Origin of the sequence: Photobacterium ganghwense, assembly GCF_017329545.1 — a bacterium.
Classification (GTDB): Bacteria; Pseudomonadota; Gammaproteobacteria; order Enterobacterales; family Vibrionaceae; genus Photobacterium; species Photobacterium ganghwense.
Map to the genome: position 1 here is coordinate 3,052,259 of NZ_CP071325.1, position 461,373 is coordinate 3,513,631.

At 53.6% G+C, this 461,373-nt stretch carries 353 protein-coding genes, 54 tRNA genes, 36 rRNA genes, 2 pseudogenes and 2 riboswitches (2 of these 447 only partly in view); of the genes and pseudogenes, 161 read left to right on the forward strand and 284 right to left on the reverse strand.

Annotated features, from left to right (window positions below; translation table 11 throughout):
- From rpsU to FH974_RS13790, 8 genes are all read left to right on the forward strand, one after another.
- Nucleotides 1-173, forward strand: the 3' portion of a protein-coding gene (rpsU, locus tag FH974_RS13755) for a 30S ribosomal protein S21 (protein ID WP_005301411.1). Its footprint begins 43 nt before the window's first position; the window shows 173 of its 216 coding nt (coding positions 44-216); its start codon lies off the left edge, out of view; its stop codon occupies nt 171-173.
- A 28-nt stretch (nt 174-201) separates the two neighbouring features.
- Nucleotides 202-645 carry a GatB/YqeY domain-containing protein gene (locus FH974_RS13760; protein WP_047883712.1) on the forward strand — a complete coding sequence of 148 codons (444 nt, stop codon included), beginning with the start codon at nt 202-204 and terminating at the stop codon, nt 643-645.
- Between the two features lie 182 nt (nt 646-827).
- Nucleotides 828-2,588 carry a DNA primase gene (dnaG, locus tag FH974_RS13765; RefSeq protein WP_047883711.1) on the forward strand — a complete coding sequence of 587 codons (1,761 nt, stop codon included), beginning with the start codon at nt 828-830 and terminating at the stop codon, nt 2,586-2,588.
- Nucleotides 2,589-2,680: 92 nt separating this feature from the next.
- On the forward strand, nt 2,681-4,531 hold the full coding sequence (gene rpoD / locus FH974_RS13770; RefSeq protein WP_047883710.1) for an RNA polymerase sigma factor RpoD: 1,851 nt from the start codon (nt 2,681-2,683) through the stop codon (nt 4,529-4,531).
- Nucleotides 4,532-4,737: 206 nt separating this feature from the next.
- A tRNA-Ile gene (locus FH974_RS13775) sits at nt 4,738-4,813 on the forward strand.
- A 221-nt stretch (nt 4,814-5,034) separates the two neighbouring features.
- On the forward strand, nt 5,035-5,340 hold the full coding sequence (locus FH974_RS13780) for a hypothetical protein (RefSeq protein ID WP_207103348.1): 306 nt from the start codon (nt 5,035-5,037) through the stop codon (nt 5,338-5,340).
- Nucleotides 5,333-6,577, forward strand: a complete 1,245-nt coding sequence (locus FH974_RS13785) for a PfkB family carbohydrate kinase (protein ID WP_207103349.1) — start codon at nt 5,333-5,335, stop codon at nt 6,575-6,577. Before FH974_RS13780 ends, FH974_RS13785 begins: the two co-directional genes overlap by 8 nt.
- The gene (locus FH974_RS13790) at nt 6,570-7,163 is read left to right on the forward strand and encodes a 7-cyano-7-deazaguanine synthase (RefSeq protein ID WP_207103350.1); all 594 of its coding nucleotides are present in this window, start codon (nt 6,570-6,572) and stop codon (nt 7,161-7,163) included. The genes FH974_RS13785 and FH974_RS13790 overlap by 8 nt, the downstream gene beginning before the upstream one ends.
- Nucleotides 7,164-7,195: 32 nt before the next feature.
- On the opposite strand, the gene FH974_RS13795 is transcribed toward FH974_RS13790, so the two are convergent.
- The 8 genes from FH974_RS13795 to FH974_RS26215 form a co-directional block, all read right to left on the reverse strand.
- Nucleotides 7,196-7,966 carry an 8-oxoguanine DNA glycosylase gene (locus FH974_RS13795; protein WP_207103351.1) on the reverse strand — a complete coding sequence of 257 codons (771 nt, stop codon included), beginning with the start codon at nt 7,964-7,966 and terminating at the stop codon, nt 7,196-7,198.
- A gap of 133 nt (nt 7,967-8,099) precedes the next feature.
- Nucleotides 8,100-9,656 carry a replication endonuclease gene (locus tag FH974_RS13800; RefSeq protein WP_207103352.1) on the reverse strand — a complete coding sequence of 519 codons (1,557 nt, stop codon included), beginning with the start codon at nt 9,654-9,656 and terminating at the stop codon, nt 8,100-8,102.
- Between the two features lie 240 nt (nt 9,657-9,896).
- Nucleotides 9,897-10,139: a helix-turn-helix transcriptional regulator gene (locus FH974_RS13805; protein ID WP_207103353.1), complete on the reverse strand. Its 243-nt coding sequence runs from the start codon at nt 10,137-10,139 to the stop codon at nt 9,897-9,899.
- An 83-nt stretch (nt 10,140-10,222) separates the two neighbouring features.
- Entirely contained in the window at nt 10,223-11,194 is a 972-nt protein-coding gene (locus FH974_RS13810; RefSeq protein WP_207103354.1) for a hypothetical protein, read from the reverse strand.
- A gap of 364 nt (nt 11,195-11,558) precedes the next feature.
- Nucleotides 11,559-12,551, reverse strand: a complete 993-nt coding sequence (locus FH974_RS13815) for a hypothetical protein (RefSeq protein ID WP_207103355.1) — start codon at nt 12,549-12,551, stop codon at nt 11,559-11,561.
- Nucleotides 12,548-14,605, reverse strand: coding sequence for an AAA family ATPase (locus tag FH974_RS13820; RefSeq protein WP_207103356.1), 2,058 nt, complete (start codon nt 14,603-14,605; stop codon nt 12,548-12,550). Before FH974_RS13820 ends, FH974_RS13815 begins: the two co-directional genes overlap by 4 nt.
- 526 nt (nt 14,606-15,131) lie before the next feature.
- Nucleotides 15,132-16,367 carry a site-specific integrase gene (locus FH974_RS13825; RefSeq protein WP_207103357.1) on the reverse strand — a complete coding sequence of 412 codons (1,236 nt, stop codon included), beginning with the start codon at nt 16,365-16,367 and terminating at the stop codon, nt 15,132-15,134.
- Nucleotides 16,368-17,108: 741 nt separating this feature from the next.
- Nucleotides 17,109-17,252 carry a hypothetical protein gene (locus FH974_RS26215; RefSeq protein WP_242551835.1) on the reverse strand — a complete coding sequence of 48 codons (144 nt, stop codon included), beginning with the start codon at nt 17,250-17,252 and terminating at the stop codon, nt 17,109-17,111.
- On the opposite strand from FH974_RS26215, the gene FH974_RS13830 reads away from it, so the two are divergent.
- Nucleotides 17,244-18,098 carry an alpha/beta hydrolase family protein gene (locus tag FH974_RS13830; protein WP_242551836.1) on the forward strand — a complete coding sequence of 285 codons (855 nt, stop codon included), beginning with the start codon at nt 17,244-17,246 and terminating at the stop codon, nt 18,096-18,098. The two genes, FH974_RS26215 and FH974_RS13830, sit on opposite strands and share 9 nt — an antisense overlap.
- Nucleotides 18,099-18,103: 5 nt before the next feature.
- Here FH974_RS13830 and FH974_RS13835 read toward each other — a convergent pair whose 3' ends face one another.
- The gene (locus FH974_RS13835) at nt 18,104-19,246 is read right to left on the reverse strand and encodes a helix-turn-helix domain-containing protein (protein ID WP_047883709.1); all 1,143 of its coding nucleotides are present in this window, start codon (nt 19,244-19,246) and stop codon (nt 18,104-18,106) included.
- Between the two features lie 665 nt (nt 19,247-19,911).
- Between FH974_RS13835 and pykF the strand changes: the two genes are divergently transcribed.
- Both pykF and FH974_RS13845 read left to right on the forward strand, forming a co-directional pair.
- Nucleotides 19,912-21,324 (forward strand): pyruvate kinase PykF, encoded by a 1,413-nt coding sequence (pykF, locus tag FH974_RS13840; protein WP_047883708.1) that lies wholly within the window; start codon nt 19,912-19,914, stop codon nt 21,322-21,324.
- A 356-nt stretch (nt 21,325-21,680) separates the two neighbouring features.
- Nucleotides 21,681-22,304 carry a GntR family transcriptional regulator gene (locus tag FH974_RS13845; protein ID WP_047883707.1) on the forward strand — a complete coding sequence of 208 codons (624 nt, stop codon included), beginning with the start codon at nt 21,681-21,683 and terminating at the stop codon, nt 22,302-22,304.
- Nucleotides 22,305-22,312: 8 nt separating this feature from the next.
- On the opposite strand, the gene FH974_RS26340 is transcribed toward FH974_RS13845, so the two are convergent.
- The 8 genes from FH974_RS26340 to FH974_RS13880 all read right to left on the reverse strand — a co-directional run bounded on the left by FH974_RS26340 (nt 22,313) and on the right by FH974_RS13880 (nt 30,521).
- Nucleotides 22,313-22,441 carry a hypothetical protein gene (locus FH974_RS26340; RefSeq protein ID WP_047883706.1) on the reverse strand — a complete coding sequence of 43 codons (129 nt, stop codon included), beginning with the start codon at nt 22,439-22,441 and terminating at the stop codon, nt 22,313-22,315.
- Between the two features lie 177 nt (nt 22,442-22,618).
- The gene (gene ilvN, locus FH974_RS13850; protein ID WP_047883705.1) at nt 22,619-23,116 is read right to left on the reverse strand and encodes an acetolactate synthase small subunit; all 498 of its coding nucleotides are present in this window, start codon (nt 23,114-23,116) and stop codon (nt 22,619-22,621) included.
- Nucleotides 23,116-24,834 (reverse strand): acetolactate synthase 3 large subunit, encoded by a 1,719-nt coding sequence (locus FH974_RS13855; protein ID WP_047883704.1) that lies wholly within the window; start codon nt 24,832-24,834, stop codon nt 23,116-23,118. The genes ilvN and FH974_RS13855 overlap by 1 nt, the downstream gene beginning before the upstream one ends.
- 552 nt (nt 24,835-25,386) lie before the next feature.
- Nucleotides 25,387-27,225, reverse strand: a complete 1,839-nt coding sequence (locus FH974_RS13860) for an AMP-dependent synthetase/ligase (protein WP_047883703.1) — start codon at nt 27,223-27,225, stop codon at nt 25,387-25,389.
- Between the two features lie 261 nt (nt 27,226-27,486).
- On the reverse strand, nt 27,487-28,443 hold the full coding sequence (gene leuO / locus FH974_RS13865) for a transcriptional regulator LeuO (protein WP_047883702.1): 957 nt from the start codon (nt 28,441-28,443) through the stop codon (nt 27,487-27,489).
- Nucleotides 28,444-28,451: 8 nt separating this feature from the next.
- Complete coding sequence (locus FH974_RS13870; protein ID WP_207103358.1) at nt 28,452-28,688, reverse strand: hypothetical protein; 237 nt, start codon at nt 28,686-28,688, stop codon at nt 28,452-28,454.
- 209 nt (nt 28,689-28,897) lie between these two features.
- On the reverse strand, nt 28,898-30,007 hold the full coding sequence (locus FH974_RS13875) for an MJ1255/VC2487 family glycosyltransferase (protein WP_047883700.1): 1,110 nt from the start codon (nt 30,005-30,007) through the stop codon (nt 28,898-28,900).
- A gap of 10 nt (nt 30,008-30,017) precedes the next feature.
- Complete coding sequence (locus FH974_RS13880) at nt 30,018-30,521, reverse strand: phosphatase PAP2 family protein (protein WP_047883699.1); 504 nt, start codon at nt 30,519-30,521, stop codon at nt 30,018-30,020.
- Between the two features lie 518 nt (nt 30,522-31,039).
- On the opposite strand from FH974_RS13880, the gene leuA reads away from it, so the two are divergent.
- From leuA to thiQ, 8 genes are all read left to right on the forward strand, one after another.
- Nucleotides 31,040-32,590, forward strand: coding sequence for a 2-isopropylmalate synthase (gene leuA / locus FH974_RS13885; RefSeq protein ID WP_047883698.1), 1,551 nt, complete (start codon nt 31,040-31,042; stop codon nt 32,588-32,590).
- A 2-nt stretch (nt 32,591-32,592) separates the two neighbouring features.
- Nucleotides 32,593-33,681, forward strand: a complete 1,089-nt coding sequence (gene leuB, locus FH974_RS13890; RefSeq protein WP_047883697.1) for a 3-isopropylmalate dehydrogenase — start codon at nt 32,593-32,595, stop codon at nt 33,679-33,681.
- Between the two features lie 37 nt (nt 33,682-33,718).
- Nucleotides 33,719-35,167, forward strand: a complete 1,449-nt coding sequence (gene leuC, locus FH974_RS13895) for a 3-isopropylmalate dehydratase large subunit (RefSeq protein WP_047883696.1) — start codon at nt 33,719-33,721, stop codon at nt 35,165-35,167.
- 18 nt (nt 35,168-35,185) lie between these two features.
- Nucleotides 35,186-35,788 (forward strand): 3-isopropylmalate dehydratase small subunit, encoded by a 603-nt coding sequence (leuD, locus tag FH974_RS13900; protein ID WP_047883695.1) that lies wholly within the window; start codon nt 35,186-35,188, stop codon nt 35,786-35,788.
- Between the two features lie 277 nt (nt 35,789-36,065).
- Nucleotides 36,066-36,845, forward strand: a complete 780-nt coding sequence (locus FH974_RS13905; RefSeq protein WP_047883694.1) for a DUF547 domain-containing protein — start codon at nt 36,066-36,068, stop codon at nt 36,843-36,845.
- A gap of 98 nt (nt 36,846-36,943) precedes the next feature.
- A riboswitch (TPP riboswitch) is annotated at nt 36,944-37,052 on the forward strand.
- Between the two features lie 68 nt (nt 37,053-37,120).
- Nucleotides 37,121-38,131, forward strand: coding sequence for a thiamine ABC transporter substrate binding subunit (thiB, locus tag FH974_RS13910; protein WP_047883693.1), 1,011 nt, complete (start codon nt 37,121-37,123; stop codon nt 38,129-38,131).
- Nucleotides 38,132-38,166: 35 nt separating this feature from the next.
- On the forward strand, nt 38,167-39,738 hold the full coding sequence (gene thiP, locus FH974_RS13915) for a thiamine/thiamine pyrophosphate ABC transporter permease ThiP (RefSeq protein WP_207103721.1): 1,572 nt from the start codon (nt 38,167-38,169) through the stop codon (nt 39,736-39,738).
- Nucleotides 39,732-40,451, forward strand: a complete 720-nt coding sequence (gene thiQ / locus FH974_RS13920; RefSeq protein ID WP_084712447.1) for a thiamine ABC transporter ATP-binding protein — start codon at nt 39,732-39,734, stop codon at nt 40,449-40,451. The genes thiP and thiQ overlap by 7 nt, the downstream gene beginning before the upstream one ends.
- Nucleotides 40,452-40,574: 123 nt before the next feature.
- On the opposite strand, the gene FH974_RS13925 is transcribed toward thiQ, so the two are convergent.
- Entirely contained in the window at nt 40,575-41,951 is a 1,377-nt protein-coding gene (locus FH974_RS13925; RefSeq protein WP_047883691.1) for a PhoH family protein, read from the reverse strand.
- A 344-nt stretch (nt 41,952-42,295) separates the two neighbouring features.
- Between FH974_RS13925 and rapA the strand changes: the two genes are divergently transcribed.
- Entirely contained in the window at nt 42,296-45,214 is a 2,919-nt protein-coding gene (gene rapA, locus FH974_RS13930; protein ID WP_207103359.1) for an RNA polymerase-associated protein RapA, read from the forward strand.
- Here rapA and FH974_RS13935 read toward each other — a convergent pair.
- Nucleotides 45,201-45,344 carry a hypothetical protein gene (locus FH974_RS13935; RefSeq protein WP_157038301.1) on the reverse strand — a complete coding sequence of 48 codons (144 nt, stop codon included), beginning with the start codon at nt 45,342-45,344 and terminating at the stop codon, nt 45,201-45,203. The two genes, rapA and FH974_RS13935, sit on opposite strands and share 14 nt — an antisense overlap.
- A gap of 10 nt (nt 45,345-45,354) precedes the next feature.
- Here FH974_RS13935 and rluA point away from each other — a divergent pair, with 10 nt between their 5' ends.
- Both rluA and FH974_RS13945 read left to right on the forward strand, forming a co-directional pair.
- Complete coding sequence (rluA, locus tag FH974_RS13940; protein WP_047883689.1) at nt 45,355-46,068, forward strand: bifunctional tRNA pseudouridine(32) synthase/23S rRNA pseudouridine(746) synthase RluA; 714 nt, start codon at nt 45,355-45,357, stop codon at nt 46,066-46,068.
- A 138-nt stretch (nt 46,069-46,206) separates the two neighbouring features.
- Complete coding sequence (locus tag FH974_RS13945; RefSeq protein WP_207103360.1) at nt 46,207-47,160, forward strand: D-2-hydroxyacid dehydrogenase; 954 nt, start codon at nt 46,207-46,209, stop codon at nt 47,158-47,160.
- Nucleotides 47,161-47,430: 270 nt separating this feature from the next.
- Here the strand turns inward: FH974_RS13945 and djlA are convergent, their stop codons facing one another.
- Nucleotides 47,431-48,273 (reverse strand): co-chaperone DjlA, encoded by an 843-nt coding sequence (gene djlA / locus FH974_RS13950; RefSeq protein WP_047883687.1) that lies wholly within the window; start codon nt 48,271-48,273, stop codon nt 47,431-47,433.
- Between the two features lie 179 nt (nt 48,274-48,452).
- Here djlA and lptD point away from each other — a divergent pair, with 179 nt between their 5' ends.
- The 6 genes from lptD to apaH all read left to right on the forward strand — a co-directional run bounded on the left by lptD (nt 48,453) and on the right by apaH (nt 55,268).
- Nucleotides 48,453-50,816, forward strand: coding sequence for an LPS assembly protein LptD (lptD, locus tag FH974_RS13955; protein ID WP_047883686.1), 2,364 nt, complete (start codon nt 48,453-48,455; stop codon nt 50,814-50,816).
- Nucleotides 50,817-50,885: 69 nt separating this feature from the next.
- Nucleotides 50,886-52,190 carry a peptidylprolyl isomerase SurA gene (gene surA / locus FH974_RS13960; RefSeq protein ID WP_047883685.1) on the forward strand — a complete coding sequence of 435 codons (1,305 nt, stop codon included), beginning with the start codon at nt 50,886-50,888 and terminating at the stop codon, nt 52,188-52,190.
- Nucleotides 52,177-53,181, forward strand: a complete 1,005-nt coding sequence (gene pdxA, locus FH974_RS13965) for a 4-hydroxythreonine-4-phosphate dehydrogenase PdxA (RefSeq protein ID WP_047883684.1) — start codon at nt 52,177-52,179, stop codon at nt 53,179-53,181. The genes surA and pdxA overlap by 14 nt, the downstream gene beginning before the upstream one ends.
- Entirely contained in the window at nt 53,168-53,983 is an 816-nt protein-coding gene (gene rsmA, locus FH974_RS13970; protein WP_047883683.1) for a 16S rRNA (adenine(1518)-N(6)/adenine(1519)-N(6))-dimethyltransferase RsmA, read from the forward strand. The genes pdxA and rsmA overlap by 14 nt, the downstream gene beginning before the upstream one ends.
- A 78-nt stretch (nt 53,984-54,061) precedes the next feature.
- On the forward strand, nt 54,062-54,445 hold the full coding sequence (gene apaG, locus FH974_RS13975) for a Co2+/Mg2+ efflux protein ApaG (protein ID WP_047883682.1): 384 nt from the start codon (nt 54,062-54,064) through the stop codon (nt 54,443-54,445).
- A gap of 7 nt (nt 54,446-54,452) precedes the next feature.
- On the forward strand, nt 54,453-55,268 hold the full coding sequence (gene apaH, locus FH974_RS13980; RefSeq protein WP_047883681.1) for a bis(5'-nucleosyl)-tetraphosphatase (symmetrical) ApaH: 816 nt from the start codon (nt 54,453-54,455) through the stop codon (nt 55,266-55,268).
- 110 nt (nt 55,269-55,378) lie between these two features.
- On the opposite strand, the gene folA is transcribed toward apaH, so the two are convergent.
- The 7 genes from folA to rplU form a co-directional block, all read right to left on the reverse strand.
- Nucleotides 55,379-55,858 (reverse strand): type 3 dihydrofolate reductase, encoded by a 480-nt coding sequence (gene folA / locus FH974_RS13985; protein ID WP_047883680.1) that lies wholly within the window; start codon nt 55,856-55,858, stop codon nt 55,379-55,381.
- 33 nt (nt 55,859-55,891) lie between these two features.
- Nucleotides 55,892-56,365 (reverse strand): threonine/serine exporter family protein, encoded by a 474-nt coding sequence (locus tag FH974_RS13990; protein ID WP_047883762.1) that lies wholly within the window; start codon nt 56,363-56,365, stop codon nt 55,892-55,894.
- Complete coding sequence (locus FH974_RS13995; RefSeq protein WP_047883679.1) at nt 56,365-57,153, reverse strand: threonine/serine exporter family protein; 789 nt, start codon at nt 57,151-57,153, stop codon at nt 56,365-56,367. Before FH974_RS13995 ends, FH974_RS13990 begins: the two co-directional genes overlap by 1 nt.
- 152 nt (nt 57,154-57,305) lie before the next feature.
- Nucleotides 57,306-58,484, reverse strand: a complete 1,179-nt coding sequence (gene cgtA / locus FH974_RS14000; protein ID WP_047883678.1) for an Obg family GTPase CgtA — start codon at nt 58,482-58,484, stop codon at nt 57,306-57,308.
- Between the two features lie 120 nt (nt 58,485-58,604).
- Nucleotides 58,605-59,528: a DMT family transporter gene (locus FH974_RS14005; protein ID WP_047883677.1), complete on the reverse strand. Its 924-nt coding sequence runs from the start codon at nt 59,526-59,528 to the stop codon at nt 58,605-58,607.
- Between the two features lie 65 nt (nt 59,529-59,593).
- On the reverse strand, nt 59,594-59,851 hold the full coding sequence (gene rpmA, locus FH974_RS14010) for a 50S ribosomal protein L27 (RefSeq protein WP_036750185.1): 258 nt from the start codon (nt 59,849-59,851) through the stop codon (nt 59,594-59,596).
- Between the two features lie 18 nt (nt 59,852-59,869).
- The gene (gene rplU, locus FH974_RS14015) at nt 59,870-60,181 is read right to left on the reverse strand and encodes a 50S ribosomal protein L21 (RefSeq protein WP_047880949.1); all 312 of its coding nucleotides are present in this window, start codon (nt 60,179-60,181) and stop codon (nt 59,870-59,872) included.
- A gap of 417 nt (nt 60,182-60,598) precedes the next feature.
- Here rplU and ispB point away from each other — a divergent pair, with 417 nt between their 5' ends.
- Entirely contained in the window at nt 60,599-61,570 is a 972-nt protein-coding gene (ispB, locus tag FH974_RS14020) for an octaprenyl diphosphate synthase (protein ID WP_047883676.1), read from the forward strand.
- 394 nt (nt 61,571-61,964) lie between these two features.
- Complete coding sequence (locus FH974_RS14025; RefSeq protein ID WP_047883675.1) at nt 61,965-62,156, forward strand: hypothetical protein; 192 nt, start codon at nt 61,965-61,967, stop codon at nt 62,154-62,156.
- Between the two features lie 326 nt (nt 62,157-62,482).
- On the opposite strand, the gene mdh is transcribed toward FH974_RS14025, so the two are convergent.
- Entirely contained in the window at nt 62,483-63,421 is a 939-nt protein-coding gene (mdh, locus tag FH974_RS14030; protein WP_047883674.1) for a malate dehydrogenase, read from the reverse strand.
- A 372-nt stretch (nt 63,422-63,793) separates the two neighbouring features.
- On the opposite strand from mdh, the gene argR reads away from it, so the two are divergent.
- The 4 genes from argR (at nt 63,794) to FH974_RS14050 (ending at nt 68,974) form a co-directional block, all read left to right on the forward strand.
- Nucleotides 63,794-64,264, forward strand: coding sequence for a transcriptional regulator ArgR (argR, locus tag FH974_RS14035; RefSeq protein ID WP_047883673.1), 471 nt, complete (start codon nt 63,794-63,796; stop codon nt 64,262-64,264).
- 481 nt (nt 64,265-64,745) lie between these two features.
- The gene (locus FH974_RS14040) at nt 64,746-65,714 is read left to right on the forward strand and encodes a TAXI family TRAP transporter solute-binding subunit (RefSeq protein WP_047883672.1); all 969 of its coding nucleotides are present in this window, start codon (nt 64,746-64,748) and stop codon (nt 65,712-65,714) included.
- 125 nt (nt 65,715-65,839) lie between these two features.
- Complete coding sequence (locus FH974_RS14045) at nt 65,840-68,416, forward strand: TRAP transporter permease (RefSeq protein WP_047883671.1); 2,577 nt, start codon at nt 65,840-65,842, stop codon at nt 68,414-68,416.
- A 93-nt stretch (nt 68,417-68,509) separates the two neighbouring features.
- Nucleotides 68,510-68,974 carry a universal stress protein gene (locus FH974_RS14050; protein ID WP_047883670.1) on the forward strand — a complete coding sequence of 155 codons (465 nt, stop codon included), beginning with the start codon at nt 68,510-68,512 and terminating at the stop codon, nt 68,972-68,974.
- A gap of 173 nt (nt 68,975-69,147) precedes the next feature.
- On the opposite strand, the gene FH974_RS14055 is transcribed toward FH974_RS14050, so the two are convergent.
- Nucleotides 69,148-69,771 (reverse strand): flavin prenyltransferase UbiX, encoded by a 624-nt coding sequence (locus FH974_RS14055; protein WP_047883669.1) that lies wholly within the window; start codon nt 69,769-69,771, stop codon nt 69,148-69,150.
- A gap of 10 nt (nt 69,772-69,781) precedes the next feature.
- The gene (gene mpl / locus FH974_RS14060) at nt 69,782-71,188 is read right to left on the reverse strand and encodes a UDP-N-acetylmuramate:L-alanyl-gamma-D-glutamyl-meso-diaminopimelate ligase (RefSeq protein WP_047883668.1); all 1,407 of its coding nucleotides are present in this window, start codon (nt 71,186-71,188) and stop codon (nt 69,782-69,784) included.
- A gap of 206 nt (nt 71,189-71,394) precedes the next feature.
- On the opposite strand from mpl, the gene fbp reads away from it, so the two are divergent.
- From fbp to FH974_RS14075, 3 genes are all read left to right on the forward strand, one after another.
- On the forward strand, nt 71,395-72,411 hold the full coding sequence (fbp, locus tag FH974_RS14065) for a class 1 fructose-bisphosphatase (RefSeq protein ID WP_047883667.1): 1,017 nt from the start codon (nt 71,395-71,397) through the stop codon (nt 72,409-72,411).
- A 173-nt stretch (nt 72,412-72,584) separates the two neighbouring features.
- The gene (gene ppa / locus FH974_RS14070) at nt 72,585-73,115 is read left to right on the forward strand and encodes an inorganic diphosphatase (RefSeq protein WP_047883666.1); all 531 of its coding nucleotides are present in this window, start codon (nt 72,585-72,587) and stop codon (nt 73,113-73,115) included.
- 115 nt (nt 73,116-73,230) lie between these two features.
- Nucleotides 73,231-73,611: a rhodanese-like domain-containing protein gene (locus FH974_RS14075; protein WP_047883665.1), complete on the forward strand. Its 381-nt coding sequence runs from the start codon at nt 73,231-73,233 to the stop codon at nt 73,609-73,611.
- 85 nt (nt 73,612-73,696) lie between these two features.
- Here FH974_RS14075 and FH974_RS14080 read toward each other — a convergent pair whose 3' ends face one another.
- The 3 genes from FH974_RS14080 to tamA are packed head-to-tail and all read right to left on the reverse strand — an operon-like array spanning nt 73,697 to nt 79,518.
- Nucleotides 73,697-74,059 (reverse strand): gamma-glutamylcyclotransferase family protein, encoded by a 363-nt coding sequence (locus tag FH974_RS14080; RefSeq protein WP_047883664.1) that lies wholly within the window; start codon nt 74,057-74,059, stop codon nt 73,697-73,699.
- Nucleotides 74,060-74,074: 15 nt separating this feature from the next.
- Nucleotides 74,075-77,815: an autotransporter assembly complex protein TamB gene (gene tamB, locus FH974_RS14085; RefSeq protein ID WP_047883663.1), complete on the reverse strand. Its 3,741-nt coding sequence runs from the start codon at nt 77,813-77,815 to the stop codon at nt 74,075-74,077.
- Complete coding sequence (gene tamA / locus FH974_RS14090) at nt 77,812-79,518, reverse strand: autotransporter assembly complex protein TamA (RefSeq protein ID WP_242551837.1); 1,707 nt, start codon at nt 79,516-79,518, stop codon at nt 77,812-77,814. Before tamA ends, tamB begins: the two co-directional genes overlap by 4 nt.
- A 189-nt stretch (nt 79,519-79,707) precedes the next feature.
- On the opposite strand from tamA, the gene msrA reads away from it, so the two are divergent.
- Nucleotides 79,708-80,337, forward strand: coding sequence for a peptide-methionine (S)-S-oxide reductase MsrA (gene msrA, locus FH974_RS14095; protein WP_047883661.1), 630 nt, complete (start codon nt 79,708-79,710; stop codon nt 80,335-80,337).
- A 3-nt stretch (nt 80,338-80,340) separates the two neighbouring features.
- Here msrA and FH974_RS14100 read toward each other — a convergent pair whose 3' ends face one another.
- Nucleotides 80,341-80,550 (reverse strand): DUF1107 domain-containing protein, encoded by a 210-nt coding sequence (locus tag FH974_RS14100; protein WP_047883660.1) that lies wholly within the window; start codon nt 80,548-80,550, stop codon nt 80,341-80,343.
- Between the two features lie 296 nt (nt 80,551-80,846).
- Here FH974_RS14100 and FH974_RS14105 point away from each other — a divergent pair, with 296 nt between their 5' ends.
- The 7 genes from FH974_RS14105 to FH974_RS14135 all read left to right on the forward strand — a co-directional run bounded on the left by FH974_RS14105 (nt 80,847) and on the right by FH974_RS14135 (nt 85,928).
- On the forward strand, nt 80,847-81,398 hold the full coding sequence (locus FH974_RS14105; protein ID WP_047883659.1) for a YtfJ family protein: 552 nt from the start codon (nt 80,847-80,849) through the stop codon (nt 81,396-81,398).
- Nucleotides 81,399-81,555: 157 nt separating this feature from the next.
- The gene (locus tag FH974_RS14110) at nt 81,556-81,837 is read left to right on the forward strand and encodes a hypothetical protein (protein WP_047883658.1); all 282 of its coding nucleotides are present in this window, start codon (nt 81,556-81,558) and stop codon (nt 81,835-81,837) included.
- Between the two features lie 40 nt (nt 81,838-81,877).
- Entirely contained in the window at nt 81,878-82,429 is a 552-nt protein-coding gene (gene zrgA, locus FH974_RS14115) for a zinc uptake protein ZrgA (RefSeq protein ID WP_207103361.1), read from the forward strand.
- A gap of 52 nt (nt 82,430-82,481) precedes the next feature.
- Nucleotides 82,482-83,171 carry an ABC transporter ATP-binding protein gene (locus FH974_RS14120; protein ID WP_047883656.1) on the forward strand — a complete coding sequence of 230 codons (690 nt, stop codon included), beginning with the start codon at nt 82,482-82,484 and terminating at the stop codon, nt 83,169-83,171.
- Entirely contained in the window at nt 83,168-84,427 is a 1,260-nt protein-coding gene (locus FH974_RS14125; RefSeq protein ID WP_047883655.1) for an ABC transporter permease, read from the forward strand. Before FH974_RS14120 ends, FH974_RS14125 begins: the two co-directional genes overlap by 4 nt.
- Nucleotides 84,428-84,431: 4 nt before the next feature.
- Nucleotides 84,432-84,914, forward strand: a complete 483-nt coding sequence (locus FH974_RS14130; RefSeq protein WP_047883654.1) for a DUF3299 domain-containing protein — start codon at nt 84,432-84,434, stop codon at nt 84,912-84,914.
- 156 nt (nt 84,915-85,070) lie between these two features.
- Nucleotides 85,071-85,928, forward strand: coding sequence for a TIGR03899 family protein (locus FH974_RS14135; RefSeq protein ID WP_047883761.1), 858 nt, complete (start codon nt 85,071-85,073; stop codon nt 85,926-85,928).
- 693 nt (nt 85,929-86,621) lie between these two features.
- On the opposite strand, the gene rrf (FH974_RS14140) is transcribed toward FH974_RS14135, so the two are convergent.
- The 34 genes from rrf (FH974_RS14140) to cysG form a co-directional block, all read right to left on the reverse strand.
- Nucleotides 86,622-86,737: ribosomal RNA gene (rrf, locus tag FH974_RS14140) — 5S ribosomal RNA — on the reverse strand.
- 116 nt (nt 86,738-86,853) lie between these two features.
- Nucleotides 86,854-89,745, reverse strand: a 23S ribosomal RNA gene (locus tag FH974_RS14145).
- 315 nt (nt 89,746-90,060) lie between these two features.
- A tRNA-Val gene (locus FH974_RS14150) sits at nt 90,061-90,136 on the reverse strand.
- 30 nt (nt 90,137-90,166) lie between these two features.
- Nucleotides 90,167-90,242, reverse strand: a tRNA-Lys gene (locus FH974_RS14155).
- 1 nt (nt 90,243) lies between these two features.
- Nucleotides 90,244-90,319, reverse strand: a tRNA-Glu gene (locus FH974_RS14160).
- Nucleotides 90,320-90,410: 91 nt separating this feature from the next.
- Nucleotides 90,411-91,962, reverse strand: a 16S ribosomal RNA gene (locus FH974_RS14165).
- A 344-nt stretch (nt 91,963-92,306) separates the two neighbouring features.
- A 5S ribosomal RNA gene (gene rrf / locus FH974_RS14170) occupies nt 92,307-92,422 on the reverse strand.
- Between the two features lie 116 nt (nt 92,423-92,538).
- Nucleotides 92,539-95,431, reverse strand: a 23S ribosomal RNA gene (locus FH974_RS14175).
- A gap of 310 nt (nt 95,432-95,741) precedes the next feature.
- A tRNA-Val gene (locus FH974_RS14180) sits at nt 95,742-95,817 on the reverse strand.
- Between the two features lie 30 nt (nt 95,818-95,847).
- Nucleotides 95,848-95,923: transfer RNA gene (locus FH974_RS14185), tRNA-Lys, on the reverse strand.
- 1 nt (nt 95,924) lies between these two features.
- Nucleotides 95,925-96,000: transfer RNA gene (locus tag FH974_RS14190), tRNA-Glu, on the reverse strand.
- 89 nt (nt 96,001-96,089) lie between these two features.
- Nucleotides 96,090-97,641: ribosomal RNA gene (locus FH974_RS14195) — 16S ribosomal RNA — on the reverse strand.
- Between the two features lie 344 nt (nt 97,642-97,985).
- A 5S ribosomal RNA gene (gene rrf / locus FH974_RS14200) occupies nt 97,986-98,101 on the reverse strand.
- A 116-nt stretch (nt 98,102-98,217) separates the two neighbouring features.
- Nucleotides 98,218-101,109 (reverse strand): 23S ribosomal RNA (locus FH974_RS14205).
- Nucleotides 101,110-101,376: 267 nt separating this feature from the next.
- Nucleotides 101,377-101,452 (reverse strand) — tRNA-Ala (locus tag FH974_RS14210).
- 40 nt (nt 101,453-101,492) lie between these two features.
- Nucleotides 101,493-101,569, reverse strand: a tRNA-Ile gene (locus tag FH974_RS14215).
- Between the two features lie 71 nt (nt 101,570-101,640).
- Nucleotides 101,641-103,192: ribosomal RNA gene (locus FH974_RS14220) — 16S ribosomal RNA — on the reverse strand.
- Between the two features lie 344 nt (nt 103,193-103,536).
- Nucleotides 103,537-103,652 (reverse strand): 5S ribosomal RNA (gene rrf, locus FH974_RS14225).
- A gap of 116 nt (nt 103,653-103,768) precedes the next feature.
- Nucleotides 103,769-106,660, reverse strand: a 23S ribosomal RNA gene (locus tag FH974_RS14230).
- A gap of 267 nt (nt 106,661-106,927) precedes the next feature.
- Nucleotides 106,928-107,003 (reverse strand) — tRNA-Ala (locus tag FH974_RS14235).
- A gap of 40 nt (nt 107,004-107,043) precedes the next feature.
- Nucleotides 107,044-107,120: transfer RNA gene (locus FH974_RS14240), tRNA-Ile, on the reverse strand.
- Between the two features lie 70 nt (nt 107,121-107,190).
- Nucleotides 107,191-108,742 (reverse strand): 16S ribosomal RNA (locus FH974_RS14245).
- Nucleotides 108,743-109,086: 344 nt separating this feature from the next.
- A 5S ribosomal RNA gene (gene rrf / locus FH974_RS14250) occupies nt 109,087-109,202 on the reverse strand.
- 116 nt (nt 109,203-109,318) lie between these two features.
- Nucleotides 109,319-112,210, reverse strand: a 23S ribosomal RNA gene (locus tag FH974_RS14255).
- Between the two features lie 321 nt (nt 112,211-112,531).
- Nucleotides 112,532-114,083 (reverse strand): 16S ribosomal RNA (locus FH974_RS14260).
- 344 nt (nt 114,084-114,427) lie between these two features.
- A 5S ribosomal RNA gene (gene rrf, locus FH974_RS14265) occupies nt 114,428-114,543 on the reverse strand.
- Between the two features lie 116 nt (nt 114,544-114,659).
- Nucleotides 114,660-117,552 (reverse strand): 23S ribosomal RNA (locus tag FH974_RS14270).
- Between the two features lie 320 nt (nt 117,553-117,872).
- Nucleotides 117,873-119,424: ribosomal RNA gene (locus FH974_RS14275) — 16S ribosomal RNA — on the reverse strand.
- Together the 16S, 23S and 5S rRNA genes with 10 tRNA genes alongside form the textbook arrangement of a ribosomal RNA operon.
- Nucleotides 119,425-120,097: 673 nt before the next feature.
- Nucleotides 120,098-120,844: a 3'(2'),5'-bisphosphate nucleotidase CysQ gene (cysQ, locus tag FH974_RS14280; protein ID WP_107193937.1), complete on the reverse strand. Its 747-nt coding sequence runs from the start codon at nt 120,842-120,844 to the stop codon at nt 120,098-120,100.
- A 13-nt stretch (nt 120,845-120,857) separates the two neighbouring features.
- Nucleotides 120,858-121,478 (reverse strand): adenylyl-sulfate kinase, encoded by a 621-nt coding sequence (gene cysC, locus FH974_RS14285; RefSeq protein WP_047887631.1) that lies wholly within the window; start codon nt 121,476-121,478, stop codon nt 120,858-120,860.
- Nucleotides 121,479-121,503: 25 nt separating this feature from the next.
- Nucleotides 121,504-123,231: an SLC13 family permease gene (locus FH974_RS14290; protein ID WP_047887630.1), complete on the reverse strand. Its 1,728-nt coding sequence runs from the start codon at nt 123,229-123,231 to the stop codon at nt 121,504-121,506.
- 5 nt (nt 123,232-123,236) lie between these two features.
- Nucleotides 123,237-124,667: a sulfate adenylyltransferase subunit CysN gene (gene cysN, locus FH974_RS14295; RefSeq protein ID WP_047887629.1), complete on the reverse strand. Its 1,431-nt coding sequence runs from the start codon at nt 124,665-124,667 to the stop codon at nt 123,237-123,239.
- Between the two features lie 10 nt (nt 124,668-124,677).
- Nucleotides 124,678-125,586, reverse strand: a complete 909-nt coding sequence (cysD, locus tag FH974_RS14300) for a sulfate adenylyltransferase subunit CysD (protein ID WP_047887628.1) — start codon at nt 125,584-125,586, stop codon at nt 124,678-124,680.
- Between the two features lie 13 nt (nt 125,587-125,599).
- A complete protein-coding gene (gene cysG / locus FH974_RS14305) occupies nt 125,600-127,024 on the reverse strand; it encodes a siroheme synthase CysG (RefSeq protein ID WP_047887627.1) in 1,425 nt (474 codons plus the stop codon).
- Nucleotides 127,025-127,419: 395 nt separating this feature from the next.
- Here cysG and FH974_RS14310 point away from each other — a divergent pair, with 395 nt between their 5' ends.
- From FH974_RS14310 to FH974_RS14320, 3 genes are all read left to right on the forward strand, one after another.
- The gene (locus FH974_RS14310) at nt 127,420-129,381 is read left to right on the forward strand and encodes a bifunctional 2',3'-cyclic-nucleotide 2'-phosphodiesterase/3'-nucleotidase (protein WP_047887626.1); all 1,962 of its coding nucleotides are present in this window, start codon (nt 127,420-127,422) and stop codon (nt 129,379-129,381) included.
- 99 nt (nt 129,382-129,480) lie between these two features.
- Nucleotides 129,481-130,053 carry a Crp/Fnr family transcriptional regulator gene (locus tag FH974_RS14315; protein WP_047887625.1) on the forward strand — a complete coding sequence of 191 codons (573 nt, stop codon included), beginning with the start codon at nt 129,481-129,483 and terminating at the stop codon, nt 130,051-130,053.
- Nucleotides 130,054-130,146: 93 nt separating this feature from the next.
- Nucleotides 130,147-130,617, forward strand: coding sequence for a GNAT family N-acetyltransferase (locus FH974_RS14320; RefSeq protein ID WP_047887624.1), 471 nt, complete (start codon nt 130,147-130,149; stop codon nt 130,615-130,617).
- 103 nt (nt 130,618-130,720) lie between these two features.
- Here the strand turns inward: FH974_RS14320 and FH974_RS14325 are convergent, their stop codons facing one another.
- Nucleotides 130,721-131,449 carry a LysM-like peptidoglycan-binding domain-containing protein gene (locus tag FH974_RS14325; protein ID WP_047887623.1) on the reverse strand — a complete coding sequence of 243 codons (729 nt, stop codon included), beginning with the start codon at nt 131,447-131,449 and terminating at the stop codon, nt 130,721-130,723.
- 123 nt (nt 131,450-131,572) lie between these two features.
- Here FH974_RS14325 and bamJ point away from each other — a divergent pair, with 123 nt between their 5' ends.
- Together bamJ and FH974_RS14335 are read left to right on the forward strand one after the other, a co-directional pair.
- Entirely contained in the window at nt 131,573-132,193 is a 621-nt protein-coding gene (gene bamJ / locus FH974_RS14330; RefSeq protein ID WP_047887622.1) for a BamJ family beta-barrel-assembly machinery protein, read from the forward strand.
- 181 nt (nt 132,194-132,374) lie between these two features.
- Nucleotides 132,375-132,857, forward strand: coding sequence for a DUF2780 domain-containing protein (locus FH974_RS14335; RefSeq protein WP_047887621.1), 483 nt, complete (start codon nt 132,375-132,377; stop codon nt 132,855-132,857).
- A 284-nt stretch (nt 132,858-133,141) separates the two neighbouring features.
- Here FH974_RS14335 and FH974_RS14340 read toward each other — a convergent pair whose 3' ends face one another.
- The 6 genes from FH974_RS14340 to pspG form a co-directional block, all read right to left on the reverse strand.
- On the reverse strand, nt 133,142-133,903 hold the full coding sequence (locus FH974_RS14340; RefSeq protein ID WP_047887620.1) for a phosphoadenylyl-sulfate reductase: 762 nt from the start codon (nt 133,901-133,903) through the stop codon (nt 133,142-133,144).
- The gene (gene cysI, locus FH974_RS14345) at nt 133,896-135,587 is read right to left on the reverse strand and encodes an assimilatory sulfite reductase (NADPH) hemoprotein subunit (RefSeq protein ID WP_047887619.1); all 1,692 of its coding nucleotides are present in this window, start codon (nt 135,585-135,587) and stop codon (nt 133,896-133,898) included. Before cysI ends, FH974_RS14340 begins: the two co-directional genes overlap by 8 nt.
- Nucleotides 135,587-137,404, reverse strand: coding sequence for an assimilatory sulfite reductase (NADPH) flavoprotein subunit (locus FH974_RS14350; RefSeq protein ID WP_047887618.1), 1,818 nt, complete (start codon nt 137,402-137,404; stop codon nt 135,587-135,589). Before FH974_RS14350 ends, cysI begins: the two co-directional genes overlap by 1 nt.
- Nucleotides 137,405-137,551: 147 nt before the next feature.
- A complete protein-coding gene (locus tag FH974_RS14355; protein WP_047887617.1) occupies nt 137,552-137,785 on the reverse strand; it encodes a hypothetical protein in 234 nt (77 codons plus the stop codon).
- Nucleotides 137,786-137,901: 116 nt separating this feature from the next.
- A complete protein-coding gene (locus FH974_RS14360; protein ID WP_047887616.1) occupies nt 137,902-138,537 on the reverse strand; it encodes a TIGR04219 family outer membrane beta-barrel protein in 636 nt (211 codons plus the stop codon).
- 120 nt (nt 138,538-138,657) lie between these two features.
- Entirely contained in the window at nt 138,658-138,966 is a 309-nt protein-coding gene (gene pspG, locus FH974_RS14365; RefSeq protein ID WP_047887615.1) for an envelope stress response protein PspG, read from the reverse strand.
- A 484-nt stretch (nt 138,967-139,450) separates the two neighbouring features.
- Here pspG and ypfJ point away from each other — a divergent pair, with 484 nt between their 5' ends.
- Nucleotides 139,451-140,338 carry a KPN_02809 family neutral zinc metallopeptidase gene (gene ypfJ, locus FH974_RS14370; protein ID WP_047887614.1) on the forward strand — a complete coding sequence of 296 codons (888 nt, stop codon included), beginning with the start codon at nt 139,451-139,453 and terminating at the stop codon, nt 140,336-140,338.
- A 143-nt stretch (nt 140,339-140,481) separates the two neighbouring features.
- Here ypfJ and dusA read toward each other — a convergent pair whose 3' ends face one another.
- The gene (gene dusA, locus FH974_RS14375) at nt 140,482-141,522 is read right to left on the reverse strand and encodes a tRNA dihydrouridine(20/20a) synthase DusA (protein ID WP_207103362.1); all 1,041 of its coding nucleotides are present in this window, start codon (nt 141,520-141,522) and stop codon (nt 140,482-140,484) included.
- 838 nt (nt 141,523-142,360) lie between these two features.
- Between dusA and zur the strand changes: the two genes are divergently transcribed.
- From zur to FH974_RS14390, 3 genes are all read left to right on the forward strand, one after another.
- Nucleotides 142,361-142,804, forward strand: a complete 444-nt coding sequence (gene zur, locus FH974_RS14380; protein ID WP_047887612.1) for a zinc uptake transcriptional repressor Zur — start codon at nt 142,361-142,363, stop codon at nt 142,802-142,804.
- A gap of 34 nt (nt 142,805-142,838) precedes the next feature.
- Entirely contained in the window at nt 142,839-143,300 is a 462-nt protein-coding gene (locus tag FH974_RS14385) for a chemotaxis protein CheX (protein ID WP_047887611.1), read from the forward strand.
- Nucleotides 143,301-143,707: 407 nt separating this feature from the next.
- The gene (locus FH974_RS14390; protein WP_047887609.1) at nt 143,708-143,920 is read left to right on the forward strand and encodes a cold-shock protein; all 213 of its coding nucleotides are present in this window, start codon (nt 143,708-143,710) and stop codon (nt 143,918-143,920) included.
- A gap of 82 nt (nt 143,921-144,002) precedes the next feature.
- Here the strand turns inward: FH974_RS14390 and pgi are convergent, their stop codons facing one another.
- Nucleotides 144,003-145,655: a glucose-6-phosphate isomerase gene (gene pgi / locus FH974_RS14395; protein ID WP_047887608.1), complete on the reverse strand. Its 1,653-nt coding sequence runs from the start codon at nt 145,653-145,655 to the stop codon at nt 144,003-144,005.
- 289 nt (nt 145,656-145,944) lie between these two features.
- Between pgi and FH974_RS14400 the strand changes: the two genes are divergently transcribed.
- Nucleotides 145,945-146,364, forward strand: coding sequence for a secondary thiamine-phosphate synthase enzyme YjbQ (locus FH974_RS14400; RefSeq protein ID WP_047887607.1), 420 nt, complete (start codon nt 145,945-145,947; stop codon nt 146,362-146,364).
- On the opposite strand, the gene FH974_RS14405 is transcribed toward FH974_RS14400, so the two are convergent.
- A complete protein-coding gene (locus tag FH974_RS14405) occupies nt 146,345-147,457 on the reverse strand; it encodes a GNAT family N-acetyltransferase/peptidase C39 family protein (RefSeq protein WP_047887606.1) in 1,113 nt (370 codons plus the stop codon). The genes FH974_RS14400 and FH974_RS14405 overlap by 20 nt on opposite strands.
- Before the next feature lie 75 nt (nt 147,458-147,532).
- On the opposite strand from FH974_RS14405, the gene FH974_RS14410 reads away from it, so the two are divergent.
- Nucleotides 147,533-148,999, forward strand: a complete 1,467-nt coding sequence (locus tag FH974_RS14410) for a RimK family protein (RefSeq protein ID WP_047887605.1) — start codon at nt 147,533-147,535, stop codon at nt 148,997-148,999.
- Between the two features lie 212 nt (nt 149,000-149,211).
- Here the strand turns inward: FH974_RS14410 and FH974_RS14415 are convergent, their stop codons facing one another.
- The 3 genes from FH974_RS14415 to FH974_RS14425 all read right to left on the reverse strand — a co-directional run bounded on the left by FH974_RS14415 (nt 149,212) and on the right by FH974_RS14425 (nt 153,086).
- Complete coding sequence (locus FH974_RS14415) at nt 149,212-150,543, reverse strand: BamA/TamA family outer membrane protein (protein ID WP_242551838.1); 1,332 nt, start codon at nt 150,541-150,543, stop codon at nt 149,212-149,214.
- Nucleotides 150,543-151,622 (reverse strand): alanine racemase, encoded by a 1,080-nt coding sequence (gene alr, locus FH974_RS14420; protein WP_047887604.1) that lies wholly within the window; start codon nt 151,620-151,622, stop codon nt 150,543-150,545. The genes FH974_RS14415 and alr (FH974_RS14420) overlap by 1 nt, the downstream gene beginning before the upstream one ends.
- A 66-nt stretch (nt 151,623-151,688) precedes the next feature.
- Nucleotides 151,689-153,086, reverse strand: a complete 1,398-nt coding sequence (locus FH974_RS14425) for a replicative DNA helicase (protein WP_047887603.1) — start codon at nt 153,084-153,086, stop codon at nt 151,689-151,691.
- A gap of 219 nt (nt 153,087-153,305) precedes the next feature.
- On the opposite strand from FH974_RS14425, the gene FH974_RS14430 reads away from it, so the two are divergent.
- A complete protein-coding gene (locus FH974_RS14430; protein ID WP_047887602.1) occupies nt 153,306-154,061 on the forward strand; it encodes a DUF481 domain-containing protein in 756 nt (251 codons plus the stop codon).
- Nucleotides 154,062-154,157: 96 nt separating this feature from the next.
- Here the strand turns inward: FH974_RS14430 and rplI are convergent, their stop codons facing one another.
- From rplI to nsrR, 7 genes are all read right to left on the reverse strand, one after another.
- Complete coding sequence (rplI, locus tag FH974_RS14435) at nt 154,158-154,610, reverse strand: 50S ribosomal protein L9 (RefSeq protein ID WP_047887601.1); 453 nt, start codon at nt 154,608-154,610, stop codon at nt 154,158-154,160.
- A gap of 31 nt (nt 154,611-154,641) precedes the next feature.
- Complete coding sequence (gene rpsR, locus FH974_RS14440) at nt 154,642-154,869, reverse strand: 30S ribosomal protein S18 (protein ID WP_002539422.1); 228 nt, start codon at nt 154,867-154,869, stop codon at nt 154,642-154,644.
- A gap of 16 nt (nt 154,870-154,885) precedes the next feature.
- Nucleotides 154,886-155,188, reverse strand: coding sequence for a primosomal replication protein N (gene priB / locus FH974_RS14445; RefSeq protein ID WP_047887600.1), 303 nt, complete (start codon nt 155,186-155,188; stop codon nt 154,886-154,888).
- Nucleotides 155,189-155,194: 6 nt separating this feature from the next.
- Nucleotides 155,195-155,581, reverse strand: a complete 387-nt coding sequence (gene rpsF / locus FH974_RS14450; RefSeq protein WP_047887599.1) for a 30S ribosomal protein S6 — start codon at nt 155,579-155,581, stop codon at nt 155,195-155,197.
- Nucleotides 155,582-155,882: 301 nt separating this feature from the next.
- Entirely contained in the window at nt 155,883-156,617 is a 735-nt protein-coding gene (gene rlmB / locus FH974_RS14455; RefSeq protein ID WP_047887598.1) for a 23S rRNA (guanosine(2251)-2'-O)-methyltransferase RlmB, read from the reverse strand.
- A gap of 3 nt (nt 156,618-156,620) precedes the next feature.
- The gene (gene rnr, locus FH974_RS14460; RefSeq protein WP_047887597.1) at nt 156,621-159,173 is read right to left on the reverse strand and encodes a ribonuclease R; all 2,553 of its coding nucleotides are present in this window, start codon (nt 159,171-159,173) and stop codon (nt 156,621-156,623) included.
- 117 nt (nt 159,174-159,290) lie between these two features.
- Complete coding sequence (gene nsrR / locus FH974_RS14465) at nt 159,291-159,722, reverse strand: nitric oxide-sensing transcriptional repressor NsrR (RefSeq protein ID WP_047887632.1); 432 nt, start codon at nt 159,720-159,722, stop codon at nt 159,291-159,293.
- Nucleotides 159,723-159,827: 105 nt separating this feature from the next.
- Between nsrR and hmpA the strand changes: the two genes are divergently transcribed.
- Nucleotides 159,828-161,012, forward strand: coding sequence for an NO-inducible flavohemoprotein (hmpA, locus tag FH974_RS14470; RefSeq protein WP_047887596.1), 1,185 nt, complete (start codon nt 159,828-159,830; stop codon nt 161,010-161,012).
- A gap of 141 nt (nt 161,013-161,153) precedes the next feature.
- Here hmpA and motX read toward each other — a convergent pair whose 3' ends face one another.
- The 12 genes from motX to FH974_RS14530 form a co-directional block, all read right to left on the reverse strand.
- On the reverse strand, nt 161,154-161,780 hold the full coding sequence (motX, locus tag FH974_RS14475; protein WP_047887595.1) for a flagellar protein MotX: 627 nt from the start codon (nt 161,778-161,780) through the stop codon (nt 161,154-161,156).
- 166 nt (nt 161,781-161,946) lie between these two features.
- Nucleotides 161,947-163,245, reverse strand: a complete 1,299-nt coding sequence (locus tag FH974_RS14480; protein ID WP_047887594.1) for an adenylosuccinate synthase — start codon at nt 163,243-163,245, stop codon at nt 161,947-161,949.
- A gap of 117 nt (nt 163,246-163,362) precedes the next feature.
- On the reverse strand, nt 163,363-163,557 hold the full coding sequence (locus FH974_RS14485) for a DUF2065 domain-containing protein (protein ID WP_047887593.1): 195 nt from the start codon (nt 163,555-163,557) through the stop codon (nt 163,363-163,365).
- 97 nt (nt 163,558-163,654) lie between these two features.
- Nucleotides 163,655-164,650, reverse strand: a complete 996-nt coding sequence (hflC, locus tag FH974_RS14490; protein WP_207103363.1) for a protease modulator HflC — start codon at nt 164,648-164,650, stop codon at nt 163,655-163,657.
- A 2-nt stretch (nt 164,651-164,652) separates the two neighbouring features.
- On the reverse strand, nt 164,653-165,810 hold the full coding sequence (gene hflK, locus FH974_RS14495) for an FtsH protease activity modulator HflK (RefSeq protein ID WP_047887591.1): 1,158 nt from the start codon (nt 165,808-165,810) through the stop codon (nt 164,653-164,655).
- Between the two features lie 57 nt (nt 165,811-165,867).
- Nucleotides 165,868-167,157 (reverse strand): ribosome rescue GTPase HflX, encoded by a 1,290-nt coding sequence (gene hflX, locus FH974_RS14500; protein WP_047887590.1) that lies wholly within the window; start codon nt 167,155-167,157, stop codon nt 165,868-165,870.
- Nucleotides 167,158-167,183: 26 nt separating this feature from the next.
- Nucleotides 167,184-167,450, reverse strand: a complete 267-nt coding sequence (gene hfq, locus FH974_RS14505) for an RNA chaperone Hfq (RefSeq protein ID WP_047887589.1) — start codon at nt 167,448-167,450, stop codon at nt 167,184-167,186.
- Nucleotides 167,451-167,536: 86 nt separating this feature from the next.
- Entirely contained in the window at nt 167,537-168,472 is a 936-nt protein-coding gene (gene miaA, locus FH974_RS14510; RefSeq protein ID WP_047887588.1) for a tRNA (adenosine(37)-N6)-dimethylallyltransferase MiaA, read from the reverse strand.
- Entirely contained in the window at nt 168,465-170,669 is a 2,205-nt protein-coding gene (gene mutL / locus FH974_RS14515; RefSeq protein WP_047887587.1) for a DNA mismatch repair endonuclease MutL, read from the reverse strand. The genes miaA and mutL overlap by 8 nt, the downstream gene beginning before the upstream one ends.
- A gap of 2 nt (nt 170,670-170,671) precedes the next feature.
- The gene (locus FH974_RS14520; RefSeq protein WP_047887586.1) at nt 170,672-172,390 is read right to left on the reverse strand and encodes an N-acetylmuramoyl-L-alanine amidase; all 1,719 of its coding nucleotides are present in this window, start codon (nt 172,388-172,390) and stop codon (nt 170,672-170,674) included.
- Between the two features lie 4 nt (nt 172,391-172,394).
- A complete protein-coding gene (gene tsaE, locus FH974_RS14525; RefSeq protein WP_047887585.1) occupies nt 172,395-172,859 on the reverse strand; it encodes a tRNA (adenosine(37)-N6)-threonylcarbamoyltransferase complex ATPase subunit type 1 TsaE in 465 nt (154 codons plus the stop codon).
- Between the two features lie 8 nt (nt 172,860-172,867).
- A complete protein-coding gene (locus FH974_RS14530; RefSeq protein WP_047887584.1) occupies nt 172,868-174,355 on the reverse strand; it encodes a bifunctional ADP-dependent NAD(P)H-hydrate dehydratase/NAD(P)H-hydrate epimerase in 1,488 nt (495 codons plus the stop codon).
- 167 nt (nt 174,356-174,522) lie between these two features.
- Between FH974_RS14530 and queG the strand changes: the two genes are divergently transcribed.
- A complete protein-coding gene (queG, locus tag FH974_RS14535) occupies nt 174,523-175,683 on the forward strand; it encodes a tRNA epoxyqueuosine(34) reductase QueG (RefSeq protein ID WP_047887583.1) in 1,161 nt (386 codons plus the stop codon).
- A gap of 817 nt (nt 175,684-176,500) precedes the next feature.
- Here queG and FH974_RS14540 read toward each other — a convergent pair.
- The 22 genes from FH974_RS14540 to orn all read right to left on the reverse strand — a co-directional run bounded on the left by FH974_RS14540 (nt 176,501) and on the right by orn (nt 179,334).
- Nucleotides 176,501-176,577: transfer RNA gene (locus tag FH974_RS14540), tRNA-Met, on the reverse strand.
- Nucleotides 176,578-176,618: 41 nt separating this feature from the next.
- Nucleotides 176,619-176,709: transfer RNA gene (locus tag FH974_RS14545), tRNA-Gly, on the reverse strand.
- Nucleotides 176,710-176,744: 35 nt separating this feature from the next.
- Nucleotides 176,745-176,835 (reverse strand) — tRNA-Gly (locus FH974_RS14550).
- 34 nt (nt 176,836-176,869) lie between these two features.
- A tRNA-Gly gene (locus tag FH974_RS14555) sits at nt 176,870-176,945 on the reverse strand.
- A 35-nt stretch (nt 176,946-176,980) separates the two neighbouring features.
- Nucleotides 176,981-177,056 (reverse strand) — tRNA-Gly (locus tag FH974_RS14560).
- A 34-nt stretch (nt 177,057-177,090) separates the two neighbouring features.
- Nucleotides 177,091-177,166, reverse strand: a tRNA-Gly gene (locus tag FH974_RS14565).
- Nucleotides 177,167-177,200: 34 nt separating this feature from the next.
- A tRNA-Gly gene (locus FH974_RS14570) sits at nt 177,201-177,276 on the reverse strand.
- A gap of 34 nt (nt 177,277-177,310) precedes the next feature.
- A tRNA-Gly gene (locus FH974_RS14575) sits at nt 177,311-177,386 on the reverse strand.
- A gap of 33 nt (nt 177,387-177,419) precedes the next feature.
- Nucleotides 177,420-177,495, reverse strand: a tRNA-Gly gene (locus tag FH974_RS14580).
- A gap of 33 nt (nt 177,496-177,528) precedes the next feature.
- Nucleotides 177,529-177,604 (reverse strand) — tRNA-Gly (locus FH974_RS14585).
- A 2-nt stretch (nt 177,605-177,606) separates the two neighbouring features.
- Nucleotides 177,607-177,683: transfer RNA gene (locus tag FH974_RS14590), tRNA-Met, on the reverse strand.
- Between the two features lie 39 nt (nt 177,684-177,722).
- Nucleotides 177,723-177,798: transfer RNA gene (locus FH974_RS14595), tRNA-Gly, on the reverse strand.
- Between the two features lie 3 nt (nt 177,799-177,801).
- Nucleotides 177,802-177,878, reverse strand: a tRNA-Met gene (locus FH974_RS14600).
- A 39-nt stretch (nt 177,879-177,917) separates the two neighbouring features.
- Nucleotides 177,918-177,993: transfer RNA gene (locus FH974_RS14605), tRNA-Gly, on the reverse strand.
- Nucleotides 177,994-177,996: 3 nt separating this feature from the next.
- A tRNA-Met gene (locus tag FH974_RS14610) sits at nt 177,997-178,073 on the reverse strand.
- Between the two features lie 39 nt (nt 178,074-178,112).
- Nucleotides 178,113-178,188: transfer RNA gene (locus FH974_RS14615), tRNA-Gly, on the reverse strand.
- Nucleotides 178,189-178,191: 3 nt separating this feature from the next.
- Nucleotides 178,192-178,268, reverse strand: a tRNA-Met gene (locus FH974_RS14620).
- Nucleotides 178,269-178,307: 39 nt separating this feature from the next.
- A tRNA-Gly gene (locus FH974_RS14625) sits at nt 178,308-178,383 on the reverse strand.
- Nucleotides 178,384-178,386: 3 nt separating this feature from the next.
- Nucleotides 178,387-178,463 (reverse strand) — tRNA-Met (locus FH974_RS14630).
- A 39-nt stretch (nt 178,464-178,502) separates the two neighbouring features.
- Nucleotides 178,503-178,578: transfer RNA gene (locus tag FH974_RS14635), tRNA-Gly, on the reverse strand.
- Between the two features lie 3 nt (nt 178,579-178,581).
- A tRNA-Met gene (locus FH974_RS14640) sits at nt 178,582-178,658 on the reverse strand.
- 130 nt (nt 178,659-178,788) lie between these two features.
- Nucleotides 178,789-179,334, reverse strand: coding sequence for an oligoribonuclease (orn, locus tag FH974_RS14645; RefSeq protein ID WP_207103364.1), 546 nt, complete (start codon nt 179,332-179,334; stop codon nt 178,789-178,791).
- 133 nt (nt 179,335-179,467) lie between these two features.
- Here orn and rsgA point away from each other — a divergent pair, with 133 nt between their 5' ends.
- The 6 genes from rsgA to FH974_RS14675 all read left to right on the forward strand — a co-directional run bounded on the left by rsgA (nt 179,468) and on the right by FH974_RS14675 (nt 187,516).
- Entirely contained in the window at nt 179,468-180,520 is a 1,053-nt protein-coding gene (gene rsgA, locus FH974_RS14650) for a small ribosomal subunit biogenesis GTPase RsgA (protein WP_207103365.1), read from the forward strand.
- Between the two features lie 142 nt (nt 180,521-180,662).
- Complete coding sequence (asd, locus tag FH974_RS14655) at nt 180,663-181,559, forward strand: archaetidylserine decarboxylase (RefSeq protein ID WP_047885235.1); 897 nt, start codon at nt 180,663-180,665, stop codon at nt 181,557-181,559.
- A 132-nt stretch (nt 181,560-181,691) separates the two neighbouring features.
- Complete coding sequence (locus tag FH974_RS14660; RefSeq protein WP_207103366.1) at nt 181,692-183,107, forward strand: SLC13 family permease; 1,416 nt, start codon at nt 181,692-181,694, stop codon at nt 183,105-183,107.
- Between the two features lie 296 nt (nt 183,108-183,403).
- Nucleotides 183,404-185,287 carry a methyl-accepting chemotaxis protein gene (locus FH974_RS14665; protein ID WP_047885236.1) on the forward strand — a complete coding sequence of 628 codons (1,884 nt, stop codon included), beginning with the start codon at nt 183,404-183,406 and terminating at the stop codon, nt 185,285-185,287.
- Nucleotides 185,288-185,673: 386 nt separating this feature from the next.
- Nucleotides 185,674-186,387, forward strand: a complete 714-nt coding sequence (locus tag FH974_RS14670; protein ID WP_047885237.1) for a carbonic anhydrase — start codon at nt 185,674-185,676, stop codon at nt 186,385-186,387.
- A gap of 229 nt (nt 186,388-186,616) precedes the next feature.
- On the forward strand, nt 186,617-187,516 hold the full coding sequence (locus FH974_RS14675; protein ID WP_207103367.1) for a DMT family transporter: 900 nt from the start codon (nt 186,617-186,619) through the stop codon (nt 187,514-187,516).
- Between the two features lie 391 nt (nt 187,517-187,907).
- Here the strand turns inward: FH974_RS14675 and epmA are convergent, their stop codons facing one another.
- Entirely contained in the window at nt 187,908-188,879 is a 972-nt protein-coding gene (gene epmA, locus FH974_RS14680) for an elongation factor P--(R)-beta-lysine ligase (protein WP_207103368.1), read from the reverse strand.
- A gap of 518 nt (nt 188,880-189,397) precedes the next feature.
- Here epmA and frdA point away from each other — a divergent pair.
- From frdA to frdD, 4 genes are read left to right on the forward strand one after another with little or no spacing between them, the layout of a single operon-like run.
- Nucleotides 189,398-191,191, forward strand: coding sequence for a fumarate reductase (quinol) flavoprotein subunit (gene frdA / locus FH974_RS14685; protein ID WP_047885240.1), 1,794 nt, complete (start codon nt 189,398-189,400; stop codon nt 191,189-191,191).
- A 12-nt stretch (nt 191,192-191,203) separates the two neighbouring features.
- A complete protein-coding gene (locus tag FH974_RS14690; RefSeq protein ID WP_047885241.1) occupies nt 191,204-191,944 on the forward strand; it encodes a succinate dehydrogenase/fumarate reductase iron-sulfur subunit in 741 nt (246 codons plus the stop codon).
- Between the two features lie 2 nt (nt 191,945-191,946).
- Nucleotides 191,947-192,330, forward strand: a complete 384-nt coding sequence (gene frdC / locus FH974_RS14695; RefSeq protein ID WP_047885242.1) for a fumarate reductase subunit FrdC — start codon at nt 191,947-191,949, stop codon at nt 192,328-192,330.
- A 10-nt stretch (nt 192,331-192,340) separates the two neighbouring features.
- Nucleotides 192,341-192,703 (forward strand): fumarate reductase subunit FrdD, encoded by a 363-nt coding sequence (gene frdD, locus FH974_RS14700; RefSeq protein WP_047885243.1) that lies wholly within the window; start codon nt 192,341-192,343, stop codon nt 192,701-192,703.
- A 73-nt stretch (nt 192,704-192,776) separates the two neighbouring features.
- Here the strand turns inward: frdD and FH974_RS14705 are convergent, their stop codons facing one another.
- Together FH974_RS14705 and efp are read right to left on the reverse strand one after the other, a co-directional pair.
- Nucleotides 192,777-194,120, reverse strand: a complete 1,344-nt coding sequence (locus FH974_RS14705; RefSeq protein WP_084712556.1) for an SPFH domain-containing protein — start codon at nt 194,118-194,120, stop codon at nt 192,777-192,779.
- A gap of 217 nt (nt 194,121-194,337) precedes the next feature.
- Entirely contained in the window at nt 194,338-194,904 is a 567-nt protein-coding gene (gene efp / locus FH974_RS14710) for an elongation factor P (RefSeq protein ID WP_047885245.1), read from the reverse strand.
- A 33-nt stretch (nt 194,905-194,937) separates the two neighbouring features.
- Between efp and epmB the strand changes: the two genes are divergently transcribed.
- The 5 genes from epmB to FH974_RS14735 all read left to right on the forward strand — a co-directional run bounded on the left by epmB (nt 194,938) and on the right by FH974_RS14735 (nt 201,305).
- Nucleotides 194,938-195,960 carry an EF-P beta-lysylation protein EpmB gene (gene epmB / locus FH974_RS14715; protein ID WP_207103369.1) on the forward strand — a complete coding sequence of 341 codons (1,023 nt, stop codon included), beginning with the start codon at nt 194,938-194,940 and terminating at the stop codon, nt 195,958-195,960.
- A 200-nt stretch (nt 195,961-196,160) separates the two neighbouring features.
- Complete coding sequence (locus tag FH974_RS14720; protein ID WP_207103370.1) at nt 196,161-197,780, forward strand: methyl-accepting chemotaxis protein; 1,620 nt, start codon at nt 196,161-196,163, stop codon at nt 197,778-197,780.
- 35 nt (nt 197,781-197,815) lie between these two features.
- Nucleotides 197,816-199,033 carry an alanine racemase gene (alr, locus tag FH974_RS14725; protein ID WP_047885248.1) on the forward strand — a complete coding sequence of 406 codons (1,218 nt, stop codon included), beginning with the start codon at nt 197,816-197,818 and terminating at the stop codon, nt 199,031-199,033.
- A 725-nt stretch (nt 199,034-199,758) separates the two neighbouring features.
- Entirely contained in the window at nt 199,759-200,661 is a 903-nt protein-coding gene (gene rimK, locus FH974_RS14730; protein WP_047885249.1) for a 30S ribosomal protein S6--L-glutamate ligase, read from the forward strand.
- 137 nt (nt 200,662-200,798) lie between these two features.
- Nucleotides 200,799-201,305, forward strand: coding sequence for an MgtC/SapB family protein (locus FH974_RS14735; protein WP_047885250.1), 507 nt, complete (start codon nt 200,799-200,801; stop codon nt 201,303-201,305).
- A 1,035-nt stretch (nt 201,306-202,340) separates the two neighbouring features.
- On the opposite strand, the gene groL is transcribed toward FH974_RS14735, so the two are convergent.
- Nucleotides 202,341-203,984, reverse strand: coding sequence for a chaperonin GroEL (gene groL / locus FH974_RS14740; protein ID WP_047885253.1), 1,644 nt, complete (start codon nt 203,982-203,984; stop codon nt 202,341-202,343).
- A gap of 41 nt (nt 203,985-204,025) precedes the next feature.
- A complete protein-coding gene (locus tag FH974_RS14745; RefSeq protein ID WP_047885254.1) occupies nt 204,026-204,316 on the reverse strand; it encodes a co-chaperone GroES in 291 nt (96 codons plus the stop codon).
- Between the two features lie 208 nt (nt 204,317-204,524).
- On the opposite strand from FH974_RS14745, the gene FH974_RS14750 reads away from it, so the two are divergent.
- Nucleotides 204,525-205,886: an MATE family efflux transporter gene (locus FH974_RS14750; RefSeq protein ID WP_207103371.1), complete on the forward strand. Its 1,362-nt coding sequence runs from the start codon at nt 204,525-204,527 to the stop codon at nt 205,884-205,886.
- A gap of 168 nt (nt 205,887-206,054) precedes the next feature.
- Here the strand turns inward: FH974_RS14750 and FH974_RS14755 are convergent, their stop codons facing one another.
- Nucleotides 206,055-206,606 carry an FxsA family protein gene (locus FH974_RS14755; protein WP_047885256.1) on the reverse strand — a complete coding sequence of 184 codons (552 nt, stop codon included), beginning with the start codon at nt 206,604-206,606 and terminating at the stop codon, nt 206,055-206,057.
- A 459-nt stretch (nt 206,607-207,065) separates the two neighbouring features.
- Here FH974_RS14755 and aspA point away from each other — a divergent pair, with 459 nt between their 5' ends.
- Nucleotides 207,066-208,529, forward strand: a complete 1,464-nt coding sequence (aspA, locus tag FH974_RS14760; protein WP_047885257.1) for an aspartate ammonia-lyase — start codon at nt 207,066-207,068, stop codon at nt 208,527-208,529.
- Between the two features lie 118 nt (nt 208,530-208,647).
- Nucleotides 208,648-209,955, forward strand: a complete 1,308-nt coding sequence (locus tag FH974_RS14765; protein WP_047885258.1) for an anaerobic C4-dicarboxylate transporter — start codon at nt 208,648-208,650, stop codon at nt 209,953-209,955.
- A gap of 446 nt (nt 209,956-210,401) precedes the next feature.
- On the opposite strand, the gene FH974_RS14770 is transcribed toward FH974_RS14765, so the two are convergent.
- Nucleotides 210,402-210,548: a hypothetical protein gene (locus tag FH974_RS14770; RefSeq protein ID WP_157038320.1), complete on the reverse strand. Its 147-nt coding sequence runs from the start codon at nt 210,546-210,548 to the stop codon at nt 210,402-210,404.
- A 150-nt stretch (nt 210,549-210,698) separates the two neighbouring features.
- On the opposite strand from FH974_RS14770, the gene FH974_RS14775 reads away from it, so the two are divergent.
- The 7 genes from FH974_RS14775 (at nt 210,699) to FH974_RS14805 (ending at nt 218,616) form a co-directional block, all read left to right on the forward strand.
- On the forward strand, nt 210,699-211,631 hold the full coding sequence (locus FH974_RS14775) for a LysR family transcriptional regulator (protein WP_047885300.1): 933 nt from the start codon (nt 210,699-210,701) through the stop codon (nt 211,629-211,631).
- Between the two features lie 117 nt (nt 211,632-211,748).
- A complete protein-coding gene (locus FH974_RS14780; RefSeq protein WP_207103372.1) occupies nt 211,749-213,602 on the forward strand; it encodes a protein-disulfide reductase DsbD in 1,854 nt (617 codons plus the stop codon).
- 205 nt (nt 213,603-213,807) lie between these two features.
- Complete coding sequence (locus FH974_RS14785) at nt 213,808-214,443, forward strand: response regulator transcription factor (protein ID WP_047885259.1); 636 nt, start codon at nt 213,808-213,810, stop codon at nt 214,441-214,443.
- A 219-nt stretch (nt 214,444-214,662) separates the two neighbouring features.
- Nucleotides 214,663-214,929 carry a DUF4212 domain-containing protein gene (locus FH974_RS14790; RefSeq protein WP_047885260.1) on the forward strand — a complete coding sequence of 89 codons (267 nt, stop codon included), beginning with the start codon at nt 214,663-214,665 and terminating at the stop codon, nt 214,927-214,929.
- A 10-nt stretch (nt 214,930-214,939) separates the two neighbouring features.
- On the forward strand, nt 214,940-216,643 hold the full coding sequence (locus FH974_RS14795) for a sodium:solute symporter family protein (RefSeq protein ID WP_047885261.1): 1,704 nt from the start codon (nt 214,940-214,942) through the stop codon (nt 216,641-216,643).
- 191 nt (nt 216,644-216,834) lie between these two features.
- A complete protein-coding gene (locus FH974_RS14800; RefSeq protein ID WP_207103373.1) occupies nt 216,835-217,215 on the forward strand; it encodes a hypothetical protein in 381 nt (126 codons plus the stop codon).
- A gap of 15 nt (nt 217,216-217,230) precedes the next feature.
- Complete coding sequence (locus FH974_RS14805; protein WP_207103374.1) at nt 217,231-218,616, forward strand: class II fumarate hydratase; 1,386 nt, start codon at nt 217,231-217,233, stop codon at nt 218,614-218,616.
- A 137-nt stretch (nt 218,617-218,753) separates the two neighbouring features.
- On the opposite strand, the gene FH974_RS14810 is transcribed toward FH974_RS14805, so the two are convergent.
- Both FH974_RS14810 and FH974_RS14815 read right to left on the reverse strand, forming a co-directional pair.
- Entirely contained in the window at nt 218,754-222,212 is a 3,459-nt protein-coding gene (locus FH974_RS14810; RefSeq protein WP_207103375.1) for a PAS domain-containing hybrid sensor histidine kinase/response regulator, read from the reverse strand.
- Nucleotides 222,213-222,338: 126 nt separating this feature from the next.
- Nucleotides 222,339-223,505 carry a 3-phenylpropionate MFS transporter gene (locus tag FH974_RS14815; protein ID WP_047885264.1) on the reverse strand — a complete coding sequence of 389 codons (1,167 nt, stop codon included), beginning with the start codon at nt 223,503-223,505 and terminating at the stop codon, nt 222,339-222,341.
- 245 nt (nt 223,506-223,750) lie between these two features.
- On the opposite strand from FH974_RS14815, the gene FH974_RS14820 reads away from it, so the two are divergent.
- The 11 genes from FH974_RS14820 (at nt 223,751) to fis (ending at nt 235,526) form a co-directional block, all read left to right on the forward strand.
- Nucleotides 223,751-225,553, forward strand: coding sequence for a DUF294 nucleotidyltransferase-like domain-containing protein (locus FH974_RS14820; protein WP_207103376.1), 1,803 nt, complete (start codon nt 223,751-223,753; stop codon nt 225,551-225,553).
- Nucleotides 225,554-225,571: 18 nt separating this feature from the next.
- Nucleotides 225,572-226,210, forward strand: coding sequence for a 3'-5' exonuclease (locus tag FH974_RS14825; RefSeq protein ID WP_047885266.1), 639 nt, complete (start codon nt 225,572-225,574; stop codon nt 226,208-226,210).
- Nucleotides 226,211-226,431: 221 nt separating this feature from the next.
- Nucleotides 226,432-228,381, forward strand: a complete 1,950-nt coding sequence (gene acs, locus FH974_RS14830; RefSeq protein ID WP_207103377.1) for an acetate--CoA ligase — start codon at nt 226,432-226,434, stop codon at nt 228,379-228,381.
- A 354-nt stretch (nt 228,382-228,735) separates the two neighbouring features.
- A complete protein-coding gene (gene aroQ, locus FH974_RS14835; protein WP_047885268.1) occupies nt 228,736-229,188 on the forward strand; it encodes a type II 3-dehydroquinate dehydratase in 453 nt (150 codons plus the stop codon).
- A gap of 75 nt (nt 229,189-229,263) precedes the next feature.
- Nucleotides 229,264-229,737 carry an acetyl-CoA carboxylase biotin carboxyl carrier protein gene (accB, locus tag FH974_RS14840; protein ID WP_047885269.1) on the forward strand — a complete coding sequence of 158 codons (474 nt, stop codon included), beginning with the start codon at nt 229,264-229,266 and terminating at the stop codon, nt 229,735-229,737.
- 12 nt (nt 229,738-229,749) lie between these two features.
- On the forward strand, nt 229,750-231,093 hold the full coding sequence (gene accC / locus FH974_RS14845) for an acetyl-CoA carboxylase biotin carboxylase subunit (protein ID WP_047885270.1): 1,344 nt from the start codon (nt 229,750-229,752) through the stop codon (nt 231,091-231,093).
- A gap of 216 nt (nt 231,094-231,309) precedes the next feature.
- Complete coding sequence (locus tag FH974_RS14850) at nt 231,310-231,591, forward strand: YhdT family protein (RefSeq protein ID WP_207103378.1); 282 nt, start codon at nt 231,310-231,312, stop codon at nt 231,589-231,591.
- The gene (gene panF, locus FH974_RS14855; protein WP_047885272.1) at nt 231,584-233,041 is read left to right on the forward strand and encodes a sodium/pantothenate symporter; all 1,458 of its coding nucleotides are present in this window, start codon (nt 231,584-231,586) and stop codon (nt 233,039-233,041) included. The genes FH974_RS14850 and panF overlap by 8 nt, the downstream gene beginning before the upstream one ends.
- A gap of 159 nt (nt 233,042-233,200) precedes the next feature.
- Entirely contained in the window at nt 233,201-234,085 is an 885-nt protein-coding gene (gene prmA, locus FH974_RS14860) for a 50S ribosomal protein L11 methyltransferase (RefSeq protein ID WP_047885303.1), read from the forward strand.
- 156 nt (nt 234,086-234,241) lie between these two features.
- Nucleotides 234,242-235,207: a tRNA dihydrouridine synthase DusB gene (gene dusB, locus FH974_RS14865; RefSeq protein ID WP_047885304.1), complete on the forward strand. Its 966-nt coding sequence runs from the start codon at nt 234,242-234,244 to the stop codon at nt 235,205-235,207.
- A gap of 22 nt (nt 235,208-235,229) precedes the next feature.
- On the forward strand, nt 235,230-235,526 hold the full coding sequence (gene fis, locus FH974_RS14870) for a DNA-binding transcriptional regulator Fis (protein ID WP_005372656.1): 297 nt from the start codon (nt 235,230-235,232) through the stop codon (nt 235,524-235,526).
- Nucleotides 235,527-235,604: 78 nt separating this feature from the next.
- On the opposite strand, the gene ppnP is transcribed toward fis, so the two are convergent.
- Together ppnP and zntR are read right to left on the reverse strand one after the other, a co-directional pair.
- Entirely contained in the window at nt 235,605-235,886 is a 282-nt protein-coding gene (gene ppnP, locus FH974_RS14875) for a pyrimidine/purine nucleoside phosphorylase (RefSeq protein ID WP_047885278.1), read from the reverse strand.
- A gap of 142 nt (nt 235,887-236,028) precedes the next feature.
- Nucleotides 236,029-236,448, reverse strand: a complete 420-nt coding sequence (gene zntR / locus FH974_RS14880; RefSeq protein WP_207103379.1) for a Zn(2+)-responsive transcriptional regulator — start codon at nt 236,446-236,448, stop codon at nt 236,029-236,031.
- 216 nt (nt 236,449-236,664) lie between these two features.
- Between zntR and purH the strand changes: the two genes are divergently transcribed.
- Together purH and purD are read left to right on the forward strand one after the other, a co-directional pair.
- A complete protein-coding gene (gene purH / locus FH974_RS14885) occupies nt 236,665-238,266 on the forward strand; it encodes a bifunctional phosphoribosylaminoimidazolecarboxamide formyltransferase/IMP cyclohydrolase (RefSeq protein WP_207103380.1) in 1,602 nt (533 codons plus the stop codon).
- Nucleotides 238,267-238,494: 228 nt separating this feature from the next.
- Nucleotides 238,495-239,784 carry a phosphoribosylamine--glycine ligase gene (gene purD / locus FH974_RS14890; protein WP_207103381.1) on the forward strand — a complete coding sequence of 430 codons (1,290 nt, stop codon included), beginning with the start codon at nt 238,495-238,497 and terminating at the stop codon, nt 239,782-239,784.
- A 128-nt stretch (nt 239,785-239,912) separates the two neighbouring features.
- On the opposite strand, the gene FH974_RS14895 is transcribed toward purD, so the two are convergent.
- Nucleotides 239,913-240,614, reverse strand: coding sequence for a DUF1481 domain-containing protein (locus FH974_RS14895; RefSeq protein ID WP_207103382.1), 702 nt, complete (start codon nt 240,612-240,614; stop codon nt 239,913-239,915).
- A 40-nt stretch (nt 240,615-240,654) separates the two neighbouring features.
- Nucleotides 240,655-240,927: a nucleoid-associated protein HU-alpha gene (gene hupA, locus FH974_RS14900; protein WP_047885283.1), complete on the reverse strand. Its 273-nt coding sequence runs from the start codon at nt 240,925-240,927 to the stop codon at nt 240,655-240,657.
- A 227-nt stretch (nt 240,928-241,154) separates the two neighbouring features.
- Here hupA and FH974_RS14905 point away from each other — a divergent pair, with 227 nt between their 5' ends.
- Nucleotides 241,155-242,210, forward strand: a complete 1,056-nt coding sequence (locus FH974_RS14905) for a CNNM domain-containing protein (RefSeq protein ID WP_047885284.1) — start codon at nt 241,155-241,157, stop codon at nt 242,208-242,210.
- 114 nt (nt 242,211-242,324) lie between these two features.
- Here FH974_RS14905 and brnQ read toward each other — a convergent pair whose 3' ends face one another.
- Both brnQ and FH974_RS14915 read right to left on the reverse strand, forming a co-directional pair.
- Nucleotides 242,325-243,635 (reverse strand): branched-chain amino acid transport system II carrier protein, encoded by a 1,311-nt coding sequence (brnQ, locus tag FH974_RS14910; protein ID WP_207103383.1) that lies wholly within the window; start codon nt 243,633-243,635, stop codon nt 242,325-242,327.
- Nucleotides 243,636-244,143: 508 nt separating this feature from the next.
- Nucleotides 244,144-244,731: a YjaG family protein gene (locus tag FH974_RS14915; RefSeq protein WP_047885286.1), complete on the reverse strand. Its 588-nt coding sequence runs from the start codon at nt 244,729-244,731 to the stop codon at nt 244,144-244,146.
- Between the two features lie 98 nt (nt 244,732-244,829).
- Between FH974_RS14915 and FH974_RS14920 the strand changes: the two genes are divergently transcribed.
- Nucleotides 244,830-245,750, forward strand: coding sequence for a D-2-hydroxyacid dehydrogenase (locus tag FH974_RS14920; RefSeq protein ID WP_207103384.1), 921 nt, complete (start codon nt 244,830-244,832; stop codon nt 245,748-245,750).
- Nucleotides 245,751-245,812: 62 nt separating this feature from the next.
- On the forward strand, nt 245,813-246,424 hold the full coding sequence (locus tag FH974_RS14925) for a uracil-DNA glycosylase family protein (RefSeq protein WP_207103385.1): 612 nt from the start codon (nt 245,813-245,815) through the stop codon (nt 246,422-246,424).
- Nucleotides 246,425-246,567: 143 nt separating this feature from the next.
- On the opposite strand, the gene hemE is transcribed toward FH974_RS14925, so the two are convergent.
- Nucleotides 246,568-247,635, reverse strand: coding sequence for a uroporphyrinogen decarboxylase (gene hemE / locus FH974_RS14930; protein ID WP_047885289.1), 1,068 nt, complete (start codon nt 247,633-247,635; stop codon nt 246,568-246,570).
- Nucleotides 247,636-248,111: 476 nt separating this feature from the next.
- Between hemE and FH974_RS14935 the strand changes: the two genes are divergently transcribed.
- Nucleotides 248,112-248,297, forward strand: coding sequence for a hypothetical protein (locus tag FH974_RS14935; RefSeq protein WP_309225231.1), 186 nt, complete (start codon nt 248,112-248,114; stop codon nt 248,295-248,297).
- A 57-nt stretch (nt 248,298-248,354) separates the two neighbouring features.
- Here the strand turns inward: FH974_RS14935 and nudC are convergent, their stop codons facing one another.
- Nucleotides 248,355-249,125 carry an NAD(+) diphosphatase gene (gene nudC / locus FH974_RS14940; protein WP_047885290.1) on the reverse strand — a complete coding sequence of 257 codons (771 nt, stop codon included), beginning with the start codon at nt 249,123-249,125 and terminating at the stop codon, nt 248,355-248,357.
- Nucleotides 249,126-249,281: 156 nt separating this feature from the next.
- Here nudC and FH974_RS14945 point away from each other — a divergent pair, with 156 nt between their 5' ends.
- A complete protein-coding gene (locus FH974_RS14945) occupies nt 249,282-249,764 on the forward strand; it encodes an Rsd/AlgQ family anti-sigma factor (protein WP_047885306.1) in 483 nt (160 codons plus the stop codon).
- A 350-nt stretch (nt 249,765-250,114) separates the two neighbouring features.
- Here the strand turns inward: FH974_RS14945 and rpoC are convergent, their stop codons facing one another.
- The 16 genes from rpoC to murB form a co-directional block, all read right to left on the reverse strand.
- Nucleotides 250,115-254,332, reverse strand: coding sequence for a DNA-directed RNA polymerase subunit beta' (gene rpoC / locus FH974_RS14950; RefSeq protein WP_047885307.1), 4,218 nt, complete (start codon nt 254,330-254,332; stop codon nt 250,115-250,117).
- A 99-nt stretch (nt 254,333-254,431) separates the two neighbouring features.
- The gene (gene rpoB / locus FH974_RS14955; protein ID WP_047885291.1) at nt 254,432-258,457 is read right to left on the reverse strand and encodes a DNA-directed RNA polymerase subunit beta; all 4,026 of its coding nucleotides are present in this window, start codon (nt 258,455-258,457) and stop codon (nt 254,432-254,434) included.
- 223 nt (nt 258,458-258,680) lie between these two features.
- On the reverse strand, nt 258,681-259,046 hold the full coding sequence (gene rplL, locus FH974_RS14960) for a 50S ribosomal protein L7/L12 (protein ID WP_047885292.1): 366 nt from the start codon (nt 259,044-259,046) through the stop codon (nt 258,681-258,683).
- 61 nt (nt 259,047-259,107) lie between these two features.
- The gene (gene rplJ / locus FH974_RS14965) at nt 259,108-259,602 is read right to left on the reverse strand and encodes a 50S ribosomal protein L10 (protein ID WP_047885293.1); all 495 of its coding nucleotides are present in this window, start codon (nt 259,600-259,602) and stop codon (nt 259,108-259,110) included.
- Between the two features lie 262 nt (nt 259,603-259,864).
- A complete protein-coding gene (gene rplA / locus FH974_RS14970) occupies nt 259,865-260,566 on the reverse strand; it encodes a 50S ribosomal protein L1 (protein ID WP_047885294.1) in 702 nt (233 codons plus the stop codon).
- A gap of 4 nt (nt 260,567-260,570) precedes the next feature.
- Nucleotides 260,571-260,999, reverse strand: a complete 429-nt coding sequence (gene rplK / locus FH974_RS14975; protein WP_047885295.1) for a 50S ribosomal protein L11 — start codon at nt 260,997-260,999, stop codon at nt 260,571-260,573.
- A gap of 121 nt (nt 261,000-261,120) precedes the next feature.
- Entirely contained in the window at nt 261,121-261,666 is a 546-nt protein-coding gene (nusG, locus tag FH974_RS14980; protein ID WP_047885296.1) for a transcription termination/antitermination protein NusG, read from the reverse strand.
- Between the two features lie 11 nt (nt 261,667-261,677).
- Nucleotides 261,678-262,055, reverse strand: coding sequence for a preprotein translocase subunit SecE (secE, locus tag FH974_RS14985; RefSeq protein ID WP_047885297.1), 378 nt, complete (start codon nt 262,053-262,055; stop codon nt 261,678-261,680).
- Between the two features lie 216 nt (nt 262,056-262,271).
- Nucleotides 262,272-263,456 (reverse strand): elongation factor Tu, encoded by a 1,185-nt coding sequence (gene tuf / locus FH974_RS14990; protein ID WP_107193928.1) that lies wholly within the window; start codon nt 263,454-263,456, stop codon nt 262,272-262,274.
- Between the two features lie 105 nt (nt 263,457-263,561).
- A tRNA-Thr gene (locus tag FH974_RS14995) sits at nt 263,562-263,637 on the reverse strand.
- 13 nt (nt 263,638-263,650) lie between these two features.
- A tRNA-Gly gene (locus FH974_RS15000) sits at nt 263,651-263,725 on the reverse strand.
- A 39-nt stretch (nt 263,726-263,764) separates the two neighbouring features.
- Nucleotides 263,765-263,849: transfer RNA gene (locus FH974_RS15005), tRNA-Tyr, on the reverse strand.
- 37 nt (nt 263,850-263,886) lie between these two features.
- Nucleotides 263,887-263,962: transfer RNA gene (locus FH974_RS15010), tRNA-Thr, on the reverse strand.
- Between the two features lie 96 nt (nt 263,963-264,058).
- A complete protein-coding gene (locus FH974_RS15015; protein WP_047887534.1) occupies nt 264,059-264,790 on the reverse strand; it encodes a type III pantothenate kinase in 732 nt (243 codons plus the stop codon).
- On the reverse strand, nt 264,790-265,752 hold the full coding sequence (gene birA / locus FH974_RS15020) for a bifunctional biotin--[acetyl-CoA-carboxylase] ligase/biotin operon repressor BirA (protein ID WP_207103386.1): 963 nt from the start codon (nt 265,750-265,752) through the stop codon (nt 264,790-264,792). Before birA ends, FH974_RS15015 begins: the two co-directional genes overlap by 1 nt.
- Nucleotides 265,749-266,789: a UDP-N-acetylmuramate dehydrogenase gene (gene murB / locus FH974_RS15025; RefSeq protein ID WP_207103387.1), complete on the reverse strand. Its 1,041-nt coding sequence runs from the start codon at nt 266,787-266,789 to the stop codon at nt 265,749-265,751. The genes birA and murB overlap by 4 nt, the downstream gene beginning before the upstream one ends.
- 76 nt (nt 266,790-266,865) lie before the next feature.
- On the opposite strand from murB, the gene FH974_RS15030 reads away from it, so the two are divergent.
- The 3 genes from FH974_RS15030 (at nt 266,866) to FH974_RS15040 (ending at nt 269,409) form a co-directional block, all read left to right on the forward strand.
- On the forward strand, nt 266,866-267,303 hold the full coding sequence (locus tag FH974_RS15030; protein ID WP_047887540.1) for a GNAT family N-acetyltransferase: 438 nt from the start codon (nt 266,866-266,868) through the stop codon (nt 267,301-267,303).
- 117 nt (nt 267,304-267,420) lie between these two features.
- Nucleotides 267,421-268,770 (forward strand): CDP-diacylglycerol--serine O-phosphatidyltransferase, encoded by a 1,350-nt coding sequence (pssA, locus tag FH974_RS15035; protein WP_047887537.1) that lies wholly within the window; start codon nt 267,421-267,423, stop codon nt 268,768-268,770.
- Nucleotides 268,771-268,779: 9 nt separating this feature from the next.
- Nucleotides 268,780-269,409, forward strand: a complete 630-nt coding sequence (locus FH974_RS15040; protein WP_047887538.1) for a nicotinamidase — start codon at nt 268,780-268,782, stop codon at nt 269,407-269,409.
- A gap of 171 nt (nt 269,410-269,580) precedes the next feature.
- On the opposite strand, the pseudogene FH974_RS15045 reads toward FH974_RS15040, so the two are convergent.
- From FH974_RS15045 to FH974_RS15155, 23 genes and pseudogenes are all read right to left on the reverse strand, one after another.
- Nucleotides 269,581-270,711 (reverse strand): annotated as a pseudogene (locus FH974_RS15045) (IS3 family transposase).
- 676 nt (nt 270,712-271,387) lie between these two features.
- A tRNA-Asp gene (locus tag FH974_RS15050) sits at nt 271,388-271,464 on the reverse strand.
- A 43-nt stretch (nt 271,465-271,507) separates the two neighbouring features.
- Nucleotides 271,508-271,623, reverse strand: a 5S ribosomal RNA gene (gene rrf, locus FH974_RS15055).
- Between the two features lie 117 nt (nt 271,624-271,740).
- Nucleotides 271,741-274,632, reverse strand: a 23S ribosomal RNA gene (locus FH974_RS15060).
- Between the two features lie 259 nt (nt 274,633-274,891).
- Nucleotides 274,892-274,967, reverse strand: a tRNA-Glu gene (locus tag FH974_RS15065).
- A gap of 91 nt (nt 274,968-275,058) precedes the next feature.
- Nucleotides 275,059-276,610, reverse strand: a 16S ribosomal RNA gene (locus FH974_RS15070).
- A gap of 344 nt (nt 276,611-276,954) precedes the next feature.
- Nucleotides 276,955-277,070 (reverse strand): 5S ribosomal RNA (gene rrf, locus FH974_RS15075).
- 116 nt (nt 277,071-277,186) lie between these two features.
- A 23S ribosomal RNA gene (locus FH974_RS15080) occupies nt 277,187-280,078 on the reverse strand.
- Nucleotides 280,079-280,393: 315 nt separating this feature from the next.
- Nucleotides 280,394-280,469, reverse strand: a tRNA-Val gene (locus tag FH974_RS15085).
- A 30-nt stretch (nt 280,470-280,499) separates the two neighbouring features.
- A tRNA-Lys gene (locus FH974_RS15090) sits at nt 280,500-280,575 on the reverse strand.
- 1 nt (nt 280,576) lies between these two features.
- Nucleotides 280,577-280,652: transfer RNA gene (locus FH974_RS15095), tRNA-Glu, on the reverse strand.
- 91 nt (nt 280,653-280,743) lie between these two features.
- Nucleotides 280,744-282,295, reverse strand: a 16S ribosomal RNA gene (locus FH974_RS15100).
- A 344-nt stretch (nt 282,296-282,639) separates the two neighbouring features.
- Nucleotides 282,640-282,755, reverse strand: a 5S ribosomal RNA gene (gene rrf / locus FH974_RS15105).
- Between the two features lie 116 nt (nt 282,756-282,871).
- Nucleotides 282,872-285,763, reverse strand: a 23S ribosomal RNA gene (locus tag FH974_RS15110).
- 263 nt (nt 285,764-286,026) lie between these two features.
- A tRNA-Ala gene (locus tag FH974_RS15115) sits at nt 286,027-286,102 on the reverse strand.
- Nucleotides 286,103-286,142: 40 nt separating this feature from the next.
- A tRNA-Ile gene (locus FH974_RS15120) sits at nt 286,143-286,219 on the reverse strand.
- 70 nt (nt 286,220-286,289) lie between these two features.
- A 16S ribosomal RNA gene (locus FH974_RS15125) occupies nt 286,290-287,841 on the reverse strand.
- A gap of 346 nt (nt 287,842-288,187) precedes the next feature.
- Nucleotides 288,188-288,303, reverse strand: a 5S ribosomal RNA gene (gene rrf, locus FH974_RS15130).
- Nucleotides 288,304-288,419: 116 nt separating this feature from the next.
- Nucleotides 288,420-291,311 (reverse strand): 23S ribosomal RNA (locus FH974_RS15135).
- Between the two features lie 315 nt (nt 291,312-291,626).
- Nucleotides 291,627-291,702 (reverse strand) — tRNA-Val (locus FH974_RS15140).
- 30 nt (nt 291,703-291,732) lie between these two features.
- A tRNA-Lys gene (locus FH974_RS15145) sits at nt 291,733-291,808 on the reverse strand.
- A gap of 1 nt (nt 291,809) precedes the next feature.
- Nucleotides 291,810-291,885: transfer RNA gene (locus FH974_RS15150), tRNA-Glu, on the reverse strand.
- Nucleotides 291,886-291,976: 91 nt separating this feature from the next.
- Nucleotides 291,977-293,528, reverse strand: a 16S ribosomal RNA gene (locus tag FH974_RS15155).
- A 426-nt stretch (nt 293,529-293,954) separates the two neighbouring features.
- Between FH974_RS15155 and FH974_RS15160 the strand changes: the two genes are divergently transcribed.
- Complete coding sequence (locus FH974_RS15160) at nt 293,955-294,401, forward strand: RNA recognition motif domain-containing protein (protein WP_047887114.1); 447 nt, start codon at nt 293,955-293,957, stop codon at nt 294,399-294,401.
- On the opposite strand, the gene murI is transcribed toward FH974_RS15160, so the two are convergent.
- The 3 genes from murI to FH974_RS15175 all read right to left on the reverse strand — a co-directional run bounded on the left by murI (nt 294,373) and on the right by FH974_RS15175 (nt 297,784).
- Entirely contained in the window at nt 294,373-295,158 is a 786-nt protein-coding gene (gene murI, locus FH974_RS15165; RefSeq protein WP_047887113.1) for a glutamate racemase, read from the reverse strand. The two genes, FH974_RS15160 and murI, sit on opposite strands and share 29 nt — an antisense overlap.
- 84 nt (nt 295,159-295,242) lie before the next feature.
- Complete coding sequence (locus tag FH974_RS15170) at nt 295,243-295,908, reverse strand: Dph6-related ATP pyrophosphatase (RefSeq protein ID WP_047887122.1); 666 nt, start codon at nt 295,906-295,908, stop codon at nt 295,243-295,245.
- 37 nt (nt 295,909-295,945) lie between these two features.
- Nucleotides 295,946-297,784 carry a TonB-dependent receptor domain-containing protein gene (locus tag FH974_RS15175; protein WP_047887112.1) on the reverse strand — a complete coding sequence of 613 codons (1,839 nt, stop codon included), beginning with the start codon at nt 297,782-297,784 and terminating at the stop codon, nt 295,946-295,948.
- Between the two features lie 39 nt (nt 297,785-297,823).
- A riboswitch (cobalamin riboswitch) is annotated at nt 297,824-298,048 on the reverse strand.
- A gap of 149 nt (nt 298,049-298,197) precedes the next feature.
- Between FH974_RS15175 and trmA the strand changes: the two genes are divergently transcribed.
- Nucleotides 298,198-299,304 (forward strand): tRNA (uridine(54)-C5)-methyltransferase TrmA, encoded by a 1,107-nt coding sequence (trmA, locus tag FH974_RS15180; protein ID WP_047887111.1) that lies wholly within the window; start codon nt 298,198-298,200, stop codon nt 299,302-299,304.
- 106 nt (nt 299,305-299,410) lie between these two features.
- Here the strand turns inward: trmA and FH974_RS15185 are convergent, their stop codons facing one another.
- On the reverse strand, nt 299,411-299,794 hold the full coding sequence (locus tag FH974_RS15185) for a YijD family membrane protein (protein WP_047887110.1): 384 nt from the start codon (nt 299,792-299,794) through the stop codon (nt 299,411-299,413).
- Between the two features lie 23 nt (nt 299,795-299,817).
- On the reverse strand, nt 299,818-300,450 hold the full coding sequence (gene fabR, locus FH974_RS15190) for an HTH-type transcriptional repressor FabR (RefSeq protein WP_047887109.1): 633 nt from the start codon (nt 300,448-300,450) through the stop codon (nt 299,818-299,820).
- A gap of 318 nt (nt 300,451-300,768) precedes the next feature.
- On the opposite strand from fabR, the gene sthA reads away from it, so the two are divergent.
- Entirely contained in the window at nt 300,769-302,184 is a 1,416-nt protein-coding gene (gene sthA, locus FH974_RS15195) for a Si-specific NAD(P)(+) transhydrogenase (RefSeq protein ID WP_207103388.1), read from the forward strand.
- A 153-nt stretch (nt 302,185-302,337) separates the two neighbouring features.
- Here sthA and cysQ (FH974_RS15200) read toward each other — a convergent pair whose 3' ends face one another.
- From cysQ (FH974_RS15200) to gspC, 14 genes and pseudogenes are all read right to left on the reverse strand, one after another.
- Nucleotides 302,338-303,171, reverse strand: a complete 834-nt coding sequence (gene cysQ / locus FH974_RS15200) for a 3'(2'),5'-bisphosphate nucleotidase CysQ (protein ID WP_047887107.1) — start codon at nt 303,169-303,171, stop codon at nt 302,338-302,340.
- 8 nt (nt 303,172-303,179) lie between these two features.
- Nucleotides 303,180-303,731: an ADP compounds hydrolase NudE gene (gene nudE / locus FH974_RS15205; RefSeq protein ID WP_047887106.1), complete on the reverse strand. Its 552-nt coding sequence runs from the start codon at nt 303,729-303,731 to the stop codon at nt 303,180-303,182.
- 136 nt (nt 303,732-303,867) lie between these two features.
- Complete coding sequence (locus FH974_RS15210) at nt 303,868-304,626, reverse strand: type II secretion system protein N (RefSeq protein WP_047887105.1); 759 nt, start codon at nt 304,624-304,626, stop codon at nt 303,868-303,870.
- 2 nt (nt 304,627-304,628) lie between these two features.
- The gene (locus FH974_RS15215) at nt 304,629-305,105 is read right to left on the reverse strand and encodes a type II secretion system protein M (protein ID WP_207103389.1); all 477 of its coding nucleotides are present in this window, start codon (nt 305,103-305,105) and stop codon (nt 304,629-304,631) included.
- Nucleotides 305,102-306,406, reverse strand: coding sequence for a type II secretion system protein GspL (gene gspL / locus FH974_RS15220; protein ID WP_242551839.1), 1,305 nt, complete (start codon nt 306,404-306,406; stop codon nt 305,102-305,104). Before gspL ends, FH974_RS15215 begins: the two co-directional genes overlap by 4 nt.
- Nucleotides 306,375-307,382 (reverse strand): type II secretion system minor pseudopilin GspK, encoded by a 1,008-nt coding sequence (gene gspK / locus FH974_RS15225; RefSeq protein ID WP_207103391.1) that lies wholly within the window; start codon nt 307,380-307,382, stop codon nt 306,375-306,377. Before gspK ends, gspL begins: the two co-directional genes overlap by 32 nt.
- Nucleotides 307,383-307,391: 9 nt before the next feature.
- Nucleotides 307,392-308,045 (reverse strand): type II secretion system minor pseudopilin GspJ, encoded by a 654-nt coding sequence (gspJ, locus tag FH974_RS15230; protein WP_207103392.1) that lies wholly within the window; start codon nt 308,043-308,045, stop codon nt 307,392-307,394.
- A complete protein-coding gene (gene gspI / locus FH974_RS15235) occupies nt 308,032-308,406 on the reverse strand; it encodes a type II secretion system minor pseudopilin GspI (protein WP_207103393.1) in 375 nt (124 codons plus the stop codon). The genes gspJ and gspI overlap by 14 nt, the downstream gene beginning before the upstream one ends.
- Nucleotides 308,403-308,996 (reverse strand): type II secretion system minor pseudopilin GspH, encoded by a 594-nt coding sequence (gene gspH / locus FH974_RS15240; RefSeq protein ID WP_207103394.1) that lies wholly within the window; start codon nt 308,994-308,996, stop codon nt 308,403-308,405. Before gspH ends, gspI begins: the two co-directional genes overlap by 4 nt.
- A 5-nt stretch (nt 308,997-309,001) precedes the next feature.
- A pseudogene (gspG, locus tag FH974_RS15245) lies at nt 309,002-309,435 on the reverse strand (type II secretion system major pseudopilin GspG).
- 18 nt (nt 309,436-309,453) lie between these two features.
- Nucleotides 309,454-310,674 (reverse strand): type II secretion system inner membrane protein GspF, encoded by a 1,221-nt coding sequence (gene gspF / locus FH974_RS15250; protein ID WP_207103395.1) that lies wholly within the window; start codon nt 310,672-310,674, stop codon nt 309,454-309,456.
- Nucleotides 310,675-310,677: 3 nt separating this feature from the next.
- Nucleotides 310,678-312,180 (reverse strand): type II secretion system ATPase GspE, encoded by a 1,503-nt coding sequence (gspE, locus tag FH974_RS15255; protein WP_047887096.1) that lies wholly within the window; start codon nt 312,178-312,180, stop codon nt 310,678-310,680.
- Nucleotides 312,180-314,195 carry a type II secretion system secretin GspD gene (gspD, locus tag FH974_RS15260; RefSeq protein ID WP_207103396.1) on the reverse strand — a complete coding sequence of 672 codons (2,016 nt, stop codon included), beginning with the start codon at nt 314,193-314,195 and terminating at the stop codon, nt 312,180-312,182. The genes gspE and gspD overlap by 1 nt, the downstream gene beginning before the upstream one ends.
- A gap of 38 nt (nt 314,196-314,233) precedes the next feature.
- Nucleotides 314,234-315,163 (reverse strand): type II secretion system protein GspC, encoded by a 930-nt coding sequence (gene gspC, locus FH974_RS15265; RefSeq protein ID WP_207103397.1) that lies wholly within the window; start codon nt 315,161-315,163, stop codon nt 314,234-314,236.
- Between the two features lie 295 nt (nt 315,164-315,458).
- Between gspC and hslR the strand changes: the two genes are divergently transcribed.
- The 4 genes from hslR to FH974_RS15285 all read left to right on the forward strand — a co-directional run bounded on the left by hslR (nt 315,459) and on the right by FH974_RS15285 (nt 321,082).
- Nucleotides 315,459-315,869, forward strand: a complete 411-nt coding sequence (gene hslR / locus FH974_RS15270; protein WP_047887093.1) for a ribosome-associated heat shock protein Hsp15 — start codon at nt 315,459-315,461, stop codon at nt 315,867-315,869.
- Nucleotides 315,870-315,964: 95 nt separating this feature from the next.
- Nucleotides 315,965-316,843: an Hsp33 family molecular chaperone HslO gene (gene hslO / locus FH974_RS15275; RefSeq protein WP_047887092.1), complete on the forward strand. Its 879-nt coding sequence runs from the start codon at nt 315,965-315,967 to the stop codon at nt 316,841-316,843.
- A 319-nt stretch (nt 316,844-317,162) separates the two neighbouring features.
- Complete coding sequence (pckA, locus tag FH974_RS15280) at nt 317,163-318,794, forward strand: phosphoenolpyruvate carboxykinase (ATP) (RefSeq protein WP_207103398.1); 1,632 nt, start codon at nt 317,163-317,165, stop codon at nt 318,792-318,794.
- A gap of 149 nt (nt 318,795-318,943) precedes the next feature.
- Nucleotides 318,944-321,082, forward strand: a complete 2,139-nt coding sequence (locus FH974_RS15285) for an AsmA family protein (protein WP_207103399.1) — start codon at nt 318,944-318,946, stop codon at nt 321,080-321,082.
- Here FH974_RS15285 and FH974_RS15290 read toward each other — a convergent pair.
- Genes FH974_RS15290 through FH974_RS15300 form a run of 3 tightly spaced genes read right to left on the reverse strand, consistent with a single transcriptional unit; the run spans nt 321,037 to nt 323,403 of the window.
- Nucleotides 321,037-321,957 (reverse strand): bifunctional GNAT family N-acetyltransferase/hotdog fold thioesterase, encoded by a 921-nt coding sequence (locus FH974_RS15290; RefSeq protein ID WP_047887089.1) that lies wholly within the window; start codon nt 321,955-321,957, stop codon nt 321,037-321,039. The genes FH974_RS15285 and FH974_RS15290 overlap by 46 nt on opposite strands.
- A 46-nt stretch (nt 321,958-322,003) precedes the next feature.
- A complete protein-coding gene (dtd, locus tag FH974_RS15295; RefSeq protein WP_047887088.1) occupies nt 322,004-322,441 on the reverse strand; it encodes a D-aminoacyl-tRNA deacylase in 438 nt (145 codons plus the stop codon).
- Nucleotides 322,441-323,403 (reverse strand): virulence factor BrkB family protein, encoded by a 963-nt coding sequence (locus FH974_RS15300; RefSeq protein WP_047887121.1) that lies wholly within the window; start codon nt 323,401-323,403, stop codon nt 322,441-322,443. Before FH974_RS15300 ends, dtd begins: the two co-directional genes overlap by 1 nt.
- A 77-nt stretch (nt 323,404-323,480) precedes the next feature.
- Between FH974_RS15300 and FH974_RS15305 the strand changes: the two genes are divergently transcribed.
- Nucleotides 323,481-324,122: a DUF2959 domain-containing protein gene (locus tag FH974_RS15305; RefSeq protein WP_207103400.1), complete on the forward strand. Its 642-nt coding sequence runs from the start codon at nt 323,481-323,483 to the stop codon at nt 324,120-324,122.
- Nucleotides 324,123-324,126: 4 nt separating this feature from the next.
- On the opposite strand, the gene FH974_RS15310 is transcribed toward FH974_RS15305, so the two are convergent.
- Nucleotides 324,127-324,669 carry an AAA family ATPase gene (locus FH974_RS15310; RefSeq protein ID WP_207103401.1) on the reverse strand — a complete coding sequence of 181 codons (543 nt, stop codon included), beginning with the start codon at nt 324,667-324,669 and terminating at the stop codon, nt 324,127-324,129.
- Between the two features lie 88 nt (nt 324,670-324,757).
- Nucleotides 324,758-326,587 carry a translational GTPase TypA gene (gene typA / locus FH974_RS15315; RefSeq protein ID WP_047887085.1) on the reverse strand — a complete coding sequence of 610 codons (1,830 nt, stop codon included), beginning with the start codon at nt 326,585-326,587 and terminating at the stop codon, nt 324,758-324,760.
- A 534-nt stretch (nt 326,588-327,121) separates the two neighbouring features.
- Here typA and glnA point away from each other — a divergent pair.
- The 6 genes from glnA to FH974_RS26345 all read left to right on the forward strand — a co-directional run bounded on the left by glnA (nt 327,122) and on the right by FH974_RS26345 (nt 333,538).
- Nucleotides 327,122-328,531: a glutamate--ammonia ligase gene (gene glnA, locus FH974_RS15320; protein WP_047887083.1), complete on the forward strand. Its 1,410-nt coding sequence runs from the start codon at nt 327,122-327,124 to the stop codon at nt 328,529-328,531.
- Between the two features lie 98 nt (nt 328,532-328,629).
- Nucleotides 328,630-329,259: a DUF4124 domain-containing protein gene (locus FH974_RS15325; RefSeq protein WP_207103402.1), complete on the forward strand. Its 630-nt coding sequence runs from the start codon at nt 328,630-328,632 to the stop codon at nt 329,257-329,259.
- Between the two features lie 119 nt (nt 329,260-329,378).
- Complete coding sequence (gene glnL, locus FH974_RS15330) at nt 329,379-330,431, forward strand: nitrogen regulation protein NR(II) (protein WP_047887119.1); 1,053 nt, start codon at nt 329,379-329,381, stop codon at nt 330,429-330,431.
- Between the two features lie 39 nt (nt 330,432-330,470).
- Nucleotides 330,471-331,886 carry a nitrogen regulation protein NR(I) gene (gene glnG / locus FH974_RS15335; RefSeq protein ID WP_207103403.1) on the forward strand — a complete coding sequence of 472 codons (1,416 nt, stop codon included), beginning with the start codon at nt 330,471-330,473 and terminating at the stop codon, nt 331,884-331,886.
- Nucleotides 331,887-332,142: 256 nt separating this feature from the next.
- Nucleotides 332,143-333,144 (forward strand): adenosine deaminase, encoded by a 1,002-nt coding sequence (gene add, locus FH974_RS15340; RefSeq protein WP_207103404.1) that lies wholly within the window; start codon nt 332,143-332,145, stop codon nt 333,142-333,144.
- Between the two features lie 265 nt (nt 333,145-333,409).
- A complete protein-coding gene (locus FH974_RS26345; RefSeq protein ID WP_273858125.1) occupies nt 333,410-333,538 on the forward strand; it encodes a hypothetical protein in 129 nt (42 codons plus the stop codon).
- Nucleotides 333,539-333,604: 66 nt separating this feature from the next.
- Here FH974_RS26345 and hemN read toward each other — a convergent pair whose 3' ends face one another.
- The 4 genes from hemN to FH974_RS15360 all read right to left on the reverse strand — a co-directional run bounded on the left by hemN (nt 333,605) and on the right by FH974_RS15360 (nt 336,791).
- Nucleotides 333,605-334,978 carry an oxygen-independent coproporphyrinogen III oxidase gene (hemN, locus tag FH974_RS15345; protein ID WP_207103405.1) on the reverse strand — a complete coding sequence of 458 codons (1,374 nt, stop codon included), beginning with the start codon at nt 334,976-334,978 and terminating at the stop codon, nt 333,605-333,607.
- Between the two features lie 146 nt (nt 334,979-335,124).
- On the reverse strand, nt 335,125-335,601 hold the full coding sequence (locus tag FH974_RS15350) for a DUF2489 domain-containing protein (protein ID WP_207103723.1): 477 nt from the start codon (nt 335,599-335,601) through the stop codon (nt 335,125-335,127).
- 12 nt (nt 335,602-335,613) lie between these two features.
- On the reverse strand, nt 335,614-336,150 hold the full coding sequence (gene yihI / locus FH974_RS15355) for a Der GTPase-activating protein YihI (protein ID WP_207103406.1): 537 nt from the start codon (nt 336,148-336,150) through the stop codon (nt 335,614-335,616).
- Nucleotides 336,150-336,791: a class I SAM-dependent methyltransferase gene (locus FH974_RS15360; RefSeq protein WP_207103407.1), complete on the reverse strand. Its 642-nt coding sequence runs from the start codon at nt 336,789-336,791 to the stop codon at nt 336,150-336,152. Before FH974_RS15360 ends, yihI begins: the two co-directional genes overlap by 1 nt.
- A gap of 159 nt (nt 336,792-336,950) precedes the next feature.
- Here FH974_RS15360 and FH974_RS15365 point away from each other — a divergent pair, with 159 nt between their 5' ends.
- Nucleotides 336,951-337,274 (forward strand): hypothetical protein, encoded by a 324-nt coding sequence (locus FH974_RS15365; RefSeq protein ID WP_047887077.1) that lies wholly within the window; start codon nt 336,951-336,953, stop codon nt 337,272-337,274.
- Between the two features lie 300 nt (nt 337,275-337,574).
- Here FH974_RS15365 and FH974_RS15370 read toward each other — a convergent pair whose 3' ends face one another.
- Nucleotides 337,575-338,192, reverse strand: a complete 618-nt coding sequence (locus FH974_RS15370; protein WP_207103408.1) for a c-type cytochrome — start codon at nt 338,190-338,192, stop codon at nt 337,575-337,577.
- Nucleotides 338,193-338,350: 158 nt separating this feature from the next.
- Here FH974_RS15370 and yihA point away from each other — a divergent pair, with 158 nt between their 5' ends.
- Nucleotides 338,351-339,010, forward strand: a complete 660-nt coding sequence (gene yihA / locus FH974_RS15375; protein WP_047887075.1) for a ribosome biogenesis GTP-binding protein YihA/YsxC — start codon at nt 338,351-338,353, stop codon at nt 339,008-339,010.
- A gap of 792 nt (nt 339,011-339,802) precedes the next feature.
- Here the strand turns inward: yihA and spfP are convergent.
- Both spfP and polA read right to left on the reverse strand, forming a co-directional pair.
- Entirely contained in the window at nt 339,803-339,850 is a 48-nt protein-coding gene (gene spfP, locus FH974_RS26530) for a small protein SpfP (protein WP_438616993.1), read from the reverse strand.
- Nucleotides 339,851-340,042: 192 nt separating this feature from the next.
- Nucleotides 340,043-342,814 carry a DNA polymerase I gene (gene polA, locus FH974_RS15380; RefSeq protein WP_207103409.1) on the reverse strand — a complete coding sequence of 924 codons (2,772 nt, stop codon included), beginning with the start codon at nt 342,812-342,814 and terminating at the stop codon, nt 340,043-340,045.
- A gap of 407 nt (nt 342,815-343,221) precedes the next feature.
- Here polA and elbB point away from each other — a divergent pair, with 407 nt between their 5' ends.
- Nucleotides 343,222-343,872, forward strand: a complete 651-nt coding sequence (gene elbB, locus FH974_RS15385; RefSeq protein WP_047887072.1) for an isoprenoid biosynthesis glyoxalase ElbB — start codon at nt 343,222-343,224, stop codon at nt 343,870-343,872.
- A 246-nt stretch (nt 343,873-344,118) separates the two neighbouring features.
- Here the strand turns inward: elbB and FH974_RS15390 are convergent, their stop codons facing one another.
- The 4 genes from FH974_RS15390 to recQ all read right to left on the reverse strand — a co-directional run bounded on the left by FH974_RS15390 (nt 344,119) and on the right by recQ (nt 348,111).
- On the reverse strand, nt 344,119-344,571 hold the full coding sequence (locus tag FH974_RS15390; protein WP_047887071.1) for a GNAT family N-acetyltransferase: 453 nt from the start codon (nt 344,569-344,571) through the stop codon (nt 344,119-344,121).
- Nucleotides 344,572-344,698: 127 nt separating this feature from the next.
- Nucleotides 344,699-345,379 (reverse strand): 7-cyano-7-deazaguanine/7-aminomethyl-7-deazaguanine transporter, encoded by a 681-nt coding sequence (locus FH974_RS15395; RefSeq protein WP_047887070.1) that lies wholly within the window; start codon nt 345,377-345,379, stop codon nt 344,699-344,701.
- Nucleotides 345,380-345,562: 183 nt separating this feature from the next.
- A complete protein-coding gene (locus tag FH974_RS15400; protein WP_053061927.1) occupies nt 345,563-345,865 on the reverse strand; it encodes a DUF3630 family protein in 303 nt (100 codons plus the stop codon).
- Nucleotides 345,866-346,254: 389 nt separating this feature from the next.
- A complete protein-coding gene (gene recQ, locus FH974_RS15405) occupies nt 346,255-348,111 on the reverse strand; it encodes an ATP-dependent DNA helicase RecQ (RefSeq protein WP_047887069.1) in 1,857 nt (618 codons plus the stop codon).
- 264 nt (nt 348,112-348,375) lie between these two features.
- Here recQ and rarD point away from each other — a divergent pair, with 264 nt between their 5' ends.
- The 4 genes from rarD to ggt all read left to right on the forward strand — a co-directional run bounded on the left by rarD (nt 348,376) and on the right by ggt (nt 352,890).
- Nucleotides 348,376-349,317 (forward strand): EamA family transporter RarD, encoded by a 942-nt coding sequence (rarD, locus tag FH974_RS15410; RefSeq protein ID WP_047887068.1) that lies wholly within the window; start codon nt 348,376-348,378, stop codon nt 349,315-349,317.
- A 150-nt stretch (nt 349,318-349,467) separates the two neighbouring features.
- The gene (locus FH974_RS15415; protein ID WP_047887067.1) at nt 349,468-350,262 is read left to right on the forward strand and encodes an AraC family transcriptional regulator; all 795 of its coding nucleotides are present in this window, start codon (nt 349,468-349,470) and stop codon (nt 350,260-350,262) included.
- Nucleotides 350,263-350,370: 108 nt separating this feature from the next.
- Complete coding sequence (locus FH974_RS15420; protein WP_047887066.1) at nt 350,371-351,030, forward strand: LysE family translocator; 660 nt, start codon at nt 350,371-350,373, stop codon at nt 351,028-351,030.
- 90 nt (nt 351,031-351,120) lie between these two features.
- Complete coding sequence (gene ggt, locus FH974_RS15425) at nt 351,121-352,890, forward strand: gamma-glutamyltransferase (protein WP_047887065.1); 1,770 nt, start codon at nt 351,121-351,123, stop codon at nt 352,888-352,890.
- An 85-nt stretch (nt 352,891-352,975) separates the two neighbouring features.
- Here ggt and uvrD read toward each other — a convergent pair whose 3' ends face one another.
- A complete protein-coding gene (gene uvrD, locus FH974_RS15430; protein WP_047887064.1) occupies nt 352,976-355,147 on the reverse strand; it encodes a DNA helicase II in 2,172 nt (723 codons plus the stop codon).
- 334 nt (nt 355,148-355,481) lie between these two features.
- Here uvrD and FH974_RS15435 point away from each other — a divergent pair, with 334 nt between their 5' ends.
- Genes FH974_RS15435 through FH974_RS15450 form a run of 4 tightly spaced genes read left to right on the forward strand, consistent with a single transcriptional unit; the run spans nt 355,482 to nt 357,821 of the window.
- Nucleotides 355,482-355,745 (forward strand): BufA1 family periplasmic bufferin-type metallophore, encoded by a 264-nt coding sequence (locus FH974_RS15435; RefSeq protein ID WP_047887116.1) that lies wholly within the window; start codon nt 355,482-355,484, stop codon nt 355,743-355,745.
- Complete coding sequence (bufB, locus tag FH974_RS15440) at nt 355,746-356,618, forward strand: MNIO family bufferin maturase (RefSeq protein ID WP_047887063.1); 873 nt, start codon at nt 355,746-355,748, stop codon at nt 356,616-356,618.
- On the forward strand, nt 356,599-357,372 hold the full coding sequence (locus FH974_RS15445; RefSeq protein ID WP_047887062.1) for an HvfC/BufC N-terminal domain-containing protein: 774 nt from the start codon (nt 356,599-356,601) through the stop codon (nt 357,370-357,372). The genes bufB and FH974_RS15445 overlap by 20 nt, the downstream gene beginning before the upstream one ends.
- On the forward strand, nt 357,366-357,821 hold the full coding sequence (locus tag FH974_RS15450) for a DoxX family protein (RefSeq protein ID WP_047887061.1): 456 nt from the start codon (nt 357,366-357,368) through the stop codon (nt 357,819-357,821). The genes FH974_RS15445 and FH974_RS15450 overlap by 7 nt, the downstream gene beginning before the upstream one ends.
- 122 nt (nt 357,822-357,943) lie before the next feature.
- On the opposite strand, the gene yigB is transcribed toward FH974_RS15450, so the two are convergent.
- Genes yigB through lptM form a run of 6 tightly spaced genes read right to left on the reverse strand, consistent with a single transcriptional unit; the run spans nt 357,944 to nt 362,559 of the window.
- Entirely contained in the window at nt 357,944-358,690 is a 747-nt protein-coding gene (gene yigB, locus FH974_RS15455) for a 5-amino-6-(5-phospho-D-ribitylamino)uracil phosphatase YigB (protein ID WP_047887060.1), read from the reverse strand.
- 15 nt (nt 358,691-358,705) lie between these two features.
- Nucleotides 358,706-359,617, reverse strand: coding sequence for a tyrosine recombinase XerC (xerC, locus tag FH974_RS15460; RefSeq protein WP_047887059.1), 912 nt, complete (start codon nt 359,615-359,617; stop codon nt 358,706-358,708).
- The gene (locus tag FH974_RS15465) at nt 359,614-360,315 is read right to left on the reverse strand and encodes a DUF484 family protein (protein WP_047887058.1); all 702 of its coding nucleotides are present in this window, start codon (nt 360,313-360,315) and stop codon (nt 359,614-359,616) included. The genes xerC and FH974_RS15465 overlap by 4 nt, the downstream gene beginning before the upstream one ends.
- Nucleotides 360,312-361,142, reverse strand: a complete 831-nt coding sequence (dapF, locus tag FH974_RS15470; RefSeq protein ID WP_047887057.1) for a diaminopimelate epimerase — start codon at nt 361,140-361,142, stop codon at nt 360,312-360,314. The genes FH974_RS15465 and dapF overlap by 4 nt, the downstream gene beginning before the upstream one ends.
- 15 nt (nt 361,143-361,157) lie before the next feature.
- Nucleotides 361,158-362,411, reverse strand: coding sequence for a diaminopimelate decarboxylase (lysA, locus tag FH974_RS15475; protein WP_047887056.1), 1,254 nt, complete (start codon nt 362,409-362,411; stop codon nt 361,158-361,160).
- A 25-nt stretch (nt 362,412-362,436) separates the two neighbouring features.
- Entirely contained in the window at nt 362,437-362,559 is a 123-nt protein-coding gene (lptM, locus tag FH974_RS15480) for an LPS translocon maturation chaperone LptM (RefSeq protein ID WP_084712676.1), read from the reverse strand.
- Nucleotides 362,560-362,637: 78 nt separating this feature from the next.
- Between lptM and cyaY the strand changes: the two genes are divergently transcribed.
- The gene (gene cyaY / locus FH974_RS15485) at nt 362,638-362,949 is read left to right on the forward strand and encodes an iron donor protein CyaY (protein ID WP_047887055.1); all 312 of its coding nucleotides are present in this window, start codon (nt 362,638-362,640) and stop codon (nt 362,947-362,949) included.
- A gap of 88 nt (nt 362,950-363,037) precedes the next feature.
- Here the strand turns inward: cyaY and FH974_RS15490 are convergent, their stop codons facing one another.
- The gene (locus FH974_RS15490; protein ID WP_047887054.1) at nt 363,038-365,605 is read right to left on the reverse strand and encodes a class I adenylate cyclase; all 2,568 of its coding nucleotides are present in this window, start codon (nt 365,603-365,605) and stop codon (nt 363,038-363,040) included.
- Nucleotides 365,606-366,014: 409 nt separating this feature from the next.
- Here FH974_RS15490 and hemC point away from each other — a divergent pair, with 409 nt between their 5' ends.
- Genes hemC through FH974_RS15510 form a run of 4 tightly spaced genes read left to right on the forward strand, consistent with a single transcriptional unit; the run spans nt 366,015 to nt 370,087 of the window.
- The gene (hemC, locus tag FH974_RS15495; RefSeq protein WP_047887053.1) at nt 366,015-366,947 is read left to right on the forward strand and encodes a hydroxymethylbilane synthase; all 933 of its coding nucleotides are present in this window, start codon (nt 366,015-366,017) and stop codon (nt 366,945-366,947) included.
- Nucleotides 366,947-367,714 carry a uroporphyrinogen-III synthase gene (locus FH974_RS15500; RefSeq protein WP_047887052.1) on the forward strand — a complete coding sequence of 256 codons (768 nt, stop codon included), beginning with the start codon at nt 366,947-366,949 and terminating at the stop codon, nt 367,712-367,714. The genes hemC and FH974_RS15500 overlap by 1 nt, the downstream gene beginning before the upstream one ends.
- On the forward strand, nt 367,707-368,903 hold the full coding sequence (gene hemX / locus FH974_RS15505) for a uroporphyrinogen-III C-methyltransferase (RefSeq protein WP_047887051.1): 1,197 nt from the start codon (nt 367,707-367,709) through the stop codon (nt 368,901-368,903). Before FH974_RS15500 ends, hemX begins: the two co-directional genes overlap by 8 nt.
- Nucleotides 368,900-370,087, forward strand: a complete 1,188-nt coding sequence (locus FH974_RS15510) for a heme biosynthesis protein HemY (protein WP_047887050.1) — start codon at nt 368,900-368,902, stop codon at nt 370,085-370,087. The genes hemX and FH974_RS15510 overlap by 4 nt, the downstream gene beginning before the upstream one ends.
- A gap of 348 nt (nt 370,088-370,435) precedes the next feature.
- On the opposite strand, the gene FH974_RS15515 is transcribed toward FH974_RS15510, so the two are convergent.
- The 3 genes from FH974_RS15515 to FH974_RS15525 form a co-directional block, all read right to left on the reverse strand.
- A complete protein-coding gene (locus FH974_RS15515) occupies nt 370,436-370,903 on the reverse strand; it encodes a hypothetical protein (RefSeq protein WP_047887049.1) in 468 nt (155 codons plus the stop codon).
- 102 nt (nt 370,904-371,005) lie between these two features.
- Nucleotides 371,006-371,776, reverse strand: a complete 771-nt coding sequence (locus FH974_RS15520; protein WP_047887048.1) for a class I SAM-dependent methyltransferase — start codon at nt 371,774-371,776, stop codon at nt 371,006-371,008.
- 98 nt (nt 371,777-371,874) lie between these two features.
- Entirely contained in the window at nt 371,875-375,018 is a 3,144-nt protein-coding gene (locus tag FH974_RS15525) for an EAL domain-containing protein (RefSeq protein WP_207103410.1), read from the reverse strand.
- A gap of 183 nt (nt 375,019-375,201) precedes the next feature.
- Here FH974_RS15525 and asnC point away from each other — a divergent pair, with 183 nt between their 5' ends.
- Entirely contained in the window at nt 375,202-375,663 is a 462-nt protein-coding gene (asnC, locus tag FH974_RS15530; RefSeq protein WP_047887046.1) for a transcriptional regulator AsnC, read from the forward strand.
- Nucleotides 375,664-375,844: 181 nt separating this feature from the next.
- Here asnC and hemB read toward each other — a convergent pair whose 3' ends face one another.
- From hemB to FH974_RS15585, 11 genes are all read right to left on the reverse strand, one after another.
- Nucleotides 375,845-376,894, reverse strand: a complete 1,050-nt coding sequence (gene hemB, locus FH974_RS15535) for a porphobilinogen synthase (protein WP_047887045.1) — start codon at nt 376,892-376,894, stop codon at nt 375,845-375,847.
- Nucleotides 376,895-377,055: 161 nt separating this feature from the next.
- Nucleotides 377,056-377,859, reverse strand: coding sequence for a 3'-5' ssDNA/RNA exonuclease TatD (gene tatD / locus FH974_RS15540; protein ID WP_047887044.1), 804 nt, complete (start codon nt 377,857-377,859; stop codon nt 377,056-377,058).
- 80 nt (nt 377,860-377,939) lie between these two features.
- On the reverse strand, nt 377,940-378,881 hold the full coding sequence (locus FH974_RS15545) for an ABC transporter permease (RefSeq protein ID WP_047887043.1): 942 nt from the start codon (nt 378,879-378,881) through the stop codon (nt 377,940-377,942).
- A gap of 2 nt (nt 378,882-378,883) precedes the next feature.
- Nucleotides 378,884-379,861 carry an ABC transporter permease gene (locus tag FH974_RS15550; protein ID WP_047887042.1) on the reverse strand — a complete coding sequence of 326 codons (978 nt, stop codon included), beginning with the start codon at nt 379,859-379,861 and terminating at the stop codon, nt 378,884-378,886.
- Between the two features lie 70 nt (nt 379,862-379,931).
- Complete coding sequence (locus FH974_RS15555; protein WP_047887041.1) at nt 379,932-381,485, reverse strand: ABC transporter substrate-binding protein; 1,554 nt, start codon at nt 381,483-381,485, stop codon at nt 379,932-379,934.
- A 117-nt stretch (nt 381,486-381,602) separates the two neighbouring features.
- Nucleotides 381,603-383,321, reverse strand: a complete 1,719-nt coding sequence (locus FH974_RS15560; RefSeq protein WP_047887040.1) for an ABC transporter ATP-binding protein — start codon at nt 383,319-383,321, stop codon at nt 381,603-381,605.
- A 564-nt stretch (nt 383,322-383,885) separates the two neighbouring features.
- A tRNA-Pro gene (locus FH974_RS15565) sits at nt 383,886-383,962 on the reverse strand.
- A 34-nt stretch (nt 383,963-383,996) separates the two neighbouring features.
- A tRNA-His gene (locus tag FH974_RS15570) sits at nt 383,997-384,072 on the reverse strand.
- A gap of 9 nt (nt 384,073-384,081) precedes the next feature.
- Nucleotides 384,082-384,158, reverse strand: a tRNA-Pro gene (locus FH974_RS15575).
- A 62-nt stretch (nt 384,159-384,220) separates the two neighbouring features.
- A tRNA-His gene (locus tag FH974_RS15580) sits at nt 384,221-384,296 on the reverse strand.
- 31 nt (nt 384,297-384,327) lie between these two features.
- Nucleotides 384,328-384,404 (reverse strand) — tRNA-Arg (locus FH974_RS15585).
- Nucleotides 384,405-384,695: 291 nt separating this feature from the next.
- On the opposite strand from FH974_RS15585, the gene FH974_RS15590 reads away from it, so the two are divergent.
- Complete coding sequence (locus FH974_RS15590; RefSeq protein ID WP_047887039.1) at nt 384,696-385,103, forward strand: c-type cytochrome; 408 nt, start codon at nt 384,696-384,698, stop codon at nt 385,101-385,103.
- A 142-nt stretch (nt 385,104-385,245) separates the two neighbouring features.
- Here FH974_RS15590 and rep read toward each other — a convergent pair whose 3' ends face one another.
- Nucleotides 385,246-387,261, reverse strand: coding sequence for a DNA helicase Rep (gene rep, locus FH974_RS15595; protein WP_047887038.1), 2,016 nt, complete (start codon nt 387,259-387,261; stop codon nt 385,246-385,248).
- 182 nt (nt 387,262-387,443) lie between these two features.
- Here rep and FH974_RS15600 point away from each other — a divergent pair, with 182 nt between their 5' ends.
- The 4 genes from FH974_RS15600 (at nt 387,444) to ubiK (ending at nt 392,669) form a co-directional block, all read left to right on the forward strand.
- Nucleotides 387,444-388,010 carry a TetR/AcrR family transcriptional regulator gene (locus FH974_RS15600; RefSeq protein ID WP_084712678.1) on the forward strand — a complete coding sequence of 189 codons (567 nt, stop codon included), beginning with the start codon at nt 387,444-387,446 and terminating at the stop codon, nt 388,008-388,010.
- Nucleotides 388,011-388,038: 28 nt separating this feature from the next.
- Complete coding sequence (locus FH974_RS15605) at nt 388,039-389,145, forward strand: efflux RND transporter periplasmic adaptor subunit (protein ID WP_047887115.1); 1,107 nt, start codon at nt 388,039-388,041, stop codon at nt 389,143-389,145.
- Between the two features lie 12 nt (nt 389,146-389,157).
- Nucleotides 389,158-392,277, forward strand: a complete 3,120-nt coding sequence (locus tag FH974_RS15610; protein ID WP_047887036.1) for a multidrug efflux RND transporter permease subunit — start codon at nt 389,158-389,160, stop codon at nt 392,275-392,277.
- 122 nt (nt 392,278-392,399) lie between these two features.
- Nucleotides 392,400-392,669, forward strand: coding sequence for a ubiquinone biosynthesis accessory factor UbiK (gene ubiK / locus FH974_RS15615; protein ID WP_047887035.1), 270 nt, complete (start codon nt 392,400-392,402; stop codon nt 392,667-392,669).
- A 101-nt stretch (nt 392,670-392,770) separates the two neighbouring features.
- Here ubiK and ilvC read toward each other — a convergent pair whose 3' ends face one another.
- On the reverse strand, nt 392,771-394,255 hold the full coding sequence (gene ilvC / locus FH974_RS15620; protein ID WP_207103411.1) for a ketol-acid reductoisomerase: 1,485 nt from the start codon (nt 394,253-394,255) through the stop codon (nt 392,771-392,773).
- A 128-nt stretch (nt 394,256-394,383) separates the two neighbouring features.
- Here ilvC and ilvY point away from each other — a divergent pair, with 128 nt between their 5' ends.
- The gene (gene ilvY / locus FH974_RS15625; protein WP_047887033.1) at nt 394,384-395,265 is read left to right on the forward strand and encodes an HTH-type transcriptional activator IlvY; all 882 of its coding nucleotides are present in this window, start codon (nt 394,384-394,386) and stop codon (nt 395,263-395,265) included.
- 21 nt (nt 395,266-395,286) lie between these two features.
- Nucleotides 395,287-396,492 carry an NAD(P)-binding domain-containing protein gene (locus FH974_RS15630; RefSeq protein WP_047887032.1) on the forward strand — a complete coding sequence of 402 codons (1,206 nt, stop codon included), beginning with the start codon at nt 395,287-395,289 and terminating at the stop codon, nt 396,490-396,492.
- 617 nt (nt 396,493-397,109) lie between these two features.
- Here FH974_RS15630 and FH974_RS15635 read toward each other — a convergent pair.
- The 9 genes from FH974_RS15635 to FH974_RS15675 all read right to left on the reverse strand — a co-directional run bounded on the left by FH974_RS15635 (nt 397,110) and on the right by FH974_RS15675 (nt 407,773).
- Nucleotides 397,110-397,186 (reverse strand) — tRNA-Asp (locus FH974_RS15635).
- Nucleotides 397,187-397,229: 43 nt separating this feature from the next.
- Nucleotides 397,230-397,345: ribosomal RNA gene (rrf, locus tag FH974_RS15640) — 5S ribosomal RNA — on the reverse strand.
- A gap of 116 nt (nt 397,346-397,461) precedes the next feature.
- Nucleotides 397,462-400,353: ribosomal RNA gene (locus FH974_RS15645) — 23S ribosomal RNA — on the reverse strand.
- 267 nt (nt 400,354-400,620) lie between these two features.
- Nucleotides 400,621-400,696: transfer RNA gene (locus tag FH974_RS15650), tRNA-Ala, on the reverse strand.
- A 40-nt stretch (nt 400,697-400,736) separates the two neighbouring features.
- Nucleotides 400,737-400,813 (reverse strand) — tRNA-Ile (locus FH974_RS15655).
- A 70-nt stretch (nt 400,814-400,883) separates the two neighbouring features.
- Nucleotides 400,884-402,435: ribosomal RNA gene (locus FH974_RS15660) — 16S ribosomal RNA — on the reverse strand.
- Nucleotides 402,436-402,779: 344 nt separating this feature from the next.
- Nucleotides 402,780-402,895 (reverse strand): 5S ribosomal RNA (gene rrf / locus FH974_RS15665).
- A 116-nt stretch (nt 402,896-403,011) separates the two neighbouring features.
- Nucleotides 403,012-405,903 (reverse strand): 23S ribosomal RNA (locus FH974_RS15670).
- Nucleotides 405,904-406,221: 318 nt separating this feature from the next.
- Nucleotides 406,222-407,773 (reverse strand): 16S ribosomal RNA (locus FH974_RS15675).
- A 365-nt stretch (nt 407,774-408,138) separates the two neighbouring features.
- On the opposite strand from FH974_RS15675, the gene FH974_RS15680 reads away from it, so the two are divergent.
- On the forward strand, nt 408,139-408,696 hold the full coding sequence (locus FH974_RS15680; protein ID WP_047887458.1) for a gamma carbonic anhydrase family protein: 558 nt from the start codon (nt 408,139-408,141) through the stop codon (nt 408,694-408,696).
- Here FH974_RS15680 and FH974_RS15685 read toward each other — a convergent pair.
- The 4 genes from FH974_RS15685 to tsaC all read right to left on the reverse strand — a co-directional run bounded on the left by FH974_RS15685 (nt 408,693) and on the right by tsaC (nt 411,371).
- Nucleotides 408,693-408,956: a DUF1488 family protein gene (locus FH974_RS15685; protein ID WP_207103412.1), complete on the reverse strand. Its 264-nt coding sequence runs from the start codon at nt 408,954-408,956 to the stop codon at nt 408,693-408,695. The two genes, FH974_RS15680 and FH974_RS15685, sit on opposite strands and share 4 nt — an antisense overlap.
- A 29-nt stretch (nt 408,957-408,985) precedes the next feature.
- Complete coding sequence (aroE, locus tag FH974_RS15690; protein WP_047887460.1) at nt 408,986-409,807, reverse strand: shikimate dehydrogenase; 822 nt, start codon at nt 409,805-409,807, stop codon at nt 408,986-408,988.
- 94 nt (nt 409,808-409,901) lie between these two features.
- Nucleotides 409,902-410,807 carry an oxygen-dependent coproporphyrinogen oxidase gene (gene hemF / locus FH974_RS15695; protein ID WP_047887461.1) on the reverse strand — a complete coding sequence of 302 codons (906 nt, stop codon included), beginning with the start codon at nt 410,805-410,807 and terminating at the stop codon, nt 409,902-409,904.
- 6 nt (nt 410,808-410,813) lie between these two features.
- The gene (tsaC, locus tag FH974_RS15700) at nt 410,814-411,371 is read right to left on the reverse strand and encodes an L-threonylcarbamoyladenylate synthase type 1 TsaC (RefSeq protein ID WP_207103413.1); all 558 of its coding nucleotides are present in this window, start codon (nt 411,369-411,371) and stop codon (nt 410,814-410,816) included.
- 202 nt (nt 411,372-411,573) lie between these two features.
- On the opposite strand from tsaC, the gene purE reads away from it, so the two are divergent.
- Nucleotides 411,574-412,065 carry a 5-(carboxyamino)imidazole ribonucleotide mutase gene (gene purE, locus FH974_RS15705; protein ID WP_047887463.1) on the forward strand — a complete coding sequence of 164 codons (492 nt, stop codon included), beginning with the start codon at nt 411,574-411,576 and terminating at the stop codon, nt 412,063-412,065.
- Entirely contained in the window at nt 412,062-413,177 is a 1,116-nt protein-coding gene (locus FH974_RS15710) for a 5-(carboxyamino)imidazole ribonucleotide synthase (protein ID WP_047887464.1), read from the forward strand. Before purE ends, FH974_RS15710 begins: the two co-directional genes overlap by 4 nt.
- Before the next feature lie 121 nt (nt 413,178-413,298).
- Here FH974_RS15710 and FH974_RS15715 read toward each other — a convergent pair whose 3' ends face one another.
- The 4 genes from FH974_RS15715 to FH974_RS15730 are packed head-to-tail and all read right to left on the reverse strand — an operon-like array spanning nt 413,299 to nt 416,589.
- Nucleotides 413,299-413,907: a DNA topoisomerase family protein gene (locus FH974_RS15715; protein ID WP_047887465.1), complete on the reverse strand. Its 609-nt coding sequence runs from the start codon at nt 413,905-413,907 to the stop codon at nt 413,299-413,301.
- A gap of 34 nt (nt 413,908-413,941) precedes the next feature.
- Nucleotides 413,942-414,415, reverse strand: coding sequence for a DUF494 family protein (locus FH974_RS15720; RefSeq protein WP_047887466.1), 474 nt, complete (start codon nt 414,413-414,415; stop codon nt 413,942-413,944).
- A 2-nt stretch (nt 414,416-414,417) separates the two neighbouring features.
- Nucleotides 414,418-415,512 carry a DNA-processing protein DprA gene (gene dprA, locus FH974_RS15725; RefSeq protein WP_047887467.1) on the reverse strand — a complete coding sequence of 365 codons (1,095 nt, stop codon included), beginning with the start codon at nt 415,510-415,512 and terminating at the stop codon, nt 414,418-414,420.
- Between the two features lie 18 nt (nt 415,513-415,530).
- Nucleotides 415,531-416,589 (reverse strand): LysM peptidoglycan-binding domain-containing protein, encoded by a 1,059-nt coding sequence (locus tag FH974_RS15730; protein ID WP_047887468.1) that lies wholly within the window; start codon nt 416,587-416,589, stop codon nt 415,531-415,533.
- A 287-nt stretch (nt 416,590-416,876) separates the two neighbouring features.
- Here FH974_RS15730 and def point away from each other — a divergent pair, with 287 nt between their 5' ends.
- The 5 genes from def to FH974_RS15755 all read left to right on the forward strand — a co-directional run bounded on the left by def (nt 416,877) and on the right by FH974_RS15755 (nt 422,791).
- A complete protein-coding gene (def, locus tag FH974_RS15735) occupies nt 416,877-417,395 on the forward strand; it encodes a peptide deformylase (protein WP_047887469.1) in 519 nt (172 codons plus the stop codon).
- A 28-nt stretch (nt 417,396-417,423) separates the two neighbouring features.
- Nucleotides 417,424-418,374 (forward strand): methionyl-tRNA formyltransferase, encoded by a 951-nt coding sequence (fmt, locus tag FH974_RS15740; RefSeq protein ID WP_047887470.1) that lies wholly within the window; start codon nt 417,424-417,426, stop codon nt 418,372-418,374.
- 133 nt (nt 418,375-418,507) lie between these two features.
- On the forward strand, nt 418,508-419,791 hold the full coding sequence (gene rsmB / locus FH974_RS15745; protein ID WP_207103414.1) for a 16S rRNA (cytosine(967)-C(5))-methyltransferase RsmB: 1,284 nt from the start codon (nt 418,508-418,510) through the stop codon (nt 419,789-419,791).
- Between the two features lie 173 nt (nt 419,792-419,964).
- A complete protein-coding gene (gene trkA, locus FH974_RS15750) occupies nt 419,965-421,341 on the forward strand; it encodes a Trk system potassium transporter TrkA (RefSeq protein WP_047887472.1) in 1,377 nt (458 codons plus the stop codon).
- 4 nt (nt 421,342-421,345) lie between these two features.
- Nucleotides 421,346-422,791: a TrkH family potassium uptake protein gene (locus FH974_RS15755; protein ID WP_047887473.1), complete on the forward strand. Its 1,446-nt coding sequence runs from the start codon at nt 421,346-421,348 to the stop codon at nt 422,789-422,791.
- An 82-nt stretch (nt 422,792-422,873) separates the two neighbouring features.
- Here the strand turns inward: FH974_RS15755 and trhA are convergent, their stop codons facing one another.
- From trhA to FH974_RS15770, 3 genes are all read right to left on the reverse strand, one after another.
- Nucleotides 422,874-423,533, reverse strand: a complete 660-nt coding sequence (gene trhA / locus FH974_RS15760; RefSeq protein WP_047887474.1) for a PAQR family membrane homeostasis protein TrhA — start codon at nt 423,531-423,533, stop codon at nt 422,874-422,876.
- Between the two features lie 150 nt (nt 423,534-423,683).
- Complete coding sequence (locus FH974_RS15765) at nt 423,684-424,472, reverse strand: sporulation protein (protein ID WP_047887475.1); 789 nt, start codon at nt 424,470-424,472, stop codon at nt 423,684-423,686.
- A gap of 156 nt (nt 424,473-424,628) precedes the next feature.
- Nucleotides 424,629-425,306, reverse strand: a complete 678-nt coding sequence (locus FH974_RS15770; protein WP_047887476.1) for a FadR/GntR family transcriptional regulator — start codon at nt 425,304-425,306, stop codon at nt 424,629-424,631.
- A gap of 345 nt (nt 425,307-425,651) precedes the next feature.
- Between FH974_RS15770 and FH974_RS15775 the strand changes: the two genes are divergently transcribed.
- The 5 genes from FH974_RS15775 (at nt 425,652) to FH974_RS15795 (ending at nt 429,697) form a co-directional block, all read left to right on the forward strand.
- The gene (locus FH974_RS15775) at nt 425,652-425,825 is read left to right on the forward strand and encodes a hypothetical protein (RefSeq protein ID WP_157038331.1); all 174 of its coding nucleotides are present in this window, start codon (nt 425,652-425,654) and stop codon (nt 425,823-425,825) included.
- 133 nt (nt 425,826-425,958) lie between these two features.
- The gene (locus tag FH974_RS15780) at nt 425,959-426,225 is read left to right on the forward strand and encodes a YihD family protein (RefSeq protein ID WP_047887477.1); all 267 of its coding nucleotides are present in this window, start codon (nt 425,959-425,961) and stop codon (nt 426,223-426,225) included.
- 277 nt (nt 426,226-426,502) lie between these two features.
- Entirely contained in the window at nt 426,503-427,924 is a 1,422-nt protein-coding gene (gene ccoG / locus FH974_RS15785; RefSeq protein ID WP_047887478.1) for a cytochrome c oxidase accessory protein CcoG, read from the forward strand.
- A 109-nt stretch (nt 427,925-428,033) separates the two neighbouring features.
- On the forward strand, nt 428,034-429,023 hold the full coding sequence (locus FH974_RS15790; protein WP_047887479.1) for a serine/threonine protein kinase: 990 nt from the start codon (nt 428,034-428,036) through the stop codon (nt 429,021-429,023).
- Nucleotides 429,024-429,094: 71 nt separating this feature from the next.
- Nucleotides 429,095-429,697, forward strand: a complete 603-nt coding sequence (locus FH974_RS15795; RefSeq protein WP_047887480.1) for a thiol:disulfide interchange protein DsbA/DsbL — start codon at nt 429,095-429,097, stop codon at nt 429,695-429,697.
- Between the two features lie 81 nt (nt 429,698-429,778).
- Here the strand turns inward: FH974_RS15795 and FH974_RS15800 are convergent, their stop codons facing one another.
- A complete protein-coding gene (locus tag FH974_RS15800; protein ID WP_047887481.1) occupies nt 429,779-431,308 on the reverse strand; it encodes a YifB family Mg chelatase-like AAA ATPase in 1,530 nt (509 codons plus the stop codon).
- Nucleotides 431,309-431,714: 406 nt separating this feature from the next.
- On the opposite strand from FH974_RS15800, the gene ilvG reads away from it, so the two are divergent.
- The 5 genes from ilvG (at nt 431,715) to ilvA (ending at nt 438,035) form a co-directional block, all read left to right on the forward strand.
- The gene (gene ilvG, locus FH974_RS15805; protein ID WP_047887482.1) at nt 431,715-433,361 is read left to right on the forward strand and encodes an acetolactate synthase 2 catalytic subunit; all 1,647 of its coding nucleotides are present in this window, start codon (nt 431,715-431,717) and stop codon (nt 433,359-433,361) included.
- The gene (ilvM, locus tag FH974_RS15810; RefSeq protein WP_047887483.1) at nt 433,361-433,609 is read left to right on the forward strand and encodes an acetolactate synthase 2 small subunit; all 249 of its coding nucleotides are present in this window, start codon (nt 433,361-433,363) and stop codon (nt 433,607-433,609) included. Before ilvG ends, ilvM begins: the two co-directional genes overlap by 1 nt.
- Before the next feature lie 20 nt (nt 433,610-433,629).
- The gene (gene ilvE, locus FH974_RS15815) at nt 433,630-434,565 is read left to right on the forward strand and encodes a branched-chain-amino-acid transaminase (protein ID WP_047887484.1); all 936 of its coding nucleotides are present in this window, start codon (nt 433,630-433,632) and stop codon (nt 434,563-434,565) included.
- 68 nt (nt 434,566-434,633) lie between these two features.
- Nucleotides 434,634-436,475, forward strand: a complete 1,842-nt coding sequence (gene ilvD, locus FH974_RS15820; RefSeq protein WP_047887485.1) for a dihydroxy-acid dehydratase — start codon at nt 434,634-434,636, stop codon at nt 436,473-436,475.
- Nucleotides 436,476-436,481: 6 nt separating this feature from the next.
- Entirely contained in the window at nt 436,482-438,035 is a 1,554-nt protein-coding gene (gene ilvA / locus FH974_RS15825; RefSeq protein WP_047887530.1) for a threonine ammonia-lyase, biosynthetic, read from the forward strand.
- Nucleotides 438,036-438,117: 82 nt separating this feature from the next.
- Here the strand turns inward: ilvA and FH974_RS15830 are convergent, their stop codons facing one another.
- From FH974_RS15830 to FH974_RS15955, 26 genes are all read right to left on the reverse strand, one after another.
- Entirely contained in the window at nt 438,118-438,498 is a 381-nt protein-coding gene (locus FH974_RS15830) for a helix-turn-helix domain-containing protein (RefSeq protein ID WP_047887486.1), read from the reverse strand.
- A 237-nt stretch (nt 438,499-438,735) separates the two neighbouring features.
- Nucleotides 438,736-439,113: a helix-turn-helix transcriptional regulator gene (locus tag FH974_RS15835; protein WP_047887487.1), complete on the reverse strand. Its 378-nt coding sequence runs from the start codon at nt 439,111-439,113 to the stop codon at nt 438,736-438,738.
- Between the two features lie 296 nt (nt 439,114-439,409).
- Nucleotides 439,410-441,245, reverse strand: a complete 1,836-nt coding sequence (glmS, locus tag FH974_RS15840; protein WP_047887488.1) for a glutamine--fructose-6-phosphate transaminase (isomerizing) — start codon at nt 441,243-441,245, stop codon at nt 439,410-439,412.
- Between the two features lie 18 nt (nt 441,246-441,263).
- Nucleotides 441,264-442,034, reverse strand: coding sequence for a DeoR/GlpR family DNA-binding transcription regulator (locus tag FH974_RS15845; protein ID WP_047887489.1), 771 nt, complete (start codon nt 442,032-442,034; stop codon nt 441,264-441,266).
- A gap of 241 nt (nt 442,035-442,275) precedes the next feature.
- Nucleotides 442,276-443,637, reverse strand: coding sequence for a bifunctional UDP-N-acetylglucosamine diphosphorylase/glucosamine-1-phosphate N-acetyltransferase GlmU (glmU, locus tag FH974_RS15850; RefSeq protein ID WP_047887490.1), 1,362 nt, complete (start codon nt 443,635-443,637; stop codon nt 442,276-442,278).
- 178 nt (nt 443,638-443,815) lie between these two features.
- On the reverse strand, nt 443,816-444,238 hold the full coding sequence (locus tag FH974_RS15855) for a F0F1 ATP synthase subunit epsilon (RefSeq protein ID WP_047887491.1): 423 nt from the start codon (nt 444,236-444,238) through the stop codon (nt 443,816-443,818).
- A 17-nt stretch (nt 444,239-444,255) separates the two neighbouring features.
- On the reverse strand, nt 444,256-445,662 hold the full coding sequence (atpD, locus tag FH974_RS15860) for a F0F1 ATP synthase subunit beta (RefSeq protein WP_047887492.1): 1,407 nt from the start codon (nt 445,660-445,662) through the stop codon (nt 444,256-444,258).
- 32 nt (nt 445,663-445,694) lie between these two features.
- Nucleotides 445,695-446,561 (reverse strand): F0F1 ATP synthase subunit gamma, encoded by an 867-nt coding sequence (gene atpG / locus FH974_RS15865; protein ID WP_047887493.1) that lies wholly within the window; start codon nt 446,559-446,561, stop codon nt 445,695-445,697.
- A 44-nt stretch (nt 446,562-446,605) separates the two neighbouring features.
- A complete protein-coding gene (gene atpA / locus FH974_RS15870) occupies nt 446,606-448,147 on the reverse strand; it encodes a F0F1 ATP synthase subunit alpha (protein ID WP_047887494.1) in 1,542 nt (513 codons plus the stop codon).
- 16 nt (nt 448,148-448,163) lie between these two features.
- Nucleotides 448,164-448,697 carry a F0F1 ATP synthase subunit delta gene (gene atpH, locus FH974_RS15875; RefSeq protein WP_047887495.1) on the reverse strand — a complete coding sequence of 178 codons (534 nt, stop codon included), beginning with the start codon at nt 448,695-448,697 and terminating at the stop codon, nt 448,164-448,166.
- Between the two features lie 16 nt (nt 448,698-448,713).
- Nucleotides 448,714-449,184, reverse strand: a complete 471-nt coding sequence (gene atpF, locus FH974_RS15880; RefSeq protein ID WP_047887496.1) for a F0F1 ATP synthase subunit B — start codon at nt 449,182-449,184, stop codon at nt 448,714-448,716.
- A gap of 50 nt (nt 449,185-449,234) precedes the next feature.
- On the reverse strand, nt 449,235-449,492 hold the full coding sequence (gene atpE / locus FH974_RS15885) for a F0F1 ATP synthase subunit C (RefSeq protein ID WP_005302247.1): 258 nt from the start codon (nt 449,490-449,492) through the stop codon (nt 449,235-449,237).
- Nucleotides 449,493-449,559: 67 nt separating this feature from the next.
- Nucleotides 449,560-450,345 (reverse strand): F0F1 ATP synthase subunit A, encoded by a 786-nt coding sequence (gene atpB / locus FH974_RS15890; protein WP_047887497.1) that lies wholly within the window; start codon nt 450,343-450,345, stop codon nt 449,560-449,562.
- Between the two features lie 8 nt (nt 450,346-450,353).
- Nucleotides 450,354-450,743 carry a F0F1 ATP synthase subunit I gene (locus FH974_RS15895; RefSeq protein ID WP_047887498.1) on the reverse strand — a complete coding sequence of 130 codons (390 nt, stop codon included), beginning with the start codon at nt 450,741-450,743 and terminating at the stop codon, nt 450,354-450,356.
- Between the two features lie 178 nt (nt 450,744-450,921).
- On the reverse strand, nt 450,922-451,809 hold the full coding sequence (locus FH974_RS15900) for a ParB/RepB/Spo0J family partition protein (protein ID WP_047887531.1): 888 nt from the start codon (nt 451,807-451,809) through the stop codon (nt 450,922-450,924).
- Between the two features lie 15 nt (nt 451,810-451,824).
- Nucleotides 451,825-452,619: a ParA family protein gene (locus FH974_RS15905; RefSeq protein ID WP_047887499.1), complete on the reverse strand. Its 795-nt coding sequence runs from the start codon at nt 452,617-452,619 to the stop codon at nt 451,825-451,827.
- 16 nt (nt 452,620-452,635) lie between these two features.
- The gene (gene rsmG / locus FH974_RS15910) at nt 452,636-453,256 is read right to left on the reverse strand and encodes a 16S rRNA (guanine(527)-N(7))-methyltransferase RsmG (RefSeq protein WP_047887500.1); all 621 of its coding nucleotides are present in this window, start codon (nt 453,254-453,256) and stop codon (nt 452,636-452,638) included.
- A 10-nt stretch (nt 453,257-453,266) separates the two neighbouring features.
- Nucleotides 453,267-455,156, reverse strand: coding sequence for a tRNA uridine-5-carboxymethylaminomethyl(34) synthesis enzyme MnmG (gene mnmG, locus FH974_RS15915; protein ID WP_047887501.1), 1,890 nt, complete (start codon nt 455,154-455,156; stop codon nt 453,267-453,269).
- A 430-nt stretch (nt 455,157-455,586) separates the two neighbouring features.
- Nucleotides 455,587-456,033, reverse strand: a complete 447-nt coding sequence (gene mioC / locus FH974_RS15920; RefSeq protein WP_047887502.1) for an FMN-binding protein MioC — start codon at nt 456,031-456,033, stop codon at nt 455,587-455,589.
- A 491-nt stretch (nt 456,034-456,524) separates the two neighbouring features.
- Nucleotides 456,525-457,892, reverse strand: a complete 1,368-nt coding sequence (mnmE, locus tag FH974_RS15925) for a tRNA uridine-5-carboxymethylaminomethyl(34) synthesis GTPase MnmE (RefSeq protein WP_047887503.1) — start codon at nt 457,890-457,892, stop codon at nt 456,525-456,527.
- A gap of 134 nt (nt 457,893-458,026) precedes the next feature.
- On the reverse strand, nt 458,027-459,643 hold the full coding sequence (yidC, locus tag FH974_RS15930; RefSeq protein ID WP_047887504.1) for a membrane protein insertase YidC: 1,617 nt from the start codon (nt 459,641-459,643) through the stop codon (nt 458,027-458,029).
- Between the two features lie 2 nt (nt 459,644-459,645).
- Nucleotides 459,646-459,903 (reverse strand): membrane protein insertion efficiency factor YidD, encoded by a 258-nt coding sequence (gene yidD / locus FH974_RS15935; protein ID WP_084712690.1) that lies wholly within the window; start codon nt 459,901-459,903, stop codon nt 459,646-459,648.
- Nucleotides 459,870-460,226 (reverse strand): ribonuclease P protein component, encoded by a 357-nt coding sequence (gene rnpA, locus FH974_RS15940; RefSeq protein ID WP_047887505.1) that lies wholly within the window; start codon nt 460,224-460,226, stop codon nt 459,870-459,872. Before rnpA ends, yidD begins: the two co-directional genes overlap by 34 nt.
- Before the next feature lie 14 nt (nt 460,227-460,240).
- Nucleotides 460,241-460,375, reverse strand: coding sequence for a 50S ribosomal protein L34 (rpmH, locus tag FH974_RS15945; protein ID WP_082210903.1), 135 nt, complete (start codon nt 460,373-460,375; stop codon nt 460,241-460,243).
- Between the two features lie 150 nt (nt 460,376-460,525).
- Nucleotides 460,526-461,296: an amino acid ABC transporter ATP-binding protein gene (locus tag FH974_RS15950; RefSeq protein ID WP_047887506.1), complete on the reverse strand. Its 771-nt coding sequence runs from the start codon at nt 461,294-461,296 to the stop codon at nt 460,526-460,528.
- Nucleotides 461,293-461,373 carry the end of an amino acid ABC transporter permease gene (locus FH974_RS15955; protein WP_047887507.1) on the reverse strand. It continues 591 nt past the right edge of the window, so the window shows 81 of its 672 coding nt (coding positions 592-672); its start codon lies beyond the right edge, outside the window; the stop codon is at nt 461,293-461,295. Before FH974_RS15955 ends, FH974_RS15950 begins: the two co-directional genes overlap by 4 nt.

Below are 461,373 nucleotides of genomic sequence, written 5' to 3' on the forward strand. Positions count from 1 at the left end.
CACTACGTCGTTTCAAGCGCTCTTGCGAAAAAGCAGGTATCCTTTCTGAAGTTCGTCGTCGTGAGCACTTCGAAAAGCCTACTACAGTACGTAAGCGCGCTAAAGCAGCGGCTGTTAAGCGTCACCTGAAGAAATTGGCTCGCGAAAACGCGCGTCGCGTTCGTCTGTACTAATCTCTGAGATTAACAGAAGGAACGTGTTATGACCCTGATTGAGCGTCTTAAAGACGAACAAAAGGCGGCAATGAAGGCGAAAGACAAACCTCGCCTTGGTGCCATCCGTCTTGCTATGGCTGCCATTAAGCAGCGTGAAGTTGACGAGAAGATCACTCTTTCCGATGACGACGTGCTGGCAGTGCTGACTAAGATGGTCAAGCAACGCCGTGACTCTGCAGCTCAATACGAAGCTGCCGAGCGCCAAGATCTTGCTGATGCCGAGCTTGCTGAAATTAAAGTACTGGAAGAATTCATGCCTCAACCACTGAGCGAAGACGAAGTCGTTGCTCTGTTGGATGCGGCAATTGCTGAAACCGGTGCTGCCAGCATGCAGGACATGGGCAAACTGATGGCTGTGCTGAAGCCTCAGATTCAGGGTCGTGCCGATATGGGTAAAGTTAGCCAACTGGTGAAAGCCAAGCTCGGTTAATCCCTCTACCCAGTTTCTGCAGCAAGCCGTGCTATCCGGTTTTTCGGAATGCGCGGCTTGTTTGTATATTTCAGTCAGGCTTTTCCCTGACATCAATTCAAAGCGCTGTTGCCCCCTCTCCACGCTGGTGCGAACGTTTTGACTTGATTCTGTTCCATTGAATCTCAGGTAACACGCACTCTATGGCAGGAAAAATCCCACGTACATTTATCGATGATCTCATCGCCAGACATGACATCGTAGATATTGTGGATGCCAGGGTGAAGCTGAAGAAACAAGGCAAAAACTTCGGTGCCTGTTGCCCTTTCCACAACGAGAAAACCCCTTCATTTTCAGTCAGCCAGGAAAAGCAGTTTTATCACTGTTTCGGCTGTGGCGCGCACGGTAATGTCCTTGATTTCGTTATGGCGTTTGACCGCCTGGAGTTTGTCGAGGCCATTGAAGAACTCGCGTCCCAGGTCGGGCTAGAAGTACCTCGCGAACAGGGCAGCGGCGGTGGCCGTCCCGGTGCACGCAGCCAAGAAAAGCTCAGCCTGTACGAGATGATGGGGCAAATCAGCCAGTTTTATCAAACCCAACTGCGCGGCAGCGAAGGCAAAGTTGCCATCGACTACCTGAAAAACCGCGGGCTGTCCGGCGATATCGTGCAGAAGTACGGGATTGGTTTTGTACCGGATCAGTGGGACCAGGTTCGTAACCGTTTTGGCCGTGACATGGAAAGCCAGCAGGCGCTGGTCACAGCCGGAATGCTCATTGAGAACGACAACGGACGCCGCTACGACCGCTTCCGCGGCCGGGTTATGTTCCCAATCCGCGACCGCCGTGGCCGGGTGATCGGCTTTGGTGGTCGGGTACTGGGTGATGGCACCCCGAAATACCTGAACTCACCGGAAACCCCGATTTTCCATAAAGGGCGCGAGCTGTACGGCCTTTACGAAGTGCTTCAAGCACATCGCGAGCCGGAAAAACTGCTGGTCGTAGAAGGTTATATGGATGTGGTGGCGCTGGCACAGTTCGGCGTCGACTACGCTGTGGCTTCACTGGGTACTTCTACCACGGGTGACCATATCCAGACCCTGTTCCGCCAGACCGGCACCGTGGTGTGCTGTTATGACGGTGACCGGGCCGGCCGCGAGGCCGCTTGGCGGGCAATGGAGCAGGCGCTGCCGTACCTCAACGATGGCCGTCAGCTGAAATTTATGTTCCTGCCGGATGGCGAGGACCCAGATACCTATATCCGCCAGTACGGCAAAGACGGGTTTGAGCAGCAGATTCAGCAAGCCATGACCCTGTCCGAGTTCATGTTCAGTACCCTACTGCTGCAAGTTGATACCAGCAGCCGGGAAGGACAGGCTAAACTCAGTACGTTGGCCGTGCCGCTGATCGACAAAGTGCCGGGCGGTACCCTGCGGCTGTACCTGCGTGAAGTCCTGGGACAGAAGCTGGGTCTGCCGGATGAGGCGCAGCTGCAACAGCTCATCTCCCGTCAGGGAAATGAGTCTCAGAAGAAGCTCGGCCAGCCGGAGATTAAGCGAACCCCGATGCGGGAAGTGATCGCCCTGCTGATCCAGAATCCAAACTTTGTGGACAGCCTGGAATTTGATGCTGCTGCATTTGAAGGGATTGACATCCCTGGGCTAAATTTATTATTGGCCATAGTTGAAAAATGTCGAACTAATCCCAATATCAGAACAGGCCAGCTCCTCGAAAGCTGGCGTGGAAGCAAGAGCGAAGCCATGCTGGCCCGTCTGGCCGCCTGGGAGCTTCCCCTCACTCCAGATGAGGACAACACCCTGGACGTATTTCTCGACGCAATGGACAAAGTGATTGACCAGTGCGTCAAACAACAAATCGAAAAGTTGCAGGCTAAGTCAAGAAGCGTCGGCTTATCAGTCGAAGAGAAGCGGGATTTGCAGTTGTTGTTGCTCAACCGTCCCGGCTAATAAGTAGTCATCAATTAAGAAATTTGTTATAATCGCTGGTTTGCATCTCTGCATACTATATTCTCAATCAGACCCTAAGTTGGATATCGTCTATGGAGCAAAATCCGCAGTCACAGCTGAAGTTACTTGTTGCTAAGGGCAAGGAACAAGGCTATCTGACCTACGCCGAAGTAAATGACCACCTTCCGGAAGACATTGTCGATTCTGATCAGGTGGAAGACATCATTCAGATGATTAATGACATGGGTATTAAGGTAGTTGAAACTGCCCCTGATGCCGATGATCTGATGATGACAGAAGACAATGCGGACGAAGATGCGATTGAAGCCGCGGCTCAGGCCCTTTCCAGCGTGGAAAGCGAAATTGGCCGTACAACCGACCCTGTGCGTATGTACATGCGCGAAATGGGTACTGTTGAGCTGCTGACGCGCGAAGGCGAAATCGACATCGCAAAACGTATTGAAGAGGGTATCAACCAGGTACAGTGCTCCGTAGCCGAATACCCGACCGCAATTGCTCACCTGCTTGAGCAGTTTGATAAAGTCGAAGCCGACGAACTACGCCTGACTGATATTATCTCAGGCTTCGTTGATCCTAACGAAGAAGAAACAACCGCTCCAACAGCAACGCACATCGGTTCTGAACTGAGTGAAGCAGATCTTGAAGACGAAGACAAAGATCTTGAAGACGATGACGACGACGATGACAGCTCTGATACTGAGGAAGACTCAGGTATCGACCCTGAAGTAGCGCGTGAGAAGTTTAATGAGCTGCGTCTTGCTTATGAAAAAATGGCCGTTGCCATTGATTCTAAAGGCCGTAACGACGCGGAAACTATTCAGGCTATCGATGAACTGTCTGAAATCTTCAAGCAGTTCCGTCTGATCCCGAAACAGTTCGACAAGCTGGTCAGCTCGCTGCGTGATGCCATGGATCGAGTGCGCACTAACGAGCGCCTGATCATGCGTATGTGTGTCGACAACAGTAAAATGCCGAAGAAAACTTTCGTAAACCTGTTTGCCGGCAACGAAGCATCAACCGCGTGGATCGATGAAGCGCTGAATTCAGGCAAGCCTTACGCTGAGCGTCTGAAGAACTACGAAGAAGAACTGCGTCGTTGTGCGACCAAACTGCGCATGCTGGAAGAAGAAACCGGCCTGAGCGTTGAGCGTATCAAAGACATCAGCCGTCGTATGTCCATCGGTGAAGCGAAAGCGCGCCGTGCGAAGAAAGAAATGGTTGAAGCCAACCTGCGTCTGGTTATCTCGATCGCGAAAAAGTACACCAACCGTGGTCTGCAATTCCTGGATCTGATTCAGGAAGGTAACATCGGTCTGATGAAAGCGGTTGATAAGTTCGAATACCGTCGTGGTTACAAGTTCTCGACTTACGCAACATGGTGGATCCGTCAGGCAATCACCCGCTCTATCGCCGACCAGGCACGTACGATCCGTATTCCGGTTCACATGATTGAAACCATCAACAAACTGAACCGTATCTCACGTCAGATGCTTCAGGAGATGGGTCGTGAGCCACTGCCGGAAGAGCTGGCAGAGCGCATGCAGATGCCGGAAGACAAGATCCGTAAAGTGCTGAAGATCGCGAAAGAGCCGATCTCGATGGAAACCCCAATCGGTGATGATGAAGATTCACATCTGGGTGATTTCATTGAAGATACCACGCTGCAGCTACCAATGGATGCAGCAACCGCGACCAACCTGCGCGCTGCAACTAACGAAGTGCTGGCTGGTCTGACGCCGCGTGAAGCGAAAGTGCTGCGTATGCGTTTTGGTATCGACATGAACACCGATCACACCCTGGAAGAGGTCGGTAAGCAGTTTGACGTTACCCGTGAGCGTATCCGTCAGATTGAAGCCAAAGCTCTGCGTAAGCTGCGCCACCCAAGCCGTTCAGACGTGCTGCGCAGCTTCCTGGACGAGTAATCGTCAGGTACAGATGTGATATATGAAAACGGGCCTATGGCCCGTTTTTTATTCACTTTTTTCTGCTACACCCTACCAGCCTTTCAACCAATTGCGTATTTTGCAACGCCAGCCAAAAACCCGCCTTAACTGTCTAAAAAGCAAACAAAACCACCACTTTAATCGCTAGACAAGATCCCCCCCTTCCCATATAATTTCCCGCACTTGGCCCCTTAGCTCAGTGGTTAGAGCAGGCGACTCATAATCGCTTGGTCGACAGTTCAAGTCTGTCAGGGGCCACCAAATACAGAAAGGCCTGAGCGGTTAGTAACCACTCAGGCCTTTTGCATATCTGAACGCTGTGTAGCATATATGTAGCAAATTTTTCATTCCTCCTTAGCTGCCCTCCCTCTAAATCTAAATATCATCGTTGTTCGATAACTATTTGATTTTGAGAATCATAGCAAACAAAGCTAATAGCAACATGTGTAATATTAACTTCTGACTTAAATTAGGAGTTCTTTATGGGTGGTTCAGGCGGAGGTTACACTCCTTCAGGCACTGATAACAAATGCCGCAACATTAACTTTCAAGCAACGCTCAATTCACCTCAAGCTGTTGTATCCTCTCTACAAGTAGGAGAGATTCTTGATGTCGTTCTCTTACATGGAACGGTTACGGCTTTATATAATGGCCAACCAGTTGGCTCTCTAACGGGACCTCAAATTCAACGAATTATTAACTGCATCAACAACGGGTATAAGTACATCGCCGAAGTAATTTATGTTGCTGGAGGCAAGTGCACTGTAAAGGTGTCTTGCGATGACTAACAAAATAACTATTATTGGCGGCACCTACTTTGAGGATTGTTCCTATCCTCGAAAGAGGCTTCATAGAGGTAGTGGTGGCAGAGCTGCATGCCTATTAAGTAACTGGAATCTTGACGTTGAATTACATACAGCCAATGGACCGGAACTAGCTTCAAGCTTTGATGATCTAGCGTTGCACTTTAGGTTTAAACTTTGTGCCGTGCGAAAAACATCTGACATTAGCTTCAGATATAGACACCCGCTGAGCTCCCCACAGATATATGGTGACTTAAGTAACAAGGTAAAGTATCCCTCCGCAATAACTACCAACAAAGCACTTATCTTTGGAATGCTTGAAGAACGGCCACTTGTAAACGCCCAAAAAGCGGTTTATGACCCACAAGACGGATGCAATGCAGAGCGTTTTTCTTCTAATGGGTCTAGAGCTGATGAACTGGCAATAGTTGTCTCTCACTCTGAGGGGAAAAAGCTGACAGGTCACGATACCCCTGAAGTGATTGCCGAATATCTACTAAAAGAAGATAACGCTAAGGTAGCGATCATCAAATGTGGACCAATAGGCGCTTTAGTTGCCACGTCAGAGAAAAAAGAATGGGTAAGAGCATTTCCAACCGATTCTGTCTTTAAAATTGGCTCTGGTGATGTATTTTCAAGTGCGTTTTCCTTTGAGTGGCTTATCAACGATCGAGATCCATTCACAGCTGCATGGTTTGCATCTCGAGTAACGGCTGAGTATGTTGATAATGCATCAGACCGTATAGATATTTCTACTATCGATAAACTACGAGAAGAAGCGGCTTCAGCTCATAAACAACATAGCGACTCACCGAAAAGAGCTATTCCTGAATCACAAATCTATCTAGCAGGCCCATTTTTTAATACTGCAGAACAGTGGCGTATTGATGAAGCCCGCGAAGCACTTCTCGATATGGGTTTCAATGTTTTTTCACCAATTCACGATGTAGGTGAAGGTGATATCAACTATGTTGCAACGTCTGATTTAGTCGCTTTAGACAACTCAGATATTGTTCTAGCTATGTTAGATGGACTCGATTGTGGAACAATATTTGAAGTTGGTTATGCAAGAGCTCAACAAAAACCTGTTATCGTTGTTGCTGAGTCTATTGATAATAAAGACTTAACCATGATTATTGGCTCTGGTTGCATCCTGACTAGGGATTTTTCAGCGGGAATATACAAAACATGTTGGATGCTAATGGGAGATATAAGTGAGTAGCTTACTACTTCTTTCTGGCGGTATAGATTCAGTTGCTCTCGCTGCATGGTTAAAACCATCTATAGGGCTAACAATTAATTATGGTCAACGTTGCGCTGAAGCTGAAATTCACTCCGCAACTCAAGTAGCTAAAGCTCTTAGCATTAAACACATAGTTATGGATATTAATATTGGTTCGCTAGGATCCGGTGATTTAGCTAAAACGAATGCGGTGTCACATTCAGCTAACTCAGAGTTTTGGCCCTATCGTAATCAATTTTTAATTACTATTGGTGCAATGATCGCAATTAATAATAATTGTAAAAACATCCTCATTGGTTCTGTCTCGAGTGACTGTAGGCATAGGGATGGCTCAACTGAGTTCGTTGACACCATAGACTCTTTGGTTGCCTTACAAGAAGGAGGCATAAGAATCCAAGCGCCAGCCATAGAGCTAACAACAAACCAGTTAATTGAAAAGTCTAAAATCAGCGAGGATATATTGCATTGGGCGCATTCATGCCATAGAGGCAACCTTGCTTGTGGAAGGTGCCCAGGCTGTATAAAGCATTCAGAGGTAATGTCCCAAATGGGGGTAGTCCGTTGAAGCTCTTATGCTAGTTGCGCTTCACTCAATGCTCAACTAGCACTTATTTCTTTATAAGTATCTAATGCTACTTTTCCGAATAGCCTCATTTGGTCCCATAAAAAGCAATCAAAACTGGCTGGACTGACTCCCAATTTTTGGCAGAACTCAATGAATGAGCTTTCCATTTCAAAGTAATCTTTTTCTACTTTTTGAGAATCGTTGAAAAGTCCACAAATGACTCCAGCACGAAGAATATGAATATCTAGGATTGCTACTTCATCAGTGTCCGTATGATTTCGAGCAATCCAACCAGCAGTTTTTGCACCGATGCCCTTAATGTTTAGTAATTTATCTCTAAGCTGTCGGCCTGAAGCATTACTAAGGTCATTACTTCGAATATATGACATTGCATTAGCTAAATATCGTGCTTTTTGAACTGGATACCTATATCTTTGCTGACGCTTGTTGACCATTAATGGCTCAGACAAAACCCTTAACCAAGTCTCTTCATCTGTTTCAAGCATCTCAATCAACCCTGAACTTTTGCACGCATTAAATGCTGATGTAGCTAGTTCGACTGTAACCCCAAACCCACCAAGCATACAGAACACAATTTCTTCATTCAGGTTCCCCTTCGAAGAGTATGGTTTTGTATTTTCCTCAAAATGACTATTCATAATGAATTGAGAGAACCAAAAAGCTGGAGTAAACAACTTACAGTGATCTCCCCAATGGACTCCCTTAACCACTTCTTTTGAGGCATTAGGAATCTCAACTGAAAACTCTTGGTCATCGACCCAATAGGTTAGAATCTGGTTCATAGGCAGCTAAAAGCTTAAGTAATAATCGGCTGTAGATTCTAATTCATATTAGTACGTTCAAAAAAGTAGCTATATCAAATTTGAGAGCCAATCATAAATTTGTGATTCATACACTTATTCACAGAACTCCAAGTTAAGGCGCGCATGGCACCTGAAACGCTATGCGCCACTCATGCAGGCGGGTAATGATAGCCCTGCCTGCTATTGCTACGCCTTTAAGCGCCCTGACAAGCTCGCTCTCACAATACTGGCTGGTTTTCACCACGCCAGTATCAGTATCAAATGACAGCTCATAGTGGGGCTGGAATGCCTGTTCCTTGCGCTTGCAGAATACTCCGCCCATCAACTGGGTAAATGTCTTCCAATCACTGTTATCGGCTGCATTGGTGATCTTCTCAGCCAACTCACCCTCACCGAGCAGTGACTTCAAGCGCCGCAATTCACGCCATACCGTGACCGAACAACCGCCGAGTTGCTGGAACTGACGGATACCCCAGCACGCGGCCCACGCATCAACACGGGCTACGGCACTTTTAGGGTCTTCTCCATAAACGCCGGATTCCAAATCCTCACCGTCGATATTCTTGGCTATGTACTTGGCGATATAACCTGTGGCTGAACCTTTGCTCTCATCAATCTTCACTTCGGTAAAGCGGTGCTGCTCGGCCCCCTTCTCCTGGCTATCTTCCCGCATGGCGTAATTACGCATCACCTCTATCATACGCGGGTAATGCTCTGGCTCGACGAAAAACAACATGTGCCAGTGAGGTGTTCCGTCATGCTGAGGCTCTGCCACCCGGAAACCATAAAAACGCACACCTTCGCGATGCAGCTTGGAACGTATCAAGGTCCACAATTGCGTCAGGTACTGTTGCCCATCCCACGGGGTGTAACCTTCCCAGTTCGGGTTTTCCATACCAGATTTTGAATAACTGCGATGATACTTGGACGGGCAAGTAATGGTGATAAAGGTTGCTTCATGGCCTAGCTCTTTCGCCATTTCCTCAAAGCCCCGCGCCCTTACCATCAGCTCCGCCTTGCGGATTTTAGGATCAGCCACGCCTTTCTGGGACAACTCCAACAAGGAAAAACTCTCCCCGGCTTGATTGGTCGCAATGGTGTTCGCCAAATACTCTTGCTGGAAATGCTTCTGATTAAGCCTGGCCTTTAAAGTGGGATTCGAGCAGTAAATTCCCTTGATTCGGTTTACCTGATTGAGATGGTGGTAAACCACCTCAACATTTCGGATGTGCGCCTTACGAAGCTTACGTAACCACCATTTATCGTCACAAAGGCGGCCTGTTATCCCCACTACAGAATAACTCTCCCGGCTTGGTGGTTTTACTCCCTGCAAGGTAGTGAACTGCTCAAGCTGGGTTAGTGTCTCATCCAGCGAGTGAAGAAGATGAAAGCGACGTAGCGCCAAGCAGGCTTTTGCATTGCGCTTGGCATCGGCGCGCAACCCATCCTCAGACACATTCAGATTAAGCTTATGAAGGGGAATCGAGATCTTTTCGGCCAATGCGTCTGTTGTTTCGCGGAGAAAGGTATTGCGTTCACGCTTAGAGGCAATCGACAAATAACGATTAAACAGCTGGCGCTGCACCTGATCAGGAAAAGGCCGCAAGCGGCCCTTCACAAATATTTTGTCATCCCAATCTACCAAGGATAGATCTAACGCTTTGAGCATATCGCTTCCCTCCCCTTCAACGTAAGGCTGAATCGATCCCAGCGGATACCATAGCGTTGCACGGCTTGATACTTAATCAGCCCCTCGCGACACAACTTATAGACGGTACGATTGATAATCTTTGGGGCTATCGGGCATGTCGGGATGATCTTGCCCTGGTCCGGGCAATACTCGGAACAAACATCAAAGGTATTGCCCTCTTTCAGCCACAGCAGAACGTTCACCTGCTCTTGGGTAAGGTTATACAAGCGCACCTCCTTCATGAGGTAGCTGATGCATTTTCCGGTGGCTATCCAGCCATTGGTCGAGATCTTCTTTGAGGTAGCGAACCGCGCGGCCAATTTTGATGAAAGGCGGCGCTTGGGTCCGGTTCTTCCGTAAGCCTTCCATACGGGACTGGCGCAGAAAAGAACGGCTCATGCCAATGTAGTGTGAGGTTTCTTGCTCGGTGAATACGCGTTTATCTTGTGTTGCTGACTGCATGTTTGTGTCTCCCATTGTGTACTGAGAGACACCGTAGCGTTCCTTAACTTCCCGGGAAGCTAACAAGGAAGCTAGCCGGGAAGTTAAGTTATTAACCGCTGTTTGCGTACTGCTGAGAGTTGATTTTGGAAAGTCTTGTAAGCCATGACAAATTCGGCATCTCTACCACGACCAAACCAAATGATTTGGTCTTGGCTCATCTCATCAATAACCTGCTCGGTATCATAGCGCCGCGCTGTTTGTTTAACGTCTTGGCGCAGTACATTCCAAAGCTTATCTGATCGGGCTATGGGGTAATCATCAAGGAGAGCCCCGATAATCACCTTAATGGGATTAGTCTCTACATTCGGTTCAATTGGGTTAGAGGTTTGGTTTACTGAGCGGTTAAAAGGCAAAGGCTCCGGGCTAACGATTTGGTTTGGATAACCAAATCTTTCGGGTTGCTTTAGGCATTCATAGCCAAAGTGTTCGGCTAGTTTACGGATATCAAACCGTAACTGCTCTGGTTTGATTTCTATAGGCTGAATACCAAGCTGTTTGACTGGCGCATCAACAAAGAGCAACATCAAGTCATCAAAAAGGGGAATCTTCTCACCGCTGGCAAGCGCTTGCTCTTGCTTTTGTTTAATTAGCTTTGCAGAAGCAAGCTGATCAGCAACCGCACCAACAGATCCACAGGCCACAAACGGCTTAGAGGGCACTGCACTTTGGTATAACAGTTTAGAGAATGTAGAATTAGGTAAACCTGCGAACTGCTCACGGCAATCAATGATTACCTTGATTCGCTCAGGTTCTTGGATAAGAAAGCGAGATAATGCGATGTTTTTGCCTTGGCATAATAACGATTTGGTTTGCTCTTCAGTTAAGCTAACCGTACCTTGATAATCAAACAGACCGAGTAATGCGTTAGTTTTGCTGATGAAGCCAAAGTTTTTGTCTTCAATCCACGCACATAAAGCGAACTCTTGACGTTCAATAGCATTGAGTAAGTCACCTTCTGACAAATAACACACAGTCTGTAATTCCACTATTCGGTAGTAGTTTCGAATGAGCATAAGCAATCAGGACCAACTAAAGTGCATATACCATATCGAACCGGTAGAATAACTCAAAATGCTAGGCAGAAAGTCGTTAAGTGACTCGAATTTTTCAAATTAAACATTATGTATCAGAAGATTACTGAATAACGCCCGCGAAGTAATGTGCATGTGTGGAAACAACTATTCTATCAGAAACATAACTAAAGGTTTCAAGTTACTATTCGCAAAAAGCTAACTTATAGCGATTTAGGATAGAAAAGCATTAATACCAACCTCCTAAATCGTAGTTTTTAAATTAAAAAATATATAAAACAATCCCATACTCAAATACAGTATAATTTAAATATCATATAAACAAATTATAAATCATATCTCAGACTTATCCTTCATTTAGATTTAACAAATCAACTTTTAATTTAGCCAAAGGCAATAAATCCAGCTCCTCTTCATTTTTATCAACATCAAATATATACTTCTGTATATTTTCCAAGCTTTCTCCAGTAGTACTTGAAATATACTCCAAGTATTTACCATTGAATATCCTCGACTTTTCAATAATTTCCATCACCTCTTGATTATGAAGTTGATATATCTCATTAATGTAGAAATCTCTAATATACCCCCGGCATTTTAAATCACTACTTTCAAGTTTTATTGAATTTTGATTGACAAAAGTAAACTTAGACTTTTCATGAAAATCGTATGAGTCGCTATATGGATTCATATATTGTTCAATATTATCACGACTACCTTTAATTCTAGAATTACAAACATCACATGATGGAATTAAATTATATAGTGATAGTGCCAATAAAGGAAAGTCCCCTTTTTGATGAAAATGGTCAAGAGACATTGTCGTTCTTGTTATACTATCCATGTTTTTAAATTTACCAATATAATTTCGATTGCAATAAAAACACGTTCTAAAATTCAGATTTATAAACAAGGGTATAATATGCCCATCCCTCTTATCATCGTAAGCAAAAACTTTTTTAATTGTTTTAATCTCTTCTACAGACAAGTTAGCTCTAATAAGAGAAGCCTTCTCGAGCTTTTCTGGAGATAACAACACTATATATTTAAGCAATTGTTCCCAATTATCTATTATGTCGTTGTTAGGAACTTTATTAGGTAAAACCCTCTCAATATAGTTTCGAATATTTATGTTTGTACAAATTAACCTAAGAGCCTCTGAAATAGTAATTGAATATGTATCAATTCTAAAATCATTCCATTCATACACCCTGTCCCCGCCTTCAACTTTCTTTCCATTGAACTTTATCGACTTGATGGAGTTCCAAAAGTTTTCTTGGAAGTCTTCTAGATTAATTTTTGTTCTCTGTAGTTTACTTTCAATATTAATTTTGATCACTTTAATATACCTCTAAGCTCAGGGTATTTCCTGAAAATACTTTCCATGTCATCCTCATTAATTTCAACAGTTCTTTTCTTACGTGCTCTAGAGTCTAGGTTTTTCAAAAACTCTATATTACTTTTCAAAGAATTAGAGATAAACTTTTCGCCACAAAGGTCAGCTACCCTTTCATAATAATCAATTTTATCGAGCATTTTTTTAACAGTTTTCTTCCAAACTTCAGGCGAACTTAAATCGTATTCTTTCTTTAGATTTTTAAAATCATCAAAGCAATCATTTATAACTCTTGAAGAAAACTCTCCTGTAAATATGTTCTTGTGAAGAAAAAATGAATCTGATAGCAGGGAGTGAATATTGTTTCCAAATGTCTTCCTACCACTTGATAAATGAGATTCACCCCCACTATCTAATAACAGTGACCTATCAGCATCAATATCAGAAAGAATAAATGGAGAGTGTGACGAAATGATCACCTGAAAGTTAAGCTCCTTGTTAACATTAAGAAAATCAACCAATTTATATATAAACTCACGTTGATATTCAGGGTGCAACCCCAAATCAACCTCATCAAGCAATAGAATAACATTCTTATATCTGAAATTTAGATTTTCAAAATGAAATGACAACGTCAAAAATATATTTAATATATGCTTTTGACCAGAGCTCAACCCTTCATACTCTTTATTAGATTCACTAAACAATCTAATTTTCAACCATGGTGTTATCTCAAATTTTAAATCATCTAGAGCTATGCGTTTATCTAACAATTTCTGTACGTTTCGATGATCAACCTTTTTAAACCTTAAGCAGCTAGTAACCTTTTCTAATGATGACTTTGGAACAATGTCTAAATATTTATTTTCATTATGAGAAAACTTTTCACCCGAAATAATATCAATAATCAATTGCTCTCTTTTAGCTCGAGGATCAATTTGATGTACTGTATCTTTCCTTCTGGGCGTCCTAGGAATTATAGATATATTCTTTCTCTTTTCAGTATTATGAAAAGTAACTTTAGATGGGTAGTCGGATTGTATTTCTACAGACTTATTAAAAAACCCATAGTTTTTTCTTTTTTTTACATTATCATTTGACGATAACACTTTTCCATCTGGAAAAGTATACTTGTGATTTTCATGTCTTGTTGATGATTTATCTATAAAACTCGATAATTCCCTTTTTATTATCTTATCTAATTGATTCGCCTTTTTATATTTCTTATTGGCTATTTTAGTTGCTTTATAGCGCAAATACAGTTCATTAATTTCATTCAAGCCTAATGATTCAATCCTTGATTTTATTTTTTTATTAAAATAACCTCCTACATCATCTATGTTTGCAGACTTCATGCTAACTTGAATGAAATTTTTTAGTCTAGTTAAATTTTCATTTTTGTCGACATAATCTGATAAAGTTTCACTAGTAATTACACCAGCTATTTTATCATAATCCAAACTCACAGAAATAGAATCCGGTTCAAATATATTTTTTAAGAAATCGTACTTGTCCTTATACTTCAAAAACCTAAGTCTATTTAGATTAGTTATTGATTTAACACTTAACTCACCATTTTTCTTATTAGGTTCTAAAATGATAGAAGTCTTATAGTTATCATTGCGATGATATAGCCTTTCACTCCATTTCTCATTTAAAACATCAATAAAATAATTCATGTATATTGTGTATGAACTACTAAGCAATTCTATTCTATTGATATCTTTAACTGATTCTGGAAAAATGAAATCAGTGTTATGCCTAACGAATATTTCATTTTCAATTTCAAATAAGATGAAAAAGTTGTAATCTATATCTACATCTGAATAAATTGACTCAATAATCAATTTAAATAAGTTGGTTTTTCCACTTCCATTGGAACCTACAATAGATGAAATTTCAATACTATTTTCTTTACTGTATAAGCTTTCAAAATAACCTGGGTTCTTCAATATCTCGACATGCTTATGATTTAAATTAACATTATACTTTCTTGTTAGATGATAACCATTATTAAGTTGCTTATACTGATTAACCCAAACATAAAGAACTTTCATTTACATCTACTTCCTTGAAAATCAAATGACAACTTGGAAATCATATCACACTTTATAATAACACCAACTTTTATCAGCCAAACTTGATAACAAACCAATACTGAAAAGCATATACAATTAACCACTATAAAATTATTCATATGTTTTTTAATACTATCATTCATATTATTCCATTCTGTTATGACATGAAAAATTGATTGATATTTATGATGTGTTAATTTACCAAACCTGAATTTTAATAGATTAAATCTATTCCATACCTCTCTTTTTCGCTTCAACTTTTTATATAACACTATAGTAACATAACCCACAGTCATTTTATCAGCACACAATAATTAGCGATCACAATAAAAATAACAATTATAAAATTAAAAATGAGACATATGAAAATATCAATTATCTTGATAAGAGTGGACAGCAACTCTATCTCACTTTAGATCAATAATTAATCCGTACTGTTTTTCATTGTTAAATGATTATGCGCCCATTATGAGGTCATTTTATACATATCAAAGAAACTAGAGACTCACCCAATCAACCCCACCGCAGCCGCCTTGTGCTCTGGTGCCAAGTGCGCATAGCGCAAAGTCATGTTCAAATCGGCATGCCCAAGCAACTCGCGCACCGTGTTGAGATCGACACCAGCCATCACCAGCTTGCTGGCGAAGTGGTGGCGCAAGTCATGAAACTTGAAGTCACTGATAAAGGCGTCATCTAGCACTAAGGCCCATGGCTTTTTCACATCTGTCAGCGGCTGTCCCGATTTTCCCTCATATATATAGAGGGAATCGGGATTTTGCTGCCGCCAGCTCGACAGGGCGGAAAACGCCTCTTTATTAAGGGGCACTGTTCGCCCTTCTTTCGATTTGGCATTGCTGGCGCGAACCGTCAGATATTTGCCTGTCAGAGAAATATCAGCCCAAGCCAAGTTCAGAAGCTCCCCTCGACGCAATCCGGTATTCATCGCAACCAACACCAAGGGCTCAAGATAATCGACAAACGCGACCTCATCCAAACTGGGGTATAGCTCTTGGTTCCGCTTTAGGCGATGCTCGTTAGCCGACTGACGAGCGAGACGGATTTTACGATCCCGCTCTTTAAGTGCATGGCGCAGTCTTTTCTCTTCCATCTCAGTCAGGTATCGCACCCGGGTATTGTCACTTTTGATGGCCTTTACCTTGGTCAAATCATGCCGCTCAATCAGCCCCCACTCGACAGCCCGGGACAATGCTCCTTTTAAGGTGTTAACGGTGTAGTTAATCGTCGCAGGGGCTTTCCCGAGTTTGCGCTGCTCGCTGCGCCACTTCTCGATTTCCCATGCGGTGATTTGGTCCAGATCTTTGTCGAGCAGGAAATCAAACCGGGAGCGGAGATGGTTAACGGTACGGCTGGCGGTTTTCGGGTTGCGGGTATTCAGGAAAGGCAGGTAACGCTCTTCAAGGAAGATAGACAGTTTGAGGTGTTTGCGTCGCAGGGTCTCTTCCCGCGTTTGCTTCTTTACTGCATGAACATCATTACCCTTGGCAACCTCACCCATTTTCTCCCGGGCCAAATCGCGGGCCTGCGCCGGGGTCAGATCACTGGCCGGGCCAAGCTTCAAATTGACCTGCTTGCCATCCAAGCGGTAATAGAGGTAATAAACGATCCGGCCCGAGCTGGAAATACGGGCATGGAAGCCGGGGATTTCTGTATCGTTAAGCCGCTTCTCTTCGATAGTCAGTTGCTTGATGGTTGACGCTGAAATCTTCTTCTTGATGGCCATAGTCGAGCGTATCTCTCCGCAGGGCCACGCTGTATATGTAGCATATATGTAGCAAATGGCCGATATTCCCATGTATTACAGTAAACACCAAAAAACAAACAACCCCAAATAAGCCATTGAATTAATTTGGGATTACTTCACACCCTTGTTCATCAGCGTTCACTGAAATACACAAAAAATACGACTCATAATCGCTTGGTCGACAGTTCAAGTCTGTCAGGGGCCACCAACATTCCAGAAGGCTTGTGGAGAAATCCACCAGCCTTTTTTCGTTTTAGCCGGTTGGGATACCAGTGCAAAACGCTATCTCTCAGTTTATTGCGCGGCAATGCGCAACAAAGTACTGAACGTATCAGTGCGCAAAATGAAAGAGTTCTCCTCCACCGCTCATCACAACCTCAGCCGGTATCACTCACCTCGCCACAGACGTTTTAGCCATCGGGACGTTCCGTGGAATTTGATACCGGTGGAATGACAACCCCCTCCTTTCTTTGCACAGCCGGAGTAAAGTATCGTCCGACGCCTGTGACAACCCACCGTCCAAGATCCCAATTCAGGACGTCCTGAATCGTGTTTCAGGTCGTTCAAAGCCCATTAATTCGGATAATGACCTCACATTCATCAACTCAGAGGTCACCCATGCAACAACTCCGGTTCACCCTGATCGCTCTCCTGCTGATCAGCGGTTCTGCTGCGGCGTCAAATGAAGCGCGCGTAGCAAATCACGTCCAAACATCCGAGCTACACGCAGCCCCAGAAAACGACATCGGCTTCCAGCAAATCCGCCTGCACGATGACCAGCGGCCACTGACCGTCAGCCTCTGGTACCCGGCCCAGCGCCATTCCGGCACGCCCACCCGGCTGGGTGACAATCCGGTGTTCCACGGTGTTCCGGTTCTGAAGGAAGCCCGGCTCTCAGCCTCCAAACCGCTGCCGCTGATCGTGATGTCGCACGGTTACCGGGGTAACTGGCGTAACCTAAACTGGCTGGCGGCCACCATTGCCCGACAAGGCTATTTGGTTGCAGCCCCCGATCACCCAGGCACCACAACGTTCGACACTGACCCGGAGCAAGCCGCCCAGTGGTGGCAACGCCCGAGGGATCTCTCGCGCACCCTTGACTGGCTGCTCGCTAGCCCGGCATACGGCAGCCATATAGATCCCCGCCGCATCGGTGCCATTGGCCACTCTCAGGGCGGCTGGACGGTGGTCAGTCTCGCCGGTGGTCAAGTCAGCAGTTCCCATCTGGCCCACCAGTGCCGGGAGCCTAGACTGAGTAATGGTTGCGGCTTAATCACGGAATTGGGGCTGTCGCAGGATAGCGACTTACAAGGGCGAAGCCGGAATCTCGGGCTGCACGACCCGCGGGTCACCGCCATCATCAGTTTAGATTTGGGCCTTGCCAACAGCTTCACGCCGCAGAGCCTGGCAGCCATCACGGTGCCGACCCTGCTCCTGGCCGCCGGAGTCAATAACCACAACCTGCCGCAGGCGCTAGAGTCCGGCTATCTGGCCAGGCATTTAGATCCGCGCCTCACCGATTACCAGGTGCTGGCCAACGCGACCCACTCAACTTTTATGGGCCGCTGCAAGCCCGGCGGCAAAGCCATTGTCGAGGAAGAAGCGCCTGGTGAGGGCAAAGTGTGTGATTCCGTACCGGGTACCACCCGCGCACGTGAACATCAGGCCATTGCACGGCATGTGACGGATTTTCTCGCCCGACACCTGTAAGGCTCTCAATCTGTCGAGCGGCGATAGGCGCTCGGCGTCATCGTCGTGATACGGGAAAATTCACGGTTAAAGTTAGATTTGGTGTTGAACCCGGCCATACCGTAAATCTCGGTAATGCTGAAATCCGTCTCTTTCAGCAATTGCCGGGCTTTTTCAATGCGGTACTGATTAATCAGCTGCGAGACATTGAGCCCGGTTTGTCGGTTCACTGCGGCAGACAACTGCCGGTTCGGGACCCCGGTTTTTCGGGCCAGCACAGCCAGCGTCAGATTCGGGTCCAGATAGAGAGCCTGCTCCTGTAGCAATGTCGTCAGAGCCTGCATAACCCGGGCGTCTTGCGCCTCAGCTTGCACCTCTACTTGAGCCTCCAAATGGCGAGCAGCATCATCTGGCGAGTCTTCAACGCCTTCATCAGGCGCAGAAACAGACGCAGCCGCGTGCACCTTCGGGACTAAGATTGGATTAGAAAATGGAAGTGTCCCTATCGTCGAGTCCTGTGTCTGCGTCACGGGCAGCTCAGCCCCGCCGCTGATCCGGCTGACAACTACCACAGCATAACTCAGCCCGGTGACAACCAGGCATTGCGATATCGTCAGGATCCAGATGAGCGACTGACCCTGTCCCAGCCAAGCATCCAGAGCGATCGCAAGATCGGTCAGCACCGAAAACAACAAAAACAGCCCGGCCCCGAGACACAACCGCGGCACAGTATGGGACTGGCTGAACGTCACCTGAGAATACTCATCGCTCGAGCGGTGGGAAAGCCGGAACAGCAGTGCGGCATGACCGAGATAGCTGAGGCTAATCAACACATCCAGTCCCAGTCGCCAATCGACCGGCCCAAGCAACAGCACCGGCACCAGCCCCACCGGCAGCCAGCTGAGCAGCCGCCAAGGTGCCGCATAGCCAAGGGTTCGGGTAAAACAGAGCCACAGCAGCGAGGGCAGCGTCACGGCCAACATGGGTTGAATCATCGCCATCGCGGACCACTGATAATGCCAGCGCAGCCCGACGCAGGAGACCACTAAGGCACAGAAACTCAAAAAGACGACGGCTAGCTTAGCCGACTTTCCCCGCTCACGGGGTAACTGCGCGGCCAGGAGGATTAGGAGCAGCGCTATCACAAAAGGCAGCGGGATCGCAGGCATCACGTTCTCATCATTCCCTTGATATCAATCAGGTTGCAATCATAAGCAATCGGCTCGCGACCGCCAAGGTGATTGCGCTACCGCAGTACCGTCGAGTGAGATGAAAAACGGGCACCAAAGTACGGACCGGATCCAAAATTGCGCCACCTGGTGTAAACACTGAATTTACAGGAAGAAACAAAGAGCTAACCTTTCTTTGTTTTCCGGCCAGAAATAAACCAACTATTGATACACAACAAGAAAAATCTGTGAAAGATGTAGATAATTTCAACCTCTGGCTTATTAGCAGAGGAAAAAGTTGCTCGTTATCACAAGGTGATTAAAGAGTTGGACTATGCTAGTATACAGCGCTTGTATGTCAGGGTGATTTATGCCTAGTCACCATGAAAACGTCATGCAACTGCCTTACACTTCGTAATACCTGAAACGGTACTGAAACCGCATAAGCAAGGTGTTGCCTTACAAAAGCAAGCAGATGCTTTTGTAAGGCAAAATTTTTGACATTTATTTGTATTACCACCGTAACCTGTGGGATGAAAGTTACAAATGTTTGACCAAGGCCTCATTTTGCAGGCTTTTTTCAACATTATTGGAGCATCATTTTCGGGTATAACACTGTGATTAAAATTTCCCTTGGGTAAAAGTTCGTCCGGAGACCATCCTCAATGAAAAAGACCAAGATCGTATGTACGATTGGACCGAAAACTGAATCAAAAGAAATGCTGACCAAACTGGCTAACGCTGGTATGAACGTGATGCGTCTGAACTTCTCGCACGGTGACTTCGCTGAGCACGGCCAGCGTATCCAGAACCTGCGTGACGTGATGGCAGAAACAGGTAAGCAACTGGCGATTCTGCTGGACACCAAAGGTCCTGAAATTCGTACAACCAAACTGGAAAACGGTCAAGACGTGTCTCTGGTCGCTGGCCAGGAGTTCACATTCACGACTGATACGTCAGTTGTAGGTAACCACGAGCGTGTTGCCGTGACTTACCCTGGTTTCGCGAAAGACCTGAACAAAGGCAATACCGTTCTGGTTGACGACGGCCTGATCGAAATGGAAGTGTTGGAAACCACAGACACTGAAGTGAAGTGTAAAGTCCTGAACAATGGTGACCTGGGTGAAAACAAAGGTGTTAACCTGCCAGGCGTTTCTGTAAAACTGCCAGCACTGGCTGAAAAAGACAAAGCTGACCTGAAATTCGGTTGTGAGCAAGGCGTAGACTTCGTTGCGGCTTCTTTCATCCGTAAAGCAGAAGATGTAAAAGAAATCCGTGAGCTGCTGAATGCAAACGGCGGCGAGAAAATCCAGATCATCTCGAAAATCGAGAACCAGGAAGGCGTAGACAACTTCGACGCTATTCTGGAAGCTTCTGACGGTATCATGGTTGCTCGTGGTGACCTGGGTGTAGAAATCCCGGTTGAAGAAGTTATCTTCGCGCAGAAGATGATGATTGAGAAATGTAACCGTGCCCGTAAAGTCGTTATTACTGCGACTCAGATGCTGGATTCTATGATCAAGAACCCTCGTCCGACACGTGCGGAAGCGGGTGACGTGGCTAACGCCATCATGGACGGTACTGACGCTGTTATGCTGTCTGGTGAGTCAGCAAAAGGTAAATACCCTATCGAAGCTGTGACTATCATGGCGCAAATCTGTGAGCGTACCGATGGTGCCCTGAAGGCCGAGCTGGGTTCTCGTCTGGACAGCTCACGTCTGCGTATCACCGAAGCGGTATGTAAAGGTGCAGTAGACACGTCTGAGAAACTGGGTGCACCACTGATCGTTGTTGCCACTGAAGCTGGTAAATCTGCCCGTTCAGTTCGCAAATACTTCCCAACAGCTAACATTCTGGCTGTGACCACCAATCCAAAGACAGCGGCTCAGCTGACTCTGACGAAAGGTGTTACGCCGGTTATCATTGATGAAATCGAAAGCACTGACGCTTTCTACGCACGCGGTAAAGAGCTGGCGCTGGAAACGGGTCTGGGCGCGAAAGGCGATATCGTAGTGATGGTATCTGGTGCACTGGTTCCATCGGGTACCACTAACACCGCATCAGTACACGTACTGTAATCTGCGATTACCACATATCGTTTCAAACGGGAGCCTCTGGGTTCCCGTTTTTTTATCCGTTAATTATCGCTCCTGTGACTTGGGCTTGTCCCGTCATACGCGGTTGGTCAGGGAGCACTCTTCCCGCCACCCTTTTCCCCAGCCAAGCCAATACCTACTCAAAAAGGCAAGGGATTCATCTCTCTAGCCACAGAGAAAGCGTGGTAATGACTCACACTTCTGACATCGAACAATCGCGGTAAACTTTCACTCTCAGTATACTCAACGCGCAATTCATCCCCTTTAAGAATATTAAAAGACACTGCCGTAACTGAGTGAGGAGTACCGTGCCCAGCCCAACCCTTTCCGATAAAGTCATGACGCTTATCCGTCAGGATATTTTGACCGGCGATCTGCCTCCCGGCCATAAGCTGGTTGTGGCTGACCTGAAAGCCCGTTATAACGTTGGCGCCTCTCCGATTCGTGAAGCCCTGGTGCAGTTGTCCTGGCATAAATACGTGCATTTCGCGCCGCAGAAAGGTTGCTGGGTGGCACCGGTCTCAGCCAGTGAACTGGAGGATCTGTTTGATACCAGTCTGGAGCTGTCCAGAATTTTGCTTCAGCGAGCCATCAAATATGGTGATGAGGCTTGGGAGTTGAACGTACTGACTAGCTACCACAAACTCAAACGCCTCAATCCGGCGGATCCGAAATCCGACTTTACCGAATGGGAACAGCGTCACGGCGAATTTCATCAGGCATTGCTGGCTGGCAGCCGCTCACCCAGTTTGCTGGCGCTTCACCGTCAGGTGTATGAGCAGGTGGAACGCTATCGCCACATCTGGGTCAACCGCCACCGTCAATACGAAGAGCGCTACCATGAAAATGGGGAACATGAGGCCATCATGAATGCCGTGCTGGGACGTAACAGCCAGCAGGCCCTGAGCTTGCTAAATACCCATTCTCAACGGGCGATCGACATGATTAAGCGCTACCTGTAGCCGACTGGCTACCAGAATATTTCTTTGTGGTGGGTATTGAGCAACAGGACTGCCAGCAGAAAATAAATGGCATTGATATTAAAGCCGAGCAATAGCAGGCTCAGCACGGTTAACCGTGGCAGAAACTTTGCGTTCATTGTCTGTCCCCCACATCTTTCCTACGGGCGAGTTCGACCATCTATTAGACTTTAGTCTAATACCGGAAAAATGCCGTTCGGCAGCAAGACAAAAACGGGACAAAAAAACCGGCGCATGAAGCGCCGGTTGATGTTCTGAACTGTATTTTAAAACTGCATTAGTGCATTAGAATGACTTCAGGCTTTCAGGGCTCTTTCACCACGAGCCATGCCGACTACCCCGCTACGTGCCACTTCGACAATGTCCGTCGCCTCGCCTACTGCAGCAATAAAGGCGTCCAGCTTCTCACTGGTACCGGCCAGCTGAATGGTATAAATCTGGCTGGTAACATCGACGATCTGACCGCGGAAAATATCTGCCGTGCGCTTAACTTCCGCGCGGGCAAAGCCGGAGGCTTTCACCTTCACTAACATCAGTTCACGTTCAACATGATCACTTTCAGTCACATTGCTGACCTTAAGGATATCAATCAGCTTGTGCAGTTGCTTTTCAATCTGCTCGAGCGCCGCTTCATCCTCAACATTGGTGGTGATATTGAGGCGAGACAGGGTCGCATCATCGGTCGGTGCCACGGTCAGTGACTCAATGTTGTAACCACGCTGAGAAAACAGGCCAACTACCCGGGATAATGCGCCTGGTTCATTTTCTAGAAGTACTGATACAATCCTGCGCATTAGGTTCTCTCCGTTTTGCTTAGCCACATTTCACTCATTGAGCCACCCCGGATCAGCATCGGGTACACGTGCTCAGTTTCATCCACACTGATATCAATAAACACCAGACGATCTTTCATCGCCAGCGCACGCTCCAGTTCACTGTCCAGCTTCGCCGGATCCGAAATTCGGATCCCGACGTGGCCATACGCTTCCGCAATGGCAGCAAAGTCCGGTACCGAATCCATGTAGGAGTGGGAGTGGCGCCCCTGGTAAATCATGTCCTGCCACTGCTTCACCATCCCCAGGAAACGGTTGTTGAGGTTGATAATCTTAACCGGGATGTCATATTGCAGCGCGGTGGACAGCTCTTGGATATTCATCTGGATACTGCCGTCACCAGTCACACATACCACTTCGGCATCCGGCAGGGCAAACTTGACGCCCATCGCGGCTGGCAGGCCAAAGCCCATGGTGCCCAGGCCTCCGGAGTTAATCCAGCGACGCGGCTTGTTGAACGGGTAATACAATGCTGCAAACATTTGGTGCTGGCCGACATCAGAGGCAACATACGCGTCGCCATCGGTCAGGCGGTACAGCGACTCAATTACCTGCTGTGGCTTGATGCGCTCGTTATCCGAGGCATAGCTCAGGCATTTGCGGGCACGCCAGGATTCAATTTCACTCCACCAGCTGTCCAGCGCATCGGCATCATTGTGGCCGTCCTGATCATCCAGCATTTTCAGCATAGTATTCAGTACCGTTTCAGCCGAGCCAACAATCGGGATGTCCGCGGCTATTGTCTTGGAGATTGAAGACGGATCGATATCGATATGCAGTACCGTCGCATCCGGGCAGTACTTGGCTACGTTGTTGGTGGTGCGATCATCAAACCGGACACCGACCGCAAAGATCAGATCCGAGTTATGCATGGTCATGTTGGCTTCATAGGTGCCGTGCATGCCCAGCATCCCCAGACTGTGGTGGTGATCGCCCGGGAAAGCGCCCAGCCCCATCAGGGTGCTGACGACCGGCAGCTTCAGCCGCTCCGCCAGGTTCAGCAACTGCTCGTGGCAGGCAGACATAATAGCGCCGCCCCCCACATACAACACCGGCTTTTTCGCCGTCAGCAGCGCTTTCAGGCCACGCTTGATCTGCCCTTTATGACCATTGGTTGTCGGGTTATACGAACGCATAGCGATCGCTTCCGGATACTGGTAGGCGTACTTTTCAGCCGGGTTCAGCATGTCTTTCGGAATGTCGATCACCACCGGCCCGGGACGACCACTGGATGCGATGTAAAAGGCTTTTTTGATGATTTCAGGGATCTGCTCCGGCTTGGTCACCAGAAAACTGTGTTTAACCACCGGGCGGGAGATACCGACCATGTCGCATTCCTGGAATGCATCATTGCCAATCAGGTTACTCATAACCTGGCCAGAGAGGATGACGAGCGGAATGGAGTCCATGTAAGCGGTCGCTATGCCGGTAATCGCATTGGTTGCTCCCGGACCCGAGGTCACCAGGACAACACCTACATCACCGGTGGCACGGGCATAACCATCTGCCATGTGCACAGCTGCTTGTTCGTGACGGACGAGGACGTGTTCGATATCGCTTTTCTCATGCAGCGCATCGTAAATATCCAGTACCGAACCGCCAGGGTATCCGAAGATATGTTTTACGCCTTGATCGATCATCGAGCGGACGATCATCTCAGCGCCGGACAACATTTCCATATTTCTGCCTCCAGGTCTTGTATACCATCCCGTATAGCTAATTCAACGTAACTGCGGTGACTGTGGCCTGAGGTATTGCCAATCTGACTGGAGGGCAGACGGGCAACACACGCAGCATGGGTAGTACAGTCACTGAGCCAAGTAGACGGCAGACCTTATTACAGGCTTCTGCCTCAATTAGCTATACAGGCTGATATCACATAGTTAGGGCTTATTTTTAGCCTAAGAATGAATCCAATCATGTGTGTTCACGCTATGTTGCCTGTAGCGGGTCATAACCCGTTACAGTAAGCGTTAATCAATGTAACGTTTTTTTATCAATCAAGTCTATCGCCCGGCGGCAGTTAACAAGATTCCTCTAAAATGGATAAAAAACCACCACAATCATGATTTCATCCCCTCCGCGTATAACATCTTCCACCATGAAGATTCCAATTTGCAGAGCATCTCACTTTACCTTTGCAACAGTGTGCGTGACTTACATAGCAAAAAGGGAAGCTTGCGCTTCCCTTTTGTTTTCCGTTTTCAGGCTGTCTCACCGCCCTGCCCGAATCACTTGCGGGAGCGGGCGGCCTTATGGCTTTCTTCATACATGCGCTCAATTTCCTCATGGTAACGGTCGAGGATAACCTTGCGACGCAGTTTCTGAGTCGGGGTCAGCTCACCGTGATCCATCGAGAACGCACGCGGCAGCAGGGTGAACTTCTTCACCTGCTCGAAACGCGCCAGATCCTTTTGCAGTTCGCCCAGGCGCTTCTCAATCAGTTCCACGATCTGGGTGTGCTTGATCAGCTCAAGACGGTCTTTGTACTTGATGTTCAGCTCGCGCGCATGTTCTTCCAGGGTTTCAAAACACGGGACGATCAGCGCGGAGACAAACTTGCGGGTATCGGCAATCACCGCAATCTGCTCAATAAAATGATCTTTGCCGATGGCACCTTCAATCACCTGCGGCGCGATGTATTTCCCGCCGGAGGTTTTCATTAACTCTTTGATGCGATCGGTAATAAACAGGTTGCCATCTTGATCAATATGGCCGGCATCCCCGGTTTTCAGGAACCCATCATTGGTGAAGTTGGCTGCCGTTTCTTCTGGCATGTTGTAGTAGCCCCGCATGACCATCGGCCCGCGTACCAGAATCTCGTTATTGGCACCGATTTTTACTTCCGCGCCCGGCATCGGCATCCCGATGGAGTCAGGATTGAAGCACTTATCATCCCAGCAGGAAACGGTCGCGGTTGTTTCCGTCATGCCATAGCCCAGCTTGACGTTGATCCCGATAGCGTGGAAAAACCGGCCGATACTTTCATCCAGTTTGGCTCCACCGCACGGCATGAACTTGATGTTACCGCCTAACAAGGCACGCAGCTTGGACAACACCAGCTTGTCGGCCAGCGCATGACTGCGCTTGAGCAGCCAGGACGGCTCACGACACTCCTGTCGCGCCAGTGCCATGCGGGCACCCATGTTCACCGCCCAGGTAAACATCACTTTGCGGTGCACAGGCGCACGCGCCACCTTGTCGTGCACCCCGGAATAAATTTTTTCGTACACCCGCGGCACCGCTGACATCACATTCGGCTTCACTTCCGCCAGCGCGTCTTTCAGCAGATTGGTATCCGACAAGTAGCAGTTCACACCGCCACGGTGCAGGACATAGAAAGTCCATGCCCGCTCGAACACGTGGGAAAGCGGCAGGAAACACAGGGATACATCGCCTTCAGCCAGCGCCAGCTTCTGATCGTGCCCTTCGATCTGTGAGGCAATGTTGGCATAATCCAGCATTACCCCTTTGGGCGTTCCTGTGGTCCCAGAGGTGTAAATCAGGGTCAGCAGGTCATCCATGGTGGTTTCATCCAGACGACGGGCCAGTTCGGCCTTCGCATCCCCTTCGGACTCTGTACTGACCCCGCTCAACGCGACAAACGCGTCATAGCTGATCACTTTCGGGTGATCCGGCAAAGTTGCCGCTGGTGACATCACGATGATGTGTTCCAGCCCCGGGCATTCTTCCGCCAGCTCCAGGGCTGCGTCCAGCTGCGCCTGCTCGCCGACAAACAACATCCGGATACCGGCATCATTGACGATATAGGCAGCCTGCTGCGGGGTATTGGTCGGGTAGATAGGCACGGTCACAGCGCGGTTGTACAAGGTGGCAAAGTCCGCCACGCTCCAGCGAGGCATGTTATTGGAGAAGATGCCGACTTTATCCTGCACGTTCAGACCGCGCGTCAGCATCGCCAACGCTAACTGATGAATTTGCTCACCGAACTCCGTCCAGCTGACAGACAGCCACTGGCCATCGACCCGGTGGCGCAATGCCGTCCGCTCCCCCAGACGGGAGATCTGGGAACGAATGCGGTTGACGATGTGATACTCTCGTTTTGCCATAACTACTCTACCGTTAAGCTTACACCTGTAAGCTATCGTGCAAGGGAGTCTACCTGCGACACTGAAAAAGGCAACTCTGCGAAATCACAAAACCATCATTATTCTGGTATGACCAGAATAACTTTGCTCACATCATGTACGGATTATTCAGGATATCACAGGGTTGCGTCAGCAATGTGGCAGACCGCCACGGGCGGCAACAGACGTAAAAAAGCCAGCACAAAAGCTGGCTTAACCTTGAATCACAGAGTGCGCGCCGGCTCAGTACTCACCGGAACCACAGATTGCCAGCAGCTGATCCCGCATCCAGAGATGGCCTTTGTCTTTTTGCGAAGATTCGTGCCAGCTCAGGTAACCGCTGACCGCGCCGGATTCAAACGGCAGCGGCAGGATTTTCAGGGATTGCTGCTGGGCCGCAGCCGTTGCCAGCCAGCGAGGTACCACGGCAATCAGCTCAGACTGACTGGTCACATACAGCACGTTGCTCAGACTGGTTCCCTGATAGGCAGGCGCGTAGTGACTTTTCTCGTGATAAACCGTTTCGGCAAAAGGTTTCACGCCCGGTACGGTCTTCAGCACTGCATGTTTTTCCGCTTCAAATTCTGCAGTGGAAAGGGTATCCCCCAGACGCGGATGATTACCGGCGGCGACAACCACCAGCTCATCATGAAACAGTGCCGTGCTGCACATACCCGGTTCATCGAAGCGCGCATAATCAATCACAAAATCGATATTCTGGTACTGCATCTTCTCTGCCATCGCCGCATCAGATTCGGTTTCTATCTGTACCCGGACATTTGGAGCCTGCTCAGCCAAGGTGCGCAAAATCGCCGGAACAAAGCGAATATCCGACGGGCTGCTGATCGCCAGCTTAAAAGTGCGGTTGGAGGTTTGCGGACAGAACACGGAAGCAGGCAACTCATTTTTCACCAGCTGCAGTGCCTGGCGCAGCGGGCCGAACAGCTGCTTGGCACGCTGAGTGGGCTGGATCCCGCGACCATGACGGATAAACAGCTCATCATTGAACATGACTTTCAGGCGCGCCACGGCATTACTGACCGCGGGTTGAGACATCCCCAGGTTGTGTGCCGCCCGGGTGATGTTCTGCTCTTGCATCACAGCGTCGAACACTGTCAGCAGATTCAGATCAACACTGCGTAAGTTGGTCTCCATAGTGTAACCATCAACAGAGTGAATTGTTGCGCTCTTGCGTGCCATTTTTGCCTCTAGTGAATACCTGTTCCGGGAGCTAACAGGCGCGCTGACAGCACGATACTTGTTGTATCACGCCAGAACCCCGCCTGCTGTACGGCAAGTATCATGCAAATGAATATATGAAATAAATAGAGGATGCCGTGCAAATCGGTCAGCACATCCAAACCGCCGCCAAAAATCACAACAAATTCATATATATCATAAAGATACAAGAACCTAAAACATTCTAAAAAGATTGTAAATAACATAAAGCCACAATGGGTTGATACCATTGTGGCTTAACAGGCAGGGAGGTTGGGTCAGCATGAGGTCAGGAAAAGCCATGACTTAACGCCATGACCTAAAGCAATGACTTAACAACCGTGACTCACAAACGTCTTTGTACGAGGACTTTCACACATCACGCTCGAGCCATCACGGCCAAGACGTACTCCGGGCAACCATCACCCGGAAACAACTAGCAGGTTGGGCTGATTGACAGCTTACGCCGGCTCGGCACCTTTGGGGAATAGAGTTCCACCAGCGCTTCCTCAACCACCTCGGGAAACTCAACTTGCTCCCACAGCCGGTGCCAGAGTGCTTCGCCTTTGTGCCAATCCCCTTCCGCTATCCAGCCGGCAATCAGCATGGCCACGTCCGGCAGGTGCACCCGACCGGCACCCTCGCTATCAAGCCAGCCGCGCAAGGCAGACGGGTCCAGATAACTCATCGACTGCGCCAGCCCCATGATCTCTAAAGTCATCACATTGCTCTGCTGCTCATACTGGCCATGCAGCGGCTTAAGCAGCAGCTTTTTGCCAAGGCTGATCGCTTCAGACGGCAGCTCAAACCCGCCATTGGCAATCACACCGTGACAGCAATGCATCTGATGATGAAAAGTCGCGCGGTTGAGTTTTCGGAGACTGACGTTTTCGTATTCGTGGTCCTGTTCGACCTCGGGATGAAAACAGAAAAAATGTACCTGAGTAAAACGGGTCAACAGATCAAGCACCGCGCTGAGGTTCTCAAACGGCAAGTAGACCAACACGGAGCCATCGTTGGTGATCGGCTGGATCGAGGGCGGCACGATCGGCGGCAGAATAAACTGGTTAAAGTGGTACCAGTGCAGACCCACTTGCTGCGCCGTCGGGGCAAAAAACCGAGTGATCAGCTTATCCAGACTACTTTGCCCCTGTTTGGGAATATCCTGCAGGAACGCGTTCTGGTGACTCAGGCCAATGCTGTGGACGTTTTGCCGGCGCGCGGCCCAGGCCGAGACCGGCTCAAAGTCATTGAGCACCAGGTCATAGCGGGTTAAATCCAGCGCGTTCACATCGCGCAGGAAAGTACGCGGCTGATTATGGGTCAGGGTTTTCCACTGATTCAGCTGACCGTTTTCCGTCACAAACGTCAGCCCGGCCCGGGTCTGGTAATCACCGAACTCAGCCATGTCGAAATACTGCGTCTGCTCGCGGCCGGTAAACAGGTAGTCCACCTCAACCTCCAGCAGAGAAAATGCCCGAGCCATCTCTCTGGCGCGGGAAATGTGCCCGTTTCCGGTCCCCTGTACTCCATAAAGGATCTTCATTCACAGCCCTCTACATATTCACCAGCTGGAAGCACAGGAGACCCAGCGCCGCACCAGCTGCAATATCAGTAATATAGTGTACGCCCAGCAATACCCTCGACAGCCCGATCGCCATCGCCCAGGGCCAGATAAACCAAGCGGTATCCGGGTAATACGTGGTGATCAGCGAAGCCATCACAAACGCGGCCGCAGTATGGCCGGACGGCAGACTGTATTTGTCTGACGGCTTGATAAAACTTGGCAGGGAAACTGGGCGTGCCCGTTTGAAACTGTTTTTCAGAAGAAGGTAAACGGGCAACTCCAACGCAAAAGCCTGCAAGCCGATCAGCACCACTTCCGTGCCTTTGACAGTGTCCAGCAGCCAGACCAGCAAGGCAAACAGAAGGTATAAGTGGCCATCCCCGGTGTGTGATACCGCCCGGCTGACCTGTGCGACCTGAACATTAAAGCGGTGGCACAGGCAACGTGATGAAACGGCATAATCGAGGCGCTGTAAGGGTGTCAGTATGGTCATCCTCGCATCCTTATCTGATTAAATCGCCACCAGAGTAAGAAAGGGATATGACAGCGCAGTGACGCTTTGACGGAAGCTCAATGACAATCTTCACGCCCGCGTTGCCCGTTGTTTTCACTTGGCACCCGGAGATGGGTTTATGCTGGTTTGACCGGATCCGCGTCGGCAAAAACCAGTGAACTCCACTGGTTTTTGCAAACCAAACAGAACTATTCACTGAATCGAACTGAACATAAAATAAACATGAAATTAGTAGTTGACGCTCAGCCTGTCTGTTTGGTATTCATTTGTTAACCAATTACTCGGATAATATTGCAAACATGAAAATGCGTTTCTCATCAATTCTCCTAAGCCTCCTCCTTATCGTGACCAGTTCGCGCGGGTAGCTTATGGGTGAGAAACAACACCACTAAGAATTCACAAAACCCGCGCAATATGCGCGGGTTTTTCGTATATGAGGCCGGCGCAAGCGGATGCAGACCAAGCCATTACAGGCAGGCCAATAAAAGGAAGCAGCTATGAACAATCAGGTCATCATTTTCGATACCACTTTGCGTGACGGCGAACAGGCGTTGTCCGCCAGTCTGACGGTCAGGGAAAAACTGCAAATCGCTTACGCACTGGAGCGCTTGGGGGTCGATGTTATTGAGGCCGGGTTCCCCGTTTCCTCGCCGGGTGATTTTGAATCGGTGCAGACCATTGCCAAGCACATCAAAAACAGCCGGGTCTGCGCCTTGTCCCGCGCCGTCGCCAACGACATTGATGTGGCCGCCGAATCCCTGAAAGTGGCCGAAGCCTTCCGAATTCATACCTTTATTTCTACGTCAACCATCCACGTACAAGACAAACTGCGCCGCAGCTACGATGACGTCATCGAGATGGGCGTCGCAGCAGTGAAGCGTGCCCGCAAGTACACTGATGATGTCGAGTTTTCCTGTGAAGATGCTGGCCGTACACCTATCGATAACCTGTGCCGGATGGTGGAAGCAGCCATCAATGCCGGGGCCACGACAGTGAACATCCCGGACACCGTCGGCTATACCCTGCCTAACGAATTTGGCGGCATCATCACTCAGCTATTCAACCGCGTGCCGAATATCGATAAAGCCGTGATTTCTGTGCACTGTCACGACGATCTGGGCATGTCAGTAGCCAACTCCATGGCTGCGGTGCAGGCAGGTGCCCGCCAGGTTGAAGGGACCATTAACGGTATTGGTGAACGGGCCGGTAACTGTGCGCTGGAAGAGATTGCGATGATCATCAAGACCCGCGCCGAGTTTCTGGGGGTCGATACCGGTATCAAACATGACGAGATCTCACGGACCAGCAAGCTGGTCAGCCAGCTGTGCAACATGCCGATTCAGGCCAACAAAGCGATTGTCGGTGCCAATGCCTTCAGCCACTCGTCCGGTATCCATCAGGACGGCATGCTGAAGAACAAGAACACTTACGAAATCATGACGCCGGAATCCATCGGCCTGAAAAACCAGGCGCTGAACCTGACATCCCGCTCCGGCCGTGCCGCCGTGAAAAGCCACATGGACACCATGGGCTACAACGAGAACGAATACGATCTGGATACCCTGTACGCCGACTTCCTGAAACTGGCAGACCGCAAGGGTCAGGTGTTCGACTACGATCTGGAAGCGTTGATGTATTTTGCCAACCTGCGTGAAGAAGACGATTTCTACAAGCTGAACTACCTGAGCGTTCAGTCCGGCAGCGTGATGGCGACCACCAGTATCAAACTGCAGTGCGGGGATGAAGAAAAATGTGAGGCCGCGGTCGGTAACGGCCCGGTCGACGCCCTGTACCAATGTATTTACCGCCTGACCGGCTACGAGATCGTGCTGGATAAATTCGACCTGACCGCCAAAGGTGAAGGGGAAGATGGCCTGGGCCAGGCCGATATTATTGCCAACTACAAAGGCCGTAAGTACCACGGTACCGGCCTGGCTACCGACATTGTCGAGGCCTCAGGTCAGGCATTGCTGCATGTGATCAACAGCATCCACCGCGCAGAGCAAATCGAACAAATCAAACAAAAATCCCATATGGAGACAGTATAACCATGGCAGGTACTTACAATATCGCCGTTTTACCGGGTGACGGCATTGGCCCGGAAGTCATGCAGCAAGCCCACAAAGTGTTGGATGCCGCGCAGGAAAAATTCGGCTTTACCCTGAATTGCAAAGAATACGATGTCGGTGGCATTGCCATCGACAACCACGGCTGTCCGTTACCAGAAGCGACCCTGAAAGGCTGTGAAGCGGCAGACGCGATCTTGTTTGGCTCAGTCGGCGGCCCGAAATGGGAACACCTGCCACCCAATGATCAGCCGGAGCGCGGCGCGTTGCTGCCACTGCGCAAGCATTTCCAGCTGTTTTGCAACCTGCGTCCGGCGCAAATTCATGCGGGTCTGGAGCGTTTTTCCCCGCTGCGAGCTGACATTTCCGAGCGTGGTTTTGACATCGTGGTGGTGCGCGAGCTGACCGGCGGCATTTACTTTGGCCAGCCAAAAGGGCGCGAAGGGTCAGGGCCGGAAGAAAAAGCCTTTGATACTGAGATCTACCACCGCTACGAGATTGAGCGCATTGCCCGGATCGCGTTTGAATCAGCCAAGCTGCGCGGCAAAAAAGTGTGCTCGATTGATAAAGCGAACGTGCTGCAAAGCTCAATTCTGTGGCGTGAAGTGGTGGAAGAGATTGCCAAAGACTACCCGGACGTGAGCCTGAGCCACATGTACATCGACAACGCGACCATGCAGCTGATCAAAGACCCGGCGCAATTTGACGTCATGCTGTGCTCCAACATTTTCGGTGACATCATTTCCGATGAATGCGCCATGATCACCGGCTCAATGGGGATGCTGCCTTCTGCCAGCCTGAACCAGGACAAGTTCGGCATGTACGAGCCAGCAGGCGGCTCAGCACCGGATATTGCCGGTAAAAACATCGCCAACCCGGTAGCACAAATTCTGTCGGCAGCACTGATGCTGCGTTACAGCCTGGGCGAAGAGCAGGCAGCTCGCGCGATTGAACAGGCCGTTTCACAGGCGCTGGAAGCCGGCGAGCTGACCGCCGATCTGGCCGGTAACAGCCCGGCGCTGAGCACCAGCGAAATGGGTGACCGCATCGCCCACTATATTCGCCAGGCCTGAATCGCCCGGACATTATAAAAACAGGGAGCAAACCACAATGTCGACAACTAACGCGCCAGAGACACAAGCGCCAAGGACGCTTTACCAGAAAGTTTACGATGCCCATGTCGCCGTCGCGGCCGAAGGCGAAACCCCGATCCTGTATATCGACCGTCACCTGGTGCATGAAGTCACCTCACCGCAGGCCTTTGACGGCCTGCGCGAAAAAGGCCGTCCGGTACGCCAGGTCGGCAAAACCTTTGCCACCATGGATCATAACGTCTCAACCCAGACCAAAGACATCAAAGCCTCCGGCGAGATGGCCCGGATCCAGATGGAAACGCTGGCCAAGAACTGTGAAGAGTTCGGGGTCACTCTGTACGACCTCAACCACAAATATCAGGGTATCGTGCACGTGATGGGGCCGGAGCTGGGGATTACCCTGCCGGGGATGACCATCGTGTGTGGCGATTCCCACACCGCCACTCACGGCGCCTTCGGCTCGCTGGCTTTCGGCATCGGCACCTCCGAAGTTGAGCACGTTTTGGCGACTCAGACCCTCAAGCAGGCTCGCGCCAAGACCATGAAAATCGAGGTCAAAGGCAAAGTGGCACCGGGTATCACCGCGAAAGATATCGTGCTGGCGATCATCGGCAAAACCACCGCCGCGGGCGGAACCGGTTATGTGGTCGAATTCTGTGGCGAGGCGATCACCGACCTGTCGATGGAAGGGCGGATGACAGTATGTAACATGGCGATTGAGCTGGGTGCCAAAGCCGGCCTGATCGCGCCAGACCAGACCACGTTCGACTACGTCAAGGGCCGACACTTTGCCCCGACCGGCGCTGACTGGGATGCTGCAATCACCTACTGGCAGACCCTGAAAACCGATGCCGAAGCCACATACGACGCCGTGGTCACTCTGAATGCCAAAGACATCAAACCGCAGATCACCTGGGGAACCAACCCGGGCCAGGTAATTGCCGTGGACGAGCCAATTCCGTCTCCGGCTGACTTCAGCGACCCGGTTGAAAAAGCCTCCGCGGAAAAAGCACTGGCCTACATGGGGCTGGAAGCCGGCAAAAAGCTGTCTGATTTTTCAATCGACAAAGTCTTTATCGGTTCATGCACCAACTCACGCATTGAAGACATGCGCGCTGCCGCGGCCATTGCTAAAGGCCGTAAAGTCGCCCCGAACGTTCAGGCCCTGGTGGTACCGGGTTCAGAGCAGGTGAAAGCGCAGGCCGAGCAAGAAGGGCTGGATAAGATCTTTATTGAAGCCGGTTTTGAATGGCGTCTGCCGGGCTGCTCGATGTGTCTGGCGATGAACAACGACCGCCTGGGCCCGGGAGAGCGCTGCGCATCCACCAGCAACCGTAACTTCGAAGGCCGTCAGGGCCGTGATGGCCGCACGCACCTGGTCAGCCCGGCCATGGCTGCCGCCGCGGCGTGTGCCGGCCACTTTGTCGATATCCGCGAACTGGAACCAGAAGCTGCGACAGTATAATCAGAAGGAACGAAAGTAATGACAGGATTTAAACAACATACCGGCCTGGTAGTTCCTCTGGATGCTGCCAACGTGGATACCGATGCCATTATCCCGAAGCAGTTTTTGCAGAAAGTCACCCGTACCGGTTTCGGCAAGCACCTGTTTCATGACTGGCGTTTTCTGGATGATGCCGGTGAACAGCCGAACCCGGGCTTTGTCATGAACGCGCCGCGCTATCAGGGTGCCAGCATTCTGCTGGCGCGGGAAAACTTCGGGTGCGGTTCATCCCGTGAGCACGCCCCGTGGGCGCTGGCCGATTACGGCATCAAAGTGATGATTGCACCGAGCTTTGCTGACATTTTCTACGGTAACTCGATCAACAACCAGATGGTACCGGTTCGCCTGAGCGAAGCAGAAGTCGACGAACTGTTCCAGTTTGTGGCTGCGACCGAAGGGGCAGAAATCACAGTGGATCTGGAAACCATGACCGTCAGCGCGAACGGCAAACAATATCACTTTGAGATTGACGAGTTCCGCCGTCACTGCCTGCTGAACGGCCTGGATAATATCGGCCTGACGCTGCAGCACGAAGACAAGATCGCCGAGTATGAAAGCCGAATTCCGGCCTTCCTGGCGTAACCTTCAGGAACATCACACACCGCCTCATCAGCCCCGAGCTTGCTCGGGGCTGTTTCGTTCCGGCCCCTGTTCGCGGTGTCAGCCGGTATCACCAGGGAGCGGGCATGCCACAACGTTCGAGCCCTGAACAGCCATACGCAAACAGAGCGTACAAACAGACAACACAAACAAGAACAAGAACAGGAACAGTGGAAAAACGTCGGGAACGTGGAAAGATATCAGCGATTCGCCGGTCATCTACACTTGATCACGTCACATCTGTATACAAGGACATCCCATGCGTTTGCTCATTGCCTTAGCCCTGCTCCTGCTGTCGAACGGCAGTATGGCCGCCCCCAAAGCCGACCTCTGGCCGTACTGGCAGGCCAGCCAACCCACCAGCAGCACCGCCATCGACCACAGCCGCTGGCAGCAACTGTTGGATAAGTATCTGGTGGTTTCCCCCCAACAAACCCTGTTCCGCTACCGTCAGGTCAACGATACCGATCGCTATGAACTGGGCCACTACCTGCGTGATTTGGCAGGGCAGGATCCCCGTCGGCTGAACCGGAATGAGCAGTTCGCCTACTGGGTCAATCTCTATAACGCCATGACCGTGAAGCTGATTCTGGATAACTACCCGGTCTCTTCCATCACCAAGCTGGGCGGCTTGTTCAGCTTCGGACCGTGGGACGAGACGCTGATTACCATTGCCGGTCAAAAGCTGACCCTCAATGACATTGAGCACCGGATCCTGCGCCCTATCTGGCGCGATCCACGCATTCATTACGTGGTCAACTGCGCCAGTCTGGGCTGCCCGGATCTCCAGCCGCAAGCCTTCACCGCCGCCAACCATGACGCGCTGCTGGAACAATCCGCCAAGCGTTTTATCAACAGTCGCAAGGGCGTGGCAGTTGAACAGGATAAGGTGCGCCTGTCCTCAATTTATGACTGGTACGCCAGCGATTTCGGCAATCTGAGCCAGCTGCAGGCACACCTCAATCAATACCGCCAACAACCGGTGCAACTCAATCACGTTCGCTATGACTACAACTGGGCGCTGAACGAAGCCCGCTGAGGCCCTCTTATGCCCCTCGCGGCAACCGCGGCGAGTGAGCGGAGGCTCCCAGCAGTATCAGGGGTAGCAACCGGGCGCAGCGCAGATTACAATAGCGCCTTGTTCTCATGGGGTGTCTGGCACCGTTCCGGACTGAGATTGCGGCAGCAAAACCCACAGAACCTGATCCAGTTAGCACTGGCGTAGGAATTGAGACCCCGATAGTTTGCCTTATCACGGCAGCATGAGGCTGCCAGCTCTCAACCCTGTGCCCCTAATTTCCCCTCTCTTGCCGGATGCAAGCGTATCAGGAGCGTACAGTGAATAAGCTACTACCTATTTTGACCCTTTCTCTCGCCGCGGGCACCGCCTGGGCCGATGACAACACCCTGACGGTATACACCTACAGCTCCTTTGCTTCGGAGTGGGGACCGGGACCGGCTGTGGAAAAAGCCTTTGAAGCCGAATGCGGCTGTAACCTGGAATTCGTGGCCCTGGATGACGGAGTATCAATCCTGAACCGGGTGCGTCTGGAAGGAAAAAACACCAAGGCCGATATTCTGCTGGGTCTGGATAACAACCTGATCAGCGAAGCCAAAAAAACCGGCCTGCTAGCCGAGCATCACCTGACCATGCCGGCACTGGCGCTGCCAACTGGCTGGCAAGACAGCACATTCGTGCCTTTTGATTATGGGTATTTTGCCTTTATCTACGACAGCAGCAAGCTGAAGAATCCGCCGAAAAGCCTTGATGAACTGGTTAAGCGTGACGATCTGAAGATCATCTATCAAGATCCACGCACCTCCACGCCGGGCCAGGGTCTGATGCTGTGGGTGAAATCAGTCTACGGTGACAAAGCCGGTGAAGCCTGGCAGCAGCTTGCCAAGAAAACCGTCACAGTCACCAAAGGCTGGTCAGAAGCCTACAGCATGTTCCTGAAAGGGGAATCTGATATGGTGCTGTCCTACACCACCTCGCCGGCTTATCACCTGATCGCGGAAAACGACGCCAAATACAAGGCCGCGGATTTCAGCGAAGGCCATTACATGCAAGTTGAAGTTGCCGCCAAGCTGAAGGGTAGCGATAACCAGAAGCTGGCCGATCAGTTCCTGGCCTTCATGCTGAGCGACACCTTCCAGCAGGTGATCCCAACCGGTAACTGGATGTACCCGGTCACCCAGCAAGCCCTGCCAGCAGGTTTTGAGCAGCTGACGCTGCCCGCTAAAGCGCTGGAATTCACGGCCGATGAGATCGCGACCCAGCGCCGCAGCTGGATCCGTGAATGGCAACACGCTCTGACTCAGTAAACAGGCACGTAATCTTGACACATCGCACCACCCCAATGCCCGGCCTGATCACGGCCGGGTTGATCAGCCTGTTAGTACTGGGCGCGCTGGGCGCCCTGATCAGCCAGGCCAGCGACCTGCAATTCACCAGCCTGTGGCAGGATCCGTATCTGCGCCATGTCACCCGCTTCTCCTTTTGGCAGGCGTTCCTGTCGACCCTGTTCAGCGTGCTGCCGGCCATTCCGGTCGCCTACGCCCTGTCCCGTCGCCGTTTTCCCGGCAAGGCTATGCTGCTCAGGCTATTTGCCATGACGCTGGTGTTGCCGGTATTGGTGGCGGTCTTTGGCCTGCTGGCGATTTACGGCAACAACGGCCTGCTCACCCAGTGGCTGGTGTCGCTGACCGGTGACAAGCCGTTCTCCATTTATGGTTTGCAGGGCATCCTGCTGGCCCACGTCTTCCTCAACCTACCGCTGGCCACCCGCCTGCTGCACCAGTGTCTGGAAGGCATTCCCTATGAACAGCATCAGCTGGCCAGCCACCTTGGCCTGTCGAGCTGGCAGAGTTTCCGTTTCGTTGCCTGGCCGCGTTTGCGCCAGCAGCTCCCCCATGCTGCCGGGCTGGTCTTTATGCTGTGCTTTACCAGTTTTGCGGTCATCATGGCACTGGGTGGCGGCCCCAAGGCCACAACCATTGAGCTGGCGATCTATCAGGCGCTGCGTTATGACTTCGATCTGGCTGGCGGAGCCCTGCTGGCACTGTGGCAAATGCTGCTGTGCTGCAGCCTGGTGCTGCTAACCCAGCGTCTGGCCAAGCCGCTGGCGACCTCCAGCCAGTCCACCGGAAAACCGCGTCCAGATGAGTTCGACAGCCTGGCCAGCAAGGTCTGGGACTGGTTCTGGCTCAGCCTGGTGTTGCTGCTGGTACTGCCACCGCTGCTGGCGGTGATCAGTGCCGGGCTGAACCCGCAAACCCTGACGTTGCTCCAGGATCCCTCACTGTGGCAGGCGATCAGCCACTCGCTGCAAATCGCCCTTGGCTCTTGCCTGCTGGCCCTGCTTGGCGGGATCGCCATTCTGCTGACCAGCCGCCAATGGCGATTGCATCGCGCCCGATGGCGGGCGGATGGCCTAGAGCTGATCGGCACCGTGATCTTGGTTACCCCGGGGCTGGTGATCAGCACCGGCCTGTTCCTGCTGCTGCGCCAGTTTACCGATGCCTTCGGGGCGGCATTCTGGGTGGTGGTTGCGGTCAACGCCCTGATGGCGCTACCGTATGTGCTGAAAACCCTGAGCCAGCCGATGCTTCATGTCGCCCAGCAGTATGATCCGCTGTGCCACAGCCTAGGCATGCACGGCCTGCGCCGTCTGCAGTTGGTCGAATGGCGCGCGCTGAAAAAACCGTTGTCGCAGGCAATGGCAATCGGCTTTGTCCTGTCGCTCGGTGATCTGAGCGCCATCGCCCTGTTCGGCAGTCAGGATTTCCAGACCCTGCCTCTCTATTTGCTGCACCTGCTGGGCAGCTACCAGATGGATGCTGCTGCGGTAGCAGCCCTGATCCTGTTACTCCTGAGCCTCGGGCTCTTTACGCTGGTTGAAAAACTGCTGATTCGGACACCTTCATGCTGACCCTGACCCAACTGAGCCACGCTTACACTGACCCGATGCACCGCGATCGCACGACCCAACTGTGCTTTGACTTGCAGGCTGACAAGGGAGATATCGTCGCCCTGCTCGGTCCGAGCGGGGCTGGCAAAAGTACCCTGCTGGCGATGGTTGCCGGTTTTCTTGAACCGGACAGCGGCAGCCTGACCATCGACGGCCAACCGGTTATCGGCGTCCCTCCAGCCCGGCGTCCGTTGTCGATCCTGTTTCAGGAGCACAACCTGTTCCCGCATCTGACGGTCTTTGAAAATATCGGTCTTGGCCTGCATCCCGGCCTTCAGCTCAGCCGAGAGGAAAAAGAGCAGGTCGTGATCGCGGCGGCCCGGGTCGGGTTACAGAGCTATCTCGATCGCCTGCCGGAACAGCTGTCCGGTGGCCAGCGCCAGCGGGTTGCGCTGGCACGCTGCCTGATCCGCCAACGGCCGCTGCTGCTGTTGGATGAGCCTTTCTCCGCCCTCGACCCGGCACTGCGCAACGACATGCTCCAGCTGGTCCAGAAACTGGCACGCGAGCAGCTCACCACCGTACTGATGGTCACGCACAGTCCGGAGGACGCACTGAAAATCGCGGATAAATGTGCCTTTATCGAACAGGGGGAAGTGCGGGTGTTTGGGCCTGCCCAACAAGTGCTGGGCAGGCCGGAAGATAAAAAACTGAAGCAGTATCTGGGCGTTTAGCCCATGCTGTGATGCTGGTTGCGGCCAGTAAGATCCGGCTGACAGGAGAACCGGTTTTCTCTGTGATATTCGCTCATAACCGGTTCATCCTTCGCTGTCAGGCAGCCAGCCCCTGCCACCGGCTCAGAGGTTTTCCTCAGCAAATTCAGCCAGGCGGCTACGGACAACGCCATTCAGATAAATGTTGGCACTGCCCTCAAAATTCTTGAATCGTTCAACGATATACGTCAGCCCTGAGGTCACGGGCGACAGGTAACTGGAGTCAATCTGTGCCAGGTTGCCCGAGCACACCAACTTGGTTCCTTCCCCACAACGGGTAATGATGGTCTTGATTTGTGAGGCGGAAAGGTTCTGGCACTCATCCAGCAGCACAAATGCATTCTGGATAGAGCGTCCCCGCATGAAGTTAATCGATTTAAACTGGATGTTGGCTTTGTCGTAGATGTATTTCATCGACCCATCGGTACAGACGTCGTTTTTATGCAACGCTTCCATGGTATCGGTGACCGCCGCCAGCCAAGGCAGCATTTTTTCTTCTTCGGTACCCGGCAGATAACCTATCGATTCGGCGATCTCCGGCGTGTTGCGGGTGACGATGATTTTGTCGTACATCCCTTTTTCAATGACCTGCTCCAGCGCAGAAGCTAGCGCCAGAATGGTTTTCCCGCAGCCCGCCGGGCCAGTCAGGATCACCAGATCAATACTCGGATCCATCAGTGCATCGAGCGCCATGCCCTGGTAGATGTTTTTCGGATGGATCCCCCACGCCTGACGGTGCATCAAGCGCTCACGGCCAATGTCTTTGAGGGTCACGCTGCCGTCTTCAATTTCCTGTACCCGTCCCGCAAAGTCGCTGTCCTTGTCCAGCAGATACTGATTGATAAATGGCGCTTCAAACAACTCGGCAGGTAAGGTATGCAGCGTCGAGCGGCCGCTTTTTTCCGAGTAGCACTCGCCCACTCGCTCCCAGAAGCTGCCGGGGAACTCATAGAACCCTTTGGTCAGCATCCGCACATCATCAATCAGTTGGTCTGAGCGGTAGTCGTCGACGAAATAAACCCCGGCACCTTTGGCCCGCAGCCGCATGTTGATGTCTTTGGTGATCAGTACCACTTCCCGTGGCGCGTAGTGGGATTGCAGGAACAGCACCCCGTTGAGAATCCGGTTGTCACCGGCCTTGTCGGCAAAGGCATGCACCGTTTCCGTGACTTCATAGTCGGCGAAGATAGCGATTTTGCCCAACGACTCGCCATGGCGGCTGATCGGGATCCCCTCGGCGATTTGTTCGGGGGTGGCATCGTGGAAAATGTCTTCCAGCGCCCGGATGGCGACTCGGGCGTCACGGGACACATCACGTTTGGTATCTTTGATCCGATCCAGTTCTTCCAGCACTGTCATCGGAATGACGACATCGTGTTCTTTGAATGAATAGATGGCGAGGGGTTCATGAAGCAGAATATTGGTATCAAGTACAAAGACTTTCCTTTCAACTTCATCCATAAGTACCTCCTTGGTAACAAATCGGCGGCAGTGATGCCGCATTGCGTCAGTCTCAGCCAAACAGCCTCTGACACTATTAAAGACCGGAGATAATGAAATAAATGTGACAGCCTCCTTATCCTCTTTTCTTCGAACTTTGACCGTGACCTTGCTCACGGCTTGCAGTAACATTACTCGCCTTTTTTACCGGTGCAGATTCTGGCTACACTTATATACCGATTGGCCGCGTTCGACAGCCGGCGTGTCACTTCATGGTTATTATATCTTTGAGTGTAGTCTATAAATGCTGAGGCATCGGCTTCGCATTCTCCTTAATTTCAAATAATTAGAAGGTTTTAACCACTATGCCATTTGCTTTGGGTCAACGTTGGATCAGTGATACTGAAAGTGATTTGGGTTTGGGAACCGTTGTTGCCCTGGATGCAAGAACGGTCACCCTGATGTTCTCGGCCAGCGAAGAGAACCGCCTCTACGCCCGCAGTGACGCCCCAGTGACCCGCGTAATGTTCAATGTCGGTGATGTGGTAGAAAGCCATGAGGGCTGGTCCCTTAATGTAACGCAGGTAGAGGAAGACCAGGGAGTCTTCACCTACGTGGGTACGCGCACCGATACCGGCGAAGAAAACGTCCAGCTGCGTGAGCTCCTCCTCAGCCACCAGATCCGTTTTAACAAACCGCAGGATAAACTGTTTGCCGGTCAGATTGACCGTATGGACCGTTTTGCCCTGCGTTACCGCGCCCTGAAAAACCAGTACGAACAGCACAAGAGCCCTTTGCGTGGCCTGTGCGGCATGCGTGCCGGTCTGATCCCGCATCAGCTGTACATTGCCCATGAAGTCGGCCGCCGTTACGCGCCGCGTGTCTTGCTGGCCGATGAAGTAGGTCTGGGTAAAACCATTGAAGCCGGGATGATCATCCACCAGCAAGTGCTGTCTGGCCGTGCCGAGCGTGTCCTGATTCTGGTACCGGAAACCCTGCAGCACCAGTGGCTGGTCGAGATGATGCGCCGGTTCAACCTGCATTTTTCCATTTTTGACGAAGAGCGCTGTGTCGAAGCCTTTGCCGATTCGGCTAACCCTTTTGATACGGCACAGCTGGTTCTTTGTTCTCTGGATTTTCTGCGCAAAAGCCGTCGCCGTTTCGAGCAGGCGCTGGACGCCGGCTGGGATCTGATGGTAGTCGATGAAGCGCACCACCTGGAGTGGAGCGAAGACAAGCCAAGCCGCCAGTACCAAGTGGTTGAAGCGCTGGCCGACAATACCCCTGGGGTACTGCTGCTGACCGCGACCCCGGAGCAACTGGGTCACGAAAGCCACTTTGCCCGTCTGCGCCTGCTGGATCCGGATCGCTTCTACGATTATGAATCTTTCGTGGAAGAAGAGCGCCAGTACGCCCCGGTGGCGGACGCAGTCTCGCGCCTGCTGTCGGGTGAGAAACTGGACAATGACGCCAAAAATGCCTTGGTCGAGCTGCTGCCGGAACAGGATATCGAGCCGATGCTGCGCATTCTGGAAGCCGGTGATATTGATGCCGAGCAACAGAACGTGGCCCGCCGCGAGCTGATCGACAACCTGATGGACCGTCACGGCACCGGCCGGGTTCTGTTCCGTAACACCCGTGCCGCCATCAAAGGCTTCCCGCAGCGTCACCTGAACATGTACCCGCTTGCGCTGCCGACCCAGTACCAGACGGCAATGCGCGTAGCCAGCATGATGGGCGGTGCCATGACCGACGAGCAGAAGGTCGCCAAGCTGCTGTACCCGGAAGATATCTATCAGGAGTTCGAAGGCGATTCGGCGACCTGGTGGCAGTTTGACCCACGGGTGAATTGGCTGCTGGACATGCTTAAAGCGAACCGTCAGGAGAAAGTCCTGGTGATCTGCTCCCGCGCCCAGACGGCACTGACACTGGAGCAGGCGCTGCGTGAGCGGGAAGGCATCCGTGCCACCGTGTTCCACGAAGGCATGTCGATCATTGAGCGTGACAAAGCCGCCGCCTACTTTGCTCAGGAAGAAGACGGGGCTCAGGTTCTGCTGTGTTCAGAAATCGGCTCGGAAGGCCGTAACTTCCAGTTTGCCAACCAACTGGTGATGTTCGACCTTCCGGGCAACCCGGATCTGCTGGAGCAGCGTATCGGTCGTCTTGACCGTATCGGGCAAAAACGCGATATCGAGATTCATATCCCGCACCTGCAGGGCACCTCGCAGGCACTGCTGGCACGCTGGTACAACGAAGGCCTGAATGCCTTTGAAGAAACCTGTCCGACCGGCCGGGCGATCTACGATGCCTTCAGCAACGATCTGATCACCCTGCTGGCCAGCGACAAGCCGGATGGCGAAGCCCTGGAAGCGCTGATTGAAAAGAGCGCCACCATGCACCAGACCCTGAAAGCCAAGCTGGAGCAAGGCCGCGACCGCCTGCTGGAAATCCACTCGAACGGCGGCGACAAAGCCCATGCGCTGGTTGACGAAATTGCTGCCAAAGACGGCGACACCAATCTGGTGACTTTCGCGCTTGGCCTGTTCGACACCATCGGCCTGAATCAGGAAGACAAGGGCGAAAATGCCATCGTGGTCACCCCATCAGAACACATGATGGTGGCGAGCTACCCGGGCCTGCCGTACGACGGTTGCACCATCACGTTTGACCGTGACACGGCTCTGGCACGTGAAGACATGCACTTCATCAGCTGGGAGCACCCGATGATTCAGGGCGGTATCGACCTGCTGCTGTCTGAAGGTGTCGGCACCACCGCCGTCTCGCTGCTGAAGAACAAAGCCCTGCCGGCCGGTACCCTGCTGCTGGAACTGGTCTACGTGGTGGATGCACAGGCACCGAAACAGTCCGGTATCGGCCGCTTCCTGCCACAAACTCCGATCCGTATCCTGCTGGATGCCAAGGGCAACAACCTGGCCGCCAACGTGGCGTTTGAAGGCTTTAACCGTCAGCTGAGCCCGGTCAACCGTCATTTGGGCAGCAAGCTGGTGAATTCAGTGCAAAAAGAGATCCACACCCTGATCGAATTTGCAGAGAAAGCCGTGGTGCAGGAGCTGGAAACCATCCGCCGTGATGCCCAGACCGACATGGAAACCCGTCTGCGCAGCGAACTGGATCGTCTGCAGGCCCTGAAAGCTGTCAACCCGAACATCCGTGACGACGAGCTGGACCAGATTGACAGCCAGATCAACGATCTGACCGGCTACATTGCCAAGGCTCAGGTACAGCTGGACTCGCTGCGCCTGATCGTGGTCAGCCACGGCTAATCTCAGCCGATTTCGTTCCCAGGCCGCCGGTGACCCCGGCGGCTTTTTTGTCTCCGCTCGACAACCATTGGGCGCACTCATCAAGTGTGCTATCATCGCCGCCCTTCTCCATCCCGATTGACCATAACACCAGGTTTCCGATGAGCAAACTGCCAGAGCTTGATTACAATCCGCCTAAAGATCCGTGGCTGGATATTCTCTACCTCGATGACGACATTATTGCGGTCAACAAGCCGTCTGGCCTGCTGTCCAATCCGGGACGAGATCCGGCCTTTCACGACAGCATTTATGCCCGGGTGCTGGCGGATTATCCGGACTCGCATATTATTCACCGGCTCGACATGGCCACCTCCGGCCTGATTGTACTGGCACTGAACAAGCACAGCGAACGTCAGCTCAAAGCCCAGTTCCGCGAGCGTCAGACCGAGAAGGTCTACTACGCCCGTACCTGGGGAGAAATTGCCCAGGACGAAGGCACCATTGATCTGCCGCTGATTTGTGACTGGCCAAACCGCCCGAAGCAGAAGGTCTGTTTTGAGGACGGCAAGCCGTCAGTCACCCATTATCAGGTGCTCCAGCGCAGCAATAACAGTTCACTGGTACGCCTGCGTCCGATAACCGGTCGCTCACACCAGCTGCGGGTTCACCTGCTGGCTATCGGCCACCCGATACTGGGCGACCGTTTTTATGCCGAGGAAGAAGCCCAGGCCATGGCCAACCGCCTGCAGCTCCACGCAGCCGAGCTGAACTTTTTCCATCCGCGCAGCGGCGAGCCGATGCACCTGTTCGCGCCATGTGATTTCTACCCGGACGCACCGCAGCGCACCCTTGCGCCGCTATCGTTTGATATCTGACGTTTGATATCTGACGTCTGATATCTGGCGTCGGGTATCTAACCGTCTGAGATCTGATTTCGGCACACAGGACTTGAGCCTGACGGGGAGGTTAGTGTTAACTAGCAGACACTAACCTCATTGGAAAAAGCCGAACGTATGGAAACCATAGTCTTTCTCGACAGGGATACGATTCCTGCCCACATTCATTTGCCACAACCCGTTTTTACCCATCTGTGGCAGGCTTTTCCAGCCACAGCCCCCGAGCAGGTGGTGCACCGGCTGCAAGACGCCACCATCGCCATCACCAACAAAGTCGTCCTCAGTGCCGATATCCTGCGCCAGCTGCCGCAACTGAAAATGATTGCAATCGCAGCGACCGGAACCAACAACGTCGATCTCGACTACTGCCGCGAGCATGGCATCGTAGTCAGCAATATCCGCGACTATGCCACCGATTCCGTCCCTGAACATGTTATTGCCCTGATGTTTGCCCTACGCCGAAACCTGCTGGGCTACCACCGTGATGTCCAGAACGGCGTCTGGCAGGAAAAGGGACAATTCTGCTTTTTTACCCATCCCATCGGCGATATCCGGGGTGCCACGCTGGGCGTGATTGGTGCCGGCAGCCTGGGTAAAACGGTGGCCGGGCTGGTGAAAAGTCTGGGCATGAAAGTGCTGTTTGCCGAGCACAAAGGTGCCGCGCAGTGCCGTCCCGGCTACACCCCTTTTCACGACGTACTGGCACAAGCCGATGTCATTACCCTGCACTGCCCGCTGAGCGATCACACCCGCAACCTGATCGGCCAGCCGGAACTGACACAGATGAAGCCCAGTGCCCTGCTGATCAATACCGGACGAGGTGGACTGGTTGACGAGCAGGCGCTGGTTGAGGCGCTGCAGGACGGGAAACTGGCCGGTGCCGGTATCGATGTCTTCACACAGGAACCAGCTCCGGCTGATAACCCACTAGTAGTAAGCAGCCACTTACCAAATCTGATTCTGACCCCGCATGTTGCCTGGGGATCCGACAGTGCGATTCAGACGCTGGCGAACCAGCTGATCGACAACATCACGGCCTTTGTTGAAGGTCGGCCACAGAATCAGGTGTAATTCAGGCGCCCACATGATCAAGAGGCCTATCGCGTCAGAAGCATTTCGCCTCGGGAGTGTCGGGCACCTTAATCAGCGGCACCAAACGTAAAGGACATCCAGCGCAACGGCCAGAACGGACAAGTAATCACAGCGGGAAACGAATCAGAATAAAGGAAAGGAAATCAGGCCGAACAACGGCGAAACGCACACGCAGCACTGCAGGAACAGCAGGGAAAGGTGAGCAGGTACTTACCATTGCAGTAAGTCCTGCTCAGACAGAGATGGCGACTATTTAAAGCCTTTGACCTTGCGGATCAAATCGTATGCCGCCTGCAGTTCCTGCGTCTTTTGCTTGGCCAGTTCCATCATCTCAGGCGGCAGCCCCTTGGCAGCCAGCTTATCCGGGTGATGTTCATTCATCAGTTTACGGTAAGCGCGTTTAAGCTCCTGCGATGTGGCCGTGTCTTTGACACCGAGCAGCTCGTAAGCATCTGCCAGCTGATCGCGGCTGGGTGCCTGCCGGAAACCGCCCTGCTGATACTGATGCTGGTATTGCCCCTGCTGAAAGCGGAACGCCGCTTCTTGCATGTGCAGACGTTGTTCCAACTGCTGCGGCGAGAACCCCAGCAGACGGGCGATAGTATGCAGCAACTGACGCTCGCTCGGATGCAGGTTACCGTCCGCAAACGCGGCCTGAATTTGTAACTCCAGGAAAAACTGCAGCAGATCAGCGCGGCCACCACTGCCCTGGCGTACCCGCATCAGGATGTCTTCCAGCGGGAAGTCTTCGGATTTCCCTTCGCGGAAGGCATCCTGAGCCTGACGGCGGGACTCGCCATGCAGTCCCATGCGGTCCATCAGCAGGCTGGCTACCCGGATTTCATCTTCTGTGACCCGGCCTTTGGCTTTGGCCACATGGCCCATAACCGCAAACGCGGCATGGAAGAACGCGGCCTGACGTTGGGTATTGCTGCCCTGACCGGCACCGAAACCACCAAAACCGCTGCCGTAATAAACATTTGCGCGAGCTTTATCGAACTTATGGCCTAAAAAAAGACCTAACAACAGACCAAACGGCCCACCAAGGAGGAAACCAAAAAATGCCCCTAAGATTTTGCCCCAAACCTGCATTCGCTACTCTCTGGTAATTTGCTAAATTTTTTATACTTGACCCGATACAATAACGCCAAAAGATGCTGTCGGGTAGAATTTGCATTATCATAGCTGGCATTTACCGGGAATGCTTGCCCAAACCCGGCCAGTAATCATCAATGCGCTAAAAACTTTTAATTACAGGAACGTTTAGTTAGATGTCATCCAACTCCCGCAGCTTATTGGCGACTCTGATCAGCCTGGCACTCTTCGGCCCGTCGATGACGTATGCCGACCCAGCGACTCATTCCGACACCAACGACAAATCTGCGGTCAGTGATGAAAACGATGAGCTGGCGATGGTACGTGGCGTTTGTCTGGACCCGAGCCAACGACCGGCAGACCCGAATAACGAACCGATCCGCGTCACGGCCGATCGGGCCGAGGCGGTCAACGAAGCCAGTGTCACCTACTCCGGTGATGTGGTCGTGCGCCAGGGCAACCGAACCGTCGCCGCCGACGTCGCGACGCTGCACCAGCCTGAAAACAAAGTCATCGCCGAGGGTAACGTCTACTTCCACGACGGTGCCATCGAAGTATATTCCGATCGGATCGAGAGCAACCTTGATACCGAAGACTCCCAGATGGACAACGCGGTCTACAACATGACCTGCGAAGCCGGTCGCGGTGAGGCCGAGCGTGTCACCAAAAACGGCATTTCCTACTACCGTCTTAAAAACGGCACTTACACCACCTGTCCGCCGGGCGACAAAAGTTGGCAGTTCTCCGCGACCAGTATCGAGCACGAAAATGACTCGCCGTTTGCCGATTTGTACAACGCCCGTTTTGAAGTCGCCGAAATTCCGGTGTTCTACCTGCCGTACCTACGTGTGCCTGTCGGCAAAGAGCGTCTGACCGGTTTCCTTTATCCGTCGGTCAGCTACGGCTCACGGGACGGTTTCGAGGTTGAGACGCCGTTCTACTGGAACATCGCGCCCAACTACGACATGACGATCACGCCGAAGTACATGATGAACCGTGGCCTGCAGCTCAATTCCAAGTTCCGTTACCTGACAGAACTGGGCTCCGGCAGCCTGAGCGGGGAATACCTTGGCGACGATAAAGACGCTCAGGATAACGATCACCGCTGGGCCTTTAACTGGTCGCATACCGGCATGTACAACGCCCACTGGCTGTTTAAGGTGGACTACAGCAAGGTCAGCGACCCGACTTATTTCTCGGATATCGATTCCAGTATCGGTAAACGTGAAGACAACAACCTGCTGCAGACGGGTGAAGTGTCGTACCGCGACTACAACTGGGATTCCACCCTGCGGGTGCGTAACTTCCAGCCGTTGACGCTTGGCGTGTCATCGAACTACAAGCTGATGCCACAACTGGAAGCTAACTACTACCAGACAGATATGCCATACGGTCTGGACTTCCACCTCAACGGCCATATCAGCCGCTTCGACAACGATGACCCGGATAAGCCAACGGCAGATCGGGTTCACCTCGAACCGACGCTGACCCTGCCGTACGCCACGCCGTGGTGGTCGGTGACCTCAGAAGCCAAACTGATGTACACCTATTACAATCAGGAATTCGACCCGAGCAGCCAGGAACTGATTGATAAAGGGCTGGAGCTGGAAGAAAGTGTGTCCCGCACCATCCCGAGTATCCGTCTGCACTCCGGCTTGTATCTGGAGCGCGATACCAGCTTCTGGGGCGATGGCTACACCCAGAGCCTGGAGCCGCAGGTACAGTACCTGTATGTGAAGGACGTGGATCAGTCCGGCATCTACGATGCGTATGACACCACCCTGATGCAGACCGACTTCTACGGCCTGTTCCGTGACAAGCGCTACTCGAGCGTGGACCGTATTGCTGCCGCGAACCAGTTCACGGTGGGGGCGAGTTCCCGCTTCTTTGACAGCGACTACGTCGAGCGCTTCAACATTTCCGTCGGCCAGATCTTCTACCTCAACAATGCCGGCCGGAACCTGCAGAGCAGCAATGAGTCATCACCGAACTACTCCGCCACCGCGTTGGAGTCCGATTTCAACTATGACGACTGGCTGTTCTTCCACGGTGGCCTGCAATACGATGCCAGCAAGAAAGATCTTCAGTTTGCCAACGGGGCAATCGAATACCGTGAAGGCGCGGTCTTCAGCCAGCTGAACTACCGCTTCATCTCGAAAGAGTACCTGCTGGATAACATCCTGGATGAAGATCAGCTGAACCGCTACACCAAAGACGGTATCTCCCAGCTGGGCTTCTCCACCGGGTTCCCGATTTATGATGGCGTGACGCTGCGCGGTGACTACTACCACGACCTGAACGAAAACCAGATGCTGGAAGGCCAGATCAGCCTGAACTTCCGCACCGCCTGCTGGATGATCAGCCTGGGTTACAACGAGTACCTGAAAACCCGTGCTGACGTGACCCGCGATGCCGCGGAATACGAGCAGAACTTCAGTATTTCGTTCAGCCTGATCGGCTTGGCCGGTGCGCCGGCGCTGGGCTCTGTTGGTAACAGCAACGCCATCAGCTATGGCCGCCCTTTCTATCTGAATAATTAAGAGACCAGCACCGGAAAGCCCGCTTTCCGGTGCCCAGACAACGCGCCCCGGCGCAACATGGATAAGATTATGAAAAATTGGAAGTCTAGCCTGCTAGGAATGGCGCTATTGGGCCTTTCGGCAGGCAGTTTTGCTGCCCCTCAGGAGCTTGACCGGGTAGTGACCATCGTCAACAACAACGTGATCCTGCAGAGCGATGTCAACAGCATGCTCAAAACCGTGCGCATGAATGCCGCCGGCCAGAATCAGCCGCTGCCGTCAGACACGGTTCTGAAAGATCAGATCATGGAAAAACTGATCATCGAAACCCTGCAGCTGCAACAGGCCGATCAGTTCGGGATCCGTATCGACGATACCCGCCTGGATCAGGCGATTGCCCAGCTGGCAGCCGAGCGTCAGATGAGCATTCCGCAACTACAACAGGAACTGGCCAGCTTCGGGATCAGCTACCCGGAATTTCGCGAGCAGATGCGCCGCGACCTGACAGCCAGCGAGGCTCGCACCATTCAGGTACGCCGCCGCATCAATATCCTGCCGCAGGAAGTCGATACCCTGGCAGAGCAGTTGAGCCAGCATGAACAACAGGGTACCCGCTATAATATCAGTCATATCCAGCTGCGCCTTGAAGAAGGGGCCAGTGCGGCCGAGCGCGACCAAGTCGCCAAAGCGGCTCAGGATCTGGTCAACCAACTCAAGAGCGGAGCCGACTTTGCCAACCTCGCTTACAGCTACTCCAAAGGGCCAAAAGCCCTGCAGGGCGGTGCCTGGGGCTGGATGCGCAAAGAAGAGATGCCGACGATCTTTGCCGATCAGATCGACTCTCAGGGCAACGGAGCCATTATCGGTCCGTTCCGCAGCGGAGTGGGCTACCACATCCTGAAAGTGAATCAGGTTGAAGGGCTGGAGACAGTGTCCGTCACCGAAGTGAATGCCCGCCATATTCTGGTCAAAACGTCAGTGATCCTGAGTGACGATGCCGCGAAGAAACAGCTGATGGAAGCCCGTCGTGCCATCATGGCCGGCGAGCGCAACTTTGCTGATGTGGCACAGTCAATGAGTGCTGACCCGGGCTCAGCGGTGAACGGCGGCGATCTGGGCTGGCAAACGCCGGATGTCTATGTCCCTGAGTTTAAAGACAAGGTTGAGAACCTGCCAAAAGGCAACATCAGTGAGCCGTTCAAAACCGTCCATGGCTGGCACATTGTCGAGGTACTGGATCGCCGTAATGTCGACCGTACTGACGCTGCGGTGAAGAACCGTGCATACCGCATCCTGTTCAGCCGCAAGTTTAATGAAGAAGCTCAGGCCTGGCTGCAGGAACTGCGTGCCGGTGCCTTTATCGAAAAACCGGAATACGCTAATGACCAAGGTTAAACGCATTGCCATCACGCCCGGCGAACCCGCTGGGATTGGCCCGGATCTGGTACTGGCGCTGGTTCAGCAGAACTGGCCCCACCAGCTTGTCATTTGTGCTAACGCCCAGCTTATGGTAGAACGTGCAGCCCAGCTTGGCCTGCCGGTGTCCGTGATTGATTATGATCCGGCACAGACGCCAGTGCCGCATCAGGCGGGTACCATCGTGGTGGCTAACCACGACCTGGCCGCGCCGGTCGTGGCTGGGCAACTGGACGAGCGCAATGGTCACTATGTCCTGAATACCCTGACCCAGGCCGCCGAAGGCTGCCTGAGCGGTGAGTTTGCCGCGGTCGTCACCGGCCCGGTGCACAAGGGGGTGATTAACCGTGCAGGAGTCTCCTTCAGCGGTCACACCGAGTTTTTTGCGCAGCAGGCTGACACCGCACAGGTTGTCATGATGCTGGCAACAGAAGGACTGCGAGTTGCTCTGGTGACGACGCATATACCTCTGTCCTGCGTGTCGAAAGCCATCACCGCAGAGCGCCTGCAGCAGGTCATCCGGATTCTGCATGCCGATCTGGTCAGCAAATTCGGTATCGACCAGCCGAAAATTTACGTATGCGGCCTGAACCCGCATGCCGGTGAAGACGGCTGTCTGGGCACCGAGGAGATCGATGTGATCAACCCGGCGCTGGAGCAACTTCGCCAACATGAAGGCATGGATCTGATCGGCCCGTTACCGGCTGACACCATCTTTCAGGAAAAATATCTGGCCGATGCCGACACGGTGCTGGCCATGTATCACGATCAAGGGCTGCCAGTGCTGAAATACAAAGGCTTTGGTAAATCTGTCAACATTACGTTAGGCCTGCCCTTCATCAGAACTTCAGTAGATCATGGTACCGCACTGGAACTTGCCGGTACCGGACAGGCGGACACCGGTAGCCTTTGGACAGCGCTATCGCACGCCCTTGAATTGGTAGAAAAGAACAAACATGAGCAGCGATAATGTTCACCTAGGCCACCGCGCCCGAAAACGCTTTGGTCAGAACTTCCTGAACGACCCTTACATCATTGACGGCATTGTGTCGGCCATTAACCCACTTCCGGGGCAGAACCTGGTTGAGATCGGCCCGGGTCTGGGCGCCCTGACAGAGCCAGTTGGCAAGCAGGTGGACAAGTTCACTGTCATTGAGCTTGACCGCGACTTGGCGGAGCGTCTGCGCCACCATCCGGATCTGGCCGCTAAGCTGACCATCCATGAAGGCGATGCCATGCGCTTCGACTTCACTCAGCTGATCAAAGAAAACAACAAGCTGCGTATTTTCGGTAACCTGCCGTACAACATCTCCACGCCGCTGATGTTCCACCTGTTCACTTTCCACCAGCATGTGCAGGATATGCACTTCATGCTGCAGAAAGAAGTAGTCAACCGTCTGGCTGCCGGACCGGGCAGCAAAGCTTATGGCCGCCTGACCGTCATGGCGCAGTACTACTGTAGAGTGATGCCGGTACTGGAAGTACCACCGTCAGCCTTTAAACCGGCCCCGAAAGTGGATTCTGCTGTTGTCCGCCTGACACCGTACGAAACACTGCCACATCCGTGTACTAACCTTAAATGGCTGGACCGTGTCTGCCGTGAAGGGTTCAACCAGCGACGTAAGACCGTGCGTAACTGTTACAAAGCACTGCTGACAGAAGAGCAACTGGTCGAGCTGGGTGTCAATCCGGGCACACGCCCTGAAAACCTGACTCTGGAACAATTTGTTGCCATGGCCAACTGGCTGGATGCCAATCACAAGGCCAGTTAAGCCACTGCCTACCACATGTTGATCGCTCGGGGAAGCAGGCGCTGCGTCTGCTCCCCCGCCAAGAAAGGATGCATTACCATGACAACGAATGTGACCCCAACCATAAAATGCCGGGTAGTGACGCACTACATCGAAGATCAGTCAGAGCCGGACAATCAGCGCTACGTTTTCTCCTACACCATCACCATTGCCAACCTTGGCCAGAGCGAAGCCCAACTGCTCAGCCGCCGCTGGCTGATCACCGATGCCAACGGCAAAAAGCTGGTGATCGAGGGGGAAGGAGTGGTCGGTGAACAGCCGGTTATCGCCGCTCACGATGAATACACCTACACCAGCGGGACCATCATCGAAACCCCACTGGGTGTCATGCAGGGCCACTACGTGATGGCTGATGAAAACGGGGATGAATTCCTGGCAGAAATCGCGCCGTTCCGTCTCTCTGTGCCCAATATTCTCCACTGAGGAAACTATGTCGACATATCTGGTCGGAGACATCCAGGGCTGCTTTGATGACCTGACGCAGCTGCTGGATCAGGCCGGTTTCAATCCTGCCCGCGACGAACTCTGGCTGACCGGTGATCTGGTCGCCCGCGGGCCACAGTCGCTCGAAACCCTGCGGTTTGTGAAATCGTTAGGCGATCGCGCCACCACGGTGCTGGGCAACCATGATCTGCACCTGCTGGCGGTCGCTGAGGGCATTGCCAAAAACAAGCCCAAAGACAAGCTACAGCCACTGCTGGACGCGCCGGATCGCGATGAGCTGCTGCACTGGCTGCGCCACCAGCCGTTGCTGGCTGAGCACCCGCACCACGATTTTGTGATGAGCCATGCCGGAATCCCACCGCAGTGGGATCTGAGCCAGTCCCGTGATGCCGCTCGCGAAGTGGAGCAATGCCTGCAGAGCGACCGCTATTTATGGTTGCTAGAAAACATGTACGGCAACGGCCCGGACACCTGGCAGCCGACGCTGCACGGTATCGAGCGTTACCGCTACATCATCAACGCTTTTACCCGCATGCGGTTCTGCTACCCGGACGGGCGGCTTGACATGGCATGCAAGCTAGCACCAGTGCAGATCGATCATCATGAGCTCCTGCCCTGGTTCAGCCTGCCACGTCAGGCCATCGGCAAAACCATGATCTTTGGTCACTGGGCGGCACTGATGGGTCACCAGGACGAGCAAGTGATCGGACTGGACACCGGCTGCGTCTGGGGCAACAGCCTGACTCTGTTGCGCTGGGACGACGGTGCACAATTTTCCCATGCCTGCCCGGTTCACGCGTAAGCAACACACCTTGAACGCGGTATGAAAGTGGCAGGCACAAAAGTAAAAAGGCTGGTGCGCTAAGCGACCAGCCTTTTCTTTATGGGTATGATTGAGTGACGTTTTATCTGTTAACGTTCCAGAATAACAAAACGCATGGCGTGGGCATTCTTCTCGTCAGCCGCGTAGGACTCGCTGTGCACTTCCTGCCAGGTGTCATCCCAGGCCGGGAAGCAGGTGTCCCCTGCAACCGTCAGGTCAATAAACGTCAGGTACAGTCGGTCGGCCAACGGCAGGCACGCTTCATAAATACTGCCGCCCCCGATGATCATCAGCTCTTCCACATCACCGGCCGCAGACTGGGCAGCCGCGATATCCGATACTACCGTGACACCTTCCGCCGTAAAATCCGGATTGCGGCTGATCACGATGTTCTGACGTCCCGGCAACGGACGACCAATCGACTCAAAGGTTTTCCGCCCCATCACAATTGGCTTACCCATGGTGACTTTTTTGAACCAGGCGAAATCGGCTGGCAAATGCCAGGGCATTGCATTATCTTTGCCAATTACCCGATCCTTGGCCATTGCGGCTATCATGCTGATCTTCATCTTTGCTCCTTGGAATTCAGTTACCGTGCCGAGTTATACCACAGGTCGGCGACGGTAAAACAGTAATCCCGGCATTGCCAGGCCAATCGCCAGTGACGCAACGATAAATGTCGCCTTGAGCAGGTTCTCGATCAGCATGCCCCACAACTCCGGCGAAAATCCCCGGTGGTTAAGCTCCACCAGCGCAATCATCGCCTTAAAGGCAAACACGCCCGGCACCATCGGAATCATCGCCGCGACCGTAAACACCTTCGGGTGAGCCAGAAAACGGTGTGACCAGTGAACGCCAATCATCCCGACCAAAGTGGCCGCACACAGGGTGGCCCACTCAATCGAGAGCCCCCAGTGCATCAACACAAACCGGCAACCATGGCCCAGCGCGCCACCAATGGCGCAGTACTTCAGGGCGCGGGGCGGGACGTTAAATACCAGTGCAAACCCGACCGCCGGGATCAGGGCAAAAAACATGTCGTTGAGCAAGGCCAACAGAAATTCCAGAACCGTCATTACAACCACCCCCATACACCCAGAACATTCATCGCCGCCACAATGCCCATACTGGTGGCCAGCGTCAGCAGGCTGGCAAGGGTCCAACGGGCGATCCCCATGTTGGCAAAGCCTTTCACCATATCCGACACCGCATTGATCAACGGGAACCCCGGCACCAGCATCAGCACCGAGGAAGCCATGGCAATAAACGGGGTTTCCCCGATCTGATAAACCTGGCCGAACCCGGAAATCAGGGTGGTGACAAAGGCGGTAATACCGAAGTTCAGCAGCGGATTAAAATGGCAGTGGGCAATTTCCTGACGCACAAACATGCCGACAGAAGAAGCGATGAAGGTCAGTAAAAACACCGGCCAGTCGCCCCCGGCAAGACGGCTGAACGACGCGCAGGACAGGCCGATCATCACGATCACCAGAAATCGGTTGTAGCGCAGCGGCTTGATGCGATCCAGCCGTTGCTGGACACCGTGTACATCGAGCATCCCCCGCTCGGCCATGATGCAGACCCGCTGGATCTCTGTGACCACCTGCATGTTGATCCCGCGATCCTGACAACGCCGGGTAGTGGTGATGCATCTCCCCTGATGCAAGGTCGTCAAAACCATGGAGCTGGCTGACAGCGAGACTTCTACACTTTCGACCCCTAACGCCAGCCCCAGACGGCGGGTCACATCCATCACCAGCATGCTCTCTGCACCGTGCTGCAACAAACGCTGCCCGGCCAAGACCGCCAGCCGGGAAATGTCCCGCTGTATCGGTTCTGTTAATGGTCTTTTCTCTCCCTGCATTGCGACTCCTTTACCCCAAACGGTGAATTTACGCCAAACTGTGAAGTTGATGCTGAATTATTATCCATAATGCGAGCCTCAGGGTTGATTCGGCACAAAAAAAGCCGCTCAGTTGAGCGGCTTTTTTTCATCAGGGCATTAAATCAAGGCAATTACGGCTTGTAGATGATCTCTACATCGTAGTCGTCTTCATTCCAGTCATCCCAGTCATCGTCGTCGTCATCAACGTTAGCTTTCTTAACTTGCTGCTCGTGATAATCGTCCCACTTGAACTCGACTTTCTTCTCGTCGCCTTCTTCCTCTTCTTCTTCGAAGACAGGGGCAGGCATCGACTCGATCTGCTTCATCAGATCGTAAGTCAGCTCTTTGGTTCCCATACGATTCAGGGCTGAAATGCAGTAGTAGTCACCTTCCCAGGCCAGTGCATCCAGAACTTCATCAATCTTTTCCTGAGCCTCATCTTCCGGCATCAGATCAACCTTGTTGAAGACCAACCAGCGTGGCTTATGAGCCAGCTTGTCGCTGTATTTTTCCAGCTCGTTCAGGATGATGAACGCATTTTCCACCGGATCAGAACCATCAGCAGGCAGCAGATCAATCATATGCAGCAGCACACGACAACGCTCAAGGTGCTTCAGGAAGCGGATACCCAGACCGGCACCGTCCGACGCCCCTTCGATCAGCCCTGGAATATCAGCGACAACAAAGCTACGGTCGCTGTCGACACGTACGACACCCAGACTTGGTACCAGAGTCGTAAACGGGTAGTCAGCCACTTTCGGCTTCGCAGCAGATACCGAACGGATGAACGTCGACTTACCGGCATTCGGCAGACCCAGCATACCCACATCCGCCAGCAGCAGCAGCTCCAGGCGCAGGTGACGAATCTCACCTTTGGTACCCATGGTCTTCTGGCGAGGAGCACGGTTAACCGATGATTTAAAGCGGGTGTTACCCAAGCCGTGGAAGCCCCCTTTGGCAACCATGATCTTCATGCCATGCTTGGTCAGATCCGCAATCACTTCGCCGGTTTCTTCATCAATCGCACGGGTACCAACCGGTACACTCAGGACACAGTCTTCACCGCGCTTACCGGTACAGTTACCGCCGCGGCCATTTTCGCCACGCTGTGCAGCATGGAAACGTTCAAAGCGGTAATCGATTAGCGTATTAAGGTTCTCATCAGCCAGCAGGTAAACGTCACCGCCGTCACCGCCATCACCCCCGTCCGGGCCACCTTTCGGCACATACTTTTCACGACGGAAGCTTACTGTTCCGTTGCCGCCATCACCGGCGTCAACACGAATTACCGCTTCATCTACAAACTTCATCTCTTACTCCGCACTGTGGCGTTAAACTCTGTCATCCCGACGTCGCGGGATACTATTAACCTATTGTACTACCAAACACCGCGCTATTCCGGCTTTTCCCAAAGCGGGTTGTCATCCGTTTTAACGGCGACCGAGCAAACGGTGTCCAATCGCACTGAACATCGCACCACTCACAACCACGAACGCTCCGATATAACCCAGCGTATTCAACGCGGCTGGCGCAACATGATCCGGCCAGATCAAACTGGCAAGATCCACAAATATGATCGTAAACAACGGCGTCAGCGTGATCACGGCACTGACTTTAGATGCCTGCCAGCGGGCCATTGCCTCGGCAAAAGCGCCATAGCCAACCAGCGTATTCAGGCAGCAGAAAACCAGCATACCGAGCTGCCGGTTGTCCATCAGCTGGAGCTGGGCCGGGCTGGCTAACGGGGTCAGCATCAGAGCGCAGATCAAATAGATCATCAGCAGGATCTGCGGTGAGGTATAGTACTTCAGCATGCTCTTTTGTGCCAAGGCATATACCACCCAGATCAGGGCTGCGGCTACAGCCAACAAGACCCCGGTCGTGTAACTGCTCAGGCTGGTAAACAGCTCTGCCAGCCGTTCGTTGAAAAACAGCAGCAGGCCAGCTAACAAGCCAATGACACCGATGATCTGGTGCCGACCGAGCGCTTCTTTAAAGATCCAGGCGCTGCTGAGCAGCAGCAGTACCGGAGCCAGCTGAATAATGACCTGTACAACAGGCGGACTCAAATACTCCAACGCACTGTTGAACAACACAAAATTACCAGCCAGGCCTATGCTGGCCAACACCAGCAATCCCCCGACCGAAGCGCCGACACGGGAAACCGCAGGCAGCTGACGCCGAAATCCAAGCCACAACCCCAAGCCCAGCGACGCTGCCATAAAGCGATACCAGACGATGGTAAAGGGGTCCATGACCTCCACCGCCTGCTTCATAGCGATGGGCAACGCCCCCCAGAACACGGCGGTCACTAACGCCAGTGATATCCCTACCATAGGGCTTTGCTGCGGCATAGCGCCTCCCATAACAAAAAGCCCCGCCTAATCGGCAGGGCTTTATCATTCGTTACGAGACTGAATTATTCAGCTTCGATAGAAACGAATTTACGGTTCTTAGGACCTTTAACTTCGAATTTCACTTTGCCGTCAGACAGAGCGAAAAGAGTGTGGTCTTTACCGCAACCTACGTTGTTACCAGCGTGGAATTTAGTACCACGTTGACGAACGATGATGTTACCTGCTAGTACAGATTCGCCACCGAAACGCTTAACACCTAGGCGTTTGCTTTCTGAATCACGGCCGTTACGAGTAGAACCGCCAGCTTTTTTGTGTGCCATCTTTAAATTCTCCTGTTATTAAGCGCTGATGCCAGTAATTTTGACTTCAGTGAACCACTGACGGTGGCCCATTTGCTTACGAGAGTGCTTACGACGACGGAACTTAACGATTTTAACTTTATCGCCACGACCGTGAGTAACTACTTCTGCAGTTACTTTACCGCCAGCTACGAAAGGTGCGCCTACAGTTACTTCTTCGCCGTTAGCTACAAGAAGAACTGAATCAAATTCAACGCTTGCGCCAGTTTCAGCGTCTAGTTTTTCTAAGCGAATTGTTTGGCCTTCGCTTACACGGTGTTGTTTACCACCACTTTGGAAAACAGCGTACATGTCTTACTCCGCTAGTCCGCATAGGCCATCTGCCGGGATAAAAATCGGGCAATGGGTATGCGCTTAATCTTGTCATCAATAGGGCGCGAATGTTACGCGAAAACGGGGCTACTGGCAAGCGCTTGTGCAAAGAAAATTGGCGAAAAGCTGCACAAAGATAAAACTCACTGATTTAAACACAATCGAGGTTATGAAGATCGGCGCCATTTGGTGTAGTATTCGAAAAACAATTTTCGCTGCTGATGATTCATGCCTGACTATGCAACTTATTGTGTTGCAGGTATTTATGGCCGCGCTGGCCATAGCTAAATCGCGATTACCGGGCGCTCCGACCCAATGTTGTCGGTATGTCTGAAAAATCAGCTGGCAGGCTTAACAATCCGCGCTTAAGCGGCACTCATTTTTGCTGGATGTACAATGGATTTTAAAGCTATCCAAGCGCTCACTGCCACCGACATGGCAGAGGTCGACGCGAAGATACTGGCGCAACTGAACTCAGAAGTCGCCCTCATCAATCAACTTGGTTTTTACATTGTCAGTGGCGGCGGTAAACGCCTGCGTCCGATGCTGGCAGTGCTGGCGGCCCGTGCGCTGGGTTACGAGGGTGAAAAACACACCACCGCCGCGGCATTCATTGAATTTACCCATACCGCGACCCTGCTGCATGACGACGTGGTTGATGAATCCGACATGCGCCGTGGTAAAGCGACCGCCAATGCCACCTTCGGTAACGCCGCCAGCGTACTGGTAGGTGACTACATCTACACCCGCTCATTTCAGATGATGACCAGCCTGCGATCGCTGCGGATCCTCGACATCATGAGTGAGGCCGTGAATGTGATCGCGGAAGGTGAAGTGCAGCAGCTAATGAACTGCAACGATCCTGATACCACCGAAGACAACTACATGCAGGTGATCTACTCCAAGACTGCCCGCCTGTTTGAAGCCGCTACCCAGATCGCCGCGATCCTGGTTGATGCGCCGGCAGAGATCGAAACCGCGTTGCAGGATTACGGCCGCTACCTGGGTACCGCATTCCAGCTGGTTGACGATGTGATGGATTACACCGCCGACGGTGAGGAAATGGGCAAGAATGTCGGTGACGACCTGGCGGAAGGCAAACCTACCCTGCCGCTGCTGCACGCGATGCGCCACGGTGATCCTGAACAAACGGCGATGATCCGTGAAGCGATTGAACAAGGAAACGGCCTGGATAAACTGGAGCCGATTCTGGCGTGCATGAAAGAGCACGGCTCGCTGGCATACACCCAGCAACGCGCTGAAGAAGAGGCTGAGAAAGCGATTGCCAGCCTGACGGTGATCCCAGACAGTGAATACAAAGCCGCTCTGATTGCACTGGCGCACCTGGCTGTGCACCGCAGCAAGTAATTCGCCTGTTCGGCGAACAGCATTCAAAGCCTGCCTGCGGCAGGCTTTTTTGTTACTTGCCACATGGCGATGCTAAAACGCCAGATCAATCCCAGCCGGTTAGTGTTGCATCCAATCCTCACCCCTAAACCACAACTCTTGATGCGCCTCTAAGGCCGTGTAAGCGCTTTTGTGGCCATTCCCGTAACTTGTCCCCCACCTTCACATCACCGCCTCATGCGGACCTCTACAGCGGTTTTATCACCCTTCCCCTTATGCGTTAGCGCTATAGACGTCAGCTCCGTAGACGTTAGAGTCATAGATATCAGCCTGTAGCCGTTAAGGCCGTATGCGTGAGGCCCATACGCTATAGTTAGTGAGACAAGGATCATTAGGATCCTTGCGGGAGGACACTATGCAAGCCAAAGATCTCAAACCGGGAATGTGGGTCGAATACCAGCAAGGGGTGGCCGAAGTGGTCGATGTGGATCTGGAGCACAACACCGCGATCATTGAAAATATGAGCGATCATCGCCGGATCAATATTAACTGCGGCGATCTGGCTGAACAGCCTCAGCTTCACACCGGTTGCGACAGCTATTATTAAGAGGCTGATAAGACTAAATCAGCGTTCAGAACAAGCGTGTATAGCCCGATAGACAAACGGCCTAAAACCTAAGCCAATGTAGCTTAAACCTTTGTATCGTAAACCTTTGTCGCGAAAACCAAGCGATTTACCGCGTCGCTTCGCCCGGTTCTTTACCTGATTGGATGTCTTGTCATTCTGACAGGTTCCAGCATCTCGCTACGGCCTCTGTGGCGGACTCTCCCACAATAATGTCACAACCGGCTTTGCTCCTGACGACCATTCCTTTTTCCAATAAAAAAGCGGCCATGATGGCCGCTTTCGCGTGTTTTATTATAAGACGGGGATTATTTCGCTGCGAACTCTTCACCAATCTTGATATCGCCTTCCAGCGTCGCCAGCATACCTTCCAGCGCTTCTTGCTCGAATGTGCTCAACGTGCCGTAATCCATCACTTCTTCTACGCCGTTTTTGCCCAGCAGAACGGGTTGTGCGAAGAAGCGAGCGTGTTTACCGTCGCCTTCAACGTATGCACATTCAACAACACCTTGTTCGCCTTGCAGTGCGCGTACCAGAGACAGACCAAAGCGGCATGCAGCCTGGCCCATAGACAGTGTCGCAGAACCGCCGCCCGCTTTCGCTTCAACCACTTCAGTACCAGCGTTCTGGATGCGAGGAGTCAGGGCTTTGATTTCTTCTTCGCTGAACTCTACACCTTCAACCTGAGACAGCAGAGGAAGAATGGTTACGCCAGAGTGACCGCCGATAACAGGCACTTTCACTTGTGTTGGATCCAGGTTCTTCAGCTCAGCCACAAACGTTTCAGAGCGGATCACGTCCAGTGTTGTGATACCGAACAGTTTATTCTTGTCGTATACGCCCGCTTTTTTCAGAACGTCAGCAGCGATAGCAACTGTAGTATTCACAGGGTTAGTGATGATACCCACACACGCGTTCGGACAAACCACGGCAATTTTCTCAGCCAGTGACTTCACGATACCCGCGTTCACGTTGAACAGGTCAGCACGGTCCATACCAGGCTTACGCGCCACACCCGCAGAGATCAGTACTACATCGGCACCTTCCAGTGCTGGAGACGGATCTTCACCGCTATAACCTTTGATCGAAACCGGCGTCGGGATATGGCTAAGATCAACGGCTACACCAGGGGTAACAGGTGCAATGTCGTACAGAGCCAGATCTGAGCCCGCTGGCAGGTGGTTTTTCAGCAATAGCGCCAGAGCCTGACCGATACCACCGGCCGCACCAATTACAGCAACTTTCATGTTCGTTCTCCTTTACGATAGAAGTGTATGATCTTCAGACCTAATCATATGAAATCACACTCGAAAGCCGAGTGTGATTTCATATCAAAGGTTATGCAGAAGTTATAGCAAGCTACACCTAAATACAATCAGATGCCACTCGCTTTGCGATATTGCGCAAGCGGAAGAACAAAATGTGCTACATCTGTATAACATTTATTAATTGATGATTGACGAGACGGGTGATAAAAAAGCCGGATACCAGTCAATAATTATGCATATATTTGGCTTATAATGGTGATACATGCACCAATTTGCCTGAACACTGTTTGCTTGCAGCTCAATGGTTGTGCCAAAATACAGCACCCTCGTCCCTGTACATGAACTTTACTTATGCGAAATTCAGATAAACAAGAACGTTTAGTGAAGGCGTTCAAATCGATTCTTAAAGAAGAAAAATTCAGCTCGCAAGGCGAAATTGTTGACGCGCTGAAAGCTCAGGGGTTCGATAACATCAACCAGTCGAAAGTTTCGCGTATGCTGACCAAGTTCGGCGCGGTACGTACCCGCAACGCGAAAATGGAAATGGTCTACTGTCTGCCTGTCGAGCTGGGCGTACCAACCACCAGCAGCCCACTGAAAGAGCTGGTAATGGAAATTGGCTATAACAGCGCGCTGGTCGTTATCCACACCGGCCCGGGTGCTGCGCAAGTTATTGCCCGTCTGCTGGACTCTCTGGGCAAAGCAGAAGGTATTCTGGGTGTGGTTGCCGGTGACGATACCATCTTCATCACACCGACCAATGCCATTTCAACCGAAGAGCTGTATGATTCCGTCTGTCAGCTGTTTGACTACAGCAAATAACCACCCGGATTTCGTATAACTGATACCAGGCAGCCAACCTTTCCCTTCCTTTTCTGCCTGGTATTCATGAGATCCAGCTCACATTCAGACAAACTGTGACCAATTTCAGGCATTTCCCTCAAGATATTGATTAGAATATATAATTATTCTTTGCACTCTGTGTGTCATCAACATTTTCCAGCTCGTCAAATCACAAAAGCAATTAACATAATTTTAAATTTACTGTCTGATTTTGCTATCATTTGGCTGATTTGGATGTGTAATACCTTAGGCGCTACAGACCTTTCGTGCTGAGTTTTACAGCCGATTGTGGTTTTTTTACACCAGGTCGCTCGGTGTGATGGAGGAACACGTCATCACTTAAGCGCATACCCGGCAGAAAGAAACCATGACAGGTTAACTGGCCCCTAGATATTTATGCCGTTTCCAGCGATGGAAATGACTTCCCTCTGGGAATAACAACAATTAGGAAGGGACAAACATGGCATTTAAGCAACTCGTCAAAGTCAGTGCTCTGGCAGCCGCAGTCATGACTGCCGGTATGGCTAACGCACAAAGCTTCATCACTATCGGTACCGGTTCTGTGACCGGGGTTTACTACCCGACCGGTGGTGCTATCTGTAAGCTGGTTAACGCCGAGCGTAAAGTTCACAACGTACGCTGCTCGGTCGAATCAACCGGCGGCTCGATCTACAACGTCAACACGATGCGTGCCGGTGAGCTGGATTTCGGCGTGGTTCAGTCTGACTGGCAATACCACGGTTACAACGGCACCAGCCAGTTCGCCGAGCAAGGCCCGTACAAGAAAATGCGTGCAGTCTTCTCTCTGCATACTGAACCTTTCAACATCATTGCCCGTACCGATGCCGGTATCAACAGTGTCGAAGATCTGAAAGGTAAACGCGTTAACATCGGTAACCCGGGTTCCGGTGACCGTGCCACTATGGGCGTGGTCATGGATGCCATGGGCTGGACCAATGCTGATTTTAAACTGGTTTCCGAGCTGAAAGGCTCAGAGCGCTCACAAGCCCTGTGTGACAACAAGATTGACGCCTTTGTTTACGTGGTGGGTCACCCGAACGGTTCCATCAAGGAAGCGACAACCTCTTGTGACGCTAAACTGGTGTCTGCAACCGGCCCGGCCATCGACAAGATTGTGGCTGACAACCCTTACTACGCCAAAAGTACCGTACCAGGTGGCATGTACAAAGGTACCGATCAGGATGTACACAGCTTCGGTGTAGCCGCAACTCTGGTTTCATCGACAGACGTGCCGGATGAAGTGGTTTACGCCGTCGTCAAATCGGTGTTTGAGAATTTCGATACTTTCAAACGCCTGCACCCGGCATTTGCTAACCTGAAACCGGAAAACATGGTCAAAGACGGCCTGTCGATTCCGCTGCACCCAGGCGCAGAGAAGTACTACAAAGAAGCGGGTTACATCAAGTAACTCTTTGAGAAAACAACGCTTCTTTATCCAGCATGCGCCGCTTCCTGCGGCGCATGCTGTTTTTCCCTCATGATTCACAATTCACAACATTTTTAATTCCTTAGCCCATCAAAGAAGGATGATGCATGACGAAGACAACGCAAACGTCGACAGATGTGCAAGATATGGTGGCTCAGGCTGATACTGGGGCAAGAAGCCCGACGGGACTGGCTGGACGTATCTTGTGGCTGGTACCACTGTGTTGGTCGCTGTTCCAACTGTGGTATGCCTCACCGTTACCGTTTATTTTCAATTTTGGTGTATTAAACGATACCGAAGCCCGCTCTATTCACCTTGCATTTGCAATTTTCCTGGCCTTTACCGCCTACCCGGCTTTGGCCCGCTCCCCCCGCGACCGTATTCCGTTACTGGACTGGGTCTTTGCCCTGGCCGGCAGTTTCTCGGCCGCTTACCTGTTTCTGTTTTACACCGAGCTAGCAGGCCGTTCCGGCGCCCCGACCCAAATGGATATTGTGGTCGCCGTTACCGGGATGATCCTGCTGCTGGAAGCTACCCGCCGTGCTTTGGGGCCACCACTGATGGTGGTCGCCGGGATGTTCCTGCTCTACACCTTCGGTGGCCCGTATATGCCGGAGGTCATTGCCCATAAAGGGGCGAGCCTGAACAAGGCCATGTCGCACCTGTGGCTGACCACCGAAGGGGTGTTTGGTATCGCTGTCGGGGTATCGACCTCGTTCGTGTTCCTGTTTGTCCTGTTTGGCGCCATGCTGGAGCGTGCCGGAGCCGGGGCTTACTTCATTAAAGTGGCATTCTCCCTGCTGGGTCATATGCGGGGCGGCCCAGCCAAAGCGGCGGTAGTAGCGTCCGGTTTGTCAGGACTGGTCTCGGGCTCATCGATCGCCAATGTCGTAACGACCGGCACCTTTACCATCCCACTGATGAAAAAAGTCGGCTTTCCCGGTACCAAGGCCGGGGCCGTGGAAGTGGCCGCCTCAACAAATGGCCAGCTGACTCCGCCTATCATGGGAGCAGCAGCATTCCTGATGGTCGAGTATGTCGGAATTTCGTATGTCGAGGTGATCAGGGCTGCACTATTGCCCGCACTGATTTCCTATATCGCCCTGATTTATATCGTCCACCTCGAAGCGTGTAAGGCCGGAATGTCCGGGCTGCCGCGTCGCTACAAGCCAACGCTGGCGCAGAGCCTGCTGTCGTTTACCGGCACCATCCTCGGGCTGATCGTGATCAGCGCCGCCGTTTACTATGGCGTGGGCTGGACGAAAACCGTCTTTGGTGCTACCGCAACGCCGCTGATCGGGGCAATCGTACTGATTGCTTACGTGGCATTGGTCAGGATATCAGCCCGTTACCAGGATCATACACTGGAAGACCCGAATGCCGAGCTGACGGAAGTGCCAGATCCGGGACCGACGCTTAAGTCCGGCCTCTACTTTCTGTTACCCATTGTGGTGCTGGTATGGTGTCTGACGGTTGAGCGTTTTTCACCGGGTCTGTCCGCATTCTGGGCCACCGTCTTTATGATCTTTATTCTGCTGACCCAGCGCCCGCTGCTGGCCTTCTTCAATCAGGAAAGTTCGCTGGCTGATGCCGCAAAAGTCGGTGTCATCGACCTGCTGGAAAGCCTGGTCAGCGGTGCGCGAAATATGATTGGAATCGGGGTGGCCACCGCCGCCGCCGGTATTGTGGTTGGGGTGGTCACCCTGACCGGTATTGGCCTGGTGATGACGGAGTTTGTCGAATTCATCTCCGGGGGCAGCATTATTCTGATGTTGGTGTTTACTGCGGTGATCAGCCTGATCCTGGGGATGGGCCTGCCGACAACCGCCAACTACATCGTGGTCTCGACCCTGATGGCCCCGGTCATCGTCACACTGGGCGCTCAGCACGGCCTGATCATTCCGCTAATTGCCGTTCACCTGTTCGTGTTCTACTTCGGAATTCTGGCCGATGATACACCACCGGTGGGGCTGGCCGCCTTTGCCGCGGCCGCGATTGCCAAAAGCGATCCGATCCGAACCGGTTTACAAGGTTTTGCCTATGACATCCGGACCGCCATCCTGCCGTTCATGTTTATCTTCAACACCCAGCTGTTGTTGATGGACATCGACTCCTGGTGGCATCTCGGCCTCACTGTCGGGTCAGCTATTCTGGCCATGCTCACGTTCTCTGCCGCCACCCAGGGATGGTGGTTTACCCGCACCAAGTGGTGGGAAGTGGCGGCACTGCTGCTGATCACCTTCTCGCTGTTCCGTCCGGGGTTCTGGTGGGACATGGTCTACCCGCCCAAACATGAAATGCCGGGCGTGCTGATTGCCGATGCCGCCGATAAGCTGGCAATCGGCGAGACTCTGGAGCTGCAGGTCAGTGGCGAAACTCTGGATGGCAAGCAATTTTCCAAGCATGTCATGCTGCCGTTTGCAGAAGGCGCGATCACGCCGGAAGACCGTATCGCCTCAACCGGCCTGATGCTGCGTCAGGACGGTGACAAAATGCTGGTTGATATGGTGGAGTTCGGCAGTCCGGCTGAACAGGCCGGGATTGATTTTGACTGGGAGATCACTGCCGTCAGCCTGCCTGCCGTACGACCGATGAAAGAGTGGGTGTTCATTCCAACTCTGGCGCTGCTGGCCTTACTTGGCTGGAATCAGCGTCGCCGGGCGAAAAAACTCGGCCATCTCTGATGATCAGGGCCGTTCGCTGCATCACAAAAGCAGCGGCCCAGCTTGGTATACACTTTAGGAAATATCCCCTTCCTGTTGGTGCAAGAGGACACTATGTATAAGCACATTCTGGTTCCCGTTGATCTGAACGATCAGGGGTTTGCCGACAAAGCGGTAGAAACCGCCGTGTGGCATGCCCGACAAAGCAATGCCACGCTGCACCTGATTAATGTCCTGCCGGGCATTCATATGGCCATGGTATCCAGCTATTTTCCCAAAGATGCCGCGCGGAAAATGCTGCAAGATACCCAGCAACAACTCAAAGTGTTTGCCGGTAACTGTATCCCGCCGGATATTGTGCACCATCAGCATGTCACCGAGGGTAAAACCTGGACCACCATTCTCGATTACGCCGAGCGGGTGGGCGCTGATCTGATCATCATGCCCAGCCACAAACGATCCAGAGTCGACAAAGTCATGCTGGGATCCGTGGCGGCCAAAGTCGTAGAGAACTCACCGATTCCGGTTTTGGTACTCAAACCGCAAGGCCATCTGGAAGAGAGCGAATCCGACGCTTGATGGTGCCCTGTCCGTCGACCGTCCCGGCGGTGTGTTGAGCCCCCCCTGATATATAAACTCAGCTCAACGCGCTCAACGCCTCCTACAATCAAAAAGCCCGCAACGATGCGGGCTTTTGCTCAACAGACAGAACCATTAACCATGGCGGTGTGGCAGCGTTGCCGCTTTATCCACTACGGCTGACGATGATCATAGCCCCAGCGGGGCACCAGACCTTGCTCAACCCCAAGATGGTCCAGAATACGCGCGACCATGAAATCCACCAGATCCTCAATGCTCTGCGGCTGATGGTAGAAGCCCGGTGCCGCTGGCATGATAGTGGCCCCCATCTGAGACAGCTTGAGCATGTTTTCCAGGTGCAGGGTCGAAAACGGGGTTTCCCGTACCACCAGCAGCAACTGCCCGCGCTCTTTGAGCACCACATCCGCTGCCCGCTCCAGCAGGTTATCCGACAAGCCGTGAGCCACGGATGCCAGCGTTCCGGCCGAGCACGGACAGACCACCATCTGTTTCGGAGCCGCAGAGCCAGAAGCCACCGGCGAAAACCAGTCTTCTTTACCGCAGACCGTCAGCTTGTCACCGTGACAGCCCAGATGGTTAACCAGCACCTGTTTGGCCGCGTCCGGCCCTGCCGGTAACTTCAGGCCATGTTCGGTGGCCAGCACCACCCGGGCGGCCGATGAGATCAGCAGAAAAACATCGTAATCGGCCGCCAGCAGGCATTCCAGCAGGCGCAAGCCATATGGCGCACCAGAAGCGCCCGTCCAGGCCAGGGTAATACGTTTGTCGTTATTCACCGGTCTCACCTTAGTTTGCACCTTGGTTTGCCGCGGAGTTACGACCCACTTCTGAGCAGGAGGATTTTTCACTCAGGGCAGCCAGTAGCTTACCGTGAATACCACCAAACCCGCCGTTACTCATCACCAGAATATTGTCGCCCGGCTGCGCGGCGGTCACAATACTCGCCACCAGACGATCCAGATCGGCATCGGTTGTCGCAGGTTGCTCACACAGCACGGCAATCTCGTCAACGGACCACGGAATGTTGTCCGGCTGATAGATGAACACTTCGTCAGCCGCCGCCAAGGCTGGAGCCAGATCCTGCTTATGCACACCCAGCTTCATGGTATTCGAGCGCGGTTCCAGTACCGCCAGGATCCGCTGCTCACCAACTTTGGCACGCAGCCCTCCCAAGGTCAGCTCTACCGCAGTCGGGTGATGCGCAAAGTCGTCATACACACGCACCCCGTTAATCTCACCTTTCAGCTCCAGTCGGCGCTTGGTGTTGATAAATTTCCCCAGCGCCTCGCACGCCAGATCCGGTGTTACCCCAACATGTCGGGCAGCCGCAATCGCCATCAGCGCATTATTGACGTTGTGATCGCCAATCAATTCCCAGTTGACGGTTCCTACCAACTGGTCATCCAGGTAGACATCAAACCGGCTGCCGGCATCATCTTGCTTACTTGCCCGCCAATAGCCATCCTCACCGATGTATTCCAGCTCACTCCAGCAACCCATCTCCAGCGTCTGGTCAATCGCCGGCACACCCTTCGGTGCCAGAATTCGACCATTCCCCGGCACAGTGCGTACCAAATGATGAAACTGACGCTGAATCGCCGCCAGGTTGTCAAAAATATCTGCGTGATCGAACTCGAGATTGTTCATTATGAGCGTTCGTGGTCGATAATGAACAAACTTAGAACGCTTATCGAAAAAAGCACTATCGTATTCGTCCGCCTCGACGACGAAAAACATACTTTCACCTAACCGCGCGGAAACGCCGAAGTTTCCGAGCACGCCACCGACCAGAAAACCCGGCTGATAGCCGCAATCTTCCAGGATCCAAGCCAGCATACTGGCTGTAGTGGTCTTACCATGGGTACCGGCCACGGCCATCACCCAACGGTCATGCAGCAAAATTTCCTGCAACCATTGCGGCCCCGAGGTATAGCGGAGGTTGTTGTTCAGCACATACTCCACACAGGGATTTCCGCGGCTCATCGCATTGCCGACCACCACCAGATCAGGTGCAGGGTTTAATTGAGCAGGATCATACCCCTCAATAATTTCAATACCTTGAGACTCAAGCAGAGTGCTCATTGGCGGGTAAACATTCGCATCACAGCCTGTCACTTTATGACCCAGCTGACGGGCGAGAACCGCCGCTCCGCCCATAAATGTGCCGCAAATTCCTAAAATGTGGATGTGCATAACTTTCGGCTCACTCGGTAAACAATATAAATTTCACGCTACTGCGTTACTTCAGTACCATAAAAAAGATCTTTATATACAATTCTTTAATTGCGAATAGACCACACTATTAAGCAGGCGTCTGCCAAATCGGGTATCAAAATGCTCCGCAGAGACATTGTACCCGACATAAATGCCCCAATGACAACATGATGCAAGGATTGTATATGTCCGATATTAGAACCCTTGGTGAGTTCATTGTCGAGAAACAAACTGACTTCCCCCACGCCAGCGGCGAACTGTCTTCGCTATTAGGTTCAATCAAACTGGCGGCCAAAATCGTCAACCGTGAAATCAACAAAGCAGGTCTGGTTGATATTACCGGTTCGATCGGCGGCCAGAATGTACAAGGGGAAGAGCAACAGAAACTCGATGTGTACGCCAACGATAAGTTCAAAGCTGCCCTTGAAGCCCGTGATCAAGTGTGTGGTGTAGCGAGTGAAGAAGAAGACGAAGCTGTCGCCTTCAACAAAGAGCTCAACCGCAATGCCAAGTACGTTGTTTTGATGGACCCACTGGATGGTTCTTCGAATATTGACGTAAACGTTTCCGTCGGTACGATCTTCTCTATCTACCGCCGCGTTTCTCCGGTGGGTACCCCTCCAACGGAAGAAGATTTCCTGCAGCCGGGCCACCGCCAGGTTGCTGCCGGTTACATCATTTATGGTTCATCTACCATGCTGGTTTACACAACCGGCAACGGTGTACACGGCTTTACCTACGACCCGTCTCTGGGTGTTTTCTGCCTGTCGCACGAGAACATGCGCATTCCTGAAGAAGGCCGCATTTACTCCATCAACGAAGGTAACTATTTCCGCTTCCCTATGGGCGTGAAGAAGTACATCAAATACTGCCAGGAGAATGTGCCGGAAGATCACCGTCCGTACACCTCTCGCTACATCGGCTCTCTGGTCGCGGACTTCCACCGTAACCTGCTGAAAGGCGGCATCTACCTGTACCCAAGCACTGCGACGCACCCTCAGGGTAAACTGCGTCTTCTTTATGAATGTAACCCAATGGCGTTCCTGATTGAGCAGGCGGGTGGTATCGCTTCTGACGGCAGTCGTCGCATCATGGACATTGAACCGACCGAACTTCACCAGCGGGTGCCGTTCTTTGTCGGATCGACCCCGATGGTCCGAAAAGTCGAAGCATTCCTCAAAGAATTCCCTGAACAGGAATAATCTGCAAAAACAGGCTGCCAATGCAGCCTGTTTTTTTGCATAATCACCCCCCTCACACTTCCGGCCTGTCCAAGCCTGCCGGAGGGCGTTGCGATTAGACAACGAATCGGCGATGTTGGTATTATAATTTCCAAACATCACCGCAAATAGTTAACTAAATAAAGGAAGAAACAATGAGCCTGAATCAGGTACCAGCTGGTAAAGACATTCCAGAAGATATCTACGTGGTTATCGAAATCCCGGCAAACGCAGATCCAATCAAATACGAAGTCGACAAAGACTCTGGCGCAGTATTCGTGGATCGTTTCATGTCTACGCCAATGTTCTACCCATGTAACTACGGCTACGTGAACCACACGCTATCTCTGGACGGCGACCCAGTTGACGTACTGGTTCCGACTCCATTCCCACTGGTTCCGGGTTCAGTGATCCGCTGCCGTCCAGTTGGCGTTCTGAAGATGACTGACGAATCTGGTGAAGATGCGAAAGTTGTTGCTGTACCACACAGCAAGCTGACAAAAGAATACGACCACATCCAGGACGTAAACGACCTGCCAGAACTGCTGAAAGCGCAGATCACTCATTTCTTCGAGCGTTACAAAGAGCTGGAAGCGGGCAAGTGGGTTAAAGTTGACGGCTGGGCTGACGCTGCTGCAGCTAAAGCGGAAATCCTTGAGTCATTCAAGCGCGCTCAGGAAAAATAATCCTGAAGAAAGCCGGGCATCAAGCCCGGCTTTTTTTATACTTGATCCTGTAGCCCATGCCGTTACCGGATGCACCCCCCACCGCTAACGCAGGCAAAAACACCGGAGTCTCCCCATGAAACAACGTATCCCCGGAGCCCTGATCGCCCTCGTCTGTTGGAGCGGACTGACACTCCCGGTCGCCGCGGAAGTGGTTTCCCCGGCCGAATTCTGGCAAACCTATCAGGCTCAGCCAAGTAATCCGCCACTGATTGTCGATGTTCGCACCCCGGCAGAATTTGCCGACGGTCACTTGCCCGGTGCCATCAATATTCCGTTTGATGACATCAAACAGCTGACATCACTGGAACCCGATACCTCGCGGCCAATTATGCTGTACTGCCAGTCAGGACGCCGTTCAGGCATAGCAGAAGCAGAGCTGGCAAAGCTGGGGTATACCCAGCTCTACAACGGTGAGAATTACCAGGCACTCGACGCCGCTATGCCTATGCGATAATAAAAAACCCGGCTCACAGGCCGGGTTTTTCGCTTTTGGTTCTGATGACTGAGACGATGATGTAAAGCCCTCAGGTTAAACCACGCTACACTGCTTGTCGCACTATCCGGCCACACCAGTCACCGCCGACAATCAGCGGCAGGCCGACCACAGTCTGCTGGTAGAGATAAACAAACGCGTCACCATAAGGTGTGGTCACAGTCGCCCGATCATACACCTCCGGGTACTCCTCCAGCTCATCAAGATCCCGCAGGATTGTCCGGTCAATCTCATAGACCTCCCCCACCAGCTGAGCACCACCTGCGGCCTGAACGGCTGCCGGGTAAGGCCCCAGATCATACAGGCAGTACCCGTAAGGCAAAGTATGCAGCCCCAGCAATGTCGCCTGACGAAGCAGGGAGTGGTTAGACTCCCCGTGTCGCAGGGTCCCGTAGACAAAAACCCTCACCGTCCCTTACTCCTGTTAGTTAAATTCGAACTGGTACAGCAGGTCGACCGCACTGTCGAGGCCTGACACCACTTCCACATAGAGATCTTTCATCAGGCGGTAACGCACCGTGAATTCCCCTATCGAGTTGAAGATCCCGACACCGTATTTGACCTGCAGCCCCGGCGCGATGTAACCACTGATCGTCACCTGGGAGTCATCGCCCGAACCGGCCGTATCCAGCGACAGGTCCTGCACCCCAAATGCCTCACCGATGTTACCCACCAGCTGGCCGCCCTGTGCCAGACCCATACTGATCAGAGCCATGGTCATCGCATCGCCGCTGTTCGACTCGCTGTCGAGATCCCGGCCACGCAGGATGTAAGACAGCGCGTTCTGCTGCGGCATCGCCGGATCCGAGAAAATGTCCGCCTTCGGATTATCCGCCGGGCCGGTTACCCGGATCCCTGCAATCACATCGTCCTCGATATTTTCCGGATCGCGAATCGCCTCAATCGACAAGTATGGCTGATCTGCCGGACCATTAAACAGCAGCTGGCCTTTGCGGATCACCAGTGTCTGGCCAAAGGAGCGGTAAGTACCGTCCTTCAGGTTCACCTCACCGAAGACCTGCGGCCCTTTATCATTCTGGCGGACATTCAGATCCCCCACCAGGTTAGATTTCAGGCCAAACGCACTCAGGCGTACATCATCCCCGATGCGAACCAGCACATTGGTTTTCACCGAGAACGGCATGGCTGACTCTTTTTCTACCGGCTTGAGATCTGCCGTCAGCAGGATCTCATCATCGGAAACGGCAACGGCAGATTCCGGCAGCTGATCCACGGTAATGCGGCCCCACGGAATTTCAACTTTACCCGTAATTTCCGCCTGTTGCGGACCGGCTTTGATGGTCAAATCCGGGCTCACACGCACGGCCAGCATCGGCGGCATGTTAACTTCCAGTTCGCGGCCATTAACCCGCAACTGAGTAGCCCAGTTCGCCATATCCCGCCAGTTGGCATCACCGGCCAGAGCCAGATTACCGTCCGGCGTCACAATCTTACCGTTCAGCTGAGCCTGATATCCTGAGAAGGTCGCCGTGATATCGGCATTCTTGATATCCAGTGGCACTTTACGGCCAATGGCCTGCACCTTGCTGACTTTCACCAGACCGTTAACCGCAGGGTGCATTGCCGGGCCCGACAGGTTCAGGTTGGCGTCAATCTGGCCACCGAACTTATCGTAATCCGCCACCAGCGGCTGCAGGAAGTCCAGCATAAAGCGATCCAGCTTCAGGTTGGCCTCTATCTGCTGTTCACCGGTCAGCTGAGTTACCCGTGCGCGGCCACTCAGATCGCCATTGTCTTTCACGGCAATCAGCCAGTCGGCGTTGAGCACATCCTGCTTCACTTCAGCATTCAGGGTTACCTTATCCCAGCCCAGCATCATTGGCTGCCCGTCCGGCTCGCTCTTTTGCTTCACAAAGCCAGCAGGCAGGGCAATGTTGGCCTGAACAAAAGGAGCAGAGTTCGGTGCCCAGGTCGCATCCACATGCGCACCCAGCGCGCCCTGCAATTCCACGTTCTCCGGCAGGAATGGCTTGATAATGGCAAAGTCGAAGTTATTCACGGCCAGCTTGGCACGCCCGCTGGCCCCCGCCGTCAGGTTTTCACTCAGGCACAGCGCAGACTTATCCTGCTTCCAGCAGTGCGCCGCAACCGTCGCAAGCTGAGTCTTGAACTGGTAACCAATCGGGGTCGAGCGATCCAGCTTCCACGGCCCAATCTCAGTATCAATTTCACCTTTTTCCAGACGCCCCTGCCAGCCCTGTTCGCGGTTAAGAGCCCCGGTCAGCCGCAAATCGGCACTGACCGGCTCGGCGTCCATCTTCAGCGTCAGCTCATGGCGTTGTTCGGTTCCACGGAAAATCAGTGCCAAATTCGCCAGGTTGAAGGTGTCAAACCGGCCGTCTGAGGCCAGCACCTGCAGATCCGCATCCAGCGCGGGCATCGGCTTCACTTTGCCTTTAATCGTCAGTTTTTCGAGATTGGCCAAATCCTGCCATCCCAACGCCTGGCCGGTCAGATCCAAAGCCAGATCCGGCTCTGCCATTTTACCTCTGACATCCACCCGTCCCTGTACTTTCCCGCGTAGCCCCGGCATTGACTGCGCCAGGTTCGGCGCATCAATGATCGCCAACATATCCCAGGTGTCGCTCAGGTTACCTTTCGCCAGCAAACCATTCGGACCATGCTTAATTGACAGTCCCGGCGTATTGAAGGTCAGGTTACCCTTGCCGCTGCGGTCGCTGGCGGACAGCTCGCCTTTCATATCCAGGCGCTGATCCATGACGATACCGTCCACCGTCAGCGCAGGCAGTTCGACATACCAGCCGCCCTGTTTGGTCAGGCCACCGGAGGTTTTCAGCTTCCCGCTGATATCACCCGGTACATCCGGCCACTCCAACCCCGGTTGAATATGGCTGAACGCCAGTTCACCCTGCCAGTTCACCAAATCTTTCCAGCTGGCTGACGCACTACCCGAGACCGTACCGCCCAGCGTTTCGACCATCAGCCGGCTCAGGGCGACATCATTCAGAGAGCCTTTCCCCTGCAGATCGGCCTTAACTGCCGGCATCGGTTTCCCGTCGATGTTACTCTTCAGGCTGAAGCTGTAACCGGATAGCTTCCCTTTTGCTGTCAGAGATGTGTCCTTGACGGTAAATTCCGCATCGCTGTCAATCGGCCACTGGATATTTTTACTGCTGACACTGACATCAAACGGTAGATCAGGGTCCAACGGTGACAGCTGGCCTTTCACCAGGGCATCAATGGTACCGCTCAGGCTGGCATCCAGCCCCAGTTTAACGGCACTGCCGGACGCTTTCAGCGCCAGCTTGTGCCCCGCCAGCGGTGCCATGGCGACATCCAGTTTCGCGTCCAGCGTCAGCGGATAATCCCCACTCAGGGTCACATTCGCTTTCGCGTCCAGTGTCCCCTGCGGGGCTTTGAGCACCAGCTTATCAATTTGCACTTCACTGCCTACGGTCGACGCCACCAGATCCAGCAGCTCCACCTTTTGCGGCGCTTCGCCCTCAAGGCTGAAGGACTTCACGGTAAAGCGTTCGACTGCAATATTCAGCGGAATCACCACTTCCGGCAACACGATCGGCTGAGGCTCACTCTGCTCAACAATCTCCGCTGCCGCGGAAGCATTTTCGGCCGCCGGTGCCAGTGATACCGAGACACCGTCCCAGTCAGTCGGCATGATAGTGACCTGATTCCCTTCCATCTTGGCAGCAGTACTGAATGTGTCCCAGGCAATCTTGTTGCCCAGAATATCCAGCGCCACATCGTTCAGCGCAATACGGTCAATCGAGATTGGCAACGGCAGCGTAATGGTGGTCACCGGTTCGCTGGCCGGCTCTTCCTCTTCTGACGGCGGCGGTACTTCCGGCATGCTGAAGCGGGTACCGTCAATGGCCAGCTCTTTCACGCACACCGCGGGTGTCAGCAGACATCCATCATCGATCGTCAATCCGAGGCGGTTCACCGCCAGATCAAGCGCACCGTCCTGATAGCGCACCTGCTCCAGCGCAAAGCCCTTCATCAGGCTCCCGCTGCTGCTGCCAACCGAAAGGGCCGGTAACGCTTTCTGGGCGCCCCACAGCGCGACCTTGATCCCGGCCGGTGTGTAAAGCAGCGCGGCAATCGCAATCACCAGCACCAGTAACAAGGCCAGTAAAGCCAAGGTTAGTCGTTTTACCCAAATCATATCTCTGGCCCCAAAACAAAGTGCAGTTGGAACTTATCCTTGTCTTTATCCAGTCCCCAGGCAAAGTCCACCCGCACCGGGCCGACAGGTGATGCCCAACGAACCCCGACCCCGGCACCAGCCAGCCAGTCCGGGCTGTCATTCCAGGCCGAGCCATAGTCATAAAAGACCGCGCCCCACCAGTTGCCGTACACCCGGTACTGGTATTCAGCCGTGGAAGTAAGCATATACTTACCGCCGCGCAGCCTACCTTCGCTGTCGCGTGGAGCAATGGACTCATAACTGTAGCCACGCAGGCTGTTATCACCCCCGACGAAGAAACGCATGGAAGGAGGAACATCTTCCAGACGGTCGGCAAACACGGCCCCGCCGTCAATGCGGACCAGGCCGCGGTGATCTTCCGCCCAGCTCCGGATCCAGGCAGAACGTCCACGTAAATGGAACAGGCGAGTGTCCGATCCCAGCGCTGGGTCAGAATACTCCATGGAAATCATTTGCTTGTCGCCCCAGGTTGGCATCGCACCACCTCGAACCCGGGTACGGTCATAGCTCAACCCCGGCAACACCATCGCCAGCACGCCGCTTTCTTCCGCGCCCTGGTTATAGTCTTCATACAGTACCCGTAAGGAAGCCACCCGTTTCCAGTTGCTATCGAGGCGCCAGTGACGCTCCAGACCCAGACTGTACTCGGTGCTGACCGTGTCATGGTTGTCGACATAGCGAATCCCGCCCACTACCTGGTAGTAGTCATTCAGAACATCATCCAACGGAATTTTGTAGACAGCCTCAATTTTCGGCTGGACCGTGGACAACTCCGTTTTGACATCCAGACTGTGCCCGGCACTGTTCAGCCATGGCTTGTGCCAGTTCATTTTCAGTCGCACCCCGACATCGGTTGAGTAACCGATACCGGTTTCAACCTGATTCCGTACCTGCGGGCTGAGCACGACATTGACCGGGATCTCCTCGTCATGACGCTGCGCAACGGCCCCGCCGACGAAAATGGAAGAGAACCAGCCAACATTGGACAAACGCTGGTTAAATTCCCCCAGCGAGGAAGCCAGATACGGATCCCCCTCTTCGTAAGGGATCAATGATTCGAGACGATCCAGATCAATCTGGCTGCCTTTAAAGGTGGTCTTGCCAAAGTGGTAACGCGCTCCACTGGCAAACTCGATCGTGATATAGGCTTCATTTCGGCTGGGAGCCACCTCCATCCGGCTGGTCAACAGCTCGGCATCAAAATAGCCTTTCCGCAGAGCCAGACTACTGAGCGAGGATTTGAGCGATTCATATTTTCCGTGATTCAGCGTTTTTCCCAGCCCCAGCCCGCTGTTGCGGACCAGTTCGATGACATCCGGATCATCTTGGGCATCACCGGTGATCTGAATATCACTTTTGGCGATCACGGTTTTTGGCCCCGGTTTGATGGCCACTTTCAGGACGCTGTTATCGCCGTCGACGGAATCTGTGAAGGATATCGTGGGGTTATAGCGCCCCAGCGCCTTCAGCGCATCGCGAATTTCGCCTTCCAGTTGCTGCCGAAAGCGAAGTGATGTGCTGTAGTCCTTCTCCGGAATGGCTGACACATAGGCATCAACATTGTCCTTCAACTTCCCTTTAACACCAGTAATTTCCAATGACGTCGCGGCGGAAACCGGAAGCGTAACGGATAGCGCAAACGCGGCGAGACTGTACCGCATAACATGTGTCTTCATTCTTATGACTTCATTTTTAGGATCTTCGTGTTATTTTTTTGCCTTGAGCAGTGTTAATTCTGACAAAGCCACGACTTAACTGCCAACATTTTGACAGGAAATAGCAAGGATGTTGATTGTCATTCCGGATTCCTCTACCTTGAGAGCAAATGATGACGTAAAAAGGAATGAACAATGTCTTCTGATAAGCTCAACATGCCAACGGCTGAAACGGCGTTAATCGGCCGGGCAACCCCTATTTTGCCAACCAGTGCGCATGCAGTAAATGGCACTGAACTCGATGACACCATCCCAGCCGGCCACGAAGTCCTGACGGTAGGGATGGGGTGCTTCTGGGGTGCTGAGCGGCTGTTCTGGAAACAACCCGGCGTGTACAGCACTGCCGTAGGTTACAGCGGCGGCTTAACACCGAACCCGACCTATGAAGAAGTGTGTACCGGTAAAACCGGCCATGCCGAAGTGGTACGGATTATTTTTGACCCGGTAGTGATCAGCTTAGATGAGTTGCTGACGCTGTTCTGGGAAAATCATGACCCGACTCAGGGAATGCGCCAGGGGAATGATATGGGGACACAATACCGCTCTGTCGTGTATACCCATTCAGACGAACAGACCGCCGCCGTGACCGACAGTATGGCGCGCTATCAGGCCGCGTTGGGTAGTCACCCCATCACAACGGAAATTGCCCCGGCGGGGAACTTCTATTTTGCTGAAGATTACCATCAGCAATATCTGGCCAAAAACCCGGATGGTTACTGCGGACTGGGTGGCACCGGTATCTGCATGCCACCTCAGTTTAAATAACGGTTACATCCCTTCTGCGGTCAACAGCTGAATTTCACGGTTCACTTCGCTTAACACGTTCAATGCTTTCTTATCGTGTTTTTTGGGCGGAAGCAGTCGACCGCAGTCAAACTCAAAACCACCGATACCGGAAATGAAGACCCGCCCACGGAAGTAATTTTTCACGTGGCGGGCAACTTGTGTCGGACGATAATGTTTAAAAATTCTCAGCATGATTCCCTCACAAACAGCCCTTATCTAATTGACCGTGTAAACAGCATATAGGTTCAGTTATCCCTTTATTCTTTTCACCAGCCTTCCCCAAACAAGTATCAGCACATTTCGTGCCAACCACTTTCTGTTTGTATCGAAAGCAAAAACGGTATCGGCTTGTACACTGTGTGCATTCTGAGGGGTATTTCGCGTTGCAGGGTGCTGTGATGCGGCTCAAGCTTTAACAACTGGTTTTACCAGTTATCGTTATCTCTTCTAAGATAATGATGCGTCTAATAATTAATGGAATAGAAATCATGAAAAAGAAGTTTCTGTGGGCAGTCGTCGCAGCATGCTTACCTGGGGTTGCACTGGCTCATAACCTGACCGTGGGTCAACCACTACCAACCGTATCCGTGGCCGATAAAGGGGAGCTGATGCTCCAAAATGGGGAGATCCACTATCAGGCATGGAGCAGCCAGCAACTGGACGGTAAAGTGCGGGTTATTCAGGCGATCGCCGGGCGTAGCTCCGCTAAAGAGCTGAATGCAGAACTGATGGCGGCCATCACTGCAGCCAAATTCCCGCAAGACAAATACCAGACCACCACTATCATTAACCAGGATGACGCCATTTGGGGCACCGGCAGCTTTGTGAAGTCCTCCGCCGAAGACAGCAAAAAAGCGTTTTCATGGTCTTCGATGGTACTGGATGCCAATGGCCGTGTTCATCAGAGCTGGGATCTGGCCAAAGAAAACTCGGCCATTATTGTGCTGGATAAAGACAGCAAGGTCCTGTTTGTGAAAGAAGGCAAACTGAGCGCGGGTGAAGTCAAAGAAGCCCTGAAGCTGGTCAGTACGCACCTTTAATCCGTTCCATATCAACCAGCACCGCATCACTGTATGCGGACAGCCCGCAACGACGGTATTTTCACCGCGCTTTGACTTTTAGGCCATGACCACCCGGAAATGTGATGTTATATTGTTACACACTTCTGGGGCATGGCTTTTTTAACGACTCGACAAGATGCGAAACGGACACCGACATCTGTTCAAATGGCTGGGACTGTGCACGCTGCTCATCATACTTGGGCCGCTCAGTCTGTTACATCACATCGAAGCCAGCCTGGATCACCATCACCGTCCGGATTGCGCGGTCTGTCATCTGGCGCTGGATGCCATTGCTCCTGATAGTATCTCACTGCCTCTCCCCACGATTCAGTACCCGCCACTGATTGCCGGTGCTGCACAGCACCTGTCGGGCCAACCGGCTTCGCCAACAGCCCGTTCACCACCCCAACCTGTCTGAACTCTTTTTTATTCTTACATTCGTTTAGACAGGACATACCATGAAAAACTCTTTTGCTTTAACTGCCTTAGCCATGTTGGCCGCAGGTGCTTTTCCTTACGCGTCTGCCGTTGCTGAAGGACACTTTCACCAACATGATGCCCATGTCCATGGTGTCGTGACATTCAACCTGGCACAGGATGGCAACGAACTGCTGGTAGAAATTACCGCACCGGGCGCTGACATCGTCGGATTTGAACATGAACCCAGTAGCCTCGATGACAAGGAAAAGCTAGCCCGGGCATTAGCGACACTGCAAACACCGGATACGCTGCTGTCATTCCCCTCAGCAGCAAACTGTCAGCTGACTCAGGCCGAGGCGACAGAAACGCTGACGCATCGCTCTCATGATCAGCATGAGCATGAGCATGAGCATGGCGAGTTTAGCGTGCAATTCCTCTATCAGTGCAACAACATGGCAGGGTTAACGTACCTGGAGCTGCACTGGTTCGAGCAATTCCCGGCGACCGAGCAGGTGAACATCAACGCCTTCACCGCCAAACAACAAAAAGCGGCTACGCTCAAACCAGGCCAGCCACGCTTTCATTTTTAACGAGTGAGAAAACGAAAATGGGGGGCTCGTCCCCCATTGTTCAGGATGCATTATGACGATTATTGAGATCAGTGACTTAACGTTTCACTGGCCGAAACAGCCGACCTTGCTTGACATCCCGTCCCTGACAATCCGCCGGGGAGAAAAAACCTTCCTGAAAGGCCCGAGCGGCAGCGGAAAGTCCACCCTGCTGAGCCTGCTGGCAGGCATCAATCTTCCTACCACAGGTACCATCCGGCTTCTGGATCAGCCATTTAGCTCACTGTCAGCAACCCAGCGGGATCGATTCCGGGCGGACAATATGGGCTATATTTTTCAGATGTTTAACTTGTTGCCTTATCTATCCGTTATCGACAATGTACTGTTACCCTGCCGGTTTTCAGACAGCCGCAGGCAGCTCCTCAATGGACAATTACCACAAGAAGCGCGTCGTCTGCTGACACAATTACACCTGCCTGATGCATGCCTTCACCGCCCGGTCAGCACGCTAAGCATCGGGCAGCAACAACGTGTCGCGGCAGCCCGCGCATTAATCGGACGCCCACCTCTACTTATTGCCGATGAGCCCACTTCCGCGTTGGATCATGACAATCGGGAAGCCTTCATCAATCTTCTGATGGAAGAATGTGAGAGACAAAACATGACATTACTGTTTGTCAGTCATGATGCCTCACTGGAACATCTGTTTGATCGCCACCTTAGCCTGAGCAGCCTCAACCGGGCCACAGGAGAATACGCATGACTGCGATAATCCGCCTGGCTTGGCAAAGCCTGCTGAACCGTAAAGCAACCGCTGTACTCACCATCCTTACCGTGGCAATTTCGGTCAGCCTGCTCTTAGGCGTAGAAAAAATCCGAACCCAGGCTAAAGCCAGCTTCGCCAACACCATCTCAGGGACAGACCTGATTGTCGGGGCCCGTTCGGGCCAGGTGAATCTGCTGTTGTATTCAGTGTTCAGGATAGGTAACGCCACCAATAATATTGACTGGCAAAGCTATCAGAATATTCGCCAACATCCCACTGTCGACTGGGCCATCCCAATCTCACTCGGCGATTCACATCGGGGATACCGGGTGATTGGCACCACCCCCGATTATTTCCGCTATTATCGTTACGGCCAGAAACAGTCACTTGTTCTGGCCCAAGGCCGTGCGTTTGAGACCCTGTTTGACACTGTATTAGGGTCAGAGGTGGCAAAGAAGCTCAACTATCAAATTGGTGATGAAATCATCATTGCCCATGGCATCAGCGATAAAGCCTTCAATCGACACGATAACCTGCCCTTTAAGGTTGTCGGGATTCTTGCCCCCACTGGTACGCCTGTCGATCGCAGTGTTCATGTCTCACTTCCGGCCATTGAAGCTATTCATGTCGGCTGGGAAAGCGGGGCACGGTTAGGCCATACGCCGACGGCCGAATCACTGTCACAAGCTCAGTTTGAGCCCAAACAGATCACGGCGCTTTTCCTCGGGCTGAAATCACGGATCCAGGCCTTCTCTCTGCAACGCACCATTAATAGCTATCCCTCAGAGCCTCTGAGTGCAATTATGCCGGGTATCGCATTACATGAGCTCTGGGGCATGATGTCCATCGCAGAGCAGGCACTGCTGGCGGTTTCAGGCTTCGTGGTCATCGCAGGTCTGATGGGTATGCTGACCAGCCTGCTGACCAGCTTGAACGAACGGCGGCGGGAAATGGCCATCTTACGTGCCATGGGCGCTCGCCCTGTGCATATTTTTTTCCTGCTGATCAGTGAAGCAACGGTGATCACCGCGGCAGGCATTTTGTCCGGTATCGGCTTACTCTATCTGGCAATGGCCATTGCTCAACCGATTCTCCAAACCCAATTCGGAATGGTTCTTTCGCTCTCCGCGCCGACGGCTTATGAATACTTCCTGCTCGGTATGGTGCAAATCGCGGGCATGCTCGCAGGATTTATCCCTGCACTTCAGGCATTTCGACATTCTCTCTCTGATGGCATGACTATAAAGGTTTAATCTTATGAAAAAATGGATTCTGATTTTCGCTTGCTGGCTGCCGATGTTCAGCCAGGCTACTGAACTACTGACGTTAGATTGGATTGACCTGGTTCCGGAAAAAGAACGGGCGCAGTTTAACCAACAGCAGATGCCGGTCATGAGCCACGATGGTGATGCTTCACCTCAGTCTGTGCTGGGGTCGGTTCGAGAGGAGTTAAACGGTAGCCAAGTGAAAATTCCCGGCTTTGTCATTCCACTCGAAGGGAATGAAAACACTCTGACAGAGTTTTTGCTGGTCCCCTACTTCGGAGCATGTATCCATGTTCCACCCCCGCCACCGAACCAGATTATTTATGTCAAGTTTCCCCAAGGAGCCCCGGTCCAGGAGCTATGGGACGTCGTTTATTTGATCGGGACCCTGAAAACCCAATCCATCAACCATGAACTGGCACAAGTCGGTTATATGTTGGAAGGCACACGTATCGAAGCCTACGACGATATGTAAAGCTGCCTCTGCCTGTCACTAACCGGGGTATCCGGTTAGTGATATTTCCTCACCCAGATCCGCTTTTCCCACCTATCCCATTGCCACCCGGTTTCCTGACTGGTTACACTAGAATCTTAATGAGAATGGAGCCTGATAATAATGGAGCCTGGTGGAATGAGCGAACAACATGACAGTACGGTATTAACGGCCACGACAGAGAAAGAAGAACCGTCATCGTCAAAACATGGTACTCAGAAAGTCATTGCAAAAATTGCTGGCCAGCACGGCATTGATTACCTCATCCATCCGCAAGAGCCGCATTCTCTCCAAGAGCGCTTTGACAAAAGACAGCAAAAAGAACATTTGCTGGAGCAGGAAAACCTGGAAAGAATAACCAAACAAGCTTTCGACAGCGGCCATAGTGAAAAATCAGGAGAGCCCGATCCAGATTGGCTCTCTCACTTTTTTTCCATCGCCAAGCGTATCCGTAATCCTTCCATGCAACGGCTATGGAGCCGGATCCTCAAACAAGAGTGCTTATTACCGGGCTCTATTTCGATTAAAACACTCGATACCCTCAGAGCCATGACCCACAAAGAAGCCCAGATTTTTCTTCGGGCATGTACTCTGACCTGCTATTTTGGCGGAGACAAAAGCAAAAAAATCCTGACTTCCCTTATTATCAGGCACAAACTTTTACCTTCATTACTGGCACCAGCCACCAAGAAGCTGACCCTAGGGCATTTCCAGCTTCCTTACTCCGATATATTGATCCTGATGGAGCTCGGGTTAGTTCTGAAAACAGAGTTAGAGTCAGGCGAATTCGCTCCTCAAACACCACTAACATTCAGCTATCAGACGCATCATTACCGCCTGACCCCACAACAAAAAGGGTGTAGTTTCACCTATTACCGCCTAACGCCTACCGGACAGGAACTGGCCGAACTCCTTGGCAGCAAAACTCATGAACCTTTCAGGGAAAGCCTGATGGAAATGATGCACTCCCATTTCCTTATCGAATCAGATCATTAACCCCATTATTTAATGGCTACACAATTTTCAATAACTACAAACAGATAGGCCAACCGCTTCTCTGAAGTCCAGGCACTGTTAGTCAATACCTCAACATCCTCTGCTATATCCTTACGGCATCATTAAAACAATAAAAAGTCGCTTAATGAAGGCTTGCTCTTCATCTGACAGATATTTAAGTGATCGGTATATTTAAAATGTCGAAACCACATTCAATACATCCCTAACGACTGACTTTACAAGTCAGAGTGGGGAAAGAGGATAAGGCAAGATCACAGACTAAGTGACTGACAATCACACGTTGAAAAGCCATCAACGTAACAAACAAGCAAGTCATTGTTAGTGAAGCAGCAGAGCAGCCGGAATTGCACACAGCGAGGCTCATTCAATGAATGATTCAACAAGGATGAACACGCTACCCCAAAAGTCAAAAAGCTTCGCCATCACTGACAAAGTTTCTTGATAAGTGGAACTTTTGAATTAGTTGTGAAATGGCTACCGTCGATAGCCCTTTGACCTTAGGGCGAACCGATAAATTCCAAATGCAAGAAAGCCCAAATCTTTCAATTCAGGCTTCGCATAAGTGGTGGAACGGCCGGGCTGTCGATCTTGCGGGGCTCATTCGACCGAATGGCGAACAACATTATCTTTAAACGTAAAAAAGCCCAAGCATTTCTGCTTGGGCTTCGTGGTGCCTGGCGATGTCCTACTCTCACATGGGGAGACCCCACACTACCATCGGCGCTGCTGCGTTTCACGTCTGAGTTCGGCATGGGATCAGGTGGGTCCACAGCGCTATGGTCGCCAGGCAAATTCTTTGATTCACCGCCCGCAGGCCGCAAATCACAATCTTGGAAAAAACTGACTAAAGTTCAAGCACACCATTCAAGTGCTCGTGGAGTCCGTAAAACCCCTTGGGTGTTGTATGGTTAAGCCGCACGGGCAATTAGTACAGGTTAGCTCAACGCCTCACAGCGCTTACACACCCTGCCTATCAACGTTCTAGTCTCGAACAACCCTTCAGAGAGCTTAAAGCTCTGGGGATGACTCATCTTGAGGCTCGCTTCCCGCTTAGATGCTTTCAGCGGTTATCGATTCCGAACTTAGCTACCGGGCAATGCGTCTGGCGACACAACCCGAACACCAGAGGTTCGTCCACTCCGGTCCTCTCGTACTAGGAGCAGCCCCTCTCAATCATCCAACGCCCACGGCAGATAGGGACCGAACTGTCTCACGACGTTCTAAACCCAGCTCGCGTACCACTTTAAATGGCGAACAGCCATACCCTTGGGACCGACTTCAGCCCCAGGATGTGATGAGCCGACATCGAGGTGCCAAACACCGCCGTCGATATGAACTCTTGGGCGGTATCAGCCTGTTATCCCCGGAGTACCTTTTATCCGTTGAGCGATGGCCCTTCCATTCAGAACCACCGGATCACTATGACCTGCTTTCGCACCTGCTCGAACCGTCATTCTCGCAGTCAAGCGGGCTTATGCCATTGCACTAACCTCACGATGTCCGACCGTGATTAGCCCACCTTCGTGCTCCTCCGTTACGCTTTGGGAGGAGACCGCCCCAGTCAAACTACCCACCAGGCACTGTCCGCACCCCCGATGAGGGGGCGACGTTAGAACATCAACACTACAAGGGTGGTATTTCAAGGACGGCTCCACAGATACTGGCGTACCTGCTTCGAAGCCTCCCACCTATCCTACACATGTAGGGTCAATGTTCAGTGCCAAGCTGTAGTAAAGGTTCACGGGGTCTTTCCGTCTAGCCGCGGGTACGCAGCATCTTCACTGCGATTTCAATTTCACTGAGTCTCGGGTGGAGACAGCGTGGCCATCATTACGCCATTCGTGCAGGTCGGAACTTACCCGACAAGGAATTTCGCTACCTTAGGACCGTTATAGTTACGGCCGCCGTTTACCGGGGCTTCGATCAAGAGCTTCTCCCTAAGGATAACCCCATCAATTAACCTTCCGGCACCGGGCAGGCGTCACACCGTATACGTCATCTTTCGATTTTGCACAGTGCTGTGTTTTTAATAAACAGTTGCAGCCACCTGGTATCTGCGACTGCCAGCAGCTCCAAGAGCAAGTCTCTTCACCGCCGGCAGCGTACCTTCTCCCGAAGTTACGGTACCATTTTGCCTAGTTCCTTCACCCGAGTTCTCTCAAGCGCCTTGGTATTCTCTACCCGACCACCTGTGTCGGTTTGGGGTACGATTTCTTGCTATCTGAAGCTTAGAGGCTTTTCCCGGAAGCATGGCATCAATGACTTCAGCACCGTGGTGCCTCGACATCGGGTCTCAGCCTTAAGATGGTCCGGATTTGCCTAAACCATCAGCCTACACCCTTGAACCTGGACAACCGTCGCCAGGCCCACCTAGCCTTCTCCGTCCCCCCATCGCAATAGCAAGAAGTACGGGAATATTAACCCGTTTCCCATCGACTACGCCTTTCGGCCTCGCCTTAGGGGTCGACTCACCCTGCCCCGATTAACGTTGGACAGGAACCCTTGGTCTTCCGGCGAGGAGGTTTTTCACCCCCTTTATCGTTACTCATGTCAGCATTCGCACTTCTGATACCTCCAGCGCCCCTTACAGGACACCTTCAGCGGCTTACAGAACGCTCCCCTACCCAATACGCTAATGCGCATTGCCGCAGCTTCGGTGTATCGCTTAGCCCCGTTAAATCTTCCGCGCAGGCCGACTCGACCAGTGAGCTATTACGCTTTCTTTAAATGATGGCTGCTTCTAAGCCAACATCCTGGCTGTCTGAGCCTTCCCACATCGTTTCCCACTTAGCGATAACTTTGGGACCTTAGCTGGCGGTCTGGGTTGTTTCCCTCTCCACGACGGACGTTAGCACCCGCCGTGTGTCTCCCGGATAGTACTTACTGGTATTCGGAGTTTGCAAAGGGTTGGTAAGTCGGGATGACCCCCTAGCCTTAACAGTGCTCTACCCCCAGTAGTATTCGTCCGAGGCGCTACCTAAATAGCTTTCGGGGAGAACCAGCTATCTCCGAGTTTGATTGGCCTTTCACCCCTAGCCACAAGTCATCCGCTAATTTTTCAACATTAGTCGGTTCGGTCCTCCAGTGCGTGTTACCGCACCTTCAACCTGCCCATGGCTAGATCACTCGGTTTCGGGTCTAATCCCAGCAACTGCACGCCCAGTTAAGACTCGGTTTCCCTACGGCTCCCCTATACGGTTAACCTTGCTACTGAAATTAAGTCGCTGACCCATTATACAAAAGGTACGCAGTCACAGGACAAAGCCTGCTCCTACTGCTTGTACGTACACGGTTTCAGGTTCTATTTCACTCCCCTCACAGGGGTTCTTTTCGCCTTTCCCTCACGGTACTGGTTCACTATCGGTCAGTCAGGAGTATTTAGCCTTGGAGGATGGTCCCCCCATCTTCAGACAAGATAACACGTGTCCCGTCCTACTCGTTTTCACGCCAAATGTGTTGTCGGCTACGGGGCTGTCACCCTGTATCGCTGAGCTTTCCAGCTCATTCACCTGACACTTAAAGCGCTTAAGGGCTAATCCGGTTTCGCTCGCCGCTACTGCCGGAATCTCGGTTGATTTCTCTTCCTCGGGGTACTTAGATGTTTCAGTTCCCCCGGTTCGCCTCACCAAGCTATGTATTCACTTGATGATAACTGCTTATGCAGCTGGGTTTCCCCATTCGGAAATCGCAGACTCAAGTGGCTCTTACTGCCTCATCTACGCTTATCGCAAGTTAGTACGTCCTTCATCGCCTCTGACTGCCCAGGCATCCACCGTGTACGCTTAGTCACTTAACCATACAACCCCAAGAGGTTTCGTATGTTCAAACAACCAAGGTTTTTCCATCTGAGTTAAGATGGTTAGTTTGTTTTGCCGGACTCTTCTTACACAAGACACTTGAATGTGTATTGCTTGAGAACTCGTTCCACCTTTCGGTGAAACAATAATTTCGATTCATCTGAATCGAATTACTAGTCAGCTTTCCAGATTGTTAAAGAGCATGTGTTTGCCTTTCGGCAGCCACTTTCTAAAGACTTTCAGCGTCACGAAACTGACCCAACAACATTACTGCTATTGAATCTGCGGCTCCGTGCAGAAAAGTATTTAGAGAGTGGTGGGCGATACCGGGCTCGAACCAGTGACCCCCTCCTTGTAAGGGAGGTGCTCTCCCAACTGAGCTAATCGCCCTCCGATGTTTTACATCTTCCGAGGAGAAGATGGTGGGTCGTGCAGGATTCGAACCTGCGACCAATTGATTAAAAGTCAACTGCTCTACCAACTGAGCTAACGACCCGTGGCGTCCCATAGGGGAGTCGAACCCCTGTTACCGCCGTGAAAGGGCGGTGTCCTAGGCCTCTAGACGAATGGGACCTTTTGTTTCGGGTTTGGGTACCCGAACACATGTTCTCTACATTTCGACCAAGCAATCTGTGTGGACACTACGCAAAGCGCAGTCTTTAGGTAAGGAGGTGATCCAGCCCCAGGTTCCCCTAGGGCTACCTTGTTACGACTTCACCCCAGTCATGAACCACACCGTGGTAAACGCCCTCCCGAAGGTTAAGCTATCTACTTCTGGTGCAGCCCACTCCCATGGTGTGACGGGCGGTGTGTACAAGGCCCGGGAACGTATTCACCGTGGCATTCTGATCCACGATTACTAGCGATTCCGACTTCATGGAGTCGAGTTGCAGACTCCAATCCGGACTACGACATACTTTGTGGGATTCGCTCCACCTCGCGGTCTTGCTGCCCTCTGTATATGCCATTGTAGCACGTGTGTAGCCCTACTCGTAAGGGCCATGATGACTTGACGTCGTCCCCACCTTCCTCCGGTTTATCACCGGCAGTCTCCCTGGAGTTCCCACCCGAAGTGCTGGCAAACAAGGATAAGGGTTGCGCTCGTTGCGGGACTTAACCCAACATTTCACAACACGAGCTGACGACAGCCATGCAGCACCTGTCTCACGGTTCCCGAAGGCACTCCCGCATCTCTGCAGGATTCCGTGGATGTCAAGAGTAGGTAAGGTTCTTCGCGTTGCATCGAATTAAACCACATGCTCCACCGCTTGTGCGGGCCCCCGTCAATTCATTTGAGTTTTAATCTTGCGACCGTACTCCCCAGGCGGTCTACTTAACGCGTTAGCTCCGAAAGCCAGTGTTCAAGACACCAACCTCCAAGTAGACATCGTTTACGGCGTGGACTACCAGGGTATCTAATCCTGTTTGCTCCCCACGCTTTCGCATCTGAGCGTCAGTCTTTGTCCAGGGGGCCGCCTTCGCCACCGGTATTCCTTCAGATCTCTACGCATTTCACCGCTACACCTGAAATTCTACCCCCCTCTACAAGACTCTAGCCTGCCAGTTCCAAATGCGATTCCGAGGTTGAGCCCCGGGCTTTCACATCTGGCTTAACAAGCCGCCTGCATGCGCTTTACGCCCAGTAATTCCGATTAACGCTCGCACCCTCCGTATTACCGCGGCTGCTGGCACGGAGTTAGCCGGTGCTTCTTCTGCAGCTAACGTCAAACAATACCGCTATTAACGATACCGCCTTCCTCACTGCTGAAAGTGCTTTACAACCCGAAGGCCTTCTTCACACACGCGGCATGGCTGCATCAGGGTTTCCCCCATTGTGCAATATTCCCCACTGCTGCCTCCCGTAGGAGTCTGGACCGTGTCTCAGTTCCAGTGTGGCTGATCATCCTCTCAGACCAGCTAGGGATCGTCGCCTAGGTGAGCCGTTACCCCACCTACTAGCTAATCCCACCTGGGCCAATCTTAGCGCGAGAGGCCCGAAGGTCCCCCTCTTTGCTCCGTAGAGATTATGCGGTATTAGCCATCGTTTCCAATGGTTATCCCCCACACTAAGGCATGTTCCCAGGCATTACTCACCCGTCCGCCGCTCGCCGCCCAACAAATCCCCCGAAGGGTCAATGTTGTCGCTGCCGCTCGACTTGCATGTGTTAGGCCTGCCGCCAGCGTTCAATCTGAGCCATGATCAAACTCTTCAATTAAAGTTTTGGCTCGATGAATACTGAATTAAATTGACTGTGCCAAAATAACCGAAGCTATTTTGAATTGGTCACTCAGTTCATCGATAAATCTTTTTGACTATCAGTTCACGAGTGCCCACACAGATTGCATGGTCAAATTGTTAAAGAACGTTGACTTTCAATGCGTTAGCGCGAAGCGCTTCAGCAAGTCAGGACGCGTATAATACGCCTCCCAGCGTTTAAGTCAAGGTAAAATTCTCTACTTTTTCAGTCAGTAAAAAACTTTAGCGTGACTCCGCTCACTGATTCACCAGTTGGAGCGAAAGAAAAGCCCGTTGTGACCCAACGGGCTTTCTGGAATAGGTGCCTGGCGATGTCCTACTCTCACATGGGGAGGCCCCACACTACCATCGGCGCTGCTGCGTTTCACGTCTGAGTTCGGCATGGGATCAGGTGGGTCCACAGCGCTATGGTCGCCAGGCAAATTCTTTGATTCACCGCCCGCAGGCCGCAAATCACAATCTTGGAAAAAACTGACTAAAGTTCAAGCACACCATTCAAGTGCTCGTGGAGTCCGTAAAACCCCTTGGGTGTTGTATGGTTAAGCCGCACGGGCAATTAGTACAGGTTAGCTCAACGCCTCACAGCGCTTACACACCCTGCCTATCAACGTTCTAGTCTCGAACAACCCTTCAGAGAGCTTAAAGCTCTGGGGATGACTCATCTTGAGGCTCGCTTCCCGCTTAGATGCTTTCAGCGGTTATCGATTCCGAACTTAGCTACCGGGCAATGCGTCTGGCGACACAACCCGAACACCAGAGGTTCGTCCACTCCGGTCCTCTCGTACTAGGAGCAGCCCCTCTCAATCATCCAACGCCCACGGCAGATAGGGACCGAACTGTCTCACGACGTTCTAAACCCAGCTCGCGTACCACTTTAAATGGCGAACAGCCATACCCTTGGGACCGACTTCAGCCCCAGGATGTGATGAGCCGACATCGAGGTGCCAAACACCGCCGTCGATATGAACTCTTGGGCGGTATCAGCCTGTTATCCCCGGAGTACCTTTTATCCGTTGAGCGATGGCCCTTCCATTCAGAACCACCGGATCACTATGACCTGCTTTCGCACCTGCTCGAACCGTCATTCTCGCAGTCAAGCGGGCTTATGCCATTGCACTAACCTCACGATGTCCGACCGTGATTAGCCCACCTTCGTGCTCCTCCGTTACGCTTTGGGAGGAGACCGCCCCAGTCAAACTACCCACCAGGCACTGTCCGCACCCCCGATGAGGGGGCGACGTTAGAACATCAACACTACAAGGGTGGTATTTCAAGGACGGCTCCACAGATACTGGCGTACCTGCTTCGAAGCCTCCCACCTATCCTACACATGTAGGGTCAATGTTCAGTGCCAAGCTGTAGTAAAGGTTCACGGGGTCTTTCCGTCTAGCCGCGGGTACGCAGCATCTTCACTGCGATTTCAATTTCACTGAGTCTCGGGTGGAGACAGCGTGGCCATCATTACGCCATTCGTGCAGGTCGGAACTTACCCGACAAGGAATTTCGCTACCTTAGGACCGTTATAGTTACGGCCGCCGTTTACCGGGGCTTCGATCAAGAGCTTCTCCCTAAGGATAACCCCATCAATTAACCTTCCGGCACCGGGCAGGCGTCACACCGTATACGTCATCTTTCGATTTTGCACAGTGCTGTGTTTTTAATAAACAGTTGCAGCCACCTGGTATCTGCGACTGCCAGCAGCTCCAAGAGCAAGTCTCTTCACCGCCGGCAGCGTACCTTCTCCCGAAGTTACGGTACCATTTTGCCTAGTTCCTTCACCCGAGTTCTCTCAAGCGCCTTGGTATTCTCTACCCGACCACCTGTGTCGGTTTGGGGTACGATTTCTTGCTATCTGAAGCTTAGAGGCTTTTCCCGGAAGCATGGCATCAATGACTTCAGCACCGTGGTGCCTCGACATCGGGTCTCAGCCTTAAGATGGTCCGGATTTGCCTAAACCATCAGCCTACACCCTTGAACCTGGACAACCGTCGCCAGGCCCACCTAGCCTTCTCCGTCCCCCCATCGCAATAGCAAGAAGTACGGGAATATTAACCCGTTTCCCATCGACTACGCCTTTCGGCCTCGCCTTAGGGGTCGACTCACCCTGCCCCGATTAACGTTGGACAGGAACCCTTGGTCTTCCGGCGAGGAGGTTTTTCACCCCCTTTATCGTTACTCATGTCAGCATTCGCACTTCTGATACCTCCAGCGCCCCTTACAGGACACCTTCAGCGGCTTACAGAACGCTCCCCTACCCAATACGCTAATGCGCATTGCCGCAGCTTCGGTGTATCGCTTAGCCCCGTTAAATCTTCCGCGCAGGCCGACTCGACCAGTGAGCTATTACGCTTTCTTTAAATGATGGCTGCTTCTAAGCCAACATCCTGGCTGTCTGAGCCTTCCCACATCGTTTCCCACTTAGCGATAACTTTGGGACCTTAGCTGGCGGTCTGGGTTGTTTCCCTCTCCACGACGGACGTTAGCACCCGCCGTGTGTCTCCCGGATAGTACTTACTGGTATTCGGAGTTTGCAAAGGGTTGGTAAGTCGGGATGACCCCCTAGCCTTAACAGTGCTCTACCCCCAGTAGTATTCGTCCGAGGCGCTACCTAAATAGCTTTCGGGGAGAACCAGCTATCTCCGAGTTTGATTGGCCTTTCACCCCTAGCCACAAGTCATCCGCTAATTTTTCAACATTAGTCGGTTCGGTCCTCCAGTGCGTGTTACCGCACCTTCAACCTGCCCATGGCTAGATCACTCGGTTTCGGGTCTAATCCCAGCAACTGCACGCCCAGTTAAGACTCGGTTTCCCTACGGCTCCCCTATACGGTTAACCTTGCTACTGAAATTAAGTCGCTGACCCATTATACAAAAGGTACGCAGTCACAGGACAAAGCCTGCTCCTACTGCTTGTACGTACACGGTTTCAGGTTCTATTTCACTCCCCTCACAGGGGTTCTTTTCGCCTTTCCCTCACGGTACTGGTTCACTATCGGTCAGTCAGGAGTATTTAGCCTTGGAGGATGGTCCCCCCATCTTCAGACAAGATAACACGTGTCCCGTCCTACTCGTTTTCACTGATAAGGTGTTGTCGGCTACGGGGCTGTCACCCTGTATCGCTGAGCTTTCCAGCTCATTCACCTGACACCAAAAGCGACTTAAGGGCTAATCCGGTTTCGCTCGCCGCTACTGCCGGAATCTCGGTTGATTTCTCTTCCTCGGGGTACTTAGATGTTTCAGTTCCCCCGGTTCGCCTCATCAAGCTATGTATTCACTTGATGATAACTGCTTATGCAGCTGGGTTTCCCCATTCGGAAATCGCAGACTCAAGTGGCTCTTACTGCCTCATCTACGCTTATCGCAAGTTAGTACGTCCTTCATCGCCTCTGACTGCCCAGGCATCCACCGTGTACGCTTAGTCACTTAACCATACAACCCCAAGAGGTTTCGTATGTTCAAACAACCAAGGTTTTTCCATCTGAGTTAAGATGGTTAGTTTGTTTTGCCGGACTCTTCTTACACAAGACACTTGAATGTGTATTGCTTGAGAACTCGTTTCTCTTTCGAGAAACAATAATTTCGATTCATCTGAATCGAATTACTAGTCAGCTTTCCAGATTGTTAAAGAGCATGTGTTTGTTTCGGCAGCACTTTCTAAAACTTTCAGCGTACGAGAGTGAGCTAACAACAACTGCTATTGAAAGCATGCGTCTCCCAGTGCAGAAAAGTCTTTAAAGAGTGGTGGGCGATACCGGGCTCGAACCAGTGACCCCCTCCTTGTAAGGGAGGTGCTCTCCCAACTGAGCTAATCGCCCTCCGATGTTTTACATCTTCCGAGGAGAAGATGGTGGGTCGTGCAGGATTCGAACCTGCGACCAATTGATTAAAAGTCAACTGCTCTACCAACTGAGCTAACGACCCGTGGCGTCCCATAGGGGAGTCGAACCCCTGTTACCGCCGTGAAAGGGCGGTGTCCTAGGCCTCTAGACGAATGGGACCTTTTGTTCGGGTTTGGGACCCGAACACATGTTCTCTACATTTCGACCAAGCAATCTGTGTGGACACTACGCAAAGCGCAGTCTTTAGGTAAGGAGGTGATCCAGCCCCAGGTTCCCCTAGGGCTACCTTGTTACGACTTCACCCCAGTCATGAACCACACCGTGGTAAACGCCCTCCCGAAGGTTAAGCTATCTACTTCTGGTGCAGCCCACTCCCATGGTGTGACGGGCGGTGTGTACAAGGCCCGGGAACGTATTCACCGTGGCATTCTGATCCACGATTACTAGCGATTCCGACTTCATGGAGTCGAGTTGCAGACTCCAATCCGGACTACGACATACTTTGTGGGATTCGCTCCACCTCGCGGTCTTGCTGCCCTCTGTATATGCCATTGTAGCACGTGTGTAGCCCTACTCGTAAGGGCCATGATGACTTGACGTCGTCCCCACCTTCCTCCGGTTTATCACCGGCAGTCTCCCTGGAGTTCCCACCCGAAGTGCTGGCAAACAAGGATAAGGGTTGCGCTCGTTGCGGGACTTAACCCAACATTTCACAACACGAGCTGACGACAGCCATGCAGCACCTGTCTCACGGTTCCCGAAGGCACTCCCGCATCTCTGCAGGATTCCGTGGATGTCAAGAGTAGGTAAGGTTCTTCGCGTTGCATCGAATTAAACCACATGCTCCACCGCTTGTGCGGGCCCCCGTCAATTCATTTGAGTTTTAATCTTGCGACCGTACTCCCCAGGCGGTCTACTTAACGCGTTAGCTCCGAAAGCCAGTGTTCAAGACACCAACCTCCAAGTAGACATCGTTTACGGCGTGGACTACCAGGGTATCTAATCCTGTTTGCTCCCCACGCTTTCGCATCTGAGCGTCAGTCTTTGTCCAGGGGGCCGCCTTCGCCACCGGTATTCCTTCAGATCTCTACGCATTTCACCGCTACACCTGAAATTCTACCCCCCTCTACAAGACTCTAGCCTGCCAGTTCCAAATGCGATTCCGAGGTTGAGCCCCGGGCTTTCACATCTGGCTTAACAAGCCGCCTGCATGCGCTTTACGCCCAGTAATTCCGATTAACGCTCGCACCCTCCGTATTACCGCGGCTGCTGGCACGGAGTTAGCCGGTGCTTCTTCTGCAGCTAACGTCAAACAATACCGCTATTAACGATACCGCCTTCCTCACTGCTGAAAGTGCTTTACAACCCGAAGGCCTTCTTCACACACGCGGCATGGCTGCATCAGGGTTTCCCCCATTGTGCAATATTCCCCACTGCTGCCTCCCGTAGGAGTCTGGACCGTGTCTCAGTTCCAGTGTGGCTGATCATCCTCTCAGACCAGCTAGGGATCGTCGCCTAGGTGAGCCGTTACCCCACCTACTAGCTAATCCCACCTGGGCCAATCTTAGCGCGAGAGGCCCGAAGGTCCCCCTCTTTGCTCCGTAGAGATTATGCGGTATTAGCCATCGTTTCCAATGGTTATCCCCCACACTAAGGCATGTTCCCAGGCATTACTCACCCGTCCGCCGCTCGCCGCCCAACAAATCCCCCGAAGGGTCAATGTTGTCGCTGCCGCTCGACTTGCATGTGTTAGGCCTGCCGCCAGCGTTCAATCTGAGCCATGATCAAACTCTTCAATTAAAGTTTTGGCTCGATGAATACTGAATTAAATTGACTGTGCCAAAATAACCGAAGCTATTTTGAATTGGTCACTCAGTTCATCGATAAATCTTTTTGACTATCAGTTCACGAGTGCCCACACAGATTGCATGGTCAAATTGTTAAAGAACGTTGACTTTCAATGCGTTAGCGCGAAGCGCTTCAGCAAGTCAGGACGCGTATAATACGCTTCCCAGCGTTTAAGTCAAGGTAAAATTCTCTACTTTTTCAGTCAGTAAAAAACTTTAGCGTGACTCCGCTCACTGATTCACCAGTTGGAGCGAAAGAAAAGCCCGTTGTGACCCAACGGGCTTTCTGGAATAGGTGCCTGGCGATGTCCTACTCTCACATGGGGAGGCCCCACACTACCATCGGCGCTGCTGCGTTTCACGTCTGAGTTCGGCATGGGATCAGGTGGGTCCACAGCGCTATGGTCGCCAGGCAAATTCTTTGATTCACCGCCCGCAGGCCGCAAATCACAATCTTGGAAAAAACTGACTAAAGTTCAAGCACACCATTCAAGTGCTCGTGGAGTCCGTAAAACCCCTTGGGTGTTGTATGGTTAAGCCGCACGGGCAATTAGTACAGGTTAGCTCAACGCCTCACAGCGCTTACACACCCTGCCTATCAACGTTCTAGTCTCGAACAACCCTTCAGAGAGCTTAAAGCTCTGGGGATGACTCATCTTGAGGCTCGCTTCCCGCTTAGATGCTTTCAGCGGTTATCGATTCCGAACTTAGCTACCGGGCAATGCGTCTGGCGACACAACCCGAACACCAGAGGTTCGTCCACTCCGGTCCTCTCGTACTAGGAGCAGCCCCTCTCAATCATCCAACGCCCACGGCAGATAGGGACCGAACTGTCTCACGACGTTCTAAACCCAGCTCGCGTACCACTTTAAATGGCGAACAGCCATACCCTTGGGACCGACTTCAGCCCCAGGATGTGATGAGCCGACATCGAGGTGCCAAACACCGCCGTCGATATGAACTCTTGGGCGGTATCAGCCTGTTATCCCCGGAGTACCTTTTATCCGTTGAGCGATGGCCCTTCCATTCAGAACCACCGGATCACTATGACCTGCTTTCGCACCTGCTCGAACCGTCATTCTCGCAGTCAAGCGGGCTTATGCCATTGCACTAACCTCACGATGTCCGACCGTGATTAGCCCACCTTCGTGCTCCTCCGTTACGCTTTGGGAGGAGACCGCCCCAGTCAAACTACCCACCAGGCACTGTCCGCACCCCCGATGAGGGGGCGACGTTAGAACATCAACACTACAAGGGTGGTATTTCAAGGACGGCTCCACAGATACTGGCGTACCTGCTTCGAAGCCTCCCACCTATCCTACACATGTAGGGTCAATGTTCAGTGCCAAGCTGTAGTAAAGGTTCACGGGGTCTTTCCGTCTAGCCGCGGGTACGCAGCATCTTCACTGCGATTTCAATTTCACTGAGTCTCGGGTGGAGACAGCGTGGCCATCATTACGCCATTCGTGCAGGTCGGAACTTACCCGACAAGGAATTTCGCTACCTTAGGACCGTTATAGTTACGGCCGCCGTTTACCGGGGCTTCGATCAAGAGCTTCTCCCTAAGGATAACCCCATCAATTAACCTTCCGGCACCGGGCAGGCGTCACACCGTATACGTCATCTTTCGATTTTGCACAGTGCTGTGTTTTTAATAAACAGTTGCAGCCACCTGGTATCTGCGACTGCCAGCAGCTCCAAGAGCAAGTCTCTTCACCGCCGGCAGCGTACCTTCTCCCGAAGTTACGGTACCATTTTGCCTAGTTCCTTCACCCGAGTTCTCTCAAGCGCCTTGGTATTCTCTACCCGACCACCTGTGTCGGTTTGGGGTACGATTTCTTGCTATCTGAAGCTTAGAGGCTTTTCCCGGAAGCATGGCATCAATGACTTCAGCACCGTGGTGCCTCGACATCGGGTCTCAGCCTTAAGATGGTCCGGATTTGCCTAAACCATCAGCCTACACCCTTGAACCTGGACAACCGTCGCCAGGCCCACCTAGCCTTCTCCGTCCCCCCATCGCAATAGCAAGAAGTACGGGAATATTAACCCGTTTCCCATCGACTACGCCTTTCGGCCTCGCCTTAGGGGTCGACTCACCCTGCCCCGATTAACGTTGGACAGGAACCCTTGGTCTTCCGGCGAGGAGGTTTTTCACCCCCTTTATCGTTACTCATGTCAGCATTCGCACTTCTGATACCTCCAGCGCCCCTTACAGGACACCTTCAGCGGCTTACAGAACGCTCCCCTACCCAATACGCTAATGCGCATTGCCGCAGCTTCGGTGTATCGCTTAGCCCCGTTAAATCTTCCGCGCAGGCCGACTCGACCAGTGAGCTATTACGCTTTCTTTAAATGATGGCTGCTTCTAAGCCAACATCCTGGCTGTCTGAGCCTTCCCACATCGTTTCCCACTTAGCGATAACTTTGGGACCTTAGCTGGCGGTCTGGGTTGTTTCCCTCTCCACGACGGACGTTAGCACCCGCCGTGTGTCTCCCGGATAGTACTTACTGGTATTCGGAGTTTGCAAAGGGTTGGTAAGTCGGGATGACCCCCTAGCCTTAACAGTGCTCTACCCCCAGTAGTATTCGTCCGAGGCGCTACCTAAATAGCTTTCGGGGAGAACCAGCTATCTCCGAGTTTGATTGGCCTTTCACCCCTAGCCACAAGTCATCCGCTAATTTTTCAACATTAGTCGGTTCGGTCCTCCAGTGCGTGTTACCGCACCTTCAACCTGCCCATGGCTAGATCACTCGGTTTCGGGTCTAATCCCAGCAACTGCACGCCCAGTTAAGACTCGGTTTCCCTACGGCTCCCCTATACGGTTAACCTTGCTACTGAAATTAAGTCGCTGACCCATTATACAAAAGGTACGCAGTCACAGGACAAAGCCTGCTCCTACTGCTTGTACGTACACGGTTTCAGGTTCTATTTCACTCCCCTCACAGGGGTTCTTTTCGCCTTTCCCTCACGGTACTGGTTCACTATCGGTCAGTCAGGAGTATTTAGCCTTGGAGGATGGTCCCCCCATCTTCAGACAAGATAACACGTGTCCCGTCCTACTCGTTTTCACTGATAAGGTGTTGTCGGCTACGGGGCTGTCACCCTGTATCGCTGAGCTTTCCAGCTCATTCACCTGACACCAAACCAACTTAAGGGCTAATCCGGTTTCGCTCGCCGCTACTGCCGGAATCTCGGTTGATTTCTCTTCCTCGGGGTACTTAGATGTTTCAGTTCCCCCGGTTCGCCTCATCAAGCTATGTATTCACTTGATGATAACTGCTTATGCAGCTGGGTTTCCCCATTCGGAAATCGTAGACTCAAGTGGCTCTTACTGCCTCATCTACGCTTATCGCAAGTTAGTACGTCCTTCATCGCCTCTGACTGCCCAGGCATCCACCGTGTACGCTTAGTCACTTAACCATACAACCCCAAGAGGTTTCGTATGTTCAAACAACCAAGGTTTTTCCATCTGAGTTAAGATGGTTAGTTTGTTTTGCCGGACTCTTCTTACACAAGACACTTGAATGTGTATTGCTTGAGAACTCGTTTCTCTTTCGAGAAACAATAATTTCGATTCGTCTGAATCGAATTACTAGTCAGCTTTCCAGATTGTTAAAGAGCATGTGTCGTTATCTCCAACGAGATAACACCACTGTTTAAAGATTCTCAGGGAAAACCCTTAAAGAGTGGTGGAGCTAAGCAGGATCGAACTGCTGACCTCCTGCGTGCAAGGCAGGCGCTCTCCCAGCTGAGCTATAGCCCCAACGTTTCCGATGCCTCACCAGCTTCCTTTGGGCAGGAAGTGGTGGGTCTGAGTGGACTTGAACCACCGACCTCACCCTTATCAGGGGTGCGCTCTAACCACCTGAGCTACAGACCCAGCATCGTTTCGCTCTTCACATTTTAACCAAGCAATCTGTGTGGACACTACGCAAAGCGCAGTCTTTTAGGTAAGGAGGTGATCCAGCCCCAGGTTCCCCTAGGGCTACCTTGTTACGACTTCACCCCAGTCATGAACCACACCGTGGTAAACGCCCTCCCGAAGGTTAAGCTATCTACTTCTGGTGCAGCCCACTCCCATGGTGTGACGGGCGGTGTGTACAAGGCCCGGGAACGTATTCACCGTGGCATTCTGATCCACGATTACTAGCGATTCCGACTTCATGGAGTCGAGTTGCAGACTCCAATCCGGACTACGACATACTTTGTGGGATTCGCTCCACCTCGCGGTCTTGCTGCCCTCTGTATATGCCATTGTAGCACGTGTGTAGCCCTACTCGTAAGGGCCATGATGACTTGACGTCGTCCCCACCTTCCTCCGGTTTATCACCGGCAGTCTCCCTGGAGTTCCCACCCGAAGTGCTGGCAAACAAGGATAAGGGTTGCGCTCGTTGCGGGACTTAACCCAACATTTCACAACACGAGCTGACGACAGCCATGCAGCACCTGTCTCACGGTTCCCGAAGGCACTCCCGCATCTCTGCAGGATTCCGTGGATGTCAAGAGTAGGTAAGGTTCTTCGCGTTGCATCGAATTAAACCACATGCTCCACCGCTTGTGCGGGCCCCCGTCAATTCATTTGAGTTTTAATCTTGCGACCGTACTCCCCAGGCGGTCTACTTAACGCGTTAGCTCCGAAAGCCAGTGTTCAAGACACCAACCTCCAAGTAGACATCGTTTACGGCGTGGACTACCAGGGTATCTAATCCTGTTTGCTCCCCACGCTTTCGCATCTGAGCGTCAGTCTTTGTCCAGGGGGCCGCCTTCGCCACCGGTATTCCTTCAGATCTCTACGCATTTCACCGCTACACCTGAAATTCTACCCCCCTCTACAAGACTCTAGCCTGCCAGTTCCAAATGCGATTCCGAGGTTGAGCCCCGGGCTTTCACATCTGGCTTAACAAGCCGCCTGCATGCGCTTTACGCCCAGTAATTCCGATTAACGCTCGCACCCTCCGTATTACCGCGGCTGCTGGCACGGAGTTAGCCGGTGCTTCTTCTGCAGCTAACGTCAAACAATACCGCTATTAACGATACCGCCTTCCTCACTGCTGAAAGTGCTTTACAACCCGAAGGCCTTCTTCACACACGCGGCATGGCTGCATCAGGGTTTCCCCCATTGTGCAATATTCCCCACTGCTGCCTCCCGTAGGAGTCTGGACCGTGTCTCAGTTCCAGTGTGGCTGATCATCCTCTCAGACCAGCTAGGGATCGTCGCCTAGGTGAGCCGTTACCCCACCTACTAGCTAATCCCACCTGGGCCAATCTTAGCGCGAGAGGCCCGAAGGTCCCCCTCTTTGCTCCGTAGAGATTATGCGGTATTAGCCATCGTTTCCAATGGTTATCCCCCACACTAAGGCATGTTCCCAGGCATTACTCACCCGTCCGCCGCTCGCCGCCCAACAAATCCCCCGAAGGGTCAATGTTGTCGCTGCCGCTCGACTTGCATGTGTTAGGCCTGCCGCCAGCGTTCAATCTGAGCCATGATCAAACTCTTCAATTAAAGTTTTGGCTCGATGAATACTGAATTAAATTGACTGTGCCAAAATAACCGAAGCTATTTTGAATTGGTCACTCAGTTCATCGATAAATCTTTTTGACTATCAGTTCACGAGTGCCCACACAGATTGCATGGTCAAATTGTTAAAGAACGTTGACTTTCAATGCGTTAGCGCGAAGCGCTTCAGCAAGTCAGGACGCGTATAATACGCCTCCCAGCGTTTAAGTCAAGGTAAAATTCTCTACTTTTTCAGTCAGTAAAAAACTTTAGCGTGACTCCGCTCACTGATTCACCAGTTGGAGCGAAAGAAAAGCCCGTTGTGACCCAACGGGCTTTCTGGAATAGGTGCCTGGCGATGTCCTACTCTCACATGGGGAGGCCCCACACTACCATCGGCGCTGCTGCGTTTCACGTCTGAGTTCGGCATGGGATCAGGTGGGTCCACAGCGCTATGGTCGCCAGGCAAATTCTTTGATTCACCGCCCGCAGGCCGCAAATCACAATCTTGGAAAAAACTGACTAAAGTTCAAGCACACCATTCAAGTGCTCGTGGAGTCCGTAAAACCCCTTGGGTGTTGTATGGTTAAGCCGCACGGGCAATTAGTACAGGTTAGCTCAACGCCTCACAGCGCTTACACACCCTGCCTATCAACGTTCTAGTCTCGAACAACCCTTCAGAGAGCTTAAAGCTCTGGGGATGACTCATCTTGAGGCTCGCTTCCCGCTTAGATGCTTTCAGCGGTTATCGATTCCGAACTTAGCTACCGGGCAATGCGTCTGGCGACACAACCCGAACACCAGAGGTTCGTCCACTCCGGTCCTCTCGTACTAGGAGCAGCCCCTCTCAATCATCCAACGCCCACGGCAGATAGGGACCGAACTGTCTCACGACGTTCTAAACCCAGCTCGCGTACCACTTTAAATGGCGAACAGCCATACCCTTGGGACCGACTTCAGCCCCAGGATGTGATGAGCCGACATCGAGGTGCCAAACACCGCCGTCGATATGAACTCTTGGGCGGTATCAGCCTGTTATCCCCGGAGTACCTTTTATCCGTTGAGCGATGGCCCTTCCATTCAGAACCACCGGATCACTATGACCTGCTTTCGCACCTGCTCGAACCGTCATTCTCGCAGTCAAGCGGGCTTATGCCATTGCACTAACCTCACGATGTCCGACCGTGATTAGCCCACCTTCGTGCTCCTCCGTTACGCTTTGGGAGGAGACCGCCCCAGTCAAACTACCCACCAGGCACTGTCCGCACCCCCGATGAGGGGGCGACGTTAGAACATCAACACTACAAGGGTGGTATTTCAAGGACGGCTCCACAGATACTGGCGTACCTGCTTCGAAGCCTCCCACCTATCCTACACATGTAGGGTCAATGTTCAGTGCCAAGCTGTAGTAAAGGTTCACGGGGTCTTTCCGTCTAGCCGCGGGTACGCAGCATCTTCACTGCGATTTCAATTTCACTGAGTCTCGGGTGGAGACAGCGTGGCCATCATTACGCCATTCGTGCAGGTCGGAACTTACCCGACAAGGAATTTCGCTACCTTAGGACCGTTATAGTTACGGCCGCCGTTTACCGGGGCTTCGATCAAGAGCTTCTCCCTAAGGATAACCCCATCAATTAACCTTCCGGCACCGGGCAGGCGTCACACCGTATACGTCATCTTTCGATTTTGCACAGTGCTGTGTTTTTAATAAACAGTTGCAGCCACCTGGTATCTGCGACTGCCAGCAGCTCCAAGAGCAAGTCTCTTCACCGCCGGCAGCGTACCTTCTCCCGAAGTTACGGTACCATTTTGCCTAGTTCCTTCACCCGAGTTCTCTCAAGCGCCTTGGTATTCTCTACCCGACCACCTGTGTCGGTTTGGGGTACGATTTCTTGCTATCTGAAGCTTAGAGGCTTTTCCCGGAAGCATGGCATCAATGACTTCAGCACCGTGGTGCCTCGACATCGGGTCTCAGCCTTAAGATGGTCCGGATTTGCCTAAACCATCAGCCTACACCCTTGAACCTGGACAACCGTCGCCAGGCCCACCTAGCCTTCTCCGTCCCCCCATCGCAATAGCAAGAAGTACGGGAATATTAACCCGTTTCCCATCGACTACGCCTTTCGGCCTCGCCTTAGGGGTCGACTCACCCTGCCCCGATTAACGTTGGACAGGAACCCTTGGTCTTCCGGCGAGGAGGTTTTTCACCCCCTTTATCGTTACTCATGTCAGCATTCGCACTTCTGATACCTCCAGCGCCCCTTACAGGACACCTTCAGCGGCTTACAGAACGCTCCCCTACCCAATACGCTAATGCGCATTGCCGCAGCTTCGGTGTATCGCTTAGCCCCGTTAAATCTTCCGCGCAGGCCGACTCGACCAGTGAGCTATTACGCTTTCTTTAAATGATGGCTGCTTCTAAGCCAACATCCTGGCTGTCTGAGCCTTCCCACATCGTTTCCCACTTAGCGATAACTTTGGGACCTTAGCTGGCGGTCTGGGTTGTTTCCCTCTCCACGACGGACGTTAGCACCCGCCGTGTGTCTCCCGGATAGTACTTACTGGTATTCGGAGTTTGCAAAGGGTTGGTAAGTCGGGATGACCCCCTAGCCTTAACAGTGCTCTACCCCCAGTAGTATTCGTCCGAGGCGCTACCTAAATAGCTTTCGGGGAGAACCAGCTATCTCCGAGTTTGATTGGCCTTTCACCCCTAGCCACAAGTCATCCGCTAATTTTTCAACATTAGTCGGTTCGGTCCTCCAGTGCGTGTTACCGCACCTTCAACCTGCCCATGGCTAGATCACTCGGTTTCGGGTCTAATCCCAGCAACTGCACGCCCAGTTAAGACTCGGTTTCCCTACGGCTCCCCTATACGGTTAACCTTGCTACTGAAATTAAGTCGCTGACCCATTATACAAAAGGTACGCAGTCACAGGACAAAGCCTGCTCCTACTGCTTGTACGTACACGGTTTCAGGTTCTATTTCACTCCCCTCACAGGGGTTCTTTTCGCCTTTCCCTCACGGTACTGGTTCACTATCGGTCAGTCAGGAGTATTTAGCCTTGGAGGATGGTCCCCCCATCTTCAGACAAGATAACACGTGTCCCGTCCTACTCGTTTTCACTGATAAGGTGTTGTCGGCTACGGGGCTGTCACCCTGTATCGCTGAGCTTTCCAGCTCATTCACCTGACACCAAACCAACTTAAGGGCTAATCCGGTTTCGCTCGCCGCTACTGCCGGAATCTCGGTTGATTTCTCTTCCTCGGGGTACTTAGATGTTTCAGTTCCCCCGGTTCGCCTCATCAAGCTATGTATTCACTTGATGATAACTGCTTATGCAGCTGGGTTTCCCCATTCGGAAATCGCAGACTCAAGTGGCTCTTACTGCCTCATCTACGCTTATCGCAAGTTAGTACGTCCTTCATCGCCTCTGACTGCCCAGGCATCCACCGTGTACGCTTAGTCACTTAACCATACAACCCCAAGAGGTTTCGTATGTTCAAACAACCAAGGTTTTTCCATCTGAGTTAAGATGGTTAGTTTGTTTTGCCGGACTCTTCTTACACAAGACACTTGAATGTGTATTGCTTGAGAACTCGTTTCTCTTTCGAGAAACAATAATTTCGATTCGTCTGAATCGAATTACTAGTCAGCTTTCCAGATTGTTAAAGAGCATGTGTCGTTATCTCCAACGAGATAACACCACTGTTTAAAGATTCTCAGGGAAAACCCTTAAAGAGTGGTGGAGCTAAGCAGGATCGAACTGCTGACCTCCTGCGTGCAAGGCAGGCGCTCTCCCAGCTGAGCTATAGCCCCAACGTTTCCGATGCCTCACCAGCTTCCTTTGGGCAGGAAGTGGTGGGTCTGAGTGGACTTGAACCACCGACCTCACCCTTATCAGGGGTGCGCTCTAACCACCTGAGCTACAGACCCAGCATCGTTTCGCTCTTCACATTTTAACCAAGCAATCTGTGTGGACACTACGCAAAGCGCAGTCTTTAGGTAAGGAGGTGATCCAGCCCCAGGTTCCCCTAGGGCTACCTTGTTACGACTTCACCCCAGTCATGAACCACACCGTGGTAAACGCCCTCCCGAAGGTTAAGCTATCTACTTCTGGTGCAGCCCACTCCCATGGTGTGACGGGCGGTGTGTACAAGGCCCGGGAACGTATTCACCGTGGCATTCTGATCCACGATTACTAGCGATTCCGACTTCATGGAGTCGAGTTGCAGACTCCAATCCGGACTACGACATACTTTGTGGGATTCGCTCCACCTCGCGGTCTTGCTGCCCTCTGTATATGCCATTGTAGCACGTGTGTAGCCCTACTCGTAAGGGCCATGATGACTTGACGTCGTCCCCACCTTCCTCCGGTTTATCACCGGCAGTCTCCCTGGAGTTCCCACCCGAAGTGCTGGCAAACAAGGATAAGGGTTGCGCTCGTTGCGGGACTTAACCCAACATTTCACAACACGAGCTGACGACAGCCATGCAGCACCTGTCTCACGGTTCCCGAAGGCACTCCCGCATCTCTGCAGGATTCCGTGGATGTCAAGAGTAGGTAAGGTTCTTCGCGTTGCATCGAATTAAACCACATGCTCCACCGCTTGTGCGGGCCCCCGTCAATTCATTTGAGTTTTAATCTTGCGACCGTACTCCCCAGGCGGTCTACTTAACGCGTTAGCTCCGAAAGCCAGTGTTCAAGACACCAACCTCCAAGTAGACATCGTTTACGGCGTGGACTACCAGGGTATCTAATCCTGTTTGCTCCCCACGCTTTCGCATCTGAGCGTCAGTCTTTGTCCAGGGGGCCGCCTTCGCCACCGGTATTCCTTCAGATCTCTACGCATTTCACCGCTACACCTGAAATTCTACCCCCCTCTACAAGACTCTAGCCTGCCAGTTCCAAATGCGATTCCGAGGTTGAGCCCCGGGCTTTCACATCTGGCTTAACAAGCCGCCTGCATGCGCTTTACGCCCAGTAATTCCGATTAACGCTCGCACCCTCCGTATTACCGCGGCTGCTGGCACGGAGTTAGCCGGTGCTTCTTCTGCAGCTAACGTCAAACAATACCGCTATTAACGATACCGCCTTCCTCACTGCTGAAAGTGCTTTACAACCCGAAGGCCTTCTTCACACACGCGGCATGGCTGCATCAGGGTTTCCCCCATTGTGCAATATTCCCCACTGCTGCCTCCCGTAGGAGTCTGGACCGTGTCTCAGTTCCAGTGTGGCTGATCATCCTCTCAGACCAGCTAGGGATCGTCGCCTAGGTGAGCCGTTACCCCACCTACTAGCTAATCCCACCTGGGCCAATCTTAGCGCGAGAGGCCCGAAGGTCCCCCTCTTTGCTCCGTAGAGATTATGCGGTATTAGCCATCGTTTCCAATGGTTATCCCCCACACTAAGGCATGTTCCCAGGCATTACTCACCCGTCCGCCGCTCGCCGCCCAACAAATCCCCCGAAGGGTCAATGTTGTCGCTGCCGCTCGACTTGCATGTGTTAGGCCTGCCGCCAGCGTTCAATCTGAGCCATGATCAAACTCTTCAATTAAAGTTTTGGCTCGATGAATACTGAATTAAATTGACTGTGCCAAAATAACCGAAGCTATTTTGAATTGGTCACTCAGTTCATCGATAAATCTTTTTGACTATCAGTTCACGAGTGCCCACACAGATTGCATGGTCAAATTGTTAAAGAACGTTGACTTTCAATGCGTTAGCGCGAAGCGCTTCAGCAAGTCAGGACGCGTATAATACGCCTCCCAGCGTTTAAGTCAAGGTAAAATTCTCTACTTTTTCAGTCAGTAAAAAACTTTAGCGTGACTCCGCTCACTGATTCACCAGTTGGAGCGAAAGAAAAGCCCGTTGTGACCCAACGGGCTTTCTGGAATAGGTGCCTGGCGATGTCCTACTCTCACATGGGGAGGCCCCACACTACCATCGGCGCTGCTGCGTTTCACGTCTGAGTTCGGCATGGGATCAGGTGGGTCCACAGCGCTATGGTCGCCAGGCAAATTCTTTGATTCACCGCCCGCAGGCCGCAAATCACAATCTTGGAAAAAACTGACTAAAGTTCAAGCACACCATTCAAGTGCTCGTGGAGTCCGTAAAACCCCTTGGGTGTTGTATGGTTAAGCCGCACGGGCAATTAGTACAGGTTAGCTCAACGCCTCACAGCGCTTACACACCCTGCCTATCAACGTTCTAGTCTCGAACAACCCTTCAGAGAGCTTAAAGCTCTGGGGATGACTCATCTTGAGGCTCGCTTCCCGCTTAGATGCTTTCAGCGGTTATCGATTCCGAACTTAGCTACCGGGCAATGCGTCTGGCGACACAACCCGAACACCAGAGGTTCGTCCACTCCGGTCCTCTCGTACTAGGAGCAGCCCCTCTCAATCATCCAACGCCCACGGCAGATAGGGACCGAACTGTCTCACGACGTTCTAAACCCAGCTCGCGTACCACTTTAAATGGCGAACAGCCATACCCTTGGGACCGACTTCAGCCCCAGGATGTGATGAGCCGACATCGAGGTGCCAAACACCGCCGTCGATATGAACTCTTGGGCGGTATCAGCCTGTTATCCCCGGAGTACCTTTTATCCGTTGAGCGATGGCCCTTCCATTCAGAACCACCGGATCACTATGACCTGCTTTCGCACCTGCTCGAACCGTCATTCTCGCAGTCAAGCGGGCTTATGCCATTGCACTAACCTCACGATGTCCGACCGTGATTAGCCCACCTTCGTGCTCCTCCGTTACGCTTTGGGAGGAGACCGCCCCAGTCAAACTACCCACCAGGCACTGTCCGCACCCCCGATGAGGGGGCGACGTTAGAACATCAACACTACAAGGGTGGTATTTCAAGGACGGCTCCACAGATACTGGCGTACCTGCTTCGAAGCCTCCCACCTATCCTACACATGTAGGGTCAATGTTCAGTGCCAAGCTGTAGTAAAGGTTCACGGGGTCTTTCCGTCTAGCCGCGGGTACGCAGCATCTTCACTGCGATTTCAATTTCACTGAGTCTCGGGTGGAGACAGCGTGGCCATCATTACGCCATTCGTGCAGGTCGGAACTTACCCGACAAGGAATTTCGCTACCTTAGGACCGTTATAGTTACGGCCGCCGTTTACCGGGGCTTCGATCAAGAGCTTCTCCCTAAGGATAACCCCATCAATTAACCTTCCGGCACCGGGCAGGCGTCACACCGTATACGTCATCTTTCGATTTTGCACAGTGCTGTGTTTTTAATAAACAGTTGCAGCCACCTGGTATCTGCGACTGCCAGCAGCTCCAAGAGCAAGTCTCTTCACCGCCGGCAGCGTACCTTCTCCCGAAGTTACGGTACCATTTTGCCTAGTTCCTTCACCCGAGTTCTCTCAAGCGCCTTGGTATTCTCTACCCGACCACCTGTGTCGGTTTGGGGTACGATTTCTTGCTATCTGAAGCTTAGAGGCTTTTCCCGGAAGCATGGCATCAATGACTTCAGCACCGTGGTGCCTCGACATCGGGTCTCAGCCTTAAGATGGTCCGGATTTGCCTAAACCATCAGCCTACACCCTTGAACCTGGACAACCGTCGCCAGGCCCACCTAGCCTTCTCCGTCCCCCCATCGCAATAGCAAGAAGTACGGGAATATTAACCCGTTTCCCATCGACTACGCCTTTCGGCCTCGCCTTAGGGGTCGACTCACCCTGCCCCGATTAACGTTGGACAGGAACCCTTGGTCTTCCGGCGAGGAGGTTTTTCACCCCCTTTATCGTTACTCATGTCAGCATTCGCACTTCTGATACCTCCAGCGCCCCTTACAGGACACCTTCAGCGGCTTACAGAACGCTCCCCTACCCAATACGCTAATGCGCATTGCCGCAGCTTCGGTGTATCGCTTAGCCCCGTTAAATCTTCCGCGCAGGCCGACTCGACCAGTGAGCTATTACGCTTTCTTTAAATGATGGCTGCTTCTAAGCCAACATCCTGGCTGTCTGAGCCTTCCCACATCGTTTCCCACTTAGCGATAACTTTGGGACCTTAGCTGGCGGTCTGGGTTGTTTCCCTCTCCACGACGGACGTTAGCACCCGCCGTGTGTCTCCCGGATAGTACTTACTGGTATTCGGAGTTTGCAAAGGGTTGGTAAGTCGGGATGACCCCCTAGCCTTAACAGTGCTCTACCCCCAGTAGTATTCGTCCGAGGCGCTACCTAAATAGCTTTCGGGGAGAACCAGCTATCTCCGAGTTTGATTGGCCTTTCACCCCTAGCCACAAGTCATCCGCTAATTTTTCAACATTAGTCGGTTCGGTCCTCCAGTGCGTGTTACCGCACCTTCAACCTGCCCATGGCTAGATCACTCGGTTTCGGGTCTAATCCCAGCAACTGCACGCCCAGTTAAGACTCGGTTTCCCTACGGCTCCCCTATACGGTTAACCTTGCTACTGAAATTAAGTCGCTGACCCATTATACAAAAGGTACGCAGTCACAGGACAAAGCCTGCTCCTACTGCTTGTACGTACACGGTTTCAGGTTCTATTTCACTCCCCTCACAGGGGTTCTTTTCGCCTTTCCCTCACGGTACTGGTTCACTATCGGTCAGTCAGGAGTATTTAGCCTTGGAGGATGGTCCCCCCATCTTCAGACAAGATAACACGTGTCCCGTCCTACTCGTTTTCACTGATAAGGTGTTGTCGGCTACGGGGCTGTCACCCTGTATCGCTGAGCTTTCCAGCTCATTCACCTGACACCAAACCAACTTAAGGGCTAATCCGGTTTCGCTCGCCGCTACTGCCGGAATCTCGGTTGATTTCTCTTCCTCGGGGTACTTAGATGTTTCAGTTCCCCCGGTTCGCCTCACCAAGCTATGTATTCACTTGATGATAACTGCTTATGCAGCTGGGTTTCCCCATTCGGAAATCGCAGACTCAAGTGGCTCTTACTGCCTCATCTACGCTTATCGCAAGTTAGTACGTCCTTCATCGCCTCTGACTGCCCAGGCATCCACCGTGTACGCTTAGTCACTTAACCATACAACCCCAAGAGGTTTCGTATGTTCAAACAACCAAGGTTTTTCCATCTGAGTTAAGATGGTTAGTTTGTTTTTGCCGGACTCTTCTTACACAAGACACTTGAATGTGTATTGCTTGAGAACTCGTTCCACTTTCGGTGAAACAATAATTTCGATTCGTATGAATCGAATTACTAGTCAGCATTTCCAGATTGTTAAAGAGCATTAAAGCAAACAGCTTTAATCAATAGCGAGCGCCATTCATTAAGGCTTTCTGCTGTTGTTTTTAACTTATTAACCAAGCAATCTGTGTGGACACTACGCAAAGCGCAGTCTTTTGGTAAGGAGGTGATCCAGCCCCAGGTTCCCCTAGGGCTACCTTGTTACGACTTCACCCCAGTCATGAACCACACCGTGGTAAACGCCCTCCCGAAGGTTAAGCTATCTACTTCTGGTGCAGCCCACTCCCATGGTGTGACGGGCGGTGTGTACAAGGCCCGGGAACGTATTCACCGTGGCATTCTGATCCACGATTACTAGCGATTCCGACTTCATGGAGTCGAGTTGCAGACTCCAATCCGGACTACGACATACTTTGTGGGATTCGCTCCACCTCGCGGTCTTGCTGCCCTCTGTATATGCCATTGTAGCACGTGTGTAGCCCTACTCGTAAGGGCCATGATGACTTGACGTCGTCCCCACCTTCCTCCGGTTTATCACCGGCAGTCTCCCTGGAGTTCCCACCCGAAGTGCTGGCAAACAAGGATAAGGGTTGCGCTCGTTGCGGGACTTAACCCAACATTTCACAACACGAGCTGACGACAGCCATGCAGCACCTGTCTCACGGTTCCCGAAGGCACTCCCGCATCTCTGCAGGATTCCGTGGATGTCAAGAGTAGGTAAGGTTCTTCGCGTTGCATCGAATTAAACCACATGCTCCACCGCTTGTGCGGGCCCCCGTCAATTCATTTGAGTTTTAATCTTGCGACCGTACTCCCCAGGCGGTCTACTTAACGCGTTAGCTCCGAAAGCCAGTGTTCAAGACACCAACCTCCAAGTAGACATCGTTTACGGCGTGGACTACCAGGGTATCTAATCCTGTTTGCTCCCCACGCTTTCGCATCTGAGCGTCAGTCTTTGTCCAGGGGGCCGCCTTCGCCACCGGTATTCCTTCAGATCTCTACGCATTTCACCGCTACACCTGAAATTCTACCCCCCTCTACAAGACTCTAGCCTGCCAGTTCCAAATGCGATTCCGAGGTTGAGCCCCGGGCTTTCACATCTGGCTTAACAAGCCGCCTGCATGCGCTTTACGCCCAGTAATTCCGATTAACGCTCGCACCCTCCGTATTACCGCGGCTGCTGGCACGGAGTTAGCCGGTGCTTCTTCTGCAGCTAACGTCAAACAATACCGCTATTAACGATACCGCCTTCCTCACTGCTGAAAGTGCTTTACAACCCGAAGGCCTTCTTCACACACGCGGCATGGCTGCATCAGGGTTTCCCCCATTGTGCAATATTCCCCACTGCTGCCTCCCGTAGGAGTCTGGACCGTGTCTCAGTTCCAGTGTGGCTGATCATCCTCTCAGACCAGCTAGGGATCGTCGCCTAGGTGAGCCGTTACCCCACCTACTAACTAATCCCACCTGGGCCAATCTTAGCGCGAGAGGCCCGAAGGTCCCCCTCTTTGCTCCGTAGAGATTATGCGGTATTAGCCATCGTTTCCAATGGTTATCCCCCACACTAAGGCATGTTCCCAGGCATTACTCACCCGTCCGCCGCTCGCCGCCCAACAAATCCCCCGAAGGGTCAATGTTGTCGCTGCCGCTCGACTTGCATGTGTTAGGCCTGCCGCCAGCGTTCAATCTGAGCCATGATCAAACTCTTCAATTAAAGTTTTGGCTCGATGAATACTGAATTAAATTGACTGTGCCAAAATAACCGAAGCTATTTTGAATTGGTCACTCAGTTCATCGATAAATCTTTTTGACTATCAGTTCACGAGTGCCCACACAGATTGCATGGTCAAATTGTTAAAGAACGTTGACTTTCAATGCGTTAGCGCGAAGCGCTTCAGCAAGTCAGGACGCGTATAATACGCCTCCCAGCGTTTAAGTCAAGGTAAAATTCTCTACTTTTTCAGTCAGTAAAAAACTTTAGCGTGACTCCGCTCACTGATTCACCAGTTGGAGCGAAAGAAAAGCCCGTTGTGACCCAACGGGCTTTCTGGAATAGGTGCCTGGCGATGTCCTACTCTCACATGGGGAGGCCCCACACTACCATCGGCGCTGCTGCGTTTCACGTCTGAGTTCGGCATGGGATCAGGTGGGTCCACAGCGCTATGGTCGCCAGGCAAATTCTTTGATTCACCGCCCGCAGGCCGCAAATCACAATCTTGGAAAAAACTGACTAAAGTTCAAGCACACCATTCAAGTGCTCGTGGAGTCCGTAAAACCCCTTGGGTGTTGTATGGTTAAGCCGCACGGGCAATTAGTACAGGTTAGCTCAACGCCTCACAGCGCTTACACACCCTGCCTATCAACGTTCTAGTCTCGAACAACCCTTCAGAGAGCTTAAAGCTCTGGGGATGACTCATCTTGAGGCTCGCTTCCCGCTTAGATGCTTTCAGCGGTTATCGATTCCGAACTTAGCTACCGGGCAATGCGTCTGGCGACACAACCCGAACACCAGAGGTTCGTCCACTCCGGTCCTCTCGTACTAGGAGCAGCCCCTCTCAATCATCCAACGCCCACGGCAGATAGGGACCGAACTGTCTCACGACGTTCTAAACCCAGCTCGCGTACCACTTTAAATGGCGAACAGCCATACCCTTGGGACCGACTTCAGCCCCAGGATGTGATGAGCCGACATCGAGGTGCCAAACACCGCCGTCGATATGAACTCTTGGGCGGTATCAGCCTGTTATCCCCGGAGTACCTTTTATCCGTTGAGCGATGGCCCTTCCATTCAGAACCACCGGATCACTATGACCTGCTTTCGCACCTGCTCGAACCGTCATTCTCGCAGTCAAGCGGGCTTATGCCATTGCACTAACCTCACGATGTCCGACCGTGATTAGCCCACCTTCGTGCTCCTCCGTTACGCTTTGGGAGGAGACCGCCCCAGTCAAACTACCCACCAGGCACTGTCCGCACCCCCGATGAGGGGGCGACGTTAGAACATCAACACTACAAGGGTGGTATTTCAAGGACGGCTCCACAGATACTGGCGTACCTGCTTCGAAGCCTCCCACCTATCCTACACATGTAGGGTCAATGTTCAGTGCCAAGCTGTAGTAAAGGTTCACGGGGTCTTTCCGTCTAGCCGCGGGTACGCAGCATCTTCACTGCGATTTCAATTTCACTGAGTCTCGGGTGGAGACAGCGTGGCCATCATTACGCCATTCGTGCAGGTCGGAACTTACCCGACAAGGAATTTCGCTACCTTAGGACCGTTATAGTTACGGCCGCCGTTTACCGGGGCTTCGATCAAGAGCTTCTCCCTAAGGATAACCCCATCAATTAACCTTCCGGCACCGGGCAGGCGTCACACCGTATACGTCATCTTTCGATTTTGCACAGTGCTGTGTTTTTAATAAACAGTTGCAGCCACCTGGTATCTGCGACTGCCAGCAGCTCCAAGAGCAAGTCTCTTCACCGCCAGCAGCGTACCTTCTCCCGAAGTTACGGTACCATTTTGCCTAGTTCCTTCACCCGAGTTCTCTCAAGCGCCTTGGTATTCTCTACCCGACCACCTGTGTCGGTTTGGGGTACGATTTCTTGCTATCTGAAGCTTAGAGGCTTTTCCCGGAAGCATGGCATCAATGACTTCAGCACCGTGGTGCCTCGACATCGGGTCTCAGCCTTAAGATGGTCCGGATTTGCCTAAACCATCAGCCTACACCCTTGAACCTGGACAACCGTCGCCAGGCCCACCTAGCCTTCTCCGTCCCCCCATCGCAATAGCAAGAAGTACGGGAATATTAACCCGTTTCCCATCGACTACGCCTTTCGGCCTCGCCTTAGGGGTCGACTCACCCTGCCCCGATTAACGTTGGACAGGAACCCTTGGTCTTCCGGCGAGGAGGTTTTTCACCCCCTTTATCGTTACTCATGTCAGCATTCGCACTTCTGATACCTCCAGCGCCCCTTACAGGACACCTTCAGCGGCTTACAGAACGCTCCCCTACCCAATACGCTAATGCGCATTGCCGCAGCTTCGGTGTATCGCTTAGCCCCGTTAAATCTTCCGCGCAGGCCGACTCGACCAGTGAGCTATTACGCTTTCTTTAAATGATGGCTGCTTCTAAGCCAACATCCTGGCTGTCTGAGCCTTCCCACATCGTTTCCCACTTAGCGATAACTTTGGGACCTTAGCTGGCGGTCTGGGTTGTTTCCCTCTCCACGACGGACGTTAGCACCCGCCGTGTGTCTCCCGGATAGTACTTACTGGTATTCGGAGTTTGCAAAGGGTTGGTAAGTCGGGATGACCCCCTAGCCTTAACAGTGCTCTACCCCCAGTAGTATTCGTCCGAGGCGCTACCTAAATAGCTTTCGGGGAGAACCAGCTATCTCCGAGTTTGATTGGCCTTTCACCCCTAGCCACAAGTCATCCGCTAATTTTTCAACATTAGTCGGTTCGGTCCTCCAGTGCGTGTTACCGCACCTTCAACCTGCCCATGGCTAGATCACTCGGTTTCGGGTCTAATCCCAGCAACTGCACGCCCAGTTAAGACTCGGTTTCCCTACGGCTCCCCTATACGGTTAACCTTGCTACTGAAATTAAGTCGCTGACCCATTATACAAAAGGTACGCAGTCACAGGACGAAAGCCTGCTCCTACTGCTTGTACGTACACGGTTTCAGGTTCTATTTCACTCCCCTCACAGGGGTTCTTTTCGCCTTTCCCTCACGGTACTGGTTCACTATCGGTCAGTCAGGAGTATTTAGCCTTGGAGGATGGTCCCCCCATCTTCAGACAAGATAACACGTGTCCCGTCCTACTCGTTTTCACTGATAAGGTGTTGTCGGCTACGGGGCTGTCACCCTGTATCGCTGAGCTTTCCAGCTCATTCACCTGACACCAAACCAACTTAAGGGCTAATCCGGTTTCGCTCGCCGCTACTGCCGGAATCTCGGTTGATTTCTCTTCCTCGGGGTACTTAGATGTTTCAGTTCCCCCGGTTCGCCTCACCAAGCTATGTATTCACTTGATGATAACTGCTTATGCAGCTGGGTTTCCCCATTCGGAAATCGCAGACTCAAGTGGCTCTTACTGCCTCATCTACGCTTATCGCAAGTTAGTACGTCCTTCATCGCCTCTGACTGCCCAGGCATCCACCGTGTACGCTTAGTCACTTAACCATACAACCCCAAGAGGTTTCGTATGTTCAAACAACCAAGGTTTTCCATCTGAGTTAAGATGGTTAGTTTGTTTTTGCCGGACTCTTCTTACACAAGACACTTGAATGTGTATTGCTTGAGAACTCGTTCCACCTTTCGGTGAAACAATAATTTCGATTCGTATGAATCGAATTACTAGTCAGCATTCCAGATTGTTAAAGAGCATTAAAGCAAACAGCTTTAATCAATAGCGAGCGCCATTCATTAAGGCTTTCTGCTGTTGTTTTTAACTTATTAACCAAGCAATCTGTGTGGACACTACGCAAAGCGCAGTCTTTTGGTAAGGAGGTGATCCAGCCCCAGGTTCCCCTAGGGCTACCTTGTTACGACTTCACCCCAGTCATGAACCACACCGTGGTAAACGCCCTCCCGAAGGTTAAGCTATCTACTTCTGGTGCAGCCCACTCCCATGGTGTGACGGGCGGTGTGTACAAGGCCCGGGAACGTATTCACCGTGGCATTCTGATCCACGATTACTAGCGATTCCGACTTCATGGAGTCGAGTTGCAGACTCCAATCCGGACTACGACATACTTTGTGGGATTCGCTCCACCTCGCGGTCTTGCTGCCCTCTGTATATGCCATTGTAGCACGTGTGTAGCCCTACTCGTAAGGGCCATGATGACTTGACGTCGTCCCCACCTTCCTCCGGTTTATCACCGGCAGTCTCCCTGGAGTTCCCACCCGAAGTGCTGGCAAACAAGGATAAGGGTTGCGCTCGTTGCGGGACTTAACCCAACATTTCACAACACGAGCTGACGACAGCCATGCAGCACCTGTCTCACGGTTCCCGAAGGCACTCCCGCATCTCTGCAGGATTCCGTGGATGTCAAGAGTAGGTAAGGTTCTTCGCGTTGCATCGAATTAAACCACATGCTCCACCGCTTGTGCGGGCCCCCGTCAATTCATTTGAGTTTTAATCTTGCGACCGTACTCCCCAGGCGGTCTACTTAACGCGTTAGCTCCGAAAGCCAGTGTTCAAGACACCAACCTCCAAGTAGACATCGTTTACGGCGTGGACTACCAGGGTATCTAATCCTGTTTGCTCCCCACGCTTTCGCATCTGAGCGTCAGTCTTTGTCCAGGGGGCCGCCTTCGCCACCGGTATTCCTTCAGATCTCTACGCATTTCACCGCTACACCTGAAATTCTACCCCCCTCTACAAGACTCTAGCCTGCCAGTTCCAAATGCGATTCCGAGGTTGAGCCCCGGGCTTTCACATCTGGCTTAACAAGCCGCCTGCATGCGCTTTACGCCCAGTAATTCCGATTAACGCTCGCACCCTCCGTATTACCGCGGCTGCTGGCACGGAGTTAGCCGGTGCTTCTTCTGCAGCTAACGTCAAACAATACCGCTATTAACGATACCGCCTTCCTCACTGCTGAAAGTGCTTTACAACCCGAAGGCCTTCTTCACACACGCGGCATGGCTGCATCAGGGTTTCCCCCATTGTGCAATATTCCCCACTGCTGCCTCCCGTAGGAGTCTGGACCGTGTCTCAGTTCCAGTGTGGCTGATCATCCTCTCAGACCAGCTAGGGATCGTCGCCTAGGTGAGCCGTTACCCCACCTACTAGCTAATCCCACCTGGGCCAATCTTAGCGCGAGAGGCCCGAAGGTCCCCCTCTTTGCTCCGTAGAGATTATGCGGTATTAGCCATCGTTTCCAATGGTTATCCCCCACACTAAGGCATGTTCCCAGGCATTACTCACCCGTCCGCCGCTCGCCGCCCAACAAATCCCCCGAAGGGTCAATGTTGTCGCTGCCGCTCGACTTGCATGTGTTAGGCCTGCCGCCAGCGTTCAATCTGAGCCATGATCAAACTCTTCAATTAAAGTTTTGGCTCGATGAATACTAAATTAAATTGACTGTGCCAAAATAACCGAAGTCATTTTGAATTGGTCACTCAGTTCATCGATAAATCTTTTTGACTATCAGTTCACGAGTGCCCACACAGATTGCATGGTCAAATTGTTAAAGAACTTACAGCAACAAACGATTGACTTGTCGTTGCTGAGGTTGCGCATCTTACCAGAAGCAACCACCCTGTCAACAGTTTTTTTTGAAGTAATTTCCTCAAAACCCTTTACTGACAGGTCTCAGATTTGAAAAGCTAGGTTTTTATAAACTTAGCAATACAAGCCTGAGGAAAGGCTGATAATCATAGTCGTTCAAACGATGATGTCAAGCTTTTAACACTCAACAAATTATCAAACCTATCGACCAACAAGTTATTCACATGTTATGGATAACTTATCCAAGACCGCCAACCGTGCTGGTGAGGCGGCATTATAGGGACTCCTATTATATTGGCAAGGTAAAATATTGTCTTTTCTTCTCACTTGATGAGAAAAACAACATTAACCGGTTAAAAACACAAAATACCAGCAATTATTGAGAGTGTTTACCTCAAAAATCTCATTAAGCTTAGCCGAAAATCACAATTTCAAACGTCAAAATGCAAACAGGACTGACAATGTCAGCCCTGTTTGAAGGAAATGATCGATTTAAACTGTCAGAGAAACAATAAAAGAAGGATTTAACAGTTCTTCCCGGTGATACTGCAGAGGTTGCCCTTCCTTATCCAAGACAATAGCACCTGCACTTTCCGCAATACATTGACCCGCCGCCGTATCCCACATCATCGTTGGGCCGAGCCTTGGGTAATATTGAGCACGCCCTTCCGCTACCATACAAAACTTAAGAGACGAGCCGACCTCTGCCATTTTATGCTCGCCCAAGTTTTCCAGAAACCCTGCCAATTCAGGACTCGGATGGGAACGACTGCCAACCACTGTAGGAACCGTTGCAGGTCGGACCCGAATCCGTTCGCGTCCCGCTTTCGTTTCCAGCCAGGCCTGAGAACCGTCGCCTAACCAGCTTTTGTTCAATGCCGGGGCATGCACCACAGCCAACACTGGCTTGCCTTGCTCGATCAAAGCGATGTTCACCGTAAACTCACCGTTTTTACGAAGGAACTCTTTTGTGCCATCAAGAGGGTCAACCAGCCAGAACCGCTCCCACTTCTGCCTTTCTTGCCACGGGGTATGCGCCGATTCTTCTGACAGGATTGGAATATCAGGAGTGAGCTTTTCCAACTCTTCAATGATCAGGGCATTGGCTGCCAAGTCAGCTTCAGTAACCGGACTGCTATCCGCTTTTTCTGTTACCTGTACCTGACTGTGATAATGCTCCATGATCACTTTGCCGGCAGCAATTGCGATGTCATATAAAGACGACAGTTGATTCCCCACTCGTTACTCCTTACTAACGGATAATCTGATTGTGTTTAAGTTGAGCCACACACTGATCCACCAGCTCGCTGACAGTATAGTCGCCAGCCTGAAGGTGAATTTCTGGTGCCTCAGGTTTTTCGTACTCAGAGTCAATTCCAGTAAAGTGCTTAATTTGACCTGCGCGGGCTTTTTTATACAAGCCTTTGGGATCACGCTTTTCACATTCCTCTAATGGTGTGTCGACAAAGACTTCCAGAAACTCACCGCTCGGGAGCATGTCACGCACCAGTTGTCGTTCCTGACGATGGGGGGAAATAAACGCACTCAGCACAATCAATCCGGCATCGGCCATCAACTTAGCCACTTCGCCGATCCGGCGAATATTTTCCCGGCGATCTTCTGTCGAAAATCCCAGATCTTTGCACAAGCCATGGCGGATATTGTCACCATCAAGCAGATAGGTATGAAAACCCAATTCAGCCAGACGAGTTTCCAGCGCTCCGGCCACGGTGGATTTTCCCGCACCGCTCAATCCGGTGAACCATAATACGCAAGGTTGCTGCTTTTTCTGTTGTGATCTGAACGCTTTGTCAATTTGGTGAGCGTGCCACACCACGTTGTCATTATCATGAGTCTGTACAGCCGAGGTCATTATCAACTCCGTTTGTCATCAATACTTAAAATGGAAAGAGGCGTGGGATCAACGCCAGCACAACCACGGAATATACGCAGGAGACCGGTAGCCCAACTCGAAAATAATCTTTTAACCTATAATTGCCCACGGTGTAGACCAGCAGGTTGGTCTGATAACCGTAAGGCGAAATAAAACTGGCACTGGCTCCAAACAGAATCGCCATAATAAAAGGCATCGGATCGACCCCGTAACTTAGTGCCAGACTGTATGCAATTGGAAAAGCCAGAGCCGCGGCGGCATTATTGGTCACCAGCTCGGTGAGCACCAAGGTCATGAAATACACAGCAATCAAGCCGCCGTAGATGCCCCAACCGTTAAAAGCCGACATCAGTACGTTACCCATACTTTCAGATAGCCCACTAGACAGCATCAACTGCGCTAACGAAAGGGCTGAGCCCACAATCACAACGATGTCGACCGGGAAACGGCGTCTTAATTCGGCAAACGAGATCACCCCACTCACCACCAGCATGACCAAATATGCCGCCAGGCCTTTAATGATTGGCAACAGGTCAAACAATGAAGCCAGAATGACCGCCGCAAACCCAAACAGGACAGCCGCACTCTTTTTGCCATCCAGCTTAGCGCTGGAATCCAGCCCGCTGACCAGCACAAATTCACGGTTCAGCAAACGCTGTTTTTCATGAAACGTTTTACCCGGCACCACCACCAGAGTATCCCCGGCACGCAGCTCAATATTCCCCAACCCACCAGCCAGACGTTCGTGGCCCCGGCGAATGGCGACCACAACGGCATCAAACTTTTCACGAAATTCCGCGCTTTTCAGGGTTTTTCCACAAATCCCCGCCGACTGGCTGACGATCACTTCCAGCATCGACTGGCCATTTAAATGGTGTTGGCCGAACAGCTGTAATCCACTGATTTCCTGCAAAGTGGTAACACTTTCGACATCTCCACAGAACAACAGAGTGTCACCGGCCTGCAGCCGGGTATCCGGACACACCGGAGCCAGTGTTTTGCCGTCACGCAGGATTTCAGCCAGAAAGAGCCGACGCAAAGCCCGCAGCCCGTTTTCCGCAACGGTTTTTCCCACTAAAGGCGAATCTGCTTTGATCTTGGCTTCCAGAAAGTACGGCAGATCATCCTGACCCTGCTCCTCATGCACCGGTAACAGGTAACTGAGAGGGATCAGAATCACCAGCCCGACCACCAATACCGCGACACCAATAGCCGTCGGAGCAAAAAAGCCCAGACTCGGCAACCCGGCGTCTTCAACAAAGCTGTTAACGATGAGGTTAGTCGAGGTGCCGATGAGGGTCAGCGTGCCACCGAGGATTGCCGTATACGACAGCGGGATCAGCAATCGAGAAGGCGCATGACGCTGATTACGCTTGATGGCGCCAATCAGCGATACCACCACGGCGGTGTTGTTCGTGAATGAGGAAAGAAACGCTGTTGATAAGCCCAGTTTTGCGACAACGGTAGATTGTCCGCCCTGAGACAGTTGGCGGCCTACCCAGCTCACCAACCGCGTTTTCTCCAAAGCAATGGAAACCAGGATCAACAGCACCAGTGTCAGTAACGACGAATTGGTAAAATTCCCCGCCAGTGTCGGTAAATCAATCAAACCTAACTGGAACCCGATAAACGCGGCGCCTGCAAACAGGAACGCAGGTTTGATTCGGGTCAGCAGCAAACAGCTGATGATGACCAACAACATGGCGAAAACCATTCCCTGTTCCCATCCCATGTGCGTTACCCCAATAGCTTACTGATGTCCTTGGCATCCCAGTGTGGGAAGTGCTTACGGATCAGAGCATTCAATTCAATCTCAAAAGCTGAATATTGGGCCGTGGTGGCCGTGTGTTGCTCAGCCAGTGCTTCACGTACCATCCCCGCACCAACCGTGACATTGGTCAGTCGGTCAATGAAGATAAACCCACCGGTATCCGGGCATTGTGCGTAGCTGTCTGCCGCAATGGACTCAGTCAGGTTGATTTCACACAGGCCTATTCCGTTCAGCGGCAACTCAGGCGTCTCAAACGTTTGCAGGTTATTAATGTCGACCTGGTGACGAATGACTTCGACCGAACCGACCGTTTTCTTGCCCGCGACTTTAATATCGTACTGACGACCGACCTGCAGCGGCGCTTCCGCCATCCAGACCACATCCGCCAGCAGACGGTTACTCAGCGCCACGTTGCTGGTTATCGGTACCAAGGTATCACCACGGCTGATATCAATCTCATCGGCCAGAGTCAGAGTCACGGCCTGACCGGCAACCGCTTGCGGCAGATCACCATCAAAAGTCACAATGCGATCCACGATCGAGGTTTTACCGGATGGCAATGCTTTGATTGCGTCCCCGACACGTACCACGCCGGATGCAACCGTACCAGCGAACCCACGGAAATCGAGATTCGGGCGGTTGACATATTGCACCGGCAGACGGAATTCACCGGACTGACGATCTTTACTGATATCCACCGTTTCCAGCAGTGACAGCAAAGATTCCCCGTCATACCAAGGGGTGCTGTCACTCAGCTCCACCACGTTGTCACCATCCAGCGCGGACAACGGCACCAACTTGATATCCAGTTCAGCATTTAGCTGGGCTGCAAATGTCAGGTATTCATCCCGGATGGCATCGAAGCGCGATTGCTCAAAGCCCACCAGATCCATCTTGTTCACCGCCACGATAAAATGGCGGATCCCCAGCAGACTGGCGATGTAGGAATGGCGTCGGGTTTGATCCAGTACCCCTTTACGGGCATCAATCAGAATCACAGCCACATCACAGGTCGATGCACCGGTTGCCATATTACGGGTGTATTGCTCATGCCCCGGGGTATCGGCAATGATGAACTTGCGCTGTTTGGTAGAAAAATAGCGATACGCCACATCAATTGTGATGCCCTGTTCGCGTTCAGCCTGTAGGCCGTCCACCAGCAACGCCAGATCCGGTTTATCACCGGTCGTGCCAACTTTCTGGCTGTCAGCGTGAATCGCGGCCAGCTGATCTTCATAAATCTGCTGCGAGTCATGCAGCAGTCGACCAATCAGGGTACTTTTACCGTCATCCACCGAACCACAGGTCAGGAAACGCAGCAGGGATTTGTTCTGGTGCTGATCCAGGTAGGCTTCAATGCCTAACTCAGCCACTTGTTGTTCAATTACACTGTTCATCCTGCTCTCCTTAGAAATAACCCTGACGCTTCTTCAGCTCCATCGAACCGGACTGATCGTGGTCGATCGCCCGTCCCTGACGTTCACTGGACGTTGCCACCAGCATCTCTTCGATGATGCCTGGCAAGGTATTCGCTTCAGACTCAATAGCCCCGGTCAGCGGGTAACAGCCAAGGGTACGGAAACGGACGCTCTTGTGTTCAATCTGCTCACCCGGCTTCAGTTCCATCCGATCATCATCCACCATGATCAGCATGCCATCACGCTCAACCACCGGACGAACGGCCGACAGGTACAGCGGCACGATTTCAATCCCTTCCAGATAGATGTATTGCCAGATATCCAGCTCGGTCCAGTTCGACAGCGGGAAGACTCGGATGCTTTCCCCTTTGTTAATCTGGCCATTGTAGGTATGCCACAATTCCGGACGCTGGTTCTTCGGATCCCAGGTGTGGTTTTTGTCACGGAACGAGTACACCCGCTCTTTGGCACGAGACTTTTCCTCGTCCCGGCGCGCGCCGCCGAAGGCCGCGTCAAAACCGTATTTATTCAGCGCCTGCTTCAGCCCCTGAGTCTTCATGATGTCGGTGTGCTTTGACGAACCGTGAGTGAATGGGTTGATCCCCATCGCCAGCCCTTCCGGATTCTTATGCACCAGCAATTCAAAGCCGTATTTCTGCGCCGTACGATCACGAAACTCGATCATTTCGCGGAATTTCCAATCGGTATCCACGTGCAGCAATGGAAACGGAATCTTGCCCGGATAAAAGGCCTTACGTGCCAGATGCAACATGACCGATGAATCTTTGCCGATCGAGTACATCATGACGGGGTTATCAAATTCCGCAGCGACTTCACGGATGATGTGAATGCTCTCCGCTTCCAGCTGCTTAAGGTGGGTAAGTCGTTTAGGGTCCATTACTCTCTCCATGCTAAGCCAGCTTCACAACCGTTGATTGCTCATCAAACGTGTTATGCAATTGCTGTTCCTGCTTGCCGAACCAATGTAGTTTTTCTGAAAGGTTTACCACTTCACCAACCACAATCAGCGACGGTGAGGCAGCTTGTTGAGCGAGATCAGCCAGCTCAGACAGCTGACCTTTAAATACTTTTTGCGAACGCTGGGTACCACGCTCAATGATAGCAATCGGGGTGTCTGGAGCACGTCCATGTCTAATTAAATTTAGTTGAATATCCAGAGAATTCATCAGCCCCATGTAGATCACCAGAGTTTGATTGCCCCGTGCCAGCGTGTGCCATTCCAACTGTTTGCCGTCCGGCTTGATATGACCGGTCACGAACATGGCAGTTTGGGCATAGTCACGGTGGGTCAGCGGGATCCCGGCATAGGCCGTTGCCCCGGCTGCGGCCGTAATGCCCGGCACGACTTCAAACGGGATATTGGCATCGAACAGCACTTCCAGCTCTTCGCCACCGCGCCCGAACACAAACGGATCCCCGCCTTTCAGGCGTACCACCCGTTTGCCCTGCGACGCATACTGCACCAACAGGCGGTTGGTCTCTTCCTGCGGCACACTGTGGAACCCGGCTTTTTTACCGACACTGATCAGTTCCGCATCCCGGCGAACCAGATCCATCACTTCGTCTGACACCAGATAGTCATACAACACGACATCGGCCTGCTGCATGAGCTGCAGGGCTCGTAGCGTCAGCAGGCTGGCATCACCGGGACCGGCCCCAATCAGCGCCACTTCACCACGGGATTCCACCCCGTTGGCCAACGCTTCCAGCTCCAGCTCGGCAGCTGCGTGATCGCCTTTGGCGACCAAAGAGGCAAAGCGTCCGGCGAACGCCTGCTCCCAGAAACGGCGACGCTCTGCAAAAGAGGTCACTTTTTCTGTCAGGCGAGAGCGAAAACGCCCGGCCAGGGTGGCCATCGTGCCGAGATGCTGCGGCAACAGGGCTTCCAGTCGCTCACGTACCAGGCGGGCCAGTACCGGAGCCTGACCGGAAGACGACACAGCGACGATAATCGGGGAGCGATCCACAATCGACGGCACAATAAAGCTGCATCGCTGAGTGTCATCCACCACGTTTACCAGTACCTGCCGCTGATTGGCAGACTGGTAGACCAGTGCATTCACGGCTTTTCGCTCGGTGGCGGCAATCGCCAGGAAAATGCCGTCCAGATCGCTGGGCGAGAAAATGGTACCGATATGGGTCACCTGACCCTGCTCAACGGCATACTGGAATTCCGGAGACAGCGCTTCGGCAATCACCCGGACATCTGCACCGGCTTTCAGCAGCATGCGGGTTTTGCGCCAGGCAATATCATTTCCGCCTACCACCAGGCATGGTCGACGCTTTAAGTCAGCAAATATCGGCAGATAATCCATGTTCCGTGCTCCCGCAATCTCGTTAATTAGGAGCACTATAGAGGGGCGTAAATATGACCTGAAATTCTAAAATTTCATTTTTTATTCCAAAATGTTTGAGCTACGGGCGGAATGGGACGGGAAGGGAGCCAGAATAGGCAAAATCCTGCAGATGATGGGAATTGTCGCCTAACCAGCGGCTACGGTTAGTCTTTTTTCAACTATGCTATCACTTTTTGGCCTAGCATCCGGTGGGCTGTGATGGCCTCCCGATACTGAATGCGTCGGCATATTTCCCCGGCACGGAAAGAAAATAGAGATCTCCGGCACATTAAGGCAATCATGTCACCAAACATGTACACACTTTTTGCTACCTTATGCACGCTTTCCTCTTTCCTGTGATCACGGAGATATCCATGAAGCTCTCAGCCAAACCTCTGTCTATCGCTATTCTGAGCGGCCTGCTGGCAGCAGCCGGTCCTGCAATGGCCGATACCATTAAGCTTCGCATTCTGGAAACCACTGACATTCATACCAATGTCATGGATTACGACTACTACAAAGACAAGCCGACCCTGAAAACAGGTCTGGTGCGTACCGCCACGCTGGTGCAGCAGGCTCGCGGCGAAGTCACCAACAGCATTCTGGTCGACAACGGTGACCTGATTCAGGGCAGCCCAATGGGCGATTACATGGCAGCCAAGGGCCTGAAAAACGGCGAGGTGCACCCGGTTTATAAAGCCATGAACCTGCTGGACTACGAGGTCGGCAACCTGGGGAACCATGAGTTCAACTATGGACTCGATTTCCTCAAGGCATCCCTGGCGGGAGCTAGCTTCCCGTACATCAATGCCAACGTGTACGATCTGAAAACCGGCAAGAACCTGTTTACGCCTTACCTCATCAAATCGTACACCTTCAAAGATACCGAGGGTGGCGAGCATGACGTCAAGGTCGGCTACATCGGTTTCGTGCCGCCGCAGATCCTGATCTGGGATAAGAAGAACCTGGAAGGCAAAGTCGAAGCCAAAGACATCAAGCAAACCGCAGAAAAATTCGTCCCGCAGATGAAGGCCGAAGGGGCGGACATCATCGTGGCTATTCCGCATTCAGGAGTCTCGGCAGATCCTTACAAAGTGATGGCGGAAAACTCGGTCTACTACCTGACGCAAGTCGAGGGGATTGACGCTATCGCCTTTGGGCACTCCCATGCGGTTTTCCCGGGCGAGGCGTTCGCGCAGCTACCTAACACCGATATCGAGAAAGGCACCATCAATGGTGTCGCTGCCGTGATGCCGGGCCGCTGGGGCGATCACCTGGGGGTTATGGATCTGGTACTGGAAAAAGACGGCGAGAGCTGGAAAGTCACCGCTGCTCAGACCGAAGCCCGGCCGATTTTTGACAAATACAAAGGTGAAGCGCTGGTTGAGGCTGACCCGAAACTGGTTGATGCGATCAAAGCCGAACACAAAGGGACCCGGGATTTTGTGAACCAGCCGATCGGCCAGGCCAGCGATGTGATGTACAGCTTCCTGGCACTGGTGCAGGATGATCCGACCGTGCAGATCGTCAATCTGGCACAGAAAGATTATGTTGAGCGCTTTATTCAGGGCGATCCCGACCTGGACGGCATTCCGGTTCTGTCCGCCGCCGCACCATTTAAAGCCGGCGGTCGTGGTAACGATCCAACCAATTTCACCGAAGTGGAATCCGGTCAGCTGACATTCCGCAATGCCGCCGATCTGTACCTGTACCCGAATACCCTGGTGGCGATGAAAGTCACCGGCAAAGAAGTGAAGGAATGGCTGGAGTGTTCCGCCGGTCAGTTTAACCAGATTGATACCCAATCCGAGCAACCGCAGGGACTAATTAACTGGGATGGTTTCCGCACCTATAACTTCGATGTCATTGACGGTGTGAACTACAGCATCGATGTGTCCCAACCCGCCCGCTACGACGGTGAATGTAAACTGATCAACGCGCAAGCAGAACGGATCGGGAACCTGACTTATAACGGTAAACCGGTCGACCCGGCACAGCCGTTCATTATTGCCACCAACAACTACCGTGCCTACAGCGGGAAGTTTGCCGGCACTGGCGAAGCTTACGTTGCCTTTGCTTCCCCGGATGAAAACCGCACGGTTGTTGCTGACTACATCTCCCGCATCAGTAAAGAACGCGGGCAGGTCGTCCCGAGCGCAGACAACAACTGGCACTTCACGCCGCTCAAGAGTGACAAACGCCTGAATATCACGTTTGAAACTGCACCGGGCGAAAAAGCAGCCGGATTTATTCAGAGCAAAGGCCAGTACCCGATGAAACAGGTCGGTACCGACAAAGTCGGCTTTGCGGTTTACCGCATCGACCTGCAAAAATAACGGCTCCAGCCATAAGAAAATGTACTGCATACCGCAGCTTCTGCTGCGGTATTTTTTTGCTATGATTCCGGCATTATCACCCTAGATAGGTTTATCACCATGCATGCGGTCTTCGCCGAGTTTCTTCGCGAACACGGAGCCTGTGACGCAACAGTGAACGAAGCCCTGGCGGTTGCCAGTCCGCTCGAGTTGCCGACTCGCCATGTTCTGCTCAATCAGGGCGCCGCCCCTGACTCCGTCTATTTTCTGATTGATGGCGTTTGCCACGCCTGCTACCTGACTCCCCAGGGAAAACAGTTCAGCAAGGAATTTTACTGGGATCAGGACATCCTGATCGGCTTTGAGAGCCTGCTGACCGGCTCAGCCTCACCGTATTTGCTGGAAACCCTGTCGGCCAGCCACCTGCTAGCCCTGCCAATCAGCCTGCTCAATCATTGGCGAGAGCAACGCAATCCCCTGTATGTCCGACTGCTCGAACGTCAGCTTCGTTTCAAGGAACATAAGGAGCGATTCATGCTGCTCCACAGTCCGGAGCAACGCTTACAACTGTTTTGCGATAGCTTCCCGGAATTGCTGGAACGGGTGACCGATTACCAGCTGGCCTCTTACCTGGGCGTGACCGCGACCAGCCTGAGCCGAATCCGCAAGCGCCAGGATTCACCGCACCCGTAACCGTGATAGTTCGCTTTTGTAAATGCACAGGCGGTCAGTATGCATTATGCTGACCGCATCCTGAGCGATGAGATATGGTAACGAGGAGAGAAGATGCAGTGGCACTGCCTGAGTTTTGATCAACTGACCACCCACCAGCTATACGATTGCCTGAAACTGCGCTGCGATGTGTTCGTGGTGGAGCAAGCATGTCCTTATCCGGAACTGGACGATCATGATCGCGCCCCGGGAACGCGTCACCTTCTGGGCTATCAGGACAACCAGCTGGTTGCCTATCTGCGCTTGCTGGCACCGGGCACGACTTACCCCAACGTCAGCCTTGGCCGGGTTGCCACCGCAGCCACGGCGCGCGGCAACGGGCTTGGTCACCGGTTACTGGCTGAAGGTCTGCGCCTGGCAGAACATCACTGGCCCGGTCAAACTATTGATATCGGCGCCCAGTCACACCTCCAGCCTTATTATTGTCGTTACGGATTTGAGCCGATTTCGGCAGAATACCTGGAAGACGGTATTCCCCATATTGATATGCGGCTACCCAAGGCGGTCAATGCTGACCAGCCCTGAGCGTCCTACCAGCAAAAAGCCACCGACAGTTCGGTGGCTTTTTGCTTATTGGTCTTCCGGGAAGTGAGAGCCAGGGGATACGACTATCTGGCTGATGCGCCGGCTACTGGCTACGCACAAAGCTGCCGTCGGAGCGGCGGAAAAACATCACCGGCTCACCGCTGCGCCCTTCGATTTGCAAGGCATCCAGTCCCCCGCCAGCGGTTTGCCGATAACGCAGCAACTGACCTGCCTGAACCTGACTCAGAGGTTTGTCTTTTCCTTCAATAGCGGCCAGGGCATACAGATCCGCCAGCGGCAGCGAACGTTCACGGAAAATCATCGCCAACGTTTCACCACTTTTCACTTTGTACTGCACCCACGGCTGCGATGACGACGGAGCAGACGCCGAGGCGTTCTGGGTCGCCTGGCCAGAAGCAGCTACTGGTTTTGCCGGGACCGGCTTGGTTTGAGCGGCCGGTGGCGGATTGAGTGGCCGCAGACGCTGCTCGACCACCTCCCGTTTCGGCGAAGCCGGTTCTGCACGATCACCAACCACCACCTGTTCCGGCTGAGGCTCATTCAACTGAAGTGACAGTTCTCGTCGCACCGGGTCACTGTTTTCAGCCGGGACCGGCGCACGGCTCGGCAGCATCAGCAGAATAGCCAGCAACGGTGCCAGCACCATCAGCGCACGACGGTGGAAGCGCGGTAACTGTTGCCATTTTTCCGTTACCGGTGCCAGTCGGGTTTTCAGTTTTTCCCGCATTGCCAGCAGCGAGGCCTTATCAAACGTGACGCGGGGCCATGTAAATTCTGTTTTCTTTTGTGTGCGGCGTTTGGCCTGTCCCATAAACAACACTCCAGCGCTTTCCAATTCATGCTTGACTCAAGACAGCATGTCACAATGGTTTACCCTCAGGGGGTGAAACTGTTATCCTGCCTGCTTCATTCACTCTACCAAAGAGATGACACCATGTCTGACGTAAAACTAGATACAGTTGAATCTAAAGCAAGCTACGGTATCGGTCTTCAAATGGGCCAACAGCTGGCACAAAGCGGCCTGGAAGGCCTGAATGTGGCAGCCATTGCTAAAGGTATCGCGACTTCACTGACTGGCGACATGCCAGAAATCGAAGTAGACGAGATCAACAATGCCCTGCGTGAACTTCACACTCGTGCCGAAGCTGCTCGCCAAGAGCAAGCGAAAGCAGCAGCAGCGGAAGGCGAAGCGTTCCTAAAAGATAACGCACTACGCCCTGAAGTTACAGTGACTGAATCTGGCCTGCAGTACGAGATCCTGGTTGAAGGTCAGGGTGACATCCCTACAGCAGACAAACAAGTTCGCGTTCACTACCACGGTGAGCTGACTGACGGTACTGTATTCGACAGCTCTGTTAAGCGCGGTCAACCAGCAGAATTCCCAGTAACAGGCGTGATCAAAGGCTGGGTTGAAGCCCTGCAAATGATGCCTGTTGGCTCTAAATGGAAACTGTACATCCCTCACGATCTGGCCTACGGCGAGCGTGGTGCGGGTACAGCTATCCCTCCATTTGCTGCTCTGGTATTCGAAGTAGAACTTCTGGATATCCTGTAATCCTTCCGAGGAAGACCAAAAACGGTGCTTCGGCACCGTTTTTTGATCGTCCCGACTGAATTTTAGTACCATCTGCCTGTCAGATATCCCCCAGCCTTTTCCCGATGCTCACCGGCAAAAGGTTTATTAACCCGGTCGATACTGGCCTTGCCCAGAAGACGACCACCCTTGGAGAAATAAGATGTCAGCAACTTGGTCTCGACGTATCCTTGTTATCGGCTCACTGACTGGTCTGCTCATGATGCCAGCCACCAGCTCAGCTTTCAGCCTGACGGATCTGTTCGGCAGCAAAACCACTGAAGCGGTTGCCGAGAACCCACTGGCCAGCCTGCTGAGCACTCAGCTGGGCGTAACGCCGGAGCAAGCCGCCGGTGGTGCTGGTGCCCTGCTATCCGCCGCAACCAGCCAACTGTCTGGATCACAAGCCACAGAGCTGGCCAAAATGATTCCGGGTGCAGAAGCCCTGACTGGCAGCCTACCTCCGGGCATTGGCGCTCTGCTGGGTAACATGGAAACCATCAACAAAATCTTTGCCGCACTGGGTATGGATGCCAGCATGGTCAGCCAGTTTGTCCCGGTTGTCCTGCAATTCCTGGGTAACCAGGGTGCCAGCGCCGGCCTGCTGCAGTCACTGGGTAACATCTGGGCTCCAGCGGCACAATAAGCCGTTTGCCTCCGTGTGACACGCGACGGCAAGATACCTGTCTGCCCTGTAGCCTCTGTCAGCGGGATGTAAAAATAACAAAGCCTTACCTGCGAACAGGTAAGGCTTTTTCATCTCCGCGTGTTAAGGACAGGTGCAAGTCTCGAAGTCGTCATCAGAGCAACGCAGCAAAGCCCCCGTATTACTGAACCCTACTACCCACTCTCCGGGTCTCGTCACCCAGTTTCCCAATCACTAGGTCACTAGATCACCAACTTACATGCCAAGCCACATCACTGCGCCTGTCAGATGCCGGAACCATCGGTTTCCACATCATCTTCATGCAGCCCACACTCACGCTTGAGGCCAAAGAAGCGTGTTTCCTCTTCTTTCATGCCCGGCTCCCACTTACGGGTCGTGTGGGTATCGCCAACCGACAGGTAACCCTGATCCCACAGCGGGTGATACGGCAGATCATACTGCGCCAGATAGGCATCAATGTCCTGATTCGTCCAGTCAATCAGCGGCAGGAACTTGAATACACCATTCTGGATCGCCAGTACCGGCAGCGTTGCCCGGGTCGATGACTGTTCACGACGCAGTCCAGAGAACCAGGCGCTGACATTCAGCTCATCCAGTGCACGGCGCATCGGTTCGACTTTGTTGATGCGGTTGTACTGTTTGATGCCGTCAACCCCCTGCTCCCACAGGCGGCCAAAGCGTGCCTCCTGCCATTGCGGGGTCAGTTCCGCCCGGTACACATGCAGGTTCAGCTTCAAACGCTCAGTCAGCTGATCAATAAACTGATAGGTTTCCGGGAACAGATAGCCGGTATCAGTCAGAATCACCGGAATATCAGCCTGCTCGCGGGTGACCATATGCAGCATCACCGCCGACTGAATACCGAAGCTGGACGCCAGCGCGAACTGCCCCGGCAGGTTGTCCAGCGCCCAGCGAATCCGCGCCTGCGCTGATAACCCTTCCAGCTCAGCATTGATACTGGCTAGCTCCAGGATCTGCTCGACTTTGCTTTTCTCCAGCAACGCGGCAAGTTTCACATCAGGCATAGAAATCCCTCTTAGAGATCAGCACCGGCTCGATAATTCCGGCACGGATGGTGAAATCACCAAATGCTTCACCGTCTTGACGCTCCTGCGCCCAGCGGCCGATCAGGCTGTCGAGTTCAGCCATGATCTGCTCAACCGTGATGTTTTCCAGGTACATCTTCGGAATACGGGTCCCGTTACGGTTGCCGCCCAGATGCAGGTTGTAACGGCCCGGCGCTTTACCGACCAGACCGATTTCCGCCAGCATCGCACGGCCACAGCCGTTCGGGCAGCCTGTAACCCGCAAAATCACGTTCTCTTCCTGCGGCAGGCTGTGCTTGCTCAGCAGCTGTTCAACGTCCGTCACAAACTCCGGCAGAAAACGCTCTGCCTCAGCCATCGCCAGCGGACAGGTCGGCAACGCCACACACGCCATGGAGTTTTTACGCTGCTCACTGACCGTATCATCGATCAGGCCGTGATCGCGGGCGATCTTTTCGATCGTCGCTTTATCCTCTGCCGCCACACCAGCCACAATCAGGTTCTGGTTAGCGGTCATGCGGAAGTCACCGTGATGGATACGGGCAATTTCTGCGACCCCGGTTTTCAGCGGTTTACCCGGGAAGTCCAACAAACGGCCATTTTCAATAAACAGTGTCAGGTGGTGCTTACCGTCGATACCTTCCACCCAACCGATACGATCGCCGCGCTCGGTGAATTCATACGGACGGCTTTGCTCAAAGGCCACCCCGGCACGTTTTTCCACTTCGGCTTTGAAGACATCCACCCCAACCCGATCCAGGGTGTATTTGGTTTTCGCATTCTTACGGTTCGAGCGGTTCCCCCAGTCACGTTGGGTCGTCACGACCGCTGCCGCCACCTCCAGCGTTTTCTCCAGCGGGATAAATCCGAAGTCATCCGCACGGCGCGGGTATGTGGTTTTATCCCCGTGGGTCATCGCCAGGCCACCACCCACCAGGACGTTAAAGCCGACCAGCTTGCCGTTATCCGCAATCGCAACAAAGTTCAGGTCATTGGCGTGAACATCCACATCATTCTGCGGCGGGATCACGACCGTGGTTTTAAACTTCCGTGGCAAATAGGTGCTGCCCAGAATCGGCTCTTCGTCCGTGCTTTCCAGCTTTTCACCGTCGAGCCAGATCTCGGCATACGCACGGGTTTTCGGCAGCAAGTGTTCACTGATCTTTTTCGCCCACTCGTAGGCTTCCTGATGCAACTCGGATTCCACCGGATTGCTGGTACACAGAACGTTACGGTTCACGTCACCGGCGGTGGCAATCGAGTCGATCCCAATCTTGTTCAGGGTCTGGTGCATCAGTTTGATGTTTGGCTTGAGCACCCCGTGGAACTGGAACGTCTGGCGGGTCGTCAGACGGATACTGCCGTACAGTGAATGTTCTTCCGCAAACTTATCAATCGCCAGCCATTGCGGCGGAGTAATGATACCGCCCGGCATACGGGCTCGCAGCATCACATTGTGCAGCGGCTCCAGCTTCTGTTTGGCACGCTCGGCACGGAAATCCCGGTCATCCTGCTGGTACATGCCGTGGAAGCGGATCAGCTGGAAGTTGTCAGCGGTAAAGCCGCCAGTCATCCGGTCTTGCAGATCGTCAGCAATGGTCCCGCGCAGGAAGTTACTTTCACGCTTGAGGCGTTCGTTATCTGATAGTTTTTGCTCGCTCATTAGTAGACATCCTTTTGATAACGCTTGTTCTTACGCAGTTCACTGAGGTATTGCTCGGCCTGTTCACGACTCTGGTTGCCTTGCTGCTCGGCAATGGTCAGCAGAGCATCGTGGACATCTTTCGCCATATGGTTGGCATCACCGCACACATAAACATGGGCGCCGTCCTGCAGCCATTTCCAGACTTCGGCTGCATGCTCCAGCAGGCGGTGCTGCACGTACACTTTCTCGGCCTGATCGCGGCTGAAAGCCACGTCAATCCGGTTCACGACACCGTCTTTGAGGTATTTCTGCCATTCCACCTGGTACAGGAAGTCTTCGGTAAATGTCCGATCGCCAAAGAACAGCCAGTTCTTACCTTCAGCGCCACGGTTATCACGCTCCTGCACAAAGGCCCGGAATGGCGCAATTCCCGTCCCCGGACCAATCATGATCACCGGAGTATTATCGTCAGCAGGCAGTTTGAAATGGTTATTCGACTCAACAAAGACTTTTACCGACTCACCTTCTTCCAGACGACGGGACAGGAAGCTGGACGCACCGCCCTGACGGGTTTCCTCAGCGTGAGCATATTCCACCAACCCGACAGTCAAGTGCACTTCTTCACCAACTTCTTCCTGGCTGGATGCAATGGAGTACAGGCGAGGTGTCAGACGACGCAGCAAACCCAGCAGCTGTTCGGCAGTCAGCGCTGTTTTTTTCTCCGCCAGTACGTCGACCACCTGGGTGTTGGCGGCGTACTCACGCAGCTTATCTTTGTCTTCCACCAGCTTGGCCAGCTTCTTGCTGCCGGACAGATCCGCGTAACGGGTCACCAGCTGTGGGTTTGCCGCCGTCACTTCGTAGCTGTTTATCAGCGCGTCGCGCAGAGATACCGCCTGGCCATCCACATCAACGCTTTCTTCACCGCTCAAACCGGCTTTGGCCAGAATGGCGTCAGCCAGTACGGGGTCATTGTCATACCAAACACCCAGCGCATCACCCGGCTGATAAGTCAGGCCGGAGCCTTCCAGATCAATCTCGACATGACGCACATCTTTGCCTGAGTTGCGCCCGGTAATTTTCTGGCTGGTCAGCAGCGTCGCAGCATACGGGTTCTGTTTGGTGTAGGCCGATACGCTTGCCACGGCCTGCCCGACCGGCAGCGTGACCACCTGAGCGTCAGCCGTTACCAGAGTCTCCTGCACTTTATCCAGCGCCTCTGCCCGCCACGCCGCAGCCGGCGCATCGTAATCCACGTCACAGTCGAGACGCTCCAGCATCGGACGCGCGCCCAGCTTCGCCAGGTAGGCATCAAAATCTTTTGCCGTCTGGCAGAAAAATTCGTAGCTGGAATCTCCCAAGCCGATGACCGCGTATTGCAGGTTCGGCAGCTTAGGTGCTTTTTTCGATTGCAGGAATTCATGTAACTCAATGGCATCATCCGGTGCTTCCCCTTCACCATGGGTTGACGCCACGATGATGACATGGGTTTCTTTGGCCAGATTTTTACCTTTGTAGTCACCAGCAGAGAACAGCTCCGCGCTGATCCCAGCGGCATCCGCTTCTGCTTTCAGCGCCTGGGCAACACCCTTGGCATTGCCGGTCTGAGACGCATAAATGATGGTCAACTTACCGGCTGGCTGGCTGGCAACTGCCACGGCCGGCTGCTGAGCGGGCACAGTCTGCCCGACTGACGGAGTCTGACTCAGACCCCAAAAATATCCACTGATCCACGCTAATTGCTGTGGTGAGAGCTCGGCGACAGCCTGCTGGAGTTGACCTATTTGCTGATCATTAAGCGGGCTGGCCAGAGCGGAAAGTTCCTTAAGTAACATGACACGACGATCCCTTTACATTGCGTAGGGGTTAGATTAGCTACTCAAGGAAATAACAAGAAAGAATAGATAAGAATGTTTTATAACTTTTTGTATGGGGAAATACGCCGCTGAGTCAGGAGAGTGGACGAGTCAGCGGCAGAAGAGTCAGAAGGTATCTGCAATGCGCACCTGGTGGAATCCCACCTCAAACGCACGCTCGGTGGCAGTATCAATGTCGCGATAACATTTCTCGCTCCCTGCCCCGTCAGTCAGCGGAACGAATCCGCCACGCCGATGACGAAATTCCACGATCCAGCCATTCGCCTGAATAGAAGGCTCAATAACGGCTTCGACAATTTCGCTCGAATCATACAGGCGCTGTAATTCGGTTAATGTCATACGATTTCTTCCCTACCGCCTAACCTTCTATAAAAATGGTACAGAACCCGGAAAACAGGCAACAAAAAAGCCACGACGCAGCGTGGCTTTTTCAAGAATAAAAATGAATCAATCAATTACAGATCGATTTCAACACCGGCAAACCAACCGTCAGTTTTGAAGTCGCCGCCATTGCGAACGAAATCAAAATCATAGTCCATCACGCGGTAGCCAGCGCGCAGGTTCAGATCCACCACCAGCGGCACCGTCCACTTCACGCCTGCCAGGGCATCCAGCGTACGGGTGCTGTCATAGTTGCCGTAGTTTACATCACCGAAGAAAGACACCGGCGTCATCGGGATACCGACTTCAACATTACCGTACAGCGCTGGTTGCCATTCGCTGAAACGTTCGGCACCGAACTGACCGGCATTGAATTTCGCCATTGTCAGACCCAGGTCGAAAGCGATCGCGTCGTTGTCCAGGATCTCATAGTACAGCGTGTAATCCGTCTGGCCGAAAGACACCGCACCGTTGTCCACATTGGTGTAACGCAGACGCACGTTTGGTACCAGAGGAATGAAGTGCTCCAGCGCCAGGTAGTAAGAGCCAGAAGTGTGGCTGTCAGCGGCCGCACTGCTGTCGTTGATTTTGGCATCGGTAAACCACGCATCCGCACCCACTTTTGCGCCCAACAGCACATCCGCCTGTGCCGGTACTGCTGCTGCCAGTGCCATAGCCCCTGCCAGCGCAGTTAGCGTCAATTTATTCATGATGAGTCTCCACTCTATTATTGGTCTATCAAACGGCGAAGACTATAACAGATGATGTCTGAGAAAGCCGCAATTGTGTCGGCTTATCCGGCCTCCTCCGACCCCATTGCCCACAAGGGGTTAACGGCGATCATCGCGGTCAAACCGGCGGTAATCCCCACGACGGTACTGACGGTGGCTATGACGATAATAAGTCCCGAATCGCTCCGTTGTTCCGCTCAGGTTACGAGGTCCCTGGTAACGGCGATACGCCCAGACCGCGACCGCAATCAGAATGATCCACGGCAGCAAATCAAACACCACGCCAATCATTCCGGCCACCGCCATGACGATAAAGCCGACTACCATGGCAAGAATCATCCCGACCGCACTCACGCCGGTGATCACCAGGACAAAGGCAAACGCCATTAAAAATAAGAATTCAACCATCGTTCATTTTCTCCTTTATTATGCCCTGCTGATTGTGGCTTATACCCCAGCATCCCGCTACGCGGTGACAGGCATTACTTATCTGAAATCTATTCTGAAGCATCGTGAAAGTCAGCCTACTCCCTGCGCTAATTGTCTGGGTCAGCTATCAGGGTCGGCTGTCTGACGCATTGTTCTAGACTACCTTGCTGAACCACTGCACAAATCAGGCCATTTTCAAGAATCCATTTATCATCGTAAAATCAAAAAGATACTATCAAGCGCATTGTATATATCCTCACTTCTTCGGCGTCTTTGGCTAAGGTTTCGTTAAATTCGCCATCCCTTTCCCTGCCTGAGTCTGTACCACGATATCCCCCTCGGCATCGGCTTACCCGACAAGCCAGCTAATCACAGCAGGACAACATCTCGCAATTGGCATACGCAATTTGGCGGACTTCCGCCAGACTAAGGTAGAGCCATCAGGATTGAACGAGGAGCAAGTATGCGTTGGCGCCAATCCAAACGAAGTACCAATATTGATGATCGCCGAGGGCAAGGACCGGCACAGTCCGGTCTGGCCATCGCCGGCCTGCTGCGTTTTCTGCCTTTCCTGCTGAAAACCAAAATCGGGAAAGTCATTCTCGTGCTTGGGGGAATTTACCTCGCCTACCAATATTTTACCGGTGGCGTCACGCAGGTGGGCTTGCCAAATTCCGGACTCAGCAATCAGCCGGGCACCCAACAGGGAATACCGGAGGAGGATGAAAATGCGCAGTTTGTCGCGGCCATTCTGGGCACCACCGAAACCGTCTGGAATGCCCTGCTGCCGGGACAATACCCGGAACCACAGCTGGTGTTGTATACCAACCTGACCATGACCGGCGGCTGCGGAGCCGGTCAAGCACAATCCGGGCCGTTTTACTGCCCGGCTGACAGCAAGGTGTACCTTGATTTAAGTTTTATGAATGCCCTGAAAAAACTTGGCGCACCGGGCGATTTTGCATTTGCCTATGTGATCGCCCATGAGGTCGGCCACCATGTCCAGAATGTGCTGGGGACCAGCAGTCGGGTCGCCCAGATGCAGAAACAGGCCAGCGAAACCGACGCCAACCAGCTCAGCGTCATGCTGGAATTGCAGGCTGATTGTTATGCCGGGGTCTGGGGGTACTATGTACATAACGAAATGCAGCTGTTAGAGCCGGGCGATATTGAGGAGGGGCTGCAGGCGGCCAGCTCCGTCGGGGATGACAGATTACAGGAAATGGCCGGACGAGCGGTGCAGCCAGATGCGTTTACCCACGGTTCATCGAAGCAACGGGTGGAATGGTTTAAAAAAGGCTTCCAGTCAGGCGATCCGGACAACTGCAATACCTTTGCCGCAATGCCGTAAATTTCCGCTAAATGAGTGTCTGACTCTCAACATTCCCACCTCTAACAAAAACGGGTCTGCATTGGCAGACCCGTTGAGCTATCACAAGCACTCTCTGAAAAGGGTTACGATAGAGATAGAAATAGAGATAGAGGGCTACGCCCTTACACATCCAGATGAGCAGGAATTTTCGCCAGTGCCTGCTCCAGCACTTCAATACCGGAGCCCGGTTTATGGGCATTTTCGCTGATGTGTCGACGCCACTGACGCGCGCCCGGCATGTTCTGGAACAGGCCCAGCATATGTCGGGTAATATGGTTCAGATAAGCCCCTTGCGACAGCTCACGCTCAATGTACGGGAACATGGCTTCCACCACAGCACGACGTTTTTTCATTGGGGTATCGCTGCCAAACAGGCGCTGATCGATTTCCGCCAGCAGATAAGGATTCTGATAGGCTTCACGTCCGACCATAACGCCGTCCATATGAGCCAGGTGTGCTTCCATCTCTTCCAGCGTCTTGATGCCGCCGTTGATCCCCATTGTCAGATGCGGGAAATCTTTTTTCAGCTGGTACACACGCGGATAATCTAACGGCGGAATTTCGCGGTTTTCTTTCGGGCTCAGACCACTCAGCCAGGCTTTGCGGGCATGAATGGTGAAATCACGACAGCCGCCTTTTTCACTGACTATGCCGACAAAATCGGTCAGGAATGGGTAAGAGTCCTGCTCATCAATACCGATACGGGTTTTGACCGAGACCGGAATATCCACCACCTCACGCATAGCGGCCACACACTGGGCTACCAGCTCAGCTTCCCCCATCAGACAGGCACCGAAACGACCGTTCTGAACGCGATCTGACGGGCAGCCTACATTCAGGTTAATTTCGTCATAGCCACGCTCGGCAGCCAGCTGGGCGCAGGTTGCCAGATCTGCCGGGTTTGAGCCCCCCAACTGCAACACCAGCGGGTGCTCTTCCTCGTTATAGGCCAGATAATCCGCTTTGCCATGAATAATCGCCCCCGTTGTCACCATTTCAGTGTACAGCTGAGCATGTTCGCTCAGTAAACGGTGGAAATAGCGGCAATGACGATCGGTCCAATCGAGCATAGGTGCAATGGAAAAACGGCATGCCGGATACTCAGACTGAACGGCCTGCTTATTTTCAGTTTGTTGATTGCTCACCACGGCACTCTCTGTCATCGAAAACCTCATCTATTGCGCAAAATCTGTTCTGTCCCACTCAAAGCAAAGCGGACACACCGCAGTAAGCTATGTTTTCCAGCCCCTGCGATGAAAGAGTGCGGATTCTACCTTATTCACGAAACTATCCCAACTTTTAACCACCACTACAGCCCGATACCTCTCTCTGTTCTGCCTCTATGCTGGCTTCTGTCTGAAAGCAAAAAGAACATAGCAGGCATTTTTAAATAACAATATTAGCCATTAAAATCATAAAGATAAAAACCAGCCATCATTCAATGTACAGCTTTAATAGCTTTTTAACACCAATAGGCCAAAAAGATGCACGTACCTTTAAACCAACGTAAAATCATTACATTACACTCACCACAATCTAAACCGATAGGCAGGCTAACCCTTTTTCATCACCAAACATAAAAAAGCTGTACAACACCCACTGGGTTAAAAAGAACATAGTAAGCCAAATACTATAAATAACTGACCAGAGGTACAGAAATCAAAGTAACTCACTAATATAAAAGTAAAAACAACAAGGACAGTTCACCTAAAAAATCGCACAAAAAGCTGAACACCATAAAATATAGATTTAAATCAATAATTTACAATAATCCACTTACAACCAATTTAAGTTGGACAGCAAAAAGCCACACAACAAGAACAAAGGTGTACATTCATATGAGAGGATGACAGTGAGAAATACCCAGTTTCAACGGTGTCATGGATGAGAAACCACGCACATTTTTTCTTTCCCTCACGACCGGCTTTTGCCATCATCGGCGATACGTTTACAGGTGAATATGGTAGTATGCTGTTCTTATCGCTTGTAATTTGAGGTCATATGGCAAATAAAAAGCAGTTGCTGGACAATGCACGACAACTCTGTGAGCAACGGGGAGTCAGGCTGACACCTCAACGGCTTAAGGTGCTCGAACTGATTATCGACCACCACAGCTCTATCAGTGCCTATGAACTGCTGGACCTGCTGCGCGAGAGCGAGCCGCAAGCGAAACCGCCAACGGTTTACCGTGCTCTCGATTTTCTTCTCGCCCAAGGGTTTGTGCACAAGGTTCAGTCAACGAACAGCTATATTGCCTGCTGTTTGCTGGGACATGCTGATCACTGCTCACAGCTGCTGATTTGCGATCGATGCGGCACGGTAGAAGAGTGCCACGATGAAGAACTGGCTCGCCTGCTTCGTCAGAGAGCTGAGCAGAAAGGCTTTGAAATTGCTCACCATGTCGTTGAAAGCCATGGTGTTTGCCAACAATGCCAGAGCAAGTAAGTTTTATTTCAGGACAGAGACAGTCGTAACGATTATGCGCGCAGAATTCGTAAACCCTTTCTTAGCGTCACTTTTGAATGTACTCAAAACGATGGCGTCGATGGAGCTGGCTCCACAAAAACCTCGACTAAAACGCGATGAAGTCGCCCGTGGTGATGTCTCCGGACTGATTGGCATGATCGGCCCCAAGACCAAAGGCTCAATGTCCGTCACTTTTGAGGAAGGGCTGGCACTGGAAATCATGCAGCGAATGCTGGGCGAACGTCCGCACGGTATCAATGAAGAAGTCACCGACATGGTGGGCGAAATTACCAATATGGTCACCGGCGGTGCCAAACGCATTTTGTCAGATAAAGGCTACGAGTTTGAAATGGCGACCCCTGCCGTGGTATCCGGCCGTGGCCATACCATTACTCACAAGTGTGACGGTGCTATCATCATCATGCCGTTTGACTCCGAATACGGTAAAGCCTACATCGAGATCTGCTTCGACTAACTGCCGCCTGCCTCTACTGTGTTACCTGCGGCCGGCCAGCGTCGGCGAGGTAACCTTGTTCAGCCTTCAGCCTGGACTTGTCAAACACAGTAGCCTTACCTGACACATTTCCCTTGCCGGGCCCATCAAGTCTAGTGGCCGCCTGGTCTAACAACGCTCCAGTCGAACAAACGTATTCCCTTTTGCTCAGGTGATCTCTCCCTGTCATGACGGCCAACATTATCACGTTGATTTTTCTGTGAAGTTGCCAGAAAAGTCGCACAAAAAAATACCCACTCCCAGTAATTCAGTCTAGACTGAATATGCTGGATAGGCATCAAGACACGTATTGATGAACCCTCAGCGTCGTTTTGCTTGCCTGTATCAGGCAGCAAGGAAATACTCGATTGCAAAGGAAAGATCGTAACATGAGCAAACTGACTGGAACCGTAAAGTGGTTCAACGATGAAAAAGGCTTTGGCTTTATTTCAGGTGCGGATGGCAAAGATGTGTTTGTACACTTCAGCGCTATCGTTCAAAACAACGGCCGCCGTACTCTGCGCGAAGGCCAAAGTGTTGAATTTATCGTGACAGATGGTCAGAAAGGCCCACAAGCCAGCGAAGTGATTGCGTTGTCTTAATGCCTCGCTACACACGCCAAAAATAAACGCCGCACAAATGCGGCGTTTTTTATTGGCAAATTTTATTGGCCCGGCCAGCAGATCACTGACGCCATTGTTTGAATGCGTTGATCAGGCCATTGGTTGAACTGTCATGGCTGCTGATGGCATCAGCGCTGTTCAGCTCTGGCAGAATCTTGTTCGCCAGCTGTTTGCCTAGCTCAACACCCCACTGGTCAAAGCTGTAGATATTCCAGATCACACCCTGAGTAAAGATTTTGTGTTCGTACAGCGCAATCAATGAGCCCAGCACTGCCGGTGTCACTTGCTTGACCAGAATGGAGTTGGTTGGACGGTTACCATCGAACACTTTGAACGGAACCAGATCTTTCACTTCGTCCAGCGACTTACCGGCCGCAATAAATTCCGCTTCCACCTGCTCTTTGGTTTTTCCAAAAGCCAGAGCCTCAGTCTGAGCAAAGAAGTTCGCCATCAGTTTTGGATGGTGATCGCTCAGAGGGTTATGGCTGATCGCCGGAGCGATGAAATCACACGGAATCAGTTTCGTTCCCTGGTGAATCAGCTGGTAGAACGCGTGCTGACCATTCGTTCCCGGCTCACCCCAGATAATAGGGCCCGTCTGGTAGTCAATCGGGTTGCCGCCACGGTCAACACACTTGCCGTTTGATTCCATATTGCCTTGCTGGAAATACGCGGCGAAACGGTGCAGGTACTGGTCATAAGGCAGAATCGCTTCCGACTCTGCGCCGTAGAAGTTGTTGTACCAGATCCCGATCAGCGCCAGAATCACTGGCAGGTTTTGCTCCAGCGGCGCTTCTGCGAAGTGTTTGTCCATCGCATGGGCACCATCCAGCAGCGCCACGAAGTTGTCGTAGCCGATCGCCAGGCTGATAGACAGACCGATCGCTGAACACAGTGAGTAACGGCCGCCGACCCAGTCCCAGAACTCAAACATGTTGTCGGTATCGATACCAAACTCCGCGACCGCGCTGGCATTGGTCGACAGCGCCGCAAAGTGTTTCGCAACGTGCGCTTGATCACCGGCTTCCGCCAGGAACCAGTCACGGGCAGAGTGCGCGTTGGTCATGGTTTCCTGGGTGGTGAAAGTCTTCGAAGCGATCAGGAACAGGGTGGTTTCCGGATTCAGCGCTTTCAGGGTTTCAGCAATATGGGTGCCGTCAACGTTAGACACAAAGTGCATGTTCAGGCGAGTTTTGTAAGGCATCAGCGCCTCAGTCACCATGTACGGGCCCAAGTCTGAACCACCGATACCAATGTTCACCACATCAGTGATCGCTTTACCGGTGTAACCTTTCCACTCACCATCAACGATACGGGCTGTAAAAGCCTGCATTTTGTCCAATACGGCATTCACCTTTGGCATCACGTCTTCGCCGTCTACCATAATAGGTGTGTTGCTGCGGTTACGCAGCGCTGAGTGCAGCACAGCACGATCTTCAGTTCGGTTGATCTTCTCACCACTGAACAGGTCAGCAATCGCCGCTTTAACTTCCGTTTCTTCGGCCAGAGCAAACAGTTTTGCCATGGTCTCTTCAGTGATAAGGTTTTTGGAGTAATCCAACAGGATGTCAGCGCCGAACGTGGCCGAAAACTTTGTGAAACGCTCGCTGTCGTTGGCAAACAGCTCGCTCAGCTGAAGATCCTGTGCATCTTCAAAGTGGGCGGTCAGCGCTTTCCACGCGTCGGTCTGAGTTGGATTGATGTCTTTCAACATGGTGAAGTTCCTGATTTTTAATTGTTCATCCACTTACGGGTAACCATACTCCCGCAAGGGATCCCCGATGATAAGAATGTTGTGAAACCGTGCTGCCCCAAGTGTAGCTCAACCTGCGAGGCCGTCTAATTTTTGTAATTTTACAACTTATGAATAATTATGACGCGAGCCATTATGGCCTTCATTGCGTCAGGTCACGAAAACAAAGAGTAAATGATCGAGAGGAAACAGTGCAATATGTTTAACAATCATCGCTGTTTGTCACAAAGAAATGAAAAGGGTTAACAACATGTGGTACCAAACTAAAATGCAGCTGCGCGCCCGCTCACGCGGCTTTCACCTGATAACCGATGAAATTGAACAACACCTTTCACAATTGGCTTCACTGAACGTCGGGCTGGCCCATCTCTTTATCCAGCACACCTCGGCCAGCCTGACGATTAATGAAAACGCCGATCCGACGGTACGCGGTGATATGGAAACCCACTTTAATCAGGCCGTGCCGGAACGTGCGCCGTACTACCGGCACACGTATGAAGGGGACGATGACATGCCAGCCCATATCAAAGCGTCGCTGCTGGGTAACAGTGTGACAGTACCCATCACGAACGGACGCCTCGCCTTAGGCACCTGGCAGGGGATCTACCTGGGTGAGCACCGTGACCACGGCGGCAGCCGTACGCTGGTGATTACCCTGCAAGGGGAGTAATCCCCGCTACCGGCCTGAGCACAACACAGGCGGTGTGTTTCTGGCGCCCGAACCCCAGAATTTGGCTCAGTCCGGCTTTGTTTAGCGGGATATGGGCGCGATGGCTGCTGTCCGCTCGGTCTTCCGCATAGGGGTCATGGAAGAAAAAGAACTGCTCACTGACCCCGCTGAGCACAATCCAGTGCGGCTCTTTACAGCCGTTGAACCGGTATGTGCTGATCAACATCAGCAGACACATGCCCTGTTTCAGCCAGGTTTCAATCTGCTCAACCGATGGCATCGCATCAACAACCGGGACAGCGGCTTCTTCCAGTTGCTGGCAGAAATCCAGGTGCACCAGCTCAATAATGTCTTTTTTCTTCGGGTCCCTGACACTGTCGATAAACGGGGTGGATTTTGACTGCGCCCACAGCTCGACATCACAGCCCCGACGGTGCGCCGCCATTGCCAGCCCATGCCCGCTGCAGCCACCGTGACCGGATGCCATAAAGATAGTGGTCGCCTCACGCCACAGCTGTAACTCCAACTGCCGGCTCGGCTGAAAATCGGGATCGAGATAGGACAGGCTCATCATCAGACAGGACGGGCCGCAGGTAAAAGGCGTGGTCTGCACGTACAGTGGCAGCGGCAATAAATGCTTGGCCTCGACCGGACTGAGACGTTTTTGCATCCGGATCCCATCGGCCAGATCATCGTAATAATGGATTAAAACTTTTAATGGTTTATAGCCGCATTTTTCATAAAGATTTCGCGCGGCACGATTGTCATTCCGCACTTCCAGCCGTAATGTATTGAAACCGTTTTCCAGCGCCGCCGCTTCACACGCAGCCAATAACTGCTGGGCTATGTGCCTGCCACGGAACTCGGGATCGACGGCAAGGGAATATAACCGTGCCAGCTGGGTACCCCGGTGAAACAACACCAGTCCATAGCCGGTAATTCGACCTTCCTCTTCCGCCACAAATAACACGCTCTGGGGCGATTTAATAAACCGCCGCATCTGACGCGGGGCGATTCGGTCCCCGTCAAAAAGCTGAGCCTCAAGAGTATTTAAACTGGCTAGATCATTGAGCAGTGCGATACGGACTATCATGGACTTATTCACGCTTGAATGGACTGGATCGATTAAATCCCAAATTTGGCCGAATGGCTATAGGTGAGTGAAAAGATGACAAAAGTCCTCATTATTACCGACAACGACAGTGACTGGCGGCAGTATTTCCCTTCTGACAGGGTCGTCACTGTAGATACCTACTTACAACACGGCGCGTTTTGCGAGAATAAAACCACACAGGTTATCAACCTGTGCCGAGACTATGGGTATATGAGCAGCGGCTATTATTGCTCGCTGATGGCTGAGGCGCGGGGTCACCGGGTGATCCCGCGGGTAATGACGATCAATGATCTGTCTCAGCCGTTCTTGTTGTCGGTACCGTCTGACCAGCTGGAGAAGGCGTTTGCCAACCATATGCCGGCTGTCGGGGACCGTCTGGAAGAAAAAATCTATTTTGGCCAATCCAGGGTGCCGGGCTTTGAGAAAATTGCCCGTCGCCTGTTCGAGCACTTTATGGTGCCAGTCATGCAGGTCACCATTCGCCGCTCAGAGTCACATTGGCAGGTTGAACAGATCACACCATTCCCGTTCCAGGACCTGACGGATCCGGAACAGGACCAATTTGCCGAAGCACTGGAGCGCTTCTCGAACAAGGTCTGGCGCTCACCCAAGCCGAACAAGAATGCACGCTATGATCTGGCGCTGCTGGTCGATCCGCATGAGAAAATGCCACCGTCAGACAGCACGGCCCTGCACAGCTTTAAGAAAGCGGCCAAACGCCTGGGAATGCGGCTGCAGACCATCACCCCGGACGACCTTTCCCGTCTGGGGGAATTTGACGGCCTGTTTATCCGCTCGACCACGAACATTGGTAACTTTACTTACCGCTTCGCCAAGACTGCGGAAAAGCTCGGACTGGTCGTCATGGACGATCCGGAATCCATCATGAAGTGCACCAACAAGGTGTTCCTGACTGAACTGCTGCGTCTGCACAAGGTTCCGACGCCCAAGAGCGTGATCCTGAAAAACTTTGATCCGCACTGGCAGGAGTTGGCTGAGCGTGAGATCGGTTTCCCGATGGTATTGAAAGTACCGGATGGCGCATTCTCGGTGGGTGTGGTTAAGGTGAAGAACCGCGAGGAACTGCTGACCCAGATGGATAAGCTGTTTGCCCGCAGCACCCTGATTCTGGCTCAGGAATTTTTGCCGACCGACTTTGACTGGCGCATTGGAGTGCTCAATCGCCAGCCGCTGTTCGCCTGCAAGTACTACATGAGCCGGGGCCACTGGCAGATTTATCAGCACCACAACAGCGGTCGGGTCAGCTCAGGCGGCTTTGAGACGTTGGATCTGAAACAAGTGCCGAAAGCGGTGATCGACACCGCCCTGAAAGCCGCCAACCAAATTGGCTCCGGGTTATACGGGGTGGATTTGAAAGAGGTTGACGGTCAGGTGGTGGTGATTGAAATCAACGATAACCCGAGTATTGACCACAAAGTAGAGGACGCCTTCCTCGGCGACCTGCTGTACGACCGGATCATGACCGAATTCCTGCGTCGTATTCAGCTACGCGGTTTCTAAGCACAGTACCCGATACCGACAAGCGACCAACCCCCACAATGGCGAGCCACCCGCTCGCCTTTTTTAAGCCTCATCGGGCATTCGGGCGCTGCCAAAGGGGCGACAAGAGGGATTCTCAGATCCAGCCGGATCCAGGTTAAAGCTAAAGTCGATGTTGAGGTTTAGATTCAAGCTCCTGCCCGCCATCGCAAACCAAGCGTGCCTCCCCACCACTAAAACGGCTGGTTCACCATTACCGCAAACCGGCTGTCTTCCTCACCCCAGGCCATTTCAGCACGTACCACCACGCCTTCCACCTGAAAGCGCACAGCGCCGCCGGCGCTCCAGCGCATCGCTTTATTGAGGGTCGCTAAGTTGAACTCATCAGCAACCCGCCCGGCATCGGCAAACACGACCCACTGCCACCAGGGTACGTCATACCAGTTGAAGACCGGCCAACCTCCCAGAGGCTGCCAGTCCGGCATAACCCGGTATTCCACGCTGTAGCTGATAGCACTGCGATCGGTAAAACGGCCGCCCTGGTAACTGCGCAGCCGGAACAAACCGCCCAGACTGGCACGGGCAAACTCCGGCGGCCGGTGATAAAGCGAGTTGCCATTTACGGACTCGCTCTGGTTCCAGCCCGGCACATCCGACAGATAAGCATTCACGGCCAGCACCTGCTGATCAAACACCTCCCCTGCCGGTCCTAAGTCCCAGAACCAGCTCTGGCTGAGTTCCCACTGCCACCAGCTCGCCCGGTCATCACTGCCCGGATCCACCGTCACCGTCAGCTGGCTGAGTGAGCCTTTGGTCGGGTTATGTTCGTTGTTCAGGTTGTCCCATTCCAGCCGGGTTTCGAGCCCCCAGACTTCGTCGGCCGGGGCAAACTCGCTGTCAGGCAAAGGAGGAGAATCATGAAAACGGCGGCTGAAGTAAAACGGCCGGAACTCGACTGAAGTAATGCCGCTTTGCCAAGGAACATGGCCGGTTACCGGCCGCTCAAGAGCCAGCGACCTCAGTGGGTTCTCCGTGGCCGATCCCAGCGGGAAAATATAGCGGGCAAACAGCCGGTATCGGGCGTCGTATGCACTGGCTGTAACGGCATCGTCCGCGCTGGAATTATTCCCTGCGGCAGCGCCAAGATAAAAATCAATGTCCTGAAAATCGGCGTTGTACGCATCGCCCCCCAATAACCAGCGGCTGTCAGCGCCTGGCTGAAAGTTGTCCCCGCGCAGGTAGGTCATCCAGGTACCTTTGGTACCCATAACACCGGCCCCAAACACCGAGGCCTGCGGTTGCCAGGCCCCTTTGACCACCCCAGCCATCCCGGCAGCAAACCCGAAGTTGTCCGTGTAGAAAGCAAAAGGTACCACGGCATAATCCCGCGCCCAGCTCAGTTCGCCGTTTTCTTCAAGGTGGCCAGTGTTGATTTTGATGCCGTCATTATTGGCCTGAACGACGACTGAAAACAGCCAGGCCGCGGCAATAGCCACGGCCCGGAACGGTTTATCAGACACCTTGTCGGTGGTTGCTGTGGGTAAGGCAGCCACGATGCGCGCCATCAGCTGTAGGCCATCGCCACACGGGACGTCAGCTTGGTCACCAACTCGTACGCAATGGTACCAATGTGCCCTGCCACCACTTCAGCGGGCAGCCCTTCTCCCCACAAAATCGCCTCATCGCCGACTTTGTCGGTAGCCTCCGGGCCCAAATCCACCGTCAGCATATCCATCGAGACCCGGCCGGCAATCGGGGTTAAGCGGCCGTTAATCAGCACCGGCGTCCCGTTCGGGGCCATACGCGGATAGCCATCCCCGTAGCCGATGGCAATCACGCCCACCTTGGTATCCCGTTCACTGGTCCAGTTGGCACCGTAGCCAACCGATTCGCCCTGCTTCACTTCCCGCACCGCAATCAGACTCGACGTCAGCGTCATCACCGGTTTCATTTTGAATGCCTGCGCGCTGCGCGTTGACTCAGTAAACGGTGACACACCGTACATGATGATGCCCGGGCGAATCCATTCCAGGTGGCTGTCCGGCCAGGCGAAAATTCCGGCCGATGCTGCCAGCGAACGTTCGCCACTGCAGCCTTTGGTCAATTCCAGAAAGAGCTCAATCTGGGCCGGTGTGACCGGACTGGCTGGCTCATCGGCACAGCCGAAATGGCTCATGTAACGCAGCGGCTTCGCCACATTCGGACAGGCATGGAGGCGATCCACAAATGAGGCGTACTGCTCCGGGCGAACGCCCAGTCGGTGCATACCGGTATCAATTTTCAGCCACACCACCACCGGGCTTTCCAAGCTCGCCTGCTCCAGCGCATCCAGTTGCTCTTCGCAGTGCACCACGGTCTGAATGTTGTTGGTTTCCAGAATAGGCAGATCGGACGGGGCATAAAACCCTTCCAGCAACAAAATCGGCTTCACCACTCCGCCAGCGCGCAGCGACAGTGCTTCTTCGATACGGGCAACACCAAAACCATCCACATCCGGCAGGCTCTGGGCCACATGGTCCAGTCCGTGGCCGTAACCGTTCGCCTTAACGACCGCCAGAATCTTGCTGTTTGGCGCCTGAGCCCGAATCTGGCTCAGGTTATGGGTCAGGGCCTGGGTGTTGATATATGCTGTTGCCGCTTTCATCAAAAATCCTACTGTTTACTGCCCGGTATCTACCGGTTGTTCTTTTTCTGTTGTCAGTCTGCGCCGTTACTCGTCGTCAAACGCCGGGCCGGCATAGTTGTCGAAGCGCGAGAACTGTCCCTGGAATGTCAGACGCACGGAACCGATAGGACCATTACGCTGCTTACCAATAATGATTTCAGCAATCCCTTTCAGGGCACTGTCTTCATGGTAGACCTCATCGCGATAGATGAACATGATCAAGTCGGCATCCTGCTCAATCGCCCCCGATTCACGCAGGTCGGAGTTAACCGGGCGTTTATCGGCACGCTGCTCCAACGATCGGTTCAGCTGCGACAGCGCTACCACAGGCACATTCAGCTCTTTGGCCAGCGCTTTCAACGAGCGGGAGATTTCGGCGATTTCCAGGGTACGGTTGTCCTGCAACCCAGGCACCCGCATCAGCTGAAGGTAGTCGACCATGATCATGCTCAGGCCACCGTGGTCACGTGCCACCCGGCGGGCACGGGAGCGCACTTCGGTCGGGGTCAGGCCAGAGCTGTCGTCGATGTACATATTCTTCTTTTCCATCAGAATACCCATCGTCGATGAAATCCGGGCCCAGTCCTCGTCATCCAGCTGACCGGTACGGATCTTGGTCTGGTCAACCCGGGACAGGGAGGCGAGCATACGCATCATGATTTGTTCGGCGGGCATCTCCAGCGAGAAGATCAGAACCGGCTTTTCTTGCTCCATGGCGGCGTTTTCACACAGGTTCATCGCGAACGTGGTTTTACCCATCGACGGACGGGCCGCCACGATGATCAAATCCGACCCCTGCAAACCGGCCGTTTTCTTGTTAAGGTCAGTAAACCCGGTCGAGACCCCGGTCACCCCGTCCTGCGGGCTCTGGTACAGCAGCTCGATCCGTTCCAGGGTTTTCTCCAGAATGGTATCGACATTCTGCGGACCTTCGTTGGCAGAAGTGCGCTGCTCGGCAATGGCAAATACCTTGCTTTCCGCCATATCCAGCAGATCTTCACTGGTACGCCCCTGGGGATCATAACCGGCATCCGCAATCTCGTTAGCCACACTGATCATATCCCGGATCAGGGCGCGTTCACGCACGATTTCGGCATATGCCAGGATGTTAGCCGCTGACGGGGTATTTTTTGCCAGCTCCGCCAGGTAGGCAAAGCCACCAACGTCTTCCAGCTTGTCTGCCCGCTCCAGATGCTCAGACAGCGTGATCAAATCCAATGGTTGGCCGGATTCCAGCAAGCTGGCGACCCCTTCGAAAATGATGCGGTGCGGACGGCTGTAAAAGTCTTTCGCCACGACTTTTTCAGCGACAACGTCCCACTTCTCGTTGTCCAGCAGCAGGCCGCCAAGAACGGACTGCTCGGCCTCGAGCGAGTGAGGTGCCATTTTGAGTTCATCCACCCTGGACTCGTTGAAATTCTTCGGTTTGCTTCTTTCTGCCATAGGAATTGAAATTATTGCCGGGAACTGAGCCGGGCATTATACCCTATTTCGCACTTCGTAAGACCCTCTATCCAATATAGTCTGTTCACGCCGTCATCTTACGCCTCGCCTGTGGTGCCGTTAAGCCGGGTCGTATTTCCTGACCAAAAGCTAACAGAAATAGGGTAAACTGCGGCGTCCTGTTCACATTCCGTTATGTTTTTAGCAGAAGGAGGCCGCTTGGCACGATACCTGCCGGTGTTTTTCCTCATTGCCAGCCTGCCCCTGCACGCTGCCGATGAGGACGACGAACCCACCCGTATCCCTCCCCCGTGGAGCACTGAACTGGAGCTGGGCTATCAGTCGCTAGGCGGCAATTCAGACTCCCAGACTCTCAACAGCCGCATCGGCCTGACTTACGTAGAAAACCAGTACCGACACACGGCAGAAGCGAAATACCTGCTGGCGGAAAAAGACGGGGAAGAAGATAAGCGCAAAGGGCAGATCGAGCTGCAGAGCGATATGAAGATCAACCAGCGCACTTATGTGCTGGGCAACATCAACTATATTGATGACCGCTACGGGCCATACTTTGCCGATTTCACCTTCTCAACCGGTCTTGGTTACCAGCTGGTGCGCCGGGAAACTTTCCAGATGGAAGTGGAAGCCGGTCCGGGTTACCGCCATCAGGAGCCAAACCTGGATGAGATTGACGATGACGACATCATCCTGCCGGAAACGGTGGATGAGCTGATTCTGCGTGGCAGCGCGAAAATGACTTGGAAGCCGTCTAAAGACGTCGAACTGGATGCCCGCTTCACCGGGATCGGCGGCAACAGTAACAGCACCCTGGAAGCCGAGCTGAACCTGACCACCGCCATCAACGAACACGTGGCCATCAAGCTCAGTAATACCCAGAAGCTCAACAGCTGGGTGCCGGACGGGCTGAAAAAGCGTGACTCCACGATGACCATCAGTCTGCTGTTTAAGATGTGACGCCGCTGCGCGTCACCTGCCCGCCGGAGCGATACCAAATTTGAGGTATAAAAAAACCAGCCCGAGGGCTGGTTTTTTCATTAACACAAAACGTTATTAAGCTTCAGCTACAACGTTCAGGTTAACTGTTGCGAATACGTCAGAGTGCAGCTGAACGCTGATCTCGAATTCGCCAGTCGTGCGCAGTGCGCCTTCTGGTAGACGAACTTCGCTCTTCGCTACTTCAACGCCAGCAGCAGTGATTGCTTCAGCGATGTCACGAGTACCGATAGAACCGAACAGCTTGCCTTCATCACCAGCTTTAGATGCAACTACTACTGCTTCCAGAGCGTTGATCTTCTCAGCACGTGCTTCAGCAGAAGACAGTTGCTCAGCAACTTTTGCTTCTAGCTCAGCGCGACGAGCTTCGAACATCTCGATGTTAGACTTAGTAGCCATAACTGCTTTACCCTGAGGGATCAGGAAGTTACGAGCAAAACCAGCTTTAACGTTTACCTGATCACCAAGGCTACCTAGGTTACCGATTTTATCAAGTAGAATAACTTGCATTATCTTTTCCTCTTAAATTAAACCGGGCCGATTACTGATGCTTGTCAGTGTATGGCAGCAGAGCTAGGTAACGTGAACGCTTGATAGCGCGAGCCAGCTGACGCTGGTACTTAGCACGAGTACCAGTGATGCGGCTTGGTACGATTTTACCAGCTTCAGTGATGTAGTTTTTCAGAGTTGCTACGTCTTTGTAGTCAATCTCTTGTACGCCTTCTGCAGTGAAACGGCAGAACTTACGACGACGGAAGAAACGTGCCATGGGCTTATCTCCTGAACTAAATTTTTTCAATGTGGTCAGCATGTAACACTAATTTACCGATACCGTTCCGGCCGGTGTGGTAAGCGACGAATCCACCTACCTTAATGTGACTGCCGACAGCTAAATCTTGAGTGAGAACTTGTTGACCTTGCCCGCTGACTACCACGTTGATGTAACAATACACTTGGCGCGGTAAATCAGCTTCTTGCTGGCAGGAACGGTGCTCAAGGACAAAATGGCAATGAGGTATTCCGGCCAGCGACTTGCTTCGTTTGGGGTCTTTGGCGATAACGCCAGACAACTCCAGACGATTGGTCATGCAATATTACTCAGCTGCAGCTTCGCCTTCAGATTGTGCTTCTGCACGCTCTTCACGACGTGGGGCACGCTCTTCTTTAGCCTTCATCATTGGAGATGGCTCAGTGATAGCGCCTTTGGTGCGCATGATCATGTTACGGATCACAGCGTCGTTGAAGCGGAAGTTAGACTCCAGCTCGTCGATTACAGACTGCTCAGCTTCAACGTTCATCAGAACGTAGTGTGCTTTGTGCAGCTTGTTGATTGGGTAAGCCAGTTGACGACGGCCCCAATCTTCCAGACGGTGAATCTGACCACCAGAATCTTTGATTGCACCAGTGTAGCGCTCGATCATGCCAGCAACTTGCTCGCTTTGATCTGGGTGCACCATGAATACGATTTCGTAATGACGCATGGGTTGCTCCTTACGGATTAATCAGCTTCTCTGTTTGGCTCGGTCATCCATGAGAAGCAAGGAACTAAAAAAAAGAACCGAGAATTTGGAGGCAGAATAGTACAGAGAATGGGCAACCTAAGCAAGAGAATTTTACCAATATCCGACATTCCGAATGGGATTTTTTCAGGCAAAAAACATTCAAGCGCAATGTCGCTGCCCAGCCCCCGGCCAGAACGGCAAAAGCGGAGCCTAGGCTCCGCTTACAACTCACTCAGGCCAGTCCTTCAGACCGGCCATGCCATCGGCTGTTACATGCTATTCAGGAACGCTGACGCACTGCCTCGAACAGGCAGATGCCCGTTGCCACAGAAACGTTCAGGCTGGATACCGTACCCGCCATCGGGATCTTGATCAGGTCATCGCAGGTCTCGCGGGTCAGGCGACGCATGCCTTCCCCTTCGGCGCCCATAACGATCGCCAGCGGCCCGGTTAGCTTGCTCTGGTAAATGTCGTGTGTCGCTTCACCAGCAGTCCCAACCACCCAGACGCCTTTTTCCTGCAACGCACGCAGAGTGCGCGCCAGATTGGTAACGCGCACCAGTGGCACCACTTCAGCGGCCCCACAGGCCACTTTACTGGCCGTCGCGGTCAGCTGTGCAGAGCGATCTTTCGGCACAATCACCGCCAGCGCCCCAGCGGCATCGGCATTACGCAGACAAGCCCCTAGGTTATGCGGGTCTGTCACGCCGTCCAGCACCAGCAACAGCGGGTTTTCCTGGCTGGCCAACAGGTCATCTAGGTCATTCTCGTTGTACTGCTTACCCGGACGCACGCGGGCAATAATCCCCTGGTGCGCAGCACCTTTGACTTTATCGTCCAGCGCTTTACGCCCAGCCTGCTGAATTGTCACGCCCAGGCGTTGCAGTTCATTCAGCACTGGCAGCAGACGTTCATCCTGACGGCCTTTCAGGACAAAGACCTCAATAAAGCGGGATGGGTCAGTGTTCAGGACAGCCTGTACCGCATGGATCCCGAAAATGGTGTCATTACTCATTGCTTATTTCTTCTTCGCGACTCGTTCTTTCTTACCTAAACGCTGCTTTTTCTTGCGCGCTTTGGTCGACTTTTTCTTGGCTTTGCCTTGGTCAGCATCGCCTTTTTTGCCTTTAGGCGCTTTATCACCTTCCGACTTAGGGATCGCCCCATGCTTCAGCTGCTGACGTACCGAACGGCGCTCTTTCTGAGCCGGACTCTCGTCCTGCTGCGCTTCGCCATTCTCCACCCGGTACACTTTCATGCTCTGACGCTGCAGCCCTTCAGCTTTGCGCATCCGCTGTTTTTTCTCACGGTTATCACGATCTTTCATCGTTTTACCGGCACGACGCGGCTTACGGCTACTGCCGACCAGGTCAAAGTCAATCTGGCGGTCATTCAGGTTTATGGACGCCACCTTCACTTTCACTGTGTCACCCAACCGGAAAATCTGCCCGGAGCTGTCGCCCACCAGACGCTGACCAATCGGGTCAAACTGGTAGTAGTCATTAGCCAGGTTGGAGATGTGAACCAGACCGTCGATATTGAGTTCGTTAAGGCGAACAAAGAAACCGAAACCGGTCACGTTGGCAATTACCCCGTCAAACTCATCGCCGACGTGATCCTGCATGTATTCACATTTCAGCCAGTCCGCCACATCGCGGGTTGCATCATCAGCACGACGCTCGGTCATCGAACACTGCTCGCCCAGGCTGTCCATGTCATCAAACGAGTAATGGTAGCCACCGGTCGGTGTCCAGCGATCCTGGTTCGTCCCTTCATGCTTGGCAATCAGGTACTTAATCGCACGGTGCAACAGCAAATCCGGGTAACGACGGATTGGCGAGGTAAAGTGCGCATACTGCTTCAGCGCCAGACCAAAGTGACCGATATTATCGGCCTGATATACCGCCTGCTTCATCGAGCGCAGCAGCATCGTCTGGATCAGTTCCTGGTCGGCACGACCATGGATCATGTTTGCCAGTGCCGCGTAATCCATCGGGGATGGCTCCAGGCCGCCAGACAGTTGCAGACCCAGCTCACCCAGGAAATCACGGAAACCGGTCAGACGCTCTTCTCCCGGTGCATCGTGCACCCGGTACAGCGCCGGCTCTTTGGCCTTTTCCACCAGTCGAGCTGAGGCGATGTTAGCCATGATCATACACTCTTCGATGATCTTATGGGCATCATTACGTTCAGCCGGCACAATGCGGTCAATCTTGCGATCCGCATTGAAGATGAATTGGGTTTCGACCGTTTCAAACTCAATCGCCCCACGCCCTTCACGCGCCTGTTTCAGCACCTTGTACATGCTGTACAGTTCTTCCAGATGCGGAACCAATGGCTTATAGCGCTCACGCAGCTCTTCGTCACCTTCCAGCATTTTGCTGACTTTGGTGTAGGTCAGACGCGCATGGGAGTTCATGACGGCTTCGTAATGTTTGAAACCTGACAGGTTGCCCGCTTCAGAGATGGTCATTTCACACACCATACACAGACGGTCAACCTGCGGGTTCAGCGAACACAGGCCATTGGACAGCACTTCCGGCAGCATTGGGATTACCTGCGACGGGAAGTATACCGAGTTACCCCGGCGCACCGCTTCCTGATCCAGTGCTGTGCCCGGACGAACGTAATAGCTGACATCGGCAATGGCAACCCACAGGCGCCAGCCGCCGGACTTTTTACGCTCACAGTACACGGCATCATCGAAGTCACGGGCGTCTTCACCATCAATGGTCACCAGCGGTAAATCACGCAGGTCAACCCGGCCTTTTTTGGCTTCTTCCGGTACTTCTTCCTTCAGCCCCTGAACCTGTTTTTCGACTTCAGCTGGCCACTCGTGCGGAATATCATAGGTACGCAGGGCAATCTCAATTTCCATACCCGGCGCCATGTTCTCGCCCAGCACTTCCACCACTTTACCCACGGCATTGTACTGACGGGTAGCACGCTGGGTGATTTCCACCACGACCACGTTACCCATGCGGGCGCCCTGGCGCTGGTCATTCGGAATCACGATATCCTGAGCGATGCGTGAATCATCCGGCACCACGTAGCCCATGCCGTCTTCGATAAAGAAACGGCCGACAATCTGCCCTTCGTAGTGTTTCAGCACCCGCACCACACGGCACTCACGGCGGCCACGTTTATCAACGCCGGCCACCTGCGCCAGAATGTAATCACCGTGGATCACGCCACGCATCTGATGATGCGGCAGCAACAGATCGTCGTCCTTGGCACTGCTGCCTTCCGGACGCAGGAAACCAAAGCCATCACGGTGGCCGATGACATGCCCTTTAATCAGATCAAGACGTTCAGGCAGGGCATAGCACTGGCGACGGGTAAAAATCAGCTGGCCATCACGTTCCATCGCACGCAGGCGACGGCGCAGGCCTTCGTATTGGTCTTCTCCTTCGAGATGCAGCGCTTCAAAGAGCTGATCGCGACTGACCGGGGTTTCATAACCGCGGATCACATCCAGCAGCATTTCACGGCTGGGAATCGGGTTTTCGTAATTTGAAGCTTCGCGATCGCGAAAAGGGTCGACCGGTATATCGGTAGTACCTTTTGACATATTTTGATCCAAGTTAGCGAAGAAATACTTCAAGTATATCCGCGCCCTAGGTGAACAGACGGGAGCCAGGTCGAAATTTTGGCTCCCTTATGAGATTTCGAAGTGATTGATTCGCCTTCAGGCGACCGGCTGATCCAGTAACACCCGTAATGGCGGATTGTCATTAATCATATCCGCCAGCGTATGGTTATCCAGTTCTTCAAGAAACGCTTGCCGGGCCGTAAAAAGGACTCCTTTTAGCCGGCATGCCGGGGTGATATGACAAAACTCTTCACTGCAATTGACGATCTGGAGCGGCTCTATTGCCCGCACAACCTCACCGATAATAATTTGCTCGGCCGGTTTGCCCAGACGGATCCCGCCGTTCTTGCCCCGAACCGTTTCCACATAACCCAGCTGACCCAGCTTGTTGATAATTTTCACCATATGGTTACGCGAGACACCATACACTTCGGTGACTTTGGTAATGCTGGCCAATTCCCCTTGCGGCAGGGTTGCCAGGTAGATCAGGGCACGCAGGCCGTAGTCAGTAAAACTCGTCAGTTGCACAATCACTCCTCCTGACGACATTTTAATCTTGTTATTGACCAAAAGATACAGATAAGATACAACTTATAACATTCATACTAAATACACCTTTAAAGGAAGCCAGCCATGCTCAGCCAGCAAACCATTGATATCGTTAAAGCGACCGCCCCAGTTATCGCGCAGACCGGTCCAGCCCTGACCGCCCACTTCTATGAGCGAATGTTCCGCCATAACCCGGAACTGAAAGATATTTTCAACATGAGCAACCAGCGCAACGGCGATCAGCGCGAAGCACTGTTCAACGCTATTTGTGCCTACGCCAACAACATCGAGAATCTGGCAGCCCTTTTACCGGCAGTGGAAAAAATTGCCCACAAGCACACCAGCTTCCTGATCACAGCCGAGCAGTACGCGATTGTCGGCCAACACCTGCTGGGCACCATTGATGAAATGCTGTCGCCGGGCGATGACGTGTTGAACGCATGGGGTGAAGCATACGGTGTCCTGGCAGAGGTATTCATTCAGCGTGAAGAAGCCATTTACCAGGAAAATGAGACTAAAAACGGTGGCTGGCGCGGAACCCGTTCGTTTGAGGTGATTGAAAAGCGCCGGGAAAGTGAAGTCGTCACCAGTTTTGTACTCAAACCGGTCGATGGCCAGCCAGTTTCTGATTATCTGCCGGGCCAGTACCTAGGCATTAACCTCAAACCAGCCGGTTTTGAATACCGCGAAATTCGCCAGTACAGCCTGTCCTCCGCACCACAACCAGACTGCTACCGCATTTCCGTGAAGCGGGAAGAGGGAGGCAAAGTGTCATCGTATCTGCACGATACCCTGCAGGTCGGTGAGGTGATTGAGGTTATGCCACCCGCCGGGGATTTCTTCCTGGATGTTGAGCCAACCACGCCCGTGACCCTGCTCTCTGCCGGTGTCGGTCTGACCCCCACTCTGGCCATGCTGGAAACCCTGACCGCTCATCAGGCCGAAGTACGCTGGCTGCATGCCGCGGAAAACGGTGCTCAGCATGCCTTCAAAGAAAGCGTACAGCACCTGGTCCACCAATACCCTCATATCCACAGCCATACCTGGTACCGTGAGCCTCTGGCCAGCGACCAACCGGCAGAAGACTATCAGCATCAGGGGCTGATGGACCTGAATGTGATGGCTGATGAGCTGCGCGACCCGGCCATGCACTTTTACTTCTGTGGCCCGGTTGGCTTCATGCAGCATGTTGCCCGTCAACTGATCGATCTGGGCGTGACTCCAGAACGCCTGCACTATGAGTGCTTCGGGCCACACAAAGTCCTGTAATCGCTCGGTAATTCCAACGAAAAAGAGAAGCCATTGGCTTCTCTTTTTTTGGTCGCAGAGCGTCTTTTTCATCGTCTTTTCAGCATGTCGCGGATGGCATGCTCGGCCATCGCCATCACACGGTCGGACTCCCCACCGGTATTACCAGAAGGTCTCCCGCCGTTTGGCGCGGGCAATCACATTTGCCGGCATGCGCTGCTCAAGATTGCGCCTCAGCTTCGTGATTCGCGAGTGGATCTGCTGACTGCCCGTCGCGGTGTTATACAGCCAACGATAGGCATCCTCAAAATCGAGCGGACTGCCGTAATCAGACAGCAGCAGCTCCGCCAGCAAAATACGGGCATTCACATGCCCCATCGCCGCCGCTTCGCGCAGATACGGAATCGCCCGCTCCTGATCCTGCTGCACCAGCTTGCCTTCCGCGTAATAGCGCCCTAACTGCTCCAGCGCTGCCGGAGAGCCTTGCTGTGCCGCCGCCTGCATGTAGTGCACTCCCAGCGTCACATTCCGCGGGACACACACCCCCCAGGCCAGCATGTCGCCGTAAAGGAACTGGAAAGACGGCGATTCAACCCGGATAGCCCGGGCTTCAATGTCCTGCACCAGCTGACAGTCATCCGCTTTCACCTGCTGCAGATGGCGATTTTCAGCAAACAGCCTACTCAGCTCGTTGTCGGTGTACACAGGTACAGCATCCCCCACCTCTTCCAATGCGTGGGCAGGTGTGGCAGCCAGCAATGTGATAAGTAACAGGGATCGCAACGTCATGAAGGGCTCTCTATCCGAACGTAACTTGTGTATCGGCGGAGCGGGCGCAGACTTTAGGGAAAATCCGCAGGGACTGACGGTAACGCGGCAGGATTTCGGAACCCAAATCACAGACACAAAAAAGCCAGCCCGAAGGCTGGCTTTGACAAGGCATCAAACCTGACGATTATTCACCGTATGGGTGAACTTTGATGATCGTCTCGTTACGATCCGGGCCGGTAGAGATGATATCAACCGGTACACCAGTCAGCTCTTCCAGACGCGCGATGTAGTTCAGCGCCGTCTGTGGCAGTTCGTCCAGAGTTTTCACACCGAAAGTGCTCTCAGTCCAGCCAGGCATCGTTTCGTAGATTGGTGTGACGTTCTCGTATGCATCTGCCGCCATTGGAGATACTTCCAGAACCGTACCATCAGCCAGTTGGTAACCCGTACAGATCTTGATTTCTTCCAGGCCGTCCATCACGTCCAGCTTGGTCAGACAGAAACCAGAGATTGAGTTGATTTGTACTGCACGACGCATTGCAACAGCATCGAACCAGCCACAACGGCGCTTACGGCCAGTTGTTGCACCAAATTCGTTACCTTTCACACCCAGGTGTTCGCCAACATCGTCAAACAGCTCAGTCGGGAATGGGCCAGCACCTACGCGAGTACAGTAAGCCTTCGCGATACCCAGGATGTAACCCAGGTGACGAGGACCAAAACCAGAACCAGCAGCCACACCACCAGCAGTCGTGTTAGAAGACGTTACGTATGGGTAAGTACCGTGGTCGATGTCCAGCAGTGTGCCTTGTGCACCTTCGAACATGATCTTGTCACCACGCTTACGCGCGTCGTCCAGCTCCTGAGTCACGTCAATCACCATAGACGTCAGGATATCAGCCTGTGCCATGATCGCTGCCAGCACGTCATCGTAGCTAACAGGCTCAGCATTGTAGTAATGCTCAAGCTGGAAGTTATGGTAAGCCATAACTTCTTTCAGTTTCTCAGCAAAGGCTTCTTTGTCGAACAGGTCGCCTACACGAAGACCGCGGCGAGCCACTTTATCTTCGTACGCAGGACCAATACCGCGGCCTGTTGTACCGATCGCTTTCTTACCACGCGCCAGTTCACGCGCCTGATCAAGAGCAATGTGGTATGGCAGAATTAGCGGACAAGCTTCAGAAAGGAACAGACGTTCACGAACAGGAATACCACGCTCTTCCAGCTGGCCCATTTCTTTCATCAGAGCGTCTGGGGAAAGGACAACACCGTTACCGATGATGCATTTCACGTTGTTGCGTAGAATACCTGATGGGATCAGGTGAAGAACCGTTTTCTCACCGTCAATGACCAGTGTATGACCCGCGTTGTGGCCACCTTGGTAGCGCACTACATACTTCGCATCTTCGGTCAAAAGATCAACGATCTTTCCCTTACCTTCGTCACCCCACTGGGTGCCAAGAACGACTACATTGTTTGCCATCTTTCTTCGTCTATCAGTAGTTAAAAAGGGATTCTAGCACCTTACTCGACGCCTTGCAGTCATTTTTTGACCATGTACGCGCGCACGCCAGTCCTGCTCAGGCTTCGTCAGTGCCTATTACAGTCTAGTGTACATAATGTAAGCGACCACACTCCCGGCAACCACCAGGCACCCGCCAATACGGCGCAGGGTATTGTCATCCTGCTGACTGAGCTGGCTCACCATCTCCCGCCACCCCCGAGGAGCCAGCAACGGCCCCAGCCCCTCAAAGACCAACACCAGGCCCAGGGCCAGCCATATTGCATTACTCATTCGTTCTCTCCTAAGCTAAACCGGAAAATTATACGCCTGAATAAAAAGCAAAAAAAAGCAAGACCGAAGTCTTGCCTTTTCAACCGGGATTCCGCGCTTAGTTGGCGGCTTTCGATTCGTTCATGTACTGGAAGAAATCACTGTTAGGATCCACAACCAGAATGTCGTTCTTCGAGTTAAAGCTGTTTTCGTACGCTTTCAGAGAACGCAGGAAGTTATAGAATTCAGGATTCTTGTTGAATGCCTGAGCATAAATTTCTGCGGTTTGTGCGTCAGCGTTACCCCTTACGACACGCGCTTCACGGTCAGCCTCAGACAGAATTTTCGCTACTTCCAGCTCAGACTGGGCGCGAATGACTTCAGCCTTCTCACGGCCTTGAGAACGGTGCTTACGAGCAACCGACTCACGCTCGGCACGCATACGACGGTAGATAGACTCACTGATCTCGTCCGGCAGGTTGATTTTCTTCATTCGGAAGTCAACCACATCCACACCGAGGTCTTTCTTGGCACTGATCTGAATGTCCGCCAGTACGTTCGCCATGACCTGATCACGCTGGCCTTCCACTGTCTTACGAGGTGCCACTTCCGCCACAATCTCAGTAGCAGGAGCCGTTTCGTCAGACACCAGGTTCGCGTTATCGGCTTTCTGGCTACGCTCAGGACCTGACACGATCTGCTTAATTTCACGTGAACCGATTTCAGCACGCAGGCTGTCGACCACTTTACGCTTCAGCAGAGCTTGTGCCGTAGAGGCATCACCACCACCGGTCGCCAGGTAGTACTGACCGAAATCTTCAATACGCCATTTAACATAGGTATCGATGATCACGTCTTTTTTCTCTGACGTTACGAAACGGTCAGCCTGATCGTCCATCGTCTGAATGCGGGCATCCAGCGTACGTACGCGGTCAAAAACCGGCACTTTAAAATGCAGGCCCGGCTCGTAAATACGAGCGACATCGGTATCAGCATCTTTCAGGATACGACCGAAACGCACCACAATACCGCGCTCGCCTTCCTGCACCACGAACATTGACATCAGCAACGTCGCGATGAAAATCACGATAACCGGGATCATTAACTTACGCATAATTAATATCTCCCTTGACGGCCTGTCTCGCCACGCGGCGCAGCAGAGACCGGAGCGGTTTCAACTTTCTCCAGCTCAATGTCGTAATTCACTGATGAGCTGCTGCTGGCTGGCTGAGTCTTCTGCTGAGTCGGGTTGACCAGCTTATCCAGTGGCAGGTACAACAAATTGCCGCTCGACTTAGAATCAACCATGACCTTACTGGTGTTCGCGTACACGCGTTCCATGGTTTCAAGGTACAGACGGTTGCGGGTAACTTCTTTCGCCGCCATGTACTGAGGCAGAAGTTTCTCGAACTGTGCCACTTCACCCAGCGCACCGTTGATTACACGCTCAGAGTAACCTTCCGCTTCTTTCTTGATACGCTCCGCACGACCGGTCGCTTTCGGCAAGATATCATTGCTGTAAGCTTCCGCTTCACGTACGAAACGTTCCTCATCCTCGCGAGCCGCAATCGCGTCATCAAACGCATCTTTGACCGCTTCTGGCGGACGAGCAGACTGGAAGTTCACATCCACGACCAGCAGACCCATGTCGTATTTCTGGATGATGCTATCGATCGCTTCCTGCGTGTTGGAACGGATCACCTGACGACCAGTCGTCAGCGCTTCGTCCATGGTCGAGTCACCGATCACTGCACGCAGTGCAGAGTCTGTGGCCTGACGCAGGCTGTCATCCGCATTAGATACACTGAACAGGTATTTCTGCGGTTCTGCCACACGGTACTGAACATCCATCTCAACTTTCAGGACGTTCTCGTCTTTCGTCAGCATCAGACCTGAGCTACGCAACGAGCGAATAGCCTGAACGTTAACTGGTGTCACTTCGTCGATAAACGTTGGTTTCCAGTTCAGGCCCGGATCGACCATCTCATAGAATTTACCAAAACGCAGTACCACACCGCGCTCAGCTTCACCAATGGTGTAGAAGCCGGAGAAGCCCCACACCGCTGTAGCTAATACCGCAATCGCCCCCAAACCGGCAACGCTACCACCCGTTGAAGGCCCTTTTTTATTCCCCAAAAAGCCACCAAATTTTCGACTCAGTTTCGAGAAAACTTCATCGAGATCCGGCGGACCTTGATCACGACCACCGCGATTATTGTTCCCCCAAGGGTCCTTATCGCGGCCGCCGTTGTTTCCAGGCTCATTCCACGCCATTATAGAACTCCATCAATATGATATGACGACAGTTTTTTTTATTACTCTAGCAGTCCATTAAGCAACGATAAAGTCATCTAACGAAGTACTTTCCCTTTTTTGCAACCGAGACCACTCTGCTAACGGCAGGCGAATATCGATTTTGAGACTGCCGTCAGTGTCGTATTCTTCACTGATAATGCAGCCCATTTGGTAAAACTTACTGCGGATCCTGCCGATGTACTGAGGCGGAACCCGTAATGTATGCTTCACCATGGTGCCTGACAGACGTTCCGTCAGGGCTTCAAACAACAGATCGATACCCTGACCGTCGATTGCCGAAACCCATACCCGACGTGGTACGCCGTCATCGTCTCGTTCAATGCGCGGCTCCGCACCTTCCAGGTTGTCGATTTTATTCATCACAACCAGAGAAGGCACTTCATTGGCTTCGATCTCTTCCAGCACGGTGTCTACCGCTTCGATGTTCTCACGGAAGCGATCGTCACTGGCATCCACCACGTGCAGCAACAGGGTTGCATCCTGGGTTTCTTTCAATGTTGCTTTAAACGCTGCGACCAGATCGTGCGGCAGGTGCCGGATAAATCCCACGGTATCGGCCAGAATCGTGGTTCCGACATCCGCCACGTCAATTTTTCGCAGCGTCGGATCCAGCGTGGCAAACAATTGGTCAGCGGCATACACCCCAGCATCCGTCACCCGGTTAAACAGGGTGGATTTACCGGCGTTGGTATAACCGACCAGCGAGATCGTCGGTATCTCTGCCCGGTTACGGGCCCGGCGCCCCTGATCACGCTGCTTGGCCACTTTGTCCAAACGACGCAAAATCGTCTTAATCCGCTCACGGAGTAAGCGGCGGTCAGTTTCCAGCTGCGTTTCACCCGGACCACGTAAGCCAATCCCGCCTTTCTGTCGTTCAAGGTGGGTCCAACCCCGGATTAATCGAGTGGAGATATGGCGTAGCTGGGCGAGCTCTACCTGCAGTTTACCCTCGTGGGTGCGTGCACGCTGAGCAAAGATGTCAAGGATAAGACCGGTTCGGTCCAGCACCCTGCACTTGCAGATCTGCTCCAGATTTCGCTCTTGCGCTGGAGAAAGAGAGTGGTTGAATAGAACAATTTCGGCCCCTTCGGCCCGAACTGCTTCGGCAATTTCCTGCGCTTTACCTTCTCCCACGTAATATTTAGGGTGGGGAGTTTTACGACTACCTGTTACCACACGTAGCGCATTGACTCCCGCGGAGGAGACCAGCATTTCAAATTCGCTTAAGTCTTCCCACTCCCCTTCTTGCGTGAAGTTGATATGAACAAGAATTGCCTGCTCACCGGATTCATAACGGTCAAACAAGCAATCAACTCCTTAATGAAGAATGATTATTCTTCAGTTTTTTCCTGGGCACGATCAGATGGCTGACGATCACCGGCGTGGTGATGGTTTACTGGACGCGCCGGCACAACAGTCGAAATCGCGTGCTTGTATACCATCTGGTTTACCGTGTTTTTCAGAAGGATCACAAACTGATCAAAAGACTCAATCTGACCCTGCAGCTTGATGCCGTTGACCAGGTAGATTGATACAGGGATTCTTTCACGACGCAAAGCGTTCAAAAACGGGTCTTGCAGAGATTGCCCCTTAGCCATTATTTCTTTTCCTTATTTGTTTGTAGTTGTAGTTAGCAACGAACAAAATTAAAAATACGCAAAACAGTAGTGAGTATACACGTTAATCAACCCGCACATCTAACTGAGTTTGTGACGGTTTGTAACGCTTTGTCCACGTCCCCACTGTCCAACCACGTCAACTCATTCCAGCTTCTCAGCCAGGTGATCTGACGTTTCGCCAATTGACGGGTGGCGCAGATGCCGCGGAACACCGCTTCATCCAGGCTGCACTGCCCGTCCAAATATTCCCACATCTGGCGGTACCCCACACAGCGTATTGAAGGCAGATCCGGATGCAGATCTCCCCGTTCATACAAAGCACGAACTTCCTGTTCAAAACCTGCTTCGATCATCTTGTCAAAACGCTGTTCTATCCGCCGATGTAGAATAGCCCTATCCATGGGAGTAATTGCAAATTGGTGAACCCGGTATGGCAGGGATTCACCTTGAGTTTTCGTAAGCTCAGTTAAAGTTTTACCCGAAATACGAAAAACTTCCAATGCCCGTGACAGCCGCTGCGGATCATTCGGGTGAATGCGAGCTCCGGAGACCGGATCAATCCGCTTTAGCTCATCGTGCAAGGCCTGCCAGCCTTTTTCTGCTGCCTCCAACTCGATACCGGCACGAATGGCCGGATCAGCCGCCGGCAACGGGGACAACCCTTCCAGCAAAGCTTTGTAATACAACATAGTGCCGCCAACCAGCAGGGGGATCCGTCCCGCAGCCACTATATCAGCCATTTCTTTCAGTGCATCAGCACGAAAGTCCGCGGCTGAATAACTTTGCGCTGGATCACGAATATCAATCAACCGGTGCGGTGCCTGCGCCAACTCTGTGGCATCAGGCTTGGCTGTACCAATATCCATCCCTTTATAGATAAGGGCGGAGTCAACGCTTATCAACTCGACCGGTAGCTGCTGGCGCAAGCGAATCGCCAGATCAGTTTTGCCCGAAGCCGTCGGGCCCATCAAAAATATCGCCTGTGGAAGTGGCTTAGTCATAATCAAATGCTTCTATTGCTGCGGCCAAATCAACCGGGCGCAGCAGTTCAGAGTAATAGTGTTCAAGATCAGCGCCCCACAGCTGTTCCAGTTCCGTAACCAGCTGAATGGCCTGCGACAGGCTGAAGGCCTGTGGTGCCAGTACCAGTTGGCGACTCATCCAGTCCAGCAGTTTGTCCCAGCCCTGGGCTTGTGGATCGTCAGCCACGGCCGCCAGGTATCCCAAAAGCATCGGGATCAGTTGCTGCAGGTTTTGCTGCCGCAGCGGTTGGCTGACCGATAAAATCACGATATGTTGCGTTCCCTTCGCTTTCAGCTGAATGCCCAGCTGTTTGAGCAAGAGCGCGTGCTGTTCTGCACAGTCTAACATACTTGGCTCAACCGGTAAGGCATGCGGGATCAGCAATGGCTGGGGCTTGAGACCTTCTGACTGCGCCATCCGCAACTGGCCTTTGCAACGCAAATGCGCCGCCCGCTCCAGAGACAGCAAAGCGACGCCTTCATCACGGCTCAACAGCAGGTATTTGCCAGCGACCATACACAGGGCTTTACCCAGCCCGATCCCGTTACTGCCGTCGACGGCATTTTGCGACAACGCAGTCGAAGCCGTTACGCGGGCGGGCATCGCTGCCGCCGGCACAGCCGAAGGTGGCTGACTGGCTGCCGGGCGTACGGACGAGCTTGGCTCGCGGCCAGAAGGCGACGACATCACCGGTCGCACATCAGCCGAGGTCGAGCGTTCAGAGGCAGGGCGGGCTGATGCCGCACTGTCATAGTGGCTAGCCGGCCTTTCCGCTGACTCTGCCGTTTGCAGCAGACGTTGATACGCAGCGACTTCCTGCGGCGACGGCCCGTCTTCGCCTCGCGAACGCGACGTGGCAGGGCTACCTGACGGACGCGTAAAGGCTTCCGGTCGCATCTGCTCCCGGGACGGTACTGACGGCTCTCTCGGTCCGGTCCCTCGGCCGTTGTCTTCTGACGATGGCGCGCTGGCTCGCCCAGTGCCGGATCCTGATGATGGCATCCAGTCTTTGGTTGGTGCTTTGTTCGGGTAATCCGGCGTACGCGCTGCCGCAGCCAGTGATACTGAGGGTTCTTCAACCTGATACGACGCACTCTGCGACGCCGGGTAAGCGGGCGACGGTGTGGCTTGAGCGCTGGCACGTGGCGCCGGCACCTGAAAATTGGCTGCCTCGCCAGCCCCTTCAATCAGAGCGCTTTGCAGCCCCTGACAAATAAAATCATGCACCAGGCGCGCCTGATGGAAACGGACCTCGTGTTTGGCCGGATGGACATTGACATCAACCTGATGCGGGTCGACCTCGATAAACAAGACATACGCCGCGTACTGATCCGGGGCTAGGCTGGTTTCGTAAGCCTGACGAATGGCATGGTTGATCAGCTTGTCTTTCATCATCCGACCGTTGACATAACAGTACTGGATATCATTTTGCGACCGTGCACCTTGCGGCGTGCAGATCCAACCAGTCAGTTTAAAGCCGCCATGCTCCAGCTCGACCGCCAGCGCATGGTCCAAAAACGGTCCACCGCAAATCGCCGCCAACCGGCGCTCTTTTTGAATCTGGGTCGTTGCCGCCCGGTACTGACGGATCATTTTGCCGTTATGGCGCAGGTTAAAACTGACGTCCATCCGGCTGAGGGCAATCCGCTTGAGCAGCTCATCAATATGGCCGAATTCAGTTTTTTCAGTGCGGAGGAATTTGCGGCGGGCAGGGGTATTAAAAAACAGATCCAGCACTTCCAGGGTGGTGCCGACCGGGTGTGCCGCAGGCTTGAGCTGGACTTCCATATCCCGGCCTTCCGCATAGGCAGACCAGGCTTCTTCCTGCGCCACTGTGCGCGAGGTCAGGGTCAGGCGGGACACCGAGCTGATACTGGCCAGTGCTTCTCCCCGAAAGCCAAGACTGAGGATCGCTTCCAGATCATCCAGCGTAGCAATTTTTGAGGTCGCATGCCGGCTCAGCGCCAGCGACAACTCATCCTTGGGAATACCACAGCCGTTATCCCGAATGCGGATCGTCCGGCTGCCCCCTTTATCGATATCGATGTCTATCCGGGTTGCACCGGCATCGAGGCTGTTTTCGACCAGCTCTTTGACCACCGATGCGGGCCGTTCTACCACCTCACCGGCCGCAATCTGGTTCGCCAATCGGGCTGGCAAGATCTGAATTGGCATAATTAACTGCTTGGAATAGTAAGTTTTTGTCCAACAGCCAGCTTGTCTGAACGCAACTGATTCACTTCACGCAGACGGTTTACACTGACCCCATAATGAGCCGCGATCTTACCGAGAAATTCACCACGCTGCACGGTATGATGAATCACTTCAGTTTGAGGGGCCGGACTGCCCTGATTCGCATTAATCTTCAGTTTCTGTCCGACCATTACATTGTCGGACTTCAGTTTGTTCAGTTCCCGAATACTGGCCACAGACACGCCGTAGTTAGCGGCAATTTTGCCCAGAAACTCGCCGCGCTTAACGGTGTGGGTCACCAACTTGACCGGCGTAGCCGGCGGCGGTGCTGCCGCAATCGACTGCGGCAGCTTGCCCGGAATCACCAGCACCTGACCAATATTGACACTATTGGACTTAAGGCTGTTGGCACTTTTTATCGCCGACACACTGGTGTCATACTTGGCAGCAATCACACTGAGTGACTGGCCTTTGGCCACCTTGTGTTTGATCCCCTGTTTACGCGAGGCAAACAGCGTTCCTTCCGGCGGCTTTTCGTTAAAGTACGCCAAGACACCACGATAAACCGCATCAGCCAGTTTGCGCTGATGGCCTTTCGTGTTCAGCAGCCGCTCTTCACTCGGGTTGGTAATAAACCCGGTTTCAACCAGCAGTGACGGAATATCCGGTGATTTCAGTACCGCCAAACTGGCATGCTCCGGCCGGTTCTTATGCAGCGTCGTCACTTTGCTCAGCTCTTTAAGCACCCGGTTGGCCACATCATAGCCTTCTTTTTGCGAGTGGCTGAATTGTAAATCCAGCACGGCCATGCTCAGGTACTGATCTTCATTGTTGGCTGACAGCACATCACCGCCACCCAGCAACTCTGACTGCTTCTCGTGCTTTTCCAACCAGCGGCCAATTTCGGTGTTCGCCCGGCGGGTGTTCAGTACCCAAACCGAGGCACCACGCGGTTGCGGCTTGTGGAAACCATCAGCATGGATTGAGACCAGCAGATGCGCTTTGTTCTTGCGGGCGATCTCCGAACGCTTATTCAGGTTCACAAAATAGTCGCCGCGCCGGGTCAGGACAGCTCGCATCCCCGGGGTCGCATTGATGCGCGCCACTACCTTTTGCGCGATGTCCATGGTCACGTTTTTCTCATAAAGACGGCTTGGCCCGATAGAGCCAGGATCTTCACCGCCGTGTCCCGGGTCAATGGCCACAACAATATCGTCCGTCCCAAAAGGCAGGATGGCCTTCTGGTTCGCCACCGGGTTCGAGTTTTTCGCTTCGGGCTCAGCCTGTTTTACACTGGCCTTGCCGTGCGGCAGGTCGACCACCAGACGGTGCCCATAGTGCCCGTCCGGCGTCGGGGCCAGCTTAAATACATTGGGGGTCAGGCTCTTCTTTATCTCGAAGACCAAACGATAGGTGCCATCTTCCGGTGCGCCACTGCTACGAACCTGGCTCAGAACGGCGCTGTCTTGCACCGCCATTGGCAATTTGGTTTTCAGCGTGGTTTTTTTGAGATCCACCACCAGGCGATCCGGTTTGGTCAGGGTAAAGTAGCTGTAATCCACCTCCTCTCCCATATCCAGCACCACCCGGGTTTCATCCGGCGACGGCCAGACCCGGATCCCACTTAAATCATTGGCCAGCACCTGGGTACAAAAAAGCCCAGCCCCTAAAACTACAGCATGAAATAAAGCCCGTAACGACATCCTATCAACACAACTCCAAACGTTTGATCAGTTCACTACCGTATTCATTGTTCGCTGTGATGGTGACTTTGCGTTGCTCACCTTCGTAACGCATGTCCAGATCCAGATCCGGCGCAGGAAGCAGGCCACCCCCTTTTTCCGGCCATTCGACCAGACAAATGGCATCCGCCGAGAAGTAATCACGAATACCCATAAACTCCAGCTCTTCAGGATCCGCCAGACGGTACAAATCAAAGTGGTACACCTGCCAAGGTGGCAGTTCATAAGGCTCAACCAGCGTATACGTCGGGCTTTTTACGTTACCGGTATGACCCAAGGCACGAATAAAGCCACGGCTAAACGTGGTTTTTCCTGCACCCAGATCACCGTGCAGGTAAATAGTAGTTTGTCGCTGGCAGGCCTGAGCTAACTGCTGGCCCAACGCAACTGTCGCCTGTTCATCGGCAAGCAGGGTTTCAAATGTTTGCATTCTTTTCTTTATCTTGGGTTTACTTGTTGTCGAATATAGGGGAATAAATCACTGGGCAGCATACCACGCTCCCCGGCTTCTGCGCATGCATCTGCTGCGCGGGCATGTACCCAAACACCGATTCGGGCCGCTTCCGCCAGAGATAGTCCCTGGCCGAGTAAAGCACCTATCACGCCGGACAGTACATCGCCCATTCCCCCCGTCGCCATTCCCGGATTCCCTGCCGGGCAAAGCCAATGCTGCACACCATCATAAATCAGGCTTCCCGCACCTTTGAGCACTACCACCCCGCCATACTGCTTGTGCAGGGCATGGGTGGCAGCAAAACGGTCCTGCTCAATGTCAGCAACCGTGCAACCGAGTAAGCGTGCAGCTTCACCTGGGTGAGGAGTAATTATACGATTATTTTTATAGTCTGGTGAAAGGGCTAATAAGTTCAATCCATCAGCGTCAAGCACCATAGGTTTCTCGGTATCTGCCAGATGGAAATACAGCGCACGGCTCCAGTCAGTTTGCCCGAGCCCTGGCCCGAGAACCAGCACATCAGCCCAGTGCAGTCGTTCTTCTGCTTCGTGGGCCTTGTCTTGCCAGCCCCGCGCCATTATCTCAGGAACCGCTGTCACAATTGACAGTACATTGTCAGGTTGGGTGAGCACCGCCGTCAGCCCTGCTCCTGCCCTTGCCGCCGCTTCCGCCGCCAGACGAATAGCCCCCCCCATCCCGGCATCGCCACCGGCCAGCAGGATCCGGCCATGATCCCCTTTATGAGCGGTCCGTTTGCGGCAAGGCAGTACGAGCATGACATCATTATCAGAAACTACCTGTACCGAAGGTTGCTGCTGCGCATCAAATGCAGCCGCAACCCCGAGCCCCGCCAATATCAGTTGCCCGGTGTACGCGGCGGCCTGCCCGGTCAGCAGCCCTTGCTTACAGCCAATGAAAGTGACCGTGATCCTGGCTTGGATCGCACTCCCAAGCACCCGGCCGGTATCAGCGCACAATCCGGAGGGAATATCCACCGCCACAACCGGCAAAGCACTCTGGTTGATCGCAAGGATCGTAGCGGCCGCATCAGATCGTACGGATCCGGACAGTCCGGTTCCCAGCAACGCATCAACCACCACATCCACCGTTTCGGGTACCGATGCTTCTGGTGCTGAAATGGTGCCGCCAACAGCCAGCCAGGCATCCCGCGCGATGGCCGCATCCCCCTGCAGCCGGTCAGCATCCCCTTGCTGCCAGAGTGACACTTGAAAGCCAGCCGTTTGTGCCAGCCGGGCTACAATATATCCGTCTCCTCCATTATTCCCGCCACCACAGCACACCAAGAGATGGAGGGCATCCGGAAATGAACGGCAAAGCGTTGCAAATACCGCCTCACCAGCCCGCTCCATCAACTGGTACATTGCTACCTGACAAGCTTTGGCAGCCTTAACCTCACCCTGTCGCACCTGCGCGGCGGTATAGAGCCGACGCGGCCACACTGTTGACGCCATCCCGATCTCCTTTCATCCGGTTCTTTCTTTGCAAGATAGTGCCGAAATCCCGTTCGGCTGACAATGGATCCCGCAGATCGCCCGACAGACTTTTACCGGAATTTTTCCTCAACATTCACCATGATTGTGGTAGACTTCCGCCCCCAATTCACCAGGGATCCTATGTAATGACCATCGACTACCGCGATCTTGCCAACCACATCAAGCAATGGGGCCAGGAATTAGGCTTCCAGCAGGTGGGCATCTGCGATGTCGATCTAAGCCGTCATGAAGCACAGCTGCAACGTTGGCTGGACGCAGGTTATCACGGGGAGATGGACTGGATGGCCCGCCACGGCATGATGCGTGCCCGGCCAGCAGAACTGTTGCCGGGAACCGTTCGGGTGATCAGTGTGCGGATGAATTATCTGCCACCCGAAGCGGGATTTGCCCAAAGCCTCGGTCAACCAGATACCGCCTACGTCAGCCGCTATTCCCTGGGACGTGACTACCACAAGCTCATCCGTAACCGACTCAAGCAGTTGGGGCAAAAAATCGAAGCGGCCGTCGGTCAGTTCGGTTATCGCCCTTTCGTGGATTCCGCCCCGATTCTGGAGCGCCCTCTGGCTGAAAAGGCTGGGTTGGGCTGGACTGGCAAGCACTCTCTGATTCTCAACGAACACGCAGGCTCCTGGTTCTTTCTGGGTGAACTGCTTATCGACCTGCCCCTGCCTGTCGACACCCCGGTAGAAAACCAATGCGGTAAATGTGTGGCCTGTATGACCAGCTGCCCCACAGGGGCGATTGTGGAAGAAGGGGTCATTGATGCCAGACGCTGTATTTCTTATCTGACCATTGAATTTGATGGGGTGATTCCGGAAGAGTTTCGCGAGCCGATCGGTAATCGCATCTACGGTTGCGATGACTGCCAGCTGGTGTGCCCCTTCAACCGTTACGCCGATGTCACGGAAGAGCAAGACTACCACTGCCGGGAAAGCCTGTATCAGCAACCTCTGGCCACCTTATTTCAGTGGGATGAAAATCAATTTCTGAAAAATACCGAAGGTTCTGCGATCCGACGTATCGGACATGTGCAATGGCTACGTAATATCGCCATCGCTATGGGTAATGCCCCATATAGCACAGAGCTTGTTCAGGCGTTAGAACAGCGGCTTGGCGAGCACGAACTGCTGGACGTTCACATTCAGTGGGCGCTGGGCAAGCAACATGAACGTGTAAACCAGGCCAATCAGCTCCCTCATCTCACAGCACAACGTATTGAGGTTTTACCGGCTAAAACACGGCGCCTTATTCGTATTGTAGAAAAAGGATTGCCACGCGATGCGTAGGCTGCGAATAATCCGGCTATCGTGTTGCAACCTGATTAACACAGATTGAGAGTTGAGTCAGTCTTATGGGGAAATGTGGAAAACATTTTCATTTGAGCGTATTTATACCCAGATGAAAATATTAAACACAGCTCTGACGGGTAGGTGCTGAAAAAGTTATTCAGTCATCCACATAGTGGATCAGGTTGTATATAAACCTTGAGCAACCCAACAAAAAACCATACAAAACAACACCTTAAACTGTTGATAAGTTTTATATGTTTTCCGGACATCGAAATAAAAAAAAGATAAATACAGACTTGTTCACACGCTATCGGCACACGTAATCAACTGACTTACCCACAAGTTATAGATGTGGATAACTCTGTGCATGATCCGGTTATTTCTTGCCGAAAACTTCTCTTAAACCCAAGCGCCGCCAAGGTTTGAAGCCTATCTGTCTGGAAGAGGAAGGACTGAGATATCACATACCCTCTGTTGGTAACTTTCTGGAACGAAGACAGTTATCAAGTAAAGAGCGCATGTTGCCATCTGGCACTGGCCACAGAGCATCATGAATTGTGAACAAATGCACGCAATCGTCAGATCGCATGCTCAATTCATTGATGATGTGTTGAAGCTGAAAAGCTTCTTCGGTTCCAGTAACTCCCGTTATGGAACATTGACGCAACACACAAGGCTACCGGTTATCGAATACCCCAGGAATGCTGCAATGGAACTAATACTTCACAGTAGTAGCTGTGCCGGTCTCCTGATTTATGCACAAGAGCGGCAACAATGGAGTGCAATGGTTACTTGACCAAAGCTCTCAAGAATTTGGTTGCGGGGGCCGGATTTGAACCGACGACCTTCGGGTTATGAGCCCGACGAGCTACCAAGCTGCTCCACCCCGCGTCCGTATTGTGTCACCGTTAAGCACGATGAAGGCTATAAACTGGAGCGACACACGAGGTTCCCGATCTTCGAGGAACTTGGCGTGACCTCAACCTTGGCAAGGTTGCGCTCTACCAACTGAGCTAGTGTCGCAATCGTCACCGTTAAGCACGATGAAAGCTGTAATTTGGAGCGACACACGAGGTTCCCGATCTTCGAGGAACTTGGCGTGACCTCAACCTTGGCAAGGTTGCGCTCTACCAACTGAGCTAGTGTCGCAATCGTCACCGTTAAGCACGATGAAAGCTGTATTTGGAGCGACACACGAGGTTCGAACTCGTGACCTCAACCTTGGCAAGGTTGCGCTCTACCAACTGAGCTAGTGTCGCAATCGTCACCGTTAAGCACGATGAAAGCTGTAATTTGGAGCGACACACGAGGTTCGAACTCGTGACCTCAACCTTGGCAAGGTTGCGCTCTACCAACTGAGCTAGTGTCGCATCGTCACCGTTAAGCACGATGAAAGCTGTAATTTGGAGCGACACACGAGGTTCGAACTCGTGACCTCAACCTTGGCAAGGTTGCGCTCTACCAACTGAGCTAGTGTCGCATCGTCACCGTTAAGCACGATGAAAGCTGTAATTTGGAGCGACACACGAGGTTCGAACTCGTGACCTCAACCTTGGCAAGGTTGCGCTCTACCAACTGAGCTAGTGTCGCATCGTCACCGTTAAGCACGATGAAAGCTGTAATTTGGAGCGACACACGAGGTTCGAACTCGTGACCTCAACCTTGGCAAGGTTGCGCTCTACCAACTGAGCTAGTGTCGCATCGTCACCGTTAAGCACGATGAAAGCTGTATTTGGAGCGACACACGAGGTTCGAACTCGTGACCTCAACCTTGGCAAGGTTGCGCTCTACCAACTGAGCTAGTGTCGCATCGTCACCGTTAAGCACGATGAAAGCTGTATTTGGAGCGACACACGAGGTTCGAACTCGTGACCTCAACCTTGGCAAGGTTGCGCTCTACCAACTGAGCTAGTGTCGCATTGGTTGCGGGGGCCGGATTTGAACCGACGACCTTCGGGTTATGAGCCCGACGAGCTACCAAGCTGCTCCACCCCGCGTCCGATTTTCACCGTTAAGTACGATGACAACTTTAAATTTGGAGCGACACACGAGGTTCGAACTCGTGACCTCAACCTTGGCAAGGTTGCGCTCTACCAACTGAGCTAGTGTCGCATTTGGTTGCGGGGGCCGGATTTGAACCGACGACCTTCGGGTTATGAGCCCGACGAGCTACCAAGCTGCTCCACCCCGCGTCCGATTTTCACCGTTAAGTACGATGACAACTTTAAATTTGGAGCGACACACGAGGTTCGAACTCGTGACCTCAACCTTGGCAAGGTTGCGCTCTACCAACTGAGCTAGTGTCGCATTTGGTTGCGGGGGCCGGATTTGAACCGACGACCTTCGGGTTATGAGCCCGACGAGCTACCAAGCTGCTCCACCCCGCGTCCGATTTTCACCGTTAAGTACGATGACAACTTTAAATTTGGAGCGACACACGAGGTTCGAACTCGTGACCTCAACCTTGGCAAGGTTGCGCTCTACCAACTGAGCTAGTGTCGCATTTGGTTGCGGGGGCCGGATTTGAACCGACGACCTTCGGGTTATGAGCCCGACGAGCTACCAAGCTGCTCCACCCCGCGTCCGATTTTCACCGTTAAGTACGATGACAACTTTAAATTTGGAGCGACACACGAGGTTCGAACTCGTGACCTCAACCTTGGCAAGGTTGCGCTCTACCAACTGAGCTAGTGTCGCATTTGGTTGCGGGGGCCGGATTTGAACCGACGACCTTCGGGTTATGAGCCCGACGAGCTACCAAGCTGCTCCACCCCGCGTCCGATTTTCACCGTTAAGTACGATGACAACTTTAAATTTGGAGCGACACACGAGGTTCGAACTCGTGACCTCAACCTTGGCAAGGTTGCGCTCTACCAACTGAGCTAGTGTCGCATTTGGTTGCGGGGGCCGGATTTGAACCGACGACCTTCGGGTTATGAGCCCGACGAGCTACCATGCTGCTCCACCCCGCGTCCGATTTTTTGAAAAGCAAAACAATTGAATATTTGCCTTTCGAGGCTGCGCATTATACGAAGAAATTAGACGGATGCAAGACTTCCTAAAAAAAATATGGAAATTTCAATGCGACCGTCTAAATCATCATCAAATTTTGAAAATATGTTCACGATAGTAACGCAACTCATTGATTGAATCACGAATATCGTCCAGAGCCAGGTGACTGCCTTTTTTGTGGAATCCGGTCAGCAGATCAGGCTGCCAACGGCGGGTAAGTTCTTTCAGTGTACTGACATCCAGGTAACGGTAGTGAAAGTATTGCTCCAGCTCTGGCATATGTTTGTACAAAAAGCGGCGATCCTGCCCGATGCTGTTACCACAAATTGGTGACGCACCTTTAGGTACCCACTGCTCCAGAAAGGCAATGGTCTGACGCACAGCTTCTGTTTCATCAACCTTGCTCTCGCGCACTCGCGCTACCAACCCACTTTTAGTATGGGTGGAAGTGCACCACTCATCCATTTTTGCTAATTCCGACTCTGGCTGATGAACCGCCAGTACTGGTCCTTCAGCCAGCACATTCAGCTGCGCATCCGTCACGATCGTCGCAATCTCAATAATTTTATGGGCTTCAGGATCCAGCCCGGTCATTTCTAAATCGATCCAAATAAGGTTCTGATCGCTGATCGTCATCGGATATTGCCTATTCTATGAGTAAACCATGTATGATAATACCAAATGCAAGCCGATTGAGGGGAACAGACTACATTCCCTGACGGCAAACGCCTTTATTTTATCGTAAGCCAACTAACTGAACGAAATTCTTGTGGCAAAAAAGAAAAAGCTGACCAAAGGACAGAGCCGTCGTGTGCGCTCTAACCAAAACAAACGCCTAACGCGCGAAAAAGATGATATCCAGTGGGATGAATCCCTGCTGGAGTCAGCCCGTGAAGGCTTGGTGATCACCCGTTTCGGCCAGCATGCCGACATTGAAGATCCGGAAACCGGTGTGATTCACCGCTGCAACCTGCGACGCAGTATCCAGAGCCTGGTGTCCGGTGATCGCGTGGTTTGGCGCCCAGGGGTGGAAACCCTGCAAGGTATTGCCGGAGTGGTAGAAGCCGTACACGAACGCAGCTCCATGCTGACTCGCCCTGACTACTACGATGGCGTTAAAGCCGTGGCGGCAAACGTCAATCAGATCCTGATTGTATCCGCCGTTGTTCCGGAGTTGTCACTGAATATCATCGACCGCTACCTGATCGCAGCGGAAACGGTAGGGATCGAACCCCTGATCGTGTTAAACAAAGTCGATCTATTGGATCCGGAAGCGCGTCACACCGTTGAGCAGATGCTGGCCCTGTACCAGAATATCGGTTATCAGGTGCGTATGGTCAGTTCCACCACCGGTGAAGGGCTGGACAGCCTGAATGACGATCTGAAAGATCACATCAGCATTTTTGCCGGTCAATCTGGCGTGGGGAAATCCAGCCTGGTGAACTCGCTGATGCCGGAAGTTGACGCCGAGGTCGGTGACATTTCTGAGAACTCGGGATTGGGCCAGCACACGACTACCGCAGCCCGTCTGTATCACTTCCCGCACGGCGGTGATTTGATTGACTCACCGGGAGTCCGGGAATTTGGTCTGTGGCACCTTGAGCCGGAGCAGGTGACCAATGCATTTGTGGAGTTCCGTGATTTTCTGGGCGGTTGTAAATTCCGCGACTGCAAACACGGCGACGATCCGGGCTGTCTGATCCGCGAAGCGGTTGAAGAGGGTAAAATCAGCCAGGAGCGCTATGACAGCTACCACCGCATCATTGAAAGCATGTCAGAGAACGTTGCCAACCGGCAATTCTCCCGCAACAAACCCGACTGATCCCCACTTCCCCCAATAATTGGGGGAAGTCTTCCTGGCCGGATGAGACTGACTTTGTTCGCTAAGTCAGGTATCATGCCCGGCTAGCGTTATGAATAAGTAATCATCTTGTTGATCGACTGAAAGTTTCTGGAAAGATACCGTGCACGACAATCTTAAAATCGGCCTGCAGTACTGCGCGCCTAAACAGACCCTGACCCAGCTTGCCGGCAAACTGGCTTCCCTGAAAGCCGGTAAACTGACAACGGCGGTAATCCGCTGGTTCATCCGCCGCTACGGCATTGATATGAACGAAGCACGGAACCCGGATCCGGCTGCTTATGCGACCTTCAACGACTTTTTTGTGCGTGAGCTGAAAGAAGGCGCACGCCCGATCGACGAAGACGCCCAAACGCTTTGTCACCCGGCAGATGCCTGCGTCAGCCAATTAGGCCCGGTAACGGCGGGACAGTTAATCCAGGCCAAAGGGCACACCTATGAAGCCGTTGAGCTACTGGGTGGCGATGCTGAGCTGGCTGCACAGTTCGATGACGGCCTGTTTGCCACCCTGTACCTGTCGCCGAAAGATTACCACCGCGTCCACATGCCATGTGACGCAACGCTGCGCCAAATGATTTACGTTCCGGGTGAGCTGTTTTCCGTAAACCCGCTGACGGCACAGAACGTACCGAACCTGTTTGCCCGTAACGAGCGCGTCGTCTGTATCTTTGATACCGATTTCGGCCCGATGGCACAGGTACTAGTGGGTGCCACCATTGTCGGCAGCATCGAAACCGTCTGGGCAGGCACAATCACGCCACCTCGCAGTCCACGCGTACATCGCTGGGACTACCCGGCAGACGGTGAGCAAGCCATCACCCTGAAAAAAGGGGAAGAAATGGGTCGCTTCAAGCTGGGATCAACCGTGATTAACCTGTTCCCGAAAGCCGCCGTCGAGTTTGTGGAAGGTCTGGAACCGACCACCCCGACGTTGATGGGCAGCGCGTATGCCCGCCGCCTGAATGCTGATGCGACAGTCGCTGACATCGCACAAGCATAATCAGTTAACACTTTTACATTTAAGGGGCCTCTGGCCCCTTTTTTTTGTGCAAAAAATCGACCACGCCGAGGGAATTCCCCGCCCCTCAATAGTATGCTGGCGGCTATTAATTCATATGCAAACCAACAGACTATGCCAACATTTTCGCTTGCCCATATCTTCAAACTGCTGGTTGCTTTCGGGATCCCGCTCGGTATCCTGATGCTGCCGATTGATGCGATTCCGATTGACGATCTCACCCTGACCCAGCATCGTCTGCTGGCCATTTTTGCCCTCGCGGCCCTGTTGTGGGTACTCGAACCGGTGCCGGTATTTGCCACTTCCATTCTGATTATCGCCCTGGAACTGATCATGATTTCCGATAAAGGGCTGCACCTATTCCGCATTCCCCCGGAAGGGCACGACATGGGGGTAATGCTGCAATATACCGACATTTTTGGCGCCTTTTCTTCACCGATCATCATTCTGTTTATGGGCGGCTTTGCCCTCGCGATTGCCGCCTCCAAATATGAACTGGATAACAATCTGGCCCGAGTCCTGCTCAAACCGTTTGGGACCCAGCCCAAGTTCATCATGCTGGGCCTGATGCTGATCACCGCAGTGTTCTCGATGTTTATGTCTAACACCGCAACCACGGTGATGATGCTGGCACTGCTGGCCCCCATTGTGGCCTCGGTTCCCAAAGGAGATATCGGCATCAAAGCGCTGGTGCTGTGTATTCCTGTCGCGGCGAACACCGGCGGCATCGCCACGCCGATCGGGACCCCGCCCAACGCCATTGCCCTGCAGTACCTGACCGGAGAAAACAGCATCAGCTTTCTGGGCTGGATGACCATCGGCCTGCCGTTTGTGATTCTGCAGCTGACTTTTGCCTGGTGGTTGCTGCAAAAACTGTTTCCGTCCTCTCAGCGCCATATGACGCTCCAGCTGGACGGTCAGTTCCAGACCAGCTGGCAGGCAATCGTGGTGTATATCACTTTTGCCCTGACGATAGTGCTGTGGATGACCACCGCCTTACACGGCATGAACACCTATGTGGTATCGATTATTCCACTGGCGGTGTTCACGCTGACCGGTATCATGGGGAAAGAAGAACTCAAGCTGATCAACTGGGATGTGCTATGGCTGGTTGCCGGGGGGATTGCGATTGGCCTCGGACTGGAGAAAACCGGTCTGGCTGAGGCACTGGCCCATGCCGTGGACTATGATGTGCTGTCGCCGATTGCCGTTGTCCTGACTTTGTCGATGATCTGCTGGCTGATGGCCAACTTCATGTCCAACACCGCCACCGCTAACCTGTTGATGCCCATTGCCGCAGCCGTGGCGACCTCCATGGACAGCCTAGCGTCACTGGGCGGGTTGCAAGGGGTGCTGGTCGTGGTCGCTTTCTCGGCCTCTCTGGGGATGATCCTGCCGGTGTCTACGCCACCGAACTCCCTGGCGTACTCAACCGGACTGATTGAGAGCAAAGACATGGCCAAGACCGGCCTCATCATCGGGCTGGTTGGCCTCGCCGTCGTCTATGCAGGTGCCATGATCATCACCTGACCGTCAGCGTCTTTGCGGGAAGACGCTGTCGCGTAACGCTGAGACACAACGTTTATGACAAGGATGCGGCCTCACACCGCATCCTTTTTGCGTTCAACGCCCTGAAAAACCGAGTTTTGCAATGAGGGTCACGCAAAAACTAACATTTCTGGCTAATGATAAGCCCCAAACCGCCGATAAATGTTCATATTGCCGACGTTCTGACGCGCTTTTATCCGAACCCAGCGACAATCACACAGCCACACAACCACCTCCTCGCAATAACACTAAAAACATGCGCATTCGAGAGAGATATGATGAAACTGACACTAAAACTCAAAATACAGATCGCCATTGCAGTGATCATTGCCACCGTGAGCGCCGTTCAGGCGTGGATATCCATTTCCCAGCTGAAAGCAGAAACCACCTATGCCGTCAGTAACCAGATGAAAGACATGGGCCAGGCCACCAGCCGTTACATTACTGACTGGCTGGCAATCCGCAGTGACATGCTGCTGGCCAATGAAACCCTGATCGCCAATCAGGACAATATCGACCGTGAGTTACTGCTGACCAAACGTGCCGGCCAGTTCCTGTCGGTCTATGCCGGTTTCAGCGACGGCCATATTGCCTATGGCGATAAAACCGAAGACTGGCCGGCAGATTACGATCCCCGTAGCCGTCCTTGGTACAAAGATGCCATGGGGCAAAGCGGCCTGATCGTGACCGCACCTTATCAGGACTTTGACGGCAGCATGGTGGTCAGCCTGGCCAAAGCCTTCCGGGGCAAACATCAGGGCGTACTGGCGGCCGATCTGACCATCACTGACATCATCCAACAGGTACTGAGCCTGAAGCTGGATCACGACGGCTTTGCCTTCCTGCTGGATGGCAACAACCAGATAGTGGCCTACCGTGATGAATCGCTCAGCCAGCAAGCCCTGACCCGTCTGGATGCCGATTTAACGCCCGCACTGCTGAAACAAATTGAGCGCGAGCAAACTATCCACGCTTTCCGTTTTGACACTGACAACCGTGACAAACTGCTGTATGCCACCCCCATCGCCGGGACGGACTGGACCCTGGTACTGGTGGAAGACAAAGATCTGGCCTATGCCTCGATTGGCCGCCAGATCACGTTTGTTCTGCTGGCCTCGGTAGCACTGTATGTGGTGATCGCCGCAATCGCGACCCTGATCTTCAACAGCCTGCTGCGTCCGCTGACCCGCCTGAGCGAGTCGATGGCGCAACTGGCACAAGGCAGCGGAGACCTGACCCAACGTATTGATATCGAGCGGCAGGATGAAATTGGGGAACTGGCCGAGCACGTTAACCGCTTCCTCGGTCAATTGCAGTCGATGATTAAAACCATTGTCGCGCAGTCGCACACCCTCGGAGAGCAGGCCGGTCACTCCGCCAATCAGACAGAAATGGCCAGCCACAAAGTGGCCGAGCAGCAAAATGACGTCAACCAGATCGCGACCGCCATTCACGAAATGTCGGCCACTTCTGCCGAGGTCGCCAGTCATGCCGAGTTGACCGCCTCGGCGGCGCAGGCTTCCACCACCGCCTGCGAAGAAGGTCAGGGCGTAATTGGCCAGAACCGTCATGCCATTACGCAGCTGGCCAATCAGGTGCAGGATGCCGCTCATGTGATTCACGAACTGGAACAAAATGCCCAGAATATCAATCAGATTCTATCAACCATTCAGGGCATTGCCGAGCAGACGAACCTGCTGGCGTTGAACGCTGCCATTGAAGCCGCCCGAGCCGGGGAACAAGGCCGGGGATTTGCGGTGGTCGCTGATGAGGTTCGCGTCCTGAGCCAGCGCACCCACGACTCAACCGAGGAAATCCGCAGCATGATTGACACCCTGCAGCAGAACACCCGTCAGGCGGTTGAGAGTATGGAGACCAGTACCGAATTGGCCGGTCAGAGCGTCGGTTACGCTGAAGCCGCCAGCGAAAGCCTCAACCAGATCACTCAAGCGATTACGGAAATATCGGACATGGCGACCCAGATTGCCAGTGCCGCCGAAGAGCAGCGCGCCGTGAGTGAAGACATCAGCCGCAATACTCAGGCCATCAAAGATGTCTCGGATCATTTGGCGGTCCAAACCGGGGCTGTGACCGAAAGCGCCCGGGCGATGCACCGTGCAGCAAACGAAATGCGTGAGGATGTCTCTCGCTTTCAGGTCTGATTGCCGTGACGAAACGGGTGTCGTCATGAACATCGCCTCTTAAACACTCAGGCAATAACGTCTGGTTGTTCCTTCTCCGGCCGCCTTTATTGCGCGGCCTTTTTGTTTTCCTTACAACCGCTTCGCCTCTCAGCCGTCTAGGCTTGATACCAGGCAAGCGAAACGCCCGCAGTACAGCTGCCGACACGACGGCACGGTGCCAACTGCCTCGCAAAACTAAGACCTAACTTTTCATTATCTGCCGTCATTTTTTGCTAGATTCCAACATAGCTGCCAAAACGGCGATTTCCTCATTTCCCCCACCCGGCACCGCCGTAAAATGCGCCGGCCGAGCCAGACAGCCCGGTCATATAACAATCAGAGAGGGCAACATCGTGAACACAACCATGACCAAAGCAGCATTATTCTTGCTGGCCGCCAGCTGGGCCACCCAAACCAGCGCCGCCGACTGGCATTATGAGGGCGCCCATGGCGTCGAACACTGGGGGGAGCAGTTTGAAACCTGTGGCGAGGGGCTAAACCAGAGCCCGGTAAACATAACCGAAACCCTGTCCGCCAAACTGGCACCATTACATATTGATTACCAAGGCCAGGTGAGTGAACTTATCAACAACGGCCACACCATTCAGGCCAATGTCAGCGGGCAAAACACCCTGGACATTGAGGGCGAAACCTTCACCCTCAAACAGTTCCATTTCCACACGCCGTCGGAAAACACCATCAAGGGCAAGCAATTTCCGCTGGAGGTCCACTTTGTCCATGCCAGCTCACAAGGGCAACTGGCTGTCATTGCCGCCATGTTTGAAACCGGCCCGCGGGGTAACGCAACCCTTGGCAACCTGCTGAACAGCCTGCCGGAAACCGGGGAAACCCGCACACCGGGCGCAACCATCAACCCGGCTGACCTGTTGCCGCGTGAACGCGACTATTACCGTTTCAGCGGCTCGTTAACGACCCCACCTTGTACCGAAGGAGTACGCTGGTATGTGTTGAAAGAGCCTCAGGCCAGCAGCCCGGCACAGACCACAGCCCTGCACGAAATCATGGGGGATAACGCCCGACCGGTGCAGCCGCTCAATGCCCGGGTGATCCTGCAATAACGACCGCCGCAGATTCCGTCTGCCGTCCCTGAACGCCCACCGACCCTGACACATCCGGGGCAGCCGACCCGCGCTGCCCCAAGCTCTGACTGCCTGCCTGCCAGCCAGCCAGCCAGCCAGCCAGCCAGAAAAACATTGCACCGCTTGGCACCCTTGCCGCAAGATAAGCGCCCTGCACCGCTGTGCTTCGCCCGATGCGCAGGCAACTCACTGTACGATAAGGAATATCATGGGTTACGAATGGCTGGCGCTCGGCGCCGCAATGCTGTGGGCTGTCAGCAGCCTGATTTCTGTCACACCGTCCCGCCATCTCGGCGCCTTTGCCTACAGCCGCTGGCGGATGGCCTGCGTCACGGTCATGCTGTCCGTCATAGCCTTACTGAACGGCGGCTGGGCCACCCTGCACTGGGAGGCGGCCAGCGTCATGCTGTTATCCGGTCTGGTTGGGATCTTCATCGGCGATACCGCCTTGTTTGCCTGTTTCAACCGTATTGGCCCGCGTCGCGCCGGACTGCTATTTTCCTGCCATGCGGTTTTTTCAGCGTTGCTCGGGATCTGGCTGTTTGATGAACAGCTACTGGGTTGGAAACTGGTGGGTGGCATTCTGGTGTTCAGCGGCGTGGCTCTGGCCATCTTTTTCGGCCAGAGCCGTCAGAAAGATGCCAGCCACCACCATTGGGAAGGCAGTCACGGTACCCTGTGGGTCGCAATTGCTCTGGGTCTGACTGCAGCACTGTGCCAGTCGTTAGGTGCGGTGATCGCCAAACCGGTGATGCAGACCGATATTGACCCGGTTGCAGCGTCAGCCATGCGCATGGCCAGTGCCTTTGCTGCGCACAGTCTGCTGCGGATTACCGGGCTGCGCCTCGCCCGTCCGCACCAACCAATCACCCTGTCCATTTTTCTGCAGGTTGCTCTGAATGGCTTTCTGGCTATGGCGGTCGGGATGACATTTATCCTCTATGCCCTGCGCTACGGCGATGTCGGCATGGTGGCGCTGCTCTCTTCCACGACCCCTATCATGATTCTGCCTCTGCTGTGGCTGTATACCCGAATCATGCCGCCCTGGCAGGCCTGGTGCGGCGCCTGTCTGGCAGTGCTGGGCACCGCATTGATTCTGAGCCACTGAGCGCCACACAGCTCAGGCAATGATGACAAGCTTACGTAGACGTTTGAGATTAGGTATCAGAGCTTAAAACTATCAATAGAAGGGATGCATCCCACACTAGTAATTGAGAATCATTTGCATCTACGTGATAACGAGTTATACTTGCCACGTGCGAGTCAGGTCTGCGGGCGGTAAGACGCCTTGAAATCCTAACTGACGCCTGACCACACCGTCCACAGGCTGTTCCTCATGCCCTATGGCCGGGGCAGCGCTCCGTCAGAGGAGCTCAGACTGACAGACAGTCATCCACGGGTGACTGTCTGTCGAGTCTAAGTTTAAGCTTGGCCTACCTTAGTCTGCCTTTGCCTCTTTCAGACTCTCTCATTCGTTGTGTTGGTCGATACGATCCTTATCAGGCAATCTCGATCGGAAACGCTGTTACACGATCAATATGATCCTGCCCCAGAGCCAGCATGATGAGACGATCAATGCCTAACGCCACGCCAGCACAGTCAGGAAAGCCCGCCCGAAGGGCGTTGACCAGATGCAGGTCAATCGGCTGTGGTGCCAGCCCCATCTCCAGTCGCTTGCGGTTGTCGGCTTCAAACCGTGCCAGCTGCTCATCGCCGTCGGCCAGTTCATGGAAACCATTCGCCAGCTCAATGCCTTTGAAATACACCTCAAAACGTTCTGCTACCCGCTCATCCGCCGGGCTGATTTGCGCCAACGCCGCCTGAGAAGCAGGGAAATCATAAACAAACGCCGGGGCCTGCTGGCCAATTTTCGCTTCCACTCCCACGCTAAACAGTAACTGAAGCAGGGTATCCCGATCGTCTTCCGGCTCTGCAATATCAGCCAGTCCCAGCGTCGCCGCGACCGCTTTGAGTGCATCCATCTCCGCCGTCAGCGGGCACACGCCCAGTACCGTCAGAAACGCCTGCTGATAGGTCATGCGCTCTGCGGCCCCGCACTGCAGCACCATCTGCAACAGGTCATCCATTTCGTCCATCAGAGTGTGATGGTCAAAGCCCGGACGATACCATTCCAGCATGGTGAATTCCGGATTGTGATAGCGCCCGGATTCTTCATTGCGGAAGGATTTACAGATTTGGTAAATCGGCCCGCTACCTGCCGCCAGCAAGCGCTTCATATGAAATTCCGGGCTGGTCATCAGATACAGTTGTTGCCCGTTGGCAAAGCCCGGCCCAACAAACTGGGTCTGGAAAGTATGCAGGTGAATGTCTGTCACGGTCGCCTGGCTCATCGCCGGGGTGTCCACTTCCAACACATCACGGGCGGCAAAAAAGGCGCGGATCTGAGCCAGAATCGCGGCTCGCTGCTTCAGTTGAGGAAGGGATGCAGTAGGTTGCCAATGGGTAGTCATAGCCGGTTTCGATCTTTCTAACTGCTGAAATAAAGGCCGTTATGGTAGCAAATCTGCGGATCTGAAACAGCCGCTCTGTGCACCCGCAACTTATGAATAATTATGAACAAAATAAGACACGAAACCACAGCGACAAAACCACACCAAACACACATTGAGTTAACAATCCGGTCACGTCAGCGATATTAAACTAACATTCTTTCTGGGCGGAATGCCTTGTTCATCGGCTATCTTATTGGACAACAAGGATTTACGCCATAAAGTCGAAACACATCAACAACGAGCCAGAAACATCTAAAACAACTCGTTTTCAGTTGCTAACAATGACAAAACATTACAGCTTGTGACAATAATCACAGTTTCTGTAATCACCTTACTCTTAGGGGGTATTTCCTTGGAAAAGATGCGTCTAAATCAAATTTTCTACTGATTTTGTTTCATAGAATGAACTTAGGATTTCAAGGTTAAGTGCGCCCGGCGCACTTTTATAATTTTCGTCTTACCTTCGGAGGATAGCTGTGAAGACTATTACCACAGATATCGCTGTTGTCGGCGCAGGTGGTGCAGGCCTACGTGCTGCCATCGCTGCGGCAGAAGCAAACCCAGACTTGGAAATTGCACTGATTTCTAAGGTTTACCCAATGCGCTCGCACACCGTAGCCGCAGAGGGTGGCTCCGCTGCTGTCATCAAGGATGAGGATAGCTTAGACAACCACTTCAACGACACCGTTGGTGGTGGTGACTGGCTATGTGAACAGGACGTTGTTGAATATTTCGTAGAAAACGCCACTCGCGAGATGACCCAGTTGGAACAATGGGGCTGTCCGTGGAGCCGTAAAGAAAACGGTGAAGTAAACGTTCGTCGTTTCGGTGGTATGAAGGTTGAGCGTACGTGGTTCGCGGCCGATAAAACCGGTTTCCACATGCTGCACACCCTGTTCCAGACCTCTATCAAGTACAAGCAAATCAAACGCTTTGACGAATACTTTGTGGTTGATCTGATCGTCGATGACGGTGAAGTACAGGGCCTGGTGGCTATCCACATGTCCGAAGGTGAGCTGATCTGCATTAAAGCGAAATCTGTGATCCTGGCCACTGGCGGTGCGGGCCGTGTTTACCACTGCAACACCAACGGCGGCATCGTAACTGGCGACGGTATGGCAATGGCATTCCGCCACGGCGTGCCACTGCGTGACATGGAATTCGTTCAGTACCACCCAACGGGTCTGCCTGGCACCGGTATCCTGATGACCGAAGGTTGTCGTGGTGAAGGCGGTATCATCGTTAACAAGAACGGTTACCGTTACCTGCAAGACTATGGCATGGGTCCTGAAACGCCAATCGGCCAGCCAAAGAACAAATACATGGAGCTGGGCCCTCGTGACAAAGTGTCACAAGCGTTCTGGCACGAGCAGCAAAAAGGTAACACCATCAAGCACCCACTGGGCGATGTGGTTCACCTTGACCTGCGTCACCTGGGTGAAGAATACCTGCATGAGCGTCTGCCGTTCATCTGTGAACTGGCGAAAGCGTACGTCAACGTGGATCCGGCTAAAGAGCCGATTCCAATTCGTCCGACCGTGCACTACACCATGGGTGGTATCGAAACCAACAGCCACAACGAAACCCGCATAAAAGGTCTGTTTGCCGTTGGTGAATGTTCATCGGTAGGTCTGCACGGTGCGAACCGTCTGGGCTCTAACTCCCTGGCTGAGCTGGTTGTCTTCGGCCGCGTTGCCGGTGAAGGTGCGGCTGAGCGTGCACAGTCTTTCAAAGGCTGGAACGATGCGGCAGTAAAAGCACAGATGGACGCGGTTCAGGCACGCATCGATGCTCTGATGGCTCAGGAAGGCGACGAAAACTGGGCTGACATCCGTACTGAAATGGGTCAATCCATGGAAGCCGGTTGTGGTATCTACCGTCAGGAAGATCTGATGCAAGCCACTATCGACAAGTTGGCTGAACTGCGTGAGCGCTACAAGAAAATCAGTATCAAAGACAAAGGCAAAGTGTTCAACACTGACCTGCTGTATGCGATTGAAGTGGGCTACGGCCTGGAAGTGGCAGAAGCCATGGCACATTCCGCCATCAATCGTCGTGAATCGCGCGGTGCGCACCAGCGTCTTGACGATGGCTGTACCGAGCGTGATGACGTGAACTACCTGAAACACACTCTGGCATTCTATAACGGTGATCAAGCACCGCGTATTGATTACAGCGATGTCACTATCACCAAGTCGCAGCCAAAAGCCCGTTTGTACGGCGCGGCAGCGGAAGAAGCGGCAGCTAAAGAAGCCGCTGAGAATAAGTAAGGAGCAGGCATAATGTCAGACAATCGCATTCAGAAAGTAGAAATTCTGCGTTATGACCCGGCGAAAGACGCAGAGCCGTACTTCGAAATGTTCGAAGTCCCTTTTAACGAAACCATGTCCGTGCTGGACGCGCTGGGTTACATCAAAGATAACCTGGACAAAGATCTGGCTTACCGCTGGTCTTGCCGGATGGCGATCTGTGGTTCATGCGGGATGATGGTCAACAAGGTGCCAAAACTGGCCTGTAAGACCTTCCTGCGTGATTACCCGAACGGTCTGAAGATCGAAGCACTGTCTAACTTTGCGATCGAAAAAGACCTGATCGTTGACATGACGCCGTTCATCGAGCGTCTGGAAGCCATCAAGCCATACATCATCGGGAACAATCGCAAACCGGAAGACGGCCCGAACAACCAGACTCCGGCACAAATGGCGAAGTATAAGCAGTTCTCCGGCTGCATCAACTGTGGCCTGTGCTACGCCGCGTGTCCGCAGTTCGGCCTGAACCCTGAGTTCATTGGTCCGGCAGCACTGACCCTGGCTCACCGCTACAACCTGGACAGCCGCGACAATGGCTCTGCAGAGCGTATGAAGCTGATCAACGGTGAAAACGGTGCATGGGGCTGTACGTTCGTGGGCTACTGTTCGGAAGTGTGTCCGAAGAGCGTAGACCCGGCAGCAGCGGTTAACCAAGGCAAAGTGGAATCATCAAAAGATTTCGTCATTGCCATGATGAAACCTCAGGAGGCATAAGGATGACCAATCGTAAACCTTACGTTCGCGAAATGAAGCGTACCTGGTGGAAGGATCACCCTTTCTACCGCTTCTACATGGTGCGTGAAGCCACGGTTCTGCCGCTGATCTTCTTCACCCTGTGTCTGACCTTTGGTCTGGGCTGTCTGGTGAAAGGACCGGAAGCCTGGCAGGGCTGGCTGGACTTCATGGCTAACCCGGTTGTCATCGTGCTGAATATCCTGGCACTGGCCGGCAGCCTGTTCCATGCGCAGACATTCTTCAGCATGATGCCTCAGGTTATGCCGATCAAAGTGAAAGGCAAAGCTCTGGATAAGAAAGTGGTTGTCCTGGCCCAGTGGGCTGCGGTTGCTGCGATCTCCCTGTTCGTTCTGGTACTAGTTTAAGGAGTGCATTGTGGTTAATCTCAATCCAAGACGTTCTGACGAGCCAATCTGGTGGGGACTGTTTGGTGCAGGTGGTACCTGGTTCGCCATGATCACCCCGGTAACGGTACTGGTTCTGGGCATCATGGTACCAATGGGTATGCTGGATGCAGACGCAATGAGCTACGAGCGCGTGTCCGGTTTCGTGACCAGCATCATCGGTGGCCTGTTCACCATCGCGACACTGGCGCTGCCAATGTGGCATGCGATGCACCGTCTGCATCACGGTATGCATGACCTGAAAATCCATGCTGGTACAGCAGGTAAAGTGGGCTGTTACGCCACGGCTTTCCTGATTTCTGCCCTAGCCGTGATTTTTGTCTTCATGATTTAAGGCAGATCCTGACCATTAAAAAGCACCGCAATGCGGTGCTTTTTTTATTGCCGGGTTTGATGACCGTGTCCGATTACTTCTCTTTGGCGGCCAGTTTGTCGCTCTTTTCCAGCAGCCCCAACGCACCAAGCCCGGTGATCACATCCAGGTTGGAGGTCATCTTGCCGCCTTCCCCGCCACCAAAATAGTTCTTCGGCATTTCCACCTGATAGTTCTTGAGGTTATTGTACAACGCCGTGGACACATCCCGGTTCAGCTCGGCCAGATAGACCTCACGGTTAGCGCCGTACGCATCGTATTTCGCTTTCAGGATTTCCGCCTCTGCCCGGCCCTTGGCCAGAATCGCTTTGGCTTCATACTCCGCCGACAGGGAGTTCGCTTTCTGAATGGCTAGGTTGGCTTCGGCAATGGCCAGCTCCTTTTCTTTTTCGACTTCAGCCAGGCGCTTTTTCTTCTCGACTTCGACGATTTCCCGCTCCGCAATCTGGCGTGCGACTTCAACCTCTTTCTGCTGAGAAATGATAGCCAGCTCTTTGTTGCGCTGGGCATCCTGTACTTCACGGGTTCGCTGAATTTCTTTACGCAGCTGCTCGGTTTCTGCCTGCGCTTTTGAGGTTTCCTGCTCCTGAATGGCCCGGATACGATCAGCAACCAGACGTTTCTTGTCCGACAGCAGCTTATCCAGTTGCTCTTCCGGCTTAGGATCCCCAATCGTGACCTGCGTGACCGCAATGCCGTACTGGCTGAGCGGGTTGTCCTGACGTTTCGGGCTGCCTTGTTTGTCAAACACCGGAACGGTTTTCCACACCAGCTGCTGGGTACGCTGCAACTGATTCGGGTTGGTCTGATTAATGCCCACCGGTGCCAAGTCAATCTGTTCGACTTCCACCTGACGCCGCTCGGTCATGTAGATCCCGTCGCGCAGCTGATCACCCAGCTTAGATTTAAATTGGTTAAGCCCGCCCTGGAAAAACTCCTCCCCCGTGTATTGGGTGGCCGTAATGACCGTCACGTTCCGGGCATTCTTCACCAACAACGCATCGATCAGGTTATTGTTATTACGAAATTCACGGTGCATTTTGATGATGGCTTGTGGATCCTGAGACAGCTTAAAACGAAACGTCACCGGAATCTGGCCGATATAGGTGTCAGCAAACCGCACTTGAATCGCCGGCAGGCGCTGATAGAAGTCTTCCCCGGTCGTATTGCCGTAAGACACCGTAATCACCTGATCATATTGGGTGATTTTGGACAAAAAAGGCATCCGCAAGTGAATGCCGGGCTCATTGAACACCGCCAGCTCACCGGTCACGTTATTCTGGTGCACATAGGTGTAACCGGCATCGGTCATCAGGATGGAGTTATTGATCAGGCCAAATAGCGCTGCCGCACCAAGAATGCCACCGACCACGGGCATAGAGACTTTGTTTTTCAATACCGCCTGCAACTGAGGTTTCGCGTCCACGTCTGATTCCTTCTGAATTCATCAACGCCCTCAATAGTAAATAGATAGCATATTAAGCGTTAGCAATTCTTTGCTTTGACAGGAATTTACCGTACACGCTTCAAAAAACGCCTTGCCGCAGACATAAAAAAAGGCCGCCTGAGCGACCTTTTTTGACGAATCAACCGCCTTATTTCACGCGGCTTACGTATTCACCAGAGCGAGTGTCAACTTTGATCACTTCACCGATCTGGATGAACAGAGGAACACGTACGACAGCACCGGTTGACAGTGTCGCAGGCTTACCACCTGTACCCTGAGTATCACCTTTCAGGCCTGGATCCGTTTCAACCACTTCCAGCTCAACAAAGTTTGGTGGCGTTACCGCGATTGGGTTGCCGTTCCACAGTGTCAGCGTACAAGCGTTGTTTTCTACCAGCCATTTCGCGTTGTCGCCTACCGCTTTCACATCTGCCGCGATCTGCTCGAACGACTCATTGTTCATGAAGTGGTAGAACTCACCGTCGTTGTACAGGTAGTCCAGTTCAGAATCAATTACGTCAGCAGCTTCAACGGTTTCGCCAGATTTGAAAGTCTTCTCAAGAACCTTGCCAGAAAGCAGTTTACGAATCTTAACGCGGTTAAATGCCTGGCCTTTACCTGGCTTAACAAATTCGTTTTCGATAATGACACACGGTTCATTATCTAGCATAATTTTCATTCCGCCGCGGAATTCATTGGTGCTGAAAGACGCCATTTTTATCCTCTTAACATCTTCGAGTTGTAATTAATGCCGCACATAATAACCCGAAACGCCGCAACTGTTGAGCAAAACTGGCTTAATGATCTTGCGAATGCGATTTCTGATCCGATTCAGCTGCTAAATACCCTGCAAATTGATCCAGCCCCGTGGGAGCAAGGGTTAGCAGCCCGGAAATTATTTGCGCTGCGTGTCCCTAAGAGCTTTGTCGATAGAATGGAACTTGGCAACCCGTATGATCCATTATTGCGCCAGGTGCTGCCCTTAGCGGAAGAATTTGAAGTCCATGACGGGTATTCCAACGACCCACTGGAAGAGCAGGATAACGACATCCCGGGGCTGCTGCACAAGTACAAAAACCGGGTACTGATGATTGTCAAAGGCGGTTGTGCGGTCAACTGCCGCTACTGTTTCCGCCGCCACTTCCCGTATCAGGATAATCCCGGCAGCAAACGCACCTGGCAACTTGCCCTCGACTATATTGCCAGCCAGCCGGAGGTCAATGAAGTGATCCTGTCTGGCGGCGATCCGCTGATGGCCAAAGACACGGAACTGGAATGGCTGATCAGTGGTATTGCGGCAATCCCTCATGTCAAACGGCTCCGCATTCACTCCCGTTTGCCGGTTGTCATTCCGGGGCGTATCACTGACGAGTTATGTCAGTTGCTGAGCCAAAGCCGACTGCAGGCCATTATGGTGACCCACATTAACCACGCCAATGAAATCAACGGTGAACTGACAGCAGCCATGGCCAAACTGAAACTGGCCAACGTGACCCTGCTGAACCAGGGCGTATTGCTGCGGGGGGTCAATGACTCTGTCGGTGCCCTGACGCAACTGAGCGAAGCGCTGTTCAGCGCCGGTATCCTGCCTTATTACCTGCATGTGCTTGATCGGGTACAGGGCGCGGCACATTTCATGGTGGGCGATAACGAAGCCCGTCGCCTGATGGCGGGGCTGATGGAAAACGTGTCCGGTTATCTGGTACCGAAACTCACTCGCGAGATTGGCGGTCGCCGCAGTAAAACCCCGCTCGATCTTCATCTCGAATAATCTTTCCCCCCACGCATTCTTTTCTAAAGGGCAGTCAAACTGCCCTTTTTTTCACCGTTCGCACCACCCTTTCGCCTCTTGCTCGCTTTTTTGTTAAAGAAACCATACAGCGTGTCGTAAATTACATACTGACACCGTACAAAATGGAATAAAGATCACATTTTGTACAAACAAGAAGCCACAAGAATAATCACAATCCTATGAATTTAAAAAATAAACTCTCGGCCTGCTTTGCAGGTCTGTCACTCATCATCATCCTTCTCCTTTCTTTCCTTTCTTATAACGCTCTCAAGGAGGCCACGCTCGCGGGGCTGAATGATGAACTGATGACCGCAGCCAATGCCACCTACCACATTATTGGTGACACCACACACGACCGCCTAAACACCACGGCGGCTGACGACTACGACACCATCTCCCGCCGTCTGGCGGACTTCATCCAGGCCGCGGATCTGGACTGGACATATGCCACGGTGCAACGCGGGAACCGCATTTACTACACCTATATCAACCAGACCAAAGAGGAACTCCAGCGCGGTCAGTACCAGAGCTGGTATCTGCAGGAATACAAGGTGGTGCCGAAGCAACTGCAAGAGGCATTTAACACCAACCGGATCCAGTTTGAAGACTACCAGGGCGAGTATGGTCAGTACCGCTCTATTTTCGTGCCGTTTCACAATGACAAGGGTGAGCGCTACGTGATTGGGGTGGATATCTCACTCAGTGAAATCAATCAGATACTGAATGACGCCCTGAAGCAGACCGGCGTGGTAGGATTGCTGGTGCTGCTTGCTGCACTGGTGGCCGCACGCGTTATTGCCTCACCGATTGTGGCACCGGTCAATGCCCTGTATGAGGTACTGACGGATATTGCCAACGGCAACTGGAACTTGAACCATCGCGTACCGGTGACCACTCAGGATGAGCTCGGCAAGATGTCAGAAGGATTCAATACCTTTATGGCCGCTCTGCGCAATCGCATCCAGGAAGTCAGCCAGTCAACGGAAAGCGTGGCGGCGATCACCGCCCAACTGGATCCCCTGATTGCCGCCGTGACCCAACGCTCGATGGCTCAGGCCGAAAACGTCGGCAACAGCGCCACGGCCATTGAGGAGCTGGCAACCAGCACACAGAGTATTTCAGGGGTGGTGGTTCAGGCTAACCAGCAAATGTCGCACATTGAAACGCAGACGCACACCACAGTAGATGCGATCAATGAAGCGGTCGCAGGGATGCAGCAAGTTCAGCGCGAAACCAATGAGTTAGCGGACAAATTAAAACAGCTGGACGGACGCGCGGGAGAGATCAACTCCATTCTGGACGTGATTAAAGGAATTGCCGACCAGACTAACCTGCTGGCCCTCAATGCAGCCATTGAAGCCGCCCGTGCCGGTGAGCAGGGCCGGGGGTTTGCGGTGGTCGCCGATGAGGTTCGTCAGCTGTCTGAACGCACAGCCAAGGCAACCGTCGAAATCAGCACCATGATCACCGCTATTCAGCATGACACTTCTGACGCCACCGAAACCATGCAATTTGCAGTGACTCAGGTGGATGCCTGCGTCCAGCATGCCGAACAAGCCAATACGACCTTGTGTGAGTTCCGCAATGAAATCACTCAAATAACACAAGGGATGGATGAAATTACGGAGTCCGTTCGAGAACAAGCCTATGCCGCCGAGCACCTGTCGTCTAACGTGGCCGATCTCAGTACCAGCGCCGATGAAAACCGCCGCTCGACCGAAGAAGCCAAACAAGGCGTTGAGGAGTTGCACCGCCGATCCAGCAGTTTGCGCGACGTGGTCCAGCTTTTCTCGTTCTGATTCATACCGCAACACACGACTAACGGAAAATAACAATGGTAAAAAAACTCAGTCTGCTGTCTCTTTCTTTGCTAGGGATGAACATGGCTCAGGCAGCTCCGCTGCTGAACAATGACAGTCATACACAAGTGATGGCAGAACGCGTGGCAGCCAGTAACGCCTGGCTGGAAATTGATACTCAGGCCTTCAGCCACAATATCCAGCTGCTGAAAACGCACCTGAACGGCAAATCAAAAATCTGCGCCATCATGAAAGCCGACGCCTACGGCAATGGTATCGCCGGCTTGATGCCCACGGTCATTGCTAATCAGGTTGACTGCATCGGTATCACCAGCAATGAAGAGGCGCGCACGGTACGCGAACAAGGGTTCAAGGGCCAGCTGATGCGGGTACGTTCAGCCAGCCGCAACGAGATCGAAAACGGCCTGCAATACCACATTGAAGAGCTCATCGGCACGCGCAGCCAGGCCGAGCAGATTATCGACATTTCGCAACGTCACAAACAGCCTATTGCTGTGCATCTGGCACTGAATACTTCAGAAATGGGACGGAACGGACTTGAATTGGGTACCGAGCAAGGCAAGCAAGACGGCCTGTACATTGTTCAGTCGGCGGGCCTTAAAGTCGTGGGCATCATGACCCATTTCCCAAATGAAGGCATTGAGACCATTAAGCAGAAAGTGACGCAGTTTAAAAGTGATGCCCAGTGGCTGATTGATAACTCGCCGCTCAAACGCGAAGACATCACACTGCATGTGGCCAACTCGTTTGCGACCCTGAATATCCCCGAGGCGCACTTAGACATGGTGCGCCCGGGCGGCATGCTGTACGGCGACTACCCGGCCACAGCACCGTACAAACGTATTGTGTCGTTTAAAACCCGCATTGCGTCCCTGCACCCGTTCCCTGCCGGCAGTACCATCGGCTACGGCAGTACCGCCGTGCTGGAGCGTGATTCGGTGCTGGCAAACCTGCCGATTGGCTATTCCGACGGCTTTGCCCGTTCTCTGGGTAACAAAGGCAGTGTGCTGATTAACGGCCAACGTGCCAAGGTGGTAGGGGCCGCATCCATGAACACCATCATGGTCGATGTGACTGACATTCCTACGGCGCAAGCCAATGATGAAGTGGTAGTTTTCGGTACTCAGGGCAAGAACACTATTACCGGTGAGGAAACGGAGGAGCATAGCGACCGCATTCTGCCGGAACATTACACCATCTGGGGTATTACAAACCCGCGCGTTTACCTGTAAATCCCTGAGCGGCAAAAAGGTCCAGACCGCCGTCTGTCCTTGCCGCTTAAGCAATGTAGAAGCACAAGCGGAGAGCCGCCCACTCGGGCGCTCTCCGCTTTTTTCTCTGCTCGATTCCGTTGTTATTCCCTTATTTCCTTTCGTTCATGTCCTTATCTTTTCATTCTCTGCATCTACTCTTTTTAGCCGTCTGTGAGCACTTTACCGGCCGCTTTTTCTTTTAGCGGCTGGCAAGCTCCCTCCGTAACCGATTGGTTTAACAACAAACCCGCCAATAACGACCTGACGCTCAGCAATCAGCATCAGGCCTTGTTTTAACAGCCAGAAAAAGCAGCCCACAACAGGGCAGATCCGGCTACACGCGACAGGGACACGCTTATCGCGTACAGCTTTTTATTAAAAAATCAGCTTTTTTATGATCAAAATAAATACATAAATAAAAACACCAGAAAATAGCAATAAGCTATTGAATTTAAATCATTATTTTTTCGTGCAGCTTTTCCAGTTTTTTCCATTAAAAACATACAGCAATCCAGTGGGTTACTATAGACTTAAAGGTGGTCAGATAATAAACACATTGACTTGTCACGATAAAAAAAGATCATGGTCAAATCGCTCGCTTTTTAGCACGATGAGGCGCATAGTCCCGCTCCATCCTGCTGACGAGAAGACAGCCAAACTTCCCGTACACAGTCTATAATCAATACCATTTAACGAGAATCGACATGAAAATTGGCATCCTTTCCCAGAACGACAAGCTGTACTCTACCCGACGTCTGTGCGAAGCCATTGAAGCGCGTGGCCATGAAGCCGTGGTCATAAATGCCCTGCGTTGTTACATGAATATCAACTCAGTAAAACCCTCTATTCATTTTGAAGGTCAGGACCTGACCGGGTTTGATGCCATTATTCCGCGCATTGGCGCCGACATTACCTTCTTCGGTTGTTCGGTGTTACGTCAGTTTGAAATGATGGATGTATTCTCTGTAAACCAATCCATCGCGATTACACGTTCACGGGATAAGCTTCGCTCCCTGCAGCTACTTAGCCGCAAGGGAGTCGGTATGCCAATTACCGGCTTTGCCAGCAAACCGGATGACATCCCAGACCTGATCAAAATGGTCGGCGGTGCTCCACTGGTGATCAAATTGCTGGAAGGTACCCAAGGCATAGGTGTGGTACTGGCGGAAACCCAAAAAGCGGCAGAGAGTGTTATCGAAGCCTTCATGGGTCTGAAAGCCAACATCATGATTCAGGAGTACATCAGAGAAGCCGGTGGCGCAGATATTCGCTGCTTTGTTATTGGCGATAAAGTTATTGCCTCAATGAAGCGTCAGGCTGTTGAAGGTGAGTTCCGCTCTAACCTTCACCGTGGCGGCAGTGCCTCCCTGATCCGTATAACGCCGGAAGAACGCAGAACTGCCGTGGCAGCAGCCAAGGCGATGGGACTGAGTGTTGCTGGTGTCGATCTACTACGGTCAAACCGTGGTCCGCTGGTGATGGAAGTCAACTCATCCCCAGGCCTGGAAGGCATTGAAACGGCAACCGGTAAAGACATTGCTGGCATGATTGTCGAATACATCGAAAAAAATGCCGGTCGTCGCATGCGTCACCACATGCATCAGTGATCTGACTCCAAGTCATCAAGATCACATATTTACCTGCCAGTATGGACAACCATACTGGCAAGGAAAACTAAACAGCCTCCGGGCTGTTTTTTTCTGACATAAGCTTTCTACTTTTACTTTTTTGGAGATAACCGCCCATGTGGCCTGATATTGACCCGTTTACCTGGCCTGCCATTTTGCAATGTGCCATCTGCGGGGCAGTGATTGGTTTTGAGCGACAAGTTCGCGGCAAACCGGTCGGGATTCGTACTTCCACCCTGATTGTGCTCGGGACTTACTGTTTCATTACCTTGGGCGAAACCTTATCGGTAAACAATGCCGATATTTCGCGGGTACTGGCGCAAGTCATCACCGGGATCGGTTTTCTGGGCGCCGGGGTGATGATGAATCGTGATGGTCAGGTACATGGGGTCACATCGGCCGCCGTAATCTGGATGCTGGCAGCCCTTGGGATTACCATCGGCCTCGATTATGGGCAGACCGCAGTGATCATGACCGGACTGGTTGTCGCCATCCTGCTGGGTGTCGATAAACTGGAAAACAGTCTGCGTTTTCTGCGCAATGGTGTCCATGCCCATCTGAGCGATCGCCAGCAACGCAAAAAGATGAAACGGCACCAGGCGGCGGAGTCGGATCAGCCTTAACGCTTATATCTCCCAACGTAGGCGAGCTTAGAAGGTATCACGCTAAAAGGTTTTGCGTTTATAAAAGCCTGCTCGCTTAATTCTGAGGATTCCTGAGGTTTATCCCCTCGCCAATTTGTTCCAAACCAACGTACAGCTTTTTACTTCACCTCTTTTTTACGGCATCGCTGGCACGATCTAACGTTCAACTTTTAAAGAGATGAACACGAAAAAGCTGTACAAATTCGCACCCTGTAATCAGCCCCACAAAAAAAACACATAAGACATTGTTTTTAAATGGCTTTAAAAGCGTGCAGCTTTTCTGGCTTTTTTCCTGATAAACCCCTCCTAAGTTCTTCATCGGCGATACTCACCTGACTTCCGGTTCAGGATGCCTTTCCAAACCCATGTTCAGCTTTTTTATATAAAAACAGCAAAAAGCTCACCATTCCATTCCCCCTTTTAGAAACGATAGGATAAACCAAACAAAACTATGATTTTATTGGTGTTTTTATAACGTACAGCTTTTTCGGCTTTTTCCTGAGTAAACTCACTCGGCCAATTTAGCGCAGTCCTCTCTTCACTCAACGTGCAACTGTTCAACCACAACACGCTTTTGTACAGCTTTTTATGGAAATGACAGCAAAAAGCCACCCACATTCCACACCAAATAAAAACCAACGAACGCATGGATATAAGATATTGTTTTTAAAAGAATAAATTAACGTACAGGTTTTCCAGCAATTTTCCTGACGAGCTGGATGGCAGAATGATTGGCGTTTCTGCCTAGCTGCGATGAGGCATACATTCACAGGCACACTGAACTCAGGCCACACAGGGACAGCTCAGATACCGGTGAACACAATGAGTTTTTCAAGCAAAGAAAAGGCTACAAAAAGACAGCCATTCCAGCGAGAGAACGCGAGAATCGCGGGAGACACAGACGACAAGCCGTGGGATGAAGGGAAAGCTACAATCGGCCGGTACACTCCAGCAGACATAAAAAAACGGAGGCGTTAAGCCTCCGTTTTTAGCAACACTGGACAGTGAATTAAATCACATCATCCCGCCCATGCCGCCCATGCCCATGCCGCCCATATCAGGCATTGATGGTGCATCTTTCGCAGGCATGTCCGTCACCATCGCTTCTGTGGTGATCATCAGGCCAGCAACAGAAGCCGCGAATTGCAGTGCAGAACGCGTTACTTTTGTTGGGTCCAGGATACCCATTTCGATCATGTCGCCGTACTCACCAGTTGCAGCGTTGTAACCGTAGTTACCTTCACCTGCTTTAACCTGGTTTGCGACTACTGACTCTTCGTCACCGGCGTTCTTCGTGATCTGACGGATAGGTGCTTCCATTGCACGCAGTGCAACGCGAACACCTACGTTCTGATCTTCGTTGTCACCTTCAACACCCGCTACTTTAGAAGCAGCACGGATCAGGGCAACACCACCACCAGCAACCACGCCTTCTTCAACCGCAGCACGAGTTGCGTGCAGGGCATCTTCTACGCGGTCTTTCTTCTCTTTCATTTCAACTTCAGTTGCTGCGCCAACTTTGATAACCGCAACGCCGCCAGCCAATTTAGCCACACGCTCTTGCAGTTTTTCTTTGTCGTAGTCTGAAGTTGCGTCTTCGATTTGCTGACGAATCTGAGCAACACGGCCCTGAATCATCTCTTCTTCACCAATACCATCGATGATGGTGGTGTTTTCTTTGGTGATAGAAATACGCTTCGCCTGACCCAGGTCTTCCAGCTGAACTTTTTCCAGCTCCAGACCCACTTCTTCAGAAATCACGGTACCTGCAGTCAGTACTGCGATGTCTTGCAGCATAGCTTTACGACGGTCGCCGAAACCAGGTGCTTTAACCGCAGCCACTTTCACGATACCGCGCATGTTGTTCACGACTAGCGTAGCCAGTGCTTCACCTTCTACGTCTTCTGCAATGATCAGCAGTGGACGAGAAGCTTTCGCTACAGCTTCCAGAGTTGGCAGCAGTTCACGAATGTTAGACACTTTCTTGTCAACCAGCAGGATGAATGGGTTTTCCAGCTCTACGCTGCCCGCTTCCTGGTTGTTGATGAAATAAGGAGACAGGTAACCGCGGTCAAACTGCATACCTTCAACCACGTCCAGCTCATCGTGCAGAGCCTGACCTTCTTCAACAGTGATAACACCGTCGCGGCCAACTTTTTCCATTGCTTCAGCAATGATGTTACCCACGCTTGCGTCAGAGTTCGCAGAGATAGTACCTACCTGAGCGATCGCTTTGGTGTCAGCACATGGTACAGACAGCGCTTTCAGCTCTTCCACTGCAGCCGCAACGGCTTTGTCGATACCGCGCTTCAGATCCATTGGGTTCATGCCCGCAGCAACGGCTTTCAGACCTTCGTTCACGATAGCCTGAGCCAGAACGGTTGCAGTCGTTGTACCGTCACCCGCAGCGTCATTCGCCTGAGAAGCAACTTCTTTCACCATCTGTGCGCCCATGTTCTGGAACTTGTCTTCCAGTTCAATTTCACGCGCTACAGATACACCATCTTTAGTGATGGTTGGCGAACCGAACGACTTGTCCAGTACGACGTTACGGCCTTTAGGGCCCAGTGTTACTTTAACTGCGTCTGCCAGAACGTTGACACCTTCCAGCATTTTGATGCGGGCATCGTTACCAAATTTTACGTCTTTAGCTGCCATGTCAGTCTTCCTTTCTTAATTCTTTATTCGAGGTGAACGGATTATTCAACGATAGCCATGATGTCGTTTTCAGACATGATCAGGACTTCTTTACCGTCGATTTTCTCAGTTTTAGTACCGTAACCTTCAGCAAAGATAACAGTATCACCAACTTTCACGTCCAGTGGCTGCACGGTGCCGTTTTCAAGAATGCGGCCTTTACCAACGGCAAGCACTTTACCGCGGGTAGATTTTTCTGCTGCAGAACCAGTTAGAACGATGCCACCAGCTGATTTTGATTCCACTTGCTGGCGCTCAACGATAACTCGGTCATGTAAAGGACGAATGTTCATCGGTCGTCTCTCCTGATAAAAGTAATGTCCATAGTAACAATGGGGTAAGGCGCCATTGGCCCTACATTTTCTGTTAACTAAACATGTTGGGACGTTTTTTGAGATCCCAAGCCCCCAGGCCAAATTTTTTTCAAAATATAGTGAAGAGTTTTTGCCCGATCACATTCTTTGCTTTAGGGTAGGCAGGCATTCTTTGTCCGAGAGCGTTATGGCTGTAGAAAAACGACCCGACAAACACGGGTTATTGTCTGATCCTATCCCTGATGTTCTGCGTCGCCTCACGGTTCCGATGATCTTTGGAATGGTCGCGATCCTGATGTTCAATCTGGTGGATACCTTCTTTATTTCCCTGCTCGGCACCGAGGCACTGGCCGCCGTCAGCTTCACCTTTCCGATCACCTTCGCCCTGAACTGCATCACCATGGGCATTAGCGTCGGGATCTCAACCAGCATTGGCCGACTACTGGGCAAAGGAGATACCCAGCGTGCCGCTCGCCTGACCACGCACGGACTGCTGCTGGCGGTACTGATGATGATTGCGGCCTCCGGACTGGGGCTGTTCACCATCGAACCGCTGTTTACTCTGATCGGCGCCAAAGCCTCATTGTTACCGATCATTTCAGACTACATGGCCATCTGGTATTTGGCGATTCCGCTGCTGGTGATCCCGATGGCTGGCAACAGTGCCATTCGCGCCACCGGGGATGCCAAAACCCCGGCCAAAATCATGATGCTGGCCGGCGCGATCAACGGGGCACTGGATCCGCTGCTGATATTCGGGCTCGGCCCTTTTCCGGAGCTGGGCGTTCAGGGTGCCGCCATTGCCAGCGGGATCAGCTGGGCGTTTGCACTGATCTGGTCGCTGGTTGTGCTGGTCAAACGTGACAATCTGCTGGCAAGGCCGCAACTGGCTCACTTGCTGCCTGACTGGCGGCAAATCCTCCAGATTGGCACGCCGGCGGGTCTGTCCAATGCCCTGACGCCGCTGTCCGGCACGGTGTTGATGACCATTCTGGCGGCACAAGGCACTGCCTCCGTCGCCGCCTATGGGGCAGCCATGCGCATCGAGTCCATCCTGATCACCGTCATGATGGCGCTGGGCTCTGCCCTGATGCCTTTCATGGCGCAGAATCTCGGTGCAGATAAACCGGAGCGAGCCTTTGCCGCCCTGTTTACCGCCATGCGCTTTGCCATCCTGTTTCAGCTGCTGGTGTATGTGATGATGGTGCCTCTGAGCTGGCCGCTGTCTTCACTGTTCAGCCAGGACGAGGCAGTGCGCTCCCAGTTGTGGCATTACCTGATCGTGGTACCGGCCAGCTATGGCTTACAAACGGTGTGCATGTTGCTGATCAGCGGTCTGAACGCGATGCACCAGTCCTTTAAGGCACTGCTGTGGAATTTACTGCGCCTGTTTGGTCTGTTACTGCCTGCGGCCTGGCTGGGCAGCCTGCTCGGGGGAACCGAAGGGCTGTTCGCCGGCATTGCCTTGGCCAACGTAGTATGCGGACTGGTTGCCTATCTGTACGCGCTGAAACTGCGCCGTGACAAGCTGGCATTCGTGACAAGCTAATATCCGTGACAATCTGACGGCATCGATGCACCTGCCGCTGTGGCCATACGGGTGGGCGCCTGAATCTCGGCACTGATGCCAGCCTGAAAAGATGAACAGGATGAATAAAAAAAGACAGCTTTCGCTGTCTTTTTTTATTTGGCCAGCCTCACACTGGCACTCGAACGGTTAACGCAAACGGGGGGTATCATCATCGTCGCTGTCTGCGCGCTTATCCTTGGCATCTTTGCGTTCGTATTCGCCGTCAAAAACATCCCCGCCCTGAGAATTAAACGGGTTGTGATCCTGACGAGAGAAAGGCCCTTGGTGAAAATCCTGACTGCCGCCAAATCCGGCACTGAACCCCGAACCAGCGGCCATGCCATGCACCTTGACTCGCTTCATCAGCTGTTTGGCCAGCATGGCGCGCGGGCCAGGCAGCAGCGCCAACATTCCCATCGCATCGGTCATGAAGCCCGGCGTCAGCAGCAACACACCGGCAACCGCCAGCATCACCCCTTCCACAATCTGTTGGGCAGGCAGTTCGCCTTGCTGCAGGCGGTTTTGAACCGACAGCAGGGTCGCGATCCCCTGGCTGCGAACCAGTGATGCCCCTACCACAGCGGTGACCAGCACCAGGCCAACCGTCGGCCATAAACCAAGGAAGCCGCCGACCTGAATAAACAGGGCGATCTCGATGATGGGCACAACAATAAACAGAAACAGTAAAATCGGAAACACGGCTTTCCCCTTGCTTATTAGCGGTATTCAGGTGCAGCCATGACACATTCCGGACACATCACAACGTTACCTTAGGTATATAGACAATAATGGGAGTTGAGCAGTTTTTTTCAACTGCTCGGAGTAGGGTTTCATTGTAACAGTTGATTACAATACTCTGGCCCATGAAAACAAAACATACGGTTCACATTCTGTCATATTGTGTCATTTACCCTCACTAAACGCGGGGGAATCATTAACAGAATTTGTGACCACTTTCGCATTCTTGTGCAAAGGTTTTCAGGCCTCTGAAAAAAGTGATCTGGATTATGTTTTTACCCCTAAAGGGGAGTATTATCGGCAACAGACAATAGGTGTCAGGTACGATCATCTAGCCAAAATCTCTATAGAATGGACTCTAAAGCTTAAGAATTGGCTCAACAACTATATTTTATTAGCAGATTCCACTAAGGCTACGTCATGTCTCAGATGATTGATCTAGAAAAAAATGAAGCAATGATTAACAACGTTGCAACCCGCATCGAAGAAGATCTACTTGGTGAACGCCACGTGCCGGCGGATGCTTACTGGGGCATCCACACACTGCGTGCCGTAGAAAACTTCAATATCTCTAATACCACTATCTCTGACGTTCCAGAATTCGTGCGCGGCATGGTTTTCACCAAGAAAGCAGCAGCAATGGCGAACAAAGAACTGGGCGTGATTCCTTCTGACGTGGGTGAGTACATCATCAAAGCGTGTGATTTGATCCTGGAAACAGGCAAGTGCATGGATCAATTCCCTTCAGACGTTTACCAGGGCGGTGCTGGTACTTCCGTTAACATGAACACCAACGAAGTTGTTGCGAACCTCGCTCTTGAGCTGATGGGCAAAGACAAAGGCGAATACGACATCGTTAACCCGAACGACCACGTCAACAAGTCTCAGTCAACAAACTGTGCTTACCCAACCGGTTTCCGTATTGCCGTTTACAACAGCATCATGAAGCTGCTGGAAGCACTGGATTACCTGAAAGCCTCTTTCGACGCGAAAGACAAAGAGTTCGCTAACGTCCTGAAAATGGGCCGTACTCAGCTGCAAGATGCCGTACCAATGACAGTGGGTCAGGAATTCCACGCTTTCGGTATCCTGATCAAAGAAGAAATCAAAAACCTACAGTACACCGCTCAGCTACTGCTGGAAGTGAACCTGGGTGCAACAGCAATCGGTACCGGTCTGAATGCCGCTACGGGTTACCAGGAGCTGGCTGTACAACGTCTGGCTGAAGTAACCGGCCTGCCTTGCGTACCAGCAGAAGACCTGATCGAAGCCACCTCTGACTGTGGTGCTTACGTTATGGTTCACGGCGCGCTGAAGCGTACTGCCGTTAAACTGTCTAAAATCTGTAACGACCTGCGTCTGCTGTCTTCCGGCCCTCGTACCGGTCTGAACGAAATCAACCTGCCAGAAATGCAGGCGGGTTCTTCTATCATGCCAGCTAAAGTTAACCCAGTAATCCCAGAAGTGGTTAACCAAGTGTGCTTCAAGGTAATTGGTAACGACACCACTATCACTTTTGCCGCAGAAGCGGGCCAGCTACAGCTGAACGTGATGGAGCCAGTGATTGGCCAGGCACTGTTCGAGTCTATCGACCTGCTGAAAAACGCCTGTATCAACCTGCGTGACAAGTGTGTGTCTGGCATCACGGTGAACAAAGATATCTGCGAAAGCTACGTCTTCAACTCTATTGGTATCGTCACTTACCTGAACCCGTTCATCGGTCACCACGAAGGCGACATCGTCGGTAAGATTTGTGCAGAAACCGGTAAGAGCGTGCGTGAAGTCGTACTGGAACGTGGCCTGCTGACTGAAGAGCAGCTGGATGACATCTTCTCTGTGCAGAACCTGATGCATCCTGAATACAAGGCTAAACGTTACAACTAATCCCGTAACTCAATAACAATCAGGCGGATTTTCAGGATGAGGATCCGCCTTTTTTTGCTACAGATTCCCCTTTTTCGACTTTAACTTTTTAATTTCAACTTTAAGACAGGACAATTCTATGATTGCTGTAGAACTCTTGGTCGTTCTCGCGTTTATTTTCTTAGGCGCCAGAATCGGCGGTATTGGTATCGGTCTGGCGGGTGGCGCCGGTGTGATCGTGCTTTCCCTTCTGCTGGGTATGCCAACCAGCCAAAGCTACATCCCTATCGACGTCATTCTTATCATCATGTCTGTTATCACCGCTATCGCCGCAATGCAGGTAGCAGGCGGGATGGACTGGCTGGTTGAACTGGCCGAAAACTTTCTGCGTAAGAACCCGAAACGCATTACATTCTACGCACCAATCGTTACTTACCTGATGACCCTGATGGCTGGTACTGGCCACACGGCATTCTCAACACTGCCGGTTATTGCAGAAGTGGCTAAAGAGCAAGGTGTTCGCCCTTCTCGTCCACTGTCTATCGCGGTCGTGGCATCACAAATCGCAATCACTGCCTCACCAATTTCAGCGGCCGTTGTGTTCTTCTCCGGCATCCTGGATCCAATGGGCGTGGACTACCTGACTCTGCTGGCCATCTGTATTCCGACAACCTTCATTGCTTGTATGGTCGGCGCTTTCGTTGCTAACTTCCTGGGCTGCGAGCTGAAAGATGATCCTGTGTACCAGGAGCGTCTGGAAAAAGGTCTGATCAAGCTGCAAGGCACAACCAAGCGTGAAATCCAGCCAACCGCGAAGAAAGCGACGTTCATCTTCCTGACTGCGATCCTGATTGTCGTGGGTTATGCTGCTGCCATTTCAAGCTCTGTGGGCCTGATCGAGAACCCGGCGCTGGGCCGAAACGAAGCAATCATGACATTCATGCTGGCCGCCGCCGCCGCTATCGTATTCACCACCGGCATTGACGCAGCCAAGATTCCGGCAGCGCCAACATTCCGCTCTGGTATGACGGCTTGTGTGTGTGTACTGGGTGTAGCATGGCTTGGTTCAACATTCGTTAACGGCCACGTTGACGGCATCAAAGAAGTGGCAGGCTCACTGCTGCAAGATTACCCATGGATGCTGGCGATGGTTCTGTTCTTTGCCTCTATGCTGCTGTACTCACAAGGGGCAACCACGACGGCGCTGATGCCTGCGGCACTGGCTATCGGTGTGGCTCCACTGACCGCTATCGCGTCTTTCGCTGCGGTAAGTGCACTGTTCGTACTGCCAACTTACCCAACGCTGCTGGCAGCCGTCGAAATGGATGACACCGGTTCTACCCGTATCGGTAACCTGGTATTCAACCACCCATTCTTTATTCCGGGCGTTACTACTATCGCCACGGCTGTGGGTCTGGGCTTCGTAGTTGGCGGACTGATTCTGTAAACTGTCCTGTTCGACAACCGGTAAGGCTGCCTGCGGGCAGCCTTTTTCTTATCTGTATTCAGACAGATATGAAAAAATATCGATAGTAAGTTCTTACTAACTTGCTTTATAAACCTTGCTTTACTCCTGGCTAAAAAAGCGCGCCAGAGAACATGATCACCAACATTGCCATTGGCTCACAAGCAACCGATGGAATGCAAACAGCCTATGGAACACAGACCACCGATGGCAAGCACAGTGACCTCACGGGCTTCCCTCCAAGGTCATCTCACATAGCCGGACCGGCCGAAAAACCTGGCATTGTGTGTTAACACCAGCTTCATGCATCACATATCATCAAGCTAGATAACGAGATAGCTGAGTGGTATTGCGCGAGAAATTGCAGTGAGAAAATGGCGTTCGTGAATCTGGTGAAAGAGAAAGAAGAACGATGAAATATCGATTCGTCAGATGCCGATACATCCGGTGACATATTTATCAGGAGTCGGTTCAGGCAGTGAACCACAAAGCAGGGTAAAATGAGAGGTTAACGTCTCCGCCCTTGTCAGGGCGAAGACAGTGAACAAATACGGATTCCCGACGTATTTGCTCATTCGGCGTCTCCATCAATCCCAATGTGAACGCTGAGTCATGTCTCTTTTGCTACAGAGCAGGCCAAGACAGGAAAGCCTGCCTGAGTAGTGTAGTCAGAGGGGACATCGGGCGATAGAGGTAAAAGCGTGATGCAGCGATGCAAAAATGGTATGAAGTTAGATGACCTACGCACTCTGATTGCGATTGCCCAACACGGAAGTTTCAGAGCAGCCGCCAGTGCACTTGATATTCCCCCGGCCACCTTAAGCCGCCGTCTGCAGCGGCTGGAGGATACCCTGAATTGCCAGTTGGTGATTCGGGACAGCCGAAATGTGTCCCTGACCCCGCTGGGTGAAGACTATGTCGCGCGTTGCCAGCCACTGCTGAGCGCGCTGGAGTCTGCCACCAGCGAACTGCGGGACAATACACAGAACCACCCCAAGGGCTCACTGCGGGTGTCCGCTCCGGTCGGCTTGCTGACTTACCGGCTGATGCCACTGTTTAACCAGTTTCTGGCGCAGTATCCGGACATCACATTGGCGCTGACCCACCTTTCCAATCAACACCATGATTACAGTCCGGAGCAGTACGATGTGGTGTTTCGGGTAGGGCAACAACCTGACTCCAGTTTTGCGGCGGCACGGCTGGGGGAGTCACAGCGCATTCTGGTGGCCAGTCCGACCTACCTGCAACAGCACGGCCAGCCGCGCCATCCGGATGACCTCGCTCACTATGCCCGTCTGGCAAGCGTGCCAGAGTTTGAGTGGGCACTTACCAGCAAAAATGATGAGCAGAAGCAGATCGTATGGGTGAACACCCCGGTCAGAATGGCCATCGCCGATTTGAACAGCATCAAACAGGCCGTGATTGATGGCCTGGGGATTGCCTGCCTGCCCAACTATGTGGTGGCCGATGCGCTGACCCGTGGACAACTGACCACACTGATGGAGCACTGGTATTCTCCACCACGGCCGATTTATATGCTGTATCAGCGCATGGGCTACCTGCCTGCCCATATTCGGCTGTTTATCGATTTTATGCGGGCGGGCCTGAGCGATCCGTGCGAGCCGGATCAAGGGTGTGACGCTTGCCCCGGACGTTGAAATCGTCCCGGGGATAAAGCGGTCTCTGAAGATACGCTCTGATATAGTTAGAGTATGCTGTTTTCTGGCGCTCTCCCGCCAGGTTTTCTCAGAGACGAGTCCACGCTGATGATACACATGCAACCGACCGCGCTATGGCGCTGGCTGAGTCAGCCGCTGCTACACGCCATCACGGCGCTTTTACTGCTTCTGGCCGGGCTGCCGGCACAGGCATTTACCCTGCCCGGCAGCTCACCGGCCCCGACCCAGTTCGTGCCGGTGGATGAGGCGTTTCCGTTTAACTTCCTCCAGCAGGGTGAGACGGTCTATCTCGACTGGCAAATCAAACCCGGTTATTACCTCTACCAGCACCAGCTGTCCGTCAGCAGTGACACGGCGCAACTGGGCAACGTCACCATCCCAGCCGGCACCCCGTATCAGGATGAATTTTTCGGTGAGGTCAACATCTATGCCGACCCTCTGACACTGGCCGTTCCCCTGCTCAGCGCTGATGACAACGCAACCCTGACCATCCGCTATCAGGGCTGCGCCAAAGCCGGGTTCTGCTACCCACCGGAAGTTCGCCAGATCCCGCTGACGACGGTGCTGGCCTCGGCAGGGAACGGAACGGGCACCACGCCAGGCGGCGTTAACACAGCGGCCACCAATTCGGTAGTAAGCACTAACATAGCTACGCCACAAAAAACCCCAGTGCCGCCACGCACCCAGCAGGATCAGCTGGCCAGCGATCTGGCCGACCAGTGGTGGACCCCGTTTGTCTTTCTGGCCTTGGGGATCGGGCTGGCCTTCACCCCCTGTGTCCTGCCGATGTACCCGATTCTGAGCGGTATTGTGCTGGGCAGCGGTCAGCTGACCCAGCGCCGGACCTTTGCGCTGGCGTTCACCTATGTTCAGGGCATGGCCCTGACTTACACATTGCTCGGGTTAGTGGTGGCGTCGGCCGGCATGCAATTTCAGGCTGCCTTGCAGCACCCGTATATCCTGATTGGCCTGAGTGTGCTGTTTGTGGTGCTGGCCCTGTCGATGTTCGGTGCCTATACCCTGCAACTGCCCGCCAGCGTACAGACCTGGTTGAGCAACCTGAGTAACCGCCAGCAGGGCGGCCACAGCGGAGGGGTCTTCCTGATGGGAGCCATTTCCGGCCTGGTGTGCTCCCCCTGCACCACCGCTCCGCTCTCCGGCGCGTTGATTTACGTGGCCCAGAGCGGGGATCTGCTGACCGGTGCCGTGGCGCTGTACGCCCTTGCCATCGGCATGGGAATTCCGCTCATTCTGGCCGCCATGTTCGGCAACCAGCTACTGCCAAGAGCCGGCCAGTGGATGACCCACGTGAAAACGTTCTTCGGCTTCATTCTGCTGGCCGTGCCGCTGTTTCTGCTGGAGCGCATCCTGCCGTCTGCCGTGATGCCGTATCTCTGGTCACTGCTGGGTCTCGCCGCGTTTGGCTGGCTGTATCACGTCAAGCAGACACTCACCGTGTCCTGGCGCAGCAGCCTGCTGGCCGTCGTCGCGATCGTCGGCCTACTGGTAGCAGTGCAGCCCTGGTTCCCGCTACTGATCGGTGACAAGCCTGCAGCCGACATCAGCGCCAGCCAGCCGACCATTACCTTCCGACAGGTAACAAACTTGGATGAACTGAATCTGGCGCTGGCTGATGCCAAGGCTCAGGGGATGCCGGTGATGCTCGACTTCTACGCTGACTGGTGCGTGGCCTGTAAGGAATTTGAAAAGTACACCTTCCACGAACCCGATGTTGCGCGTCAGTTGAACAGTTTCATGCTGCTGCAAGCCGATGTCACTAAAAGCACGCCAACCGATATGGCCCTGTTGCAGGCAATGAATGTCCTGGGTTTGCCTACCCTGGACTTCTGGAATCCGCAGGGAGAAGCCCTGAACGGCGCACGCCTGACTGGTTTCATGGAAGCCAGGCCATTTCTGACTCACCTGAAAGACCACCAGCTGATTCAATAGCTGGTGGTTCGGGAGTGGTGGCACCGTCACCGCTTCCTTGTCATCGCCTGCTCCCCGTCCTGGCACCGGCTTTTCCTCGTTTCTACCGGGTTTGTTTCACCGCCGACATATCGCCACCTGATCAAGCTCTTATCTTGGCTGTTAACGAATTGATCAGGCGCAGATCCAGTGATAGCGTTAAGAAAAACAACCAGAAAATACTGCCATGGACGCTCAGTACACGATTGTTATCGCCGATGACCATCCGCTGTTTCGCAATGCGCTGTTTCAATCAGTGCATCTGGCGATCAGCGGGGCTAATCTGCTGGAAGCAGATTCCCTCGATAGCCTGCTCACCCTGCTTGATAAAGAGCCGGACGTTGACCTGTTGCTGCTGGATTTAAAAATGCCCGGCGCCAACGGTATGTCCGGCCTGATCCAATTACGAAACCAATACCCGGACCTGCCGATTGTGGTGATTTCCGCCAGCGAAGAGCCCAGTGTTATCCGTCAGGTCCGCAGTCACGGGGCTTTCGGCTTTATCCCCAAATCCAGTGACATGCGTGCGCTGATTGGTGCCCTCAACCAGGTACTCGACGGCGAACCGGTGTTCCCGGAAGGGCTGGGGGAAGACAGCGACGACGTCAGCGATCTGACCGATCGCATTGCCGCTCTGACTCCGCAACAGTACAAGGTGCTGTGCATGCTCTCTGACGGCCTGCTCAACAAACAAATCGCCTACGAGCTCAATGTCTCTGAAGCCACGATCAAGGCCCACATGACCGCGATTTTCCGCAAGCTCGGCGTGAAAAACCGCACCCAGGCCGTCATCCTTCTACAGCAGTTGGATCTGGCGCCATAATTTCTCATTCCACCCAACAGTTAGCGTTAGACTTTCGGCTAACTTTCGCTTTTCCCGACTTCCTCAGTTCTCCTGTGTAGCTCACAAAATCACCGCCTCTGCGGTGATTTTGGCCATTTTGGCTCGACTAAAGTTGCACTGTTCAAATGGTCATTCGTTGCTATTGTCATGTCGTAACATTTTTTTAACGCGATTTTGACGACGTGTAAGGAGATGAAAATGGCGTTCGAATCCAAGGAACAGGCGCAAGCCTACTGGAAAGAAAATCTCGGGATCATGGGCTCGCTACTGGCTATCTGGTTCCTGGTCTCATATGGCGCAGGGATCCTGTTTGTTGACGCCCTGAATGCAATTCAGCTGGGTGGCTTCAAACTGGGTTTCTGGTTCTCGCAACAGGGATCGATTTATGTGTTTGTGGCCCTGATTTTTGTCTACGTGGTGCGGATGAACGCGCTGGATCGTAAGTTCAACGTGCAAGAAGACTAAGAGGTTTATTATGGATATCCAAACCTGGACGTTTATCTTAGTGGGCATCACTTTCGCCCTCTACATCGGCATCGCCATCTGGGCCCGCGCCGGATCAACCAGTGAGTTCTATGTGGCCGGCGGTGGCGTACACCCGGTGGCTAACGGTATGGCAACGGCCGCCGACTGGATGTCAGCCGCCTCCTTCATTTCAATGGCAGGGATCATCTCTTTCGTCGGTTACGACGGCGGGGTATACCTGATGGGCTGGACGGGCGGTTACGTGCTGCTGGCACTGTGCCTGGCGCCTTACCTGCGTAAGTTCGGTAAATTTACGGTGCCGGATTTCATCGGCGATCGTTACTACTCGAAAACGGCGCGTATGGTGGCTGTCTTCTGTGCCATCTTCATTTCCTTCACCTACGTGGCCGGTCAGATGCGTGGGGTGGGCGTGGTATTCGCCCGCTTCCTGGAAGTTGATATCAACATGGGTATCATCATCGGGATGGCCATCGTGTTCTTCTACGCCGTGATGGGCGGGATGAAAGGGATCACCTACACCCAGGTTGCTCAGTACTGCGTGCTGATCTTCGCCTTCATGGTACCGGCTATCTTTACTTCTCTGATGATGACCGGCAGCCCGATTCCACAAATTGGGATGGGCTCAACCCTGACAGGTACCGAAACCTTCCTGATGGACAAACTTGACGGCCTGACCGCGGAGCTGGGCTTCACCTCCTACACCGACGGCTCGAAAAGCATGGTCGATGTCTTCTTCATCACCGCGGCGCTGATGGTAGGTACAGCCGGTCTGCCACACGTTATCATCCGTTTCTTCACCGTACCACGCGTTAAAGATGCACGTATCTCTGCCGGTTGGGCACTGCTGTTCATCGCGTTCCTGTACACCACCGCTCCGGCAGTAGCCGCTTTTGCCCGCGTGAACATGATCACCACGGTGAACGGCCCTGACATGCAAGGTGTGCCGGTTGAGCAAGCACCAAGCTGGGTAACAAACTGGGAGAAAACAGGTCTGGTGACCTGGGAAGATAAGAACGGCGACGGCAAGATGTTCTACTCCGGCGATGAGCGCAACGAGATGAACATCAACCGTGACATCATCGTACTGGCAAGTCCTGAGCTGGCGAAACTGCCGAACTGGGTAGTTGCTCTGCTGGCAGCCGGCGGCTTGGCCGCTGCACTGTCTACCGCTGCCGGTCTGCTGCTGGTTATCTCCACCTCGGTTTCGCACGACCTGCTGAAGAAAGGCTTCAAACCCAATATGACCGATAAACAGGAACTGCTGGCCGCACGGGTGGGCGCAGGTCTGGCTATCATCGGTGCCGGTTACCTGGGTATCAACCCTCCGGGCTTCGTGGCTCAGGTGGTGGCATTCGCCTTCGGTCTGGCTGCCGCCTCGTTCTTCCCGGCGATTATTCTGGGCATCTTCTATAAGAAGATGAATAAAGAAGGCGCAATTGCCGGCATGCTGTCAGGGATTTTCTTTACCGCAGCGTACATCATCTACTTCAAATTCATTAATCCGGCCGCCAGCACGCCTGAAAACTGGTGGTTCGGCATCAGCCCAGAAGGCATTGGTACACTGGGTATGTGTCTGAACTTCGTGGTATCAATTGTTGTGAACAAGTTCACTGCCGAAGTACCGGAAGATGTACAGGAAATGGTTGAATCTATCCGTTATCCAAAAGGGGCCGGTGCCGCGCACGATCACTAATCGGGCCCGCCACACCGCCATCCTCAAAAGCCGACGCCACGCGTCGGCTTTTTTCTTGCCTTTCTCTGTGCTTTTTCCTTCTGCTTCAACGCCGCCTTTCTGCTTTTTCGCCACACGGAACGTTCACAAGGATTGCCATCCCGAAAATTAAATGATAATAATTATCATTACATAGCATGTATGGAGCCACTATGGACAGCCACGCTCACCTCTATAACGCATTTTTTAAAGCGCAGGATCGGTTTCAGGATTACTCATCCCCTCACGGTTTTGAGCCGGATGTTATTCACGAATACCTTCATTGGGGTGTGCTGCTGGCAGCCAGCCACGAACACGGGGCTGAACAGGAAAATGCCCTGTTGTGTGAGCTGTTCCTGCGTCAGCTGTATCGCCATTTTCTCGAAGCCATTGCCGACCCGCAGCGCAGCCACATCTTTCGCCGGGTGTGCCTGGACTCCATCCATGTCCCGCTACTGACCCTGAAGCGTTATTACGACCAATTCGAAGACGGGGATATCCGTTTTCTGGCCTTACAGCAACAACTGCGCGGCGTACAGGCGCCGCTCGACTGACAACAAGGAGCCGCAATGAACCAGACTTTCCGTACCGAAACTGACAGCATGGGCGAGGTGCAGGTCCCCACTGACGCACTGTATCAGGCCCAGACCCAGCGGGCGGTCGATAACTTCCGCTTCAGCCGTCACACCATGCCGGCCCGATTCATTCAGGCGCTGGCTTACATCAAACAGACGGCAGCACTCACCAATGCTCAGCTCGGTTTGCTGGAAGGTGATATAGCCACTGCCATTGAGGAAGCCTCACAAAACATTATCGACGGCCAGCATCTGGCGCAGTTCCCCATTGATGTCTTTCAGACCGGCTCCGGTACCAGCTCAAACATGAATGCCAACGAGGTGATTGCGACACTGGCGAGCCGAACACTCGGCGGGGATGTCAGCCCGAACGATCACGTCAATATGGGCCAGAGCAGCAATGACGTGATTCCTACCGCGATACAGGTCAGTTCTGCGCTGGCTCTCGAACAACAGCTGCTACCGGCCCTGCAGCATCTGATTGCAACACTGGAAGCCAAGAAAAACAGCCTCAGCCACGTCGTGAAAACCGGGCGCACCCACCTGATGGATGCCATGCCGGTGACCTTTGCCCAAGAGCTGGGAGGCTGGCAGTATCAGATCAGCCACGCCAAAGCGGCCATCGAACAGACCTTGCCTGCGGTCAAAGCCCTGGCCCAGGGCGGCACCGCCGTCGGGACCGGCATCAACGCCGATCACCGCTTTGCCGGAGCGTTTGCCGATAACCTGTCGCAGGCCACCCGGATCCGCTTTTCCACCAGCGAGAACTTCTTCTTCAACCTCAGCAGCCAGGATGCGATCGTCGCCCTGTCCGGTCAGCTGCGCACGACAGCAGTAGCGATCATGAAGATCGCCAACGATCTTCGCTGGATGAACTCCGGCCCTCTCGCCGGGCTGGGCGAAATTGAGCTACAGGCGCTGCAACCCGGATCCTCCATTATGCCGGGCAAGGTCAACCCGGTGATCCCGGAAGCCGCCGCCATGGCAGCCGCCCAGGTGATCGGGAATGACGCGACCATCACGGTGGCCGGCCAGTCCGGTAACTTCCAGCTGAATGTCATGCTGCCGGTGATTGCGCACAATATTCTGGAAAGTATTGAACTGCTGGCAAACAGCGCCACAGCACTGGCCGATAAAGCCATTGCGACCTTCACGGTGCGTCAGGATAACCTAGATGTCGCGCTGGCCAAGAACCCGATTCTGGTCACCGCACTCAATCCGGTGATTGGCTACCTGAAAGCCGCCGCGATTGCCAAACGAGCCTATCAGGAGGGCCGGGCCATTATTGACGTGGCAGAAGAGGAGACCGATCTCAATCGCGCAACCTTGGAACGCCTGCTCGATCCGGCCAAGCTGACTCAGGGTGGCGTCGCAGAGTAGCTGTGTCCGCGGCCAATTTCAGTGGCCAGTGACCTTGCTGTCTGTAAATATGAAGAGACCGCCCGGAGGCGGTCTCTTTGATGCATGCAGCTAATGGGATCAGATACACGTTTTTGATAGCCAAAGAATGATTTTTCTCATGCCGTTTCTGTGACCCGATTGAGCACGGAGCGTAACTTAAGCGGCTTCACCGGTTTGGCGATAAAGCTGAAGCCATTGGCCTGTATCCCCTCCATCATCGCATCCGTGCGATCGGCACTGATGATCACCCCGGCAAACCGGTTCCCTAGCCGCAGGCGGCACTGCTGCAGCACTTCCAGCCCGGTGCGACCATCGTCCAGCCGGTAATCGGAGAAAATCACATGCGGTAGCCAGCCGTCCTCCAGCGCTTTGAGGCTGTCGACGATATCGGTCGCGGTTTTCACCTCACAGCCCCAGCGGGCCAGCAGGTTTTCCATCCCGACCAGAATGTCCGGCTCGTTATCGACACACAAAATTCGCAAGTGACTGAGATCTGAATGGCTCTGGCTGGCCGCCGGTGGGACGACCTGAGGCAAGGCCGCTTTGTCTTCCTGATTCAGGGTGATAGAAAAGACACTGCCTTTGCCGTGCCACGAGCGCATCGAGATCTGATGACCAAGCACCTGGGCAATCCCTTTTGATATCGCCAGCCCCAGCCCCAACCCCTGATCGGAGCGCACCTGGGTGCCACGGTTAAACTCCTCGAAGATTTCCAGCTGCTTCTCTGCTTCAATCCCCATGCCGTTATCCCAGACATCAATACGCACCTGCCCATTAATCCGGCGCGCCCCCAGCACCACTTTACCGCTGGGGCTGTAGCGAAACGCATTAGTTAGGAAGTTCTGTACAACCCGGCGCAGTAATTTGGGATCAGACTGCACCACCAGCGAGGTCGGCACCATGGTAAACGTGATGCCCTGCTGTTTAGCCAGTGCACTGAACTCGGCGTTCAGGTTCGCCAGCACATCATTGAGAGCAAAGGCATGCACATGGATATCCAGCTTGCCGGATTCCAACCGCGAGATATCCAGCAGATCGCCAATCAAATCTTCGGCCGCACCCAGTGCACTTTCAATATGATTGGCCAGCTTGCGGGTTTCCTTGTCAGCCGCGACCTCAGATAACGACGAGGCAAACAACCGCGCGGCATTGAGCGGCTGCATCAGATCATGGCTTACCGCCGCCAGAAACCGGCTCTTGGATTTGGTCTGCAACTCGGCATGCTGGGTGGCGACCACCAACTGACGGTTGAGGGATTCCAGCTCACTGGTTCGCTGACGCACCCGCTCTTCCAGCGTTTCGTTGGCTTCTTTCAGCGCCTGCTCGGCATTGCGGAACTCCGTGATGTCGGTAAAGCTCATTACGAAGCCACCGCCCGGCATGGGATTCCCCTGCACCTCAATCACCTGGCCATCCTGACGCACCCGCGATGAGGTATGGGCCGTTCCCCGCTTCAGGTGCTCGACCCGTTTGGCGACATGTTTTTCCGGATCGCCGGGCCCGCACAGCCCCAGCTCGGCGTTATGGCGGATCACATCCGCAATCGGCCGCCCGACCTGAATCAACCCGGGCGGAAAGCTGAACAACTCCAGGTAGCGCTGGTTCCAGGCCACCAGCCGCAGCTGTTTATCCACTACCGCGATCCCCTGACTGATATGCTCAATCGCGCCTTGCAGCAGGCCGCGGCTGAAATCAAACAGCTCCGAGGCTTCGTCGACGATGGTCGCCACTTCCTCCAGCTGCATCTTGCGGCCCTGCAGCGCTGAGGTCAGTACCAGCCGTGCTGATGACGCCCCGAACACCCCCGCCAGCACCCGCTCGGTATGGCGGATCAAGGTCGAGGGCGCCTGTTGCTGCGGCAGCAGGGATTCATCGTGCTGCTCGCCGTACTGCCGGAACGCATAACGCACCCGCTTACGTCCGACAAACCGCGCCGCCAGCATTTCCAGTTCGGCCACCGTCACCCGGGTCTGGTACAGGCTGGCATCGCCGCTTTCCGGCAACGGCGCCCCGACAAAAGAGGCCGCCTGTAACCGCTCGGTCAGAGACGAGCGGGTCACCAGGGAAACGCCGATATAAAGGATGATGTTCACCACCAGACTCAGCAGCATCCCCCAGTCCACAGTCGAAAGCTCATGCAGGACCGGCAGCGACGGCGGCGTCAGCAGCCACAGCAGCAGGTTGGTATCCGCACTGCCGGCCAGCATGTTGGTCTGCCCCATCATGGTCACCGCCCAGATGGTGATCCCGCCGCACAGTCCGGCGTACACGCCATTGCGGTTCCCTTCCCGCCAGTAGATGCCACCCAGCAATGCTGGGGCAAACTGAGCGATAGCAGCAAACGACAGAAAGCCGATCGCCGACAGCGACGGGATAGCGCCCAGAACCTGATAGAACCCCCATGCTGCCAGCAACAACAGGACAATCAGCGCCCGGCGAATATTGAGCAACAATCCGGAAAAGGCCGAGAAGTTACGTCCCGAGATCCGCAAACGGCGCAGCAGCAGCGGCAGCACCAGGTCGTTGGACACCATGATTGCCAGCGCGATAGTCGAGACAATCACCATCCCGCTGGCCGCGGAAGTCCCGCCAAGGAAAGCCAGTAGCGCGATGCTGTCGACCCCTTTTTGCAGCGGCAGATTAATCACATAGGTATCCGCCGCTATGTGAGGCAACAGGGCCTGTCCAGCCAAAGAGAGAGGGATAACAAACAGTCCCATCAGAAACAGGTACAGCGGAAACACCCAGCGCGCTTTATGCAGATCCTGCGCCCGTTCATTTTCCACCACCGTGGTGTGAAACTGCCGCGGCAGACAGACAATGGCCGTCATGGTCAGCAAGGTATGAATCAGCAGACTGCCAATCTGAGGATTGGCCGGTTGCAACAGGTCAGCCGCAGCGCTCCCCAAGTTAGGAATGTCCACCAGTAGGGCGACCGCAAACACCCCGACAATCAGGAACGCCGCCAGTTTGACCAGCGACTCAAAGGCCACCGCCATCATCATGCCGCGGTGGTGCTCAGTGGTATCAATGTGTCGGGTTCCGAACAACACGGTGAACACTGCCAGCGCCCCAGTGACCATCCAGGCGATATCGGATTTACCGGTACCGAGGATCCCCATTTCCTGGCCCAGCCCGGGGGCGACCTGCTCCAGCCCCATGGTGATCCCGCGCAGCTGCAGCGCGATATACGGCAGAATACCGACCACCGCAATCAGGGTCACCAAGACTGCCAGCCCCTGCGATTTGCCGTAGCGGGCCGCGATAAAGTCGGCAATGGAGGTGATATGTTCCCGTTTCGCGATCAGTATCAGCCGCGCCAGAATGCGCCAGCCAAACGTGAAGACGAGAATAGGAGCGATGTAGATCGGCAAGAATGACCAGACATCGTGGCTGGCCTGCCCCACGGTGCCGTAAAACGTCCATGAGGTGCAGTACACCGCAATTGAAAGGCTGTAAATCCACGGCCGCCAGCGCGCCATCCATTGCTTATTCCGATCGCCGTACCAGGCGATCCAGAACAGCAGCACCAGATAAGCCAGCGTCACCGGCACGACAATCCATCCCTGTGCCATGCGTTATCCCTAATCCATATTGTAGATTTAAAAAATGAGAGCCCAGTGTAGCTAAACACCGGGCTCTCACCAATCAGGAGGATCACAGTTCTGGATGGCAACGTCCTGAAGTCACCAGTGAATCAATCAGTTATCCTGAACCAGACTGCGACGGGGCATGTCTTCAATTTTCATGAACAGTGCCGGTACCCCCATCAGCGCCATCAGCCAGAAAATATCCGCGCCCCACAGGCCATACAGCCAGCCGCTCAGTGCGGTCATCAGCGCCATAAACGCCCCCATCGGCAAGGCGTTATAGAGTGCCTGCAGGGCCACCATCTGGTTGCTCTGCGCATGCTGGATATAACGGATAGTCGCCAGGTGTGCTGCCGCAAAAGTAATGCCATGCAAGGCCTGAGCCGCAAACAGCACCGGCAGCTCAGTCATGGTTGCCGTCAGTCCCCAGCGAATCATCACCCCCACCGCAGCCAGACGGAACATGTTAGCGACGCTCCAGCCCGCAAACAGGCGCTTACTGATCGCAAACACGGCTACTTCGGCGACCACGCTGAAGCTCCACAGGTAACCGATCACATCTTCGCTGTAGCCCACATCTTTCCAGTAAATGGCACTGAAGCTGTAATACGCCGCATGGCTGCCCTGCAGCAGCGCAATAATCGTCAGGAACTGGATCACTTTCGGGTCACGCAGCATCTGCATCAGCGCCGGGCGCGGCGCATCATGGCTGCCCGGCTCTGACACCGGCAACACGGTCGGCTGACGGACCGTCAGCACCAGCGCGGCGACCAAACCAGCCGCAGCTACCCAGGGAATCACCGCTGGCGAAAATTCAGCGGCCGCCAGACCTACCACGGTAGAACCGGCGATAAAGGCGATCGAGCCCCATAACCGGGTACGGCCATAATCCAGATGGCCTTCTTTGGCATAGTGATTGGCCAGCGCATCGGACAGCGGTACAATCGGCCCAACCATCATATTGAAAAGTACAGTGACGATAGTTAGTGCCCACAAACTTCCGCCGCAATAAATATAGGCAACACAGGTTGCCAGCGCCGCCAGACCAAACCAGCGCAGGGCCGGAATCAGGTGCTCCACCTTATGAATGCGCGGGGTGATCACCAAATTGGCCAGACAGCGAACGCCGAAGCCCAGCCCCAGCAGCAAGCCGATATTTGACGCACTGACTTCCAGATACGCCAGCCACAAAGCCCAGAACGGCAGGTAAACACCGTAATTGAAGAAGAAACCAATTAAATATTGGGAGGTCCAGCCAAAAGGGCTACTTCGAAACATGCCATGTCCTATCAAACTAAATAAAGAGCCTGATGTGGCAGTCCTGTCACCGAACTGCCGCTCCAAAAGGCACCTATTATGCCCAGTTAAGCGCATCCTCCCAATGAAATTATTCCACTGATTTCATTTCTCTTTGCGGAAGATCAACCTTATCAGCGCCCCAAGCTAGACTAAAGTCGTCTGGCATCCGCTCGCTTTCCGACAGACACTGCATATATGGTCTGATGCCTGCCTGGAGAGCCTGCATGTCCGATAGCTTTGACACGTCCCTTCCCCCGTTTGATCGCCTGACCCCGGATCAGCAGCACCGGCTGATTGATTCGCTGGATGTCGCCTATTACCGGCATGGTGAAACCCTGATTGAAGCAGGCAGCGCCTGCGATCAGCTGTTCATCATTATCAAGGGCAGTGTCGAGGAAAGCAGCGCCGACGGCAAAGAGGTCTTCGCGCACTACACCACTGATGACATGTTTGATGTCAGGGCGCAGTTGGAGTCGCATTGCCGCCACCGCTACCGGGCACTTGAAGATACCCTCTGCCACCTGCTGCCACGCGACGTATTCCAGGATCTCTACCACCACAACAGCCAGTTTGCGGCCTACTTTGCCACCAGCCTGGCCCGCCGCCAGCAACTGCTGGAAGAAGCCCAGCGCCAGCAGAACCTGGCTGAATTTATTCTGACGAAAGTTGACGATGACAACATTCAGCCTTGCCTGATCCTTCCGCGGCACTGCTCGCTGCAGACGGCTACCGAGCAGCTGCAACAGCAACGCTCAGATGCCGCGCTGGTTGAAGCGGGGGACGGGCAGCCCTACGGCATTATTACCCGTACCAACCTGCTCCACGCCGTGATGCTGGAAGGTTATCCGCACGATGCCTCGGTCGGGCAGGTCGCGACCTCGCCGGTGATCAGCGTCAATAAAGGGGATTACCTGTTTAACGCAATGCTGGCGATGACCCGTCACAAGGTCAAACGGGTCTCGGTCGTGGACGGCGACAAACTGGCCGGGATGCTGGATCTCACCCAGGTACTGAGCCTGTTTTCCACCCACTCCCATGTACTGACGCTACGGATCGCCCGCGCATCGACGATTGAAGAGCTGGCGCTGGCGGCTGGCAGCCAGACCCGCTTGGTGGAAACCCTGTTTAATAACGGCATTCACACCCGGTTTGTAATGGAGCTGATCGCCACGGTAAATGAACAGATTATTGAAAAAGCTTTCCAGCTGGTGGTGCCGCAGGCACTGCACAACCATTGTTGCCTGATCGTCATGGGCTCGGAAGGCCGCGGCGAGCAAATCCTGAAAACCGACCAGGACAACGCCCTGATCCTGGCCGACGGGGTCGACTGGCCGGGGCTGGCCGAGGTCATGGAAACCCTGACCCACACCCTGCACCAGCTTGGCTACCCACTGTGCCCGGGCAAGGTCATGGTCAACAATCCGAAATGGGTGAAGACGCAAAGTGAGTGGTTACATACCCTGAAAGACTATGCCTTTGAGGGAAATGAGGAAACGATGATGGATTTGGCGATTCTGGCTGACAGCCACGCCGTGGCCGGTAACCGTGAGTTGCTGGCTCCGGTCAAACTCCGCCTCCACGAACTGATGGCCGAGCAGGAGCTGCTGCTGGCCACCTTTACCCGCCCGGCCCTACGGTTCAGCGTTCCGCTGTCCCTGTTTGGCAAGCTCAAAGCCAATAAGGACGGGCTCGACATCAAGCAGGGCGGCGTTTTCCCTATCGTCCACGGTATCCGGGCACTGGCGCTGGAAAACGGCATTGAGGCCAACAACACCTTCCTGCGCATCGAACAGCTGGAGGCGCGCAAAGTCCTCGAACCCTCGACCGCCTCCAATCTCAGCGAGGCCCTCAAGCTGTTCATTAAACTGCGTTTGCGGCAGCAACTCGACCAACAGGCCGGTGGCATGCAGCAGCACCTGAAAATCGAACCGCTGAGCCGGGCCGAGCGGGATCTGCTGCGCCACAGCCTGCACGTGGTGAAAAAATTCAAAGAGTGGCTCGGCTATCACTATCAAATCCGGGACTAACCGACGGGAGGCCTGCGCATGAACGTACTAAGACGCTGGTGGTACCGCCACCGGCTGCGACACAGTGAATACCGCGCGCTGTTCGAGCGTTATCGCGGCGACGAACTGGTCTCGCTGGACTGTGAAACCACCAGCCTGGATCCGCACAGTGCCGAGCTGGTGACGATTGCCGCCACCCGGATTCGGGCCAACCGGATCCTCACCAGCCAGTCGATTCACCTGACCCTGCGCGCCCCGGCCAGTCTGGATGCCGGCTCCGTGGCTGTCCATCGGATTCGCCATCAGGATCTCAATCAGGGGCTGGATGAGCAGCAGGCGCTGGCCAAGCTGCTGGATTTCATCGGTAATCGCCCGCTGGTTGGCTATCACATCCGTTATGACAAGACGATCCTGGACCGCTATTTCCGCCGCCATTATGGCTTTCCGCTGCCCAACAAACTGGTCGAGGTCAGCCATCTGTATCACGAGCAACTGGAGCGCCAGCTGCCCAATGCCTATTTCGATCTGAGCCTGGAAGCGATCAGCCGGCATCTGGATTTACCGGTGATGCCCCGTCACGATGCCCTGCAGGACGCCATTACCGCCGCCTTAATTTATGTTCGTTTAAAACACGGCGATCTGCCGCACCGCTATCTGCCCCATACTCAAACCCACTGAAAAAACAGCGTTTCGGTGATGCCATCCTCTTGTGCCAGCGCAAGTTTTCGACTGTAACGCCCCTGAAAACACGGGGGCAATCCGCATTTTTCACCCTCTCATCCTAAAGTCTAATTGTGGCTGGCAGCGTTCTGTCAGAAGTTAGTTATTACGCAAGGGATATCCTGCATACCGAATTATCCGGTCCGGAACGGACACAGACGGAACACAAGGAGAAGAGAATGAGTGAGGTTCATGTGTATCCAGTAAACCAGAACATCGCTGCCAGCGCCCACGTCACTGACGAACAGTACCGCGAAATGTACCAGCAGTCGGTGATTAATCCGGAAGGTTTCTGGCGCGAGCACGGTAAAATCGTTGACTGGATCAAGCCGTTTAGCAAAGTGAAGAACACCTCGTTCGATACCGGCCATGTCAACATCAAGTGGTTTGAAGACGGTTCGCTGAACGTCTCCGCCAACTGTATTGACCGCCACCTGGCAACCCGCGGCGACCAGCCAGCGATTATCTGGGAAGGTGACAATCCGGCTGATGATGCCATTCTGACTTACAACGAACTGCACGAGCAGGTCTGTAAATTTGCCAACGCACTGAAGAGCCAGGGTGTACGTAAAGGTGACGTGGTTTGCCTGTACATGCCGATGGTTGCGGAAGCCGCCGTGGCAATGCTGGCCTGTACCCGTATCGGTGCGGTTCACACTATCGTGTTCGGCGGTTTCTCTCCGGAAGCCCTGGCCGGCCGTATTACTGATTCCAATGCCAAAGTCGTGGTTACTGCCGATGAAGGCCTGCGTGGCGGCCGTGCCGTTCCGCTGAAGAAAAATGTGGATGATGCCCTGGCGAGCGATGACGTGACCTCTGTTGAGAAAGTCATTGTCTTCAAACGCACCGGCGGCAACATTGAGTGGCACGCTGACCGTGATGTCTGGTGGCACGAAGCGACAGCGGTTGCCTCTGCGCACTGTGAACCGGAAGAGATGAATGCCGAAGATCCGCTGTTCATCCTCTACACCTCTGGCTCCACCGGCAAGCCAAAAGGCGTGTTGCACACAACCGGGGGTTACCTGGTGTATGCCACCATGACCTTCAAGTATGTCTTTGATTACCAGGAAGGCGATGTGTACTGGTGTACAGCCGACGTGGGCTGGATCACGGGTCACAGCTACCTGGTATACGGTCCGCTGGCCAACGGGGCGACGACCCTGCTGTTCGAAGGCGTTCCAAACTACCCGTCCACCAGCCGCATGAGCGAAGTGGTCGACAAACACAACGTCAATATCCTGTACACCGCGCCAACCGCGATCCGCGCCCTGATGGCCAAAGGTGACGAAGCCATTGCCGGCACCAAGCGTACCTCGCTGCGCATCATGGGCTCAGTCGGTGAGCCGATTAACCCGGAAGCCTGGGAATGGTACTACCGCACCATCGGTGACAGCCGCTGTCCGATCGTGGATACCTGGTGGCAAACCGAGACCGGCGGCATCCTGATCACGCCACTGCCGGGCGCAACGGCTCTGAAACCGGGCTCGGCAACCCGTCCGTTCTTCGGCGTTCAGCCTGCGCTGGTCGACAACATGGGGAACATTCTCGACGGTGCCAACGAAGGTAACCTGGTGATGATTGACTCCTGGCCGGGACAAATGCGTACCCTGTGGGGTGACCACGAGCGCTTTGAGCAAACCTACTTCTCGACTTTCCAGGGCATGTACTTTACCGGTGACGGCGCCCGTCGTGACGAAGACGGCTACTACTGGATCACTGGCCGGGTGGATGACGTACTGAACATTTCCGGCCACCGTATGGGCACCGCAGAAATCGAATCAGCCCTGGTCGCGTTCGACAAGATTGCCGAAGCCGCGATTGTAGGGGTACCGCATGACATCAAAGGCCAGGCCATTTACGCCTACATTACGCTGAATGACGGGGTGATCCCGAGTACCGAGCTGCATAAAGAAGTAAAAGAATGGGTGCGCAAGGAAATCGGGCCGATTGCCACGCCGGACTTCCTGCACTGGACAGATGCCCTGCCGAAAACCCGCTCCGGTAAGATCATGCGTCGTATTCTGCGTAAGATCGCCACCGGTGATACTGCCAGCCTGGGGGATACCTCGACGCTGGCTGACCCAAGCGTGGTGGATAAGCTGATTGCAGAGAAACAAAAAGTGCTGTAATTTGCTGCTAGAAGCACAGAAAAGCCGCCAAACAGGCGGCTTTTTTGATCTACCGCTAAAAGTCACCGGCTCACTCTCGCGAATCCTTGTCTCGCCAGCCAGACTCAATCATAGTGCCTGACGGGCCGTCAGCTGACGCTCCCCGACTCTCCTCTTTGTCGCCAAACGGCGTACACGTGTACAAGAAAAAGTGCGGTGATTAGACCAGTATTTTGCTGCGATTTGCGGTGAATTCTCTATAATTGCTCAGCAAGCATGTTTTGGCAGTATAAATCGGCACGCAAGGAAGCAAGGTTGCAAGTTTTTTGCACGTTGCTAGAGTTAAACCTCTAAAACAAGTGAAATAACGTCAAGATGTCGACCAATCAACGAATTTTATTGATCAATGGCCCTAACCTCAATTTGCTCGGCACCCGTGAACCGGGGCACTACGGCCAGCAAACTCTGGCGGATATTGTGGCTAACCTGACTGCCAAAGCACAAACGCTGGGCGTGACACTCGAGCACATCCAGTCTAACGCGGAGCATGAGCTGATAGAAGCTATCCATCACGCTCAGGATCGCGTCGATTTCGTTATTATCAACCCGGCTGCCTTCACCCATACCAGTGTGGCCATCCGGGATGCCCTGCTGGGTGTTGCCCTGCCGTTTATCGAGGTGCACCTGTCTAACGTTCACGCCCGTGAGCCGTTCCGCAGCCACTCTTACTTCTCCGATAAAGCAGTAGGCGTGATTTGCGGACTGGGCGCAGACGGATACGAATTTGCCCTGCAGGCAGCAGTACGCCGCCTTAACGCCGGCGACTGATCATGATTTTTGCCCTGTGAGCAATGCCGGACATTGCCTTACAGCCGCCCACTGAACATCAAAAGAGAAAGATAAATGGATATTCGTAAAATCAAAAAACTGATTGAGCTAGTTGAAGAGTCTGGTATTGCTGAGCTGGAAATCTCTGAAGGTGAAGAATCCGTACGCATCAGCCGTGCGACTGCTGCTGCCCCTGCGCCTACTCACGTTTACGCAGCTGCACCAATGGGCGCGCCTATTGCCGCTCCAGCACCAGTTGCAGCACCGGCTCCTGCCGCTGAGCCGCACGTAACGACCACTCCGTCGACGCCAGCTGGCCATCAGGTTCTGTCACCAATGGTAGGTACGTTCTACCGTGCGCCAAGCCCAGACGCGAAAGCTTTTGTGGAAATTGGTCAGTCTGTAAACGTGGGCGATACCCTGTGCATCGTTGAAGCGATGAAGATGATGAACCAAATCGAATCAGACAAAGCCGGTACGGTTGTAGCTATTCTGGCTGAAGACGGTGACGCCGTTGAGTTTGACCAGCCTCTCGTTATCATCGAGTAACCGGGGCGCGATATGTTAGATAAAATTGTTATCGCCAACCGTGGCGAAATTGCCCTTCGCATCCTGCGAGCCTGCAAGGAGCTGGGCATCAAAACTGTGGCGGTTCACTCCACCGCAGACCGCGATCTGAAACACGTACTGCTGGCAGACGAGTCAGTGTGTATTGGTCCGGCACAAAGCACCGAAAGCTACCTGAATATTCCTCGCATCATCAGTGCTGCGGAAATTACCGGGGCGGTTGCGATTCACCCGGGCTACGGCTTCCTGTCTGAAAATGCTGACTTTGCTGAGCAGGTCGAGCGTTCAGGCTTTATCTTTGTTGGCCCGAAAGCGGACACTATCCGCATGATGGGTGACAAAGTTTCCGCCATCAGCTCCATGAAGAAAGCCGGTGTACCTTGTGTACCGGGTTCTGACGGCCCGCTGGGTGACGACGAAGCCAAAAACCGTGCCTGTGCTAAGCGCATCGGCTACCCGGTGATCATCAAAGCCTCTGGTGGCGGCGGCGGCCGCGGTATGCGTGTTGTGCGTGCAGAATCGGATCTGGTAGAAGCAATTGCCATGACCCGCGCCGAAGCAAAAGCAGCCTTCAACAACGACATGGTTTACATGGAGAAATTCCTGGAAAACCCACGTCACATTGAAGTACAGGTGCTGGCTGACGGCCAGGGCGGCGCGATCCACCTGGGTGAGCGTGACTGTTCGATGCAGCGTCGTCACCAGAAAGTTGTGGAAGAAGCACCGGCACCGGGTATCACTGAAGAAATGCGTAAGTACATCGGTGAGCGTTGTACCCGTGCGTGTGTTGAAATCGGTTACCGCGGCGCAGGTACGTTCGAGTTCCTGTACGAAAACGGTGAGTTCTACTTCATTGAAATGAACACCCGTATTCAGGTTGAGCACCCAGTTACAGAAATGGTGACCGGCATTGACCTGATCAAAGAGCAGCTGCGTATTGCGGCAGGCCAGCCATTGTCTTTCACTCAGGATGACATCAAGCTGCGCGGCCACGCTATCGAGTGCCGTATTAACGCTGAAGACCCAGTTCGCTTCCTGCCGTCTCCGGGTAAAATCCAGCGTTTCCACTCACCGGGCGGCATGGGCGTTCGTTGGGAATCGCACATCTACACCGGCTACAGTGTTCCGCCTTACTACGATTCAATGATCGGTAAGCTGATCACTTACGGTGAGAACCGTGACGTGGCCATTGCCCGCATGAAAAATGCTCTGGGTGAGATGATCATCGACGGCATCAAAACCAACGTTCCGCTGCAACAAGACATTATGGCGGACGAAAACTTCCAGCACGGTGGCGCTAACATCCACTACCTGGAGAAGAAGCTGGGTCTTCAATAAACCCACTCTGAACGCTGACATTAAGGCTGCCTCTGGCAGCCTTTTTTCTTCGCACCGACCAGCCACAGCGGTGATGAAAACAGCAATCACCACGCGGCACTTGGCACGCCCCGCCAAGTTTTGCCACAATAGCCCCCTTTGTTTTTGTATGAAACGTGAGCAGACACGCTGTATCGCTGCCACTTACCGTCTGCTTATCAATGGATAATTAACGCCATGAAAACGCTCTCAGCGCGCTATCGCCAGGCCCACAAAGAAGCCAAATGGGCTCTCGGACTGGCACTGGCTTATTTCGTCTGGTGGTACTGCACCGCCTATGGTTTTGCCCCGGCCAGCACTGACACCACCATGCCGCCCCTTTACTGGGGCTTTCCTCTCTGGTTCCTGCTGGCCTGTATTATCGGCCCTGTGATTTTTACCCTGCTTTGTGCCCTCATGGTGAAATTCCTGTATCGGGACATGCCGCTCGACGCCGAACAGGAGACCCCGCATGAATAGCCAGCTGCTTATCCCTCTTGCTCTGTACCTTTTGGCTGTTTTTGCTCTGGCGCTTTATAGCCGCCGCCACCGCAGCAACGGTAAAGGCTTTCTCAACGAATACCTGGTCGGCAACCGTAGTATGGGCGGTTTTGTGCTGGCGATGACCCTGGCCGCGACCTATGCCAGCGCCAGCTCCTTTATCGGCGGCCCGGGCGCAGCCTACAAAATGGGCCTGGGCTGGGTACTGCTGGCGATGATCCAGCTGCCAGCCGCCTGGCTGACACTCGGGGTACTGGGCAAGAAGTTCGCGATTGAAGCGCGCCGCCACAATGCTCTGACCCTGAACGACATTCTTTATGCCCGTTATAAAAACCGCGGGGTCGTGATCCTTGCCTCCCTGGCGCTGCTGCTGGCCTTTTTCGGCACTATGGTGGTGCAGTTTGTCGGGGGAGCGCGCCTGCTGCAAACCGTCACCGGCCTGTCTTACCAGCACGGACTAATGCTGTTTGCCGTCACCGTCGGCCTGTATACCACCATTGGCGGCTTTCGCGCCGTGGTCATGACTGACACCGTGCAGGGCATCATGATGATCATCGGTACCATTGCCCTGCTGGCCGGTATCGTCCACGCCGGTGGCAGCATCGGCGAGATGATGGGCGAACTGCACCGCATCGACCCGGCGCTGGTCACGCCGTACGGCCCTGATCATTTCCTCAGCCAGCCGTTTATGCTCAGCTTCTGGGTACTGGTCTGTTTCGGGGTGATTGGCCTGCCGCACGCCGCAGTACGCTGCATGTCGTATAAGTCCAGCGCATCGCTGCACAGCGGCATGGTGATCAGCACCATCATGGTGGCCTTCCTGATGCTGGGGATGCACCTGGCCGGCGCGCTGGGACGCGCTATCGTCCCGGATATTGCCAGCCCGGATCAGATCATGCCGACCCTGATGATGACGGTACTGCCGCCAGTGGTGGCCGGGGTCTTCCTTGCCGGGCCGATGGCCGCCATTATGTCGACCATCGACTCCCAGTTGATTCAGGCGTCAGCCACCCTGCTCAAAGATCTGTACCTCAATTACATCAACCCCAAAGCCGCAGAAGGACCGGAAGCCGAACGCCGCCTACCGAAGCTGTCACTGTGGGTAACGGGGATCTTTTCCGCACTGGTGTTTGTCGCGGCGACCAATCCGCCGGACATGATCATCTGGCTTAACCTGCTGGCCTTTGGCGGCATGCAGGCCGTGTTCCTGTGGCCGCTGGTGCTGGGCCTGTACTGGAAGCGCGCGTCAGCCACCGGCGCCTTCGCCTCGATGAGCAGCGGCCTGGTGTGCTACATCGCCCTGTCAGTGATCAAGCCGGATCTGGGCGGGATCCACATCATCGTGCCGACCCTGGCGCTGAGCCTTGTCGCTTTCGTGATCGGCAGCCTGACCCGCCCGGTACCGGTTCAGGTACCGCAGCAGGTCTGACCCGCCAACCATTCCCTCTCTCAGATAGCACCTTCGGGTGCTATCTTTCTATCAACGGCCTGCCCCGGCCGTCGGGCGAGTCACTGCATGTACCTACTGCCTAAAATTCATGCTAGACTCCGCATCCTTGAACCGTAGCTAATGAAAAGCGAATTAACCATGCCTTGGATTCAAATCAAACTGAACGCGACGGCAGACAATGCTGAAGCCATCGGCGACATGCTGATGGAAGAGACCGGTGCGGTCTCTGTCACTTTCCTGGACGCTCAGGACACGCCGGTTTTCGAACCGCTGCCGGGAGAAACCCGCCTGTGGGGTGATACTGACGTTGTTGGCCTGTACGATGCCGAAACGGACATGAACTTCGTCCTGGAGATGCTGAAGAACAGCCCGCTGATCGCCGACGACTTTGCCTACAAAGTTGAGCAGCTGGAAGACAAGGACTGGGAACGTGAGTGGATGGAGAACTTCCACCCAATGCGTTTTGGCCGCCGCCTGTGGATTTGTCCAAGCTGGCGCGAAGCCCCTGAGCCGGATGCCGTAAACGTCATGCTGGATCCGGGTCTGGCGTTCGGGACCGGGACCCACCCAACCACGTCACTGTGTCTGGAATGGCTTGACGGTCAGGACCTGGCCGGTAAAACCGTGATCGATTTCGGTTGTGGCTCCGGCATTCTGGCCATCGCTGCGCTGAAACTGGGCGCGGAGAAAGTCATCGGTATCGATATCGACCCACAGGCGATCCTGGCGTCGCGTGACAACGCAGAGCGCAACGGCGTAGCTGACAAATTGGAACTGTTCCTGCCGCAGGATCAGCCGGAAGGTCTGACGGCTGACGTCGTGGTTGCCAACATTCTGGCTGGCCCACTGCGTGAACTGTCACCGGTCATTAAGAGCCTGGTGAAAGACAACGGCCTGCTGGCAATCTCCGGTGTGCTGGAAACTCAGGCGGAAGACGTTGCCAGTTTCTACAGCGATGAGATTCGTCTGGATCCGATTGCTGCCCGAGAAGAATGGTGCCGTATCGCAGGCCAGAAAGCCTGATCGCGCCCAACCGCTGCTCTGGTTATAAAACGGTCAATTGATTGAAAAGCAAACGGTTTTGTAATTCAAAAACTAAATGCTCAATTATTGGCCTTTTCAGACAGCGAAAAAATGCGTAAAATGCGCGCCCTTACTGGCAGTGTCGGGAACAGACGTTTGAAGATCGGTCCTTATCAACTTAAAAACCAATTGATAGTAGCCCCAATGGCAGGCGTCACCGATCGTCCGTTCCGTGAACTGTGTCTGCGCTACGGCGCTGGCATGGCCGTCAGTGAAATGATGTCATCCAATCCTGACCTGTGGAAAACCGCCAAGTCTCAGAACCGTATGGTGCATGAAGGCGAATCGGGAATCCGCTCGGTACAGATCGCAGGCTCCGACCCTCAGCTGATGGCTGAAGCGGCACAGTTCAGTGTCGAAAACGGTGCCCAGATCATCGACATTAACATGGGTTGTCCGGCCAAGAAGGTGAACAAGCGCCTGGCAGGTTCAGCCCTGCTGCAGTACCCGACGCTGATCGAAGAGATTCTTCGCAGCGTGGTGGATGCAGTGGATGTCCCGGTGACACTGAAGACCCGTACCGGATGGGATTTGGATAACCGCAACTGTATCGACATTGCCAAACTCGCCGAGCAATGCGGCATTCAGGCGCTGGCCCTGCACGGCCGCACCAAAGCCTGTATGTACAAAGGCGAAGCAGAATACGATTACATCAAGGCAGTGAAAAAAGCGATTTCGATTCCGGTGATTGCGAACGGTGATATCGATTCACCGGAAAAGGCACGCTTTGTACTGGATTACACCGGTGCCGATGCTTTGATGATTGGTCGCCCGGCGCAGGGCCGACCATGGATTTTCCGTGAAATCCATCATTATTTAACAACTGGCGAACACTTGTCGGCTCCATCTATGGATGAAGTCAGCGAGATTATGTTGGGTCATGTCCAGGAGCTACACCGTTTCTACGGCGAATACCTGGGTTTGCGTATCGCGCGCAAGCATGTGTCTTGGTACCTGAAAGAGCATGCCCCAGCTGGTGATTTCCGCCAGACCTTCAACGCAATCGAGAATGCTGAACAGCAGATCGATGCGCTGCAAGGCTACTTCGAAAACGTTGCATAAATACGAGAAGAGCTTACAGAATATGTTCGAACAAAATCTGACTTCCGAAGCACTAACAGTTACTACTGTAACTTCACAGGACCAAATCACACAGAAGCCACTTCGTGACTCTGTCAAAGCGTCACTGAAAAACTACCTGGCTCAACTAAACGGTCAGGAAGTCGATGATCTGTACGAGCTAGTGCTTGCTGAAGTTGAGCAGCCACTGCTGGACACTATCATGCAGTACACCCGTGGTAACCAGACTCGTGCAGCAACAATGATGGGTATCAACCGCGGTACACTTCGTAAGAAGCTGAAGAAATACGGCATGAACTAATTCCGCTGGAATTAGCCCACGTATTTTCAGGCCTACATCTCAGATGTAGGCCTTTTTGTTTCTTAGGGGTACTGACCGTTAGAGGTAGTCACACAGATAAGCTGTTTCTTTCTCGACTTTAACATGGAAAGAGGCATCGCCCGGGACTTCGAAATCATCACCGGGATAGTAAGTTTCCCAGTCAATATGACCCGGCAACTTAACGGTCATGGCCCCTTTGACCACCGTCATGCGCTCCGGCGCCGCGGTCGCAAACGTATATTCACCCGGCAACATCACACCAACACTGGCACGCTCACCGCCGCTTTCAAACCCGATAGACTTTACCTGGCCTTCAAAATATTCATTCACGTTCAACATGATATTCCTTATCTTTAACTCCTGATGTCCTTCGAAGCTAACACAGTTCAGTCCATTCCCCCAACAAAATTTCCTTCTGCCTGAGGGCAAATATTCTGCTCCTCAAATGTGCCTGGCATCAGAGGAGTCCCGCTGCGCTATATCAGCCATTTCCCTGTTCGTCAGCGGCCAGCGCCTCGAGGATGGAGCAGTGGCTGGCATCATCATCCACGTGGCCACAACAGGCATCGTTAATTTTCTTCAAAGCCGTGCGTATCCGGCGCAGTTCCGCCATTTTCTTGTCCACCTCATCCAGCTTGGCCTGAGTAATGGCCTTAACCTCCGCGCAGCTGTGCTGGCAGGCTTCCAACCGGATATCCAACAGCTCCCGGATCTCGTCCAGGCTTAACCCAATCGCCTTGGCGCGCAAAATAAACCGGATGCGGGACAGGTCATCCTCGCTATACAGCCGGTAGCCTTTCTCGCTGCGTCCGGATGGCACCAGCAGGCCGTTCTTCTCATAAAATCGCAATGTGTCACTGCTGACCGCACAACGCTTTGCCAGCTGACCAATCAAATACATAAAACCCGATTCCCTGTATCTCGCCCGAAAACGAAAAAGCAAACGTTTGCGCAGCGGTGGAATTCATGTAGAATATGCCGCGTTTACCGCTTGAATCTGTTGTTCGGGCATACCCCGCTCTCCCGATTCTAGCCGAGGGTATTTACCAAAAGCCAGCCGCAACCGCCCGATGGCTTTTGGCAAATATTCCCCGTGTATGCAAAAGAGATGGTCGCAATGGAAAACGCACGTCCTATTCGCCGCGCGCTGATTAGCGTATCTGATAAAACTGGTATTGTTGAATTCGCTCAGGCGCTTGCCGAGCGTGGCGTCGACATTCTGTCCACCGGTGGTACTGCCCGCCTGCTGGCTGAACAAGGTATCAAGGTAACTGAAGTGTCGGATCATACCGGCTTCCCGGAAATGATGGACGGCCGAGTGAAAACCCTGCATCCAAAGATTCACGGTGGTGTGCTGGGACGTCGCGGCACGGATGATGCCATCATGGCCGAGCATGACATTGCCCCGATTGATATGGTCGTGGTAAACCTGTACCCGTTTGCCGCCACCGTGGCCAAGCCGGACTGTACCCTGGAAGACGCCGTGGAAAACATCGATATCGGCGGCCCGACCATGGTGCGCTCCGCAGCGAAAAACCACCAAGACGTCACCATCATCGTTAATGCCCACGACTATGACCGCGTCCTCACTGAAATGGCAGCCAACCATGGCTCGCTGACTCACGCGACCCGCTTTGACCTGGCGATTGCAGCCTTTGAGCACACTGCCGCTTATGACGGCATGATTGCCAACTACTTCGGTACCATGGTGCCTTCTTACGGCGACCCAACTCTTTCTCAAGAAGGAGATGCGGAGTCAAAATTCCCGCGTACCTTCAACCAGCAGTTCGAGAAGAAGCAGGACATGCGCTACGGTGAAAACAGCCATCAGGCGGCTGCATTCTATGTCGAGAAGCATCCGGAAGAAGCGTCAGTCGCCACTGCCCACCAGATTCAGGGTAAAGCGCTGTCTTACAACAATATCGCAGATACTGATGCCGCCCTGGAATGCGTGAAAGAATTCGACCAGCCGGCCTGTGTGATCGTCAAGCACGCGAACCCATGCGGCGTGGCTCTGGGCGACGATATTCTGGAAGCGTACAACCGCGCGTACCAGACTGACCCGACTTCCGCCTTTGGTGGCATTATCGCCTTCAACCGCGAGCTGGATGCCGCCACGGCCCAGGCCATCATCGACCGCCAGTTTGTGGAAGTGATCATTGCCCCTCGCGTCTCCGCACAAGCTGCACAAGTGGTTGCCGCCAAACAGAACGTTCGCCTGCTGGAATGCGGCGAGTGGTCTGGCAAAACCACCGGCTATGACGTGAAGCGTGTTAACGGTGGCTTGCTGGTACAGGACCGTGATCAGGGTATGGTCGGCCTGGACGACCTGAAAGTAGTGTCCCAGCGCCAGCCTAGCGACGAAGAGTTACGTGATGCCCTGTTCTGCTGGAAAGTAGCTAAATACGTGAAATCCAACGCCATTGTCTACGCCAAAGGCAACATGACAATCGGTGTCGGTGCCGGCCAGATGAGCCGCGTTTACTCCGCGAAAATTGCCGGCATCAAAGCCGCAGATGAAAATCTGGAAGTTGCGGGCAGCGTAATGGCCTCCGATGCCTTCTTCCCGTTCCGCGACGGTATCGACGCGGCGGCGGAAGCCGGTATCACCTGCGTGATTCAGCCAGGCGGTTCAATGCGTGATGAAGAAGTAATTGCCGCAGCCGACGAACATGGCATGGCGATGGTATTCACTGGCATGCGCCACTTCCGTCACTAAGCACCTGAATTCACACCCAGGCCCGATTGCCGCGGCCTGGGTGTTATTCGTTTAATTTTGTACATCAAGCGTATCGTCCCTGGTGTACCTCCATCAGCAAGCGAATTGAGCCAGACCAGGATTGCAATAACCAGGAAAAACGCGGAGTTTACGCTAGTAAATAAGCATTTTTGACGCCGTTATTGTGATTCTGGCGACGCGATAAAGAGCGACAGGAGAAAGAGTTACATGAAAGTTCTGATCATTGGTAATGGTGGCCGCGAACACGCACTGGGCTGGAAAGCCGCACAAAACCCCGCGGTGGAAACCGTGTTTGTTGCACCGGGCAACGCAGGGACAGCGCTAGAGCCTAAACTACAAAATGTAGCGATTGGCGTTGAAGATATCGCTGGCCTGGTCAATTTTGCCCGCGAAAACGACGTGGCGCTGACCATTGTCGGTCCGGAAGCCCCGTTGGTTATTGGTGTGGTAGATGCCTTCCGTGAAGCTGGCCTGCCAATCTTTGGGCCTACGCAGGCCGCAGCCCAGCTGGAGGGTTCAAAAGCCTTCACCAAGGATTTCCTTGCCCGCCACCAGATCCCAACGGCGGAATACCAGAACTTTACGGAGATTGAGCCGGCACTGGCCTACCTGCGTGAAAAAGGCGCGCCTATCGTGGTGAAAGCGGACGGTCTGGCGGCCGGTAAAGGCGTTATCGTGGCGATGACGCTGGAAGAAGCAGAAGAGGCAGTACGTGACATGCTGGCCGGTAATGCTTTCGGCGAAGCCGGTCACCGAGTGGTCATTGAAGAATTTCTGGATGGCGAGGAAGCCAGCTTCATCGTGATGGTTGACGGTAAGAACGTACTGCCGATGGCTACCAGCCAGGATCATAAACGTGTCGGCAATGGCGATACTGGCCCGAACACCGGCGGCATGGGCGCTTACTCTCCGGCACCGGTAGTGACCGCAGCGATCCACCAGCGCGTGATGGATGAAGTGATCTACCCGACCGTACGCGGTATGGCCGCGGAAGGAGCCCCATATACCGGCTTCCTGTACGCAGGCCTGATGATCATGGCCGACGGCACGCCGAAAGTCATTGAATACAACTGCCGCTTCGGCGATCCGGAAACCCAGCCAATCATGCTGCGCATGCAGTCCGATTTGGTGGAACTGTGCCAGGCAGCGATTGACGGCAAGCTGGATACGGCGGAATCCCGTTGGGATCCACGCGCCTCTGTCGGTATCGTGCTGGCAGCCGGTGGCTACCCGGCAGACTACAACAAAGGCGACATCATCAGCGGTCTGCCGCAGCAGGATGTTGAGGGCGAGAAAGTCTTCCAGGCCGGTACAACAGAGAAAGACGGCCATGTGGTAACCAATGGCGGCCGTGTGTTGTGTGCAACCGCCATGGGCACGACAGTGTCTGACGCTCAGCAGCGTGCCTACCAACTGGCAAAACAAATCAGCTGGAATGGCATGTTCTTCCGTGATGACATTGGCTACCGGGCAATTGCCCGTGAGCAGGAAGCCTGATCAAACAGGTACCAGAGCCCCGTCCGCGGCTGGCCTCTGTGCTCAAACCATAAAAAAACGCGCCCTTGGGCGCGTTTTTTAATTGAAAGCAGTAAAATGCCACACATCCCCAGTGAACAGTTCCGGGCTTAGTTACCCAGCAAATTCGGGGCAGTCAGGCACGGCTGAGCGGTTTGCGTCAGCAGCAATAACCCGTTCGCGGTCAGAGCATCACGCCGCACCTGGCCGGTTACCAGCATAAACCCCTGCATTTGTGCTGCCAGCAACTGATGCTGCTGGAAATCTGCAAGCGCTGGTGTGAAATTAACCGCTAACAGGCGATCATCACCACAGCGATGAAACTGGCCGTGGCGCCAGGTACCCTGCACCAGCGAGACATCGGCCTTACGCTGCTGCTTTACCACGTCGATGCCCCGCTCGGCATCACGTACCAGCTGGCTCAGTTGCTCTGAAGACAGTGGGATCAGCTCACCACCCAACGTATAACGCTGGAACACCGCGTTGCCTTCAGTATCGTAGCGGACATGCAGACTAAACGGCTCAAGCTGCTGTCCGTCCAACTGCTCACCGATACGCTTGATTTCACGTAGCTTTCCCTCACGCCAACGATAATCCGACTGGTAATGACCGTCATCACCCAGCTGAACCTGCTCCGCCAGTTTGACCGGCCGGTTCTGTTGCGAGGTGTACCAGTACAATGTCGTGGTGTCGCCCAGCGTCTGACCACCAGTGTGGGTCAGGACAGGCGTAATGGAGTTTTCCGGAACTAAGGGGGTGGAGGCGCAGCCCGCGAGGAGCGAAATGAGAAGAAAAAGAGAATAGCGCTTCATGGAAAAACTCCGCCAGATAGAATATCTGGCGGAGTATAGATTATTTCACTGCGTCTTTCAGTGCTTTACCAGCTACAAATGCTGGAACGTTTGCTGCAGCAATTTGAATTTCCTGGCCAGTTTGAGGGTTACGACCAGTACGTGCAGCACGGTGATTTACTTTGAAAGTACCAAAGCCGATTAGTTGAACCTGATCACCTTCCTTCAGCGCGTCAGTAATACCGTCCAGAGTCGACTCTAGAGCAATTTTAGCTTGGGCTTTAGAAAGATCTGCTTTTTCAGCGATCAGGTCAATCAGTTGGGTCTTGTTCATTAGGTTTCCCTTCTAAGGTTTTTTCTTAAGACGCATCAACTCTAATTCAAAAGAAGCCTGTGTGGCAAAGGTTTGTCGGCTATCATGTGCTTAGGTGCGGGCTCTTTAACCATAAACTGAGCGCAAGTTCACAAAATGCCTTCTCAGCGTGCTTGGAAATAGTTGTATTTATTCGCCTCAGCACCGATTAATATAGGCATTCACGTTATTTAGCTAATAAGGTAAGCATGATTCTCCTTACGATTTACGTCGCAATTGCGATTGGTGTTTCGTTTATCTGCTCAGTACTGGAAGCCGTGTTACTGAGTATTTCGCCGAGTTATATTGGCACTCTGCGCCAGCAAGAACATCCCGCCGCTCCTCGCCTGGCGGCTTTGAAAGAAAATATCGACCGACCGCTGGCCTCTATTCTAACGTTAAACACCATTGCTCACACCATTGGTGCTGCTACTGCCGGTGCCCAGGCCGCCGTCGTGTTTGGCAGCCAGTGGCTGGGCGTATTCTCCGGCGTACTGACTATCGGGATCCTGCTGTTCTCGGAAATCATTCCAAAAACCATCGGTGCCACCTACTGGCGTCAGCTGGCACCGGCCAGTGCGTCGATTCTGCGCTGGATGGTATGGGCACTGACGCCGTTTGTCTGGGTGTCCGAGCAAATTACCCGTCGCCTGTCCCGCGGTCACGAAGCACCGAAACTGCGCGATGAGCTGTCTGCCATGGCCATGCTGGCCAAAGAGTCCGGCGAGCTGGAAGAGGGCGAGTCTAAAATTATGACCAACCTGCTCCAGTTCCGGGATGTCAGCGTCACCAAAATAATGACGCCGCGTCCGGTACTGTTCCGGGTCGATGCCGAACAGCCGATCAATGAGTTTCTGTCCCAGCATAAAGACAGCCCGTTCTCACGCCCGCTGGTTTACAGCGAGCAGAGCGATAACATTCTGGGCTTTGTCCACCGCCTGGAGCTGTTTGCCGAAAGCCAGGCCGGTCGTGGCCAAAATGAACTGGGCACCCTGATGCGTCCGATTCCGGTCATCATGAATACTGCCAGCGTGCCAAAAGCGTTTGAGCAACTGATGAAAGAACGCTCGCAGCTGGTGCTGGTCGTGGATGAATACGGCACGGTACAGGGACTGGTCACAATGGAAGACATTTTCGAGCATCTGGTCGGCGAAGAGATTGTGGATGAAGCCGACAAAAACACCGACATGCAGCAACTGGCCTACCAGCGCTGGGAAAAATGGAAGAAACTGCACGGCGTCATTGAGAGCAAAGATGACGAGTAGGTAAAACAACAAACCACAGATACAAATAACGAAAGGGGCCTGATGGCCCTTTTCTGTTATTTGTATCTGTGGTTATTGGTAAATTATCAGTATCGTGGCGCGCTTAGGCTAGCCTTAGCGCTCCGCCACCGCGTCCGACACGCGCTGCCCGCTCAACAACCCCAGCAACCCGCTGACTGCCAGCACAGCGACAGTCGGAACAATCCAGCCGGCATAATAGCCGTACAGCGGCAACTCACGGCTCAACACTGCATCCATGGCTTCCGGCATGCTGCCCAGAATGTGCAGCGCATCCATACCTCCGAACACCAGTGCAGTGGCCACCGTGGCCAGTACCCCTGATGTCGCCAGGACTCGGCGCAACGGCGCGATCATCAGCAAAGCAATCGCCACCGGATGCAACGCGACCACCGCCGGCAAAGTAATCGCCAGCAATTGATCCAACCCAATGTTGGCCACCAGAGCCGCCACCAGCATTGTGACCCACACACTGCCACGGTAAGACACCTTATGGAACGTCCGGCTGTAAAACTCACTGCCGGCCGTCGTCACGCCGATCGCCGTAGTCAGGCAGGCCAGCACCATCACCACACCAAGCAACATCGTGCCGAATACACCAAAATGGTGAGTGGTGAAAGCCGTCAGGATCTCACCGCCGTTGGTGAACTCCTTGCTGAAACTGACGCTGGTTGCCCCAATATAAGCCAGCGACACATAAACCAGTGCCATCGCGCTCGCATACATCACCGCCGCCATCAGGGTGTACTTGGCCGTCGCTTTCGGGCAGCTGACCCCCATGCTTTGAATCGCACGGAAAATAACCCAGCCAAAGCCAATCGAGCCCAGCGCATCCATCGTCATGTAGCCCTGGGTGATACCTTCCGCAAACGCCCCACTGACGTAAGGACCGGTCGCTTCACCCATTGCGCCAGCCGGGAACCACCACGCCACAACGGCCATCACAACAAGAATGGACAGCAACGCCGGGGTTAACCACTTACCCAGTGTATCCACCAGCTTGCCGGGATACAGGGAAAACAACACGGTCGCGAGGCAGAACAAGATCGAAAACGGTATCAGGGCTGCGTCACCCACAAACGGTGCAAAGCTGAACTGGTAAGCGACGGTAATCGCGCGGGGGATCACAAACGCCGGGCCAATCACAATGAAGACCATGATCCAGAAGCTGGTTGCCAGCGGACGCGGTAATACCGCGGTCAAGTTATCCGAACCCTGTACCTGAGCCACCATAATCAGTGCCAGCGCTGGCAGCCCGACCCCGCTCAGCAGGAAGCCTGACATACCTTCAAACAGGTGCTCACCCGCCTGGTAACCCAGAAACGGAGGGAAAATCAGATTACCTGCGCCCAGATACATGGCAAAGGTCATAAAGCCTAACGCGGCGATGTTACGTACACTTAACATAGTCTTCCTCTGTATGGCCAGACCGGAAGCTACTAGGGAGAGAACATGAGATAGATAGGGAGTGACTCTGCCAGCAACTTCTCGGCTGACAGAAAAATGGTACGGCCTGTCAGCCCCGAATAAGTTTCAGAGAGAGCAGGAGGAGCAGGTTAGCGGCCACAGCGCGCTGGCTGCGGTGCAACGAACAAGTTGTATGGGTGACAACAGACATGCTCAATCCTGGCTGACAGTAAAAGAATAGGAAGGTTATCTTCCCGGTGCTTTCCTGTTATAAACGCCTGAACGGGCGCATGGCAAGACGTCGAATAAAATAAGTTGATTGAGTTACTACGCAATCAATGAAAAGAATAATTGACCAGTTTCAAAGCAGAAAAGCAACATTATCAACTTAACAATGTAGCAACATGATAACGACTGGCTCAACCGGTATAAACCCACAGCCTGTTATCGCCGTAAAAAATGGCCATAAAAAAGAGCCCTGGGGCTCTTTTTCTGAGACTGTCGCCGCTTATAAGGCAATGCCGATATTACTGACCGGATCTTCACGCAGCTCTTTACGCAGCCCTTTGATCAGCTCAATGTCACGACCTTCCGCCTCTTTCAGCGCCCGGAAAATCGCCCACTGCATATCCCACTCAGCACAAACCGCTTCATTTTGCTTTTGGTTGTCATCCGTGATCGCTTCACCCAATTGTGCTTCTTCCAGGTTCGCCACGGTTTCCACGGACAAGCCGCTGATTTTCAGCACATGCTCCAACATCAGATCACGATCCAACAAGCAATGCAGCAGATCCGCCAGCGCTGCGCAGGCATCAATCGCCGGGTTGACGGCATACAGATCATAATCATCAGCATTAGGGACCAGCTCTTCCAGTTTTTCCAGCTGGCGCTCAAAATTAATCTTGGCGTTCTTCACCGTCAGCGATTCCCAGATACTGTCCAGGATCAGGTGGTATTTCTGACCGTCCTCAAAATCGGTTTCGGCACAGAAAAAAGCATAATTCGGATACATGCGTTCACACAGCGACACCATAAAGGTAATGTGCTGCCAAGGTTCGAGTTTTTCTAAGCGAAGCTGAATTGGATTCTTAAGCATGGAATAATCTGCGGTAGTGATTTGCACCGGATCTTACTTGTATCCCCCTACCACTGCAATACAAGGACGCGGGATCACCACGATGAAAAAGGAATAGTATGAATAAGCTGATGATCATCTCCCGCCAGCAGGCCACTTATACCGCGCTGCTGGCACAACAGGGATTGCCGGATTTGACCCTGACCGACGATCCCGCCGAGGCTAATGTGATCCTGGCCGATCCCCCGCTGATTGCCCATACACTGGAGCGCTTTTCAGCTCTGGCATGGTTGCAGTCGACCTTTGCCGGCATTGATGCTCTGATCCAACCGGATAAACGCCAGGACTACCAGCTCACCAATATCCGCGGCTGCTTCGGCCAACTCATCACCGAATATGTTCTGGGGTATAGTGCCAGCCATTACCGGCATTTCAGCCAGTATCAGCGCCAGCAGGCCGATGCGCAATGGCAGCCTCATTCTTACCGTGGTCTGGCCGGGCGTGTCATGGTCATTCTCGGCACCGGCAGTATCGGACAGCACCTGGCACACGCCGCCACGGCGCTGGGTCTAAGGGCAATCGGTGTCAATCGATCCGGCACCGCCCCGTCAGAATCACCGGATGCGTTTGAGACGATCTATCCGATATCGCGGCTTGCCGATGCCCTGCCACAGGCAGATATCGTGGTTTCTACCCTGCCCGCAACAACGGCGACGAATGATCTGCTGAATCGGGACAGCCTGCAGCATTGTCGCGAGGCGCTGCTATTCAACGTAGGCCGTGGTAATGCGGTGTGTGAAGAGAGTCTGTTATGGGCGCTCACCCACAACCATCTGGCGCATGCGGTACTGGACGTCTTCAAGCAAGAACCCCTGCCAGCGGCGCATCCGTTCTGGCACCACCCGCAGATTACGGTGACTCCGCACATTGCGGCAGAGAGCTTTCCCGATCAGGTCATGGCTATCTTTGCCGACAATTACCGCCGTTGGCACACCGGTTCCCCCCTGTGTTACCAGATTGATTTTCAGCGCGGTTACTGAAACGCGCTCATGCTGTTACCGTGCTGACTGACAGCAAGGTTTATGTTCGCGACGGAGGCTTTATGCCCAAGGCACCACACCAGACACAACAACTTGATAACCTACTGGATCAAATCCGTCATTGCGAGATCTGCAAGGATCATCTCCCTCTGGGACCCCGGCCGGTTATTCAGGCCGCGGCCAGCGCGAAGTTAATGATTATCGGTCAGGCGCCCGGTACCCGGGTGCATGAGACCGGCATCCCCTGGAATGATCCCAGTGGCGACCGACTGCGTCAGTGGCTGGAACTGGACAGAGCGACGTTTTACGACCCGGCGCAAATCGCCATTATGCCGATGGGCCTCTGCTACCCCGGCAAAGGCAAATCCGGTGACCTGCCACCCCGCCCGGAATGTGCCCCGCAGTGGCATCCTCAGGTCTGGCCGTTGCTGCCGGAAGTGGGGATGACGCTGCTGGTTGGCCAGTATGCCCAGCAGCGCTATCTGAGCGATAAACCCAAAACCCTGACCGAGACGGTAAAAGCATGGCAGCAGTGGGCACCGCGCTACATTCCCATGCCCCACCCTTCTCCGCGCAATACCTTGTGGCTGAAAAAGAACCCGTGGTTTGAAGCTGAGGTCGTGCCGTATATCCGGGACTATGTCCACCAGCATTTGGGGTTAGTCAAAGGATAGATTCCAGCAAACAAAAAGCCCATGCAGTCACCTGCATGGGCTTTCCATTCATGTAACACTCAATCTGTCGACGCCAGGCCGCTCAGCACTGAGCGACAGCGCTTGGTACGCTTCCGGATTCCTCGGTCGCGAAACACTACCGATTACTTGTGGTACGGCTTAGACAGCTCGTGTACCGCATCAACAAACACACCAGCATTTTCCGGCGGCACATCCAGGTGGATACCGTGGCCCAGATTGAACACATGGCCGGTACCGCCGTGACCGAAACCTTCCAGAATCGTGGCCACTTCCTGACGAATGCGTTCAGGTTGCGCATACAGCATAGACGGGTCCATGTTGCCCTGCAGCGCCACTTTGTCACCAACACGGCGCTTGGCATCCGCGATATCAATGGTCCAGTCCAAACCTACCGCATCACAGCCAGTGGCCGCAATTTGCTCCAGCCACATACCGCCATTTTTGGTAAACAGGGTGACGGGTACACGACGGCCTTCATTTTCACGGATCAGGCCATCCACGATTTTGTGCATATAGCGCAGTGAAAACTCGTTGTAATCACGCGGCGTCAGCACACCACCCCAAGTATCAAACACCATCACCGACTGTGCGCCAGCCTTGATTTGCGCATTCAGGTATTCGGTCACGCTATCTGCCAGCTTATCCAGCAGCGCGTGCAGGGTCGCCGGATCGGCATACATCATCTTTTTGATTTTGGTGAACGCTTTTGAGCTGCCGCCTTCCACCATGTAGGTCGCCAGCGTCCATGGGCTGCCGGAAAAACCGATCAGCGGCACTTCACCTTGCAGGTCTTTACGGATCTGACGAACAGCATTCATCACATACTGCAGCTCGCCTTCCGGATCCGGCAGGCCGATTTTATCGACATCAGCCTTACAGGTAATCGGCCGCTCAAATTTCGGGCCTTCGCCAGCTTCGAAGTACAGCCCCAGTCCCATCGCATCCGGAATCGTCAGAATGTCAGAGAACAGGATAGCGGCATCCAACGGGAAACGACGCAGTGGCTGCAGAGTAACCTCACTGGCCAGCTCCGCATTTTTGCACAGTGACATGAAGTCGCCGGCTACGCTACGCGTGGCACGGTACTCAGGTAGATAACGGCCAGCTTGGCGCATCATCCATACCGGGGTACAGTCGACCGGTTGTTTCAACAAAGCACGTAGATAGCGGTCATTCTTTAATTCGCTCATTAGGGACTCCATGATGAAATTCTGCGGCGTATTGTAACATTACAGGCAGGCAACTAAAGGGGCCAATTGTTAACCGGATCAAGTTTATAACAACAATCCAGTCAACATAATTGCGGCTGGATTCTGACTCGTGGTACAAATTCTGCGCGCTAGCAATAATAACAATGATTTTGCTTGTAGAAGGCAAAATAACTGCACCTTATCCCTCCGGACGGAGGGTTTTTTTATTTTTCCGGCACAACCCCGATACCTCTGCTGCCATCATCATATCCACCAGCATTATTCACACTCATTCCCCCACGCATTTATCGCCCCAAAATCGGCATGCCATAACACCCGATTCCCCACATCAGCCTGAACGGGAATGCCAATACGTATCACTTTTCTGCAAAACTAATGTTTCAGATTTGCCACACAAATACTGCTAATGTTAATTCCATCAGCACAAACTGTTACAGCAAAGCGAAGAGGTATTTATGAATCTGAAAGTTGTGGTTGAGTTTCTGGAAACCGGTACTTACAAAGACGGCCTGTGGTCCACCTCGTTCAAAGCAACTAAAGGACAGCTTCACGCCCTTTCTCCGGACTATGCCGCCCATTTGATTAGCACCACCAAGGCCACATTCCATAACGTCATCGAGGCAAAACCAACATTTTTCTGAACTCATCGTGGCCATTGGAAGGCCCCGAACACCCAAGACGGTGCCGGAAACGCCCTGTTATCTCCCCTGACGAATCTCCTCGCAGGTGCGCTGAATAAGGTGGTAGGCAATGGTACCGGGTGGAGCCAGCTCAGGCAGGTTATCCAACCCGGCCCAGATTGCATCACTCAGTTCCGTGTAATCCGGCTTGAGATCCCCGCTCTGGTAATCAGCCAGAAACCCCATCATCAGATTGGACGGAAACGCCCACGGCTGACTGCCGACATAGCGGATGTTGGTTACCTCAATCCCAGTTTCTTCTTTCACTTCCCGGGCCACGCACTGCTCCAGAGTTTCTCCGGCTTCCACAAACCCGGCGATCACGGTATACATTCCGGTTTTGTGTCGCGGATGCTGCGCCAGCAAGATTTTCTCTTCCTTCCTGACCGCTACGATCACACAGGGTGAAACACGCGGGTAATGCTGGGTCTGACACTGCTGACACTGCATCGCCAGTTCCCCTTCACTGAGCCGGCACTCACCGCCGCAGTGGCTACAAAACTTCTGGGTATGCAGCATATGTGACAGCTGGGTTGCCCGTCCGGCCAGGTTGAACAAAGCGCCATCGACATGCAGCAGTGCACGCAGGCTGTCAAAGCTGTCATCCGGCATACCGGCAGGCGCTTCCAGCCAGTACACAGCTTTACCCTGGTAGCGGCCAATCTCTTGCGCGGCTTGAGTATCGAGTGCCAATGCTTCCCGAGACATCTGGGGAAGAGCCTGATCTGTAAGGAATAACTTACGATCTTTAATAATGCACCAATAGGCTATTTCTTTTTGATTTAACATTAACGTTACATCCATCCTTGCAGGGTATCGCTTTTACTGGCAATCTAAACTTAATACGGACATGAATCCGTAATACAAGGTTCTCTTTTCAAAGAGATTAACAGGAATTGTTTCCAGTACCCCTGTCCCGGTACTGTAGATCATGAGGGCATGGTCATGTTAAGTAAGTTCGAGCAAGTACAAAAACAATGGGGTGGCACCAGCGACGTGATTGACCACTGGCTGATGTCGAGGCAACAACTGCTCATCGATTACTGTAAACTGGCGGGACTGCCGCCGTTCGAGAAAAATAACCGACAGCTCCCTACCTTATCGCAACTTCAACTCTTCAGCCAGGAACTGGTCGATTACATCTCCGAAGGCCACTTCAAAATCTATGACATGGTCATGGCGCGCTGGAATGCGATCGGTTACTCACCAACAGAAGATATTTCTACCCTGTACCACCGCATTACGCAAACCACCGATCCGCTGCTGAACTTCACCGAAAAATACGATGAGTTTGATGAAGCCGACGAAATGCCGGACTTTGATCAAGATCTATCAGAGGTCGGGGAATTGATGGAGCTGCGCTTTGCACTGGAAGACAGTCTGATTGAACTGATCAGCGAGAGTCTGGCCTGCCCACCGGGCGCCTAACGACATACCGCTCGCTTTGTCCTCATGCCACCAGCCTTGTCGTTGAGGCTGGTAATCCTGCTTACGCGCTGTAATTTCCTGCCGTTGTTTGCTGTTATCTATTCTCCAACACTCACCCACCTCTCTTGTGCATCCCCGTGACGCTTCCCGCCGGTTGATAACCTCCGTTTCTTGTCTTATCAGCTATGCGCGCATTGCTGCCCGAACAAATTCAATCTGCAGATCGCTTTTATCGTCGATAACCTCGAACGCCACCCGTCACACAGAAGCCTCCTGACACTGATGTCCTGAAAACCGGCAATAAAAAAGGGGCACCCAATGGGTGCCCCTTTTCGCATTCGCTATCGCGATTAGTTTTCGTCGCTCAGACCAGCATTCAGCAATGCCGCCAGGTCTTGAGAGGCTTGTTCAGCATCTACCTGAGGTGCTACTGGCTCCAGCTCAGAATCACGCTGACGCTGGCGCTGCTGATGGTACGCGAAACCGGTACCAGCAGGGATCAGACGACCAACGATTACGTTCTCTTTCAGACCACGTAGCTCATCACGCTTACCAGAAACCGCAGCTTCTGTCAGAACGCGGGTTGTTTCCTGGAACGACGCCGCAGAGATGAACGACTCGGTTGCCAGAGACGCTTTCGTGATACCCAGCAGGTCACGTTCGAACGTTGCAGGTACTTTACCTTCCGCAATCAGCTTACGGTTTGCAATGTTCACGCGAGAGTACTCAACCTGTTCACCAGGTAGGAACTCAGACTCACCTGCAGTCAGGATCGTTACCTTACGCAGCATCTGACGAATGATAGTCTCGATGTGCTTATCGTTAATCTTAACGCCCTGTAGTCGGTAAACTTCCTGAACCTCGTTCACGATGTATTCTGCTACCGCGTAAACACCACGCAGACGCAGGATATCGTGTGGAGACTCTGGACCATCGGCGATTACGTCACCTTTCTCGACCTTCTCACCTTCGAACACGTTCAGCTGACGCCACTTAGGCACCATCTCTTCGTACGCATTACCTTCCGCAGGTGTGATGATCAGACGACGCTTACCTTTCGTCTCTTTACCGAACGATACGGTACCTGTGATTTCAGCCAGGATTGCTGGTTCTTTTGGCTTACGCGCTTCGAACAGGTCAGCAACTCGTGGCAGACCACCGGTGATATCTTTCGTACCGCCAGATGCCTGAGGAATACGTGCCAGCGTATCACCGATACCTACCATCGCACCGTCTTCCAGCTGGATAATCGCTTTACCAGGCAGGAAGTATTGTGCAGGCATTTCAGTACCCGCGATCATCACGTGATCACCGTTTTCGTCAACCAGTTTAATGGTCGGACGCATGTCTTTACCAGCACCAGTACGCTCAGCAGCGTCCAGGATAGTGATCATAGACAAACCTGTCAGATCATCAGTCTGACGAGAAACTGTAACACCATCGATCAGGTCAACGAACTGAACACGACCCGCCACTTCAGTGATGATTGGCATGGTGTGTGGGTCCCAGTTGGCAACCACTTCACCCGCCGCCACTTCAGCGCCGTCACCTTTAGTCAGGTGAGAACCGTATGGCAGTTTGTAGTTCTCTTTCGTACGGCCGAACTCATCGATTACGGTCAGTTCAGATGCACGAGAAGTAATAACCAGCTTGCCATCGTTGTTCGTTACGAACTTCGCGTTTTGCAGCTTCAAAGAACCGCTGTTCTTAACCTGAATGCTGTTTTCCGCTGCTGCTGCCGATGCCGCACCACCGATGTGGAACGTACGCATTGTCAGCTGTGTACCTGGTTCACCGATAGACTGTGCTGCCACAACACCAACCGCTTCACCCTGGTTAACCAGGTGACCACGAGCCAGGTCACGACCGTAACAGTTACGACAACAACCGAAGTCGTTCTCACAAGTTACTACAGAACGTACTTTTACCTGGTCAACAGAGTTGGCTTCCAGGATGTCACACCATTTTTCATCAAGCAGTGTGTTACGCGGTGCCAGTACTTCTTCAGTACCCGGCTTCAGCACGTCTTCTGCAACAACACGACCCAGTACGCGATCGCGCAGTGGTTCTTTAACATCACCACCTTCGATCAGAGGCATCATAGTAATGCCGCCGTGTGTACCACAGTCGTCAGATGTGATTACCACATCCTGCGCTACGTCTACCAGACGACGAGTCAGGTAACCGGAGTTCGCTGTCTTCAGTGCCGTATCCGCCAGACCCTTACGAGCACCGTGCGTTGAGATAAAGTACTGAAGTACGTTCAGACCTTCACGGAAGTTCGCCGTGATTGGGGTTTCGATGATCGAGCCATCCGGCTTCGCCATCAGACCACGCATACCAGCCAGCTGACGGATCTGAGCGGCAGAACCACGCGCACCCGAGTCGGCCATCATGTATACGCTGTTGAACGATTTCTGCAGTTCTTCTTCGCCGTCACGGTTGATAACTGTGTCGAAAGACAGGTTATCCATCATCGCCTTAGCAACCTGCTCGTTGGCTGTTGCCCAGATATCGATAACTTTGTTGTAACGTTCGCCAGCTGTTACCAGACCAGACTGGAACTGTTCCTGAATTTCAGCAACTTCTGCTTCTGCTTCTGCGATCTTGGTGTATTTCGCTTCTGGTACAACCATGTCGTCGATACCAACAGACACACCAGACAGAGCAGCGTAAGCAAAACCTGTGTACATGATTTGGTCAGCAAAGATAACAGTCTCTTTCATGCCCAATTCACGGTAACAGGTGTTCAGCAGTTTAGAGATCTGCTTCTTACCCAGCGCTTCAGTATTCACCAGGCTGTATGGCAGACCTTTTGGTACGATCTTCCACAGCATCGCACGACCAACAGTCGTATCAACCAGCTGAGTATCTTCAGTCAGGTTGCCCTGCTCGTCTTTCAGGTACTGAGTAATACGTACTTTTACACGTGAGTGCAGTTCAGCATTGCCGGTACGGTAAGCTTTTTCAGCTTCAGCCGGACCAGACAGGTACATGCCTTCACCCTTCGCGTTGATCTTATCACGCGTCATGTAGTACAGACCCAGTACAACGTCCTGAGAAGGTACGATGATTGGATCACCAGACGCTGGCGACAGGATGTTGTTGGTAGACATCATCAGCGCACGAGCTTCAAGCTGTGCTTCCAGAGTCAGAGGTACGTGTACCGCCATCTGGTCACCATCGAAGTCGGCGTTATAGGCCGCACACACCAGTGGGTGCAGCTGGATCGCTTTACCTTCGATCAGTACTGGTTCAAATGCCTGAATACCCAGACGGTGCAGTGTTGGTGCACGGTTCAGCATAACTGGGTGTTCGCGAATCACTTCGTCCAGGATATCCCAAACAACCGCTTCTTCGCGCTCTACCATCTTCTTAGCAGCTTTGATTGTCGTCGCTAGGCCACGAGTTTCCAGCTTGCCGTAGATGAATGGCTTAAACAGCTCCAGTGCCATCTTCTTAGGAAGACCACACTGATGCAGACGCAGGTATGGACCTACGGTGATAACCGAACGGCCTGAGTAGTCTACACGTTTACCCAGCAGGTTCTGACGGAAACGACCCTGTTTACCTTTGATCATGTCTGCCAAAGATTTCAGAGGACGCTTGTTAGAACCGGTGATCGCACGACCACGACGACCGTTATCAAGCAGTGCATCAACAGACTCCTGAAGCATACGTTTTTCGTTACGTACGATGATATCAGGAGCAGCCAGATCCAACAGACGCTTCAGACGGTTGTTACGGTTGATAACACGACGGTACAGATCGTTCAGATCCGAGGTCGCGAAACGGCCACCGTCCAGCGGTACCAGCGGACGTAGATCCGGTGGCAGAACTGGCAGAACAGACAGGATCATCCACTCAGGGTTGTTGCCTGACTGCAGGAATGCTTCGACCAGCTTCACACGCTTGGTCAGTTTCTTACGCTTGGTTTCAGAGTTGGTTTCATCCAGCTCTTCACGCATCAGTTCGATTTCGGCATTCAGGTCCATGTTGCCCAGCAGTGCCTGAACCGCTTCTGCACCCATCTTCGCGTCGAACTCGTCGCCCCACTCTTCCAGCGCATCCAGGTACTGCTCTTCGCTCAGCAGCTGGCTACGCTCAAGGTTGGTCATGCCTGGTTCGATAACAACGTAAGATTCGAAGTAAAGTACACGTTCGATATCACGTAGCGGCATGTCCATAAGCAGACCGATACGGGATGGCAGTGACTTCAGGAACCAGATGTGGGCTACAGGGGAAGCCAGCTCAATGTGACCCATACGCTCACGGCGTACTTTGGTCTGAGTAACTTCTACACCACATTTTTCACAGATAACACCACGGTGCTTCAGGCGCTTGTATTTACCACAAAGACACTCGTAGTCTTTTACCGGGCCAAAGATACGTGCACAGAAAAGACCGTCACGCTCAGGCTTAAAGGTACGGTAGTTGATGGTTTCTGGTTTTTTCACTTCACCGAAAGACCATGAACGGATCATGTCTGGTGAAGCAAGACCGATTTTGATTGCATCAAATTCTTCGGTCTTGTGTTGTGCTTTCAGAAACTTAAGTAAGTCTTTCACATTCGGCTCCTGTGAGGAGTTGACCCATAAAGGTGCCAGCAGCAAACTGGCACCTTCATATTTATACCGGATTAACTGTTAAGCTGGGGTTGCCCAGTCTTACTCGTCTTCCAGCTCGATGTTGATACCCAACGAGCGGATCTCTTTCAACAATACGTTGAACGATTCCGGCATACCTGGTTCCATACGGTGGTCGCCGTCGACGATGTTCTTATACATCTTCGTACGACCGTTAACGTCATCCGACTTAACAGTTAGCATTTCCTGAAGCGTATAAGCTGCGCCGTATGCTTCCAGCGCCCACACTTCCATCTCACCGAAACGCTGACCACCGAACTGAGCTTTACCACCCAGCGGCTGCTGAGTAACTAGGCTGTAAGAACCGGTAGAACGGGCGTGCATCTTGTCATCAACCAAGTGGTTCAGTTTCAGCATGTACATGTAACCTACAGTTACAGGACGCTCAAACTTGTCACCAGTACGGCCATCAAACAGAGTCAGCTGACCAGATTCTGGTAGATCACCCAGTTTCAGCAGCTCTTTGATAGACGATTCCGGTGCACCATCAAATACTGGTGTTGCAATCGGCAGACCGGCACGCAGGTTCTGGATCAGAGTACGAACTTCGTCGTCAGACAGTGCCGCAATATCGACCTTCTGACGAGTATCACCCAGATCGTAGACCTTCTGCAGGAAGTTGCGGAACTGATGTAGTTCCTGCTGCTGCTTCAGCATCTCGTTGATCTTGTCACCGATACCTTTTGCTGCCAGACCCAGGTGAGTTTCCAGGATCTGACCGATGTTCATACGTGACGGTACACCCAGCGGGTTCAGTACGATATCAACAGTCTGACCTTTTTCATCGTACGGCATGTCTTCAACAGGGCAGATCTTTGAGATTACACCCTTGTTACCGTGACGACCGGCCATCTTATCACCAGGCTGGATACGACGTTTAACAGCCAGGTACACCTTAACAATCTTAAGGACACCCGGTGCCAGGTCATCACCCTGAGTGATCTTACGGCGCTTGGTTTCAAACTTCTTATCGAACTCAGCTTTCAGCTCGTCGTACTGCTCAGCCAGCTGCTCCAGCTGGTTTTGCAGGGCTTCATCGTCCAGAGTCTGCGAGAACAGTCTCTCACGGTCCATTGAAACCAGTTTATCTTCACTGTAACCAGCAGATAGCAGCAGAGTACGAACACGCGCCAGAAGACCGCCTTCCAGGATCTGGAACTCTTCTGTGATGTCTTTCTTCGCTTCTTTCAGCTGCATCTCTTCGATTTCAAGCGCACGCTTGTCTTTCTCTACGCCATCGCGAGTGAAGACTTGTACGTCGATGATCGTACCAGACACAGAGTTTGGTACACGCAGTGAAGAGTCTTTAACGTCAGAGGCTTTTTCACCGAAGATCGCACGTAGCAGTTTCTCTTCTGGAGTCAGCTGAGTTTCACCTTTAGGTGTCACTTTACCAACCAGGATGTCGCCACCCTTTACTTCCGCACCGATGTAAACGATGCCAGATTCGTCCAGTTTAGAAAGCGCCGCTTCACCCACATTCGGGATGTCAGCAGTGATTTCTTCAGCACCCAGCTTAGTATCACGCGCCACACAAGACAGTTCTTGGATGTGGATAGTTGTCAGGCGGTCTTCCTGAACAACACGCTCAGACACCAGGATGGAGTCCTCGAAGTTGTAACCGTTCCAAGGCATGAACGCGATGCGCATGTTCTGGCCAAGTGCCAGCTCACCCAAGTCAGTCGACGGGCCATCAGCCAGTACGTCACCACGCGCTACCGGCTCACCCGGCATTACGGTTGGACGCTGGTTGATACACGTGTTCTGGTTAGAACGGGTGTACTTCGTCAGGTTGTAGATATCGATACCCGCTTCACCAGGTACCAACTCGTCTTCGTTAACTTTAATAACGATACGAGAAGCATCTACTGACTGAACCTGGCCACCACGTTTGGCAACTGCAGTTACACCTGAGTCTACCGCTACGTTACGCTCGATACCTGTACCTACCAGCGGCTTATCAGCACGCAGAGTTGGTACGGCCTGACGCTGCATGTTCGCACCCATAAGGGCACGGTTAGCATCATCGTGTTCCAGGAATGGGATCAGGGATGCTGCCACCGATACAACCTGGTTGGTTGCAACGTCCATGTACTGAACGTGATCGCGCGGGTGCAGACCTGATTCACCTTTCTGGCGAGCAGTGATCAGTTCGTCAGCGAAAGAACCGTCTTCGTTCAGCGCGGCGTTAGCCTGCGCGATAACGTACTGACCTTCTTCGATCGCAGACAGGTAATCGATATCTTCAGTTACTTTGCCGTCAACTACTTTACGGTATGGCGTTTCCAGGAAACCATATGGGTTACACTGAGCAAATACCGACAGTGAGTTGATCAGACCGATGTTTGGACCTTCAGGCGTTTCGATTGGACACAGACGACCGTAGTGGGTCGCGTGAACGTCTCGAACTTCAAAACCTGCACGCTCACGAGTCAGACCACCTGGACCAAGCGCCGAGATACGGCGTTTGTGAGTAACTTCTGACAGTGGGTTGTTCTGATCCATAAACTGAGACAGCTGAGAAGAGCCGAAGAACTCTTTCACTGCAGCAGAAATTGGCTTAGCGTTGATCAGATCCTGAGGCATTACTGCATCCAGATCACCAAGGCTCAGGCGCTCTTTTACTGCACGCTCAACACGTACCAGACCAACACGGAACTGGTTCTCAGCCATTTCACCAACAGAACGGATACGACGGTTACCCAGGTGGTCGATGTCATCAACTTCACCTTTACCGTTACGGATATCGATCAGACGACGCATTACTTCAATGATGTCATCGTGATCCAGTGTACCCGGACCCGTTGTTTCTTCACGACCCAGAGAGCTGTTGAACTTCATACGACCAACAGCAGACAGATCGTAGCGTTCTTCGCTGAAGAACAGGCTTTCGAACAGTTGCTCAGCGGCTTCACGCGTTGGCGGCTCGCCAGGACGCATCATGCGATAAATTTCTACCAGCGCGCTCAGACGGTCAGTCGAGTTGTCGATACGCAGGGTATCAGACATGTACGGACCGAAATCCAGATCGTTCGTAAACAGAACTTCCAGTGACTTGTAGCCAGACTGAGATAGCAGAGCCAGCGTTTCCAGGCTTAGTTCCTGGTTCGCAGCAGCAATCAGCTCACCCGTTTCCTGGTTCACGTAGTCACGTGCAGAAATTTTGCCAACAATGTATTCAACAGGTACTTCGATGTGGTCAACGTTGTCTTTCGTCAGCTGACGGATGTGACGTGCAGTGATACGACGACCCTGCTCAACGTACACTTTACCGTTCGCTTCGATGTCAAAGCTTGCCGTTTCACCACGTAGACGGTCAGGTACCAGTTCCATCACCAGTGACTTGCCCTGAACTTCGAACTTGATCTTTTCGAAGAACATGTCAAGGATTTGCTCAGTGGTGTAACCCAGAGCACGCAGGATGATAGACGCAGGCAGCTTACGACGACGGTCGATACGTACGAAGAGGCTATCCTTAGGATCGAATTCGAAATCCAACCATGAACCACGGTATGGAATCACACGTGCGTTATAAAGCACTTTACCTGAGGAGTGGGTCTTACCCTTATCGCTGTCGAAGAAGACACCCGGGCTACGGTGCAGCTGGGATACGATAACCCTCTCGGTACCGTTAATAACGAATGTACCGTTATCTGTCATGAGCGGAATTTCGCCCATGTAAACTTCTTGTTCTTTGATGTCTTTAACAGTGCCAGCAGGCGCGTCTTTATCATACATGACCAAACGCAGCTTCACGCGCAGTGGAGCTGAGTAAGTTACGCCACGAATCTGACATTCTTTAACATCGAAGACCGGCTCACCGAGACGATAGCTAACGTATTGCAGCTCGGAATTGCCGTTATAGCTCTGAATTGGAAAAACAGAACGAAAGGCAGCTTCTAGACCGTAATGCCCTTCAGGATCCTGCTCGATGAACTTGTCAAAAGACTCAAGCTGGATCGACAGCAAGTATGGAACATCCAGGACTTGTGGACGCTTACCAAAATCCTTACGGATACGCTTTTTCTCGGTATAAGAGTAAACCATAGGTTCCTCAGATCGCTGATAAGTGATCCAAACTGCTCAACACGAGGAGCAGTGACTAATAACACTGTTTATTGTAGGAGCAGTTCTGGGAAAGCAGGACTGCTTTTTGCATGGGGAGAGGGTGCAAAACAATGTGAAAACACCACTACCCTACAGCGCAAAAAGGCCGGTGGCTATTAGCCACCAGCCATTAGCCTTTTCAGGCTAAGAAATTAAGTAATTATTACTTAACTTCAACAGAAGCACCAGCTTCTTCTAGTTGAGCTTTCAGAGCGTCAGCTTCAGCTTTATCAACACCTTCTTTCAGAGGTGCTGGAGCGCCGTCTACTAGTGCTTTCGCTTCTTTCAGACCCAGGCCAGTTGCGCCACGTACTGCTTTGATAACAGCAACTTTGTTCGCGCCTGCAGAAGTCAGGATTACGTCGAATTCAGTTTGCTCTTCAGCAGCTTCAGCTGCTACGCCGCCTGCTACTACTGCTGCTGCAGCAGTAACACCGAACTTCTCTTCCATTGCTTCGATCAGTTCAACAACTTGCATTACAGACATTTCTGCAACTGCGTCTAGGATTTGCTCGTTAGTGATAGACATAACAATTCTCTTTTAAAGTCAACAATTAGTTTAAAAAGCAACCAGATAAAAGCAAGGCGAATTAAGCCGCTGCTTCTTCTTTCTGATCGCGAATAGCTGCGATAGTACGTACCAACTTGCCAGCAGACGCTTCTTTCATGCACATCATCAGGCGTGCAATCGCTTCGTCGTATGTTGGTAGAGTCGCAAGTACTTCAACGTCAGCAACAGCGCCTTCGAATGCAGCTGCTTTGATCTCAAAGTTTTTGTTCTCTTTAGCGAAGTCTTTGAAAAGACGCGCTGCAGCACCAGGGTGCTCATTAGAGAACGCAAGTAGAGTAGGACCAACGAAAACGTCTTTCAGACATTCATAATCAGTACCTTCTACTGCACGGCGTGCTAGAGTGTTACGCACAACTTTAACGTAAACGCCCGCTTCACGAGCTTTTTTACGTAGGGTAGTCATGTCAGCAACAGCAACGCCACGAGAGTCAGCAACAACTGCAGACAGGGCACCATTGGCAGCTTCGTTGACTTCAGCAACAATTGCTTTTTTGTCTTGAAGGTTCAATGCCATTGGATTTGCTCCTGGATTTAAGCCGGGTTAACCCCGAACAGTACACCACTCACTGCCACTATGGCAGGAGAGTTAATACGGCGCAGATCCAAGAAAGACATACATCAATCATGTTCTGGCACCGTCTACGTAGGTATTATTAAGTCGAACTTTTCAGTTACAACGCCTACGGTCTTTGACGGAGGCCGTTACCGCAGTAACAGCCTCAGCCATGAATTCGGAAGCGCCAAATTATACACGAATCTGACGCTTCTGCAAATTATTACGCGTTAGTGTCCAGAGAATTCTGGTCTAGCGCTACACCTGCACCCATAGTGGTAGAGATGCTTACTTTCTTGATGAAAGTACCTTTAGCTGAAGAAGGCTTAGCTTTCTTCAGTGCAACCAGCAGAGACTCTAGGTTCTCTTTCAGTTGCGCAGCGTCGAAATCCACTTTACCGATAGTAGTGTGGATGATGCCGTTCTTGTCGTTACGGTAACGAACCTGACCAGCTTTAGCGTTCTTAACCGCTTCAGCAACGTTAGGAGTTACAGTACCAACTTTAGGGTTTGGCATCAGACCGCGTGGACCAAGAATAGTACCCAGCTGACCTACAACGCGCATTGCATCTGGAGATGCGATAACTACGTCAAAGTTCATCTCGCCTTTCTTAACTTGATCAGCCAGTTCTTCCATACCTACCAGGTCAGCGCCCGCTTCTTTAGCAGCTTCAGCGTTTGCACCCTGAGTAAATACTGCAACGCGGATATCACGACCAGTACCGTGTGGCAGTACAGTTGCGCCACGAACGTTTTGGTCTGATTTACGTGCATCGATGCCTAGGTTAACAGCAACGTCAACGCTTTCAGTGAATTTAGCAGTAGCCAGTTCTTTCAGCAGAGCAACAGCTTCGTTGATGTCGTACTCGCGAGAAACGTCAACTTTTTCACGAATAACGCGCATGCGCTTAGTTAGTTTTGCCATTGTCTTAACCCTCTACCACCAGACCCATTGAACGTGCAGTACCAGCGATCGAACGCTTCAGAGCTTCGATGTCAGCACCAGTCATGTCCGCAGCTTTAGTTTCTGCGATCTCTTGGATCTGAGCGTCAGTAACAGTACCAACTTTCTCAGTGTTCGGACGGCCAGAACCAGACTTGATACCAGCAGCTTTCTTCAGCAGAACTGCAGCAGGTGGAGTCTTAGTGATGAACGTGAAAGAACGGTCACTGTAAACAGTGATAACAACTGGAGTCGGTAGACCTTTCTCTAGAGAGTCAGTCTTAGCGTTAAACGCTTTACAGAATTCCATGATGTTCACACCGTGCTGACCCAGAGCTGGACCAACTGGTGGACTTGGGTTTGCCATACCAGCTGCAACTTGCAGCTTGATGTAAGCTTCTACTTTTTTAGCCATTGCTATTTACCTAAATTTGGGTTCAAACGTCTATATTGAAATAGACTCCCCGTCTAACGAAAGGGCGCGAAATTATAGTCAAATTTCACGCCCCTGACAAGCTGATCTGATTACTTATTGATCAAACTTTCTCAACCTGACCAAACTCCAGTTCTACCGGAGTGGCACGGCCGAAGATAGAAACCGACACTTTCACGCGGCTCTTATCGTAGTCAACTTCTTCAACCACACCGTTGAAGTCAGCAAACGGACCATCCGTGACACGGACAACTTCACCTGGTTCAAAGACAGTCTTGTGAACTGGTGACTCGCTCGCTTTTTCTAGGCGGTTAAGGATAGCATCTGCCTCTTTATCAGAGATCGGTGCTGGGCGGTCTGAAGTACCACCGATGAACCCCATAACACGAGGGATACTACGTACCAGGTGCCATGTCTCGTCGTTCATCACCATCTGTACAAGCACATAGCCAGGGAAGAACTTACGTTCGCTCTTACGACGCTGGCCCGCACGGACTTCTACAACTTCTTCAGTCGGAACCAGTACTTCATCAAAGTACTCTTCCATACCGTGCATCTTGATATGCTCACGTAGGGATTGCGCTACACGCCCTTCAAAACCCGAAAAGGCCTGTACGACATACCATCGTTTTTTTGGAGCTTCGCTCATGAACTCTTACCTCACACACCGGTAACTAGGCGGACTAGACGGACCATGATGCCGTCGATGCCCCACAAGGCTAACGCCATAATGACAGTGACAGCTAAAACGATAAAGGTTGTCTGCGTAGCTTCCTGACGAGTAGGCCATACTACCTTGCGGACTTCCATGCGCGATTCACGGGCAAACGCAATCGCGGTTTTACCTTTTGCTGTAAGTGCAGCAATACCACCAGCTGCTGCCACCAGGACAACAACTGCTGCAGCACGCAACACTACAGAAACATCACTGTACAGGTAATTACCAACCACAGCGGCAGCTAGCAAAGCAAATACAGCGACCCACTTCAGGCCATCCATACTGCTAGAGCTGCTTTGGTTTTCGGCATTCGCTTTCATACAACCAACCTGTAACTAGTCTCAATATAGACGAAAATAACCCCGCAATAGCAGGGCCTTTCATGAAGGAAAGCACTAAGGCTTTAATTACATGGGTAAAAACTTCATGTCGATAAATCTTTTTCTGCACCACTGAGCAAAAAACAAACAGAGAATTGCAATGGTGCAGAAAAAGGGCATCAAATGATGCCCTTTTTCGTGCCGTATCGTCAAATATTATTCAACGATCTTAGCTACAACACCAGCACCAACGGTACGGCCACCTTCACGGATTGCGAAGCGTAGACCTTCGTCCATCGCGATTGGCGCGATCAGAGTTACAGTCATAGATACGTTGTCGCCTGGCATTACCATCTCAACGCCTTCTGGCAGTTCGATAGTACCAGTCACGTCAGTAGTACGGAAGTAGAACTGTGGACGGTAGCCTTTGAAGAACGGCGTGTGACGGCCACCTTCGTCTTTCGACAGAACGTAGATTTCTGAAGTGAAAGTAGTGTGTGGAGTGATTGAACCTGGTTTAGCCAGAACCTGACCACGCTCAACTTCGTCACGCTTAGTACCACGCAGAAGAACACCAACGTTCTCACCAGCACGGCCTTCGTCCAGAAGCTTACGGAACATCTCAACGCCAGTACAAGTAGTCGTGATAGTCTCTTTGATACCAACGATTGCTACTTCGTCACCTACGCGAACGATACCTTGCTCAACACGACCAGTTACAACAGTACCACGGCCTTGGATTGAGAATACGTCTTCGATTGGCAGGATGAACGGCTTGTCGATTGCACGCTCTGGCTCTGGGATGTAAGAATCCAGTGCTTCAGCCAGCTCAACGATTTTCTCTTCCCACTGAGCTTCGCCATTCAGCGCACCCAGAGCAGAACCCATGATTACTGGGCAGTCGTCGCCTGGGAAGTCGTACTCAGACAGAAGTTCACGCACTTCCATCTCAACCAGCTCAAGCAGCTCTTCATCATCAACCATGTCACACTTGTTCATGAACACGATGATGTAAGGGATACCAACCTGACGACCTAGCAGGATGTGCTCACGAGTCTGTGGCATTGGACCATCAGTAGCAGCAACAACCAGGATACCACCGTCCATCTGAGCAGCACCGGTGATCATGTTCTTAACGTAGTCGGCGTGTCCTGGGCAGTCTACGTGTGCGTAGTGGCGAGAAGGAGTATCGTACTCTACGTGAGAAGTAGAGATTGTGATACCACGCTCACGCTCTTCAGGCGCGTTATCGATAGATGCGAAGTCACGCGCTGCGCCGCCGTATACTTTAGCCAGTACAGTACAGATAGCTGCAGTCAGAGTAGTTTTACCGTGGTCAACGTGGCCGATAGTACCAACGTTAACGTGCGGTTTAGTACGTTCAAATTTTTCTTTAGACATGGATTGTCCCTCTAGGCACGGTATTTGGTGGCATTACGACCACACAACCAATCATGGGTTTTGTAGAGTATATATCAAAAGAATCGAAGTAACTTAAGGAGAGAGTGGTGCTGATAGGCGGATTTGAACCGCCGACCTCACCCTTACCAAGGGTGCGCTCTACCAACTGAGCTATATCAGCACACTTAATAGTGTGGAGCGGGCAGCGGGAATCGAACCCGCATCATCAGCTTGGAAGGCTGAGGTAATAGCCATTATACGATGCCCGCTAAACTCGTAACTCGTTAAGCTATTCAATCAATTGAAAATGGTGGAGGGGGACGGATTCGAACCATCGAAGGCGGAGCCGGCAGATTTACAGTCTGCTCCCTTTGGCCACTCGGGAACCCCTCCAGAAATTTTTAAGCACTTTCACTCATTTAGGGGAAAGTGGTGCCGACTACCGGAATCGAACTGGTGACCTACTGATTACAAGTCAGTTGCTCTACCTACTGAGCTAAGTCGGCGTAAGTGCTGCGCATTCTAGTGAACTCAGCGAGGGGTTGCAATACCTTTTTTCGTTTTTTTTTGCCGCCCCACCCCAACCGAACAAGAATTAACCACTAGCGGCATTTTGCATACAAAGCAAGGCCTTCCAGCACCAGATCGGAACGATGTTGATATCCCCGTCCCCAGCTCTTTGGCAGATGACGAACCCCGCCACCACACAAAATCACTTCCGGCTCGGTTTTCAGCTTATCCCGCGCCTGGCCAAGGCCGTATTCAATCAGTCCCAACAAGGCGGCACGGCAGCCATTCTTAAGGCCATCCGCCGTATTGTCGGCAAACACCAACTCGTCACCATGTTCACGGTCGGAAAAAACTTTGGTCGTGTTTTCCAACACCGCCTTCATCATTAGCTGATAACCGGGTGCGATCCAACCGCCAAGGTGCTTACCGTCCTCTGTCATGACATCAAAGGTTAATGCCGTGCCAATGTCGACAATCACAGTCGGCTTTTTAAAGCTCTGATGAATAGCCACCAGCGTCAGCCAGCGGTCGACCCCAAGATACTGGTATTCGGCATAGGCGTTTTTCACGCCAAAGTCTTTCCGCAGGGTCTTGACTTGCATGACCGGAATATTGGCCAATTGGGAAATGCGCTGAATAGAGTTGTCGACCTCCACCGGCCCGACACTTGCAAAGACGATTCTGTCGATTCCATTCTCGAGTAGGGGCTCCAGTACCATTTCCAGCTTGCGGCTCGGATACCGTCCCAGCAATTCAAAATTGCCATCGTCAAATAATTGGGCCACCTTGACATAAGTGTTACCCGCTTCAATCAAAATTTGCATTAACAACCTCTGAGGCTGATTTCTCCACCGATGTAAGGGGTGACCTCACCATCGGCCTCTAACAATAACGCCCCCTGACCGTTGATCCCACGGGCTATCCCTTCCACTACGCGGTTACCAATCAACAGTTTCACGGGGCGGTCCAAAAAGTTGTCCAAGCGATTCCAACGCTCGGTGAAGCCTTCCAGTCCGCAGACTTCATAATCAGCCAGAGTCTGATGTAATTGCGCGATCAAGATAGCAGCAAGGGTATTACGATCCGGCAATGTGGCGCTGGCCTGAGTTAAATTGGCCCATGCCTGGTCTATTTCTTTGCCTTCTTGTTCCGGCATAGCGATATTGAGTCCCATGCCGATGATCAAATGCGCAGCATCGCCCGCCTGACCAGTCATTTCAACCAGAATTCCTGCGAGCTTTTTATCCCTGAAATACAGATCGTTCGGCCATTTCACCCGAACTTCATCGGCCCCGAATGATTGCAGAGCTTCCGCAATGGCCACCCCGACCACCAGGCTTAAACCCATGGCGGCGGCCATGCCGGCATCTAAACGCCAATACATGGAGAGGTACAAATTACTACCAAACGGCGAGAGCCACTGACGACCACGACGGCCTCGTCCGGCTTCCTGATATTCCGCCAGACAAACCGCCCCTTTTGGCAGTTGCCCGACCCGTTCCATCAGGTATTGATTCGTCGAATCGATTACCGGGATAACCTCCAAGCTTGGGCACTTTACCTGACCGACAATCTTATCGCAATCAAGGAGATCCAGTTTTGCTGGCAGACGATAGCCTTTCCCTTGCAAGCGAAAAATGTCCAGCCCCCATGCTTGAAGCACCTTAATATGCTTACTGATCGCAGCCCGTGAGATACCCAATTGCTCTCCCAGAGCTTCACCGGAATGGAACTCGCCATCTGCCAGCATTGCCACCAGGGCTAATCGGGTCGAATGCTCTTTCATCCCATGATCTCCGTCAGTGTCGTTTCCGATGTCGCACCCATAAAGCGCACCTCATGCTCCAGGCGAACGCCAAATTTTGCTTCCACCTGATCGACGACAAACTGGGCCAGAGCGAGCACATCGCGGGCTGTCGCCTGTTCAGCATTAACTAAAACCAACGCCTGCTGCTCATGAACCTGCGCCCCGCCAATGCGATGACCTTTGAGCGCGCACTGATCAATCAGCCATCCCGCTGCCAACTTACAGTGCTCATCATCCTGCGGGTAATACGGCATGGTCGGATGTTCAGCCAGCAGCTGGTTTACCTGCTGGGTATCAATGACCGGATTTTTGAAGAAGCTACCGGCATTACCCAACACGCGGGGATCCGGCAGCTTCGACTGTCGAATCTCGCAGACCGACGCTAAAATGGCTTCGGCGCTCACTGTCGCGGCATCAAAAGACGCCAGCGGGCCATAGCTGATATTGGGCTGCCACGCTTTTTTAAGGCGCAGCCCCACCGCCGTAATGGCATGCGTGGCTTTCAGCTCGTGTTTAAAGACGGAATCCCGGTATCCGAAGCGGCACTCGTCCGCAGATAATCGCTGTGTCTGCCCCGTAGCGAGCTCCAGCGTATCGACGTACTGACAGACATCCTTTAACTCGACGCCGTACGCCCCGATGTTCTGGATAGGAGATGAACCCACACAGCCCGGAATCAGCGCCAGATTCTCCAGACCAGGCATACCGTTTGCCACGGTCATTTCAACCAGCTGATGCCAGTCTTCCCCAGCCCCGACACGCAATTCAAAAGCATCGTCCGTTTCATTGATCGTAATGCCTTTGATACGATTGAGCACCACCACCCCGACATAGTCCTCACAGAACAGCATGTTGCTGCCCTGGCCAAGAATCAGTTTCGGTAACGCACTGAAGGCAGTATCGTGCCAGACACTGACTAACTCTTCGGCCGACTCAACCGCCACAATACGCTGTGCACTGACATCAATACCAAATGTATGAAACGGGGCCAGAGACCGATCCTGCAAAACTTTCATGCGCTTTTTGAACCATACCTTTATATACTTGGGCTGCATTTTAACTGATTCAGCTATAGTTAGCAGTTTTTTCCCCATGAACAAGCTTAGATTTCACCCGATAGAGCCACTGCGCTTTCCCTTGATCAACCGTCTTTATAAACAGCATTATCCGGCAGGTAAGGCAAAAAAAGATGAAGTGATTTGGATTGGCGAGGATAACAGTGCCATCCACTGCTGTGTCAGGTTCAAGCAATTTGATGGCTTTCAACTCATGACCGGTATGCTGGTCATCCCCGATGCGCGCGGGCAAAAACAGGGCCAGCAGCTCTTAGTCGCTGCCCAATCCCAGCTGGAACAGGCTCCCTGCTTCTGTTTTGCGTTCTCATACCTGGTCGATTTTTATCAGGCAACGGGCTTCGTCCCAGTTCCAGAGTCTGAATTACCCGAGTCATTGCAGTCACGGCTCACCCGTTACCGACTAAGTGGAAAGTCACTTGTTGCGATGATTTATCAACAAGCAGTTACACAATAATTTCGCGATTCTCCGGTACTCCGACATAGCCATACATTGACTGTGTTGTTTTTCTGATATAATTGCTCTCTTAATTAACACAATCATCCTTATAAAGGTCGCGTAAACGAGGCGATAATGGATTCAGCTATTGCTAACAAGCAACGCATTGATCAACTGCCGTGCATTGCACACAAGCCTGAAAACCTGGAGACCCTGTTAGACGCCGGTTCCTTCCGTGAACGTCTTTATGCCGAAATCGCGGGTGCCACTCAACGCATTTATCTGGTTGCCCTCTATCTTCAGGACGATGATGCCGGCCGAGGTATCCTCAAGGCGCTCTACGAGGCTAAGCAGAAAAATCCGGGCCTGGATATTAAAGTGCTGGTCGACTGGCACCGTGCCCAGCGGGGACTCATCGGTGCAGAGAAATCCGACGGCAATGCCGCCCTGTACCGTGAATTTGCTAGCCAGTATGAGCACCAGATTCAAATCCTTGGGGTACCGGTCCGTAACCGGGAAGTCTTCGGTGTTCTCCATCTCAAAGGCTTCGTCATCGACGATAAAGTCGTATACAGCGGCGCCAGCCTTAACGATGTCTATCTGGCCCAGCACAATCGTTATCGCTATGACCGCTACCATGTGATCAAAAACCCGCATCTGGCCGATACCATGTCCAATTTTATTTTGGATACCTTGGTCGACAGTGATGCGGTCAACTGTCTGAGCCAGAGCCAGCGCCCTGAAACCAAAGCACTAAAAGGTGCCATTCGAGAGTTTCGCCAACAACTGGCCCGCGCCACCTATCACTTCACACCAGAGCCTATTGCCGAGGGTGAAGTCGGCCTGACGCCTCTGGTTGGTTTGGGTAAACGCAAGAACACGCTCAATCAGCATATCTGTACCCTTATCGCCAGTGCTCAGCAGGAACTCACGATCTGCACGCCGTATTTCAACTTTCCGCGCTCTATCAGCCGGGAAGTCAAGCGTGCCCTACGACGCGGCGTCAAAGTGACCATCATTGTCGGTGACAAAACAGCGAATGACTTCTATATTCCACCTAGTGAGCCATTCAAAACAATTGCTGGTCTTCCTTACCTGTATGAAGTCAATCTCCGCCACTTCGCTAAACAGAATGAGTCAGCGATTGCACGTCGTCAGCTTGCCATCCATTTATGGAAACATAATGACAACAGCTTCCACCTTAAAGGCATCTGGGTTGATCGTAGCTATATGCTCATCACGGGTAACAACCTAAATCCACGTGCCTGGAAACTGGATCTGGAAAATGCCATTCTGGTCAGAGATAAAAACCAACTATTGGCTGAACAGAAACAAAAAGAACTCGACTGCATTCTTTCCCACACCCAGCTTGTCGGCAGCTATAAATTCATTGATAAGGTCGACACGTATCCGGCTCCGGTCAGAAAGCTAATTAAGCGGATACGCCGAGTCAAGGCAGACCATATCTTGAATCAAATTCTGTAGGTAACGGTTATGACAATTGCAGCCATCGATGTTGATCCCCAGCAAACCTTTACTCCGTTGTGTCCGGATGAACTTCCGGTCCCGGAAGGCGATAGCATCGGCCAAGCATTGAATGCACAGGCTGCAATGGCTCAGTATCGCGTGCTGACTAAAGATGCCCATCCCAGAAACGCGGTTTGGGTTGTCGATAGCCACGAAAAGATGCTTCAACCTCTATCCCACAAAAATGCTGACGTGACCTGGGTATCCCACGCAGTTCCAGGCACCCGGGGATTTGAAACGATCCCGGGCCTACCCGCCGTGACTGACTATGATCATGTAATCTGGAAAGGGATCGAGCCGGATCTTCACCCATACGGTGCCTGCTTCCACGATCTGCAGGAGAAGCTTAGTACTGGCCTGATCGAATGGCTGGTCGCCAAAGGGGTCTCGACAGTTATCATTGGCGGACTGGCTACAGACTACTGCGTTAAAACAACAGCACTGCAGCTCCAGAAGAGTGGTTATTTCAAGGTCATCGTCAACCTATCAGCCAGCCGTGGAATTGCACCAGAAACCACACAACAGGCCTGTGCCGACATGAAGCAAGCAGGGATTATCATCGCTCAGGATCTGACAGCGCTACAAACTCTGCTTTGACCGCCCTCCCAAGGCTTCTCCCCAGAGAGGCCTTTAATCTCATGACAAATGAGTAAAAATCCCTCGGTACCGTTCACCGATATTCCAACCTTAAACCCTGAAGCTACCACCACCGAAGATACAGACTCTCAAAACCTTCATAATCAAACTCATGTGACCTGCCCCCAATAACTAATCCAACACTTCTTTAGTAATGTCAGTTACGTTACTGTTTAGCCCTGAATGTGTCAGTACTGCAAATTCAGAGGGAGTTAGGTATCCAATTGATGAATGCGGCCGATTTTCATTGTAGTCAATGCGCCAGTCACTGATCAGTTTACGAGCATGGCTCAAGTCTCTGAACAGATGCTCGTTTAAACACTCGTCCCTGAACTTGCCGTTAAAGCTTTCGATATAAGCATTCTGGGTTGGCTTACCAGCCTGTATCAGCTTCAGAATAACACCATGATCATAAGCCCATTGGTCGAGGGCTTTACCCGTAAACTCAGGCCCCTGATCTGTTCGAACAGCCTCAGAATAACCACGGAAAGCAGCAATAGCCTCAAGTATGGCGACCACCTCATCTCCAGAAATTCCTGATGTAACAGTAATATCCAGGCACTCCTTTGTGAAGTCGTCAACGATAGTGAGGCACTTTATCCTACGACCAGAACTGAGTGCATCCATGACGAAGTCCATTGACCAGGTATGGTTGGGCAGTGAGGGAAGTAAAAGTGGCTCTCGCTCGACACATAATGATTTCCTTCGCTTCCGTTTTCGAACGGTCAATCCAGACTCTCTGGTATAACCGGTAAACACGCTTATGATTAACCTCTGTCCCTTCCCGCCGAAGAAGATGGTGAATACGGCGATATCCGAACCTTTTTCTCTCTAGTGCCAGTTCTTGTATACGAGCCGACAGCTCCACATCACTCTCTTTAGATTGAGGTTGGTATCTCATCGATGCGCGATTTATACCGACGAGCAGACAGACTTTGCGTTCCGAAATCGTGGTGACTTCCTGCATTGCATGCACAGCCTTGCGCTTGTCTCCGACGGTCAATACTTTTGGTTAAGAGCCGCTTTTAAAGCATCAACATCAAGCATGGATTCCGCCAAGAGCTTCTTGAGCTTGGCATTCTCATCTTCCAATGCTTTCAAGCGACGGGCATCGGAAACATCCATGCCCGCGTACTTTTTACGCCATAGGTAGAATGTGGCATCGGAAATATTGTGCTTGCGACACAGCTCTTTAACAGGAATGCCTGCTTCTGCTTCCTTGAGAATGGCAATGATCTGCTGTTCGTTGAATCGCTTCTTCATATTCACCTTCCTTCTTATAAGATGAACATTACTAAGTTTTAGCTGGATTGGGGAGCAGGTCACATGCTCAAGAAGCTGCCTAGCGACATTTAGAGAGAAGAACGGCTTAAGCAACTTCACCCTACACAAGCATCCTTCCAAAACTACATACCTGTAAACGAAAAAACCTGACATATCGGTAATATTCTGTCTGAGCTTGAAAAAATCAGAAGTATTCAAATTGAATAAATCGCCGAAACAATAGAGATGAGACTCGTTGTTCAATGATAGCTATAGGGTATAGCCCTAAATCATCAATTGGAATCTATATCCGATGTGGAATCAGTGTGCTAAATCCACATAAGAATGCTCATGGATGAACAACTTGAATCTCATGATCTTTACCTACTATAGCCCAAGGCTCCATGGTTTAAGACCTGTCATTACTGACGAAGCTTCGTGTCAGTAGTGAAATACTGGAGTCGCACCCTTCGTGACGTGAGGAATGGAATTAGTCGCCCTAGGACAAACCGATAAATACTGAACGCAAAAAAGCCCAAATCTTTAAATTCGGGCTTCGCATAAGTGGTGGAACGGCCGGGCTGGCGATCCAGCGGGGCTCATTCGACCGAAGGGCGAACAACATTGTCTTTAAACGTAAAAAAGCCCAAGCATTTCTGCTTGGGCTTCGTATAAGTGGCGGAGCGGACGGGACTCGAACCCGCGACCCCCGGCGTGACAGGCCGGTATTCTAACCAACTGAACTACCGCTCCACTCAGGATTAACGTTTGTTCAGAACGCTACCCTAAATTGGGTGCCTGGCGATGTCCTACTCTCACATGGGGAGACCCCACACTACCATCGGCGCTGCTGCGTTTCACGTCTGAGTTCGGCATGGGATCAGGTGGGTCCACAGCGCTATGGTCGCCAGGCAAATTCTTTGATTCACCGCCCGCAGGCCGCAAATCACAATCTTGGAAAAAAACTGACTAAAGTTCAAGCACACCATTCAAGTGCTCGTGGAGTCCGTAAAACCCCTTGGGTGTTGTATGGTTAAGCCGCACGGGCAATTAGTACAGGTTAGCTCAACGCCTCACAGCGCTTACACACCCTGCCTATCAACGTTCTAGTCTCGAACAACCCTTCAGAGAGCTTAAAGCTCTGGGGATGACTCATCTTGAGGCTCGCTTCCCGCTTAGATGCTTTCAGCGGTTATCGATTCCGAACTTAGCTACCGGGCAATGCGTCTGGCGACACAACCCGAACACCAGAGGTTCGTCCACTCCGGTCCTCTCGTACTAGGAGCAGCCCCTCTCAATCATCCAACGCCCACGGCAGATAGGGACCGAACTGTCTCACGACGTTCTAAACCCAGCTCGCGTACCACTTTAAATGGCGAACAGCCATACCCTTGGGACCGACTTCAGCCCCAGGATGTGATGAGCCGACATCGAGGTGCCAAACACCGCCGTCGATATGAACTCTTGGGCGGTATCAGCCTGTTATCCCCGGAGTACCTTTTATCCGTTGAGCGATGGCCCTTCCATTCAGAACCACCGGATCACTATGACCTGCTTTCGCACCTGCTCGAACCGTCATTCTCGCAGTCAAGCGGGCTTATGCCATTGCACTAACCTCACGATGTCCGACCGTGATTAGCCCACCTTCGTGCTCCTCCGTTACGCTTTGGGAGGAGACCGCCCCAGTCAAACTACCCACCAGGCACTGTCCGTACCCCCGATGAGGGGGCGACGTTAGAACATCAACACTACAAGGGTGGTATTTCAAGGACGGCTCCACAGATACTGGCGTACCTGCTTCGAAGCCTCCCACCTATCCTACACATGTAGGGTCAATGTTCAGTGCCAAGCTGTAGTAAAGGTTCACGGGGTCTTTCCGTCTAGCCGCGGGTACGCAGCATCTTCACTGCGATTTCAATTTCACTGAGTCTCGGGTGGAGACAGCGTGGCCATCATTACGCCATTCGTGCAGGTCGGAACTTACCCGACAAGGAATTTCGCTACCTTAGGACCGTTATAGTTACGGCCGCCGTTTACCGGGGCTTCGATCAAGAGCTTCTCCCTAAGGATAACCCCATCAATTAACCTTCCGGCACCGGGCAGGCGTCACACCGTATACGTCATCTTTCGATTTTGCACAGTGCTGTGTTTTTAATAAACAGTTGCAGCCACCTGGTATCTGCGACTGCCAGCAGCTCCAAGAGCAAGTCTCTTCACCGCCGGCAGCGTACCTTCTCCCGAAGTTACGGTACCATTTTGCCTAGTTCCTTCACCCGAGTTCTCTCAAGCGCCTTGGTATTCTCTACCCGACCACCTGTGTCGGTTTGGGGTACGATTTCTTGCTATCTGAAGCTTAGAGGCTTTTCCCGGAAGCATGGCATCAATGACTTCAGCACCGTGGTGCCTCGACATCGGGTCTCAGCCTTGAGATGGTCCGGATTTGCCTAAACCATCAGCCTACACCCTTGAACCTGGACAACCGTCGCCAGGCCCACCTAGCCTTCTCCGTCCCCCCATCGCAATAGCAAGAAGTACGGGAATATTAACCCGTTTCCCATCGACTACGCCTTTCGGCCTCGCCTTAGGGGTCGACTCACCCTGCCCCGATTAACGTTGGACAGGAACCCTTGGTCTTCCGGCGAGGAGGTTTTTCACCCCCTTTATCGTTACTCATGTCAGCATTCGCACTTCTGATACCTCCAGCGCCCCTTACAGGACACCTTCAGCGGCTTACAGAACGCTCCCCTACCCAATACGCTAATGCGCATTGCCGCAGCTTCGGTGTATCGCTTAGCCCCGTTAAATCTTCCGCGCAGGCCGACTCGACCAGTGAGCTATTACGCTTTCTTTAAATGATGGCTGCTTCTAAGCCAACATCCTGGCTGTCTGAGCCTTCCCACATCGTTTCCCACTTAGCGATAACTTTGGGACCTTAGCTGGCGGTCTGGGTTGTTTCCCTCTCCACGACGGACGTTAGCACCCGCCGTGTGTCTCCCGGATAGTACTTACTGGTATTCGGAGTTTGCAAAGGGTTGGTAAGTCGGGATGACCCCCTAGCCTTAACAGTGCTCTACCCCCAGTAGTATTCGTCCGAGGCGCTACCTAAATAGCTTTCGGGGAGAACCAGCTATCTCCGAGTTTGATTGGCCTTTCACCCCTAGCCACAAGTCATCCGCTAATTTTTCAACATTAGTCGGTTCGGTCCTCCAGTGCGTGTTACCGCACCTTCAACCTGCCCATGGCTAGATCACTCGGTTTCGGGTCTAATCCCAGCAACTGCACGCCCAGTTAAGACTCGGTTTCCCTACGGCTCCCCTATACGGTTAACCTTGCTACTGAAATTAAGTCGCTGACCCATTATACAAAAGGTACGCAGTCACAGGACAAAGCCTGCTCCTACTGCTTGTACGTACACGGTTTCAGGTTCTATTTCACTCCCCTCACAGGGGTTCTTTTCGCCTTTCCCTCACGGTACTGGTTCACTATCGGTCAGTCAGGAGTATTTAGCCTTGGAGGATGGTCCCCCCATCTTCAGACAAGATAACACGTGTCCCGTCCTACTCGTTTTCACGCCAAATGTGTTGTCGGCTACGGGGCTGTCACCCTGTATCGCTGAGCTTTCCAGCTCATTCACCTGACACTTAAAGCGCTTAAGGGCTAATCCGGTTTCGCTCGCCGCTACTGCCGGAATCTCGGTTGATTTCTCTTCCTCGGGGTACTTAGATGTTTCAGTTCCCCCGGTTCGCCTCACCAAGCTATGTATTCACTTGATGATAACTGCTTATGCAGCTGGGTTTCCCCATTCGGAAATCGTAGACTCAAGTGGCTCTTACTGCCTCATCTACGCTTATCGCAAGTTAGTACGTCCTTCATCGCCTCTGACTGCCCAGGCATCCACCGTGTACGCTTAGTCACTTAACCATACAACCCCAAGAGGTTTCGTATGTTCAAACAACCAAGGTTTTTCCATCTGAGTTAAGATGGTTAGTTTGTTTTTGCCGGACTCTTCTTACACAAGACACTTGAATGTGTATTGCTTGAGAACTCGTTTCTCTTTCGAGAAACAATAATTTCGATTCATCTGAATCGAATTACTAGTCAGCTTTCCAGATTGTTAAAGAGCATGTGTTTGCCTTATGGCAGCCACTTTCTAATCACACTCACAAGTGCAGTTAGAAAGTGGCGTCCCATAGGGGAGTCGAACCCCTGTTACCGCCGTGAAAGGGCGGTGTCCTAGGCCTCTAGACGAATGGGACCTTTTGTTCCGGGTTTGGGCACCCGAACACATGTTCTCTACATTTCGACCAAGCAATCTGTGTGGACACTACGCAAAGCGCAGTCTTTTGGTAAGGAGGTGATCCAGCCCCAGGTTCCCCTAGGGCTACCTTGTTACGACTTCACCCCAGTCATGAACCACACCGTGGTAAACGCCCTCCCGAAGGTTAAGCTATCTACTTCTGGTGCAGCCCACTCCCATGGTGTGACGGGCGGTGTGTACAAGGCCCGGGAACGTATTCACCGTGGCATTCTGATCCACGATTACTAGCGATTCCGACTTCATGGAGTCGAGTTGCAGACTCCAATCCGGACTACGACATACTTTGTGGGATTCGCTCCACCTCGCGGTCTTGCTGCCCTCTGTATATGCCATTGTAGCACGTGTGTAGCCCTACTCGTAAGGGCCATGATGACTTGACGTCGTCCCCACCTTCCTCCGGTTTATCACCGGCAGTCTCCCTGGAGTTCCCACCCGAAGTGCTGGCAAACAAGGATAAGGGTTGCGCTCGTTGCGGGACTTAACCCAACATTTCACAACACGAGCTGACGACAGCCATGCAGCACCTGTCTCACGGTTCCCGAAGGCACTCCCGCATCTCTGCAGGATTCCGTGGATGTCAAGAGTAGGTAAGGTTCTTCGCGTTGCATCGAATTAAACCACATGCTCCACCGCTTGTGCGGGCCCCCGTCAATTCATTTGAGTTTTAATCTTGCGACCGTACTCCCCAGGCGGTCTACTTAACGCGTTAGCTCCGAAAGCCAGTGTTCAAGACACCAACCTCCAAGTAGACATCGTTTACGGCGTGGACTACCAGGGTATCTAATCCTGTTTGCTCCCCACGCTTTCGCATCTGAGCGTCAGTCTTTGTCCAGGGGGCCGCCTTCGCCACCGGTATTCCTTCAGATCTCTACGCATTTCACCGCTACACCTGAAATTCTACCCCCCTCTACAAGACTCTAGCCTGCCAGTTCCAAATGCGATTCCGAGGTTGAGCCCCGGGCTTTCACATCTGGCTTAACAAGCCGCCTGCATGCGCTTTACGCCCAGTAATTCCGATTAACGCTCGCACCCTCCGTATTACCGCGGCTGCTGGCACGGAGTTAGCCGGTGCTTCTTCTGCAGCTAACGTCAAACGATACCGCTATTAACGATACCGCCTTCCTCACTGCTGAAAGTGCTTTACAACCCGAAGGCCTTCTTCACACACGCGGCATGGCTGCATCAGGGTTTCCCCCATTGTGCAATATTCCCCACTGCTGCCTCCCGTAGGAGTCTGGACCGTGTCTCAGTTCCAGTGTGGCTGATCATCCTCTCAGACCAGCTAGGGATCGTCGCCTAGGTGAGCCGTTACCCCACCTACTAGCTAATCCCACCTGGGCCAATCTTAGCGCGAGAGGCCCGAAGGTCCCCCTCTTTGCTCCGTAGAGATTATGCGGTATTAGCCATCGTTTCCAATGGTTATCCCCCACACTAAGGCATGTTCCCAGGCATTACTCACCCGTCCGCCGCTCGCCGCCCAACAAATCCCCCGAAGGGTCAATGTTGTCGCTGCCGCTCGACTTGCATGTGTTAGGCCTGCCGCCAGCGTTCAATCTGAGCCATGATCAAACTCTTCAATTAAAGTTTTGGCTCGATGAATACTGAATTAAATTGACTGTGCCAAAATAACCGAAGCTATTTTGAATTGGTCACTCAGTTCATCGATAAATCTTTTTGACTATCAGTTCACGAGTGCCCACACAGATTGCATGGTCAAATTGTTAAAGAACGTTGACTTTCAATGCGTTAGCGCGAAGCGCTTCAGCAAGTCAGGACGCGTATAATACGCTTCCCAGTGTTTAAGTCAAGGTAAAATTCTCTACTTTTTCAGTCAGTAAAAAACTTTAGCGTGACTCCGCTCACTGATTCACCAGTTGGAGCGAAAGAAAAGCCCGTTGTGACCCAACGGGCTTTCTGGAATAGGTGCCTGGCGATGTCCTACTCTCACATGGGGAGGCCCCACACTACCATCGGCGCTGCTGCGTTTCACGTCTGAGTTCGGCATGGGATCAGGTGGGTCCACAGCGCTATGGTCGCCAGGCAAATTCTTTGATTCACCGCCCGCAGGCCGCAAATCACAATCTTGGAAAAAACTGACTAAAGTTCAAGCACACCATTCAAGTGCTCGTGGAGTCCGTAAAACCCCTTGGGTGTTGTATGGTTAAGCCGCACGGGCAATTAGTACAGGTTAGCTCAACGCCTCACAGCGCTTACACACCCTGCCTATCAACGTTCTAGTCTCGAACAACCCTTCAGAGAGCTTAAAGCTCTGGGGATGACTCATCTTGAGGCTCGCTTCCCGCTTAGATGCTTTCAGCGGTTATCGATTCCGAACTTAGCTACCGGGCAATGCGTCTGGCGACACAACCCGAACACCAGAGGTTCGTCCACTCCGGTCCTCTCGTACTAGGAGCAGCCCCTCTCAATCATCCAACGCCCACGGCAGATAGGGACCGAACTGTCTCACGACGTTCTAAACCCAGCTCGCGTACCACTTTAAATGGCGAACAGCCATACCCTTGGGACCGACTTCAGCCCCAGGATGTGATGAGCCGACATCGAGGTGCCAAACACCGCCGTCGATATGAACTCTTGGGCGGTATCAGCCTGTTATCCCCGGAGTACCTTTTATCCGTTGAGCGATGGCCCTTCCATTCAGAACCACCGGATCACTATGACCTGCTTTCGCACCTGCTCGAACCGTCATTCTCGCAGTCAAGCGGGCTTATGCCATTGCACTAACCTCACGATGTCCGACCGTGATTAGCCCACCTTCGTGCTCCTCCGTTACGCTTTGGGAGGAGACCGCCCCAGTCAAACTACCCACCAGGCACTGTCCGCACCCCCGATGAGGGGGCGACGTTAGAACATCAACACTACAAGGGTGGTATTTCAAGGACGGCTCCACAGATACTGGCGTACCTGCTTCGAAGCCTCCCACCTATCCTACACATGTAGGGTCAATGTTCAGTGCCAAGCTGTAGTAAAGGTTCACGGGGTCTTTCCGTCTAGCCGCGGGTACGCAGCATCTTCACTGCGATTTCAATTTCACTGAGTCTCGGGTGGAGACAGCGTGGCCATCATTACGCCATTCGTGCAGGTCGGAACTTACCCGACAAGGAATTTCGCTACCTTAGGACCGTTATAGTTACGGCCGCCGTTTACCGGGGCTTCGATCAAGAGCTTCTCCCTAAGGATAACCCCATCAATTAACCTTCCGGCACCGGGCAGGCGTCACACCGTATACGTCATCTTTCGATTTTGCACAGTGCTGTGTTTTTAATAAACAGTTGCAGCCACCTGGTATCTGCGACTGCCAGCAGCTCCAAGAGCAAGTCTCTTCACCGCCGGCAGCGTACCTTCTCCCGAAGTTACGGTACCATTTTGCCTAGTTCCTTCACCCGAGTTCTCTCAAGCGCCTTGGTATTCTCTACCCGACCACCTGTGTCGGTTTGGGGTACGATTTCTTGCTATCTGAAGCTTAGAGGCTTTTCCCGGAAGCATGGCATCAATGACTTCAGCACCGTGGTGCCTCGACATCGGGTCTCAGCCTTAAGATGGTCCGGATTTGCCTAAACCATCAGCCTACACCCTTGAACCTGGACAACCGTCGCCAGGCCCACCTAGCCTTCTCCGTCCCCCCATCGCAATAGCAAGAAGTACGGGAATATTAACCCGTTTCCCATCGACTACGCCTTTCGGCCTCGCCTTAGGGGTCGACTCACCCTGCCCCGATTAACGTTGGACAGGAACCCTTGGTCTTCCGGCGAGGAGGTTTTTCACCCCCTTTATCGTTACTCATGTCAGCATTCGCACTTCTGATACCTCCAGCGCCCCTTACAGGACACCTTCAGCGGCTTACAGAACGCTCCCCTACCCAATACGCTAATGCGCATTGCCGCAGCTTCGGTGTATCGCTTAGCCCCGTTAAATCTTCCGCGCAGGCCGACTCGACCAGTGAGCTATTACGCTTTCTTTAAATGATGGCTGCTTCTAAGCCAACATCCTGGCTGTCTGAGCCTTCCCACATCGTTTCCCACTTAGCGATAACTTTGGGACCTTAGCTGGCGGTCTGGGTTGTTTCCCTCTCCACGACGGACGTTAGCACCCGCCGTGTGTCTCCCGGATAGTACTTACTGGTATTCGGAGTTTGCAAAGGGTTGGTAAGTCGGGATGACCCCCTAGCCTTAACAGTGCTCTACCCCCAGTAGTATTCGTCCGAGGCGCTACCTAAATAGCTTTCGGGGAGAACCAGCTATCTCCGAGTTTGATTGGCCTTTCACCCCTAGCCACAAGTCATCCGCTAATTTTTCAACATTAGTCGGTTCGGTCCTCCAGTGCGTGTTACCGCACCTTCAACCTGCCCATGGCTAGATCACTCGGTTTCGGGTCTAATCCCAGCAACTGCACGCCCAGTTAAGACTCGGTTTCCCTACGGCTCCCCTATACGGTTAACCTTGCTACTGAAATTAAGTCGCTGACCCATTATACAAAAGGTACGCAGTCACAGGACAAAGCCTGCTCCTACTGCTTGTACGTACACGGTTTCAGGTTCTATTTCACTCCCCTCACAGGGGTTCTTTTCGCCTTTCCCTCACGGTACTGGTTCACTATCGGTCAGTCAGGAGTATTTAGCCTTGGAGGATGGTCCCCCCATCTTCAGACAAGATAACACGTGTCCCGTCCTACTCGTTTTCACGCCAAATGTGTTGTCGGCTACGGGGCTGTCACCCTGTATCGCTGAGCTTTCCAGCTCATTCACCTGACACTTAAAGCGCTTAAGGGCTAATCCGGTTTCGCTCGCCGCTACTGCCGGAATCTCGGTTGATTTCTCTTCCTCGGGGTACTTAGATGTTTCAGTTCCCCCGGTTCGCCTCACCAAGCTATGTATTCACTTGATGATAACTGCTTATGCAGCTGGGTTTCCCCATTCGGAAATCGCAGACTCAAGTGGCTCTTACTGCCTCATCTACGCTTATCGCAAGTTAGTACGTCCTTCATCGCCTCTGACTGCCCAGGCATCCACCGTGTACGCTTAGTCACTTAACCATACAACCCCAAGAGGTTTCGTATGTTCAAACAACCAAGGTTTTTCCATCTGAGTTAAGATGGTTAGTTTGTTTTGCCGGACTCTTCTTACACAAGACACTTGAATGTGTATTGCTTGAGAACTCGTTCCACCTTTCGGTGAAACAATAATTTCGATTCATCTGAATCGAATTACTAGTCAGCTTTCCAGATTGTTAAAGAGCATGTGTTTGCCTTTCGGCAGCCACTTTCTAAAGACTTTCAGCGTCACGAAACTGACCCAACAACATTACTGCTATTGAATCTGCGGCTCCGTGCAGAAAAGTATTTAGAGAGTGGTGGGCGATACCGGGCTCGAACCAGTGACCCCCTCCTTGTAAGGGAGGTGCTCTCCCAACTGAGCTAATCGCCCTCCGATGTTTTACATCTTCCGAGGAGAAGATGGTGGGTCGTGCAGGATTCGAACCTGCGACCAATTGATTAAAAGTCAACTGCTCTACCAACTGAGCTAACGACCCGTGGCGTCCCATAGGGGAGTCGAACCCCTGTTACCGCCGTGAAAGGGCGGTGTCCTAGGCCTCTAGACGAATGGGACCTTTTGTTTCGGGTTTGGGTACCCGAACACATGTTCTCTACATTTCGACCAAGCAATCTGTGTGGACACTACGCAAAGCGCAGTCTTTAGGTAAGGAGGTGATCCAGCCCCAGGTTCCCCTAGGGCTACCTTGTTACGACTTCACCCCAGTCATGAACCACACCGTGGTAAACGCCCTCCCGAAGGTTAAGCTATCTACTTCTGGTGCAGCCCACTCCCATGGTGTGACGGGCGGTGTGTACAAGGCCCGGGAACGTATTCACCGTGGCATTCTGATCCACGATTACTAGCGATTCCGACTTCATGGAGTCGAGTTGCAGACTCCAATCCGGACTACGACATACTTTGTGGGATTCGCTCCACCTCGCGGTCTTGCTGCCCTCTGTATATGCCATTGTAGCACGTGTGTAGCCCTACTCGTAAGGGCCATGATGACTTGACGTCGTCCCCACCTTCCTCCGGTTTATCACCGGCAGTCTCCCTGGAGTTCCCACCCGAAGTGCTGGCAAACAAGGATAAGGGTTGCGCTCGTTGCGGGACTTAACCCAACATTTCACAACACGAGCTGACGACAGCCATGCAGCACCTGTCTCACGGTTCCCGAAGGCACTCCCGCATCTCTGCAGGATTCCGTGGATGTCAAGAGTAGGTAAGGTTCTTCGCGTTGCATCGAATTAAACCACATGCTCCACCGCTTGTGCGGGCCCCCGTCAATTCATTTGAGTTTTAATCTTGCGACCGTACTCCCCAGGCGGTCTACTTAACGCGTTAGCTCCGAAAGCCAGTGTTCAAGACACCAACCTCCAAGTAGACATCGTTTACGGCGTGGACTACCAGGGTATCTAATCCTGTTTGCTCCCCACGCTTTCGCATCTGAGCGTCAGTCTTTGTCCAGGGGGCCGCCTTCGCCACCGGTATTCCTTCAGATCTCTACGCATTTCACCGCTACACCTGAAATTCTACCCCCCTCTACAAGACTCTAGCCTGCCAGTTCCAAATGCGATTCCGAGGTTGAGCCCCGGGCTTTCACATCTGGCTTAACAAGCCGCCTGCATGCGCTTTACGCCCAGTAATTCCGATTAACGCTCGCACCCTCCGTATTACCGCGGCTGCTGGCACGGAGTTAGCCGGTGCTTCTTCTGCAGCTAACGTCAAACAATACCGCTATTAACGATACCGCCTTCCTCACTGCTGAAAGTGCTTTACAACCCGAAGGCCTTCTTCACACACGCGGCATGGCTGCATCAGGGTTTCCCCCATTGTGCAATATTCCCCACTGCTGCCTCCCGTAGGAGTCTGGACCGTGTCTCAGTTCCAGTGTGGCTGATCATCCTCTCAGACCAGCTAGGGATCGTCGCCTAGGTGAGCCGTTACCCCACCTACTAGCTAATCCCACCTGGGCCAATCTTAGCGCGAGAGGCCCGAAGGTCCCCCTCTTTGCTCCGTAGAGATTATGCGGTATTAGCCATCGTTTCCAATGGTTATCCCCCACACTAAGGCATGTTCCCAGGCATTACTCACCCGTCCGCCGCTCGCCGCCCAACAAATCCCCCGAAGGGTCAATGTTGTCGCTGCCGCTCGACTTGCATGTGTTAGGCCTGCCGCCAGCGTTCAATCTGAGCCATGATCAAACTCTTCAATTAAAGTTTTGGCTCGATGAATACTGAATTAAATTGACTGTGCCAAAATAACCGAAGCTATTTTGAATTGGTCACTCAGTTCATCGATAAATCTTTTTGACTATCAGTTCACGAGTGCCCACACAGATTGCATGGTCAAATTGTTAAAGAACGTTGACTTTCAATGCGTTAGCGCGAAGCGCTTCAGCAAGTCAGGACGCGTATAATACGCTTCCCAGCGTTTAAGTCAAGGTAAAATTCTCTACTTTTTCAGTCAGTAAAAAACTTTAGCGTGACTCCGCTCACTGATTCACCAGTTGGAGCGAAAGAAAAGCCCGTTGTGACCCAACGGGCTTTCTGGAATAGGTGCCTGGCGATGTCCTACTCTCACATGGGGAGGCCCCACACTACCATCGGCGCTGCTGCGTTTCACGTCTGAGTTCGGCATGGGATCAGGTGGGTCCACAGCGCTATGGTCGCCAGGCAAATTCTTTGATTCACCGCCCGCAGGCCGCAAATCACAATCTTGGAAAAAACTGACTAAAGTTCAAGCACACCATTCAAGTGCTCGTGGAGTCCGTAAAACCCCTTGGGTGTTGTATGGTTAAGCCGCACGGGCAATTAGTACAGGTTAGCTCAACGCCTCACAGCGCTTACACACCCTGCCTATCAACGTTCTAGTCTCGAACAACCCTTCAGAGAGCTTAAAGCTCTGGGGATGACTCATCTTGAGGCTCGCTTCCCGCTTAGATGCTTTCAGCGGTTATCGATTCCGAACTTAGCTACCGGGCAATGCGTCTGGCGACACAACCCGAACACCAGAGGTTCGTCCACTCCGGTCCTCTCGTACTAGGAGCAGCCCCTCTCAATCATCCAACGCCCACGGCAGATAGGGACCGAACTGTCTCACGACGTTCTAAACCCAGCTCGCGTACCACTTTAAATGGCGAACAGCCATACCCTTGGGACCGACTTCAGCCCCAGGATGTGATGAGCCGACATCGAGGTGCCAAACACCGCCGTCGATATGAACTCTTGGGCGGTATCAGCCTGTTATCCCCGGAGTACCTTTTATCCGTTGAGCGATGGCCCTTCCATTCAGAACCACCGGATCACTATGACCTGCTTTCGCACCTGCTCGAACCGTCATTCTCGCAGTCAAGCGGGCTTATGCCATTGCACTAACCTCACGATGTCCGACCGTGATTAGCCCACCTTCGTGCTCCTCCGTTACGCTTTGGGAGGAGACCGCCCCAGTCAAACTACCCACCAGGCACTGTCCGCACCCCCGATGAGGGGGCGACGTTAGAACATCAACACTACAAGGGTGGTATTTCAAGGACGGCTCCACAGATACTGGCGTACCTGCTTCGAAGCCTCCCACCTATCCTACACATGTAGGGTCAATGTTCAGTGCCAAGCTGTAGTAAAGGTTCACGGGGTCTTTCCGTCTAGCCGCGGGTACGCAGCATCTTCACTGCGATTTCAATTTCACTGAGTCTCGGGTGGAGACAGCGTGGCCATCATTACGCCATTCGTGCAGGTCGGAACTTACCCGACAAGGAATTTCGCTACCTTAGGACCGTTATAGTTACGGCCGCCGTTTACCGGGGCTTCGATCAAGAGCTTCTCCCTAAGGATAACCCCATCAATTAACCTTCCGGCACCGGGCAGGCGTCACACCGTATACGTCATCTTTCGATTTTGCACAGTGCTGTGTTTTTAATAAACAGTTGCAGCCACCTGGTATCTGCGACTGCCAGCAGCTCCAAGAGCAAGTCTCTTCACCGCCGGCAGCGTACCTTCTCCCGAAGTTACGGTACCATTTTGCCTAGTTCCTTCACCCGAGTTCTCTCAAGCGCCTTGGTATTCTCTACCCGACCACCTGTGTCGGTTTGGGGTACGATTTCTTGCTATCTGAAGCTTAGAGGCTTTTCCCGGAAGCATGGCATCAATGACTTCAGCACCGTGGTGCCTCGACATCGGGTCTCAGCCTTAAGATGGTCCGGATTTGCCTAAACCATCAGCCTACACCCTTGAACCTGGACAACCGTCGCCAGGCCCACCTAGCCTTCTCCGTCCCCCCATCGCAATAGCAAGAAGTACGGGAATATTAACCCGTTTCCCATCGACTACGCCTTTCGGCCTCGCCTTAGGGGTCGACTCACCCTGCCCCGATTAACGTTGGACAGGAACCCTTGGTCTTCCGGCGAGGAGGTTTTTCACCCCCTTTATCGTTACTCATGTCAGCATTCGCACTTCTGATACCTCCAGCGCCCCTTACAGGACACCTTCAGCGGCTTACAGAACGCTCCCCTACCCAATACGCTAATGCGCATTGCCGCAGCTTCGGTGTATCGCTTAGCCCCGTTAAATCTTCCGCGCAGGCCGACTCGACCAGTGAGCTATTACGCTTTCTTTAAATGATGGCTGCTTCTAAGCCAACATCCTGGCTGTCTGAGCCTTCCCACATCGTTTCCCACTTAGCGATAACTTTGGGACCTTAGCTGGCGGTCTGGGTTGTTTCCCTCTCCACGACGGACGTTAGCACCCGCCGTGTGTCTCCCGGATAGTACTTACTGGTATTCGGAGTTTGCAAAGGGTTGGTAAGTCGGGATGACCCCCTAGCCTTAACAGTGCTCTACCCCCAGTAGTATTCGTCCGAGGCGCTACCTAAATAGCTTTCGGGGAGAACCAGCTATCTCCGAGTTTGATTGGCCTTTCACCCCTAGCCACAAGTCATCCGCTAATTTTTCAACATTAGTCGGTTCGGTCCTCCAGTGCGTGTTACCGCACCTTCAACCTGCCCATGGCTAGATCACTCGGTTTCGGGTCTAATCCCAGCAACTGCACGCCCAGTTAAGACTCGGTTTCCCTACGGCTCCCCTATACGGTTAACCTTGCTACTGAAATTAAGTCGCTGACCCATTATACAAAAGGTACGCAGTCACAGGACAAAGCCTGCTCCTACTGCTTGTACGTACACGGTTTCAGGTTCTATTTCACTCCCCTCACAGGGGTTCTTTTCGCCTTTCCCTCACGGTACTGGTTCACTATCGGTCAGTCAGGAGTATTTAGCCTTGGAGGATGGTCCCCCCATCTTCAGACAAGATAACACGTGTCCCGTCCTACTCGTTTTCACGCCAAATGTGTTGTCGGCTACGGGGCTGTCACCCTGTATCGCTGAGCTTTCCAGCTCATTCACCTGACACCTAAAGCGCTTAAGGGCTAATCCGGTTTCGCTCGCCGCTACTGCCGGAATCTCGGTTGATTTCTCTTCCTCGGGGTACTTAGATGTTTCAGTTCCCCCGGTTCGCCTCATCAAGCTATGTATTCACTTGATGATAACTGCTTATGCAGCTGGGTTTCCCCATTCGGAAATCGTAGACTCAAGTGGCTCTTACTGCCTCATCTACGCTTATCGCAAGTTAGTACGTCCTTCATCGCCTCTGACTGCCCAGGCATCCACCGTGTACGCTTAGTCACTTAACCATACAACCCCAAGAGGTTTCGTATGTTCAAACAACCAAGGTTTTTCCATCTGAGTTAAGATGGTTAGTTTGTTTTGCCGGACTCTTCTTACACAAGACACTTGAATGTGTATTGCTTGAGAACTCGTTTCTCTTTCGAGAAACAATAATTTCGATTCGTCTGAATCGAATTACTAGTCAGCTTTCCAGATTGTTAAAGAGCATGTGTTGTTATTCCGAAGGAATAGACACTTTCTAACAACACTCGTAAGTGTGTTTAGAGAGTGGTGGAGCTAAGCAGGATCGAACTGCTGACCTCCTGCGTGCAAGGCAGGCGCTCTCCCAGCTGAGCTATAGCCCCAACGTTTCCGATGCCTCACCAGCTTCCTTTGGGCAGGAAGTGGTGGGTCTGAGTGGACTTGAACCACCGACCTCACCCTTATCAGGGGTGCGCTCTAACCACCTGAGCTACAGACCCAGCATCGTTTCGCTCTTCACATTTTAACCAAGCAATCTGTGTGGACACTACGCAAAGCGCAGTCTTTTGGTAAGGAGGTGATCCAGCCCCAGGTTCCCCTAGGGCTACCTTGTTACGACTTCACCCCAGTCATGAACCACACCGTGGTAAACGCCCTCCCGAAGGTTAAGCTATCTACTTCTGGTGCAGCCCACTCCCATGGTGTGACGGGCGGTGTGTACAAGGCCCGGGAACGTATTCACCGTGGCATTCTGATCCACGATTACTAGCGATTCCGACTTCATGGAGTCGAGTTGCAGACTCCAATCCGGACTACGACATACTTTGTGGGATTCGCTCCACCTCGCGGTCTTGCTGCCCTCTGTATATGCCATTGTAGCACGTGTGTAGCCCTACTCGTAAGGGCCATGATGACTTGACGTCGTCCCCACCTTCCTCCGGTTTATCACCGGCAGTCTCCCTGGAGTTCCCACCCGAAGTGCTGGCAAACAAGGATAAGGGTTGCGCTCGTTGCGGGACTTAACCCAACATTTCACAACACGAGCTGACGACAGCCATGCAGCACCTGTCTCACGGTTCCCGAAGGCACTCCCGCATCTCTGCAGGATTCCGTGGATGTCAAGAGTAGGTAAGGTTCTTCGCGTTGCATCGAATTAAACCACATGCTCCACCGCTTGTGCGGGCCCCCGTCAATTCATTTGAGTTTTAATCTTGCGACCGTACTCCCCAGGCGGTCTACTTAACGCGTTAGCTCCGAAAGCCAGTGTTCAAGACACCAACCTCCAAGTAGACATCGTTTACGGCGTGGACTACCAGGGTATCTAATCCTGTTTGCTCCCCACGCTTTCGCATCTGAGCGTCAGTCTTTGTCCAGGGGGCCGCCTTCGCCACCGGTATTCCTTCAGATCTCTACGCATTTCACCGCTACACCTGAAATTCTACCCCCCTCTACAAGACTCTAGCCTGCCAGTTCCAAATGCGATTCCGAGGTTGAGCCCCGGGCTTTCACATCTGGCTTAACAAGCCGCCTGCATGCGCTTTACGCCCAGTAATTCCGATTAACGCTCGCACCCTCCGTATTACCGCGGCTGCTGGCACGGAGTTAGCCGGTGCTTCTTCTGCAGCTAACGTCAAACAATACCGCTATTAACGATACCGCCTTCCTCACTGCTGAAAGTGCTTTACAACCCGAAGGCCTTCTTCACACACGCGGCATGGCTGCATCAGGGTTTCCCCCATTGTGCAATATTCCCCACTGCTGCCTCCCGTAGGAGTCTGGACCGTGTCTCAGTTCCAGTGTGGCTGATCATCCTCTCAGACCAGCTAGGGATCGTCGCCTAGGTGAGCCGTTACCCCACCTACTAGCTAATCCCACCTGGGCCAATCTTAGCGCGAGAGGCCCGAAGGTCCCCCTCTTTGCTCCGTAGAGATTATGCGGTATTAGCCATCGTTTCCAATGGTTATCCCCCACACTAAGGCATGTTCCCAGGCATTACTCACCCGTCCGCCGCTCGCCGCCCAACAAATCCCCCGAAGGGTCAATGTTGTCGCTGCCGCTCGACTTGCATGTGTTAGGCCTGCCGCCAGCGTTCAATCTGAGCCATGATCAAACTCTTCAATTAAAGTTTTGGCTCGATGAATACTGAATTAAATTGACTGTGCCAAAATAACCGAAGCTATTTTGAATTGGTCACTCAGTTCATCGATAAATCTTTTTGACTATCAGTTCACGAGTGCCCACACAGATTGCATGGTCAAATTGTTAAAGAACGTTGACTTTCAATGCGTTAGCGCGAAGCGCTTCAGCAAGTCAGGACGCGTATAATACGCTTCCCAGTGTTTAAGTCAAGGTAAAATTCTCTACTTTTTCAGTCAGTAAAAAAACTTTAGCGTGACTCCGCTCACTGATTCACCAGTTGAGAGCGAAAGAAAAGCCCGTTGTGACCCAACGGGCTTTCTGGAATAGGTGCCTGGCGATGTCCTACTCTCACATGGGGAGGCCCCACACTACCATCGGCGCTGCTGCGTTTCACGTCTGAGTTCGGCATGGGATCAGGTGGGTCCACAGCGCTATGGTCGCCAGGCAAATTCTTTGATTCACCGCCCGCAGGCCGCAAATCACAATCTTGGAAAAAACTGACTAAAGTTCAAGCACACCATTCAAGTGCTCGTGGAGTCCGTAAAACCCCTTGGGTGTTGTATGGTTAAGCCGCACGGGCAATTAGTACAGGTTAGCTCAACGCCTCACAGCGCTTACACACCCTGCCTATCAACGTTCTAGTCTCGAACAACCCTTCAGAGAGCTTAAAGCTCTGGGGATGACTCATCTTGAGGCTCGCTTCCCGCTTAGATGCTTTCAGCGGTTATCGATTCCGAACTTAGCTACCGGGCAATGCGTCTGGCGACACAACCCGAACACCAGAGGTTCGTCCACTCCGGTCCTCTCGTACTAGGAGCAGCCCCTCTCAATCATCCAACGCCCACGGCAGATAGGGACCGAACTGTCTCACGACGTTCTAAACCCAGCTCGCGTACCACTTTAAATGGCGAACAGCCATACCCTTGGGACCGACTTCAGCCCCAGGATGTGATGAGCCGACATCGAGGTGCCAAACACCGCCGTCGATATGAACTCTTGGGCGGTATCAGCCTGTTATCCCCGGAGTACCTTTTATCCGTTGAGCGATGGCCCTTCCATTCAGAACCACCGGATCACTATGACCTGCTTTCGCACCTGCTCGAACCGTCATTCTCGCAGTCAAGCGGGCTTATGCCATTGCACTAACCTCACGATGTCCGACCGTGATTAGCCCACCTTCGTGCTCCTCCGTTACGCTTTGGGAGGAGACCGCCCCAGTCAAACTACCCACCAGGCACTGTCCGCACCCCCGATGAGGGGGCGACGTTAGAACATCAACACTACAAGGGTGGTATTTCAAGGACGGCTCCACAGATACTGGCGTACCTGCTTCGAAGCCTCCCACCTATCCTACACATGTAGGGTCAATGTTCAGTGCCAAGCTGTAGTAAAGGTTCACGGGGTCTTTCCGTCTAGCCGCGGGTACGCAGCATCTTCACTGCGATTTCAATTTCACTGAGTCTCGGGTGGAGACAGCGTGGCCATCATTACGCCATTCGTGCAGGTCGGAACTTACCCGACAAGGAATTTCGCTACCTTAGGACCGTTATAGTTACGGCCGCCGTTTACCGGGGCTTCGATCAAGAGCTTCTCCCTAAGGATAACCCCATCAATTAACCTTCCGGCACCGGGCAGGCGTCACACCGTATACGTCATCTTTCGATTTTGCACAGTGCTGTGTTTTTAATAAACAGTTGCAGCCACCTGGTATCTGCGACTGCCAGCAGCTCCAAGAGCAAGTCTCTTCACCGCCGGCAGCGTACCTTCTCCCGAAGTTACGGTACCATTTTGCCTAGTTCCTTCACCCGAGTTCTCTCAAGCGCCTTGGTATTCTCTACCCGACCACCTGTGTCGGTTTGGGGTACGATTTCTTGCTATCTGAAGCTTAGAGGCTTTTCCCGGAAGCATGGCATCAATGACTTCAGCACCGTGGTGCCTCGACATCGGGTCTCAGCCTTAAGATGGTCCGGATTTGCCTAAACCATCAGCCTACACCCTTGAACCTGGACAACCGTCGCCAGGCCCACCTAGCCTTCTCCGTCCCCCCATCGCAATAGCAAGAAGTACGGGAATATTAACCCGTTTCCCATCGACTACGCCTTTCGGCCTCGCCTTAGGGGTCGACTCACCCTGCCCCGATTAACGTTGGACAGGAACCCTTGGTCTTCCGGCGAGGAGGTTTTTCACCCCCTTTATCGTTACTCATGTCAGCATTCGCACTTCTGATACCTCCAGCGCCCCTTACAGGACACCTTCAGCGGCTTACAGAACGCTCCCCTACCCAATACGCTAATGCGCATTGCCGCAGCTTCGGTGTATCGCTTAGCCCCGTTAAATCTTCCGCGCAGGCCGACTCGACCAGTGAGCTATTACGCTTTCTTTAAATGATGGCTGCTTCTAAGCCAACATCCTGGCTGTCTGAGCCTTCCCACATCGTTTCCCACTTAGCGATAACTTTGGGACCTTAGCTGGCGGTCTGGGTTGTTTCCCTCTCCACGACGGACGTTAGCACCCGCCGTGTGTCTCCCGGATAGTACTTACTGGTATTCGGAGTTTGCAAAGGGTTGGTAAGTCGGGATGACCCCCTAGCCTTAACAGTGCTCTACCCCCAGTAGTATTCGTCCGAGGCGCTACCTAAATAGCTTTCGGGGAGAACCAGCTATCTCCGAGTTTGATTGGCCTTTCACCCCTAGCCACAAGTCATCCGCTAATTTTTCAACATTAGTCGGTTCGGTCCTCCAGTGCGTGTTACCGCACCTTCAACCTGCCCATGGCTAGATCACTCGGTTTCGGGTCTAATCCCAGCAACTGCACGCCCAGTTAAGACTCGGTTTCCCTACGGCTCCCCTATACGGTTAACCTTGCTACTGAAATTAAGTCGCTGACCCATTATACAAAAGGTACGCAGTCACAGGACAAAGCCTGCTCCTACTGCTTGTACGTACACGGTTTCAGGTTCTATTTCACTCCCCTCACAGGGGTTCTTTTCGCCTTTCCCTCACGGTACTGGTTCACTATCGGTCAGTCAGGAGTATTTAGCCTTGGAGGATGGTCCCCCCATCTTCAGACAAGATAACACGTGTCCCGTCCTACTCGTTTTCACGCCAAATGTGTTGTCGGCTACGGGGCTGTCACCCTGTATCGCTGAGCTTTCCAGCTCATTCACCTGACACTTAAAGCGCTTAAGGGCTAATCCGGTTTCGCTCGCCGCTACTGCCGGAATCTCGGTTGATTTCTCTTCCTCGGGGTACTTAGATGTTTCAGTTCCCCCGGTTCGCCTCACCAAGCTATGTATTCACTTGATGATAACTGCTTATGCAGCTGGGTTTCCCCATTCGGAAATCGTAGACTCAAGTGGCTCTTACTGCCTCATCTACGCTTATCGCAAGTTAGTACGTCCTTCATCGCCTCTGACTGCCCAGGCATCCACCGTGTACGCTTAGTCACTTAACCATACAACCCCAAGAGGTTTCGTATGTTCAAACAACCAAGGTTTTTCCATCTGAGTTAAGATGGTTAGTTTGTTTTGCCGGACTCTTCTTACACAAGACACTTGAATGTGTATTGCTTGAGAACTCGTTCCACCTTTCGGTGAAACAATAATTTCGATTCATCTGAATCGAATTACTAGTCAGCTTTCCAGATTGTTAAAGAGCATGTGTTTGCCTTTCGGCAGCCACTTTCTAAAGACTTTCAGCGTCACGAAACTGACCCAACAACATTACTGCTATTGAATCTGCGGCTCCGTGCAGAAAAGTATTTAGAGAGTGGTGGGCGATACCGGGCTCGAACCAGTGACCCCCTCCTTGTAAGGGAGGTGCTCTCCCAACTGAGCTAATCGCCCTCCGATGTTTTACATCTTCCGAGGAGAAGATGGTGGGTCGTGCAGGATTCGAACCTGCGACCAATTGATTAAAAGTCAACTGCTCTACCAACTGAGCTAACGACCCGTGGCGTCCCATAGGGGAGTCGAACCCCTGTTACCGCCGTGAAAGGGCGGTGTCCTAGGCCTCTAGACGAATGGGACCTTTTGTTTCGGGTTTGGGTACCCGAACACATGTTCTCTACATTTCGACCAAGCAATCTGTGTGGACACTACGCAAAGCGCAGTCTTTAGGTAAGGAGGTGATCCAGCCCCAGGTTCCCCTAGGGCTACCTTGTTACGACTTCACCCCAGTCATGAACCACACCGTGGTAAACGCCCTCCCGAAGGTTAAGCTATCTACTTCTGGTGCAGCCCACTCCCATGGTGTGACGGGCGGTGTGTACAAGGCCCGGGAACGTATTCACCGTGGCATTCTGATCCACGATTACTAGCGATTCCGACTTCATGGAGTCGAGTTGCAGACTCCAATCCGGACTACGACATACTTTGTGGGATTCGCTCCACCTCGCGGTCTTGCTGCCCTCTGTATATGCCATTGTAGCACGTGTGTAGCCCTACTCGTAAGGGCCATGATGACTTGACGTCGTCCCCACCTTCCTCCGGTTTATCACCGGCAGTCTCCCTGGAGTTCCCACCCGAAGTGCTGGCAAACAAGGATAAGGGTTGCGCTCGTTGCGGGACTTAACCCAACATTTCACAACACGAGCTGACGACAGCCATGCAGCACCTGTCTCACGGTTCCCAAAGGCACTCCCGCATCTCTGCAGGATTCCGTGGATGTCAAGAGTAGGTAAGGTTCTTCGCGTTGCATCGAATTAAACCACATGCTCCACCGCTTGTGCGGGCCCCCGTCAATTCATTTGAGTTTTAATCTTGCGACCGTACTCCCCAGGCGGTCTACTTAACGCGTTAGCTCCGAAAGCCAGTGTTCAAGACACCAACCTCCAAGTAGACATCGTTTACGGCGTGGACTACCAGGGTATCTAATCCTGTTTGCTCCCCACGCTTTCGCATCTGAGCGTCAGTCTTTGTCCAGGGGGCCGCCTTCGCCACCGGTATTCCTTCAGATCTCTACGCATTTCACCGCTACACCTGAAATTCTACCCCCCTCTACAAGACTCTAGCCTGCCAGTTCCAAATGCGATTCCGAGGTTGAGCCCCGGGCTTTCACATCTGGCTTAACAAGCCGCCTGCATGCGCTTTACGCCCAGTAATTCCGATTAACGCTCGCACCCTCCGTATTACCGCGGCTGCTGGCACGGAGTTAGCCGGTGCTTCTTCTGCAGCTAACGTCAAACAATACCGCTGTTAACGATACCGCCTTCCTCACTGCTGAAAGTGCTTTACAACCCGAAGGCCTTCTTCACACACGCGGCATGGCTGCATCAGGGTTTCCCCCATTGTGCAATATTCCCCACTGCTGCCTCCCGTAGGAGTCTGGACCGTGTCTCAGTTCCAGTGTGGCTGATCATCCTCTCAGACCAGCTAGGGATCGTCGCCTAGGTGAGCCGTTACCCCACCTACTAGCTAATCCCACCTGGGCCAATCTTAGCGCGAGAGGCCCGAAGGTCCCCCTCTTTGCTCCGAAGAGATTATGCGGTATTAGCCATCGTTTCCAATGGTTATCCCCCACACTAAGGCATGTTCCCAGGCATTACTCACCCGTCCGCCGCTCGCCGCCCAACAAATCCCCCGAAGGGTCAATGTTGTCGCTGCCGCTCGACTTGCATGTGTTAGGCCTGCCGCCAGCGTTCAATCTGAGCCATGATCAAACTCTTCAATTAAAGTTTTGGCTCGATGAATACTGAATTAAATTGACTGTGCCAAAATAACCGAAGTCATTTTGAATTGGTCACTCAGTTTATCGATAAATCTTTTTGACTATCAGTTCACGAGTGCCCACACAGATTGCATGGTCAAATTGTTAAAGAACTTTTCTTTCACGTCGCTGGCTTATTTCGCCGCGCTCCGTGTCAGTGAGGCGGCATTATAGAGACTTCGCGCACACTGACAAGTGTTTTTTTGAAAAAAAATATCGAGCGGTCATTATTTCAACTAATGTGAAATATACGCCTCTAAAATCAACATTAGAGGATCGTCACATTGACTTGCTAGTAATTCCAAGTCAATGAAAGTAATATCAATGTGACCTTGTTGTTAAAATAACCAATAACGCCTTCTTATAATTCTTATGACGATGTAGTTCTATTATGAAATTATCCAATCAAACTCTCATGCCGATTCTCGCAATCGCAGTTGTCGGGGGCATTATTTTTAGTTTCCTGCCTTTTTCCTCCGGTATTGCTTTTGCGTTAGGTTCTATCTGTACTGCTTTTATCCTTTCAGTCATTCCAACTTCAACCTCATCTCCTGACGATATCAACCAGGCCAGTAAAACGCTCTATGTCGGAAACCTGCCTTATCGAGCTAACGAAAGTGATGTGAAAGACTTGTTTGCTGAGTATGGGGAAGTGTTTGCCGTCCGCCTGATGAAAGACAAGCGAACGGGTAAACGTCGGGGATTTGGCTTTGTGGTAATGAATATCCGGGATGCCGATCAGGCCGTTGCGGCACTGAATAACAAAGAATACGGCCAGCGGACACTCAAAGTGCGTGAAGCGAACGAACCTAAGAACGAGGATAATCCAGACTTTTAATCGTCTGGAGCTGCATAGCCTGCAAACTCGTATTCAGTGCCGCCGGTAAAACGGCGGCACTGTTGTATGTAAGGTTAGGCTCTTTCCGCTCGCAAGGTATCTCACCTAATAGGGCTTTTACCCGATTGGCTATCGCCTTCCCGGAATCTACAATCTGGACCGGTTGTTCAAATGCCTGCTGGATTTCAGCTTTGATCAGCGGAAAGTGGGTACAGCCTAACACGATGCAGTCTACTCTCTGACGCCACGGGGATAGAATCTCCCGTAACTCCTCAAGGTCAACAGCCTCTCCTCGCAGTTTCTGTTCTGCCATTTCCACTAAACGGGTTGAGCCAATTCGCAACACTTCACAGTCGCGGGCAAACTGGCGGATCAGGCTGTCGGTATACGCGCGTTGAACAGTCGCGGGCGTGGCCAGTAAACCAATCACTTTCTGCTGACTTAGCAACGCCGCGGGTTTAATCGCAGGTACCACACCGACTACCGGGATAGTCAGCTGACCCCGTAAGGTGGGCAACACTATAGTACTGGCGGTATTACAAGCCACAACCACCAAATCGATCTGATGCCGTGCCACCAGCAGGTTCACTATATATGAGGTACGTTCAATCAACTCTGATTCCGGCAGTTCACCATATGGGAACGCTGCATCATCAAATGCGTAGATATATTGAACGTCCGGCAGCTGCGCATAGATCTCCTGATAAACAGAAAGGCCTCCGACGCCAGAATCAAAAATCAGTACCCGCTTCACGATTAACCTAGCTTTGTATTCTCTGAGAACGCTAATAATACTGCGAAACCCTGCCGGCGCACAAAAGCCTTCCTCATTTTACTGTCATCATGCATTCGGTAAATAACGCTGGTAATGGAACCGATGTTGACGCTCAATATGGCAGAGCGTCAGTTTGAGTACGCCTTGAAAGCACGGGGCTTCCGTTACCAGGGTATGAAACTCTCCGTTTTCACCGCAGGGATCAACGCCAGCTGGCAGACGATGAATCAGCTCCCGACTATACCACTGCCCACAGAACTCGCCAGGTAACTGGTGGGTATCCACGGTGGTCAGTAGTGTCCGGATTCCGCGTACCAGAATCTCATCGGCCAGCTTAGCGCTGTCTTCGCCCATCAACGGGAACACACACTGCCAACCAGCAGGCTCTATATAACTGCGCCGGTATTCGGCAATACCATTACAGAACATATCGCCAAACGCGACAGCTTCTATCTCCAGCCCACTGCTCCGCAGCCCATCGACCACACATGCCTGGTATACCTCATTCGGCGGAAAAATCTCAGGCAACGGAATCATCACCAGAGGTAACCCGGTCAATGCCGCCTGACGACGAACGACATCAATGGGCGTGGCCTGAAACGGGACTTCATCTTCCAGATAGGTGGTGTACAGACCGACCACGTCAAAAGCCGGGTCTTCAAGCAAACGAATCAGTGTCAATGTCGAGTCTTTGCCGGAAGACCAGCTGACCATAGTTTTGATAGGTTTCATAATGTAAAAAGCCACCCGAAGGTGGCTCCATGGCAGATTAAAACTGATAGGTTACAGTAGCAAAGTAACTGCGTTCCTGAACATTGTACGACTCTTTGGCCACATAATCGTGATCAAACAGATTGGCGACCCGGCCACGCAAAATCAGGTTATCACTGACGTTATAGCTGGCAGCCACATCCACTAGCGTATAAGCATCCAGCTTATTGGTATTGGCTGCGTCTTCATAGCTGGTGCCTTTGTAAATCGCACTGACATCAAACTGCCACTGTTCCAGCAGGTAAGAGACATTCCACTTCGCACTATGACGAGAACGGCGTACTAACTGATTCTTGGTTGCCTTGTCTTCTGCATCCAGATAGTCGTAGCTGACATCATGATATAAAGGCCCAGTCGCAAAGCCTGCCGTCAACTCTACCCCTTGCAGCGTCGCTTCATTGACATTCATCGGTTTCCAGATGCTCGGGTTAGTCGCATCAGGTGCCCAGGCAATCAGATCATCAATCTCAGAGCGATACGCAGCAACCCGCCAGTCGAGCAGAGAATAAGATCCTGCCAGAGCCAGCTCATAGTTGGTTGACTCTTCCGGTGTCAGGTTCGGGTTTCCTGAGTTTGGCCAGTACAGGTCATTAAAGGTCGGTGCCTTAAACGCCGTCCCGACATTGGCAGACAACTGAATGGCAGACACAACATCATAGGCTGCGGCAACCTGCCAGGTAGTGTGGTCACCGTAACTTTCGTTATCGTCATACCGCACACTGCCTTCCAGTTGCAGACTGCTCGGATCCCGCAGCACCGAGGTCAGATACACCGCAGTATTATCACGCTCGTCCTTGCTGTAATTGGTCGTCGTGTTGGACACTTTGTCACGGTACCACTCAACACCCCCGCCAAACTCCAGCGACTCATTGTGCTGGTAGTGGTTTTGCCAGTTCACGACATTGCGTTTGGTTTTGATGGTACTGCCGCTGCTCACCGCGCTGAAGTCACGGGCTTCATCCTGGTTCTGAGCAATGGTCAGCTCACTCTGCCACTGATCACGCTGATACGCTGCCTTAGCGGCCACGTTATACAGTTTGCTTTCATTCTGGGCATCCGGTGTGGAAATAAGGTTACCGGACGAATCGAAGAAACCACCGTCGTACTCGGTCTCACCTTCATGGTAATAACCTTGCAGGCTGACTTTCAGGTTGTCATTCAGGTGGGTACCAATCTCCGCCACGACGTTACGGCTCTCATAACCGTCTTTGTCCTGCTCATAAGGCGCTTTACGTGCCGAAAACCCGTTGGTTTCCTCACCTTTGACCGCCAGCTTACCCCAGCTTTGCTGACCCAGACTACCGGCAACAGAACCGCCCAGCTGATAGTAGTCATCACTACCCGCGCTAGCGGTAACTTCGGCCAGTGTTTCACCCGGCTGATAAGTGGTAATGATATTCAGCACCCCACCGACCGCATCAGAGCCATACAGCGCCGCACGTGCACCACGGATAAACTCGATCCGCTCAATGCCGGTCAGTGGAATCTGGCTGAAATCCGCCGAGCCCAGCGTGGCACTGCCAATACGGACACCGTTGATCATCACCAGCAAATGACGGGATGAAGTACCCCGCACATACACTTCCGTTGTCTGGCCATATCCTGCGGAAACAACCTGCACACCCGGCAGACGACGCAGCACTTCAGACAACGATTTCGCCTGGATGGCATCAATCTCTTCCTTGGTGACAATAGATACAGGAGCAATCACATTTTTGACAGGTTGCTCAAAACGGTTGGCAGTCACCACCATGACTTCATCGGCTTGCTGGGTGGCCATGACACCAGACGACAGACACACTTGTGCCAACGCCACTGCTAAAAGCGTTTTTTTCATTATTTGGATACCTTAAGTCGCGTTAATTACTGAGTAGCGGGGCTACTCGGTACACTGGTCGGTCTTCGGACTTAAGAGCATGGTTGGACAACCACCTAGGCAACAACTTCCCACTTCAATCGACAGCATTGCACCGTCTGCAGAAGCAGTGTTCGGAACTAACGTCCTTGTGCTTTCGTTCTCTATCACCGCTGCGCGTCAGTCACGGATTCTCACCGCATTCCCCTGCCTGTTATCAGGCAAACCAGCGCACTGCGAATGCTAGTTATCCCTTCCCTTAATGTCTAGTTCCGTTTGCTATTGATTATGAATAATCGCTCGTAACACCATTTTTATCCGGCTCAACACTGGACATCGGTCAACAATGCAATAAAATCTTGCGCTCTTATTTTGAGCAGTTTGAGGCAACCACTATGGCAACCACCGCAATCAATCCGGCTGAGTACCAGACTCAGCTTGATGAGAAAGCAGCGCGTATCCAGAATATCTTCGCAGATTTCGATACCCCGGAACTGGAGGTTTTTGCCTCACCTGCTGAGCACTACCGCATGCGTGCCGAGTTTCGGGTCTGGCATGAAGGCGAAGACCTGTACTACATCATGTTCAATCAGGAAACCCGCGAGAAATACCGCGTGGATCAGTTTCCGGCGGCCAGCCGCCTGATTAATGATCTGATGCCTCTGCTGGTTGACGCCCTGAAACCGGTCAAAGCCCTGCGCCACAAGCTGTTCCAGGTTGATTTTCTCTCTACCCTGAGCGGTGAGATTCTGGTTTCCCTGCTGTATCACCGTCAACTGGATGACGAATGGGTTCGTGAAGCCAAAGCACTGAAACAGCGCCTGAACGATGAAGGCTTCAAGCTGAATTTCATTGGCCGCGCACGCAAACAGAAAATCGTACTGGATCAGGAATTCGTGATCGAAAAACTGAACGTTCACGATCAGGTTCTGACGTACAAACAAGTTGAAAACAGCTTCACTCAGCCAAACGGCGAAGTTGCGCAGAAAATGCTGGAATGGGCCGTTGACTGCACCCAAGACAGCGATGGCGACCTGCTGGAGCTGTACTGCGGCAACGGCAACTTTTCGCTGGCACTGGCCAAGAACTTTGACCGCGTGCTGGCGACCGAACTAGCAAAGCCGTCCGTTGACTCTGCACAGTACAACATTGCGGTAAACCAGATTGAGAACGTGCAAATCATCCGTATGTCAGCGGAAGAGTTCACCGAAGCGATGGAAGGCCGCCGCGAGTTTCGCCGCCTGAAAGATCAGGGCATTGATCTGCAGAGCTACAACTGCAACACCATCTTCGTCGATCCGCCGCGTTCGGGCATGGATGAAGGCACATGCCGTATGGTTCAGGGCTATGAGCGTATCATGTACATTTCCTGCAACCCGGACACCCTGAAAGAGAACCTGGAGATCCTTGGCGAGACGCACCGCATTACGCGCTTTGCCCTGTTTGACCAGTTCCCTTACACCCATCACATGGAAGCCGGTGTACTGCTAGAGCGCAAATAACCGCCGAGCAAACCACCATTTGGGTAAAAGCATTAACCCCAAATAGCAAAAAGGCACCGAAAGGTGCCTTTTGAGTTTTTACAGAACCGTGTCTGAAAGAAGGGGCTTACGCTTCCGCTTCTGCCTGAACTTCTGCTTTTGTTTTCATGATACCCAGCTTGTAGGCTACCCAGAACAGCAGGCCCAGCGCGATCATCAGCGGCAAGAAGTTTGAGCCCATTTCCGGCGTCTGCGCACGCAAGAACGCAGAGTAACCGAACGCACCTACCAGGAAGCAGGCAAAAGCAATCGCCGGCGTACCTTCTGCCATTGGTTTGCTCAGGTACTCCTGATACAGGCAGTACACAGCCAGCGCAAACGCAATCACAGGGAAGACAGAGAAAGACACAGCGCTTGAAGTCAGTACAGCCAGGGTCGCATTACCACACAGACCAGCCAGCAACGACAGCACCAGTGTTTTGCGTTCAGCTTTAATTTGATCCTTGTTCATATCCTTTCACCAAGATAATAAAGTTAGAGTTTCTGCCTGAGCTCTCGACGCTCACGCTCTTTGCGATACCAATAGGCACCCTTCGCAATCATTCGCAATTGCATAATCAATCTTTCAGCATGCTCAGCGCGAGCATGGCTATCTAAGTCCAGTGCTTCTGCACCGGAACTGAACACCAGCGTGACCGATGCTTCCGCCTGGGTATAGGCTTCATCATGCGTCACCCCGGTTTTTGCTTCCAGGTACTCCGTCAGTTCAGCCACAAAATGCTGAATTTCCCGAGCAACGGCGGCCCGAAACGCCGGCGACGTTCCGGAGCGCTCGCGAAGCAGTAACCTGAATACGTTCGGGCTGCTCTCGATAAACTCCATGAAGGTTTCTACCGAGGTGCGGATTACACTGCCTTCTTTGGCAATACGCTGGCGAGCCTGACGCATCAATTGGCGCAGGATCAACCCCCCTTCGTCCACCATGGTTAAACCCAGTTCATCCATGTCTTTGAAATGACGATAAAACGATGTTGGGGCAATCCCGGCCTCTCTGGCCACTTCCCGCAGGCTAAGGTTCGAAAAACTGCGTTCAGCGCTTAACTGGTTAAATGCAGCGTCAATCAGTGAGCGGCGGGTTTTTTCTTTTTGCTGAGCCCTGATACCCATGGATTTGTTGCTTCTCTTATGATTGTCTTGCGTCAAGTTTGATGCCCACTATACGCGCTTTCCTACAGCCATCAAAACATAGTAATTCCTGACAGAACCTTTATCAAAGCACGATTTGCCAGTTTTTCTACTGGCTCACACTCTCCATCGCAAGCCCCGCAACAAACCCCGCCGTCAAAATCCGTCACTTTTCACGGCTTATTGACGTCACAACGTGATCATTCCCTATCTATCACTGCCCGCTGATTTTACCTGCTTTTATAAAAAGTTAAAATGACCACACAGCAATGTTGCAAGGATGATAAGAAAGGCTCAGCAATGATAAACAGCAAACAACCCCATACCCAACACTTTGACGCCATTATCATCGGAAGCGGTCCGGGCGGCGAAGGAGCCGCGATGGGGCTGACCAAAGCCGGTTTCAATGTCGCCATTATTGAACGGGAAGATCGCGTCGGCGGAGGCTGTACCCACTGGGGCACCATTCCTTCTAAAGCCCTGCGCCATGCCGTCAGCCGGATCATCGAGTTCAACCAAAATCCGCTGTACTGCAAGAATAACTCCAGTCTGCACAGTACATTCAGCCAGATTCTGGGGCATGCCGAAGATGTGATCAGCAAGCAGACCCGAATGCGCCAGGGGTTCTACGACCGTAATCAGTGCACCATCATTTTTGGCGAAGCCAGCTTCACCGGCAGCCACACCATCAGCGTGCGCAAACCGGACGGTACCCACGAGCAGTACAGCGCCGACAAATTTGTCATCGCCACCGGTTCACGTCCGTATCACCCGTCTGATGTGGATTTCAGCCACAGCCGGGTTTACGACAGCGACTCTATTCTTAAGCTCAAGCATGACCCGCGCCATATCATCATCTACGGAGCCGGGGTTATTGGTAGCGAATATGCCTCGATTTTCCGCGGCCTTGGGGTCAAGGTCGATCTGATCAACACCCGTGACCGGTTGCTGGAATTCCTCGACAATGAAATTTCTGACTCGCTGTCGTATCACTTCTGGAACAACGGGGTGATGATCCGCAACGGGGAAACTTACGAGAAGATTGAAGATACCGGTGACGGCGTGATTCTGCATCTGCAGTCAGGCAAAAAAATGCGGGCTGACTGCCTGCTCTATGCCAACGGCCGAACCGGTAACACCGATCGCCTCAACCTGAGCAAGGTAGGCCTGACCCCGGACTCCCGCGGCCAGCTGAAAGTGAACCAGAATTACCGCACCGATGCCGAGCACGTCTACGCGGTCGGTGATGTCATTGGCTACCCAAGCCTGGCCAGTGCCGCCTACGATCAGGGGCGCTTCGTGGCTCAGGCCATCGCCAACGGTGAGGCCGAAGGCAAGCTTATCGATCATATCCCGACCGGTATCTACACCATCCCGGAGATCAGCTCCGTTGGCAAAACCGAGCAGGAGCTGACCGCCGAGAAAGTGCCGTATGAGATTGGCCGTTCCCAGTTTAAACACCTGGCCCGGGCCCAGATCGCCGGCACCGACGTCGGCAGCCTGAAGATCCTGTTCCATCGCGAAACCAAAGAGATCCTCGGGATCCACTGCTTTGGTGAGCGTGCCGCCGAGATCATCCATATCGGTCAGGCGATCATGGAGCAGAAAGGCGAAGGCAATAACATTGAATATTTCGTCAATACCACCTTCAACTACCCGACCATGGCAGAAGCCTATCGGGTGGCGGCGCTTAATGGCCTGAACCGGCTGTTCTGAAAGCAGCATGGGTCCGCTGAAGTCAGCGAAGATCATCGTTAACCTCGCTGTCCTCAATGCTCTGCCCCCTGTCACTGTCCCATAAAAAAACGGAGCCAAAAGGCTCCGTTTTTTTATTCAATCGCTGTCTGTGGATGGGGTTTGCGCGCAGGCTTACTTCAGTTCCATCATCCGGTTGTCCGGCGTCAGAATGGATGCCCATGGCAAGCTCTCGTCACCCAGGGTAATAAAGTTCGGGTTTTCCAGCGTATCCCGCTCGTTATAGGAAAGCGGCGTCAGGTGAGTATTGAGGATACGTCCGCCAGCTTCCTCGACAATGCACTGGGTGGCTGCCGTATCCCACTCCCCGGTTGGCCCCAACCGCAAATAGCAGTCAACAGCACCCTCGGCCACCAAACAGGCTTTCAGCGCGGCTGACCCCAGTGGGACCAGATCGTAATTTAGCGCCGGATCCAGCCGGCTGGTAATGGCGCGAATGTTCTGGCGGCGGCTGATCGCCACCGCGATGGACTGTGTCGGCAACTCATGTTTGTGGGTTGAAATCCGCACGGTTTCCCCTTCCGGGGTGGTCTTCCAGGCGCCCTTGCCCTGATAAGCGTAATACACCACGCCGGATACCGGAGCATACACGACCCCCATCACCGGCCTGTGGTTATCAACCAGCGCGATGATCGTGGCGAAGTCACCGCTGCGGGCGATAAACTCCTGCGTCCCGTCCAGCGGGTCCACCAGCCAGTAACGCTGCCATTGGCTGCGCTCTGCCAGCGGAATGTCGGCGGCTTCCTCTGACAGCACCGGAATATCCGGAGTCAGTTCGCTCAGGCGGGACACCACCAGTTTATGCGCGGCTAAGTCCGCACTGGTCACCGGCGTATTGTCCTGTTTGATTTGCTTTTCAAACTGGCCACGCTGGTAAATATCAAGAATGACCTGCCCGGACGAACGGGCAATATCAATTACTTGAGGTAATAGGTTCGATAAGTCCATTGTCGCTCCTATTTCACGAGATGTTTCAACGCCAGGAACAGGGCGGTGATGCTCCGCGCTTCGGCAAAATCCAAATGGCTGATCAATTCTTCTGCCTGATTGACCGGCCAGCGTACCACTTCCAGTGGCTCAGGCTCGTCCCCTTCCAGTTGTTCCGGGTACAGTTCCTGCGCCAGAAACAGGGTCATTTTGCTGGAGAAATACGACGGGGCCAACACGACCTCTTTCATCGGCTGAAGCTGACGGGCACCAAAGCCAATCTCTTCTTTCAGCTCACGGTTTGCGGCCTCGGAAGGCAGTTCGCCATGATCCACCAAGCCTTTCGGAAAGCCGAGTTCGTATCGCTCCGTCCCGGCTGAATATTCGCGGATCAGCAACAGATCACCTTCCGCGGTCACCGGGACCACCAGCACGGCATGACGACCTGACGGTTTCATCCGCTCATAGGTTCGCTCAACGCCATTTGAAAAGCGCAGATCCAGCGACTCGATTTTAAACAGCCGCGACTGAGCGACTACTTCCGTAGCCAGAATTTCTGGTTTGTTTTTGTCTGCTGCCATGACCTGTCCTGTCTACTTGCTGCTGCCAACCGCCGCAGCCAGGGGAAAACCGTATTTAATGGCAACGGAGAGGGGAAATAAAGCATTTTATGAAGAAAACGTTAACCCAAACCCGACTGTGCGAGTCGGGTATTGGTTAAAAGCGTCCGCTGTAGGTGATTTTATACTGCCCTTTGGGATCCGGATTACCGAGCCATTTCAGCTGCTGGCCTAATTGCGGGGAAAACTCAGCGCCCGGCTTAAACCAGCCATTGAGGGTATAGCGGTTGCCCGGCTCCAGCGACAGGGCAAATTCACTCGACACCTCCGTGGAAGACTGGCGGATATCGGCCAGCACTTTCCCCTGATCACAGCGAAGATCAGCCAGTACCGGTCCCGGATTCACGCCGCCCATCGGCGAGCCCACATTGGCTGCGCTCCAGGCCAGTGCACCGTTCAGCTCCGCACAATACGGCGCGGCAAACTGGTAATCACGCACCGTCAGTTCCAGGTTACCCGCCACGGTCAGCGGCAGGGCCATTGGGACATTGCGCATCACTTCACGGGCCGGCAAAGACACCAGCAGGTTCTCAGCGAACGCTCCCTGACTACTGTAGCCCACCAACCCGCGGCCGGTCAGGTTCATGTCACTGCCCTGCCCGAATCGCACATCAAACTGCAAGCGGGCCGTCAGCAACGACAGCACATGCATGTCCCATTGCAGACGCCCAAAATTCTTTCCTTGCCAGCGAATCTGACTCGCGCGGCCCTGCCATAACGTACCGGAGATGCCGCCGACATCCAGCCCCTGTACGGCCGGTATCTGCTGCCAGACCCAGCTGGCCGGAATATGTGCCACAGCACTGCCCAGCAGTACCACCCCAAATGAAACGCCGGTTAAGACTTTAAACTTCACGCTTACCCCCGCCCTAACTGCAAGCGGTTAACTTCGACCATACCCGTCCTGTCGGTTTTGGTCACATCGAGAAACTGCGTATCAATGCCATGTTCATCACGCAAAAACGCTAGCCAGTTGACCAGGGTGTTGAACGGCACGGGTTTCACCCACACCTGCACCGCTTCACTGCGGGGCTGCATCCGAATCACTTCAATCTGGAACCGGCGGGTTGATTCATTGATCACCTGATTCAGCCCTTTATCACTGACCGAACCAGTTGAGCCGGATGTCCCGCGCAGGGCGACGATCTCATCCGCTTTCTGGCTGACCCAACTTAATAGCTGGCGTTCCCGCTGCAGATGCGTTTCGGCATTGGCAGCAGAGTTAGCCATCGGCTGCCAGATCCCCCAGTACAATATCGCGATGAACAGGGCGATACCGCCACCCAGAACCAGTCGCTGTTCTCTCAGGCTGAGCCCGTTCCACCAGGCTTTCATGATTTTCTCCTTACCACGACGGCGCCGGTAACCTGATTACCTTCCCGGTTCAACTGCCCCTGCTCAACCTCAAACTGCTCGGTAAGCAAGGTGCGTAATTGCTCAAAATGCTGGAACTCGGCGGCAACCGCCTGGAACCGGATTTCGCCCCGGTTCTGATCGTATTTCAGGCTCTGCACCGTCAGCTGCGGAACTTTCGCCAGCGATGGCTGCAGCTGGGCCAACCACGGCAGCAGACCACTGTCATTGGCGCCCCCCCCCAACCGGGTCAATTCACTGCTCATCTGACGCTTCAGGTAACTCTCCGACGGAATACGCTGAAACTGCGGCAGGACCTGACGGAAAATACGCTCGCTCTCAGCCCGGTATACGTCAGCCTGCGCGTCTTTGGCCTGAACCGACACCACATGTTCGGTGCCCACCACCGCCAGCAAGACAGCGGCTGCAATCGCCACTTTCCGCCACGGTTTGAGGTACTTGCGCCAGGCCGGTTGCAACTTGTACGGGCCAGACAATAAGTTAGCCTTATGGCCGATGACGCCCTGTGCCAGCAACTGCATCACCAGCTCTGGTGTTTCCGCTTTCCACAGCCCCGGCATCCCGGCCGGTGCTGGCGTGTAGTGGTGAATCCGGTGCTCCGGATCGCGCGGCAGCTCTGTCCCGGACGCCACGGTGGCGTCATCTGACGCAGTATCCGCTGGCTCGTTAAGCGCTTCCTCATCCGCGTCATCCGCCCGCGGTACTATCGAGGTTTGCTGCGCAGACAACCAGGCCGGTAGCCACGCGGCTTCGGCACCAATGCCCAGCATCTCAGACTGACGGATCAACCAGAGACCATCCAGTTCAGCCGCGGTGTACCCCTGTTCAAACAGCGGCAGACACAAACAATCCGGCACCACAGCCTTGATTTCAATCCCGGCATCACTCAATGCGGCCAGCCAGTGCTCCATCTTACGATGTTCCAGCACCGCGACCTGAGCACTGTCACCGCTTTTTTTCAGCAAATGCACATGCAGATGGTCAACGTCCTGTGCCAGCTCTTCCTCCAGCAGGAACGGTAATACCGCCCCCAGCTGACGGCTGCTGCCGGCCGGGATCGTCACCTGCGTCAGCAGCACGTCACAGGCCGGGGCCAGTGCATATACCGTACGCTGGGTAGCATACTCCGCGATCTCGCCCAACTGGCTGATATCCGCCAGTTGGCCCGAAGCAATCACTTCATGTTGTTGTGGCGACCAGACAAGCCATTGCACCGGCTGTTCAGCACGGCTACTGAGCCTGATTGTCAGAATTTCGCTCACTGATTCCTCCATAACGACGACGCACAACCGTCACCTTGTTATCACTATCTCGTTTGAGCAAGGCCACCAACCGGACCCTGGCACGATCCACCAGGATCTCTGTGTCTAACTGAAAATAATCGCTTTTGACGCTGATAAATGCCTTTACCTGTTTCTTCACCTCGGCATCCATGCTGGACAGCACCGGATCAGCCAGAAAATCATCTTCACTGTTCCAGCCGTCATAAGGACGTTCCGCAATCAGCTTCTGCGCATCACTGAGCGCCAGCTGGGGAGAGAACAGTCCCACCAGAATGGCGGCTTGTTTCTCATCCAAGGTATTCACATTCACCCGCAACTCCTTGCTGGGAATGGCACACAGCAACGGCCGGGCTAACTGGTAAATCTCGGCGCTAACGCCATTGACCGCCCGCAGTTCGGAAATATCTGCCATCCAGTCACGTGGCGGCAGGTAAGGCGGACGAAACCCTTCGTAGGTACTGTCACCGGCCCCGAAAGCCGCATTCACCGCTTCATCCGGATCGACATATTCCCATACCGAGTCGGCCACCACTTCTGCGTCGTAGCTGTCGACCCCGGCTTCTTCCAGAATCATCTGCAACGCACGCACTTCAAAAGGTTTGGCGGAGCTGCCCGTCACCGGACGGATGCCGGACAATGCATTGACGTTGAAACACGCCTGACGATCGACAATATCACCAATGGCCTCGCCGCCTTCCAGCGGATAACGCTGCCCACGGGTTGCCCATGCCTGACTGAGGTTCACCGTCTCGCTGTCCGCCAGACTTTTCTCGATGGCGACTTTGCCTAACGCTTCCATCCCCTGGGCATACCAGAACGCCTGCTGATTCTGGATCTGGTTTTCCACCCGATAAAAATTCAGGTGCAGCCGTTCGCTCATCTGTACCGCCAACAACGTCATCAGCGCCATTAACATCAGCACGACGATCAGGGCGACACCTTTTTGTTGTTTCATCTCTGCCCCTTACGTCTCACTGGCTTCCAGCACCGAGTGCGGCAACATATACACCCGCTCGATTTCACCGTAGTCTTTCAGGGTCAGCCTGACCATCACGCCTTCCGGCAGGGCGGCGGGGGTAGTCCATTCATCAGACCAGGTTTTGTCACTGTAAAAACGGAAAGTGACCGATTCGACCCCGGTCAGGATCGGCCGCACCAGCGGCTCTGCACCGACCACAGTATCGGGATAGCGCAGCCACACCCGCTCCAGAGTCCCCTCGACCACCCGGTAGCCGACTTTCAGTACTTCGCCGCGCGGAAACATCTGCTGCGGGTTCTGCCAGCCGAGACGGGTAAACAGAATACCCTGACTGGACGAATCCAGCAGGTACTCCCCGCTGCGCAGCAGGGTATCGCTGACCAGCTCCCCCTGATCCCGCACCTTACGCGGCACCACCTGCCGAAAATCGTTGTCGAGCATCACCATCGCCCGCTGAATTTCCTGCAGCCGTTCGTTGTGATCCCGAGACTGGGCATCACTGCGCTGCACCCCGTTCATCACCTGATAAGCGGACAGGCTGAGCATGGCAAACACCGCGATGGCAACCAGCACTTCCAGCAGGGTAAACCCCGCCGCTTGCTTCACTCGCGAGCGAGCTAATGGGTTAATTCTCAACATAAGTTCTCAGGGTCACGATAGACTGCTTGCGCTCAGTGTCGGTCGCGACGGTAACATCCAGCGCCCGCAGAAAACCGTCAGCGGTTTTGGTGCTTTTAATGGACCAGTACCACTCCCGGCCAGCCAGTTCGGATTTCCCGCGCTTAACGGCAGTCGGGATCTCCCCGGACAGCCTGACCTTAGCCAGTTCGTTGTCCGCGACCATAGCGGCAAACGTCTTTTCTTCCAGATACCCCAGCGTATTGAGGTGCTGACTGACCGCTTTCATCACGCTCAGGGCCGCGGTCGCAAACACAGCCAGTGCCACCAGCACTTCCAGCAGAGTCATGCCGCGCGCGCGCGACGGGTGCTTACGTATCATAAGCCCTCCTGCTCGGTCTGGCTCTTGATGGATTCGCCCGGCGGCAATAAAAAGACCCGCCCGACTTCATCCGCCTGAACCCGCCAGAACTGGTTTTCCCCTTCCACTTCAAAGTTCAGGGTAAAGGGGGTGTATTCCCCACTGGCCATCACGACCACCTGAGGCGGTTTCACTTTGTCTTTATCAGTTTGTTCAGCAAACAAGTCTTCGTTGAACAGCGATCCGGGTTTGAACAGCCTGTCCTGATCCTGCCAGGAGAAACTGCCGACCTCGAGATCCAACCGCACCGACTCATCCACGTCCACTTTGGTGAAAAAACGGGATTCCGTCAGCGGCTGCCAGTCACGACCGGTTAGCTGAAGAAACTGGTACCCATGACGCTCAATACGGACCCCGTAATCGGTGCCGTTGAGCAGGGCATCCTCACCCAGCAACTGGATGAGGTGATGAAAACGCGCTGCCTCCTCGCGAACGGTGTCTTCCCGGCTTTCTGGCAGGGAAATCATGACCGCGACGGCACTGGTTGCCAGCAGCACCAGCACCAGCAGAATTTCAATCAGGGTAAACCCGGCAGCGCGTTGATTGGTCATCGGGATCAGTAGTCCAGCATGTTCCAGTTGCCGATGTCGGTGTTCACCCCGTCACCGCCTTCCTGACCGTCCGCCCCCAGGCTGAAGATATCCACAGCACCGTGCTCACCCGGCATCACGTAGTGGTAATCGTTCCCCATGGATCCTGCGGCAGACGCTTGATGTAGCCACCGTTGCGGTAATTGCGCGGTTCAGGGCTTGAAGCCGGCTTGGTCACCAGCGCTTCCAGACCCTGATCGGTCGTCGGGTACACACTGTTATCCAGCTTATACATGTCCAGTGCCTGCTCCAGCGCACTAATGTCGGTCACGACTTTCTGCTGATCGGCTTTTTCCTTGTTGCCCAGCAGGTTTGGAACCACCAGACTGGCGAGAACGCCCAGAATGACGATCACAACCATCACTTCCAGCAGGGTAAAACCGCGTTGTTTGCGTTGCATTGAAAAGACCTCCAAAAATTACATTCCGACCATATTGTTCAAAGCAATGATCGGCATTAGGGTAGCAATAACAATAAACATCACGATGCCAGCCATCGCGACGATCAATAAGGGTTCAAAAATGCCCAGCGCCATGTTCACCAGCGATTCGAAATCCCGATCCTGGTTATCGGCGGCGCGGGTCAGCATCTGTTCCAGTTCCCCACTGCGCTCACCGCTGGCAATCATGTGCAGCATCATCGGCGGGAACAGGCGGGTCTGCTCCAGGGAGACCCGCAGGCTCGAGCCTTCACGCACCTTGTCGGCCGCTTCGCGAACCTGCTGATTGACCCAGGTGTTGGTCATGACATCAGAGGCCACTTTCATCCCTTCCAGCAGCGGGATAGCACTGGAGGTACAGATCGACAAAGTACGGGCAAACCGTGAGGTATTGAGGCCCCGCGCAACTTTGCCGATCACCGGCAGGTGCATGACCCAGCGATCCCACTTGAGCCGGAAATCCGGCCGCCGCAGTGCCGCTTTGAGCAGCGCAAACAGACACACCAGCCCGATCACGACAGTCAGCCCCCAGTTCTGGACAAAATCACTGGCTGCCAGCAGCACTTCAGTGACGGTCGGCAGCTCCTGTCCCATCTGAACGAACTGATCGACGATTTTCGGAACCACAGTCGCCAGCAGGAACGACACCACCGCAACCGCCACTAGGGTCAGCATGGTCGGGTAAATCATCGCCTGTTGCAGTTTGCTGCGCATATGCTGGCGGTTCTCGGTGTAATCTGCCAGCCGGTTTAGCACGGTATCCAAGTGGCCGGATTTTTCCCCGGCCGCCACCATCGCCCGAAACAGCTGGTCGAAGATATGCGGATACTCTGCCATTGAGTCTGACAGGGTGTAGCCTTCCACCACCCGCGAACGCACAGCCAGCAGCATGTTCTTGAGACGGGGCTTTTCGCTCTGCTCGGCAACGGCTTTCAGGCACTCTTCAAGCGGCATCGCCGCCTGCACCAGCGTCGCCAGCTGGCGGGTGATCAGCGACAGCTCAGTCGTGCTGATCCCGCGCCGGAGATGAAAACCGCCACTGGCTTTTTTCTTCTCCCGCTCATGCGATTGCGCCACTTCCAGCGGAATCAGCCCCTGCTCACGCAGTTGCTGGCGAACCTGGCGGGCAGTATCGCCCTCCAGCACGCCTTTCTTCTGTCGGCCTCGGGCATCCAGTGCCTTGTATTCAAATGCCGCCATCCGTTAGCCCTCCCTGGTGACGCGCATCACTTCTTCGAGGGTCGTGATCCCGGCTTTGACTTTCGCCAGCCCGTCATCACGAATACTCGGGGTATGGGCCCGAATGGCTTTTTCGATTGCCATTTCACCGGCATCGGCGTGAATCAGCTCCTGCACTTTTTCATCCACCAGCAACAGCTCGTGAATCCCGGTCCGACCGCGATAACCTTTGGCATTACAGGCTTCACAGCCACCGGCATGGTACAGGGTTAAAGGGTCAGTCGGTGCCAGGCCAAACAGTTTCTTCTGCTCGGCATCCGCTTCGTACGGCTGGCGGCATTTCGGACACAGGGTCCGGACCAGACGCTGGGCCAGTACCCCCAGCAGCGACGACGACACCAGAAACGGCTCAATCCCCATATCGCGCAGACGGGTGATCGCACCGACCGCGGTATTGGTGTGCAGGGTCGACATCACCATGTGGCCAGTCAGAGATGCCTGCACCGCAATAGAAGCGGTTTCCAGGTCTCGGATTTCCCCGACCATCACCACATCCGGGTCCTGACGCAAAATGGCACGCAGGCCCCGTGCAAACGTCATGTCAACTTTCGGGTTAACCTGGGTCTGGCCGATGCCGTCGATATCAAATTCAATCGGGTCTTCGACCGTCAGGATATTGCGCTCGTGCCCGTTAAGTTCCTGCAGGCCGGCATACAAGGTGGTCGATTTACCCGAACCGGTCGGGCCGGTGACCAGAATAATACCGTGCGGACGCTCAATCAGGCGGCGAAAACTGGCATGGTTGGCAGGGGTCATCCCAAGGCTGTGCAGATCCAGACGGGTGGCATTTTTGTCCAGCAGACGCAGTACCACACGTTCACCGTGCGATGACGGCATGGTCGATACCCGCACATCCACCGCCCGGCCACCGATCCGCAGGGAAATCCGGCCATCTTGCGGCACCCGTTTTTCCGCGATATCAAGACGCGCCATTACCTTAATCCGCGACACCAGCAGAGGAGCCAGCTTGCGGCTTGGCTGCAGCACCTCACGCAGCACACCGTCCACCCGGAAACGGATGGACAGCGCTTTCTCGAACGTTTCGATATGGATATCCGACGCCGCTTCCTTGATGGCTTCTGCCAGCATGGCATTGATCAGTTTGATGATCGGCGCGTCGTCTTCGGACTCGAGTAAGTCCTCGGTTTCCGGCAGCTCCTCTGCCAGCGCAAAGAAATCATCGCTGTCGGAGCCGAGATCTTCCATCAACTGGCGGGCTTCCGATGAATCCCGCTGGTACGCTTCAGTCAGCTTGAGCTCAAACGCTTTGTCGTCCAGCGGCTGGGGTGAGAAGCTTCGGCCTGTCACCCGGCGGATTTCCGCCAGCACCACCGCAGACAGAGTGCCGCCGTGATACAGGGTGATGCCCTGCTCACCCGCTTCCAGCACAACCCGGTGGCGCTTGGCAAAGGAGAACGGCAACCGCACCAGCGGTTGCATTTCACCTGACAGACTTGCCTCAGCCATTACTGAACCTCCTCCAGCTGCGCCACGAAGGCACGGACTTCCGGCGGCAGCGAAATATCACTGCCGTACTTCGGCAATACCGGCACCTTGGCGTCCGGCATCAGCTTCAGCCCTTTGTCCGCTCGGTACAGCTGCTCAGCACGGATATAGTTGTATTTCCGCTGGGTCAAGCCGTCGGCGGTCACGCCATCACGGATAATGGTCGGCTTGATGAACACCATCAGGTTGGTTTTCCCCTTGGTGGTGTTGGTGGACTTGAACAGGTGGCCCAGAATCGGAATATCACCCAGCAGCGGTATTTTCTGCTCGTTCTCATTGACCTGATCCTGAATCAGGCCGCCCAGCACAATCATCTGGCCGTCTTTCACCAGCACGGACGTGGTCAGCTGACGCTTGGAGAAGCGAACGTCCACGGCCCCGTTGGCCCCGAGCACGTTGGACACTTCCTGCTCAATTTTCAGCTGCACCGAGTCCCCTTCGTTGATCTGCGGTGTCACATTCAGCTTGATCCCCACTTCCTTACGCTCGACGGTCTGGAACGGGTTATCGTTGTTGGCGCTGGAGGTCGAACCGGTCACCACCGGCACTTCCTCACCGACAATGAAGGATGCTTCGCCGTTGTCCATCACCGTGATACTTGGCGATGACAGGATGTTGGAATGGCGATCAGAGGCCACGGCATTGATCAGCATGGTCCAGTCGCCCATCACGATCCCCAGCGCGGCGCCGTTGACACCACCCAGCACGCTGGCCAGGGTACTGAAGTCACCGTCTTCTCTGATGGTACGGGTCTGCTCGATACCGTTGGCATCAATGTAGGTTTCGGTACGGGTCGTTTCCTTGGCTTCTTCCAGGCCGACCGCATACTGGGAAATCGGCACGCCGGAGTTACCGAACTGAATCACGCCGCCGTCCGTCGACCCCCATTGCACCCCGAAGTTCAGGCCGTCACCTTCCGACAGCTCCACAATCATCGCTTCAATCAGCACCTGCGCACGACGGATATCCAACTGGGCAATGATGTTTTCCAGCGCCCGCATAATATCCGGCGGCGCCGTCAGAATCAGGGCGTTGGTTTCAACGTGGGCGGAAATCATGACATCGGCTTTACCGGCCGGCGGGGTCTTGGCATTGCCCTGTTTTTCCGCCTGCAGGTTATCCGACACGCCCTTGAGCACATCCACCATGTCTTCTGCATTGGCGTACTTGAGGTAGACCACCCGGTTGTTTCCGGACGAGGCCATTTCTTTATCCAGCTGGCGAATCAGGCGTTTCAGGCGGTTACGCACCTGCGGGTCACCAGACAGCAGCACCGCGTTGGTGCGATCGTCAGCCACCAGCTTCGGCTGGAGGAATTCCGGGGTAGACTTGGCATCGGCGGTCTTGTTCAGCGCTTCCACGACCCGCACCATTTCGGCGGCCGAAGCATTACGCAGCTCGACAACATCGATCTCTTTATCACCGGCACGGTCCACCCGCTCGATGATTTCAGCCAGGCGATTAACGGTCGCAGCGCGGCCGGTGATCATGATGATGTTCGCCGGGTCGTAGTGCACCACGTTACCGGCCCCGGCGTTGTCGTTCAGCTGGCGCAGCAGCGGCGACAGTTCACGTACCGAGACATTGCGCACGGCAATCACCCGGGTCACGACTTCATCACCTTTAACCCGACTGTCACCGACCACCGGAATGGCGGAAATTTTGGCATCTTTGTCGCGCACAACCTTGAGCACGCCGTTGTCCATTTCAACCACGGCAAAGCCGTACACTTCCAGAACATTCAGGAAGAACTGGTAGTACTGTTCATCGTTGAGCAAATCGTAACTGCGAACATTCACCTGGCCGCGCACAGCCGGGTCGACGATAATCGTTTTCTGTAGATTCCGGCCGACAATATTGATGAATTCCTGTATATCGGTCCCTTTAAAACTGGCGCTAAACTCGCTGGCCATTGCCGAGCTGCACAACAAGCTGCCCGCCAGCCAGAGGGCACTTTTACCCATCCATTTTTTCACACAAAACTCCTGCGCTATCGCATGTTCGCCTTGAGCCGCTATTGCAGCTCAATATAAATATCATGTAGCTGACCGTCCCGCTCGACAGTCAGAGTAAAATCTGTGGCATTGGACAGCTCAGTCCACAGTTTGGCCATCACGGCCGGATCGGTCAGGTCGTTGCCGTTCAGGCTCACCGCCAGATCGTCGGCTTTCAGCCCCACCGCATCAAACAAGGCACGGTCTTTGCCCGGATTCACCCGGTAACCAATCAGGTTGCCGTCACGCTGTACCTGAGACAGCCGGATATAGCTGAACAGGTTCTGCGGCTTTTCGAGAATCTCCTGCTTAATACGACTCAAATCCGAGGCTGGTTCAGCGCCGGGTTCTGAGGCAGCAGGCTGAGCCGGCTCCGGAGCCGGACGTTGACGCGCCACAGGAGCCGGAGTGGCGACTGAGGCGGACTTGCCGAAATCGACACCGTCCAGCATCAGGGTTTCATCCCGGCCGCTGTTACGGATAATCACCCTGTCAGCAAACACGGCCTGCAACGTGGCCCGCGTACCGTCGATGACCTCGCCGATACCATAGGTGTTCTGTTTCCCCTGATTGGTGATTACCGCCAGCGCGGTATGCGGGTTGGAGCTGGCCACCAGCCCCACCAGCGTCAGCCGCAGCTTGGTCTGCGGAGCATCCTTCTGCACCGGTTGCTTCGGCGCTACTACCGGCGCATCCGCCTGATAGCGCCCAAACAAGTTCATGGCCAGCACATCGGAAACATTGCCTTTTTCTTGTCCCGGCGACGCGGGGGAGACGGGCGTCGCTTGCCAGCGCACAGGCTGCGGTGCCGGCTGCACAGCGGCCCAGATCAGGCGACCCAGCACCCAGGCCAGAATCACGACCAAAAACCAGGTCAGGAAACGGGTCAGTGATGTTACGGAGAACCAGCGTTTAGACTGCAATGTCCCCATCCAATTTGCTGCTACCATGAAACGTCCATCGTCCTGCGGAAATAAAGTAAAGGCCAGTTACCGGGCCGGACTACACAGGATACCGTTAGAAGCTAAAAACGGCACCGTTAAATACTAAAATGATCACATAATACCAAAAGAGATCACGGAAAATTTATATCTACTATCAATACACTAGCCATTAAGTGTCATTTATTCCCCAGATTATCGTTGAAATCTGAGTACCTTATCACCATCTATTTACTCTCAACGCCTGCTGACGCCGTGTCGGCATTGTGGTACTTTTAGCGCCCTTTGGGGTAAGGAGCAGACAGTGGGCCAACATCAGTCCAATTCTGACAACCTACAGGTCCGTCTGGATAAATGGTTATGGGCGGCACGCTTTTACAAAACCCGTTCACTTGCCCGCAACATGGTTGACGGCGGCAAAGTGCAATACAACGGACAACGCTCCAAGCCCAGCAAGCTGGTCGAAGTCGGTGCCGAAATCCGGTTGCGTCAGGGCAATGAGGAAAAAACCGTCATTGTTGAGCAGCTATCGGATACACGCCGCGGTGCGCCAGAAGCACAAACCCTGTATCGGGAGACAGCCGACAGCATCAAGAAGCGTGAAGAACACACTCAGATGCGCAAGCTCCATGCCTTTGGCAGCCCGAGTCCGGACAAGCGTCCGGATAAAAAACAGCGACGCGATATAATTAAGTTTAAAAGTAATTCCAATTAATGGCATTAGGTCATCATAACGGCCGATAGTTTCGTTACGATGGCGAAAGTGATGCAAATGTTGGCGATTGACCTTCTGCTGGAGAAAACAAGCTAATGACAAAAGACAGTCTATACCGTTACCTGTTTGACGGTGTGTCCGTACGTGGTGAACTGGTTCAGCTGAGCGAAACTTATCAGCAAATCATTTCCAGCAAGGAATACCCGGCACCGGTGAAAACCCTGCTGGGCGAACTGCTGGTGACCACCAGCCTGCTGACCGCGACCCTGAAGTTTGAAGGCTCGATCACGGTGCAACTGCAAGGTGACGGCCCGGTAAAACTGGCAGTGATCAACGGCGACCACGACCAGAAACTGCGTGGCGTTGCACGTTGGGAAGGTAATGTACCGGAAAGCGGCAACATCCACGACCTGATGGGTAAAGGTCACCTGGTGATCACTATTACCCCAACAAAAGGCGAGCGCTACCAAGGCGTCGTTGGCCTGGAAGGCGACTCACTGGCAACCTGTCTGGAAGGGTACTTCGCAAACTCCGAACAGCTGCAAACCCGTATCTGGCTGCGCTCCGGCGAACTGAACGGTGAAGCGAAAGCGGCCGGTATGCTGCTGCAGATCCTGCCGGACGGTAAAGGCCATGAAGGGGACTTTGAGCACCTGGAGCAGCTGACAGAGACCGTCAAAGACGAAGAGCTGTTCGGCCTGGACGCGCAGGATGTGCTGTACCGCCTGTACCACCAGGAAGAAGTGAAGCTGTTCGAACCGCAGGACGTGAGCTTCCATTGTGGCTGCTCCCGTGAGCGCAGCGCATCAGCTATCGTTTCTATCGAGCGCAGCGAAATCGATCGCATCGTGGCAGAAGAGGGGAAAGTTTCCCTGCACTGTGACTACTGTGGCACAACGTATGACTTTGACAGCATTGATGTTGCTGCCCTGTTCGAACACGCCGCGAACGACACCAGTAAGCAGGTTCATTAATTATCCCCTCTTATTAAGCCTGAAACATTCTTACAAAAGCCGGATGACATCCGGCTTTTTTTCTACCTGAAGCACACTTTTCCCCGCCAGCTCGTAAGTCAATAACGCGCTAAATTACGCTTTTTTCAAGGAAAATATTAATTTTTAGGCCTAGCGCAAACGTTTTACATCAGGATAAAATAAAGGCCTACAATTACTCTAACTATTTTACTTAACCCTAACTTTTAAATGGTTAATTTTTGATAAACCTCCCTGAATTACCCCTTTAGGGTTGCTAGCATGGTCAACAGTTAAACAACATCTTACCCAAGGAGCACCTATGACCGTCATGAACGTCGATAAAAAGGTTGCAAAAAATATCGACCTATCTCAATACGGTATCAGCAATGTTACAGAGGTGGTTCGTAACCCAAGTTATGAACTGCTATTTGAAGAAGAGACCAAGCCGGGCCTGGAGGGATACGAAAAAGGTATCGTTACTGAGCTGGGTGCCGTCGCCGTTGATACCGGTATTTTTACAGGTCGTTCACCAAAAGATAAGTTCATCGTCCAAGATGACACCACCAAAGATACCCTATGGTGGGCTGACCAGGGCGCCAACGACAACAAAGCGATCTCTCAGGAAGTCTGGCAGGATCTGAAACACCTGGTAACGAATCAACTATCTGGCAAGCGCCTGTTTGTGGTTGATGGTTACTGTGGTGCGAACCCGGACACCCGCCTGTGCATTCGTGTGATCACTGAAGTGGCCTGGCAGGCACACTTTGTGAAAAACATGTTCATCCGTCCAAGTGAAGAAGAGCTGGAAAACTTCGAGCCTGATTTCGTGGTCATGAACGGTGCCAAATGCACCAACGATAAGTGGCAGGAGCAAGGTCTGAACTCTGAAAACTTCACCGTGTTCAACCTGACCGAGAAAATGCAGCTGATTGGCGGTACCTGGTACGGCGGCGAAATGAAGAAAGGTATGTTCGCAATGATGAACTACTTCCTGCCGCTGAAAGGCATTGCCTCAATGCACTGTTCCGCGAACTTGGGTAAAGACGGTGACGTAGCGGTGTTCTTCGGCCTGTCCGGTACCGGTAAAACAACCCTGTCTACCGATCCGAAACGTGCCCTGATCGGTGATGACGAGCACGGCTGGGATGACAACGGTGTATTCAACTTCGAAGGCGGTTGCTACGCGAAAACCATCAACCTGTCGAAAGAAGCAGAACCAGACATCTACAACGCGATCCGTCGCGATGCACTGCTAGAAAACGTAACGGTACGCAGCGACGGCTCTATCGACTTCGACGACAACTCGAAGACCGAAAATACCCGTGTGTCTTACCCTATCTACCACATTGAAAACATCGTTAAGCCGGTCTCTAAAGGCGGTCACGCTAACAAAGTGATCTTCCTGTCTGCTGACGCATTCGGTGTGCTGCCTCCGGTGTCTAAACTGACGCCAGAGCAAACCAAATACCACTTCCTGTCAGGCTTCACTGCGAAACTGGCCGGTACTGAGCGCGGCATCACTGAGCCGACGCCAACCTTCTCAGCATGTTTCGGTAACGCGTTCCTGACGCTACACCCAACACAATACGCCGAAGTACTGGTTAAACGTATGGAAGCGGCAGGCGCTGAAGCCTACTTGGTCAACACCGGCTGGAACGGCACTGGCAAACGTATCTCAATTCAGGATACCCGCGGCATTATTGACGCAATTCTGGACGGCTCTATCGAGCATGCCGAAACGAAGCACGTGCCGATCTTCAACCTGGAAGTACCGACGTCTCTGCCTGGCGTTGACCCAAGCATTCTGGACCCACGTGACACCTATGTGGATCCACTGCAGTGGGAAAGCAAAGCCAAAGATCTGGCAGAGCGCTTCATCAATAACTTCGAGAAGTACACGGATACTGCCGAAGGTTCGACGCTGGTTGCTGCAGGTCCTCAGCTGGACTAATCCGCAACGCGCCACAACCAATGCCAAGCCCCTCACACGAGGGGCTTTTTCGTTGCCCGCTCGCCATTTCCGGCTGCCATACTTGCAGCACAGGGCAATTTGCGCCCTAATATTAACCTGCCCACTCTTTAACTGCCTCAGGAGCCCACATGCGCCTCATCGGGAAACTCGTTGCTACTTTGCTCGTCCTCATCCTGCTGGGCTCGACGGTCTTCCTGACCATGATGCATACCCGCTTTGCCACCCCGATGACGGTTCGGCTGTTCAATACCGTCAGCCCGTATCAGCTGGAGGCTGAGCAGGTGGTCTACGACATCGAGGAACCGTGGCGCCTGTCCCTGAACCAGTTACGTCTGCAGCCTCGTGCGGCGGATACGCCCTCTGAGCCGCAGACTCCATTTACCGCAAACCAGCTGACCCTGTGGCTGAGCCCGTCCAGCCTGCTGGCCGGGCACTGGCATTTTGACACCATTCTGTTAGACGGCCTGAACCTGAGCGCCGACAGCGCGTCGCTGCCAGTGCCTGCCGAGCTATCGAGCCAGCGACTAGCCCTGAGCAATCTGACCTGGCACAGCGCCGATATCACGCTGTCAGAAGGTGAGATCCAGCTTGATAACTGGCATTTCCGCGCCTCAGATCCCCGCCCGTTCTGGCAGCAGTTTACGGGCAACTTCCAAATTGCGGCCCGTACTCTGCGCTGGCAGCAGTTCCCGGTGGAAAAGCTGCTGCTCGACGGCAACTACACCGCACCAGCCCTGACCCTGTACGGGTTTTCCTTTGACTGGCAGCACGCCGGTGTGAATGGCCAGCTGGAACTGGATACCCGCGTAAAGGCACTTCAGCTGCACCAGTTAACCGTGAGCGATCTACAACTCCAGCAAGGCGATGAACTCGCCGCCTTGCAGACATGGCTGCACCACTGGACGCAGGCTGGCGGGACAACAACACTTGGCCGTCTCGACATGCTCGACATTAGCCTCGAATTACCCTCATTGGCCCTTAACCATGCCAGCCTGTCGCTGGAAAACTGGCATTGGCCGCAAAGTGCCTACCAACAACCGGAGGCCTGGCTGTCATTCAGTGCAGAAAGCGGCAGCTGGCAGGCGCTCACCTTTACTGACCCGTTGCTGGAGCTGGCTTTTACTCCGGCCCAAGTCACCATCAAAGGCGCCTCGGTCAACGCGCTGGAAGGCTATGGCCGAGCCGCTGGCATCCTGACCCCAGAGAGCCTTCAGCTTGACAGCTTAGTCTTGAAGGGACTCAAAGTGTTCCTGCCACCGCACTGGCAGCAAACTGCCCGCACCGCCTTTGCCCACTGGCCGACCATTCGTATCGATAGCCTGGATATCGGCTACAGCCAGCTCGTGGATACGGCACCCGCTTCCCCCTGGCACCTGACCGGGCTTAACCTCAAAGGACAGGATCTGCTGCTGCGCCGGGATAACCAACCGGGTCTGTGGCAAGGTAGCCTGACCGCCGGTGCTGGCGCGGCCAGTTTCAACACGATTAGCCTGACCGGGCCTTATCTGGCAATGGAATCTGAACAGGGCCAATGGCAACTGAGCGAAGCCACCCTGCCATTCGCCGATGGCCTGCTCAACGCAAAGGGAACAATCGACCTGAATACCGCCGGGCGCCCGTGGTCGCTGCAGTGGCAGGGTGACAGCCTGCCCGCCGCCCTGCTGGCGCAATGGCTTCAGTTGCCGCTGCCGGTAAAAGGAAAACTCGATACACAAGGACAACTGAAAGGGCTGGCCGCCAATCGCCTCAGTTTGGCCCATAGCCTCGACGGCAACCTCACGGCGAGCCTGCGTGAAGGCACCCTGAGCCAGCCTGCCGCTCAACTGTGGCAGCACTGGCAACAAACCGGGCAGCCAATAGTAACCGAACCGACGGTTCTCAGCGCCGCACCGGCTCAGGCGATCACGACCACTGAAACAGCCGCCGACAAGCCTGCTGTTGCCACGATAACGACCAACACGACTCCCGCAAAAGCACCAGCCGCCAGCGTGACCATTACTCCGCTGGCTATCACCAGCGATCGGGGACGCATCACCGTCGCACCGATGTCATTGCACAGTGGGCCGTTACAGGCAGGACTGGAAGGGAAATGGGATATGGCGGATCCGGCAGCGCAACAGCTGGAATGGCAGGCCAGCTACCCGTGTCGGCAGCCAGACAGTGAAAACCGGTCGGCCAGTACCGGCTCACGTCAACAGTTAGTACAACGGTGGCAGGGGGATCAGCACACGGTGTTGTTGTCGCCTTGCGAAGGAAACAACATATAGGTACCGGTGAAGGTGGCGGCTAACGTCTCACCGCTGTAGACCTGCACCTGCACCACTGCCCGGCCTTTCCGGCGTTTGGCCAGTCGGTCCACATCGCCCTTGAGATCTTCAACCGTGACCACGGCTTTAGGCCGCTCGGTCACCGGATGCTGATAACGGATGTGGCTGTCAGCCAGAATAATGTCGGCGGGCAGCTTGCGCTCTTTCAGCAGCATCCACACAAATCCCCACCCGGCCAGCGTCGCCATGGTAAAGATACTGCCGGCGAACATACTGGCTTTGGGATTGAGGTTGGCATTGATGCGGGCACTGACCTCGAAGCGATACCCCGTGTACTGGCTGATCCGCACCCCCATTTTTTCACTGATGGGAATTTGGGACTGCCACAGCTCCTGCAGCTCCTGACACCAGTCCGGATGGCGCACGAATTCCGTCAGTGGATCCAGGTGCTTAAGCATCTGCTGGTGCCGAACCGGGCCGCGCTCTTCACTCAGTTCGCCCTGGCTGGTAAAACCGTTGCGCAGATAAAAAGGGATCGCGTCTTCGCGCGAGTTACAGACCAGGCGCTTGGCCCCTTCCTGCCGGGCCAACGATTCCAGCGCCATCAGCACTATCGCCCCCATCCCCTGGTGCCGGTAATCGGGATGCACCGCCATATAACGGATCTGACCTTCATTGTCAGGTGTCATGTACAAACGGCCAATCGCAATCGCTTCACCATCGTCACTGACAATCATCCGATGAATACTCAGTTCATCATAAGCATCACGCTCCGAGCCAACCGGCATATGCCAGGGCTCACGCAGCATCCGCCAACGGAAGTCATAGTATTGCGCCAGTTCTGCGTCTGTTGCCGGGGTGATCAATCGAAACATGAAATCCTTCTCCACTGTTCAGGGGGCCTGCAGCCCCCATCCATAATTATACCTGCAACCAGAAAGTGACCGGTCCGTCATTGAGCAGCGCGACTTTCATGTCCGCAGCAAAAATACCGGTTTCTGTCTGAATATCCTTATCCTTACAGCAGGTGACAAAGTAATCATACAGCCGTTCGGCTTCCGATGGTGTCGCACCAGCAGAAAAACTTGGCCGCATCCCACTTTTGGTATCGGCTGCCAGCGTAAATTGCGACACCACCAAGACACTACCACCGGCTTGTTGCACATTGAGGTTCATTTTTCCGGCATCGTCTTCAAAGACACGATACCCCAGCACTTTGTCGCGCAGGCGCTGGGCTTTGGCTTCGTCATCGCCTTTCTCGACACCCAGCAATACCAGCAGTCCCTTACCAATCGCGCCGGTTACCTTACCATCCACCGTTACGCTGGCTTCGCTGACTCGTTGAATAAGTGCAATCATTACTCTTTCCTTTCTACCTCTTTGTGTTCACTTTCTGTGGCCTGTCCGCTTTCCTGCACGGCCATTTCTTCGGCGGTCGGCACCGTTTCATCACGGGATTTGTCGATCGGGTGCCAGTACTGCCGCTCGCCAAGGCTGGCGGTGATCTCCGCGCCAAACAACACAATACACCAGCACAGATACACCCACACAAACAAAATCGGCACCACAGCCAGTGCACCGTAAATCACCTGGTACGACGGGAAGTTGGTGATGTACAGGGCAAACCCTTTCTTGCTCAGCTCAAACAGCACACTGGCCGTCACGGCACCAATCACGGCATGGCTGAGACGCACCTTGGTATTGGGTACCAGCAGGTACAGGCCAAGGAAGGCGGCACTGGACATCAACACAGGCAGGCCGCGCAGGCTGCGCTGCAACAGGCCATTGACGGCATCACTGTTTAGCAGGTTCAGCGATCCCAGATAAGAGCTGACCGCAATACTGGACCCGACCAGAATCGGCCCCAGCGTCAGAACCATCCAGTAGATCGAGAACGAAATTACTGGACGGCGCTTTTCCGTCACCCGCCAGATATAGTTAAGCGACTTGTCGATGGTGGAAATCAGCATCATCGCCACCACAAACAGTGCCCCGATACCTACGGCCGTCATCTTACCGGCATTGGCCACAAACTCGTTGAGGTACTCTTTGAGGATTTCCCCGGCAGCCGGAACGAAGTTTTCAATCACGAAGTTCTGCAGCATGTCGCCCAACCCGGCAAACACCGGAAAGGATGACAATGCGGACAGCACCACAGTGATCAGTGGCACTAATGACAGCAGGGTCACATACGCCATAGAGCCTGCGGTCACCGTCAGGCGATCGTGCCCGACACGTTGATGAAGATAACGGATATAGGCCCACGTCGTGCGCAGTTGCTGCTGCCAATCGTGCTTGCCAGTTGTCTTTTTGTCAGCCATAGTCATGTCACTAATTTTCTTGTTTGTTTTTAAAATATTCGAAGATTCAATAGATTCTAGGACAACCGGAGACCAATATGCCCTATTTGCTTGCCATCCTGCTAGCGCTGACCACCCTGACAGGGTGTCAAAGCGCTTATTATTCAGCCATGGAAAAAGTCGGGATCCACAAACGCGACATCATGGTAGACCGGGTGGAAGAGGCCAATGAAGCACAAGCCGATGCCCAGGAAAAATTCACCGATGCCCTGACCGCCCTTAAAGCCCTGAACCAGTTTGATGGCGGTGAGTTGGAGCGCGTGTACAACTCCATTAATGATGAGTATCTGGCCAGCCAGAAAGCGGCAGAGAAAGTCAGCGATCGCATCGCGGCCATTGAAGACGTCGCCGATGCGCTGTTCGACGAATGGGAAGACGAACTGACGCTCTATACCAGCGCAACCCTGCGCCGGGACAGCGAACGCAAGCTGCGCAGCACCCAGGCTTCCTACAAACGCATGCTTGGTGCAATGCACCGCGCAGAGCAGAAAATGACGCCGGTACTCAACACGTTGCGTGATAATACCCTATATCTTAAGCATAATCTTAATGCCGCGGCGATTGGTTCACTACAGGGCGAATTTAATACCCTGCAGCGCGATATTCAGCGGGCCATTACCGACATGGAAGCCGCCATCAGCGAGTCAGAGCGTTTTATCGCACAGCTGAAAAAAGCCTAACCGGCTACTCGCCGATTTGCCCATCCCGCAGCCGGGCCAATACCCAGTTGGCCCGCGCTTCCACGGTCCCCCAAGGCACCTCTGCCACTGCGTAACCCAACGCCTGATAGGTCGTCACCAGCTCGCGGTGAATCGCCTGAGCTTCAGCGAAGTTATGGGGACGCTCATCATCCTGCACATAAATCGACGCTTCCGGCGCGCAGAAAAACACAGTGGAATGATAGCCTTTGGCCGCCGCCAGATAATTCGCCGTCACCGGCACACCGCCGACTTTCAGGTAAGCACAAATATCCCCAATCGCCCGATCCACAAACGCCGGCATCGTACTGCACGCCGCCTGCTCACGCTGGCTGCTCATGCGATCCAGGCACAGCGCAGCAAAACCCGGTAAATCGGTCCAAGGCAGAATGCCGTCGTCACGGGCTGATTCTTCCCGGATCAGGGCGCGGGACACTTCCGGGTACGTCAGGTAGCCCCGTTGGGCCAGCGCCTGCAGCAGTGTGGTTTTGCCGGCACCAGGGCCGCCGGTGATGATTATCGGTTGCATAGGTCAGTTTTCCATTTACCTGGCCAGATAAAACAATCCCCCCATGCTTGCGCGATGGAGGGATTGATTCAGTACATGCGGTTAGCGATTATTTCGCTGAACGGCTTGCACGCTTACGATCGGTTTCCGTCAGCAGTTTCTTACGGATACGGATGCTTTCTGGCGTTACTTCTACCAGCTCGTCATCATCGATGAACTCAAGCGCCTGCTCCAGAGTGAACTTGATCGCCGGAGTCAGAACCTGTGCTTCATCCGTACCAGAAGCACGAACGTTAGTCAGCTGCTTACCTTTCAGACAGTTTACTGTCAGGTCGTTTGAACGGTTGTGAATACCGATGATCTGACCTTCGTACACTTCATCTGCGTGCTCAGCAAACAGACGGCCACGCTCCTGCAGGTTGAACAGTGCGTAAGTCAGGGCTTTACCGGTTGCGTTAGAAATCAGTACGCCGTTCACACGCTGGCCGATTTCGCCACCTTTGTGCGGACCGTAGTGATCAAACGTGTGGTACAGCAGGCCAGAACCTGAAGTCAGGGTCATGAACTCTGTCTGGAAGCCAATCAGGCCACGAGAAGGCATCATGAAGTCCATACGTACACGGCCTTTGCCGTCCGGTGCCATATCAGTCAGCTCACCTTTACGCAGACCGATGTTTTCCATGATGCCGCCCTGGTGCTCTTCCATCACGTCGATAGTCACCGTTTCATACGGTTCCATCAGCTGACCATCTTCTTCTTTCAGGATTACTTCCGGACGAGATACTGCCAGCTCAAAGCCTTCACGACGCATGTTTTCGATCAGGATAGACAGGTGCAGCTCACCACGGCCTGATACGCGGAACTTGTCCGGGTCATCCGTTTCTTCTACACGCAGAGCAACGTTGTGAACCAGTTCTTTCTGCAGACGCTCAAGAATGTTACGTGACGTTACGAACTTACCTTCTTTACCCGCAAACGGAGAGGTGTTTACCTGGAAGGTCATAGTAACTGTTGGCTCGTCAACAGACAGAGCTGGCAGCGCTTCAACAGCATTCACGTCACAGATAGTGTCAGAGATTTTCAGCTCGCCCAGACCTGTGATTGCGATGATGTCACCCGCTGTCGCCTGCGCAACATCGTGACGCTCCAGACCCAGGTAACCCAGTACTGTACCAACTTTACCGTTACGCTTAGTGCCGTCAGCACCCACAACGGTAACTTGCTGGTTTGGCTTCACCGAACCACGCGTAACACGGCCAACACCGATAACACCCACGTATGAGCTGTAATCCAGCTGAGAAATTTGCATCTGCAGCGAACCATCAACGTCAACGTTTGGCGCAGCAACGTTATCTACGATAGCCTGGAACAGAGGTTCCATGTTCTCGCCAGTTTCGCCTTCTTCCAGTGTTGCCCAGCCGTTCAGAGCCGATGCGTACACTACACGGAAATCCAGCTGCTCGTCAGTCGCACCCAGGTTGTCGAACAGGTCAAATACCTGATCCATAACCCAATCAGGACGTGCGCCCGGACGGTCAATTTTGTTGATTACCACGATTGGCTTCAGGCCGTGAGCAAACGCTTTTTGCGTTACGAAACGCGTCTGTGGCATCGGACCGTCAACGGCATCAACGATCAGCAGTACTGAGTCAACCATCGACATGATACGTTCAACTTCACCACCGAAGTCGGCGTGTCCCGGAGTATCAACGATGTTGATGCGGTAATCGTTCCAGTTGATCGCTGTGTTCTTAGCCAGAATGGTAATACCACGCTCTTTTTCGATGTCGTTGGAATCCATTACGCGTTCTTCTACTTCACCGCGAGACTCTAACGTGCCAGATTGCTGAAGCAATTTGTCAACCAGAGTCGTTTTACCGTGGTCAACGTGCGCAATGATTGCGATATTTCTTAATTTATCGATCTGTGGATTTGACATGTGTTTTACATTCACTCAGAACATGCAGCGACCGGACGGTTGCCACGTGGTTAAAAAAACGGCTCATAATCTAACAGATTTTACGTCAAAACCCACCTATTATGTGATTTATATCACCGGCTTTTTTGCGCTCAAGCGCACCATGCCCCCGTATCCCCCGCCGTTTGGGCGATTTAAGCTGAATAATGGCAGCGACTTCCGGCCGTTCCCCTCTTTATTTGACGTTTCCATGAAACCGACCACTTTTTCCTGAAACTCCCGCCAGCAGCAATTGACAATATGCGACCATGGACTAATAGTAATGGCGCGCACCAGGAAAGACGGGACTTGTCACCAATCGCACCACAATGGTGCACAGCATCACCAAGTTGGTGCATCAGAAGTGCGCATTTGCCCTTTTACTCACGCTAATGCGCTGTTTTGGGGCTTTTAAAAGTTGGCACGGTTCTCGCTTAATAGATTTTAGCTGAGCAATGCATGCTCATTACCTATTTTGTGGCCCGTTGCCCAATCTAACACCGGAGGTTACTCAAGATGTCAGTTGAAAACGTACTCGCGCTGATCCAGGAAAACGAAGTCAAGTTTGTTGACCTACGCTTTACCGATACCAAAGGTAAAGAGCAGCATATCTCTATCCCAGCTCACCAGATTGATGCCGACTTCTTTGAAGAAGGTAAAATGTTCGACGGTTCTTCTGTTGCTGGCTGGAAAGGCATCAACGAATCAGACATGGTAATGATGCCAGACGCATCATCAGCAGTACTGGACCCGTTCACAGAAGATGCCACTCTGAACATTCGTTGTGACATCCTGGAACCTGCGACTATGCAGGGCTACGATCGCGACCCACGTTCTATCGCTAAACGCGCAGAAGACTACATGCGCTCAACTGGCATCGCTGACACTGTATTGGTTGGTCCAGAACCAGAATTCTTCCTGTTCGATGACGTGAAATTCTCGACCGATATGTCTGGTTCTTTCTTCAAGATTGACGACATCGAAGCGGCATGGAACACAGGTTCTGACATCGAAGGCGGTAACAAAGGTCACCGTCCAGGCGTGAAAGGCGGTTACTTCCCAGTGGCGCCGGTTGATTCTTCTCAGGATATCCGTTCAGCCATGTGTCTGATCATGGAAGAGATGGGCCTGGTTGTTGAAGCACACCACCACGAAGTCGCGACTGCAGGTCAGAACGAGATCGCCACGCGCTTCAACACGCTGACAACCAAAGCGGACGAAATCCAGATCTACAAATACGTTGTACACAACGTCGCACACGCTTTCGGCAAAACCGCGACCTTCATGCCTAAACCACTGGTGGGCGACAACGGTTCTGGTATGCACGTACACCAATCTCTGGCGAAAGACGGTCAGAACCTGTTTGCGGGCGACAAATACGGCGGCCTGTCTGAAATGGCTCTGTACTACATCGGCGGTATCATCAAGCACGCACGTGCACTGAACGCACTGACTAACCCGTCGACCAACTCGTACAAGCGTCTGGTTCCTCACTACGAAGCACCAGTAATGCTGGCTTACTCAGCGCGTAACCGTTCTGCTTCTATCCGTATCCCTGTGGTACCAAGCCCGAAAGCGCGTCGTATCGAAGTGCGCTTCCCAGATCCAGCAGCAAACCCATACCTGGCGTTTGCAGCCATGCTGATGGCGGGTCTTGACGGTATCCGGAACAAGATCCACCCAGGGGAAGCGATGGATAAAGACCTGTACGATCTGCCAGCTGAAGAAGCAGCAGAGATTCCAAAGGTTGCAGAATCACTACAACAAGCGCTTCAGTGCCTAGACGAAGATCGTGAGTTCCTGACCGCTGGCGGCGTGTTCTCTGATGACTTCATTGATTCTTACATCGCTCTGAAAACTCAGGACGTGCAGAAGATCAACATGGCGACGCACCCACTGGAATTCGAACTGTACTACTCTGTATAAGAAATTCGCAGTGTAATCACAGCGTTACTTTTAGGCCGGCTTCACAAGCCGGCCTTTTTACACTTGCCGTTGGTCAGACCGGGTCCAACAATGGAGATATGTCCACGACGACCTTCACCGGTGCTGCTATGAAACCCACGACCCTGCTGCTTTTCAGCCTGCTTGCCGCCCCGGCATGGGCTCAGTCGACACTGTATACCTGGGAAGATGCCGATGGCGTCGTCCATTTCAGCGATCAACCCCGTCCCGGAGCCAAACCGCTGGCACTCAAAGCCCCGGAAGTCGAGCCCCCGGCCGCTGAGCCCGACACCATACTGGATACCACGTCTGAGGTGAGTCCGTCCGACAGCATCTCTGACCCCAGCGTAACCGACGCGGATCCGGCCAGCCCCAGCGATGATGCCCTGGCCCAGCCTATCATCAGCATGCTGACACCGGCCCACCAGCAGACGATCCGTGACAACAGTGGCACCATTACAGTGACCGCCACCAGTAATCGCAAACTCAATAAAGGTCATACTGCCCACCTGCGGCTGGATGGCAAGGTCATCGGTCGCGCTCAGACAGATCTGGACTGGCAGCTCACCAATATTGATCGCGGCAAGCACACGCTTCAAGTCGAACTCTTAAAATACGGCAAGGTTATTGCATCTTCAGAGACAGTCACTGTCTTTCTGCACCGTGCCAGCGTCCTGCAGCGAACCCAGCCCCAGCCAGTGCCCAAGTAACAGGCAAGGCTGAATTTTTCGTTCACGTTACCAGACAGACAGGCTACACTTGATTGCACCAAGTTGGTGCATCGCCAGTTCCATGCACCATGATGAGAATATGGACAAGGATGGTAATTGTGACGGACGAATTTTCTCCCCTGATTCTGGACAATCTGGTTACCGCAGTCGTACTGCTTGATGAAACCCTGACGATTCGTTACGTCAATCCGGCGGCGGAGCAGCTGCTGTCGTTCAGTAAACGGCGGCTCGATAACACCCGCTTTCCGGATTTGCTGCAACATACCTCGCTCGACCTGAGTCTGGTTCAAGCCACCCTGCAAAGCGGTCAGGGGCTGGCAGACAGTGAAGTCACCTTTGTGATCGACAGCCGCCATCATACCCTGGAGCTGAGTGCCAGCCCGCTATCCTGGCAGCGGGAGCTGCTGATCCTGCTCGAGCTCAAACCGATTGACCAGCAACGCCGGATCAGTCAGGAGCTGAGCCAGCATGCCCAGCAACAGGCAGCCAAAGAGCTGGTACGCGGCCTTGCCCACGAGATCAAAAACCCGCTGGGCGGCCTGCGCGGCGCGGCGCAGCTGCTGGAAAAAACCCTCCCGGACCCGAGCTACACCGAGTACACCCAGATGATTATCGAGCAGGCCGACCGCCTGCGGAATCTGGTCGACCGCCTGCTTGGCCCGCAGCGGCCCGGTGTCCGCCACGAAGACAATATCCACGTTGTGCTGGAAAAAGTCCGCCAGCTGGTCAGCGTCGACTGCGGTGACAATATCTACCTGCACCGGGACTACGATCCCAGCCTGCCACCGTTTGACATGGACCCCGAACAGCTGGAGCAGGCCATTCTCAATATTGTCAGCAATGCCGCCCAGGTGCTGCAGCAGCACGGCGGCGGCAACATCACCCTGAAAACCCGGACCGCCCACCAGACGCTGATCCATGGCCGCCGCTACCGGGTTGCCGCCAAGATAGACATCATTGATGACGGCCCGGGGATCCCGAGTGATATTCAGGACACCCTGTTCTACCCCATGGTGACCGGCCGTGAAGGCGGCACCGGATTAGGACTGTCGATCGCCCAGAATCTGATCGACCAGCATCACGGCAAGATTGAAGTGGTGAGCTGGCCCGGCCATACCAAGTTCACCCTGTATTTACCGATTAAGTCATAAAGCGGGCAACCGACCCGCCGAACAACAAGAGGATTCACTATGAGCAAAGGACTAATCTGGGTCGTCGATGACGACAGTTCGATCCGCTGGGTACTGGAACGCACCCTGAATGCCGCCGGACTGAAGTGTGAAACCTTTGCCGATGCCGACAGTGTCATGGACGCCCTGGAACGCAGCGTCCCGGATGTTCTGGTCTCGGATATCCGGATGCCGGGCACTGACGGCCTGACCCTGCTGCGCAACTTGCAGGTAGATTATCCGACCTTGCCAGTCATCATCATGACCGCCCACTCGGACCTGGATGCCGCCGTCAATGCCTATCAGGAAGGCGCCTTTGAGTACCTGCCTAAGCCGTTTGATATTGACGAGGCAGTCAGCCTGGTTGAGCGTGCCGTCACCCACAGCCAAGAGCAAAAACGCCAGCAAGCGCCGGTGTCTCTGGAAAAAAATGCCCCGGAGATCATTGGCGAAGCACCGGCCATGCAGGAAGTGTTTCGCGCCATTGGCCGGCTGTCACGCTCTTCCATTTCCGTCCTGATCAACGGTGAATCGGGGACCGGTAAAGAGCTGGTTGCCCATGCCCTGCACCGCCACAGCCCACGCAGCCACAAAGAGTTTATCGCCCTGAACATGGCGGCCATCCCGAAAGATCTGATTGAATCGGAGCTGTTCGGTCATGAAAAAGGAGCCTTCACCGGCGCCAACAACATTCGCCAAGGGCGCTTCGAACAGGCCAATGGCGGTACCCTGTTTCTGGATGAAATCGGGGACATGCCGCTGGATATTCAGACCCGGCTGCTGCGGGTGCTGGCCGATGGCCAGTTTTACCGGGTGGGCGGGCATTCGCCCATCAATGTGGATGTCCGCATCATTGCCGCGACCCACCAGAACCTTGAACGGCTGGTTGCCAAGGGTGATTTCCGGGAAGATCTGTTTCACCGCCTCAATGTGATTCGGGTGCACCTGCCGGCACTCAAAGACCGCCGCCAGGACATCCCTCAGCTGGCCCGCCATTTCCTGAAACGGGCATCTGACGAGCTCGGGGTCGAAGTCAAAACCCTGCATCCGAAAACCGAAGACGCGCTCACCACTCTCGACTGGCCGGGTAACGTTCGCCAGCTGGAAAATACCTGCCGCTGGCTCACCGTAATGGCAAGCGGTTCGGAAATCCTACCGGCCGATTTACCCCCGGAGCTGACCACCTCCACCCGTAGCCAGGACGAAGACAGTACCGATCCACACTGGCATCATGCGCTGGAAAAATGGGCTACCGAGAACCTGCGTCTGGGCAACCAGAACCTGCTCGGCGAAGCTCTGCCGGAGTTTGAGAAAATTCTGCTGGAAGCCGCGCTGGAGCATACCCACGGGCACAAGCAGGAAGCCGCCCGGCTGCTGGGTTGGGGGCGCAATACCCTGACCCGCAAACTCAAGGAGCTCAACATTGCCAGCGACTGAGTGATCGCCGCCCAGCCCCGGTTGCTCCGGGGCCGGGCACAAGGCACAAGGCACAAGGAACAAGGAACAAGGAACAAGGCACCGCAACCCATCACAACCACTACCTTGACCACAAGCAGCCAACTCCCATACCGATCAACAGCCCGGGTAAGCGTGCCCGCCCATTCTTCCCGGCCCGGTGGATTCCAGGGCTAACTATAATGAATGTCATAGTCGACTTGCGTATACTGACGCTTTTCTTGGGATATCGATAACTATGATTAGCAACCACCTGCCGTTAACTGACCTTCACCGCCATCTCGATGGCAACATCCGCATTCAGACCATTCTGGATCTGGGCCAGAAATTCAACATGGCTCTGCCGGCCACAGATATCGAATCCCTGCGTCCCCACGTCCAGATCGTGGAAGCCGAGCCGTCACTGGTCGCGTTCCTGTCAAAGCTGGACTGGGGCGTTGCCGTGCTGGGCGATTTGGATGCCTGCCGCCGCGTGGCTTACGAAAACGTTGAAGATGCGCTGAACGCCCAGATTGACTACGCGGAACTGCGTTTTTCGCCGTATTACATGGCGATGAAACACAACCTGCCGGTTGCTGGTGTGGTGGAAGCCGTGGTGGACGGGGTACAGGCCGGATGCCGGGACTTCGGTATTCAAGCGAACCTGATCGGTATCATGAGCCGCACTTTCGGGACAGCTGCCTGCCAGCAGGAGCTGGATGCGCTGCTGACCCAGAAAAATCATCTGGTCGCGATTGACCTGGCCGGTGACGAGCTGGGCCAGCCGGGCGTACAGTTCGTCAACCACTTCAAGCAAGTGCGTGATGCCGGACTGCGAGTCACCGTTCATGCTGGTGAAGCCGCGGGGCCGGAAAGCATGTGGCAGGCCATTCAGGAACTGGGCGCAGTGCGTATCGGCCACGGCGTAAAAGCGATTGAAGATCCTGCCCTGATGGACTATCTGGCAGAGCACCGCATCGGCATCGAGTCGTGCCTGACGTCGAACATTCAGACCAGCACCGTTGCTTCGCTGGCTTCTCACCCGGTTAAGCAGTTTCTGGATCACGGTATTCTGGCGTGTCTGAATACCGATGACCCGGCGGTCGAAGGCATTGAACTGCCTTACGAATACGAAGTCGCCGCGCCTCAGGCGGGTCTGACCGAAGCACAAATTCGCCAGGCACAGATCAACGGCCTGGAGCTGGCATTCCTGTCAGACAGTGACAAGCAGGCACTGCGAGACAAAGCAGCACAGCGCTAAGTCGCCAGCTTCATCCTCACCTCATCCCCTGCTCCCGCTCAGGCGGGAGCAGGATTTCATCCGGCCCGTAAATTATCAATTATTTTACCAATAGTGTTCACTTTTTGAACTAACCCCATTCCATCACCGGGGTTTTTGCGTAAAATACCCCCAACTTCAGGCTGGCCCTGCCAGCAGGCACTGAAGGTACAAACCTGAATCGGGTCATGGGTTGGAATTACCCTGCACTCAACAACCAACAAGAAACAACAGTGGGAACCCCACCATGCTGGAAAGTCTGTTTTCAATCAGCGTGGCAATGCCTGCCGTCAGCGAACTTGTGGCCGCCGGCCCGGGTCACTTTGCTGCCGGTGTACTGGCACTGATTGCCGCGGTGAACATGCTAAATGGTTAACCGTGATGGCCAGCCATAAAAAAGCCCCGCGCCGTTAAGGACGCGGGGCTTTTGCCTTCCCAGGGATTAGATAACCCGGGAAAACTGTTGCTGACGGGCCCGATCGCGCAGGTATTTGTCGAAACACATGCAAATGTTGCGGATCAGCAGACGACCTTTGGGAGCCACCCGGATACTGCCGTCATCCACGGTGACAAGTTCATCATTAATAAATGTTTTGAGCAGCGCCAGATCTTCGGCAAAGTACGTGTCAAATGCCACGCCGTACTGCGCCTCAATCGCGGCCTTATCCAGCTGGAAGTTACAAATCAGGGACTTAATCACTTCCCGGCGCACCAGGTCATCACTGTCGAGCGACACCCCTTTCCACAACGCTTCACGCTGTTCGCCCACGCTGGCATAGTATTTTTTCAGCTCTTTCTGGTTCTGGGCATAACAGTCGCCAATCATGGATATGGCGGATACCCCGAGGCCCAGCAGGTCACAATCCCCCTGAGTGGTGTAACCCTGAAAGTTGCGGTGCAGCACGCCCTGGCGCTGGGCCACGGCCAGCTCATCGTCCGGCAGAGCAAAATGATCCATCCCGATAAACTGGTAACCGGCACCGGTCAGCATAGCAATAGTGTCCTGCAAAATGGTCAACTTCTCGTTGGCCTGCGGCAGATCCTCATCTTTGATTTTCCGCTGCGCCGCAAACAAGGTCGGCATATGGGCGTAGTTAAAGACTGACAGACGGCCCGGACGCATGGTCAGCACCTGCGCCAAAGTGTCCGCAAAGCCACTACGGGTCTGCTTCGGCAAACCGTAAATCAGATCCAGGTTGGTGGAACGGAATCCCAGTTCACGGGCCCGCTCAACCAGTGCAAAGATGAAGGTTTCATCCTGCTCGCGGTTCACCAGTTTCTGAACTTCTTTGTTGAAATCCTGCACCCCGATACTCAGACGGTTGAACCCTTCTGCCCTGAGGTGATCCAGCATATCCAGCTCAATTTCCCGCGGATCGATTTCGATGCTGATCTCGGCATCCGGGGCAAACCGAAATTGCTCACGCAGCAAGCCCATCAGTCGGCTGATCTGTGGTTTGGTCAGGAACGTTGGCGTGCCGCCTCCCCAGTGCAGCTGACTGACATCGCGATCGCCCAGCAGGCTGGCACGCTGGCGGATTTCCTGCTCCAGCGCATCCAGGTACTGATCCGCTTTATGCTGGTGACGGGTAATGATCTTATTACAGCCGCAGTAGTAACAAAGTTTGTGACAAAAAGGGATGTGCACATACAGCGACAGCTTGCGATCCGGATAGCGAGCGCAGGCCATATCAAATTCAGCCGACGTAAAGGCTTCGTGAAACTCCAGGGCGGTTGGGTATGAGGTATAGCGCGGGCCCGAGTAGTTGTACTTTTCGATAAGGGCCTGATCCCAGATTATCTGTTCATTTGACATGACATACTTCCACTAAGATTGGGGATATTGCGATGGCCCAAGTGTGCCACAACTTGATTAAAGATGTAGTTAAAAGAGAACTAAAGTGCCACCCAGATCAGAAATCCCCTGGCTGCGGGACAACCAGGGGAAGATTCTGCGGGTTATTATGCCGTGACGTTGGCTGCTAAGATTCGATCCAGCTCAACTTTAATATCATCAACCAGACGGGCTTCGGCTTTCATCCGGATCATATCGAGCTTCATGCGCTCTTTCTTCTCCAGAGTCCGGCGCGAATCACCGCGCGGCATGTCTTTCACCACCTGATACAGCTCATACATCGCTGGGTACTGAGCGGCAAAATCAACCTGCAATTCGCCCTGCAGCACTTCCATCAGCTTGTAGAGACGAATCGAGATTTCCGACATATCGCACTCGTCCTGCTTGCCAGCCTGAGCAATAATCAGCACGCTTTCCATAATATTGGCATTGCGCTGTTTAATGCCCTCTTCCTGCAGACGCTCTGCGCGGGCAATGAACGCCTTGTGGCGCTGGGTTTGCTGATACAGTTTAAACAATAAATAACCGGCATAGCTGGCCAGCCCGGCAATGATCAAACCGGCCAGCCCTAGCCATAGCGTCATATCCTGCAAGGGTTACTCCTTGTCGAAGTCGTCAAAATCCATATTTTCAAACTGATCCAGCAGGTCATCGTCACTGCGGCGCGAAGCTTTTGGCTGCGCTTCCAACTCAGGCTCATCGTCCTCCAGCAGACCCAACTGGCTCATCAGTTGCTCGATGCGATCCAGTTTCTGGTCAACCTGCTTCTGCAGACCGGCACCCAGTTTTTCACCGGCTTCAATACGGTCCAGCAGTACCATCAGTTGCGCATCATTTTCCAGCATCGCCAGTTCTTGCTCAGCCGACATACGATGTTGCTGTTTCGTTTGCGGCTTGGTGTCCACAATCAATGGCACCGGCTTTTTGCTGCCGTGACGAGGATCTTTGCGCTGCCCGGCAGCACGTCCTGTCGCCGCCTGCTCTGCAGAATGGCGGCTGCCGGATTTCAGGCCTTTACGCTTGCGCTCTTTCTTGCGCTTGATGCCTTCGATATCCAGCTGGTTACGGGATTTATCGGTATAAACAGCAGGGCCTTCCGAACCTGGTTTACGGGTCTTTTTCTTACGGGTCATTACTGGGTTTTCCTCAGCAAAATTACATCATTTCCGACAAACTCGACATTCAGGCCATCCCGTTGCGCCAGATAGCGAAACGTCTCACGGCTGAAAAAGCTGACGTGGGTCGGGTCGTTCTTGTAATGCCATCGCGAAAAGGCATCTGCATCCGTTGCCAACTTGGTCATCAGGCCCAGCCAACCGCCGGGTTTCACCAGTCCAAGCAGCAGCCCCCACTCCCTGGCAGGCGTGTAAAAATGTTCAATCGCTTCAGTGCAAGTCACGAAATCGTAGGATTCGGCCAGCACCGCCGGATCCGCGGCAAAATACGGGTCGTAAATCGCCATCTCATGACCGGCTTCGGTCAGCATCAATGACAACGTCGGCCCCGGGCCACTGCCAAAGTCCAGTCCGTGCAATGCCGGCTGGCCCAAGCGCTCGGTCAGCGGCTCAGCCAGACGGTTGAGAAATCGTCGGTAACCGTCGTCATTCGGATTGTTCTCATGCAGATCATAGTGCGCTTTTTCTTCTTCCGGGCTCAGTCGAGCTGCCGGATCAGCAAAAATCAGAGCACACTCACCACAACGAAAATACTGACGGCGCTTGTCCTGATGGAATGCGCTCGCGCCTTCCGTCTGGCACAGCGGACATGTTTGCATTACAGCTCTCCGATATTGGCGCCCCATGTCGGGTCTCGCCACTGAACTCGATCAAGCCGGGTATCATAGCATGAATTGCGAACGAAATGTGCACACCCTATCGAGCCTGCCGGATAAGAAATAGCGGGAAGGAGATGGAAAGAAAAAAGGCGACAAGGTTTGCCACCCTGCCGCCTGTTGGTGCCGCCATTGCTGGCGTTAACCTGTCTGGTTGATCCTCACCTGAGTGTCACCCTGGTCAGCACTGTTCTTTTATTGTTGTTGCTGCCCTGCCAACCTTTTGTTGTTGTTCATCTTCCTGATGACTTGTGGTCGTCCGTGGGAAAAGCGGTTTGTGTTCTTGGCGTGTCTGTCCTGACACAGACTGCGGTGACCTCCTGCCGCTGCAGTCCTGGCTTCCTGTCTGTCGAACCGGTATGCCGTCCGGTCGTAAGCACTCCGGCCTACGGTCTTCCTCCTGAAGATGGAGCCTACTTTACGTGAAATGTGCAGAGGAACAATGGCAGGGAGCCCACGGCTGCGCTGAAACTTTATTTCAGCTCACCTAACCGGTTGTGATGTAAAGAGAAGAAGTCAGGCATCACATAAAGATTCAGTGACAACCCGAAGCAGAAATCGGCGATCTCTTACAATCCTGTCAGCCATTGCCGATAGAGGGACCAGGAGCAAGCGGAAAGTGTTGTTTTCTTGCAGGATCTGCCGCAATAAATCGCAGCCAAGAAAAAAGGTAGCCGAAGCTACCTTCTTACTCACTGCCGACTGGAAGCCTGTGGCGTTAGTGAATTAGTGCAGACCACCAACATAATGAGACAAGGCAGCAATTTCATCATCAGTCAGCTTCGCGGCTACTGATTGCATCATGCTGTTCATGTCGTTAGTGCGCTGACCTGAGCGGAATTTCTCCAGCTGCAGCTTCACGTATTCTGCGTTCTGGCCCGAAATTTTCGGGAATCCTGACAGACTGGTACCATTACCACGTGGACCATGACAGGCCGTACAGGCTGTAATGCCACGCTCCGGATCACCGGCACGGTACAGAGACTGGGCGATACCAACAGAGGCTTCAGTCGATGTGTTGTCTGAGATAGGCAGTGAGGAGTAGTAGGCTGCCAAGTCCGCCATGTCCTGCTCTGACAGCGGCATTGCCATGCCACCCATCACAGGATCGTTACGGCCTTGCTTGCCGCCAGTGCTCATCGCCAGCTTGAATTCCTTCAGCTGTTTTTCCAGGTAACCCGCGTGCTGACCAGCAATTTTCGGGTATTGGGCCATAATACTGTTACCATCTGCACCGTGGCAGGCGGCACAAGTTGCAGCTTTTGCTTTTCCGGCTTCCGCATCTCCCTGGGCCAAGGCTGAGCAACTGGCCAGAAGAGTCAATATCAGTGCTAATTTCTTCATGACATTCCGTTTATAATTATTGAGCTTCCAGTACCACAAGTAATGCTCGGTGACATGGTATACAATGCGACCACACACCAAGCACGGTTTTGGTCCATTTTACACAATTTCACATAAAAGTAATCAGTCGACTACATCAAGACTTGACGGAGTTAACAGTGAATCAACCTCTCAACTATAGAAATACAGGATTTATCACAAGTGCACCTACTATCCGACACTTGCCGAACGATACAGGCGTTGAGATTGCATTTGCTGGCCGCTCCAATGCGGGGAAGTCCAGTGCGCTAAACCGCATTACGGACCAAAAGAGTCTGGCGCGTACCTCTAAAACCCCGGGCCGTACCCAGCTGATTAACATGTTTGAAGTGGTACCGGGCTGCAACCTGATCGACCTGCCGGGCTATGGCTATGCTCAGGTTCCGCTGGAAATGAAACTGAAATGGCAGCAGTCACTGGGTGAATACCTACAAAAACGTGAGTGCCTGGAAGGTCTGGTTGTCCTGATGGATATCCGCCATCCGCTGAAAGATCTCGACCAGCAAATGATCATGTGGGCCGTGGAAAGTCGCCTGCCGGTACTGGTTCTGCTGACCAAGGCCGACAAACTGAAAAGCGGTGCCCGTAAACAACAGCTGCTGAAAGTCCGCGAAACCGTTACCACGTTTGGCGGCGACATTGACGTTGAAGCCTTCTCCTCACTGAAAGGCATTGGGGTGGATCAGGTGCGCCGTAAACTGGACAGCTGGTTTGCGCCCGAGCTGGCCCGTCAGCTGGCACTGCTGGAAGAAAATGAGGGTATCGACGACCAGGAGTGATCCTGAATGGCTCGCATCATCCCAAGACAAAGCTCCCGCCCGGGAGCTTTTTTATTTGGTGTGCGATGTTGAAAAATATCCCCACCGCTGGGGTGGGGCAACGGGAGAGAAATAGGAGGTTTTTTTCTTTTATTGTCCGAAAAGCATCTGTGATTTCCCCCGGTAACGCAAGCCTTTTCCCGGTCGGTTCCTGCTCGGGGCTGGTTACCTCTCCGCCTCAGCTCCCGTTCCACTCCTCATTTTCACTCTTTACCATCCCTTTCCTTCACCTTCGCGTCGGCTACAGCCACATGCGGCCAGCAACCCGGCATAAGGCTCCGGAAAAGTTCTTTGTTGAGAAGAATTAAGCGGTCCAGACAATCTCATTAAAGACCAATACTGGAATAAAATTACATAAACGAGCAGTGACAGATAAAAAAAAGCCACCTCAAATGTGAGGTGGCTAATTCATGGATTTGTTGGCTAGCCGGCCACAGACCCGCTACCAGAAACAAATATGAACAAGAAGCAGACTGCATTATACCGAGCCCCTCGCTCTTTTTAAAGTAAATACTCTAGAAACAGATAAAATGATGCTTACTCAGACATTTTGTCTGATAAATCATCGGATTGGTGGTATGGCATTCAGTGTCTAAGAATATTGACCGGAAAAAGGGGGTGTCAAAGCAGCCGGTACGCGGTATCGGGGAGAAACTAAACGTCAGCGAACAGGAAAAACAGCGCAGAAAGGAGACGATGCGGGTTATTTGGCCCAATAAAAAACGCCCTGACCAAATGGTCAGGGCGGCTGAATCAGCCAAATCCAATAACGTGAAACAAAAGGTCTGAAAGATAGAACATCTTACCTCTGTACCCTACGTCGCTAACTGTATATCAATTGCTCAGCATTGAAAAGACCTTTCTGTAGTTTTTTTTCATATAACCGTAATTAATTTATACATAACACTATTAATTACGGGTGTAATTTTGCCTAAAAAAATAGCCAGCAACGCTGGCTATTCTTATGACGCATGTTGTATCCGTCAGACGGTATTAATGGGCCTGATCCCAGTTATCCCCCATGCCGGCATCGGCAATCAATGGCACATCCAACTCTGCCGCTGATTCCATCAGACGGCGAACATCGGCAGACACCTGCTCCACATCCGACGCTTTCACTTCGAACACCAGTTCATCGTGCACCTGCATCAGCAAACGGACCCGATCTTGCGGCTGCTGACCAATCCATTCATCGACCAGCACCATGGCCCGTTTGATAATGTCTGCCGCAGTGCCCTGCATCGGGGCGTTGATCGCGGCCCGTTCTGCGGCTTTGCGGCGCATCCCGTTACGCGACTTAATATCCGGCAAATGCAGGCGACGGCCAAACAAGGTTTCTACATACCCTTGCTCGCTGGCCTGAGTACGGGTGCTTTCCATGTACTCCAGCACGCCCGGGTAGCGCTCGAAGTAAACATTCATGTAGTCCTGCGCCTCATTTCGGCCCATTCCCAGTTGCTTAGCCAGGCCAAACGCGCTCATGCCGTAAATCAGGCCAAAGTTGATGGCCTTAGCACGGCGACGCTGCTCGCTGCTGACTTCGTCCAGTGCAATCCCCAGAATTTCAGCCGCCGTCGCAGCGTGGATATCCTTGCCGTGACGGAAAGCGTCAAGCAGTGCCTGATCCCCAGACAGATGCGCCATGATGCGCAGCTCAATCTGGGAATAGTCGACGGCCAGAATTTTGTAACCTTCCGGTGCCACAAAGGCCTGGCGGATACGGCGTCCTTCCTCATTTCGAACCGGGATATTCTGCAGGTTCGGATCGCTGGAAGACAAACGACCAGTTGCTGTCACAGCCTGATGGTAAGACGTATGTACACGCCCCGTCGCCGGATTCACCATCTTCGGCAGTTTGTCAGTGTAGGTGGATTTCAGTTTGGCCAGGCCGCGGTATTCCAGGATCAGTTTCGGCAGCGGGTAATCCAGTGCCAGCTCCTGCAGTACCTCTTCGTTCGTTGACGGCGTGCCGGACGGAGTTTTCTTCAGGACCGGCAGTCCCATTTTCTCGAACAGGATCGCCTGCAGCTGTTTCGGCGAGCTCAGGTTGAACTCCTGCTCAGCCACTTCGTAGGCGTCTTTTTCCAGCTCGTCGAGACGTTTGGCAATTTCAGCCGACTGGGTACCCAGTTTCTTGGTATCAATCAGAACCCCGGTACGCTCCATGCGAGACAGAACCGGGACCAGCGGCATTTCAATATCTTCAAACACCGACTTGAGCTTGTCATCTGCGTGCACTTTGGCGATCAGCAGATTATGCAGACGCAGAGTAATATCCGCATCTTCGGCCGCGTACGGGCCTGCTTCTGCCAGATCGATCTGGTTGAAGGTCAGTTGTTTCTTGCCCTTGCCGGCAATTTCCTCGAAGCTGATGGTCTTGTGCTCCAGGTAACGCAACGACAGGCTGTCCATATCATGGCGGCCAATCACGCTGTTATAAACGTAAGACTCCAGCATGGTATCGAACCGAATCCCCTGCATCTCGATATCGTAGCGGGCCAGCACACTGGCATCGTACTTCAGGTTCTGGCCGACCTTGGCTTTGTTCGGATCTTCCAGCAGCGGTTTCAGTTTGGCGAGCACCCAGTCACGGTCCAGCTGCTGCGGTGCATCCAGATAATCGTGCGCGACCGGCACATACGCCGCTTTGCCTTCTTCAACCGCGAACGACACGCCGACCAGGTTCGCGACCATGTAATCCAGGCTGTCGGTTTCGGTATCAAACGCCACCACCTCGGCGTTGTTCAGAGTGGTCAACCAGGCTTCAAACGTCGCTTCATCCAGCACAATCTCGTAACCACTGCGGTCAATCACCGGGGCCACGTCTTTTTTCGGTGCTGCGGCCTGCGCTGCAGATTCATCCGCAACAATGCGGCCATCGCTGCCATCGAGCATTTCGGCCAGCCAGCGACGGAACTGCAATTTGCCGAACAGACGGGTCAGCTCATCAGTATCCGGCTCGCCCTTCACCAACTCATGCGGGGCAAAGTCCAGCTCTACATCCAGTTTGATGGTTGCCAGCTCATACGACAGGTACGCCGCGTCTTTATTATCCAGCAGCTTCTGCGCCATGGTTTTCGAGCCGCGGAAACCCAGCGCCGGAATGACATCCAGGTTCTGGTACAACGCATCCAGACCACCAATGCCGGTCAGCAGGGCTTTCGCCGTCTTTTCACCCACTCCAGGTACACCCGGAATATTGTCGACCTTGTCCCCCATCAGCGCCAGGTAGTCGATGATCAGTTCCGGGCCAATGCCAAACTTTTCCACGACGCCTTCCGGATCCATCACCACATTGGTCATGGTGTTGATCAGGGTGACGTTTTCATCCACCAGCTGCGCCATATCTTTATCGCCGGTACTGATCAGCACAGGCATACCGGCTTTCGACGCCTGAGTGGCCAGCGTGCCGATCACGTCATCGGCTTCCACCCCGGTTACCGCGATCAGCGGCAGTCCCATCGCTTTGATCACCGCATGCAGTGGCTCAACCTGCGCACGCAGATCATCCGGCATTGGCGGACGGTTAGCTTTGTACTCGGCATACAAGTCATCACGGAACGTCTTGCCTTTGGCGTCAAACACCACCGCGATATGCTCGGTCGAGAACTGACGAAGCAGGCTGCGCAGCATATTCACCACGCCAAACACCGCGCCGGTCGGCTCACCGTCTGAGTTCGTCAGATTCGGCGCCGCATGGTAGGCACGGTACAGATACGAGGATCCGTCAATCAGGATTAGTGGATTTTCTGGGATAGTTGCCATAAAGATATTCTTATATCCGGGGGATGAAAGAGTTAGGTCGTGGTCTGGGTGACTGATTCACGCCCGCCACCGGGACACGCCGTTACTGCTCTTGCAGCAACAGCACGGTTAAAATCAACAGGCTCTAGGATGCCATGACAGCCTGCAACTGTTAACCGCTGTTTTTGCACAATTCGCCCCAACCTGTGGATAACTTTGTTAGTAGTTCAAACATGGCCGTTGATCAAGTTTTTGAAAAAACTTGAATAATCAAAAATATCCAAATAAAAACATGGACTTACAAAATTAACCCAAAAAAGATCTTTGATCCTAAAATGATCATTAATTGTGGAAAACGTTAACAGACCGATATGAAATAAGCCGGATAGCGTGTAAAACAGACATCTCTGACCATAAAGGAAACCATTATGAAGAAAATCGCGGTCATTTTAAGCGGCGCCGGGGTCTTTGACGGCGCGGAGATCCACGAAGCGGTGCTGGCCTTGCATGCCATTGAAAAAGCGGGCGCCAGCTGGCACTGCTTTGCGCCAAATATGAATCAGCATCATGTGATCAACCACCTCACCGGGGAAGAAATGCCGGAAACCCGGAATGTTCTGGTGGAGGCGGCACGTATTGCCCGCGGCAACATTGAGGATATCGCCACCCTCAATGCGACCGACTACGACGGATTGCTGTTGCCGGGCGGTTTTGGCGCTGCCAAAAACCTGTCTGACTTCGCCTTTGCCGGCCCGAACTGTACGATTCACCCGGACGTGAAACGGGTCTGCCAGCAGTTTGCCGAGGAAGAAAAACCCGCCGGCTACCTGTGTATTTCTCCGGCGCTGATCCCGCTGATCTACGGGGAAGGGGCAAAAGGCACGATCGGCAATGATCCGGAAACCGCCAAAGCGTTCAACCAGATGGGTGGCGAGCATATCGAATGCCCGGTCGATGATTTTGTGTTCGATCAGGAACGCTGTTTGCTGTCGACACCGGCCTATATGCTGGCGGGCAGTATTTCGGAAGCCGCTGCGGGGATTGATAAGCTGGTCCAGCAGCTGGTGAAGCTGGCCTGATTTACCGGGCCCGGAAAAGAAAAAAGCGGCGCTACAAGTCCTCTCAGGGGTTGTAGCTGCCGCTCAGCAGAAGAGGTTTTCGTTTTCAGCCCTACACTAAAAACTCACCTTAGCTGAAGTACACTGGAAGCAATGTGAGCAATGTCGTGCCTTCATACGAGTCAGAGTTGTTCGACTTCCTCGCTGAGTGCAAGTTAATAATAACCATTCTCATTTAACTTGCAAGCTTTTTATTGCGAATTATTGTCATTTGCTTGTCAGGGTCTTCACAAAATGCAGGCGATAATCCTCAATGCCGTCTTTTTTTTCCATATGTTCAATGAGATAGCCATTGCGAAGCAATAACCGCAACATTGCCGGAAACCGGTTACGCGATTTTACCCGCAACGCCTGATACCCCTGCTGCTCGACCCACTGCTCCTGCGCTTCCAGCAGCGCCTGGGCAACACCGTGACAACGGCCTGCCGGTGCCACGCCCCCCAGCCAGCTGTAAAAGCAGGTCTCGGACAAGCGATAACCAATCTTGACACCAATCAGGGCATCGTCCCGCTCGGCCACCAGAATCAGCGGCTGTCGTCCCCGCAGCCGCGCCGACAGCGCGGCTTTGTCAGCCGGTGCCGCAAACTCCGCAATCTGAGCCAGTACCACCACCGCTTCGTCAATGCTTGCTTCGCGTATCTTCATGATGCCCTCTGACATGATTGCCTCCGATTGAGTCAGGCTGCGCCGTTACGCAGAGAAAGAAAATAATAAAGAAAAGGCCGGCTGATGCCGACCTAAACCTGTCCCCATTATTGCGGGAAATCCCCCGCTGTCCACCTGACGATTACGCGGCTTGCGAACGCCCGGCCTGATTGTCCGGCGCCAGCGTGGTCAGGCGGCGGATCAGGTAGTTCAGCAACACGCCATACATTGGGACAAACAGCCCCAGACTGATCACCAGTTTAAAGCCGTAATCCACCAGTGCGATTTCCACCCAGTGCTCGGCCATAAACGGATCCGGGCTCTGGTAAAACGCAATGGCGAAAAATGCGATGGTATCCAGCGCATTACCAAACAAGGTGGAACAGCTCGGCGCAACCCACCACTGGCGGGTCTGGCGCAGGCGGTTGAACACCGAGATATCCATGATCTGTCCCAGCAAATAGGCCATAAAGCTGGCGATCGCGATCCGGGCCACAAACAGATTAAACTCACCCACCTGAGACAGTCCCTGGAATTCCCCTTGGAAAAACAGTACCGACAGCAGATAAGAAATCGCCAGCGCCGGGAGCATCACCCAGAAAATGATTTTCCGGGCCATCGCAGCCCCGTAGATCCGAACGGTCAGGTCGGTCGCCAGGAAGATAAACGGAAACGTAAACGCACCCCAGGTCGTGTGCAGGCCCATCACGGTGAAAGGAAGCTGCACCAGATAGTTACTGGATGCGATAATCAGCAGGTGGAAAGCCACCAGGTAAAACAGAGCGTTGCGCTGTTGCGCGGGAGTAAATTGCGAAGTCGTCATTGTGAGACCTTTTTGTCATTGGGGGAGAGGGAACCCAAAACGCTGCCACCGATCCGAACCGGAGCAGCAACCGAAGGCGGCGATTATACAGCAATCAGTTCGGTTAGCCAGCCGCCTGCCATTTCCACCCCTGACCTGTTATTTCAGCGCCGGCTGCTGTAAAGCATAGCGGCGCTTAGCCCATCAGCCCTGCAGCATCGTCGCCAGATAGGCCAGCGTCGGTCGGGCTTCACTGTCGAGTCCTTCCAGCCAGAGCTGGCCACTGTAATGCTCGCCTTTAAGCATCAGGCGGCAGCCCTCAAAATCCACCAGCCAGACATGCAAGTCGGCGTTAAGCTCCCGCTCCAGCACCTGCAGTTCCAGCTGCGTCAGCAGCGGCGCGACGACATTGGCAAAGCTGTCAAAATCAAACTCAGGGCCATCGATTTCCAGCAAGTTATGCTCCATATCGAGGCGACGGCAGGTGAAACGGGCAGTCAAAGCCATAGGGTAATTCCTTCTTGTAGTGCTTTCAGCGCATACTTTCCTGTAACTAAGTGTTGCTATGCGTATCAAGGGGTATCCGTGCGCTGTTCTTGGATGGCAATCCATGGTCTTATTGCCGTGCTGCCGCCACGCCCTGTCGAGCGTGACCTGGCCAGCATCGGTGAAAATTCACATTCTCACCAAATACGCAAGCTGTTTTGTAGCGAAAGATGCACTCCGGCGGCCTGCCGGCGTTGCTCTATAACGCATTTTGACCGGGCGCGGAAATGCCCGGTTTTTTTTCGCCCGATGTTTTCGCCCGGTTTTTTCGCATAGTAGTGCTGCATACCGTGCCTTGCCGCTCCCTCGCGGCAGCCAGAGTAACGCTCCGACTCCGTCACAAGAACCTATTACGATGACACGGCATACGGCATGTCGTGACCCACGGTCAGGTGATCTTCAATCACGTTCATGAAGGCGGTGCCGTATTTCTCCAGCTTGCGCTGGCCCACCCCATTGATCGTCAACAACGCCCCCGCTGAAGTCGGCAGACGTTCAGCCATTTCCATCAGGGTCGCATCGTTGAACACCACGTACGGCGGCAACTCTTCTTCATCGGCAATCGCTTTACGCAGTTTCCGCAGCTTAGCAAACAGCTTTTTATCGTACTGACGGTTAGCCAGTTTGCTGCTTTTGGCACTGCGCACCGCGGTATCCAACCGCGGGACGGCCAGTTCCAGCGCGATATCTCCCCGTAACACGCTGCGCGCCTTTTCGGTCAGCTGCAACGTCGAACTGTGCAGAATACTCTGGGTGAGAAAGCCCCGATGGATCAGCTGGCGCAAAATGCTGACCCAGAATTCATGGCTGTGCTCGCGGCCGATGCCATAGGTCGACAACTTGTCATGGCCGTGTTCACGGATACGCTGGTTTTGCATCCCACGCAGCACTTCCACCACATGGGTGATACCGAAACTCTGGTTAACCCGATACACGCAGGACAGGGCTTTCTGGGCCGCTTCCAGGGCATCAAAATGCTTGGGCGGGTCAAGGCAGATATCACAGTTACCGCACGGGGCTTCCCGAGCTTCACCAAAATAGTTGAGCAGAACCAGGCGACGACAGGTCTGCGCTTCAGCAAACGCCCCCATCGCATTGAGTTTGTGCCCCTCGACCTGCTTCTGCGGGCCATCTTCTTTTTCGTCGAGACAGCGGCGCAGCCAGCTCAGATCCGCCGGGTCATAGAACATGACCGCTTCCGCCGGCAGTCCGTCACGGCCGGCCCGGCCTGTCTCCTGGTAGTACGACTCAATATTGCGCGGAATATCAAAATGCACCACAAACCGGACGTTGGGCTTGTTGATGCCCATCCCGAACGCTACAGTCGCCACCACGATCTGGATATCATCACGCTGGAACGCCTCCTGCACCCAGGCCCGCTCATCATGCTCCATCCCGGCATGATAGGCCGCCGCGCGCATCCCGCTTTCATTGAGCTTTTCGCTGATCTGCTCCACCCGCTTGCGACTGTTGCAATACACAATCCCCGACTGGCCGCGTACATCCTTGAGATACTGGATCAGCTGAACCATCGGCTTGTACTTTTCCTGCAGGGTGTAGCGGATGTTCGGGCGGTCGAAGCTACCCAAGTAAGAGTGCGGCTCGGTCAGCGCCAGGCGCGTCACGATATCCTGGCGGGTAGTGTCATCGGCGGTCGCAGTCAGAGCGATCACCGGTACCGTCGGCAGGTGCTGGCGAATCGAGCCCAGCGCCGCATACTCCGGCCGGAAATCGTGTCCCCACTGGGAAATACAGTGCGCTTCATCCACCGCCAGCAGGCTCAGCGGCAGCTGGCTCAACCGTTCGGTGAATTCCCGTCCCAGCAGGCGCTCCGGCGACACGTACACCAACTTGATCTCCCCACTGGCCATCGCGTCCAGGGTCGCCTGCATCTCTTCCCGTGACTGGGTCGAGTTCAGGCAGGCAGCGGCGACCCCGTTGGCCCGCAGCTGGTCCACCTGATCTTTCATCAGCGAGATCAGGGGCGACACCACCAGCGTCAGGCCCTCGCGCAACAGCGCCGGAATTTGATAGCAAAGCGATTTCCCGCCGCCGGTCGGCATGATCACCAGGCAGTCCTGCCCTGCTGTTGCCGCTTCTATCACCGACTGTTGACCACAGCGAAATGTCTGGTAGCCGAATACCGCCTGCAACACCTCTAACGGTGAGCGGGATGGTTCGGACTGACTGGCTGGGCTGGCTGACATAGATAGACTCGACTGAAGATAGCTTTCCGCCGTGGCGGCGGGGGTCATAAGGCTGGCTATTCTATACCAATCCGCCACCCATTGGGAGCACAGCTACCGGCTGAGACCCGGTCGGATCGCGCCCCGAGCTTAGCAAGACGTGCAGAGAAAAAAGACAATAGTATTGATTTCGATCACGATTTATACTGCCCTGACATATACGGGTGAAGCATTCTGTTACCCGTCCTTACCTTCTGCACAATTTTCTCAGGTTCTCAGGAATACATGGACGAACAAAGCAAACAAACCCAGCGGGGGGTGATCCTCGCGCTTTCGGCTTACACCATGTGGGGCATCGCACCGATTTATTTCAAGGCGCTCCAGCAAGTCAGCGCGCTGGAAATTCTCAGCCACCGCATTATCTGGTCGTTTTTTTTCCTGGCCGGGTTAGTGATGCTGAGTAAAGGCTGGGGCAAGGTGCGGGCCGTGCTGAGCCAGAAAAAAATCCTGCTGATGCTGGTCGCGACCTCAACCCTGGTCGGTGGTAACTGGCTGATGTTTATCTGGGCGGTCAACAACAACTACATGCTGGATGCCAGCCTGGGCTACTACATTAACCCGCTGCTGAACGTGCTGCTCGGCATGGTGTTTCTCGGCGAGCGGTTACGCCCGATGCAATGGCTGGCCGTCGCACTGGCCGGGATTGGCGTTGCGGTTCAGCTGATCCAGTTTGGCTCGCTGCCGTGGATTGCTCTGGCCCTGGCCGCCAGCTTCGGTCTGTACGGCCTGCTGCGCAAGAAAATCAGCCTGGATGCCCAGACCGGCCTGTTTATGGAAACCAGCCTGCTGCTGCCGCTGGCAGCCATTTATGTCCTGTTCATCGCTCAGAGCGCGACCTCAGACTGGACGGCCAACGCCCCGTCCACCAACCTGTTGCTGATGGCGGCGGGGATTGTCACTACCCTGCCGTTGCTGTGCTTTACCGGTGCCGCGACCAAGCTGAAACTGTCGACCCTGGGCTTTTTCCAGTACATCGGCCCGAGCCTGATGTTCCTGCTGGCCATCACCCTGTACGGTGAGCAGTTCACCGCTGACAAGGTGTATACCTTCGGCTTCATCTGGGCAGCCTTGGTGCTGTTCAGCGTGGACGGCATTAAAGGCCACCGCCACCAGCGACGCCTGAAAGCCGCCGCCAAGGCCGCTGCCGACTCGGCTGCCAAAGCCTGACCTTCCCGCCATGGCCGGTTGTGAATTTTTTACAAGTCTGCACCGGCCAATTATGCTCTACTGATGATGTTCGACTGAAGGACAGCGGTAGGCTGTGCGACGAAGGGGGAATCACTCCATCGGCACAGGGCAGAGAATGAAGGAAAAAGTATGGACAAGATCAGCCATCAGAAAAGTAACATTGCGGCGATCAACCTGATTGACGGGCATTACCAGAGCTTCGCCTTCAAACGCCATTACCACCTGGATTACCACATCGGCCTGATTACCCATGGCCAGCAGGCATTTTACAGCCACGGCACCCGTCACTATGCCGGTCCCGGTGCCACCATTCTGATGCCGCCGGATGTGATGCATGATGGGACTCCTATCGGCAGCGACGGCTATCAGGTGAAAGTGTTCAGTATCGACCCGGACTGGCTGGCCGATCAGGCCGAAGCCGTTTCCGGTCACCGCGACTTTGGCTTTAACCGCCACCACCTTGACGACCCGGCGCTGTTTGGCCGCCTGACATCCCTGCACCAGTGCCTGAGCGATCCGCACACCTCCCAGCTGGCCAAAGACAGTATGCCGCTGGAAACCTTTTCGCTGCTGCTGACCCGTTACGGCCAGACCAGCCCCCAACCGGTTTATCGGCTTGGACGTTACAGCCTGCAACAACTGCGCGACTACGTGATGGCGCACCTGGATGAAAAAATCAGCCTGGCCGATTTAGCGTCACTGTGCGACCTCAGCCCGTCCCAACTGCTGCGCCAGTTTAAAGCCGCGACCGGGTTTACCCCTTATGCCTGGCTCGCCCGGCTGCGTCTGGAACATGCCATGGCGCTGCTCAAGGCCGGTTACCGCAGCACCGACGTCGCGTTTCATGTCGGCTTTTACGATCAGGCGCACTTCACCCGTACCTTCAAACAGACTTTCGGCATTGCGCCCTCCCAGGTCCGCTAGCCCCACATCCTCCCGCCCACTTTTTCGCTCCGGTGTGAATTTTCTACAAGCGCCGTACGGCCAAACCCGGCAAGATAACCCTATCTTCCGCTAACCGTAGTAATCACCATGAATGAAGCGACCACGTTACTGACCCTGCTCACTGTTCACTTTATCGCGCTGATGAGCCCGGGCCCCGATTTTGCCCTGGTCGTCCAGAATGCCGGGCGATACGGCCGCCAGACCGGCGTAATGATCGCGCTGGGCCTGTCACTGGGGATCCTGCTCCACTCGATTCTCAGCCTGACCGGAGCCAGCCTGCTGATCCACCAGCACCCGACTCTGTTTGCCCTGCTGCAGGCCGCTGGCAGCGGCTACTTACTGTGGCTCGGTATTGGCGCCCTGAAAGGCACCTGGCACTACTGGCAACAGCGTCATAACGCCAGTGGCGCTGCCGCATCAACCTCGCCCGGCCTGACTATCGCCAGCAAGCGACAGGCGCTGGCGCGCGGATTTACCACTAATATCCTGAACCCGAAAGCGCTGGTGTTTTTCCTCAGCCTGCTGTCGACCCTGGTACCGGCGGGCATGTCACTGAGCGGTAAGGTCTCAGCCATCGGCATGCTGTGGCTGCTGTCGTTTCTGTGGTTTGCCATGCTGGCGTGGCTGCTGACCGGCGAGCGCCTGCAACAGAAACTGCGCGCCTGGACGCCCATCATCGACGGTCTGTGCGGCCTGCTGTTCACCGCCATCGGCGGGACCATTCTACTCAACCTGTTGCTTGCTTGACTTGCTGCACAAACATACACGCGAACAGTGGACGGCAACCCGCAGCGCTTTTAGGCTAAATGCAGCCTAAACATGGAAAAGGATAGAGATATGTCATGGAAGCACCCTGCCACCCGACTGACCCTGTTAGCCTGCCTGATCGCGAGCGCCCCTTATGCGGCCGCCAAAGACACGCAGCAGAGTACCGACCAGCTCGCGCCTGAGGCCGCAACCGGCCTGACCCAGCAGCAGCTGGTTCAGGGCAAAGACTGGATGGTGGCCTCGGCCAACCCGTATGCCAGCGAAGCCGGTGCCGCTATTCTGAAACAGGGCGGCAATGCGATTGATGCCATGGTCGCGACCCAGCTGGTGCTCGGCCTGACCGAGCCGCAATCGTCCGGGATCGGCGGCGGCGCGTTTCTGGTGTATTGGGACAGCAGCCAAAAAGCGCTGACTACTTTTGACGGCCGCGAAACCGCGCCGTTCGGCGTCACCCCGGTGCTGTTCCAGAATGACCAAGGGGAGCCGCTGGAATTTTATGATGCCGTGGTCGGCGGCCGCTCCGTCGGAACGCCGGGCACCGTCAAGCTGATGTGGTACACCCACCAGCGCATGGGCAAGCTGGCCTGGAACAAGCTGTTTGAACCGGCGATCAAACTGGCGAAAGACGGCTTTACCGTCAGCCCACGCCTGGCGGCACTGGTCGCCAGCGAGCAGGACTCCCTCAAACGCTTTGACGCCACCCGCGCCTATTTTTTCCATGACGACGGGACACCGATTCAGGCCGGAGAAACCCTGACAAACCCGGCTTACGCCGATACCCTGCGCCAGATTGCCGAGCGCGGCGCGAGTGCTTTCTACACCGGCGACATCGCCCGTGACATCGTCCAGACCGTGCGTACCGCGCCGGGCAATCCCGGCGTGCTGAGCACCATGGATCTGGCCACCTATCAGGTCAAAGAGCGTGAGCCGGTGTGCGCCCCGTACCGCCAATACGACATCTGCGGCATGGGGCCACCGAGTTCCGGCGCCCTGACTCTGGGCCAGATCCTCGGCATGCTCAGCCATTACAATCTGGCAGAACTGGGGCCGGATAACCCGACCAGCTGGCGCCTGCTGGGCGACGCCTCCCGCCTCGCCTTCGCTGACCGCGGCCGCTACATGGCCGACAGCGATTACGTGCCGATGCCGACCAAAGGCCTGCTGGCCGACGATTACCTCAGCTCCCGGGCTACCCTGCTGAAAGGGGAACAGGCGCTGGCCAGCGTGAATGCCGGCCAACCGGCCTGGGATCATGCCATGCGCTATGCACCGGATGAGTCGATTGAACTGCCGTCCACCAGCCATTTCGCGATTGTCGACAAAGACCGCAACATGGTGTCAATTACCACCACGATTGAAAACGGCTTCGGCTCCCGCCTGATGGTACGCGGCTTCCTGCTCAACAACGAACTGACTGACTTTTCATTCCGCAGCCATAACGATGGCCAGCCGATTGCCAACCGTATCGAGCCGGGCAAACGGCCACGCTCATCGATGGCACCCACCATTGTGATGGAAAACGGCAAACCGGTGATGGCGATCGGCTCACCGGGCGGCAGCCAGATCATCGGCTATGTGGCGAAAACGCTGGTCGGCCATCTCGACTGGGGCCTAGATCTGCAACAGGCGATCAGCCTGCCGAACATGAACAACCGCTTCGGCCCGTTTGAACTGGAAGCCGGTACCGCCGCAGCGGAGTGGGCACCGAAGCTGGAGCAGCTCGGCTTTACGACCCAGGTCAAAGAGCTGAATTCCGGTGTGCAGGCCATTAAGCTGGACGGCAAAAACCTGGTAGGGGCCGCCGACCCGCGGCGCGAAGGCAAGGTTATCGCCCAGTAACCGGACAGCCGGTCTGATGCCATGAAAAAGCCCGCTGACAACAACTGTCAGCGGGCTTGATTGATCGCCAGCGGGGAGTGTCAGCTTACATCGGCTCCAGCTTGGCAAACTGCGTTACCAGCCATTTGATCCCTTCGCCATTAAAGGCCACCTGCACCCGACTCTGGGCACCACTGCCTTCAAAGTTGATGATGGTGCCTTCGCCGAATTTCGGGTGCAGCACCCGCTGGCCAAGGCTGAAACCAGTCTGGTTAAAGTTCTCGTTGACCTGGGTCTGACTGAAGCGACCGCTGCTCGCCGGCCGCGAGACCTTGGCCTTCATCCGAACCTCTTCGATGTGCTCTTCCGGGATTTCGCGGATAAAACGCGACGGCTTGTGGTAGTTGTCCTTGCCGTACAGGCGACGCATCTCTGCATAGGTGATATACAGCTTCTGCATTGCCCGGGTCATCCCCACGTAACACAGACGGCGCTCTTCCTCGAGACGGCCGACTTCCTCCGTCGTCCGACTGCTCGGGAACATGCCTTCTTCCACCCCGACCATAAAGACCATCGGGAATTCCAATCCCTTGGCGCTGTGCATGGTCATCAGCTGAACCGCGTCTTCAAAATCATCCGCCTGTCCTTCACCGGCTTCCAACGCCGCATGCGACAGGAAGGCCGACAACGGGCTCATGTCTTCCGCTTCTTCCGGGACTTCGAACTGTCGGGTCGCGGTTACCAGCTCTTCCAGGTTTTCAATCCGGGCTTGCGCCTTCTCGCCTTTTTCCTGCTCGTACATCGCCCGCAGGCCGGAGTTGCGGATCACCTCATCGGTTTGCTGGAACAACGGCAGCTCGCGGGTGTCATCTTCCAGCGCATTGACCAGCTCGATGAAACGGCGCAGCGAATTGGCCGCACGCCCCGCCAGCACCTGCTCTTCCAGCAGCGCGACACTGGCCTGCCACATCGTGGCTCCCCGGTCACGCGCTGCCAGACGAATGGTTTCCAGCGTCCGCTCACCCAGCCCCCGAGCCGGGGTGTTCACCACCCGCTCAAACGAGGCATCGTCGTGGCGGTTGGCAATCAGACGTAAATACGACAGGGCATCTTTGATTTCCTGACGCTCGAAGAACCTCATCCCGCCGTAAATGCGGTACGGCATACCGGCCTGAATCAGTGCCTCTTCCAGCACCCGCGACTGGGCGTTGCTGCGGTACAGCATTGCAGTGTCAGCCAGCGCGCCGCCCTGATCCTGCCACTCGCGAATTTTCCCGACCACAAAGCGGGCTTCGTCCAGCTCGTTGTACGCCGAGTAAACCGAGATCAGCTCCCCTTCGGTACCTTCGGTCCACAGGTTTTTACCCATGCGCTCGTTGTTGTTGGCAATCAGGCCGTTCGCCGCCTTCAGGATATTGCCTGTCGAGCGGTAGTTCTGCTCCAGGAAAATCGATTTGGCGTCTTTGAAGTCGTTGAGGAAACGCTGGATATTTTCCACCTTAGCGCCCCGCCAGCCGTAGATGGACTGGTCATCGTCGCCCACGATCATCACGTGACAGTCCGGCCCCGCCATCAGGCGCAGCCAGGCAAACTGAATGTTGTTGGTATCCTGAAACTCGTCCACCAGAATGTGCTTGAAGCGCGCCTGGTAGTGCTCGCGGATATGCTTACTGCGTTGCAGCAGCTCAAACGAGCGCAGCAGCAGCTCGGCAAAATCGACCATCCCGGCCCGATCACAGGCTTCCTGATAGGCATGGTAGACCCGCAACCAGGTCTGCTCGATCGGATCGTTGAACGTATCGATGTGCTGCGGACGCAACCCTTCGTCTTTCTTGCCGTTGATGTACCACGCCGCCTGACGGGCCGGCCACTGTTTCTCGTCCAGGTTCTGAGCCTTGATCAAACGGCGCAACAGGCGCATCTGATCGTCCGAGTCCAGAATGTTGAAATCTTCCGGTAACCCGGCGTCAAGATAGTGGGCACGCAGCATCCGGTGACACAGGCCGTGGAACGTGCCGTTCCACATGCCCGACAGCGAGCCGTGCATCAGGTCGTTAATCCGGCCACGCATTTCTGCCGCCGCTTTGTTGGTGAAGGTCACCGACATGATGGAGTACGGCGACGCCTGCTCAATCCCCATCAACCAGGCGATACGATGGACCAGTACCCGGGTTTTGCCACTACCGGCCCCGGCCAGCACCAGATAATTGCCCAGCGGGGCCGCCACAGCCTCGCGTTGTTTGTCATTCAGGCCATCTAACAGAAGTGAAACGTCCATCGCTCTCTACTGGTTATTTATACAATGGTGGTGATTATAACCACAAAGCCGCCTCTGATGCGAGGAGCCCACGGAATCAAAGGCGGGAAAATCACGGCCCGCGGCGACCCGAGGGCGCCAAACCCATCTCTGATATCAACCGCTTGGCAGCCCGAATTGATCTATGCTTGGAAAGAAAAACGTTAATAGGTCGTTAAAAAACTCGCCCCGGCATGAAATTAATCCCGGGCTCCCCCTTTCTACTGTTTCGAACGCACCGCAACGGTGCCCGCCCAACCCGCTGCCGACCGGGCAACGGTGCAGGCATCAGCCCGCAAAAAGAAGAGGAATGACCATGAAAAAGACCAACATTGCACTCGCCACTGCGGTGACAGGTTTGATCGCCCTTGCCGGAACAGCCCTGACCACCACCTCCGCCGTGGCAGCCGATGCGAAAGAGAAATGCTACGGTGTCGCCAAAGCCGGGAAAAATGACTGCGCGACCAAAACCGGGTCATGCGCCGGGACCGCCAAAACCGACGGACAGAAAGATGCGTTTGTGCTAGTGCCTAAAGGCCTGTGTGACAAACTGGCTGGCGGCTCCACCGAGGCGAAGTAAATGACGAGCCCTACCCCTGACCGCCTGCCAGCCGACCGGATGGTCGGGGTGGGGCTTCGCGCTCCTCACCTCCACACCTTCCAGCACGAGCAACCAGCCACCGGCTGGCTGGAAATTCACAGTGAAAACTACTTCAACCCGCACACGGCTGCCCGTCAGCAGTTACGGGCCATCGCGGCACACTACCCGATCAGCTGCCATGGGATCGGGCTGTCGCTTGGCTCTGCGGATGCGCTTGACCCGGCCCATCTCCGCCAGCTCAAAGCACTGGTTGACGAACTCGACCCGATTGCCGTTTCCGATCACCTGAGCTGGAGTTCGGTCAACGGCCAGTACTTCAATGATCTGCTGCCCCTGCCTTACACCGAAGAAGCACTGACCTTGTTCTGCCACAAGGTCGAGCAGGTACAGGATGCGTTGGGGCGCGAGTTTCTGGTAGAAAACCCGTCCAGCTACCTCAGATTCAGCCATTCCACCATGCCGGAATGGGAATTTCTGCGGGAAGTTCAACAGCGCACCGGGTGCGGGCTGCTGCTTGATCTCAACAATATATATGTCAGTGCCTTTAACCATGGCTTTGACTGCGCCCGATACCTGGCCGCCATTGACCCTGCCAGTGTGAAAGAAATCCACCTCGCCGGGTTTACGGTAAAAGCGCTGGCGGAGGGCGAGATTTGGATCGACACCCACAGCTGCCCAGTCAGCGAACCGGTGTGGCAACTCTACCGCCAGTGGATCCGCCAGCACGGCGCGGTGCCCACCCTGATTGAATGGGATCTCGATATTCCGGCCCTGCCCGTGTTACTGGATGAAGCGGCCAAAGCCCGTGCCATCCTGACAGAGGAGACCATCAATGGCTCTGTCACCGTCTGATGCCCTGCACCGGCTGCAACAGGACTTTGCCCGCGCGCTGCACTATCAGCCCAGCGAGGTCACTGAGACGATGGTACCGGGGATATTCCCTGCCGAGCAGCTGCTGCAGATTTACCGCAACAATTTCATTATCGGCTTGTCCGAGGTGCTGAGCGCAACCTATCCATGCTGTCAGGCAGTGGTGGGCGAGGAATGTTTTACGCAGTTGGCACGCCAGCATGTGCTGCATCAGCCACTCGAACAGGGTGATGTCAGCCATTACGGCGCCGGTTTTGCTGACACGATTGAGTGCCAGCCGAGCCTGGTCGCAGCCGTACCGTATCTGGCGGATCTGGCCCGGCTCGAATGGCAGGCAGACCGAGCCAGCCAGCTCCCGCTTGCACCCCAACTGGATCTGGGCCAGTTGGCCGCCATTCGCGAGGACAATATCGGTTCACTGCGACTGACGGTTGCACCTTCTGTCCGCACGCTGGATACCGCGACTCCGGCTGCCAGCCTGTGGCAGATGATTCGCCGCGACAACCTGATACCGCTCGATTTGACCCAACCGGAGTCAGCCCTGATCCTGCGCCGCCCTGACGGTATCGAGGTGCTGGCCACCACACCAGCCGCCACCGCGCTAGTGCGTTTATGTCAGGCCGGTCAGCCGCTGGGTCAGGCCAGCGACCCGATGCTGGAGTGCCTGCCCGGACTGATCCAACAGCAAATCTTTACCACCCTTCACGGCCTACCACAGGGAGACTGCACATGCTGAAATTCATCAAGCAGGTGGATTACACCGCCCAACGGCTCGTCGAACCTCTGGTTCCCCTGCTGCTACTGTTTACCCGCCTGTGGGTGGCCTGGGTGTTTTTCAAATCCGGCATGGTGAAATACACCAGTTGGGACAGCACCCTCTATCTGTTTGAGTTTGAGTATCAGGTTCCCCTGTTACCGTTTGAAACCGCGGCCTACCTGGGGACCGCCGCCGAGCTTATCCTCCCGGTTTTCCTGGCGCTGGGATTGTTTACCCGCCCTATGGCGCTACTCCTGTTCGGGTTCAATATGGTGGCCGTGCTGTCTTACCCCCAACTTTGGGAGCAAGGTTTCTATGACCACCAATTGTGGGGCATGATGCTGCTGGTGAATGTGTTCTGGGGAGGCGGCATGATCTCGCTCGACCACCTGATCAAGCCTGAGCCAAGGCGGAGCCTGCTGGAGTAACGCCCAACCCGGTTGCCGGAGCCCCGGAGGGCATCCCCACCAAACGCCGATCAAGGAAAGCAAAAAACAAACAGGACAGCCCGTGGGCTGTCCTGTTTTCTGTATCCGTGTGCAAGGCCGATTTACGGCTCTGGGTGGCAACCGGTTGACGGCAGGGCTAACGCCAGCAGCTGAGACAGCTGGCAGATTTCCACATCCGGCAGCCACTTGGCGCGCGGCTCCTGACCCAGCACGCGCTGCTGATCATTGAACCAGCAGGCCATCATGCCGTGTCGCTTGGCCCCGCCCACGTCCGTGACCAGATGATCCCCGACATGCAGGATCTCTCCCGGGGCCAGTCCCAGATGACGGGTCGCCTTGGCGAACAAGTCTGGTTCCGGCTTGGCCAAGCCATCTGGCCCAGCCCGCAACACGACATCGAAATACCCTGCCAGACCAATTTTTTCGACATCGACATTGCCGTTGGTGATCGCCACCAGCGGCAAATGTGCCGCCAGCAGGCCGAGTACCCGATGGGTTTCCGCCGGAATATCAACCTGATTACGCACCGCCAGCACAACGTCTAGCCCTTCCGCCGCTGCCTGCTCGGCACGGCGCTGGGCATAGCCGAGCTGCATGAACCCAATTTTCAGCAATTCAAACCGCCAGCGGGTCACATCGTGATGCAGCAAGGGATCCGCATCAGCCAGCGCCAATTTCAAGCTTTTCCAGCGCGCCAGCCCCACTCCCCGGCTGGCCGGATGTTCGGCCGCCAGCCAGTCATGCATTGCCTGCTCGGCCCGCCGGATCACCGGCCGGTTATCGTACAGGGTGTCATCGAGATCGAAGGTCAGCGCCTTCGGCAGAGAAATACTGCGGTAAAATTGCATGGTTGCGTTGTCCGGTTAGCGCTTTTGGCGTTTAGCCCGAGGGTGGGCTTCATCATACACCTGAGCCAGATGCTGGAAGTCCAGGTGGGTATAGATTTGGGTCGTGGATAAGTTGGCGTGACCGAGCAGTTCCTGCACCGCGCGCAGGTCGCCCGATGACTCTAGCATGTGGGTCGCAAAACTGTGCCGCAGTTTGTGCGGGTTAATGTGGCTCGACACCGCCTGTTTCTGGCCCCACTCTGCCATCCGCTTCTGCACGTTCCGGTTCGAGATGCGCTGGCCCAGCTTGGACACAAACAGACCGGGCTCACCGGGGGCCGCCAGCTGATCGCGCACCCGCAACCAGTGACCAACCCATTCCCGCGCCAGACCGGCAAACGGGACGATACGTTCTTTGTCGCCCTTACCGATCACCCGGAGATCCCCTCTGCTCAGGCTAACATCCTTCACATTGAGAGACACCAGCTCAGACAGACGCAAACCGGCACCGTACATCAGCTCCATGATGGCCCGATCCCGCACCGACAGCGGATCGTTCTCATCCACGCTGAGCAGCTGATCCATCTCGTCCACATCCAGGTTTTTCGGCAGCGGCCGCGCCTTGCGCGGTGCCGATACCCCTTTGGCCGGATTGGCCTTGAGCTCACCCTGACCGACCAGAAAATCCAGGAAGCTGCGCAGGGCCGACAGGCGCATCGCCAGACTGCTGGCTTTCAGGCCGTCGCGCATCCCTTTTGACGCCAGCTGGCGGACCCAACCGGCGTCCACGGCTTGCCAGTTGTCGACGCCCAGATTCACCAGCTGCTCCGCCATGGTCGTCAGCTGACGTTTGTAATTCTGCTGGGTATGCAGACTCAGTTCCCGCTCGCTGCGCAGATATTCGTAAAAACGCAGCAGCGGTTTTTCCAGTCCGGATGGCAAACTCACTCGATAACCTCGCGGGTATAGTCCCAATGGTGGATCAGGCGGTTCAGAACCAGCCCCAGTTGCTCAACAAACAGCGAGTCCATCTCCGGCTGGAAATGGCCGCCATCCTGGCTAGCAAAACTGAGCACCCCGATCGGGCGCTCATTGCCAAACGGCAGCACCAGGTACGACCCCAGGTGCGGCGGCTGCACAAACAGCAGCTCACTTTCCGCTTTACGCAACCGTCCCAGATACACCGTCCGGCTCGCCAGACGGGCCCGGCGAAACGGCTCGAACGCCCGGCGATCGAGGTAAAGCTGCTCGTCAAGGCTGTCAAACAGCCGTATGCTGACATCCAGCCCCAACTGGTCGGCCAGCGTTTCCAGCACGCTCAGCGCCTGATAAATATTGTGGGTCTGGAACAGTTTACGTTGGGCAAAGGCAAATGTTTCATACAGCTGACTGTTGGCCGCGGCCACCTGCATCAGCCCGGCGATGTTTTCTTCCAGCTCACCGATCCGCTGGCGCAGTCGGTCCAGCTGCATATCCACCAGCGAAATGACGCCGCGCTGGGGATGGTGCACCTGCAACCGGGCCAGCAGATCCGGCTGACGAATAAAAAAGTCCGGGTTGGCACTGAGAAAATCCGCGACCTCCTGCTCCGTCAGCGACAGCTCATCGACCTCAGGCAGTGCATCGAACTGAGTGAACTCGGTCATAACGCAATTTGCCCGTCGTACACATGGGTGGCCGGGCCGGACATATACAGCGGTTTGCCTTCACCAGCCCAACGGATTTGCAATTCCCCGCCCGGTAGTGAGACAGTCACCCGCTCGTCCAGTAATCCCTGCATTCGGCCCACGGCAACCGCCGCACAGGCACCGCTGCCACAGGCCTGAGTTTCACCAGCGCCTCGTTCGTAGACCCGCAACCGTACTTCATTGCGGTTGAGGATCTGCATAAAGCCGGCATTTACCCGCTCCGGGAAGCGTTCGTGGGATTCCAGCAGCGGCCCGAGAGTTTCGACATCAAAGGTATCCACATCATCCACCACCGTGACGCAATGTGGGTTACCCATGCTGACCGCGCCACAGAACAGGGTCTGGGTGCCAGCCCGCAGCAGGTAGGTTTTCTCGCTCTGCTTGGCACGGAACGGGATTTTCCCCGGCTCAAATTCCGGCACGCCCATGTTCACGGTCACCTGGTTGTCGTTTTCCAGTTTCAGAACCATTTTGCCCGCCTTGGTACTGACCGAAATATGGTATTTGTTGGTCAGTCCTTTGAGCCAGACAAAACGGGCGAAACAGCGGGCACCGTTGCCGCACTGCTCCACTTCGCTGCCGTCAGCATTGAAAATCCGGTAATGGAAATCCGTTTCCGGATCATAAGGCGGCTCCACCACCAGCAACTGGTCAAAACCGACCCCGCGATGGCGGTCGGCCAGACGCCGGATCGCATCCGGCGAGAAGAACACGTTCTGGGTCACACAGTCGACGACCATGAAGTCGTTCCCCAGGCCATGCATTTTGGAAAAATTAAACTGCATGTTGTTCCTTCTTGATTACGCCGGCAGCAGGTGTTCGGACTGCCACAACTGGGTCAGCTCTTCACGTTCGCGTACCACGTGCGCGTCTTTGCCGTCGACCATGATTTCGGCGGCACGCGTGCGGGTATTGTAGTTCGACGCCATCACAAAACCGTAGGCACCGGCCGAACGTACCGCCAGCAGATCGCCGGTTTCCAGACACAGTCGGCGGTCTTTGCCGATGAAATCACCGGTTTCACAGATTGGGCCCACCAGATCGTAGGTCACGGCTTCGCCGTCACGCGGGATCACCGGGATAATCTCCTGCCACGCCTGATACAGGGTCGGGCGGATCAGGTCATTCATCGCCGCATCCACGATGGCAAAGTTTTTATGTTCGGTATGTTTGAGGTATTCCACCCGGGTCAGCATCACCCCGGCATTGGCAGCAATGGCACGGCCCGGCTCAAAAATCAGCTCCAGCTCAGGATGGTCGGTCAGACGATCCATCAGGGCACGGGCATATTCCGACGGCTGCGGCGGTTGTTCGTCACTGTAAGTCACGCCCAGGCCGCCACCGACATCAAGGTGGGCAATGGTAATGCCTTCTGCTTTGAGGGTCGCGATCAGCGCCAGCAGGCGATCGGTGGCATCAATAAACGGTGCCAGTGCGGTCAGCTGCGAGCCAATGTGGCAGTCCATCCCGGTTACAGCAATATTAGGCAGGCTCTGCGCCAGACGATACACCTCCGGCGCACGCTCAAACGCGATACCGAATTTGTTGTCACGCAGCCCGGTCGAAATGTACGGGTGAGTCTGTGCATCAACGTCCGGGTTAATCCGCAGGGAAATCGGGGCCACTTTGCCCAGCTCCGCTGCCACCTGGTTCAGGCGATCCAGCTCCGGCTCCGACTCGACATTGAAACACTTAATTCCCAGCTCCAGGGCGCGCTTCATTTCTGCGGCGGTTTTCCCTACACCGGAAAACACCACTTTCGCCGGGTCGCCGCCTGCGGCAATCACACGCTCCAGTTCACCGCCGGACACGATATCAAACCCGGAACCCAGGCGGGCCAGTACATTCAGCACGCCAAGGTTGGAGTTGGCCTTCACGGCATAGCAGATCAGGTGCGGATGATCAGCCACGGCCCGATCAAACGCATGCCAGTGACGCTCCAGCGTAGCGCGCGAATACACGTACAGCGGAGTGCCAAAACGCTCAGCCAGTTCGGAAAGCTGAATCTCTTCGGCCCACAGTTGGCCGTCTTGCTGGTAGTTAAAATAATCCAATGTCGTCTCTTCCCTGTCAGTCTGCTTACTGTTCTTGCTGTTCGTTCTGTTGCTGGCTGTCGTCAGGCATGTATAAAGGACCGCTTTGACCGCATCCGGCCAGGGTCAGGGTGCCAAGCACCAAAATCGCGATTAAACGTTTACTCATTTTTCAAAGCCAGTGATTATCATCTCATTGCCCTCTATAATCGCACCCATACTAGGAAAAGCAATAGGACGAACCGGGATGAATGATACTGAATTCCACAAACTGGCCGATGACGTGCTGATGAGCATCGAAGAAGGCATTGATGCCTCAGGTGCCGACATTGAATACGAGACCACAGGCAATGTCCTGACCCTGGAATTTGAAAACCGCAGCCAAATCGTGATCAACCGTCAGGAACCCCTGCATGAGATCTGGCTGGCATCCAAATCCGGTGGTTACCACTTCAAGTACCAGAACGGCGAATGGCGCTGCACCCGCAGTGGCGAAGAGCTGATCAGCCTGGTCAAACGCGAGTGCACCGTACACGCCGAAGAAGCGGTGAACTGGTAACGCCCGCTCTCCGGTTGCTCAGCTTGAGCAGATACAAAAAAGCGAGAGCCGGGCTCTCGCTTTTTTTATTTGATAAGGCTGATCAGACTCAGCGTGACGACAGGTTCAAGACCGCGGCACCGCCACCCATCACAGGGGCCGGACGACGGGTCGGTTGCTGCCCGCTCTTAAACGGCAGGACTTGGGTTTCGCCATTATCTCCGCGCACAATGTCGTAGAACTGCGGCAGGTTGAAGTTAATAAAATTGGCGCTATAGCTGAAACGTTCATGGGCCGAGGTGTAAAAGCGGTTGACCCCATGGACCATCTCATCTTTGTCACCGCTGCACTGGCGGTACACTTCAATCCGGTTGGTTTCATCCAGAATGTAGATGTTGAATCCGTCGGCACAGTCTTCAAAGAAGAACTGGATCAGCCCTTCGCTGGCATAGGCATCGACGATTTCCGGCGGGTGCGGCTCGTCGGTTTTACCCATCACCAGACTGGCCGAGCCAATCAGCTTGTTCGACGAAATACAGCTGTAGAAATCGACTGAGTTTTCCAGCTTCTGCACCGACACCCCGCGGCGTTCGAAGAACAGGCCGTGGGTCTGGCTGCCAATCCGAATCGCTTTGAAGCGGCGGCGCTTTTCCTGCTCAACCGGCTTCAAGCGCATCTCGATACACTCGGCCACCAATTGGTACACCAGGTTACGGATCAGACCACGCATGTGCTTGCTGTAACAGAACACGTCCACCGACTCCGGCGGCAACGCGTCCTGGTGCATTTTACCCAGCACGGTTTTCAGCGCGTCGAGCATGGCATTTTCACCGGTGAAGTTCAGGGTACGCACCTCGTTCCACGAGTTGCGATACACCAGATCGACACTCCCGACCAGACACAGTTGCTCCGGACCATAGCTGAAAATATCGGTGTTTTTGAAATCAAACCGGACCGCACGGCTCTTGAGCTCGGTGGTCGGGTCATTTTCCAGGTTGATGAACAGCCCCAGCTGGCGAATTTCACACGGGCTGGACAGCGCCTGCAGACTTGGCTGCGGGCGGCGGATCGGGAAGGTGTTGCGAATGTCGCTCACCAATTGGTACAACTTGTCGATATCCATCGCCGCCGTGCGCACCACCGAATGCAGGCAGGTCGACTCCGTCAGCAGGCCGTTGAAATACGCCCAGGCCACCAGCTTGCTCAGGTAACGGTTATGCTCCAGCGACGCCCTACCGAGAATGGCAACCGGGTCCAGCGACTGTTTGTACAGATACCAACCCGCCGCGTTGGTACGCCCGGCCGGCACCTGAATAAAGGTCAGATCCTGCTCATGCAGGTCCGGTGACAACTGCGGGTTGAGCAGTGTGACCTTACCCGGCAGCACCTCAAACGCCGCGTACAGCTTACGCGCCAGAATACTGATGTCTTCCGGGCTGATCGCCGAGGTAATGTTGTTACGGCGGGCAAACCGGATCAGGTTGCGGTAACTGAGCATCAGCGCATCCAGCAGCTCGTTGTGCGCCCGCTTCACCTGCTCCACTTTCCAGTCACGGCGACTGTCGAGCTCCAGCAACACCTCTTCTGACCATTGCCAGTTGGCGGTCAGCTCTTCCAGAATTTTACGCCGCCACGGCACCGAACCGGATGCCGGCTGACGGGTCAGCTTTTCATGGGTTTTGAGGTAGAAACAGCGACGTACCAGATCCAACCGACGGTGATCGTTAATCCGCTGCAGATAGCGGGTCACCTTTTCCAGCATCAGGTAGTAGGCATCCATACAGAATTCGGTACGGTCAATCGCAAAGAAGCGACGTTTGCCGTCCACACTGAGCAGTTGGGTGTGCGGGTATTCCCAGGAATAGGCTTCCAGCAGGATCGCCTTCAGTACTGATTTGTACGGCGAGTCGATACTTTTATACAGCTGCCACAAACTGGAGCCGAAATACTCTTCGGCCGGAATGCGGGACAAACCGCCAAAATCGATCCACTCATCACGACGAATAAACCCGCCCTGTTCCAGGTAGCGGATGTAGTCGTCGTAACACTCTTCCATTTCCGGTGGCACCATAAACCACAGCAGCGACAGGCCCGCCAGGCGCACCGCCGAACGGTAGAACTCATCCAGTAACAGCAGATGCTGACTGGAACCACAGTTCTCACCGGTCATTTCTTCGGAAAAGTTATCCAGGAATCGATTTTCGTCGATCAGGAAAAAGTTGGCTTCCACGCCCTGTACCAGTGCCCATTCCGATACCAGCGCACACTTGGCTTCCAGCGCCGAACGGGCGTCAGACGGCAAATCGGTACGGATAACGACCCAGATGTCCAGATCGCTGGTCAGGCTTTGTCCCAGAGAGGCGGTACTGCCCATGGAATACAAACCCAGAATTGGGAGACGAGTAGAAGCATCAGGGGGGGTCACAGTGGCAGCGCACGCGAGGGCACAATCATCGATCAGCTGTTGCTGCATCGGCGAGGCAGTAAATGACGCGATCCCCACCGGCACGGTCTGATCCAGATAACCCGGTACCGCAGGGTGATTGTAGTGCAGCAACACTGGCAACAGGTTAAAGACCTGCTCTGACTGCGCCGTCATCGCGCCACAGGCACGCTCAAGGCGAATCTTGTTGAGCTGTTCCAGTCTGCTGTTAAGCGTGGTGATAAAATTTTGCAAATTACTCTTCCAAGAGCTGCCAGCTTGAGAGCGGCCCAAATCTTGTCACTAAAGTGTAGAGAAGGCTCTACCAGGGAGCAAAAACGTGATCAATTTAACAGTTTTTATATTAACCGTAAAGATAGTGACGTTTTATGACAAGTTATAAATGGACTGAAATCTTGCCAGTGACCTTTCCATAGCCCTGATTTCCTCAAGCTAGTACAAACTGACTAAAGCGCCAGTTTCCCGATTGTCGCCAATCTGTCACTTGAGGGTTATGTGAGAAATATCACATTAATCGTAGTCCATATCAAGACAATACTGCGTCACCGCACTCTCAGCAACACATAAATTACCTTCCCAGCTCAGTAGTGGTAGGATTACTCCCAGTAATCACCCCTTTATCAAAAATGGTGGATCCAACACGATGTCAACAACCCCAATCCGAATTGCGACCCGCAAAAGTCCGCTCGCCATGTGGCAGGCCGAATATGTAAAAGCTGCGCTCGAACAAGCCCACCCGGGCATCGAGGTAGAACTGGTACCTATGGTCACCAAGGGCGACGTTATTCTGGACACCCCACTGGCCAAAGTGGGTGGTAAAGGGCTGTTTGTGAAAGAGCTGGAAGTCGCCATGCTCGAAGGGCGTGCCGACATCGCGGTGCACTCCATGAAAGATGTGCCAGTCGAATTCCCGGAAGGTCTGGGCCTGGTCACCATCTGTGAGCGCGAAGACCCGCGCGATGCGTTTGTCTCCAACCATTACAACAACATCGATGAACTGCCGACCGGTGCGATCGTGGGAACCTCCAGCCTGCGCCGTCAGTGCCAGCTGCGTGCCCGCCGTCCGGATCTGATTGTCAAAGACCTGCGCGGCAACGTAAATACCCGCCTGCGCAAACTCGATGACGGCGAGTACGATGCCATTATCCTGGCCTGTGCCGGCCTGATGCGCCTAAAACTGCACGACCGCATCCGCAGCACGATTACCCCGGAAGAAAGCCTGCCGGCAGTCGGCCAGGGCGCGGTAGGTATTGAGTGTCGCCTGGATGACGAGCGCGTGCTGGGTCTGCTGGCAGCCCTGAACCATCAGGAAACCGCGACCCGGGTGCGATGCGAACGCGCCATGAACAACCATCTGCAGGGCGGCTGTCAGGTTCCTATCGGCAGCTATGCCGAGCTGGACGGCGATCAAATCTGGCTACGTGCCCTGGTGGGCGAGCCGGACGGCAGCCACATCGTGCGTGGTGAAATCCGCGGCCCGGCTGCCGACGCCGAGCAACTGGGCACCACGCTGGCCGAGCAGCTACTGAATGACGGCGCCCGTACTATTCTTGATGCTCTGTACGGCAACGCCTGATGACCATACTGATCACCCGCCCGGCGCCGGATGGCGAGCAACTGGCTCAGCAGCTTAATGCCGCGGGGATCGCTGCACTCTCTCAGCCCTTGCTGGATATCCAGCCGGGGCCAACCCTGTCTTGTTTACCTGCACAACTGCAGCAACTGGAAAATGGAGATTTTCTGATTGCTGTCAGTGTCCACGCTGCCAACCTAGCGCACAATTACTTAATGTCGGTGGGTGTCAGCTGGCCAAAAAACGTGCATTATATAGCAGTCGGCCATAAAACCGCCGCTGCGTTGAAAACCTATACAGGACAGGCGGTACACACACCGTCAGCGCGCTGCGACAGCGAGGGACTGCTGGCCCTGCCCATTCTTACCCAGGTAAGCGGAAGGCGGGTACTTATCCTGCGTGGCAACGGCGGCCGTGAACTGATTTACCAACACCTGCAGCAACACGGGGCGGCGGTAAACTACAGTGAAACCTATCAGCGCAACTGGTTATCGCTTGATGGCCATGCGCTGTGCCAACAGTGGCAAAATGCCGGGGTTGATTCCCTGGTTGTCACCAGCGGCGAACAACTGGCCTTTCTGGCCAGCCTTGTACCCGACAACGCCAAGGCTTGGTTTTATCAATGCCAGCTATTCGTACCAAGCCAGCGAATTGCCGACCAAGCACACCAGCTTGGTTTTCGTTTAATTTCCAATGTGGGCAGCGCGGCCAACGGCCCGTTATTCACGACCCTAAGCAAAATAGGCACAATGGGAAAATCGGATGACTGATAAAAAAACCAATAATCAGAGCTCTGCAGATCAATCACAATCCGCAGCATCAACCAAGGCTGAAACGACTGCCAGCACTAAGCCGCAAAGCGACAAAGCGGCCACGGCCAAAAACACCGACAAAGCCGATCAAACTGCTAAAGCGGCTCCGGCCCAACCGGCAGAAAAGAAAAGCGGCAACAAAACCGGTGTCATTGCTATTGCCCTGGTGATTGCACTGGGTGCCGGCCTGTACTACCACGGCCACCAGCAAACGCTGGAGCAAAACGGTAAGATGGCGGCGCTGCAACAAGAGATTTCCCGCCTGCAGTCTTCCCTGCAAGAAGCTCAACAAGCCACCAAATCCCAAGTCAGTGCCATTGAACAGCGTACCGAAGTGTCGTTGGATCAACAGGGCAAATCGATCACCGGTCTGCAAATGGCGCTGGCTGAGATCAAAGGCCGCCGTCCTAACGACTGGCTGCTGGCTGAAGCGGATTACCTGGTCAAGATGGCCGGTCGCAAACTGTGGCTGGAGCATGACACCGTCAGCGCCACCGTCCTGCTGGAGTCTGCCGATCACCGTATCGCCGAGCTGAACGACCCAAGCCTGACCCCAATCCGTAAAGCTATGCACAGCGACATCACGGCGCTGAAAGCCGTCGCCCGTATTGACCGCGATGGCCTGGTCATGCGTCTGACCAGCTTGCAGCAGCAGGTTGCTGCACTGCCGCTGGCCAATGCCGTTCTGCCGGAGTCAATCGAAGCGGAAGAGAAAACCGAAGTGTCCGGCTCAGTGGACGACTGGAAACAGAATCTGATGACCTCGCTGAAAAACTTCAGCAATCACTTCGTGACATACCGCAAGCGTGACGGCAACGTGGTTCCGCTGCTGTCACCGAAGCAGGATTTCTACCTGCAGGAAAACGTCAAGTCTAAGCTGGAAACGGCAATTAAAGCGGTTTACCGCGAGCAGGGCGAGCTGTACACCGCCTCCCTGACCATGGCCAAAGAATGGGCCGAAGCTTACTACAACACCGAAGATCCGGCCGTACAGAGCTTCATTGCTACGCTCAACAAACTGGCCAAGGAAACGGTTGAAGCCAGCTACCCAAGCCAGCTGAAGTCTCAGCCACTGATCAATGATGCCATCAGTGAGCGTCTGCGCCAGCAGGTGAAGCCGATTAGCACAGAGGAGACGCCTGCATGATCAAACTATTACTGCTGGTCGCAGCACTGATCGCAGGGATTGTTGCAGGCCCAATGCTGGCCGGAAATCAGGGCTATGTCCTGATCTCGGTTGCAAACCAGACCCTGGAGATGAGCCTCACCACCCTGATTCTGCTGGTGATTATTCTGTTTGGCACCTTCTTCCTGCTGGAAACCATTATCAAGCGCCTGTTTTCCCTAGGCAGCTCAACCCGTGGCTGGCTGTTCGGCCGTAAAGCCCGCAAGGCCCGCCGTCAGACCAACGATGGCCTGATCAAAGTGATTGAAGGCGACTGGAAGCAAGCTGAAAAGCTGATGGTCAAATCGGCCAAACACAGCGATGCTCCGGTACTGAACTACCTGGCAGCGGCCGAAGCCGCCCAAGGTCAGGGCGATGCCAGCCAGCGTGACGAGTACCTGAAACTGGCTGCGGATGTCGATGGCCAGAGCCTGGCCGTGGCCCTGACCCGTGCCAAGCTGCAATACCGTCAGCAGCAGTACGAGCAGGCCATTGCAACCCTGCAAGGCATCAAGCAGGATCACAGCCGCAACCCGGTTCTGCTGACCCTGCTGAAAGACTGCTACCTGAAACTGGAAGACTGGAAACCCCTGCTGGCTATCCTGCCACAGCTGGAGAAAGCCGGTGTGGTCAACACCGAAGAAGCCGAAGCACTGGAAGTTCAGGCAGAGTGCGGCATCATGCGCCACATCGCCAAACAGAACGGCAGTGAAGGCCTGATGGGCCACTGGAACAGCCTGAGCCGCAAGGCCAAGCAGCGTCCTGAGTTGATCGCCTGTTTCGTCAACCTGATGAGCGAGCACAACGCTGACAGCGAAGCCTACACCGTCCTGAAAGAAGCCCTGAAAAAGAGCAGCGACGAGCGCCTGATCGCGCTGGTGCCGAGCCTGAACCTGCCGGACAACCACCCGGCCATCGTTCGCCTGCAGGATTTGCTGCGCTACGACAGCAGCAACCCGAGCACTCACAGCGCCCTGGGGCAGCTGCTGATGCGCGAACAGAAGTGGGATGAAGCCAAGACACACTTCGAGAAAGCCATTGCGCTGCGTCCTAACGTGACCGATTACGGCTACCTGATCGAAGTGATGGAAAAACTGGACGATGAACAGGCAGCAGCCAACCTGTCCCGCGAAGCACTGACGTTAGCTCTGCCAGCCAAAAACTAACAATATTGCAACATAATATATTGAGACAAAAAGCACCCGAATGGGTGCTTTTTTATTCTCTAAAACAATACATTATGTGTCTAATACCAGATACTTGTTTCCATTTGTTAACAGCCGTTTCAGCTTATATCCGACCCATTGCTAGCATAATGTAAACAGTATTGAATAGGGCCTCCCGTTGCTCAACAGATGGATAACTACCTATGGATATGCTTCCTTGGTTAATCGTATCCGGTATTATTGTTTCTGTGATCACTTGCCTGATGACGGCAGTCCTGATCAAAGGTTCAAATTAATCCGGCACAAAAAAACCTCCGTAAGGAGGTTTTTTTTGGCTTGCCTCGGGGCTTAAGCAATCAGCAGGCCTCTCGCCTTCTTCAGCGCTTTCTCATAACGCTTGACTGCCTTCGCCGCTTTTTTCAACCGCTTGTGTTTTTTCTTCGCCAGTTTGCGCAGCTTCTTCAGTTGTTTGCTTTGCTTTTTCCCGGACTTGCCCATCGGCAACACCGTTTCCGCCGTCATACTGCCCAGCTCCGGCAGCTCAGTATATGCCACCGGCAGCGATGGTGCCGGGGCCATGACCGGCTCCGCCGCAACAACCGCAGGTTGGGCTACGGCAGGCAACGCCGAGGTGATGACGGCCGCACGCTTGCCACCCGGCAGTTGCAGGGTACTTGGCTTACACAAGTAGCTTTTCTCACTCGCCGAACGGGCGCAGCTGCGGCAGACGTATTTCGGCAGGCTGACAATCTGGCTGATGGTCGTGAATTTATCCGCAATCTCAGCCCGGCGGTATTTACATAATGTTCTGGCCATTCCCTCTCCTCGGTTCCGGGCCACCTCCTTGCAGAGGGTCGCTCCCGTATGTACCGGCTGACTATACCGCTATCCCGTCGCAATCACCAGCGACCGACAGGGCTACTTCATGGCCGCTTTGACATAAACGTCAAACCGGTTTTTCTTGGTCTCAATCGACGTCGACGGTTGTTGCCCGGCCAGAAACTCCGCGTAGTCAGGGCGCTTCACCACCACCCGTTTGGTCGCCAGACTCAACGCCGGGGTCAGCAGGGCATCCGCATCGTTGTCGGCCCCGACCAGACTCTGGAAAACCCGCATCTCTTTTTTCACCAGCGCGGACTTCTTCTTATGAGGATACATCGGATCCAGATACACCACATCCGGTGCGGCAAAGGCCGGATCCGCGGCCAGCTTCTCCAGCGCATCATGGCTGGACGCATGCAGCAGGGTCATGCGCTCCGTCACCCACTCACCAATTTCACTATCCGCCTGGGCCCGGCGCAGCCCGTCATCCAGCAACGCCGCTACCACCGGATGGCGCTCGACCATCTGCACCTTGCAGCCCAGCGAGGCCAGTACGAATGCATCACGGCCAAGTCCGGCAGTGGCATCCACCACCGTCGGCATCACCCCACCCTTGAGGCCGACCGCCTTGGCAATGGCCTGTCCACGGCCCCCCCCGAACTTGCGTCGGTGGGCCGCCGCTCCGCCAGCCAGATCCACATATACCGCGCCCAGCTTAGGTTCATCGCGCTTGAGCAGTTCCAGCCGCTCCGCGGTCAGCACCAGCGCAAACGGGCTGTCAGGGTCATGCTCCAGTCCCCAGCGCTGGGCAAGCTGATCAAGTTCTGGTTGGCGGTCAGGGTGTTCACAAATCAGGGCTAGTTGCACGCGGCTCTCCGGGATACCTGAATAAAATCGGTGGTGACCGCCCGCCTCACCGACAATTGCGGTGGTTTAACGCAGCGGCACACCATAAAAGAGGGGAATTATACCACCTCCGTCTGCCTGCTCAATTGGCGCACCAGCGCTTCCAGCGGTTGGGGACGACCAAACAGGTAACCTTGGGCATAATCGACGCCCAACGCTTTGAGGCGCGTCAGAATGGCCTCACTTTCGACGAACTCGGCAACGGTCTGTTTACCCATCTTCTTTGCCAGTTCATTGATGGCTTTGACCATCGCCAGATCCATATCATCGTCGGCGATATCGCGGACAAACATGCCGTCAATCTTAATAATATCCACCGGCAGGCGTTTCAGGTAACCGAACGACGACAGCCCGGAGCCAAAATCGTCCAGCGATATGCGACATCCCAGATTTTTCAGCCGGGTAAACAGCAGGATCGCCTCACTCATGTTGCCGATGGCGGCGGTTTCCGTGATTTCCAGACAGAGCTTATGAGTCGGCAGGCCGGAGCGGCTGATCTTATCAACTAGGAACTGGACGAACTCACTGTCCCCCATCGACTGACCGGACAGGTTGATGGCGCACATTTCCAGCTGCGCAACCGCAGCCGGGTGTGCCACCAGCCAATCCACCACCTGTTCAACCACGTAGCGGTCAATCCGGTGGGCCAGGTTGTAGCGTTCTGCGGCCGGCATGAACAGCGCAGGCGACACCATTTCGCCGTCATCATTGCGCAGCCGGATCAGAATTTCATAGTGGTGGCCGTCGCCGCCCGATGCCAGCGGGGCGATCTGCTGGGCATACAGTTCAAACTGGCGATCTGCCAGGGCCCGGCGGATCTGGCTGACGCACTCCATTTCGAGCTCCCGCCGCCGCAGCTCCTCATCATCGGGATGGTACAAATGTAGCCGGTTGCGCCCTTCATCCTTAGCCGCATAACACGCGGTATCGGCCTGGGCGTGAACCTGCTGCGACGACCCGGCGGTTTCATCAATCAGGCGCAAGCCGATAGAGCCGCTGAAACTGAAGCGGGTGTTCTTCCAGTAAAACTCCAGTTCTTCCAGCGTCCGCAGAATATGGCGGCCAAATTCCACCGCTGGCTCCGCCTCACAATGATGGAGGATGATGGCAAATTCGTCGCCACCGAGACGCGCCAGCAATGCGTGGGATGGCATCAATGCCCGTAACTGGAGCGCGACCTGCTTGAGCGCCTCATCCCCAGCCTCGTGCCCGGCGGTGTCATTGATGATTTTGAACTGGTCGAGATCTAGGTAATACATGGCATGGCGCGCCCCTTCCTCGCGAGCTTCGGTCAGCGCCTCTTCCAGTACTTGTTCAAAATGGCTGCGGTTATACAAATCGGTCAGGAAGTCATGGCTCGCCTGATGAGCCAGCTTGGCTTCCAGCTCGCGGGTCGAGGTAATGTCTTCCCCGACCACCAGCAGCTGCTGGCAGTTCTGGGTCTGACGAATAGTCTCCCGGATCCAGACCTGACGGCCGTCGGCGCAGCAATAGCGCAACTGGCGCCGCCACACCCGCTGATTTCCCTGCTCACGGGAGGCGGCAATAAACTGCTGCGGCATCAGTGTGGTGCCGTGATAGAAATCGACAATTTTATGGCCCAGCAGCTCCCGTTTGCTGTAGCCGAGCAAGTCGGCGGCAAACTGGTTCACTGACTGGACACGGGCATGGCGGTCAACCGTCATCAGCATCACCGGCTGCTGCTCGTACAGCAGGCGGTAGCTAACCTCACGCTCACGGAGTTTCTCTTCCATCTGGTGACGGGTGGTGACATCACGTGCCTCAAACAGCAACTGATACTGCCCGCTTTCTTCGCCCGGCAGGCGCTTGACGGCCACATCCAACATCCGGCCACCGTTGTCGTGGCTCTGGATTTCCACTTCCAGCCGGATCGACTGGTCAAATCCGGCACCCTCAAACCCCTGCCGCAGTTTGTCCATCGCTTTGGATGACCAGCAGCTCCAGCGCCACAGCGGACGGTCATACTTTACCACTGAGCGCCCGACCAGCTCGTGCAGTGCGAGGTTGCCGGAAATTAGTCGGCCTGTGTCATCGAGAATCCCGATGTACTGAAAACTCTGATCGAACACTCCCTCGAACAGCGCCCGGCTCTGGCGCAGCCGCTGTTCGCCTTTGCGCAGCTGGCGGATCACGATCGCCAGCAGCACAATCACCCCGCCCATGACACTTAGCGCGACGGTCAGCACCCGAATCTCACCCCGGTAGCGGTTAAACCAGCTTTCCGGCTGATTGAGGATCAGCATTTCACTGTTATCGACACTCAGCCCCCAGTGCTGCAGCACCGGGTAGTTGAAGATGGCTTTGCCGGTACTGCGGATAAAGTACGGGTACTCCAGCGCCTCGTCGTTCAGTACCTTGATCAGCAACTGGCCGACCTGTCGCCCCTTGTCAAACCCACTGGTCATCACGCCGCCAATCACCCCGTTGTCGAGCGAATAACGGTATGGGGAGTAAACCGGCACCGAGGCCCGCTCAGTCAGCTGGGTGAGCAAATCGGTGCTGGTCATGTAGCGCCCCTGCCCGTCACGGTAGTAGCTGAGATACAGAATGGCCGATTGCGCGGGCAGCAGCGCAGATTGGGCCAGGGTATCGGCAAAAGTGCTGGTGTCCATCCGGACAATATCCAGGTTCATAAAGTTGGTCTGCTGGAAATTGACCACTTTCTTCCACATGGCTTCCCCGGTCACCGTGTGGTCGGCAATCACGTACAGGTGCGCCAGATCCGGCTGCACTGAGAGCGCCAGAGTAATGTTGTCTGACGGGTCACTCTGATCCAGCACCCCGAGTACCCGTTTAAGGTTGCGGTGCTTATCGGGATGGTAGTCGTTGACCCCGACCAGGATCACCGGGGTCTCGCCGATTTCCCCGGCCAGTTCGTTAACCAGCCACAACGCGTTGTCATCGGAGGCGACAACGGCGCGGTAGTGTTTTTCCGCCAGCTTGGTCCGGTACAAATCCAGCAGTTCCTGCATGTAACCTTTGGACTGGTAGCGCTTGCTGTCCATGTAATTCACATGCAGGGAGATCCCCTTCACCCGCGTCACTGACTCGATGCCCGACTGCAGCGAGTCGGTCCAGCGCATGCCCTGATGGTAGGAATGGATCACCAGCGTATCTTTGTCGTCATCCATCGCCTGCGCCGGTAGCCACCAGACCAGTAAAAGTACCGCGAGAAACCGCATAAATTCGAATGTCCCGTATTGTTATTCCTGACGTGGCAACCCACCCGTGGCGACGTGTTACCTGCAAAGCCGCTGCCCAGCTGGCAGCAAATGTCTGATATAATTGAAGAGCTTAACTGATAGCAGTATAAATTACGACCAGACCGGATGAAACCGGCCGGTCCAACAAAGGATTGCCTCACCATGACCACGTCTGTCCGAATCGATGACCTCGACCGTGAAATCCTCAACACCCTGATGCACGACGCCCGTACGCCTTACGCGGAGATGGCCAAGAAATTCAATGTCAGCCCGGCCACCGTCCATGTCCGGGTCGAAAAAATGCGGGCGGCGAACATCATCACCGGGACCGAAGTCGTGATCAATCCCAAGCTACTGGGCTACGATGTGTGCTGCTTTATCGGGATTAACCTCAATGCCGCCCGGGACTACCACTCCGCACTGGCCAAACTCAACGAGCTGGATGAAGTGGTGGAAGCCTATTACACCACCGGGGCGTACAACATTTTCGTCAAACTGATGTGTAAGTCGATTGAGGAGCTGCAGTATGTCCTGATTGACAAACTTCAGGCCATCGATGAAGTGCAGTCGACCGAAACACTGATCTCGCTGCAAAACCCGATTAACCGCAACGTCAAGCCTTAACCCTAGCTCTGGCTTTAGCTCTGGCTCTGGCTCTGGCTTTAGCTCCGGCCATCGCCGGGCTCCGTCTTGCCGGACTCAGTGTGAGCAGGAGCCTGACCCTTACACCTTATAAACAAAAAAGGCTGGTGTCGCACCAGCCTTCTCGTTTTGGTATCAATGCCTGATTCCGGTCAGCCCGGCATTATTCCGGCTTCTCTGCCAGCGCCTGAGTACGGGCCGCGGCCTCTTCGGCCAGCCACTCCGCTACCGGCTTGGCAAAGTAGGTCAGGATACCGTCGGCACCCGCCCGCTTGAAGCACAGCAGCGATTCCATGATCGTCTCGCGCTCTTTCAGCCAGCCGTTCTGAATGGCCGCCATGTGCATCGCGTACTCGCCCGACACTTGATAAGCAAACGTCGGGACCTGCAACTCACTTTTCACCCGGCGCACCACATCCAGGTACGGCATCCCCGGCTTGACCATTACCATGTCCGCCCCTTCGTTGACGTCCATTGCCACTTCATGCAGCGCTTCGTCTGAGTTCGCCGGATCCATCTGGTAAGTTTTTTTGTCGCCGCCCTTCAGGTTACCGGCCGAGCCGACTGCATCACGGAACGGACCGTAATAGTGGGAGGCATACTTGGCCGAATACGCCATGATCTGGGTATTGACGTGACCGGCTTCTTCCAGCGCCTGACGGATCGCGCCAATGCGGCCATCCATCATATCGGAAGGTGCCACCACGTCCGCCCCGGCTTCCGCGTGAGACAGCGCCTGCTTCACCAGTACCTCAGTGGTGACATCGTTCAGCACGTAACCATTGTCATCGATGATGCCGTCCTGACCGTGAGTAGTGAACGGGTCAAGCGCAACGTCGGTGATCACCCCCATCTGCGGCACATGCTCTTTGAGCAGGCGAACCGCACGCTGCACCAGCCCTTCCGGATTGTGCGCTTCCGCGGCACACAGCGACTTGGCGTCCTGCGACACCACCGGGAACAGAGCGATCGCCGGAACGCCCAGTTTGGCCAGATATTCAGCCTCCAGCAACATCAGATCAATCGACAGACGTTCAATCCCCGGCATGGACTCGACGGCTTCACGCCGATTTTTGCCCATCAGGATGAACATCGGGTAAATCAGATCATTGACCGACACTTGCGCCTCAGACACCAGACGGCGGCTGAAATCCTGTTTGCGGATGCGACGCATACGGCGTGCCGGAAACGCGCCCTGAATAGATACAGACACGGCATACTCCTTTATCTTTGGTTCTCTGCATGAGGTGGCTCACGGCAAGAGATCGTTTGCTGCATATTGGGGTTCACCGGATGGCGACTATGCCGCCATCCTGGCAGATAAATCAATCAGTTCCCTAAACCTGGCAGTGCAGCGGGATGGGCCTGATCATATCACTCTCCGTCAACCTGGTGAGCAGGAATTGCAAAAAATGCCCGGGCGGTCTCAGTCGTCTGGCACATTAGTGCCCCGGCATCCTGCTCCCGGCATGCCGCGATCACCTGTGTGATGTGCGGCAGGTACTGCGGCTCGTTGCGGCTCGACTTGGGTTTCGGCCGCAAATCGCGCGGCAGCAGGTACGGGCAGTCGGTTTCCACCATCAAACGGTTATCCGGGATCAGCCGGACCAGCTCCCGCAGCTCAGTACCGCGCCGCTCGTCGCACACCCAACCGGTAATCCCGATGTGCAAGTCCAGCGCCAGGCAATCCTTCAGCTCTGCTTCCGTCCCGGTAAAACAATGCAGCACAGCAGCCGGCAGCTTGTCACGCCACGGGGCCAGAATCGCCATAAAACGCTCGTGAGCATCCCGGCAGTGCATAAACACCGGCATCTGCAGTTCAGCTGCCAGCGCGAGTTGCGCTTCAAACACGGCTTCCTGTTGCGGACGGGGAGAAAAATCACGGTTGAAATCCAGGCCACACTCGCCAATCGCGACGACTTCCGGCGCGACGGCCAGCTCACGGAGGGCCGGCAGGGTGAGATCCTGAACCGATTTGGCATCATGGGGGTGAACACCGGCGGTGCTGAAGCAGTAACCCGGCCACTGGCGAGCCATGGCCAGCGCCTGCTGGCTTTCTTCAACGCTGGTGCCGGTCAGAATAAGGCCGTGGACGCCGGCGGCTTGTGCCCGGCTTACCACGGCCTCGCGGTCTTTATCAAACCGGCTGTTGGTCAGGTTGACCCCGATATCTATCATGCTTGTGCCTCATCATTGTCATGCTCAGGCAACAAGGTAATGAACTCGGGGCCGTTTGGCTATTCCCGGCGGGAAACTTTCTAGCCTTTGTACACTTTCGGGTTGAACACATCCCGCAGCCAGTCACCCAGCAGGTTAATCACCAGTACCAGAGCAACCAGGATGATGCCCGGGAAGGCGGTGATCCACCAGGAGCCGGAGAAAATGTAGTTAAAACCGATACTGATCAGCGAGCCCAGTGACGGCTGGTCAACCGGCATCCCCAGGCCCAGGAACGACAGGGCCGCTTCCGACATGATGGCATTGGCCACCTGTACCGTGGAGATCACCAGGATAGGCGACAGGCAGTTCGGCAGAATGTGACGGAACATGATACGCAGTGACTTCAGGCCCATGACCCGTGAGGCTTCCACGTACTCTTTCTTCTTCTCCGCCAAAACCGATGCCCGCACGGTCCGGGCGTACTGCGGCCATTCCGCGATACCGATAATGACCACCAGCATCACAATGGCGTACTGACTGTAAAAATCGCTGCCGAAGCTGGCCTTGAAAATCGCCGACACAATGATGGCGACCATCATGGTCGAGAACGACAGCTGCACGTCAGCGATACGCATCAGGAAGCTGTCGATCCGGCCGCCGAAGTAACCGGCACACAGGCCGACCACGATACCGATCACCAGCTGCAGGGCGACCGCAAACAGGCCTATCGCCAGAGAAATCCGCAGGCCATACATGATGGTCGACAGGATATCGCGGCCCTGGTTGTCCGTACCCAGCAGGAAGCGCTCGTCACCGAACTCCATCCAGGAAGGAGGCAGCTCGGAGTCCATTATGTCGATGCTGGTCAGATCGTACGGGTTGGTCGGCGCCAGCATCGGTGCCAGCAGCGCCATGACCACAAACACCATGAAGGCCGCAAAGCTGGCCATTGCCACTTTGTCTTTCTTGAAGAAATAAATGAAATCTGAATTCAGGAAACGCTGCCAGCGGCTCGGCACGTTTGTCGATTGCGTTGTCATGATTACGCTCCTTTGCCGGTCAGGTTAACAGTCGGGTTGATCAGGCCGTACAGCAGGTCCACCAGGGTATTGGTGACCACGAAGATCAGGCCCACGAAGATCACATAAGCGGTGATCAGCGGGGTGTCGACCCGGTTAATAGCCTCAAGGAACAGGAAGCCGGTACCCGGCCACTGGAACACGGTTTCGGTCAGGATGGTATACGCCACCATGGTGCCGATTTGTACCCCGCCGACCGTGATCACCGGCAGCATGGTATTTTTCAGCGCGTGCTGGTAGTACACCTTGTTCTGCGGCAGACCCTTGGCGCGAGCAAATTTCACGTACTCGGTGCCCAGCGCTTCCAGCATTTCAGAACGCACCAGACGGATAAAGAGCGGCAGCATGATGGACGCCAGCGAGATACTCGGCAGCACCAGGTGCGCCAACCCGTCAAGGGTAAAGAACCCGGACTCCCAGCCCAGGATATTGGCCGTCTCCCCTCGTCCGAACGACGGCAGCCAGCCCAATTCAATAGAAAAGACGTACATCAGCATAATGGCGGTCAGGAAGACCGGCACGGAAATACCGACGATACTGAAGCCCATGATCGCTTTGGTCAGGGCGCTGTTGGGGTGAATGGCCGAATAGACCCCCAACGGTATAGAGACCACCACAATGATGATGGTTGCCGCCGCCACCAGTTCCAGGGTGGCTACCAGCTTGTCGAGAATGACATCGACAACCGGGCGTTTAAAGAAATAGGAGTCGCCCAGATCTCCGTGTAATGCTTTCGAAATAAAACGGCCGTACTTGACCATGAACGGATCGTTAAGACCCATCTCAGTACGCAGCGCGTCACGCTCCGCTTCCGAGACCGATTGCCCCACCAGCTCACGCAGGGGATCCCCTAAGTTGTCCTGGATAGCAAACGCCACCAGACTGATCACAAACATCACTACCAGTGCCTGTACCAGGCGCTTGACCAAAAACGTAAACATTCCTTGCCTCTTGAGACTTCCTTAATCGGGCTCCGGCCATTGCCGGAGCCCTGCTTCGCGGACGGGGGTATTAGTTGATCACCAGATCGCCCAGGTATGGGAAGTCCATACCGTTCACGATAGGTTTGATGTCCACGTTCTTCTTCGCGGCCCAGGACGGATCCTGCCAGTACAGCGGAACGAAAGCCGCGTCGTTATACAGCAGCTCTTCCACTTTCTTCAGCATCGCGCTGCGTTTCTCCAGGTCGGTTTCCGAGTTCGCGGCTTCCACCAGCTTGTCGACTTCCGCGTTGGAGTAGTGGCCACAGTTGTACTGCCCTTTACCGGTCTCGGCGTTACGGGTCATAGTCAGGAACTCCGTAAAGTTCGCTGAATCCTCTGTATCCGGGTGCCAGCCAATCATCAGCATGCCCGCTTCACACTTGTCGAACTCCGGCCAGTACTGGGCTTTCGGCATGGTTTGCAGGTCAACCTTGATCTTGATTTTCGCCAGCATCGCGGCCACGGCCTGCGCCACTTTTTCGTCGTTCACGTAGCGGTTGTTCGGCGCGATCATGCTGATAGAGAAACCATTCTCGTAACCGGCTTCTTTCATCAGCTCCTGAGCTTTCTTCAGGTCATAGCGCGGAGTCAGGTTCTCGTTGTAACCGGCATAGCCGACCGGGCTCTGCTGGCCCGCCGGAGTAGCGGCACCTTTCATGATTTTCTGGGCAATACCCTCGTTGTTCACGGCGTACACAATCGCCTGACGAACACGGGCATCACGCAGTGGCTCTGCCACTTTCTGGTTCATCTGGAAAGTGATCACTCGAGTACCCGGCATCGTCACCAGATCCAGCTTGTCGTTGCTCTTGATGCGCTGGTAGTCGTTTGGCGATACCGGTGCAATCATGTCCACGTCGCCAGACAACAGGGCCGCGACACGGGTCGCATCTTCTTTGATTGGACGCAGGGTAATGTGGTCAACGTTCCCTTTGCTGTCTTTGTCCCAGTAATCCGCAAAGCGTTCAAATTCTACCGCCACGCCCTGCTCACGCTTGCTCACCTTGAACGGGCCAGTGCCTGAGATGTGGGTAGAGGCATACGTTGAGCCATTTTTCTTCAGCTCGGCCTTGTCTTTGCCGCCTTCGGTTTTACCGGTGTAGAACTTGCTGTCCATCGGGAACAGGTACGTCATGACGTTTTCGATCAGCGGGTACGTCCCGTCTGTCACCACATCCACGGTGTAGTCGTCGACTTTTTTCACATCCAGGATCGGGGTAAAGATACCTTTGAAGTCAGCCGAGGTTTTCAGGCGCTGGAAGGTCCACACCACATCGTCAGCGCTGAACGCGTTACCAGAGTGGAATTTCACCCCTTCACGCAGCTTGAAACGCATTGTTGCGTTATCCACACGCTCCCAGGAAGTCGCCAGACGCGGCTCAAATTCCATGTCCTGGGTAAAACGAATCAGCGGGTCGAAACTCATGTGAGAAAGTTGCAGCGTACCGCCTGACAGCTGCTCATGCGGGTCCAGAGAAACCGGATCGGCGTCATAAGCCAGGTTCAGGTTCGCGGCGGCAGCACCAAAACTCAGGCCGGCTGCCATTAGCGCCACGGCTAACTTGCTCTTAATGGTTTTCATTGCATAGCTCCTTTATGCAGGGAGAGAACTCCCAGATGGTTATGTTTGCTTATTATCGGTATGGGTAAGCAACATGTGCCGGGATCGCTGTCGCGCAGCTTCCCGCGCGACAAAAAATCAGGCCAACTGCAAGCCTTCCAGGCTCATTCCCTTGAATTCAGGCATCAGGGAAATCAGTTGCTTGCTGTACTCATGCTGAGGGGCAGTGAACAGTTGCTCTGTCGGGGCCACTTCCAGCAGGGTACCCTTTTGCATGACGCCGATACGGTCACACATCTGGCGAATCACCGGCAGGTCGTGGCTGATGAACAGCATCGTCAGGTTCAGCTCATCCTGCAGGTCTTTCAGCAGATTCAGGATTTGCGCCTGGACAGACACATCCAGGGCCGAGGTCGGCTCGTCACAAATCAGCAGACGCGGCCGGGTTGCCAGCGCCCGGGCAATCGAGATCCGCTGCCGCTGGCCGCCGGAGAACTCGTGCGGGTATTTCACCCCAGCACTGCGTCCCAGCCCGACATGGTCCAACAGGTCACCCACAATCTGGCGCACCTGCGCTTCGCTGTCGGCCAGTTTATGGAAACGGATCGGCTCCGCGATGATGTCGAAAATCTTCATTCGCGGGTTCATGGAGGAATACGGGTTCTGGAACACCATCTGCATCTGGCGGCGCAGCGGACGGCGCTCGTTTTCGGTTTTCAGTGCGGTCAGATCAATGCCTTCAAAAATCACCTGGCCGGAGTTCGGCGGATACAGGCCGGCGATCACCCGCGCAATGGTGGACTTACCGGAGCCGGATTCGCCCACCAGACCAAAAGTTTCCCCTTCAAACACTTCAAAGCTGACATCGTTCGAAGCCTGCACGTACTCGCGGCGGCTTTCAAAAAACGAATCTTTGGTCACAAAGCGCAGGTTGACGTTCTTGACCTGCAACAGCGCACCGGTGTACTTCCGCTGATCCTGGCTCTGCCCCAGCCAGTGATTTTTTACATCCAGCTGGGTCAGCTCTTCCGCTTCTTCAATGTAGTTCACCAGCGGGAAGCGGTTCAGTTTGATATCGGAACGGGGCACCGCCGAAATCAGACTCTGGGTGTAAGGGTGAGTCGGGTTGCCCAGCACTTGCTCGGTAGGACCAATTTCCACCAGATCCCCGCGATACATGACTGCCACCCGGTCAGTGATGTTAGACACCACGCCCATGTCGTGAGTCACCAGCATACAGCCGACGTTTTTCTTCACACACAGATCGCGGATCAGGCTCAGAATCTGATCCTGAATCGACACGTCCAGCGCCGTCGTAGGCTCATCCGCAATGATCAGATCCGGCTCCCCGGCCAGAGCAATCGCAATCACCACCCGCTGGCGCATCCCGCCGGAAAACTGGTGCGGGTACTGTTTAATCCGCACTTGCGGATCAGGGATCCCGACCTGCTCCATCAGAGTCAGCGCCCGCTTCAGCGCTTCGTCTCTACTGACCTTCAGGTTGGTCAGGATGGTTTCCGTCAGCTGACGCTCAACGGTAAACAGCGGGTTAAGCGATGTCATCGGATCCTGAAAGATGAAGCCGATTTTCGCGCCGCGCACCCGGCGCATGGCTTCCGGGCTTAAGCCGGAGATTTTCTCGCCATCCAGGTAAACATCGCCGCTGGCAATCTTTCCTGGCGGGCTCAGCAAGTCAATCACGGCATTCCCGACCGTTGACTTACCGGCCCCGGACTCACCGACGACACCTACGATTTCCCCTCGCTCAATCGTGAACGAGAGCGATTTCACTGCGGCATGTACCCCATGACGTGAGGGATACTCGATCCGCAAGTTTTTCACTTCCAATAAAGCCATTACCAGACCCCAACTGCGCGGCAGTGTTCTGCCCTGTCTGCAAAAAATGAATCCCTTCTCTTCAGCAGATTTTGCTGAATATGTGTTCAGCACATAATCTGTCAAAGATTTTACAATAAATCAACAAATCATCAGTAAAAACTGGCGAAATGCATAAAAAAAGCATAATCAGTCATTATGCGCATTGTTCATTGCCATAATGCACATGTCTGATGTTGCTCATGATTTACTCACAATACCGAAAGATAATAGTAAAAGACTCTGCATCTGTCACAGTGCGATCTGGTTCACCAAATTCACATTTGCATAAATATACTGAGATTCACTTTTCCCAGTTAACATAACAGCAACAAGCACTGACAAACCTGCGCTCATGCAGTGACTTTATGGTTAATTATAGGAAGGAATCAGCAGAAGGTACTGAATTATCGCCACAAGACAGATGACAGAAAAATCAATAACGGGTGTTCGACGCAGGAGAAACAATGGGGATTTTGTGTGGTAGGCAAGTCAACAGACGCCAGAAACGAAAAAACCCCAGTCTTTCGACTGGGGTTTGAAGAGTGGTCGGTGAAGAGGGATTCGAACCCCCGACCCTCTGGTCCCAAACCAGATGCGCTACCAAACTGCGCTATTCACCGACTGGTTGCTCCGGCGTACCGAAGTCTTGAATAATGGGGTGGCTAACGAGATTCGAACTCGCGACAACCGGAATCACAATCCGGGACTCTACCAACTGAGCTATAGCCACCAATGTTAGTGGTCGGTGAAGAGGGATTCGAACCCCCGACCCTCTGGTCCCAAACCAGATGCGCTACCAAACTGCGCTATTCACCGACAATGTTCTGTGTGGGGTATTCACCCCGGATACTGATATTATAAATCAATACCCTAAAAGATGGGGTGGCTAACGAGATTCGAACTCGCGACAACCGGAATCACAATCCGGGACTCTACCAACTGAGCTATAGCCACCAATGTTTCTGCCGTTTTCCTAGGTCCGGAATGGCGCGCCCGAAAGGATTCGAACCTTCGACCTTTGGCTCCGGAGGCCAACGCTCTATCCAGCTGAGCTACGGGCGCGTGCCCTATCGGCGGAGGTGAATATTACGGATCCAGGTGTACTTCGTAAAGTGTTTTTTTTAGTTTTTTTCTCGTTCGCTGCAAATATAGGCAATTAACTCTTGATTCGTATCATACAAAAGCAGACCTCTTGTTTATCAGCGCCTCATTAGCAGATATAATCACGGCGTTTTTACATTTTAAACATTCTGTAAATAATCACTGCCTTGTCTCAACAGTTCGACTAACAACAAGCACGAAAGAAGACTGTGGCAATCGCACATAATGATCTGGAAGTGTAAGGTGAGCTCAATGGAATTAACTCTTCGACAAATCATGGTAGCTGCAGTGGCGGCAATGACACTGGCCGGCACAGCTGTAGCAGCAGATATGTCTGACGAAGCTATCGCAGAACGCATTAAACCCGTGGGCTCTGTCTACCTGGAAGGTGACGCGCCAGCAACAGAAGTCGCAACCGGTCCTCGCAGTGGCGATGCGGTCTACGGCACCTTCTGTGTGGCCTGCCACGGCAGCGGCGTAATGGGCGCACCGAAAAAAGGCAATGCCGATGACTGGGGTCCACGTATTGCAAAAGGGAAAGATGTGCTGACTGACCACGCACTAAACGGCTTTAACGCCATGCCAGCGAAAGGCTCATGTATGGACTGTAGCGATGAGGAAATCGTGGCAGCCATCAACCACATGATCGACGGCCTGTAATCATATCAGTCGCACCATAAAGCGCGCCATGAATAGGGCACGCGAGACATACTGAATAAAAGAAGGGTTGATGCTGCCATCAACCCTTCTTTATTTTCCACCCGTTATGTACCCCGCAGGCTACAGCACGCTTTATTCACCATCATTTCTTAAACATCGCCCGAATATTGGCGATGTGCGCCTGTCCGCGCTGCATCCGCTCTTCCTTAGTAACCGGCTTTTTGTCCGCCTCCCACTCCAGATCATCCTGCGGCAGCTCATACAGGAACCGGCTTGGCTCTGGCTTCAGCAGCTCGCCGAACTGGCGCCGTTCCTTACACAAGGTAAAGGTCAGCTCTTTCTGAGCCCGGGTGATCCCGACGTAGGCCAGACGGCGCTCCTCTTCCACATTGTCTTCATCAATGCTGGTCTGGTGCGGCAAAATTCCCTCTTCAGTCCCAATCAGGTACACATACGGAAACTCCAGCCCTTTGGAGGCGTGCAGCGTCATCAGCTGTACCTGATCCGCGTCGTCATCGTCCTCGCCGCGCTCCATCATGTCACGCAGGGTCAGGCGCTGAACCACTTCTTTAAGGGTCTTGGCTTCCTGGTCATAGTTATCGCCTTCCAGGTCCGCGGTGATCCAGCTGTACAAATCGGAGACGTTCTTCATCCGCATCTCCGCCGCTTTCGGGCTGGCAGAACTTTCATACAGCCAGTCTTCGTAATTAATGTCGCGAATCAACTGACGCACCGCCGCCACGGTATCACCGCGCTCAGCGTTATCCGACAACTCCACCACCCAGCGGGTAAAGCGCTGCAGGGATTCCAGGCCGCGACCGCCCAGATGCTGCTCCAGCCCCAGCTCGAAGCTGGCCGCAAACAGGCTTTTGCCGCGCATGTTGGCGTAGGTGCCCAGCTTTTCCAGCGTCGCCGGACCAATCTCACGACGCGGGGTATTCACGATGCGCAGAAACGCATTGTCATCATCCAGGTTGGTCAGCAGGCGCAGGTAAGCCATGATGTCCTTGATTTCGGCCCGAGAGAAGAACGAGGTGCCGCCGGAAATTTTGTACGGAATCCGGTTTTGCATCAGGGCTTTCTCAAACAACCGCGACTGGTGATTCCCCCGGTACAGAATGGCGTAGTCTTTATAGGCCGTATTGTTGAGGAAGCGATGGGCGATCAGTTCGCCGACGACTTTCTCTGCCTCGTGCTCTTCGTTCTTGGCGGTGATCACCTTGAGCATCTCGCCATCGGGGATTTCCGAGAACAGCGTTTTCTCGAACACGTGCGGGTTATTGGCGATCAGGATATTGGCAGTTCGCAAAATCCGGCTGGTTGAGCGGTAGTTCTGCTCCAGCTTGATCACTTTCAGGCTCGGAAAATCTTTGTTCAGCAGAGCCAGGTTTTCCGGCTGGGCGCCACGCCAGGAATAAATGGACTGGTCGTCATCGCCGACCACGGTAAAGCGGCTGCGCTCGCCCACCAACAACTTCACGAAGAGGTACTGGCTGGTGTTGGTATCCTGATATTCGTCCACCAGCAGGTAGCGGATTTTATTCTGCCAGCGCTGACGCACTTCTTCATTGTCCCGCAGCAACAATACCGGCATCAGGATCAGGTCATCAAAGTCGAGCGCGTTGTATGCCTTCATTTGGCGCTGGTACATGTCGTAGCAGTAGGCGAACAGCTGGTCACGCTCGCTGCGCGCCTGCGCCTGGGCGTCCGCTGGGGACAACATGTCATTCTTCCAGTTGGAGATGGTCGACAGCAACAGCTTGAGCAGGTCTTTATCACCGTCGATCTCTTTTTCCGTCAGTTCTTTGAGCAGCGCCATCTGATCCTGATCGTCAAACAGGGAAAAGCTCGCTTTCAGACCCAGCGCTTTGTACTCGCGGCGGATGATATTCAGCCCCAGGGTGTGGAAGGTCGACACCATCAGCCCCTTGGCTTCCTGACGACCCAGCGTCTGGCCCACCCGCTCTTTCATTTCACGGGCGGCTTTGTTGGTAAAGGTCAGCGCCGCAATATTACGGGCCTTGTAGCCGCAGTGCTGAACCAGGTAAGCAATCTTATTGGTAATGACCCGGGTTTTGCCCGAGCCGGCGCCAGCCAGGACCAGACAGGGTCCAGCGACATATTTTACCGCTTCGTTTTGCCTTGGGTTCAGTTTCATTGGCGTATCCTGTGTTGTTGGTGTCGGCAGGCGCATTGTAACGGGTTATCTCCCGTTGTCTATTCGCGCGCCACCGACGGCCATGAATCCTGACACAACAAAAAAATCTTGCACAAATAAGCAGGCACCCTAAAATAATGAATGAACATTCATTCATTATTTTAATTCACAAAAGCCCTCTTATGATGGACAAGAAAACACGCATCTTGCAGGCAACGGAAAAACTGCTCGCGATGTACGGATTTCATGGTCTTTCCATGCAGATGGTTGCCAGGGAAGCAGGCGTAGCCGCAGGCACGATTTATCGCTATTTCGAGGATAAAGACGACCTGCTGCATCAGTTACATGACCATATCCTCGCCTGTGTGGCGAACAAAATTAGTCAAAATGTGTCTGATAACATGCCATTGCAACAACGGTTTCGCACCATGTGGCTGAACATTTGGGACATGGCAATTCAGGATGATGCACCGCTCATCAACCGTGGCCAGTTCGATAGCCTGCCCAAACGCGAAAACCAGGAACAACGATTACTCGAGAAGAAATTGTTTGCCAAGGTGGATCAGATGTTTTCCGACGGTAAAGCCGCCGGTCTGTTCAAGCCTCTGGACAACGAAATCTTGGGCACTTTAAGCCTTGAGCCATGCATCTGCCTGGCTCGAAAACATGTCAATGGCGTGTACAAGGTCAGCGATGAGGTGTTAGACGCCGCCATCGAAGCCTCCTGGGATGCCATCGTTCAGCATTAACAAGAAAAACTTCGGAGCTCAACCAACCATGAAAAAATGGCTCGTGATGCTACTTATCGCGCTCCTGCTATTCGGGAGCGTGATTGGTTTCAATCTCTTTAAACAACAAAAAATTGCCGAGTACATGGCAAGCATGCCGGAACCTGACTTCCCGGTCACCGTCACGACGGCGGAGTCCAGTAACTGGGTACCGGCTATTGAAGCTATCGGCTTTATCGAACCGAATCAAGGGGTCACGATCACAACCGAAGTGGCGGGTGTGATTAAGTCTATTGATTTTGCATCCGGTTCCACCGTGAAAGCCAATCAGCAGCTGCTGATGCTGGACTCTGACGTGGAACTGGCCAACCTGAAGAGTGCGCAGGCACGTCTGCCGGCAGCCCGTGCGAAGTACGAACGCTACCGCGGCCTGTTCAAGAAAGGGTCAATCTCCAAGGAAGCGTACGATGATGCAGAAGCGTCATACTTCTCCCTGTCCGCGGATATTGAAAGCCTGAAAGCCACCATTGATCGCCGCACCATCAAAGCACCATTCGACGGCGTGGTCGGTCTGCGTAACGTGTTCCTGGGTCAGTACATCCAGCCGGGCACTGACGTAGTGCGTCTGGAAGATACCACGCTGATGAAGCTGCGCTTCACAGTGCCACAGACGGATATCTCGGATATCCACCTGGGTCAGGACGTGGAAATCTTCGTCGATGCTTACCCGGATACGCCGTTCAACGGCAAGATCAGCGCGATTGAGCCGGCCGTAAACTACCAGAGCGGTCTGGTGCAGGTTCAGGCTGATATTCCGAACAACGAAGGTCAGCTGCGCAGCGGTATGTTTGCCCGTGCTCACATTATCCTGCCGACGCTGGAAAACCAGATTATCCTGCCGCAAACCGCGATTACTTACACCCTGTACGGTGACAACGTGTACATCGCCAGCCAGGACGAAAACGGTGATCTGCGCGTGAAGCAGGAAGTGGTGAAAGTCGGTGAACGTAAAGGCGACAAAGTCCACATTCTGAGTGGTGTGAAAGCCGGCGAAACCGTGGTGACCTCGGGGCAAGTCCGCCTGAGTAACCATGTGAAGGTGCGAGTGGTTGAGAGTGACTCGCTGGAAGCGCCTGCTGAAACCCCAATGCTCTAATCCGGAGGAGCCATGCGCTTTACAGATGTTTTTATTAAACGTCCTGTCTTAGCGGTATCGATCAGCTTTCTGATTGCTCTTCTCGGCCTGCAGGCAATCTTCAAAATGCAGGTCCGGGAATACCCAGACATGACAAACACCGTGGTCACCGTGACCACCAGCTACTACGGGGCCAGTGCTGACCTGATCCAGGGCTTTATTACCCAGCCACTGGAACAGGCCATTGCCCAGGCTGACAATATTGACTACATGACCTCGTCTTCGGTACTGGGTTCATCCACCATTACGGTGACGATGAAGCTGAACACCGACCCGAACGCGGCGCTGGCCGATATTCTGGCCAAAACCAACTCGGTGCGCTCCCAGCTGCCTCGTGAAGCGGAAGACCCGACGGTTACGATGTCGACCGGTTCGACCACGGCAGTCATGTACATCGGCTTTACCAGTGATGAGCTGGCTTCCAGCCAGATCACCGACTACCTGGAACGAGTCATCAACCCGCAGCTGTTCACCGTGAACGGCGTGTCGAAGGTTGATCTGTACGGCGGGATGAAATACGCCCTGCGCGTCTGGCTGGATCCAGCCAAGATGGCAGCGTATAACCTGTCAGCCAGCGACATTATGAACGTCCTGAATGCCAACAACTACCAGTCCGCGACTGGTCAGGCGACCGGTGAGTTCGTGCTGTACAACGGTACGGCCGATACTCAGGTATCTAACACCGGTGAGCTGGAAAAACTGGTGGTATCGACCAAACAGGGTCAGGTGATTCGCCTGGGTGACATTGCGAAAGTTACCCTGGAAAAGAGCCACGATATTTATCGCGCCTCAGCGAACGGTCAGGAAGCCGTGGTCGCGGCCATTAACGCCGCGCCAAGTGCCAACCCGATCAACATCGCGGCGGATGTCTACAAGCTGTTGCCAGAACTTGAACGCAACATGCCTAGTAACATCAAGATGAACGTGCTGTACGACTCCACCATCGCGATCAACGAATCTATCCACGAGGTTATCAAAACCATCGCGGAAGCAGCGCTGATCGTACTGGTGGTGATCACGCTGTTCCTGGGTTCATTGCGTGCCGTTATCATTCCTATCGTGACCATTCCACTGTCGCTGATCGGGGTGGCCATGGTGATGCAGGCATTCGGCTTCTCATGGAACCTGATGACCCTGCTGGCGATGGTACTGGCTATCGGTCTGGTGGTCGATGACGCCATCGTGGTCCTGGAAAACGTCGACCGTCATATCAAAGAAGGCGAGTCACCGTTCCGTGCGGCAATTATCGGAACCCGTGAAATTGCGGTACCGGTTATCGCCATGACCCTAACGCTGGGTGCAGTATACGCGCCGATTGCGATGATGGGCGGGATCACCGGCTCCCTGTTCAAGGAATTTGCCCTGACGCTGGCCGGTTCTGTCTTCGTCTCCGGTATCATCGCCCTGACGCTGTCGCCGATGATGTGTTCAAAAATGCTCAAGGCCAACGAACAGCCGAACAAGTTTGAGCAGACCGTGCACGGCTTCCTGGATCGCATGACCAACCGCTACGAGAAAATGCTCGGCGGGATCATGAAGATGCGCCCGGTTGTGATCGTCTTCGCCCTGATCGTGTTCGGCATACTGCCAATGCTGTTCAAGTTCATCCCAAGTGAACTGGCTCCGGCGGAAGATAAAGGGGTACTGGTGATGATGGGTACTGCCCCGTCAAACTCGAACCTCGATTTCATCCAGAACAGTATGGACAAAGTGAACGCCATTCTGGCTGAACAACCGGAAGTGGCCTACGCCCAGGTGTTCTCCGGGGTGCCAAACTCCAACCAGGCGTTTGGTATTGCGTCGATGGTGCCTTGGAGTGAGCGTGAAGCCAGCCAGGCCGATGTGGTAAAACGCGTCACCGGACTGGTGAAAGACGTGCCGGAAATGGCGGTTACAGCATTCCAGATGCCAGAGCTGCCGGGTGCCGGTTCAGGTCTGCCAATCCAGTTTGTGATCACCACGCCGAACAGCTTTGAGAGCCTGTTCCAAATAAGTAGTGACATCCTGACCAAAGTGAAGAACAACGCCATGTTCGTTTACTCGGATCTGGATCTGAACTACGACTCGGCCACGATGAAAATCAAGATCGACAAGGACAAGGCCGGCGCCTACGGTGTGACCATGCAGGACATCGGGATTACCCTGAGTACCATGATGGCTGACGGTTACGTCAACCGGATTGACCTGAACGGCCGCTCTTATGAGGTGATCCCGCAGGTAGAACGTAAGTACCGCCTGAATCCGGAGTCGCTGAAGGGCTACTACGTGCGTGCGGCAGACGGTCAGTCTATCCCGCTGGGCAGCCTGGTCAGCATTGAAGTAGTATCAGAGCCGCGTTCTCTGCCACACTTCAACCAGCTGAACTCTGCCACCGTAGGTGCCGTACCAGCCCCTGGTGTTGCCATGGGTGATGCGATCAGCTGGTTCCAAAGCGAAGCGGCAACGACCCTGCCGGCTGGTTACCAGTACGACTTCATGGGTGAGGCACGTCAGTTCGTTACCGAAGGGAATGCCCTGTACATGACCTTTGGCCTGGCACTGGCCATCATCTTCCTGGTTCTGGCGATCCAGTTCGAGTCCCTGCGCGACCCGCTGGTGATCATGGTCTCTGTACCGCTGGCTATCTGTGGCGCTCTGATCGCCCTGGCCTGGGGCGCGGCGTCGATGAACATCTACTCGCAGGTCGGTCTGATCACCCTGATTGGTCTGATCACCAAGCACGGTATCCTGATCTGTGAAGTCGCAAAAGAAGAGCAGCTGCATCATCAGAAAGACCGCATGGCCGCCGTGATGGAAGCCGCCAAGGTGCGTCTGCGTCCGATCCTGATGACCACCGCCGCGATGATCGCCGGTCTGGTACCCCTGCTGTATGCCAGTGGTGCTGGTGCCGCACAGCGCTTCAGTATCGGTATCGTGATCGTTGCCGGTTTGGCAATCGGTACGGTCTTCACGCTGTTCGTACTGCCAGTGATCTACACCTACCTGGCCAGTGTGCATAAGCCGCTGCCGGTCTTCGTCGAGGACAAAGACCTGGAAAAGCTTAAGCGTGCGGATGAAGCACGCAACGCCCTGAAAGATGTACGTGATTGCTAATCACCCCACAAATTAAGAGGCCGCATTGAGCGGCCTCTTTTCTTTTCGCCTTTCTTCCACGACAATCGCTAAGTAATTACATAAAATGACGACAGTATTGCCGTTACGGAGTTAACCCAGCTATGTTTGATCCAAAGAAACTTGAGCAAATAGCCAAGCAGATTCAAGATGCCATGCCTCAGCCAGTCAAAGAGCTGGGCAACGATGTAGAACAAAAAGTCCGCCAGGTGATCCAGGCTCAGCTTGGGAAACTGGATGTCGTCAGCCGTGAAGAGTTTGATGTGCAGACTCAGGTTCTGCTGCGTACCCGCCAGAAGCTGACTGCGCTGGAGCAGAAGCTGGAAGAGCTGGAAAGCCGCCTGAACGACAACGCTGACAGCAAGCAAGACTGATTTCCCGTCGCTGAGCAAGACCCGCCTGTTGCTCAGTACAGACAAACAAAAAGCCCGGATGTCACCATCCGGGCTTTTCATTTAGTTAGATTGGGTGGCCATTAACCGCCAACGGCAATGCGCTTCATGTCTGTCATGTAGCCTCGCAGCTCTTGACCAATCCACTCAACCGGGTGGTTGCGGATCGCTTCATTCACTTCAATCAGGCGCTGGTTATCAACAAAGTTCGAGGTTTCACCCAGACCTTGACCAATCACATCTGTCCCCACTTTCGGCATGAAGTGTTCACGCAGCAGTGGTGTTGCGACATTCGCGAACAGGTAGTTACCGTACTCAGCCGTGTCAGAGATGACCACGTTCATTTCATACAAACGCTTACGGGCGATCGTGTTCGCAATCAGCGGCAGTTCGTGCAGTGACTCGTAGTACGCCGACTCATCGATAATGCCGGATGCCGTCATGGCTTCAAACGCCAGCTCAACCCCGGCACGTACCATGGCGATCATCAGAATACCGTTGTCGAAGTATTCCTGCTCCGGAATCTGAATATCAGACTCAGGGTAATTTTCAAAGGCTGTTTCTGCAGTTTCTGCACGCCAACCCAGCAGGTTCGCATCGTCATTGGCCCAGTCAGCCATCATAGTGCTGGAAAACTCACCGACAATGATGTCATCCATGTGCTTGTTGTACAGAGGACGCATCAGCTCTTTCAGCTCTTCAGACAGCTCAAACGCTTTCACTTTCGCCGGGTTAGACAGGCGATCCATCATGTGAGTAATGCCACCAAACTTCAGTGCTTCCGTGATGGTTTCCCAGCCGTATTGCAGCAGTTTACCGGCATACGCAGGTTCAACCCCTTCCTCAATCATTTTCTCGTAGCAAACAATCGAGCCGGCCTGCAGCATACCACACAGAATAGTCTGCTCGCCCATCAGGTCAGATTTCACTTCCGCCACGAAAGAAGATTCCAGTACCCCCGCACGGTGACCACCGGTGGCCGCCGCCCAGGCTTTGGCGATCTCCAGACCATCACCCTGAGGGTCATTTTCCGGGTGAACCGCAATCAGGGTTGGAACCCCAAAGCCGCGCTTGTACTCTTCACGCACTTCCGTACCCGGACATTTTGGTGCCACCATCACGACCGTGATATCAGGACGGATCTGCATGCCTTCTTCAACAATGTTGAAACCGTGCGAGTAACCCAGAGCCGCCCCTTGCTTCATCAGTGGCATCACTGTTGCTACCACATTGCTGTGCTGTTTATCAGGGGTCAGGTTTACCACCAGATCCGCCTGCGGGATCAGCTGCTCGTAGCTGCCTACTTCAAACCCGTTTTCTTTCGCATTTTTGTACGACTGGCGCTGCTCGTCGATTGCAGCCTGGCGTAGTGCATATGACACATCCAGACCTGAGTCACGCATGTTCAGTCCTTGGTTAAGGCCCTGAGCACCACACCCCACAATGACGACCTTCTTCCCTTTAAGGTAATCGGCTTCATTTGCAAATTCCGCACGATCCATAAAGCGGCAGCGACCCAGCTGATCCAACTGCTGACGAAGATTTAAGGTATTGAAATAATTAGCCATAGCAAACTCCGTGAATACTGTTCCATGTGCGACATCATCCTGTCGATTAATTCGATGGTAGACCACGCACTTCATTGCGCAAAGTGATATATTCACAATAACTTATTGCAAAAAGTGCAACATGGACGATGAACATAAAGACCTTGCAATTGTTTTTGCATCTGTGCGAGTCACGCAGCTTCAGCCAGACTGCGCAAGCCATGCATATCAGCCCATCGGCCCTGAGCCGGATTATCCAGCGACTGGAAGAAGATACCGGCCAGATTCTGTTTATCCGGGATAATCGCAGTGTCGAGCTGACCTCGGCCGCCAAGACACTGTTGCCAACAGCGGCCCAAATTGTCACCAGCTGGCAGGAAGTCAAAGCAGAGCTGGGTCAGCAAGAGCAGGCCCTGCAGGGTAAGCTGAGGTTGTTTTGCTCCGTCACCGCCAGTTACAGTCACCTCCCCGACATTCTCAGCCGGTTTCGTCAGTTACATCCCCAGGTAGAAATTCAGTTGCTGACCGGCGATCCGGCACAAGCCATTGACCGCATTCAGTCTGATGACGCGGATATCGCCATTGCCGCGAAACCGGACAGCCTGCCGGGTAAGCTGATATACCTGCCTCTCGACAGCATTTCGATGTCGGTGATTGCGCCGCTGGTCCCGCCTCCGGCATTGCAGCCGGCCTTCAGAGAGCCCCCCGCCTGGAATACCTTGCCCTTTATTCTGCCCGAGTCAGGAATGGCACGCGAAAAAGCGGATAAGTGGATAAAATCGAAGAAAATAAAGCCAAATGTTTATGCCCAGGTAAGCGGGCATGAAGCCATTGTCAGTATGGTCGCCTTAGGATGTGGTATTGGCATCGCGCCGGATGTGGTGATCAACAACAGCCCGGTAGGCACAAAAGTAAAACGTCTTGAAAAAGAATATGTTCAGCCCCTGCAACTTGGCCTGTGCTGTAAACAAAGCCGCGAAAATGAACCTTTACTCCATGCATTACTAGCACTGTTTCGCCATAATAATTAGTCGTTACAAGGAATAATAATAATGACGCAACCCATTTTAACCCACACTTACTATTCGGACTTTTTTGCGACCAAAGGTTATGCTTTTTTAAAGCACATTGCTGAACAGTACCCAACACCTAAGAAATTCACGATTTTTTCTGTCATGCACTGTTATGAAGGCTCCCTGCCTTATATCAATGTTCTGGCAGAGCTGGCTGAAAACCTGGTCTTTATCCCCAAAAGCGCTACAGCTACCGGTAATCAATCCTTTAAAACCACGATTGAGGCTCTGCCAACCTGCTCAGTTGTCAGTGAAGCCTACAACAAACAGCAACTGCGCGATCCACATGTTGCTGAAGCCCTGATCCGCGAACACATCGACGCCGATAGCCAATTCCTGCTCCTCGATCACGGCGGGTATTTTTCTCATGCCATAGAGCACTTATGTGACGTCTTCCGGGAGCAACTTATCGGCGTGACGGAGTTGACCGCCAATGGTCTGTATAAATATCTAAACAGTAACCTCAACAAGCCGTTGGTAACCGTTTCGCACCTGAGTATCAAAGCACCGGCAGACTACGAAGCCTCGGAATGTATTGTCCATTATTCCGATCAGATCCTGCGTGAAGAATTTGGCCTCAAATTAAACAATGACAACTTTCTGAAAGTGGGCGTAATCGGTGCCGGCAACCTCGGACGCGGAGTCATCCAATACCTGAAAGGGAAGGCGATCAGCAATATCCTGGTGGCCGACATTGATCCGCGTAAACTGACGCAGTTTCCCCGCAATGGCGTACAAGTCAGCTCCATCGAGCGCTTGGTCAGCGAATGTAATATGATTTTCTGTTGCACCGGAAACGGTGCGATTCCGGAAGCACTGTTAGATTCCATCCCGGATAACCGCTTTATCGCCACGGTCACTTCAGCCGATGATGAACTGAAACTGCCTCAGCTCATCACTAACGGCGCTCTCACCGAGGTGGGGGGTAACCGTCTGGTACGTGAATACCAAACCCGAAATGGCCGCAGCCTCTATCTACTGGCGGGCGGTGAGTCAGCCAACACCCCCTTTAAAACCGGCATGGGCGACCCGACCCTCTACCTGTTTGAAGCCGCCCACATGCTGGCAGGCTTGCAACTCCTGAATCAGCCAGAGCGGTTTAAATCAGGCATTCAGCCTCTAAGTGACAGTGATGAACGCGCCATTGCCAAACAGTGGCTCCAGCATTTTTACAGTTACTGCTAATCTGTCTATTTCGCCAGCCTATCATTACCGCAGCAGAGATATTCTGAGCCGCGCATAGCCTCGTCATCTGACGGGGCTTTTTCATATCCAATTTGGCATCTAGGACTAAGACGCTCAATCATAACCAAAGGTAAGAGCGTTAGTCAGAATAGAACGAGCAGGTGAAGTGTCAACAAAAGACACCAACATCGTCGGCGTTGGGTTTTAGGGCATACCACCTGAAGCGGTTTATAAGAAGGAGAGCAACATAGAACCTCTTGTCTTAGCCGCTTAACATTACCTGAGCAAGTAGGCCTCCATCGTCAGGCAACTGGCCTTAGGGGGAAATACAAAGCCTTTAGGAGACAGCTAAATACTGGCCAGCCAAGCTTTGTTATGAAGCAACGATTCTGAACAAACCTAAGCGTGGGGGTATTACTGGGAATGTGCTGGGGATGAACTCGGTTTAAGTGTGAACACGTTTCCCAAAACGTAAAAAAGCCCGAATCTTTCGACTCAGACTTCGTATTAGTGGCAGAAAGGCCGGGCTGTCGATTTTGCGGGACTCATTCGACCGAATGGCGAACATTATCTTTAAACGTAAAAAAGCCCAGTCTTTCGACTGGGCTTCTAAAGAGTGGCGGAGCGGACGGGACTCGAACCCGCGACCCCCGGCGTGACAGGCCGGTATTCTAACCAACTGAACTACCGCTCCACTCAGGATTAACGTTCGTTCATAACGCTACCCTAAATTGGGTGCCTGGCGATGTCCTACTCTCACATGGGGAGGCCCCACACTACCATCGGCGCTGCTGCGTTTCACGTCTGAGTTCGGCATGGGATCAGGTGGGTCCACAGCGCTATGGTCGCCAGGCAAATTCTTTGATTCACCGCCCGCAGGCCGCAAATCACAATCTTGGAAAAAACTGACTAAAGTTCAAGCACACCATTCAAGTGCTCGTGGAGTCCGTAAAACCCCTTGGGTGTTGTATGGTTAAGCCGCACGGGCAATTAGTACAGGTTAGCTCAACGCCTCACAGCGCTTACACACCCTGCCTATCAACGTTCTAGTCTCGAACAACCCTTCAGAGAGCTTAAAGCTCTGGGGATGACTCATCTTGAGGCTCGCTTCCCGCTTAGATGCTTTCAGCGGTTATCGATTCCGAACTTAGCTACCGGGCAATGCGTCTGGCGACACAACCCGAACACCAGAGGTTCGTCCACTCCGGTCCTCTCGTACTAGGAGCAGCCCCTCTCAATCATCCAACGCCCACGGCAGATAGGGACCGAACTGTCTCACGACGTTCTAAACCCAGCTCGCGTACCACTTTAAATGGCGAACAGCCATACCCTTGGGACCGACTTCAGCCCCAGGATGTGATGAGCCGACATCGAGGTGCCAAACACCGCCGTCGATATGAACTCTTGGGCGGTATCAGCCTGTTATCCCCGGAGTACCTTTTATCCGTTGAGCGATGGCCCTTCCATTCAGAACCACCGGATCACTATGACCTGCTTTCGCACCTGCTCGAACCGTCATTCTCGCAGTCAAGCGGGCTTATGCCATTGCACTAACCTCACGATGTCCGACCGTGATTAGCCCACCTTCGTGCTCCTCCGTTACGCTTTGGGAGGAGACCGCCCCAGTCAAACTACCCACCAGGCACTGTCCGTACCCCCGATGAGGGGGCGACGTTAGAACATCAACACTACAAGGGTGGTATTTCAAGGACGGCTCCACAGATACTGGCGTACCTGCTTCGAAGCCTCCCACCTATCCTACACATGTAGGGTCAATGTTCAGTGCCAAGCTGTAGTAAAGGTTCACGGGGTCTTTCCGTCTAGCCGCGGGTACGCAGCATCTTCACTGCGATTTCAATTTCACTGAGTCTCGGGTGGAGACAGCGTGGCCATCATTACGCCATTCGTGCAGGTCGGAACTTACCCGACAAGGAATTTCGCTACCTTAGGACCGTTATAGTTACGGCCGCCGTTTACCGGGGCTTCGATCAAGAGCTTCTCCCTAAGGATAACCCCATCAATTAACCTTCCGGCACCGGGCAGGCGTCACACCGTATACGTCATCTTTCGATTTTGCACAGTGCTGTGTTTTTAATAAACAGTTGCAGCCACCTGGTATCTGCGACTGCCAGCAGCTCCAAGAGCAAGTCTCTTCACCGCCGGCAGCGTACCTTCTCCCGAAGTTACGGTACCATTTTGCCTAGTTCCTTCACCCGAGTTCTCTCAAGCGCCTTGGTATTCTCTACCCGACCACCTGTGTCGGTTTGGGGTACGATTTCTTGCTATCTGAAGCTTAGAGGCTTTTCCCGGAAGCATGGCATCAATGACTTCAGCACCGTAGTGCCTCGACATCGGGTCTCAGCCTTAAGATGGTCCGGATTTGCCTAAACCATCAGCCTACACCCTTGAACCTGGACAACCGTCGCCAGGCCCACCTAGCCTTCTCCGTCCCCCCATCGCAATAGCAAGAAGTACGGGAATATTAACCCGTTTCCCATCGACTACGCCTTTCGGCCTCGCCTTAGGGGTCGACTCACCCTGCCCCGATTAACGTTGGACAGGAACCCTTGGTCTTCCGGCGAGGAGGTTTTTCACCCCCTTTATCGTTACTCATGTCAGCATTCGCACTTCTGATACCTCCAGCGCCCCTTACAGGACACCTTCAGCGGCTTACAGAACGCTCCCCTACCCAATACGCTAATGCGCATTGCCGCAGCTTCGGTGTATCGCTTAGCCCCGTTAAATCTTCCGCGCAGGCCGACTCGACCAGTGAGCTATTACGCTTTCTTTAAATGATGGCTGCTTCTAAGCCAACATCCTGGCTGTCTGAGCCTTCCCACATCGTTTCCCACTTAGCGATAACTTTGGGACCTTAGCTGGCGGTCTGGGTTGTTTCCCTCTCCACGACGGACGTTAGCACCCGCCGTGTGTCTCCCGGATAGTACTTACTGGTATTCGGAGTTTGCAAAGGGTTGGTAAGTCGGGATGACCCCCTAGCCTTAACAGTGCTCTACCCCCAGTAGTATTCGTCCGAGGCGCTACCTAAATAGCTTTCGGGGAGAACCAGCTATCTCCGAGTTTGATTGGCCTTTCACCCCTAGCCACAAGTCATCCGCTAATTTTTCAACATTAGTCGGTTCGGTCCTCCAGTGCGTGTTACCGCACCTTCAACCTGCCCATGGCTAGATCACTCGGTTTCGGGTCTAATCCCAGCAACTGCACGCCCAGTTAAGACTCGGTTTCCCTACGGCTCCCCTATACGGTTAACCTTGCTACTGAAATTAAGTCGCTGACCCATTATACAAAAGGTACGCAGTCACAGGACAAAGCCTGCTCCTACTGCTTGTACGTACACGGTTTCAGGTTCTATTTCACTCCCCTCACAGGGGTTCTTTTCGCCTTTCCCTCACGGTACTGGTTCACTATCGGTCAGTCAGGAGTATTTAGCCTTGGAGGATGGTCCCCCCATCTTCAGACAAGATAACACGTGTCCCGTCCTACTCGTTTTCACTGATAAGGTGTTGTCGGCTACGGGGCTGTCACCCTGTATCGCTGAGCTTTCCAGCTCATTCACCTGACACCAAACCAACTTAAGGGCTAATCCGGTTTCGCTCGCCGCTACTGCCGGAATCTCGGTTGATTTCTCTTCCTCGGGGTACTTAGATGTTTCAGTTCCCCCGGTTCGCCTCACCAAGCTATGTATTCACTTGATGATAACTGCTTATGCAGCTGGGTTTCCCCATTCGGAAATCGTAGACTCAAGTGGCTCTTACTGCCTCATCTACGCTTATCGCAAGTTAGTACGTCCTTCATCGCCTCTGACTGCCCAGGCATCCACCGTGTACGCTTAGTCACTTAACCATACAACCCCAAGAGGTTTCGTATGTTCAAACAACCAAGGTTTTTCCATCTGAGTTAAGATGGTTAGTTTGTTTTGCCGGACTCTTCTTACACAAGACACTTGAATGTGTATTGCTTGAGAACTCGTTTCTCTTTCGAGAAACAATAATTTCGATTCATCTGAATCGAATTACTAGTCAGCTTTCCAGATTGTTAAAGAGCATGTGTCGTTATCTCCAACGAGATAACACCACTGTTTAAAGATTCTCAGGGAAAACCCTTAAAGAGTGGTGGAGCTAAGCAGGATCGAACTGCTGACCTCCTGCGTGCAAGGCAGGCGCTCTCCCAGCTGAGCTATAGCCCCAACGTTTCCGATGCCTCACCAGCTTCCTTTGGGCAGGAAGTGGTGGGTCTGAGTGGACTTGAACCACCGACCTCACCCTTATCAGGGGTGCGCTCTAACCACCTGAGCTACAGACCCAGCATCGTTTCGCTCTTCACATTTTAACCAAGCAATCTGTGTGGACACTACGCAAAGCGCAGTCTTTAGGTAAGGAGGTGATCCAGCCCCAGGTTCCCCTAGGGCTACCTTGTTACGACTTCACCCCAGTCATGAACCACACCGTGGTAAACGCCCTCCCGAAGGTTAAGCTATCTACTTCTGGTGCAGCCCACTCCCATGGTGTGACGGGCGGTGTGTACAAGGCCCGGGAACGTATTCACCGTGGCATTCTGATCCACGATTACTAGCGATTCCGACTTCATGGAGTCGAGTTGCAGACTCCAATCCGGACTACGACATACTTTGTGGGATTCGCTCCACCTCGCGGTCTTGCTGCCCTCTGTATATGCCATTGTAGCACGTGTGTAGCCCTACTCGTAAGGGCCATGATGACTTGACGTCGTCCCCACCTTCCTCCGGTTTATCACCGGCAGTCTCCCTGGAGTTCCCACCCGAAGTGCTGGCAAACAAGGATAAGGGTTGCGCTCGTTGCGGGACTTAACCCAACATTTCACAACACGAGCTGACGACAGCCATGCAGCACCTGTCTCACGGTTCCCGAAGGCACTCCCGCATCTCTGCAGGATTCCGTGGATGTCAAGAGTAGGTAAGGTTCTTCGCGTTGCATCGAATTAAACCACATGCTCCACCGCTTGTGCGGGCCCCCGTCAATTCATTTGAGTTTTAATCTTGCGACCGTACTCCCCAGGCGGTCTACTTAACGCGTTAGCTCCGAAAGCCAGTGTTCAAGACACCAACCTCCAAGTAGACATCGTTTACGGCGTGGACTACCAGGGTATCTAATCCTGTTTGCTCCCCACGCTTTCGCATCTGAGCGTCAGTCTTTGTCCAGGGGGCCGCCTTCGCCACCGGTATTCCTTCAGATCTCTACGCATTTCACCGCTACACCTGAAATTCTACCCCCCTCTACAAGACTCTAGCCTGCCAGTTCCAAATGCGATTCCGAGGTTGAGCCCCGGGCTTTCACATCTGGCTTAACAAGCCGCCTGCATGCGCTTTACGCCCAGTAATTCCGATTAACGCTCGCACCCTCCGTATTACCGCGGCTGCTGGCACGGAGTTAGCCGGTGCTTCTTCTGCAGCTAACGTCAAACAATACCGCTATTAACGATACCGCCTTCCTCACTGCTGAAAGTGCTTTACAACCCGAAGGCCTTCTTCACACACGCGGCATGGCTGCATCAGGGTTTCCCCCATTGTGCAATATTCCCCACTGCTGCCTCCCGTAGGAGTCTGGACCGTGTCTCAGTTCCAGTGTGGCTGATCATCCTCTCAGACCAGCTAGGGATCGTCGCCTAGGTGAGCCGTTACCCCACCTACTAGCTAATCCCACCTGGGCCAATCTTAGCGCGAGAGGCCCGAAGGTCCCCCTCTTTGCTCCGTAGAGATTATGCGGTATTAGCCATCGTTTCCAATGGTTATCCCCCACACTAAGGCATGTTCCCAGGCATTACTCACCCGTCCGCCGCTCGCCGCCCAACAAATCCCCCGAAGGGTCAATGTTGTCGCTGCCGCTCGACTTGCATGTGTTAGGCCTGCCGCCAGCGTTCAATCTGAGCCATGATCAAACTCTTCAATTAAAGTTTTGGCTCGATGAATACTGAATTAAATTGACTGTGCCAAAATAACCGAAGCTATTTTGAATTGGTCACTCAGTTCATCGATAAATCTTTTTGACTATCAGTTCACGAGTGCCCACACAGATTGCATGGTCAAATTGTTAAAGAACGTTGACTTTCAATGCGTTAGCGCGAAGCGCTTCAGCAAGTCAGGACGCGTATAATACGCTTCCCAGTGTTTAAGTCAAGGTAAAATTCTCTACTTTTTCAGTCAGTAAAAAACTTTAGCGTGACTCCGCTCACTGATTCACCAGTTGGAGCGAAAGAAAAGCCCGTTGTGACCCAACGGGCTTTCTGGAATAGGTGCCTGGCGATGTCCTACTCTCACATGGGGAGGCCCCACACTACCATCGGCGCTGCTGCGTTTCACGTCTGAGTTCGGCATGGGATCAGGTGGGTCCACAGCGCTATGGTCGCCAGGCAAATTCTTTGATTCACCGCCCGCAGGCCGCAAATCACAATCTTGGAAAAAACTGACTAAAGTTCAAGCACACCATTCAAGTGCTCGTGGAGTCCGTAAAACCCCTTGGGTGTTGTATGGTTAAGCCGCACGGGCAATTAGTACAGGTTAGCTCAACGCCTCACAGCGCTTACACACCCTGCCTATCAACGTTCTAGTCTCGAACAACCCTTCAGAGAGCTTAAAGCTCTGGGGATGACTCATCTTGAGGCTCGCTTCCCGCTTAGATGCTTTCAGCGGTTATCGATTCCGAACTTAGCTACCGGGCAATGCGTCTGGCGACACAACCCGAACACCAGAGGTTCGTCCACTCCGGTCCTCTCGTACTAGGAGCAGCCCCTCTCAATCATCCAACGCCCACGGCAGATAGGGACCGAACTGTCTCACGACGTTCTAAACCCAGCTCGCGTACCACTTTAAATGGCGAACAGCCATACCCTTGGGACCGACTTCAGCCCCAGGATGTGATGAGCCGACATCGAGGTGCCAAACACCGCCGTCGATATGAACTCTTGGGCGGTATCAGCCTGTTATCCCCGGAGTACCTTTTATCCGTTGAGCGATGGCCCTTCCATTCAGAACCACCGGATCACTATGACCTGCTTTCGCACCTGCTCGAACCGTCATTCTCGCAGTCAAGCGGGCTTATGCCATTGCACTAACCTCACGATGTCCGACCGTGATTAGCCCACCTTCGTGCTCCTCCGTTACGCTTTGGGAGGAGACCGCCCCAGTCAAACTACCCACCAGGCACTGTCCGCACCCCCGATGAGGGGGCGACGTTAGAACATCAACACTACAAGGGTGGTATTTCAAGGACGGCTCCACAGATACTGGCGTACCTGCTTCGAAGCCTCCCACCTATCCTACACATGTAGGGTCAATGTTCAGTGCCAAGCTGTAGTAAAGGTTCACGGGGTCTTTCCGTCTAGCCGCGGGTACGCAGCATCTTCACTGCGATTTCAATTTCACTGAGTCTCGGGTGGAGACAGCGTGGCCATCATTACGCCATTCGTGCAGGTCGGAACTTACCCGACAAGGAATTTCGCTACCTTAGGACCGTTATAGTTACGGCCGCCGTTTACCGGGGCTTCGATCAAGAGCTTCTCCCTAAGGATAACCCCATCAATTAACCTTCCGGCACCGGGCAGGCGTCACACCGTATACGTCATCTTTCGATTTTGCACAGTGCTGTGTTTTTAATAAACAGTTGCAGCCACCTGGTATCTGCGACTGCCAGCAGCTCCAAGAGCAAGTCTCTTCACCGCCGGCAGCGTACCTTCTCCCGAAGTTACGGTACCATTTTGCCTAGTTCCTTCACCCGAGTTCTCTCAAGCGCCTTGGTATTCTCTACCCGACCACCTGTGTCGGTTTGGGGTACGATTTCTTGCTATCTGAAGCTTAGAGGCTTTTCCCGGAAGCATGGCATCAATGACTTCAGCACCGTAGTGCCTCGACATCGGGTCTCAGCCTTAAGATGGTCCGGATTTGCCTAAACCATCAGCCTACACCCTTGAACCTGGACAACCGTCGCCAGGCCCACCTAGCCTTCTCCGTCCCCCCATCGCAATAGCAAGAAGTACGGGAATATTAACCCGTTTCCCATCGACTACGCCTTTCGGCCTCGCCTTAGGGGTCGACTCACCCTGCCCCGATTAACGTTGGACAGGAACCCTTGGTCTTCCGGCGAGGAGGTTTTTCACCCCCTTTATCGTTACTCATGTCAGCATTCGCACTTCTGATACCTCCAGCGCCCCTTACAGGACACCTTCAGCGGCTTACAGAACGCTCCCCTACCCAATACGCTAATGCGCATTGCCGCAGCTTCGGTGTATCGCTTAGCCCCGTTAAATCTTCCGCGCAGGCCGACTCGACCAGTGAGCTATTACGCTTTCTTTAAATGATGGCTGCTTCTAAGCCAACATCCTGGCTGTCTGAGCCTTCCCACATCGTTTCCCACTTAGCGATAACTTTGGGACCTTAGCTGGCGGTCTGGGTTGTTTCCCTCTCCACGACGGACGTTAGCACCCGCCGTGTGTCTCCCGGATAGTACTTACTGGTATTCGGAGTTTGCAAAGGGTTGGTAAGTCGGGATGACCCCCTAGCCTTAACAGTGCTCTACCCCCAGTAGTATTCGTCCGAGGCGCTACCTAAATAGCTTTCGGGGAGAACCAGCTATCTCCGAGTTTGATTGGCCTTTCACCCCTAGCCACAAGTCATCCGCTAATTTTTCAACATTAGTCGGTTCGGTCCTCCAGTGCGTGTTACCGCACCTTCAACCTGCCCATGGCTAGATCACTCGGTTTCGGGTCTAATCCCAGCAACTGCACGCCCAGTTAAGACTCGGTTTCCCTACGGCTCCCCTATACGGTTAACCTTGCTACTGAAATTAAGTCGCTGACCCATTATACAAAAGGTACGCAGTCACAGGACAAAGCCTGCTCCTACTGCTTGTACGTACACGGTTTCAGGTTCTATTTCACTCCCCTCACAGGGGTTCTTTTCGCCTTTCCCTCACGGTACTGGTTCACTATCGGTCAGTCAGGAGTATTTAGCCTTGGAGGATGGTCCCCCCATCTTCAGACAAGATAACACGTGTCCCGTCCTACTCGTTTTCACTGATAAGGTGTTGTCGGCTACGGGGCTGTCACCCTGTATCGCTGAGCTTTCCAGCTCATTCACCTGACACCAAACCAACTTAAGGGCTAATCCGGTTTCGCTCGCCGCTACTGCCGGAATCTCGGTTGATTTCTCTTCCTCGGGGTACTTAGATGTTTCAGTTCCCCCGGTTCGCCTCACCAAGCTATGTATTCACTTGATGATAACTGCTTATGCAGCTGGGTTTCCCCATTCGGAAATCGTAGACTCAAGTGGCTCTTACTGCCTCATCTACGCTTATCGCAAGTTAGTACGTCCTTCATCGCCTCTGACTGCCCAGGCATCCACCGTGTACGCTTAGTCACTTAACCATACAACCCCAAGAGGTTTCGTATGTTCAAACAACCAAGGTTTTTCCATCTGAGTTAAGATGGTTAGTTTGTTTTGCCGGACTCTTCTTACACAAGACACTTGAATGTGTATTGCTTGAGAACTCGTTTCTCTTTCGAGAAACAATAATTTCGATTCGTATGAATCGAATTACTAGTCAGCTTTCCAGATTGTTAAAGAGCATTAAAGCAAACAGCTTTAATCAATAGCGAGCGCCATTCATTAAGGCTTTCTGCTGTTGTTTTTAACTTATTAACCAAGCAATCTGTGTGGACACTACGCAAAGCGCAGTCTTTAGGTAAGGAGGTGATCCAGCCCCAGGTTCCCCTAGGGCTACCTTGTTACGACTTCACCCCAGTCATGAACCACACCGTGGTAAACGCCCTCCCGAAGGTTAAGCTATCTACTTCTGGTGCAGCCCACTCCCATGGTGTGACGGGCGGTGTGTACAAGGCCCGGGAACGTATTCACCGTGGCATTCTGATCCACGATTACTAGCGATTCCGACTTCATGGAGTCGAGTTGCAGACTCCAATCCGGACTACGACATACTTTGTGGGATTCGCTCCACCTCGCGGTCTTGCTGCCCTCTGTATATGCCATTGTAGCACGTGTGTAGCCCTACTCGTAAGGGCCATGATGACTTGACGTCGTCCCCACCTTCCTCCGGTTTATCACCGGCAGTCTCCCTGGAGTTCCCACCCGAAGTGCTGGCAAACAAGGATAAGGGTTGCGCTCGTTGCGGGACTTAACCCAACATTTCACAACACGAGCTGACGACAGCCATGCAGCACCTGTCTCACGGTTCCCGAAGGCACTCCCGCATCTCTGCAGGATTCCGTGGATGTCAAGAGTAGGTAAGGTTCTTCGCGTTGCATCGAATTAAACCACATGCTCCACCGCTTGTGCGGGCCCCCGTCAATTCATTTGAGTTTTAATCTTGCGACCGTACTCCCCAGGCGGTCTACTTAACGCGTTAGCTCCGAAAGCCAGTGTTCAAGACACCAACCTCCAAGTAGACATCGTTTACGGCGTGGACTACCAGGGTATCTAATCCTGTTTGCTCCCCACGCTTTCGCATCTGAGCGTCAGTCTTTGTCCAGGGGGCCGCCTTCGCCACCGGTATTCCTTCAGATCTCTACGCATTTCACCGCTACACCTGAAATTCTACCCCCCTCTACAAGACTCTAGCCTGCCAGTTCCAAATGCGATTCCGAGGTTGAGCCCCGGGCTTTCACATCTGGCTTAACAAGCCGCCTGCATGCGCTTTACGCCCAGTAATTCCGATTAACGCTCGCACCCTCCGTATTACCGCGGCTGCTGGCACGGAGTTAGCCGGTGCTTCTTCTGCAGCTAACGTCAAACAATACCGCTATTAACGATACCGCCTTCCTCACTGCTGAAAGTGCTTTACAACCCGAAGGCCTTCTTCACACACGCGGCATGGCTGCATCAGGGTTTCCCCCATTGTGCAATATTCCCCACTGCTGCCTCCCGTAGGAGTCTGGACCGTGTCTCAGTTCCAGTGTGGCTGATCATCCTCTCAGACCAGCTAGGGATCGTCGCCTAGGTGAGCCGTTACCCCACCTACTAGCTAATCCCACCTGGGCCAATCTTAGCGCGAGAGGCCCGAAGGTCCCCCTCTTTGCTCCGTAGAGATTATGCGGTATTAGCCATCGTTTCCAATGGTTATCCCCCACACTAAGGCATGTTCCCAGGCATTACTCACCCGTCCGCCGCTCGCCGCCCAACAAATCCCCCGAAGGGTCAATGTTGTCGCTGCCGCTCGACTTGCATGTGTTAGGCCTGCCGCCAGCGTTCAATCTGAGCCATGATCAAACTCTTCAATTAAAGTTTTGGCTCGATGAATACTGAATTAAATTGACTGTGCCAAAATAACCGAAGTCATTTTGAATTGGTCACTCAGTTCATCGATAAATCTTTTTGACTATCAGTTCACGAGTGCCCACACAGATTGCATGGTCAAATTGTTAAAGAACTTTTCTTTCACGTCGCTGGCTTATCTCGCCGCGCTCCGTGTCAGTGAGTTCGCATTATAGAGAGTTCGATCACATACGCAAGGGCTAAATTGAAATAATTTTGTCATCTTAGCTCAACCGTACAATTATCACCCAAAGACGGCATTTATCGATGTTAATTACGTCATCGTAGCGCTATTCTGACTGAGTAAACTCTCAATTTCAGGGCTTTCATTCATGCAAAATGCACTTCGTTCCTATAAAGACATTTATCCCACTCTCACATCATCGACCTATGTTGACGACGCTGCCGTTCTGGTCGGCGATATTCACCTCGCAGCAGATACCAGCATCTGGCCATTGGTCGCAGCCCGTGGCGATGTCAACTGCATTACCATTGGGGCACGTACGAATGTTCAGGACGGGAGTGTTTTGCATGTCACCCGAAAAACCCCGGAGAATCCTGACGGCCATCCCCTAATTATTGGTCAGGATGTGACGATTGGCCATAAAGCCATGCTGCACGGCTGCCAGATTGGCGATCGGGTTTTGGTCGGGATGGGAGCCATCATTCTTGACGGGGCGATTGTTGAAGATGATGTGATTATTGGTGCAGGCAGTCTGGTGCCTCCAAACAAGACGCTAGAAAGCGGTTTTCTCTATATAGGTAGTCCAATCAAGAAAGCCCGCCCTCTGTCGGACAAAGAACGTGCTTTCTTAACGGTATCAGCGGATAACTACGTCAGATTGAAAAACGAGTATCTGGCTGAGCGAGAAAACTCACCTCACAGTTAATCAATGTGGATCTCACCGTCCTGATTGAAGGCTTCCTCTTCAATCAGGTCTTCCGCGATTTCTTCCAGATCGAACCGGTACTGCCCGAATGCAGCCATAATCTCTGCTTCAGTACTCAGCGGTTGCTGACAATGTTGAACAAGCCATTGCAGGCTCACCCTGCAGGCTATCAGTGAACCGCCTTGCTGCGCCGGAAACATCACAGCCTGTTGTTGCTCATCCCACTGTTGTAAGTCTGGAAACAGAATATTTTGGTTCATGTTCTTATCTTTTATCTATTAGTAACACATTAAGGTTGCAGGGAACGACGCAACTCACGCTGTACCTGTCTGGCACCCGGACGGATCCCGCGCCACAGCATGAAGCTTTCCGCTGCCTGGCCCACCAGCATCCCGAGCCCATCTAGGACTACATTAGCCCCCTGCTGCTGTGCCCACTGATTAAACGCAGTAGGTTCCGCACCGTACACCATGTCGTAGCACACGGTATGCGGCTCAATCAGGCCGGCGGGGATCCCCGGCAACTGGCCACTCAGGCTGGCTGAAGTGGAATTAATGATGATGTCATAGTGGTCACCCTCCAATTCATCCAGTGCCTTCGCGCTCACCGGGCCATGTGTTGCGAAGGCCTCGACCAGTGCATCGGCTTTCGCGACGGTCCGGTTGGTGATAGTGACGGATGACGGCTGCTGAGCCAGTAACGGCAGGACCACGCCACGCGCCGCGCCGCCCGCACCTACCAGCAAAATACGCTTACCCTGGAGCTCAATCTGGTGTTGCAGCAGATCCTGCACTAACCCTTCACCGTCAGTGTTGTCCCCCAGGATTAACCCGTCGTCCAACTTTTTGAGGGTATTGACGGCACCGGCTAGGCGAGCACGCTCTGTCAGCTGATCCGCATAGTCGAACGCCTGCTCTTTAAAAGGCACAGTGACATTACAACCTCGCCCCCCATCAGCAAAAAAAGTCTCCATCGCCGCCACAAAACCCTCCAACGGGGCTAATCGGGCTTCATAGCTCATGTCCTGGGCGGTCTGGCGCGCAAACAGGGTGTGAATAAAAGGCGATTTACTCTGGGCAATCGGGTTGCCAAACACAACGTACTTATCCATTTGCAAGAAATCCATGCTCGGTAAAACGAGAAAAGGGTCAGTGATTCACTGACCCTATCATTGCCGTCGCAGGGGAACAAACCGTTTTTAACGGTTACCAGTCGCGGGGCTGAAGGTAATGTTCATACAATACCACTTCCGGCGATCCTGGTTCCGGTTCGAAACCGTATTCCCAGCGAGCCAGTGGCGGCATCGACATCAAAATCGACTCCGTGCGACCGCCGCTTTGCAAGCCAAACAAGGTCCCACGGTCATAGACCAGGTTGAATTCCACATAACGGCCACGACGGTACAACTGGAACTGGCGTTCACGCTCACCGTATTCCGTATTCTGGCGCAGCTCAACAATCGGCAGATAAGCATCCAGATAACCGTTGCCTACAGCCTGGATGTAAGCAAAGCTCTTTTCAAAGCCCCATTGGTTCAGGTCATCAAAAAACAGGCCACCGACCCCCCGGGTTTCATTACGGTGCGGTAAGAAGAAATACCGATCGCACCACGCCTTATGCTCCTCATACACCGTGTCACCAAACGGCTGGCACAGCGCTTTCGCGGTCTGGTGCCAGTGCTGGCAGTCTTCTTCAAAGGGGTAAAACGGCGTCAGGTCAAAGCCACCGCCAAACCACCAAACCGGCGCTTCACCCTCTTTTTCAGCAATAAAAAAACGGACGTTTGCATGGGAAGTCGGGATATACGGATTGCGAGGATGGATAACCAAGGAGACACCCATCGCTTCGAAGCTGCGGCCGGCCAGTTCCGGACGATGGGCCGTTGCCGATGCTGGCATTTGGGTACCGTATACGTGCGAGAAATTCACGCCACCCTGTTCGAACACCCGGCCATCGCGCAACACCCGACTCCGGCCGCCGCCACCCAGCTCACGTACCCAGGCATCTTCTTCAAAACGGGCTTGACCGTCCTGCTGCTCTAGTGCCTGGCAAATCCGATCCTGAAGATCGAGTAAAAAAGCTTTTACTGCGTCTTTATTGACTTCCTGCATCTTTCTTTATCCCTGTCGGAAAATCTGACCGGTACGGGCATCTCGTATCTCTGACGGATTTTCCCGTCCACCGGTGTCACCTTGTAAAATCGCGGCCAGTCGGTCACCCAGTTGCAGCTCAACCTCCGCGACCGTCCGGCCCGGCTCCTGGCCGGTCAGGTTGGCGCTGGTCGACGTCAGCGGTTTACCGAAAGCCAGACACAATGCCTGCACCAGAGGATGATCAGTCACGCGAACCGCAATGGTGTCAAACTGGCCGGTCAGAAAGCGGGGTACCCCAGGCTTGGTTGGCATTACCCAGGTAACCGGTCCCGGCCAGGAATCAAAAATGCGCTGTTTCTGCTCGTCAGTCAGCTGACTGTCGTCTATGTAAGGCGCCAGTTGCTCATAATTGGCTGCGATCAGAATCAGGCCTTTCTCAACCGGTCGTTGCTTCAGCGCCAGTAGTTTCATGACGGCCTGCTCACTATCAGGGTCACAACCTACGCCAAAAACCGCTTCAGTCGGATAGGCGATCACTTCCTCCTGCCGCAGGGCAGCCACCACATGGTTCAGGTTTTCCACACGTTCCTCGATGCTTATCAGGTCATTGCCTGTCTTGAGTGTTCTGTGCTGCTATCTTACCGACTCCTGAACCACAACTCCACGCTCGTTAACGATTGTTGCAATTTCACTGACGCAAACGTTTTCCTTCACAAAAAATCTTCGTATAATGCAGCCCACACGCACTGAACCCAATAGTTTTGCTACCCCAAAGGAGATCGGGATGAAAGTTGGAATCATCATGGGATCAAAGTCTGACTGGCCAACCATGCAGCACGCAGCGGAAATGCTAGATCGCTTCAATATCGCTTATGAAACCAAGGTGGTCTCGGCTCACCGAACTCCGCACCTGCTGGCGGAATATGCGGAGAGTGCACAGACCCGTGGCATTAAGGTGATTATTGCCGGTGCCGGGGGGGCTGCGCACCTACCGGGCATGACGGCGGCCTTTACCAGCCTGCCGGTGTTAGGGGTACCGGTCCAATCCCGCGCTCTGAAAGGCATGGATTCACTACTTTCGATTGTACAGATGCCAAAAGGCGTGGCCGTGGGCACGCTGGCCATTGGTGAGGCCGGTGCTGCGAATGCTGGCCTGCTGGCAGCGCAAATCATCGGTACTCAGGACAGCGATGTCATGGCAGCCATTGATGCCTTCCGTAAAGAGCAGACTGACGCAGTACTGAGCAATCCAAACCCGGCTGAGGATTCACAATGAAAGTGCTAGTGCTGGGTTCCGGCCAGCTGGCCCGGATGATGTCCCTGGCGGGGGCACCACTGAACATTGAAGTGTTTGCCTATGATGTGGCGACCGGTAAAGTCGTGCATCCGCTGACCCAGCAGGTCATGCTGAAAGGGTTGGATACCGCGCTCACCTACACCGATGTGATCACCGCAGAATTTGAGCATATTCCTCATGAAATTCTCGATATTTGCGAGCGTAGCGGCAAATTCCAGCCCACCACCACCGCCATAAAAGCCGGTGGCGATCGCCGTCTGGAAAAAAACCTGCTGGACAATGCTGGGGTGGCCAATGCACCATACCATATCGTCACCAGCCGGGCAGAGTTGGACGCGGCCATCGCCAAAATTGGCCTGCCCATGGTGCTGAAGAGTGCACTGGGTGGCTATGACGGCAAAGGGCAGTGGCGTCTGAAAGAAGCGGGTCAGGTTGAAGCCGTCTGGCAAGACATGGCTGACTTCATGGCGCAGACGGAAAACCAGGCTATTGTAGCGGAAGCCTTCATCCCGTTTGATCGCGAGGTCTCCCTGATCGGAGCTCGCGGTCGTGACGGACAAATTGCGGTGTATCCACTGACCGAGAATACGCATACCAATGGGGTACTGAGCTTGTCCGTCGCTCAGGAAGGCGATCACGCGCTGCAGGCTCAGGCTGAAAAGATGTTTACTGCGCTGGCCAACTCACTCAACTACGTGGGTGTCCTGGCGATTGAATTCTTTGATGTAAACGGCCAGTTGCTAGTCAATGAAATTGCGCCCCGAGTACACAACTCCGGCCACTGGACCCAACAAGGGGCCGAAACCTGCCAGTTTGAAAACCATTTGCGTGCGGTCACCGGACTTCCATTAGGCAGCACGGCCTTAATCCGTCCGACAGCAATGGTGAACATCTTAGGAGAAGATCGCCTGCCAACCGCCATTCTGGCTGAACCAACCTGCCATATCCACTGGTACGGCAAAGAGAAGCGAGCCGGGCGAAAAATGGGGCACATTAACCTGTGCGCAGACACCCCGGCGGCCTTGCAAGAGGCGCTGAAACAATTAGCCAGCCATCTGGATCCGGACGCGTTTCCCGCCTTACATGGTTAACGCCGCGATACGGCCAGACTAGAAAACACAAAAGCCGGCTCACTGCCGGCTTTATTTTGTCACATGGCCCATTGTTGCTTCACCTGCCGCCGCGAGCGTGTAAACACTGGCGTGGTGCTTGTTACCCGATATCCGGTTCGCCAGTTTCACCATGTTCCGGCGCCTGCGAAACGGCATCCTGATACGCATGGCAGCGTCGGTCTGCGCACTGCAAACGCACGCCACTGGCCAGCTTCTTCTCAACCAAAAGCGGATAAGCACATTGCTGACACACCCCGGCCACAGGTTTGAGGTTGACCGCAAAGCGGCAGGACGGGTACTGGTCACAAGCGTAAAACACCTTGCCGTAACGCGACTTACGTTCGACCAGATGCCCCTTGCCACAATCCGGACAACCCAGCTGGGTAGCCTGCGCTTTTTTTTCCGGTGACTCAATATGCTGGCAGACCGGATACGCGCTGCAACCAATAAACATGCCATAACGCCCCTGACGCAACACCAGTTCCTCACCACAGTCAGGGCAGGGGGTTGCCAGGTGTTTCACGATATGGCCGTCGTTATGGTGGAGTGGCTTGATATAATCACAGGCGGGATAAGACGCACAGCCCAAAAACGGGCCGCGCTTACCGTGTTTCATCACCAGCGCGGCACCACATTGAGGACACAGATTTTCCCGCTCTAATGCGTGCTCGTGAGCGGTAAATAACGGCTCATTCGTTCGATCAGACATCTTACTCTCTACCACTTAGTAAACCTGACCGGCTTTAGTGAATATAGCCATCTTCCATGCCATACAGCAGTTCTTCCATCTGGCTGTAGGCGCTTTCATTACCCGGTGCATTAAACAGCACCATCAGAATGATCCACTTCAAATCATCCAGAGTAAAGTCAGCCGTATCCAGCTCCATGACCCGATCAATCACCATTTCACGGGTGTCTGCGCCCAGAACATGAATCTGCTCCAGGTAAGTCAGAAAGCCACGGCAGTTGGTATCCAGGCGAGTCATCTCTTGCGCCGTGTAAATGCGCATGGATGTCACCGCACTGGTGTTCATGTATGGGGTATTTTCGGTTTCTTGCAATGCGGCCAGTTTCTCAAGCCATTCCAGGGCCTTGTAAATATCTTCCTGATGGAACCCAGCTCGCAGCAATTCTTCGGATAATTCATCCTGATCGACCATCAATTCCACATCGCTGTGGATATAGGTCTCAAACAGGTACATAAGGATATCCATCATAACTAGCCCCTCCTCGCTCTGATATAGCCACCTGGTACAGCAGTGACCATCCCGAGCAGTTCCAGTTCAAGTAACTGCATCATGACTTCCTGAACAGGTTGCCCACTGCGCTCAGCAACTACATCTACGGGTGTTGCCTCACTGCCTACGTTAGCCAACAGCGCTGGAAATGGCAATTTTTCATTTTCAGGTTGTGCGAGCGATTCATCCGAATGGCTATTTTTTACGCAGCTTGTCAGCGCCCCGACTTCTTCAAAGATATCGACCGGTGTTTCGACCAGTTTGGCACCATTTTTTATCAGGGCATGGCAGCCTCGGCTCCCGGGATAATGAATCGGGCCGGGCAGGGCAAAAACTTCCCGCCCTTGCTCTAAGGCATACCGCGCCGTAATCAGCGATCCACTTTTCTGCGCCGCCTCTATCACCAGTACGCCGACCGACAGTCCGCTGATCACTCGGTTGCGACGCGGAAAGTTCTGCGGCCGAGGCACTTCATCCGGCCAGAATTCAGAGACCAGCGCCCCTTGCTGCGTAATCAGGCTCGCCAACTCACGGTGTTTGGCCGGGTAGATCCGATCAAGGCCCGAGCCCAGTACCGCTACTGTGGCCCCGCCATTTTTCAGCGCTCCGTAATGCGCCTGACCATCCACCCCCAACGCCAATCCGCTGGTCACCACATACTCGGCCGCTACCAGCGCAGCCGCAAATTCATAAGCCGCTTCCCGACCGTCGATACTGGCTGAGCGGCTGCCGACAATAGCCAGCTGTGGCTGCAGCAACCAGTGCGGCTCTCCCCGGACAAACAATAAAGGAGGAGGTGAAGCGATTTCTTTAAGTAAAGCAGGGTAATGAGAAGAATCTAAGGTGAGTATAGTCTGGCCCGGCTGGCTGTCCCAACGCAGGCAACGATCAATTTTTGCCATCGGAGGCTGGCGAAAGTGACTCACTTGGCGGGGAGTCATACCGATGCCCGTCAGCTCTTCGGCCGACATCGCACGCAGGGCTGCCGGAGTCACATGTTCCAAGATACGGCTGATCCTGACGCCGCCCAGACCCGGTGCAGACGCCAGAACCAACCAGTCAACTAATGCCGTCATGTTACGTACTGCCGTGGTTCAGCCGTGATGTGGAGGCAAGGCGAGGGTACCCGGCACAAAAGGCTGGGTCGCCCGGGTTACCACTCCCAGGGCAAAATGCTCATATGCCCGAATCACGACCATTTCACCAACCGGCACCTGGCTCAGGGCAAACTTCTGCTGCTGGAAACTCACTCCCTGATAATCATAACTACCTTTCTCACCCACCACGCCGGCACCAGCCCGGTACAGGTTAAACACATGGCCAGCCTGCACGCCGTCGAGGTGCCCAAGGTCAATCACAACCGGATCGTGGGTCGCGATATAACGCATGCCCCCTAAATGACCGACAACGCTGCCGGACACATCGGCGGGCGGCGCAGAAGGCGCAAAGTTGAGGTTGAGATCCTCCCGGCCAAGCGGCGCAGGCAGCAGAATGTCATTTTGTCTGACTTCGCCAAGGAAAGTGGTCAGAGTCAGCGCACTTTTCTCACTGTCGGCCTGCGTCACTTTGGCTCGGGCAATTTCCTTCAACCCCATCACTTCCCGAGTGTCGCCGTTTGCCAATTCACGTTCAAAGCGCTTGTCCGGACGGTAGACCCACCACACATCCCCGGTTTCCAGCGGCGTGTCAGCCCAAATTAAATCTTCTTCCGCCATATAATCTCTGGCCCGGCTGCTGCCGACCACCCGTGGCAGGCGATCCAGATGGGCTGGTGTCATCAACTTATCTTGCGCCAGAAATGGCAGCATCAGGGAAGACTGCAGGGTGGTGATCGGGGCGCGTACAATCCGAACCTGCGGTGACAGTTTCAAATGACGCTTCAGTTGCAGGCGCGGCTGGCCATTCACCCACACCAAGTGGATTTGATCGCCCGGATAAATCAGGTGCGGATTTTTGATGTAATCATTCGCCTGCCAAAGGGTCGGCCACAGCCAGGGGCTGGACAGGAAATGGGCGGAAATATCCCACAAAGTATCGCCTTTTTTGACGGTATACACTTCAGGGGCACCGTCAATGACCTTCGGCTGCGGCGGCTTAGCCCACCCCGTTCCGTGAAATCCGGCCAATACCAAGACAATGACACGCAGCCACATACATCCCTTCCTGTTCTACTTCGCCGTGCCGCTCCCCATGGCAAGCACCTGACTGGGTCATCAGGCTGGCATTGCGGGGAAAAGGTGTCTAGCGCTTCCCCACGCCGTGCCGCGACTTTTCGGCACGCTTCACCTTTCCTTTTTCTCTGTTACACAAAAAGGCACGTTATCCTCGGCGAACAGGGCACCCCGCGACCGTCAGGGACTGTTATTTGGCGCTTAAAATGACTAGAATTAGAGCAACTACGAATCTTGAGTAATCCGTACTGTCTTTTTAACGAGTATCTATGTCTGTATTGCAAGTATTAACATTCCCTGATGAGCGCCTGCGCACCGTAGCAAAACCGGTTGAAGCAGTGACACCTGAGATCCAGAAAATTGTCGATGACATGCTGGAAACCATGTATGACGAGGAAGGCATCGGCCTTGCCGCCACTCAGGTGGATATCCATCAGCGCATCGTGGTGATCGATATTTCTGAAGAGCGCAATCAGCCAATGGTACTGATCAATCCGGAAATCATCGAAAAACGCGGTGAAGACGGAATTGAAGAAGGCTGTCTGTCTGTACCGGGTGCCCGAGCCCTGGTTCCACGTGCGGCCGAAGTGACCGTTAAGGCACTGGATCGTGACGGTAAGGAATACCAATTTGATGCCGACGACCTGCTGGCTATCTGCGTACAGCATGAGCTTGATCACCTGAAAGGTAAGCTGTTTGTCGATTACCTGTCGCCGCTGAAGCGTAAACGTATTCAGGACAAACTGGCCAAAATCAAACGCTTCAACGACAAGCACGCGAACAACTAAGCCTAACCCCGATTTAAGGACGTTTACCTTGAGCAAGCCTTTACGAATTGTCTTCGCAGGTACTCCGGATTTCGCCGCCCTTCACCTGGCGGCGTTGTTGTCTTCAGAGCACGACGTGATTGCCGTCTATACCCAACCCGATCGCCCAGCCGGTCGCGGGAAAAAACTGACGGCCAGCCCAGTGAAAAACATTGCACTGGCACACAATATTCCGGTTTATCAGCCAGAGAACTTCAAGTCTGAAGAAGCCAAGCAGGAGCTGGCTGCGCTGAACGCCGACATCATGGTCGTGGTGGCCTATGGCCTGCTGCTGCCGCAAGTGGTCCTGGATACCCCGCGTCTGGGCTGTATCAATGTCCACGGTTCTATTCTGCCGCGCTGGCGTGGCGCCGCACCGATCCAGCGCTCCATCTGGGCCGGTGACGCCGAAACCGGCGTGACTATCATGCAGATGGACATCGGTCTGGATACCGGCGACATGCTGAAAATCGCCACCACGCCGATTGAAGCGACCGATACCAGCGCCACCATGTATGACAAGCTGGCAGAACTGGGGCCGGTCGCCCTGATTGAATGTCTGAACGACATTGCCGCCGGTACGGCGGTGCCGGTGAAACAAGATGATGCACTGGCTAACTACGCGAAAAAACTCAGCAAAGAAGAAGCCCAGATCGACTGGTCTATGGATGCCGCGGCGATCGAACGCTGTGTTCGTGCGTTCAATCCCTGGCCGATGAGCTACTTCACCGTGGCCGAGCAGAATATCAAAGTCTGGCAGACCGCCGTGGAAGCAGACAACCAGGGCAAAGCCCCGGGCACCATTCTGGCTGCCGATAAAAACGGTATTCTGGTCGCGACCGGGCAAGGCGCGCTGCGTCTGATTGAGCTGCAACCTCCGGGTAAGAAAGCCATGAAGGCACAGGATCTGCTGAACTCGCGCCGAGAGTGGTTCACCCCGGGTAACGTACTCTCATCATGAGCTGACTCAGCGGCCTGACGCGTTATTCGTCATGGCGCGCGGATCCCCAGGCCAGTGCTTGCACTGGCCTTCGTTTTTTCTTCCCCGGCTCGCTGTCCCGGCGAGGGTGGGGCGATAACATCAGGAAAACTGCATGAATGTAAGAGCCGCTGCGGCAAAAGTGGTGTATCAGGTTGTCGATCAGGGCCAGTCCCTGTCAACAGCACTGCCAGCCGCCCAACAAGACATCAAAGAACGCGATCACGCGCTGCTGCAGGAAATGTGCTACGGCGTATTGCGCTGGCTGCCCCGCCTGGAAGCCATAACCCAGGAACTGATGGACAAGCCACTGAAAGGCAAGCAACGGGTTTTCCACCATCTGATCTTGGTCGGTCTGTACCAGCTCGGTTACATGCGGATCCCGGCGCACGCAGCAGTGGCTGAAACCGTGAATGCCACCAAGACCCTGAAAAAGCCACAGCTGCGGGGCCTGATCAATGCCATTCTGCGCAACTACCAGCGCCAGCAAGAGGCTCTGGATACCCAGGCGACCAGCCACGATGCCGGGCGTTACGGCCATCCAGGCTGGCTGTTGAAACTGCTGCAAACCAGTTACCCGGATCAGCTGGAAGCCATTGTCACGGCTAATAACACCAAAGCACCGATGTGGCTGCGGGTTAACCGCCGTCATCATGATCGGGATAGCTACCGCGCCCTGCTGGATGAAGCTGGCATTGCGACCGACATTCACCCACAGGCACCGGATGCCCTGAAACTGCACAGCCCGTGTGAGGTCAGCCGACTGCCGGGTTTTGCTGATGGTTGGGTTTCGGTACAGGATGCCGCCGCGCAACTGTCCGTCGAATACCTGCAGCCGCAGGCCGGTGAACTGATTCTGGACTGTTGTGCTGCTCCGGGCGGAAAAACCGCGCACATTCTGGAACGTCAGCCGCAAGCCAAAGTGGTGGCAATTGACTGCGATGAACAGCGCCTCAAACGGGTTTACGACAACCTGCAGCGCTTGCAGCTCGACGCCGAAGTACTGTGTGCCGATGCCCGTCACCCTGAACAGTGGTGGCATGGCGAGCAGTTTGATCGGATTCTGCTGGATGCCCCGTGTTCGGCAACCGGCGTGATCCGCCGCCATCCGGACATCAAGTGGCTGCGCCGCGCAGACGACATTGAAGCACTGGCGCAGTTACAGGCAGAGATCGTGGATGCAATGTGGCAACAGCTCAAGCCAGGCGGCACCCTGGTGTACGCAACCTGCTCCATTACGCCGCAGGAAAACAGTGAACAGGTCAAAGCGTTCCTGGCCCGTGCCCCGGAAGCGACCCTGATGGACAGCGATCCGGCACAACCGGGCCGTCAGATCCTGCCGGGTGAACACGACATGGACGGCTTCTACTATGCGGTGATCCGCAAAGCGAACGCATAATCAGAAAGCGGAACTTGGTTAACAAGTTCCGCTTTTTCTTTGCAGCTTTCCTCCTGTTTGAGGCAGTTCGCCACAGGGGTGAAAACTAAGTTATTCTAAATGGATAGAGATCAGCATGACCCTCATCCTGAAGCGTAGTAACCTACAACGATTCCAATAATCAGGCACATGCTATGAAAATTATCATTCTCGGTGCCGGTCAGGTCGGCGGTACGTTGGCTGAAAACCTGGTTGGCGAGAACAACGATATCACCATCGTCGATAAGGATCCGGAGCGTCTGCGAGAGCTGCAGGACAAATATGACCTGCGTGTAGTACAGGGCTTTGCCAGCCACCCGCGTACCCTGCGGGAAGCCGGCGCACAGGACGCCGACATGCTGGTGGCCGTCACGAACTCTGACGAGACCAATATGGTCGCCTGCCAGATCGCCTTCACCTTGTTCAATACCCCGAACCGGGTCGCCCGTATCCGTTCGCCAGAATACCTGAAAGAAAAAGATCCGCTGTTCCAGTCAGATGCTGTGCCGGTTGACCATTTGATCGCACCGGAAGAACTGGTAACCGGCTATATCGAACGCCTGGTCGAGTACCCGGGCGCCCTGCAGGTTGTCGGGTTTGCCGAAGACAAAGTGGGCCTGGTGGCGGTTAAAGCCTATTACGGCGGTCCGCTGGTAGGGAATGCCCTGTCGGCACTGCGTGAGCACATGCCGCACATCGACACCCGGGTCGCGGCCATTTTCCGTCAGGGACGGCCAATCCGCCCGCAGGGCACCACGATTATCGAGGCGGATGACGAAGTGTTCTTCGTGGCGGCCAGCAACCATATTCGCTCGGTCATGAGTGAACTGCAGCGCCTGGAGAAGCCGTACAAACGCCTGATGATTGTCGGCGGCGGTAACATCGGCGCCGGTCTGGCGCGCCGCCTGGAGCAGAGCTACAGCGTCAAGCTCATCGAGCGCAATCCGGAGCGGGCGGAAAACCTGTCGGAAATGCTGGAAAATACCATCGTGTTCTGTGGCGATGCGTCGGATCAGGAACTGCTGAGTGAAGAGCACATTGAGCAGATTGACGTGTTTATTGCGGTAACCAATGACGATGAGGCCAACATCATGTCAGCCATGCTGGCCAAACGGATGGGGGCCAAGAAAGTCATGGTGCTGATTCAGCGCGGCGCTTACGTGGACCTGGTCCAGGGCGGCACTATCGATATTGCGATCTCGCCGCAGCAGGCAACCATTTCGGCCCTGCTGACCCACGTGCGCAAGGCCGATATCGTCAACGTCTCGTCACTGCGACGCGGCGCGGCTGAAGCCATTGAGGCAATTGCCCACGGTGATGCCAGCACGTCGAAAGTCGTGGGCCGGGCCGTCGGTGATATCAAGCTGCCGCCGGGGACCACCATTGGTGCCGTCGTCCGTGGTGACGAAGTGCTGATCGCCCATGACCGAACCGTGATTGAGCAGAACGACCACGTGGTGATGTTCCTGGTGGATAAAAAATACATCCCGGACGTCGAACGCCTGTTCCAGCCTAGCCCGTTCTTCTTGTAATACTATGGTCAATTATCGTCCCATCCTCTTCGTGATCGGGCTGGTGCTGTCAAAGATCGCCCTGTTCATGTATGTCCCGACCCTGGTGGCGTTTGTCACCGGGACAGCGGGCTTTATCGACTTCGCAACGGCGGTGCTGATCACCCACGTGGTCGCTTTTCTGTGCCTGACATTTGGCCGGACCGACGAGTTCAAGCTCGGGGTACGCGATATGTTCATGATCACTACCCTGGTCTGGACTATCGCCAGCGCCTTCGCCGCACTGCCGTTTGTGTTCATCAACCATATCAGTTTTACCGATGCCTATTTCGAGACCATGTCGGGGATCACCACGACCGGTTCGACGGTGCTGAGCGGATTGGATGACATGGCACCGAGTATCCTGCTGTGGCGTTCGACATTGCAGTGGCTCGGCGGGGTCGGATTCATCGTCATGGGGGTGGCCATCCTGCCGATGCTGAACGTGGGCGGGATGCGGCTGTTCCAAACCGAATCGTCCGACTGGTCGGAAAAAAGTTCACCGCGAACTAAAAGCGTGGCCAAAAATATCGTCAACGTGTATCTGTGCCTGACCGGGTTGTGCTTTGTCGGTTACCTGATGGCCGGAATGAACACCTTTGATGCCATTAACCACGCCTTCACCACCTTGTCGACCGGCGGTTACTCCACTTCCGATGGCTCCATGAACCACTTCTCCAATGCCGCCCACTGGGTGGCCATCGTGTTCATGTTTGCCGGAGGCCTGCCGTTCCTGCTGTTTGTTCAGGTGCTGCGGAAAAAACACCCGCGAACCCTGCTCAAAGATGCCCAGGTACAAGGCTTTACCCTGCTGGTGCTGTGTGCTGGTCTGGCGGTCGCCCTGTGGCTGACGTGGCAGCGCGACTACCCGTTTGCCGATGCTTTCCGGGTCTCGTTGTTCAACATTATCTCAGTCGTCACCACCACCGGCTTCGGTCTGGACGATTTCAGCTCCTGGGGGCCATTCCCGACCATCGTGTTTGCGTTCATGATGCTGGTCGGCGGCTGCTCCGGCTCCACTGCCGGCGGGGTCAAAATCTTCCGTTTCCAGGTCGCGTTTGCGCTGCTGCGCAAGCAGATGATGCAGCTGATTCATCCTTCCGGGGTGTTCATCCAGCGCTATAACGGGCGTCCGGTTACCGACGGTATCGTACGCTCTGTCGTGGCCTTTGCCCTGACCTTCATTCTGACCATCGTGATTGTGGCGGCTGTGCTGGGCATGCAAGGGCTGGATGCCATCACCAGTATCACCGGGGCGATGACCGCGGTGGCCAACGTTGGTCCCGGCATGGGAGAGGTAATCGGCCCGACCGGTAACTTCGCGACCTTACCGGATATGGCGAAATGGACCCTGAGCCTAGGCATGCTGATGGGGCGTCTGGAAATTCTGACCGTGCTGGTGTTGTTCTTCCCGGCCTTCTGGCGCAACTGAGCCTCAGAATAAATAAAGCCCCAAACGAAAAAGAGAGCCGCATGGCTCTCTTTTCTATTTCCCGTCTCTGATGGTCATCCCCTCAAACCGGGTCAACATAGAAGTAGATTGCCAGAAAATGGCAGACCGTGCCGCCCAGCACAAACACATGCCAAATCGCATGGTTAAACGGAATGCGCTGATTGACATAAAACAGCACCCCGAGCGAGTAAATCACCCCGCCGGCCGCCAGGAGCACCAGCCCGCCGGTCTCCAGCGACATTGCCAGTGGATACACGGCAATCAGTGACAACCAGCCCATCGCCAGGTACGTGGCCAATGACAGCCGCTTAAAGCGGTACACAAAAACAATTTTGACCAACATCCCAAGCAGGGCAATCAGCCAGATCACCGCCATCAGGGTAATGGCCAGCGGGGTCCGCAGGGTGATCAGCAGGAAAGGGGTATATGTGCCGGCGATCAGCAGGTAAATGGCACAGTGGTCGAAAGTTTTCAGGGCCCGCTTGGCACGGGCAAACGGAATGGCATGATAGAGGGTCGAGGCCAGGTACAGCACGATCATGCTGCCGCCATAAATACTCAGACTGGTAATACTCAGTGCATCAGCATCGGCCTGCACCGCCTGCATCAGCAACAGCACCAGCCCGACGATGCCAAAAATCATCCCCAGGCCGTGACTGATACTGTTTGCCACTTCCTCTGCGACCGAATAGCCGGATCGCAAAGTCAATGATTTCGCCATGTTCGCGCTCCCTTTCACTGTCCCGAAAATCCCCGCCGCACGCTTGCGGCAAGGCCATATTGCATATTGTTTTCGGCAGTATGGCACACTTTAGCTTACACGTGTAAGCTAAATTTTCAGGGGCAGGATCCGACGCAAAGGGAGTTAAGTTCAGGTGTGCTGATCAAGGAATTCCAGCACCATCTCACCAGCCTGCTGTGGGTGCATACCCGTTGGTAGTTCCAGGTAACGCTTCAGTTCGCCGCGCCCCAGCAAGCTCGACAGCATGCCGCTAAACCCGTTCTGGCGACGATCGACCTCAAACCACAACTGCAATGCCTGCTCATCGCGGTAGGCTACAATCTCCAGCTCGCGCCAGCGCCCGTGGTACGGACCGGAGACCGGCACAAACTCAAACTCCTGTACAAACGGCAGGGCAAAGTTTTTCGCCGCCTCGCACTCGACCTGGCGAATGCGCAGCCCGGCCAGCTCCAGCGCAGTAAACACTCCATCCATCAACGGATCCGGACGGACAGTCAGGCGATCCTTGTCTTTCGGGTCAACGGCCATCGGAATATCCAGATGGGTTTCCAGCCACACCTTGGCATCCCCGATGGTTATCGGGGTATTGAACGGCAGCTCCAGCGTGGCCGAAAACTGGCGCTCTTCGTTGGCCTGAATTTCGAAGGCGTAGGGCAGGGACCATTCCGCCAGTTTACACACCTGGGTAATGGTTTCTTTACGGTGCTGGTTGTCACCGCGGCTGCTTTCCACTTCCTCGCGGTAGTGGCAGCAGAGGTAGAGATCAATATTATCGATCTGCTGGCTGACCTTCCCGCCGTGTATCTGGATCTCCACCTGCAGGTTACCGCCGGGGATCAGTACGTCCTGGTGAACCAACGTATCAACCCGGGCCGAGCCTATTCCCAGGCTAGCCAGGCTTTTTCGGAACAATGACATCAGGCATCTCCTTTGCGCCGGCAACGCCGTGCTGGGCCCTGCCGAAACGATATGAATTCCTATTAATATTGCAGCGAACCGGCGCCGCCTGCAAGCACCGTGATGGAAGCGACGTCACGCCCATAAAAAAACGAAGCCGTGGCTTCGTTTTTTGTTTCACTTTAGCAACTCAATGGTCGCCTGGCGGGCCGCATCCGGATCCCGCGCCATGATGCCATCAACCACTTGCTGGTGCAGCTCCAGCTTGAGCAACCGGTCGCGGATTATCACCCGGAAATAATTTTCAAACACCGCCTTGAACAGGTTGCCAAACGGGCTGATAAAGTGATTGCCGGAAGCAAAATAAATCAGCTGATGGAACCGGGTATCCACATCGACCCAACGCTCCTGATCGAAGTGCTCACCCAGCTCATGCATTTCCACCATCAGGGCACACAGCTGCGCACGATCAGCCTCACTGGCATTCAGGGCAGTTAACGCCGCGGCTTCCGGTTCCAGCGTGATACGGACGCGCTGAAACTCTGAGACCAGTTCTTCGTGCTGATCGAAATTGAGCCAGGCCAGTAAATCCTGATCCAGATAATTCCAGTTGCGCTTTGGCAGTACCCGGGTACCGATACGCGGGCGGGGCAGAACCATCCCTTTGGCCGCCAGCATTTTGATCGCTTCGCGAATGGCAGTCCGGCTGACACCATACATTTCTCCCAGCTCAACTTCGCCGGGCAAGATCTCACCAGGAGCCGGTTCGCCGCGCAGAATCTTCTGTCCGATCGCTTCAGCCAGTTTATATGACAGGTTACGGCTGGTGACCTGACGTTGCAGATCGTGATCCATTTACTTCCTCCAGAGGCTCTTGTTATTGACCTGCCTGTCAATCTTTAGCAGGCGTTTATTGCCAGTCAGCCGCATTAGACCACAAAGCCGCGCCGGTGCAACGGCTTATCTTCTCAGATGGCGAGCTTGCTAACAGTTCGGGTGCAAAATCCCGGCCGGACAAAACGGAAAAACCTTAATCAATATGCCGGATTAATACTCGACTTGCGCATAGGTAACTGCTATTCTCGCGGCGAAAAAAACAATGTCTTATTTATTTCCGCTGAGGAACGGCCCAGCCAGCATGAGCAAGCGGAAATACACCATAAACCCTGGCCACGGATGAGCCTGACTTGTAGGTAAACCATGCGCCCAACCTCCTTTGTCAGGTACAGCACTCCACGCAGTCCTTCCCGTCTGCGCAGTACCTTTCACGCTCCAACGGTAAAACCAAAACAACCGCAGACAACGCTGACTGCCGTACCGACCGCTTCCCCGGTCGTCAACCCGATGCCAGCCAGCGCTGAGCAAGCGGCATAACCGGTCCGACAGGCAGCTTAGGCTGCCTGTGCTTTTTTCTGTCCCACCGGTTGGTATCACGCCGGAGAATGGTATACTTTTTACCCTTATAAAAAGTACGACATTACCCCAGCCTTTATTTGCGGAGCCTGTTATGAAAACCCATCGCGTCAACGAGCTGATCGAGCTGCTTCATCCGGAATGGCAGAAAGACCCAGACCTTAACCTGGTTGAGTTTCTGCTTAAGCTGGCGGAAGAAGCCAAGTACCAGGGCAAGCTGGAAGACCTGACCGACGATGTGCTGATTTACCACCTGAAAATGCGCAATGCGGACAAGCAGGCGATGATCCCGGGCATCGCCAAAGACTGCGAGGAAGATTTTAAAACCGCCATTCTTCGCGCCCGTGGCATCATTAAGTAATCACACAATCTTATCCGCCAGTGCCCACTCACCGCCGGCACTGGGCGGTGCCTTTTGTCCTTTCCCTTTTATTAATTTTCCTTCTGTTATAGTCCTTTAGCACCCATTCTGTATCTGTTGCTCAAACTATGACCTTGCTAGAGTTATCGCTCCAGCGGCTGAGATATAATCGCTCGATAACATTCTGTTACGAATGACACAATCGGCTCGGCAATGTACCGGCCGTCAACCCCTGACTATAGTTACCCATAGGGGGCTACCCAAGGAAAGTAATGTCATGAGCCAAGAGAAAATCAAGATCAAGGATATCACCCCGCCCACGTTCAACCCCAAAACGCATAAAGGGGAGGCGGATCGCTTCAATCCGAACAACCGGATTTACGTCCGGGCCGTAAAAGGGATTTACCAGCAACTGCGCCAACGTATGGGCTGGCTGCTGATGCTGCTGTTTTTGGGCCTGCCGTGGATCCCGTACGGTGATCGCCAGGCCATCCTGCTCGATATCGGGCAACAGCAGTTTAATTTCTTCGGCACCACCCTGTGGCCGCAGGATCTGACCCTGCTGGCGACCCTGTTTATGATCGCGGCCTTTGCCCTGTTTTTTGTCACCACCTTCCTCGGCCGGGTCTGGTGCGGTTATTTCTGCCCGCAAACCGTATGGACCTTCATCTATATCTGGTTTGAGGAAAAGCTGGAAGGGCCGGCCAACAAACGACGCAAGCAAGATAGCATCGCGCCCACTGCCAAACTGATGGGACGCAAGGTACTCAAGCATATCGCCTGGCTGGCGGTTGCGCTGGTCACCGGGCTGACCTTTGTCGGTTACTTCCTGCCGGTCAAAGCGTTGTTTATCGACTTTTTCACGTTCAACACCAGCTTCTGGGCTGGCTTTTGGGTGCTGTTTTTTGCTGGCTGTACCTATGCCAATGCCGGTTGGATGCGCTCCATCGTCTGCATCCATATGTGCCCGTACGCCCGCTTCCAGTCAGCGATGTTCGATAAAGACACCTACATTGTCGGCTACGATGTGGCACGCGGTGAAACCCGCGGCCCGCGCTCACGCAAGAAAGATCCGAAAGAGCTCGGACTGGGAGACTGTATCGACTGTAACCTGTGTGTTCAGGTCTGCCCGACCGGGATCGACATCCGGGACGGCCTGCAGTACGAATGCATCAACTGCGGTGCCTGTATCGATGCCTGTGACGAAACCATGGAGCGGATGGGATATGAAAAACGTCTGATCAGCTACACCACCGAGCACAAGCTGGAAGGCAAGAAGACCCATGTGATGCGGCCGAAGCTGCTCGGCTACGGGGTCGTGATGGTTGCCATGGTGGGCCTGTTCTTCTACTTACTGGCGTCGATTCAGCCCATGGGGCTGGACGTACTGCGTGACCGCAACCAGTTGTTCCGGGAAAACTCGGAAGGGTTGGTCGAGAACACCTACACCCTGAAGATTCTGAACAAGACGCAACAGCCGGCCGTTTTCACCCTGACCGCCAGCGGCCTGGAAGATATCAAATGGTATGGCCCGAGCAAGGTCACCGTGTCGGCCGGTGAGGTTTACTCTCTACCGATCAGCCTGGGGGTTGACCCGTATGTGATGGAGAGCAGCATTGCCGATATTACATTCACGCTAACCCGTGAAGACGGCACCAGCATCAGCACAGAAAGCCGCTTTATCGGCGATCTTCGCTAACCCCCACGCCTGGATTCGTCCGCGCCACAGCAACACAGACAGGGCCTTTTCCGGCCCTGTCTTATTATGGTGGTATACTTGTGCCATCTGTAGCTTGCGGAAATTATCCATGACCACCCCACAAGGTTTTAGTTTTGCCGATCTCAGCCCGGACCTGCTGCTCGATGCCCTCGACAGCACCGGGATTCGGGCCGAATCCGGCCTGCTTGCCCTTAACAGCTATGAAAACCGGGTCTACCAGTTTACGGCTGAAGATGGCGCGCGTTACGTCACCAAGTTTTACCGTCCCCAGCGCTGGAGCGATGCCCAGATTCTGGAAGAGCATCAGTTCACCCTCGAACTGGCCGAGCAGGATATTCCGGTCGCCGCGCCTCTGGTCCATAACGGCAGCACCCTGCATCATTACCAGGGACACCGTTTCGCGCTGTTTCCCAGCCTGGGCGGGCGCCAGTTTGAAGTGGATAATCTCGATCAGCTGGAGTGGGTCGGCCGCTTTATGGGCCGGGTGCACAGCGTCGGCCAGAAACAGGCCTTTGCCCACCGCCCGACGCTGGGACTGGAGGAATACCTGTATCAGCCGCGTCGCCAGCTCGAGCAGGCCGACTTTATTCCGGATCACCTGAAAGCTGCGTTCTTCAATGATCTGGACTTCCTGATTCGCGAAATCGAACAACACTGGGACAACAGCTGGCAAAGTATCCGCCTGCACGGCGATTGCCATCCCGGCAACATTTTGTGGCGGGACGGGCCACTGTTTGTGGATCTAGACGACGCCCGTAACGGCCCGGCCATTCAGGATTTATGGATGCTGCTGAACGGCGAACGCCAGGATAAACTGGTACAGTTAGATACCCTGCTGGAAGCCTATGGCGAATTTGCCGATTTTGATGTTAACCAATTGAAACTGATTGAGCCTTTGCGCGGTCTTAGAATGGTGCACTACATGGCTTGGCTGGCAAAACGGTGGGAAGACCCGGCGTTTCCGCAGGCTTTCCCGTGGTTTGCGGATGCAAAATACTGGGAAGGGCAAGTACTGGCGTTCAAGGAGCAGCTGGCAGCACTCAATGAACCGCCATTGCAGCTGATGCCGCAATGGTAATCACCATAAACCAACAAACCGGGCAACACCGCCTGTAAGTTCAGTTATTATTTCAGGGAGTTACAAGAAACATGTTAAAGAAAATTCTGGCTTTCGCCAGCATCGCACTGCTATCACTATCCGTTCAGGCGGCAAAATTTACCGAAGGCGACTACTACAAAGTGCTCGACCTGCCAAAATCCAGCACCCCGGTCGTCACCGAGTTTTTCTCGTTCTACTGCCCACACTGCCATAACTTCGAGCCGATGATCCAGCAGCTGAAAAAAGCCCTGCCGGACAATGCCAAGCTGCAGAAAAATCATGTTTCTTTCATGGGCGGCGCGATGGGCACATCTATGAGTAAAGCCTATGCCACGTCAGTGGTTCTGGGTGTGGAAGACAAGATGATTCCGGTGCTGTTTGCCCGCATTCACGACATGAACAAACCGCCACGCAATGACGAAGAACTGCGCCAGATCTTCATCGACGAAGGCGTAAAAGCGGAAGACTTTGACGGTGCATTCAACAGCTTTGCCGTCAACTCCATGGTAAACCGCTTCAATAAAGCGTTTAAAGACAGCGGTCTGACCGGCGTGCCAGCCGTCGTGGTCAATAACAAGTACCTGGTGCAAACCAGCAATATCCGCTCTGCCGATGAGTACTTCGAACTGGTCAACTTCCTGCTGACCAAATAAGTGCTCCGCACACCACGGAAAACAGGGCCTCAGGCCCTGTTTTTGTTTCTGCGGCTGATACCTGTTGCGTTGCAGCTCCTTTTAAACCATTTGAGCTGACAACTGTTTCAATAACCGATCCATCGCCCGGTAACCGAGCGCTTCCGCCAGATGAGCTCGGCTGATCCGCTCACACCCGGCTAAATCAGCAATGGTGCGCGCCACCTTGATAATACGGTGATAGGCCCGAATCGATAAACCAAGCTGGTGCAAGGCGGTTTCCAGAAACTCCGCATCCGGCTTATCCAGCGCGCAATACTTGTCCAGCTCCCGAGTCGAAAGCAGGGCATTCACCCGTCCGGCACGCCCTTGCATGATATCCCGCGCCTGCGCCACCCGTTGGCGGATCACCACACTCGGCTCCCCCCGATCGCCCCCATCCGCCAGTGTGCCGCGCGGCAGGGCCGGGATCTCAATCGACATATCGAAACGATCCAGCAACGGGCCAGACAGCCGCCCCAGATAGCGCAAGATCGCCTGCGGGTTGGTGCGTGCCTGACTGCCTTCGTAGTAGCCGGTCGGGCTGGGATTTAATGCCCCAATCAGCTGAAAGCGAGCCGGAAACGTCATTTTGCTGGTGGCTCGGGAGATCACAATCTCGCCGGATTCCAGCGGTTCACGTAAAGAATCCAGCACTTTACGTTCAAATTCCGGCATTTCATCCAAAAACAGGATCCCGTTATGCGCCAGGGAAATTTCCCCCGGCCGGGGCACCGAGCCCCCGCCCACCAGCGCCGCCATCGAGCTGGAATGGTGCGGTGTCCTGAAAGGCCGACGCCGCCAGTTGCCTTCGTGAATGCTCTGTTGAGTCAGCGACGCCACGGCCGCTGTTTCCATGGCTTCCGCGACCGTCATGTCGGGCAACAGATCGCACAATCGTGACGCAAGCATGGTTTTTCCGGTTCCGGGCGGCCCCAAAAAGAGCAGGTTGTGCCCGCCGGCCGCGGCAATTTCCAGCGCCCGTTTCCCTTGCTGCTGACCAATGATGTCCTGCATGTCGCGGGACACGCCACTCGGTGGCGGGTCTTCATGCGGGGCCGAACAGCTGAGCGAGAGGCTAGCCTGTCCGCACAAATGGCCACATACCGCCAGCAAGGACGGGGCCGATTTGTGGAGAGCCTCCCCCACCAGCGCCACCTGATTGCCGTTCTGATCCGGGACGACCAGGCACCGTCCGGCCTGCTTGGCCGCGAGCGCCGCAGGCAACGCTCCCTTGACCGGACGCAGCTCCCCCGACAGGGCTAACTCCCCCAAAAACTCGGTATTTTGCAGTGATGTATCAGGGATTTGGCCGGAAGCGGCGAGTATCCCCAACGCAATCGGCAGGTCAAACCGTCCGCCTTCCTTGGGTAAATCCGCCGGTGCCAGATTGACCGTGATCCGCCGGGACGGGAACTCAAACCCGGCGTTGACAATCGCACTGCGGACCCGATCCTTGGCCTCTTTCACACTGGTTTCCGGCAACCCCACCAGTGCCAGTGCCGGCATTCCGTTACTGATATGGACTTCCACCGTCACCGGCGGCGCTTCCACTCCCACACACGCTCGACTATGGACAATAGCAAGGTTCATGAATCACCATTCTGTTGATACTTTAATCAGATAAGTTAATGAAATTCATAGACTATGTGGCTTAAGTAACCTTTTTTTGTCTACTCGCTGTACAAAAAAGCGAAAGTTTTTGCTTGTCATGCGAGCGATGTCTGTGTTACCACTTAGTAAACACAACATAGAAACATAAAAAACCGGACAGACAGTCAATGCAATTTAACGCCAATGTTCTCCTTCTCATTATTAACGTCATCGTGGTGATTATTTCATCGCGAGGGGGACGAGCAGGCGTAAATTAGCAATCACATGCAAACACGCAAACAGCCCCCGCAGCCAACCAGCTCCGGGGGCTTTTTTGTGAACAATAACCAAGAATTCGCTGAATAATTCAGCGCATCGCCAACAGGGACAACAAGGGAGAGCAGCGATGACAGGAGCAGAGTTAGTCGTACAAGCGCTGCAACAGCAGGGGATCACAACAATTTTTGGCTATCCGGGCGGCGCAATCATGCCGATTTACGATGCCCTCTACGGCAGTGAAGTGGAACACATCCTCTGCCGTCATGAACAGGGAGCCGCCATGGCCGCCATCGGGATGGCAAGAGCTACACAAAGCGTCGCGGTCTGCATGGCCACATCCGGCCCGGGGGCGACGAACCTGGTCACTGGTCTGGCTGATGCCTTCCTCGATTCTGTCCCGCTGGTGGCGATCACCGGCCAGGTTGCCAGCTCTCACATCGGTACGGATGCCTTCCAGGAGATGGATGTGATCGGAATGTCGCTAGCCTGTACCAAACACAGCTACCTGGTGACCGATATCCATGAACTGGCCCCGACCCTGGCGGAAGCGTTTGAAGTTGCCCGCACCGGCCGTCCCGGCCCGGTACTGGTAGATATCGCAAAAGACGTGCAGCTGGCCGAGGCACCGGTCACGACCTTGCCGCTGTTCACTCCTCCTGCTCTCCCGGAAGTGACTACCGAGGCACTGGCCGCAGCCCAGCAGCTTTTGGCTGACAGCCAACGCCCGGTGTTGTATGTCGGCGGCGGGGTGCAACTGGCCCACGCCACCCACACGGTACGCGCCTTCCTGGCCATGAACCCAATGCCGGCGGTCAGCACCCTGAAAGGGCTGGGCACCATCGAGCGCCATCACCCGCATTATCTTGGCATGCTGGGGATGCACGGCACCAAAGCAGCCAATCTGGTCGTGCAGGAATGTGATCTGCTCATCGCCGTTGGAGCCCGCTTTGATGACCGGGTGACCGGCAAGCTGGAAACCTTCGCGCCGCATGCCAAAGTGATCCATATAGACATTGATGCCGCCGAAATCAACAAACTGCGCCATGCCCATGCCCCGCTGCGCGGGGACATCAACCAGGTGCTGCCGCAGTTGGAACTGGCGCAGGATATCAGTGAATGGGTCACCCACTGCGATACCCTGCGTACCCGTTTCAAGTGGCGTTACGACCACCCGGGCGAACGTATCTACGCCCCGAAAATGCTGAAACAGCTCTCCGATATGATGCCGGACAGCGCCATGGTGTCGACCGATGTCGGCCAGCACCAGATGTGGGCCGCGCAGCACATTCAGCCACGAGAACCTGAGAACTACATCACTTCTGCGGGTCTGGGCACCATGGGCTTCGGCCTGCCGGCAGCAATGGGCGCGAAAGTGGCCCGCCCGGAGGATGAATCAATCCTGATCTCCGGGGACGGCTCTTTCATGATGAATGTGCAGGAACTGGGCACCCTGAAACGCCGCCAGATCCCTGTCAAAATGGTGCTGATTGATAACCAGCGACTGGGAATGGTACGCCAGTGGCAGTCGCTGTTCTTTGATGGCCGCCACAGTGAAACCCTGCTCGACGACAACCCGGATTTTGTCACGCTGGCCAGTGCCTTCGGGATTCCGGGCAAAACCATCACCCGCAAAGAAGACGTTGAACCGGCCCTGCAAACCATGCTGGCCAGTGACACCGCTTACCTGCTGCATGTGGTGATCGCCGAAGAAGACAACGTCTGGCCACTGGTTCCACCCGGTGCCGCCAACCAGGATATGCTGGAGAATACTTAATGGACCGATATTTACTCGACATCAAAGCGGATGATAAGCCAGTATTACTAGAGCGGATTTTACGCGTTATCCGCCACCGTGGTTTCATTATTAAGCAAGTGAATGCGACGCAAAACCATGAAAGCAAGATCGCCACTATCGCAATTCTTGTGGACAGTGACCGTCCCATTTCAACCCTCATCAATCAAATTGAAAAACTGTGGGACGTCCTGAGCGTTGAAACCACGCTCATTGATAACCGAGATTAGTTTTTAAGGAAGGAACAAACATGGCCAATACAGCGGAATTTATCTGGTTCAACGGTGAAATGATCCCTTGGGGCGACGCCAAAGTACACGTCCTGACCCACGCAATGCATTACGGCACGTCAGTCTTCGAGGGGATCCGCTGCTACAACACCCCGAACGGTCCCGCGGTGTTCCGTCATAAAGAGCACATGGACAGGCTGAAAAACTCGGCCAAGATTTACCGTTTCCCGATTCCGTACAGCACTGACGAACTGATGGAAGTGTGCCGGGAAACATTGCGCGTTAACCGCCTGGATTCTGCCTACATTCGCCCGCTGGCGTATGTCGGTAATGTAGGCCTGGGTGTCTGCCCACCGGTTGGCACAGAGATGGATGTCATGGTCGCGGCTTTCCCGTGGGGGTCTTACCTGGGTGAAGAAGCGCTGGAAAATGGCGTGGATGCAATGATCTCAAGCTGGCACCGCGCCGCACCGAACACCATCCCGACCGCTGCCAAGGCCGGTGGTAACTACCTGTCGTCTCTGCTGGTTGGCGGTGAAGCCCGTCGCCACGGCTATGCCGAAGGGATCGCCCTGAGCGTGGACGGCTACCTGTCGGAAGGTGCCGGTGAGAACCTGTTTGTGGTACGCAACGGCATTCTGTCGACCCCGCCGACCACCAGCGCCATCCTGCCGGGCATTACCCGTGACTCCATCATGGTCCTGGCCAAAGAAATGGGTTACGAAGTGCGTGAAGAGAACATTGCCCGCGAAGCCCTGTACCTGGCAGATGAAATCTTCATGACCGGTACGGCGGCAGAAATCGTACCGGTCCGCAGCGTGGATCAAATTACCGTCGGCGCCGGTAAACGCGGTCCGATCACCAAAGCCGTTCAGGAGGCATATTTCGGCCTGTTCAACGGCACCACGGAAGACAAATGGGGCTGGCTGGATTACATCTACCCGACTGACAAGTAACTGATAGACCCGGCCAGCAGCCTCGCTCACCGCTGCTGGCCAGACCCAACTGCAAAAGGATTGTTGTTATGCCCAAGTACCGCTCCGCCACCACCACTCACGGCCGTAATATGGCCGGTGCCCGCGCCCTGTGGCGTGCCACCGGTGTCAAAGACGAAGATTTCGGTAAACCGATTATTGCCGTGGTGAACTCATTCACCCAATTTGTTCCCGGCCACGTTCACCTCAAGGACCTCGGCCAACTGGTCGCCCGGGAAATTGAAGCTGCGGGCGGTATCGCCAAAGAATTCAACACAATTGCGATTGATGACGGGATTGCCATGGGCCACGGCGGGATGTTGTATTCGCTGCCGTCCCGTGAGCTGATTGCCGATTCCGTGGAATACATGGTCAATGCCCACTGTGCCGACGCCATGGTGTGTATCTCCAACTGTGACAAAATCACCCCGGGAATGCTGATGGCCTCTATGCGCCTCAATATTCCGGTGATTTTCGTTTCCGGCGGCCCGATGGAAGCCGGTAAAACCAAACTGTCGGATCAGATCCTCAAGCTGGATCTGGTCGATGCGATGATCCAGGGAGCCGATCCAACGGTTTCTGATGAACAAAGCGAGCAGATCGAGCGTTCCGCCTGTCCCACCTGCGGATCCTGCTCTGGCATGTTTACCGCCAACTCCATGAACTGTTTGACCGAAGCGCTGGGCCTGAGCCAGCCGGGGAATGGCTCACTGCTGGCGACCCATGCCGACCGCAAACAACTGTTTCTCAGCGCCGGTCAGCGAATTGTCACTCTGACCAAACGCTACTACGAGCAGGATGATGACAGCGTGCTGCCGCGCAACATCGCCAGCAAGCAGGCCTTCGAGAACGCCATGGCCCTTGATATCGCCATGGGCGGCTCAACCAATACCGTGCTCCATCTGCTGGCAGCCGCGCAGGAAGGCGAAGTGGACTTCACCATGACTGACATCGACCGGATGTCCCGCCAGGTCCCACACCTGTGTAAAGTCGCGCCGTCCACTCAGCAGTACCACATGGAAGATGTCCACCGTGCCGGTGGCGTGTACGGCATTCTTGCCGAGCTGGACCGTGCCGGTCTGCTGCACAGCCATTGCTACAACGTACTGGGCGAAACGTTCGCTGAATCCTTCAAGCATTTTGACGTCATGCAGACCGAGTCTGAAGACGTCAAAGCCTTCTACCGTGCCGGGCCGGCCGGCATCCGTACCACCCAGGCCTTCTCACAAGAATGCCGCTGGGACACCCTGGACGATGACCGCGAAAACGGCTGTATCCGCAACCACGAGCATGCGTTCAGCCAGGATGGCGGACTGGCGGTACTGTCCGGCAACATGGCACTGGATGGCTGTATCGTGAAAACCGCCGGGGTCGATGCCAGCATCCTGACCTTTACCGGGCCAGCTGTTGTGTTCGAGAGCCAGGAAACCGCCGTGGAAGGCATTCTGGGCGGTAAAGTCAAAGCCGGTGATGTGGTAGTGATCCGCTATGAAGGGCCGAAAGGCGGACCGGGCATGCAGGAAATGCTGTACCCGACCACCTACCTGAAGTCGATGGGACTGGGCAAAGCCTGTGCTCTGATCACGGACGGCCGTTTCTCCGGCGGCACCAGCGGCCTGTCAATTGGCCACGTCTCACCGGAAGCGGCCAACGGCGGCACCATCGGCCTGATCGAAGACGGCGATACCATTGCGATTGATATCCCGAACCGTTCGATCGACCTGTTGGTGGACGATGCCACCCTGGCGACACGTCGTGCGACGGCGGATCAGCGCGGCTGGAAACCGCTGGATCGCCAGCGTGAAGTGTCCTTCGCCCTGCGTGCCTACGCTAACCTGGCCACCAGCGCCGACAAAGGCGCAGTCCGCGATAAATCGAAACTGGAAGGATAACGAATGATGAGCGAAGCCACTCAGGCCAGAGAGGTCACTTTACCCAACGGCGCGGATTACCTTCGCGACATCCTTCGGGCTCCGGTGTATGAAGTTGCACAGGTCACGCCGCTGCAGGCCATGCCTCGTCTGGCGACCCGACTCGGCAACCAGATTCAGCTCAAACGAGAGGACCGCCAGCCGGTCCACTCTTTCAAGCTGCGCGGTGCCTACAACATGATGGCCCAGCTCACCGAGCCCCAGCGCCGCGCCGGGGTCATTGCGGCCTCAGCCGGCAACCACGCCCAAGGGCTGGCCATGTCGGGCAAACACCTCGGGGTTCAGGCCACGATTGTCATGCCGCGTACCACGCCGGATATCAAGGTCGACGCAGTGCGCAGCTTTGGCGGTCAAGTCGTGCTGCACGGCAGCAACTTTGACGAAGCCAAAGCCCACGCCGAGATGCTGGCGGGTCAGCACGGCTACACCTTTATTCCGCCGTTTGACCACCCGGCGGTCATTGCCGGACAGGGCACCATCGGGGTCGAGCTGGTGCAACAGAACGGCCACCTGGATTACATTTTCGTACCAGTCGGCGGCGGCGGTCTGGCAGCCGGGGTCGCGGTTCTGATCAAGCAGCTGATGCCGCAAATCAAAGTCATTGGGGTCGAAGCTGAAGATTCGGCCTGCCTGAAAGCAGCGCTCGATGCCGGTGAGCCAGTTACGCTGGATCAGGTCGGCATGTTTGCAGACGGGGTGGCGGTCAAGCGCATTGGCGAGGAAACGTTCCGTCTGTGCCAGCAGTATCTGGATGGCGTGATCACGGTCAGCAGCGATGAAATCTGCTCTGCCGTCAAAGATATTTTCGAGGATACCCGTGCGATTGCCGAGCCTTCCGGCGCGCTCTCGCTGGCCGGACTGAAAAAATATGTCGATAAGCACCAGCTCCGAAACAAGCAGCTGGCAGCTATCCTGTCCGGTGCCAACCTCAATTTCCACGGCCTGCGTTACGTCTCCGAACGCTGCGAGCTGGGCGAAAAACGGGAAGGATTGCTGGCCGTGACCATTCCGGAACGACCAGGGGCTTTTCTCGATTTCTGCCATCTACTGGGCGGCCGTGCGGTGACCGAGTTTAACTACCGTTATAACGATGACAGCCTGGCAAATGTGTTTGTCGGGGTGCGCCTGTTACAGGGGCAGGAAGAACTCGACAACATCATTGCGGACTTGCGCAAAGGCGGTTATCCGGTAGTGGATTTATCCGACGATGAGATGGCGAAAGTCCATGTCCGTTACATGATTGGCGGACGTCCGTCCAAGCCGCTCAAGGAGCGTCTCTACAGCTTCGAGTTCCCGGAATACCCAGGTGCGTTGCTGAAGTTCCTGACGACGCTGGGCACCCGCTGGAATATCAGTCTGTTCAATTACCGTAACCACGGGGCTGACTATGGCAGAGTGCTGTGCGGCTTTGAAATGGATGACGCCGATTTACTGTCGTTCACCAGCCACTTGCGCGAGCTGGGTTACAGCTGGAAGGACGAAACCGGTAACCAGGCGTACCAATTCTTCCTGGCACAGTGAGATCATCAACATAAACCATCGCGGCCCAGGTCTGGGCCAGGATGTAACGGGCCGGCGGCGAGGGCAACTCGCTCACGGCCTGCTATTCGCAGGCAGCCTCATCGGGCTGGTGGTGATGCAGGTAATCAAGGCAGGCCTTCAGTTGACCAATATGGCTGGTCAGCAATTGTGAACGCAGGGGTTCCGGCAGTTGGCGATACAGTGACAACAATGGCTGCATATCCGGCTGACACCGCTCGGTAGTATGCGTACTCTCTTCAACCATGAACCAGCTGACCGGCCGCTCCGTCAACGCGGCGATACTGAGCAACACGGTAATGCGGGGCTCCGTTTTGCCGGTTTCCAAATCTAAGTAAGTTTGGCGGGCAATGCCCAGTCGCTTGGCCATCGCTACCTGCGACAAGCCTTTCCACTCTCTGGCTTCCTTAATCCGTTTTGCTATCTGCGGTTTAGCAGTAACCATTCAAACCGTCCCCTCAATTTCCATACGGCATCTCAGCAGTTTACCGTCTGGCCCAGCGCCAAACGGATCTGCCTATTGTCAAAACGGTCAATTATTGTCTGTCGTTCCTCCCTGCACGACGCTGGAAAAGTAAAAGTGTGATATTGGGCAACAGGTGTCACTAAAACGAGACACTCATCCTTTATAGATGCCGTCCAACTCAGACACAACAAATGAGATAAACGCAGTTAACTGCCACTACTTATCTCTTTGCGTCAATGCTTTAGTGTATTCCGCCATAAAACCTGCCAGGTTGATACTCTGTTGCAGAATTACATTCCGGGCAGAGTGGGGTAATCGGCTGAAATACTGAAGCAGGCGATCAATTTCGTCCTTATATTCACTTTCCAGGATTTCGATCCCTTCGTCCCCGTAGACAAACCAGGTTAGCGGTCGCTCAGTAATTTCTGAGATTTCCGATAGCACCCTGACCTTAGGCTCCGTCTTCCCGGTCTCTAAATCAAGATAGGTCTGGCGTGCTACTTTGAGTTGCTGGGCCATATGGACCTGTGTCAGCCCTTTCCATTCCCGGGCCTCTTTAATACGGGCTGCGATTTTGGCTTTGGAATCAGTCATGTCTCACCTCCAATCCGACTTCAATGAACATTGCCTAGCTTTCATTACGGAGTTGCACAACATAAGCCAACTTGCCAACACGGCTAAAAATCAAAGATTAACAACAACATAAAACTCAACTTTATCTTTGAGGTTGTATTTTGATTCGCAATAAGTAACCAACCTGCCTGTATTTTCTATTTCGCAAAAAATCCTGCACTCCAGTCTAGATAGTAGACCTCTGGACACCGGCAAAATAAAAAAGGCATCCTTGTCGGATGCCTTTTCTCAATCTTGAAACACTCTTTTCATCGAGCTTATTCCACAGTCACCGCTTTCGCCAGGTTACGTGGCTGGTCTACGTCCGTCCCTTTAATCAACGCAACGTGGTAAGACAGCAGCTGCATCGGAATGGTGTAGAAAATCGGGGCAATGATCTCGTCAACACGTGGCATCGTGATGATCTTCATGCCGTCGGTTTCTTCAAAACCCGCTTCGCTGTCTGCGAACACATACAGCAGACCGCCACGGGCGCGCACTTCTTCGATGTTGGATTTCAGCTTCTCCAGCAGATCGTTAGTAGGTGCCACCACGATTACCGGCATATCAGCATCAATCAGCGCCAGCGGGCCGTGCTTCAGTTCACCAGCAGCATAGGCTTCAGCATGAATGTACGAAATCTCTTTCAGCTTCAGTGACGCTTCCATCGCGATTGGGTAGTACTCGCCACGGCCCAGGAACAGAGCGTGGTGCTTATCGGCAAAATCTTCGGCCAGCTGCTCAATCGGCTTGTCGAAAGCCAGCGCTTTCTCAATTTGCGTCGGCAGGGCATGCAGGGCATCAACAATCTGCTTCTCTTTCGCCGAGTCGATCAGGCCTTTCTCTTTACCCAGTGCGGTCACCAGCATCAGCAGAGCCACCAGCTGCGTGGTGAAGGCTTTGGTCGATGCCACGCCAATCTCAGTACCGGCGCGGGTCATGAAGGCCAAATCCGATTCACGTACCAGCGACGAGCCAGCCACGTTACAGATTGTCATCGCCGACATGTAGCCTTTCTCTTTGGCCAGGCGCAGCGCTGCCAGTGTATCGGCGGTTTCGCCAGACTGCGACAGGGTGATCAGCAAGCTGTTCGGACGCGTGACGAACGGACGGTAGCGGAACTCAGAAGCGATCTCAACGTCACAGCTGACACCGGTCATGGCTTCAAACCAGTAACGGGCGACCATACCTGCATTGTAAGAGGTACCACAGGCCACGATCTGGATATGTTCCACTTTTTCCAGGATTTCTTTCGCGCCGTTACCAATGCTCTCAACGATCACGGCATCACTGCTGATACGGCCTTCCATGGTGTTGATCAGTGCGCTTGGCTGCTCATAGATCTCTTTTTGCATGTAGTGACGGTACTGGCCTTTGTCTGCGGCGTCGTGCTGCAGGTTAGACTCGTGGATTTCACGGGCCACCGGCTGACCGTCAGTGTCAAAGATATTCACTTCACGGCGGGTAATTTCAGCCACATCGCCTTCTTCCAGGAAGATAAATCGACGGGTCACGTTCAGCAGGGCCAGCTGATCCGATGCCAGGAAGTTCTCTCCCACACCCAGACCAATCACCAGTGGGCTGCCAGAACGCGCCACCACTACGCGCTCAGGGTCACGACGGTCCATCACCACCGTACCGTAGGCACCTTCCAGCTGAGCCACAGTCTTCTGCACCGCTTCAAGCAGTGTTTCCGAAGAACGCAGTTCCCACTCCACCAAGTGAGCAATCACTTCGGTATCGGTCTGCGATAAGAACTCATAACCACGCTCGGTCAGAATCGCACGCAGCTCTTCGTGATTCTCGATAATGCCGTTGTGAACCAGAGCAATGTGGTCGCCTGACATGTGTGGGTGCGCATTGATTTCAGAAGGTTCACCGTGCGTAGCCCAACGCGTGTGCGCAATACCGGTACCGCCGGTTGGTGCTGCGCTCGCCACCGCATCCGCCAGCTCCTGCACTTTACCCAGGCGACGAATACGCTCCAGGTTACCCTGACCGTCAACAATCGCCACACCAGCAGAGTCATAGCCACGGTATTCCAGGCGACGCAGGCCTTCCACCAGAATTTCTGCTACATCACGTTGTGCTACTGCACCAACAATCCCACACATAGTTAATTTGCTCCTAAATTAATTTGCCGACGCGCAGATCACTTGCACGCCTTGCTGTTCAATCTGTTGTTTGGCGACCATGTCCAGGCCGTCATCGGTGATCAGGGTACTGATATGCTGCCAGGGCAGCTCTAGGTTAGGGATTTTGCGCCCCACCTTGCTCGATTCCACCATGACCACCACCTCGCGGGCGACTTCCGCCATGACGCGGCTCAGGCCAATCAGTTCGTTAAATGTCGTCGTTCCACGCGCCGTATCGATCCCGTCCGCGCCGATAAACAGCTGATCGAAGTCATATGAGCGTAGTACCGATTCTGCCACCTGCCCTTGAAACGCTTCCGAATGCGGATCCCAGGTGCCCCCGGTCATCAGCAGGGTTGGCTCGTTCTCCAGCTCGTTCAGGGCGTTGGCCACATTGAGCGAGTTGGTCATGACCACCAGACCATGTTTTTCCCCCAGCAAACCGATCAGGCATGCCGTGGTACTGCCGCTGTCGATAATGATGCGGTTATGATCCCGGATGCGTTCGGCGGCGGCTCTGGCAATCGCCATCTTTCGAATCGAAACTTCATCTTCTTCCGTTTCGGCCACCATTTCACTTGGCATGGCAATCGCCCCACCATAGCGGCGCAGTAGCTGGCCGTTTTTTTCTAGTGCAGCCAGATCTTTACGCACGGTAACTTCGGAAGTGGCAAACTGTTTTGCCAGGGTATCGACACTGACTTCACCTTGCTCATTGACCATCTGGACAATCGCATGGCGCCGTTGCTGGGTATTTCGTTTGGACATGGAATTACGAACTGATAGCTATAAGTTTCGAACTGAAAGAAATTTTAGCAGAGCAAAACTTTTTTGATCAACACTGTGCAATTAATTTTTTATGAAAAAGAAGGCTGCCGGCGTGATTTCAGAAAAACGAGGGCTGCTCACAGCCATCACAATAGGCTGGGGAGGTTACGGGAATAGGGCAAAAGTAGGGCAGGGAAGCTGAGATAAAAAGAAGGCAGCCTAAAGCTGCCTTCTGCGGGAATTACTTTTGTTTAACCGGACGTTTCCAACCTTTGATGGTACGGGCCGGAGCACGGGTGATCACTAACTCGCCTTCACCAACATCTCGGTTGATGGTCGCACCGGCACCAATCGTGGCACCTTTGGCAATTTTCACTGGCGCAATCAACTGCGTGTCGGAGCCAACAAACACGTCATCGCCGATTTCGGTCTTGAACTTGTTCGCACCATCATAGTTACAGGTAATGGTACCGGCACCGATATTCACGCGATCGCCGATATCGGCATCACCCAGATATGTCAGGTGGTTAGCTTTCGAACCTTTACCCAGGCGGGCTTTCTTCATTTCCACGAAGTTGCCGACGTGAGAATCACCCACCAGCTCCGCACCAGGGCGCAGACGGGTGAACGGGCCGACCGTACAGTCTTCGCCGACCGTCGCGCCTTCAATCACACTGTACGGCCGAATGATACTGTTATCATCAATTTCACAGTCTTTCAGCACCGAACCGGCACCAATAATGACATTGTTTCCCAGTGACACACTGCCTTCAATGATGACATTCACATCAATTTCAACATCCGTACCGCACTGCAGCTCACCGCGCAGATCGAAACGCGCCGGATCACGCAGCATCACACCTTGTTCCAGCAGACGCTCGGCCTGCATCGCCTGGTAAGCACGCTCCAGACGGGCCAGTTGGATACGGTTGTTGACGCCTTCCACTTCAATGGCTTTCACCGGGTGAACCGCTTCCACGGCTCGGCCTTCGTCGTGGGCAATCTCAATGATGTCGGTCAGGTAATACTCACCCTGCGCGTTGTCATTTTTCAGCGCCGACAGCCAACGTTTCAGATCGCCGCCATTGGCCACCATCACCCCGGTGTTGATTTCTTTGATCAGCTTCTGCTCTTCGCTGGCATCTTTCTGCTCCACGATAGCAACCACCGGGCCATTGCGGCGAATAATCCGGCCGTAGCCCGTCGGATCGTCCAACATGACCGTCAGTAGCGCAATGCCACCATCCGGCTGGGCATCCAGCAGGTTTTCCAGCGTCTCGCTGCTGATCAGCGGCACATCACCATACAGAATCAGGACTTTCTCATTGTCCGCCAGATCCGGGCATGCCTGGTTAACCGCATGACCAGTCCCCAGCTGCTCCGCTTGCAGCACCCAGTTCACTTGCTCTTCCACCAGTGCAGCCTGCATCTGCTCGCCACCATGGCCGTAAACCAAATGAATGTTGTTGGCCCCAATGCCGGTACAGGTATCAATAACATGCTTAACCATTGGCTTACCTGCCAAGGTATGCAGTACTTTCGGCAAATTGGAGTACATGCGGGTTCCTTTGCCCGCCGCCAGGATCACAGCGCTGAAGCTCATGATGCGTTATTCCTCTCGATGCATAATTTTCAATGTGACTTTTTGCATTGTATCGACTCAGTACTGACGGGTTAAGGAAAATAGATAATTTTTTCTGAGTATTAACCCACAGCTGACAGTCCCAAACCGCGGATATAAAAAAAGCGACCCAAAGGTCGCTTTTTTCTTATCTGCCTGGTTAGCGGGCTTTCTTGGTCAGCTCGATAACACGGAGCTGAGCAATCGCCTTCGCCAGATCACTGGCCGCCTGCGCAAAGTCGATGTCGCCATGCTGATTGTGGATACGCTCCTCAGCCTGGCGCTTCGCCTCTTCCGCTTTCGCTCGGTCCAAATCTTCACCACGAATCGCGGTGTCAGCCAGCACAGTTACTGCGCCAGGCTGAACTTCCAACATACCGCCGGACAGGTAAATTACCTCTTCGCCGCCATGCTGCTTAGTGATACGGACCATACCCGGCGTAATAGCGGTCAGCAGCGGGGTGTGACCTGCGTGGATACCCAGTTCACCTTCGCTACCGGTCACCTGAATGTTTTCAGCACGGCCAGAGAACAAACGTTTCTCGGCGCTTACAACGTCCAGATGGAAGGTTATCGCTGCCATATCGCCTCCTACTTAGCTTAAAGCTTCTTAGCGTTTTCCAATACGTCTTCAATCGCGCCGCAGTACATGAATGCCTGCTCTGGGATATCGTCGTATTCACCTGCCAGAAGACCTTTGAAGCTACGCAGTGTATCTTTCAGCGATACGTAGATACCAGGGTCGCCAGTAAAGACTTCCGCTACGTGGTAAGGCTGAGTCAGGAAACGCTCAATCTTACGTGCACGGGATACAGTTTGCTTGTCATCTTCTGACAGCTCATCCATACCCAGGATAGCGATGATGTCTTTTAGTTCTTTATAACGCTGCAGGGTGCTCTGTACACCACGGGCAATGTCATAGTGCTCTTGGCCAACAACCAGTGGATCCAGCATACGAGATGTAGAATCCAGTGGGTCGATCGCTGGGTACAGACCCAGAGACGCGATTTGACGAGACAGTACAACTGTCGCATCAAGGTGCGCGAACGTTGTGGCTGGAGATGGGTCAGTCAAGTCATCCGCAGGTACGTAAACGGCCTGTACCGATGTGATAGAACCAGTCTTCGTAGAGGTAATACGCTCCTGAAGCACACCCATTTCTTCCGCCAGCGTTGGCTGGTAACCTACCGCAGAAGGCATACGACCCAGCAGAGCCGATACTTCTGTACCCGCAAGGGTGTAACGGTAGATGTTATCGATGAACAGCAGTACGTCACGGCCTTCATCACGGAATTTCTCAGCCATAGTCAGGCCAGTCAGAGCAACACGCAGACGGTTACCTGGTGGCTCGTTCATCTGACCGTAAACCATTGCTACTTTTGATTCAGCTGGGTTCTCAATGTTAACAACGCCAGCTTCCTGCATTTCGAAGTAGAAGTCGTTACCTTCACGAGTACGCTCACCAACACCCGCGAATACTGACAGACCGGAGTGCTGCAGGGCGATGTTGTTGATAAGCTCCATCATGTTAACGGTCTTACCTACACCCGCACCACCGAACAGGCCGATTTTACCACCCTTAGCGAATGGACAAATCAGGTCGATAACCTTAACGCCTGTTTCCAGAAGTTCAGTAGCGTTTGACTGCTCTTCGTAGCTTGGTGCTTCACGGTGAATTGAGTAACGCTCTTCTTCGCCGATCTCACCGCATTCATCAATTGGCTGACCCAGAACGTTCATGATACGTCCTAGCGTTGCATTACCAACTGGAACCTCAATTGGTCGACCTGTATTTTCAACAGACAGACCACGACGCAGGCCGTCAGAACTACCCATTGCGATACCACGCACGATACCACCGCCTAGCTGCTGCTGAACTTCCAGTACTAGCGTACCGTTTTCTTTAGCATCTACGTGCAGGGCATCATATACCTGTGGTACTGAGTCCTGTGGAAACTCTACGTCGACTACCGCACCGATGATCTGTACGATCTTACCTGTAGCCATCGTTAATCCTCTAAACTTGTTTAATCTTTGCCTTAAACAGCAGCCGCACCAGAAACGATTTCTGACAGCTCTTGTGTAATCGCAGCCTGACGGGCCTTGTTGTACACAAGCTGCAGATCATCAATCAAGTTGCCTGCGTTATCGGTTGCTGCTTTCATCGCGACCATTCGAGCAGCCTGTTCACTTGCCAGGTTCTCAACAACCCCTTGGTAAACCTGAGATTCGACATAACGAACCAGCAGGGTATCCAGCAGAGGTTTTGGCTCAGGCTCATAAATGTAGTCCCAAGCATGGTTGCGCTGCATGTCTTCGTCTTTCGACTTAGGCAAAGGCAGCAATTGATCAGTCACTGGTTGCTGAACCATGGTGTTCACAAACTTGTTGTAAACCAGGTACAGACGATCCAACTGGCCTTCATCATATTTCTTCAGCATCACACCAACAGTACCGATCAGTTCATCGACTGATGGCTTGTCACCCAGGCCGGAAACCTGAGCCACAACTTTACCGCCGTAGCTGTTAAAAAATGCTGTTGCCTTAGAGCCAATCAGGCCCAGGTCAATTTCAGCACCTTGATCTGACCACTTCTTCATGTCTGTCATGGCTTGCTTGAACAGGTTAATGTTCAGGCCGCCACACAGGCCACGGTCAGTAGAAACAATGATGTAACCAACGCGCTTGGCTTCACGCTCTTCGAGATAAGGATGCTTATACTCAAGGCTACCAAGTGCGATATGACCGATCACTTTGCGCATAGTTTGTGCGTATGGGCGTGATGATTCCATTGCGTCCTGCGTTTTACGCATTTTGGACGCGGCTACCATTTCCATCGCTTTTGTGATCTTCTGAGTGTTTTTAACACTACCGATCTTGTTACGAATCTCTTTTGCGCCGGCCATCGTTACTCTCCGTTAGTGGGTGATCGCAAGCGATCACCAACCAATTACCAAGTCTGGGTCGCTTTGAAACCTTCAACCAGTTTCACGAACTGGGCTTCGATTTCATCGTTCCAAGCACCCGTCTCATCAATCTGAGCTACCAGCTCAGCAAAGTGACCTTTGGCATAAGAAAGCAACGCGTCTTCGAAGTCAGCAAGCTTGTCCAGCTCAACATCATTCAGATAACCTTTTTCCGCAGCAAAGATTACCAGCGCCTGCTCAAATACAGACATTGGTGCATACTGCTTCTGCTTCATCAGCTCGGTTACTTTCTGACCGTGGTTCAGCTGCTTCTTCGTTGCGTCATCAAGGTCAGACGAGAACTGAGCAAACGCTGCCAGTTCACGGTACTGTGCCAGGGCAGTACGGATACCACCAGACAGTTTCTTGATGATCTTGGTCTGCGCAGAACCACCTACACGAGATACCGAAATACCTGGGTCAACAGCTGGACGGATACCGGCGTTGAACAGTTCGGTTTGCAGGAAGATCTGACCATCGGTGATGGAGATAACGTTGGTCGGTACGAATGCCGATACGTCACCAGCCTGAGTTTCGATGATAGGCAGTGCGGTCAGAGAACCGGTACGGCCAGTCACTTCACCGTTAGTGAATTTTTCTACGTAGTGCTCGTTAACACGTGCTGCACGCTCTAGTAGGCGAGAGTGGAGGTAGAAAACGTCACCTGGGAATGCTTCACGACCTGGTGGACGACGCAGTAGCAGAGAGATCTGACGGTAAGCAACAGCCTGCTTAGACAGGTCATCGTATACGATCAGAGCATCTTCACCGCGGTCACGGAAGTATTCACCCATCGCACAGCCTGAGTAAGGTGCCAGGTACTGCAGGGCAGCTGCTTCAGAAGCAGATGCAACAACAACGATAGTGTTTTCCAGCGCACCGTGCTCTTCCAGTTTACGTACTACGTTAGCGATAGTAGACGCTTTCTGGCCGATTGCGACGTAGATAGAGTAGATACCAGAATCTTTCTGGTTGATGATGGCATCGATCGCCAGGGCTGTTTTACCAGTCTGACGGTCACCGATGATCAGCTCACGCTGGCCACGGCCGATTGGGATCATCGAGTCAACTGCCTTGTAACCAGTCTGAACTGGCTGGTCAACAGATTTACGGTCGATTACGCCCGGTGCAATCACTTCAACAGGAGACGTAGTCTCTGCCTGGATTGGACCTTTACCATCGATTGGCTCACCCAGTGTGTTCACTACGCGGCCAAGAAGTGCTTTACCTACAGGTACTTCAAGGATACGACCAGTACCCTTAACTTTCATACCTTCCTGCAGGTCAGCGTATGGACCCATTACAACCGCACCAACCGAGTCACGCTCAAGGTTAAGTGCCAGTGCAAAACGGCCACCTGGAAGTTCAATCATTTCACCTTGCATTACATCTGCAAGGCCATGGATACGAATAATACCATCGCTTACTGATACGATAGTACCTTCGTTACGCGCTTCACTAACAACGTTGAAGTTTTCAATACGCTGCTTGATCAGTTCGCTAATTTCCGTGGAATTAAGTTGCATGCTCCAATTCCCCAAATCAAGACTGCAAAGTATCGCTCAGACGGCTTAGTTTGCCGCGTACTGAGTTATCGATGACCAAGTCTCCAGCTCTAATCACAACCCCGGCAATCAGGGTCTCGTCTACACTGCAAGTCAGCTTGACCTTACGATCCAGACGCTTAGCCAGTTTCTCGCTAATTGCTTCAAGTTGACTATCATTCAGCTCAACCGCAGAAATTACGGCGGCTTCGATAGTTTTCTCATGCTCACTCTTGAGCAGCATGAACTCTTCACATACAGCAGGAAGGGCTTTCAGGCGTCCGTTCTCAGCCATCACCTTAATCAGGTTCTGGCCGTTTTCGTTGAGTTGCTCGCCGCACACTGACAGGAATACTTCTGTCAGTTTTTCAGCTGCATAACCACTACTCAGAATTTCCTGAATCGTTTCGTTACGCGCTACTTCGGCAGCAAAGGTGAGCATTTCCGCCCAGGCGGCCAGCTCACCTTTTTCAACTGCAAGATCAAAAGCTGCTTTAGCGTAGGGGCGTGCGATAGTAGTCATATCCGACATGTGCTTGCCCCTTTAATTACAGTTCTGCAGTGACTTTGTTAAGAAGATCAGCGTGAGCGTCTTTATCGATAGAACGCTCAATGATTTTCTCAGCACCAATCACAGCCAGAGTTGCAACTTGTTTTCTTAGTTCATCGCGAGCGCGGCTACGTTCGGCGTCAATTTCTGCACGACCTTGAGCCAGAATTTTATCGCGCTCAGCCAGGGCTTCCGCCTTAGCATCTTCGATGATCTGAGCTTTGCGTTTGTTAGCTTGCTCAACGATCTCAGTCGCAGTGCGCTTTGCTTCTTTCAGTTGGTCGGAAGCATTCGCCTGCGCCAGGTTCAGGTCTTTGGCAGCGCGATCAGCCGCTGCCAAACCGTCAGCAATTTTCTTCTGACGTTCTTCAATCGCTTCCATGATTGGTGGCCATACATATTTCATGCAGAACACCACAAACAGGAAAAACGCGATCGCCTGACCCAGCAAAGTTGCATTCATATTCACAACGGCATCTCCTTAAAAAGGGTTGCTATGGGTCCGTTCGTATTCGGTTATTAGCCTGCCAGCTGGCCAACGAATGGGTTTGCGAATGTGAATAGCAGAGCGATTACGATACCGATCATTGGAACCGCATCAAGCAGACCCGCAATGATGAACATCTTAACTTGTAGCATTGGTGCCATTTCAGGTTGACGCGCAGCACCTTCAAGGAATTTACCACCCAGAAGGGCGAAGCCGATCGCTGTACCCAGTGCAGCAAGACCTACAATGATGCCCACGGCAATTGCAGAAAAGCTTAGTAAAGTTTCCATCACTATCTCCAGTTTATAGTTGTCGGCAAAGTGCCAGTAAAGAATTGAAAATCTTACAAATTATCGATTAATGATTGTCTTCATGTGCCTGAGACAGGTACACAATCGTCAACATCATAAATACGAATGCTTGAATCGTAATGACCAGGATGTGGAAAATTGCCCACGGTAGCGAACCTAGCCATTGTGCCCACCACGGCAGTAGTGCCGCGATAAGGATAAACACCACCTCACCGGCAAACATGTTACCGAACAGACGCATACCTAGTGAAATTGGTTTCGCCAGCAGCGACACCACTTCAAGAAGCAGGTTGAACGGAATCATGACCGGATGATTGAACGGGTGAAGTGCCAGTTCTTTGACAAAGCCACCAACGCCTTTCACTTTGATGCTGTAGTAGATCATCAAAGCGAACACGCCTAATGCCATTGCCATGGTGATGTTGACATCAGCACTCGGTACAACCTTAAGGTAAGGAATACCTAACCAGTGCTCTGCAGGATACGGAAGAAAATCAATTGGCACTAAGTCCATGATGTTCATCAACAAGATCCAGCAGAAAATGGTCAGAGCCAAAGGAGCTATCAGTGGGTTGCGACCATGGAAGGTTTCTTTGACGCTGTTGTCAACGAATTCCACCATGATTTCTACAAAACACTGTAGTTTTCCAGGGACTCCTGATGTCGCCGTTTTCGCTGCCTTGCGGAATACCCAAAGGAAGAATAATCCGGTTAGGGCAGAGAAAAACAGGCTGTCTATATGAACCGTCCAGAAACCTTCACCCACTGACAAATTTGTCAGGTGGTGAGCAATGTAACCTGACGGCGTTAGCGCTTCACCTGGCGCAGCCATAACTCATCCTATTTGTTGTTGTTAATGAATAAAACCGGCCCAAAGATATTAATACCGAGAGCCAGCAAATAGGTCAGTTTGAGGGGAACAAGTTCCACCTCGACATACAGGTAAACAATGGCAAATAGGATGACTGTGATGAGAATTTTAAGCACTTCACCACCGAAGAATGACGCCATGATCAGCCGTGCCTTGCGGGCACCACTAAACAAAAACGCACAGGTCGCAAAGACAGCGTTAGCTATCACGAAGATGCCACCGCCGATTAATGCAGAGATTCCCCAGTCAACATTGACAGCAAACGCTGCCATTATTGCCGTTGTTAAAACGACGCCAGATTGTAGCAAGAGCAACCGCTTCGCCAGCTGGCGTCCCGGTCTAACCAGCGCCGATACCATGTATTCGTTCCTCGAGTCCGTTCCACTGCACATACGTCGTGCTGGGAAAACTGCGAAAATTATACGGTTCGTCAGTTTGAATGCAATCTAATCGCAGCAAAAAAAAGTGTTAGATTTTACAACACAATAACCTGATCACGTCATTGTAATTTTTGCAACATAAGTTCCACGTTTTGTGTCACATTTCCTGACCAAACATTGCAAGGATTTGCTTCAATTTGTCGGTTTGATCAAAACTGATAACGATGCTTCCTTTACCGTTTTTCCGCTGGTTAATCGCCACCTGGGTGCCGAAGTGCTCACTCAGGCGATTTTCTGCCAGTTCAACCTGGGGGTTGACGGGGGAAGTCTGTGCTTCAGGGGCAGGATTTTGCATCTGTTTGACCAAACGTTCCGTCTCACGAACCGTTAACGATTTTGCAACCACCATTTGGGCTGCTTCAAGTTGCTTCGCCGATGACAGAGCCAACAGCGCCCGGGCATGGCCCATTTCCAACTGTTTTTGCTCCACCAATCGCTTCACCGGTGCTTCCAGCTGATTCAGGCGCAGCAGGTTAGAGACCGCAGCGCGTGACTTACCCACCGCCTCTGCGATTTGCTGGTGAGTAAGTGAAAACTCACTCTGCAGCCTTTCCAGCGCCTGGGCTTCTTCAATGGCATTTAAGTCTTCACGCTGGATATTTTCGATCAAAGCCACCGCAATGGTCGCTTTGTCATCAATAGCCTTAATAATACAAGGGACTTTCTGAAGCCCAGCTTGACGCGACGCTCGCCAGCGACGTTCGCCGGCAATGATTTCATACTGCTGAGGTGCCGTTTCACGCACCACGATAGGCTGAATCACGCCCTGCGCCCGGATAGACTCGGCCAGTTCGGCCAGGGCTTCATCGGACATGTCTTTGCGTGGCTGATAACGGCCGGGAGTCAGCTGGGACAAAGCCAGCTCTTTGAGGGTGCCATCGGCAGAAAGGGTTTGTGCCTGCTCGGCTTGTTGCTGTTTAACGCTCGCTACCGCACTGGTCGCCAGCAACGCATCAAGGCCCTTGCCCAGGCCCCGCTTATTCATATTCATGGTTTACCTTTATCCCTCGACCGTCCCGGCAGAGTGCGCCAGTTCTTCACGGCGAATCATTTCTCCGGCCAGGGCCAGGTAGGCTTTGGCCCCACTCGAATACTTGTCGTAGTACATTGCCGGGCGACCATGGCTGGGTGCCTCGGCAAGGCGGACATTACGCGGGATGACGGTACGATAGACTTTATCGCCAAAGTGCTTTTTAAGCTGCTGCGAGACTTCGCTGGCCAGTCGGTTGCGCGGATCGTACATCGTGCGCAGCAGGCCTTCGATTTTCAGCTCGCTGTTAACGACAGCAGTCAGTTTACTGATGGTATCCATCAATGCCGTCAGTCCTTCCAGAGCGAAGTACTCACACTGCATCGGGACCAGCACCGAATCAGCGGCGGTCATGGCATTGATTGTAAGAAGGTTTAAGGCTGGAGGACAATCAATAAAGATGAAATCATAGTTATCACGAACTACCTCTAAAGCGTTACGCAGCCGCACTTCGCGGGCAAACACTTCCATCAGTTTGATTTCCGCCGCAGTAACATCACCATTGGCGGCAATCAGGTGATAGCCGCCAGTGGTATCGTGGATGACAACATCCTGGAACGGGGTTTCTTCGACAAGCAGTTCATACGCTGTTGCATCGACCTGGTACTTATCGACGCCGCTGGCCATCGTGGCATTGCCCTGAGGATCCAGGTCAATCACCAGCACCTTGCGCTGAGTTGCTGCCAGCGAGGCAGCCAGGTTGACACATGTTGTGGTTTTACCCACGCCGCCTTTCTGGTTGGCGACTGCTATGACTCTTCCCACAGAAAACCCTCATCCGTTATTCCTTTGCAGCCAAGATTACTAGATGGCGCTCGCCTTCCAACTCAGGAACTTGCAAAGATTTGACTTCAGTCACAGAACACCATGACGGCAGTTCAGTGACTTCCTGCTCATTGTACTGGCCTTTCAGGGCCAGAAAGTGGCCGTCCTGACTTGGCAGGTGACGGCACCATGACACCATATCCGTCAGCGAGGCAAAGGCGCGGCTCAGTACCACATCAAAGCCTTGCTCCGGCTGGAATTCTTCAACCCGGCTCTGCACCGGGGTCACGTTAGTGAGCCCCAGTTCGTGCAGCGCCTGACGGATAAAGCGAATGCGCTTGCCCAGGCTGTCGAGCAGCACAAAGGTCTTGTCCGGGTTCATGATCGCCAGCGGGATCCCCGGCAGGCCAGGGCCGGTACCGACATCAATCAGGTGGTTGCCCTTCAGGTAAGGGCTCACCACAATACTATCCATGATATGTTTCACTAACATCTCATGGGGATCGCGGACAGAGGTCAGGTTGTATGCCTTGTTCCACTTATCCAACATGGCGACAAAACCAACCAGCTGGTTAAGCTGCTGCTCTGTCACCACCAAATCGGTTTGCGCAATCAGTTGCGTCAGACGTTCTTTCATTGCGCGCTCCTTATTCGCCTTTTTTCAGCATGCCCTGTTTTTTCAGGTAGACCAGCAACAGCGAAATGGCCGCCGGGGTAATACCGGAAATACGAGAAGCCATCCCGACCGTTTCCGGCTTGGCATCGTTCAGCTTGGCAATGACTTCGTTTGACAGGCCTTTCACGACGCTGTAATCCAGATCCAGCGGCAATTTAGTGTTTTCGTGACGCAGGGATTTTTCCACTTCGTCTTTCTGGCGCTCGATGTAACCCTGGTATTTCACCTGGATTTCTACCTGCTCGCTGGCCTGGCTGTCATCATGAGCTGGACCGAACGTCTCGATCTCGGTCAGCTGGTTGTAGCTGACTTCCGGGCGACGCAGCAGATCTTCACCACTGGCTTCGCGCGCAATCGGCGATTTCAGGATCGCGTTCACGGCGTCAACCTGAGCAGAGCTCGGGGTGACCCAAATGCTGCGCAGACGCTGACGTTCCTGTTCGATGTTGTCCAGTTTCTGGTTAAATCGCGCCCAGCGCTCATCATCAACCAGTCCCAGCTCTCGGCCCATTTCCGTCAGGCGCAGATCAGCATTGTCTTCACGCAACAGCAGACGGTATTCGGCACGAGACGTAAACATACGGTACGGCTCTTTGGTGCCCATGGTGGACAGATCGTCAATCAGTACGCCGATGTAGGCCTGATCACGACGCGGGCTCCAACCGTCTTTCCCTTGCGCCTGCAGGGCAGCGTTCATACCCGCCAGCAGGCCCTGGGCCGCGGCTTCTTCGTAACCGGTGGTACCGTTAATCTGACCCGCAAAGAACAGGCCGTCGATAAACTTCGTTTCGAAGGTTTGCTTCAGATCGCGAGGGTCAAAGAAATCATACTCAATGGCGTAGCCAGGACGCACGATCACGGCATTTTCAAAGCCTTTCATAGAGCGCACGATTTGCATCTGCACATCAAACGGCAGGCTGGTGGAAATCCCGTTCGGGTACAGCTCGTGAGTTGTCAGACCTTCCGGCTCAATGAAAATCTGGTGGCTGTCCTTGTCGGCAAAGCGCATAACCTTGTCTTCGATCGACGGACAGTAACGTGGCCCGATCCCTTCGATCACCCCGGAGTACATCGGACTGCGATCCAGGTTATTACGGATCACGTCATGGGTTTTCTCATTGGTGTGGGTGATGAAACACGGAATCTGGCGCGGGTGATCCGAAGCTTTACCCATGAACGAAAACACTGGCGTCGGATTATCACCGTGCTGCGCCTGCAGCTGGCTGAAATCTACGGTACGTGCGTCAATACGCGGCGGAGTACCGGTTTTCAGACGATCAACCCGGAATGGCATTTCACGCAGACGCGAGGCCAGGGTGATCGATGGTGGATCCCCGGCACGGCCGCCGCTGTAGTTTTCCAGGCCAATGTGGATCTTACCGCCCAGGAAAGTCCCGACCGTCAGCACCACGGCTTTGGCACGGAATTTCAGACCCATCTGGGTGACCGCACCGACGACACGATCGTTTTCAATGATCAAATCATCGACCGGTTGCTGGAACAGGGTCAGGTTTGGCTGGTTCTCCAGCGCTTCGCGGACTGCCGCTTTGTACAGCGCACGGTCTGCCTGTGCCCGGGTAGCACGAACCGCAGGGCCTTTCGATGAGTTCAGGGTCCGGAACTGGATCCCGCCTTTGTCGATAGCCCGGGCCATGATACCGCCAAGGGCATCAACTTCTTTAACCAGGTGTCCTTTCCCGATCCCGCCGATCGCCGGGTTACAAGACATCTGTCCCAGCGTATCGATGTTATGTGTCAGCAGTAGGGTTTTCTGACCCATCCGGGCTGCAGCCAGAGCGGCTTCGGTACCGGCATGGCCACCACCTACCACGATGACGTCAAAATTGTCCTGGTAAAACATGGAACTACCTCGGGTATTAAAAAATCGCCAGTGAGTTACGTTGAGCAAAGGGGGAACATTCTATCCTGTTTCACGAAAAGAGAGAATCTTTCCAGATGATCATTTAATCCATGAAATGGGTAACGCTTAGATATATATAAGATCTTTTTAAAGAGATCTTCTGTTGGATCTATTATATAGATCACCCGATCGTGTGGATAACCGATAAATGATCCTAATGATCATGATGTTAGGGAGGATCATTAGTTGTGGAGTGGCATGGATCTCTACAAGGATTAGCTGGGATCAAAATGGGAAGTTATTAACAGGGGCTGGGAGCCTCAGAAGTTATTAAATGGATAACTATCGTTTGATCACCGTTTAGATCTATAGTTATCCACAGAAAAAAGTTTCAAGATCCGATAAATCGTGGGTAAATATTGAGTGTTTTTTAAGCGTTAAGGTGGGTTTTCCACGTTGTCAGCCATTCCTCAGCCGGATCTTCCGGTACCGGATCCTGAGAAACATCGATTTCCAGACGCTCACCAAGGCGACTGGCACCTAATGTGGCCAGCTGTTGATCAATGTTTTTGGCGGCGGCACAGAAAGTGTCGTAGCTGCTGTCGCCTAAACCGATAATGCCATAGCGAAGTGCACTTAAATCTGGCTGGTCGCTGGCCAGTTGTTCGGCAAAATGGACAAAGTTGTCTGGATAGTCACCTGCACCGTGGGTCGAGCAGATCACCAGCCAAATTTGGTCGGTACTCAGTGTGGCCAGATCGGCTTGATTGACGATCTCGGTCTGGTGGCCGTCCTGCTCCAGCAAATCGGCCAGGTGGTCGGCAACGTATTCGGCCCCGCCGAGGGTACTGCCGGTAATAAGGGTTATGTGGCTCATGGGCTCTCTCTGTGAACAGACAATAGAAGTATGCACAGGCATTGTACTGAGTTTATCCAAAGAGAAAAGCGCCAATCTGTAGGGCTTTGTCAGGATCTATCCCGGATTATACACAGGCTGTGCCATGGATCATTCAGGCAGATCGTACTGGACTGGGGGTAGGGATCGAGAGGTTGGGATCTGCTGTTTGTCAACGATAGCCGCAGTTTGAGGGGGAGCCCTGGGGCAAGCTGGTTGTCGACATGACAGGGGATAGGGGAAATGAAGCAGAGCCGGGTACTGAGACGGCAAGGGCGGCGACAGGAGAGGTGAATAACCGTGGAAGGATGGTCTGCTGGGACGGGCAGGTGACCCGGGAGTGGGCGTCCGGTAGCACGGAGCGGTAATACTGAGCACGGTGCGAAAAAAGCCCCCGGTGCAGACCGGAGGCTGAATCGTTTATGGTACAGAGCGAGAGGGCGGTCAGACTCCCTCACTCTCACTTGTACAGCTTATTTACCGATACAGAAAGAAGTGAAGATCCGGCCCAGCAGATCGTCCGAGGTGAACTCTCCGGTGATCTCGCTCAGGTGTTGCTGGGCCAGGCGCAGCTCTTCTGCCAGGATCTCTCCGGCCATAAAGCCTTCCAGCTGGGTCTGACCGATGTCTAAGTGCTCGGCAGCGCGCTCCAGGGCATCCAGGTGGCGACGGCGGGCCATAAAGCCACCTTCGGTCGTGCCACTGAAACCCATGCACTCTTTGAGGTGCTCACGCAGGCTCTCGACCCCTTCGCCGGTACGGGCTGACAGGCGGATTAGGGTAGGGTTGTTCACATGGCAAATCCCGGCAGTTTCTCCGGTCAGCTCGACCTTGTTGCGGATCACTGTCATGCCGAGGCCTTCCGGCAGACGCTCAACAAAGTCCGGCCAGATATCAACCGGATCGGTGGCATCGGTGGTGGTGCTGTCGACCATGAACAGGACGCGGTCGGCCTGGCGGATTTCTTCCCAGGCCCGTTCAATACCGATGCGCTCGACTTCGTCGGACGCTTCACGCAGGCCGGCGGTATCGATAATGTGCAGCGGCATGCCATCAATATGGATGTGCTCGCGCAGGACGTCCCGGGTGGTGCCGGCAATGTCGGTCACAATGGCCGAGTCTTTGCCGGACAGGGCGTTCATCAGGCTCGATTTACCGGCGTTCGGGCGACCGGCGATTACCACCTTCATCCCTTCACGCATGATGGCCCCCTGGTTGGCCTCGCGGCGCACGGCATTGAGGCGGTCAATGATGCCCTGCAGATCGCCGGCGACTTTGCCGTCCGACAGAAAGTCGATTTCTTCTTCCGGGAAATCAATCGCGGCTTCCACGTACATCCGCAGGTAAATCAGCGCTTCCACCAGCTCGTTAACGCGGGTTGAGAAGGCGCCCTGCAGGGACTGGAACGCGCTTTTCGCTGCTTCTTCTGAGCTGGCATCAATCAGGTCGGCAATCGCCTCGGCCTGAGCCAGATCGAGCTTGTCGTTCATGAAGGCACGTTCGGAGAATTCCCCCGGGCGGGCCGGACGGATGCCGTCAATCTGCAGAATACGGCGGATTAGCATGTCCATCAGCACCGGGCCACCGTGGCCCTGCAGTTCCAGCACGTCTTCGCCGGTGAAAGAGTTCGGGCCTTTGAAGAACAAGGCGATACCCTGGTCCAGCGCATTGCCTTCCGGATCTTTAAACGGCAGGTACTCGGCATAACGTGGCGTAAGCTCACGGCCGGCGACAGCCAGGGCGACTTCTCTGGCTTTCGGGCCTGAGACGCGGATGATGCCCACCCCGCCGCGTCCCGGCGGGGTCGCTTGGGCAACAATGGTATCTGTGTGTTCAATCATAATGTTGGCTTAGCTTGTAAAAGTCGCTGCAATTGTAAACAGACTAGCCGCGATTGCCCAGCGCTGGCAACTGAGCGGCTCGGAAGCAAATAAAAAAGGCGGCCCGGAGGCCGCCTTCAGAGTTCAGGGCTGCATCACTTACTGTGCAGGCCTTTCTTCTCCAGCGAGCGGTAAATCAGCGTCTGCTGGATCAGTGTCACGACGTTCGATACCAGCCAGTACAGAACCAGACCGGATGGGAACCACAGGAAGAAGAAGGTGAACATCACCGGCATGAAGGTCATGATCTTCTGCTGCATCGGGTCAGTCACTGTGGTTGGGCTCATCTTCTGGATCATGAACATAGTCACACCCATCAGCACTGGCAGGACGTAGTAAGGGTCCTGTGCCGACAAGTCGTGGATCCAGCCAAAGAACGGCGCGTGGCGCAGCTCAACCGACTCCATCAGGGCCCAGTACAGGGCGATGAAGATTGGCATCTGCAGAAGGATAGGTAAACAGCCGCCCAGCGGGTTTACTTTCTCTTTCTTGTACAGTTCCATCATTTCCTGGCTCATGCGCTGACGGTCGTCGCCGAAACGCTCACGCATCGCTTGCAGTTTTGGTTGCAGCATGCGCATTTTAGCCATGGAGGTGTACTGTGCCTTCGTCAGCGGGTACATCGCACCACGTACGATGAAGGTCAGCAGCATGATCGCCACACCCCAGTTAGACACTAGGCTCTGGATGAATGACAGCAGGCTGTGCAGCGGACTGGCGATGAACCACAGCCAGCCGTAGTCGACGGTCAGGTTCAGGTTGGCCGCGGTGGCTTCCATCTGGTCTTGCAGTTTTGGACCGACCCACAGGGTCGTGGTCATGGTCTGCTCACTACCCGGTGCAACCGTTGTCTGTGGCAGACGCACACCGATGTAGCCCATGCCGTTGCTGGTACGGGTGTACAGGTTGGTGGCTTCGCCGCTGCGTGGGATCCAGGCAGACACAAAGTAGTGCTGCATCATCGCCACCCAGCCTTGTTCGGCGATAGTCAGGTTCAGGTTCTTGTCCTGCATATCGTCGAAGCTGTATTTTTTGTATTTTTCGTTATCTGCCGAGAACGCGCCGCCACGGTAAGTCGGCATGGTCAGGCTGCCGCCATCATCCATCAGGTTCTGCTTCAGCTGAGCATACATCTGAACGCTTGCCGCAGTGTCTGATTGGTTGTTGATGGTGTAAGCCACATCGACCGCATAGCTGCCACGCTTCAGAACGAAGACTTTCGCGTACTGGATGCCGTCTTTTTCAAACGTCAGCGGTACACGCAGTTCGTCCTGGCCGTCAGCCAGAGTGAAGCTGTCAGCGCTCGCTTGCAGCTGAGCACGGCCAGCGGCTGTATCGATGCCGTTAGCACCAATCAGGCCTGATTGAGCAGTGTAGGTATGGCCTTGTTCGGACTTCAGCAGAACAAACGGGTCTTCAGAACCCAGTTCATTGTCGTAAGCCAGCAGTTTGGCTTCAATAATATCGCCACCAAGCGTATCGACAGTCAGCGCCAGTACATCTGTGTTGATAGTAATAAGGTTATTTGACGTGCTGTCGTCAGTCAGTGGTTGACCATCACCGGAGTGTGACGGAACATCACCGTTTTGAGTCACGTTTTGCACTACACCCTGGCTTTCCGGCTGTGGGTTGTTGTCCATGTTCCACTGCTGATACAGCAGGAACGAGACGAACAGTAGGGCAATTAACAGAATATTGCGTTGGGAATCCATCGTTAATTATCTCTGTCGTTATGCTTGGTTGGCGGAACGGGGTCATAACCCCCGTGAGTTAAAGGATGACATCTTAATAGACGTTTCGCCGCGAACCAACAACCTTTTATCGCTCCATGCGCTTTTAGAGATTCAATGGCATATTGGGAACAAGTAGGGGTAAAGCGGCAACGAGGCCCGATCAGAGGACTGATTGCCAGTTGGTAAAAGCGGACTAGTCGAATGACTAGCCACGCGAAGGGCGAGACAGGCGATGCCATAATTTATCTAGCAACTTAAAAAGTTCTTCGTTGCTCAGCTCACTGGCACTTTTCTTGGCAATGACCACAAAATCTTTAGCCGGCAGATCGGCTTGCTTGAGGCGGAAGCTTTCACGCACAGCGCGTTTAAACTTGTTTCTGCCAACAGCAGTTTTGATCTGTTTCTTTGGAACGGCCAGGCCTAGACGCGGATGGTCAAGGTTATTGGGACGGGCAAGAATAGTTAAGTGAGGAGAGCCAGCTCGATGGGCTTGCTGGAAGACTTTTTTATATTGTTCGGGAGTTAACAGACGTAACTCCCGAGAGAAAGCGTACTTACTCAAAATAATCAGAGCGATTACTTAGACAGACGCTTACGGCCTTTAGCGCGACGCGCGTTGATTACAGCGCGACCGTTCTTAGTAGCCATGCGAGCACGGAAACCGTGAGTACGCTTGCGCTTTAGAACTGTAGGTTGAAAAGTGCGTTTCATGGGTTATTACCTTAAATTAACTGATCAGTTTTTAAGTTTATTGTGGTTGTCGACTGTGGACAGCCGGACCTCCAAACAAAGAGGCGGAATTGTAATCACTGAACGTTCAATAGTCAATGATTACTCCCGCAGAGAACTGCGGGCGCTGAATTATACTTCTTGTGGCGATGAGTGCAAGGATCCTTCGCGGATCCCAACCTGACTCAGGAACTTTTTCAGGCGTGGATCTTGCGGATTGGTGAAGATCTGCGTTGGCGTGCCCTGTTCGACAAACTCGCCGTCCGCCATAAAGATCACCCGATCAGCCACTTCCCGGGCAAACTGCATCTCATGGGTAACCACCAGCATGGTCTGGTGCCGGGTCGCCAGTTTTTGCATCAGGTTCAGGACTTCCCCGACCCATTCCGGATCCAGGGCGGACGTCGGCTCATCAAACAGCAGCAACTCTGCTTCTAGCGCCATCGCGCGGCCGATCCCGACCCGCTGTTGCTGACCGCCGGACAAGGCTGCCGGGTAATGGTCACCTTTGTCGCCCAGACCTATGTCATCCAGAATCTGCTGGGCGCGCTGGTGAGCTTCGGCTTTGTGCCAGCCTTTGACCGTGATCAGTCCTTCGGCAATATTCTGGCGTGCTGTCAGGTGGGCGAACAGGGCGTAGTTCTGGAACACGAAGCCGGTTTTGCGGCGCAGGGCCAGTACATCGGCCTTGTTGGCCTGCTGCGCGGCGACGGAGAGACTGTCAATGGTCACTCGGCCCTCGTCGGCGGTTTCCAGAAAGTTGATGCAGCGCAGCAGGGTCGATTTACCGGTACCGGACGGACCGATCACCACCACAATTTCCCCTTTCTCTATGGTCAGGTTGAGCCCGGAGAAAATCGTGCTGTCGCCGAAGCGTTTGGCAAGGTTCTGAATGCTAATCATCGTGTGTACGCTCTGTTAAGTTTCACTTCTGCCCAGTCCTGGATGCGGGTCAGGATCAGGACGACCCCCCAGTAAAT

Excerpts from the sequence above, each read along its gene's own strand:
- FH974_RS13760 (WP_047883712.1), top strand. The coding sequence starts at position 202 with ATGACCCTGATTGAGCGTCTTAAAGACGAACAAAAGGCGGCAATGAAG.
- dnaG (WP_047883711.1), top strand. The coding sequence starts at position 828 with ATGGCAGGAAAAATCCCACGTACATTTATCGATGATCTCATCGCCAGA.
- rpoD (WP_047883710.1), top strand. The coding sequence starts at position 2,681 with ATGGAGCAAAATCCGCAGTCACAGCTGAAGTTACTTGTTGCTAAGGGC.
- FH974_RS13780 (WP_207103348.1), top strand. The coding sequence starts at position 5,035 with ATGGGTGGTTCAGGCGGAGGTTACACTCCTTCAGGCACTGATAACAAA.
- FH974_RS13785 (WP_207103349.1), top strand. The coding sequence starts at position 5,333 with ATGACTAACAAAATAACTATTATTGGCGGCACCTACTTTGAGGATTGT.
- FH974_RS13795 (WP_207103351.1), bottom strand. The coding sequence starts at position 7,966 with ATGAACCAGATTCTAACCTATTGGGTCGATGACCAAGAGTTTTCAGTT.
- FH974_RS13800 (WP_207103352.1), bottom strand. The coding sequence starts at position 9,656 with ATGCTCAAAGCGTTAGATCTATCCTTGGTAGATTGGGATGACAAAATA.
- FH974_RS13805 (WP_207103353.1), bottom strand. The coding sequence starts at position 10,139 with ATGCAGTCAGCAACACAAGATAAACGCGTATTCACCGAGCAAGAAACC.
- FH974_RS13810 (WP_207103354.1), bottom strand. The coding sequence starts at position 11,194 with ATGCTCATTCGAAACTACTACCGAATAGTGGAATTACAGACTGTGTGT.
- FH974_RS13820 (WP_207103356.1), bottom strand. The coding sequence starts at position 14,605 with ATGAAAGTTCTTTATGTTTGGGTTAATCAGTATAAGCAACTTAATAAT.
- FH974_RS13825 (WP_207103357.1), bottom strand. The coding sequence starts at position 16,367 with ATGGCCATCAAGAAGAAGATTTCAGCGTCAACCATCAAGCAACTGACT.
- FH974_RS13835 (WP_047883709.1), bottom strand. The coding sequence starts at position 19,246 with ATGCCTGCGATCCCGCTGCCTTTTGTGATAGCGCTGCTCCTAATCCTC.
- pykF (WP_047883708.1), top strand. The coding sequence starts at position 19,912 with ATGAAAAAGACCAAGATCGTATGTACGATTGGACCGAAAACTGAATCA.
- FH974_RS13845 (WP_047883707.1), top strand. The coding sequence starts at position 21,681 with ATGACGCTTATCCGTCAGGATATTTTGACCGGCGATCTGCCTCCCGGC.
- FH974_RS26340 (WP_047883706.1), bottom strand. The coding sequence starts at position 22,441 with ATGAACGCAAAGTTTCTGCCACGGTTAACCGTGCTGAGCCTGCTATTG.
- ilvN (WP_047883705.1), bottom strand. The coding sequence starts at position 23,116 with ATGCGCAGGATTGTATCAGTACTTCTAGAAAATGAACCAGGCGCATTA.
- FH974_RS13855 (WP_047883704.1), bottom strand. The coding sequence starts at position 24,834 with ATGGAAATGTTGTCCGGCGCTGAGATGATCGTCCGCTCGATGATCGAT.
- FH974_RS13860 (WP_047883703.1), bottom strand. The coding sequence starts at position 27,225 with ATGGCAAAACGAGAGTATCACATCGTCAACCGCATTCGTTCCCAGATC.
- leuO (WP_047883702.1), bottom strand. The coding sequence starts at position 28,443 with ATGGCACGCAAGAGCGCAACAATTCACTCTGTTGATGGTTACACTATG.
- FH974_RS13870 (WP_207103358.1), bottom strand. The coding sequence starts at position 28,688 with ATGTTATTTACAATCTTTTTAGAATGTTTTAGGTTCTTGTATCTTTAT.
- FH974_RS13875 (WP_047883700.1), bottom strand. The coding sequence starts at position 30,007 with ATGAAGATCCTTTATGGAGTACAGGGGACCGGAAACGGGCACATTTCC.
- FH974_RS13880 (WP_047883699.1), bottom strand. The coding sequence starts at position 30,521 with ATGACCATACTGACACCCTTACAGCGCCTCGATTATGCCGTTTCATCA.
- leuA (WP_047883698.1), top strand. The coding sequence starts at position 31,040 with ATGAACAATCAGGTCATCATTTTCGATACCACTTTGCGTGACGGCGAA.
- leuB (WP_047883697.1), top strand. The coding sequence starts at position 32,593 with ATGGCAGGTACTTACAATATCGCCGTTTTACCGGGTGACGGCATTGGC.
- leuC (WP_047883696.1), top strand. The coding sequence starts at position 33,719 with ATGTCGACAACTAACGCGCCAGAGACACAAGCGCCAAGGACGCTTTAC.
- leuD (WP_047883695.1), top strand. The coding sequence starts at position 35,186 with ATGACAGGATTTAAACAACATACCGGCCTGGTAGTTCCTCTGGATGCT.
- FH974_RS13905 (WP_047883694.1), top strand. The coding sequence starts at position 36,066 with ATGCGTTTGCTCATTGCCTTAGCCCTGCTCCTGCTGTCGAACGGCAGT.
- thiB (WP_047883693.1), top strand. The coding sequence starts at position 37,121 with ATGCAAGCGTATCAGGAGCGTACAGTGAATAAGCTACTACCTATTTTG.
- thiP (WP_207103721.1), top strand. The coding sequence starts at position 38,167 with ATGCCCGGCCTGATCACGGCCGGGTTGATCAGCCTGTTAGTACTGGGC.
- thiQ (WP_084712447.1), top strand. The coding sequence starts at position 39,732 with ATGCTGACCCTGACCCAACTGAGCCACGCTTACACTGACCCGATGCAC.
- FH974_RS13925 (WP_047883691.1), bottom strand. The coding sequence starts at position 41,951 with ATGGATGAAGTTGAAAGGAAAGTCTTTGTACTTGATACCAATATTCTG.
- rapA (WP_207103359.1), top strand. The coding sequence starts at position 42,296 with ATGCCATTTGCTTTGGGTCAACGTTGGATCAGTGATACTGAAAGTGAT.
- rluA (WP_047883689.1), top strand. The coding sequence starts at position 45,355 with ATGAGCAAACTGCCAGAGCTTGATTACAATCCGCCTAAAGATCCGTGG.
- FH974_RS13945 (WP_207103360.1), top strand. The coding sequence starts at position 46,207 with ATGGAAACCATAGTCTTTCTCGACAGGGATACGATTCCTGCCCACATT.
- djlA (WP_047883687.1), bottom strand. The coding sequence starts at position 48,273 with ATGCAGGTTTGGGGCAAAATCTTAGGGGCATTTTTTGGTTTCCTCCTT.
- lptD (WP_047883686.1), top strand. The coding sequence starts at position 48,453 with ATGTCATCCAACTCCCGCAGCTTATTGGCGACTCTGATCAGCCTGGCA.
- surA (WP_047883685.1), top strand. The coding sequence starts at position 50,886 with ATGAAAAATTGGAAGTCTAGCCTGCTAGGAATGGCGCTATTGGGCCTT.
- pdxA (WP_047883684.1), top strand. The coding sequence starts at position 52,177 with ATGACCAAGGTTAAACGCATTGCCATCACGCCCGGCGAACCCGCTGGG.
- rsmA (WP_047883683.1), top strand. The coding sequence starts at position 53,168 with ATGAGCAGCGATAATGTTCACCTAGGCCACCGCGCCCGAAAACGCTTT.
- apaG (WP_047883682.1), top strand. The coding sequence starts at position 54,062 with ATGACAACGAATGTGACCCCAACCATAAAATGCCGGGTAGTGACGCAC.
- apaH (WP_047883681.1), top strand. The coding sequence starts at position 54,453 with ATGTCGACATATCTGGTCGGAGACATCCAGGGCTGCTTTGATGACCTG.
- folA (WP_047883680.1), bottom strand. The coding sequence starts at position 55,858 with ATGAAGATCAGCATGATAGCCGCAATGGCCAAGGATCGGGTAATTGGC.
- FH974_RS13990 (WP_047883762.1), bottom strand. The coding sequence starts at position 56,365 with ATGACGGTTCTGGAATTTCTGTTGGCCTTGCTCAACGACATGTTTTTT.
- FH974_RS13995 (WP_047883679.1), bottom strand. The coding sequence starts at position 57,153 with ATGCAGGGAGAGAAAAGACCATTAACAGAACCGATACAGCGGGACATT.
- cgtA (WP_047883678.1), bottom strand. The coding sequence starts at position 58,484 with ATGAAGTTTGTAGATGAAGCGGTAATTCGTGTTGACGCCGGTGATGGC.
- FH974_RS14005 (WP_047883677.1), bottom strand. The coding sequence starts at position 59,528 with ATGCCGCAGCAAAGCCCTATGGTAGGGATATCACTGGCGTTAGTGACC.
- rpmA (WP_036750185.1), bottom strand. The coding sequence starts at position 59,851 with ATGGCACACAAAAAAGCTGGCGGTTCTACTCGTAACGGCCGTGATTCA.
- rplU (WP_047880949.1), bottom strand. The coding sequence starts at position 60,181 with ATGTACGCTGTTTTCCAAAGTGGTGGTAAACAACACCGTGTAAGCGAA.
- ispB (WP_047883676.1), top strand. The coding sequence starts at position 60,599 with ATGGATTTTAAAGCTATCCAAGCGCTCACTGCCACCGACATGGCAGAG.
- FH974_RS14025 (WP_047883675.1), top strand. The coding sequence starts at position 61,965 with ATGCAAGCCAAAGATCTCAAACCGGGAATGTGGGTCGAATACCAGCAA.
- mdh (WP_047883674.1), bottom strand. The coding sequence starts at position 63,421 with ATGAAAGTTGCTGTAATTGGTGCGGCCGGTGGTATCGGTCAGGCTCTG.
- argR (WP_047883673.1), top strand. The coding sequence starts at position 63,794 with ATGCGAAATTCAGATAAACAAGAACGTTTAGTGAAGGCGTTCAAATCG.
- FH974_RS14040 (WP_047883672.1), top strand. The coding sequence starts at position 64,746 with ATGGCATTTAAGCAACTCGTCAAAGTCAGTGCTCTGGCAGCCGCAGTC.
- FH974_RS14045 (WP_047883671.1), top strand. The coding sequence starts at position 65,840 with ATGACGAAGACAACGCAAACGTCGACAGATGTGCAAGATATGGTGGCT.
- FH974_RS14050 (WP_047883670.1), top strand. The coding sequence starts at position 68,510 with ATGTATAAGCACATTCTGGTTCCCGTTGATCTGAACGATCAGGGGTTT.
- mpl (WP_047883668.1), bottom strand. The coding sequence starts at position 71,188 with ATGCACATCCACATTTTAGGAATTTGCGGCACATTTATGGGCGGAGCG.
- fbp (WP_047883667.1), top strand. The coding sequence starts at position 71,395 with ATGTCCGATATTAGAACCCTTGGTGAGTTCATTGTCGAGAAACAAACT.
- ppa (WP_047883666.1), top strand. The coding sequence starts at position 72,585 with ATGAGCCTGAATCAGGTACCAGCTGGTAAAGACATTCCAGAAGATATC.
- FH974_RS14075 (WP_047883665.1), top strand. The coding sequence starts at position 73,231 with ATGAAACAACGTATCCCCGGAGCCCTGATCGCCCTCGTCTGTTGGAGC.
- tamB (WP_047883663.1), bottom strand. The coding sequence starts at position 77,815 with ATGATTTGGGTAAAACGACTAACCTTGGCTTTACTGGCCTTGTTACTG.
- tamA (WP_242551837.1), bottom strand. The coding sequence starts at position 79,518 with ATGCGGTACAGTCTCGCCGCGTTTGCGCTATCCGTTACGCTTCCGGTT.
- msrA (WP_047883661.1), top strand. The coding sequence starts at position 79,708 with ATGTCTTCTGATAAGCTCAACATGCCAACGGCTGAAACGGCGTTAATC.
- FH974_RS14100 (WP_047883660.1), bottom strand. The coding sequence starts at position 80,550 with ATGCTGAGAATTTTTAAACATTATCGTCCGACACAAGTTGCCCGCCAC.
- FH974_RS14105 (WP_047883659.1), top strand. The coding sequence starts at position 80,847 with ATGAAAAAGAAGTTTCTGTGGGCAGTCGTCGCAGCATGCTTACCTGGG.
- FH974_RS14110 (WP_047883658.1), top strand. The coding sequence starts at position 81,556 with ATGCGAAACGGACACCGACATCTGTTCAAATGGCTGGGACTGTGCACG.
- zrgA (WP_207103361.1), top strand. The coding sequence starts at position 81,878 with ATGAAAAACTCTTTTGCTTTAACTGCCTTAGCCATGTTGGCCGCAGGT.
- FH974_RS14120 (WP_047883656.1), top strand. The coding sequence starts at position 82,482 with ATGACGATTATTGAGATCAGTGACTTAACGTTTCACTGGCCGAAACAG.
- FH974_RS14125 (WP_047883655.1), top strand. The coding sequence starts at position 83,168 with ATGACTGCGATAATCCGCCTGGCTTGGCAAAGCCTGCTGAACCGTAAA.
- FH974_RS14130 (WP_047883654.1), top strand. The coding sequence starts at position 84,432 with ATGAAAAAATGGATTCTGATTTTCGCTTGCTGGCTGCCGATGTTCAGC.
- FH974_RS14135 (WP_047883761.1), top strand. The coding sequence starts at position 85,071 with ATGAGCGAACAACATGACAGTACGGTATTAACGGCCACGACAGAGAAA.
- cysC (WP_047887631.1), bottom strand. The coding sequence starts at position 121,478 with ATGACCTCGGCTGTACAGACTCATGATAATGACAACGTGGTGTGGCAC.
- FH974_RS14290 (WP_047887630.1), bottom strand. The coding sequence starts at position 123,231 with ATGGGATGGGAACAGGGAATGGTTTTCGCCATGTTGTTGGTCATCATC.
- cysN (WP_047887629.1), bottom strand. The coding sequence starts at position 124,667 with ATGAACAGTGTAATTGAACAACAAGTGGCTGAGTTAGGCATTGAAGCC.
- cysD (WP_047887628.1), bottom strand. The coding sequence starts at position 125,586 with ATGGACCCTAAACGACTTACCCACCTTAAGCAGCTGGAAGCGGAGAGC.
- cysG (WP_047887627.1), bottom strand. The coding sequence starts at position 127,024 with ATGGATTATCTGCCGATATTTGCTGACTTAAAGCGTCGACCATGCCTG.
- FH974_RS14310 (WP_047887626.1), top strand. The coding sequence starts at position 127,420 with ATGAAGCTCTCAGCCAAACCTCTGTCTATCGCTATTCTGAGCGGCCTG.
- FH974_RS14315 (WP_047887625.1), top strand. The coding sequence starts at position 129,481 with ATGCATGCGGTCTTCGCCGAGTTTCTTCGCGAACACGGAGCCTGTGAC.
- FH974_RS14320 (WP_047887624.1), top strand. The coding sequence starts at position 130,147 with ATGCAGTGGCACTGCCTGAGTTTTGATCAACTGACCACCCACCAGCTA.
- FH974_RS14325 (WP_047887623.1), bottom strand. The coding sequence starts at position 131,449 with ATGGGACAGGCCAAACGCCGCACACAAAAGAAAACAGAATTTACATGG.
- bamJ (WP_047887622.1), top strand. The coding sequence starts at position 131,573 with ATGTCTGACGTAAAACTAGATACAGTTGAATCTAAAGCAAGCTACGGT.
- FH974_RS14335 (WP_047887621.1), top strand. The coding sequence starts at position 132,375 with ATGTCAGCAACTTGGTCTCGACGTATCCTTGTTATCGGCTCACTGACT.
- FH974_RS14340 (WP_047887620.1), bottom strand. The coding sequence starts at position 133,903 with ATGCCTGATGTGAAACTTGCCGCGTTGCTGGAGAAAAGCAAAGTCGAG.
- cysI (WP_047887619.1), bottom strand. The coding sequence starts at position 135,587 with ATGAGCGAGCAAAAACTATCAGATAACGAACGCCTCAAGCGTGAAAGT.
- FH974_RS14350 (WP_047887618.1), bottom strand. The coding sequence starts at position 137,404 with ATGTTACTTAAGGAACTTTCCGCTCTGGCCAGCCCGCTTAATGATCAG.
- FH974_RS14355 (WP_047887617.1), bottom strand. The coding sequence starts at position 137,785 with ATGACATTAACCGAATTACAGCGCCTGTATGATTCGAGCGAAATTGTC.
- FH974_RS14360 (WP_047887616.1), bottom strand. The coding sequence starts at position 138,537 with ATGAATAAATTGACGCTAACTGCGCTGGCAGGGGCTATGGCACTGGCA.
- pspG (WP_047887615.1), bottom strand. The coding sequence starts at position 138,966 with ATGGTTGAATTCTTATTTTTAATGGCGTTTGCCTTTGTCCTGGTGATC.
- ypfJ (WP_047887614.1), top strand. The coding sequence starts at position 139,451 with ATGCGTTGGCGCCAATCCAAACGAAGTACCAATATTGATGATCGCCGA.
- dusA (WP_207103362.1), bottom strand. The coding sequence starts at position 141,522 with ATGACAGAGAGTGCCGTGGTGAGCAATCAACAAACTGAAAATAAGCAG.
- zur (WP_047887612.1), top strand. The coding sequence starts at position 142,361 with ATGGCAAATAAAAAGCAGTTGCTGGACAATGCACGACAACTCTGTGAG.
- FH974_RS14385 (WP_047887611.1), top strand. The coding sequence starts at position 142,839 with ATGCGCGCAGAATTCGTAAACCCTTTCTTAGCGTCACTTTTGAATGTA.
- FH974_RS14390 (WP_047887609.1), top strand. The coding sequence starts at position 143,708 with ATGAGCAAACTGACTGGAACCGTAAAGTGGTTCAACGATGAAAAAGGC.
- pgi (WP_047887608.1), bottom strand. The coding sequence starts at position 145,655 with ATGTTGAAAGACATCAATCCAACTCAGACCGACGCGTGGAAAGCGCTG.
- FH974_RS14400 (WP_047887607.1), top strand. The coding sequence starts at position 145,945 with ATGTGGTACCAAACTAAAATGCAGCTGCGCGCCCGCTCACGCGGCTTT.
- FH974_RS14405 (WP_047887606.1), bottom strand. The coding sequence starts at position 147,457 with ATGATAGTCCGTATCGCACTGCTCAATGATCTAGCCAGTTTAAATACT.
- FH974_RS14410 (WP_047887605.1), top strand. The coding sequence starts at position 147,533 with ATGACAAAAGTCCTCATTATTACCGACAACGACAGTGACTGGCGGCAG.
- FH974_RS14415 (WP_242551838.1), bottom strand. The coding sequence starts at position 150,543 with ATGGCGCGCATCGTGGCTGCCTTACCCACAGCAACCACCGACAAGGTG.
- alr (WP_047887604.1), bottom strand. The coding sequence starts at position 151,622 with ATGAAAGCGGCAACAGCATATATCAACACCCAGGCCCTGACCCATAAC.
- FH974_RS14425 (WP_047887603.1), bottom strand. The coding sequence starts at position 153,086 with ATGGCAGAAAGAAGCAAACCGAAGAATTTCAACGAGTCCAGGGTGGAT.
- rplI (WP_047887601.1), bottom strand. The coding sequence starts at position 154,610 with ATGCAAGTTATTCTACTTGATAAAATCGGTAACCTAGGTAGCCTTGGT.
- rpsR (WP_002539422.1), bottom strand. The coding sequence starts at position 154,869 with ATGGCACGTTTCTTCCGTCGTCGTAAGTTCTGCCGTTTCACTGCAGAA.
- priB (WP_047887600.1), bottom strand. The coding sequence starts at position 155,188 with ATGACCAATCGTCTGGAGTTGTCTGGCGTTATCGCCAAAGACCCCAAA.
- rpsF (WP_047887599.1), bottom strand. The coding sequence starts at position 155,581 with ATGCGTCATTACGAAATCGTATTCATGGTGCACCCAGATCAAAGCGAG.
- rlmB (WP_047887598.1), bottom strand. The coding sequence starts at position 156,617 with ATGAGTAATGACACCATTTTCGGGATCCATGCGGTACAGGCTGTCCTG.
- rnr (WP_047887597.1), bottom strand. The coding sequence starts at position 159,173 with ATGTCAAAAGGTACTACCGATATACCGGTCGACCCTTTTCGCGATCGC.
- hmpA (WP_047887596.1), top strand. The coding sequence starts at position 159,828 with ATGCTCAGCCAGCAAACCATTGATATCGTTAAAGCGACCGCCCCAGTT.
- motX (WP_047887595.1), bottom strand. The coding sequence starts at position 161,780 with ATGACGTTGCGATCCCTGTTACTTATCACATTGCTGGCTGCCACACCT.
- FH974_RS14480 (WP_047887594.1), bottom strand. The coding sequence starts at position 163,245 with ATGGCAAACAATGTAGTCGTTCTTGGCACCCAGTGGGGTGACGAAGGT.
- FH974_RS14485 (WP_047887593.1), bottom strand. The coding sequence starts at position 163,557 with ATGAGTAATGCAATATGGCTGGCCCTGGGCCTGGTGTTGGTCTTTGAG.
- hflC (WP_207103363.1), bottom strand. The coding sequence starts at position 164,650 with ATGCGTAAGTTAATGATCCCGGTTATCGTGATTTTCATCGCGACGTTG.
- hflK (WP_047887591.1), bottom strand. The coding sequence starts at position 165,810 with ATGGCGTGGAATGAGCCTGGAAACAACGGCGGCCGCGATAAGGACCCT.
- hfq (WP_047887589.1), bottom strand. The coding sequence starts at position 167,450 with ATGGCTAAGGGGCAATCTCTGCAAGACCCGTTTTTGAACGCTTTGCGT.
- miaA (WP_047887588.1), bottom strand. The coding sequence starts at position 168,472 with ATGACTAAGCCACTTCCACAGGCGATATTTTTGATGGGCCCGACGGCT.
- mutL (WP_047887587.1), bottom strand. The coding sequence starts at position 170,669 with ATGCCAATTCAGATCTTGCCAGCCCGATTGGCGAACCAGATTGCGGCC.
- FH974_RS14520 (WP_047887586.1), bottom strand. The coding sequence starts at position 172,390 with ATGTCGTTACGGGCTTTATTTCATGCTGTAGTTTTAGGGGCTGGGCTT.
- tsaE (WP_047887585.1), bottom strand. The coding sequence starts at position 172,859 with ATGCAAACATTTGAAACCCTGCTTGCCGATGAACAGGCGACAGTTGCG.
- FH974_RS14530 (WP_047887584.1), bottom strand. The coding sequence starts at position 174,355 with ATGGCGTCAACAGTGTGGCCGCGTCGGCTCTATACCGCCGCGCAGGTG.
- queG (WP_047887583.1), top strand. The coding sequence starts at position 174,523 with ATGACCATCGACTACCGCGATCTTGCCAACCACATCAAGCAATGGGGC.
- orn (WP_207103364.1), bottom strand. The coding sequence starts at position 179,334 with ATGACGATCAGCGATCAGAACCTTATTTGGATCGATTTAGAAATGACC.
- FH974_RS14660 (WP_207103366.1), top strand. The coding sequence starts at position 181,692 with ATGCCAACATTTTCGCTTGCCCATATCTTCAAACTGCTGGTTGCTTTC.
- FH974_RS14665 (WP_047885236.1), top strand. The coding sequence starts at position 183,404 with ATGAAACTGACACTAAAACTCAAAATACAGATCGCCATTGCAGTGATC.
- FH974_RS14670 (WP_047885237.1), top strand. The coding sequence starts at position 185,674 with ATGACCAAAGCAGCATTATTCTTGCTGGCCGCCAGCTGGGCCACCCAA.
- FH974_RS14675 (WP_207103367.1), top strand. The coding sequence starts at position 186,617 with ATGGGTTACGAATGGCTGGCGCTCGGCGCCGCAATGCTGTGGGCTGTC.
- epmA (WP_207103368.1), bottom strand. The coding sequence starts at position 188,879 with ATGACTACCCATTGGCAACCTACTGCATCCCTTCCTCAACTGAAGCAG.
- FH974_RS14690 (WP_047885241.1), top strand. The coding sequence starts at position 191,204 with ATGTCAGACAATCGCATTCAGAAAGTAGAAATTCTGCGTTATGACCCG.
- frdC (WP_047885242.1), top strand. The coding sequence starts at position 191,947 with ATGACCAATCGTAAACCTTACGTTCGCGAAATGAAGCGTACCTGGTGG.
- FH974_RS14705 (WP_084712556.1), bottom strand. The coding sequence starts at position 194,120 with ATGCCCGTGGTCGGTGGCATTCTTGGTGCGGCAGCGCTATTTGGCCTG.
- efp (WP_047885245.1), bottom strand. The coding sequence starts at position 194,904 with ATGGCGTCTTTCAGCACCAATGAATTCCGCGGCGGAATGAAAATTATG.
- epmB (WP_207103369.1), top strand. The coding sequence starts at position 194,938 with ATGCCGCACATAATAACCCGAAACGCCGCAACTGTTGAGCAAAACTGG.
- FH974_RS14720 (WP_207103370.1), top strand. The coding sequence starts at position 196,161 with ATGAATTTAAAAAATAAACTCTCGGCCTGCTTTGCAGGTCTGTCACTC.
- alr (WP_047885248.1), top strand. The coding sequence starts at position 197,816 with ATGGTAAAAAAACTCAGTCTGCTGTCTCTTTCTTTGCTAGGGATGAAC.
- rimK (WP_047885249.1), top strand. The coding sequence starts at position 199,759 with ATGAAAATTGGCATCCTTTCCCAGAACGACAAGCTGTACTCTACCCGA.
- FH974_RS14735 (WP_047885250.1), top strand. The coding sequence starts at position 200,799 with ATGTGGCCTGATATTGACCCGTTTACCTGGCCTGCCATTTTGCAATGT.
- groL (WP_047885253.1), bottom strand. The coding sequence starts at position 203,984 with ATGGCAGCTAAAGACGTAAAATTTGGTAACGATGCCCGCATCAAAATG.
- FH974_RS14745 (WP_047885254.1), bottom strand. The coding sequence starts at position 204,316 with ATGAACATTCGTCCTTTACATGACCGAGTTATCGTTGAGCGCCAGCAA.
- FH974_RS14750 (WP_207103371.1), top strand. The coding sequence starts at position 204,525 with ATGGCTGTAGAAAAACGACCCGACAAACACGGGTTATTGTCTGATCCT.
- aspA (WP_047885257.1), top strand. The coding sequence starts at position 207,066 with ATGTCTCAGATGATTGATCTAGAAAAAAATGAAGCAATGATTAACAAC.
- FH974_RS14765 (WP_047885258.1), top strand. The coding sequence starts at position 208,648 with ATGATTGCTGTAGAACTCTTGGTCGTTCTCGCGTTTATTTTCTTAGGC.
- FH974_RS14770 (WP_157038320.1), bottom strand. The coding sequence starts at position 210,548 with ATGAGCAAATACGTCGGGAATCCGTATTTGTTCACTGTCTTCGCCCTG.
- FH974_RS14775 (WP_047885300.1), top strand. The coding sequence starts at position 210,699 with ATGAAGTTAGATGACCTACGCACTCTGATTGCGATTGCCCAACACGGA.
- FH974_RS14780 (WP_207103372.1), top strand. The coding sequence starts at position 211,749 with ATGCAACCGACCGCGCTATGGCGCTGGCTGAGTCAGCCGCTGCTACAC.
- FH974_RS14785 (WP_047885259.1), top strand. The coding sequence starts at position 213,808 with ATGGACGCTCAGTACACGATTGTTATCGCCGATGACCATCCGCTGTTT.
- FH974_RS14790 (WP_047885260.1), top strand. The coding sequence starts at position 214,663 with ATGGCGTTCGAATCCAAGGAACAGGCGCAAGCCTACTGGAAAGAAAAT.
- FH974_RS14795 (WP_047885261.1), top strand. The coding sequence starts at position 214,940 with ATGGATATCCAAACCTGGACGTTTATCTTAGTGGGCATCACTTTCGCC.
- FH974_RS14800 (WP_207103373.1), top strand. The coding sequence starts at position 216,835 with ATGGACAGCCACGCTCACCTCTATAACGCATTTTTTAAAGCGCAGGAT.
- FH974_RS14805 (WP_207103374.1), top strand. The coding sequence starts at position 217,231 with ATGAACCAGACTTTCCGTACCGAAACTGACAGCATGGGCGAGGTGCAG.
- FH974_RS14810 (WP_207103375.1), bottom strand. The coding sequence starts at position 222,212 with ATGGCACAGGGATGGATTGTCGTGCCGGTGACGCTGGCTTATCTGGTG.
- FH974_RS14815 (WP_047885264.1), bottom strand. The coding sequence starts at position 223,505 with ATGTTTCGAAGTAGCCCTTTTGGCTGGACCTCCCAATATTTAATTGGT.
- FH974_RS14820 (WP_207103376.1), top strand. The coding sequence starts at position 223,751 with ATGTCCGATAGCTTTGACACGTCCCTTCCCCCGTTTGATCGCCTGACC.
- FH974_RS14825 (WP_047885266.1), top strand. The coding sequence starts at position 225,572 with ATGAACGTACTAAGACGCTGGTGGTACCGCCACCGGCTGCGACACAGT.
- acs (WP_207103377.1), top strand. The coding sequence starts at position 226,432 with ATGAGTGAGGTTCATGTGTATCCAGTAAACCAGAACATCGCTGCCAGC.
- aroQ (WP_047885268.1), top strand. The coding sequence starts at position 228,736 with ATGTCGACCAATCAACGAATTTTATTGATCAATGGCCCTAACCTCAAT.
- accB (WP_047885269.1), top strand. The coding sequence starts at position 229,264 with ATGGATATTCGTAAAATCAAAAAACTGATTGAGCTAGTTGAAGAGTCT.
- accC (WP_047885270.1), top strand. The coding sequence starts at position 229,750 with ATGTTAGATAAAATTGTTATCGCCAACCGTGGCGAAATTGCCCTTCGC.
- FH974_RS14850 (WP_207103378.1), top strand. The coding sequence starts at position 231,310 with ATGAAAACGCTCTCAGCGCGCTATCGCCAGGCCCACAAAGAAGCCAAA.
- panF (WP_047885272.1), top strand. The coding sequence starts at position 231,584 with ATGAATAGCCAGCTGCTTATCCCTCTTGCTCTGTACCTTTTGGCTGTT.
- prmA (WP_047885303.1), top strand. The coding sequence starts at position 233,201 with ATGCCTTGGATTCAAATCAAACTGAACGCGACGGCAGACAATGCTGAA.
- fis (WP_005372656.1), top strand. The coding sequence starts at position 235,230 with ATGTTCGAACAAAATCTGACTTCCGAAGCACTAACAGTTACTACTGTA.
- ppnP (WP_047885278.1), bottom strand. The coding sequence starts at position 235,886 with ATGTTGAACGTGAATGAATATTTTGAAGGCCAGGTAAAGTCTATCGGG.
- zntR (WP_207103379.1), bottom strand. The coding sequence starts at position 236,448 with ATGTATTTGATTGGTCAGCTGGCAAAGCGTTGTGCGGTCAGCAGTGAC.
- purH (WP_207103380.1), top strand. The coding sequence starts at position 236,665 with ATGGAAAACGCACGTCCTATTCGCCGCGCGCTGATTAGCGTATCTGAT.
- purD (WP_207103381.1), top strand. The coding sequence starts at position 238,495 with ATGAAAGTTCTGATCATTGGTAATGGTGGCCGCGAACACGCACTGGGC.
- FH974_RS14895 (WP_207103382.1), bottom strand. The coding sequence starts at position 240,614 with ATGAAGCGCTATTCTCTTTTTCTTCTCATTTCGCTCCTCGCGGGCTGC.
- hupA (WP_047885283.1), bottom strand. The coding sequence starts at position 240,927 with ATGAACAAGACCCAACTGATTGACCTGATCGCTGAAAAAGCAGATCTT.
- FH974_RS14905 (WP_047885284.1), top strand. The coding sequence starts at position 241,155 with ATGATTCTCCTTACGATTTACGTCGCAATTGCGATTGGTGTTTCGTTT.
- brnQ (WP_207103383.1), bottom strand. The coding sequence starts at position 243,635 with ATGTTAAGTGTACGTAACATCGCCGCGTTAGGCTTTATGACCTTTGCC.
- FH974_RS14915 (WP_047885286.1), bottom strand. The coding sequence starts at position 244,731 with ATGCTTAAGAATCCAATTCAGCTTCGCTTAGAAAAACTCGAACCTTGG.
- FH974_RS14920 (WP_207103384.1), top strand. The coding sequence starts at position 244,830 with ATGAATAAGCTGATGATCATCTCCCGCCAGCAGGCCACTTATACCGCG.
- FH974_RS14925 (WP_207103385.1), top strand. The coding sequence starts at position 245,813 with ATGCCCAAGGCACCACACCAGACACAACAACTTGATAACCTACTGGAT.
- hemE (WP_047885289.1), bottom strand. The coding sequence starts at position 247,635 with ATGAGCGAATTAAAGAATGACCGCTATCTACGTGCTTTGTTGAAACAA.
- FH974_RS14935 (WP_309225231.1), top strand. The coding sequence starts at position 248,112 with ATGAATCTGAAAGTTGTGGTTGAGTTTCTGGAAACCGGTACTTACAAA.
- nudC (WP_047885290.1), bottom strand. The coding sequence starts at position 249,125 with ATGTTAAATCAAAAAGAAATAGCCTATTGGTGCATTATTAAAGATCGT.
- FH974_RS14945 (WP_047885306.1), top strand. The coding sequence starts at position 249,282 with ATGTTAAGTAAGTTCGAGCAAGTACAAAAACAATGGGGTGGCACCAGC.
- rpoB (WP_047885291.1), bottom strand. The coding sequence starts at position 258,457 with ATGGTTTACTCTTATACCGAGAAAAAGCGTATCCGTAAGGATTTTGGT.
- rplL (WP_047885292.1), bottom strand. The coding sequence starts at position 259,046 with ATGTCTATCACTAACGAGCAAATCCTAGACGCAGTTGCAGAAATGTCT.
- rplJ (WP_047885293.1), bottom strand. The coding sequence starts at position 259,602 with ATGGCATTGAACCTTCAAGACAAAAAAGCAATTGTTGCTGAAGTCAAC.
- rplA (WP_047885294.1), bottom strand. The coding sequence starts at position 260,566 with ATGGCAAAACTAACTAAGCGCATGCGCGTTATTCGTGAAAAAGTTGAC.
- rplK (WP_047885295.1), bottom strand. The coding sequence starts at position 260,999 with ATGGCTAAAAAAGTAGAAGCTTACATCAAGCTGCAAGTTGCAGCTGGT.
- nusG (WP_047885296.1), bottom strand. The coding sequence starts at position 261,666 with ATGAGCGAAGCTCCAAAAAAACGATGGTATGTCGTACAGGCCTTTTCG.
- secE (WP_047885297.1), bottom strand. The coding sequence starts at position 262,055 with ATGAAAGCGAATGCCGAAAACCAAAGCAGCTCTAGCAGTATGGATGGC.
- tuf (WP_107193928.1), bottom strand. The coding sequence starts at position 263,456 with ATGTCTAAAGAAAAATTTGAACGTACTAAACCGCACGTTAACGTTGGT.
- FH974_RS15015 (WP_047887534.1), bottom strand. The coding sequence starts at position 264,790 with ATGCAAATTTTGATTGAAGCGGGTAACACTTATGTCAAGGTGGCCCAA.
- birA (WP_207103386.1), bottom strand. The coding sequence starts at position 265,752 with ATGAAAGAGCATTCGACCCGATTAGCCCTGGTGGCAATGCTGGCAGAT.
- murB (WP_207103387.1), bottom strand. The coding sequence starts at position 266,789 with ATGAAAGTTTTGCAGGATCGGTCTCTGGCCCCGTTTCATACATTTGGT.
- FH974_RS15030 (WP_047887540.1), top strand. The coding sequence starts at position 266,866 with ATGAACAAGCTTAGATTTCACCCGATAGAGCCACTGCGCTTTCCCTTG.
- pssA (WP_047887537.1), top strand. The coding sequence starts at position 267,421 with ATGGATTCAGCTATTGCTAACAAGCAACGCATTGATCAACTGCCGTGC.
- FH974_RS15040 (WP_047887538.1), top strand. The coding sequence starts at position 268,780 with ATGACAATTGCAGCCATCGATGTTGATCCCCAGCAAACCTTTACTCCG.
- FH974_RS15160 (WP_047887114.1), top strand. The coding sequence starts at position 293,955 with ATGAAATTATCCAATCAAACTCTCATGCCGATTCTCGCAATCGCAGTT.
- FH974_RS15170 (WP_047887122.1), bottom strand. The coding sequence starts at position 295,908 with ATGAAACCTATCAAAACTATGGTCAGCTGGTCTTCCGGCAAAGACTCG.
- FH974_RS15175 (WP_047887112.1), bottom strand. The coding sequence starts at position 297,784 with ATGAAAAAAACGCTTTTAGCAGTGGCGTTGGCACAAGTGTGTCTGTCG.
- trmA (WP_047887111.1), top strand. The coding sequence starts at position 298,198 with ATGGCAACCACCGCAATCAATCCGGCTGAGTACCAGACTCAGCTTGAT.
- FH974_RS15185 (WP_047887110.1), bottom strand. The coding sequence starts at position 299,794 with ATGAACAAGGATCAAATTAAAGCTGAACGCAAAACACTGGTGCTGTCG.
- fabR (WP_047887109.1), bottom strand. The coding sequence starts at position 300,450 with ATGGGTATCAGGGCTCAGCAAAAAGAAAAAACCCGCCGCTCACTGATT.
- sthA (WP_207103388.1), top strand. The coding sequence starts at position 300,769 with ATGATAAACAGCAAACAACCCCATACCCAACACTTTGACGCCATTATC.
- cysQ (WP_047887107.1), bottom strand. The coding sequence starts at position 303,171 with ATGGACTTATCGAACCTATTACCTCAAGTAATTGATATTGCCCGTTCG.
- nudE (WP_047887106.1), bottom strand. The coding sequence starts at position 303,731 with ATGGCAGCAGACAAAAACAAACCAGAAATTCTGGCTACGGAAGTAGTC.
- FH974_RS15215 (WP_207103389.1), bottom strand. The coding sequence starts at position 305,105 with ATGAAAGCCTGGTGGAACGGGCTCAGCCTGAGAGAACAGCGACTGGTT.
- gspK (WP_207103391.1), bottom strand. The coding sequence starts at position 307,382 with ATGAAACAACAAAAAGGTGTCGCCCTGATCGTCGTGCTGATGTTAATG.
- gspJ (WP_207103392.1), bottom strand. The coding sequence starts at position 308,045 with ATGTTGAGAATTAACCCATTAGCTCGCTCGCGAGTGAAGCAAGCGGCG.
- gspI (WP_207103393.1), bottom strand. The coding sequence starts at position 308,406 with ATGATACGTAAGCACCCGTCGCGCGCGCGCGGCATGACTCTGCTGGAA.
- gspH (WP_207103394.1), bottom strand. The coding sequence starts at position 308,996 with ATGACCAATCAACGCGCTGCCGGGTTTACCCTGATTGAAATTCTGCTG.
- gspF (WP_207103395.1), bottom strand. The coding sequence starts at position 310,674 with ATGGCGGCATTTGAATACAAGGCACTGGATGCCCGAGGCCGACAGAAG.
- gspE (WP_047887096.1), bottom strand. The coding sequence starts at position 312,180 with ATGGCTGAGGCAAGTCTGTCAGGTGAAATGCAACCGCTGGTGCGGTTG.
- gspC (WP_207103397.1), bottom strand. The coding sequence starts at position 315,163 with ATGGTAGCAGCAAATTGGATGGGGACATTGCAGTCTAAACGCTGGTTC.
- hslO (WP_047887092.1), top strand. The coding sequence starts at position 315,965 with ATGACAAAAGACAGTCTATACCGTTACCTGTTTGACGGTGTGTCCGTA.
- pckA (WP_207103398.1), top strand. The coding sequence starts at position 317,163 with ATGACCGTCATGAACGTCGATAAAAAGGTTGCAAAAAATATCGACCTA.
- FH974_RS15285 (WP_207103399.1), top strand. The coding sequence starts at position 318,944 with ATGCGCCTCATCGGGAAACTCGTTGCTACTTTGCTCGTCCTCATCCTG.
- FH974_RS15290 (WP_047887089.1), bottom strand. The coding sequence starts at position 321,957 with ATGTTTCGATTGATCACCCCGGCAACAGACGCAGAACTGGCGCAATAC.
- dtd (WP_047887088.1), bottom strand. The coding sequence starts at position 322,441 with ATGATTGCACTTATTCAACGAGTCAGCGAAGCCAGCGTAACGGTGGAT.
- FH974_RS15300 (WP_047887121.1), bottom strand. The coding sequence starts at position 323,403 with ATGGCTGACAAAAAGACAACTGGCAAGCACGATTGGCAGCAGCAACTG.
- FH974_RS15305 (WP_207103400.1), top strand. The coding sequence starts at position 323,481 with ATGCCCTATTTGCTTGCCATCCTGCTAGCGCTGACCACCCTGACAGGG.
- FH974_RS15310 (WP_207103401.1), bottom strand. The coding sequence starts at position 324,669 with ATGCAACCGATAATCATCACCGGCGGCCCTGGTGCCGGCAAAACCACA.
- typA (WP_047887085.1), bottom strand. The coding sequence starts at position 326,587 with ATGTCAAATCCACAGATCGATAAATTAAGAAATATCGCAATCATTGCG.
- glnA (WP_047887083.1), top strand. The coding sequence starts at position 327,122 with ATGTCAGTTGAAAACGTACTCGCGCTGATCCAGGAAAACGAAGTCAAG.
- FH974_RS15325 (WP_207103402.1), top strand. The coding sequence starts at position 328,630 with ATGTCCACGACGACCTTCACCGGTGCTGCTATGAAACCCACGACCCTG.
- glnG (WP_207103403.1), top strand. The coding sequence starts at position 330,471 with ATGAGCAAAGGACTAATCTGGGTCGTCGATGACGACAGTTCGATCCGC.
- add (WP_207103404.1), top strand. The coding sequence starts at position 332,143 with ATGATTAGCAACCACCTGCCGTTAACTGACCTTCACCGCCATCTCGAT.
- FH974_RS26345 (WP_273858125.1), top strand. The coding sequence starts at position 333,410 with ATGCTGGAAAGTCTGTTTTCAATCAGCGTGGCAATGCCTGCCGTCAGC.
- hemN (WP_207103405.1), bottom strand. The coding sequence starts at position 334,978 with ATGTCAAATGAACAGATAATCTGGGATCAGGCCCTTATCGAAAAGTAC.
- FH974_RS15350 (WP_207103723.1), bottom strand. The coding sequence starts at position 335,601 with ATGACGCTATGGCTAGGGCTGGCCGGTTTGATCATTGCCGGGCTGGCC.
- yihI (WP_207103406.1), bottom strand. The coding sequence starts at position 336,150 with ATGACCCGTAAGAAAAAGACCCGTAAACCAGGTTCGGAAGGCCCTGCT.
- FH974_RS15360 (WP_207103407.1), bottom strand. The coding sequence starts at position 336,791 with ATGCAAACATGTCCGCTGTGCCAGACGGAAGGCGCGAGCGCATTCCAT.
- FH974_RS15370 (WP_207103408.1), bottom strand. The coding sequence starts at position 338,192 with ATGAAGAAATTAGCACTGATATTGACTCTTCTGGCCAGTTGCTCAGCC.
- polA (WP_207103409.1), bottom strand. The coding sequence starts at position 342,814 with ATGGCAACTATCCCAGAAAATCCACTAATCCTGATTGACGGATCCTCG.
- elbB (WP_047887072.1), top strand. The coding sequence starts at position 343,222 with ATGAAGAAAATCGCGGTCATTTTAAGCGGCGCCGGGGTCTTTGACGGC.
- FH974_RS15390 (WP_047887071.1), bottom strand. The coding sequence starts at position 344,571 with ATGTCAGAGGGCATCATGAAGATACGCGAAGCAAGCATTGACGAAGCG.
- FH974_RS15395 (WP_047887070.1), bottom strand. The coding sequence starts at position 345,379 with ATGACGACTTCGCAATTTACTCCCGCGCAACAGCGCAACGCTCTGTTT.
- FH974_RS15400 (WP_053061927.1), bottom strand. The coding sequence starts at position 345,865 with ATGGCTTTGACTGCCCGTTTCACCTGCCGTCGCCTCGATATGGAGCAT.
- recQ (WP_047887069.1), bottom strand. The coding sequence starts at position 348,111 with ATGTCAGCCAGCCCAGCCAGTCAGTCCGAACCATCCCGCTCACCGTTA.
- rarD (WP_047887068.1), top strand. The coding sequence starts at position 348,376 with ATGGACGAACAAAGCAAACAAACCCAGCGGGGGGTGATCCTCGCGCTT.
- FH974_RS15415 (WP_047887067.1), top strand. The coding sequence starts at position 349,468 with ATGGACAAGATCAGCCATCAGAAAAGTAACATTGCGGCGATCAACCTG.
- FH974_RS15420 (WP_047887066.1), top strand. The coding sequence starts at position 350,371 with ATGAATGAAGCGACCACGTTACTGACCCTGCTCACTGTTCACTTTATC.
- ggt (WP_047887065.1), top strand. The coding sequence starts at position 351,121 with ATGTCATGGAAGCACCCTGCCACCCGACTGACCCTGTTAGCCTGCCTG.
- uvrD (WP_047887064.1), bottom strand. The coding sequence starts at position 355,147 with ATGGACGTTTCACTTCTGTTAGATGGCCTGAATGACAAACAACGCGAG.
- FH974_RS15435 (WP_047887116.1), top strand. The coding sequence starts at position 355,482 with ATGAAAAAGACCAACATTGCACTCGCCACTGCGGTGACAGGTTTGATC.
- bufB (WP_047887063.1), top strand. The coding sequence starts at position 355,746 with ATGACGAGCCCTACCCCTGACCGCCTGCCAGCCGACCGGATGGTCGGG.
- FH974_RS15445 (WP_047887062.1), top strand. The coding sequence starts at position 356,599 with ATGGCTCTGTCACCGTCTGATGCCCTGCACCGGCTGCAACAGGACTTT.
- FH974_RS15450 (WP_047887061.1), top strand. The coding sequence starts at position 357,366 with ATGCTGAAATTCATCAAGCAGGTGGATTACACCGCCCAACGGCTCGTC.
- yigB (WP_047887060.1), bottom strand. The coding sequence starts at position 358,690 with ATGCAATTTTACCGCAGTATTTCTCTGCCGAAGGCGCTGACCTTCGAT.
- FH974_RS15465 (WP_047887058.1), bottom strand. The coding sequence starts at position 360,315 with ATGACCGAGTTCACTCAGTTCGATGCACTGCCTGAGGTCGATGAGCTG.
- dapF (WP_047887057.1), bottom strand. The coding sequence starts at position 361,142 with ATGCAGTTTAATTTTTCCAAAATGCATGGCCTGGGGAACGACTTCATG.
- lptM (WP_084712676.1), bottom strand. The coding sequence starts at position 362,559 with ATGAGTAAACGTTTAATCGCGATTTTGGTGCTTGGCACCCTGACCCTG.
- cyaY (WP_047887055.1), top strand. The coding sequence starts at position 362,638 with ATGAATGATACTGAATTCCACAAACTGGCCGATGACGTGCTGATGAGC.
- hemC (WP_047887053.1), top strand. The coding sequence starts at position 366,015 with ATGTCAACAACCCCAATCCGAATTGCGACCCGCAAAAGTCCGCTCGCC.
- FH974_RS15500 (WP_047887052.1), top strand. The coding sequence starts at position 366,947 with ATGACCATACTGATCACCCGCCCGGCGCCGGATGGCGAGCAACTGGCT.
- hemX (WP_047887051.1), top strand. The coding sequence starts at position 367,707 with ATGACTGATAAAAAAACCAATAATCAGAGCTCTGCAGATCAATCACAA.
- FH974_RS15510 (WP_047887050.1), top strand. The coding sequence starts at position 368,900 with ATGATCAAACTATTACTGCTGGTCGCAGCACTGATCGCAGGGATTGTT.
- FH974_RS15515 (WP_047887049.1), bottom strand. The coding sequence starts at position 370,903 with ATGGCCAGAACATTATGTAAATACCGCCGGGCTGAGATTGCGGATAAA.
- FH974_RS15525 (WP_207103410.1), bottom strand. The coding sequence starts at position 375,018 with ATGCGGTTTCTCGCGGTACTTTTACTGGTCTGGTGGCTACCGGCGCAG.
- asnC (WP_047887046.1), top strand. The coding sequence starts at position 375,202 with ATGACCACGTCTGTCCGAATCGATGACCTCGACCGTGAAATCCTCAAC.
- tatD (WP_047887044.1), bottom strand. The coding sequence starts at position 377,859 with ATGATAGATATCGGGGTCAACCTGACCAACAGCCGGTTTGATAAAGAC.
- FH974_RS15545 (WP_047887043.1), bottom strand. The coding sequence starts at position 378,881 with ATGACAACGCAATCGACAAACGTGCCGAGCCGCTGGCAGCGTTTCCTG.
- FH974_RS15550 (WP_047887042.1), bottom strand. The coding sequence starts at position 379,861 with ATGTTTACGTTTTTGGTCAAGCGCCTGGTACAGGCACTGGTAGTGATG.
- FH974_RS15555 (WP_047887041.1), bottom strand. The coding sequence starts at position 381,485 with ATGAAAACCATTAAGAGCAAGTTAGCCGTGGCGCTAATGGCAGCCGGC.
- FH974_RS15560 (WP_047887040.1), bottom strand. The coding sequence starts at position 383,321 with ATGGCTTTATTGGAAGTGAAAAACTTGCGGATCGAGTATCCCTCACGT.
- FH974_RS15590 (WP_047887039.1), top strand. The coding sequence starts at position 384,696 with ATGGAATTAACTCTTCGACAAATCATGGTAGCTGCAGTGGCGGCAATG.
- rep (WP_047887038.1), bottom strand. The coding sequence starts at position 387,261 with ATGAAACTGAACCCAAGGCAAAACGAAGCGGTAAAATATGTCGCTGGA.
- FH974_RS15600 (WP_084712678.1), top strand. The coding sequence starts at position 387,444 with ATGATGGACAAGAAAACACGCATCTTGCAGGCAACGGAAAAACTGCTC.
- FH974_RS15605 (WP_047887115.1), top strand. The coding sequence starts at position 388,039 with ATGAAAAAATGGCTCGTGATGCTACTTATCGCGCTCCTGCTATTCGGG.
- FH974_RS15610 (WP_047887036.1), top strand. The coding sequence starts at position 389,158 with ATGCGCTTTACAGATGTTTTTATTAAACGTCCTGTCTTAGCGGTATCG.
- ubiK (WP_047887035.1), top strand. The coding sequence starts at position 392,400 with ATGTTTGATCCAAAGAAACTTGAGCAAATAGCCAAGCAGATTCAAGAT.
- ilvC (WP_207103411.1), bottom strand. The coding sequence starts at position 394,255 with ATGGCTAATTATTTCAATACCTTAAATCTTCGTCAGCAGTTGGATCAG.
- ilvY (WP_047887033.1), top strand. The coding sequence starts at position 394,384 with ATGAACATAAAGACCTTGCAATTGTTTTTGCATCTGTGCGAGTCACGC.
- FH974_RS15630 (WP_047887032.1), top strand. The coding sequence starts at position 395,287 with ATGACGCAACCCATTTTAACCCACACTTACTATTCGGACTTTTTTGCG.
- FH974_RS15680 (WP_047887458.1), top strand. The coding sequence starts at position 408,139 with ATGCAAAATGCACTTCGTTCCTATAAAGACATTTATCCCACTCTCACA.
- FH974_RS15685 (WP_207103412.1), bottom strand. The coding sequence starts at position 408,956 with ATGAACCAAAATATTCTGTTTCCAGACTTACAACAGTGGGATGAGCAA.
- aroE (WP_047887460.1), bottom strand. The coding sequence starts at position 409,807 with ATGGATAAGTACGTTGTGTTTGGCAACCCGATTGCCCAGAGTAAATCG.
- hemF (WP_047887461.1), bottom strand. The coding sequence starts at position 410,807 with ATGCAGGAAGTCAATAAAGACGCAGTAAAAGCTTTTTTACTCGATCTT.
- purE (WP_047887463.1), top strand. The coding sequence starts at position 411,574 with ATGAAAGTTGGAATCATCATGGGATCAAAGTCTGACTGGCCAACCATG.
- FH974_RS15710 (WP_047887464.1), top strand. The coding sequence starts at position 412,062 with ATGAAAGTGCTAGTGCTGGGTTCCGGCCAGCTGGCCCGGATGATGTCC.
- FH974_RS15715 (WP_047887465.1), bottom strand. The coding sequence starts at position 413,907 with ATGTCTGATCGAACGAATGAGCCGTTATTTACCGCTCACGAGCACGCA.
- FH974_RS15720 (WP_047887466.1), bottom strand. The coding sequence starts at position 414,415 with ATGATGGATATCCTTATGTACCTGTTTGAGACCTATATCCACAGCGAT.
- dprA (WP_047887467.1), bottom strand. The coding sequence starts at position 415,512 with ATGACGGCATTAGTTGACTGGTTGGTTCTGGCGTCTGCACCGGGTCTG.
- FH974_RS15730 (WP_047887468.1), bottom strand. The coding sequence starts at position 416,589 with ATGTGGCTGCGTGTCATTGTCTTGGTATTGGCCGGATTTCACGGAACG.
- def (WP_047887469.1), top strand. The coding sequence starts at position 416,877 with ATGTCTGTATTGCAAGTATTAACATTCCCTGATGAGCGCCTGCGCACC.
- rsmB (WP_207103414.1), top strand. The coding sequence starts at position 418,508 with ATGAATGTAAGAGCCGCTGCGGCAAAAGTGGTGTATCAGGTTGTCGAT.
- trkA (WP_047887472.1), top strand. The coding sequence starts at position 419,965 with ATGAAAATTATCATTCTCGGTGCCGGTCAGGTCGGCGGTACGTTGGCT.
- FH974_RS15755 (WP_047887473.1), top strand. The coding sequence starts at position 421,346 with ATGGTCAATTATCGTCCCATCCTCTTCGTGATCGGGCTGGTGCTGTCA.
- trhA (WP_047887474.1), bottom strand. The coding sequence starts at position 423,533 with ATGGCGAAATCATTGACTTTGCGATCCGGCTATTCGGTCGCAGAGGAA.
- FH974_RS15765 (WP_047887475.1), bottom strand. The coding sequence starts at position 424,472 with ATGTCATTGTTCCGAAAAAGCCTGGCTAGCCTGGGAATAGGCTCGGCC.
- FH974_RS15770 (WP_047887476.1), bottom strand. The coding sequence starts at position 425,306 with ATGGATCACGATCTGCAACGTCAGGTCACCAGCCGTAACCTGTCATAT.
- FH974_RS15775 (WP_157038331.1), top strand. The coding sequence starts at position 425,652 with ATGCGCCCAACCTCCTTTGTCAGGTACAGCACTCCACGCAGTCCTTCC.
- FH974_RS15780 (WP_047887477.1), top strand. The coding sequence starts at position 425,959 with ATGAAAACCCATCGCGTCAACGAGCTGATCGAGCTGCTTCATCCGGAA.
- ccoG (WP_047887478.1), top strand. The coding sequence starts at position 426,503 with ATGAGCCAAGAGAAAATCAAGATCAAGGATATCACCCCGCCCACGTTC.
- FH974_RS15790 (WP_047887479.1), top strand. The coding sequence starts at position 428,034 with ATGACCACCCCACAAGGTTTTAGTTTTGCCGATCTCAGCCCGGACCTG.
- FH974_RS15795 (WP_047887480.1), top strand. The coding sequence starts at position 429,095 with ATGTTAAAGAAAATTCTGGCTTTCGCCAGCATCGCACTGCTATCACTA.
- FH974_RS15800 (WP_047887481.1), bottom strand. The coding sequence starts at position 431,308 with ATGAACCTTGCTATTGTCCATAGTCGAGCGTGTGTGGGAGTGGAAGCG.
- ilvG (WP_047887482.1), top strand. The coding sequence starts at position 431,715 with ATGACAGGAGCAGAGTTAGTCGTACAAGCGCTGCAACAGCAGGGGATC.
- ilvM (WP_047887483.1), top strand. The coding sequence starts at position 433,361 with ATGGACCGATATTTACTCGACATCAAAGCGGATGATAAGCCAGTATTA.
- ilvE (WP_047887484.1), top strand. The coding sequence starts at position 433,630 with ATGGCCAATACAGCGGAATTTATCTGGTTCAACGGTGAAATGATCCCT.
- ilvD (WP_047887485.1), top strand. The coding sequence starts at position 434,634 with ATGCCCAAGTACCGCTCCGCCACCACCACTCACGGCCGTAATATGGCC.
- ilvA (WP_047887530.1), top strand. The coding sequence starts at position 436,482 with ATGAGCGAAGCCACTCAGGCCAGAGAGGTCACTTTACCCAACGGCGCG.
- FH974_RS15830 (WP_047887486.1), bottom strand. The coding sequence starts at position 438,498 with ATGGTTACTGCTAAACCGCAGATAGCAAAACGGATTAAGGAAGCCAGA.
- FH974_RS15835 (WP_047887487.1), bottom strand. The coding sequence starts at position 439,113 with ATGACTGATTCCAAAGCCAAAATCGCAGCCCGTATTAAAGAGGCCCGG.
- glmS (WP_047887488.1), bottom strand. The coding sequence starts at position 441,245 with ATGTGTGGGATTGTTGGTGCAGTAGCACAACGTGATGTAGCAGAAATT.
- FH974_RS15845 (WP_047887489.1), bottom strand. The coding sequence starts at position 442,034 with ATGTCCAAACGAAATACCCAGCAACGGCGCCATGCGATTGTCCAGATG.
- glmU (WP_047887490.1), bottom strand. The coding sequence starts at position 443,637 with ATGAGCTTCAGCGCTGTGATCCTGGCGGCGGGCAAAGGAACCCGCATG.
- FH974_RS15855 (WP_047887491.1), bottom strand. The coding sequence starts at position 444,238 with ATGGCAGCGATAACCTTCCATCTGGACGTTGTAAGCGCCGAGAAACGT.
- atpD (WP_047887492.1), bottom strand. The coding sequence starts at position 445,662 with ATGGCTACAGGTAAGATCGTACAGATCATCGGTGCGGTAGTCGACGTA.
- atpG (WP_047887493.1), bottom strand. The coding sequence starts at position 446,561 with ATGGCCGGCGCAAAAGAGATTCGTAACAAGATCGGTAGTGTTAAAAAC.
- atpA (WP_047887494.1), bottom strand. The coding sequence starts at position 448,147 with ATGCAACTTAATTCCACGGAAATTAGCGAACTGATCAAGCAGCGTATT.
- atpH (WP_047887495.1), bottom strand. The coding sequence starts at position 448,697 with ATGTCGGATATGACTACTATCGCACGCCCCTACGCTAAAGCAGCTTTT.
- atpE (WP_005302247.1), bottom strand. The coding sequence starts at position 449,492 with ATGGAAACTTTACTAAGCTTTTCTGCAATTGCCGTGGGCATCATTGTA.
- atpB (WP_047887497.1), bottom strand. The coding sequence starts at position 450,345 with ATGGCTGCGCCAGGTGAAGCGCTAACGCCGTCAGGTTACATTGCTCAC.
- FH974_RS15895 (WP_047887498.1), bottom strand. The coding sequence starts at position 450,743 with ATGGTATCGGCGCTGGTTAGACCGGGACGCCAGCTGGCGAAGCGGTTG.
- FH974_RS15900 (WP_047887531.1), bottom strand. The coding sequence starts at position 451,809 with ATGAATAAGCGGGGCCTGGGCAAGGGCCTTGATGCGTTGCTGGCGACC.
- rsmG (WP_047887500.1), bottom strand. The coding sequence starts at position 453,256 with ATGAAAGAACGTCTGACGCAACTGATTGCGCAAACCGATTTGGTGGTG.
- mnmG (WP_047887501.1), bottom strand. The coding sequence starts at position 455,156 with ATGTTTTACCAGGACAATTTTGACGTCATCGTGGTAGGTGGTGGCCAT.
- mioC (WP_047887502.1), bottom strand. The coding sequence starts at position 456,033 with ATGAGCCACATAACCCTTATTACCGGCAGTACCCTCGGCGGGGCCGAA.
- mnmE (WP_047887503.1), bottom strand. The coding sequence starts at position 457,892 with ATGATTGAACACACAGATACCATTGTTGCCCAAGCGACCCCGCCGGGA.
- yidC (WP_047887504.1), bottom strand. The coding sequence starts at position 459,643 with ATGGATTCCCAACGCAATATTCTGTTAATTGCCCTACTGTTCGTCTCG.
- yidD (WP_084712690.1), bottom strand. The coding sequence starts at position 459,903 with ATGGCATCGCCTGTCTCGCCCTTCGCGTGGCTAGTCATTCGACTAGTC.
- rpmH (WP_082210903.1), bottom strand. The coding sequence starts at position 460,375 with ATGAAACGCACTTTTCAACCTACAGTTCTAAAGCGCAAGCGTACTCAC.
- FH974_RS15950 (WP_047887506.1), bottom strand. The coding sequence starts at position 461,296 with ATGATTAGCATTCAGAACCTTGCCAAACGCTTCGGCGACAGCACGATT.